This is a genomic window from Massilia sp. UYP11, assembly GCF_050434805.1.
GTDB lineage: Bacteria > Pseudomonadota > Gammaproteobacteria > Burkholderiales > Burkholderiaceae_D > Telluria.
This window is the reverse complement of sequence record NZ_JBNDJE010000004.1, coordinates 1-368170: the sequence shown is the minus strand read 5'-3', so window position 1 is coordinate 368170 and position 368170 is coordinate 1. Positions and strand designations below refer to the sequence as shown.

335 protein-coding genes, 5 tRNA genes, 2 pseudogenes and 1 riboswitch are annotated in these 368170 nt (G+C 64.9%); of the genes and pseudogenes, 194 read left to right on the top strand and 148 right to left on the bottom strand.

What is annotated here, in order from left to right; genetic code table 11:
* Nucleotides 1-303: 303 nt before the first annotated feature.
* From ABIB38_RS10500 to ABIB38_RS10490, 3 genes are all read left to right on the top strand, one after another.
* Nucleotides 304-377: transfer RNA gene (locus tag ABIB38_RS10500), tRNA-Gly, on the top strand.
* Nucleotides 378-468: 91 nt separating this feature from the next.
* Entirely contained in the window at nt 469-1398 is a 930-nt protein-coding gene (locus ABIB38_RS10495) for an aldo/keto reductase (protein WP_429203699.1), read from the top strand.
* Nucleotides 1395-2087, top strand: coding sequence for a DUF6064 family protein (locus ABIB38_RS10490; RefSeq protein WP_429203698.1), 693 nt, complete (start codon nt 1395-1397; stop codon nt 2085-2087). The genes ABIB38_RS10495 and ABIB38_RS10490 overlap by 4 nt, the downstream gene beginning before the upstream one ends.
* Nucleotides 2088-2105: 18 nt before the next feature.
* Here ABIB38_RS10490 and ABIB38_RS10485 read toward each other — a convergent pair whose 3' ends face one another.
* A complete protein-coding gene (locus ABIB38_RS10485) occupies nt 2106-3221 on the bottom strand; it encodes a succinylglutamate desuccinylase/aspartoacylase family protein (protein WP_429203697.1) in 1116 nt (371 codons plus the stop codon).
* Nucleotides 3222-3392: 171 nt separating this feature from the next.
* Between ABIB38_RS10485 and trmB the strand changes: the two genes are divergently transcribed.
* The 3 genes from trmB (at nt 3393) to ABIB38_RS10470 (ending at nt 6164) form a co-directional block, all read left to right on the top strand.
* Complete coding sequence (gene trmB / locus ABIB38_RS10480) at nt 3393-4073, top strand: tRNA (guanosine(46)-N7)-methyltransferase TrmB (protein WP_429203696.1); 681 nt, start codon at nt 3393-3395, stop codon at nt 4071-4073.
* 121 nt (nt 4074-4194) lie between these two features.
* Nucleotides 4195-5418: a sensor histidine kinase gene (locus ABIB38_RS10475; RefSeq protein ID WP_429203695.1), complete on the top strand. Its 1224-nt coding sequence runs from the start codon at nt 4195-4197 to the stop codon at nt 5416-5418.
* A complete protein-coding gene (locus ABIB38_RS10470) occupies nt 5415-6164 on the top strand; it encodes a LytR/AlgR family response regulator transcription factor (protein ID WP_429203694.1) in 750 nt (249 codons plus the stop codon). The genes ABIB38_RS10475 and ABIB38_RS10470 overlap by 4 nt, the downstream gene beginning before the upstream one ends.
* A gap of 5 nt (nt 6165-6169) precedes the next feature.
* Here ABIB38_RS10470 and recQ read toward each other — a convergent pair whose 3' ends face one another.
* Entirely contained in the window at nt 6170-8002 is a 1833-nt protein-coding gene (gene recQ, locus ABIB38_RS10465) for a DNA helicase RecQ (RefSeq protein WP_429203693.1), read from the bottom strand.
* A 42-nt stretch (nt 8003-8044) separates the two neighbouring features.
* Nucleotides 8045-8878: an undecaprenyl-diphosphate phosphatase gene (locus tag ABIB38_RS10460; RefSeq protein ID WP_429203692.1), complete on the bottom strand. Its 834-nt coding sequence runs from the start codon at nt 8876-8878 to the stop codon at nt 8045-8047.
* 237 nt (nt 8879-9115) lie between these two features.
* Between ABIB38_RS10460 and ABIB38_RS10455 the strand changes: the two genes are divergently transcribed.
* Complete coding sequence (locus tag ABIB38_RS10455) at nt 9116-9523, top strand: hypothetical protein (protein WP_429203691.1); 408 nt, start codon at nt 9116-9118, stop codon at nt 9521-9523.
* Nucleotides 9524-9598: 75 nt separating this feature from the next.
* Here the strand turns inward: ABIB38_RS10455 and ABIB38_RS10450 are convergent, their stop codons facing one another.
* Nucleotides 9599-9895 (bottom strand): YkgJ family cysteine cluster protein, encoded by a 297-nt coding sequence (locus ABIB38_RS10450; RefSeq protein WP_429203690.1) that lies wholly within the window; start codon nt 9893-9895, stop codon nt 9599-9601.
* Between the two features lie 202 nt (nt 9896-10097).
* Between ABIB38_RS10450 and ABIB38_RS10445 the strand changes: the two genes are divergently transcribed.
* From ABIB38_RS10445 to ABIB38_RS10430, 4 genes are all read left to right on the top strand, one after another.
* Nucleotides 10098-10739 (top strand): TetR/AcrR family transcriptional regulator, encoded by a 642-nt coding sequence (locus ABIB38_RS10445; protein WP_429203689.1) that lies wholly within the window; start codon nt 10098-10100, stop codon nt 10737-10739.
* 161 nt (nt 10740-10900) lie between these two features.
* Entirely contained in the window at nt 10901-11554 is a 654-nt protein-coding gene (locus tag ABIB38_RS10440) for a protein-L-isoaspartate O-methyltransferase family protein (protein WP_429203688.1), read from the top strand.
* A 9-nt stretch (nt 11555-11563) separates the two neighbouring features.
* Complete coding sequence (locus ABIB38_RS10435; RefSeq protein WP_429203687.1) at nt 11564-11887, top strand: rhodanese-like domain-containing protein; 324 nt, start codon at nt 11564-11566, stop codon at nt 11885-11887.
* A gap of 37 nt (nt 11888-11924) precedes the next feature.
* Nucleotides 11925-13283, top strand: coding sequence for a TolC family outer membrane protein (locus ABIB38_RS10430; protein WP_429203686.1), 1359 nt, complete (start codon nt 11925-11927; stop codon nt 13281-13283).
* An 89-nt stretch (nt 13284-13372) separates the two neighbouring features.
* Here ABIB38_RS10430 and ribB read toward each other — a convergent pair whose 3' ends face one another.
* The 4 genes from ribB to ABIB38_RS10410 all read right to left on the bottom strand — a co-directional run bounded on the left by ribB (nt 13373) and on the right by ABIB38_RS10410 (nt 15753).
* Nucleotides 13373-14020, bottom strand: coding sequence for a 3,4-dihydroxy-2-butanone-4-phosphate synthase (gene ribB / locus ABIB38_RS10425; protein ID WP_429203685.1), 648 nt, complete (start codon nt 14018-14020; stop codon nt 13373-13375).
* Nucleotides 14021-14122: 102 nt separating this feature from the next.
* Nucleotides 14123-14275: riboswitch (FMN riboswitch) on the bottom strand.
* Nucleotides 14276-14485: 210 nt separating this feature from the next.
* Nucleotides 14486-14899, bottom strand: a complete 414-nt coding sequence (gene gloA / locus ABIB38_RS10420; protein ID WP_429203684.1) for a lactoylglutathione lyase — start codon at nt 14897-14899, stop codon at nt 14486-14488.
* A gap of 98 nt (nt 14900-14997) precedes the next feature.
* The gene (locus tag ABIB38_RS10415; protein WP_109346092.1) at nt 14998-15429 is read right to left on the bottom strand and encodes an OsmC family protein; all 432 of its coding nucleotides are present in this window, start codon (nt 15427-15429) and stop codon (nt 14998-15000) included.
* A gap of 3 nt (nt 15430-15432) precedes the next feature.
* Nucleotides 15433-15753, bottom strand: coding sequence for a hypothetical protein (locus tag ABIB38_RS10410; protein WP_429203683.1), 321 nt, complete (start codon nt 15751-15753; stop codon nt 15433-15435).
* 362 nt (nt 15754-16115) lie between these two features.
* Between ABIB38_RS10410 and ABIB38_RS10405 the strand changes: the two genes are divergently transcribed.
* The 11 genes from ABIB38_RS10405 (at nt 16116) to ABIB38_RS10355 (ending at nt 28675) form a co-directional block, all read left to right on the top strand.
* Complete coding sequence (locus ABIB38_RS10405; protein WP_429203682.1) at nt 16116-17018, top strand: NAD kinase; 903 nt, start codon at nt 16116-16118, stop codon at nt 17016-17018.
* 65 nt (nt 17019-17083) lie between these two features.
* Complete coding sequence (recN, locus tag ABIB38_RS10400) at nt 17084-18748, top strand: DNA repair protein RecN (protein ID WP_429203681.1); 1665 nt, start codon at nt 17084-17086, stop codon at nt 18746-18748.
* 140 nt (nt 18749-18888) lie between these two features.
* Complete coding sequence (locus tag ABIB38_RS10395) at nt 18889-19317, top strand: organic hydroperoxide resistance protein (RefSeq protein WP_429203680.1); 429 nt, start codon at nt 18889-18891, stop codon at nt 19315-19317.
* Between the two features lie 160 nt (nt 19318-19477).
* Nucleotides 19478-20581, top strand: coding sequence for a ferrochelatase (gene hemH, locus ABIB38_RS10390; protein ID WP_429203679.1), 1104 nt, complete (start codon nt 19478-19480; stop codon nt 20579-20581).
* Between the two features lie 228 nt (nt 20582-20809).
* Nucleotides 20810-21379 carry a nucleotide exchange factor GrpE gene (gene grpE / locus ABIB38_RS10385; RefSeq protein WP_429203678.1) on the top strand — a complete coding sequence of 190 codons (570 nt, stop codon included), beginning with the start codon at nt 20810-20812 and terminating at the stop codon, nt 21377-21379.
* A 104-nt stretch (nt 21380-21483) separates the two neighbouring features.
* On the top strand, nt 21484-23454 hold the full coding sequence (gene dnaK, locus ABIB38_RS10380) for a molecular chaperone DnaK (RefSeq protein ID WP_429203709.1): 1971 nt from the start codon (nt 21484-21486) through the stop codon (nt 23452-23454).
* A 244-nt stretch (nt 23455-23698) separates the two neighbouring features.
* Complete coding sequence (gene dnaJ / locus ABIB38_RS10375; protein WP_429203677.1) at nt 23699-24832, top strand: molecular chaperone DnaJ; 1134 nt, start codon at nt 23699-23701, stop codon at nt 24830-24832.
* 193 nt (nt 24833-25025) lie between these two features.
* The gene (gene can, locus ABIB38_RS10370) at nt 25026-25724 is read left to right on the top strand and encodes a carbonate dehydratase (RefSeq protein WP_429203676.1); all 699 of its coding nucleotides are present in this window, start codon (nt 25026-25028) and stop codon (nt 25722-25724) included.
* Nucleotides 25702-26070, top strand: coding sequence for a nucleotide pyrophosphohydrolase (locus ABIB38_RS10365; RefSeq protein WP_429203675.1), 369 nt, complete (start codon nt 25702-25704; stop codon nt 26068-26070). The genes can and ABIB38_RS10365 overlap by 23 nt, the downstream gene beginning before the upstream one ends.
* Before the next feature lie 341 nt (nt 26071-26411).
* Nucleotides 26412-27191, top strand: a complete 780-nt coding sequence (locus ABIB38_RS10360) for a gamma-glutamyl-gamma-aminobutyrate hydrolase family protein (protein WP_429203674.1) — start codon at nt 26412-26414, stop codon at nt 27189-27191.
* Nucleotides 27192-27304: 113 nt separating this feature from the next.
* The gene (locus ABIB38_RS10355; RefSeq protein WP_429203673.1) at nt 27305-28675 is read left to right on the top strand and encodes a glutamine synthetase family protein; all 1371 of its coding nucleotides are present in this window, start codon (nt 27305-27307) and stop codon (nt 28673-28675) included.
* A gap of 118 nt (nt 28676-28793) precedes the next feature.
* Here the strand turns inward: ABIB38_RS10355 and ABIB38_RS10350 are convergent, their stop codons facing one another.
* The 3 genes from ABIB38_RS10350 to ABIB38_RS10340 all read right to left on the bottom strand — a co-directional run bounded on the left by ABIB38_RS10350 (nt 28794) and on the right by ABIB38_RS10340 (nt 32301).
* On the bottom strand, nt 28794-30254 hold the full coding sequence (locus ABIB38_RS10350; protein ID WP_429203672.1) for a sodium:solute symporter family protein: 1461 nt from the start codon (nt 30252-30254) through the stop codon (nt 28794-28796).
* Nucleotides 30255-30437: 183 nt separating this feature from the next.
* The gene (locus ABIB38_RS10345) at nt 30438-31199 is read right to left on the bottom strand and encodes a LytR/AlgR family response regulator transcription factor (protein WP_429203671.1); all 762 of its coding nucleotides are present in this window, start codon (nt 31197-31199) and stop codon (nt 30438-30440) included.
* A 4-nt stretch (nt 31200-31203) separates the two neighbouring features.
* Nucleotides 31204-32301, bottom strand: coding sequence for a sensor histidine kinase (locus ABIB38_RS10340; RefSeq protein WP_429203670.1), 1098 nt, complete (start codon nt 32299-32301; stop codon nt 31204-31206).
* 135 nt (nt 32302-32436) lie between these two features.
* Here ABIB38_RS10340 and ABIB38_RS10335 point away from each other — a divergent pair, with 135 nt between their 5' ends.
* Both ABIB38_RS10335 and ABIB38_RS10330 read left to right on the top strand, forming a co-directional pair.
* Nucleotides 32437-33213 carry a DeoR/GlpR family DNA-binding transcription regulator gene (locus ABIB38_RS10335; RefSeq protein ID WP_429203669.1) on the top strand — a complete coding sequence of 259 codons (777 nt, stop codon included), beginning with the start codon at nt 32437-32439 and terminating at the stop codon, nt 33211-33213.
* A complete protein-coding gene (locus ABIB38_RS10330; RefSeq protein WP_429203668.1) occupies nt 33210-34373 on the top strand; it encodes an MFS transporter in 1164 nt (387 codons plus the stop codon). Before ABIB38_RS10335 ends, ABIB38_RS10330 begins: the two co-directional genes overlap by 4 nt.
* Before the next feature lie 89 nt (nt 34374-34462).
* On the opposite strand, the gene thpR is transcribed toward ABIB38_RS10330, so the two are convergent.
* The 7 genes from thpR to hda all read right to left on the bottom strand — a co-directional run bounded on the left by thpR (nt 34463) and on the right by hda (nt 39535).
* On the bottom strand, nt 34463-34996 hold the full coding sequence (gene thpR / locus ABIB38_RS10325; protein ID WP_429203667.1) for an RNA 2',3'-cyclic phosphodiesterase: 534 nt from the start codon (nt 34994-34996) through the stop codon (nt 34463-34465).
* A 7-nt stretch (nt 34997-35003) separates the two neighbouring features.
* A complete protein-coding gene (gene panB / locus ABIB38_RS10320) occupies nt 35004-35870 on the bottom strand; it encodes a 3-methyl-2-oxobutanoate hydroxymethyltransferase (RefSeq protein ID WP_429203666.1) in 867 nt (288 codons plus the stop codon).
* 87 nt (nt 35871-35957) lie between these two features.
* Entirely contained in the window at nt 35958-36305 is a 348-nt protein-coding gene (locus tag ABIB38_RS10315; RefSeq protein ID WP_429203665.1) for a DMT family protein, read from the bottom strand.
* A 12-nt stretch (nt 36306-36317) separates the two neighbouring features.
* Complete coding sequence (folK, locus tag ABIB38_RS10310) at nt 36318-36791, bottom strand: 2-amino-4-hydroxy-6-hydroxymethyldihydropteridine diphosphokinase (protein WP_429203664.1); 474 nt, start codon at nt 36789-36791, stop codon at nt 36318-36320.
* Nucleotides 36788-38188 (bottom strand): polynucleotide adenylyltransferase PcnB, encoded by a 1401-nt coding sequence (pcnB, locus tag ABIB38_RS10305; RefSeq protein WP_429203663.1) that lies wholly within the window; start codon nt 38186-38188, stop codon nt 36788-36790. The genes folK and pcnB overlap by 4 nt, the downstream gene beginning before the upstream one ends.
* The gene (locus tag ABIB38_RS10300; protein WP_429203662.1) at nt 38181-38855 is read right to left on the bottom strand and encodes an HAD family hydrolase; all 675 of its coding nucleotides are present in this window, start codon (nt 38853-38855) and stop codon (nt 38181-38183) included. The genes pcnB and ABIB38_RS10300 overlap by 8 nt, the downstream gene beginning before the upstream one ends.
* On the bottom strand, nt 38852-39535 hold the full coding sequence (hda, locus tag ABIB38_RS10295; protein WP_429203661.1) for a DnaA regulatory inactivator Hda: 684 nt from the start codon (nt 39533-39535) through the stop codon (nt 38852-38854). The genes ABIB38_RS10300 and hda overlap by 4 nt, the downstream gene beginning before the upstream one ends.
* A gap of 181 nt (nt 39536-39716) precedes the next feature.
* Between hda and purM the strand changes: the two genes are divergently transcribed.
* A complete protein-coding gene (purM, locus tag ABIB38_RS10290) occupies nt 39717-40760 on the top strand; it encodes a phosphoribosylformylglycinamidine cyclo-ligase (RefSeq protein WP_429203660.1) in 1044 nt (347 codons plus the stop codon).
* 137 nt (nt 40761-40897) lie between these two features.
* On the opposite strand, the gene ABIB38_RS10285 is transcribed toward purM, so the two are convergent.
* The 5 genes from ABIB38_RS10285 to ABIB38_RS10265 all read right to left on the bottom strand — a co-directional run bounded on the left by ABIB38_RS10285 (nt 40898) and on the right by ABIB38_RS10265 (nt 47741).
* On the bottom strand, nt 40898-42919 hold the full coding sequence (locus ABIB38_RS10285) for an alpha/beta hydrolase family protein (RefSeq protein WP_429203659.1): 2022 nt from the start codon (nt 42917-42919) through the stop codon (nt 40898-40900).
* Between the two features lie 125 nt (nt 42920-43044).
* Nucleotides 43045-45093 (bottom strand): sodium:solute symporter family protein, encoded by a 2049-nt coding sequence (locus tag ABIB38_RS10280; RefSeq protein ID WP_429203658.1) that lies wholly within the window; start codon nt 45091-45093, stop codon nt 43045-43047.
* Nucleotides 45090-45416 (bottom strand): DUF4212 domain-containing protein, encoded by a 327-nt coding sequence (locus tag ABIB38_RS10275; RefSeq protein ID WP_429203657.1) that lies wholly within the window; start codon nt 45414-45416, stop codon nt 45090-45092. The genes ABIB38_RS10280 and ABIB38_RS10275 overlap by 4 nt, the downstream gene beginning before the upstream one ends.
* The gene (locus ABIB38_RS10270; RefSeq protein WP_429203656.1) at nt 45394-46983 is read right to left on the bottom strand and encodes a sensor histidine kinase N-terminal domain-containing protein; all 1590 of its coding nucleotides are present in this window, start codon (nt 46981-46983) and stop codon (nt 45394-45396) included. Before ABIB38_RS10270 ends, ABIB38_RS10275 begins: the two co-directional genes overlap by 23 nt.
* Complete coding sequence (locus ABIB38_RS10265) at nt 46980-47741, bottom strand: response regulator (protein ID WP_429203655.1); 762 nt, start codon at nt 47739-47741, stop codon at nt 46980-46982. Before ABIB38_RS10265 ends, ABIB38_RS10270 begins: the two co-directional genes overlap by 4 nt.
* A 202-nt stretch (nt 47742-47943) precedes the next feature.
* Here ABIB38_RS10265 and recA point away from each other — a divergent pair, with 202 nt between their 5' ends.
* The 6 genes from recA (at nt 47944) to ABIB38_RS10235 (ending at nt 53497) form a co-directional block, all read left to right on the top strand.
* Complete coding sequence (gene recA / locus ABIB38_RS10260; RefSeq protein WP_429203654.1) at nt 47944-49020, top strand: recombinase RecA; 1077 nt, start codon at nt 47944-47946, stop codon at nt 49018-49020.
* Between the two features lie 87 nt (nt 49021-49107).
* Nucleotides 49108-49575, top strand: a complete 468-nt coding sequence (gene recX, locus ABIB38_RS10255; RefSeq protein ID WP_429203653.1) for a recombination regulator RecX — start codon at nt 49108-49110, stop codon at nt 49573-49575.
* A 434-nt stretch (nt 49576-50009) separates the two neighbouring features.
* Nucleotides 50010-50573 (top strand): DUF2889 domain-containing protein, encoded by a 564-nt coding sequence (locus ABIB38_RS10250; RefSeq protein WP_429203708.1) that lies wholly within the window; start codon nt 50010-50012, stop codon nt 50571-50573.
* A gap of 68 nt (nt 50574-50641) precedes the next feature.
* On the top strand, nt 50642-51811 hold the full coding sequence (gene sucC, locus ABIB38_RS10245; RefSeq protein WP_429203652.1) for an ADP-forming succinate--CoA ligase subunit beta: 1170 nt from the start codon (nt 50642-50644) through the stop codon (nt 51809-51811).
* Between the two features lie 18 nt (nt 51812-51829).
* Entirely contained in the window at nt 51830-52711 is an 882-nt protein-coding gene (sucD, locus tag ABIB38_RS10240; RefSeq protein WP_429203651.1) for a succinate--CoA ligase subunit alpha, read from the top strand.
* 303 nt (nt 52712-53014) lie between these two features.
* Nucleotides 53015-53497, top strand: coding sequence for a pilin (locus ABIB38_RS10235; protein ID WP_429203650.1), 483 nt, complete (start codon nt 53015-53017; stop codon nt 53495-53497).
* Nucleotides 53498-53563: 66 nt separating this feature from the next.
* Here ABIB38_RS10235 and ABIB38_RS10230 read toward each other — a convergent pair whose 3' ends face one another.
* Together ABIB38_RS10230 and ABIB38_RS10225 are read right to left on the bottom strand one after the other, a co-directional pair.
* The gene (locus ABIB38_RS10230) at nt 53564-55642 is read right to left on the bottom strand and encodes a prolyl oligopeptidase family serine peptidase (protein WP_429203649.1); all 2079 of its coding nucleotides are present in this window, start codon (nt 55640-55642) and stop codon (nt 53564-53566) included.
* Nucleotides 55643-55829: 187 nt separating this feature from the next.
* Nucleotides 55830-56285, bottom strand: coding sequence for a fasciclin domain-containing protein (locus tag ABIB38_RS10225; protein ID WP_429203648.1), 456 nt, complete (start codon nt 56283-56285; stop codon nt 55830-55832).
* 277 nt (nt 56286-56562) lie between these two features.
* Here ABIB38_RS10225 and ABIB38_RS10220 point away from each other — a divergent pair, with 277 nt between their 5' ends.
* Entirely contained in the window at nt 56563-57531 is a 969-nt protein-coding gene (locus tag ABIB38_RS10220; RefSeq protein WP_429203647.1) for a MerR family transcriptional regulator, read from the top strand.
* 359 nt (nt 57532-57890) lie between these two features.
* Here ABIB38_RS10220 and ABIB38_RS10215 read toward each other — a convergent pair whose 3' ends face one another.
* Both ABIB38_RS10215 and moaC (ABIB38_RS10210) read right to left on the bottom strand, forming a co-directional pair.
* Entirely contained in the window at nt 57891-58226 is a 336-nt protein-coding gene (locus ABIB38_RS10215; RefSeq protein ID WP_429203646.1) for a hypothetical protein, read from the bottom strand.
* Nucleotides 58227-58343: 117 nt separating this feature from the next.
* Nucleotides 58344-58448: pseudogene (moaC, locus tag ABIB38_RS10210) on the bottom strand (cyclic pyranopterin monophosphate synthase MoaC); the annotation flags it as partial.
* Nucleotides 58449-58655: 207 nt separating this feature from the next.
* On the opposite strand from moaC (ABIB38_RS10210), the gene ABIB38_RS10205 reads away from it, so the two are divergent.
* Both ABIB38_RS10205 and ABIB38_RS10200 read left to right on the top strand, forming a co-directional pair.
* Nucleotides 58656-60122 carry a benzaldehyde dehydrogenase gene (locus tag ABIB38_RS10205; RefSeq protein ID WP_429203645.1) on the top strand — a complete coding sequence of 489 codons (1467 nt, stop codon included), beginning with the start codon at nt 58656-58658 and terminating at the stop codon, nt 60120-60122.
* Nucleotides 60123-60171: 49 nt separating this feature from the next.
* Nucleotides 60172-61065, top strand: a complete 894-nt coding sequence (locus ABIB38_RS10200; protein WP_429203644.1) for a transporter — start codon at nt 60172-60174, stop codon at nt 61063-61065.
* 23 nt (nt 61066-61088) lie between these two features.
* On the opposite strand, the gene ABIB38_RS10195 is transcribed toward ABIB38_RS10200, so the two are convergent.
* Together ABIB38_RS10195 and moaC (ABIB38_RS10190) are read right to left on the bottom strand one after the other, a co-directional pair.
* Nucleotides 61089-62972, bottom strand: a complete 1884-nt coding sequence (locus ABIB38_RS10195) for a sigma-54-dependent Fis family transcriptional regulator (protein WP_429203643.1) — start codon at nt 62970-62972, stop codon at nt 61089-61091.
* Between the two features lie 211 nt (nt 62973-63183).
* Nucleotides 63184-63684 carry a cyclic pyranopterin monophosphate synthase MoaC gene (moaC, locus tag ABIB38_RS10190; RefSeq protein ID WP_429203642.1) on the bottom strand — a complete coding sequence of 167 codons (501 nt, stop codon included), beginning with the start codon at nt 63682-63684 and terminating at the stop codon, nt 63184-63186.
* Nucleotides 63685-63785: 101 nt separating this feature from the next.
* Here moaC (ABIB38_RS10190) and ABIB38_RS10185 point away from each other — a divergent pair, with 101 nt between their 5' ends.
* On the top strand, nt 63786-65357 hold the full coding sequence (locus ABIB38_RS10185) for a beta-barrel assembly-enhancing protease (RefSeq protein ID WP_429203707.1): 1572 nt from the start codon (nt 63786-63788) through the stop codon (nt 65355-65357).
* Between the two features lie 6 nt (nt 65358-65363).
* Here ABIB38_RS10185 and ABIB38_RS10180 read toward each other — a convergent pair whose 3' ends face one another.
* Genes ABIB38_RS10180 through ABIB38_RS10170 form a run of 3 tightly spaced genes read right to left on the bottom strand, consistent with a single transcriptional unit; the run spans nt 65364 to nt 67171 of the window.
* Nucleotides 65364-65951: a DUF2946 family protein gene (locus ABIB38_RS10180; RefSeq protein WP_429203641.1), complete on the bottom strand. Its 588-nt coding sequence runs from the start codon at nt 65949-65951 to the stop codon at nt 65364-65366.
* Nucleotides 65952-66944 carry a YheT family hydrolase gene (locus ABIB38_RS10175; RefSeq protein ID WP_429203640.1) on the bottom strand — a complete coding sequence of 331 codons (993 nt, stop codon included), beginning with the start codon at nt 66942-66944 and terminating at the stop codon, nt 65952-65954. It lies immediately after the preceding gene.
* Nucleotides 66945-66976: 32 nt separating this feature from the next.
* Complete coding sequence (locus ABIB38_RS10170; protein WP_429203639.1) at nt 66977-67171, bottom strand: zinc-finger domain-containing protein; 195 nt, start codon at nt 67169-67171, stop codon at nt 66977-66979.
* 268 nt (nt 67172-67439) lie between these two features.
* Here ABIB38_RS10170 and ABIB38_RS10165 point away from each other — a divergent pair, with 268 nt between their 5' ends.
* The 11 genes from ABIB38_RS10165 (at nt 67440) to ABIB38_RS10115 (ending at nt 78689) form a co-directional block, all read left to right on the top strand.
* A complete protein-coding gene (locus ABIB38_RS10165; protein WP_429203638.1) occupies nt 67440-68192 on the top strand; it encodes an AzlC family ABC transporter permease in 753 nt (250 codons plus the stop codon).
* Complete coding sequence (locus tag ABIB38_RS10160) at nt 68185-68529, top strand: AzlD domain-containing protein (protein WP_429203637.1); 345 nt, start codon at nt 68185-68187, stop codon at nt 68527-68529. The genes ABIB38_RS10165 and ABIB38_RS10160 overlap by 8 nt, the downstream gene beginning before the upstream one ends.
* Before the next feature lie 50 nt (nt 68530-68579).
* Nucleotides 68580-69782 (top strand): phosphoglycerate kinase, encoded by a 1203-nt coding sequence (locus ABIB38_RS10155; protein WP_429203636.1) that lies wholly within the window; start codon nt 68580-68582, stop codon nt 69780-69782.
* A 59-nt stretch (nt 69783-69841) separates the two neighbouring features.
* Nucleotides 69842-71290 carry a pyruvate kinase gene (gene pyk / locus ABIB38_RS10150; protein ID WP_429203635.1) on the top strand — a complete coding sequence of 483 codons (1449 nt, stop codon included), beginning with the start codon at nt 69842-69844 and terminating at the stop codon, nt 71288-71290.
* Nucleotides 71291-71379: 89 nt separating this feature from the next.
* Nucleotides 71380-72444: a class II fructose-bisphosphate aldolase gene (fba, locus tag ABIB38_RS10145; protein WP_429203634.1), complete on the top strand. Its 1065-nt coding sequence runs from the start codon at nt 71380-71382 to the stop codon at nt 72442-72444.
* 249 nt (nt 72445-72693) lie between these two features.
* On the top strand, nt 72694-73590 hold the full coding sequence (locus ABIB38_RS10140; RefSeq protein ID WP_429203633.1) for a phosphoribosylaminoimidazolesuccinocarboxamide synthase: 897 nt from the start codon (nt 72694-72696) through the stop codon (nt 73588-73590).
* A gap of 4 nt (nt 73591-73594) precedes the next feature.
* Entirely contained in the window at nt 73595-74092 is a 498-nt protein-coding gene (gene purE / locus ABIB38_RS10135; protein WP_429203632.1) for a 5-(carboxyamino)imidazole ribonucleotide mutase, read from the top strand.
* A gap of 5 nt (nt 74093-74097) precedes the next feature.
* A complete protein-coding gene (locus ABIB38_RS10130; RefSeq protein ID WP_429203631.1) occupies nt 74098-75282 on the top strand; it encodes a 5-(carboxyamino)imidazole ribonucleotide synthase in 1185 nt (394 codons plus the stop codon).
* Between the two features lies 1 nt (nt 75283).
* Nucleotides 75284-76327 carry an L-threonylcarbamoyladenylate synthase gene (locus ABIB38_RS10125; protein WP_429203630.1) on the top strand — a complete coding sequence of 348 codons (1044 nt, stop codon included), beginning with the start codon at nt 75284-75286 and terminating at the stop codon, nt 76325-76327.
* 259 nt (nt 76328-76586) lie between these two features.
* Nucleotides 76587-77948: an SGNH/GDSL hydrolase family protein gene (locus ABIB38_RS10120; RefSeq protein WP_429203629.1), complete on the top strand. Its 1362-nt coding sequence runs from the start codon at nt 76587-76589 to the stop codon at nt 77946-77948.
* Nucleotides 77949-78005: 57 nt separating this feature from the next.
* A complete protein-coding gene (locus tag ABIB38_RS10115) occupies nt 78006-78689 on the top strand; it encodes an OmpW/AlkL family protein (RefSeq protein WP_429203628.1) in 684 nt (227 codons plus the stop codon).
* A 170-nt stretch (nt 78690-78859) separates the two neighbouring features.
* Here the strand turns inward: ABIB38_RS10115 and ABIB38_RS10110 are convergent, their stop codons facing one another.
* Nucleotides 78860-80947, bottom strand: coding sequence for a putative bifunctional diguanylate cyclase/phosphodiesterase (locus ABIB38_RS10110; RefSeq protein ID WP_429203627.1), 2088 nt, complete (start codon nt 80945-80947; stop codon nt 78860-78862).
* 294 nt (nt 80948-81241) lie between these two features.
* Here ABIB38_RS10110 and ABIB38_RS10105 point away from each other — a divergent pair, with 294 nt between their 5' ends.
* The 5 genes from ABIB38_RS10105 to ABIB38_RS10085 all read left to right on the top strand — a co-directional run bounded on the left by ABIB38_RS10105 (nt 81242) and on the right by ABIB38_RS10085 (nt 86342).
* Nucleotides 81242-81595, top strand: a complete 354-nt coding sequence (locus tag ABIB38_RS10105; RefSeq protein ID WP_429203626.1) for a hypothetical protein — start codon at nt 81242-81244, stop codon at nt 81593-81595.
* 83 nt (nt 81596-81678) lie between these two features.
* Complete coding sequence (locus tag ABIB38_RS10100) at nt 81679-82026, top strand: hypothetical protein (protein WP_429203625.1); 348 nt, start codon at nt 81679-81681, stop codon at nt 82024-82026.
* A 170-nt stretch (nt 82027-82196) separates the two neighbouring features.
* On the top strand, nt 82197-83087 hold the full coding sequence (locus tag ABIB38_RS10095; RefSeq protein WP_429203624.1) for an oxygenase MpaB family protein: 891 nt from the start codon (nt 82197-82199) through the stop codon (nt 83085-83087).
* A 110-nt stretch (nt 83088-83197) separates the two neighbouring features.
* Entirely contained in the window at nt 83198-84655 is a 1458-nt protein-coding gene (locus ABIB38_RS10090; protein WP_429203623.1) for an ATPase domain-containing protein, read from the top strand.
* Nucleotides 84645-86342 (top strand): response regulator, encoded by a 1698-nt coding sequence (locus tag ABIB38_RS10085; protein ID WP_429203622.1) that lies wholly within the window; start codon nt 84645-84647, stop codon nt 86340-86342. Before ABIB38_RS10090 ends, ABIB38_RS10085 begins: the two co-directional genes overlap by 11 nt.
* Before the next feature lie 22 nt (nt 86343-86364).
* Here the strand turns inward: ABIB38_RS10085 and ABIB38_RS10080 are convergent, their stop codons facing one another.
* Together ABIB38_RS10080 and ABIB38_RS10075 are read right to left on the bottom strand one after the other, a co-directional pair.
* Complete coding sequence (locus ABIB38_RS10080) at nt 86365-87558, bottom strand: acyl-CoA dehydrogenase (protein ID WP_429203621.1); 1194 nt, start codon at nt 87556-87558, stop codon at nt 86365-86367.
* Between the two features lie 107 nt (nt 87559-87665).
* The gene (locus ABIB38_RS10075; RefSeq protein ID WP_429203620.1) at nt 87666-88187 is read right to left on the bottom strand and encodes a flavin reductase family protein; all 522 of its coding nucleotides are present in this window, start codon (nt 88185-88187) and stop codon (nt 87666-87668) included.
* 157 nt (nt 88188-88344) lie between these two features.
* On the opposite strand from ABIB38_RS10075, the gene msrA reads away from it, so the two are divergent.
* Complete coding sequence (msrA, locus tag ABIB38_RS10070) at nt 88345-88887, top strand: peptide-methionine (S)-S-oxide reductase MsrA (protein WP_429203619.1); 543 nt, start codon at nt 88345-88347, stop codon at nt 88885-88887.
* A gap of 75 nt (nt 88888-88962) precedes the next feature.
* Here msrA and ABIB38_RS10065 read toward each other — a convergent pair whose 3' ends face one another.
* Together ABIB38_RS10065 and pdxH are read right to left on the bottom strand one after the other, a co-directional pair.
* Entirely contained in the window at nt 88963-90222 is a 1260-nt protein-coding gene (locus tag ABIB38_RS10065) for a class I SAM-dependent methyltransferase (protein ID WP_429203618.1), read from the bottom strand.
* Between the two features lie 48 nt (nt 90223-90270).
* Nucleotides 90271-91479: a pyridoxamine 5'-phosphate oxidase gene (pdxH, locus tag ABIB38_RS10060; protein ID WP_429203617.1), complete on the bottom strand. Its 1209-nt coding sequence runs from the start codon at nt 91477-91479 to the stop codon at nt 90271-90273.
* Between the two features lie 96 nt (nt 91480-91575).
* On the opposite strand from pdxH, the gene tcdA reads away from it, so the two are divergent.
* The 3 genes from tcdA to cysK all read left to right on the top strand — a co-directional run bounded on the left by tcdA (nt 91576) and on the right by cysK (nt 94136).
* Entirely contained in the window at nt 91576-92460 is an 885-nt protein-coding gene (gene tcdA / locus ABIB38_RS10055; protein ID WP_429203616.1) for a tRNA cyclic N6-threonylcarbamoyladenosine(37) synthase TcdA, read from the top strand.
* Nucleotides 92461-92503: 43 nt separating this feature from the next.
* Nucleotides 92504-93037: an FKBP-type peptidyl-prolyl cis-trans isomerase gene (locus ABIB38_RS10050; RefSeq protein WP_429203615.1), complete on the top strand. Its 534-nt coding sequence runs from the start codon at nt 92504-92506 to the stop codon at nt 93035-93037.
* Nucleotides 93038-93203: 166 nt separating this feature from the next.
* Nucleotides 93204-94136 carry a cysteine synthase A gene (gene cysK / locus ABIB38_RS10045; protein WP_429203614.1) on the top strand — a complete coding sequence of 311 codons (933 nt, stop codon included), beginning with the start codon at nt 93204-93206 and terminating at the stop codon, nt 94134-94136.
* A gap of 34 nt (nt 94137-94170) precedes the next feature.
* Here the strand turns inward: cysK and ABIB38_RS10040 are convergent, their stop codons facing one another.
* The 7 genes from ABIB38_RS10040 to ABIB38_RS10010 all read right to left on the bottom strand — a co-directional run bounded on the left by ABIB38_RS10040 (nt 94171) and on the right by ABIB38_RS10010 (nt 100939).
* Nucleotides 94171-95154 (bottom strand): cation diffusion facilitator family transporter, encoded by a 984-nt coding sequence (locus ABIB38_RS10040; protein WP_429203613.1) that lies wholly within the window; start codon nt 95152-95154, stop codon nt 94171-94173.
* Nucleotides 95151-95462, bottom strand: coding sequence for an ArsR/SmtB family transcription factor (locus ABIB38_RS10035; RefSeq protein ID WP_429203706.1), 312 nt, complete (start codon nt 95460-95462; stop codon nt 95151-95153). Before ABIB38_RS10035 ends, ABIB38_RS10040 begins: the two co-directional genes overlap by 4 nt.
* Before the next feature lie 198 nt (nt 95463-95660).
* A complete protein-coding gene (locus tag ABIB38_RS10030) occupies nt 95661-96578 on the bottom strand; it encodes a LysR substrate-binding domain-containing protein (protein WP_429203612.1) in 918 nt (305 codons plus the stop codon).
* Between the two features lie 105 nt (nt 96579-96683).
* Nucleotides 96684-97322, bottom strand: coding sequence for a 3-isopropylmalate dehydratase small subunit (gene leuD, locus ABIB38_RS10025; RefSeq protein WP_429203611.1), 639 nt, complete (start codon nt 97320-97322; stop codon nt 96684-96686).
* Nucleotides 97322-98749, bottom strand: a complete 1428-nt coding sequence (gene leuC, locus ABIB38_RS10020; RefSeq protein WP_429203610.1) for a 3-isopropylmalate dehydratase large subunit — start codon at nt 98747-98749, stop codon at nt 97322-97324. Before leuC ends, leuD begins: the two co-directional genes overlap by 1 nt.
* A 58-nt stretch (nt 98750-98807) precedes the next feature.
* A complete protein-coding gene (locus ABIB38_RS10015; RefSeq protein WP_429203609.1) occupies nt 98808-99746 on the bottom strand; it encodes a hydroxymethylglutaryl-CoA lyase in 939 nt (312 codons plus the stop codon).
* Nucleotides 99743-100939: a CaiB/BaiF CoA transferase family protein gene (locus ABIB38_RS10010; RefSeq protein ID WP_429203608.1), complete on the bottom strand. Its 1197-nt coding sequence runs from the start codon at nt 100937-100939 to the stop codon at nt 99743-99745. The genes ABIB38_RS10015 and ABIB38_RS10010 overlap by 4 nt, the downstream gene beginning before the upstream one ends.
* Nucleotides 100940-101187: 248 nt before the next feature.
* On the opposite strand from ABIB38_RS10010, the gene ABIB38_RS10005 reads away from it, so the two are divergent.
* Complete coding sequence (locus tag ABIB38_RS10005) at nt 101188-102144, top strand: Bug family tripartite tricarboxylate transporter substrate binding protein (RefSeq protein WP_429203607.1); 957 nt, start codon at nt 101188-101190, stop codon at nt 102142-102144.
* A gap of 105 nt (nt 102145-102249) precedes the next feature.
* Nucleotides 102250-102999, top strand: a complete 750-nt coding sequence (locus tag ABIB38_RS10000) for a maleate cis-trans isomerase family protein (RefSeq protein WP_429203606.1) — start codon at nt 102250-102252, stop codon at nt 102997-102999.
* 179 nt (nt 103000-103178) lie between these two features.
* Here the strand turns inward: ABIB38_RS10000 and ABIB38_RS09995 are convergent, their stop codons facing one another.
* From ABIB38_RS09995 to ABIB38_RS09985, 3 genes are read right to left on the bottom strand one after another with little or no spacing between them, the layout of a single operon-like run.
* Nucleotides 103179-106016, bottom strand: coding sequence for a M16 family metallopeptidase (locus tag ABIB38_RS09995; protein ID WP_429203605.1), 2838 nt, complete (start codon nt 106014-106016; stop codon nt 103179-103181).
* 14 nt (nt 106017-106030) lie between these two features.
* Complete coding sequence (locus ABIB38_RS09990) at nt 106031-106984, bottom strand: metallophosphoesterase family protein (RefSeq protein WP_429203604.1); 954 nt, start codon at nt 106982-106984, stop codon at nt 106031-106033.
* Nucleotides 106985-106990: 6 nt separating this feature from the next.
* The gene (locus tag ABIB38_RS09985; protein ID WP_429203603.1) at nt 106991-107473 is read right to left on the bottom strand and encodes a CinA family protein; all 483 of its coding nucleotides are present in this window, start codon (nt 107471-107473) and stop codon (nt 106991-106993) included.
* Between the two features lie 296 nt (nt 107474-107769).
* Between ABIB38_RS09985 and ABIB38_RS09980 the strand changes: the two genes are divergently transcribed.
* Nucleotides 107770-109821, top strand: coding sequence for an ATP-binding protein (locus ABIB38_RS09980; protein WP_429203602.1), 2052 nt, complete (start codon nt 107770-107772; stop codon nt 109819-109821).
* On the top strand, nt 109818-112439 hold the full coding sequence (locus tag ABIB38_RS09975) for an EAL domain-containing protein (RefSeq protein ID WP_429203601.1): 2622 nt from the start codon (nt 109818-109820) through the stop codon (nt 112437-112439). Before ABIB38_RS09980 ends, ABIB38_RS09975 begins: the two co-directional genes overlap by 4 nt.
* Before the next feature lie 37 nt (nt 112440-112476).
* Here ABIB38_RS09975 and ABIB38_RS09970 read toward each other — a convergent pair whose 3' ends face one another.
* From ABIB38_RS09970 to thiL, 4 genes are all read right to left on the bottom strand, one after another.
* Nucleotides 112477-114339, bottom strand: coding sequence for a hypothetical protein (locus tag ABIB38_RS09970; RefSeq protein WP_429203600.1), 1863 nt, complete (start codon nt 114337-114339; stop codon nt 112477-112479).
* Between the two features lie 83 nt (nt 114340-114422).
* Nucleotides 114423-115409 (bottom strand): glycosyltransferase, encoded by a 987-nt coding sequence (locus ABIB38_RS09965; protein WP_429203599.1) that lies wholly within the window; start codon nt 115407-115409, stop codon nt 114423-114425.
* A 155-nt stretch (nt 115410-115564) separates the two neighbouring features.
* Nucleotides 115565-117259: a hypothetical protein gene (locus ABIB38_RS09960; RefSeq protein ID WP_429203598.1), complete on the bottom strand. Its 1695-nt coding sequence runs from the start codon at nt 117257-117259 to the stop codon at nt 115565-115567.
* Nucleotides 117260-117435: 176 nt separating this feature from the next.
* Nucleotides 117436-118410 carry a thiamine-phosphate kinase gene (thiL, locus tag ABIB38_RS09955; protein ID WP_429203597.1) on the bottom strand — a complete coding sequence of 325 codons (975 nt, stop codon included), beginning with the start codon at nt 118408-118410 and terminating at the stop codon, nt 117436-117438.
* 139 nt (nt 118411-118549) lie between these two features.
* Here thiL and ABIB38_RS09950 point away from each other — a divergent pair, with 139 nt between their 5' ends.
* The 5 genes from ABIB38_RS09950 (at nt 118550) to ABIB38_RS09930 (ending at nt 125494) form a co-directional block, all read left to right on the top strand.
* A complete protein-coding gene (locus ABIB38_RS09950; RefSeq protein ID WP_429203596.1) occupies nt 118550-120862 on the top strand; it encodes an NADP-dependent malic enzyme in 2313 nt (770 codons plus the stop codon).
* A 306-nt stretch (nt 120863-121168) separates the two neighbouring features.
* On the top strand, nt 121169-122209 hold the full coding sequence (gene gmd, locus ABIB38_RS09945) for a GDP-mannose 4,6-dehydratase (RefSeq protein ID WP_429203595.1): 1041 nt from the start codon (nt 121169-121171) through the stop codon (nt 122207-122209).
* A 1-nt stretch (nt 122210) separates the two neighbouring features.
* Nucleotides 122211-123173 (top strand): GDP-mannose 4,6-dehydratase, encoded by a 963-nt coding sequence (locus ABIB38_RS09940; RefSeq protein ID WP_429203594.1) that lies wholly within the window; start codon nt 122211-122213, stop codon nt 123171-123173.
* Nucleotides 123170-124309 (top strand): glycosyltransferase family 4 protein, encoded by a 1140-nt coding sequence (locus ABIB38_RS09935; protein WP_429203593.1) that lies wholly within the window; start codon nt 123170-123172, stop codon nt 124307-124309. Before ABIB38_RS09940 ends, ABIB38_RS09935 begins: the two co-directional genes overlap by 4 nt.
* A 12-nt stretch (nt 124310-124321) precedes the next feature.
* On the top strand, nt 124322-125494 hold the full coding sequence (locus tag ABIB38_RS09930) for a glycosyltransferase family 4 protein (RefSeq protein ID WP_429203592.1): 1173 nt from the start codon (nt 124322-124324) through the stop codon (nt 125492-125494).
* An 84-nt stretch (nt 125495-125578) separates the two neighbouring features.
* On the opposite strand, the gene ABIB38_RS09925 is transcribed toward ABIB38_RS09930, so the two are convergent.
* From ABIB38_RS09925 to ABIB38_RS09915, 3 genes are all read right to left on the bottom strand, one after another.
* The gene (locus tag ABIB38_RS09925; RefSeq protein ID WP_429203591.1) at nt 125579-126574 is read right to left on the bottom strand and encodes an HD domain-containing phosphohydrolase; all 996 of its coding nucleotides are present in this window, start codon (nt 126572-126574) and stop codon (nt 125579-125581) included.
* The gene (locus ABIB38_RS09920) at nt 126571-129882 is read right to left on the bottom strand and encodes an MHYT domain-containing protein (protein ID WP_429203590.1); all 3312 of its coding nucleotides are present in this window, start codon (nt 129880-129882) and stop codon (nt 126571-126573) included. The genes ABIB38_RS09925 and ABIB38_RS09920 overlap by 4 nt, the downstream gene beginning before the upstream one ends.
* A 286-nt stretch (nt 129883-130168) precedes the next feature.
* On the bottom strand, nt 130169-132364 hold the full coding sequence (locus tag ABIB38_RS09915) for a tetratricopeptide repeat protein (RefSeq protein WP_429203589.1): 2196 nt from the start codon (nt 132362-132364) through the stop codon (nt 130169-130171).
* Nucleotides 132365-132888: 524 nt separating this feature from the next.
* Here ABIB38_RS09915 and ABIB38_RS09910 point away from each other — a divergent pair.
* Nucleotides 132889-133035, top strand: a complete 147-nt coding sequence (locus ABIB38_RS09910) for a dual OB domain-containing protein (protein ID WP_429203588.1) — start codon at nt 132889-132891, stop codon at nt 133033-133035.
* A gap of 53 nt (nt 133036-133088) precedes the next feature.
* A pseudogene (locus tag ABIB38_RS09905) lies at nt 133089-133202 on the top strand (single-stranded DNA-binding protein); the annotation flags it as partial.
* A gap of 841 nt (nt 133203-134043) precedes the next feature.
* Here the strand turns inward: ABIB38_RS09905 and ABIB38_RS09900 are convergent.
* The 8 genes from ABIB38_RS09900 to hutC all read right to left on the bottom strand — a co-directional run bounded on the left by ABIB38_RS09900 (nt 134044) and on the right by hutC (nt 140643).
* Nucleotides 134044-134128: transfer RNA gene (locus tag ABIB38_RS09900), tRNA-Leu, on the bottom strand.
* Between the two features lie 124 nt (nt 134129-134252).
* Complete coding sequence (locus tag ABIB38_RS09895) at nt 134253-134720, bottom strand: hypothetical protein (RefSeq protein ID WP_429203587.1); 468 nt, start codon at nt 134718-134720, stop codon at nt 134253-134255.
* A 267-nt stretch (nt 134721-134987) separates the two neighbouring features.
* Nucleotides 134988-136709, bottom strand: a complete 1722-nt coding sequence (locus ABIB38_RS09890) for an ArnT family glycosyltransferase (protein WP_429203586.1) — start codon at nt 136707-136709, stop codon at nt 134988-134990.
* A 111-nt stretch (nt 136710-136820) separates the two neighbouring features.
* Nucleotides 136821-137090, bottom strand: coding sequence for a type B 50S ribosomal protein L31 (locus ABIB38_RS09885; RefSeq protein ID WP_429203585.1), 270 nt, complete (start codon nt 137088-137090; stop codon nt 136821-136823).
* A 345-nt stretch (nt 137091-137435) separates the two neighbouring features.
* Nucleotides 137436-138698, bottom strand: coding sequence for a transcription termination factor Rho (gene rho / locus ABIB38_RS09880; protein WP_005665081.1), 1263 nt, complete (start codon nt 138696-138698; stop codon nt 137436-137438).
* A gap of 130 nt (nt 138699-138828) precedes the next feature.
* A complete protein-coding gene (trxA, locus tag ABIB38_RS09875) occupies nt 138829-139155 on the bottom strand; it encodes a thioredoxin TrxA (RefSeq protein ID WP_005665082.1) in 327 nt (108 codons plus the stop codon).
* Nucleotides 139156-139384: 229 nt separating this feature from the next.
* On the bottom strand, nt 139385-139795 hold the full coding sequence (locus ABIB38_RS09870) for a response regulator (protein WP_429203584.1): 411 nt from the start codon (nt 139793-139795) through the stop codon (nt 139385-139387).
* A gap of 146 nt (nt 139796-139941) precedes the next feature.
* Complete coding sequence (gene hutC, locus ABIB38_RS09865) at nt 139942-140643, bottom strand: histidine utilization repressor (protein ID WP_429203705.1); 702 nt, start codon at nt 140641-140643, stop codon at nt 139942-139944.
* A gap of 155 nt (nt 140644-140798) precedes the next feature.
* On the opposite strand from hutC, the gene ada reads away from it, so the two are divergent.
* The 9 genes from ada to hutI all read left to right on the top strand — a co-directional run bounded on the left by ada (nt 140799) and on the right by hutI (nt 151824).
* Entirely contained in the window at nt 140799-141887 is a 1089-nt protein-coding gene (gene ada, locus ABIB38_RS09860) for a bifunctional DNA-binding transcriptional regulator/O6-methylguanine-DNA methyltransferase Ada (RefSeq protein WP_429203583.1), read from the top strand.
* The gene (locus tag ABIB38_RS09855) at nt 141884-142582 is read left to right on the top strand and encodes a 2OG-Fe(II) oxygenase (protein ID WP_429203582.1); all 699 of its coding nucleotides are present in this window, start codon (nt 141884-141886) and stop codon (nt 142580-142582) included. The genes ada and ABIB38_RS09855 overlap by 4 nt, the downstream gene beginning before the upstream one ends.
* An 81-nt stretch (nt 142583-142663) precedes the next feature.
* The gene (locus ABIB38_RS09850) at nt 142664-144358 is read left to right on the top strand and encodes an amidohydrolase (protein ID WP_429203581.1); all 1695 of its coding nucleotides are present in this window, start codon (nt 142664-142666) and stop codon (nt 144356-144358) included.
* 175 nt (nt 144359-144533) lie between these two features.
* Nucleotides 144534-146255 carry a urocanate hydratase gene (hutU, locus tag ABIB38_RS09845; protein WP_429203580.1) on the top strand — a complete coding sequence of 574 codons (1722 nt, stop codon included), beginning with the start codon at nt 144534-144536 and terminating at the stop codon, nt 146253-146255.
* 23 nt (nt 146256-146278) lie between these two features.
* Entirely contained in the window at nt 146279-147811 is a 1533-nt protein-coding gene (hutH, locus tag ABIB38_RS09840; protein ID WP_429203579.1) for a histidine ammonia-lyase, read from the top strand.
* Nucleotides 147812-147832: 21 nt separating this feature from the next.
* Nucleotides 147833-148621 (top strand): N-formylglutamate deformylase, encoded by a 789-nt coding sequence (hutG, locus tag ABIB38_RS09835; protein WP_429203578.1) that lies wholly within the window; start codon nt 147833-147835, stop codon nt 148619-148621.
* Nucleotides 148618-150000 (top strand): formimidoylglutamate deiminase, encoded by a 1383-nt coding sequence (locus ABIB38_RS09830; protein WP_429203577.1) that lies wholly within the window; start codon nt 148618-148620, stop codon nt 149998-150000. Before hutG ends, ABIB38_RS09830 begins: the two co-directional genes overlap by 4 nt.
* Nucleotides 149997-150602, top strand: coding sequence for a HutD/Ves family protein (locus ABIB38_RS09825; protein ID WP_429203576.1), 606 nt, complete (start codon nt 149997-149999; stop codon nt 150600-150602). The genes ABIB38_RS09830 and ABIB38_RS09825 overlap by 4 nt, the downstream gene beginning before the upstream one ends.
* Nucleotides 150595-151824: an imidazolonepropionase gene (gene hutI / locus ABIB38_RS09820; protein WP_429203575.1), complete on the top strand. Its 1230-nt coding sequence runs from the start codon at nt 150595-150597 to the stop codon at nt 151822-151824. Before ABIB38_RS09825 ends, hutI begins: the two co-directional genes overlap by 8 nt.
* Before the next feature lie 295 nt (nt 151825-152119).
* On the opposite strand, the gene ABIB38_RS09815 is transcribed toward hutI, so the two are convergent.
* The 4 genes from ABIB38_RS09815 to ABIB38_RS09800 form a co-directional block, all read right to left on the bottom strand.
* Nucleotides 152120-152623 (bottom strand): N-acetyltransferase family protein, encoded by a 504-nt coding sequence (locus ABIB38_RS09815; protein WP_429203574.1) that lies wholly within the window; start codon nt 152621-152623, stop codon nt 152120-152122.
* Nucleotides 152620-153558 carry a DMT family transporter gene (locus ABIB38_RS09810; protein ID WP_429203573.1) on the bottom strand — a complete coding sequence of 313 codons (939 nt, stop codon included), beginning with the start codon at nt 153556-153558 and terminating at the stop codon, nt 152620-152622. Before ABIB38_RS09810 ends, ABIB38_RS09815 begins: the two co-directional genes overlap by 4 nt.
* A 106-nt stretch (nt 153559-153664) precedes the next feature.
* Nucleotides 153665-154111, bottom strand: a complete 447-nt coding sequence (locus ABIB38_RS09805; RefSeq protein ID WP_429203572.1) for a DUF962 domain-containing protein — start codon at nt 154109-154111, stop codon at nt 153665-153667.
* A 61-nt stretch (nt 154112-154172) separates the two neighbouring features.
* The gene (locus ABIB38_RS09800) at nt 154173-155150 is read right to left on the bottom strand and encodes a LysR substrate-binding domain-containing protein (RefSeq protein WP_429203571.1); all 978 of its coding nucleotides are present in this window, start codon (nt 155148-155150) and stop codon (nt 154173-154175) included.
* Between the two features lie 148 nt (nt 155151-155298).
* On the opposite strand from ABIB38_RS09800, the gene ABIB38_RS09795 reads away from it, so the two are divergent.
* From ABIB38_RS09795 to ABIB38_RS09765, 7 genes are all read left to right on the top strand, one after another.
* Complete coding sequence (locus ABIB38_RS09795) at nt 155299-155526, top strand: hypothetical protein (protein ID WP_005665113.1); 228 nt, start codon at nt 155299-155301, stop codon at nt 155524-155526.
* On the top strand, nt 155523-156368 hold the full coding sequence (locus ABIB38_RS09790; protein ID WP_429203570.1) for an alpha/beta hydrolase: 846 nt from the start codon (nt 155523-155525) through the stop codon (nt 156366-156368). The genes ABIB38_RS09795 and ABIB38_RS09790 overlap by 4 nt, the downstream gene beginning before the upstream one ends.
* Before the next feature lie 402 nt (nt 156369-156770).
* Nucleotides 156771-157991 carry an efflux RND transporter periplasmic adaptor subunit gene (locus ABIB38_RS09785; protein ID WP_429203569.1) on the top strand — a complete coding sequence of 407 codons (1221 nt, stop codon included), beginning with the start codon at nt 156771-156773 and terminating at the stop codon, nt 157989-157991.
* A gap of 6 nt (nt 157992-157997) precedes the next feature.
* Nucleotides 157998-161177, top strand: coding sequence for an efflux RND transporter permease subunit (locus ABIB38_RS09780; protein WP_429203568.1), 3180 nt, complete (start codon nt 157998-158000; stop codon nt 161175-161177).
* A gap of 1 nt (nt 161178) precedes the next feature.
* Entirely contained in the window at nt 161179-162687 is a 1509-nt protein-coding gene (locus tag ABIB38_RS09775; RefSeq protein WP_429203567.1) for an efflux transporter outer membrane subunit, read from the top strand.
* Nucleotides 162688-162962: 275 nt separating this feature from the next.
* On the top strand, nt 162963-164234 hold the full coding sequence (locus ABIB38_RS09770; protein WP_429203566.1) for a glucan 1,4-alpha-maltotetraohydrolase domain-containing protein: 1272 nt from the start codon (nt 162963-162965) through the stop codon (nt 164232-164234).
* 261 nt (nt 164235-164495) lie between these two features.
* Nucleotides 164496-164990 (top strand): DNA-deoxyinosine glycosylase, encoded by a 495-nt coding sequence (locus ABIB38_RS09765; protein WP_429203565.1) that lies wholly within the window; start codon nt 164496-164498, stop codon nt 164988-164990.
* Nucleotides 164991-165273: 283 nt separating this feature from the next.
* Here the strand turns inward: ABIB38_RS09765 and ABIB38_RS09760 are convergent, their stop codons facing one another.
* From ABIB38_RS09760 to ABIB38_RS09740, 5 genes are all read right to left on the bottom strand, one after another.
* A complete protein-coding gene (locus ABIB38_RS09760; RefSeq protein ID WP_429203564.1) occupies nt 165274-165855 on the bottom strand; it encodes a TadE/TadG family type IV pilus assembly protein in 582 nt (193 codons plus the stop codon).
* A gap of 7 nt (nt 165856-165862) precedes the next feature.
* On the bottom strand, nt 165863-166330 hold the full coding sequence (locus ABIB38_RS09755; RefSeq protein ID WP_429203563.1) for a TadE/TadG family type IV pilus assembly protein: 468 nt from the start codon (nt 166328-166330) through the stop codon (nt 165863-165865).
* Complete coding sequence (locus ABIB38_RS09750; RefSeq protein WP_429203562.1) at nt 166327-167844, bottom strand: pilus assembly protein TadG-related protein; 1518 nt, start codon at nt 167842-167844, stop codon at nt 166327-166329. The genes ABIB38_RS09755 and ABIB38_RS09750 overlap by 4 nt, the downstream gene beginning before the upstream one ends.
* Before the next feature lie 525 nt (nt 167845-168369).
* Nucleotides 168370-169554 (bottom strand): tetratricopeptide repeat protein, encoded by a 1185-nt coding sequence (locus ABIB38_RS09745; protein WP_429203561.1) that lies wholly within the window; start codon nt 169552-169554, stop codon nt 168370-168372.
* Nucleotides 169555-169642: 88 nt separating this feature from the next.
* Nucleotides 169643-170500, bottom strand: a complete 858-nt coding sequence (locus ABIB38_RS09740) for an HDOD domain-containing protein (protein WP_429203560.1) — start codon at nt 170498-170500, stop codon at nt 169643-169645.
* Nucleotides 170501-170659: 159 nt separating this feature from the next.
* Between ABIB38_RS09740 and ABIB38_RS09735 the strand changes: the two genes are divergently transcribed.
* Nucleotides 170660-171229 (top strand): DNA-3-methyladenine glycosylase, encoded by a 570-nt coding sequence (locus tag ABIB38_RS09735; RefSeq protein WP_429203559.1) that lies wholly within the window; start codon nt 170660-170662, stop codon nt 171227-171229.
* A 35-nt stretch (nt 171230-171264) separates the two neighbouring features.
* Here ABIB38_RS09735 and ABIB38_RS09730 read toward each other — a convergent pair whose 3' ends face one another.
* Nucleotides 171265-172980: a methyl-accepting chemotaxis protein gene (locus tag ABIB38_RS09730; RefSeq protein WP_429203558.1), complete on the bottom strand. Its 1716-nt coding sequence runs from the start codon at nt 172978-172980 to the stop codon at nt 171265-171267.
* Between the two features lie 63 nt (nt 172981-173043).
* Nucleotides 173044-173499, bottom strand: coding sequence for a cache domain-containing protein (locus ABIB38_RS09725; protein ID WP_429203557.1), 456 nt, complete (start codon nt 173497-173499; stop codon nt 173044-173046).
* Between the two features lie 280 nt (nt 173500-173779).
* Between ABIB38_RS09725 and ABIB38_RS09720 the strand changes: the two genes are divergently transcribed.
* From ABIB38_RS09720 to ABIB38_RS09710, 3 genes are read left to right on the top strand one after another with little or no spacing between them, the layout of a single operon-like run.
* A complete protein-coding gene (locus ABIB38_RS09720; protein ID WP_429203556.1) occupies nt 173780-175174 on the top strand; it encodes a KamA family radical SAM protein in 1395 nt (464 codons plus the stop codon).
* A complete protein-coding gene (locus ABIB38_RS09715) occupies nt 175174-176457 on the top strand; it encodes an MFS transporter (RefSeq protein ID WP_429203555.1) in 1284 nt (427 codons plus the stop codon). Before ABIB38_RS09720 ends, ABIB38_RS09715 begins: the two co-directional genes overlap by 1 nt.
* 55 nt (nt 176458-176512) lie before the next feature.
* On the top strand, nt 176513-177829 hold the full coding sequence (locus tag ABIB38_RS09710; RefSeq protein ID WP_429203554.1) for a PQQ-dependent sugar dehydrogenase: 1317 nt from the start codon (nt 176513-176515) through the stop codon (nt 177827-177829).
* A 111-nt stretch (nt 177830-177940) separates the two neighbouring features.
* Here the strand turns inward: ABIB38_RS09710 and ABIB38_RS09705 are convergent, their stop codons facing one another.
* The 4 genes from ABIB38_RS09705 to ABIB38_RS09690 are packed head-to-tail and all read right to left on the bottom strand — an operon-like array spanning nt 177941 to nt 182160.
* Entirely contained in the window at nt 177941-178267 is a 327-nt protein-coding gene (locus ABIB38_RS09705; RefSeq protein WP_429203553.1) for a hypothetical protein, read from the bottom strand.
* 2 nt (nt 178268-178269) lie between these two features.
* Nucleotides 178270-180792, bottom strand: coding sequence for a cytochrome c oxidase subunit I (gene ctaD / locus ABIB38_RS09700; protein ID WP_429203552.1), 2523 nt, complete (start codon nt 180790-180792; stop codon nt 178270-178272).
* Complete coding sequence (gene coxB / locus ABIB38_RS09695; RefSeq protein WP_429203551.1) at nt 180789-181751, bottom strand: cytochrome c oxidase subunit II; 963 nt, start codon at nt 181749-181751, stop codon at nt 180789-180791. The genes ctaD and coxB overlap by 4 nt, the downstream gene beginning before the upstream one ends.
* A 10-nt stretch (nt 181752-181761) precedes the next feature.
* The gene (locus ABIB38_RS09690) at nt 181762-182160 is read right to left on the bottom strand and encodes a c-type cytochrome (protein ID WP_429203550.1); all 399 of its coding nucleotides are present in this window, start codon (nt 182158-182160) and stop codon (nt 181762-181764) included.
* Nucleotides 182161-182240: 80 nt separating this feature from the next.
* Here ABIB38_RS09690 and ABIB38_RS09685 point away from each other — a divergent pair, with 80 nt between their 5' ends.
* The 3 genes from ABIB38_RS09685 (at nt 182241) to ABIB38_RS09675 (ending at nt 184093) form a co-directional block, all read left to right on the top strand.
* On the top strand, nt 182241-182813 hold the full coding sequence (locus ABIB38_RS09685) for a c-type cytochrome (RefSeq protein WP_429203549.1): 573 nt from the start codon (nt 182241-182243) through the stop codon (nt 182811-182813).
* Nucleotides 182810-183172 (top strand): c-type cytochrome, encoded by a 363-nt coding sequence (locus ABIB38_RS09680; RefSeq protein WP_429203548.1) that lies wholly within the window; start codon nt 182810-182812, stop codon nt 183170-183172. Before ABIB38_RS09685 ends, ABIB38_RS09680 begins: the two co-directional genes overlap by 4 nt.
* A 72-nt stretch (nt 183173-183244) precedes the next feature.
* Nucleotides 183245-184093 (top strand): fumarylacetoacetate hydrolase family protein, encoded by an 849-nt coding sequence (locus ABIB38_RS09675; protein ID WP_429203547.1) that lies wholly within the window; start codon nt 183245-183247, stop codon nt 184091-184093.
* 47 nt (nt 184094-184140) lie between these two features.
* Here ABIB38_RS09675 and ABIB38_RS09670 read toward each other — a convergent pair whose 3' ends face one another.
* Nucleotides 184141-184695 carry a carboxymuconolactone decarboxylase family protein gene (locus ABIB38_RS09670; RefSeq protein ID WP_429203704.1) on the bottom strand — a complete coding sequence of 185 codons (555 nt, stop codon included), beginning with the start codon at nt 184693-184695 and terminating at the stop codon, nt 184141-184143.
* 145 nt (nt 184696-184840) lie between these two features.
* Here ABIB38_RS09670 and ABIB38_RS09665 point away from each other — a divergent pair, with 145 nt between their 5' ends.
* Nucleotides 184841-186166, top strand: coding sequence for an aspartate aminotransferase family protein (locus tag ABIB38_RS09665; RefSeq protein WP_429203546.1), 1326 nt, complete (start codon nt 184841-184843; stop codon nt 186164-186166).
* 156 nt (nt 186167-186322) lie between these two features.
* On the opposite strand, the gene ABIB38_RS09660 is transcribed toward ABIB38_RS09665, so the two are convergent.
* From ABIB38_RS09660 to yjgA, 3 genes are read right to left on the bottom strand one after another with little or no spacing between them, the layout of a single operon-like run.
* Nucleotides 186323-186991 (bottom strand): alpha/beta hydrolase, encoded by a 669-nt coding sequence (locus ABIB38_RS09660; protein WP_429203545.1) that lies wholly within the window; start codon nt 186989-186991, stop codon nt 186323-186325.
* A 12-nt stretch (nt 186992-187003) separates the two neighbouring features.
* On the bottom strand, nt 187004-187648 hold the full coding sequence (mog, locus tag ABIB38_RS09655; RefSeq protein WP_429203544.1) for a molybdopterin adenylyltransferase: 645 nt from the start codon (nt 187646-187648) through the stop codon (nt 187004-187006).
* Nucleotides 187626-188228: a ribosome biogenesis factor YjgA gene (yjgA, locus tag ABIB38_RS09650; RefSeq protein WP_429203543.1), complete on the bottom strand. Its 603-nt coding sequence runs from the start codon at nt 188226-188228 to the stop codon at nt 187626-187628. Before yjgA ends, mog begins: the two co-directional genes overlap by 23 nt.
* Nucleotides 188229-188321: 93 nt before the next feature.
* On the opposite strand from yjgA, the gene pmbA reads away from it, so the two are divergent.
* Both pmbA and ABIB38_RS09640 read left to right on the top strand, forming a co-directional pair.
* A complete protein-coding gene (gene pmbA / locus ABIB38_RS09645; protein WP_429203542.1) occupies nt 188322-189674 on the top strand; it encodes a metalloprotease PmbA in 1353 nt (450 codons plus the stop codon).
* Between the two features lie 14 nt (nt 189675-189688).
* The gene (locus ABIB38_RS09640; protein ID WP_429203541.1) at nt 189689-189928 is read left to right on the top strand and encodes a hypothetical protein; all 240 of its coding nucleotides are present in this window, start codon (nt 189689-189691) and stop codon (nt 189926-189928) included.
* A gap of 143 nt (nt 189929-190071) precedes the next feature.
* Here ABIB38_RS09640 and ABIB38_RS09635 read toward each other — a convergent pair whose 3' ends face one another.
* On the bottom strand, nt 190072-191205 hold the full coding sequence (locus ABIB38_RS09635; protein WP_429203540.1) for a M14 family metallopeptidase: 1134 nt from the start codon (nt 191203-191205) through the stop codon (nt 190072-190074).
* An 86-nt stretch (nt 191206-191291) separates the two neighbouring features.
* The gene (gene paaX, locus ABIB38_RS09630; RefSeq protein WP_429203539.1) at nt 191292-192227 is read right to left on the bottom strand and encodes a phenylacetic acid degradation operon negative regulatory protein PaaX; all 936 of its coding nucleotides are present in this window, start codon (nt 192225-192227) and stop codon (nt 191292-191294) included.
* Between the two features lie 117 nt (nt 192228-192344).
* On the opposite strand from paaX, the gene paaA reads away from it, so the two are divergent.
* The 13 genes from paaA to ABIB38_RS09565 all read left to right on the top strand — a co-directional run bounded on the left by paaA (nt 192345) and on the right by ABIB38_RS09565 (nt 204683).
* Nucleotides 192345-193334, top strand: coding sequence for a 1,2-phenylacetyl-CoA epoxidase subunit PaaA (gene paaA, locus ABIB38_RS09625; protein ID WP_429203538.1), 990 nt, complete (start codon nt 192345-192347; stop codon nt 193332-193334).
* 86 nt (nt 193335-193420) lie between these two features.
* Entirely contained in the window at nt 193421-193705 is a 285-nt protein-coding gene (paaB, locus tag ABIB38_RS09620) for a 1,2-phenylacetyl-CoA epoxidase subunit PaaB (RefSeq protein ID WP_429203537.1), read from the top strand.
* Nucleotides 193706-193726: 21 nt separating this feature from the next.
* The gene (gene paaC, locus ABIB38_RS09615; RefSeq protein ID WP_429203536.1) at nt 193727-194479 is read left to right on the top strand and encodes a 1,2-phenylacetyl-CoA epoxidase subunit PaaC; all 753 of its coding nucleotides are present in this window, start codon (nt 193727-193729) and stop codon (nt 194477-194479) included.
* Nucleotides 194479-194991: a 1,2-phenylacetyl-CoA epoxidase subunit PaaD gene (paaD, locus tag ABIB38_RS09610; RefSeq protein WP_429203535.1), complete on the top strand. Its 513-nt coding sequence runs from the start codon at nt 194479-194481 to the stop codon at nt 194989-194991. The genes paaC and paaD overlap by 1 nt, the downstream gene beginning before the upstream one ends.
* 40 nt (nt 194992-195031) lie before the next feature.
* Complete coding sequence (paaE, locus tag ABIB38_RS09605) at nt 195032-196108, top strand: 1,2-phenylacetyl-CoA epoxidase subunit PaaE (protein WP_429203534.1); 1077 nt, start codon at nt 195032-195034, stop codon at nt 196106-196108.
* Between the two features lie 75 nt (nt 196109-196183).
* Entirely contained in the window at nt 196184-196975 is a 792-nt protein-coding gene (gene paaG, locus ABIB38_RS09600) for a 2-(1,2-epoxy-1,2-dihydrophenyl)acetyl-CoA isomerase PaaG (RefSeq protein ID WP_429203533.1), read from the top strand.
* Nucleotides 196976-196977: 2 nt separating this feature from the next.
* Nucleotides 196978-198507 carry a 3-hydroxyacyl-CoA dehydrogenase PaaH gene (gene paaH, locus ABIB38_RS09595; protein ID WP_429203532.1) on the top strand — a complete coding sequence of 510 codons (1530 nt, stop codon included), beginning with the start codon at nt 196978-196980 and terminating at the stop codon, nt 198505-198507.
* Nucleotides 198497-198946: a hydroxyphenylacetyl-CoA thioesterase PaaI gene (gene paaI, locus ABIB38_RS09590; RefSeq protein WP_429203531.1), complete on the top strand. Its 450-nt coding sequence runs from the start codon at nt 198497-198499 to the stop codon at nt 198944-198946. Before paaH ends, paaI begins: the two co-directional genes overlap by 11 nt.
* A gap of 13 nt (nt 198947-198959) precedes the next feature.
* A complete protein-coding gene (paaK, locus tag ABIB38_RS09585; protein WP_429203530.1) occupies nt 198960-200276 on the top strand; it encodes a phenylacetate--CoA ligase PaaK in 1317 nt (438 codons plus the stop codon).
* A gap of 10 nt (nt 200277-200286) precedes the next feature.
* Nucleotides 200287-201492: a 3-oxoadipyl-CoA thiolase gene (pcaF, locus tag ABIB38_RS09580; protein ID WP_429203529.1), complete on the top strand. Its 1206-nt coding sequence runs from the start codon at nt 200287-200289 to the stop codon at nt 201490-201492.
* 4 nt (nt 201493-201496) lie between these two features.
* Nucleotides 201497-202096, top strand: coding sequence for a phenylacetic acid degradation protein PaaY (locus tag ABIB38_RS09575; protein ID WP_429203528.1), 600 nt, complete (start codon nt 201497-201499; stop codon nt 202094-202096).
* A gap of 25 nt (nt 202097-202121) precedes the next feature.
* The gene (paaZ, locus tag ABIB38_RS09570; RefSeq protein ID WP_429203527.1) at nt 202122-204173 is read left to right on the top strand and encodes a phenylacetic acid degradation bifunctional protein PaaZ; all 2052 of its coding nucleotides are present in this window, start codon (nt 202122-202124) and stop codon (nt 204171-204173) included.
* Nucleotides 204174-204215: 42 nt separating this feature from the next.
* Nucleotides 204216-204683 (top strand): cupin domain-containing protein, encoded by a 468-nt coding sequence (locus tag ABIB38_RS09565; protein ID WP_429203526.1) that lies wholly within the window; start codon nt 204216-204218, stop codon nt 204681-204683.
* 7 nt (nt 204684-204690) lie between these two features.
* On the opposite strand, the gene ABIB38_RS09560 is transcribed toward ABIB38_RS09565, so the two are convergent.
* The 3 genes from ABIB38_RS09560 to argH all read right to left on the bottom strand — a co-directional run bounded on the left by ABIB38_RS09560 (nt 204691) and on the right by argH (nt 207263).
* A complete protein-coding gene (locus tag ABIB38_RS09560) occupies nt 204691-204918 on the bottom strand; it encodes a hypothetical protein (RefSeq protein ID WP_429203525.1) in 228 nt (75 codons plus the stop codon).
* Nucleotides 204919-205022: 104 nt separating this feature from the next.
* A complete protein-coding gene (locus ABIB38_RS09555; RefSeq protein WP_429203524.1) occupies nt 205023-205688 on the bottom strand; it encodes an HAD-IA family hydrolase in 666 nt (221 codons plus the stop codon).
* A gap of 177 nt (nt 205689-205865) precedes the next feature.
* Entirely contained in the window at nt 205866-207263 is a 1398-nt protein-coding gene (gene argH / locus ABIB38_RS09550) for an argininosuccinate lyase (protein ID WP_429203523.1), read from the bottom strand.
* 173 nt (nt 207264-207436) lie between these two features.
* On the opposite strand from argH, the gene ABIB38_RS09545 reads away from it, so the two are divergent.
* The 4 genes from ABIB38_RS09545 (at nt 207437) to ABIB38_RS09530 (ending at nt 211261) form a co-directional block, all read left to right on the top strand.
* Nucleotides 207437-207874, top strand: a complete 438-nt coding sequence (locus tag ABIB38_RS09545; protein ID WP_429203522.1) for a GNAT family N-acetyltransferase — start codon at nt 207437-207439, stop codon at nt 207872-207874.
* Between the two features lie 67 nt (nt 207875-207941).
* Complete coding sequence (locus ABIB38_RS09540) at nt 207942-209162, top strand: cyanophycinase (RefSeq protein WP_429203521.1); 1221 nt, start codon at nt 207942-207944, stop codon at nt 209160-209162.
* A 39-nt stretch (nt 209163-209201) separates the two neighbouring features.
* Nucleotides 209202-210623 (top strand): M64 family metallopeptidase, encoded by a 1422-nt coding sequence (locus ABIB38_RS09535; protein ID WP_429203520.1) that lies wholly within the window; start codon nt 209202-209204, stop codon nt 210621-210623.
* A gap of 146 nt (nt 210624-210769) precedes the next feature.
* A complete protein-coding gene (locus ABIB38_RS09530; RefSeq protein ID WP_429203519.1) occupies nt 210770-211261 on the top strand; it encodes a hypothetical protein in 492 nt (163 codons plus the stop codon).
* A gap of 257 nt (nt 211262-211518) precedes the next feature.
* Here ABIB38_RS09530 and parC read toward each other — a convergent pair whose 3' ends face one another.
* Nucleotides 211519-213861 (bottom strand): DNA topoisomerase IV subunit A, encoded by a 2343-nt coding sequence (gene parC, locus ABIB38_RS09525; protein ID WP_429203518.1) that lies wholly within the window; start codon nt 213859-213861, stop codon nt 211519-211521.
* A gap of 151 nt (nt 213862-214012) precedes the next feature.
* Nucleotides 214013-216010, bottom strand: a complete 1998-nt coding sequence (locus ABIB38_RS09520) for a DNA topoisomerase IV subunit B (protein ID WP_429203517.1) — start codon at nt 216008-216010, stop codon at nt 214013-214015.
* Nucleotides 216011-216179: 169 nt separating this feature from the next.
* On the opposite strand from ABIB38_RS09520, the gene ABIB38_RS09515 reads away from it, so the two are divergent.
* The 3 genes from ABIB38_RS09515 (at nt 216180) to ABIB38_RS09505 (ending at nt 218836) form a co-directional block, all read left to right on the top strand.
* On the top strand, nt 216180-217022 hold the full coding sequence (locus tag ABIB38_RS09515; protein WP_429203516.1) for a response regulator: 843 nt from the start codon (nt 216180-216182) through the stop codon (nt 217020-217022).
* A gap of 79 nt (nt 217023-217101) precedes the next feature.
* A complete protein-coding gene (locus ABIB38_RS09510; RefSeq protein ID WP_429203515.1) occupies nt 217102-218100 on the top strand; it encodes a gamma-glutamyl-gamma-aminobutyrate hydrolase family protein in 999 nt (332 codons plus the stop codon).
* A 397-nt stretch (nt 218101-218497) separates the two neighbouring features.
* Entirely contained in the window at nt 218498-218836 is a 339-nt protein-coding gene (locus ABIB38_RS09505; protein WP_429203514.1) for a hypothetical protein, read from the top strand.
* Between the two features lie 8 nt (nt 218837-218844).
* Here ABIB38_RS09505 and ABIB38_RS09500 read toward each other — a convergent pair whose 3' ends face one another.
* The 4 genes from ABIB38_RS09500 to ABIB38_RS09485 all read right to left on the bottom strand — a co-directional run bounded on the left by ABIB38_RS09500 (nt 218845) and on the right by ABIB38_RS09485 (nt 223470).
* Nucleotides 218845-219987 carry a YbdK family carboxylate-amine ligase gene (locus ABIB38_RS09500; protein WP_429203513.1) on the bottom strand — a complete coding sequence of 381 codons (1143 nt, stop codon included), beginning with the start codon at nt 219985-219987 and terminating at the stop codon, nt 218845-218847.
* The gene (locus tag ABIB38_RS09495) at nt 219977-221167 is read right to left on the bottom strand and encodes a cation:proton antiporter (protein ID WP_429203512.1); all 1191 of its coding nucleotides are present in this window, start codon (nt 221165-221167) and stop codon (nt 219977-219979) included. The genes ABIB38_RS09500 and ABIB38_RS09495 overlap by 11 nt, the downstream gene beginning before the upstream one ends.
* Before the next feature lie 219 nt (nt 221168-221386).
* Complete coding sequence (locus tag ABIB38_RS09490; RefSeq protein WP_429203511.1) at nt 221387-222556, bottom strand: vWA domain-containing protein; 1170 nt, start codon at nt 222554-222556, stop codon at nt 221387-221389.
* Between the two features lie 68 nt (nt 222557-222624).
* Nucleotides 222625-223470, bottom strand: a complete 846-nt coding sequence (locus tag ABIB38_RS09485; protein ID WP_429203510.1) for an AAA family ATPase — start codon at nt 223468-223470, stop codon at nt 222625-222627.
* Between the two features lie 188 nt (nt 223471-223658).
* Here ABIB38_RS09485 and ABIB38_RS09480 point away from each other — a divergent pair, with 188 nt between their 5' ends.
* From ABIB38_RS09480 to ABIB38_RS09470, 3 genes are all read left to right on the top strand, one after another.
* The gene (locus tag ABIB38_RS09480; protein ID WP_429203509.1) at nt 223659-224015 is read left to right on the top strand and encodes a c-type cytochrome; all 357 of its coding nucleotides are present in this window, start codon (nt 223659-223661) and stop codon (nt 224013-224015) included.
* Nucleotides 224016-224023: 8 nt separating this feature from the next.
* A complete protein-coding gene (locus ABIB38_RS09475) occupies nt 224024-224362 on the top strand; it encodes a c-type cytochrome (RefSeq protein WP_429203508.1) in 339 nt (112 codons plus the stop codon).
* A 108-nt stretch (nt 224363-224470) separates the two neighbouring features.
* Complete coding sequence (locus ABIB38_RS09470; RefSeq protein ID WP_429203507.1) at nt 224471-225937, top strand: SulP family inorganic anion transporter; 1467 nt, start codon at nt 224471-224473, stop codon at nt 225935-225937.
* 120 nt (nt 225938-226057) lie between these two features.
* Here the strand turns inward: ABIB38_RS09470 and ABIB38_RS09465 are convergent, their stop codons facing one another.
* From ABIB38_RS09465 to ABIB38_RS09455, 3 genes are all read right to left on the bottom strand, one after another.
* Entirely contained in the window at nt 226058-226486 is a 429-nt protein-coding gene (locus ABIB38_RS09465) for a DUF1841 family protein (RefSeq protein WP_429203506.1), read from the bottom strand.
* Between the two features lie 58 nt (nt 226487-226544).
* The gene (locus tag ABIB38_RS09460) at nt 226545-228044 is read right to left on the bottom strand and encodes an aspartyl protease family protein (protein WP_429203505.1); all 1500 of its coding nucleotides are present in this window, start codon (nt 228042-228044) and stop codon (nt 226545-226547) included.
* A 114-nt stretch (nt 228045-228158) separates the two neighbouring features.
* Nucleotides 228159-228791, bottom strand: a complete 633-nt coding sequence (locus tag ABIB38_RS09455; protein WP_429203504.1) for an RNA pyrophosphohydrolase — start codon at nt 228789-228791, stop codon at nt 228159-228161.
* Nucleotides 228792-229013: 222 nt separating this feature from the next.
* Between ABIB38_RS09455 and ABIB38_RS09450 the strand changes: the two genes are divergently transcribed.
* The 4 genes from ABIB38_RS09450 (at nt 229014) to ABIB38_RS09435 (ending at nt 234429) form a co-directional block, all read left to right on the top strand.
* Nucleotides 229014-230732, top strand: a complete 1719-nt coding sequence (locus ABIB38_RS09450) for a proline--tRNA ligase (RefSeq protein WP_429203503.1) — start codon at nt 229014-229016, stop codon at nt 230730-230732.
* A gap of 5 nt (nt 230733-230737) precedes the next feature.
* Nucleotides 230738-231424 carry a lytic transglycosylase domain-containing protein gene (locus ABIB38_RS09445; protein ID WP_429203502.1) on the top strand — a complete coding sequence of 229 codons (687 nt, stop codon included), beginning with the start codon at nt 230738-230740 and terminating at the stop codon, nt 231422-231424.
* Nucleotides 231425-231560: 136 nt separating this feature from the next.
* Entirely contained in the window at nt 231561-233024 is a 1464-nt protein-coding gene (locus tag ABIB38_RS09440; protein WP_429203501.1) for an alkaline phosphatase, read from the top strand.
* A 19-nt stretch (nt 233025-233043) separates the two neighbouring features.
* A complete protein-coding gene (locus ABIB38_RS09435) occupies nt 233044-234429 on the top strand; it encodes an alkaline phosphatase (protein ID WP_429203500.1) in 1386 nt (461 codons plus the stop codon).
* A gap of 138 nt (nt 234430-234567) precedes the next feature.
* Here the strand turns inward: ABIB38_RS09435 and ABIB38_RS09430 are convergent, their stop codons facing one another.
* Together ABIB38_RS09430 and ffh are read right to left on the bottom strand one after the other, a co-directional pair.
* The gene (locus tag ABIB38_RS09430) at nt 234568-234948 is read right to left on the bottom strand and encodes an SWIB/MDM2 domain-containing protein (RefSeq protein WP_429203499.1); all 381 of its coding nucleotides are present in this window, start codon (nt 234946-234948) and stop codon (nt 234568-234570) included.
* 232 nt (nt 234949-235180) lie between these two features.
* A complete protein-coding gene (gene ffh / locus ABIB38_RS09425; RefSeq protein WP_429203498.1) occupies nt 235181-236548 on the bottom strand; it encodes a signal recognition particle protein in 1368 nt (455 codons plus the stop codon).
* A 251-nt stretch (nt 236549-236799) separates the two neighbouring features.
* Here ffh and ABIB38_RS09420 point away from each other — a divergent pair, with 251 nt between their 5' ends.
* The 11 genes from ABIB38_RS09420 to ABIB38_RS09370 all read left to right on the top strand — a co-directional run bounded on the left by ABIB38_RS09420 (nt 236800) and on the right by ABIB38_RS09370 (nt 250952).
* Complete coding sequence (locus ABIB38_RS09420) at nt 236800-237774, top strand: ABC transporter substrate-binding protein (RefSeq protein ID WP_429203497.1); 975 nt, start codon at nt 236800-236802, stop codon at nt 237772-237774.
* A gap of 13 nt (nt 237775-237787) precedes the next feature.
* Nucleotides 237788-238666: an ABC transporter permease gene (locus ABIB38_RS09415; protein ID WP_429203496.1), complete on the top strand. Its 879-nt coding sequence runs from the start codon at nt 237788-237790 to the stop codon at nt 238664-238666.
* Between the two features lies 1 nt (nt 238667).
* Nucleotides 238668-239465, top strand: coding sequence for an ABC transporter ATP-binding protein (locus ABIB38_RS09410; protein ID WP_429203495.1), 798 nt, complete (start codon nt 238668-238670; stop codon nt 239463-239465).
* A 176-nt stretch (nt 239466-239641) separates the two neighbouring features.
* The gene (locus ABIB38_RS09405) at nt 239642-240445 is read left to right on the top strand and encodes a cytochrome C assembly family protein (protein ID WP_429203494.1); all 804 of its coding nucleotides are present in this window, start codon (nt 239642-239644) and stop codon (nt 240443-240445) included.
* Entirely contained in the window at nt 240445-240693 is a 249-nt protein-coding gene (locus ABIB38_RS09400; RefSeq protein WP_429203493.1) for a PP0621 family protein, read from the top strand. Before ABIB38_RS09405 ends, ABIB38_RS09400 begins: the two co-directional genes overlap by 1 nt.
* A 39-nt stretch (nt 240694-240732) precedes the next feature.
* Complete coding sequence (locus tag ABIB38_RS09395; protein WP_429203492.1) at nt 240733-242346, top strand: sensor histidine kinase; 1614 nt, start codon at nt 240733-240735, stop codon at nt 242344-242346.
* 3 nt (nt 242347-242349) lie between these two features.
* Complete coding sequence (locus tag ABIB38_RS09390) at nt 242350-243810, top strand: sigma-54-dependent transcriptional regulator (RefSeq protein ID WP_429203491.1); 1461 nt, start codon at nt 242350-242352, stop codon at nt 243808-243810.
* Between the two features lie 601 nt (nt 243811-244411).
* On the top strand, nt 244412-247330 hold the full coding sequence (locus tag ABIB38_RS09385) for a ribonucleoside-diphosphate reductase subunit alpha (protein ID WP_429203490.1): 2919 nt from the start codon (nt 244412-244414) through the stop codon (nt 247328-247330).
* 119 nt (nt 247331-247449) lie between these two features.
* Nucleotides 247450-248553 carry a ribonucleotide-diphosphate reductase subunit beta gene (locus ABIB38_RS09380; RefSeq protein WP_429203489.1) on the top strand — a complete coding sequence of 368 codons (1104 nt, stop codon included), beginning with the start codon at nt 247450-247452 and terminating at the stop codon, nt 248551-248553.
* Nucleotides 248554-248711: 158 nt separating this feature from the next.
* Nucleotides 248712-250454: a PQQ-dependent sugar dehydrogenase gene (locus tag ABIB38_RS09375; protein WP_429203488.1), complete on the top strand. Its 1743-nt coding sequence runs from the start codon at nt 248712-248714 to the stop codon at nt 250452-250454.
* 24 nt (nt 250455-250478) lie between these two features.
* Entirely contained in the window at nt 250479-250952 is a 474-nt protein-coding gene (locus ABIB38_RS09370; protein WP_429203487.1) for a hypothetical protein, read from the top strand.
* 781 nt (nt 250953-251733) lie between these two features.
* Here ABIB38_RS09370 and ABIB38_RS09365 read toward each other — a convergent pair.
* On the bottom strand, nt 251734-252765 hold the full coding sequence (locus ABIB38_RS09365) for a hypothetical protein (protein WP_429203486.1): 1032 nt from the start codon (nt 252763-252765) through the stop codon (nt 251734-251736).
* A gap of 31 nt (nt 252766-252796) precedes the next feature.
* On the opposite strand from ABIB38_RS09365, the gene ABIB38_RS09360 reads away from it, so the two are divergent.
* Together ABIB38_RS09360 and ABIB38_RS09355 are read left to right on the top strand one after the other, a co-directional pair.
* Complete coding sequence (locus ABIB38_RS09360) at nt 252797-253117, top strand: hypothetical protein (RefSeq protein ID WP_429203485.1); 321 nt, start codon at nt 252797-252799, stop codon at nt 253115-253117.
* A 115-nt stretch (nt 253118-253232) separates the two neighbouring features.
* On the top strand, nt 253233-253760 hold the full coding sequence (locus tag ABIB38_RS09355) for a YggT family protein (RefSeq protein WP_429203484.1): 528 nt from the start codon (nt 253233-253235) through the stop codon (nt 253758-253760).
* A 193-nt stretch (nt 253761-253953) separates the two neighbouring features.
* Here the strand turns inward: ABIB38_RS09355 and ABIB38_RS09350 are convergent, their stop codons facing one another.
* From ABIB38_RS09350 to ABIB38_RS09315, 8 genes are all read right to left on the bottom strand, one after another.
* Nucleotides 253954-254895: a carbohydrate kinase family protein gene (locus ABIB38_RS09350; RefSeq protein ID WP_429203483.1), complete on the bottom strand. Its 942-nt coding sequence runs from the start codon at nt 254893-254895 to the stop codon at nt 253954-253956.
* Nucleotides 254896-254906: 11 nt separating this feature from the next.
* On the bottom strand, nt 254907-256139 hold the full coding sequence (locus ABIB38_RS09345) for a DUF3426 domain-containing protein (RefSeq protein WP_429203482.1): 1233 nt from the start codon (nt 256137-256139) through the stop codon (nt 254907-254909).
* Nucleotides 256140-256145: 6 nt separating this feature from the next.
* Entirely contained in the window at nt 256146-257096 is a 951-nt protein-coding gene (prmA, locus tag ABIB38_RS09340; protein ID WP_429203481.1) for a 50S ribosomal protein L11 methyltransferase, read from the bottom strand.
* A complete protein-coding gene (gene accC / locus ABIB38_RS09335; RefSeq protein WP_429203480.1) occupies nt 257093-258493 on the bottom strand; it encodes an acetyl-CoA carboxylase biotin carboxylase subunit in 1401 nt (466 codons plus the stop codon). The genes prmA and accC overlap by 4 nt, the downstream gene beginning before the upstream one ends.
* A gap of 115 nt (nt 258494-258608) precedes the next feature.
* A complete protein-coding gene (gene accB / locus ABIB38_RS09330; protein ID WP_429203479.1) occupies nt 258609-259067 on the bottom strand; it encodes an acetyl-CoA carboxylase biotin carboxyl carrier protein in 459 nt (152 codons plus the stop codon).
* 95 nt (nt 259068-259162) lie between these two features.
* Nucleotides 259163-259594, bottom strand: a complete 432-nt coding sequence (aroQ, locus tag ABIB38_RS09325) for a type II 3-dehydroquinate dehydratase (RefSeq protein ID WP_429203478.1) — start codon at nt 259592-259594, stop codon at nt 259163-259165.
* A gap of 131 nt (nt 259595-259725) precedes the next feature.
* Nucleotides 259726-260292 carry a TlpA family protein disulfide reductase gene (locus tag ABIB38_RS09320; RefSeq protein ID WP_429203477.1) on the bottom strand — a complete coding sequence of 189 codons (567 nt, stop codon included), beginning with the start codon at nt 260290-260292 and terminating at the stop codon, nt 259726-259728.
* Between the two features lie 14 nt (nt 260293-260306).
* Entirely contained in the window at nt 260307-260933 is a 627-nt protein-coding gene (locus tag ABIB38_RS09315; RefSeq protein WP_429203476.1) for a hypothetical protein, read from the bottom strand.
* A gap of 89 nt (nt 260934-261022) precedes the next feature.
* Between ABIB38_RS09315 and mpl the strand changes: the two genes are divergently transcribed.
* The 4 genes from mpl to ABIB38_RS09295 are packed head-to-tail and all read left to right on the top strand — an operon-like array spanning nt 261023 to nt 265677.
* Nucleotides 261023-262405, top strand: coding sequence for a UDP-N-acetylmuramate:L-alanyl-gamma-D-glutamyl-meso-diaminopimelate ligase (mpl, locus tag ABIB38_RS09310; RefSeq protein ID WP_429203475.1), 1383 nt, complete (start codon nt 261023-261025; stop codon nt 262403-262405).
* Entirely contained in the window at nt 262402-263004 is a 603-nt protein-coding gene (locus ABIB38_RS09305) for a YqiA/YcfP family alpha/beta fold hydrolase (RefSeq protein WP_429203474.1), read from the top strand. The genes mpl and ABIB38_RS09305 overlap by 4 nt, the downstream gene beginning before the upstream one ends.
* Nucleotides 263005-263041: 37 nt before the next feature.
* Nucleotides 263042-263632 (top strand): chorismate--pyruvate lyase family protein, encoded by a 591-nt coding sequence (locus ABIB38_RS09300; RefSeq protein ID WP_429203473.1) that lies wholly within the window; start codon nt 263042-263044, stop codon nt 263630-263632.
* Between the two features lie 2 nt (nt 263633-263634).
* Nucleotides 263635-265677, top strand: a complete 2043-nt coding sequence (locus ABIB38_RS09295) for a ribonuclease catalytic domain-containing protein (RefSeq protein WP_429203472.1) — start codon at nt 263635-263637, stop codon at nt 265675-265677.
* Between the two features lie 90 nt (nt 265678-265767).
* Here the strand turns inward: ABIB38_RS09295 and ABIB38_RS09290 are convergent, their stop codons facing one another.
* Entirely contained in the window at nt 265768-266184 is a 417-nt protein-coding gene (locus tag ABIB38_RS09290) for a type II toxin-antitoxin system HicB family antitoxin (protein ID WP_429203471.1), read from the bottom strand.
* Nucleotides 266185-266265: 81 nt separating this feature from the next.
* On the bottom strand, nt 266266-266442 hold the full coding sequence (locus ABIB38_RS09285) for a type II toxin-antitoxin system HicA family toxin (protein ID WP_147933330.1): 177 nt from the start codon (nt 266440-266442) through the stop codon (nt 266266-266268).
* Nucleotides 266443-266778: 336 nt separating this feature from the next.
* Here ABIB38_RS09285 and ABIB38_RS09280 point away from each other — a divergent pair, with 336 nt between their 5' ends.
* The 4 genes from ABIB38_RS09280 (at nt 266779) to corA (ending at nt 270287) form a co-directional block, all read left to right on the top strand.
* Nucleotides 266779-267636 (top strand): TonB C-terminal domain-containing protein, encoded by an 858-nt coding sequence (locus tag ABIB38_RS09280; protein WP_429203703.1) that lies wholly within the window; start codon nt 266779-266781, stop codon nt 267634-267636.
* A complete protein-coding gene (gene aroE, locus ABIB38_RS09275; RefSeq protein ID WP_429203470.1) occupies nt 267633-268460 on the top strand; it encodes a shikimate dehydrogenase in 828 nt (275 codons plus the stop codon). The genes ABIB38_RS09280 and aroE overlap by 4 nt, the downstream gene beginning before the upstream one ends.
* A 2-nt stretch (nt 268461-268462) precedes the next feature.
* Nucleotides 268463-269179, top strand: coding sequence for a monofunctional biosynthetic peptidoglycan transglycosylase (mtgA, locus tag ABIB38_RS09270; protein ID WP_429203469.1), 717 nt, complete (start codon nt 268463-268465; stop codon nt 269177-269179).
* 142 nt (nt 269180-269321) lie between these two features.
* A complete protein-coding gene (corA, locus tag ABIB38_RS09265) occupies nt 269322-270287 on the top strand; it encodes a magnesium/cobalt transporter CorA (RefSeq protein ID WP_429203468.1) in 966 nt (321 codons plus the stop codon).
* 56 nt (nt 270288-270343) lie between these two features.
* Here the strand turns inward: corA and hemL are convergent, their stop codons facing one another.
* Nucleotides 270344-271642 carry a glutamate-1-semialdehyde 2,1-aminomutase gene (hemL, locus tag ABIB38_RS09260; RefSeq protein WP_429203467.1) on the bottom strand — a complete coding sequence of 433 codons (1299 nt, stop codon included), beginning with the start codon at nt 271640-271642 and terminating at the stop codon, nt 270344-270346.
* A 41-nt stretch (nt 271643-271683) separates the two neighbouring features.
* A complete protein-coding gene (thiD, locus tag ABIB38_RS09255) occupies nt 271684-272493 on the bottom strand; it encodes a bifunctional hydroxymethylpyrimidine kinase/phosphomethylpyrimidine kinase (protein WP_429203466.1) in 810 nt (269 codons plus the stop codon).
* A 98-nt stretch (nt 272494-272591) separates the two neighbouring features.
* Between thiD and ABIB38_RS09250 the strand changes: the two genes are divergently transcribed.
* From ABIB38_RS09250 to ABIB38_RS09225, 6 genes are all read left to right on the top strand, one after another.
* Complete coding sequence (locus ABIB38_RS09250) at nt 272592-272744, top strand: rubredoxin (RefSeq protein WP_040775196.1); 153 nt, start codon at nt 272592-272594, stop codon at nt 272742-272744.
* A 161-nt stretch (nt 272745-272905) separates the two neighbouring features.
* On the top strand, nt 272906-273301 hold the full coding sequence (locus ABIB38_RS09245) for a response regulator (RefSeq protein ID WP_005665305.1): 396 nt from the start codon (nt 272906-272908) through the stop codon (nt 273299-273301).
* 18 nt (nt 273302-273319) lie between these two features.
* Nucleotides 273320-273706, top strand: coding sequence for a response regulator (locus tag ABIB38_RS09240; protein WP_429203465.1), 387 nt, complete (start codon nt 273320-273322; stop codon nt 273704-273706).
* Nucleotides 273703-274257, top strand: coding sequence for a chemotaxis protein CheW (locus ABIB38_RS09235; protein ID WP_429203464.1), 555 nt, complete (start codon nt 273703-273705; stop codon nt 274255-274257). Before ABIB38_RS09240 ends, ABIB38_RS09235 begins: the two co-directional genes overlap by 4 nt.
* 49 nt (nt 274258-274306) lie before the next feature.
* A complete protein-coding gene (locus tag ABIB38_RS09230) occupies nt 274307-276580 on the top strand; it encodes a methyl-accepting chemotaxis protein (protein WP_429203463.1) in 2274 nt (757 codons plus the stop codon).
* 7 nt (nt 276581-276587) lie between these two features.
* A complete protein-coding gene (locus ABIB38_RS09225; protein ID WP_429203462.1) occupies nt 276588-281942 on the top strand; it encodes an Hpt domain-containing protein in 5355 nt (1784 codons plus the stop codon).
* Here the strand turns inward: ABIB38_RS09225 and ABIB38_RS09220 are convergent.
* Nucleotides 281932-283398 (bottom strand): cryptochrome/photolyase family protein, encoded by a 1467-nt coding sequence (locus ABIB38_RS09220; RefSeq protein ID WP_429203461.1) that lies wholly within the window; start codon nt 283396-283398, stop codon nt 281932-281934. The two genes, ABIB38_RS09225 and ABIB38_RS09220, sit on opposite strands and share 11 nt — an antisense overlap.
* A 232-nt stretch (nt 283399-283630) precedes the next feature.
* Here ABIB38_RS09220 and ABIB38_RS09215 point away from each other — a divergent pair, with 232 nt between their 5' ends.
* The 6 genes from ABIB38_RS09215 to ABIB38_RS09190 are packed head-to-tail and all read left to right on the top strand — an operon-like array spanning nt 283631 to nt 288246.
* Nucleotides 283631-284245 (top strand): YqgE/AlgH family protein, encoded by a 615-nt coding sequence (locus tag ABIB38_RS09215; protein WP_429203702.1) that lies wholly within the window; start codon nt 283631-283633, stop codon nt 284243-284245.
* A 27-nt stretch (nt 284246-284272) separates the two neighbouring features.
* Nucleotides 284273-284659, top strand: a complete 387-nt coding sequence (ruvX, locus tag ABIB38_RS09210; RefSeq protein ID WP_429203701.1) for a Holliday junction resolvase RuvX — start codon at nt 284273-284275, stop codon at nt 284657-284659.
* Between the two features lie 18 nt (nt 284660-284677).
* Nucleotides 284678-285208, top strand: a complete 531-nt coding sequence (pyrR, locus tag ABIB38_RS09205) for a bifunctional pyr operon transcriptional regulator/uracil phosphoribosyltransferase PyrR (RefSeq protein WP_429203460.1) — start codon at nt 284678-284680, stop codon at nt 285206-285208.
* Nucleotides 285189-286163, top strand: a complete 975-nt coding sequence (locus ABIB38_RS09200; protein ID WP_429203459.1) for an aspartate carbamoyltransferase catalytic subunit — start codon at nt 285189-285191, stop codon at nt 286161-286163. The genes pyrR and ABIB38_RS09200 overlap by 20 nt, the downstream gene beginning before the upstream one ends.
* Entirely contained in the window at nt 286160-287452 is a 1293-nt protein-coding gene (locus ABIB38_RS09195) for a dihydroorotase (RefSeq protein WP_429203458.1), read from the top strand. Before ABIB38_RS09200 ends, ABIB38_RS09195 begins: the two co-directional genes overlap by 4 nt.
* A gap of 56 nt (nt 287453-287508) precedes the next feature.
* Nucleotides 287509-288246 carry a lysophospholipid acyltransferase family protein gene (locus ABIB38_RS09190; RefSeq protein WP_429203457.1) on the top strand — a complete coding sequence of 246 codons (738 nt, stop codon included), beginning with the start codon at nt 287509-287511 and terminating at the stop codon, nt 288244-288246.
* Between the two features lie 42 nt (nt 288247-288288).
* On the opposite strand, the gene ABIB38_RS09185 is transcribed toward ABIB38_RS09190, so the two are convergent.
* Complete coding sequence (locus ABIB38_RS09185) at nt 288289-289137, bottom strand: symmetrical bis(5'-nucleosyl)-tetraphosphatase (protein WP_429203456.1); 849 nt, start codon at nt 289135-289137, stop codon at nt 288289-288291.
* Nucleotides 289138-289468: 331 nt separating this feature from the next.
* Here ABIB38_RS09185 and ABIB38_RS09180 point away from each other — a divergent pair, with 331 nt between their 5' ends.
* From ABIB38_RS09180 to ABIB38_RS09155, 6 genes are all read left to right on the top strand, one after another.
* Nucleotides 289469-290563, top strand: a complete 1095-nt coding sequence (locus tag ABIB38_RS09180) for an MraY family glycosyltransferase (RefSeq protein ID WP_429203455.1) — start codon at nt 289469-289471, stop codon at nt 290561-290563.
* Nucleotides 290564-290664: 101 nt separating this feature from the next.
* A complete protein-coding gene (locus tag ABIB38_RS09175; protein WP_429203700.1) occupies nt 290665-290976 on the top strand; it encodes an H-NS family nucleoid-associated regulatory protein in 312 nt (103 codons plus the stop codon).
* Nucleotides 290977-291217: 241 nt separating this feature from the next.
* Complete coding sequence (locus ABIB38_RS09170; RefSeq protein ID WP_429203454.1) at nt 291218-292612, top strand: phosphomannomutase/phosphoglucomutase; 1395 nt, start codon at nt 291218-291220, stop codon at nt 292610-292612.
* Between the two features lie 22 nt (nt 292613-292634).
* Nucleotides 292635-293615, top strand: coding sequence for a lipopolysaccharide heptosyltransferase I (gene waaC, locus ABIB38_RS09165; RefSeq protein WP_429203453.1), 981 nt, complete (start codon nt 292635-292637; stop codon nt 293613-293615).
* The gene (waaA, locus tag ABIB38_RS09160; protein ID WP_429203452.1) at nt 293612-294898 is read left to right on the top strand and encodes a lipid IV(A) 3-deoxy-D-manno-octulosonic acid transferase; all 1287 of its coding nucleotides are present in this window, start codon (nt 293612-293614) and stop codon (nt 294896-294898) included. The genes waaC and waaA overlap by 4 nt, the downstream gene beginning before the upstream one ends.
* Before the next feature lie 155 nt (nt 294899-295053).
* A complete protein-coding gene (locus tag ABIB38_RS09155) occupies nt 295054-295512 on the top strand; it encodes a YcxB family protein (protein ID WP_429203451.1) in 459 nt (152 codons plus the stop codon).
* A gap of 84 nt (nt 295513-295596) precedes the next feature.
* Here ABIB38_RS09155 and ABIB38_RS09150 read toward each other — a convergent pair whose 3' ends face one another.
* From ABIB38_RS09150 to miaB, 10 genes are all read right to left on the bottom strand, one after another.
* Nucleotides 295597-296499: a M48 family metallopeptidase gene (locus ABIB38_RS09150; RefSeq protein ID WP_429203450.1), complete on the bottom strand. Its 903-nt coding sequence runs from the start codon at nt 296497-296499 to the stop codon at nt 295597-295599.
* Between the two features lie 41 nt (nt 296500-296540).
* Nucleotides 296541-297281, bottom strand: a complete 741-nt coding sequence (locus ABIB38_RS09145) for a lysophospholipid acyltransferase family protein (protein WP_109346343.1) — start codon at nt 297279-297281, stop codon at nt 296541-296543.
* 56 nt (nt 297282-297337) lie between these two features.
* On the bottom strand, nt 297338-297922 hold the full coding sequence (gene gmhB / locus ABIB38_RS09140; RefSeq protein WP_429203449.1) for a D-glycero-beta-D-manno-heptose 1,7-bisphosphate 7-phosphatase: 585 nt from the start codon (nt 297920-297922) through the stop codon (nt 297338-297340).
* 34 nt (nt 297923-297956) lie between these two features.
* Nucleotides 297957-300053 (bottom strand): glycine--tRNA ligase subunit beta, encoded by a 2097-nt coding sequence (gene glyS / locus ABIB38_RS09135; protein ID WP_429203448.1) that lies wholly within the window; start codon nt 300051-300053, stop codon nt 297957-297959.
* Between the two features lie 17 nt (nt 300054-300070).
* Nucleotides 300071-301000, bottom strand: a complete 930-nt coding sequence (glyQ, locus tag ABIB38_RS09130; RefSeq protein ID WP_429203447.1) for a glycine--tRNA ligase subunit alpha — start codon at nt 300998-301000, stop codon at nt 300071-300073.
* Nucleotides 301001-301097: 97 nt separating this feature from the next.
* Complete coding sequence (gene lnt, locus ABIB38_RS09125) at nt 301098-302687, bottom strand: apolipoprotein N-acyltransferase (RefSeq protein ID WP_429203446.1); 1590 nt, start codon at nt 302685-302687, stop codon at nt 301098-301100.
* Nucleotides 302687-303565 carry an HlyC/CorC family transporter gene (locus tag ABIB38_RS09120; protein ID WP_429203445.1) on the bottom strand — a complete coding sequence of 293 codons (879 nt, stop codon included), beginning with the start codon at nt 303563-303565 and terminating at the stop codon, nt 302687-302689. Before ABIB38_RS09120 ends, lnt begins: the two co-directional genes overlap by 1 nt.
* A gap of 115 nt (nt 303566-303680) precedes the next feature.
* On the bottom strand, nt 303681-304148 hold the full coding sequence (ybeY, locus tag ABIB38_RS09115) for an rRNA maturation RNase YbeY (RefSeq protein WP_429203444.1): 468 nt from the start codon (nt 304146-304148) through the stop codon (nt 303681-303683).
* Nucleotides 304123-305211: a PhoH family protein gene (locus ABIB38_RS09110; RefSeq protein ID WP_429203443.1), complete on the bottom strand. Its 1089-nt coding sequence runs from the start codon at nt 305209-305211 to the stop codon at nt 304123-304125. Before ABIB38_RS09110 ends, ybeY begins: the two co-directional genes overlap by 26 nt.
* Nucleotides 305208-306578: a tRNA (N6-isopentenyl adenosine(37)-C2)-methylthiotransferase MiaB gene (gene miaB / locus ABIB38_RS09105; RefSeq protein ID WP_429203442.1), complete on the bottom strand. Its 1371-nt coding sequence runs from the start codon at nt 306576-306578 to the stop codon at nt 305208-305210. The genes ABIB38_RS09110 and miaB overlap by 4 nt, the downstream gene beginning before the upstream one ends.
* A 611-nt stretch (nt 306579-307189) precedes the next feature.
* Between miaB and ABIB38_RS09100 the strand changes: the two genes are divergently transcribed.
* Nucleotides 307190-307600, top strand: coding sequence for a hypothetical protein (locus tag ABIB38_RS09100; RefSeq protein WP_429203441.1), 411 nt, complete (start codon nt 307190-307192; stop codon nt 307598-307600).
* A gap of 144 nt (nt 307601-307744) precedes the next feature.
* Here the strand turns inward: ABIB38_RS09100 and ABIB38_RS09095 are convergent, their stop codons facing one another.
* Together ABIB38_RS09095 and ABIB38_RS09090 are read right to left on the bottom strand one after the other, a co-directional pair.
* Nucleotides 307745-308596 (bottom strand): HDOD domain-containing protein, encoded by an 852-nt coding sequence (locus ABIB38_RS09095; RefSeq protein WP_429203440.1) that lies wholly within the window; start codon nt 308594-308596, stop codon nt 307745-307747.
* Entirely contained in the window at nt 308593-308922 is a 330-nt protein-coding gene (locus ABIB38_RS09090; RefSeq protein ID WP_429203439.1) for a hypothetical protein, read from the bottom strand. The genes ABIB38_RS09095 and ABIB38_RS09090 overlap by 4 nt, the downstream gene beginning before the upstream one ends.
* 141 nt (nt 308923-309063) lie before the next feature.
* Here ABIB38_RS09090 and ABIB38_RS09085 point away from each other — a divergent pair, with 141 nt between their 5' ends.
* Nucleotides 309064-309615 (top strand): DUF1697 domain-containing protein, encoded by a 552-nt coding sequence (locus tag ABIB38_RS09085; RefSeq protein ID WP_429203438.1) that lies wholly within the window; start codon nt 309064-309066, stop codon nt 309613-309615.
* 36 nt (nt 309616-309651) lie between these two features.
* On the opposite strand, the gene ABIB38_RS09080 is transcribed toward ABIB38_RS09085, so the two are convergent.
* On the bottom strand, nt 309652-309924 hold the full coding sequence (locus ABIB38_RS09080; RefSeq protein ID WP_429203437.1) for a hypothetical protein: 273 nt from the start codon (nt 309922-309924) through the stop codon (nt 309652-309654).
* Between the two features lie 78 nt (nt 309925-310002).
* Nucleotides 310003-310284, bottom strand: coding sequence for a hypothetical protein (locus ABIB38_RS09075; protein WP_429203436.1), 282 nt, complete (start codon nt 310282-310284; stop codon nt 310003-310005).
* A gap of 198 nt (nt 310285-310482) precedes the next feature.
* On the opposite strand from ABIB38_RS09075, the gene ABIB38_RS09070 reads away from it, so the two are divergent.
* A complete protein-coding gene (locus ABIB38_RS09070; RefSeq protein ID WP_429203435.1) occupies nt 310483-312441 on the top strand; it encodes an AAA family ATPase in 1959 nt (652 codons plus the stop codon).
* Between the two features lie 114 nt (nt 312442-312555).
* Here the strand turns inward: ABIB38_RS09070 and ybaL are convergent, their stop codons facing one another.
* Nucleotides 312556-314271 carry a YbaL family putative K(+) efflux transporter gene (gene ybaL / locus ABIB38_RS09065; protein ID WP_429203434.1) on the bottom strand — a complete coding sequence of 572 codons (1716 nt, stop codon included), beginning with the start codon at nt 314269-314271 and terminating at the stop codon, nt 312556-312558.
* Nucleotides 314272-314441: 170 nt separating this feature from the next.
* Here ybaL and ABIB38_RS09060 point away from each other — a divergent pair, with 170 nt between their 5' ends.
* The 3 genes from ABIB38_RS09060 to ABIB38_RS09050 all read left to right on the top strand — a co-directional run bounded on the left by ABIB38_RS09060 (nt 314442) and on the right by ABIB38_RS09050 (nt 316297).
* Nucleotides 314442-315710: a DUF445 domain-containing protein gene (locus ABIB38_RS09060; protein WP_429203433.1), complete on the top strand. Its 1269-nt coding sequence runs from the start codon at nt 314442-314444 to the stop codon at nt 315708-315710.
* A gap of 11 nt (nt 315711-315721) precedes the next feature.
* Entirely contained in the window at nt 315722-316054 is a 333-nt protein-coding gene (locus ABIB38_RS09055; RefSeq protein ID WP_429203432.1) for a putative signal transducing protein, read from the top strand.
* 84 nt (nt 316055-316138) lie between these two features.
* Nucleotides 316139-316297 (top strand): hypothetical protein, encoded by a 159-nt coding sequence (locus ABIB38_RS09050; RefSeq protein ID WP_036215215.1) that lies wholly within the window; start codon nt 316139-316141, stop codon nt 316295-316297.
* Nucleotides 316298-316356: 59 nt separating this feature from the next.
* Here the strand turns inward: ABIB38_RS09050 and ABIB38_RS09045 are convergent.
* The 5 genes from ABIB38_RS09045 to ABIB38_RS09025 form a co-directional block, all read right to left on the bottom strand.
* Nucleotides 316357-316433, bottom strand: a tRNA-Met gene (locus tag ABIB38_RS09045).
* A gap of 73 nt (nt 316434-316506) precedes the next feature.
* Nucleotides 316507-316583 (bottom strand) — tRNA-Met (locus tag ABIB38_RS09040).
* Nucleotides 316584-316664: 81 nt separating this feature from the next.
* Nucleotides 316665-317621 carry a tRNA (adenosine(37)-N6)-dimethylallyltransferase MiaA gene (gene miaA / locus ABIB38_RS09035; RefSeq protein ID WP_429203431.1) on the bottom strand — a complete coding sequence of 319 codons (957 nt, stop codon included), beginning with the start codon at nt 317619-317621 and terminating at the stop codon, nt 316665-316667.
* Complete coding sequence (mutL, locus tag ABIB38_RS09030; protein ID WP_429203430.1) at nt 317618-319558, bottom strand: DNA mismatch repair endonuclease MutL; 1941 nt, start codon at nt 319556-319558, stop codon at nt 317618-317620. The genes miaA and mutL overlap by 4 nt, the downstream gene beginning before the upstream one ends.
* A gap of 51 nt (nt 319559-319609) precedes the next feature.
* Nucleotides 319610-320548: a peptidylprolyl isomerase gene (locus ABIB38_RS09025; RefSeq protein ID WP_429203429.1), complete on the bottom strand. Its 939-nt coding sequence runs from the start codon at nt 320546-320548 to the stop codon at nt 319610-319612.
* A gap of 330 nt (nt 320549-320878) precedes the next feature.
* Between ABIB38_RS09025 and ABIB38_RS09020 the strand changes: the two genes are divergently transcribed.
* Nucleotides 320879-321883 carry a carbonic anhydrase gene (locus ABIB38_RS09020; protein ID WP_429203428.1) on the top strand — a complete coding sequence of 335 codons (1005 nt, stop codon included), beginning with the start codon at nt 320879-320881 and terminating at the stop codon, nt 321881-321883.
* A gap of 233 nt (nt 321884-322116) precedes the next feature.
* On the opposite strand, the gene ABIB38_RS09015 is transcribed toward ABIB38_RS09020, so the two are convergent.
* From ABIB38_RS09015 to tsaE, 3 genes are read right to left on the bottom strand one after another with little or no spacing between them, the layout of a single operon-like run.
* Nucleotides 322117-322902 carry a D-hexose-6-phosphate mutarotase gene (locus ABIB38_RS09015; RefSeq protein WP_429203427.1) on the bottom strand — a complete coding sequence of 262 codons (786 nt, stop codon included), beginning with the start codon at nt 322900-322902 and terminating at the stop codon, nt 322117-322119.
* Between the two features lie 13 nt (nt 322903-322915).
* On the bottom strand, nt 322916-324430 hold the full coding sequence (locus ABIB38_RS09010) for an N-acetylmuramoyl-L-alanine amidase (protein ID WP_429203426.1): 1515 nt from the start codon (nt 324428-324430) through the stop codon (nt 322916-322918).
* Nucleotides 324382-324891 (bottom strand): tRNA (adenosine(37)-N6)-threonylcarbamoyltransferase complex ATPase subunit type 1 TsaE, encoded by a 510-nt coding sequence (gene tsaE, locus ABIB38_RS09005; RefSeq protein ID WP_429203425.1) that lies wholly within the window; start codon nt 324889-324891, stop codon nt 324382-324384. Before tsaE ends, ABIB38_RS09010 begins: the two co-directional genes overlap by 49 nt.
* Nucleotides 324892-324944: 53 nt before the next feature.
* Between tsaE and queG the strand changes: the two genes are divergently transcribed.
* A complete protein-coding gene (gene queG / locus ABIB38_RS09000) occupies nt 324945-326042 on the top strand; it encodes a tRNA epoxyqueuosine(34) reductase QueG (protein WP_429203424.1) in 1098 nt (365 codons plus the stop codon).
* A gap of 20 nt (nt 326043-326062) precedes the next feature.
* Here the strand turns inward: queG and ABIB38_RS08995 are convergent, their stop codons facing one another.
* The 3 genes from ABIB38_RS08995 to ABIB38_RS08985 all read right to left on the bottom strand — a co-directional run bounded on the left by ABIB38_RS08995 (nt 326063) and on the right by ABIB38_RS08985 (nt 329278).
* The gene (locus ABIB38_RS08995) at nt 326063-326443 is read right to left on the bottom strand and encodes a DUF3052 family protein (RefSeq protein WP_429203423.1); all 381 of its coding nucleotides are present in this window, start codon (nt 326441-326443) and stop codon (nt 326063-326065) included.
* Between the two features lie 148 nt (nt 326444-326591).
* Nucleotides 326592-327173 (bottom strand): response regulator transcription factor, encoded by a 582-nt coding sequence (locus tag ABIB38_RS08990; protein ID WP_429203422.1) that lies wholly within the window; start codon nt 327171-327173, stop codon nt 326592-326594.
* A 95-nt stretch (nt 327174-327268) separates the two neighbouring features.
* Nucleotides 327269-329278 (bottom strand): two-component system sensor histidine kinase NtrB, encoded by a 2010-nt coding sequence (locus ABIB38_RS08985; protein ID WP_429203421.1) that lies wholly within the window; start codon nt 329276-329278, stop codon nt 327269-327271.
* A gap of 159 nt (nt 329279-329437) precedes the next feature.
* On the opposite strand from ABIB38_RS08985, the gene ABIB38_RS08980 reads away from it, so the two are divergent.
* The 5 genes from ABIB38_RS08980 to ABIB38_RS08960 all read left to right on the top strand — a co-directional run bounded on the left by ABIB38_RS08980 (nt 329438) and on the right by ABIB38_RS08960 (nt 335003).
* Nucleotides 329438-330436, top strand: coding sequence for a TRAP transporter substrate-binding protein (locus ABIB38_RS08980; RefSeq protein ID WP_429203420.1), 999 nt, complete (start codon nt 329438-329440; stop codon nt 330434-330436).
* A 437-nt stretch (nt 330437-330873) separates the two neighbouring features.
* Entirely contained in the window at nt 330874-331398 is a 525-nt protein-coding gene (locus tag ABIB38_RS08975) for a methylated-DNA--[protein]-cysteine S-methyltransferase (RefSeq protein ID WP_429203419.1), read from the top strand.
* Nucleotides 331371-332273 (top strand): site-specific tyrosine recombinase XerD, encoded by a 903-nt coding sequence (gene xerD, locus ABIB38_RS08970; RefSeq protein ID WP_429203418.1) that lies wholly within the window; start codon nt 331371-331373, stop codon nt 332271-332273. The genes ABIB38_RS08975 and xerD overlap by 28 nt, the downstream gene beginning before the upstream one ends.
* Nucleotides 332274-332354: 81 nt before the next feature.
* On the top strand, nt 332355-332570 hold the full coding sequence (locus ABIB38_RS08965) for a hypothetical protein (protein ID WP_429203417.1): 216 nt from the start codon (nt 332355-332357) through the stop codon (nt 332568-332570).
* A 267-nt stretch (nt 332571-332837) separates the two neighbouring features.
* Nucleotides 332838-335003 (top strand): putative bifunctional diguanylate cyclase/phosphodiesterase, encoded by a 2166-nt coding sequence (locus tag ABIB38_RS08960; protein ID WP_429203416.1) that lies wholly within the window; start codon nt 332838-332840, stop codon nt 335001-335003.
* 72 nt (nt 335004-335075) lie between these two features.
* Here ABIB38_RS08960 and ABIB38_RS08955 read toward each other — a convergent pair whose 3' ends face one another.
* Nucleotides 335076-336035 (bottom strand): endonuclease/exonuclease/phosphatase family protein, encoded by a 960-nt coding sequence (locus tag ABIB38_RS08955; protein ID WP_429203415.1) that lies wholly within the window; start codon nt 336033-336035, stop codon nt 335076-335078.
* A gap of 38 nt (nt 336036-336073) precedes the next feature.
* Here ABIB38_RS08955 and ybaK point away from each other — a divergent pair, with 38 nt between their 5' ends.
* The 3 genes from ybaK (at nt 336074) to ABIB38_RS08940 (ending at nt 338025) form a co-directional block, all read left to right on the top strand.
* Complete coding sequence (gene ybaK, locus ABIB38_RS08950) at nt 336074-336565, top strand: Cys-tRNA(Pro) deacylase (RefSeq protein WP_429203414.1); 492 nt, start codon at nt 336074-336076, stop codon at nt 336563-336565.
* Between the two features lie 93 nt (nt 336566-336658).
* Nucleotides 336659-337282: a glycerol-3-phosphate 1-O-acyltransferase PlsY gene (gene plsY / locus ABIB38_RS08945; RefSeq protein WP_429203413.1), complete on the top strand. Its 624-nt coding sequence runs from the start codon at nt 336659-336661 to the stop codon at nt 337280-337282.
* Nucleotides 337283-337362: 80 nt separating this feature from the next.
* Nucleotides 337363-338025: a DsbA family oxidoreductase gene (locus ABIB38_RS08940; protein ID WP_429203412.1), complete on the top strand. Its 663-nt coding sequence runs from the start codon at nt 337363-337365 to the stop codon at nt 338023-338025.
* A gap of 134 nt (nt 338026-338159) precedes the next feature.
* Here the strand turns inward: ABIB38_RS08940 and ABIB38_RS08935 are convergent, their stop codons facing one another.
* The 3 genes from ABIB38_RS08935 to ABIB38_RS08925 all read right to left on the bottom strand — a co-directional run bounded on the left by ABIB38_RS08935 (nt 338160) and on the right by ABIB38_RS08925 (nt 341330).
* Nucleotides 338160-339005 carry an endonuclease/exonuclease/phosphatase family protein gene (locus ABIB38_RS08935; RefSeq protein ID WP_429203411.1) on the bottom strand — a complete coding sequence of 282 codons (846 nt, stop codon included), beginning with the start codon at nt 339003-339005 and terminating at the stop codon, nt 338160-338162.
* Nucleotides 339006-339169: 164 nt separating this feature from the next.
* On the bottom strand, nt 339170-340210 hold the full coding sequence (gene tsaD, locus ABIB38_RS08930; RefSeq protein ID WP_429203410.1) for a tRNA (adenosine(37)-N6)-threonylcarbamoyltransferase complex transferase subunit TsaD: 1041 nt from the start codon (nt 340208-340210) through the stop codon (nt 339170-339172).
* A 58-nt stretch (nt 340211-340268) separates the two neighbouring features.
* Entirely contained in the window at nt 340269-341330 is a 1062-nt protein-coding gene (locus ABIB38_RS08925; RefSeq protein ID WP_429203409.1) for a 3-deoxy-7-phosphoheptulonate synthase, read from the bottom strand.
* 148 nt (nt 341331-341478) lie between these two features.
* Between ABIB38_RS08925 and ybiB the strand changes: the two genes are divergently transcribed.
* The 11 genes from ybiB to ABIB38_RS08870 all read left to right on the top strand — a co-directional run bounded on the left by ybiB (nt 341479) and on the right by ABIB38_RS08870 (nt 353810).
* A complete protein-coding gene (gene ybiB / locus ABIB38_RS08920; RefSeq protein ID WP_429203408.1) occupies nt 341479-342477 on the top strand; it encodes a DNA-binding protein YbiB in 999 nt (332 codons plus the stop codon).
* Nucleotides 342478-342570: 93 nt separating this feature from the next.
* A complete protein-coding gene (locus tag ABIB38_RS08915) occupies nt 342571-343788 on the top strand; it encodes an NAD(P)/FAD-dependent oxidoreductase (RefSeq protein WP_429203407.1) in 1218 nt (405 codons plus the stop codon).
* Between the two features lie 108 nt (nt 343789-343896).
* Entirely contained in the window at nt 343897-344109 is a 213-nt protein-coding gene (gene rpsU / locus ABIB38_RS08910; RefSeq protein ID WP_005665410.1) for a 30S ribosomal protein S21, read from the top strand.
* 168 nt (nt 344110-344277) lie between these two features.
* Entirely contained in the window at nt 344278-344727 is a 450-nt protein-coding gene (locus ABIB38_RS08905) for a GatB/YqeY domain-containing protein (RefSeq protein ID WP_429203406.1), read from the top strand.
* 119 nt (nt 344728-344846) lie between these two features.
* On the top strand, nt 344847-346643 hold the full coding sequence (gene dnaG, locus ABIB38_RS08900) for a DNA primase (protein WP_429203405.1): 1797 nt from the start codon (nt 344847-344849) through the stop codon (nt 346641-346643).
* Between the two features lie 256 nt (nt 346644-346899).
* Nucleotides 346900-349134 carry an RNA polymerase sigma factor RpoD gene (gene rpoD / locus ABIB38_RS08895; protein WP_429203404.1) on the top strand — a complete coding sequence of 745 codons (2235 nt, stop codon included), beginning with the start codon at nt 346900-346902 and terminating at the stop codon, nt 349132-349134.
* 214 nt (nt 349135-349348) lie between these two features.
* Nucleotides 349349-351565 carry an NHL repeat-containing protein gene (locus ABIB38_RS08890; RefSeq protein ID WP_429203403.1) on the top strand — a complete coding sequence of 739 codons (2217 nt, stop codon included), beginning with the start codon at nt 349349-349351 and terminating at the stop codon, nt 351563-351565.
* A gap of 376 nt (nt 351566-351941) precedes the next feature.
* Nucleotides 351942-352020, top strand: a tRNA-Ile gene (locus tag ABIB38_RS08885).
* A 217-nt stretch (nt 352021-352237) separates the two neighbouring features.
* Nucleotides 352238-352729, top strand: a complete 492-nt coding sequence (locus ABIB38_RS08880; protein WP_429203402.1) for a hypothetical protein — start codon at nt 352238-352240, stop codon at nt 352727-352729.
* Between the two features lie 274 nt (nt 352730-353003).
* Nucleotides 353004-353318, top strand: coding sequence for a hypothetical protein (locus ABIB38_RS08875; RefSeq protein ID WP_429203401.1), 315 nt, complete (start codon nt 353004-353006; stop codon nt 353316-353318).
* Nucleotides 353319-353390: 72 nt separating this feature from the next.
* The gene (locus tag ABIB38_RS08870) at nt 353391-353810 is read left to right on the top strand and encodes a hypothetical protein (protein WP_429203400.1); all 420 of its coding nucleotides are present in this window, start codon (nt 353391-353393) and stop codon (nt 353808-353810) included.
* Nucleotides 353811-353897: 87 nt separating this feature from the next.
* Here ABIB38_RS08870 and ABIB38_RS08865 read toward each other — a convergent pair whose 3' ends face one another.
* The 6 genes from ABIB38_RS08865 to ABIB38_RS08840 form a co-directional block, all read right to left on the bottom strand.
* A complete protein-coding gene (locus ABIB38_RS08865; RefSeq protein ID WP_429203399.1) occupies nt 353898-354446 on the bottom strand; it encodes a hypothetical protein in 549 nt (182 codons plus the stop codon).
* Between the two features lie 41 nt (nt 354447-354487).
* A complete protein-coding gene (locus ABIB38_RS08860; RefSeq protein WP_429203398.1) occupies nt 354488-355426 on the bottom strand; it encodes a helix-turn-helix transcriptional regulator in 939 nt (312 codons plus the stop codon).
* A 318-nt stretch (nt 355427-355744) separates the two neighbouring features.
* A complete protein-coding gene (locus ABIB38_RS08855; protein ID WP_429203397.1) occupies nt 355745-356236 on the bottom strand; it encodes a hypothetical protein in 492 nt (163 codons plus the stop codon).
* A 2-nt stretch (nt 356237-356238) separates the two neighbouring features.
* Complete coding sequence (locus ABIB38_RS08850) at nt 356239-356790, bottom strand: hypothetical protein (RefSeq protein ID WP_429203396.1); 552 nt, start codon at nt 356788-356790, stop codon at nt 356239-356241.
* 199 nt (nt 356791-356989) lie between these two features.
* Nucleotides 356990-357217 carry a hypothetical protein gene (locus tag ABIB38_RS08845; RefSeq protein WP_429203395.1) on the bottom strand — a complete coding sequence of 76 codons (228 nt, stop codon included), beginning with the start codon at nt 357215-357217 and terminating at the stop codon, nt 356990-356992.
* Nucleotides 357218-357418: 201 nt separating this feature from the next.
* A complete protein-coding gene (locus tag ABIB38_RS08840; RefSeq protein ID WP_429203394.1) occupies nt 357419-357979 on the bottom strand; it encodes a DUF4116 domain-containing protein in 561 nt (186 codons plus the stop codon).
* Between the two features lie 136 nt (nt 357980-358115).
* Between ABIB38_RS08840 and ABIB38_RS08835 the strand changes: the two genes are divergently transcribed.
* The 9 genes from ABIB38_RS08835 (at nt 358116) to ABIB38_RS08795 (ending at nt 368121) form a co-directional block, all read left to right on the top strand.
* On the top strand, nt 358116-359225 hold the full coding sequence (locus ABIB38_RS08835) for an ArdC family protein (RefSeq protein ID WP_429203393.1): 1110 nt from the start codon (nt 358116-358118) through the stop codon (nt 359223-359225).
* Between the two features lie 66 nt (nt 359226-359291).
* The gene (locus ABIB38_RS08830; protein ID WP_429203392.1) at nt 359292-359963 is read left to right on the top strand and encodes a hypothetical protein; all 672 of its coding nucleotides are present in this window, start codon (nt 359292-359294) and stop codon (nt 359961-359963) included.
* A gap of 127 nt (nt 359964-360090) precedes the next feature.
* A complete protein-coding gene (locus ABIB38_RS08825) occupies nt 360091-360870 on the top strand; it encodes a hypothetical protein (RefSeq protein ID WP_429203391.1) in 780 nt (259 codons plus the stop codon).
* Nucleotides 360863-364204, top strand: a complete 3342-nt coding sequence (locus ABIB38_RS08820) for a hypothetical protein (protein ID WP_429203390.1) — start codon at nt 360863-360865, stop codon at nt 364202-364204. Before ABIB38_RS08825 ends, ABIB38_RS08820 begins: the two co-directional genes overlap by 8 nt.
* A gap of 110 nt (nt 364205-364314) precedes the next feature.
* A complete protein-coding gene (locus ABIB38_RS08815; protein ID WP_429203389.1) occupies nt 364315-364584 on the top strand; it encodes a hypothetical protein in 270 nt (89 codons plus the stop codon).
* Nucleotides 364581-364802, top strand: coding sequence for a hypothetical protein (locus ABIB38_RS08810; RefSeq protein WP_429203388.1), 222 nt, complete (start codon nt 364581-364583; stop codon nt 364800-364802). Before ABIB38_RS08815 ends, ABIB38_RS08810 begins: the two co-directional genes overlap by 4 nt.
* Nucleotides 364803-364806: 4 nt before the next feature.
* Nucleotides 364807-365247 (top strand): hypothetical protein, encoded by a 441-nt coding sequence (locus tag ABIB38_RS08805; protein ID WP_429203387.1) that lies wholly within the window; start codon nt 364807-364809, stop codon nt 365245-365247.
* Nucleotides 365248-365257: 10 nt separating this feature from the next.
* Nucleotides 365258-366889: an ankyrin repeat domain-containing protein gene (locus ABIB38_RS08800; protein ID WP_429203386.1), complete on the top strand. Its 1632-nt coding sequence runs from the start codon at nt 365258-365260 to the stop codon at nt 366887-366889.
* Nucleotides 366889-368121 (top strand): hypothetical protein, encoded by a 1233-nt coding sequence (locus ABIB38_RS08795; protein WP_429203385.1) that lies wholly within the window; start codon nt 366889-366891, stop codon nt 368119-368121. Before ABIB38_RS08800 ends, ABIB38_RS08795 begins: the two co-directional genes overlap by 1 nt.
* Nucleotides 368122-368170 lie beyond the last annotated feature (49 nt).

Below are 368170 nucleotides of genomic sequence, written 5' to 3'. Positions count from 1 at the left end.
TCGCCGCCTTACTCGCACCAGGCTGGCCTACCAGCTTGACTGCCTCGCGCTTGAACTCTTCTGAAAACAACCGTCTTTCACGTGCCATGTAATTCCTCCGATAGGGACATCATACCTATCGAAAGTGTCCGAGCTGGTGGGGGAAGGCCAAAGTGTGTTGATGAAGAATTTCGCTGCCATAGACTGGCCACGGTTCGACTGAGAACATCACACTTCGGACGAGGCGGCCATCACATTCCCCATCACACCTGCCATCGTAGGAAGTTGTCAACAGCGTTGAAACACGCGTAGAATGCGGGCAACGCGGGTGTAGCTCAATGGTAGAGCAGAAGCTTCCCAAGCTTCATACGAGGGTTCGATTCCCTTCACCCGCTCCAATCGCCCTTCCTGTAGCTGAGCAGCGCCATCCCGTTTCCAATCGCGATATCCTTTGCGTTCCCTCGTCTCGCCGAGCAAGGAGCGCTTCGCATGAGTCCCGATTCCCTGTCACGTCGCCGCCTGCTGCAAACGATGCTCGCCGCATCCGGCGGCCTGGCCCTGCCGTCGCTGCACGCCGCACCAGGTCCCGCGCCGCTGCTCACCCGCCCGATTCCCTCGTCCGGCGAACAGATCCCGGTCATTGGCCTGGGCAGCTGGATCACCTTCAACGTCGGCCGCGATCCGCAGGCCCGCAAGGAATGCCAGGAGGTGATGCGCCAGTTCTTCGCTGGCGGCGGCCGGATGATCGACTCGTCCCCGATGTACGGCTCGGCCCAGGACGTGATCGGCGAAGCCGTGCAGGCCATCAAGCCGCCGCGCCTCTTCTCCGCCGACAAGGTGTGGATCAGCGGTGGCGCCCGGGGCGTGCAGCAGATCGAGACTTCGCGCAAGCTGTGGCGCGTGCCGCGCTTCGACCTGCTGCAGGTGCATAACCTGCTGTCGTGGGAAGAGCACCTCACGACCCTGCAGGCGATGAAGAGAGAAGGGCGCTTGCGCTACGTCGGCATCACGACCTCCGAAGGCCGGCGTCTTGGCGAGATCGAAAAGATCATGGCCTCGCATCCGATCGACTTCGTGCAAATCTCGTACAACGCCCTCGATCGCGAGGTAGAGCAGCGCATCCTGCCGCTGGCGCGCGAGCGCCGCATCGGCGTGATCGTCAACCGGCCGTTCCGCCAGGGAGACTTGACGCAGGCGCTGGCCGGCAAGCCGCTGCCCGGCTGGGCCGCGGAGATCGGCTGCACCACCTGGGCCCAGGCGCTGCTGAAGTTCATCGTGTCCCATCCCGCCGTCACCTGCGCGATCCCCGCCACCTCGAGCGTGGCCCACGTGCGCGAGAACCTGCTGGCGGGAAGCGGCCGGATGCCCGACGAAGCCCTGCGAAGGCGCATCGCCCAGGATGCCGAAAGGCTGGCATGAGCGAGTGGTGGACCGAGTGGGCGACCTACAGGCTGTCGGACTTGCTGATGTTCTCGCAGCGCAGCTACTACCGGCTCATGGCCCTGTACAACGAGGCGGTCTGGCCCGCGCACCTGCCGGCGCTGGCGGCCGGCCTGGCCGTGATCGGCTGCATCGCGCGCCCTGGCGTCCACACCCGCCGCATCGCACTGCTGGTACTGGCCGTGGCCTGGGGCTGGGTGGGCTGGGCCTATCACCTGGCGCGCTATGCGGACATCAACACCGCCGGCCCCTGGTTCGCGCTCGCGTTCGGGGTGCAGGCAGTGATGCTGTGTTTCATGGCGCTGCGGCCGCGCGCGGCGACGCCGGCCGGCGTGCAGAAACAGGTGGCGTTGGGGCTGGCCGGCCTGGCGGTGGTCGCGTATCCGCTGCTGGCGCCGGGTAGCGGCCGTGGCTGGAGCCAGGCCGAAGTGTTCGGCATCGCGCCCGATCCTACCGCGATCGCGACGCTGGGCGTGCTGCTGGCCAGCCGTGCGCACCCGATTGCCTGGCTGATCCCGTTGGCGTGGTGCGCGGTGAGCGGCGCGACCCTGATGGAACTGCGCGTCGGTTACGCCTGGCTGCTGCCGACGTTCGCCCTCCTTGCGGTCGCGGCCGGATTGCTTTTCAGGCGTATGCCCCAGGCGCGGTGGCAGGGGCAGGACAAGTAGAGGCCGACCGGCCGGCGCTCAGCTCGACAACAGATTGCCCAACCTGAACGAATCCACCCCCGCCACCTTGCACACGTGCATCCCGCGCAGCAGGTGCCGGTGCGCCGTGCTGGCGAACAGCAGCCCCGAACGGCTGGCCGCCACCGGCGTGACCTGGCCGCTTACCGGATTGACGATGTCCGCGATCGGCTCGCCCGCCGCCACCTGGTCTCCCAGCTGCTTGCGAAACACCAGCACGCCCGCATGCGGCGCCGACAGGGGCTCGACCGCGTCCAGCGGCGTCGGGCCGCATTGCGCCGCTGGCAGGGCGCCCACTGGGATGTCGAGCACGCCCTGGTGCGCCAGGTAGTGCACGATGGCGTCGGCATCCTGCTGCGCGTAGTCGTAGTTCACGTCGTTCTCGCCGCGCAGTTCGACGGTGACGGCGGCGCAGGCAGGCGGGATCGCGGCTTGCGGAAAGTGGTCGGCCAGGTCCCACCACACGCGGCTGCAGGCTTCGTCGAAGGCTTCGCCGCCCGATTCCTTCGCCACCAATAGCACGCGCGCGCCCATCAGGTCGGCCAATGGCTGCACTACGTCGATCAGCGGCGTGCCGGTGTACATGTGCAGCACCGCCTCGTTATCGCAGTGCAGGTCGAGCACGATGTCGGCGTCGATCGCCATCGTCAGCAGGATTTTCTTGAGCGTGGCGGCATTGTCCGCCGGTTCCCAGGCCGCCACCTCGGCACGGGCCAGCTCACGGATCAGTGCGACGTTGGCCGCGGCGTCCGGGCCCAGCCGCCCCGCGAGCGCGTTCTTGAGGGCGGCCGCGACGTGGCGGTAGGAGCGGTTGAAATTCAGGCCGGTGGACAGGTCGTAGCGGCCGAACGGCGCGCCATGCAGCACCTGGGACAGGCCGAGCGGATTGGCTGCCGGAACCAGGACGATCTCGCCCTTGATGCGTCCCTCGGCGTCGAGCTGGTCGAGTCGCTCGCGCAGCAGGTGCGCCACCAGCATCGCCGGCACTTCGTCGGCGTGGATCGCGGCCTGGATGTACACCTTCTTGCCGCTGCCGGGCGTGCCGTAGTGGAGCGACGTCAGGGTCATGGTGGCGACACTGTCTTCGATGGCGATCGGGTGTTTCGTCGAGTGCATGGCAAGAGGCTCCGGCGTTGCTGGGGGAAGACACCGATTATGCGCGATTCCGCCTTGCCGCCACGCACGGTCGATGGTGGAGACGGCTGCGCTATAATGACAGCCGTTTTTTCCGCATATTCCACACTCCCCATGTCTTCTGAAAAGCCCACCAGTGGTCCGGCACGGTCCATGCTGTACGATCCCACCGAACACCGCATCCGCAGTTTCGTCACGCGCGCAGGGCGGTTGTCGACCGCGCAGGCGCGGGCTTTCGAGGAGCATGGCCCCAAGTTCCTGATCGAGTACAAGAAAGAGCCGCTCGATCTCGCAGGCGCTTTCGGTCGTCATGCGCCGGTCGTCCTCGAAATCGGCTTCGGCATGGGCGACACCACGGCCCATATCGCGAAACTGATGCCCGAAACGGACTTCCTGGGCGTCGAAGTGCACACGCCGGGCGTGGGCAGCCTGCTCAAGCAGATCGGCGAGCAGGACATCGCCAACCTGCGCCTGGTCCAGCATGACGTGTTCGAGGTGCTGAACCACATGATTCCGGATGGCGCGCTGCACGGCGTGCACGTGTTCTTCCCCGATCCATGGCACAAGGCGCGCCACAACAAGCGCCGCCTGATCCAGCCGTCCTTCGTCAAGCTGCTGTGCCGGAAGATCGCGCCGGGCGGCTACCTGCACCTGGCGACCGACTGGGAAGACTATGCGGTGCAGATGCTCGACGTCTTGAGCGCCGAGCCGGAGCTGGTCAACACCGCCGAGGGCTATGCGCCGCAGCCTGCATACCGTCCGCTGACCAAGTTCGAGAACCGTGGCATCAAGCTGGGCCACGGGGTGTGGGACCTGGTCTTCACGCGCAAATAAGCCATTCGGCCATCGTCGTTCACGCACGCCATGTCGTCGTTCGTCACCTCCCGCTGGGCGATGAACGGCAAAGTTCCTACACTGGACTCGTTGCTATACATTAACGAGTACGGAGGAAACCATGTGGGGACGAATCGCGCGGTGGTGGAAGGAGTGGGACCAGGAGCTGCTCGGCGTGCTGCGACAGCCTGGCCTGGCTGTCCAGGCGCCGGCGGGCTGGCGGCGCAGGATGGCGTGCAAGATTGCCGACATGTCGCCGGTCGAGCGCGAGGAGCTGTATCACATCGCGACGGCGTATAGCGGCAAGGCCTTCATACGCCTGCTTGCCAAGCTGTGCCTGGTATTCTCGGTGTTCGGTGCACTGGTCAAGCTGGCCTTCCTGCCCGGGCTGTCCCTGATGGCAGCGGTGCTGGCCGCGAATGCGGTCGGCTTGGGTGTCGTGCTGGCGCTGGCCGCGGTCTGGTTCAATCACGAGAAATATGTGCAGCGCGGCCGCCGGCTCGTGACGAAGGCCATCGGCCTGGGCATGCTGGGAGGCCTGTACGGCGCGGTTCTGGTGGTGATGTTCAAGGGAGATTCCTGGGGACGCCTGCTCGAGATCATGCCGAAGGTCCTGATGGTGACCGGGTTTGGCGTTCTGCTCCTGGTCGCGCTGCCAGGCTTCGTGCTGGCGCTGGTGCGCAGTCGGCACTATGCCCTGCTTGCCGTGAAGCTGAAGCAGGAAGCCGAGCAGGAGCGCCTGGCCCGCGAACTGAGCGAGACCCGGCTGCGGCTGCTGCATGCCCAGATCGAGCCGCACTTCCTGTTCAATACCCTCGGCGCGGTGCAGCAGCTGGCCGAGCAGGGCGCGCAAGGTGCGGCAAGGGCCGCCGAACTGACCTCCCACCTGATCGACTTCCTGCGCGCCAGCATGAGCGATATGCGGTGCGAACAGGTCGACCTGGAGACCGAGTTCCGCCTGGTCGACTCCTACCTGCGGGTGATGCAGATCCGTATGGGCGAGCGCTTGCGCTACACGGTCGACCTGCCCGATGCGCTGGCGAGCACCCAGGTGCCCAGCATGCTCGTGCTGACCCTGGCCGAGAACGCGATCAAGCATGGCATCGAGCCGTCCGTGCACGGCGGCGAGATCGCGGTCACGGCCCATGACGACCACGGGACGATCCGTATCCGGGTACGCGACAGCGGCGTCGGCATGAGCGACACGCCGGGCGCCGGCACCGGCCTGGAAAACGTGCGCCACCGCCTGCGCCTGACGTACGGCGAGGGCGCCTGCCTGTTGCTGAGTGAAGCCGAACCTGGCCTGCTGGCCGAAATCGTCATCCCCTGCAAGGAGCAAAAATGAGTGTCAACGTGCTGGTCGCCGAAGACGAACCATTGATGCGCGAGCGCCTGCTCGGCATGCTGGCCACGGCCTGGCCCGAAGCCAGCGTGGTGGCGGCGCCCGAAAACGGCATCGATGCCTGGGACGCCTGGCTCGCGCACGAGCCGCAGGTGGTCTTCCTGGATATCCGCATGCCCGGCATGTCGGGCCTGGAAGTGGCCGAACGCATCGGCCGCCGCTCTCATGTGGTGTTCGTCACCGCCTACGACCAGTATGCGGTCGATGCCTTCGACGCCGGTGCGGTCGATTACCTGCTGAAACCGATCCAGCCGGGCCGGCTCGACAAGGCATTGGCGCGCCTGCGCGAGAAGCTGGACACCCGACCGGACGATGTCAGCCAAGTGGTGCAGCAGGTCAAGGCGGCGTCGCCACAACCGAAGCGCGAAAAGCTCAAATGGCTCAAGGCCAGCGTCGGCAAGCAGATCCGCCTGATCGATGTCGAGGAGGTGCTGTTCTTCCAGGCCGACAGCAAGTACACGCGCGTCGTGCTCAATGGTTCCGAGGCGCTGGTGCGCATTGCCTTGAAAGATCTGGTGGGTGGGCTCGACCCAAGCCTGTTCTGGCAGATCCACCGCGGCACGCTGGTGAACGTGAATGCGATCCGGGTGGCCGAGCGGGTCGACGCCGAACGCATGCAGGTGCTGCTGCGCGGGAGCAACGAGGTGCTCCCGGTGAGTCGCAGTTTTACTCACCTGTTCCGGGAGTAATCCGGTCAGCTCATCTCGTTGATGATGGCGACGATCTCGTCGCCATAGGACACGAGCTTTTTCTCGCCGACGCCCGTCACGCCGCGCAGCTGGTCGATCGAGGCCGGCTTGACCTTGGCGATCTCGCGCAGGGTCGCATCCTGGAACACCACATAGGCCGGCACGCCGTGCTCGCGCGCGGTGCCCATGCGCCACGAGCGCAGGCGGTCGAAGATCGCCTGTTCGGAGCGCGACAATTCGGTTTCTTCGTAGTTCGAGCGCGAGGTGGACGGGCGCTTGGCCTTGACCGGCTTCTGGTACTGGCGCAGCTGCACCTTCTGCTCGCCCTTGAGCACGGGCCGCGCGGCGTCGGTGAGCTTGAGCGAACTGAAGGCGTCGTGGTCGACCGTCACCAGGCCGAGGGCGATCGCTTGCCGCAATATGGCGCGCCATTCCTGTTCGGAGCGGTCGGCGCCGACGCCGTACACGGTGAGCTTGTCGTGGTGCCACTGGCTGATGCGCTCCGTCTGGGCGCCGCGCAGCACGTCGATCACGTGGCCGCCGGCGAAGCGCTGGTCGACCCGGTAGATGGTCGACAGCAGCTTTTGCACCGGCACCGTGCCGTCGAAGCTGACCGGCGGCACCAGGCAGGTGTCGCAGTTGCCGCAGGGGCCGGAGCGCTCGCCGAAGTAGTCGAGCAGGCGCATGCGCCGGCAGCTGAGCGTTTCGCACAGCCCGAGCATGGCGTCGAGCTTCATCGACAGCACGCGCTTGAAGGTTTCGTCGGCCTCGGATTCGTCGATCATGCGGCGCTGCAGGACCACGTCTTGCAGGCCATAGGCCATCCAGGCGCTGGCGGGAGCGCCGTCGCGGCCGGCGCGGCCCGTCTCCTGGTAATAGCCCTCGATGCTCTTGGGCAGGTCGAGGTGGCAGACGAAACGCACGTCGGGCTTGTCGATGCCCATGCCGAAGGCGATGGTGGCGACCATGACGATGTTCTCTTCGCGCAGGAAGCGGGCCTGGTTGGCGGCGCGCACCGTGTGCTCCATGCCGGCGTGGTAAGCCATGGCGCGGATGCCGTGCTCGTTCAGGAAGTCCGCCGTCTCCTCGACCTTCTTGCGCGACAGGCAGTAGACGATGCCGGAATCCTGCGCGTGCTCGCTCGTGATGAAATCGATCAGCTGCTTGCGGCCGGTGGTCTTCTCGACGATCGAGTAGCGGATGTTGGGACGGTCGAACGACGAGACGAACTGGCGCGCGTCTTCCAGTTGCAGGCGGTGCGCGATCTCGGCCCGGGTCTGCTGGTCGGCGGTCGCGGTAAGCGCGATGCGCGGCACGTTGGGGAAGCGCTCGTGCAGGATCGACAGCCGGATGTATTCGGGACGGAAGTCATGGCCCCATTGCGACACGCAGTGCGCCTCGTCGATGGCGAACAGCGAGATGCGGCTGCTTTCGAACAGTTCGAGGCAGCGCGGCGTCATCAGGCGCTCGGGCGCCACGTAGACCAGGTCGATCTCGCCAGTACGCACCAGGCGCTCGATGCGCATGGCTTCTTCGAACGTTTGCGTCGAGTTGAGGAAGGCGGCGCGCACGCCGACTTCTTCCAGCGCGTCGACCTGGTCTTGCATCAGCGCGATGAGCGGGGAGACGACGACGCCGACGCCGTCGCGCAGCAGGGCGGGAATCTGGTAGCACAGCGACTTGCCGCCGCCGGTCGGCATCAGGACCAGCGCGTCGCCGCCGCTGGCCACGTGCTCGACGATCTCTCCCTGCTGCCCGCGGAAGGCGGGATAGCCGAAGACCGTCTCCAGCACGTGGAGAGCGCGCGCGCCGAGGTCGGCGCCGATATCGGGATTCATACTGTCTGTTTCAGTGTTTTGGACAAGGGTGAGGCTGGTAGTTTACTCCGACCAGTTGACCAAGCCAAAGTGAGCGGTCACCAGCACCAGGATGCCGAATACGATACGGTACCAGGCGAAGATCGTGAAGTCGTGCGTGCTGATGTAGCGCAGCAGCCAGCGCACGCACAGGAAGGCCGCGATGAAGGCCGAGACGAAGCCGAGGCCGAACAGCGGGAAGTCGGCCATCGACAGTGCCTCGCGTTCCTTGACCACAGAATAGACCGTCGCGCCAAGCATCGTCGGCATGGCAAGGAAGAACGAAAACTCGGTGGCCGCCTTGCGTGACAGGCCGAACAGCATGCCGCCGATGATGGTCGAGCCCGAACGGCTGGTGCCGGGAATCAGGGCAAAGGACTGGGCGAAGCCGACCTTCAGGGCATCGAGGGCGGTCATGTCGTCGACGCTATCGACCCGCGGCGCCGTGACGCGCTGGCGCTGGCGCCGTTCCACCCACAGGATGATGACGCCGCCCACGACCAGGGCGATCGCCACCGGCACCGGGTGGAACAGGAGTTCGGTGATCGTGGCGCTGAACAGCACACCGGCAACGGCGGCCGGCAGGAAGGCGATCGCGACGTTGCGCGCGAAGCGCTGCTGGAGCGGATCCGACCCCAGCCCGGAAAACAGGCGCATGACGCGCTCACGGTACTCCCAGACGACGGCCAGCACGGCGCCCAGCTGGATCACGATCTTGAATACCGTTTCTCTGACGCCTGTGAAATTGAGCAATTCGCCCGCAAGAATCAGGTGACCGGTGGAAGAAATTGGAAGAAATTCGGTGAAGCCCTCGACCAGGCCCATGATGATCGCCTTGATGGCGAGCGCAATATCCATGAATTATGTTGGTGTGGAAGTGATCTGGGAACGAGCCGGTTCAGGCACGCCGGCTTGGGCTCGAAGCTTACCATGAGCCGGCCCCCCGCCGTTGGGCTAACTGAACCGTACGGACGATTTTGCAGCGGCAATGTGCGGCCGGCCAGTGGCCAGGCATGCGCGCGAATGAAGAAGCGCTTGCATCGAATGTGACATCGCGTGCTACACTAAATCCATGAGTAATCCTGCACTCACCCAATGAGTCTATTATTGGTCATCATTCTTGCCGCGCTGTCCTGGCTGGCATTTCATGACTGGCAGTTGCCTAATGCATTACGCTACCGACCCTTCCAGGGCCGGGTCTGGCGCAGTTCTTTCCCATCTGCTTCCCGTAAAGACATCCGCGAATTCCTGTCGGTGTTCGGCGCCGCGTTCTCGTTCGGCGACAGCGAGAAGCTGCACCTGCGTCCTGACGACCAGGTGCTGGGCGTGGTGCGCGCCGCCAGGACCACCCGCTGGATGCCCGACGCGTCCGACATCGAGCCGCTGGCGCGCGCCCTGCGCGAGCGCTACGGTCTGCGCCTGGACGAGGTCTGGCATGACGGCTTGACCCTTGGCGGGCTGTTCCAGCGCGTGCAACAGGCACGCGGCAAATCGGCGGTGTAGGGTCGGCGGCTCGCCGCCGACGCGGCGATTGTTATCGGTACCGAATTTCGCGCCGGACGATCTCGCTGCCAACGATCACCGCGTCGGCGGCGTAAGCCGCCGACCCTGCGGCGCTGTCGCTTCTTCCAGCTCGGTCAGCCAGCGGATCGCCTGCGGGCGATCGTCGCCGCACATCTCATGCGACGGCTGCAGGCCGCCGCAGAAGGCCGGCCGTTCCGGTTGGCCAAAGATGCGGCAGCGCTCATCCTCTCCCAATTGCACGCAACGCACCCCGGCCGGCTTGCCGTTCGGCATGCCTGGAATCGGGCTGGTGATCGAGGGCGCGGTGCAGCAGGCGCCGCACTGCGGCCGGCACTGAAAAGGGGCGGACATGGACATCGGCATTGGAAGAAACTGAGCCCCCCAGTATACCTTAGCCGCTTCCAAGCGAAATACGACATCTTCGTGAAACGGCTTAATCTACGGTTTCCGCCTGATTTAAACTAATATAGTTTGTCGATACAACGTTTGCTTGACTGTTCCGACGACCGCGGTCTATATTGATTGCTCCTTAGATAATTTTCTGGGCGGGAATATGGACTGCCAACTTGACAGCAAGCCGCGCTGGGAACGTCGCAAGGAAGCGCGTCCCAAAGAGCTTCTGGCTTCCGCCATCGAGCTGTTCGTGGAACGTGGTTTCGCCTCGACTCGCCTGGAGGACGTGGCCCGCCGCGCCGGGGTGTCGAAGGGTACGCTCTACCTGTATTACGCCAACAAGGAAGACCTGTTCAAGGCCGTCGTACGCCAGGCCATCCTGCCGATGATCGACGATGCCGAGACATCGGTGGCGGAGTTCGATGGCCACAGCGCCGAGTTGCTGCGCCACGTGATCCTGTCCTGGTGGGTGCGCATCGGCGCGACCAAGGCGTCCGGCATCAGCAAGCTGATCCTTGCCGAATCCGACAATTTTCCCGAACTGGCGCGCTTTTACCAGGAAGAGGTCATGACACGCGGCATGCGCATGATTTCGAGCATGCTCGAACGCGGCATCCGCCGCGGCGAGTTCCGCGGGATCGACGTGCCGCAGACGGCCCAGGTGCTGATCGCGCCGCTGCTGATGCTCTCGACCTGGAAGCATACGATCGCCCCCTGCGAGCGCTGCGACCTGCAGCCCGAGGCTTTCCTGGAAGCCTTCCTCGATATCACCCTGCACGGCCTGCTTCCCGCCTCCAGGTAAGTTACCTGTCACGCCAGGGACCGATTTCTGGCGTTCATCCCCCTCAAACTGCAGACTGTCGCAATTTTTCGCTGGCTCGGCCGTGCATCGTTAAGATGTGCGTCCAGAGGCCATTGAGCGATTAGAATATCGGATTATTTATTTTTCCACCGAGAATTGAAATGAATATCGAACAAGCCCGCTTCAATATGGTCGAACAGCAAATCCGTCCGTGGAATGTCCTGGACGAAGAAGTGCTGGCGCTGCTGCACGTGGTCAAGCGCGAACAATTCGTGCCGAAGGCCTACGAGAACCTGGCGTTCGCGGATGTCGAGATCCCGTTGCCGGGCGGCGAGACGATGTTCAATCCGAAGGTCGAAGCGCGCATCCTGCAAGAGATCGCGGTGAAGAAGCATGAGAACGTGCTGGAGATCGGCGCCGGGTCCGGTTACATGGCCGCGCTGCTGGCGCACAAGGCGCGCCACGTGACCACGGTCGAGATCCAGCCGGAAAGCGTCTCGCTGGCCAAGGAAAACCTGGCCAGGGCCGGCGTCATCAACGTCAGCGTGGAAGAGGGCAACGGCGCCCAGGGCTGGCCGACGGACGCCCCCTACGACGTGATCGTGGTCTCGGGCGGTCTGCCAGTGCTGCCGGAAGCGCTGGTCACGCAGCTGAAGGTGGGTGGTCGCATGATTGCCATCCTGGGCGAGGCGCCGGCGATGAGCTGCCAGCTGATCACCCGCACCTCGGAAACGGCGCACGATGCGGTCAAGCTGTTCGAAACCGTGGCCAAGCCGCTGACCGGCGCCGAAGCGCCGTCGCGCTTTACCTTCTGAAGGCGATCGATGCGACAGATTACCGCCCCTGAGCTGGCCGCATGGCTGGCCGACCCGGCGCGCGAGCAGCCGCTGCTGCTCGACGTGCGCGAGGATTGGGAATTCCAGACCTGCAAGATCGCAGGCTCGACCCAGATCCCGATGCAACTGATTCCGGTCCGCGTGAGCGAGATCGACGACGACCGGGAAGTGGTGTGCATCTGCCACCACGGCGCGCGCAGCATGAACGTGGCCGCTTTCCTGGAGCGCAATGGGTTCAGTAACGTAACGAATTTAACGGGCGGGATACACGCCTGGGCCGTACAGGTCGATCCGTCAATGCCGAAGTATTGACCTGATCCTCAACCAGATGACTCCTGTGGAGATAGCAATGCAGAAACCCCTACTTGCCGTGCTGCTTGCCAGCGCGTGCTTCTCGCTCAACGCCCATGCTGCCGACCTGATCCAGGTCTACCAGCAGGCGCTGGCCAACGACGCGACATATGCGAGTGCACGCGCCTCGCTGGCCGCCGGCCGCGAGCGGATCACACAGGGGCGTTCAGGCCTGCTGCCAACCGTGGGTCTCAGTGGTGGGATCAGCAAGAACGACAACGAGTTCGATCCATGGAATATCGGCCAGGTGGGCACCTTGCCGAACGGCCAGCCGGGCATCATCGATTCGAGCGGTGCGAACCTGCGCACCAACGAATACACGCTGTCGCTGCAGCAGCCGTTGTACCGCTGGGATCGCTGGCAGACTTACCAGCAGAGCAAGCTGCAGCAGGCGATCGCCGAGGCGCAGTTTGCCCAGGCCCAGCAAGACCTGATCACGCGCGTGGCCACGGCGTATTTCGACGTGCTGGCGGCGCAAGACAAACTGGAGTCGACGCGCGCCCAGAAGGAAGCGACCACCGAACAGCTGGCGTCGGCCAAGCGCAACTTCGAGGTCGGCACCCAGACCATCACCGACACCCACGAGGCGCAGGCCGCGTACGATCTGGTGCTGGCGCAGGAATTCGCCGCCGTCAACGACCTCGACAACAAGCGCAACATGCTGCAGACGATCATCGGCACCGCGCCGGGCAACCTGGCCCCGCTCAAGCCGGGCGTGACCCTGGCGGTGCCGCAGCCGGCCTCGGTCGATCCGTGGGTGTCGTCGGCCGAGAACCAGAACTACGGCGTGACCGTCGGTCAGCTGCAGGTCGAGATCGCCATGCGCGACATCTCGCGCAACCGCGCCGGCCACCTGCCGACCGTCGACCTGGTGGCGAGTTCGACCCGCCGCGACATCAACGGCCGCACCGGCAATTCGGGCGACACCAAGAACAATGCGATCGGCGTGCAGTGGAGCGTGCCGATCTTCAGCGGCTTCGCCGTCACCAGCCGCGTGCGCGAATCGATCGCGCTGGAAGACCGGGCACGCAACGACCTCGAGGCGACCCGCCGCAACGCGGCGATGCAGGCGCGCCAATCCTTCCTGGGCGTGAACAGCGGCCTGGCCCAGGTCAAGGCGCTGGAAGCGGCGGAAGTGTCGAGCCAGTCGGCGCTGGAGTCGAACAAGCTGGGTTACCAGGTCGGCGTGCGCATCAATATCGACGTGCTGAACGCCCAGCGCCAGCTGTACCAGACCCGCACCGACCTGTCGCGCGCGCGCTATGACGTGATCATCAACGGCCTGCGCCTGAAGGCAGCGGCCGGTTCGCTGCGCGAGGCCGACCTGATGCCGGTGAACAGCTTGCTGGGAGAGTGATCTTCCGAGCCTGCGCCGTGGGTGCGCAGGCAGGTTTGAAAAAGCCCGGGGCCAGCATGCTGGCAACCCGGGCTTTTTCATTTTTCATATTACAGTGCCCGCGCGCGGCGCCACTGGATCAGTTCGGCGATGGTGAGGATCGGGAAGGCGCGTTCTTCGGCGAACTGCTCGATCTGCTCGCCACGCATCATGGTGCCGTCCGGGTTCATCAGCTCACACAGCACGGCGGCCGGCTGCAGGCCGGCCAGCCTGGCCAGGTCGACCGAGCCTTCGGTATGGCCGGCGCGCGCCAGCACGCCGCCCGGGGTGGCGCGCAGCGGGAACACATGGCCGGGGCGCACGAGGTCGTCCGGCTGGGCGTTGCGCGCAGTCGCGGCCTGGATCGTGGAGACGCGGTCCGCGGCCGAGACGCCCGTGGTCACGCCATGGCGGGCTTCGATCGAGACCGTGAACGGGGTGCCGTAGCGGCTGCCGTTCTCCGGCGCCATCGGCGGCAGTTCGAGCGCGCGCACTTTTTCATCGGACAGGCACAGGCAGACGATGCCGCTGCATTCGCGGATCATCAGCGCCATGGATTCGACGGTCAGCTTTTCGGCGGCGACGATCAGATCGGCTTCGTTCTCGCGATCGAAGTCGTCGAGCAGGATGACGGGAATGCCGGCGCGCATGGCGGCCAGGGCGGCGGCGATACGACCTTCGAGGTCATTGCTTTGAAGGGTGTAGGCAGGGACTAACATGTGAAACGCTCCTCGCAGTGGTTGGCGAAAAACGCATCAGGGCAAAGCGAAACCGCGCACCCGTTCAACCGCGAAGGCGCGGGTGAGCAGGCGCATGACAGCGCACATCTTCTTTCATCCGGACTATACCGTCGGCCCTGGCTTCTCACCAGGTCTGCTGACCCTGCTCACTGAAAAGTTGAGCAGGCGCTCGCGGGCTCGACCCGTGAAGATCATACCGCCGGTGGGGAATCGCACCCCGCCCCGAAGACGTTATTACATTGTGGTTGCCTGTTTGATAGGCAGGCGGATTGTAGCAGCGTGCGAGGATTCCTGCTCAGCAGGTACCGGTTTGGGATCGGTGGACAGACTCGACCGCGGGTCAGCTCAGCAGTTCACGCGAGTACACACGACATGGTGACAGCGCCAAAAAAATGGCGCGACACCCGCAGGCGCCGCGCCATCCTTGCTGAAAATCCGGTCAGCTTAGTTGCTCAGCCCACCGCCGCCGGCATTGTCGGCGCGCTCGATCAGCTCGACCTTGTAGCCGTCCGGGTCGGCGATGAAGGCGATCACGGTGGTGCCGCCCTTGACCGGGCCCGGTTCGCGGGTGATGTTGCCGCCGGCTGCGCGCACCTGATCGCAGGTGGCGTAGATGTCTTCGGTCGAGATCGCGATGTGACCGTAGCCCGTGCCCATGTCGTAGCTGTCGGTGCCCCAGTTATAGGTCAGCTCGAGCTCGGCGTGGTCGGGATTGCTGCCGTAGCCGAGGAAGGCCAGGCTGTACTTGTATTCCGGATTATCGCTGGTGCGCAGCAGTTTCATGCCCAGCACCTTGGTGTAGAAGTCGATGGAGCGTTGCAGGTCGCCGACCCTCAACATGGTATGCAGGATGCGCATTTGGATTGCCCTATGGGTTTCGAAGAACCGCTATTCTATGCGTTCGACGGCATCCTTGCCGGAGGCGCCGCAGGCAGGACTGCCCGCGGCGCGCCGGATCAGTTCTCGAGCTTGGCGTCGAGCGTGATCTTGGCGTTGAGCAGCTTCGAGACCGGGCAGTTTTCCTTGGCGGTGGTGGCCGCCTTGTCGAAGGCTTCCTGGCTCGCGCCCGGGATCTTCGCCACCAGGTCGAGGTGCACGGCCGTGATCGAGAAGCCGCCCTCGACCTTTTCCATCGACACCGTCGCCTTGGTGCGCAGCTCGTCGGCGGTCAGGCCGGCCTGGCCCAGCTGGCCCGACAGCGCCATCGTGAAGCAGCCAGCATGCGCCGCGCCGATCAGCTCTTCGGGATTGGTGCCCGGCGCGTCTTCGAAGCGGGTGTTGAAGCCGTAGGGCTGGTCCTTGAGCGCGCCGCTGCCGGTCGACACCTGGCCCTTGCCATCCTTGATGCCGCCACTCCAGACTGCACTGCCATCGCGTTTGATCGTCATGGGTTATTTCCTTTCATTGTCGTTGGTGTCGGGTGCGGGCTCGGCGTCATGGTCGCGCATGTCGCGATGACGGTCGGGCTGCGGTGTCGCCTGGCCGCTGGCGCCGGGGGCGGGATCGACCGCCTCCGAAATGCCGGGCGTGTTGCGCGCATCGGTATCGACCAGGCCCTGTTCGAGGTCCTTGGCCGCCTGCTTCATGACGCCGCGCGGCGCCTGGTCTTGCGCGTCCGGCGTCTCGTCGCGTTCATGCGGCTGGCGTTTGACGCCATCGTTGCTCATCGGTTCCCTGGTATTGACGAACCGGTCCTTGGCTTCGGTCACCATGGTGCTCTCCTTTGCATTTTCGTCATCATTGCCATCCTAACGCCCCGTTGGCGAATGAGTCGCGCAATTGAACCCTGTAATTTAATGATGCTTTTCTTTGCAATGACCCGGTGCAGCGGGGGAAGGTGAACGTATCGACCGCCGGCGCGCCTTGCGCACCGACCGACCCCGCGCGCATCGCATCCCGACCTTGGCCGTCCTGAGCGCGATGGGCGCGGTACTGATGGGCTGAACTTGCAGGGCAGGGGCGGCGCCAGCTATACTGTTCATTCATACAGTAATCGCCGAGCGCCGTATGGCAGCGGCAGGGATTATCGGTTAATCTCCACCGTGTCGTTCAACCCTATACCGCAGAGACCGTCATGTCCGCTTCGCCCCAACCGCAACAGATCATCGCGCTCGTGGTGAGGCACAACACGGCAGGCGTCGAGGAACCGGTCGGCCGCATTCGCGATTTCCTGCAAGAGGCCGGCTACCGCGTGGTGTTCGAGGCCGATACCGCGGCGCACCTGGAGCTCGATCAACTCGATTCGATGACCGTGGCCGAGATCGGCGCGCAGGCCAAGATCGGCATCGTGGTCGGCGGCGACGGCACCATGCTGGGCATCGCGCGCCAGCTGGCCGCGTACGACATCGCCCTGATCGGCATCAACCTGGGCCGGCTCGGCTTCATCACCGACATCCCGCTCGACGACATGCTGCCGGCGCTCAGCGAGATCCTGCAGGGCCGCGCGCGCGCCGAAGAACGTACCCTGCTCGAAGCGCGCGTGATGCGCGGCGGCGAGCAGATCTTCTGCAGCGTGGCCGTCAACGACGTGGTCGTGGCGCGCGGCACCGGCGCCGGCATGGTCGAACTCAAACTGACCGTCGACGGTCAATTCATGTACAACCAGCGTTCGGATGGCCTGATCGTCTCCACGCCCACCGGCTCCACGGCCTACGCGCTGTCGGCCGGCGGCCCGCTGCTGCACCCGAGAATGAAAGGCACGGTGCTGGTGCCGATCGCGCCGCACGCGCTGTCGAACCGGCCGATCGTGGTGCCCGACGACAGCGAGATCGTGGTCGAGCTGGTCAGCGGACGCGACATCAGCGTGAACTTCGACATGCAGACCTTCACCAGCCTGCAACTGGGCGACCGCATCGTCATTTCGCGCTCGCCGCACACGATCACCTTCCTGCATCCGCTCGACTGGAGCTATTACCACACGCTGCGCCAGAAGCTGCACTGGAACGAATACCCCACCAACGACGGCAAGCTCAAGTAAGAAGCCGGTATGCCCGCCCGACTTGTTCGCCACAGAATCGCCAATCACCGGAGACCCGATTTTTCATGCTGCGCACACTGACCATCCGCGACTTCGTCATCGTCGACGCCATCGAACTGGAGTTCTCGAACGGCTTTTCGGTGTTCACCGGCGAGACCGGCGCCGGCAAGTCGATCCTGATCGATGCGCTGCAACTGGCGCTGGGCGGCCGCGGCGACGCCAGCATGGTGCGCGAAGGCGCGGCCAGGGCCGACATCACGGCCGATTTCACGCCGACCGCGCCAGCCAGCGCCTGGCTGGCGCAGCATGAGTTCAGCGTCGACGAGGGCGGGGCGCTACTGCGCCGCGTGATCGACAACGCCGGCCGCTCCAAGGGCTATATCAATGGCGTGGCCGCCACCGCAGCCCAGTTGCGCGAACTGGGCGAGCTGCTGGTCGATATCCACGGCCAGCACGCCCACCAGTCGCTGCTCAAGCCGGACGCCCAGCGCGCGCTGCTCGACAACCAGATCGCGGTGCGCGATCCGCAGGCGCGCATCGAGGCGCAAGCCGTGGCGCAAGCCTGGCGCGCCTGGCGCGCGCTGGTGCGCCAGCGCGAGGAGTACGAGACCGATGCCAGGAACGTGCTGATCGAACGCGAGCGCCTCGAGTGGCAGGTCAGCGAGCTCGACAAGCTGGCGCCGAAGGCCGGCGAATGGGGCGAGATCAGCAACGAACACAGCCGCCTGTCGCATGCCGCCAGCCTGCTCGAAGGCGCCCAGGAAGCCTTGGCCGCGATCTCGGAATCGGAGCATCCGATCCTGTCGCAGCTGTCCTCGCTCAATGCCAAGCTCGGCAAGCTGGTCGACGTCGATGCCCAGCTGCAGGCGGTGCTCGACTGCATGGAGCCGGCCCGCATCCAGCTGCAGGAGGCCGTGTCCGAGCTGAACAACTACATCGACAAGGTCGAACTCGACCCTGGCCGCCTGCGCGACGTCGATGCCCGCATGGAGGCCCTGCACAGCGCCGCGCGCAAATACCGGGTGACGCCCGAAGAATTGCCTGAGGAGCATGTGCAGCTGGCCACCAGGCTGCGCCAGCTGGCCGACGCCACCGACATCGAGGGCCTGCGCCGGCAGGAAGACAAGGCCCGCGACGCCTACATGGACGTGGCCGGCCGCTTGTCGAGCCGCCGCGTGAAAGCGGCGGCCGAACTCGGCGCCCAGGTGACGGCCGCGATGCAGGAGCTCAGCATGAGCGGCGGCAGCTTCGCCATTGGCCTGAACAGCGGCGAGCCGGGCGCGCATGGCCTCGAACAGGTGGAATTCCTGGTCGCCGGCCACGCCGGCGTGGCGCCGCGTCCGCTGGCCAAGGTGGCCTCGGGCGGCGAACTGGCGCGCATTTCGCTGGCGATCTCGGTGATCACCTCGAACGCGACCACGGTGCCGACCCTGATCTTCGACGAGGTCGACACCGGTATCGGCGGCGGCGTGGCCGAGGTGGTGGGGCGCCTGTTGCGGCGCCTGGGCCAGCAGCGGCAAGTGCTGTGCGTGACCCATTTGCCGCAGGTGGCAAGCCAGGCCAACCAGCATTTCCAGGTGGCCAAGGGCACCACGGGCGAGGGCCGCACCGTGTCGCGCATCGACGTGCTCGACAGCCGCGCGCGGGTGGAAGAGGTGGCGCGCATGCTGGGCGGGATCGAGATCACCGAGACCACGCGCAAGCATGCGCGGGAGTTGCTCGCTTCCTGAACCACTGCATGAACCACTGCGCCGGGCAACTCTTCATGTCGATGTGATGCCACTTTCTTCATTCTGTGGCAGAGTGACGGTCGACCTGCGGTCTTACGCCGCAGCATCGTTCGCCAACCTCAACCATGGAAGGAAACCGCATGAGCATCGAAAAAGTCCTGTACCGCGCCCAAGCCACCTCGCAAGGCGGCCGTGAAGGCGCCTCGAAAAGTTCCGATGGCGTCCTCGACCTGAAACTCAGCACGCCGAAGGAACTCGGCGGCGGTGGCGGTTCGGGCACGAATCCGGAGCAGCTGTTCGCGGCCGGCTACTCGGCCTGCTTCCTGGGCGCCCTCAAATTCGTGGCCGGCCAGGCCAAGGTCGCGCTGCCGCAAGACCTGACCGTCACCGGTGACGTCGGCATCGGCCAGATCCCGACCGGCTTCGGCATCGAAGTCGACCTCACCATCAAGGCGCCGGGCATGGACCAGGCCCAGCTGCAAGAGCTGGTGGACAAGGCCCATATCGTGTGCCCGTACTCGAACGCCACTCGCGGCAACATCGACGTGCGCCTGCACGTGAACACCTGATCCCCGCGGCGTAGAGACGCGATCCCCGCAGGATAAGCAGCGCTCCGTGGCCAGTGCGCCACGGAAGGCGGTGGCGCCGCTCCGGCAAAAAAGAGGGGGCCACCCGCCCGACTGGCGGGCTGCACCTATAATAAGTAGTTCCCGTCATCCATCCTCATCTATGCCATTTCGTAAAGAACCGCCTCATATCCACGGCGCCGTGTCGCACAGCGCGATCGTGCTGGTCAACCTCGGCACGCCGGACGAGCCCACCCGCTCCAGCGTGCGCCGCTACCTGAAGCAGTTCCTGTCCGATCCGCGCGTGGTCGAGATCCCCAGCAGCATCTGGTGGTTCATCCTGAACCTGTTCATCCTGCCGTTCCGCTCCGGCCAGTCGGCCGCCAAGTACCGCACCATCTGGACCCGCGAAGGCTCGCCCTTGCGCAGCCATACCGCCCAGCAGGCGGCAGACCTGCAGGCCATGCTGGCCGAACGCGGCCACGAAGGCGTCAAGGTGGCGATGGCCATGCGCTACGGCACGCCGTCCCTGCCCGACGTGCTCGAGCAGTTGAAGGCCGACGGTTGCGACCGCATCGTCGTGCTGCCCGCCTATCCGCAGTATTCCGGCACCACCACCGCCTCGATCTGGGATGCGGTGTTCAAGCATTACGCCCAGGTGCGCAACGTGCCCGAGCTGCGCCTGGTGAAGCACTACCACGACCACGAAGGCTATATCAACGCGCTGCGCGACAGCGTGCAGGCCCACTGGGACAGCCATGGCCGCGGCCAGAAGCTGGTGATGAGCTTCCATGGCACGCCCAAGCGCACCCTGGAGCTGGGCGACCCGTATTTCTGCGAGTGCCAGAAAACCGGGCGCCTGCTGGCGCAGGCCCTCGGCCTGGGGCCCGACGACTACCTGGTCACCTTCCAGTCGCGCTTCGGCAAGGCCGAGTGGCTGCAGCCGTATACCGCGCCGACCGTGCAGCAGCTGGCGCGCGACGGCGTCGAGCGTATCGACGTGATCTGCCCCGGCTTCACCAGCGACTGCCTCGAGACGCTGGAAGAGATCTCGATGGAAGTGCGCCACGATTTCGAAGCCAATGGCGGCAAGGAATTCCACTACATCCCCTGCCTGAACGCCTCGCCGTCCTGGATCCGCGGCATGGCCGAGATCGCCGAGCAGCACCTGATCGGCTGGCCCACGATCCAGACCCCGGTCCAGCGCGAGGCGCGCCGCCTCGACGCCGAGCGCGGCGCGCACAACGCGGCGCGCCTGGGCGCTTGAACCCGCCGGCCCCGCGCCGGCATTCCCGCCTGTTCAAGATCGGCCCTTGCTTGTTGACAACCTGCTAAAATGGCGGGTTATAGACGCTGGGGGCGGTATCTGCCGCTTTTCGCTTAGCAGTTCTGCAATTCCCCTTGAAATTGTAGGAGATCGCCCCATCTGAGGCGCTGTGTATCGATCAGGATACGATTTTTATCAGCCAAGTCCTTGATTCTAGGAGTTTTTCCGATGCAAGACCAAGAGAACAAAGAGGTGCTCGACCAGCAGAGTGGCGAGGCGCCAGCCGCTGACGCCGCTGCAGGTGCAAGCACGCAAGCGCCGGCTGCGCCGGGCGCAGAACCGGGCCTCGAAGAGCAACTGAGCGCCACCGAAGCAAAACTGGCCGACATGCACGACGCCTACATGCGCGCCAAGGCCGAAGCCGACAATATCCGCCGCCGCGCCCAGGAAGACGTGAGCAAGGCGCACAAATTTGCCATCGAAAGCTTCGCCGAGGCCATGGTGCCGGTGCGCGACAGCCTGGAAATGGCCATCAAGGTCGAAGCCCCGACGGTCGAGTCGATCAAGGAAGGCGTCGAAATGACCCTCAAGCAGCTGACCTCCGCATTCGAGAAGAACCGCCTGGTCGAAGTCATGCCGCAGCCGGGCGACAAGCTGGACCCGAACAAGCACCAGGCCGTGGCCGTCGTGCCGTCGGAACAGGAAGCCAATACCGTGGTTGCCGTGCTCCAGAAGGGCTACATGATTGCCGACCGCCTGTTGCGTCCGGCCATCGTGACCGCCGCAGCGCCGAAATAAGCGGCCGCAGCCTGCATCTGTGTGTGTTCTAACTGAAGCTGTCAATAGAGCCACTTGAAAGCACGCTGCCCCTTCCCAATATTGAATCCATCAGAAATTCACAAATACCAAAGGAACACATCATGGGCAAAATCATCGGTATCGACCTGGGCACCACCAATTCCTGCGTCGCCATCATGGAAAACGGTACCCCGAAGGTGATCGAGAACGCCGAAGGCGCGCGTACCACGCCGTCGATCATCGCCTACCAGGAGGATGGAGAGATCCTCGTCGGCGCGCCGGCCAAGCGCCAGGCCGTCACCAACCCGAAGAACACGCTGTACGCCGTCAAGCGCCTGATCGGCCGTAAATTCGACGAAAAAGAAGTGCAGAAGGACATCGCGCTGATGCCTTACCAGATCATCAAGGCCGACAATGGCGACGCCTGGGTCGCCGTGCGCGACAAGAAGCTGGCGCCGCCGCAGATCTCGGCCGAAGTCCTGCGCAAGATGAAGAAGACCGCCGAGGACTACCTGGGCGAAGAAGTCACCGAAGCCGTCATCACCGTTCCTGCCTACTTCAACGACTCGCAGCGCCAGGCGACCAAGGACGCCGGCCGCATCGCGGGCCTGGACGTCAAGCGCATCATCAACGAGCCGACCGCGGCCGCGCTGGCATTCGGCCTGGACAAGACCGACAAGGGCGACCGCAAGATCGCCGTGTATGACCTGGGCGGCGGCACCTTCGACGTCTCGATCATCGAGATCGCGGACGTGGACGGCGAGAAGCAGTTCGAAGTGCTGTCGACCAACGGCGACACCTTCCTGGGCGGCGAAGACTTCGACCAGCGCATCATCGACTACATCATCGACGAATTCAAGAAGATCAATGGCCTGGACCTGTCGAAGGACCCGATCGCCCTGCAGCGCATCAAGGGTTCGGCCGAGCGCGCCAAGATCGAACTGTCGTCGTCGCAGCAGACCGAGATCAACGAGCCGTACATCGCCATGGCCAACGGCGCGCCGGTCCACCTGAACCTGAAGATCACCCGCGCCAAGCTGGAATCGCTGGTCGAGGAACTGATCAACAAGACCATGGAGCCATGCCGCGTCGCCATCAAGGATGCGGGCGTGAAGGTGTCGGACATCGACGACATCATCCTGGTCGGCGGCATGACCCGCATGCCGAAGGTGCAAGAGAAGGTGAAGGAATTCTTCGGCAAGGATCCACGCAAGGACGTGAACCCGGACGAAGCCGTCGCCGTCGGCGCCGCGATCCAGGGCTCGGTCCTGTCGGGCGAGCGCAAGGACCTGCTGCTGCTGGACGTGACCCCGCTGTCGCTGGGCATCGAGACCCTGGGCGGCGTGATGACCAAGATGATCCACAAGAACACCACGATTCCGACCAAGTTCTCGCAGGTGTTCTCGACCGCCGACGACAACCAGCCGGCCGTGACCATCAAGGTGTACCAGGGCGAGCGTGAGATCGCCGCCGGCAACAAGAGCCTGGGCGAGTTCAACCTGGAAGGCATCCCGCCGGCAGCGCGCGGCACCCCGCAGATCGAAGTGACCTTCGACATCGACGCCAACGGCATCCTGCACGTCGGCGCGAAGGACAAGGCCACCGGCAAGGAAAACAAGATCACCATCAAGGCCAACTCGGGCCTGTCGGAAGAAGAAATCCAGAAGATGGTGAAGGATGCCGAGCTGAACGCGGAAGAAGACAAGAAGGTCAAGGAACTGGCCGAAGCCCGCAACCAGGGTGACGCGCTGGTCCACTCGACCCGCAAGTCGCTGACCGAATACGGCGACAAGCTGGATGCGGCCGAGAAAGAGAAGATCGAAGCGGCGATCGCCGAGCTGGAAGCCGCGATCAAGAGTGGCGACAAGGCCGACATCGATGCCAAGACCGCGGCCCTGTCGAGCGCAGCGCAATCGCTGGGCGAGAAGATGTACGCCGACATGCAGGCGCAGCAGGCAGGCGGCGCGGGTGCGGCAGGCGCGGCCGGCGGCGGTGCGGCCGGTGGCGAACAGTCGGCCAAGCAGGACGACGACGTGGTCGACGCCGACTTCAAGGAAGTGAAGGACGCCAAGTAAGCGTCTTTGGCGCGGGGACGAACAGCTTCCCGCGCACTGGCCGAGCCGAAACCATCACTGGTCATCGGCTCGGTTTTTTTGGTTTCAAGAATCCGGGATAGTGAAGAACCGTCGCAAGCGACGGCAGTTTCCGCTTGAGAAGTGCAGCCGTACTTGAGTACGGCGCGCATCGCAGGCCGACGCTGCAACGCGTGGCAGCTTATTCGCGATTCCATCAGTTTGCAGACAACTTTAGGTGCCGAGCATGGCGAAGCGTGATTTTTACGAGATCCTCGGGGTCGCAAAGGGTGCGTCGGAAGACGAGATCAAGAAGTCGTATCGCAAGCTTGCGATGAAGTACCACCCCGACCGCAACCCGGACAACAAGGAAGCGGAAGAGAAGTTCAAGGAGGTCAAAGAGGCCTACGAGATGCTGACCAATCCGGAGAAGCGCGAAGCGTACGACCGCTATGGTCACGCCGGCGTCGACCCGAACAGCGGCATGGGCGGGGGCGGCTTTGGCGGGGGCGGCGGCTTCGGCGACGCCTTCGGCGACATCTTCGGGGACATTTTCGGCGGCGGCGGCCGTGGCGGCCGCGGTGGCGGCCCGCAGGTGTACCGCGGCGCCGACCTGCGCTACAACCTCGAGATCACGCTGGAACAGGCGGCCCACGGCTTCGACACCACCATCCGCGTGCCGAGCTGGGACAAGTGCGACACCTGCCACGGCAGCGGCGCCAAGCCGGGCACCCAGCCCGTGACCTGCACCACCTGCGCCGGCCACGGCCAGGTGCGCATGCAGCAGGGCTTCTTCAGCATCCAGCAGACCTGCCCGAAATGCCATGGCAGCGGCAAGATCATCCCCGAGCCGTGCGCGGCCTGCGGCGGCGCCGGACGCATCAAGCGCAACAAGACGCTGGAAGTGAAGATCCCGGCCGGCATCGACAACGGCATGCGCATCCGCTCGTCGGGCAACGGCGAGCCGGGCACCAACGGCGGGCCGCCGGGCGACCTGTATGTGGAGATCCACATCAAGCAGCACGCGGTGTTCCAGCGCGAAGGCGACGACCTGCACTGCGAGATGCCGATCTCGTTCAGTAAGGCAGCTCTGGGCGGCGAGATCGAGGTGCCGACGCTCAGCGGCAAGGTCTCGTTCACGGTGCCCGAAGGCACCCAGACCGGCAAGACCTTCCGCCTGAAGGGCAAGGGCATCAAGAACGTGCGCTCGGGCTATACCGGCGACCTGTTCTGCCATGTGGTGGTCGAAACCCCGGTCAAGCTGACCGACAAGCAAAAGGAACTGCTGCGCGAGTTCGACCGCCTGACGGTCGAAGGCGGCGCCAAGCACAGCCCGCAGAGCAAGGGCTGGATGGACAAGGTCAAGGACTTCTTCGAATAAGCGCCCGACCGCCGACCGGCCCACGCCCTCGGCGGTTTTTTTTGCCCGGTCCGGACGTCGCCAGCCGCCATGCAACGCTGGTACACTTCACATCATTTTGATGAGCACCGCCAAACGCCCGCACGAGATGGGCCAGGCAACGTCATACGGGAAATCTCCCGCCGACGGCAACACGACAATATAAGGAATCACGATGGACAAGTACAAGACCAAGGGACTGACCGCGGCAGAGCTGTTTGAACGGAACCGTACCTGGGCCGCCTCGATGGTGGCCGAAGACCCGAACTTCTTCAAGGCGCTGCAGGACCAGCAGGCGCCAGAATACCTGTGGATCGGCTGCTCGGACAGCCGCGTGCCGGCCAACGAGTTGCTGGGCATGGCGCCGGGCGAACTGTTCGTGCACCGGAACATCGCCAACGTGGTCGTGCACTCCGACCTGAACTGCCTCTCGGTGCTGCAGTTCGCGATCGACGTGCTCAAGGTCAAGCACATCATCATCTGCGGCCACTATGGCTGCTCGGGCGTGCACGCGGCGCTCACCGATGGCCGCGTCGGCCTGGCCGACAACTGGCTCGGCCACGTGCGCGACGTGCGCGACAAGCATGGCAAATACCTGGGCAACGTGGTCGGCCGCGCCGCCACCAACCGCCTGGTCGAACTGAACGTGGCCGAGCAGGTCATGAACACGGCCCACACCACCATCGTGCGCGACGCCTGGGAACGCGGCCAGCCGCTGACCATCCACAGCTGGGTGTACGGCGTGCACGACGGCCTGCTGCGCGACCTGGGCCTCACCGTCAGCAGCTTCGAAGAGATCGCGCCGAAGCTCGCGCGCGTGCTGAACGGCTACGTGGATGGCGGAGAAGTGCGTGTCGAACGCCGCGGACAGTGATCTCGCGCGCCTGCGCGCCATCGTTCGCGCCTTCGTGGACGAGCGTGACTGGGACCAGTTCCACACGCCCAAGAACCTCGCCTCGGCGCTGAGCGTCGAGGCGGCCGAGCTGCTGGAGCATTTCCAGTGGCTGCAGTCGGGCCGCGCCGAGGAACTCGGCGCCGGCAAGCTGCAAGAGGTGCGCCACGAGATGGCCGACGTGCTGGTCTACCTGGTGCGGCTGGCCGACAAACTGGACGTCGACCTGTTGCGGGCGGTGGAAGACAAGATGGTGCTCAACCGCGCCAAGTACCCCGCCGAGCTGGTGCGTGGCGACATGCGCAAGTACGACGAGTACCAGAAATAATCACCGGGCCGGAGGGCGCGCAAGCGCAACCGCCGCGGCGGCGCCCGCGGCGGGTCCTTCGCGCCATACCGGCGGCGCCGGCCATGGCAGGCAGAGCAATCCTTGGGGGCCGGTTCAGGAACTTCTTCGCCGTTCACATTGACCTGAAAACATTTCGTGACGGCCCGTAACGTGTGGGCAGGGCTCGCCGATTGCCGTTAAGATTTTGACATGGAATCGGATTGTTATTCACAGATCGGCATGACAAGTGCCCCCGCGTGCGCTGCGTCTGATCTGGATTAAAGGCCCTCGCGCAGGATCTGGTTGTTTTGATCTTGTGCGTTCAACACAAGGTAGAAGCCATGCGCCCCATCGTCATCGTTCCCGCATGCACGCGTGATTTCGGCGAGCACCCGTACCACGCGGCCCAGCACAAGTACGTCGATGCCGTCACCCTCGGCGCCGATTGCGCGCCCCTGATCCTGCCGTCGCTCGGCGCGTCGCTGGACCTCGACACCCTGTTCGGCACCATCGACGGCATCATGCTGACCGGTTCGGCCTCGAATGTGCATCCCAGCTATTACTCTGAAGAAGTGCTGGATCCCTCGCTGCCCCAGGACCCGGCGCGCGACCAGACCACCTTGCCGCTGATCCGCGAGGCGGTGCGGCGCGGCGTGCCGATCATCGCGATCTGCCGCGGCTTCCAGGAGATGAACGTGGCGCTGGGCGGCAGCCTGCACCAGGCGGTGCAGACCGTCGCCGGCAAGTTCGACCACCGCGAGAATCCCGAGCTGGGCATGGACGAACAGTATGGCGACGCCCACAACGTCAGCCTGTCTCCCGGCGGCCTGCTGGAAGGCATCCTGGGCGTGCCCGAGATTCCCGTCAATTCGCTGCACGGGCAGGGCGTAAACGAACTGGCGCCCGGCCTGACGGTCGAAGCCCTGGCGGAAGACGGACTGGTGGAAGCATTTACCGTGTCGAACGCGCCGGGCTTCACCCTGGCCGTGCAGTGGCACCCCGAGTGGCGCATCCAGCACAATCCGTACTCGATGAAGATGTTCGGCGCCTTCGGCCAGGCCTGCCGCGAGTACCACGCACGGCGCTGCAAGAATCACGACCGGCGCCGGAGCGCCGAATGAGTGCCCCCGGCAGGGACTCGGCGCCGCGGCCTCCCGACTCTCCCGCCTTCTGCATCCAGCGCGCCCGGCACCGCCGCGGCGGCGCCTTCGTTCAACGACAGTGAGGCAAATACATGGCAATTCGCGACAAGTTCAGCTATACCGATATGGAAGAGTGGCTCGATGCAAAGCGGGTCACCGAGATCGAATGCCTGGTTCCCGACCTGACCGGGGTGGCGCGCGGCAAGATCTTGCCGCGCGTAAAATTCACCGACGACCGTGGCATGCGCCTGCCGGAAGTGGTGCTGGGCATGACCGTCACGGGCAACACGCCCGAGCGCGACGACGCCTACGAGCGCGCCATCTCCAGCATCGACCGCGACATGATCCTGCGCGCCGACCCGACCACCATCACCATGGTGCCGTGGGCGGTTGATCCCACCGCGCAAGTGATCCACGACTGCTATTACGCCGATGGCCGGCTGGTCGATTTCGCCCCGCGCAGCGTGCTGCGGCGCGTGCTCAAGCTCTATGAGCAGCGCGGCTGGAAGCCGGTGGTGGCGCCAGAGCTCGAGTTCTACCTGACGGCCAAGAACATCGATCCCGACCTGCCGCTGGCGGCCCCGATCGGCCGCAGCGGCCGCGCCGAGACCAGCCGCCAGGTGTACAGCATCGACGCCGTCAACGAATTCGATCCGCTGTTCGAGGACATCTACGATTACTGCGAGATGATGAACCTCGACGTCGACACCCTGATCCACGAGATCGGCGCCGGCCAGATGGAGATCAACTTCCAGCATGGCGAGCCGCTGGGCCTGGCCGACAAGGTCTTCTATTTCAAGCGCACCCTGCGCGAGGCCGCGCTCAAGCACGATATGTATGCCACCTTCATGGCCAAGCCGATGGCGGGCGAGCCCGGTTCGGCGATGCACGTGCACCAGAGCGTGCTCAACCTCGATACCGGCAAGAACATCTTCAGCAACGACGACGGCGCGCCGTCGACGCTGTTCCACCAGTACATCGGCGGCCTGCAGCGCTACATGCCGTCGGCGATGGCGATCGTCGCGCCTTATGTGAATTCCTACCGCCGCATCGTGCGCCAGACGGCGGCACCGATCAACTTGCAGTGGGGCATCGACAACCGCACGGTGGGCTTCCGGGTGCCGGTGTCGGGCTCGCAGGATCGCCGGGTCGAGAACCGCGTGATCGGCGCCGACGCCAATCCCTACCTGGCGCTGGCGATCACGCTGGCCTGCGGCTACCTGGGCATGACCGAAGCGATCGAACCGTCACCGATGGTCGAGGGCAATGCCTACGATATGCCGGTGGAGCTGCCGCAGGGCCTGTCCGAAGCGATCACCCTGCTGCGGCGCGAGGACCGCCTGCGCGACGTGCTGGGGGAACGCTTCATCGACGTCTATACGGCGGTGAAGGAGCTGGAGCACCGCGAGTTCATGCAGGTGATCAGCCCGTGGGAGCGCGAGCATCTGCTGCTGCATGTGTGAGGCATTGCAGTACGGGCATTCAGAAGCTGATTGAACGTTGGCGGGGAACCCGCCAACCCTACGTCGGGTCGGCGGATCCCGCCGACGCGTTCAACCGGCGTGAACATGGCCCCGAGGCTTACGCCCGCGCCCCAAGCACCTGCTGCGCCTCGCCACGGTTCTTGAACACCTGCGGCGCCAGCGATCCCGCCACCATGCCGATGAAGGCCGCGATCAGCCCCGCCAGCTGGCCCGGGAAATGCTCGCCCAGCGACGTGATCTGCTCGAAGAACAGGATCCAGGTAAACAGGCCGGCGCCGATCGAGAACATGGCGCCCTGGGTGGTCGCGCGTTTCCAGTACAGGCCCATCACCAGCGGAATGAAAGCGCCGACCAGCGGCACCTGGTAGGCGCCCGAGACCAGCTCGTAGATCGAGGTGCCTTCCATCGCGATCGCGTACAGCAGCACCAGGGCCGCGAACACCACGATCGAGATGCGCATCGCGACCAGCTGTTCGCGGTCGCTCATGCCCGGACGCAGGTTCTTGAGGATGTTCTCCACGAAGCTGGTCGATGGCGCCAGCAGGGTGGCCGACGAGGTGCTCTTGATCGCCGACAGCAGGGCGCCGAAGAACAGGATCTGCATGAACAGCGGCATCTGCGTCATCACGAAGGTCGGCAGCAGGCGCTGGTAGTCGTTCTGGGCCAGGTCGAGCGCGGTGCTGCCCATCACGACCACGGCGGCGGCCACGATGAACATCGGCACGAAGGCGAACACGATGTAGCTGGCGCCGCCGACGATGGCGCCGGTGCGCGCGGTCGGCGCGTCCTTGGCCGACATCACGCGCTGGAACACGTCCTGCTGCGGAATCGAGCCGAACATCATCGTGACCGCGGCGGCGATGAAGAACATCACGTCCTTGAAGCTGGGCTCGGGCAGGAAGCGCCACAGGTCGGCCTGCTGGGCCATCGCCAGCACGTTGCCGGCGCCGCCGGCCAGGTCGGCGGCGAACCAGGCGATCACACTCATGCCCACCACCAGCACGATCATCTGGATGAAGTCGGTCACGGCCACGGCCAGGAAGCCGCCCACGACCACGTAGACCAGCACCGTCAGGGTGCCGACGATCATGCCCACGGCCGGCGACATGGCGCCGGCGGTCAGCACCGAGAACACCAGGCCCAGCGCCGTGATCTGGGCCGCGACCCAGCCCAGGTAGCTCAGGATGATGGCCACCGAGCAGAACACCTCGATGCCCTTGCCGTAGCGCTGGCGGTAGTAGTCGCCGATCGTCAGCAGGTTCAGCTTGTAGAGCCGGGCGGCGAAGAACACGCCGACCAGGATCAGGCACATGCCGGCCCCGAACGGATCCTCGACCACCGCATTCAGGCCGCCCTGCACGAACTTGGCGGGGATGCCCATCACGGTCTCGGCGCCGAACCAGGTGGCGAAGGTGGTGGTGATCACCATGACCAGCGGCAGGCTGCGGCCGGCGACGGCGAAGTCGCTGGTGTTCTTGATCCGCGTGCCCGCCCACATGCCCAGGGCAAGCGTACCCAACAGGTAGAGCACGACGAAAGAGATCAGGGTGATGTTCATGCTGGTGAATGCTCCGAAGGCCAGGAATTATTATCGGGCGGAAAATCCGCGATTATAAAGGCAGAACCTGGCGGTAAGTTCAACTTTGCGCCGATTTGCCGCTCAATGTTGTTTGGATGTAAATATAATCGGATCGCCCTCACATCGCCTTCACATCGCCCTCGCATCGCCCTTGCATCGTCCTCATATCGCCATCTCGCGCAGCAGCTTCGACGCTTCGCGGTTGGCGCCGATGCAGGCGCCGTCGCGCATGCAGATCTGCAGCTGCGACTGCTCGTCGGCGCGCATCGATTCGACGAAATCGAGGTTCACCAGCGCCGAGCGGTGCACGCGGATGAAGCGCTGCGGGTCGAGCTGGGTTTCCAGTTCCGAGAGCCCGAGGCGCACCAGGAAGTGCTGGCCGCGGGCCACGATCACCGTGTACTTCGAATCGGCCTTCATGTATTCGATCTCGCCCAGCGCGAGCGGGAAGATGCGGCCGCGGTCGCGCACCAGGATGCGCTCCAGCCGCGCCGGGCCGCTCGCCGCGCGCGCCAGCGCATCCTCGACGTCGGCGCGATCCGGTTGCCGATCGGGGCCGTCCAGCAGGCGCGCCACGCTGGCCGCGAAGCGCGCCCGGGTAAACGGCTTGAGCAGGTAGTCGACCGCGTGCAGCTCGAAGGCGGTCACCGCATACTGGTCGTAGGCCGTGGTAAACACGATTTGCGGCAGGTAGTCGAGCCGGCGCAGCACCTCGAGGCCGGTCATCTCGGGCATCTGGATGTCCATGAACACGACGTCGGGCCGCAGCCGCCCGATGCGTTCGAGCGCGCTGGCGCCGTCGGCGGCTTCGCCGATCAGGCGCAGGCCGGGATGGGCATAGATGGCGTCGCGCAGCACGTCGCGCGCGAGCGGTTCGTCTTCGGCGAAGAAGACGGTCTTTGCGGTCTTTGCGGTATGGGTCATGGTCTCAAGCGATGGGCAGGGTGACGCAGGCGGCAAAGCCGGCGCCGGGACGGGAGTCGATCGCCAGCGCCGCGCGTCCCGCGTAATCGAGTTCGAGACGGCGGCCGATGGTGCGGATGCCGAGGCCAGGCGACGCGGCGATCGTCTCCTGCGCCGCGCCCGGGCCATCGTCGCTCACGGTCAGGCGCAGCATGCCGGCCTGCGGGTCGCGCCGGCTCTCGATGCGCAGCAGGCCGGGCCGGGTGTACGGATTGAACGCATGCTTGATGCTGTTCTCGATGAGCGGTTGCAGGGTCAGGGCCGGCAGCACGACGTCACCCAGGTCGGGGTCGAGATCCCATTGCACCTGCAGGCGCGGCCCGAGGCGCAGCTGCTCCAGCTCCAGGTAGTCGCGCACGAACTGCAGCTCGGCGTCGAGCGTCACGCGGTCGGCGCCAGCGCGCTCGGTGTCCAGCACGTAGCGCAGCATGTCCGAGAATTGAAACAGCGCCGTCTCGGCGGCGGCCGGATTGCGCTGGGTGAGGGCGATGATCGAGTGCAGGGTATTGAACAGGAAGTGGGGGTTGAGCTTGCTGCGCAGGGCGCCCAGCTCGGCGGCCACCAGCAGCGTGCGGGCCTGCTGGGCCGCCAGCGCCTGGCGCTGGGCGGCGGCGTTGGCGCGCACGGTCCGGAAGATGCCGGCTATCATGGCATAGCCCATCAGGCTGTACATCAGCGGCCAGGCGTGCCACGACAGCGGTCGCCCGTCGTCTCCCTTCTGCAGCGACAGGATGATCAGGTGCGCGCAGATGGCGAAGGCGATGGCCGCCGTCAGGTGGATGGCCAGGCGCGTGCCGGTCGCCAGCGCACGCCGCTCCATCCAGCCGGTGAGCGGCCACACCAGCGCCAGCAGCACGCCGCCGGAACCGGTGGTGACGAAGGCATGGGCGATCAGCGACGGGTCGAACTGCCCGGCCGCCAGCGCGTCGGCCTGCACCACCAGGCCCACCAGGACGACGTAGGCGAGCCAGGCGCCGATATAGATGCGCCACATGGGAGAGAGGGAAGCTGGCCTGGTCGGGTTCATCTGCAAAGTATCGTCGAGATTGCGGCGCTTGCGCATGTCATGCGCTCAATTGCAGGAAATACGGCGCCAGTCGCGGCCTGGATGCGACGACGCGCAGGCATGCATGCTTTTGCGCGTTATTGCATGGGTCTGCTTGTTTGGATACAGTGGCGCATCAACGGGAGCCAAACCATGCAATTGCCGGAAGAACGACGCCAACTGATCGCCGAGGCGGTCGAGCGCGAGGGACGGGTCTCGGCGGCCGAACTGGCGCTGCGCCTGTCGACGTCCGAAGACACGATCCGGCGCGACCTGCGCGACCTCGATGCGGCCGGCCTGCTGCGGCGCGTGCACGGCGGCGCGCTGCGCCTGCGCGCGGGGGCGAGTTTCGCGCAGCGCGCCGCCAGCGACCTGCCGCGCAAGACGCAGCTGGCGCAGGGGCTGCGCGCATGCATCCGCCCCGGCGACACGGTCCTCATCGACGCCGGCTCGACCCACCTGGCGCTGGCGCGCCTGCTCGAAGATGGCTGCTGCGCCGCCATCGTCACCAACAGCCCGCAGATCGCGCTGGCGCTGGGGGGCTTGCAGCGCACCCGCATCGTGCTGCTGGGCGGGACCTATCATCCGAACGAGGGCGCGGTCTACGGCGCCGCCACCCTGGCCGAAGTGCGGCGCCTGCGGCCCGACCTGGCCCTGGTGGGCGTGTGCGCGCTCGATCCCGCGCGCGGCCTGGCCGCCGCGAACCCCGAGGAGGCGGCGCTCAAGGAGGCGATGCTGGCCGCGAGCGCGCGGCGCGCGGTCGCCGTCCTCAACGAACGCTTCGACGACGGCGCGCCGTTCCTGTTCGGCGCGCTGGACGGGATCGATCACCTCGTTCTGGAGGCCGACGCGCCGCCTGCCGCCATCGCCGCGCTGCGCGAACGCCATCCCGCACTCGACATCAAACTCACCGGCAAGGCCCCGGCATGACCCAGGTTCCCGCCCTCGCACCACGCAGCGTCGAAGCCGGCCGCTGGGCCATCTCGACCGTCTTCCTGCTCAACGGCGCCGGTATCGGCCTGTGGGCCGCCCACGTGCCGACCGTGCAGGCGCGCATGGGCATCGATACCGGCATGCTCAGCCTGGTGCTGCTGACGATCGCCGGCGGCGCCCTGATGGCGATGCCGCTGATGGGCGGCCTGACCGGGCGCTGGGGCACGCGCCGCATGGTGCTGCTGTCGGGCTTTGCCTTCGCGCTGATGACGGCGGTGGTGATGAGCGTGCCGAACCTGCCGCTGCTGTTCGTGGCGGCCTTCCTGTTCGGCGTGTCCAACGGCGCGCTGGACGTGGCGATGAACGCCAACGCCAGCGAGGTCGAGACCGCGCGCGGCCGGCCCACCATGTCGTCGTTCCACGGCTTCTTCAGCCTGGGAGGCCTGTTCGGCGCGAGCCTGGGCGGCGTGCTGGTCGGCCAGGGCCTGGGGCATGGCGAAGGCGCGCTGATGGTGGCGCTGGCGACCGCGCTGGTGCTGGCCCTGAGCGCGCCGCGCGTGCTGGGTTTTGCCGCGCCAGGAGCGCCTCCCACCTGCCGGGATAGGCTCTTAATGCTGCCGCGCGGCGCCGCCCTCGGCTTAGGGCTGCTGGCGCTGCTGTGCTTCGCGGTCGAAGGCGCGCTGGTCGACTGGAGCGCGCTGCTGTTGGAAGAGCGCACCGGCGCCTCGCCGGCGTCGGCGGCGCTGGGCTACTCGGCGTTCTCGATCGCGATGGCGGCCTGCCGCTTCGCGGGCGACCGCATCATCCTGCGCGTCGGCGCGCTGCGGGTGATGGTGATCGGCGGCCTGGTCATGTTCGCCGGCCTGGCGCTGGCGGTGCTGAGCACTGATTTTGTGCTGTCGAGCTGCGGCTTCGCCCTGGTCGGGCTGGGCGCGGCGAACGTGGTGCCGCTGCTGTTCGGCGCCGCCGCGCGCATCCCCGGCATGCATCCCGGCGCGGGCGTGGCGGCGGTAGCCACGCTGGGCTATGGCGGCCTGCTGCTGGCGCCGCCGGTGCTGGGCTGGGTGGCGGTGCACTCGAGCGTGATGGTGGCGCTCGGCGCGCTGTCGCTGTCGGGGATCGTGATCGCGCTGAGCGCGGGGGTGTTGAAACGGTAGGGTTGGCCGGGGCGCGCAGCTGGCTACGCCGCCGACGCGGTGATGGTTGGCAGCGAGATCATCCGGCGCGAAAGCGGAGCCGTTAACGATCACCGCGTCGGCGGCAAAGCCGCCGACCCTACGTACTCGCGCAGGACGGCGTAGACGCCGCCCTGCGATTCGACCAGCGCGTAGCGGTCGGCCTGCCACGCGATCGGGGGGCCCTGCCCAGGCATGGCGACGCCGCCGGCGCGGCGCGCCATGGTGACGTGCGGCCGGTAGCTGCGCGTCTCGGGCTGCAGGCCGAGGCCGACCAGCGCGTCGGCCAGCCGCGCGTGCAGCGCCGGCAGTGCGGGCGGTACGGCCAGCGGCTCGAGCACCGCGATCCCGTGCGGCCACAGCGCCGGCGTGCCGAGATCGATCCGGAACGGGTCGAACGGGACCGCCAATCCATCGAGGAGCTCGGGCACGCGTTCGGACGCGACGCCGCCCAGGAAGTGCAGGGTGAGGTGCAGCTTGTCGGCAGGGACCGGCGTCGCGCCGCGTGGCCATTGCCAGGCATCGCGCCGCGCGCGCAGCTGCGCGCGCAGCGCGTCCGGCGGCAACAAGGCCAGGAACAGGCGCGACGTCGTTTGCTGGCCCATGCTTCTCTTAGAAGCAGTGCTCCGGCGCCGGGAAGCTGCCGTCCTTCACGGCCGCGACATAGGCCATGACGGCCGCGTCGATGCTGGTCTGGCCGTCCATGAAGTTCTTCACGAAACGCGCCTTGCGGCCCGGGAACACGCCCAGCAGGTCGTGCATCACCAGCACCTGGCCCGAGCAATCGGGGCCGGCGCCGATGCCGATGGTCGGCACCGTCAGCAGATCGGTGACTTCGCGGCCCAGGGCCGCCGGCACCGCCTCGAGCAGCACCACGGCGGCGCCGGCCGCTTGCAGCGCCAGCGCATCGTTCTTGAGGCGCTCGGCGCCTTCGCCGGTCTTGCCCTGCACCTTGAAGCCACCCAGCTGGTGCACGAACTGCGGGGTCAGGCCGATGTGCGCGCACACCGGAATGCCGCGCTCGACCAGCAGGCGCACGGTGTCGGCCAGCCAGGCGCCGCCCTCGATCTTGACCATGTGGGCGCCGGCGCGCATCAGCTGCACCGCGCTGTCGTAGGCCTGCTGCGGGTTGCCGTAGCTGCCGAAGGGCATGTCGGCCAGTACCAGCGCATTCTTGTTGCCGCGCGCGACCGAGGCGGTGTGATAGACCATGTCGGCCACCGTCACCGGCAGGGTCGAGTCGTGGCCGGCGCAGACCATGCCCAGCGAATCGCCGATCAGGAGGATCTCGACGCCGCAGCGGTCCATCAGCGAGGCGAAGCTGGCGTCGTAGCAAGTCAGCATCGCGATCCTGTCGCCGGCTGCGCGCTTGGCGAGCAGCGCGGGAACGGTCACGGCCTTCGCCACCGCGGGCACCGGCGTCGGCACCGTAGCGGCGCCGGTCGCGGCCATATCGTTACCCTGCAAATATGAGCTCATACAAATCCTTTGTAAAACTGGAACGTCCAGATTCGCGTAGTGTAATGCGGCGCCCGCGAACCTGCAGGCGCGGGGGCGATCAAGCCCTCAGGAGCGGAAGATGAAATACACGGCGCCGACCAGGCACAGGCCTGCCCAGATGTAGTCCAGCTTGAACGGTTCGTTCATGTAGAACATCGCGAACGGCACGAACACGCTCAAGGTGATCGCCTCTTGCATGATTTTCAGCTGCGCCAGCGAGAACTGGGTGTGGCCGATGCGGTTGGCCGGCACCTGCAGCAGGTATTCGAACAGCGCGATGCCCCAGCTGATCAGCGCCGCCACGTACCAGGCGCGGTGCTGCAGGCCTTTCAGGTGGCCGTACCAGGCGAAGGTCATGAAGACGTTCGACAGGATCAGGAGGCCCGTGGTCTGGGCCCAGACGGGCAGGTTCATGGCATGGGCTTCCTACGCGATCTTCGCGATGGTCTGGCCGGCCACCAGCGCCGCGAAATTGCGCGCCGGGCCGTGGCCGGGAATGTCGATGTCGGGGGCGATCTCGAGCAGCGGCTGCAGCACGAAGGCGCGTTCATGCATGCGCGGATGCGGCACGCTCAAGCTGGGGCTGGCGATCACCTCGTCGCCGTACAGCAGCAGGTCGAGGTCGAGCGTGCGCGGCGCGTTGCGGTAGGGCCGCTCACGGCCATGGGCCTGCTCGATGTCCTGCAGCGCGGCCAGCAGGTCGTGCGGGGCCAGCGTGGTGTCGAGGCAGGCCACGGCATTGACGTAGTCGTCGCCGCTGGAATCGACCGGGGCGGTGCGGTACAGGCTCGAGGTGTGCAGCAGGGTGCTGCCACCCAGGCGCGCGAGGCGCGCCAGCGCGTCCAGCACGTTCGCCTGCGCGTCGCCCAGGTTGGCGCCGACCCCGACCCAGGCCTTCATTCTTCGGATCCGGCCCGGGCCGGCGCCGCTGGCGCGCCGCCTTCGCCTTCGCCACTATTCTTGCGCGGGCCGCGGCGCGGGCGGCGTTTCTTGGCCGCGCCGCCATTGGCGCCGCCGTCGCGCTCGCGCGTGCTGGCCGCCGCCACCAGGCGCTCGCGGTCGCCGCCTTCGGCCGCATAGAACTCGGTCCACCATTCGCCCACTTCGGCCGGCAGTTCGCCCGACTGGCAGCGCAGCAGCAAAAAGTCGTAGCCGGCGCGAAAGCGCGGGTGTTCCAGCAGCTTGTACGGCGCGCGGCCGGCGCGGCGCTCGAAGCGCGGCTGCATGGCCCAGATGTCGCGCATGTCGGTGGCGATGCGGCGCTGCAGGGCCAGGTTCTCGGTTTGCGTTTCCAGCACGGCGTCGGCCGCCAGGTGCAGCGCGGGAATCGGCGCCTCGCCGGCGGCGCGGTAGGCGGTCCATTTTTCCAGCACCTGGTGCCACAGCAGCGACGCGAACAGGAAGCCCGGCGAGACGCCCTTGCCGGCCTTGACGCGCGCATCGGTGGAGTCCAGCGCCAGGGTCACGAACTTCATGCCGATCGGCTGCTCGAGCACCACGTCCAGCAGCGGCAGCAGGCCATGGTGCAGGCCGGCCGAGCGCAGCTCCTTGAGGCAGGCCAGCGCGTGGCCCGACAGCAGGAGCTTGAGCATTTCGTCGAACACGCGCGCCGCCGGCACGTTGTCGATCAGCGGGGCCATGACGGGGATCGGCGCGCGCGTGGTCGGCTCGATCGTGAAGCCCAGCTTGGCCGCAAAGCGCACCACGCGCAGCATGCGCACCGGGTCTTCGCGGTAGCGCGCCTCGGGCATGCCGATGATGCGCAAGGTCTTGGCGCGGATGTCCTCGATGCCGCCGTGGTAATCGAGCACCGATTGGGTGGCCGGATCGTAGTACATCGCATTGATCGTGAAGTCGCGTCGCGCCGCGTCTTCATGTTGTGGACCGAAGCTGTTGTCGCGCAGGACGCGGCCGTGTTCGTCCTTCGGCGCGTTGTCGCTGCCGTTGCCGCGGAAGGTGGTCACCTCCAGCAGGTCCTGGCCGAACATCACGTGCACGATCTGGAAGCGGCGGCCGATGATGAAGGCGCGCCGGAACAGCTTTTTCACCTGCTCGGGCGTGGCGTCGGTGGCGATGTCGAAGTCCTTGGGCTTCACGCCCAGCAGCAGGTCGCGCACGGCGCCGCCGACGACGAAGGCCTTGAAGCCGGCCTCCTGCAGCGCTTGGGTGACGCGGATCGCGTTGGATGAGACGTTCTTGGGGTCGATGCCGTGTTCGGCCGGGCCGAGGATGGTCGGTTCGGTTGCGTCGCGCTGGTCTTTCACACCCAGGATTTTACGGATGAATTTTTTAATCATTGAATAGATGGATGGTTGGCCAGCCCTGTTGCTGCGCGTGGCTCGCGAGCGCGGCGCTCGGATTGGTCGCGACCGGATGGGAGACGATGGACAGCAGCGGAATGTCGTTGTGCGAATCGCTGTAGAAATGGCTGCGGCCGAAGCTGCCGAACGGCTGCCCCAGGCGTTCGAGCCAGGCGTGCATGTGCGTGATCTTGCCGGGGCCCGAGGTCGGGGTGCCGGCCAGGCGGCCGGTGAGATTGCCGGCGGCGTCGCGCTCGGGCATGGCCGCGATATGGTGCTCGACCCCGAAGGCGGCCGCGATCGGCGCCGTGATGTAGTGGTTGGTGGCGGTGATGATCGCCACCAGGTCGCCGGCGGCCTGGTGCTCGCGCACCAGCTTGACGGCTTGCGGCTTGATCGCCGGCGCGATCACTTCGCGCATGTAGCGCGCATGCAAAGCCTCGAGCTCCAGGCGCGGAAAGCCCGCCAGGGTGCCGAGCGCGAACTCGAGGTATTCGACCGGATCGAGCACGCCGGCGTTGTACTGGGCGAAGAAGGCGTCGTTGCGGGCGCGGTAGGCATCGCCGTCGACCGCGCCGACCCGCGCCAGAAATTCGCCCCATTCGTGGTCCGAATCGAGCGGCAACAGGGTATGGTCGAGGTCAAACAGGGCAAGGTTTTTCATTCTTTGGGTTCAAGCGGCAGGTTCTCTTGCAACAGCAGGTCGCGCAGCAGGGGCAGCGTGACCGGGCGCTGGGTTTCGAGCGAATACTGGTCCAGCGCGTCCAGCATTGTCGACAGGGAACGCATGTCGCGTTTGAAATGAGACAACAAATAGGGTAACACGCTGGCCGACAAGGTCAAACCGCGCGCCTCGGCGGCATGCGTCAGCGCTGCGATCTTCTGGTCGTCCGACAGGCCGTGGATCTGGTACACCAGGCCCCAGCCCATGCGGGTGCGCAGGTCTTCGCGCACCTGCAGCACGGCCGGCGGCACCGGACCGGTGCAGACCATGTAGGCGCCGTGCTCGCGGATCTGGTTGAACAGGGCGAAGGCATCGATCTGGCGGCGCGGGCTGAGGCGGTCGCAATCGTCCAGCAGGTACAGGGTGACGTCGGGCGCGTGCACGAACTGCCCGGCAGCCGCGTCGGCCGCGATGTAGCGCGAAGCGGGACTGGCCGCCAGCGCCTGCAGCAGGTGGGTCTTGCCGGCGCCGGTGTCGCCCCACAGATAGGCGAAATGCTCGCGCGAGACGCGCTCGGCGAACAGGTGCATCAGGTGCGCCAGTTCGGCATTTTCCCCCACCTGGAAGGTGTCGAGGCTGTGCGCCGGCTCGGCGCCTAAATCGAGCACCAGCTGTTTCATGGCGTTCGTCGGTTCATGCCCGCGGTAAGGGAAAATGGCATGCCAGTAAGGTGATGTCCGCTGCGCTGTTAATCAAATTAGTTCGTCAAACGGTTATGGGGAGAGCCGTTTTGCTAAAATAGTGGATTGACCAGTTTTTTGCCGGTCGCCTCCTATTTTACCGCCTCCGCTGCCAAATACCATGAGCCAACCATCTAATGTTTCTCTCTCTTACCGCGACGCGGGTGTCGATATCGATGCCGGCGACGCCCTGGTCGAAGCGATCAAGCCTTTCGCCAAGCGCACCATGCGCGAAGGCGTGCTGGGCGGGATCGGCGGCTTCGGCGGTCTGTTTGAGATCAGCAAGAAGTTCAAGGAACCGGTCCTGGTCTCGGGCACCGACGGCGTGGGCACCAAGCTCAAGCTGGCGTTCGAGCTGAACCGCCACGACACCGTCGGCATCGACCTGGTCGCCATGAGCGTCAACGACATCCTGGTGCAGGGCGCCGAGCCGCTGTTCTTCCTCGATTACTTTGCTTGCGGCAAGCTGGACGTGGCGACCGCCACCGCCGTGGTCAAGGGCATCGCCCAGGGCTGCGAAGAATCGGGCTGCGCCCTGCTGGGCGGCGAAACCGCCGAAATGCCGGGCATGTACCCGGACGGCGAATACGACCTGGCCGGCTTCGCCGTCGGCGCGGTCGAAAAATCGCAGATCATCGACGGCAGCAAAATCGTCCCGGGCGACGTGGTGCTGGGCCTGGCCTCGTCGGGCATCCACTCGAACGGCTACTCGCTGGTGCGCAAGATCATTCAGGTGGCCAAGCCCGACCTCGAGGCGGACTTCCATGGCCGCAAGCTGGCCGACGTGCTGATGGCGCCGACCCGCCTCTACGTCAAGCCGCTGCTGGCCCTGATGGCCTCGATGGAAGTGAAGGGCCTGGTGCACATCACCGGCGGCGGCCTGGTCGAGAACATCCCGCGCGTGCTGCAGGACAACCTCACCGCGGTGCTGGACGCCAAGTCGTGGACCATGCCGCCGCTGTTCCAGTGGCTGCAGCAGCACGGCGGCGTGCTTGATGCCGAGATGCACCGCGTGTTCAACTGCGGCATCGGCATGACCGTGATCGTCTCGAAAGAGAACGCGGACGCCGCTTTTGCCCAGCTGGAAGCGGCCGGCGAGACCGTGTACCGCATCGGCGAGATCCGCACCCGCGAAGAAGGCCAGGCGCAGACCGTCGTCCTGTAACAGCATCCAGGATCAGGTTGGATGAAGCCGGCAGAATGAATCAGGCTGAATGAAGCAGGCAGAATGAGCCGGCAGGATGAACGACGGGGCGCTTCTTGCGCCCCGTCGTTCATTCTGCCCTGGCGCTGCGCCAGCCGTCAGCGCGCGGCGCCGCTGCCGATATGGCGGTCGAGGAATTTCTCGACACGGGTATAGAAATCGATGCGGTTCTTTTCCAGCGCCCAGCCGTGGCCTTCTTCGGGATAATGGACCCATTCGACCTGCCGGTTGGTGCGCATGACCGCGTCGCGCAACTGGGTGCCATGGTTGATCGGCACCCGCTCGTCCACGCCGCCATAGGCCAGCAGCAATGGCTGGGTGATGCGCGCCGCCTGCCGGATCGGCGAAGTCGCCTTGAAGCGCTCCGCGTCCTTGACCGGGTCGCCCAGCATCTGCGGCAGGCTGTAGGCCTTCAGTTCGTCGGTCGCATCCGAGGAAAATATCCAGCCATTGTCGAACAGGAGTCCCAGGTCGGTGACGCCGACCCAGTTGATGCCGCACTTGTACAGATCGGGATCGTTGACCAGGCCCATCAGGGTGGCATAGCCGCCGTAGCTGGGGCCGGCGATGCAGATGCGCTGCGGATCGACGATGCCCTTGGCGATCGCCCAGCGCGCGCCGTCCGCGAGATCGTCCTGCATCTTGAGTCCCCACTGTTTGAGGCCGGCCTGGAAGTGGTGGTCGCCGAACCCCGTGCTGCCGCGGAACTCGGGTTCCAGCACCGCGTAACCGCGCGAGGCCAGGAACTGCGATTGCGCATCCCAGCCCCACGAGTTGCCGCGCACATAGGGGCCGCCGTGCACCAGCACCACCAGCGGCAGGCCGCCCCGCTTGGCGCCTGCGGGCAGGGTCAGCAGCGCGGGAATCTCGAGTCCGTCGCGCGCCTTGTAGCGCACGAATTCCTGACGGCCCATCTGCGCGGGAACGATGTCGGGGCGGGTGTCAGCGACCTTGTTCACTTGTCCGGTCTGGCGGTTGTACAGGCTGTAGACAGGCGGGATCCGGTCCGAATACGAGGTCACCAGCGCCCACGGTGAATCGGACTGGGCCGGCATCGACAAGACGTTGACGGTGGCCGGCATCGTCTTGTCGACGGCCGCCTGCAGGGTCTTCATGCCGGGATCGAACCATTCGTTCGAGACCGCGTCGGTACGCAGCCGCATGCCCAGGATCTTGTCGCGGTTCGCCACCAGGCTGCCGTCGATGTCGTAGCCGGCAGCGCTCAGCAGCGGCTCGGCGCCGAGCTTGCCGGTGGCCACGTCGTAGGCGTACAGCGAGGTGAACTTCGTGCCGCCGCGCGCCAGCACGTACAGCGTGCCGTCCGGGCCGAAGCCGACCGGCTGCAGGGCATTCTGGCCGTCGCCGAAGCTCGCGTAGCTGGCCAGCACGCGCCAGCTGCCGTCGCCGGGCTCGCGGTAATGCAGGGTGATGCGGCCGTCCTCGCTGGTGTTGGCAAGACGCGGCTCGCCCTGGTGGTCGAGCAGCCAGCCTTTCGCATTGCCCGGACGCGGCACGGCCTGGGTCGAACCGGTGCGGGTATTCAGGCGCAGCAGGTTGACGTAACGGACTTCGCGCTTCGTGTCCAGGACCGGGCTGGAGACGTAGACGTGGTCCGAATCCTGGGCCCCGGGCTGGCCCAGCATGAAGGTATGCCAGGGCAGCAGACGCCGGCCCTTGGGGCCGCCGGTGACCATGCCGCCGCCGGTGCGCTCGGCCAGTTGCATGAATTGCGCGCCGTCGCGGTCCACCGCATATAGCCCGGGCGCCTTGCTGGTGTCGCCCAGGCCGGCGCTGCGGTCGCGGGTATTGAAGATCAGGCGCTCGTTGTTGACCCATTCGAAATCGCCGACGTCGGCGTCGTTGTACGAGGCCACGATCTTGCCGCTGTTGTTCTGCAGGTCGACCACCACCAGGAAATCGCGCTGGCCCTTGGCACTGGAGCGCGCCGCCAGGTGACGGGCGTCGGGCGACAGCTTGGCGCCGCCGAAGGCGGCGTTGGCGAAGAAGGCGGAGATCGGCGGTGGCGCGGTGGGGGCCGGCGTCTGGGCCAGGGCGGCCGGCGCGCAGCACAGGACCAATGCGGCAAGCGCGGCGTGTCCGGCGCGGGTAAGAACGTGCATGGATTTTCCGTGAAGAGATCGTTGTTAGATTGCCGGCGTCGGCGAGACAGAGCCTAACACTCATCGAACGTCGGAAATCTCATCAATTTTCACGGGAGGCAGCCGGCTGCTCCACCCACGCCCGGCTACTCCGGCGCCCGGATGTAGTCGACCATGCCTTCGCTGCCGCGGCTGGGCGGCGCGGTGAGCAGGCTCACCGCCACGACCGTGAGCATCCCGGCCGGCACTCCGAACACGCCGGCCGCCGCCGGCAGGATGCCGAACCAGGCGGCATCCAGGCTGCCGCCCAGCGCCGGGCTGGCGCGCAGCATGTAATACAGGCAGACCGCGAAGCCGGCGAGCATGCCGGCGATCGCCCCCTGGTGGTTGGCGCGCTTCCAGAATACGCCCAGCACCAGCACGGGGAACAAGGTGGAGCCAGCCAGGGAGAACGCCGCCGCTACCAGCGAGAGGATGTCGGCCGGCTTTTGCGAGGCCACGTAGGCGGCGATGAAGGCCACCGCCAGCAGCAGCAGCTTGGAAATCGTCACCCGCTTCTGGGTCGAGGCGCCCGGATTGACCATCTTGTAGTAGACGTCGTGCGAGAGCGCATTGGAAATCGCCAGCAGCAGGCCGTCGGCGGTCGACAGCGCCGCCGCCAGGCCGCCGGCCGCGACCAGGCCCGCGATCACGTAGGGCAGGCCGCCGATCTCGGGCGTGGCCAGCACCAGCACGTCGGCGTCGATCGCGAATTCGGCCAGCTGCACGATGCCGTCGCCGTTGATGTCGGCCACGCTCACCAGGGGATTGGCCTTGTCCACGTTGGCCCAGTACGAGATCCAGGTGGGCAGCGCCGAGAAATCGCTCCCCACCAGCGAGGTATAGATATCGTACTTGGCCAGCACCGCCAGCGCCGGAATCGTCAGGTACACCAGCAGGATGAAGAACAGGGTCCAGAACACCGAGACCCGGGTGTCGTTGACCGACGGCGTGGTGTAGGCCCGCATCAGGATGTGGGGCAGCGCCGCGGTGCCGAACATCAGGCAGAACACCACCGCCAGGAAGTTGTTGCGGCGCCCGTCCGACTCTTCCTGCGTGGCGCCGGGGAAGGGTTCGGCGTGCGGCTCGGGCGGCCGGGCGCGCGCCAGGTTGGCGTCGCGCCGCTCGCTCCATTGCGAGCGCGCCTCTTCCACCGAATTGGGGTAGGTGGCCAGCGCGCGCTCGGCCTGGCGCACCTCGCTGAGCGAGGCATTGCGCGCGCGCGCCGCCGCCAGCTGGCGCTGGGCCTCCAGCTTGCCCGTCTCCCACGATTCGGGCAGCGCGCCCAGCCGCGCCGCGTATTCGTCGGCCCGGCGGCGGAACTCGGCGCGCACCTGCTCCTCGCGCGGGTCGCGCGCCAGCTCGGCTTCGCGCGCGCTCAGCTTGGGCAGCAGCGAGCCATAGGCCACCGCGGGAATCGGGTTGTCGGCATGCTTGGCCGACAGCCACATGGTCGGAATCAAAAAGGCCACCAGCAGGATGATGTACTGCGCCACCTGGGTCCAGGTGATGGCGCGCATCCCGCCCAGGAACGAGCACACGAGGATGCTCGCCAGGCCCAGGAAGATCCCGACCGAGAAGTCGACCCCGGTGAAGCGCGAGGCGATCAGGCCGACCGCATAGATCTGCGCCACCACGTAGGTGAACGAGACCAGGATGGTGGCGCCGACCGCGACCGCGCGCACCGGACCGCCGCGCCCGCCGGCGCCGCCGCCGTAGCGCGCCGCCAGGAAGTCGGGCACGGTGTACTGCGCAAACTTGCGCAGGTAGGGCGCGATCAGCAGCGCGACCAGCACGAAGCCGCCGGTCCAGCCCATGATGAAGGCCAGGCCGTCGAAGCCCTGCAGATAAAGGCCGCCGGCCAGGCTGATGAAGCTGGCCGCCGAGATCCAGTCGGCGGCGGTGGCCATGCCGTTGAACATGGCCGGCACGCGCCGCCCGGCGACATAGTATTCGGTGACGCTCGAGGTGCGGCAGATCACGCCGATGATCGCGTACAGGGCGATGGTGGCGAACATGAACAGGTGGCCGATCCACAGGCGCGGCATGCCTTCCTGCTCGAGCAGGGCGACGGCGACCAGGAACAGCGCGAAGCTGCCGGTGTACCACAGGTAGTAGCGCGCCAGCTTGCTGAAATAGGGTGGCTTGCCGCTCATCGTGGCCCATCCCCGGCGTCGGCCGCGGTATTGGCCGCAGTATTGGCCGCGGCGTCGCGGTCCAGCCGGCGCATGCGCCAGGCATAAAAGCCGATGATGGCCAGCGACACCAGCGACGCGCCCTGCGCCGCCATGTAGAACGACAGCGGCCAGCCGAACACCTCGAAGCGCGCCAGCTCGCGCGCGAAGAACACGGTGCCGAAGCTGGTCGCCAGCCACAGCGCCAGCAGCAGCAGGGTCATCCTGCGGGTGCGTTCCCAGTGCACGGCGCGGCGCCGCGCCGCGGCGTCATGGTGGGGGTCAAGGGGCGGCATCGGGTTCATGGAGCGGGGGAGGGAAGGTCAGGCGGAACAGGCTGCCCGGGAAGCGCCGGGACTGGCTGCGCGGGTTGTTGAAGATGTCGATCTCGGCGCCGTGCTGCTGCGCGATTTCGCGCACGATCGCCAGGCCCAGGCCGCTGCCCTGGGTATTGCTGCCCAGGATGCGGTAGAAGCGCTCGAACACGCGCTCGCGCTCATTGGGGGCGATGCCGGGGCCGGTGTCCTCGACCTCGAGCAGCGCCCGCTCGCCGTCGCGCCGCACGCGCACCGTGACGCTGCCGCCGGCCGGCGTGTAGCGCAGCGCATTGTCGATCAGGTTCGACAGCAGTTCGCGCAGCATCAGCGGCTGGCCGGCGATGACGACCGGGCCGTCGCCGGCGGCCGGCGGCTCGAAGCCCAGGTCGATCTCGCCCGCGAACGAGGCTTGCACCCAGTCCTGCACCGTCTCGCGGGCCAGGCGCGGCAGGTCGATCTCGGCGAAGGCCAGGCCGGCCTGCGGCTGGTTCTCGGCGCGCGCCAGCGCCAGCAACTGGTTCACCAGGCGCGTGGCCGATTCCGAACTCTTGGCCAGCTGTTCCAGCGAGCGGTGGATCTCGGCCGGATCGAGCTGGCGCAGGGCCAGCTCGGACTGCATGCGCATGCCGGCCAGCGGGGTCTTCATCTGGTGCGCGGCGTCGGCGATGAAGCGCTTCTGCATCGCCATCGATTCGCCCAGGCGCTCGAGCATGTCGTTGAAGGAGCCGACCAGCGGCGAGATTTCTTCGGGCACCTGGCGCGGATCGATCGGCGACAGGTCGTCCTGGGGCCGCGCGCGGATGCGCTGCTGCAGCTCGGCCAGCGGGGTCAGGCCGCGCGACAGCGCGAACCACACCAGGGCCAGGATCACCGGCAGGATGATGAACTGGGGCAGGATCACGCCCTTGATGATCTCGCCGGCCAGGTGCGCCCGTTTATCGAGCGTCTCGGCCACCTGCACCAGGGCCAGCGGCGGTTCGAGCGGCGGCTGCAGGGAACGTTCATGCAATGGGTCGAGGTTGACGTAGGTGTAGGCGACCCGGATCGGGGTGCCGTGGATGCTGTCGTTGCGGAACTCGACGGCGCCGGCGCGCGCATGCTCGTCGGCCGCGTCCATCCGCGGACGCGGCAGGTCGCGGTCGCCGTCCAGCAGCTCGCCGTCGGGTCCGGCCAGCAGGTAATAGACGCTGTCGACGTCGTCGGCGCGCAGGATGTCGCGGCCGGACGGATGCAGCTGGCCGGCGGCCTTGCCGCCCACGCTGCGGATCTGCTGGCCCAGCACCGTGACCCGGTCTTCGAGTGCGTCGTCGAAGGGCTGGTTGGCGATCGACTTGGCGACCAGATAGGTGATGGCGATGCTCATCGGCCACAGCAGCAGGAGCGGGGCCAGCATCCAGTCGAGGATCTCGCCGAACAGCGAGTGCCGGATGTTTTCGTCGGGCTCGGGATTCGGCGGGACGTAGGTCGGCTCGGCCGCCGCGGCCGGGGCGGAAGCCGCCCCGTATGCCGGGCCTTGTGCCGGCCCGGCCGTGAAATCGGCGTCGCGTTCGTTCACCTGTCGGCGACGGTTGCCGTTGCCGTTGCCGTTGGCGTGGCCGTTGGCGTTGCGGCGGCGCGTTCCGCCGAAGGCGCGGCGGCGGCGGCCTCGGAGAATTTCTCGAGGCAGTAGCCAAGGCCGCGCACGGTGGCGATGCGCACGCCGCCGACTTCGATCTTCTTGCGCAGGCGGTGCACGTACACCTCGATCGCGTTGTTCGAGACTTCTTCGCCCCATTCGCACAAATGGTCAACCAATTGTTCTTTGGATACCAGGCGGCCGGTGCGCGCCAGCAGCACCTCGAGCAGGCCCAGCTCGCGCGCCGACAGGTCGAGCATCTGGTCGTTGATGTAGGCGCTGCGGCCCACCTGGTCGTAGACCAGCGGGCCGTGGCGCACCACGGTCGGGCCGCCGCCGGCGCCGCGGCGGGTGAGGGCGCGCACCCGCGCCTCGAGTTCGGACAGGGCGAACGGCTTGGCCATGTAGTCGTCGGCGCCCAGGTCGAGGCCTTCCACCCGCTGCTCGACGGAATCGGCGGCGGTGAGGATCAGAACCGGCAGCAGCGAGGCGCGGGCGCGCAGGCGGCGCAGCACTTCGAGTCCCGACATCTTCGGCAGGCCGAGGTCGAGGATGAGCAGGTCGAATTCTTGGGTGGAAAGGGCGGTATCGGCATCCTGCCCGTTCTTGACGTAATCGATGGCGTAGCCGGACTGGCGCAGGGATCGCGTCAGCCCATCGGCAAGTACGCTATCATCTTCGGCGAGCAGAATTCGCATGGGGACACCTCGGTTATCGCGTTAGACAAACTCAGGCCCGTATTGTGTTTGATTTGTCACAACAATGCGAGCCTTGATCATTTTATTGGCAAGACGACCACGTTTTAGTGCTTGCAAAAACCACTGGATTTTTATACAGTAGTGGCTCTTGAAGTGCGCGTGCGCGCCCACACCTTGCCTACTCCACGATTGAAAGTACACCATGGACGACAAAAAAACCGCATTGAACGCCTCTGAAAAAGGCAAAGCGCTGGCAGCCGCCCTGGCGCAGATCGAAAAGCAGTTCGGCAAGGGCTCGGTCATGCGCATGGACGCCAACGCGCCGGTCGAGGAAGTGCAGACTGTTTCCACGGGCTCGCTGGGCCTCGACATCGCCCTGGGCGTCGGCGGCCTGCCGCGCGGCCGTATCGTCGAGATCTACGGTCCGGAATCGTCGGGTAAAACCACCCTGACCCTGCAAACCATCGCCCAGATGCAAAAGCTGGGTGGCACCTGCGCCTTCATCGACGCCGAGCACGCGCTTGACGTGACCTATGCCCAAAAACTGGGCATCAACCTGAGCGAGCTGCTGATCTCGCAGCCGGATACCGGCGAACAGGCGCTCGAAATCACCGACGCGCTGGTGCGCTCGGGCAGCGTCGACCTGGTGGTCATCGACTCGGTGGCGGCACTGACCCCGCGCGCCGAGATCGAAGGCGACATGGGCGATTCGCTGCCGGGCCTGCAGGCGCGCCTGATGTCGCAAGCGCTGCGCAAGCTGACCGGTTCGATCAACCGCACCAACACGCTGGTGATCTTCATTAACCAGATCCGCATGAAGATCGGCGTCATGTTCGGCAGCCCGGAGACCACCACCGGCGGTAACGCACTGAAGTTCTACGCCTCCGTGCGCCTGGACATCCGTCGCACCGGTTCGATCAAGTCGGGCGACGAAGTGATCGGTAACGAAACCAAGGTCAAGGTCGTCAAGAACAAGATCGCGCCGCCGTTCAAGGAAGCCCACTTCGACATCCTGTACGGAGCAGGCACCTCGCGCGAAGGCGAAATCCTGGACCTGGGCGCCGACAACAAGATCGTCGAGAAGTCGGGCTCGTGGTACAGCTATAACGGCGAGCGCATCGGCCAGGGCAAGGACAATGCCCGTCAGTTCCTGGTGGATCGCCCAGCCCTGGCGCGTGAGATCGAGAACAAGGTCCGTGCCGCCCTGGGCGTGCGCGAACTGCCGCCGGCGGCAGCCGGTGGCGACGACAAGCCGAAGCTGCAGGCAGTCGGTGAGTAATCGCCTGGCGAGGGCGGCGTGGCAGGCTGGCGCCTTGGGTGTCTGCTCCACGTCCGCCCACGCCATGTTGTCGATGAGGGTGTCCCGATGCCAGCGCCGGTACTGAGCCTCAAGGGGCGCGCGCTGCGTTACCTGTCGCAGCGCGAGCACAGCCGGTTCGAGTTGCGGCGCAAGCTGGCCAAGTATGCCCAGGAAGACGAAGACGTCGACGCCCTGCTGGATTTTCTTGAAAAGAATAACTGGCTGTCGCAGGAACGTTTCGCCGAGTCCCTGATCAACCGTAAGGCCAGCCGCTACGGCAACAGCCGCGTGGTGGCGGAGCTGCAAAGCCATGGCGTCACCGGCGATGCGCTGGTCGAGATCAAGGCCGGGCTGTCCGACAGCGAGACCGCGCGCGCCACCGAAGTCTGGCAGCGCAAGTTCGGCGCCGTCGCCACCGACGCGGCGATGCGCGCCAAGCAGATGCGCTTCTTGTTGCAGCGCGGCTTTTCCCAGCGTGCGGCGCGGGTGGCGATGCAGGGTAGCCCTGCGGACGATGAATTCGATGGAAGCTGATGGATGTCGGTCCATCGGCATGATCGCTCTAGGCGCCAGCGTGGAGCGCCATTCCCGATATGCTTAAAAGCATATTCCTCAACGGGTGATGGCGCTGCACGCTGGCGCTTTTTGTCGTCTGGTCATCCGGCCAGCGGCTGATCCTATCCTAACGACATATCTTTCATTCACGCCGTGAATGGGGCGGCAATGTTCATTATCGACAGGCGAATAATATAAGCGGTCAACGCGCCGTCATGTTTCCGTGAAGTCCCTTCATCTCCCCGTAGTATCCCTTACCGACCTTTCTTTCCCATGCGCCGCTGTGGACGCTGTGCTAAACTTTGCGGGTTTAAGCAGCGCCGCATGAGCGGTTGTTGTCGCAGAAGCTGCGGCAACGTGCAAGAAGCACACCGGCTGCATCACTAACCGCCGTTTCGACGGCACTGGTATTTATGCCTTTGTCACCTCCCGTATCGCGCTCGCTCCGGCATACGCGCGCCATCACAGTCGAAGCGTTCGCGCGCGACGATGGCTTGTGGGACCTCGATGCCAGCATCCGCGATGTGAAGACGCGTACTATCGCGCTTGCTTCCGGCGAACGGCCCGGCGGCATGCCGGTGCACGACCTCAAGCTGCGCGTGACCATCGACCGCGACCTGAACATCGTCGATGCCGAAGCCGCATCCGATGCCGTCCCGTATCCGGGCTACTGCGATACCATCGGCCCTGCCTACAAGAAGTTGATCGGGCTCTCGCTCGTGAACCATTTCCGGTTGCATCTGAAAGACCGCCTATCCGGCGTGCTCGGCTGCACCCATCTGACCGAATTGGCCCAGGTGCTGCCGACCGCAGCCTTGCAAGCCTTTGCTGACGACAATGTCGATGCCCCAGGTGGGCTCGGCGGCTCGTCGACCGACCGTCCATTTGAGCTCGACCGTTGCCATGCCCTGCAAAGCGACGGCCCTGCCGTGGCCAAATACTACCCACGCTGGTCGATCAAGGCCGTCTCGGGTTAGCGTTCGTCGTTTTTATTTTTGTAGTCCAACCGTATTTCTAATTCAGTAATAGAAGAAGGGAAGCCAGCATGAAGATCCATGAGTACCAGGGCAAAGAGATCCTCCGAAAATTCGGAGTGACCGTTCCGCGCGGCATTCCGTGCATGTCGGTGGAAGAGGCTGTCAAGGCCGCCGAGGAGCTGGGCGGTCCGGTCTGGGTGGTCAAGGCCCAGATCCACGCTGGTGGCCGTGGCAAGGGTGGTGGCGTCAAGGTCGCCAAGTCGCTGGAACAGGTCAAGGAATACGCCGACCAGATCATGGGCATGCAGCTGGTGACGCACCAGACCGGCCCGGAAGGCCAGAAAGTGCGTCGCCTGATGATCGAAGAAGGCGCCGACATCAAGCAGGAACTGTACATCTCGCTGGTTACCGACCGCGTGACCCAGAAGGTCGTGCTGATGGCCTCGTCGGAAGGCGGCATGGACATCGAAGAAGTCGCGCACAGCAACCCTGAGAAAATCCACAACGTCGTGATCGATCCGGCCGTCGGCCTGACCGACGCCGACGCCGACGCTGTCGCCGCCAAGATCGGCGTGCCGGAAGGCTCGATCGCCGACGTGCGAGCCAACCTGCAAGGCCTGTACAAAGCCTACTGGGAAACCGACGCATCGCTGGCCGAAATCAACCCGCTGATCGTCACCGGCTCGGGCAAGATCATCGCCCTGGACGCGAAATTCAACTTCGACGCCAACGCGCTGTTCCGTCACCCAGAGATCGTCGCCTACCGCGACCTGGACGAAGAAGATCCAGCCGAAGTCGAAGCGTCGAAGTTCGACCTGGCCTACATTTCGCTCGACGGCAACATCGGCTGCCTGGTGAACGGCGCCGGCCTGGCCATGGCCACCATGGACACCATCAAGCTGTTCGGCGGCGAGCCGGCCAACTTCCTGGACGTGGGCGGTGGTGCTACGGCCGAGAAAGTGACCGAAGCATTCAAGATCATGCTGAAGAACCCGGAACTGAAGGCCATCCTGGTCAACATCTTCGGCGGCATCATGCGTTGCGACGTCATCGCCGAAGGCGTGATCACCGCATCGAAAGCCGTGTCGCTGCAAGTGCCGCTGGTCGTGCGCATGAAGGGCACCAACGAAGACCTGGGCAAGAAGATGCTGGCTGACTCGGGTCTGCCAATCATCGCCGCAGACACGATGGAAGACGCAGCGAAGTCGGTCGTTGCCGCTGCCGCTGGTAAAGCCTAATTCGCTAAGGATATAAAAATGTCGATTCTGATCAACAAAGACACCAAAGTCATCACCCAAGGTATCACCGGCAAGACCGGCCAGTTCCACACCCGTATGTGCCGCGACTACGCGAACGGCAAGGAAGCCTTCGTCGCAGGCGTGAACCCGAAGAAAGCCGGTGAAGATTTCGAGGGCATCCCGATCTACGCATCGGTCAAGGAAGCCAAGGCCGAAACCGGCGCCACCGTCTCGGTCATCTACGTCCCACCGGCAGGCGCAGCCGCCGCCATTTGGGAAGCCGTCGAAGCCGAGCTGGACCTGGCAATCTGCATCACCGAAGGCATCCCAGTCCGCGACATGATGGAAATCAAGGATCGCATGGCCAAAGCCGGTTCCAAGACCCTGCTGCTGGGCCCGAACTGCCCAGGCCTGATCACCCCTGACGAAATCAAGATCGGCATCATGCCGGGTCACATCCACCGCAAGGGCCGTATCGGCGTCGTGTCGCGTTCGGGCACCCTGACCTATGAAGCAGTCGGCCAGCTGACCGCACTGGGCCTGGGCCAATCGTCGGCAGTCGGCATCGGCGGCGACCCGATCAACGGTCTGAAGCACATCGACGTGATGCGCATGTTCAACGACGATCCTGATACCGACGCGGTCATCATGATCGGCGAAATCGGCGGTCCGGACGAGGCGAACGCCGCTTACTGGATCAAGGACAACATGAAGAAGCCGGTCGTCGGCTTCATCGCCGGCGTCACCGCGCCTCCGGGCAAGCGCATGGGCCACGCCGGCGCGCTGATCTCGGGCGGCGCCGATACCGCGCAAGCCAAGCTGGAAATCATGGAAGCCTGCGGCATCACTGTCACCAAGAACCCGTCGGAAATGGCGCGTCTGCTGAAGGCGATGCTGTAATCCTGACGAGCGCTTGATCGGCAGCTAGAACGGGGAGCTTCGGCTCCCTGTTTTTATTGTGGATTTCATTTCGCGCCGCCAATTTTGATCGCCTGACAAAAATTGCCTTACGACACTGACAAATTTTGTCACCGGAGGCGTCAATTTTTGTCGTGGGACAGGGGTTTGTTATCTCGGTATTAATAAAATCGACCGTTTCTTGCTGTTTTCGGGCTGGCACGCCACTTGCGTATAGGAAAGCGTAGCAGCTGAGCAGTACAAGATACGTCGTCCCAACTTCGAACTACCACCCTGGAGAGAAAAATGAACTTCAAGCAAATGCAAACCAAGAAAGCCGAAGGCGGCTTCACCCTGATCGAACTGATGATCGTTGTCGCGATCATCGGTATCCTGGCTGCCGTCGCAATCCCGGCCTACCAGGACTACATCGCCAAGGCCAAGGCCGCAGCCGCCTACGCCGACATCTCGGGCGGTAAAACTGGCTACGAAATGGCTGTGGTGCAAGGTCTGCCAGAAGTCGATGGCGCAGCGGCTGGCGCTGACGCATACCTCGCAGCGGCAGGCCTGTCGGCTACGACCGGCAACTGCACCGCCATCGCAGCAACTGTGCCGGACGCCGACGGCGTTGGCTCGCTGACTTGCACGATCGCCTCGCCTGGCCGCCTGGGTACGAACCCAACCATCGCACTGAATCGTGCTGATGATGGTACTTATGCATGCGTCGCCACCAACTTCGCTGAAACGGATTACATGCCAGCCGGTTGCGCCGCTCCTGCCGCTCCATAATCAGCGTTAAAAGATCTAGCTCCATTCGATAAGAGAGACCGCCTAGGCGGTCTCTCTTTCGTTTTTCTACTGCCGATCAGGTGACGCCGCTTGCGGTTTCAAGTACTGATCCAACCACCCCAGCACCGTGTGATGCCACTGCACCGAGTTCGCCGGCTTGAGCACCCAGTGGTTCTCATCCGGGAACACCAGCAGCTTGCTCTCCACACCCATGCGCTGCAGCGCAGTGAAAGTGCCCAGCGCCTGCGCGGTAGGAATCCGGAAGTCCAGATCGCCCTGGATCACCAGCATCGGCGTCTTCCACTTGTTCACGTGATGAACCGGGTTGAAGCGTTCATGGTTCTCCGGCACCTTGAAGTACGGCCCGCCACTCTCCCAATCGGTGAACCACTGCTCTTCGGTCGAGTACGCCATGCCGCGCGTATCGAACACGCCGTCGTGGTTCACGATGCATTTGAACTCATCCGACCAGTTACCCGCGATCCAGTTCATCATGTAGCCGCCGTACGACGCCCCCAGCGCGCAGTCGCGTGAACGGTCGAGCCACGAGAACTTCTGCACCGCCGCGTCATAACCCTTCTGCAGGTCGACCAGCGGCTTGCCGCCCCAGTCGTTGCTGATCGAGTCCGTGAACTTCTGGCCATAGCCGGTCGAACCGTGGAAGTCGATGAACACGGCCGCATAGCCCGCGCCGGCGTACACCTGCGGATTCCAGCGATAGCTCCAGCTGTTGCCGAAGCTGCCCTGCGGGCCGCCGTGGACGATGAAGGCGACCGGATACTTCTGGCCCGGCTGCGCATTCCATGGCTTCATCACGTAGCCGTAGACGGTTTCGCCATTGGCGCCGGCAAACGAGAACTGCTCGGACTCGCCAAAGCGCACGTCTTTCAAACGTTCGCTGTTCACATCGGTTAGCTGCTTCGGCTTGCCACCCAGCTTCATCGAGAACAGCTGCGCGCCCGACTGCAGGTTGGCGTGGGTATAGACCAGCGTGTCGCGCCGCAGGTCATAGGCGCCGACCGCGCCCTTGTCGGTCAGCGGCGTCACCTTGCCGCTGGCGACGTCGATCGAGAACAGGCGGTGCTGGCCGATGTCTTCGGCATCGACGATCAGCGCCTTGCCGTCCGCGCGCCAGACCAGGCTGCCGGCCGAACGGTCCCAGTCGGCGGCCAGCTTGCGCTTTTCGCCGGTGGCCACGTCGATTAGCATGACCTGGTAGCGGTCGGCCTCGAAGCCGGGACGCGCCATGGCCAGGTAAGCGAGGGTGCGGCCGTCAGGCGAGAAAGTACCTTTCGTGTCCCAGGCCGGATTGTCCTGGGTCAGGTTGCGCGGCGCCGCGCCGCCCGCGGCCGGCACGCTGTACAGGTCGAAGTTGGTCGACCAGGCTTCGGTCTTGCCGGCGATGCGGCTCGAGAACACGATGGTCTTGCCGTCCGGGCTGAAGCGGTATTCCTCGCGGTCGCCGAACGGCTTCGAAGGCACGTCGCCGTCGAGCGAGCCGGACAGGCTGACCGGTTCGCTGCCGACCTTGCCATCCGCGCCCAGCGGCGCCGAGAACAGCACCGCGTTGCGGTGGTCGTTCCAGGTGTCCCAGTGACGCACGAACAGGCGGTCATAGACCTTGCCGCTGGCCTTGTCCTTCTCTTTGGCATCGAGGCGCGACCTGGTGCAGGCCAGATCGGCGCAGTCGCGGAACACGGCCAGGCTGAAGGCGAGCCGGTCACCGCCTGGCGCGAGGCGGAAGTTGTCGACGTCCAGCGGCAGGTTCGTCACCTGCACCGCCTCGCCGCCGGCGACCGGCTGGCGCCATACCTGCGACGAGCCCGAGCGCGCCGACAGGAAGTAGACGGCGTCGCCGGAGGGTGACCATTCCGGGTCGTTGCTGCTGGACGCATCCTGGGTCAGGCGCTGCGGCGCCGGCTTGGCGGCGCGCAGGTCGACCATCCACAGTTGGGTATTGCCGCGGTTCTTTTCCATGTCCGTGCTGCGCACGGTATAGATCACGCGCGTGGCGTCCGGCGACACGGCCGGGCTGCCCACCCGCTCCATATTGACCAGGTCTTCCACGGTAAAGCCGCGCGGCGCGGCCGTCGCGGTGGTAGCGGCCAGCAGGGCCGCTACCATCGTCAGCAAGCGAAATGTCATTCCATCCTCGTCGATCAGTGCCGCGGCCGGGTGCCGCATGCAAGCCGGCAATTTACCACGATGTCTTCAAGCATGAAGCTGACATCGTTCCCCGCCGCGGGCCTGGCCAGCACGGGGGCGCGGCCTGGCGAGGAGAGGCGCTCGAGGAGAAGCGATCGAGGAGAAGCGATCGAGGAGAAGCGCTTGCTTACTTCGGCATGATGACCGTATCGATCACATGGATCACGCCATTGTCGGCTGCGATGTCGGTCTTGGTGACGGTGGCGTTGTCGACCATGACCTTGCCGCCCGCGACTTTCACCGCGAATGCGCTGCCTTCCACGGTCTTGACGTCGCCAGGCTTGACGTTGGCAGCCATGACCTTGCCCGGCACCACGTGGTAGGTCAGCACCTTGGACAGCGCGGCCTTGTCTTTCAGCAGGGCGTCGAGCTTGGCTTTCGGGATCTTCGCGAAGGCCGCGTCGGTCGGGGCGAAGACGGTGAACGGACCCGGACCTTTCAGGGTGTCGGTCAGGCCGGCAGCCTGGACTGCAGTGACCAGGGTATTGAAGGTGCCGGCCGACTTGGCGGTATCCACGATATCGGCTGCCTGGGCCGAAGCGAAGGCGAATGCGAGGGGCAAAGCGATCAGGATCTTTTTCATTATCAACTCCGTGAGTGGGTTTGTGATGGTTCAAGTTGAACCGATCTGGGATAAATTTACCGCCATTTTGTAATTTGGTCTAATGTGTGTAGCGTCTTTGTCCTATAAAATAGGTTCAATCATGGTTCGTTTAGTTGGCTTGTTGGGCAGGGCCGATGGAAACGATCCAACCGGTAGCTCGCTCGGGCCTCGCACTGTTGAGCATGGAGCTGCAATGCGCGGCAAGTTGTGACACCATTCATTTTCAAAATCAATTGATACAACGTTGGGATGCACGATGACGGATTCAGTCAAGACGGGACAAGAGCGGATCATGTACCGCACGGGCGCCGCCGCACGGTTGGCGGGTTTGCCGGTTGAAACGCTGCGCGTATGGGAGCGCCGTTACAGCCTGTCGGATGCCCAGCGCTCCGAGCGCGGACAGCGCCTTTATTCCGCCGAGCAGGTGGCGCGTCTCGGCCTGCTCAAGCAGCTGGTCGACCAGGGCCATTCGATCGGCGTGCTCGCTGGCCTGAACCGCGACCAGCTGCAATCGATGCTGGGCCTGGATGGGCAGTCCCGGGCCATCCAGGCTGCGCCGGTGCGCGTGTTGCTGGTGGGCGCCATGCTGGCGCGGCGCGTCGCGGTCATGGGGCAGCACTCGCTTGGCCTGGACGTGCGCGGCCACAGTGCCGGCCTGGCGATGGCCGAAGAATTACCACGCAACACAGGCGCTGACGTGCTGGTGATCGAACAATCCGAGCTCGACGAGCGGGTGATGCCCGCCATTGCCACGGCGCGCGAAGCGACCGGCGTGGCCGCGGTCGTCGTGTTGTACCGATTCTGTTCCAGCGCCACGATCCGCACCCTGCGCGCGCAAGGCTGCCTGGTCGCGCGCATCCCCGCCGACCTGAACGAGCTGGCGCTGCTGTGCCAGTCGGCCCTGACCGGCCACCGCCCGGCGCTGCAGGAACCGGCTGCCGCCGCCGTGGCGCCGCCACGGTTTGCCGACGAAGACCTGGCCAATATCGCGGCTGCCGGCAACCGCCTGACCTGCGAATGTCCACGTCACCTGACCGAATTGCTGCTCATGGTGGGCAGTTTCGAACGCTACAGCCAGCATTGCGCTTCGCGCAATCCGCAGGACGCGGCGCTGCATGCCGAGCTGGCGCTGGCCTCGGGCCGCGCGCGGGTGGTGCTGGAAGCGGCGATGGAGCGCCTCGCGATCGAGGAGGGATTGCCGCTGCCGAAGGGTTGGGCAGCCTGACCTGAGTACTCACCCGTAAATAAATGTGTTTGGCCCCCAGAACCGGCGCGTTGCTGCGTTGATCCGTGGCCACTTGCGGGGCTTGCAGTGCTCGCACTGCGGTGCAGTCGCCGCCTTGCCGACCTGCATATTGAGCGTGTCGAATTCGTATTCCTGGGCTTCAGCGCATGGGCCTGGGCGCTGTTCATATCGGTAACCAAGCAGGCGGCCATTGCCGCAGAGAAAAGCTGGCATGATAGCAGCAGCTTAGCTCTGCAATATACCTTTACGTCACTGCTTGCTGTCGACCGCCGGTGGCAATCAGTTCATGGCCGTATGCGCCTGCCGCTTCGTGTTGAATGGGGACGACGCCGCGGCGCTCAGCGCGCGGGTTTCCAGCCGGACGCCATGGCGTCGGCGAAGCTCTGGCCCATGATCTCGACCGCCTTCTGGTTGGCGTTGATGAGCCGGCCGAATGACTGCTGCTGGACCGATACGGCATTCCTGGTCAAGGCTTCGGCGCAGGACTGCGAGGCGGCAATGAAGGCCTTCATCGTCTCTTCCATGACGATCTTGGAGGAGCTGATCCACAGCTGCTCGAGGCTGGCGCGGGTCGAATCCGCGTAGACATTGGCGATTTTCAGGAATGCATCTTGATAGGGCAGGGCGTTCAGCTGGACAGTCGCTGCGGTGAACTGCGGGTATGCGGTCGTCATGACACATCCTCTCGGGCAGATAGCAGGTTGAAGTAGGGGAAAACGCATTGCGCGTCGCCCATCAGTATAGGCCGACTATGGACCTTGTCTACAGCATTGGGCAAGTTGTCGAACTGCTCAGGCGTCGATCCCGGCCGTCCAACCCCCGCTCCTGCCGTCATGCTTTTCAGCACCCGCACGTCCGTCATCACCATTCCCCCGATCGACTGCCTTGCACATGTCGCAGCTTGCGACACCCCTGTGCAACTTGCTACACCGCGTCCCCCGCGGCTTGCCTGCGCCGTTCGGCCTCAAGAAAAAACTCAGCATGATCAAAGGCTTGCATCGTCCCGTATGGCGCATTCCGATTGGCACGCCTTTTGCGATAGGTAGTGAAGCAACACCCGTGCTTGAAACGCACCGACATTACCAACCATAAAGGAGACACCCATGAATGCATTTGAACAGGCAACCAACGGCTGGAACGGCAAGATCTATTCGAGCGGCTGGCGCGACGCCGGCGGCGGCACCGCCGACGTGCTGGAGAAGGCCACGGACCAGGTGCTGGCCCAGACCGGCCTGGGCGACGCCGCCGATATCGATCGCGCCGTGCAGCAGGCCTACGATGCGCAGCAGGCGTGGGCGGCGACGCCGTTCGACCGCCGCGCGGGCATCATCCGCAAGGCGGCCGAGCTGCTGCACGCGCGCGGCCAGGAGATCGTCACTTGGATCAAGCGTGAATCCGGCTCCATCTCCGGCAAGGCCGAGTGGGAGTTCAATGCCAGCTACGAGCAGATCCACATGGCCGCGGCGCTGCCGATGCAGCCTGAAGGCTACCTGCTGCCATCGTCGGTCCCGGGTCGCAGCAACCAGTGGCGCAATGTGCCGATCGGCGTCGTCGGCGTGATCACGCCCTGGAACTTCCCGCTGCTGCTGGCCCTGCGCTCGGTGGCGCCGGCGCTGGCGCTGGGAAATACCGTGGTCCTGAAACCCGACGTCCAGACGCCGATCTGCGGCGGCCTGCTGATCGCCGAGATTTTCGAAGAGGCAGGCCTGCCGCCCGGCGTGCTGCACGTGATTCCCGGCGGCGCGGCCACCGGCGAGGCACTGGTGCGCCATCCCCAGGTCGGCATGATCTCCTTTACCGGCTCGACCGCGGTCGGACGCGCGATCGGCCAGACCTGCGGCGAACTGCTCAAGAAGGTGACGCTGGAGTTGGGCGGCAATAACGCGATGATCGTGCTCGACGACGCCGACATCGACGCCGCCGCCTCGAGCGGCGCCTGGGGTGCGTTCCTGCACCAGGGCCAGATCTGCATGCAGGCCGGCCGCCACCTGGTGCACCGTTCGGTCGCGCAGCAATATGCCGAAAAGCTCGCCGCCAAGGCCGCCGCCATGCACGTGGGTGACCCGCATGCCGGCGAAGTGCACCTGGGCCCGCTGATCAACCGCAGGCAATGCGATCGCGTGCACCGGATCGTGCAGGAGACCCTGCAGGCTGGCGCCCGCGCGCTGACCGGCGCCACCCACGAGGGACTGTTCTACCGCCCGACCGTCCTGGTCGATGTTCGCCCCGAGATGTCGGCGTTCCATGAAGAGATCTTTGGCCCGGTGGCGCCGGTGACCGTGTTCGACGACGACGAGGAAGTGATCGCGCTGGCGAACAGTTCGGCCTACGGCCTGTCGGCGGCGATTCACAGCCGCAACATCGCCCGCGCCGACGCGATCGCGCGCCGCCTGAAGACCGGCATGGTCCACATCAACGACCAGACCGTCAACAACGAATTCCAGGTGCCGTTCGGCGGCATGGGCGTGTCCGGTAACGGCGGGCGTTTCGGCGGTCCGGCCAGCGTGCATGAATTCACCCAGACCCAATGGGTGAGCACGATCGCCACGCCGATCGCCTATCCGTTCTGACGACGTCCGATCCGCAGCGACTCGAGAAAAAATACAGGAGACAGCAAGAATGCAACAGCATCGACAATCCCGACCATCTTCCCTGCGCAAGGCGGCGTGCGCGCTGGCCGCAGCCGGCTTGGCCGCGCTGCTCGCGCCGGCGACGGCCGCTGAAATCCCGACCGATCCGGGCGATTACGTGGCACTGCCGGCGGGCACCGATCTCGGCATCCTCTATTATCAACGGGCCGAGTACAAGGCGGTGTATGCCGACGGCAAGCGGCTGGCCGTGCCGTTCAATCTGGTGACCGATATCGGCGTGGCCCGCTGGGTCCATTACACCAAGCTGGGCGACTACCTGGTCACCCCCCAGGTGATCATCCCGTTCGGCAAGGTGGATGTACGCTCGCAATCGGCAAGCGGCGTGGGCGACCCGATCGTCGGTTCCGCGCTGTGGCTCGTCAACCGGCCGGAGGAGAAGCGGTGGGCCACCGTGTCCGCTTTCGTGTCGCTGCCGGTCGGTAAGTATGACGGCGCCCAGGGGCCGATCAACCTGGGCGAAAACCGCTGGAAGGGCGTGCTCCAGAGCTCTTACATGACCGCGCTGTCGGCGAACCTCATGCTCGATCTCGTGGGCGAGTACGCGCTCTACGGGGAAAACGACGACTTCGTGGGCCTGCGTCGCAAGCAGGATGCCTCGTATGGCGGCCAGGTGCACCTGCGCTACAATCTTTCCCCGGCCACGGCGCTTTCCCTGTCGTACTATCACGACTTTGGCGGCGAAAGCAAACTGAACGGTGTGGCGCAGCACGACAGGATGAACAACAGTCGCTTCCTGGTCGGCCTGGCCGGCTTCGTGTCGCCCACCGTGCAGCTGCAACTGCAGGCCGGCAAGTCGCTGAAAGTGACCAACGGGGTGAAGGAATCCAGCCGGATTAACTTGCGGCTGGTCAAGGTGCTCTAACGGTGCCTTGACACCGGGCCGCGTCAGCGCTGCTTGTTGATCCAGCGATGCAGCGTGGCGCGGCTGATTCCCAGCTGCCTGGCGGCGTTCGACACGTTGCCTTCAGCCTGGATCAGCGCCCGGTTGATGACTTCGTCGGCCAGTTCCTTCAACTGCGCCGGCGGCGCGCCCGGCCCGGCCACCAGGGCGTGGCCGGGCGTCGCTTCCACTACGGTAGTGCGGATATCGTCGGGCAGGTGCTGCAGCCCGATCGGTTCGCCAGGGTCGGCCATCGCGCCGGCAAAACGCAGCGTGGTGCGCAACTGGCGCGTGTTGCCAGGCCAGGCGTAGGCGAGCAGCGCCGCGCGGCAGTCCGGCGCCATCCTGCCTGGCACAATGCCGGCCTCCTCCAGCAGGATCTCGATCAATGCGCCCAGGTTGCTTCGTTGCCGTAGCGGCGGCAGGTAGAGCTGCATGCCGCTGAGGCGGAAATACAGGTCGCTGCGGAAGCGCTGTTCCTTCACCAGGGCGTCGAGGTCCTGGTGCGTGGCGCCGATCAGCTGGAAATCGAGCTTGCGTGTCCTGCTTTCTCCCAGCCGTGTCACCTCGCGGCTTTCGAGCACGCGCAACAGGCGGGTTTGCAGATCGAGCGGCATGTCGCCGATTTCGTCGAGGAACAGGGTGCCGCCGTCGGCTTCCTCGATCCGCCCGCGCGCGCCCCCGCGGCGGGCGCCGGTGTAGGCGCCGTCGGCATAGCCGAACAATTCGCCTTCTATCAGCTCGCGCGGAATCGCACCGCAGTTGATGGCGATGAACGGCCCCTCGCTGGCGCGACTGCCGCCGTGCAGCGCGCGCGCGGCGACTTCCTTGCCGGTGCCGGTCTCTCCCAGCAACAATACCGGCAGCCCCGCCTGCAACGCGCGCAAGGAGCGCTGCAGGGCGAGTTCGGTGGCGGCGTCGCCAAAATCCGGCAGCGGCGCGGCCGGACGCTGCTGTGCCACCGGCAGCCTGGCGGTGCGCGCCGGCGCACTCACCAGCTCGCGCAGCGCGTGCACGGCGCTGGCATATACGCGCAGACCCGACTGCAGGGTCAGTGGCTGCGGACCGGGACGGGCGCTGAATGCGTCCACGCATGCCGCGTAACTTCCCTGGAACAGATGCCCGAAGCGCAGGCCGGCCGTGGTGTCGGCCAGCTCCAGCAACCTGCGCGCGGCGCGGGTGGCGCCGAGCACTTCGCCGTCCGGTCCGAACGCCAGCATCGCGTTGCCCGACTCCGCGCTATCGTCGCTGCGCCAGTGGAGCGCCAGGGCCAGGTGCGCGTGCAGATGCTGGAACAGCGCGTTCTCGATGGCGGCGGCGCCGTCGACGATCAGCGACAGCACTCCGAACTGCGGCAAGGGCGTGTCGCGCGTGATATCGAGCGACCCGACCAGATGCCCGTCCGGCCCGAAGATCGGGGCTGCCACGCACTGGAAGGTGCTGTTTTGAACAAAATAATGCTCGGCGCCCAGGACGGCGACGGCGCGCTCCTCGGCCAGCGCGGCCGCCATCGCATTCGTTCCGACCGAGCGTTCGGACAGGTCGACGCCCGGTCGCAAGGCCTGGCGCAGCAGCTTGCCGCACTTGTCGATCGGGCCATGCACGGCGACGGCGATGCCCGTCCGGTCGGTCAGCAGCAAACCGTATTCGCTGCCGTGAAACGCTTGCTCGAGGCGCCGGAATGTCGGCTGGGCGGCCAGGATCAGATGACGGTTAATCTCCAGCAATTCGGCCACGCCGTTGCTGCGAACCGGATTGAAGGGGACCGTGTCGCCGACCCTGCGGCCACCGTTGGCGCAGCGCTGCCACGAGCGCCATACCGCATCGTTGACCAGGCCGCTGGGCAGCGTGCCCTCCTCGAAAAACAACTGGCGGGCCTGGCTAACCAATGCCAGTCCAGTCGTCGGTTTCCGCTCAATACGGTCGGCACTCCGCATGCAATGTTCCCCCAAGTGTCTCCATCTGATCAATCACGCCGCCGCGGTTGCGCGCAGGGCATGCTGGCTTATGTTTTTCGGGGCTGAGGAACCCCATGCGTTCATTATGCCGTTGATTTCGATGAAAGATTCAATCTTGCGGAAATTCACTGCATCGTGCGGCCTACAGCTCGGCGGTCCAGTCCCCGCTCTTGCCGCCGTGTTTCTCCAGCACCCGCACGTTGGTCATCACCATCCCGCGATCGACCGCCTTGCACATATCGTAGACCGTCAGCAGCCCCACCTGCACCGCGGTGAGCGCTTCCATCTCGACGCCGGTCTTGCCGATGGTTTCCACCTGAGCCCGGCAATGCACGCTGTTCGCCGCCTCGTCGACCTCGAAATCCACCGCCACGCGCGTGATCGGCAGCGGATGGCACAGCGGCACCAGGTCGCTGGTGCGCTTGGACGCCATGATCGCGGCGATGCGTGCGATGCCGATCACGTCGCCCTTCTTGGCATTGCCCGAGGTAATCAGGGCCAGCGTCTCCGGCTTCATGCGGATGGTCCCGGCCGCCACCGCGGTGCGGTGCGTGTCCTGTTTCGCGCCGACGTCGACCATATGGGCCTGGCCGGTGGCGTCGAAGTGGGTCAAATGGTCTGCGGTCGGGATCGGATTCGTCATTACTCGGTTAATTCGTTCGGGTTACAAAATGGTTCACTGGGCAGCAGGATGTGCGCGGATGCAGGTATGATAGCACCGTGAAATCCGTCGTCCGTCCAGCAATGGCGCGCCGCTGGCGCGCCTCATTGTCCGTCATGGCCTTGTGCATGGCGACCGCCTTCCCCGTTGCAGCGCAATCCGACGTGTTCAGGCGCCCCGATTCGATCCGCCTGCCCACGCTCGGCGACACCGCGCGCGGCGACCTGTCGCCCGTCGTCGAGCGCAAGCTGGGCGAGGAGTTCATGCGCGACGTGCGGCGCGACCGCGATTACCTCGACGATGAGCCGATCTCCGAATACCTGAACAATTTCGGCAACGGCCTGGTCGCCGCCGTGCCCGGCGCGCGCGGCGAGACCAATGCCGACTTTCACTTCTTCGCCGTGCGCGATCCGGCCCTGAACGCGTTCGCGATGCCGGGCGGCTTCATCGGCGCCCACTCGGGCCTGATCATCGCGGCCCAGACCGAATCGGAACTGGCCGGCGTGGTCGCGCACGAGATCGGCCACGTCACCCAGCGCCATATCGCGCGCCGGCTGGGCCAGCAGCGCCAGGACGTCTTGCTGCCGCTGGCGTCGATGATCCTGGCGGCGCTGGCGGCCCGGGCCAGCTCGGATGCGGCCATGGGCGTGCTGATGGGCGGCCAGGGACTGGCCGTCCAGCGCCAGCTGAACTTCAGCCGCGACGCCGAGCGCGAGGCCGACCGCGTCGGCTTCCAGATCATGGAGGCGGGCGGCTACGATACCACCGGCATCGTCGCTTTCTTCCGGCGCCTCCAGGCCGCCTCCAGGCTGTATGGCGACCTGCCGCCCGGCCTGGCCAGCCTGAGCAGCCACCCGCTGACCCAGGAGCGGATCACCGACATGCAGGCGCGCATCCGCGAGATTCCCAAGAAGCAGCGCGTGGACAGCCTCGATTTTCATCTGGTGCGCGCGCGCATCCGCGTGCTGCAGGACGCGAGCGAGCAGGGCCGGCGCGACACGCGCACCGCCTTCGAGGCCCAGCTCAGGGAGCAGCCCCACCGCCAGTGGCAGGCCGGGGCCCAGTACGGCCTGGCCTATCTGGCGCTCAAGGAGAACGACCTGGCCGGCGCCCAGCGCTGGCTCGACAAGGCGCTCGAGACCATGAAGCCGCGCGAAGGGGTGCTGTCGGCGGCGCCGTCGAACGTGGGCGATGGCGCGACCATGTTCGCCGGGCTGGCGCTGGAGATCAAGATGGCGCCAGGCCAGCCGCGCTCCGTGCTGGAACAGGCGGTCAAGGAAGCCGACGCGGCGCGCCAGCGCTTCCCGCTGTCGCGCGCGCTCGCGCACCAGTACGCGCAGGCCCTGATCGCAACCGACCGGTTCGACGAGGCGGCGCTGTTCCTGCGCGACCAGGCCCAGCAGTATCGGGAGGAACGCAAGCTGCACGACCTGCTGGCCAGGACCTATGCCAAGCAGGGCAAGATCGCGCTGCAGCACATGGCGCTGGCCGAATCGTACGTGCTTGCCGGCGCCGTGCCGGCGGCGATGGCCCAGCTCGAACTGGCGCGCAAGGCCAGCGATGCGTCGTTCTATGACCAGGCGGTCATCGACGCGCGCGTGCGCGAACTGCAGGAAAAACAGAAGAAAGCGCAGGAAGAGGCCGAAGAGCGCTGACCGACCCTACGGCGCCGGCGTCCGGTTGAATCCGAACCGCGCCGGCATCTGTTCGCCGGCCACGCGCTCGACGGCAAGCCGGCGGCCAGCCCACGGCAGGGCCAGGCAACCTTCGCCATGTTCCAGCCACGCCATCACCGCCTCGTCGGGCGCCGCGGCGCCATCGAGCTCGAGCAGGCCCAGTACCTGGGCCACGTCGCGGTCGTCCAGCTGCGCCACCGTGTCGCCGGCCACGAACACCAGCGCGCCGGTGTCGCTCAGATAGACCCGTTCGAATTCCGCCAGGGCCTGCCCGGTCTGCAATACCAGCCCCTGCTGTGGATCGGTGCGCGCGATGAAGGGTGTGGCCTCCAGGTTCACGTACACCCGCTGCGGCCCGTTCTGGAAATACCAGTTGCCGCGCTCGTCGTGCAGGTAGTTGCGGTTGATGAATCCCACCAGCGCGGGATTGTTCAAGCGGTCGCCCGCAGCGCCCGCGCGCTGGGCCGCTTCGTCGCGCATGCGCCAGCCGCCGCGCGCGTCGAGCGCGAGCCAGCCGTAGCAGTGGGGCACGCTCGGCCACTTGGCCATTGCCTGTTTTACGATATCGTCCATTCAGGCAGCATCGCACGGTTCGGCCGGCGCCAGCGCGCGCATGCCGGGCGTCCCCTGCACGGCGTCGAAATGGTGCAGGATGCGCCGCGGCAGCCAGTCGATCCGTCCCGGGAACGGGCCGACGGCAAAGCCGACGTGTCCACCCTCGGCCGGATACTCGAGCGTCACCGCGCCAGACGCCGACGTCGGCAGGTGAATGCCCGGCAAGAAGGGATCGTTGCGGGCATTGAGCACCAGGGTCGGCACCGTGATGTCGTGCAGCACGTGGCGGGCGCTGGCGCGGTGCCAGTAGTCGTCGGTGTCGCGGTAGCCATGCAGCGGCGCGGTGACGACATTATCGAAGGCATACAGGTCGCGCGCGGCGAGCAGGGCGGCGCGGTCGAACAGGCCAGGAAACTGCTCCAGCTTGGCCAGGCACTTCGGCTTGAGCGTCTGCAGGAACATCCGGGTATACAGCATATTCAAGCCCGACGACAGCGCCTCGCCGCCGCGCGCCAGGTCGAGCGGGGCCGAGACGGCGCAGGCGGCATCGACGATCCCGGCGCCGTGGCCCGATTCGCCCAGCCAGCGCAGCAGCGCATTGCCGCCCAGCGAGACGCCGGCCGCATACAGCGCGCCTTGGTGGGCGGCGCGCAGCTTGCGCACGATCCAGTCGACTTCGCCCGCGTCGCCCGAGTGATAGAAGCGCGGCGCCAGGTTGGCTTCGCCGGAACAGCCGCGGAAATGCGGCACCACGCCCGACCAGCCGCGCGCCGCGAGCGCTGCCATCAGGCCGCGGGCGTAATGGCTGTTCGAACTGCCTTCCAGGCCATGGAACAGCACCACCAGCGGCTGGCCGGGCCGGCCATCCACGAAGTCGAGGTCGACGAAGTCGCCGTCCGCGCTGTGCCAGCGTTCGCGCCGGTAGGCGAGCGGCGGCTTGGCGACGCAGGTCGCCGGATAGATGGTCTGCAGGTGGCCGCCAGGCAGCCACGACGGGGCGGGGTAATACATGGACAACAGGCACTTGCGTGCCTCATGGACAATCAGTGGTGCTTGAGCACGGTGCCCGGCGCCAGCCGGTAGCCGGTGCCGCAATAGGGGCATTTGGCCTCGCCGTGGTGGTCGAAGTCCAGGAAGACGCGCGGGTGCGAGGACCACAGCGGCATTGCCGGGTTGGGGCAATAGGCCGGCAGGTCCTTGGCCGTGAGCTCCACCACAGGCGTCGTCTTTTGATTCATCTGTTTCTCCGTCAGGCAAGTTGGGCAAAGACTGGATTTTAACGGATTCGCTCTATTGTCGAAATGACCGTAAAATAATGCGTTCAGCATAAAGAGCATGAGCAACGCCTGTTATATTGGGCGTCCAACCCGTGCCACATCCATTCATGCGTTTCATGCCCGACCGTTTCACGCCCGCCGCCTTCGCCGACATCCCCGTCCGCCGTTGCAAGAATGCCACAGCTCACGTTGCGATGCGCGCTGTGCCGCGCGCGCCGCGGCCCGCTGCATGAGCGCGGCCGACGAGCCGGGCCAGCTTCCCGCCGCCATCGGCGACGCGCCGAACCGCGATGCCTGGAACGAAGGTTTCAAGACCGGCCTGCCGACCCTGTTCGGCATCGCCGCCTGGGGCCTGGTGGTCGGCATTGCCATGGTCAAGAGCGGCCTGTCGGTGCCGCAGGCGCTGGGCATGACCTTGCTGGTGTTCGCCGGCTCCGCCCAACTGGCCTCGCTGCCGCTGATCGCCGCCCAGGCCCCGATCTGGGTCATCTTCGCCACCGCCCTGGTGGTCAACCTGCGCTTCGTGATTTTTTCGGCATTGCTGGGGCCGCACTTCGCCCACTTGCCGTGGAGGCAACGTTTTTATCTTGGCTATATCTCGGGCGACTTGACCGTCGCGCTGTTCCTGCAGCGCTATCCGACCCTGGCGCCGGTGGCGGGCAAGCTGTCCTACCTGAAGGGGCTGATGTATCCGAACTGGGTTGCCTGGCAAATCGGCTCCATCGCTGGCATCTTCCTCGGCAGCGCGGTGCCGGCCGAATGGGGACTCGGCTTTGCCGGCACCCTGGCCATCCTGTGCATCATGGTGCCGCTGATGATCAACAACGCGGCCCTGTGCGGCGTGCTGGTGGCGGGGGCGGTCTCGGTGCTGGCCTACGACTTGCCGTACAAGCTGGGACTGCTGCTGGCGGTGCTGGTGGGAATGGTTACCGCGATGGTGATCGAAGAAACGTGGGCGAAAGCGAAGGTGCGCCGTGGCTGACTGGGAAATCTGGGTCGTGATCGGCGTGCTGTGCGTGGCCACCGCCGCCACCCGCAGCTCGTTCTGGATGATCGGCCACCGCGTGACGATTCCGCCGCGGGTGCAGGAAATGCTGCGCTATGCCCCGGCCTGCGCGCTGGCGGCCATCATCGGGCCCGACTTCCTGATCGATACGCAAGGCGAAGTCCAGTTCACGCTGGCGAACCCGAAGCTGCTGGCCGGCCTTGCCGCCTTTGCATTTTATCTATGGCGGCGTAACATGCTGCTGACCATTTTATTCGGCATGCTTGTGTTTACAGTGTTGCGCGTACTGCACGTTTTTGGCGCCGCTGGCTAGCAGGCTGCTAATGTACAATGACGTTTTTTCACTATTGCCACGCCGACCAAATGGACGCTCTCCGTTTCACCCGCCTGCAAGACCTGATCGATCAACAAGCGCTGCAAGGCAAGCGCGTCTTTATCCGCGCTGACCTGAACGTACCGCAAGATGATGCTGGCAATATCACCGAGGACACCCGTATCCGGGCGTCGGTGCCGGCGATCCAGGCCGCCGTCAAGGCTGGCGCGGCGGTGATGGTCACGTCCCACCTGGGCCGTCCGACCGAAGGCGAGTTCAAGCCGGAAGACAGCCTGGCGCCGGTCGCCGGGCGCCTGTCCGAGCTGCTGGGCCAACCCGTCGAACTGAAGCAGAACTGGGTGGACGGCGTCGACGTCGCTCCCGGTTCGGTCGTGCTGCTGGAAAACTGCCGCGTCAACAAGGGCGAAAAGAAAAACAGCGACGAGCTGGCGCAAAAGATGGCGAAGCTGTGCGACGTGTACGTGAACGATGCCTTCGGCACCGCCCACCGCGCCGAGGCGACCACCCACGGCATCGCCAAGTTCGCGCCGGTCGTGGCCGCCGGTCCGCTGCTGGCCGCCGAACTCGACGCTCTCGGTAAAGCCCTGCATCAGCCGCAGCGTCCGCTGCTGGCCATCGTCGCCGGCTCGAAGGTATCAAGCAAGCTGACCATCCTGCAAAGCCTGGCCGACAAGGTCGACAACCTGGTCGTCGGCGGCGGCATCGCCAATACCTTCATGAAGGCCGTCGGCCTGAACATCGGCAAGTCGCTGGTCGAGAACGACCTGGTCGATGAAGCCAGGGCCATCATCGAGAAAATGTCCCGGCGCGGCGCGCAGGTGCCGATTCCCGTCGACGTCGTGTGCGCGAAAGAGTTCGCACCGACCGCGGCCGCGATCGTCAAGGACGTCGCCGAGGTGCTGGATGACGACATGATCCTCGACATCGGCCCGAAAACCGCCGCCATGCTGGCCGAGCAGGTCGCCAGGGCCGGCACCATCGTCTGGAACGGTCCGGTCGGTGTCTTCGAATTCGACCAGTTCGCCAAGGGCACGGAAACCCTGGCGCTGGCCATCGCCCAGTCGAAGGGCTTCTCGATCGCCGGCGGCGGCGACACCCTGGCCGCGATTGCAAAATACAAGATTGCCGACCAGATCGGCTACATTTCGACCGGCGGCGGCGCCTTCCTCGAATTTTTGGAAGGAAAAACCCTGCCGGCTGTCGACATCCTGCTGCAACGCAGCGCTCACTAGCACTCGTCTGAGACCCTAGCGCAGCCAGTCTGCGCTTTGTTTTTATACAAGGACAATCCATGTACCGTGGCACCAAGATCGTCGCAACCATTGGCCCCGCTTCGACCGACTTCGATATTCTCGTCAAAATGATCCGCGCCGGCGTCGACGTCGTGCGGCTGAACTTCTCGCACGGGAAGGCGCAGGACCATATCGATCGTGCTGCCCTGATACGGCGCGCCGCCCACGAGTGCGGCCGCGAAGTGGCCATCATGGCCGACATGCAGGGTCCGAAGATCCGCGTCGGTAAGTTTGAAGAAGGCAAGATCTTCTTGACCAATGGTGACCGCTACATCCTGGATGCCAAGTGGGGCGATAACGGCGAGCTGGGCAATCAGGAACGCGTCGGCCTGGATTACAAGGCGCTGCCGCGCGACGTCAAGCCGGGCGACAAGCTGCTGCTGAACGACGGCCTGATCGTCCTGATCGTCGACCGCGTCCTGGGCCACGAGATCTATACCACGGTCAAGGTTGGCGGCGAACTGTCGAACAACAAAGGCATCAACCGCCAGGGCGGCGGCCTGACCGCGCCGGCGCTGACCTCGAAGGACATGGAAGACATCAAGACCGCGATGAGCTTCCAGGCCGACTACCTCGCCATCTCGTTCCCGAAGAGCGCGACCGATATGGAAATGGCGCGCCAGCTGGCCAACATCGCCGGCGAGCCGTATGGCCACAAGCCGATGATGATCGCCAAGATCGAGCGCGCCGAAGCGATTCCGCTGCTGCAAGAGATCCTGGACGCGTCGGACGGCATCATGGTCGCCCGCGGCGACCTGGCCGTCGAAGTCGGCAACGCCGCCGTGCCGGCGTTGCAGAAGCGCATGATCCGCATGGCGCGCGATTCGAACAAGCTGGCCATTACCGCGACCCAGATGATGGAGTCGATGATCGTCAACGCCGTGCCGACCCGCGCCGAAGTGTCGGACGTGGCCAACGCCGTGCTGGACGGCACCGACGCCGTCATGACCTCGGCCGAGACCGCATCGGGCAAGTACCCGGTCGAGACCGTCGAGATGATGGCCGCGATCTGCGTCGAAGCCGAGCAGTCCGAATACAACAAGATCGACGTCGACTTCCTCAACAAGCAGTTCACCCGCATCGACCAGACCATTGCCTACGGCACGCTGTTTACCGCCCACCACCTGAGCGTGAAGGCGATCGTGGCGCTGACCGAGTCGGGCTCGACCGCGCTGTGGATGAGCCGTCACAGCATCGACACCCCGATCTTCGCCCTGACCCCGCTGCAGGCGACGCAGCGCAAGGCGTCGCTGTACCGTAACGTGCGAGCATTCCACCTGCTGCAGGAAGGCGGCAGCCACGCGGTGCTGCGAAAGGCTGAGGAACTCTTGATGAAAGAAGGGTTCGTACGCAAGGGCGACCTGATCGTCGTGACCTGGGGCTCGCCGATGGGCGAGGCCGGTGGCACCAATGCGCTCAAGATCGTGCGCGTTGGCGAATATGATTAAAGGGATTTCACGAGTGGCCTGAGGCGCGACGCCGCGCTCGGCATTCGAGATTCCCGAACAACGTTTCTTTATTGTTTTGGAGTACAACCATGGCACTCGTATCATTGCGTCAATTGCTGGACCACGCCGCCGAGAACGGCTACGGTCTGCCCGCATTCAACGTCAACAACCTGGAGCAGGTGCAGGCCATCATGGCCGCCGCCGACGCTGTCAACAGCCCGGTCATCATGCAGGCCTCGGCCGGCGCGCGCAAGTACGCGGGCGAAGCCTTCCTGCGTCACCTGATCGACGCCGCCATCGAAGCCTACCCGCACATCCCGGTCGTCATGCACCAGGACCACGGGCAGTCGCCGGCCGTCTGCATGGCCGCGATCCGCTCGGGCTTTTCCTCGGTGATGATGGACGGTTCGCTCGAGGCCGACGGCAAGACCGTCGCCAGTTATGAGTACAACGTCGAAGTGTCGAGGGAAGTCGTCAAGTTCTCGCACTCGATCGGCGTGACCGTCGAAGCCGAACTGGGCGTGCTGGGCTCGCTGGAAACCATGAAGGGCGACAAGGAAGACGGCCACGGCGCGGACGGCACCATGACCCGCGAACAGCTCCTGACCGACGTCGACCAGGCGGCGGACTTCGTCAAGCGCACTCAATGCGACGCTTTGGCCATCGCAATTGGAACCTCGCACGGCGCGTATAAATTCACGCGCAAGCCGACCGGCGACATCCTGGCGATCGACCGCATCAAGGAAATCCATGCCCGCATCCCGAACACCCACCTGGTGATGCACGGCTCGTCGTCGGTGCCGCAGGAACTGCTGGCCATCATCCGCGAATTCGGCGGCGACATGAAGGAAACCTATGGCGTGCCGGTCGAAGAGATCCAGGAAGGCATCAAGCATGGCGTTCGCAAGATCAATATCGACACCGACATCCGCCTGGCGATGACGGCCGCGATCCGCAAATACATGTTCCAGAACCCGTCGAAGTTCGACCCGCGCGACTACCTCAAGCCGGCGCGCGAAGCGGCGATGGAAGTGTGCAAGGCGCGCTTCCTGGCGTTTGGCTGCGAAGGCCAGGCCGGCAAGATCAAGCCGATCCCGCTGGAGAAGATGGCCGAGCGTTACATGGCCGGCGAACTGGCGCAGATCGTTCAATAATTACGCCTCGAGATGTCGGGACAGTAGGGTTGGCGGCTCTGCCGCCGACGCGTCGATTGTTATCGGGCCCGACGTCGCGCCGGGTGATCTTGCCGTCAACAATCACCGCGTCGGCGGCGTAGCCGCCAACCCTACGATCGCCAGCTGCACAAATTGACGTAAAATATCGCATTGCACAGGCTTGTACGGCCTGACTTTCTCAACCGGCGGCCCTTTGTCGCCGGTTTCCGCTTTCCTGATAGCCCATCTATGAACAGCCTCTACCAATCCTCCATCCAGTCCCTGCCGCTGCTCGGTCACGGCAAGGTGCGCGATAACTACGCCGTCGGCGACGACAAGATCCTGATCGTCACCACCGACCGCCTGTCGGCCTTCGACGTGGTCATGAACGAGCCGATCCCGGGCAAGGGCAAGGTGCTGAACCAGATGAGCGATTTCTGGTTCGAGAAGCTCGGTCACATCGTGCCGAACCACCTGACCGGCGTGGCGCCGGAAAGCGTGGTCGCCGCGAACGAGGTGGACCAGGTGGCAGGCCGCGCCGTCGTGGCCAAGCGCCTCAAGCCGATCATGGTCGAAGCCGTCGTGCGCGGCTATATCATCGGTTCGGGCTGGAAGGACTATCAACAAAGCGGCGCCATCTGCGGCATCCAGCTGCCAGCCGGCCTGCGCCAGGCCGACAAGCTGCCGGAACCGCTGTTCACCCCGGCCGCCAAGGCCGAACTCGGCGAGCACGACGAGAATATCTCGTTCGCCGACATGGAACAGCGCATCGGCGCCGACCTGGCCGCCAAAATGCGCGACGTGAGTATCAAACTCTATAGCGCCGCCGCCGAATATGCTGCCACGAGGGGCATCATCATCGCCGACACCAAGTTCGAATTCGGCCTCGATGACAACGGCGTGATGCACCTGATGGACGAAGTCCTGACTGCCGATTCCTCGCGCTTCTGGCCGGCCGACTCGTACGCGCCGGGCATGTCGCCGCCGTCGTTCGACAAGCAGTTCGTGCGCGACTACCTGGAAACCCTGACCGACTGGGGCAAGACCGCACCGGCCCCGAGCTTGCCGGCGGACGTCATCGAGAAAACCCAGGCCAAGTATTTCGAAGCCATCGAACGCCTGACCGGCGAGAAGCTGAAGGCATAAGCAGATGAGCGAGCAGAACAAGCCGTTGGTCGGCGTCATCATGGGTTCCTCGTCCGACTGGGACGTGATGCAGAATGCCGTGGCCATCCTGAAGCAGTTTGGCGTGCCGTTCGAAGCCCAGGTGATCTCGGCCCACCGCATGCCGGACGAGATGTTCACCTACGCCGAGCAAGCCCGCGCGCGCGGCCTGCGCGCCATCATCGCCGGCGCCGGCGGCGCGGCCCACCTGCCGGGCATGGTGGCCGCCAAGACCATCGTCCCGGTGCTGGGCGTGCCGGTGCCGTCGAAATACCTGCGTGGCGAGGATTCGCTGCTGTCGATCGTGCAGATGCCCAAGGGCGTGCCGGTGGCGACCTTCGCCATCGGCGAAGCCGGCGCCGCCAACGCGGCCCTGACCGCGGTGGCGATCATCGCCGCCGGCGACGACGCATTGGCCGACAAGCTGGAGCAGTTCCGCCGCGACCAGACCGCCGCCGCCCAGGCCATGACTCTTCCTGTGTAAGTTCGATGAATAATCCGTTTCTTCCATCCGCCGATCCGTCGACCTGGCTCGGCGTGATGGGTGGCGGCCAGCTCGGCCGCATGTTCGCCCACGCCGCGCAGGCGATGGGCTACAAGGTCGCCGTGCTCGAGCCGAGCGCCGATTGCCCGGCCGGCCAGGTTGCCGACCGCACCGTCGAAGGCGGCTACACCAACGGCGTCGCCCTGAGCGAGCTGGCGGCGTTGTGCTCGGCCGTCACCACCGAATTCGAGAACGTCCCGGCCGACAGCCTGGCGCTGCTCGCCGCCGACTGCTTTGTCGCGCCATCGAGCCTGTGCGTGCAGATCGCCCAGGACCGCATCCTCGAGAAGAAGTTCTTCGTCGACTGCGCGCCGGCCTCGAACGTGATGCCGGCCCCGCACAAGATCATCGCCTCGCATGCCGACATCGACGCCATCGCGGACGACCTGCTGCCGGGCATCCTCAAGACCGTGCGCATGGGCTACGACGGCAAGGGCCAGGTCCGCGTGCGCTCGCGCGAGGACGTGCGCGTCGCCTTCGACGCCATGGGCGGCGTCGCCTGCCTGCTCGAGAAGATGCTGCCGCTGGCGTATGAAGTTTCTGTGCTCACCGCGCGCGGCCATGACGGCGCCTCGGTCGTGTACCCGATCGCCGAGAACGTGCACCGCGACGGCATCCTGTTCACCACCACCGTGCCGGGACCGAACGTGTCCGCGGCCTGCGCGAAACAGGCCCAGGACGCGGCGCGCGCCATCGTCGCCCAGCTCGGTTACGTGGGCGTGCTGTGCATCGAGTTCTTCGTGCTCGACGACGGCTCCCTGGTCGTCAACGAGATGGCGCCGCGTCCGCACAACAGCGGCCACTACACCATGGATGCCTGCATCACCAGCCAGTTCGCGCAGCAGGTGCGGGCGATGGCGCGCCTGCCGCTGGGCGACGTGCGCCAGCATTCGCCCGCCGTCATGCTCAACATCCTGGGCGACGTCTGGTTCGAGGCGGACGGTGACACTGCCCGTGAACCGGCCTGGGACCAGGTGCTGGCGCTGCCTGGCGCCAACCTGCACCTGTACGGCAAGAACGATCCGCGCCGCGGCCGCAAGATGGGCCACGTGACCTTCGTGGCGCCGACGCTGGCCGAAGCGCAGGACAGCCTGCGCGCCGCCTGCGCCATCCTGGGAATCGAGCCCTAGGATGGACACGCAGCAGTTCGACCCGGCGGCCATCGACGCCGCCGCCCGCGCGCTGGAAGCCGGCCAGCTGGTCGCTTTCCCGACCGAGACCGTGTATGGCCTGGGCGCCGACGCCGAGAACCCGGCGGCGGTGGCCGCCATCTACGCCGCCAAGGGCCGCCCGCAAGACCACCCGGTGATCGTGCACCTGGCGCCCGAAGCGCCGCTCGACTACTGGGCCTGCGACATCCCGCCGCAGGCGCAGGCGCTGGCCGACGCCTTCTGGCCCGGTCCGCTGACCATGATCCTCAAGCGCGCCCCGAACATCCCGGACGCCGTCAGTGGCGGCCAGGATACGGTCGGCCTGCGCTGCCCCGCGCACCCGGTGGCGCTGGCGCTGCTGCGCGCCTTCAAGGGCGGCCGCGGCGGCATCGCCGCGCCGTCGGCCAACAAGTTCGGCCACGTCAGCCCGACCCTGGCCGAGCACGTGCGAGAAGAATTCGAGCGCGAGGCCAGCGTGGCCATGATCCTCGATGGCGGCGCCTCGCAGGTGGGCATCGAATCGACCATCGTCGACCTGTCGCGGTTGGCGTCGCACGGCCCGGTGCTGCTGCGTCCCGGCCAGGTCAGTGCCGAGGCGATCGCCGCCGTGATCGACCAGTTGCCGGCCGCGCCGGACGCTGCGGCGCCGCGCGCCTCGGGCACCCTCGAATCGCATTACGCGCCGCACACGCCGGTGGCGATGCAGCAACGCGAGGTCTTGCTGGAGACGCTGGCCGCGCTGCACGGCGCCGGCCGCAAGGTGGCGCTGATCCACATGGGCGACCTGCCGACCCACCTCGCCGCGACCCACGCCGCCCTGCGCCTGCCGGCCGCGCCCGACGGCTTCGCCCATGCGCTGTACGCCGCGCTGCGCGCGATGGACGGGCAGGGCGCCGATGTGATCCTGGTCGAAGCGCCGCCGCAGGGCGGCGACTGGCTGGGCGTGAACGACCGCCTGCGCCGCGCAGCGCACGGTTCGACAGGCATTGTGCATGGCCTGCTCAATTCCCACGCGAAAGTTTAATGTAGATCAATGAAGCGAATGACGGGGCGCAAACGCCCCGCATTTCGTTCTCATTCGTTACAAATTCGACTCTTTTTGCGTGGAAAACGGTGGTTATAATCCGTTCCCGCCAGCTACCCCATCTGTTCTGATAGGTGGGGTCGTTGAATGCCTACGCGCAATGGAATTTGCTATACAAGCGATTTGAACGCTGGCATAGTGTTCATGATACGAATAGCACGGGCGTTCGTTTCACAATAATTTCTATCCAGGAGACACGATGCGTCATACCAAATTCGCGCTGGCCGTTCTGACGGCTGCGCTCCTGACCGCATGCGGCGGCGGCACCAGCCCTGCCGGCGGCGATCAGACCGCCAAGCTCACGTTCACCAATCTGGTGTCGTTCGGCGACAGCCTGTCGGACGTGGGCACCTACCGTGTCGGCGCCGTCGCGGCGGCCGGCGGCGGCAAGTTCACGATCAACGGCGACAGCAGCGCCCGGAATGTCGACCTGAACGGCAAGATCTGGCTCGACTTCATGGCCGCCCAGCTCAAGCTGCCGGCCCCGTGCGCCGCCCAGACCGGCCTGCAGGGCAATGCCTCGCTCGGCTTCAACGTGCCGATCGTGAACCACCCGAATTGCTTCAACTATGCGCAAGGCGGTTCGCGCGTGGTCAATCCAGTCGGCCCGGGCAACGCCGCCACCGGCTCGCCGATCGGTGAGATGACCACCCCGATGGTGACCCAGATCGCCAATCACCTGGGCAAGACCGGCAACAAGTTCAGCGGCACCGAACTGGTGACCGTGCTGTCGGGCGGTAATGACGTGCTGATGCAGCTGGCCGCCGTGACCAGTGCCGGCACCGCCGCCGGCGCGCAAGCGTTCGCCACCGCCCTGGCCACCCGTCTCGCGGCCGGCGCGACCAATCCGCAAGCCGCGGCGCAAGCCATCGGCGTGGCGATCGCCACCGAGAACGCACGTCCGGGCAAGACCGACCAGAGCGTCGTGACCGCCGCCGTGACCGCTGCCGCGATGCAGCCGGGTAACCAGGCCGTCGCCCAGCCGGCCGTCTACGGTCCGATCGTGGCCGCCGCCCAGGCCGACGGCACCGCCGCCGGCAACGCCGCGGCCGGCGCCTACGCCACCGCCAACGCGCAGACGATGGTCACCGCGCTCGGCACCGCCGGCGCGCAGATGGCGGGCCTGGTCAGGAACGAACTGCTGGCCAAGGGCGCCAAGTACGTCATCGTCGCCAACCTGCCGGACGTCGCCAGCACCCCGACCGCCAGGTCGCGCCCTGTGGCGATTCAGCAACTGGTGACCGCCATGGTCAACGCCTTCAATACCCAGCTGAAAGCAGGCCTCGGCGCCGACGATGCGCGCGTGCTGTACACCGACCTGTACACCGTCAGCAACGACCAGGTGAAGAACCCCGGCCCGTACGGCCTGACCAATACCAGCGCGCCGGCCTGTGCCGACAACGCGCTGGGCATGACCTCGCTGATCTGCACCGCGAACAACACGGTCGCAGGTGATGTGAGCCGCTACATGTTCGCCGACGGGATCAACCCGACCCCGTTCGAGAACGACCTCATCGCCCGCTATGTCTTCAAGGACATGGCCATCAAGGGCTGGCTGTAAGCAGCGGCTGCAGACCCGTCCAGGTGGCGGGTCCTCACACACATATCAGGAGATAGCATGAAAGTTCGTTTCAACAGCATGATCAAGGTGCTGGGTGTGGCTGCCGGGCTGGCATTCGCGTCCGGCGCCTACGCGCAATCGGCCGGCCAGATCACGGCCAAGATCGGTTTCAACCGCTTGATGCCAAAGGTCGAGAGCGGCGACATCAGCGCGCCGGCGCTGCCGGGCACCAAGGCCGACGTCGGCAACGACATGCAGCCGGTGCTGATCTTCACCTACAGCCTGACCGACAATATCTCGCTCGAAGGCGCGCTCGGCACGCCGTACAAGCACAGCATCTACGGCGCCGGCGCGATCCAGGGCGCCGGCAAGCTGGGCGAGGTCGAGGCGCTGCCGCCGACCGCCTTCGTGCAATACCGCTTCGGCGCGCCGACCTCGACCTTCCGTCCGTTCATCGGCTTCGGCCCGACCTATGCCTACTTCATGAAGGAACGCGGTTCGGCCAAGATGACCGCGATCACCAATCCGGGCAGCGACGTGCCGACCACCTTCAAGATCGACAACAAGCTGACCTATAGCGCGCAAGTCGGCGTGGCGATGAACTTCGACGAGCGCTGGTTCGCCGACGCCACCGTCATCAAGACCCGCCTGCGCACCGACGTGCATTTCTCGACCGGCCAGACCCAGTTCATGAAGCTCGATCCGGTGGCGATCGTGCTGGCGGTGGGCTACAAGTTCTAATCGAACCAGCAGCTTGAGCAAGTCGTCCCCGCCCTCGCCGGGCGCCTTGGCAGGGACCCAAGTCCTTCGTGTAGCCACTACGTTTTATGGTGACAATGCGCTGAAAACTTGGGTCCCCGCCAAGGCGCCCGGCAAGGGCGGGGACGACGTTTTTGCGTTAGCGGGAAAGGCTAATGCACCCCGCGCGCATACTGCGCGAAATGCTCGGCGCTGAGCGCGCTCTGGTAGAGAAACCCCTGGTAGAGATGGCAGCCGGCATCGGCCAGGAACTGCCGTTGCCCGGGCGTCTCGACCCCTTCGGCAATCACCTGCAATCCCAGGCTGTCGCCCAGCGCGATGATGGAGCGCACGATCGACGCGTCGTTCTGGTTGGTCAACACGTCGCGCATGAACGAGTGGTCGATCTTGAGCTGGTCGAGCGGCAGCTTGCGCAGGGTGGCCAGCGACGAGTATCCGGTGCCGAAATCGTCCAGCGAAAAGCTCAGGCCGCGCCGCTTGAGCGTGGCCATGGTGTGCGCGGTCTGGGCGAAGTCGGTGATGACCAGGCTTTCGGTCAGCTCGAGTTTCAGGCTCGATGCCTGCACCCCGCTGTGCTCGAATACCTCCTGCAGCGTGGGCACGAAATCGGGCTGGTTGAACTGGCGCGCGCTGACGTTGACCGATAGGGTCAGGCCGGCCATCTCGGGCGCGCGCTGCCAGCGCGCCAGCTCGGCGCAGGCGGTGCGCAACACCCACTTGCCGATCTCGACGATGATCCCGCTTTCCTCGGCGGCGCGGATGAACTCGCCCGGATAGAGCACCCGGCCATCGGGCAGGCGCCAGCGCAGCAGCGCCTCGGCCCCGAACACCCGGCCCGAGTGGTCGAGCTGGGGCTGGTAGTGCAGCATGAACTCGTCGTGCTGCAGCGCGCGCCGCAGGCTGCCTTCGAGCTCGGCGCGCGCCGACCAGGCGGCCTGGGCCTCCGGATCGTGGAAACGGAAGGCGTTGCGGCCCGCGGCCTTGGCCTGGTACATCGCGGCGTCGGCCTCGCGCAAGGTCGATTCCACCGTGTCGTGGACGCCGCACAGCGTGACCACGCCGATGCTGACCGACACCGAGTAACTGAGCTCGCCGAGCTGGAACGGCGCGGCCAGGGCCGCCACGACCTTGGCGGCGACGACTTCGGCCTGGCTCGCGGCCAGCTCGCGCGCGTCCTCCACCGGCTGGATCAGCACCACGAACTCGTCGCCGCCCAGGCGCGCCACCATGTCGGCCTCGCGCACGCAGTGCTCGAGGCGGCGCGCCACCGCCTGCAGCAGCTGGTCGCCGACCGCGTGGCCCTGGCTGTCGTTGAGGAATTTGAAGTTGTCGAGGTCGCAGAACATCAGCGCCCCCCATTTGCGCGTGCGCGTACTGGTGAGCAGCGCCCGGCGCAGGTGGTCGAGCAGGTTGGCGCGATTGGGCAGGTCGGTCAGGTGGTCGAAGAAGGCCAGGTGGAAGATCCTGGCTTCATTGATCTTGCGTTCGCTGATGTCGGTGCCGATCACCAGGATCTTCTGGCTGGCGCCGAGCGTCTGGTCCGGGCCCAGCAAGGTCCAGCTGGTATCGGTGTCGATCGTCGAGCCGTCGCGCCGGATATGGGTCAGTTCGCCCGCCCACTCGCCCGATTCGAGCGTCTGCCGGAAGGCGGCCTCGTAGAGTGGGGGCTGGTCGCACAACAGGTCGCAGAAGCGCTTGCCGAGCGCTTCCCGGGCGCTCCAGCCATACAGGCGTTCGGCGCCATGGTTCCAGTAGCTGATGACGGAATGCATGTCCATCGCAATGATGGCGTCGCGCGCCCGTTGCAGGAACGAGGCTTGCTCCTGCAGCGTGATGTCGGCCTTCTTCAGGCGCGTGAAGTCGGACAGGAAGCCTTCCAGCATGCCGGGCGGGCCGCCCGACTGGTCGAGCGAACCCTGTTCGCAGATCCAGCGGATGTCACCGCTCGCGGTGCGGATCCGGTAGGTCACCTGGTAAGGGCGATCCTGGGCCAGCGCCAGCGCGACCGCACTATCGACCAGGATGCGGTCTTCGGGAAAAATGATGGCGCCGAATGGAAGGCCGGGGCGCGCGGTGAAGGCGGCCGCCGAGTAGCCGGTCAGCTTTTCGATGCCGTCGCTGATGAATGCGATGGTCCAGTCGCGGTCGTTGTGACAGCGATAGACCGCGCCCGGCAAGTTCCTCAGCAGCAGGTCGAATGACAGGGCGCCCGATTGTTCGGGCAGGGAGGGATCGGGCATGGGCTGCGTCGTACTCATCTGCGCATTCATTTGGTCACGCTCAAGAGGTAGAGACCGGCACGATCATCATGCATCGTGCATCGATGGTAGCGTAAATATCCATGCACACAGAGTCGACCTGGGTCGGATCGCGCCAAAGATTGTCGAATGAGAACGCCATACCACGGAATGTGTCATGTTCCGTACTCACTTTCACAGTCGCAACCCAAGGTGCATAAGATGTCGACTGCATTTTCTTTTTAGCAACTTGCATGCTGGACTGCCCGGCCTCCCATCCCGAGCGACTCCCCTGACGTGACCCCGCGCCGACTGTTCGTCCCGCTTGCCGCACTTGCCGCCTGCGCCTTGCTGACCGCCGGCGCCGCGCAGGCTTCCGGCGAGCGCGACGGCTTGCGCGCGCTGCGCATCGGCGCGCCCGATGCGCCGGCCATCGACGGCGTGCTCGACGAAGCGGTCTGGCGCCGCGCGCCGTCGTACGGCGTGACCCAGCTCGAGGCGTGGAACGACCGCCAGGTCCACCGCTCGCTGCTGTATCGCTACCAGTGGCGGGTCGGGCGCACGGTGTCGTTCGGCGTCGTGGACGACAAGCTGCCGCTGGTGGATGAGCGGAGCAGGTCGCTGACCTTCGCGCTGCAATGGGAAGTCTGAACCTCGACCGGTTATCGGACCAGGCAGCCATTCGGCTGCGATCGCCGACGGCGCGCCGCGCGCGCCGGTGATATGCTGGCGACATGACGACCGAATCCGATATCGAACTGTCCGGCGCCTTCCAGGCCAAGGATGGGCAAGGCCGTACCCTCGACGTGAAGAACATCACCATCTTCGACGAGGGCTACGGGATCATCGACGTGTACGTGAAATTCGCGGCCAAGCTCGAGCCCGGCGCTTACAAGGACACGGTCCTGGTGCGCCAGCTCGTCGACCGCCTGCGCGCGGTGGGCTACCAGGGGCCGGACTTCGGCCACAGCGATCCGGGCCTGCAGGAGAGCCGCCTGATCGTGCTCGAAGCGCCCGAGGAATTCGCCGCCTTCGCCAAGAGCCGCGGCTGGAAGAACCTGGCCGAGGACTTCGACGAATAAGGGCACGGCGAAAAACCTGCTGCGCGTTGCATTTTCGGTCTGCGATGCTCGCTGTACTCTAGTACAGCTGCGCTTCTCGACCGAAACTGCTGCCGCTCGCGACGGTTTTTCGAGGTGCCCATAAGCGCCACACGACAAGGGAGTAACGGGCGTCCTTGCCGGAGGAAGCGATGCTGAGCGCAATGCGGGAATGGATGCAGCCGCCTGCCGGCATGGCCTTCGATTTCAGCCAGCCGGCCGGCGAGGCCGCCCTGGCGCCGCACGACGGCATTGCGTGGCAGCTGTTCGCCAACCCGGTTTCCCTGTTCGTGGGCGGGGCGACGGCGGTGCTGCTCGAACTGGCCGAACCGTCGGTGCGCTCCGGCGTGTGGGACCACAGCAGCTTCCAGCGCGATCCGGGCACGCGCCTGCGCCGCACCGGCTTCGCGGCGCTGATGACCGTCTATGGCCCGCGTTCGGCAGCCGAAGAAATGATCGCGCGCGTGGTGCGCATGCATGAGCGGGTCGAGGGCGTCACGCCCGACGGCGTCGCCTACCGCGCCAACGATCCGCGCCTGCTCGACTGGGTGCAGGCGACCGCGTCGTTCGGATTCACCGAGGCCTACCACCGCTACGTCCGGCCGCTGTCCGATGCGGAAAAAAACGCCGCCTTCGCCGAGGCCGGGCCGGCCGCGCGCCTGTATGGCGCGCTGGGCGCCCCGCGCTCGTGGCGGGAGTGGGAAGCGATGCTGGCGAACACCGCGCCCGGCCTGGAAGGCTCGGCCATCCTCGCGGATTTCATGCGGATCATGGGGCAGGCGCAGCTCTTGCCCGATGCGCTGCCGGTGTCGTTGCGCCCCTTGCAGCGACTGCTGGTGCGCGCCGCGGTGCAGATCGTGCCGGAGCCGGTGCGTTCGCTGCCGCAGCTGCGCGGGCGCGGCCTGCGCTTCGGCGAAGCGGCGCTGGTGCGTGCGCTGGCGTATGGTGCGGCGCTGGCGCCGCTGGGCGACACGCCGCAGGTGCAGGCGGCGCGGCGCGTCGCCGGCCATCGCGCGCGCCGGACACCGTCCAAAAATAATTAGATGTCAACTGAAGCTTGCATTTTCGGTTGAAATATTATAATCGATACAACTGTACAATCCTTTCCTTTCATTGCCAGCCATATTTTTGGCAATTTCATGAAAGGAACACCATGATCGGCGCAGTCGAACGAATCGTCACCGGGATTCCCGAGCTGGACGCAGTCCTGCGCGGTGGTCTCATCCACCAGCGCGTGCACCTGATCGAGGGCCGGCCGGGTACTGGAAAGACGACGCTTGGCCTGCGTTTCCTGATCGAAGGCGCCGCGGTGGGCGAGAACTGCCTCTATCTGACGCTCTCCGAGAGCGAAGGCGAGTTGCGCGCGACCGCCGCGAGCCATGGCTGGTCGCTGGACGGAATCGGCATCGAAGAAATGATGCCGCTCTCTTCGAACACCACGTCGTCGCAGACGATCCTGCTGCCGACGAACACCGAACTGTCGGCCCTGGTCAATCTGCTCGCCGACCGGATCGCGGCCAGCGGCGCCCGGCGCGTGGTCATCGACTCCATGGTCGAGGTGCGCCTGCTCGCGCGCGACAGCGCGCACTACCGGCGCCAGATCATCGACCTGCGCCAGCGCCTGGCCATGCTCGACGCCACGGTCATCCTGCTCGACGACCTGACCGGGGACGGGCGCGAGTACGAATTGCAAAGCGCCGTGCATGGCGTGATCACGCTCGAGCAACTGGAGCGCAATTTCGGCGCCGCGCGGCGGCGCCTGCGCGTCGTCAAGCTGCGCGGCGGCGACTTCCAGAGCGGGTGGCACGACTTCGCCATCAAGTCCAGGGAGATCCTGGTCTATCCGAGCCTGATCGCCGAGGAGCATCATCGCGACGACCGCGCCCTCGATATTCTCAGCAACGTCGACAACCTGGACCGGATGATGGGAGGCAGCCTGGCGACCGGCAGTTCCACGATGGTGCTGGGCCCGTCCGGCGTCGGCAAATCCACGGTCGCGCTCCAGTACGCGCTGTCGGCGGTGCAGTCCGGGTGCCACGTCGGCTATTTCACCTTCGACGAATCCGAGACGATCCTGCGTTCCCGGATGCTGGAGCACATGCGGCACGGCAACGACAACGCCAACGACGCCGATCCGGAGCGCCTGTTCCACCTGCGCCGCGTGAATCCGTCGCGCATTTCGCCGGGCGAATTCATCTGGACCGTGCGGCGCGTGGTCGAGGATCGCGGCGCATGCCTGATCATCATCGACTGCATCAACGCGTACCTGGACGTGATTCGCGAGGAAAAGTCGCTGCTGCTGCAGATGAACGAATTGTTTTCTTACTTAAGCAACATGAACGTGACGTCCATCATCGTCGGGGCGCACTCGATGCGGCTGGATACCTCCAAGGAGCCCGACGCGCTCAGCCTCATTACCGACAACATCATCTCGCTGCGCTACTACGAACACGAGAACGTCGTCCACAAGGCGATCTGCGTGCTCAAGAAGCGCCACGGCCGTCACCAGCATGACGTGCGCGCGCTGCACCTGACGGACGACGGCATCGAGATCGGTGAGCGGGTCGGCGTGCCCGGCCTGCAGCCCGGAGCATCCTCTCTTGAGTTCTGACGACGTGGCGGCCATCCCCGTCCAGCCGGCGCCGACGGTGGTCGTGTTCGCTCCGGCGGCAGGGGATGGCGAATCGTTGCGCGCCCTGCTCGAGGAAGAAGGCCTGGACATCGTCCTGTGCGCCGACGCAGTCGCCTTCTATGCCAGCCTGGACCAGCGTGCCTGGTGCGCCATCGTGACCGAGGAAGGCCTGGACGCGTGCTCGCTGGAGGGCCTGGACTCGACCTTGCGGCGCCAACCCGCGTGGTCCGACCTGCCGCTCCTGACGCTGGCCGGACAGACCAGGGCGACCGTCGACAGCAACCGCTTCGTCCGGCTGGCGCGCATGGGCAACGTCACACTGATCGAACGCCCGACCTCGCGCGAAATCCTGCTGATGTCGGTGCGCTCCGCCTTGCGCACGCGCCGCCTGCAGTTCGCCATGCGCGACCACTGGCACGCGCTGGAGCGGCATGCCGGCGAGCTGGAGAATGCAGTGCGGGATCGCACCGACAAGCTGGAGCGCGAAATCGGAGAACGGCGCCGGGTCGAGCACGCGCTGGCGGAAGCGCGGCGGCTGGAGTCGCTGGGACGGCTGACGGGCGGCGTCGCCCATGATTTCAACAACCTCTTGCAGGTGATTTCCGGATCGGAGACGCTGCTGCGCATCCTGTTTCAGAAAGAAGACAATCCCAGGCTGGACCGGGCATTGGACAATATCCGCCGTGCGTCGGGCCACGGCGCGGCGCTGACGCAGCAATTGCTGGCCTATGCGCGCCGCCAGCCCCTCAACAATGTGTCGCTCGACCTGGGGCAGTATCTTCACGTCGCGGGCGACATGCTGGCCGGCGCGGCCGGCTCCGGGGTGCGCCTGGCGATCGACGCCGAGCGCGCGCTGTGGCCGGTCTTCGCCGACCCCGCCCAGCTCGATGCCGCGCTATTGAATATCGTCGGCAATGCGCGCGATGCGATGCCCGAAGGGGGCAGCCTGGCCATGCGGGTCTGGAACGTGGTGTTGCCGGATCCCGCATTGCCGGAAGGCGCACGCCTGGCCGGTGAATTCGTCTGCCTGATGTTGACCGACGATGGAGAGGGCATGTCGGAAAAAACCGCGCGTCACGCCTTTGATCCATTCTTCACCACCAAGCTGGTGGGAAAGGGCGCCGGCCTGGGACTGTCGCAGGTGGACGGCTTCGCCAGCCAGAGCCAGGGACTGGCCTTCATCCGGCGCGAGCGCATGGGCACGACCATCGGCCTGCTGCTGCCGCGGGGCAGGCAAGCGGCGCCGGCCGCGCAAGCCGCGCAAGCGCCGTATGCGCCGAGCACGCTGCAGGGCGTGCATATCCTGTGTGTGGAAGACGATCCGGGCGTGGCCGAGACCATCGCTTCCCTGTTGCAGGCCCTGGAGGCGGAGATCACCGTGGTGGACAGCGCCGATGCCGCGCTGGCGGCCGATCTGGACGGAATCGATCTGGTCTTGTCGGATGTGATGATGCCAGGCAGCATGGACGGCATCGGGCTCGTGCACTGGCTGGCCAGCCGTTATCCGGACCTGCCGGTCGTGCTGACCAGCGGCTACATGGTCGATCCCGGCCGCCTGCAGACGCTCCAGGTCGAGTTCGTTCGCAAGCCCTATGCCGTCGAGACGCTCGTGAATGCGATCGTCGGTGCGCTCGGCAGGGTGCCGGCAGGCATGCCGGCGCCCTGAGGAGCGCGCCCCGGATCAAGGGTCAGAACGCGGCGATGCCGGTCTGGGCGCGGCCCAGGATCAGGGCGTGGATGTCGTGCGTGCCTTCATAGGTGTTGACCACCTCGAGGTTGACCATGTGGCGGATGATGCCGAACTCGTCCGAGATGCCGTTACCGCCCAGCATGTCGCGCGCGACGCGGGCGATGTCCAGCGCCTTGCCGCACGAGTTGCGCTTCATGATCGAGGTGATCTCGACCGCCGCCGTGCCGTCGTCCTTCATGCGGCCCAGGCGCAGGCACCCTTGCAGGCCGAGGGTGATCTCGGTCTGCATGTCGGCCAGCTTTTTCTGCACCAGCTGGTTCGCCGCCAGGGGTTTGCCGAACTGGGTGCGGTCCATGGTGTAGCGGCGCGCGGTGTGCCAGCAGTCTTCGGCCGCGCCCAGCGCGCCCCAGGCGATGCCGTAGCGCGCCGAGTTCAGGCAGGTGAACGGGCCCTTCAGGCCGCGCACTTCCGGGAAGGCGTTTTCTTCCGGGCAGAACACCTCGTCCATGACGATTTCGCCGGTGACCGAGGCGCGCAGGCCGAACTTGCCGTGGATCGCCGGGGCCGACAGGCCTTTCCAGCCTTTCTCGAGCACGAAGCCGCGGATCGCGCCTTCGTCGTCCTTGGCCCACACCACGAACACATCGGCGACCGGCGAGTTGGTGATCCACATCTTGCTGCCGGTGAGGCTGTAACCGCCATCGACCTTGCGCGCGCGGGTGACCATCGAGGCCGGGTCCGAGCCGTGGTTGGGTTCGGTCAGGCCGAAGCAGCCGATCCATTCGCCGGTGGCCAGCTTCGGCAGGTATTTCTGGCGCGTCGCCTCATTGCCGAATTCGTGGATCGGCACCATCACCAGCGAGGATTGCACGCTCATCATCGAGCGGTAGCCGGAGTCGACGCGTTCGACTTCGCGTGCGATCAGGCCGTAGGCGACGTAGTTCAGGCCAGGCCCGCCGTACTGCTCGGGAATGGTCGGGCCCAGCAGGCCCAGCTCGCCCATTTCGCGGAAGATCGAGACGTCCATGGTCTCGTGGCGGAACGCCTCCAGGATGCGCGGCTGCAGCTTGTCCTGGCAATAGGCGGCGGCGGCGTCGCGCACCATGCGCTCATCATCCTGCAGCTGGCTGTTCAGCAGCAGCGGGTCATCCCAGTGGAAAGAAGCTTTCTTGGACGAGTCGGTACGGGTCATCGCAAATCCTGTCTCTAGGTTCTAGTTCGGTAGGTGCCGCGTGCGGCGCGCCTGAACATTATAGAAACGTGCCACAGCCGCATCTTTTGAAACTGCGACAGGCATTTTCATTTTTGAACGACGCACCCCGCCGTGCTGCCGAATTTGCCGCTGTGGAAGATCAAGGCCGGCTGCGGATGGACCTGGCACTCCTCGACCTCGCCGACGAAGATGACGTGGTCGCCTTCGGGATAACGGCTGCGGTTGTGGCATTCGAACCATGCCGATACGCCTTTCAGGATCGGCAGGCCGGTGCGCGACAGCTCGTACGCGACGCCGTCGAACGGGTTCTCGATGCGGCGCGAGAAGCGCAGGGCCAGTTCTTCCTGGCCGGCCGACAGCACGTTGATCACGTAGTGCGAGTTGCCGCTGAAGATGGGCAGGCTGTTGGCGCCGGCGCCCAGGCTCCACAAGACCAGTGGCGGGTCGAGCGAGACCGAGTTGAAGGAGCTGGCGGTCAGGCCGCGGAAGCTGCCGTCGGCCAGGCGCGTGGTAATGACGGTGACGCCCGTCGCAAATTGCGACAGGGCGTGGCGGAAATGTGTTGTATCGAAGCCGCGCGTCGTGGCGCGGGCGGAAAGTGTATTCATGCGATTCCTGAACGTTGGCGCTCATTATGCCATCGTCGGGGGAGTCCTTGCCGCGCCGGCGCCATGGGCGCCATGCCCACGGAGGCGGTTCGATGCAGGGAAGGGCGCTTTGCGCTACATTAAAGGATATATCTATCTATTGATGCCAAGGTGAATTATGAGTGAGCAAGCAGCAACCGAAGTCGCCATCCTCGGAGGCGGGTGCTTCTGGTGCCTGGAAGCGGTTTACCTCGAGGCGCGCGGCGTCACCCGTGTGGAATCCGGTTATATGGGCGGCCAGGTCGACAATCCGAGCTACGAGGCGGTGTGCGGCGGCGCCACCGGCCACGCCGAAGTGGTGCGTCTCGAATTCGACCCTGCCGTGATCAGCTACCGCGACATCCTCGAGATCTTTTTCACCATCCACGATCCGACCACCCTGAACCGCCAGGGCAACGACGTCGGCACGCAGTACCGTTCGGTGATCTTCACGACCTCGCCCGGGCAGGCCGAGATCGCGCACAAGGTGATCGGCGAGATGGGCCTGGTGTGGGACGCGCCGATCGTCACCGAGGTGACGCCGCGGGAAACCTGGTACAAGGCCGAGGACTATCACCAGAATTACTTTGCCCAGCACCCGCTGCAGGGCTATTGCGCCTTCGTGGTGGCGCCGAAGGTGGCCAAGTTCCGCAAGACCTTCACCGATCGCCTGAAGACCTGACGGTCAGGTCGAAACTCAGGTCGAAACTCAGGTCGACATTCAGGACAGCACTCAGGACGACACTCAGGACGACACTCAGGCGTACATATACTTCCTCGACCACGGCAGCTGCGCCACGTCGCTCCCCGCCTTGCCGCACACGATCTGGTACAGGCTGATGCGGTCGTGGGCGAAGGCGTAGGCGCAGCCGGCCAGGTACACGTGCCAGATGCGGAAGCGCCTGGGATCGGTGAGGGTGCGGATGTGGGCCGCATTGCTCTCGAAATTGTCGGTCCAGAGCGCGCAGGTATGGGCGTAGTGGCGGCGCAGGTTTTCCACGTCGCGCACTTCCAGGCCGCCTTCCTGCATCGCCCGCACCACGGTCGCCAGGTGCGCCAGCTCGCCCTGCGGAAACACGTATTCGTCGATGAACTGGCCGCCGCCGTAGGGTGTCGCGCCATTGTCGACGTCGGTGGTGGTGATCCCGTGGTTCATCGCCACGCCGCCCGGCGCCAGCAGGTCGGCCACCCGCGCGAAGTAGTCTTTCAGGTGCTGCACGCCGACGTGCTCGAACATGCCGACGCTGGTGATGCGTTCGAAGCGGCCGTCGACGTCGCGGTAGTCCTGCAGCCGGATCTCGATGCGGTCTTGCAGCTCGGCTTGTGCTACCCGTTCGCGCGCCAGCGCGGCCTGGTTCTCGGACAGCGTGATGCCCACGCAGCGCGCGCCGAATTGCTCGGCCGCGCGCAGCACCAGCGCCCCCCAGCCGCAGCCGATGTCGAGCAGGGTCTGGCCGGGACGCAGGTCGATCTTGCGCAGGATGTGGTCGATCTTCTTGCGCTGCGCGGTGGCCAGGTCTTCGTCGCCGTCCTCGAAATAGGCGCAGGAATACACCATATTGGGATCGAGCCAGGCGGCGTAGAACTCGTTGGAGACGTCGTAGTGGTAGCGGATCGCATCGCGGTCGGATTCGCGCGTGCGCTTCTTGCGCAATCCCAGCGCCCCGGCCAGGCGGCCGCGCATGGTGTCGGGCGCGGCTCCGGATGCCGTGCCGGAAACCGCGCCGGACGCCGCCAGCGCATTGCCGACCGCGATGATGTCGGCCGCGCGGCCGATCACCTCGATCGCGCCTTCGACGTAGGCGCGGCCCAGGCTGTACAGGGAAGGGGAGCGCAGGTAGCGCAGCGCGGCGGGGCCGGGGATGCGGATGGTGACCTGCGGCGGATCGGGCGACAAGTCGATCCGTTCGCCGTTCCAGAGCTCGACGCGCAATGGCAGGGACAACTGCGGTGACAGTTGCGGCAATGTGCCGCGCAGGCCTGCTTGCCAGGCCGACAGCTTGATCTGGTCGAACACGGTCCACCCCCTTTGTCCAAGGCGTAGCCGGCCGCGGCTCCTGGCCGGTTACGGTTGCAAGCGCTGGCGCGTCCAGCTGCCGTCTTCCTGCCGCTCGTAGACGATGCGGTCATGGAAGCGCGAACGCCGGCCTTGCCAGAATTCGATACGGTCGGGGATCAGGCGGTAGCCGCCCCAGTTGTCGGGACGCGCCGGATCCTCGCCGGCCCCCTGCGCCACGACGTCGTAGTTCTGTTCGAGCTGCGCACGGCTGGCGATGGGCGCGCTCTGGCGCGAGGCGATCGCCGACAGCCGGCTCTTGAGCGGACGGCTGCGGAAATAACGGTCGCTCTCGTCCGGCGCGGTGCGCTCCACACGTCCTTCGATGCGCACCTGGCGTTCGAGTTCGCTCCAGAAGAACAACAATGCGGCGTAGCTGTTGTCGCGCAAATCCGCACCCTTCTTGCTGTCGTAATTCGTGTACCACGAGAAACCGCGCGCATCGAATTGCTTGACCAGCACGATGCGCGAGCTCGGGCGGCCGCTGGCGGCCACGGTGGACAGCGACATCGCATTCGGTTCCTTCACCTCGGCCGTCAGGGCCTGCTCGAACCACGCCGTGAACTGCGCGATCGGGTCGTCCTGCACGTCGGCTTCGTCGAGGCTGGCCTGGCCGTAGTCCTTGCGCAGGTCGGCCACCGCCTGGCCCACGGCCGGCGCCGGCGGCGCGCTCGCCGGTGCATCCACGGCGATGCCGCGCCGCAGCCGCATGGCCTGGCCCAGGCGCGCCATCTGCTCGGGCGAGAACAGGCGCAGCGCCATCGGCGCCATGGTGCTCTCTTCGCGCTCCATATGGGAGGTATAGCTGGCCACGAAGCGCCGCGCCAGGCTTTCCGACAGCGCCGCGCCGGTGCCGTCGGCGACGGCGGTCAGCTGCTCGTGCAGGTCTTGCCACAACGCATCCATGTCCTGGTGGTCTTGCAGGATGGTCGGCGCCAGCGCCTGCAGGATGGCGGCGTCTTCTCCCTGCGCGGTGGCGCGCAGCATCGGGATCAGGTCCTGTTCCTCGTCGTCGTGGTGCAGGTGGGCGGCATGGTCGAAATAGCGCAGCACCGCGCCCGCCGCCTGGCGCGCCTGCTCGTCGGCGCCGTGGCGCGGCAGGTGCTCGAGCAGCTTTTCCAGGGTCGCGAGCTGTTTGCGGATGCGTCCGTGGCAGTGCTTGAGCACGGCGATGGGCTGGTCGAAATCGGGGGCGGCGTCGTGCGGCAGGGAGCTCATGGCGTTCTCGTAAGGCGTGGCGACACGCAAAATTATTTGATGATCTAAAAGGTATTTTAGTGCAGATGCGAAAGGCGTGTCCGCTACAATATCGGGATGAATCAGATCAATACTCAGCTCTTTTCGGCAACGTTGGACGACGAAGTCGACTTCGCGCGCCGTTTTGGCGGCATCGCCCGCCTGTATGGCGAGCGTGCGCTGGAACGCTTCCGTTCAGCGCACGTTTGCGTGATCGGCGTCGGCGGCGTCGGCTCGTGGGTGGTCGAGGCGCTGGCGCGCAGCGCGGTCGGCCGCCTGACCCTGATCGACCTCGACAACGTGGCCGAGTCGAACATCAACCGCCAGATCCAGGCGCTGAGCTCGACCGTCGGCATGGCCAAGATCGAGGCGCTCAAGCAGCGCATCGCCCAGATCAATCCGTTCTGCCAGGTCACGCTGGTCGAGGATTTCATCGATCCCGAGAATATCCCGGCCCTGATCGGCGACCAGGGTGTCGACTACGTCGTCGACGCCATCGACAGCGTGAAGCCGAAGGCGGCCCTGATCGCCTGGTGCAGCGCCAACCGGATGCCGCTGGTGGTGGTGGGCGGCGCTGGCGGCCAGATCGATCCGACCAAGGTCGAGATCCGCGACCTTGCCCGTACCGAACAAGAGCCCTTGCTCAAGAAAGTGCGCAAAATCTTGCGCGCACAATATGGTTTTGCGCGCGGCGAGAAGCAGAAATACCATATCGATGCTGTGTTCTCGATGGAACCGCTGCGTTATCCCGACGCAGGCGACGCCTGCGATGTCGATCCGAACAGTATCACCGGCCTGAACTGCGCCGGTTTCGGTTCGAGCATGGTGGTCACCGCCACCTTCGGCATGGTGACCGCCGGCCAGGTGCTGCGCCGCCTGGCCGAGGCGGCGAACGCCGATGCCGCCGCCGCGGCCGCCCCGGCCGGGCAAACTGTGCAAGCCGAAGCAGCCTTGTTATCATAAGATTGTTGCAACCGGCCGGTTGCCCACTCTTGAAAGAGAACACATGATTCGTCGATCCGCATTCATCGCCCTGCTGCTGGCCGCCGCGAGCGTCCATGCGCAGGAAGGCGCGCAGGACGCCAGCAAGCCGACCACCCAGCCGCCGCCGGACGTGCAGCAGTCGAGCACGCCGCCGGTCGCGCCGCCGGAGAACCAGGTCCCGGCGCCGGTGGCCGAAGCGCCCGTGCCCCAGGTCGAGATCGTCGACCGCGTGGTCGGCAAGGGCAAGGAAGCAACGCTGGGCAGCAATGTCGTGGTCAACTACACCGGCTGGTTCCACAAGCCGCTGGCCCGGCAGCAGCGCGGACGCAAGTTCGACTCGTCGCTCGACAATGGCCGCGAGCCGCTCGAGTTCCAGCTCGGCGCGGGCCGCGTGATCAAGGGTTGGGAGCAGGGCGTGGCCGGCATGAAGGTCGGCGGCAAGCGCACCCTGATCATCCCGAGCGCGCTGGCCTACGGCAAGCGCGGCGCGGGCGGCGGCGTGATCCCGCCGGATTCAGACCTGATCTTCGACGTGGAGCTGCTGGACGTCAAGTAAGGGGCACCTCGAAAAACCGTCGCGAGCGGCGGCAGTTTTGGTCGGGCCGCGCAGGTCGAGAAGCGCAGCTGTACTAGAGTACAGCGAGCATCGCAGACCAAAACTGCAACGCGCAGCAGGTTTTTCGCGGTGCCCTAACGTCAACAATTCGGCAACGGAGGCGGTAATGAGAATCGCGAACGATGTCACTGAACTGATTGGCAATACCCCGCTGGTGCGCATCCGCAGGCTGGCGGCGGGGAGCAAGGCCGACCTGGTCGGCAAGCTCGAATTCCACAATCCCGCGCACAGCGTCAAGGACCGCATCGGCCTGGCCATGATCGAGGCCGCCGAGGCGGCCGGCCTCATCACCCCCGACACCACCGTCGTCGAGCCTACCAGCGGCAATACCGGCATCGCGCTGGCGATGGTGTGCGCGGCGCGCGGCTACCGCTGCAAACTGGTGATGCCCGAGACCATGAGCAGCGAGCGGCGCATGCTGCTGCGCGCCTATGGCGCCGAGCTGGTGCTCACGCCCGGCAGCGAGGGCATGCTGGGCGCGATCCGGCGCGCCGAAGAGATCGTCGCGAACGATCCGCACGCCTTCATGCCGCAGCAATTCAACAACCCCGCCAACCCCGAGGTGCACCGCCGCACCACGGCCGAGGAAATCTGGCGCGACACCGACGGCAGGATCGACATCCTGGTGGCGGGCGTGGGCACCGGGGGCACCATCACCGGCGTGAGCGAGACCATCAAGCCGCGCCGCCCCGGTTTCCGGGCGATCGCGGTGGAGCCCGAAGCTTCGCCGATGCTGTCGAAAGGCACCAAGGGCCCGCATCCGATCCAGGGCATCGGGGCCGGCTTCGTGCCGCGGGTATTGAATACCGCGTCGTACGACGAAGTGATCTGCGTGAAGAACGAGGATGCCTTCGCGACGGCGCGCGCCGCGGCGCGCGAGGAGGGGCTGCTGGTCGGCATTTCGTCGGGCGCGGCGCTGTGGGCCGCGATCGAGGTCGCGCGCCGGCCCGAGAACGCCGGCAAGCTGATCGTCGTCATCATTCCCTCGTTCGGCGAGCGTTACCTCAGCACGGCCCTGTACGCCAACCTGGCGGGATAGTTGACGTCAATGCGTGCTCGTCAGTGCGTGCCCGTCAGTGCGCGTGGCGCTGCAAGGCGCAGTGGTGATGGATCGTTCCCTGTCCCACCTGCAGCGTGCAATGGTGGATCGCATAGTCATTGCGCAGCGTGTGCGCGATGGCGTCGAGCGCCGCGTCGCCCGGGTAGCCGCCTGGTATCACCAGGTGGGCGGTGAGCGCGGTCTCGGTCGTGCTCATGGCCCAGATATGCAGGTCGTGCACTGCGGTCACGCCGGGCTGGCCGGCCAGGTAGGCGCGCACCCTGTCCGCGTCGACGTTCGGCGGCACGGCAGCCATCGACAGTTGCACCGACTCGCGCAGCAGCGACCAGGTGCCGATCACGATCACCACCACGATCACCAGGCTCACGACCGGATCGATCCAGGTCCAGCCCGAATAGATGATCGCCAGCCCTGAAATGACCACGCCCAGCGACAGCGCGGCGTCGGCCGCCATGTGCAGGTAGGCGCCGCGGATGTTCAGGTCGCCCTTGCTGCCGGCCAGGAACAGCCAGGCCGAGAAGCCGTTGACGACGACCCCGATGGCGGCCACGATCGAGACCGTGGCGCCCGCCACCGGCGCCGGCTCGGCGATGCGCTGCACCGCTTCCCAGGCGATGGCGCCGCAGGCCACCATCAGGAGCAGGCCGTTGCCCAGCGCCGCCAGGATCGACGAGCCGCGCAGGCCATAGGTGTAGCGGCCCTTGGGCGCGCTCTTGGCCAGCAGGGCGGCGCCCCAGGCCAGCACCAGGCCCAGCACGTCGGACAGGTTGTGGCCGGCGTCGGCCATCAGCGCGGTGGAGTGGGCGATGAAGCCGTAGGTGAACTCGACGATGACGAAGGCCAGGTTCAGGGCGATCGCCAGTGCGAAGGCGCGGCCGTGGCCGTCGGGCGAGGGCAGGTGGTGGTGGTGATGGTGGCCGAAGCCATGGGAATGGCCGTGATCGTGACCATGGTCGTGGTCGCGGTGGGTGTGCTGGTGGTCGTGTGCTTGGCTCATGCGTCCATTCCGGTGGCGGGTTCGGCGATGTGTTCGAACATGGTGGAGAGCAGGCTGCTGATGTGGGCGTCGGCAGCCGAATAGAAGACTTGCTTGCCGTGGCGCTCGGCCTTCACGACGCGGGCCGCGCGCAGCAGGCGCAGGTGGTGGCTGACCAGCGAACTGGACAAGGTCAGGCCGGCCGCGATGTCGCCCACCGCCGTCGGCTGGGCCAGGCAGGCGAGCACGATGCGCAGCCGGGTCGGGTCGCCCAGCAGGTGGAACAGATCGGCCAGCTGGCCGATCGCCTCGTCGGGCGGCGGGGCGATCGGCTGGGCAGGCGCAGTCGCGCTCGTCAACTGACTGGTCAACTCGGTCGTCAACTGTAGCTCCAACATGTGAATAGATGTTCATATGTTAGGCGAAATCGCCGCGCGCGGCAAGCGCGGCCTTGGGCTTGACCCGCCGCCTCCCGAGACCGTCAGCAGCGCGGCCCGGGGCAGGGGTGGCGCCTGCCCGGCAACGCTTCAGCGCGTGCTCAATGCCCTGGCCGCATCGGCACTGAGGGCGCTGGCCAGCAGCCTGACCGGCGCCGGCGGCGCCAGGGTGCTGCGCAGCGCAAGCAGCAGCGTGCGCTCGGCCCAGTCGTCGGTCAGGGTGATCAGTTTCAGGCCCATCGAGCGCACATGCGGTTCGGCTGCCAGGTACGGCAATACGGCAATGCCCAGGCCGGCCATCACCATCCGGCAGACCGCGTCGAAGCTGCGCACCTGGATGCTCAGCTTGAGGGGCTTTTCGAGGCGGCCGCATTCCGCACGCAGCCGTTCAGCAAGCGAAGTCGCTTCCGACAGGCTGACGAACTCGTAGTCCAGTGCATCGGCGAGCTGCACGCTTTGATGCACGGCCAGCGGGTGGTCGCGGGAAACGATCAGGACCAGCTGGTCATTGCGGTAATCGAATACTTCCACGTCGCCCGCTGCGGTGCGGTCGGCAAAGATGCCGATATCGGCGCGGTTTTCACGCACCGCGGCCACGACGTCGCCGCTGGTGCGTTCTTCCAGGCTGATGCGGATACCCGGGTGTTCGCGCCGGAACCGGGTCAGGTCGTCGGGCAGGAATTGGGTGATGGCCGAGGTATTGGCCCAGATGCGGACTTGCCCGCGGCTGCCCGCGGCGAAATCCGACAGCGCGCCCGACATCTTGTCGACATCCTGGAGAATGCCGAGCGCATGCTGGAAACAGGCGTGGCCGGCTTCGGTGAGGGTGACGCCATTGGCCTGGCGGTACAGCAGCCGGGTGCCCAGATGGGCTTCCAGGTCCGAGATGCGCTTGCTCGCGGCGGCCATGGCGAGATTGGCCTGTTGCGCACCGCGTGTGATGCTGCCGGTGCGCACGATTTCGGTGAACAGGTTGAGCGTGACCAGATCAAACCGCGCATAGTTCACAAGCTCTCTCCCTGAATGACTGATCTCGACTCACCATGTTGTCGACAGTCAGCATTCTGCCACAAGCGCAAGCGGCTGGGCTCGAGCTCGAGCTCAAGCTCAAACTTAAAACGCCCAGTCTTCCTCCTGTCTGCGCCGTGCTTCGTAGGCCTTGATCTTGTCGGCATGGCCGAGTGTCAGTGCAATGTCGTCCAGGCCGTGCAGCAACCGGTGCTTGCGGGAAGCATCCACCTCGAACCGGATGACCCGCTCGTTGCCCGGCCAGGCGACCGTTTGCGCTGTCAGGTCGACGGCCAGTCGGAAGCCGGGCGTGCCGTCGCAGGCGTTGAAGAGGTCATCGACTTCTTGCTGCGCAAGAATAATCGGCAGCAAGCCATTCTTGAAGCAATTATTGTAGAAAATCTCTGCGAACGAAGGCGCGATGATGACGCGAAAGCCATAGTCGGCCAGCGCCCACGGGGCATGCTCGCGCGAACTGCCGCAGCCGAAATTCTCGCGCGCGAGCAGGATGCTCGCGCCCTGGTAGCGCGGCTGGTTCAGCACGAAATCGGGATTGCGCGGCCGCGTGCTGCAATCCTGGTCCGGCTCGCCGATGTCCAGGTAGCGCCAGGCATCGAACAGGTTCACGCCGAAACCGGAGCGCCGTATCGATTTCAGAAACTGCTTCGGAACGATGGCGTCGGTGTCGACGTTGGCGCGATCGAGCGGCACGGCCAGCCCTGCATGCGTGGTGAACTTTTCCATCAATGCCACTCCCTGATATCGACAAAGTGTCCCTTGACGGCGGCGGCGGCCGCCATTTCCGGGCTGACCAGATGGGTACGCCCGCCGGCGCCCTGCCTGCCCTCGAAGTTGCGGTTCGAGGTCGAGGCAGCGCGTTGTCCGGGCCGCAGCTGGTCGGCATTCATGCCCAGGCACATCGAGCAGCCCGGCTCGCGCCATTCGAATCCCGCTTCCCGGAAGATGACATCGAGTCCTTCGGCTTCGGCCTGCTGCTTGACCAGCCCGGAACCCGGCACCACCATGGCCAGCTCGACGCTGTGGGCCACCCGCCTGCCGCGCACGATGGCGGCGGCGGCGCGCAGGTCTTCGATGCGCGCGTTGGTGCAGGAACCGATGAAGACGACGTCGACGTGGATGTCGGTGATCGGCGTGCCGGGCGCCAGCCCCATGTAGGCCAGCGCATGCTCGATGCCGGCCCGCTTGACGGGATCGGGCTCCTGTGCCGGATCGGCCACCGTGCCGTCGACCGTGCTGACCATCTCGGGAGACGTGCCCCAGGTGACCTGCGGCTTGATCTGCGACACGTCGATCGTCACCACCTGGTCGAACACCGCGTCCGCATCGCTCCTCAAGGTGCGCCAGTAGGCCACCGCCCGTTCCCACTGCTCTCCCGTGGGCGCCTGCGGCCGGCCCTCCAGGTAAGCGATCGTCTTGTCGTCCACCGCAATCATGCCGCAGCGGGCGCCGGCTTCGACCGTCAGGTTGCACAAGGTCATGCGGCCTTCCATCGACAAGGCGCTGACCGCATCGCCGGCATACTCGATCGCGTAGCCGGTCGCGCCGGCGGTGCCGATTTTCCCGATCATGGCCAGCGCCATGTCCTTGGCCGTGACGCCCGCGGGCAGCCTGCCGTCGAAGCGCACCAGCATGTTCTTCGATTTCTTGCCGAGCAGGCATTGCGTCGCCAACACATGTTCGACTTCGGAGGTGCCGATGCCGAAAGCCAGGCAGGCAAAGGCGCCATGGGTGCTGGTATGGCTGTCGCCGCACACCACGCTCAGGCCCGGCAGGGTGATGCCCTGCTCGGGTCCGATGACGTGCACGATGCCCTGGCGCTTGTCGGTCATGCCGATTTCGGTGATGGCGAATTCGCCGCAGTTCTTGGTCAGCGTCTCGACCTGCAGGCGCGACACCGGATCGTCGATGCCGGCGCTGTCGGTACGGCTGCCGGTGGTCGGGATATTGTGATCGGCGACCGCGAGATTCGACGCGATGCGCCACACCTTGCGCCCATGCGTGCGCAAGCCTTCGAATGCCTGCGGGCTCATGACTTCGTTGAGCAGATGGCGGTCGACATACAGCAGCGTCGTGCCGTCGTCCTCGACGTGCACCGCATGCCGGTCCCACAGCCTGTCGTACAGCGTTTGTGCGTACAGCGTTTGTGTCATGGTCTCCTCCATCCTGCGACTTTTTTATGAATTGACTGCCCGGCTGGTTGGCGGCGGCCTATTGTGGAAACTTTTCCGCCAGCCAGGATGGCGGCGCGAAGCGGCGCAGCCGCGGCCCGGCTTGCGCCAGCTGGCTCGACACCGGCCGGCCGACCAGGTCGGACATGGAACCGACGACCGCGAGCAGGGCATCGAGCCCGACGCCGGTGCGGCACCCGATTGCGTCGAACATGTGTACCAGTTCTTCCGTGCTGACATTGCCGCTGGCGCCAGGCGCATACGGGCAGCCGCCCAGGCCGCCCGAGGCGCCGTCGAAGCGGTCGATGCCGGCGTTGAACGCGGCGAGGGCATTGGCCAGCCCCATTCCGCGCGTGTTGTGCAGATGGATGGTCAGGGGCACGCCCGGCACCGCCTGCTGCAGCTGCTCGCACAGGCTGGCGACCTGGGTCGGATAGGCCATGCCGGTGGTGTCGCACACGGTGATGCCGGCGGCGCCCGCATCGGCCAGCGCGCGGGCCAGCGCGATGACTTCCTGCGGATCGACTTCCCCATCGAAGGGGCAGCCGAAGGCGGTCGACAGCGACACGTTGCAAGGCAGGTCGGCCCCCTCGGCGGCGCGCATGACTTCCTTGAGCGTGGCCAGCGATTGCGCGCGCGTCATGCGCAGGTTGGCGCGGTTATGGGTTTCGCTGGCCGACATGACCAGGTTGATTTCATCCGGGCGGCCGGCCACGGCGCGCTCCATGCCGCGCAGGTTGGGCACCAGGGCGGTGTACTTCACGCCGGCGACACGCTCGATGCCGGCCATCACGGCTTCGGCATCGGCCAGGGTCGGAATGGCCTTGGGCGAGGTGTACGAGGTGACTTCGATACGGGCAAAGCCGCAGGCCGACAAGGCGTCGATGAAGGCGATCTTGCTTTCGGTGGGCACGTTATTGCGCTCCATCTGCAAGCCGTCGCGCGGCGAGACCTCATTGATTTCCAGGCGGCGGCTCACGATACCACCCCATTTTTCTTCAGTGCCGCGATCTGGTCCGCGGAAAGGCCGGCGCCGGCCAGGATGCGCTCGGTGTGTTCGCCCAGGCTGGGCGCGCGCTCGCGGATCGCGCCGGGATTGCCCGACAATTTCGGCATGACGCCGGGAATGTCGACTTCCAGGCCTTCGCTGCTGCGCACTTTTTCGATCACGCCGCGCGCCCGGTAGTGCTCATCCTCGGCGATATCCTTGGCCGAGTAAATGCGTCCCGAAGGAACGCCGGCCTGCTTGAGGCCCGCCAGCGCCGCTTCGATGGGGAGGGTGCCGGTCCAGGCTTCGATCGCCGCATCGAGTTCGGCCGCGCGGCCGGCCCGTCCGTCGTTGCGGGCCAGGCCCGGATCCTCGGCCAGGTCGGAGCGTCCGATCAGCAGCATCAGGCGCTTGAATATCGAGTCGCCGTTGCCGGCGACCAGGACGTACTCGCCGTCCTGGCAGCGGTAGGCATTCGACGGTGCGATACCGGGCAGGGCGCCGCCGGCCGGCTTGCGGACCGCGCCAAACGCCGCGTATTCGGGCAGCAGGCTTTCGGTCAGGTTGAATACCGATTCGTACAGGGCGACATCGATCATCTGGCCCGTGCCGCCCCGGGCGTCGCGCTGGTACAACGCCAGCAGGACCCCGAAAGCGCCATGCAGGCCCGCCAGCGTATCGCCCAGGGAGACCCCCGCGCGCACCGGCACCCGCCCCGGCTCGCCGGTGATGTAGCGCAGGCCGCCCATCGCTTCGGCAATCGCCGCAAAGCCCGGCTCGTCGCGCTTCGGTCCATCCTGGCCATAGCCGGAAACGCGCAGCATGATCAGGCGCGGATTGATGCGATGCAGGTCCTCCCATCCCATTCCCCACTTTTCCATGGTGCCGGGCCGGAAGTTTTCAATCAGCACATCGGTCGACTCCGCCAGCGTGCGCACCAGCTGCTGTCCTTCGAGGGTGCGCAAGTCGATGCAGATCGATTGCTTGTTGCGCGATTGCGCCTGCCACCAGACCGAGGTGCCCTCGTGCAACATGCGCCACTTGCGCAAGGGGTCGCCGTCGCCTGGCGTTTCCACCTTGATCACTTCGGCCCCAAAGTCGGCCAGGGTTTTTGCGGCGAATGGCCCGGCGATCAACTGTCCCAACTCCAGGACCCGGATGCCGGAAAGAATCTGATTTGTCATAGGTGGTGGTCGTGCTCGAATAGGAGATGGCGCACTCAGTTTGCTTGCAACGCGGCGCGAGTGGAACCACTAAATCGCCAATTGAGCCTTCGTGGATTACGAAGGCTTCGTGAATTGAGAAGGCTGACCCACTGTGAATACGAATGCAAAACCGCGCATAAACCGGTAGATTTCATCCATACCGTCGACGAACTGGAGCACGGTCGCGAACGGTGTCATTCATAACAATTACATTCAGGAGACTCACGATGTTGCGCACACTCGCCTGCAGCATGTTGCTACTTGCCTCATCCACCGCACTTGCCCAAACGCTTCCGTCCAGGCCGATCACCCTGATCGTCCCCAATCCGCCCGGCGGCGTGGTCGACACCGCGGCGCGCGTGGTCAGCCAGCCGCTTGCACAAATGCTCAAGCATACGGTCGTCGTCGACAACCGCCCCGGCGGCAGCGGCAATATCGCTTATCAGGCGGTGGCGCGCTCCGCCCCGGACGGCGCGACCCTGCTGGTGTCGTATTCGGCGTATCACACCGCCAATCCAGCGCTGTTCGCGAAGATGCCGTGGGCGCCGAAGGATTTCACGCCGGTCGCGCTGCTTGTCACCGCCACCAACGTCGTCGCGGTCCATCCTTCGCTGCCGGTCAATACGCTGCCCGAGCTGGTCGCCTACCTGAAAAAGAACCCCGGCAAGGTCACCTATGCGTCCCAAGGCAATGGCTCGCTGTCGCATATCGGGACCGAACTGTTCAAGCAACAGACCGGCACCGACATGCTGCACGTGCCGTACAAAGGTTCCGGCCAGGCGATCGCGGACGTGCTGTCCGGACAGGTGCAGGTATTCATCACGACGCCACCTTCGGTGATGCAGCACGTCCAGTCGGGCAAGCTGAAGGCGCTGGCGATTGCCGGCAAGACCCGTCATCCGATGTTGCCGAACGTCCCCACGACTGCCGAAGCCGGCTTGCCCAGCTTTACGCTGGAAGCCTGGGTGGGACTGTTTGCCCCGACGGGCACCCCGCCTGCCACGGTGACGCAAATCAGCAACGCCGTAAAGCAGGCGCTCGACACGCCTGAAGCCAGGAAGCAGGCGGCAGCGCAGGGCGTCGAAGTGCGCTACATGAATCCGAACGGCCTGGGCACCCTGCTGAACACGGAGCTTGACTACTGGGGCAACGTCATCAAGAAGGCCAACATCACGCTCAATTAATTGCGCGAAAAACGTTTCCTGAAATTGACACCCGTGTACTGCCTGTGACAGGCCTGGCTTGTCACAGGTGGTTTATGTTGCAAGGCATTTAAAAAAAATCAAACCATGAACAGCTATCGTATCGGACAGATCGTCCCCAGCAGTAACACCACCATGGAAACCGAGATTCCGGCCATGCTGCGCGCGCGCGAAGCCATCCTGCCGGAACGCTTCACCTTCCATTCGAGCCGCATGCGGATGAAGAAGGTCACGAAAGAAGAGCTTGCGGCGATGGACGCCGATTCGGACCGCTGCGCACTGGAGCTGTCCGATGCCCGGGTAGACGTGCTCGGCTATGCCTGCCTGGTGGCGATCATGAGCATGGGGCGCGGCTACCACCGCGTGTCCGAAGAGCGCCTGCATGGCCGCACGAGGGAAAACGACGCGCCGGCGCCCGTGGTCACCAGTGCCGGCGCGCTGGTGCATGGCCTGGGCAAGATTGGCGCCAAAAAGATTGCCGTGATTACGCCGTACATGAAACCCCTGACTGAACTGGTGGTCGACTACATCCAGCACGAAGGCTTCGAGGTGCTCGACTGCATTTCGCTCGAAATCGCCGACAACCTGGCCGTCGGCGCACGCGATCCGAACGCCCTGATCGAGATTTCGAAGCGGCTCAATGTCGCCAACTGCGATGCGGTGGTCCTGTCCGCCTGTGTGCAGATGCCGTCGCTGGCATCGATCCAGCCGGTCCAGGACCGCATCGGCTTGCCGGTGATGTCGGCGGCGGCCTGCACCACCTATCAGATGCTGGAAAAGCTGGGCCTGCAGAGGATTGCCCCGAACGCGGGTGCCTTGTTGTCCGGTAAATATTGATTGTGTCGCAGGGCCGTTCGCTCGGACGGTCCCGCGAATTCAGTAATGCAGCATATGAAATTTGGTCTTTATTCATGAGCCACAGTCATAAGATCGCGTAGTCGCTACGCGGTTTTTCTTACCCTTCCTTTTCACTCTGCGCGCCGCCTTCGCGGCTTCATTGTCGGCGTCACGGTCGTTCAGCGTTGTGGCCTGTCCAGCGGCTGGCCGTCGTCGTCGCGCTCTTCAGGCCGGCCCAGTCCCAGTTTTTGCAACTGCGGAAGGATCTTGCGCCGCTCGCCGACCGCGACCACGGTCATGCGGTCCGGATCGAGATAGCGGCGCGCCACGTCCAGGACGTCATCCGCGCCGATCCCGGCCAGCCTGCGCGCCAGCGCGTCGTAGTAATCGGGCGCCAGGTCGTAGACGAACAGCTCGGTCAGGCTGGCGCCGATGTCGGCATTGGTCTCGAACTGGCCCGGCAGCGACAGCAGCTGGGCGTTGCGCGCGGCGTCGAGTTCGGCCTGCGACAGGGGCTGCTCGCGCATGGCCGCGATCTCGCGCAGGATCTCGCGCACCGATGCGCCGGTGGCGTCCTGCTGCACGCTGGCCTCGACCGCGAACGGCGCCGGGGCGCGATCGTAGTCGAAGTGCGAGTAGATGCCGTAGGTATAGCCCCTGGTTTCACGCAGATTGTTGTTGAGCCGGCTCGAGAACATGCCGCCCAGCGCGCCGTTCATCACCTGCAGGGCCGGGAAGTCGGGCGTGTCGCGCGCGGGGCCCATGCAGGCCACCTGCAGCGCCGTCTGCGCCGCGTCCGGCTGGTCGACCAGCACCAGGCGCGCCTGGGTCGGGCGTGCCTCGGCCGGCGCCAGCGCGGGCGCGGGCGCCGCCGGCCAGGCGCCGAACTGCGCCTCGGCCAGCGCTTCCAGCTCGGCCCGCGTGATGTCGCCGCTGACCACCAGCGCCGCATTGGACGGCACGTAGTGGCGCTGCCAGAAGCCGGCAATGTCCTCGCGCGTGGCGGCGCGGATCGCGTGTTCGAGTCCCAGCTGGCCATAGGCCTTCGGATGGCCGTTGCCGAACAGGGCGCCCGCCGCGGCCAGCGCCGCCACCGTCTCCGGGTCGTCGCGCTGCTGCGTCAGGGCGCCCAGCCGGTCTTGCCGCTGGCGCTCGATCTCGGCCGGCGGGAACGACGGATGCTGGACGATGTCGGCCACCACCGCCAGCGCGCGGGCAAAGGTCGCGCGCAGGGTCAGCAGCGACACGGTCGACACGTCGTCGCTGCTGCCGGCGTCCATGAAGGCGCCCAGCTGCGCGATCTCGTCCGCGATGTCCAGGGTGCTGCGCGTGGCCGTGCCTTCTTCCAGCATCTGGGCCGTGAAGCCGGCCAGGCCCGGCAGCGCGACCGGATTGGCCGCGCCGCCGCTCTTGACGACGAGCTGGCTCGACACCAGCGGCAGCGCCGGATTGTGGTGGTGGATCACGGTGAGGCCGTTCCCGAGCCTGAAGGTGTCGCCGCGCGGCAAGGTCACCTGCGGCGTGGGGCCGGCCACGGGCGGCGTCGCGCGCCACGGCTCGGCCTCGTTGAGCGCAGCCTGGGCGGACTGCGGCAGCGCCGCCGCCGCCTTGACTGCCTTGGCCGATTTCGGCGCGCGCGGATCGTCGACCTTCGGCTTGCCGGGCACGCCCGTCACCACGGCGCGCGCCTCCGGCCCGAGCCAGGCCTGCACCGCGCGCTGCACGGCGGCGGCGTCGATGCGGCGCAGGCGCGCCAGGTCCTTGGCCAGGTAGCCCGGATCGCCCGTGTACAGGTTGTAGTGGTTGAGCTGCTCGGCCAGGCCGTCGCCGCCGAGTTTTTCGAGCGACGCCAGGAGCGCCGTCTCCAGGCTGTTGCGGGCGCGCTCGACTTCCCGCTCGCTCGGGCCGTCCCGGCGCAGCCGTTCCAGCTCGGCGTCGATCGCCGCTTCGAGTTCCTGCGGCGTGTGGCCGGCGCGCGTGGTGACGTCGACCACGAAGGTCGAGCTCAAGGCCAGCGAGGTCTGGGTGCTCGAGACGTCCTGCGCGATCTGGCGTTCGTACACCAGCGATTTGTACAGGCGGCTCGACTTGCCGCCGCCCAGGATGGCGGCGGCCACCGCCAGCTCGGCGTCGCCGGGCTGAAAGGCGGCCGGTGTCAGCCAGCCCATGAACACGCGCGGCAGCTCCACCCGGTCGCGCACCACGACCCGGCGCTCGGCCGTGATCGGGGGCGTGACCACCTTCGGGCGCGCGACGTCCGGCCCGCGCCGCAGGGTGCCGAAGTAGCGCTGCACCAGTTCGCGCGTCTTGCCCTTGTCGATGTCGCCGGCGATCACCAGGCTGGCGTTGTTGGGGCCATAATAGTTGGTGAAGAATGCGCGCACGTCTTCCAGCCGCGCGCCCTGGATGTCGGCATGCGAGCCGATGATCGAGGCCGCATATGGATGGTTCTTGGGGAACAGCGTTTGCAGCAAGGCTTCCTCGACCAGGCCGTACGGCTCGCCCTCGACGGTCTGGCGCCGTTCGTTGCGCACCACGTCCTGCTGGTTGCTCAGTGCCTGCTGGTCGAGCACGTCCAGCAAAAAGCCCATGCGGTCGGCATGCACCCACAGCGCCAGTTCGAGCTGGTTGCTCGGCACCGTGTCGTAGTAGCTGGTGCTGTCGAAGCCGGTGCCGCCATTGCTGTCGGTCGCGCCGGCGCCTTCGAGCAGGCGGTCGGCCGCGCCGCGCGGGATGTGGCCGGTAGCGGCGAACATCATGTGCTCGAACAGGTGGGCAAAGCCGGTCAGGCCGGGCGCCTCGTTGGCCGGGCCCACGTGGTACCACAGGTTGACCGCCACGATCGGCAGGCGCTTGTCCTCGACCAGGATCAGCTGCAGGCCGTTGGGCAGCACGGTTTTTTCGAAGGCGATCGACGGGACCGGCGCCGATGCCGGCGCCAGGGGCGGCTCCTGGGCCTGGCCGGACGCCGAAGCGGCGGCCAGCATCACCGGGACCATCAGGGTGGGAATGTTCAAATACTCTCCATGATTCAATGACAACGACCAGTGCCGCGATCGAGCGTCGCGCCGGCCGGCACCCGCTCGGGTTCGGCGGCCAGGAATTGCCACTCATAGCCGTCCGCCAGCAGCCGCAAACGCAGCACGCCGTCGAAGCTGGCTTCGCGCACCTCGCTATTATCCCGGATACGCAGGAAAGGCGTGGCGTAGGCACCGCCGGTGCCGACCACGAACTGGGTGAGGCCCCGCGCGCGGTCCAGCCGCCCCCGGGCATCCTGGGGCGCGAAGCGCTCGTAGTCGTGGTCGTGGCCGGACAGCACCAGCTCGGCCCCGGCCCGGTGCAGGATGTCCCAGGCATCGGTCATGCGCCCCGGGCCGAGGTGGCCGCCGGAACTGAAGGCAGGATGGTGCCAGAACGCCAGCGTGCAAGAGGCGGTGCTGCTTTCCAGCTCGGCGCGCAGCCACGCCAGCTGGGCCGCGTGCGGTTCGCCCTTCAGGTTGCTGTTGAGCGAAACGAGCAGCCAGCTGCCCAGCCGCAGGCTGTAGTAGCCATTGCCGTCGACCCCGCGCGCGCGCGCGCCGAAGTAGTCGAAATAGGGCAGGGCGTCCCGGGTGTTGTACTCATGGTTGCCCGGCGTCGGCCAGGTGCGCTCGCGAAAGCGCCCCCAGGTCGGGCCGTAGCAGTCGGCGAATTCGCGCGCCGTGCCGTCGGGATAGGTATGGTCGCCCAGGGTCAGCACCACGGCCTTCGGATCGGCGCGCAGCGCCCATTCGACCAGGGTCGCGGTGGTGGCGGCGCCCGACCAGCGCGGGTCGGGATGCCTGCAGCGCGCGATGTCGCCGGCCGCGTAGACCGTATGCGCCGTGGATGAAGCGTGGGCCGGCGCTGGATGGGGCACTGCAGGGGGCGCCGCAGGGGACGCAGCGCGCGCTGCGCAGGCCAGCGACAGCAGGATGGCGCCCGCGGCCGGGCGGCGAAGCGCCACGGATCCTTACTCGACCAAGCGCAGGATGCCGCGCAGGGCGTGGGCGATGGACTGCTCGCGCACCGCCTGGCGGTCGCCGTGGAACACCAGGCGTTCGGTGTGGACATGGTCGCCGCGCGCCCAGCCGAAGCACACGGTGCCGATCGGCTTGCCGGGCACGGCGCCGGTCGGGCCGGCGATGCCGGTGGTCGAGACGCCGACGTCGGCATTGCTGTTGGCCACGGCGCCCGCCGCCATGGCGGCGGCCACCTCTTCGCTGACCGCGCCGAACTGCGCGATCACGGCGTCGGGCACGTCCAGCATCTCGTTCTTGGCGGTGTTCGAATAGGTCACGAAGCCGCAGTCGAACCAGTCGCCCGAGCCGGGGATGGCGGTGAGCGTGTAGGCGATGCCGCCGCCGGTGCAGGATTCGGCGGTGGCCAGCATCAGATTTTTTGCGCCGAGGGCGTCGCTGACTTTCTGGGCAAGATCGATGAGTTCGTTCGTCACGGGGGTCTCCTTTGCAAGCCGCCGGCCGGGCGGGTGCCACGTCGGGAAGCCGGTCGGACTTGCTTCATTCTAGCGCGCTGCGTGCGCGCGCGACATGGCAAAGTTTCAAAAATTGCTACCCAAACCGCAGGCGAACGTTTACAGTGCCAGCCGCATTCTCATCCAGGTCGGCGAATAAATGTTTCGTGCGACACATAGCTCTAGCGTGCTGCTATGCTGGAATGATCAATTTCTCGTCTTTGTTAGAACTTTTACATGTCGCGCATGCGTTCCCGTGAGCGGCCCGTGGAGGAAGCATGAGCCGCCAGCGCTCTATCCGAAAGAAGCTGGTGGTGGTGGTGATGACGACCACGTTCGTCGCGCTGCTGGTCTCGATCGTCATCGTGATCGGCTATGACTTGCGCAGTTACCACCGCGCCCTGGTCAACGATCTCTCTACCCAGGCCGAACTGGTCGGCCACATGACGTCCGCCGCGCTGAGCTTCGACGATCCGCGCCTGGCCAACGAGAACCTGGCGCTGCTGCGCACGAGTCCCCTGGTGCGCGCCGCGGCCATCTACGACGCCCAGGGCAAGCTGTTCGCTTCCTATGCCGCCGCCGGCGCATCCCGGCCTGGCGCGGCGCGCGACATTCCCCAGCGCCTTGCCGAGGTGAGCCTGCCGCGCGACGACGGCGCGGAGCTGATGGTGCGCCAGCCCATCGTGGACAATGGCGACATGGTCGGCACCGTCGTGCTGCGCGCCGAGAACCGGATGCTGGCGCGCACCGTCGACTATCTCGCGATCGCAGCCGGGGTGACCCTGCTGGCGATGGCGATCGCCTACCTCTTGACGCGGCGCCTGGGACGCGTGATCACGGCGCCGGTGGTGGCGATCACCGAGATCGCGCGCGAAGTGGTGGCCACGCGCGACTACTCGCGCCGCGCGCCGCGCGTCGGCGACGACGAGGCGGCCGAGCTGGCCGACTCCTTCAACGCCATGCTGACCGAGATCGAGGGCCGCACCCGTGAGCTCGAGGATTCGCACAGCACCATCCTGCGCGAAGCCGGGAAGCGCACGCGCGCGCAGCAGGAAGTGATGCGCCTGAACGAGCAGCTCGAGCAGCGCGTCGACGAGCGCACGCTGCAGCTGGCGCTGGCCAACGCCGAACTGGCCAACGCCAACGAGGAGGCCAGGAGCGCCAACCAGGCCAAGTCGGCCTTCCTGTCCTCGATGAGCCACGAGCTGCGCACGCCGCTCAATGCGATCCTCGGCTTCGCCCAGATCCTGACCTCCGACAAGCTGCCCTCGACCCTGGAGCAGAAGAAGGAATTCGCGAACCACATCCTCAAGTCGGGCCGCCACCTGCTCACCCTGATCAACGAGATCCTCGACCTGGCCAAGGTCGAATCGGGCACCATCACGCTGTCGATGGAACCGGTGGCCCTGAGCACCATGCTGCTCGAGGTGCGCACCATGATCGAGCCGATCGCCGCCACGCGCAAGGTGCGGGCGCTGTTCCCGGAGGTGGACGGCGCGGTGGTGATGGCCGACCGCACGCGCCTGAAACAGGTGCTGCTCAATCTGCTGTCGAACGCGGTCAAGTACAACCGCGAGGAGGGCGCCGTGGTCGTCTCCTGCGAGCAGTCGGGGCCGCAGCGCCTGCGCCTGTCGGTGCGCGACACCGGCCTGGGCCTCAATCCGGAGCAGCTGGCCAACCTGTTCCAGCCGTTCAACCGCCTGGGCCAGGAAGCCGGCGCCCACGAGGGCACCGGCATCGGCCTGGTGGTGACCAAGCGCCTGGTGGAACTGATGGGCGGCGAGATCGGCGTCACCAGCAGCCGGGGCGTGGGCAGCGTGTTCTGGATCGAACTGGCCAGCACCGCGCCGCTGGCCTCGGCGCCGCCCGAGCGCGGCCCCCAGGCCGAGACGGCGCCGGGCGCCCCGTCCGCCGAATGCGCGCCGCGCCTGGTGCTGTACGTCGAGGACAACCCGGCCAACCTGCGCCTGGTGGAACAGATCTTCGCCTTCCGGCCCGACCTGCGCCTGCTGGCGGCCGCCGACGGCCACCTTGGCCTGGAGCTGGCCAGGGCGCACCGCCCGGACGCCATCCTGATGGACCTGAACCTGCCGGGAATGGGCGGCTTCGAGGTGCTGCGCCAGCTGCGCGCCGATCCCGCGACCACCTGGATTCCCGTGATCGCGCTGACCGCCAACGCCATGCCGCACGACATCGAGCGCGGCATGGCGGCGGGCTTTTGCCGCTATCTCACCAAGCCGATCGACATCGACAAATTCACTGAAGCGATCAACAGTACGCTGGCGCAGCAGCCCGGGACGGGCCTGCCAGGCGAAAGGAAGGCCAGATGATTTCCCCGTCCGACATCCGGCGCGCGCGCATCCTCGTCGTCGACGACGAGCCGGTGAACGTGCAGCTGCTCGAATACCTCCTCAAGACCACCGGCTACGAGAACGTCAGTTCCACCTACGATCCGCGCCAGGTGGTGGCGCTGCACCTCAAGCACCGCTTCGACCTGATCATCCTCGACCTGCACATGCCGGGCATGGACGGCTTCGACGTGATGGAAGCCTTGAAGCCGCTGGAAAGCGATTCCTGGCTGCCGGTGCTGGTGGTGACGGCCGAGCCGGACAAGAAACTGGCGGCGCTCGAGGCGGGCGCGCGCGACTTCATCGGCAAGCCGTTCGACACGGTCGAGGTGATGACGCGCATCCGCAACCTGCTCGAGGTGCGCCTGCTGCACCGCGAGTCGCTCGACTACGGCAGCCAGCTGGAGCGCCAGGTGCGCGAGCGCACCGCCGAACTGGCGCGCTTTCGCGGCGCGATGGACGCCACGCCCGACGCGCTGTTCCTGATCGACACCGCCAGCATGGCGATGGTCGACGTGTCGCAAGGCGCCTGCCGCATGCTGGGCTTTTCGCGCGACGCGCTGCTGCGCATCGATCCGGTGGCGCTGGGCCTGGCCACGCGCACCCAGCTCGAGCGCCTGCTGGGCGGCGGCGCCGCCCACGACGGCACGTCCGAGTCCGAGGCCGACATCGTCGAGACCGAGCTGCTGCGCGCCGGCGGCGAAGGCTCGGTGTCGGTCGAGATCAGCTGGAAGCTGCAGGACCAGGGGTCACAGCCCGACCTCCCGCACGGCGCGCAGCGCATGCTGATCGCGGTGGCGCGCGACATCAGCGAGCGCCTGCAGGCCCAGGAAAACCTGCGCCATGCGGCCAGCTACGACGCCCTGACCGGCCTGCCGAACCGCACCCTGTTCTTCGAAAACCTGCGCGACACCATCGAGCTGGCCCAGGACAAGAACTGGCGGGTGGCGATCCTGTGCATCACGCTCGACCGCTTCAAGGTGATCAACGACACGCTCGGCACGCGCGGCGGCGACGAGCTGCTGCGCCAGTTCAGCACGCGCCTGGTGCGCTGCGTGAGGGTGCGCGATTCGGTCGGCCGCCTGGGCGGCGACGAGTTCGCGCTGATCCTCACCATGCCGCGCGAGCAGCAGGACGCGGTGAACATGGCCAACGACGTGCGCGAGGCCCTGCGCCTGCCGTTCGACCTGCACGGCCAGCCGGCCGCGCTGACGGCCAGCATCGGCATCGCCATGTACCCGGACGACACGACCGACCCGGGCACGCTGGTCAAGTACGCCGACACCGCCATGGTGCGCGCCAAGGAGGCCGGCCGCGACGGCTACCGCTTCTTCACCGCCGGCATGAACGTGCAGGTGCTGGCGCGCCTGGACCTCGAGCTGGCCCTGCGCGGCGCGCTCGAAGACGCGCAATTCGTGCTGCACTACCAGCCCAAGATGGAATTGAACACCGGCCGCATCGCCGGCACCGAGGCGTTGTTGCGCTGGCACCGCCCCGGCTACGGCCTGGTGTATCCGGCCGAATTCGTGCCGGTGATGGAAGAGACGGGCCTGGTGGTGCGGGTCGGCGACTGGATCATCGACGAAGCCTGCCGCCAGATCGCGGCCTGGAGCGCGGCCGGGGTGCGCGACGTGCGGGTGGCGGTGAACGTGTCGAGCCGCCAGTTCGTCGAGGGCGACCTGGAACGCGTGATCCGCGAAGCGCTGGCGCGCCACGACGTCGAGCCGGCGCTGCTGGAACTGGAGCTCACCGAGAGCGCGCTGATGCAGAACGCCGAGCGCACCACCGAGGTGCTCACGCGCCTGAAGGCGCTCGGGATCCGGATCGCGATCGACGATTTCGGCACTGGCTACTCGAGCCTGGCCTACCTGAAGCGCTTCCCGATCGACAAGCTCAAGATCGACATCGCGTTCGTGCGCGACATCGTCAACAACCCGGACGACGCCGCCATCGCGTTGGCCATCATCAGCATGGCGCACAGCCTGCACATGCAGGTGATCGCCGAGGGCGTCGAGACGCGCGCCCAGATGGCCTACCTGCGACGCCACCGCTGCGACCAGATCCAGGGCTTTTATTTCTCGCGCGCGCTGCCGGCCGACCAGATGGCCGAGATGGTGGTGTCCAACCGCGCCAAGCCGGAAGAGAAACAGGCCGTCGACGACAAGGTGCAGACCCTGCTCGTGGTCGACGACGATCCGAACGTGCTGAGCGCGCTGCACCGCCTGTTCCGGCGCGACGGCTACCGGGTGCTGACCGCGTCCTCGCCGGCCGAGGGCTTCGAATTGCTGGCGCTGTACCGCGTGCACGTGATCCTGTGCGACCAGCGCATGCCGGTGATGAACGGGACCGAGTTCCTCAGCAAGGTCAAGGAGATGTACCCCGAAACCATCCGCATCATCCTGTCGGGCTATACCGGGGTGGAATCGGTGCTCGATTCGATCAACCGCGGCGCGATCTACCGCTTCTACACCAAGCCGTGGGACGACCAGCAGCTGCGCGACAACGTCCGCCTCGCGTTCCGGCATTACTGGATGACGTACGGACCGTATGACGACCGCAAGGCGCCGCGCGAGGCGGGCCAGCGGGGCGAGGCGGCCTAGGAACCTGTCCCGGTAGGTGAGAGCTGTCGACTACCGACTACCTGGCGGCAGTCACCGTGCAGAATCTGAACGGGTAGGGCGCCGTGCCGACCGTTGCCAGATAGGTCTGGCAAGCGTCGGCGTCGACCGCCAGGCCGTAGCGCGCCAGCTTTTCCCTGGTCGCCTGCATACGGGCGCGATCCTGTTCCGGCAAATCGGCAACGTAGCGCTGCTGCAGCTCGAGCGTGCAGGCGCGACCCGGCGCGTCCACCAGGCGCACGTCGACGTGGAAGCGGCCGCGTCGTGTCAGGCGCTCCAGGCGCGCGCAACCGGCCGCGTCGTCGGTGAGCCCGAGTGCATCGACCAGCGCGCGTTTGCGTTGCAGGCTGTTTTCCTTTTCGCTCCGGGCGGCCGCCAGCATCACGTAATGAGGGCCGGGCCGCTCGGCGACGGCGGCGTGGACGCGTTCGAGCCAGGCTGGCGACTCGGGGAAGCCGCCGGCCAGCGCGATCACGCGCACCTCATGCGGGAAGAAGGTGGCCAGCCAGCCCATCGGCGGATCGCCGTGGGCGGTGAACACGATCGTGTCGGCCGGACTGGCAAGCGGCGGCACGCTGGCGTTGAAGTTCGGCGAAGCGCAGCCGGCATGGCCCCAGGAGACGAAGGGAAACACGGCCAGCGTGCTCGCGGCCAGCAGCCAGCCGCCGATGCGGGCGGCGCGGGCGGCCGAGAAGATGCGCTCGGCCAGGATCCACACCATCAGCGGCGCCAGCAGCTCGAGCGGCACCAGGTAGCGGTAGATGCCGAACAGTTTCATCCACAGCAGGTAGGCGACCAGGCCGAAGAACAGCAGGCCGCAGGCGCGCGTCGACAGCGCGGAAGCAGCGCTGCCGGCGCCCGCCCTGCGCGCAAGGCGGCCACGCAGCCAGTCGGCGGCGAACACCAGCGCCAGGGCGTACAGCAGCGGCACCACGGCGATCTTGAGCGGGATTTCCGACACGCGCGTGACTTGCGCCATGAACACGAAGGGCCAGAACAGCGCTTCGAGCACACCGTGCGGCATGTGGGAATTGTCGATCACTCCCAGCTGCTGAGCCAACGGACTCTTGAAGATATTGTTGAATTGCGGAAATAGTGGATTGCCGAAGCGTTCCCACATCTCGATCCACCAGTAGCCGGCGCTGGCAAGCATGCCGGCCAGGACCCCGCAGCCCTGCACGAAGGCGAAGCCGATGCGCGCAGGCCAGGAGGCCGGCACCAGCAGCAGCGCCAGGCACAGCGCCACCGCATACGGCGCATTGGTCAGCTTCAGGCCGACGCCCAGGCCCATGAGCAGGCCGGACGCCAGCAGCATCCCGGCCGTGCGGCCCGACAGCTCGGACAAGCCGTCCCAGCCGCGCATGACCATGTGGAGCGCGCCCAGTACCAGCAGGGCGGTCAGGTTGTCGCCCATGGTATTGCCGACCTGCGACAGGAAGCCGGCGCCGCAGACCCCGGCTCCGGCCAGCAGCAACGGCAGGCGTGCGCCGTCGGCGCGATCGCCGATCACGAGGCGGGCGATGGCCAGCACCAGGATGAAGTTCAGGCCGTGCACCCAGCCCATCAGAAAGCCGACCAGCGGGCCAGGCAGGTTCGTGCTCAGCACATAGTAGGGAACGTCGATCAGCGGATTGAAGTAGCTCTGGAACTGGGCCGGCGCCATGTCGAGGTCGAGCCTGCCATTGAGCAGGGCATGGGCGTTATACCAGTGGTAGTTACGCAGGTCCCAGTTCTCGTCCTGGCCAAGGTAGACCGACACCAGGCCGAACAGCACCGGCACGATCCAGGCCGCGGCGGCTGGCGCACCGGGCCGCGCCAGCGCCATGGTGCGGCGCTGGAACCAGGCTTCGAGCCTGGCGGGCAAATTAGTTGGAAAACGCATGCGATTCTCTCGAAGCTCGAGAAGTGAGGAATAACGGCCGGCAAGCGGCCGGAGTCGTCGCCCCGGCCGGCAAGCGGCCGGAGTCAGTCGCCCCGGCCGGAACGGAAGGCGGCGACAGCCAGGTAGCGAAAGCGCTTCTGCTCGATCCGTGACTTGGTGATGGCGTCGAGGATGATGCCGCAAGCAAGCAGGATCACGCCGAACAGCATCAGTGCGGTGCACAGCAATGCGGTCGGCAGGCGCGGCACCAGGCCGGTCTCCAGGAAGGTGGCGAAGACCGGGATCGCCATCTGCACCGACGCCAGCGCGCAGACGGCGAAGGCGATCGAATAGAAGCCGAGCGGCTTTTCGGACTTGAACAGGCGCAGGATGGTGAGCAGGATGCGCATGCCGTCACGGTAGGTGTTGAGCTTGCTGACCGAACCGTCGGGGCGCGCGCCATAGGCGGTGTCGACTTCGGCCACCGGCATGCGCAGCTCGAGTGCGTGGACGGTAAGCTCGGTCTCGATTTCGAAGCCCGACGAATGCGCGGCGAACGATTTGACATAGCGGCGCGAGAACACGCGGTAACCGGACAGGATGTCGGTGAAGGTGCGGCCGAAGATCAGCGACAGGAAGCCGGTCAGCATGCTGTTGCCGAAACGGTGGCCAAAACGGTAGGCGGCCTGCTCGGTGCTGATGCGGCTGCCGACCACCATGTCGAGGTCTTCGTCCAGGAGTTTCTGGACCAGCTGCGGCGCCACCGTGGTGTCATAGGTGCCGTCGCCGTCGACCATGATGTAGGCATCGGCCTCGATGTCCGCGAACATCCGCCGCACCACACTGCCCTTGCCCTGCATCGAGACCCGGCGCACGTTGGCGCCGGCGCCACGCGCGATCTCGGCGGTATTGTCAGTGGAATTGTTGTCGAAGACATATATCTGTGCCTCGGGGAGGCACTGATTGAAGTCCTTGATCAACTGGGCGATGGTGAGCGCTTCGTTATAGCAGGGGATGACGACGGCGATGTGCGGCGCATTGCGCAGGATTTCCGTCTCGGTCCCGGGCTGCAGGCTGGCTAAGGAGTTCATGGAACATGGCTCGGCAATTGCTAAGTCTGTCATTATATCTTTCTTGATAGCACGTCAACCAACTGTCGGGATCTAATTCTGAGGTACTGTCGCAATCCGGTGAAGCGCGGCGCTTGATGCGCGGCCCTTGAAGCGCGGCCCTGGAGACGGCCGGCTCAGGGTACGAGCGCCACCGGGCAGAACCGGTACGGCAGGGAAGCCGTACCGATGGCGGCCGCGTACGTCCTGCAGGCGCCGTCGTCGATCCGCAAGCGGTAGCGCGCCAGTTGTTCCTTGGCGGCTTGCATGCGCAGGCGGTCTTCGTCCGCTATCGCCTGCCTGCGTTGCGGGCTGTCCGCCGACCCTTCCGGCGAAGTCGACAGGATCACGTAATGCGGCCCCGGACGCACGGTCGCGGCGGCCCGGATACGCTCGAGCCAGGCAGGCGACTCCGGGAACGCGCCCGTTACCGAGATCACGCGCACCTCGGGTGGGAAAAAGGGGGCCAGCCAGCCCACTGGCGGATCCCCGTGCGCGGTAAAGACAACCGTGTCGGCGGGAGCCGCCAGGGGCGGCACCTGTACGCTGACATTCGGCGAACCCCAGTCGGCATGGCCCCATGTCACGAAGGGGAAGACGGCGAGGGACGTGGCCAGCAGCAGCCCGCCACCGACGCGCGCTGCCGTACGAGGCGGCATCAGGCGCTGGAGCAGGATCCACGCCATGAGCGGCGCCAGTAGTTCGAGCGGCACCAGGTAGCGGTAGATGCCGAACAGCTTCATCCAGGCCAGGTAGGCCACCAGGCCGAACACCAGGAGGAATCTCGCACGCGCCGGCATCGGCGCGTGCGCCGGCCGGCCGGTCATTCGGCCCAGCAGCCAGGCCGCACCGCACGCCAGCGCGAGCACGTACACGACCGGCACGATCACCAGCCTGAGCGCAAGCTCCGATACCCGCGAGACGTCGAACGCGAACACCAGTGGCCAGAACACCGTCTCGAGCATGCCTTGAGGCGTGTGGTGGTTGTCGATCACCCCCATGTGCTGCGCCAACGGGCTGCGGAAGATATTGTTAAATTGCGGGAACAGGGGATTGCCGAAGCGTTCCCACATCGTCATCCACCAATAGCCGGCGCCGAGCAGCAGGCCGGCGAGCACGGGGCAACCGTGGGTGATGGCAAGCGCCAGCCGCTGCCGCCAGGCCACCGGCGTCGTCAGCAGGGCGATGCACAGCGCCGCGGCATACGGCCCATTGGTCAGCTTCAGCCCCGTCCCGAAACCCATGAGCAAGCCGGAAACCACCATCAGCCCGATTGTTCGACCCGTCGCGGCATGCAGTCCATCCCAGCCGCGCAGCACGAGCAGCAGCGAGGACAGCACCAGCAGCGCGGTCAGGTTGTCCCCCATGGTATTACCCAGTTGCGACAGGAAAGCGGGACCGCACACGCCCGCGACGGCCAGCAGCAAGGGGAGACGCATGCCGCCGCTTGCCGACACGATGCGGCGCGCGATGGCCATCACCAGCACAAAATTCAGTCCGTGCACATACCCCATCAGGAATCCGACCACGGGGCCGGGCAGGGTAATACTCAGCAGGTAGTAGGGAACGTCGATGAGCGGATTGAAATAGCTTTGCCACTGGCCCGGGGCCATGTCGAGGTCGAGCCGGTCGTTGAGAAGGGCATAAGGGTTGTACCAGTGGTAGTTTTTCAGGTCCCAGTTACTGTCCTGCCCCATGGCCACTGACAGCAGGCCGAACAGGATGGGCGCGATCCAGGCCGCGGCCAGGGCCACGCGCGGTTGGGTCAGCATTCCGGTGAGGCGCGCGAGCCAGGGTTCCCTCCGGGCGATCGGGTTCTTCAGGAGATGCATGGTCTCTCTCGACAGTGTGAGACGGCTTGGGGCATGCCCGCTGCGATCGTTCCGGCCGGCATCATTTTACGAATGGTCATCGCATACGCAAACCGCCGGGTTCGGCGTTCACCTGTCAATAATACAACTTTCTTGGTGGCAGTTGAACCTGATTGTCCTGACAGGATACCGATGACTCACGCAGTTCTGAAATGGTCCCAGCCCGATAGCGTCAGGTCGAGCGGCGCGCCGTGGGCATCGACCAGGCGCAGGCCGGGCGTGGCCTCGATCGTGCCGACCCGGGTGACCGGCGTGGCGGCCGCCGCCGCGGCTTCCAGCACCGCCGCGCGGCGCGACGCCGGCGCCGTGAAGCACAGCTCGTAATCGTCGCCGCCGGCCGCCGTGAAGCGGCGCCGCAGGGCGACGTCTTGCCGCGCCAGCGCCGGGCCGGCCGGCAGCGCGTCGACGTCGAGCGTGGCGCCGACGCCGGAGGCCGCCAGGATGTGGCCCAGGTCGCCCACCAGGCCATCCGAGATGTCGAGCGCGGCGTGTGCGATCGGCGCCTCGGCCAGCGCCAGGCCCAGGGCCACGCGCGGCGTGGGCATGTGCAGCCTTGGCGCCGCCTGCGCCTGCAGCGCCGGATCGAGCTCGAGCTCTTTCCAGCAGCCGGCCAGCGCCAGGCGCGCATCGCCCAGCGTGCCCGAGATCCAGATGTCGTCGCTGGGACGCGCATGCGCGCGCCGCAGCGCATGGCCGGGAATGGTTTCGCCGAACACGGTGATGCAGATGTTCAGCGGCCCTTTGGTGGTGTCGCCGCCGATCAGTTCGCAGCCGTGTGCATCGGCCAGCGCGAACAGGCCGCGCGAGAACCCGTCGAGCCATGCCTCGTCGGCCCGCGGCAGCGCCAGGGACAAGGTAAACGCAACAGGCCGCGCGCCCATCGCGGCCAGGTCCGACAGGTTCACGGCCAGGGCCTTGTGACCCAGCATTACAGGATCGGCGCCGGCGAAGAAGTGGCGCTCTTCGACCAGCATGTCGGACGAGATCGCGATCTGGCGGGCGGGCGTCGGGGCGAGCAGGGCGCAGTCGTCGCCGATGCCCAGCGCGACGTCAGGACGGGCCTGGCGCTCGCGCTGGAAAAAGCGCTTGATGAGATCGAATTCGGAAAGCATGGCAGCGATTGTACCGTCCGCGTTGGCTTACCAACAATTGCTGCGACCGCACATAACGAGCGTAAAAATACGTAGCCATTGACAACATCCTGTCTGATAGAATCAAAGACCCCGATTCGCTTCAGGAAGGCTGCCCAGTATGGATTCGTCATCTGACAAAAAAGAAGAATTACGTCAGCAACTGCGTCAAGCAGCGCTCGAGTATCATCAGTTTCCCCGTCCCGGCAAGATCAGCGTGGCGCCCACCAAGGGCCTGCTGAACCAGCGCGACCTGGCGCTGGCCTATTCGCCGGGCGTGGCCGCGCCTTGCGAGGAAATCGTCAAGGATCCTGCCAACGCCTACAAGTACACCGCGCGCGGCAACCTGGTCGCCGTGATCTCCAACGGCACCGCCGTGCTGGGCCTGGGCAACATCGGTCCGCTGGCGTCGAAGCCGGTGATGGAAGGCAAGGGCGTGCTGTTCAAGAAGTTCGCCGCGATCGACGTGTTCGACATCGAGATCAACGAGACCGATCCCGACAAGCTGGTCGACATCATCGCCGCGCTCGAGCCGACGTTCGGGGGCGTGAACCTGGAAGACATCAAGGCGCCCGAGTGCTTCTACATCGAGCGCCAGCTGCGCGAGCGGATGAAGATCCCGGTCTTCCACGACGACCAGCACGGTACCGCGATCATCGTCGGCTCGGCCATCCTGAACGGCCTGAAAGTCGTCGGCAAGAACATCAAGGAATGCAAGCTGGTGGTCTCGGGCGCCGGCGCGGCCGCGCTGGCCTGCCTCGACCTGATCGTCGACCTGGGCTTCCCGATCGAGAACATTTTTGTCACCGACCTGGCCGGCGTGGTCTACAAGGGCCGTGTCGAGCTGATGGACCCGGACAAGGAACGCTTCGCGCAAGACACGCCGCACCGTTCGCTGGCCGACGTCATTCCGGGCGCCGACATCTTCCTGGGCTTGTCCGCCGGCGGCGTGCTCAAGCAGGACATGGTCGCCAAGATGGGCCCGAACCCGCTGATCCTGGCGCTGGCCAACCCGAACCCGGAAATCCTGCCTGAAGACGTGAAGGCGGTGCGCGGCGACGCCATCATCGCCACCGGCCGTTCGGACTATCCGAACCAGGTCAACAACGTCCTGTGCTTCCCGTATATGTTCCGCGGCGCCCTGGACTGCGGCGCGACCACCATCACGCGCGAGATGGAAATCGCGGTGGTGCACGCGATCGCCGACCTGGCCCTCGCCGAGCAGTCGGACATCGTGGCCTCGGCCTACGGCATCTCGAACCTGTCGTTCGGTCCGGAATACCTGATCCCGATGCCGTTCGATCCGCGCCTGTTGACCCATATCGCCCCGGCCGTGGCCAAGGCCGCGATGGATGGCGGCGTCGCCAGCCGTCCGATCGAAGACCTGGAAGCCTACGCCGAGACCCTGCAGCAGTTCGTCTACCGCAGCGGCACCTTCATGAAGCCGCTGTTCACGGTCGCCAAGAGCGCCCCGCCGGAGATGAAGCGCATCGTCTACGCCGAGGGCGAGGACGAGCGCGTGCTGCGCGCGGTGCAGGTGGTGGTCGACGAGAAGCTGGCGCGCCCGATCCTGGTCGGCCGTCCGGCGGTGCTCGAGCAGCGCATCGAGAAATTCGGCCTGCGCCTCAAGCTGGGCGTGCACTTCGACGTCATCAACCCCGACTTCGACGAGCGCTACCGCGACTACTGGACGACCTACCACCAGATGGTGATGCGCAAGGGCGTGACCCAGGACCTGGCCAAGCTGGCCATGCGCCGTCGCCACACCCTGATCGGCGCCATGATGATCCACAAGGGCGAAGCCGACGGCATGATCTGCGGCACCTACGGCACCACCCAGATGCACCTGGAGTTCATCGACCAGGTGCTGGGCAAGCGCGCCGGCGCCAACGTCTATGCGGCGATGAACTTCATCATCACGCCGGAACGCCAGCTGGCCATGGTCGACACCCACGTCAACGAGAATCCCAACGCCGAACAGCTGGCCGAGATCACGATCATGGCGGCCGAGGAGATGGAGCGCTTCGGCATCAGCCCGCGCGCGGCCCTGTTGTCGCACTCGAACTTCGGCAGCGCCAACTCGGAGTCGGCGCAGAAGATGCGCGCCGCCCTGGCGCTGGTGCAGCAGAAGAAGCCGGAACTCGAAGTCGACGGCGAGATGCACGGCGACGCCGCGCTCGACGCCAAGAACCGCGCCAAGATCATGCCGGAGTCGACCCTGAAGGGCGACGCCAACCTCCTGGTGCTGCCGAACATCGACGCCGCCAACATCTCGTACAACCTGCTCAAGACGGCGGCCGGCAACGGCATCGCGGTCGGCCCGGTCCTGCTCGGTTGCGCGCGTCCGGTCCACATCCTGACCCCGTCGGCGACGGTGCGCCGGATCGTCAACATGACGGCGCTGGCCGTGGTGGACGCCGTGTCCCAGCGCTGATCCATCAGCCGGTTGGGCCAGCACCTCACGCCTGTCCGAGCGCCTTGCGCCCGGGCAGGCGTCGTCGTCTGGGCCTGTCGCCAGCTGTCGCCGTTTGTCGTCCGCCAAAGACACTGGTAACAAACCGTAAGCGGCCAGCGCGGCGCATCATTTTGAGGTCATAATGTTCAGATAAGTGTTGATTTAATTGCACACATTTCTCATGTGCAATTAAGCAACCCGACCTCCTCTGTTACAATCCTTGCTTCACCGGGCTCGCCAGGTAGTACATTGCGCCCGCAAGACCACTTCATACCATCCAAGAACATGCAAAACAAACGAGCCCTCATCACCGGTATCACCGGCCAGGATGGCGCCTATTTGGCCCAGTTGCTCCTGGAAAAAGGCTATCACGTCACCGGTACCTATCGTCGCTCGAGCTCGGTCAATTTCTGGCGCATCGATGAACTCGGCATTACCGCGCATCCCAACCTGTCGCTGGTCGAATACGACCTGACCGACCTGGCCTCGAGCCTGCGCCTGATCGAAGCAGCGCAGCCGGGCGAGGTGTACAACCTGGCGGCGCAGAGCTTTGTCGGCGTGTCCTTCGACCAGCCGGTGACCACCGCGTCGATTACCGGCCTGGGGGCCGTCAACCTGCTCGAAGCCATCCGCATCGTCAATCCGAAGATCCGCTTCTACCAGGCGTCGACCTCGGAAATGTTCGGCAAGGTGCAGGCCATCCCGCAAAAAGAAGATACGCCGTTCTACCCGCGCAGCCCGTATGGCGTGGCCAAGCTGTACGCGCACTGGATGACCATCAATTACCGCGAGTCGTATGACATCTTCGGTTCCTCGGGCATCCTGTTCAACCACGAATCGCCGCTGCGCGGCCGCGAGTTCGTCACGCGCAAGATCACCGATTCGGTGGCCAAGATCGTGCAGGGCAAGCTGGAGCTGCTGGAGCTGGGCAATATGGACGCCAAGCGCGACTGGGGCTTCGCCAAGGAATATGTCGAAGGCATGTGGCGCATGCTGCAGGTCGACAAGCCGGACACCTATGTGCTGGCGACCAACCGCACCGAGACCGTGCGCGACTTCGTCACCATGGCCTTCAAGGCGGCCGGCGTCACGCTGGACTGGAGCGGTTCGGGCGAGCAGGAAGTCGCCCACTGCAGCCAGAGCGGCAAGAAGCTGGTGGGCGTCTCGCCCAAGTTCTACCGTCCGGCCGAAGTCGACCTCCTGATCGGCGACCCCGAGAAAGCCAAGCGCGAGCTGGGCTGGGAGCCAAAGACCACGCTCGAAGAGCTGTGCCAGATGATGGTCGACGCCGACCTGCGTCGTAACGAACAGGGCTTCTCGTTCTGATATGACGCGCCTGGCCACGGATGACGATTCCGCTCTCGCGCAGCGCGCGCCGCAGCGCGAAGGGGAGGGCCGCCGCGCCCTGATCACGGGCCTGCGCGGCTTCACCGGCCATTACCTGGCGCAAGAGCTGGCGGCCGCGGGTTACCGCGTGTTCGGCACCGTGATGCCGGGCGAGGACACCGGGCCGGACTCGCAGTCAGACATATTCGCGGTCGACCTGTGCGACCGCGACGCGGTGGCCGCCATGGTCGCCGAGGCCAGGCCCGACGTCGTGGCCCACCTGGCCGGCATCGCCTTCGTCGGCCATGCCAACGTCGAGGCGATCTACCGCGTCAATGTGGTGGGCACGCGCAATCTGCTTGAAGCATTATCGGCCGGCGTGCATCGCCCCACCAGCGTGCTGCTGGCGTCGTCGGCGAACATCTACGGCAACGCCGATGTGGCGGTGATCGACGAAAGCGTGCCGCCGGCGCCGGCCAACGACTACGCGGTCAGCAAGCTGGCGATGGAATACATGGCGCGCCTGTGGATGGACAAGCTGCCGATCACGATCGTGCGTCCATTCAATTACACCGGCGTGGGCCAGGCCGAGAATTTCCTGCTGCCCAAGATCGTCAACCACTTCCGTCGTAACGAGAAGCGCATCGAACTGGGCAATCTCGCCATCGCGCGCGATTTCTCCGACGTGCGCATGGTGGCGCGCAGCTATCGCCGCCTGCTGGCGGCGGCGCCCGCCGGCGAAGCCTTCAACGTCTGCTCGGGCACCCCGCACTCGCTCTCGAGCGTCATCGAGACCATGGGCGAGATCGCCGGATATCGCATCGACGTGCAGGTCAACCCCGCCTTCGTGCGCGCAAACGACGTGCTTCAACTGACTGGCAGCAATCGCAAGCTGGCCGCCGTGATCGGCGACCTGGCGCCGATCCCGCTGCACGAGACGCTGGACTGGATGTACCGGGCGTGAAACCCGCAGTCATCAAGGTCGGTCTGGGCACGACCATGGTCGAGCCCGGTTTGACCGGTGGCCGGCTGGACGGCATCGGCGTGTACACCCGGGCCTTGATGCAGCACCTGGGCCCAGCGGGCTGCGAAGTGGCGCCGTACTCCTGGCCCCACCCGCGCCGGGGCGGCGCCGGCATCAGCATCGGCCAGGCCTTTCCCCAGTCGTTCGAGACGGCGACCCTGATCGACCTGGTGACGCCCGGCGCGCACCGTATCCACATGCCGGCCGACATCTTCCACGTGACCGACTACCGCGTGGTGCGCATGGATTGCCCGGTGGTGGCCAGCCTGCACGATGCGCTGACGATCAAACACCCGGAGTGGTGCAATCCGCGCCTGCGCAAGCTCAAGAACTGGCTCCAGGCCAAGGCGGCGCGCAAGGCCGAGCACGTGATCGCGCTGTCGCACTTCGCCATCGAAGAACTGGTCGAATGCTTCGGCGTCGACGAGCGGCGCATCTCGGTGGTGCCCTGCGGTGTCGACGAGGAGTGGCTCACCGCGCCCGAACCGCGGGCGGTGGCGGCGACCCTGGATGCCTATGGCCTGCAACCTGGCTATTTCTTCTTTGTCGGCACCCTGCAACCGCGCAAGAACGTCGAACGCCTGCTGGAAGCGTATCTCGCGCTGCCGGCGCCCCTGCGCCTCGAGCGCGGCCTGGTGATCGTCGGCGCGCCCGGCGCGCGCAGCGAAGCCCTGGTGGCGTCGCTCAGGGCGGCGCAGGCGGCGGGCGAGAACGTGGTCTGGCTGGATCGCTTGACTGACCATGGGCAATTGCGTGACCTGTATGCCGGGGCCGGCGTCTTCGTCTTTCCTTCCTTGTACGAGGGCTATGGCATTCCGGTACTGGAAGCCTTCGCCTCGAACGTGCCGGTGGTGGCATCGAACACGACCTCGCTGCCGGAAGTCGCGGGCGACGCGGCGCTGCTGGTCGACCCGCTGTCGAGCGGCGCCATCGCCGACGCCATGCGCATCCTGGCCACGGAAGGTGTTGCGCGCGCGCGCTGTGTCGCCGCCGGACGCGCCCGCGCCGAACAACTGACATGGCAAAACACCGCACGCCTGACGGCGCAGGTGTACCGTGCCGTCCTTTCGCAGTAAGCTGAATTGATTATGCGCGTCCTTCATTTCTACAAGACCTACCACCCCGATTCGGTGGGCGGGGTCGAACAGGTGATCCGCCAGATGTGCGTGGGCACCGGTCGTCTCGGCGTGAGCAATACGGTGCTGTCGCTGTCGCGACAGGACAAGCTGGTCCCGTTCGAATTCGAAGGCCATATGGTCCACCGCGTGCCGCTCAATGCCGAGATCGCGTCCAACGCCATCTCGGTGCAGTCGATCGGCGCGCTGGCGCGCCTGGCGAAGCAGGCCGATGTGGTGCACTACCATTTCCCCTGGCCCTTCATGGACCTGGCCCATTTCATGGCCCGGGTCGACAAGCCGACGGTGGTCACCTACCACTCCGACATCGTGCGCCAGCGCCACCTGCTGCGCCTGTACCAGCCGCTCAAGCACCGCTTCCTCAAGAGCGTCGACGCGATCGTCGCCACCTCGCCCAACTACCTCGGCTCGTCGACCGTGCTGGCGCGCTACAAGCAAAAAACCTCGGTCATTCCCTTCGGCCTGGACCGCGGCACCTATCCGCAGCCCGAGCCGGCCCGCCTGGCGCACTGGCGCGAGCGCGTGGGCCCGAAGTTCTTCCTGTTCGTGGGCGTGCTGCGCTACTACAAGGGCCTGCACATCCTGCTCGAGGCGGCCAGAGGTCTCGACTATCCGATCGTGATCGTCGGCGCCGGGCCGATCGAGGGCGAGCTCAAGGAACAGGCCGCGCGCCTGGGCCTGTCCAACGTGATGTTCGTCGGCGCGATCGACGAACCGGACAAGGCGGCGCTGCTGACCCTGTGCTATGCCGTGTCGTTCCCCTCGCACCTGCGCTCGGAAGCCTTCGGCATCTCCCTGCTCGAGGGAGCGATGTACGGCAAGCCCATGATCTCGAGCGAGATCGGCACCGGCACCACCTACATCAACGTCGATGGCGACACCGGCCTGGTGGTGCCGCCATCCGACCCGCAGGCGCTGCGCGCGGCGATGCGCACCTTGTGGGACAACCCGGACATGGCGCGCGCCATGGGCCGGCGCGCGGAGGCGCGTTTCGAGGAATTGTTTACGTCCGAGAAGATGGCGGCCAGCTATACGGCGCTGTACCATGAGCTGGTGGCGCGCCGCGCCGTCAAGCCGAGCGGCACGGTCGCCGTAGGGTCGGCGGCTCCGCCGCCGACGCGGTGATGGTTGGCGGCGAGATCATCCGGCGCGAAAGCGGAGGCGGTAACGACCACCGCGTCGGCGGCGTAGCCGCCGACCCTACGTCAGTTACGCCGTTTCGGCCCAGCGCAACCTGATCTCGCGGATCGCCGGCATCTGGCCGGCGAACAGCTCCACCAGCTGCGGATCGAAATGGCGGCCCTTCTGCTCGTGCAGGAAATTCACCGCCTCTTCCTCGGTCCACGCCTTCTTGTACGGCCGCACCGAGGTCAGCGCGTCGAACACGTCGGCGATCGCCACGATCCTGCCCACCAGCGGGATATCCTCTCCAGCCAGGCCGTACGGATAGCCGCTGCCGTCGTATTTCTCGTGGTGGGTCAGCGCGATCTGGCGCGCCAGCGCCAGCATGCCGCCGGCGTGCTCGCCGATGATCTCGGCGCCGATCGTCACGTGGCCCTGCATGATCTTCCATTCCTCGGCGTCGAGCGGCCCGGGTTTCTGCAGGATGCGGTCGGGGATGCCGATCTTGCCCACGTCGTGCATCGGCGCCGCGTGCAGCAGGTCGTCGGCCTCGATGTCCGTCAGGCCGGCGGCGATCCCGAGGAGGCGCGAGAAGTGGCTCATGCGGATCACGTGCAGGCCGGTCTCGTTGTCCTTGTATTCGGCGGCCAGGCCCAGGCGCTGCACGATTTCGAGGCGGCTGGCGCGAAGCTCTTCCATCCGCACCAGCGACAGGTGGGTGCGCACGCGCGCCCGCACCACCGGCGGGCTGACCGGCTTGGTGATGTAGTCGACCGCGCCGGCCTCGAAGCCTTCGACTTCGTCGGTGGTCTCGGTCAGGGCGGTGACGAAAATCACCGGGGTCGAGGCGGTGGCCGGATGCGCCTTGAGGGCGGCGCACACCTCGTAGCCCGACATCCCGGGCATCATCACGTCCAGCAGTACCAGGTCGGGCTGCTCCTGGCGCGCCAGTTCGAGCGCGCGCGCGCCGTCCTTGGCGAACAGCAGGCGATAGTGGTCCTGCAGGATCTGGCGCAGCAGCTGCAGGTTGCTGGCTTCGTCGTCGACCGCGAGGATCAGCGGACGGGTATTCGGTTGGTTCATGCTGCGAATTCGCTGGATGCGGGGTCATGCGCCTCGTCGCCCAGCAGGCCGATGACGGCCTCCAGGTGGCCGAGGGCGAGGTCGAAGTCGAAGTCGGCGAGCGCCGACTGGACCTGGTTCACGCGGGTGGCGGCCGGATGCGCCGCCAGGGCCGCGGCCAGGCTGGCCATGGCGCCGTCGTTCAGGGCGCCGCGGCGCAGCGCCTCGAGCAGCACGCCGCCGGCGCGCCGCGCGCGCGCCAGGTCGACCTCGCTCCCTTGCGGCGCCAGGGCCGGCGCCGTCGCCACGGCGTTCAGCGCCGCCAGCGCCGCGTCCAGCGCAGTGGTCGCCGCCGCCAGCGTGTCGGCCACCCGGTGCGCGTCGGTCGGCACCGCATCGGCGGCCTGCTCGAGCGTGGCCAGGGCGTCCGCCAGCAGCTCGAAGCCGACATTGGCGGCCGCGCCGCGCACCTTGTGCGCCAGCATGCGCAGCTGCTGGCGCTCGCCGGCGGCGGCGTGCAGGCGCAGCGCCTGGTCCAGGCCGGCGTACTGGCGGGCAAAGTGCTCGAGCGCCTCGGCATAGGCGTCCTCGCGGTTGCTCCAGCGGTGCAGGCCGGCGCGCCGGTTCAGCACTTCGCGCGGCGCATTGGGCGCGCCCGGCACGTCCGGCGCGCTGGCCGGCAGGCCGAGCACGCGCGCGATCTCGTGCGACAGCGCGAACCAGTCCACCGGCTTGCTGGCGAAACCGTCCATGCCGGCGTCGATGCTGGCCTGGCGGTGTTCGGCCAGCACGCTGGCCGTCATCGCGATCACCGGCAGGCGCGGGCGTTCCTCCCGCGCCTCATGTGCCCGAATCGCGCGGGTGGCGGCCAGGCCGTCCATGACCGGCATCTGGAAGTCCAGCAGCACCAGGTCGAACTCGCCGCTGGCGCTGAGTTCGACCACGGCGGCGCCGTCGCGCACGGCGGTCATGGTGTGGCCGCGGCGGGTCATCAGGAGCTGCATCAGTTCCAGGTTCTGCGGCACGTCGTCGGCCACCAGCACGCGCAGCGGCGGCAGCACGGCGGCGCTGCGCACGCGCGGCGCCTGTTGCGCGAAGCGCGCCAGCACCAGCGGCACCCGCACATGGAAGGTGGTGCCGTGTCCGAGCTCGCTCTCGGCCCAGATCCGGCCGCCCATCAGCTCGACCAGCTGCTTGCTGATGGTGGTGCCCAGGCCCGTGCCGCCGAAGCGTCGCGTCATCGAGGCGTCGGCCTGGGTGAACGGGTCGAAGATGGCGGCCAGGCGCTCGGGCGCGATGCCGATCCCGGTATCGGTCACGGCGATGCAGAGCTGGTCGCCTTCGGCGCCGACCGTGAGCGTCACGCTGCCCGTGGCGGTGAACTTGATCGCGTTGTCCAGCAGGTTGGTCAGCACTTGGCGCATGCGCAGCTCGTCGCCGCGCAGGCCGGTCGGCAGCGCCGGATCGTACTGGATATCCAGGTGCAGGCCCTTGGCGCGCGCGTTCGCGGCCAGGGTCGAGGACAGTTCGTCGATCAGGGACAGCAGGTTGTAGTCGTCCTGCTCCAGCTCCACCGCGCCTTTTTCGAGCTTGGCGGTGTCGAGGATCTCGTTGAGCAGGCGCAGCAGGGCGCGGCCGGCGCTGCGGATGGTGTCCAGGTGGCGCCGCTGCTCCACGTCCAGCTCGCCGTCCAGCAGCACGTCGGTAAAGCCCAGGATCGAATTCATCGGGGTGCGGATCTCGTGGCTCATATTGGCCACGAAGGTCGCGCGCGCGGCGGCGGCCTGCTCGGCGGTTTCCTTGGCGGCTCGCAGCGCTTCTTCCATCTGGCGGCGCTCGGTGATGTCGAGGATCACGCCGTCCAGCCATTCGACGTCGCCGGCCGCGTCGCGCACCCCGGTGCCGTTTTCCCAGAGCCAGCGCACGCCGCCGTCGGCGTGCAGCAGCCGGTATTCCACCAGGTAGGGCCGGCCTTCGCGCAGCGCGGCGCCGATGTCCCTGGCCACCCGGATCCGGTCTTCGGCATGGATCAGGGCGCCGAACGTGCGCCGCGGCGGCTCGCTCACGAAATCGGCGGCCGGATAGCCGGTGACGCGCTCGACCGCATCGCTGATGAACACCATCGGCCAGTCGTCACTGAGCTTGCTGCGGTAGGAGACGCCGGGGATGTTCCCGATCAGGGAACGGAACTGCTGCTCGCTGTCGCGCAGCGCCCCTTCCATGGCGCGCCGCTCGCTGATGTCGGTGACGAAGCAGACGAACAGGTCTTGCCCGTCCAGCCGCGCGTGGCCGAGCGCGCCGCGCACCGGCACCAGGCTGCCGTCCTTGCGCAGGCCGAAGGTTTCGGTGCTGGTGTTGACGCCTTCCAGGTTGCCCTTGGCCAGGACGTGCAGCAGGCCATGCCTGGCGGTGCGGTCGGCTTCTTGGAGAATCAAGCCGATATGGCGGCCGACGATCTCGTCGCGCTGCCAGCCGAAGATGCGTTCGGCCGAGGCGTTGAATTCGGTGACGGTGCCGTCGCGCCCGACCGTGATCACGCCGTCGACGGTGGTGGTGAGCAGCGCGCGCATCCAGGCTTCGCTGCGCGTAAGGCCCAGGTACAGCTCGCGGTAGCGCAGCAGGCCGTTGGCGGCCACCACGCCCAGCGACAGCGCCACCGTGATGACCGTGATCGACAGCGCCATGAAATCGCTGTTCGAATCGTCCAGGCCCAGCGGATCGACTTCGCCGGCGAAGCGCGCTGCCGCCATGCCGGTGTAGTGCATGCCGGCGATGGCGCAGCCCATCACCACCGCCGCGATCAGCAGGCGGCGCGCATCGGTCATCGACTTGAAGCGCGACAGGCCGTGGCGCACGCCCAGGGCCAGCGTGGCCAGCACCACCGCGACCACGATCGACAGCGCGAACATGGCCGGATCGTAGTAGAGGTCGAGGCGCATGCGCATGCCGGCCATGCCGGCATAGTGCATGGCGCCGATGCCGGCCCCGACCAGCACCCCGCCCACCAGCAGGTGCGCCAGGCGCAGCTGGGGGCGCGAGATCAGGTGCAGCGCGATCCAGGACGCGCCGATGCTGGGCAGCGCCGACAGCAGGGTGATGCCGTGGTCGTAATGGACCGGCGTGCACAGGTTGAAGGCGAGCATGCCGATGAAGTGCATCGACCACACGCCGGCGCCGAGCGCCAGGCTGGCGGTGCCGAGCACGATGGCGCGGTGGGCGGGATTGGCGCTGGCGCGACCCGTGATCTGCAAGCCCATCCAGGAAGAAAAGATCGCGACCAGCACCGACAGCACGACCAGGCGCGGCTCATGGACACCATAGGCCAGCATGGACGGATCAGTGGGGGCGTTAAATATTTGCAACATGTATTCGTGGATGGTGGTAACGGGCAAACATCTTTCCGTAAGGCATGATCACGAAGTATGGCATTTCCCATGCTGAAAATGTTGTTGTGCACAGGAATGAACAGACGATTGGCGCCATTGTGTAGCGCCTGAGCGACCATTTTGTGCAGTTCTTGTTCAATAACTATGGTCGGCTCGTAGAGGGAACCGCGGGGAACCGCGGGAAACTGACGGGACGGCACGCCCGGCGAACCGGGCGTGCCTGCGCCGTCTACGGGGCGGCGTCGGCCGGGCGCGGCGGCAGCGTCGCCTCGAAGCTGGCTGGCGGCAAGCCCTGGCACCAGCGGCGCCACATCAGGCGCAGCGCGTGTTCGATGCCGTCGGCGACCCGGGTCACCGAGTCCGACGTGGGCAGCGCATAACGTTCGCGCAGCGTGGCGCGCACCGCCGCCAGCGCCGCCAGGTCGCCGCAGACGGCCACGCCCTTGGCGACGAAATCGTCGACGTCGTGCGCGGCAAACTGCTGCAACCCGCAATGCTCGAGGAAGCAGGCGGTTTGGCGTCCCGTCACGGTGCCTGCGTCCAGGGTCAGGGTGGGCACGCCCATCCAGCCGGCGTGCATGGTCGTGGTGCCGCCCGTGTACGGGAAGGTGTCGAGGCACACGTCGACCTGCTGGTGCAGCTTCAGGTAGTCGTGCAGCCCGGTGCGGCCATGAAAGTCGACCCGGTGCGCGGCGATGCCTTCGTGGTCGAGCCAGGCGCGCAGCTGGGCATGGTCGTGCTGTTGCGGCATGCCGGCTACCAGCAGCCGCGCATCGGGCAGCGCGCGCAGCAGCCGGCCCCAGGCCTTGACCACTTCGCCGTTGAACTTGCTGAGACGGTTGAAGCTGCCGAACGTGACGTAGCCGTTGGCCAGGGCGGGCAGCGGGCCGACCTCGGGCGCGCTGGTCACCGGCTCGAAGGGGATCGACAGCGGCAAATGCACCAGCTTCTCCGAAAACAGATGGTCGAAGCGCCCGGACGGCAGGAACTTGGGGACGGCCAGGTAGTAATCCATCGTCGCCAGGCCGGTGGTGCCGGGATAGCCGATCCAGGTCGCCTGGACCGGCGCCAGCCGGCGCGCGAACGCGGGCAGCCGGTTGAAGGCGGAGTGGCCCGACAGATCGATCAGGATGTCGATGCCGTCGGCCCGCACCAGCCGCTCCAGTTCATCGTCGTCGAGCGCGGCGACGTCGCGCCAATGGGGCAGGTGGCCACGCAGGCGCTCGGTGACCGGGTCATGCAAGGCATGGTTGTAGTAGGCATGCAGTGTCAGCCCGGGACGCTTCCCGAGGCGCTCGAAGACCGGTTCGATGAAGGAGGCGACCGCGTGGTTGCGCAGGTCGCCCGACACGAAGCCGATGTGCAGGCGCCGTTCCGGCTCCGGCGTGTTGTCCCACGGCGCGGGCGGCGCGGTCCGCTGCGCGACCAGCCTGCCGTACTGCAGATGTTCGGCGAACAGTGCTTCCGGCGTGAGTCCGGGCATTTCGGTCAGGCAGAACAGCATATTGCTGTGGGCATCGGTATGCTCCGGGTTGCGCTCCAACAAGTCGCGATAGATGGCCACCGCGTCGGCCGGCCGGCCCTGGGTCTGCAGGATCAGCGCGAGCGTGATGCCGGCTTTCTCGTGATGCGGGTCGAGCGCCAGCGCCGCGTCGATGCTGGCTTGCGCTTCGGCCAGCCGTCCCAGCTCGGCCAGGGTGATGGCCAGGTGGTTGTGGGCATCGGCGTTCGCCGGCTGCAGCGCGAGGGCGCGCCGCAGCACGTTTTCCGATTCGTCCAGCCGGTTGGCGCGCATCAGGAGCATGCCCAGGTTGCTGAGCGTCTCGGCATCGTCGGAGTCGAACCTGGCCGACATGGCCATCGCATTCAGGGCCGCTTGCGCATCGCCGCGCCGGTGATAGATGCCACCCAATAGTTTCCAGCCGAAAGCGTGTTGGGGGAAACGCTCGACGAGCGCGCGCGCGGCGTGCTCCGCTTCCTCGTTGCGTCCCTGGGCGAACAGAACGGCGGCGCTGTCGATCTCGGCGCCGTCGGGCGCGCCCGACGTGGCCAGCTGGCGCTCGATGTCGTCGATCGCCGGGCCTTGCAGGCCGTGGGTGCGGCCGAGCTGGAGCAGCTCGGCAGCGGCGGCGAACTGGCGCGCCTCGATCAGGGCGGCGAGGTAGGCCAGCCAATGGGCCTGCTGGCCGGGGTCGGCCTCCAGCGCGGCGGCAAAATGCGGGATCGCCGCCTCGGCATCCCCGGCGCGGCCGGCCAGCACGCCCAGGGCGTGGTGGGCGCCGGCGTGGCCGGGCTGGAGGTCGAGTATCGCCTGGTACAGCGCGAGCGCCTGGTCGAGGTTGCCCGCCTCGGTTTCGTGGTGTGCGGCCTGCATGGCCTGGTCGACGATCTGGCGGACGTCGGCGCTGGGGGGGAGCGTGCTCATGCCGCTACATTAGGGGATGAGGAGGGCGAGGGTCAAGGAGAGGGGATGGGCGGCACTCCGCGCTACTGGCGGGCTGGATAACAAAAAACCCGCTGGTCCGGTGAAGGATGCGGGTTTCAAGCTTTGCTGGGCTGGTGCTCGGACCGGAATCGAACTCCCCTATGAAACATAAGCGTAAGCGTCAAAAGTACCAACATAAATACCAACAAAAACCTATCTGTATTGCACTTCCTGCATGTCGGCACATACATGCGATCAAACGACCTGCGCTCATGCTACCGGCAGCCCGGGGTATCATGGGCAATGACTGAACGCAAAGGCGTACTAGCCGCTACCTTGGCCACGTCTTAATTCTGCTACCCATCAAGCTCATCAACCGGTCCCCGGTCCCTTTGGCTGATCGATATGACCACTACAGGCCGTAGCTGCAACCCGTCATGAGGCAATATTTCAAAAAATGAATTGAAAGGAATGCAATTACAGGTAACCCCTGACCGACCTTTCAATATTTCATAAAAGCAATTATGCCTGAGACAGTCTTGATACTTGCGTCCTCTAGGAAACCAGGAGGTCGGTGCGTTGCTGGAAAGATATTGGGAACGAACCAGTGGGTTCGCCCGGTTCTTCTCTACTACGGCCCTCTCTACTGTATTGTTCGGCTCATCGAATAGTGGTAGCTGGTAGCTATCTGGTAGCTTAAAGCAGGCCGGGGCAACCCGGCTTTTTTCTCGAAGGCCGCCTGCAGACCCGCAAGTACACCGACAAGGACAACATCGAGAGCTACGCCACCGACATCATCGCTGAAAACATGCAGATGCTGGGTGGCCACAAGGCAATCTAGTCAAGATCGAAGAGCAGGACCGGAAGACCTTCGACTACATAGTCGCCGTCTTTGCCGACTTCAGCCATTACTTCCTGAGCGTACTTGGAGCTGTCGCGATCTTGGATAGAAAGACGCGTTTATAGAGTGGAAAACGACCTTTTCGGAGATCCCGAAGGACAAAATTACAACACAATTTGTACCTACGCCTAGGCGCAAACTTAGGTCTTAGTCGACCTCGGGCTGTGGATAACAGTTTTTGTCGGCCTCATAATAAGGGTGCCCGACACACAGAAGGGGTAGTTCGGAGGTTTAGAGTCGGGTAGCGTGATAGAGCTGGATATAGCTCTTGAAGCGAAGTGACCGAGGGTTCGCGGCCCACGGTCCCTTATTTACTAACTGCAGTCAGCGTCACCCATATAAAGGACCCACGCTATGACCATTATCGTCAAAAACCAGCGAGGAAGCATTGTTCTTCGCATAGATCGTCGCATTGTTGTTCCATTGATAACTTTATGCTTAGCTGCATTCTACAAGGGACTCCCCCTGTAAAGTAAGTGTCCCGCGCTAATCCTTAGTACCGCCAAAACCTCGTGAGGACTATGAATGCGGCCGATCAGAAAATCATTGACCTCCTGATGGCCGTATTGGACAAGCTGGAGGAGAAGATCGAGGATTGCATAGGTCCTGCCTCACTCCCGCTTGAGGATCAGCTATGGGACACAACCGATGTGGCGATTCACCCAAGTCTTCCGCATGGGGTAGTGTTTGAAGGCACAACGTAGCGCAACAAAAAACCCGCGCTCTCTATGAGAAACGCGGGTTTTGCTGTTCAGTGGTACATGTTGCTACAAGGTAATGGTGCCTCCGGCCGGAATCGAACCGGCACGCCTTACGGCGCTTGATTTTGAGTCAAGTGCGTCTACCAATTCCGCCACAGAGGCCCAATAGCAGGGGCGCATCTTAGCACATGGCGCGCGCAACTGACCAGTGTGCGCAAGCAATTAGCACAACTCGGCATCAGGTCGCCCCTGCACGAGGCGCCAGGCGAGCACCGGCGCCGGCCGCTCAGCGCGCGATCCGGTGCTGCAACAGCCGCAAGCTTCCCACCGGTCCGACGATCTCCAGCACGTGCTCGCGCACCGCGACATTGATCGCGCCTTCTTGTCCGCGCAGCCAGGGGCGCGGACGGAAGTAGCGGATGCTGGTGCTGTCGGTGGCGGTGCGCCGGTAGCCCAGCGCGCCGAGCGCTTCGTCGAGCGTGCTGATCATGTAGTGGGCGTCGAAGCGGGTGCGCATCTCGAAGCGGCCAGGCCCGAGCATATATACCGGCAACAGGCCGCCCACGATGGCCGGCAATACCAGGTAGGGCAGCGGCGTGTCGGGGTCGATCACATGCATCACCAGCACCAGCAGCGGCAGGCCGCCCAGCATGGTCAGCGCCCAGGGCAGGGACTGGCGCCAGGTGTCGATGCGCCGCAGAAATCCGGGTCGCTCCCGGACACGCACGATTTCTGAAAACGTTACACTCTTCATGGTGATCTCTCCTCACAGCATTCTGTGCAACGGTCCTTGTCTTGCTACTATCCAACTAGCGCAACAACCATTTAGCCTGGGCATTCAGTCGTGTCGATTCGATTGTGACGAGCGGTCCGGGCTAGTGTTTGACTCCGCGCAAACACGCATCCTTTGCAGTCAGGTTCTCATATTGGCAACACTCGCCGCGCACAGGTGAAGTTCATTGCCCGCAACCCTTATAAGTGAACAAGCCGCATCATCGTGCGGCTTGTCGAGGTGCATGTTTTACCGGGTGCGGCGGAACAGCCTGAAGCGCTCGTCGCGGTCGGAGGCGCGCCGGCCTTCCCACAGCGGGACCGTGTTGCGCACGCCCCATTTGCGCAGCAGTGCGCGGTCGTTACGGTTGCGCAGGCTGTCCTGCAGCAGCACGTAGTTGCACGTGCCGCCGGCCAGGCTAACGAAGGGCAGGCGGCCGTAATAGGCCAGCGAGGCGCGCTGGGCCGGGCCGACATTGGTTTCGATGCAGTCGGTGTCGGCCGGCAGGCGCGCCGCGATCTGCTGGGCCACGCCGGCGTAGCTCTTGCTGTAGTTCAGGTCCGGCAGGAACAGGGTCATCAACAGCACCCACAGCAGGATCAGGCCGCCGGACGACAGCACCACCGCGCGCCACAGCACCGCCGGCTGGCGCGACAGGCGCCAGTGCACCAGCATCACCCAGCCCACGCTGGCGGCGGCCGCCACGGTGAAGGTGACGATGCCGATTTCCGGCGTGAAGCCGGGCACCAGCTTGAGCGCGTTCTTGGCCAGCTGGGCCGGCCAGCCGGTCAGCTTGGCGATCCAGAACAGCCAGATGGCGGCGCCCAGCATGGTCAGCACCATCACCGAGAACCAGTCGATGGCGTTGATCGCGCCGCGCTTCATGGTCGGCAGGCCGAAGGCGGCCATCAGGGCCAGCGGCGGCAGCATCTTGAGGAAGTCGCTGTTCTCGGGCACCGGGTCGCACAGCAGCTGCAGCACCAGGGCCAGGAAGAAGAACACCGGCAGCACGATGTGCAGCATCTGCTGCTGGCGGCGCCAGGCCCAGACCGCCCAGATCGCGAACGGCCAGGCCGGCCAGAAGAACCAGACCCCGATGCGGAAGAAGGTCTTCACCGCAACCCAGCCAGGCACGCCGAACTGGGCCCCGTTCCAGGCCAGCCAGTCGGCCACCGGCGGCAGGCCATACGGCTGCATGACGATGGCGGGCAGGACCCACACCAGAGTCAGGCCGAAGCCGACGCCGGCCGCCACCAGCAGGTGGCGCAGCGCCTGGCCGGCAGGCATGTCGAGGTAGCGGGTGCAGGCGAACAGGGCCACGATCAGCACCAGCGGCGGCAGGAAGCCCTGGGTCAGCGTCAGGGCGCCCAGGGCGAGGCCGACCAGCACCGCGTTGCGGGTGCTGGTGTGCTCGACGTAGCGCACGGCGCGGTACAGGAAATAAGCCAGCAGCGCGCCCTGCAGGGTGGCGGCCAGGGTCAGGTGGCTTTGCAGCAGCAGGCCCAGGCTGCCGAGGTAGATCAGGACGGCGGTGTCGCCCAGCGTGCGGCCATAATCGTTGGGCTCGGGCTGGCCGCCGAAGGCCAGGCGCAGCGGCTGCGCCTCGGCGCGTCGGCCAAGGTGGAAGGCGGTGTACCACAGCGATGTCGTGCCCAGCACGAAGATGGCGATGGTCGAGACGCGCGCGGCCAACACGTCGCCCAGGATCCAGCCGAACAGCTTGATGCAGATGGCGCCCAGCCAGAAGGCCAGCGGCCCCTCGTCGACGCTGGCCAGGCCGGCGATGTTCGGGTACAGCCAGTCATCCAGGCCGCCATGCGCCATGGTCCACATGATGCCGAAGCTGCCCGCGTCTTCCTTCCACAAATCGCGGCCGATAATGCCGGGCAGGATATACAGCATGCCCAGCGCGAGCAGGGCCCAGCGGGGCAGCGCCAGAGTGGCGGCGGCGGGAAGACGGACTGGTTTCATCGGTAAATCAGGTGGATGGAATAACTGCGTAGTATAGCTGCGAAAAAAAAGAAGCCGCGGAGGCGGCTTCTTCGGCGAAGCCCGTGGGCTTCGAAGATTCTACTGCGGCAATTAGCCGTTGGCGACCGAGGTCTTCGAGCCGACTGCACCGAACTTCTGGCGGAACTTCTCGACGCGGCCAGCGGTGTCGACGATCTTGTGCTTGCCGGTGAAGAACGGGTGCGACTCAGCGGACACCTCGATCTTGACCAGTGGGTATTCTTTGCCTTCGTGGGTGATCTTTTCGCGGGTGTTGATGGTCGAACGGGTCACGAATTTGAAGTCGCACGACAGGTCGTGGAACACGACTTCACGGTAATCTGGATGGGTATCGGTCTTCATGGTTCTGCTTTCTATTGAGTTGGTAGCCAAACAGCACTTCGTCGGTCGCACAGCTTCTTGACCCGATTGCCGATCACTTGCCAGGGGTTGGACTGAACCGGCGATTATAAAGCGGTTTTTCGCACCAGGCAAACACTACGCATTCATTGTCGGCCTATGAACGTCGTTCCCGCGAAGGCGGGAACCCAAGTGTGCATGCGTCGTGGTGATGTTTAACCTGACCTGTAGCGCGAAGGCCTTGGGGCGGGAACGACGTGCGAGCGATATCGGTGAGATGGCCTTGGCAATGCTCACACAACAAAAAAGCGGCCCGCAGGCCGCTTTCGCGCGATTGTCGCAGGCGGATCAGCCGCCGCGGCGCATCATGTCGAAGAACTCGACATTGTTCTTGGTCGCGCGCATCTTGTCGAGGATGAACTCCATCGCCTCGATCTCGTCCATCGAGTACAGCAGCTTGCGCAGGATCCAGATCTTCTGCAGCTGGTCGGGCTTGATCAGCAGCTCTTCGCGGCGGGTGCCCGATTTGTTCAGGTTGATCGCCGGATAGACGCGCTTCTCGGCCAGGCGGCGTTCCAGGTGCACTTCCATATTGCCGGTGCCCTTGAATTCTTCGTAGATCACGTCGTCCATGCGCGAGCCGGTCTCGATCAGCGCGGTCGCGACGATGGTCAGCGAGCCGCCTTCCTCGACGTTACGGGCGGCGCCGAAGAAGCGCTTCGGACGCTGCAGCGCGTTGGCGTCGACGCCGCCGGTCAGCACCTTGCCCGAGGCCGGGATCACGGTGTTGTAGGCGCGCGCCAGGCGGGTGATCGAGTCCAGCAGGATGACCACGTCCTTCTTCATTTCGACCAGGCGCTTGGCTTTCTCGAGCACCATCTCGGCGACCTGCACGTGGCGGGTGGCCGGTTCGTCGAAGGTCGAGGCGACGACTTCGCCGCGCACCGAACGCTGCATCTCGGTCACTTCTTCGGGACGCTCGTCGATCAACAGCACGATCAGGGTCACGTCGGGGTGGTTCGCGGTGATCGCATGCGCGATGTGCTGCAGCATGACCGATTTGCCGGACTTGGGCGAGGCCACCAGCAGGCCGCGCTGGCCCTTGCCGATCGGCGAGATCAGGTCGACGATGCGGCCGGTGATGTTCTCGGCGCCGTTCATGTCGCGCTCCAGGCGCAGCGGCTCGTTCGGGTGCAGCGGAGTCAGGTTCTCGAACAGGATGCGGTGCTTCGAGGCTTCCGGCGATTCGCCGTTGACCTTGTCGACTTTGACCAGGGCGAAATAGCGCTCGCCGTCCTTCGGCGTACGTACTTCGCCTTCGATCGAGTCACCCGTATGCAAGTTGAAACGACGGATCTGCGACGGCGAGATATAAATGTCGTCGGTCGAAGCCATGTAGCTCGCGTCCGGCGAGCGCAGGAAGCCGAAACCGTCCGGCAAGACCTCAAGGGCGCCGTCGCCGAAGATCTGTTCGCCCTGTTTCGCGCGCTTCTTCAGGATCGCGAACATCAGTTCCTGTTTGCGCAGGCGGGCTGCGTTGTCGATGTCGAGGCCGATTGCCATTTCCAGCAGCGCGGAAACGTGCATCGCCTTCAGTTCAGATAAATGCATGTGTGTGGGTGACCCGTGACGGGTGAATGTGGTAGGGGAGGGAACTGCGTGGGTTAATCAAGGCGGGAGGGTGACTCCCGGCCAAAACTGGCGACTGCGCGGGCGCGCCGTCACCGTTATATTACTTGGATCAGATGTTGCTGTCGATGAAAGCGGTCAGCGGACCCTTGGCGACGGCGCCGACTTTCTGGGCTGCGACCTGGCCGTTCTTGAACAGGATCAGGGTCGGGATGCCACGGATGCCGAACTGGGCCGGTACGGCCTGGTTCGCGTCGACGTCCATCTTGGCGATCGTGATCTTGCCAGCGTATTCCTTGGCCACTTCTTCCAGGATTGGGGCAATCATCTTGCAAGGGCCGCACCACTCGGCCCAGAAATCGACCAGCACCGGCTGCTCGGATTTGAGCACGTCGGCTTCGAAGGATGCATCGCTGATGTGTTTGATGTTTTCGCTCATGGTTTCCTCAATGTGAGGTAAGAATCGTTATTAACGCCTTGAGACAAGTCATGCGGGGAGTCTCAACCGGCTACCGTGTGTACTGCCTTGCCAATATTGCTGCTACACAATGGTGGAGGCACTGTGTGCGAATTTCAATATTGGAAGAACGGCTAGAGGGTGTCAGGCGGGGAATGAGGCGAATAATACCCCATTTTTTTAAAAAGTGTTCAGGGCTTTGTACAAAATCTCAACACGCCAGCGCATCACGCAATTGTGCGGGCGTGAGCGGCTTGCGAAACGCGCCCACCACGCGCAGGCCGAGCGCGCGCGCCAGACCGGCGGCGGCCTCGCGCACTCCGTCCTCGAGGGCCGACAACAGGATCACCTTGCCGGCGTAGCCATGGCTGGCCGCGGCCTGCAGGAACTCGATGCCGTCCATCTCGGGCAGCACCAGGTCGCAGATCAGGACGTCGGGCATGGCGTCGCCAAGCCGGGCCAGGGCCTGGCGCGCATCGACTTCGAGGATGATCTCGCACGGGCCGCACGCCGCCAGCATCTCGCGCATCACCTCCAGCAGCAGCTGGTCGTCGTCGAGCACCAGCACGCGCGGTTGCGCGCAGGGCGAGGCGGCGGCGACGGGAGGCAGGTGCGACGTCAAGTACTCACCCGCAAATAAACGTGTTGTTGGCTGCCAGAATTCACATTCGTTCCCGGTTGAGTACTTGGCTGACATGGGTAAATCGGATCCACGGCCATTATCGCGAAAAACTGGCAAGCCGGGTTGTCCGATTCCGTCATGATTGATCAGACGCTGCCGGTGAAGCGCGCCAGATGTCCCGGATGCCACATGGTGGCCACCGACGCCACGCGGCCGGCCGAGGTGGTGCGCCGGTGCAGCACCAGGCACGGGGCGCCGGCCTCGATCGCCAGCAGGCGCGCCTCGTCCGCCGGCGCCGGCTGGGCCTCGATCGTATAGGTGGCCCCCTGCAGCGGCGCGGTCGCCATCAGGTGCTCGTTGGGCGTGATGCGGGAAAAATCCTGCTCCAGGTAGGCCGGGGCGCAGGCCGGGTTGACCCAGCGGTCTTCGAGCTGGACCGGCGCCTCGTTCTCGAAGTGGATGATCAGCGAGTGAAACAGGGTGGCGCCCGGCTCCAGCTCGAACTCGGCGGCCAGGGTGTCGTCGGCGCTTCTGGCCTCCAGCGCCAGCACGCGGCTGGCGTGCAGCTTGCCGCGCGCGCGGATCTCGTCGGCGATGTTGCGGATCTCGACCAGGGTGCCCTGGTACTTCTGGGGGGCGACGTAGGTGCCCGAGCCCTGGCGCCGCACCAGCACCTGCTCGGCCGTGAGTTCGCGCACGGCGCGGTTGACGGTCATGCGCGAGACGCCGAACTGGCGCACCAGCGCCTGCTCCGACGGCACCAGCTCGCCTTCCTTCCAGCGTCCGGAGGCGATTTCGCCAACCAGGTAATCCTTGATCTGCTGGAAAATGGGCGACTTTTCCTGCATGCTGTCTTGCGCGATCTGTGCTTCCAACTCAATCTCCGAATGCCTGGCCTCCGGGGCCACGCCCGATTCTAGCATCGGGGATTCGAAAGCAAGACCCGGAGTGCGGGGCGCCGGCGCAGGGCCCAGGATGGCGCTACCGACGAAGGAGCACGGCCATGACGACAGCCTTGAAACACCACGACAGCAAGCCGAACGACCACCAGGACGACGACGACGCGCGCTGGGATGCCGTGCGGCGCCGCGACGCCGCCGCCGACGGCCGTTTCTTTTATTCGGTGCGCACCACCGGCGTGTATTGCCGGCCCTCGTGCCCGTCGCGTGCCGCCCGCCGCGCCAACGTCGCCTTCCACGCCAGCAGCCAGGCGGCCGAGGCGGCGGGCTTCCGGCCCTGCCTGCGCTGCACGCCGCACCTGCCGCCGCTGGCCGAGCGCCAGGCGGACGCGGTGGCGCGCGCCTGCCGCCTGATCGAGGAGTCGAGCGACGAACCGGACCTCGACACGCTGGCCCAGGCCGCCGGCATGAGCCGCTTCCACTTCCACCGCGTGTTCAAGGCCCAAACCGGGATCACGCCCAAGGCCTATGCGGCGGCCCGGCGCGGCGCCCGGGTGCGCCAGGAACTGGCGCGCGGCGCCTCGGTCACCGACGCCCTGTACGGCGCCGGCTATGGCTCCAGCGGGCGCTTCTATGCGGCGTCGAGCGAGGTGCTGGGCATGGCGCCGTCGAACTACCGCGCCGGCGGGCGCGGCGAAACGATCCGCTTCGCCGTGGCCGAATGTTCGCTGGGCGCCATCCTGGTCGCGGCCACCGGGCGTGGCATCTGCGCGATCCTGATCGGCGACCAGCCGGAGCCGCTCGTGCAAGACCTGCAGGCGCGCTTTCCCAGGGCCGAGCTGCGCGGCGCGGAACAAGGCTTCGAGCGCACCGTGGCGCTGGTGATCGGCCTGGTCGAGCAGCCGCGCATCGGCCTCGACCTGCCGCTCGACGTGCGCGGCACCGCCTTCCAGCAGCGCGTGTGGCAGGCCCTGCGCGCGATTGCCCCGGGCCACACCGTGACCTACGCCGAACTGGCCGAACGGGTCGGCCTGGCCGGTGGCGCGCGCGCCGTGGCCGGGGCCTGCGCCGCCAATCCGGTGGCGGTGGCGATTCCCTGCCACCGCGTGGTGCGCACCGGCGGCGCGCTGTCCGGCTATCGCTGGGGCATCGAGCGCAAGCGCGCGCTGCTCGAGCGCGAGGCGAAAGCATGAGCACGGCGGGCACGATCGATTGGGATGATGTCGGCGTCCAGCTCGACGACGCCGGCTGCGCGGTGATTCCGGGCCTGCTCGATGCGCGCCACTGCGCGCGCTTCATTGCCGCCTACGACGAACCGCAGCGCTTTCGCAGCCGGGTGGTGATGGAGCGCCACGGCTTCGGGCGCGGCGAATACCAGTATTTCGGGTATCCGCTGCCGGAGCCGCTGGCCCTGCTTCGCGCCACCCTGTATCCGCCGCTGGCGCGCATCGCCAACCGCTGGCAGGCCGCGCTCGGGCTGGACGTGCGCTTCCCGGGCGAGCATGCCGACTTCCTCGCGCAATGCCACGCGGCCGGCCAGCTGCGCCCGACGCCGCTGCTGCTGCGCTACCGCGCGGGTGACTACAACTGCCTGCACCAGGACCTGTATGGCGAGCAGGTGTTCCCGTTGCAGGTGGCGGTGCTGCTGTCGCGTCCCGGCGAGGATTTCGCAGGCGGCGAATTCGTGCTTACCGAGCAGCGGCCGCGCATGCAGTCGCGCGCCGAAGTCGTGAGCCTCGATCAGGGCGACGCCGTCGTCTTCGCCGTCAATCAGCGGCCGGTGCAGGGAACGCGTGGCGTCTACCGGGTGTCGATGCGGCATGGCGTGAGCCGGGTGCGGCGAGGGCTGCGCCATACCCTGGGCATCATCTTCCACGACGCGACCTGAAGAGCCGCCGCCCTCATGCAGTACACTCTCCACACCGTGCCCACGAAGCGCGGAAACACATCTATCGGAGAGAAGAAAAGCATGCGCGCGCGCCAGTCACCCCTGCAGTGTTCCCTGAAGTGCTCCCTATTCGTCCTGGCTGCCCTCGGCAGCCTGTCGGCACATGCCGCCACCCTGGTCGACAACGCCAACGGCTATACCCTGAACGGGAAGGGTGAGCTGGTCCGGTTCACGGCGCTCGCCTTCGACGACAAGGGCCGCATCGTCGCCGTCGGGGGCGGCGCCGACGTCGCCGCCAGGGCGCCGAACGCCAGGCGCATCGACATGGGGGGGCGCACCCTGCTGCCGGGCCTGATCGACGCCCACGGCCACGTGTTCGGCCTGGGCCAGCAACTGACCCAGCTCGACCTGTTCCGCAGCACCTCGCTCGACGGCGCCCTGGCGTCGATCGGCGACTATGCGCGCGCCAATCCCGGCCACCAATGGATCCGCGGCCGCGGCTGGAACCAGGAAAACTGGAAGCTGGGCCGCTTCCCGACCGCGAAGGAACTCGACGGCGTTATCAAAGACCGCCCGGTATGGCTGGAGCGCGTCGACGGCCATGCCGGCTGGACCAATAGCCGCGGGCTGGCGCTGGCCGGCATCACCAGATCGACCCCGGACCCGGTCGGCGGCAGGATCGTGCGCGACGCCAATGGCGAGGCGACCGGCGTGCTGGTCGACACCGCCCAGGAATTGCTGACGAAGGTGCTGCCGCAGCAGACCGAGGCCGAGGGACGCGTCATGCTCGACCGCGCACTCGGTGAACTGGCGCGCGTGGGACTGACCAGCGTGCACGACGCCGGCGTCGACGTGGCCCAGGACCGCCTGTACCGCGCCTATGCCGACGACGGCAAGCTGACCACCCGCGTGTACGGCATGATCGCCGGCACCGACAAGGACTTCGACCAGCTGGCGATGAAAGGTCCGCTGAAGGACTACGGCAACGGCATGTATGCGCTGCGCGCCGTCAAGCTGTATTCGGACGGCGCCCTGGGCAGCCACGGCGCGGCCCTGATCAAGCCGTACAGCGACGAACCGCACTCGCACGGCCTGCTGTTCTACAAGGCCGCGCAGATGGACGCCATGATGGCCAAGGCCATGCGCAAGGGCTACCAGGTCAACGTCCATGCGATCGGCGACGCCGGCAACAAGCAGATCCTCGACATCTACCGGAAGGAGCTGGCTGCCACCAGGAGCGGCAAGGGCGGCGAAAACCCGCGCCACCGCATCGAGCACGCCCAGGTCGTGACGCCTGCCGACATCCCGCGCTTCAAGACGCTGGGCATCATCCCGTCGATGCAGCCGACCCACGCGACGTCGGACAAGAACATGGCCGAAACCCGCATCGGACCCGATCGCATCAAGGGCGCCTACGCCTGGCGCAGCTTCCTGCACCAGGGCTCGCGCATCGCCTGCGGTTCGGACTTCCCGGTCGAGTCGCCGAACCCGTTCTTCGGCATCCACGCCGCCGTCACGCGCCAGGACGCGCAAGGAGAGCCGGTGGCCGGCTGGTATCCGAACCAGGCGATGTCGCTCAAGGAAGCCTTCCGCTGCTTCACGCTGGATGCCGCGTATGCCGGGCACCAGGAAAAAGACCTGGGTTCGCTGGAGCCGGGCAAGCAGGCCGACTTCATCGTGATCGACCAGGACCTGTTCCGCATGCCGACCTACGACATCCACAAGACTGGCGTGCTGGAAACCTGGGTGGCAGGGCGCCAGGTATTCAAGAAATGAGTCGTAGGGTCGGCGGGTTTCCCGCCGACGCGGCGATGGTTGGCAGCGCGGTCATCCGGCACGATAGCGAAGCCGATAAATGCGTTGACTTGGTTGTATAGACAACTTAGACTTCAGAGCAGCTTTGCGGCGCGCGAGGGTAGTGCGCGCCGTATCCCCGACCGAAGGAGCCGCCATGACCACCGATTCGCCCCGCCTCGACGCAGCTGATCCAGACCCCCGTTTCGACCCTGCGCGCATCATCCAGGCCCCGCGCGGCAGCCAGCTCAGCTGCAAGAGCTGGCTGACCGAAGCCGCCTACCGCATGATCCAGAACAACCTCGACGCCGAGGTCGCGGAAAACCCGCAGCGCCTGGTGGTCTATGGCGGCATCGGCCGCGCCGCCCGCAACTGGGCGTGCTATGACCAGATCCTGGCCTCGCTGCGCACGCTCGAGGACGACCAGACCCTCCTGATCCAGTCCGGCAAGCCGGTCGGCGTGTTCCAGACCCACCCGGATGCGCCGCGCGTGCTGCTGGCGAACTCGAACCTGGTGCCGAAATGGGCCGACTGGGAACACTTCAACGAACTCGATCGCAAGGGCCTGTTCATGTACGGCCAGATGACGGCCGGCAGCTGGATCTACATCGGCACCCAGGGCATCGTGCAGGGCACCTATGAAACCTTCGCCGAGGCCGGCCGCCAGCACTTCGGCGGCGACATGGCAGGTCGCTGGGTGCTGACCGCGGGCCTGGGCGGCATGGGCGGCGCCCAGCCGCTGGCGGCGACCTTCGCCGGCGCCGTCTCGCTGACGGTCGAATGCCAGCAGAGCAGCATCGACTTCCGCCTGCGCACCCGCTACCTGGACCGGCAGGCGCGCGACATCGACGAGGCGCTCGCCATGGTGCGCCGACACAAGGACGCGCGCGAGGCGGTCTCGATCGGCCTCCTCGGCAATGCGGCCGAGGTGCTGCCGGAGCTGGTGCGCCGCGCGCAGGAGGGCGGCCTGGTGCCCGACCTCGTCACCGACCAGACCTCGGCCCACGACCTGGTCAACGGCTACCTGCCGATCGGCTGGAGCGTGGAAGCGTGGAAGGCGGCGCAGCAGGACCCGGGCCAGCACGCGCGCCTGCGCAAAGAAGCGGCGCGCTCCTGCGCCGTGCACGTGCGCGCGATCCTCGACTTCAAGGCCATGGGCGCCCATGCCGTCGACTACGGCAACAATATCCGCCAGGTGGCCAAGGACGAGGGCGTGCAGGACGCCTTCGACTTTCCGGGCTTCGTGCCGGCCTATATCCGGCCGCAGTTCTGCGAGGGCCGCGGGCCGTTTCGCTGGGTGGCGCTGTCGGGCGACCCGGAAGACATCCATAAAACCGACGCGAAAATCAAGGAACTGTTCCCGCACGACGCGCGGGTGCACCGCTGGCTCGACATGGCGCGCGACCGGATCGCCTTCCAGGGCCTGCCGGCGCGCATCTGCTGGCTGGGCCTGGGCGAGCGCCACCTGGCCGGCCTGGCCTTCAACGAGATGGTGCGCACGGGCGAACTGAAGGCGCCGGTGGTGATCGGCCGCGACCACCTCGACACCGGCTCGGTGGCCAGCCCGAATCGCGAGACCGAGGCCATGCGCGACGGCACCGATGCCGTCTCGGACTGGCCGCTGCTGAACGCCCTGCTGAACACGGCCGGCGGCGCCACCTGGGTCTCGCTGCACCATGGCGGCGGCGTGGGCATGGGTTACTCGCAGCATTCCGGCATGGTGATCGTGGCCGACGGCACCGACGCCGCGGCCAGGCGCCTGGCGCGGGTGCTGGTCAACGACAGCGCCTCGGGCGTGATGCGTCACGCCGACGCCGGCTATCAAAGCGCCATCGACTGCGCCAGGCGCAATGGCCTGAACCTTCCAATGATCAAATAAACGTAGCAATCATGAACGACACTATGCAACGCCTCACCCTGCAACCCGGCGAACTGGCGCTCGGCGACCTGCGCGCCGTCTGGGCCGGCCACCGGCGCCTCGACCTGGCCGCCAGGGCCTGGCACGACATCGCGGCCTCGGCCGCCACCGTGGACGCCATCGTCGCCAAGGGCGACCCGGCCTATGGCATCAACACCGGCTTCGGCATCCTGGCCAAGGCCCATATCCCGATCGAGCAGCTGGCGACCCTGCAGCGCAACCTGATCCTGTCGCACGCGGTCGGCACCGGCGAGCTGTTGCCCGACCCGATCGTGCGCCTGATCCTGCTCACCAAGATCGGCAGCCTGGCGCGCGGCTATTCTGGCGTGCGGCCGATCATCGTCGAGACCCTGATCGCCCTGTACAACGCCAACATCATGCCGGCCATCCCCGCGCAGGGCTCGGTGGGCGCCTCGGGCGACCTGGCGCCGCTGGCCCACATGACGCTGGCGATGCTGGGCGTGGGCCAGGTGCGCCACGACGGCGTGCTGGTGGACGCCGCCGACGCCTTGCGTACGGCCGGCATCGCGCCGGTTACCCTGGCGGCGAAAGAAGGGCTGGCCCTGATCAACGGCACCCAGGTCTCGACCGCGCTGGCGCTGCACGGCCTGTTCATGGCCGAACGCCTGCTGGAGGCGGCGATGGTCACCGGCTCGCTGTCGGTCGATGCGGCGCGCGGCAGCGATGCGCCGTTCGATGCGCGCATCCACGCGGTGCGCGGCCAGCCGGGCCAGATCGCCGCGGCCAGGATCTACCGCGAACTGGTGGCCGGCAGCGCGATCCGCGCCTCGCACCTGGTGGGCGACGAGCGGGTGCAAGACCCGTACAGCCTGCGCTGCCAGCCGCAGGTGATGGGCGCCGTGATGGACCTGATCGCCAACGCCGGCCGCACCCTGCTGATCGAGTCCAACGCCGTGACCGACAATCCGCTCCTGTTCGAGGGCGGAGAAATCATATCCGGCGGCAACTTCCACGCCGAGCCGGTGGCGTTCGCCGCCGACACGCTGGCGCTGGCGATCGCCGAGATCGGCGCGCTGGCCGAGCGCCGCATCGCGCTGCTGATCGACGCCAACCTGTCCGGCCTGCCGGCCTTCCTGGTGCGCGAGCCGGGACTGAACTCGGGCTTCATGATCGCCCACGTCACCGCCGCCGCGCTGGCCTCCGAAAACAAGTCGCTGGCCCATCCGGCCAGCGTCGACAGCCTGCCGACGTCGGCCAACCAGGAAGACCACGTGAGCATGGCGACCTTCGCTGCGCGCCGTCTCGACCAGATGGCGCACAATACGGCGGTCATCGTCGGGATCGAGCTGCTGGCGGCAAGCCAGGGAATCGAATTCCACCGCCCGCTCAGGAGCTCGGAGACGCTGGAGTCGGTGCATGCCCAGCTGCGCCGGCACGTCGCCCCCTACGACGCCGACCGCTTCTTCGCGCCCGACATCGAGGCCGCGCGCAGGCTGGTGGTCGACGGCGCGCTGTCGGCGTCGTGCAAGGAGTTGTTCACCGTGCTGCACCCGTAAATTCTTACCATAGGAGTCGCGATGGAGTTCCGGTTCAAGGCAGGCAGGCTTCCCATGCTGGTGTCGATGCCGCATGCGGGCACCGACATTCCCGACGAGGTGGCCGACACGCTGGCGCCCTGCGCCGCGGCGCGCGCCGACACCGACTGGCACTTGCCGCAGCTGTATGGCTTCCTGGACGAGATGGGCGTCTCGACCATCTCGGCGCGCTGGTCGCGCTACCTGATCGACCTGAACCGCCCGCCCGAGAACACCAACCTGTATCCGGGCCTGGACACCACCGGCCTGTGCCCGCTCGACACCTTCGACCGCGAGCGGCTCTACAAAGAGGGCATGGAGCCCGATGCGCAGGAAGTGCAGCGGCGCCTGGCGCGCTACTGGCGGCCCTATCACGAACAGCTGCGCGCCGAACTCGAACGCCTGAAGGCCGAGCATGGCCGCGTGGTGCTGTGGGAAGCGCATTCGATCGCCTCGGTCGTGCCGCGCTTTTTCGAAGGCAAGCTGCCGGACCTGAACTTCGGCACCGCCGAAGGCAAGTCCTGCGACCCTGGACTCGAAGAGGCCGTCCTCGGCGTGGCGCGCGCGCAGGAGCGTTACACGATCGCCCTGAACGGCCGCTTCAAGGGCGGCCACATCACGCGCCACTACGGCCAGCCGGCGCGCGGCGTGCACGCGATCCAGCTCGAGAAATGCCAGTGCCTGTACATGGACGAGGCGCCGCCGTTCGACTATCTGCCCGACGTCGCCGGACAGTTGCAGCCGCTGCTGCGCGACATGGTCGCGGCCGCGGTGAACTGGGTGCGTTCATGACAAGGTCCCTGTTCGCGCGCCATGCGCTGCTGCCGCAGGGCTGGCAGCGCGACGTGCTGCTCGAATGGGATGCGAATGGCGACCTGACCCGGGTGGCGCCCGGCGCCACCGCCGCCCCCGGCGCGCAGCAGGCGCAATACGTCCTGCCCGGCATGGTCAACCTGCATTCGCATGCCTTCCAGCGCGCGCTGGGCGGCCTGACCGAACGCGCCGGCGACGGGCCGGACAGCTTCTGGACCTGGCGCGAGCTGATGTACCGCTTCGCCGCCCGCATCACGCCAAGCCAGATCGAAGCCATCGCGGCCCAGCTGTTCGCCGAGTGCCTGCGCCACGGCTACACCGCGTTGTGCGAGTTCCACTACCTGCAGCGCGACGTCGATGGCGCCGCCTATGCGCGCCCGGCCGAGACGGCCGGGCGCGTGGCGGCGGCGGGGCAGGCGGCCGGCATGGGCCTGACCCTGCTGCCGGTGCTGTACAGCCACGCCGGCTTCGGCGAACAGCCGCTGGCGCCGGCGCAGGCGCGCTTTCGCACGAACGTCGACGAGGTGCTCGGCATCGTCGAGGCCCTGGGCCCGCTGCGCGGCGGCCAGCTGGAGGTCGGCGCCGCGCCGCACTCGCTGCGCGCCGCCAGCATCGCCCAGATCCGGGCGCTGGCGAGCGGCCTGCCGGCGGGGCGTCCGCTGCACATCCACATCGCCGAGCAGCAGGGCGAGGTGGAGCAGTGCCTGGCGCATGCCGGGCGGCGGCCGGTCGAATACCTGATGGACCACGTCGCGCTCGATGCGCGCTGGTGCCTGGTGCATGCGACCCATTTGAACGAGGCGGAAGTCGCGGCGCTGGCTGCCAGCCACGCGGTCGCCGGCCTGTGCCCGACCACCGAGGCCAACCTGGGCGACGGGCTGTTCCCGCTGGCGCCCTTCATCGCCGCCGGCGGCCGCTTCGGCATCGGCAGCGACAGCCACGTGTCGCAAAGCCCGGTGGAAGAGCTGCGCTGGCTCGAGTACGGCCAGCGCCTGCGGCACCAGCAACGCAACGTGGCGCACACGCCCGGCCAGCGCGCCGTGGCCGACTTCCTGTGGCAGGCTGCGCTTGGCGGCGGCGCGGCCGCCGCGGGGCGGCGCGTCGGCCGGCTCGAGGCCGGGAGCCGCGCCGACCTGCTGGTGCTGGACGACGATCATCCGAATCTCGATGGCATCATTGAGGCCGAAGTGCTCGGACGTGTTGTATTCTGTGGCAACGACAACCTGGTGCGCGACGTGTTGTGCGGCGGCCGCTGGGTGGTCGAGAACGGGCGCCACATGGCGCAGGAGGCGATCGCCGGGCGTTACCGGCAGGCGCTGAAGGAGTTGCGCGCAGTGTCCCAGGAGGTGGCGAAATGACTGTCTTGATTCCCTTTGCAGGCTTGTCCCCGGTGCCGTGGAAGAACGGCGGCGGCAGCACGATCGAGATCGCGATCGGCCCGCCTGAAGCCGGCTTCGACGATTTCGACTGGCGCGTCAGCCTGGCGACCATCGCCGAGGATGGCGCGTTCTCGCGCTTTCCCGGCGTGGACCGCACCCTGGCGCTGGTCGACGGCCATGGCCTGACCCTGCAGATCGACGGCGAGCCGACCCTGATCAGCGACGCCGAACCCGTGATCGCGTTCGACGGCGATTCCGAAGTGCAGGCCCGGCTCAATCGCGGGCCGACCCTGGACTTCAACGTCATGTCGCGCAGCGAGCGCTGCTGGCACCAGTTCGGGCGGCGCCGCCTGAGCGGCGACTCCACCTTCGTGGCGCGCGCCGAGGTCACGGTGCTGTTCCTGGCCGAGGGCGACAGCCTGCAGCTGGCCAGCGACGACGAGCGCATCGGCCTGGTGCGCTACGACGCCGTGATCCTCGACCAGGGCACGGTGTGGTCGCTGGAAGCGGGGCAGGCCACCATCTTCATCGTCGACGTCCATTACTACTCCGAGGACGACGACGAGGCGATGTATGATTGACATGGAAGGTCGGCCTGACTGCGTGTTTTCCAACGTCCACCTGGCGACGATGGAGAACGGCTACGGCGAGCTGCCGGACGCCGCGCTGGCGGTGAAGGATGGCCGCATCGCCTGGATCGGCAAGCGCGCCGACGCCCCGCAGGCCAGCCGGGTGCACGATTGCGGCGGCGCCTGGATGACGCCGGGCCTGGTCGACTGCCATACCCACGTGGTCCACGCCGGCAACCGCAGCGACGAATGGGAAGCGCGCCTGAATGGCGCCAGCTACGAGGACATCGCGCGCCAGGGCGGCGGCATCATGTCCACCGTGCGCGCCACGCGCGCGGCCGGCATCGACGACCTGGTCGCGGCCAGCCTGCCGCGCGTGCGCGCCCTGCTGGCCGAGGGCGTGACCACGCTCGAGATCAAATCCGGCTACGGCCTCGAATACGGGGCCGAAGAGCGCATGCTGCGCGCCGCGCGCCGCATCGGCGAGCTGCTGCCGGTGCGGGTGGCGACCACCTTCCTCGGCGCGCATGCGCTGCCGCCGGAATTCGCCGGCCGCCAGGACGACTACGTGCTCGAGGTCTGCGAGCGCATGCTGCCGGCGCTGGCCGCGCAAGGCCTGGTCGACGCGGTGGACGCCTTCTGCGAACGGATCGGTTTCACGCGCGCCCAGGCCGAGCGCGTGTTCGACGCCGCGCGCAAGCTCGGCCTGCCGCTCAAGCTGCACGCCGAGCAGCTGTCGGACCAGGGCGGGGCGGCGCTGGTGGCGCGCTACCGAGGCCTGTCGGCCGACCACCTGGAACACCTGGGTCCGCAGGGCGTCGCGGCGATGGCGCAAGCCGGCACCGTGGCGGTGCTGCTGCCTGGCGCCTATTACTTCCTGCGCGAGACCGTGATGCCGCCGATCGGCGCGCTGCGCGACGCCGGCGTGCCGATGGCGGTGGCCACCGACTGCAACCCCGGCACCTCGCCGATGACGTCGCTGCTGCTGGCGATGAATATGGCGTGCACCCTGTGGCGCCTGACGCCGCAGGAAGCCCTGCTCGGCGCGACCGCGCATGGCGCGCGGGCCCTGGGCCTGCAGGCCGAGATCGGCACTCTGGCGGTCGGCAAGCGCGCCGACCTGGCCTTGTGGAAGATCGCCCGTCCCGCCGACCTGGCGTACGCGATCGGCTTCAATCCCTGCCAGGCCGTGGTCAACGGCGGGGTCCTGCGCGCGCCCCATCTCCCTGCCTAGTCGGCAATATTTGTACCCTTGCCGCAACACCCACAGCCACAGTGGGTAGGCGATTGATCGCCCTCAAGTCTGGCTTTTGCACCTGGCAGATGATGGATTCAACGCGCAATAACAACGAACCGTTACTGCGACAGTTGCAGCGGTAAGCAAATGTAAGCCTTAATGGATCATTAAGAATGGCCAACTATAGTCATTCATGTGATTCCCATCTCCCCTCCCCATTTGCCAAAATGGGTTTGCCCACGGTGCCAAGGCCCGTGGGCTTTTCTTTGTGCGTCGCGTTTGTCTGCCGCCTCTATGGGACCTGGCGGCGCTGCGCGAGCGACACCAGGCTGTCGCCGGTGACGCGGCAGATGCGCCAGTCCGGCATGACGTCCGCGCCCATCGCCTTGTAGAACTGGATGGCCGGCTCGTTCCAGTCCAGTACCGACCATTCGAAACGTGCGCAGCCACGTTCGACCGCCAGCTGCGCCAGGCGTTGCAGCATCTGCGTGCCATAGCCCTTGCCGCGATGCGCTTGTTTTACGTACAGGTCTTCCAGGTACAGACCCTTCCTGGTGAGGAAGGTCGAGAAATTGTGGAAGAACAGGGCGAAGGTGACGACTTCGCCGTTTTCCGTGCCGACGATTGCTTCGCACGACGGATGCGCGCCGAACAGGCCTTCGTGCAGCAGGGCTTCGGTGGCGACCACCAGGTGTTCGAGTTTCTCGAACACGGCCAGCTCCACGATCATGGCATGGATGTGGGCGACGTCTTGCGGCTGGGCGGGACGGATGGAGAAGGCGGTATGCAGGTTCATGGCGATTCGATCAGATTGTTCAGGTTAGCGGCCTTTACGCTCCTGGCGGCAGGCGCGCGCACGGCCCAGGCGACGCTGGCCAGGCACAGCACCATGCCCAGGAATTCGAGGGGGCCGGGGCGGTAGTCTTCGAGCTGGACCGACAGCAGCACCGACAGCACGGGCGTGACGACGCCGATGTAGACGGCCTTGTTGGCGCCGATGCGGCCGATCAGCGTGAAATAGGCAAAGAAGGCGATGACCGAGCCGAAGATCGACAGGTAGACCAGGCCCGCCCAGTAGGTGGGGCTCGCGGGCAGGGTGAAGGCGTTGCCGTTGGCAAGCGACCATAGCGCCACCATCGACGCGCCCCACAGCATCGACCAGGCCATCGTCAGCGGCAGGTTGGAAGAGTGTTCCTTGACCTTGTTGACCACGATGCTGCCGGCCGAGCTGGCCATGGTGGCGGCCAGCGCCAGCACCACGCCGGCCAGGAAGTGGCCGTCGCCGCCCGTCTTGATTTCTTGCCAGGCATCGCCGATCGCGTGCCAGAACAGCAGGGCCACGCCGACGGTGGCGACGGCGCCGCAGGCCCAGGTGCGGCCCGTGACCGCCGTGCCGAAGAAGATGCGGCTCCAGATCGGCGTCCAGAACACCATCAGCGCGAACATCACCGCCACCAGGCCGGACACGATGTGCTGCTCCGATGCATAGGTGCAGATATACGAGATGCCGAAGGTCAACCCGCCCTGGAGCGCCATCCAGCGATGGGTGCGCCAGGGCAGGCGCAGGCTGTCGCGGCGCACCAGGCAGATGACGAACAGGGCGGCGGCGGCCAGGAAGAAACGGTAGGCCACCGACACGGCGGGAGCGGCATGTCCCAGCTGTAAGGTGATGGCCCAGAAAGTCGAACCCCAGATCAGCGAGGCGACGATGAAGAGGACGGGAGAGGACATCCGCGGGAGTATAGTCCTCCCGCTTTGTTCCTGGCGGCATCTTCCTTGGGGCGCTGAAATTTTGTGTCCAAATAGCAACGTCGGGCTGGCGACCACGCCGCCGACCCTACCAGCGCAGACGAACGCGCCGGTAGCAAAAGCTCAGCACGAACAATGGCCCGATCAGCAGGAAGCGCAGGTCGTCGAAGAACGACGGTTTCTTGCCCTCGATATGGTGGCCGATGAATTGCCCGATCCAGGCCAGCACGAACACCCCGATCGAGGTGACCAGCACGGCGCCCTCCGGCAGCATGTTCAGCAGCCCGAGCATCGCGGCGGCCATCGCCGCCATCCCGAGTGCGAACGGCCTGGACAGCCTGGCGTAATAGGCCAGCGCGGCGGCCACGACGGCCAGGGGCACGACCGGGTGAATTGCCCACAGGATGCCCACCAGGCTGAACACGATGGCCGGGATGCAGACCAAGTGGATCAGTTCGTTGACGGGATGGCGGTGGCTCTCGCCATAGCGGGCCAGCAGAACGTCGATCTCGCGCGGCGTAGAAGTCAATTCCATGACGGCGTCTCCGGTAGTCGTGTCGCCGATTCTACGCCCGCTTCAGGCCACCTCGTGCCCTTCAATCGCCTTGTCCGGCTGGCCGCGCGCTTGACGGCAGTGGCGGCACGGGCGCCGCGGTGTCGGCCGGCTGCAGGCGCAGGTTCGGATGGTTCGCGAACAGTTCCGAGATCCATTCGACGAACACCCGCACCTTGGCCGACAGGTGGCGGTTGTGCGGATAGACGACGTGCACCGGCAGCGGGTCGCAGCGCCATTCGGGCAGCAGGCGCACCATCTTGCCAGTGGCTAGGTGCTCGTTGAGCAGGTAATCGGTCATGTTGATCACGCCCAGCCCCGACAGGCCGGCCTGGATATAGGCGCCCGAATCGTTCAGGGCGATCACCCCGGGCAAGGTCATGTCGATCCGCTCGCCGTCGCGGGTATAGTCCCAGTTGGAGATCTTGCCGTTCTTTGCCGAGAAATAGTTCACGCAGCGGTGCCGTTCCAGGTCGCGCGGGTGCATGGGCATGCCGTAGCGTTCCACATAGGCGGGGGAGGCGCAGGTGACGAAGTTGATCACCCCGACGCGGCGCGCGATCAAGTTGGTATCGAGCAATTCGCCGGCGCGCACGGCGCAATCGACGCCTTCCTCGATCAGGTCGACCGGGCGGTCGGTGGTGCCGAGCTCGAGCGTAATGTCCGGATAGCGCTCGAAGAAATCGGGCAGGGAGGGAATCAGGATCTCGGTCGACAGGCCGGTCGGCGTATCCACCCGCAGCCGTCCGCTGGGGCTGAAGCGGTGGCGCGACAGCGATTCCTCGGCGTCGCGCACGTCGGACAGGATGCGCACGCAGCGCTCGTAATAGGCGGCGCCGTCCGACGTGACCGACACGTGACGTGTTGTGCGGTGCAGGAGCTTGGAGGCCAGCGAAGCTTCCAGCGCCTGTACCAGGGTCGACACTGTTGCCTTGGGCAACTGCAAGGTTTCGGCCGCGCGCGTGAAGCTGCCCGCGTCCACCACTTGCACGAAGACTTCCATGGCCTGGAGTTTGTTCATGTCCTGCTCTCCGGATCAAAGGGAAAAAATGCAGCGATTGTTCAGCAATCTGAACAATCAATTCGGCATTGCCATCTTTATCTGATTGTAGATGAAGACTATTATGTGTGCATCGCAACATATATTTACCAGGAAGACGGAGCAGGCCATGAGCCATCGGAACATTCAGAACGGAATCTTTACCACGGTCGCAGTCGCCCTGAGCGGCGTCGCACTGGCGGCACTGCTCTGCACCGATGCCTACTCGCGCGCCGCCGGCGCCGAGGCGCGTGGCTTCCATGCACTGTCGCTGGAAATGCAGATGAGCTGCGCGGGTGACTGCGCCGACGTCGATGAACGCATCGTCCAGCTCCAGAAACAGGGGGCCGCCCGATGAACGCGGTGCCAGCGGCCCTCGACCGCACCCTCAAGGTGCGCGAGCTCGAGGTCGGCGGCGCCGCCGGCCCGCTGGCCGCACGGCTGTATGCCGCCGGCCCGGCCGCCAAGCGCGATTTGCTGGTGGTGCACTTCCATGGCGGCGGCTTCGACAGTGGCGACCTGGACGAGTGCGACGACTTCCTGCGCAGCCTGGCCGAATGCGATCACCTGCCGCTGGTGCTGGCCTCCACCTATACGCTGGCGACCGTGCAGCCGTTCCCGGCCGCGGTCGAGGACGCCCACGCGGTGCTGCAATGGGCCAAGAAGAACAAGACCAAATTGGGTTGGAACGGCAAGCTGCTGGTCACGTCCGGCATCGAAGCCGGCGCCAACCTCGCGGCGGTGTGCGCGCTGATGTCGCGCGACCGTGGCGGCCCGGCCCTGGCCGGCCAGATCCTGGTCATGCCGATGCTCGACCCGGCCCTGTCCACCGGGTCGATGCGCCAGATGACGTATTGCGCCGATCGCGAGAAGGCGGCCGCCGTGTGCGCGGCCGCCTACCGCGGCTACCTGCCGCACGCGGCCGACCGCTCGCATCCGTATGCGGCGCCGCTGCATTCGAGCCGCCTCAAGAACCTCGCGCCGGCGCTGATCCTGTCGGCCGAGGACGATCCATTACGCGATGAGGCTGAACAATACGGGGCCAAGCTGATCAACGCCGGCATCCGTACCACCGTGCGGCGCATGGCCGCACCCGACCTGCAGGATCCGAATGGACGCAACGAGTGCGCCTGCAAGGTGCAGGCAACGCTCGAAATTTCCAGCTTCCTCGCGCGGCTGGAAGGGCGCGGGGGCGCCTGACCGCTCAGCACCAGTCAATTCCAATGCCTGGCCGCGCCGGCCGGGTAAAACCAATCGCATCGCAAGACGCCAGCGCCAAGTGCACTGGTGAGGGAATCGCTTTGACTGCGTCTTTCGCAGTTTGTGCGAGTAATTAAGCGTCAATTTTCAATGGAGGGTCGCCATGCAGCACAACGAACGGGCACGTGGCCGGCGGTTGCACGCAGCGCGCGACTCTCCCCGGGCCTAGGCCCGACGCCGCCGGCATGAACTGACCGGCTGCGTTTTACCCATTCCCTGAAATTTTTCCACGCCCAGCGTGGGGGGCTTCTTTTTGCCGGCGTTTCGCACGACACGACAAGTCGGCGACGCCGGACGGGGCTTTATTGTCTATTTAATCGTCGTTAATAAGAAAGGTTAATCATGAATAACCAACCAGAATCGGGCAGCCTGAAAGGCGACACGCGGGGCAAGCTGCGTGTGATGGTCGCCGCACTGGCGCTGAGCGGCCTGGTCGGCGCCGGCCTGACCGGCTGCGCCGACGCCAACAGCAACGATGCGCCGGCAGTGCCGGCCGCGCCGCCGGTATCGGCCGCCGTGGTGGTGCAGCAACCGGTGCTCGAGACCCAGGAATTCTCGGGCCGCCTGGAAGCGATCGAGGTGGTCGAGATCCGTTCGCGGGTGTCGGGCTACATCACCGCCGTCAACTTCAAGCCCGGCGCCGAAGTCAGGAAGGGCGACGTGTTGTTCGTGATCGACCCGCGTCCTTACCAGGCCGAGGCCGACCGCACCCAGGCCACCGCCGCCGCCGCCCGCGCCAGAGCCGACCTGGCGCGGCTGGAACTGCAGCGCGCCGAGCGCCTGCTGGCCGACAAAGCGATCGCCCAGCGCGAATTCGACGAACGTGACGCCGGCCAGAAGGAACTCGACGCCAGCGCCCGCGCCGCCGCCGCCGAGTACGAGGCCGCGCGCCTGAACCTGGCCTACACCCGCGTCACCGCGCCGATCGACGGCCGCGTCTCGAAAGCCGAGATCACCCTCGGCAACCTGGTGGACGCCAGCGCCGTGCTGACCTCGGTCGTGTCGCTGGACCGCATCTATGCCAGCTTCGACGGCGACGAAGACACCTATCTGCGCGTGAGCCGCCGCACCCACGCCGGCCAGCCGGTCGAGGTGAAGGTCGGCCTGGCCGGCGAAGAGGGCTTCCCGCACAGCGGCAAGCTGGAATTCGTCGACAACCAGCTCGACAGCCGCAGCGGCAGCGTGCGCATGCGCGCCACCCTGGCCAACGCCGACCGCCAGCTGGCGCCGGGACTGTTCGCCCGCGTGCAGGTCGCCGGTGGCGTGCCGAAGCAGCAGATCTTGATCGTCGACCGCGCCGTCAACACCGACCAGGACCGCAAATTCGTCTACGTGGTCGACAAGGACGGCAAGGCCGAATACCGCACCGTCAAGCTCGGGCCGCTGAACGATGGCCTGCGCGTGGTGCGCGACGGATTGAAGCCAGGCGAGAAGATCGTCGTCAACGGCCTGCAGCGCGTGCGTCCCGGCGCGCCGATCGCCGCGCAGACCGTGCCGATGGTGGCCCCGGCCGCGCCTGCGGCCAAGGATGCCAACGTGGCGCTGGCCGACGTCAAGGAGTAATCGACCATGAACTTTTCCAGATTCTTTGTCGACAAGCCGATCTTCGCGGCGGTGCTGTCGGTGATCATCTTCGTCGGCGGCCTGATTTCGATCCTGCAGCTGCCGATCTCGGAATACCCCGAAGTGGTGCCGCCATCGGTGGTGGTGCGCGCCCAGTATCCGGGCGCGAATCCGAAGGTGATCGCCGAAACCGTGGCCACGCCATTGGAAGAACAGATCAACGGGGTCGAGGACATGCTGTACATGTCTTCGCAAAACACCTCGGACGGCGCGCTGGCGCTGACCGTCACCTTCAAGATCGGCACCAATGTGGATCAGGCCGAGACCGCGGTGCAGAACCGGGTCCAGCGCGCTTTGCCGCGCTTGCCGGAAGAGGTGCGCCAGATCGGCGTGACCACGGTGAAATCGTCGCCCAACCTGACCATGGTGGTGCACCTGAATTCGCCGAACGGCCAGTATGACGACCTGTACCTGCGCAACTACGCGGTGCTGAACGTGAAGGACCAGCTGGCCCGCATCAAGGGCATGGGCGAGGTGCAGCTGTTCGGTTCGGGCGACTACGCGATGCGGGTCTGGCTCGATCCGCAGAAGGTCGCCGCGCGCAACCTGACCGCGGGCGACGTGGTCGATGCGATCCGCGAGCAGAACGTGCAGGTCGCGGCCGGCGTGATCGGCCAGGGACCGGCCAAGGACGCCGACTTCCAGCTGACCGTGAACACCCAGGGCCGCCTGCAGTCCGTCGAGCAATTCGGCGACATCGTCCTCAAGACCAATGCCGACGGCGGCACCACGCTGCTCAAGGACGTGGCGCGCCTGGAACTGGGCTCCAGCTCCTATGCGCTGCGCTCGCTGCTGAACAACAAGTCGGCGGTCGCGGTCCCGGTCTTCGCGGCCCCTGGCGCCAACGACCTGCAACTGTCCGCCGACGTGCGCGCCACCATGGCGACGCTGGCCGAGGACTTCCCGGAGGGCGTGGAATACTCGATCGTGTACGACCCGACCCAGTTCGTGCGCGAGTCGATCGACTCGGTGATCAAGACCCTGCTCGAAGCCGTGGTGCTGGTGGCGCTGGTGGTGATCATCTTCCTGCAGACCTGGCGCGCCTCGATCATCCCGCTGCTGGCGGTGCCGGTCTCGGTGGTCGGCACCTTCGCCGTGATGCTGGCCTTCGGCTTTTCGATCAACACCCTGTCGCTGTTCGGCCTGGTGCTGGCGATCGGCATCGTGGTCGACGACGCCATCGTGGTGGTGGAAAACGTCGAGCGCAACATCGCCAACGGCTTGACGCCGCACGACGCGACCATCCAGGCGATGCGCGAAGTCTCGGGTCCGATCATCGCGATCGCCCTGGTGCTGTGCGCGGTGTTCGTGCCGATCGCCTTCGTGGCGGGCCTGACCGGCCAGTTCTACCGCCAGTTCGCCCTGACCATCGCGATTTCGACCGTGATCTCGGCCTTCGTGTCGCTGACCCTGGCCCCGGCGCTGTCGGCCTCGATCCTGCAGCCGCACGGCGCGCCGAAGGACCGGTTGACGCGCGCGATCGACGCTGTTCTGGGACGCTTCTTCCATGTGTTCAACCGCTTCTTCGCCCGCTCGTCCGAGAAGTACGAAGGCGGCGTGAAGAGCGTCCTGCGCCGCAAGAGCGCCGCCATCGGCGTCTACCTTCTGCTTGCCGTGGGCGCGGTGTTCATGTTCAAGGCGGTGCCGCCGGGCTTCGTGCCGCAGCAGGACAAGGCCTACCTGATCGGCTTCGCCCAGCTGCCCGACGCCGCCTCGCTCGACCGTACCGAGGCCGTGATCCGGGAAATGTCGAAGATCGCCCAGGAGATCCCGGGCGTGGAATCGTCGATCGCCTTCCCGGGCCTGTCGATCAACGGCTTTACCAATGCGCCGAACGCGGGCATCGTGTTCACCAGCCTGAAGCCGTTCAGCGAGCGCAAGGGCAAGGAGATGAGCGCGGACGCCATCGCGGCCGAGATCAACAAGCGCATGGGCTCGGTTGAAGACGCCTTCGTGATGGTGCTGTCGCCGCCGCCGGTCAACGGCCTCGGGACCACGGGCGGCTTCAAGATGATGATCGAAGACCGCGGCAACGTGGGCTACGAAGAACTGTACAAGGCGGTGCAGAACCTGCAGGCCCGCGCCTGGCAAACGCCGGAGTTGGCCGGCGTGTTCTCGGGTTACCAGATCAACGTGCCGCAGCTGTTCGCCGACATCGACCGCGTGAAAGCCAAGCAGCTGGGCGTGTCGCTGTCCGAGATCAACCAGGCCCTGCAGGTCAACCTGGGTTCGGTATATGTGAACGACTTCAACCAGTTCGGCCGCACCTACCAGGTGCGCGTGCAGGCCGACGCCGAGTTCCGCTCGCACCGCGAGCAGATCGACCAGCTGAAGGTGCGTAGCGCCAGCGGCGAGATGATTCCGCTGTCGTCGGTGATGCGCGTGAAGGACACCTATGGTCCTGACCGCGTGACCCGCTACAACGGCTACGTCGCGGCCGAACTGAATGGCGGCGCCGCCCCGGGCATCTCGTCCGGCCAGGCCCAGGCCATCATGGAGCAACTCGCGAAAGAGACGCTGCCCAAGGGCGTGTCGTATGAATGGACCGAGCTGACCTACCAGGACATCCTGTCGGGGAACACCCTGATCTATGTGTTCCCGCTGTGCGTGCTGCTGGTGTTCCTGGTGCTGGCCGCGCAGTACGAAAGCTGGACGTTGCCGCTGTCGGTCATCCTGATCGTGCCGATGTCGATCCTGTGCGCGCTGGCCGGCGTGAAGCTGTCGGGTGGCGACAACAACATCTTCACCCAGATCGCCCTGTTCGTGCTGGTGGGGCTGGCCTCGAAGAACGCGATCCTGATCGTGGAATTCGCGCGCGAGCTGGAGCACGATGGCCGCAGCGTGATCGACGCCGCCCTGGAAGCGAGCCGCCTGCGTCTGCGTCCGATCCTGATGACGTCGATCGCCTTCATCGCCGGCGTGGTGCCGCTGGTGTTCTCGAGCGGCGCCGGCGCCGAGATGCGTCACGCGATCGGCATCGCCGTGTTCTGGGGCATGCTGGGCGTGACCTTCTTCGGCCTGTTCCTGACGCCGCTGTTCTACGTGCTGCTGCGCATGCTGGCCAAGCGCTTTGAAAAACCTGCGAAGGCGCCCGCCGTGGCGCGCAGCGCGGAAGGAGTACATTGAGATGAGTAAGTCAATCACACGCGGCGCGGCTCCTTTCCTGACGCCGCTGCTGGCAGCCTTGTTGTTGACCGCCTGCGCAACGCCTGATTTCGTGCAGCCGCACGTGGCGACCCCGGCCGCCTTCCGCGAAACGCAGGCCCCCAGGGCGGCCGACGTGGAAGTGGCGGGCGCCGACGGCGCGCGCTGGAAGCCGGCGCAGCCGGCCGAAGCCCAGCCGCGCGGCCAGTGGTGGCTGGCCTTCAACGACCCGGCGCTCACCGCGCTGATCGGGGAGGCCGCCGCCAACAACGCCAACCTGGCGGTCGCGGCCAGCCGCGTCAAGCAGGCGCGGGCCATCGCCGGCATCGCCGAAGCCGACCGTATCCCGCAGGTGGGCATTGGCGTCGGCGCCCAGCGCGCACGCCTGTCGCCGCTGGAAGCCGGCCAGGCGCAGGGCGCCGATGCCGAAGCGCGCACCAGCTATACGGCGCGCCTGTCGGCCAGCTACGAGGTCGACCTGTTCGGCCGCGTGGCGGCCGGCGTGTCGGCGGCGCGCGGCGACGCGGCGACCTCCGAGGCGAACTTGCGCTCGGTGCTGCTGGCGCTGCAGGCCGACGTGGCCCAGACCTATTTCAGGCTGCGCGCGCTGGACGCCGAACTCGCGACCGTGGACCAGACCGTACGCCTGCGCGAGGAGAGCGTGAAGGTGACCCAGCGCCGCTTCGAGCTGGGCGACATCGGCGAATTCGACCTGTCGCGCGCCCGCACCGAGCTGGCCACGGCGCGCGCCGAAGCGATCGGCGTGCAGCGCCAGCGCGCCACCACCGAACACGCGCTCGCGGTGTTGCTGGGCAAGCCGGCGGCCGACTACGTGGCCGGTCCGAGCCCGCTGCTCGACGCGAGCCTGATGCCGGCGATCCCCGCCGGCCTGCCGTCGTCGCTGCTGGAGCGCCGGCCCGACATCGTCGCCGCCCAGCGCGCGATGGAAGCGGCCAACGCCCGCATCGGCGTGGCGCGCGGCGCCATGTTCCCGGCACTGATCATCAGCGCCGACGGCGGCAGCGTGGGCGGCGTGTTCTCCGAAGTGTTCAAGTGGAGCAGTCGTTCGTGGGTGGTCGGCGCGCTGGCCTCGATGCCGCTGATCGACGGTGGCCGCAACCGCAACAACGTGGTGCGCAGCGAAGCGGCGCTCGAGGAATCGGTCGGCACTTATCGCCAGAGCGTGCTGGTGGCGTTCGCCGAGGTCGAGGACAACCTGGCTGGCCTGCGCATCCTGGCCGGCCAGTCGGCCCAGATCGACGCCGCCGTGGTCGCGGCGCGCCGCTCGGCCGACCTGGCGCAGAAGCTGTACGACGCCGGCCGCTCGAGCTACCTGGAACTGCTCGACGCCCAGCGCAACCTGGCGGCGGTGGAACGCACCGCGGTGCAGCTACGCGGCGACCGCGCGCTGACGACCGTGGCGCTGATCCGGTCGCTGGGCGGCGGCTGGGATGCGCCGCAGGCGGAAAGTCTTGCCCTGGCGCGGCAATGACCTGATTACGCTGGAACGTTGTTTGCCCTTTGCGGCGGTGCGTGCAAGCGTACCGCCGCTTTTTTATGCAGGTAGCAAAACTACATATTTTATGCGTGTTGAATTGACACGTTTACGGGCCGGGCAGAGACTCACGCTGTCAGCCTCGTCGGAAGAGCGATTCTTGGAACAGAAAGGTAGTTTATCTACCTGATGCGTCGCTCTTGATGAGCGTGACAGGACGATGATTTTTGAAGGAACCCATTCCAACCGAAAAAAATTGGAGGAGACAAATAATGAAGAAGAGCATCATCGCCATGCTGGCGGCGAGCGCCCTGGCCGTCTGCGCCGGCGCCGGCGCCGCCACCCCGCCGGCCCAGTCCGGCAACAGCCAGGCCGTCCTGCTGCAGGGCTTCCACTGGAACTCGTCGGGCTACCGCAGCCCGAACTGGTACAACACCTTGCAGGGCAACGTGGGCGACCTGAAGACGATGGGCTTTACCCACGTCTGGTTCCCGCCGGCGTCCGATTCCGCCGCCTCCCAGGGCTACCTGCCGCGCCAGCTCAATGTGCTCAATTCGAGCTATGGCAGCTCGGCCGAGCTGACCAACGTGGTGCGCGCCTTCACCAACAACGGCATCAGGGCGGTGGCCGACATCGTGGTCAACCACCGCGTCGGCACCACCAACTGGTCGGATTTCACCAATCCCAACTGGACCCTGCACACGATCGTCAATAACGACGAATGCAACTGCGGCCTGGGCAATCCCGACACCGCCCTCGGCTTCGACGGCGGCCGCGACCTCGACCACCGCAACGTGGGCGAAGTCCAGAACGGGATCATCAACTGGCTCAATTACACGCTCAAGCCGGTGGGCTTCAGCGGCATGCGGATCGACTACGTGCGCGGCTTCAGCCCGAGCTATGCCGGCCAGTACGCCAATGCCTTCGGCGCCGAATTCTGCGTCGGCGAGCTGTGGAACGACATGAACCTGAACAATATCGACGCCCACCGCCAGGAAATCATGAACTGGATTAACGGCACGGGCAACAGCTGCGGCGCCTTCGATTTCACCACCAAGGGCCTGCTCAACGATGCGCTCGCCAACGGCAACTACTGGCGCCTGCGCGATGCGTCCGGCAAGCCGCAGGGCGCGCTCGGCTGGTGGCCGGCGATGTCGGTGACCTTCGTCGACAACCACGACACCGGTCCGTCCGAAAGCTGCGGCAACGGCCAGAACTACTGGTCGGTGCCGTGCGGCTCGGTGATGGAAGGGTATGCCTATGTGCTGAGCCATCCGGGCATCCCGACCGTGTACTACCCGCACATCTATAACTGGAACCTGAAGACGCCGATTTCGGCGCTGATGGCGGCGCGCCGCAATGCGGGCGTGCATTCGACGTCGCCGGTGGCGATCCAGCAGGCGACCCAGGGCCTGTATGCGGCGATCATCAGCGGCAATACGCGCCAGCTGGCGATGAAGATCGGGCCGAACAGCTGGAGCCCTGCGGGCAGCGGGTGGACGCTGCAGACGTCGGGGAGTAATTACGCGGTCTGGATCAAGTAACGCCGCTTGCCGTCACCGGCTGCCGTCCATGGCGGCCGGATCGAGCGTGCGCGATGCGATCGGGCGCTAGCCGTGGAAGCCAACGGGGCAATATTGCGCCCCCGTGGTGATGCGCGACGAGGTTTGTCCGGTGTGGATGTCAAACCGACCTGGAAGCCGCGCGCAGTCGCGCTCTGACTCATCTATACAGTTAGAATCTGGAGACGAAGTGTTCATTTCGCACGTCGCTACGTTTAACTTACTACAAGCGAAGTCGTCCCTATGCTAGTTGGCTTGCCTCCCGTTCTTAATCAGCAAACCCGTATTGTTATTCTTGGAAGTTTTCCTGGGGAGGCTTCGCTTTCGGCAAAGCGATACTATGCACATCCAAGGAATCAGTTCTGGCGCCTTTTGTCTGCCGTGACAAACGAGCCTCTTGCGGAGATGGATTACGACGAGCGATTGACTCGCTTGCTCGCTCACCAAATCGGCTTGTGGGACACCATCGCTGCCTGCAAACGCGAAGGAAGCCTGGACGCTGCCATTCGCCAGGCACAGGCCAACGAATTCAGCGTTCTGCTACGGCACAGTCCTCATCTTTTCCGCGTCTGCTTCAACGGTAAGACCTCCGGCAAATCCGAGCAACGCTTCAGCGCGGCAGGGTTCGAGACCCTTGCATTGCCCTCGTCATCGCCAGCCTACGCTCATATGTCTTTTGAAGATAAGCTGGCCGTCTGGAAGAAGATCGTAGAGCCACAATGGTCGCCGCGAGATTGAGGTTCTCGGACCGACTGATCCGATTGTTGCCCGCGCACGGGTGATCCGGATAGCGATCGAAGCGAGCGAAGCGCTGGCACCAATCGCCGCGTACCATCGGGGCTGCAGCCGTTGCTGCCACCCTGGCCTCGATCCATCGATGCTTTCCCGAGTGAGCGTGGAGGATGGGGATGAAGCGCTCCACGGCGTCATTGGGCAGGACGCCAAACGCAAGCCGGAGGCGCGCATGGATCGATAGTCAGGCTCAGCACGGCTTTGCTTGCCTGGGGTCTGCTCAGCGGGTTCACAGGCAGGGGGTCCCTTCCGGCATGGAGCCGAAAGACTCAACGACGTGTATGGTTGTCGACCGTGGGATGTCGACTGTCAGTGATAAGAGGGGAATGATGGGTGTATAACGGACCGGACTGCAGTTGGTTCCTCCTTCGCAGATCCTGGCGCGCACGAAGCGGATGCAGTTAGCTGCGTTTGGATTGTTCATGCAAACCCGCCGGTTCTCTCGAGGACATGTCGGTAGTGAACCTTCTGGAATCTCAGTCAGGGTGAGGCTGCTGCCATCTCTGACCAGCGCCATGTAGTCGATCCGGACACTCTGGTCTGACACGGGAGCCCCGAAAACGAGGGACCCGGGCGAGGTCCTGAAGACCGCGTTCTGGCGAATGCGATTTAGAGCGGCAGTATCCCGATGGCTCACCAAACTGGCTGCGCTGGCTGCTCGCCTGGTCGATTCCTGGACGGTGTTAAAGACATACATCATTCGGGCAGTTTCAATGACGCCGAAGACGACCATGAAGAACACGAGGGCAAGCAAGGCCACCTCGATCGCTGCCACGCCACGTTGATGCCGGTGACCCAATCTCCTAGCCATGGCCGCTCTAGTTGCCGACATAACGCATCTCCGCTACTGCCTGTAGGGGAATTCCATACCGGCCCAGATTGAAGAACCCTGTTGGGTCGAGGAAGTCGACCTGGACAACAACCTTGACTGTCGAGGGCAGGGGGCGAGAACCAACGCCGCTGCTGCAGCTGACGTTGTTGCAGAGAATTTCAACGGCCCGCGTGGACGAGCCCCACCTCAGGTCTGCCAGTTCCTCATTTACGATGGTGCGACCGACGTTGGCCGCGGCCGTGGCAAGAGGTTGGTCGCGCATCTCCTGCGCCGAGATCGTGGACATGTATCGAGCAGTGTCCTGAGCTGCCTTTTGCGTGACCGTATAAGCCCAGAACAGGCGGCCCAAGGTAAGTGGGACGAAGATCAGCAGCACCAATATCGGAAGAATGAATGCTAGCTCGACAGCGGCTGCACCACGTTGCTGCTTGAGGGAGTGGGGAATCGGCTTCATGGATAGAGTGTTACCTGGCCAGGAATAGTGGACTCGTGTGCGATCCCCACAAATTCGGCAAACAAGCTGGTAGGTGTTGCTGGGACCGTCATAAAAAATTTGCCGACAGCTAAGGCAGTGGCGCCAACGTTGGTGCCCGCAGAGACAGGGCACGACAGTAAGGGGATATGTAGTACACGTCGGTTCTGCTCCGAAATTGATAGATGCGTCGAGCGCGGCGCCAAGTACATATTTCCTGAGGTTGCGAAATATGGATTGGAGGAAGGGTAGGATGTTGCGCTCGGCCCGGACGGATAAAGTTTTGACCAGTCTGACGTTGCAAAGCGTGGGTACCCTCCGGTTGGCTCGGCAACCCCTTCCCTGTATGTAGAGAATTTCACTGCCCGTGCATAAGACCAGAGAGGGCCGTACATGCCGGCACTGGCAGGAGCGCTCGAGGAATCGGCGACCGTTTGAAGTCTGGCTCCGTCGACCTGGGGCGCGGCGCTGTGCGATGTCGGCTTGGGATTCATCCACGGAATGCCGTTCGTGACATCATAGGCGTAAGCTTTGATGTTGAAGTCAGGCGGGGCGCCATGCGGATTGCAGCTGCCGCCGCTGTAGTCGTCAAAGCGCGAGTTGAGGTGCTGGTAGAGCGAACCGATTGGAAACGGAGAGGTAACCCTGATGGCCCCTCCCGTCACGCGCGGTGTCCACATGCGACCGGTGCAGATGAAGGGTGCGACTGTGCCAGCGCTGGTGTTGTCGGTAGCGCCCAGTCCTCCTGGCGGAGAGACGGGATCTACCACGAAGTTAACAGGAGTCGTGCCGTTTGGATTCAGTGCCATCAGATCGTAGGTGACACCTCGCCGAAACCCGTACTCGACCAGCTCACTATTACCAGTGGAATTCGTACGTCCAGCGCCAGGAACCGCCGACATGGCGCATACCGCGAAAGGGGTGACGTTGAGTGCGGATCGTCCCGCAACCGCTTTGTCACTAACCTCACCCGATCCGATAGCGCCGTAAATGACCGGCATAAAAATGGTTCCCACTGTTCCTACGGCACTATCCAGTGCTGAGGTGTCGACCTTGACGTAGAAGACTGCGGCCGGCCGCGACCTTGCGGTGGCGTCGCTTATCCATTCTGCACCCGGCCCTGGTGTAGTACTGAACGAAATTGCGCTGTCCAGCCATGGAATGGCCACACCGTAACGGTAGGTATGAGCGCTCGCGGCAGTCCTTCCTGCACCTAATGCCCTGGTGATGCCGTCCGCGGTGCCGTCCAGCTCCCGTACCGCTGCGAGCGCAACCGTCTTGGCAATCCCATGAAGCTCGACCTTCCGGTTGTAGATCATTCCGATATCGATTGCCAGCCCACACATGGCCAGCATGACCAGCATGGCTGGCACGGACATCACGGCAAAAGCCCCCCCCTGGTGTGGCCGATATCGGGGACGGCCCTGAAGTGCGCCGCCGAAGGTGCCAGTCGGCCTGGCGAGATGACGGACAATTCTTTCAGCCAGCGGCGCCATGTTCTCTCCCGTCTAGTCGCGTCACACGCTGTGCGCCATAGGTTCATTCTAGGAAGGGGGCCGTGGGAAACGTTGAGAATTCGCAGCCTTTCCGACTCACGCAGCAGGGAGGCAGTGCTCCTTCATTGATCCACATTTAGCGCTATCCCATCATTTTCCTGCTTCCAAGCTCGTTGGTTCGAGCGGGCGAGTTGGCGGCAACGTCGAGCGACACGCGCGCCCATCATCCTGAAGCTGAATGCCCGGTACTATCACGGCCGGGCGGATCGGCCAAGCGTCATACGGCAGCGGGAAGAGCGATGGCTCGCGCATGCCGCGGCCGACCCGGCGTTCGACGAATGGGAAGCGGTGGTGCTGCAATAAGGCGAGGCATCCTGTGGCGGCCAAATCGGTTCGAGGCGGCGCGCAGCTGTTGCGGTCGATAGACCACGACGCTGTTCGTCAGCCGTTCCTGGGCACTTGGATGAGCCGGCTGGAATCCACTGTGGGAGGAACAGTAACGTGTAGTCCGTGAATCGGACGCTGTTAACGAAACCGTGTCCCCGTCCCCGCCACCTTGCGCAAATGCGCCAGCTTGGCCGAATACACCTCGCGCATATCCCCGCGCGTGCTGTGATCGACCGCCAGCGCGATATGCTCGCGCGCATCGCCCATATGCCCGAGCTTGAAGTGCGCGATCCCCAGCCAGAACCTGAACTCGTCGTTGTACGGCGAGCGTTTCACCTCGCGCCCGAAGTGCGCCACGGCCGCGTCGAAGTCGCCGGCCTCGAGCGCCGCCATGCCCAGGTCGAAGTAGTGATACGGCGGGGTCGGCTCGATCGAGGCGATCCGCCTGGCCAGCGCCTGCGCTTCCAGCGGCCGGCCCAGCGCCAGCAGCAGCAGCTCCAGGTTACGCAGCACCGACAGGTTCTCGGGCTCGCGCGCCAGCGCGGCCTGGAAGGCGCGCTCGGCCAGCGCCAGCTCGCCGTGACGGTGGTAGATCACGGCCAGGGTATTGAGGGTGCTCGCCGTTCCGGGACGCGCCGCCACCGCCGCGCGCGCCCACCAGTAGGCATCGATGATGCGGCCCTGTATCAGCGCTTCGGCGGCGCGGTTGTTCAGGTACAGGGCGACGACGTCCTGTTCGTCCAGCTCGCGGGTGCGCAGGCTCGCGGCTTGCTCGCGCGGGATGAAGTCCACCACCAGCACCCGGTCGGGGTCATGGCCGCGCAGGACGTCGGACGCGTGCTGTCCCAGGCCGATGTTGATGTGGGCGCTCGACAGGTAGATGCCGGCGGTGCGGCTCCAGCTGTCGGCCACCTCCACGCTCTGGAAACGCACCGGCATCCCGAGTTCCTTCGCGAAGGCGGCCGTCATGATGACCAGCGACAGGCAGTTGCCCATGCGCGCTTCGTAGGTTTCGCTGGCGGTGCGCGTGATGCGCGACTCGTATTCGAGCTTCAGGTCGGTCTTGCTGTACAGCGCGTCCACCAGGCCATGGCGCATGCCCTTGGCGTGCAGGCGCTGGGTGAAGGCGGCGCTGTGCAGGTAGTCGCGCATCGCGGGGCTCAGTGCGAACAGGTCCTGCGCGCCGACCGCTTCGGACGGCGGCGCGAAGCGCTCGTCGGCGAACAGCGCCGATGGCGGAACGGAAGAAGGGGAGGGAGAGGTGCTGGCGCAGCCGCCCAGCAGCAGGGACAGCGACAGCAGTCCGGTCACGAGGCGCTTCATGTCTCCTCCCTGTACGCGCGGGTAGTGACTTTCCAGTATCCGCTTGCGTCAGGCAGAAGTCAAAAGGCTTCAATCCTCGTGAAAGGCTTCAGTCTTCGTGGAAGGCTTCCAGCAGTTCGTCGAGGATCTCGGCGGTTTCCTCGCTCGACAAGCCCAGGTAGGCGCAGGCCGCGGCGCCGCCCTTGTTCCACTCGGTCGATTCGGCGTGGCCCTGGTAGCGGCAGATCGCGTTCTCGGCCAGCAGCGACAGCGCCACCAGCGAGCGCACCGGCGAGGCCGTCGACGCGTCGTCGATCACGGCGTAATCGTGGTGGTGCAGGATGGCCCACGACACGTGGTCCGACAGCCCCCAGTTCCGCGCCAGCAGGCAGCCGACGGCGGCGTGGCTGGTGTCGTGGCGTTCTACTTCGAGCGCGGTGAAGGGACGAACCGCTTCGAGCGAGGCCGCGCCATAGGTGACGTTGTAATCCTTGAAGCGCTCCATCAATAGCGGCACGCCGGTATCGCAGAACAGGCCGAAGGTGTGGGCCACGTCCGCCTCGCCCATGCGCAGGCGGCGCGACAGGAACACCATCGCCTGCGCGCGGCGCGTCGAGATGTCCCAGAAGCTGGCCAGGGCCGCGCTGTTGGCCGGAATCGCGCGGCGCGCCAGCAGGCCGGTCATCAGCGCCGCCACCTGGTTAATGCCGAGGAACAGGATGGCCTGCTCGACCGACTTGGCCTTGCGCCGGCCGCCATAGATCGACGAATTGGCAAGTTTCAGGAGGGCGCCGGACATGCCGACGTCGCTCGCCACGATCGTGCCGATGGCATCCAGCGAAGGATCTTCCGCCGTCAGTTCGCGCTGCAGGTCGGCGAGCAGGCTGGGCCGAGGCGGGATGCGGATCGACTTGATCAGGGCATCGACCTGGTCGATCTGCGGAATGGGCTCGACGACGGTGTTCATGGAAGTGGAGGCGCGGATAGGCTTCGCGGAAATACGGAGGACGCTGTCACTATACCCGACTCATTTAGTTATTGCAGCAAGGCAATGCCTTCATTGCTCTGTTCTTGTATCAATTTCACCAAAACGGCGGGTCATGCTGTCCCACGCTAGAATCTTCGCATGGCTATCTCAACCATTGCAGGAATCGATTTCTCAAAGCCGGCGCACCTCGTGGCGCAGCAGCTGATCGGCGTCACGGTGCTGGTCGACGGCGTCGGCGGCCGGATCGTCGAGACGGAAGCCTATGACCACGAAGACCCGGCCTCGCACGCGTATTCCGGGCCGACCGAGCGCAACGCGTCGATGTTCGGCCCGCCCGCGCATGCCTATGTTTACAGATCGTACGGCATCCACTGGTGCCTGAACTTCGTGTGCCAGGAGCCTGGACACGGCGCCGGCGTCCTGATCCGGGCGCTGGAACCGGTGGCGGGACTGGATCGCATGCGCGCGCGGCGCGATGCGCTGGACGCACGTTCGCTGTGTTCCGGGCCGGGCAAGCTGTGCCAGGCGCTGGGCGTGAACCGTGCGCACGACGGCATGGCGTTGGCGCAGCAACCATTCGAACTGCTGCCGGCCGCACCAAGCCTGCCGCTCGTGGCCGGCCCGCGCATCGGCATCTCGAAGGCGGTCGACGTGCCCTGGCGGTTTGGGCTGGCCGGCTCGCGTTTCGTCAGCCGGCCGTTCCGCTAGCCGCGGCGCGCGGAATGGCCGCGCCGGGTCGCGCGTCAGGCGCGCCGCCGCGCGGGCGCCGCGGGCAGGGCGCGCATCGGGCCGCCGCGCATCGCGCTGCCCGAGGCGCGCCGCTCGCCCACGCCCTGGAAGCCCGATTCCGGCGCGTCTTCCGCGATCGTCTCCTGTTGCGTTTCGACGCCCGCCGCGTCGGCGTCCAGGTCTGGCGCAATGCGGAAGATCGCCACCGCCTTGGCCAGGTTCACGGTCTGCTCGTGCAGGCTTTCGGCCGCCGCCGCGGCCTGTTCGACCAGGGCCGCGTTCTGCTGCGTCATGCCATCCATCTGCCCGACCGCGCGATTGACCTCGGCGATGCCGTCGGCCTGCTCGGTGCTGGCGATGCTGATGCGGCCGATGATGTCGTTCACCTGGCGCACCGAGGACACGATGTCGCCCATGCTGGCGCCGGCCTCGCTGACCGAGGCGTTGCCGCGCTCGATGATGTTCACCGAATCGGCGATCAGGCCCTTGATCTCCTTGGCCGCCGCCGCCGAGCGCTGGGCCAGGGTGCGCACCTCGGAGGCCACCACCGCGAAGCCGCGTCCCTGTTCGCCGGCGCGCGCCGCTTCCACCGCCGCGTTCAGGGCCAGGATATTGGTCTGGAACGAGATGCCGTCGATGACGCCGATGATCTCGACGATCTTGCGCGAGCTGGCCTGGATCGATTCCATCGTCGTCACCGCCTGCTGCACCGCCTGGCCACCGCGCGATGCCAGTTGCGCCGCTTCGGCCGCCAGCTCCGACGCCTGGCGCGCATTGCTGGCATTGTCCTTGACCGCCGTGGTCAGGGTTTCCATGGTGCTGGCGGTCTGCTCGAGCGAGCCGGCCTGCATCTCGGTGCGGGTCGACAGGTCGAGGTTGCCGCTGGCGATTTCCTGCGACGCCGTGTCGATCGAACGCACCGCGTTCATCACGCTGTGCAGGGCGGCGTTCAGGCGCGCGATGGTGTGGTCCAGCGCGCGCGCGGTGTCGTCGATCTCGTCGCGGCCTTTCGCGTGCAAGGGCGGCGCGTCGAGCCGGCCCTCGGCCAGTTCGCCGACCGTGCGCGCGATCGCATTGATCCCGCCCAGCATCGAGCGCCGCACCAGCATCGTCACCGCCAGCGACAGCCCGATCGACAGCAGCACCAGGCCGGCCATGCTCAAGCCCAGGCTGCGGAACTCGGCCTTGGCGGCGGCGTGGGCGGCCTCGCTCATCTTCTTCTCGAGCTGGGCCAGGCGCGTCAGTTCGGCGTCGAGGGCGACGAACTGCTGCTCGGCCTTCTGCATCGAATTGGTGGCGATCGACTGGTCGACCGACGCCATTTCGATCGTCTCGCCGACTGCCTTGCGGTAGCGCGCCAGCGCCGCCTGCGAAGCCTCGATCGGCGCGCGCTCGTGCTGTTCGGCGGCCTGCGCGAACTTGTCCAGCTGTTCGCCGATGGCGGCGTGCCTGCGCCCGATATCGGCGGACAGGGCGGCCAACCGGTTCTGGGCGAAGCTGCCATTGACCCAGGCCAGGAACTGGTAGGCGTTGGCATGCGCGAAGCGCGCCTCGCCGGCCACGTCGGCCACCGCCTGCAGGCGCGCGGCGCGCACCTGCACCATGTGTTCGAGCGACGCGTTCTGGCGCACCATGCCGTAGTAGGCGGCCGCCGAAAGCAGGGTCAGCAGGACGAGCACGAGGCCCGGGGCCAGCAACAGTTTCTGGCCGATCCGCAGTTTGTTCAGCATGGGAGTCACTCCTAGAGGCGCGCAGCGTGGACGGCGGCGCCGTCCACGCGACGCGAACCGCAATTATTTCTTATAGATGCCGGCTTCGAGCACCACGTCGTCGACCAGCAGGATATACGTGGTCTTGGGCTCGATCTTGCCGGTGCTCGGATTCTTGTACTGGTAATCGACCCAGCCCTTGCCCTTGGCGGCGGCCAGCTCGATGATCTCGCGCCGGTATTTTTTTCCGTTCGCATCCGGCACGTCGGTCAGATCCTTGCCGACGATCGACGGGTTGTACGGGTGGGCCAGCACGATGCCGGTCTTGACGTCGCGCAGGTCGACATACAGCGAGCCCTGGACGAAGCTCGGATCCTTGGCGTTGATGAGCCTCATCATCTCGGCCTTGCCCTTGGCCTTGATGACAGCGGCGCCGCGCTCGGCCATCGCGATGGCGTCCTTTTCGGTCGGTTCGTTGGCAAAGGCGGTGGGAGCGGCCAGTCCCAGGCAGAGGGCGGCGGCGGTAGCGAACATCTTCATGGGTGGCTTTCCTTTCGGGTGTGTTCAGTAGGATATTTCTCAAGTGCACGACTAATGTACCGAGCCGCGACGGCGCCGGATTGCGTTCGCACAACGACAGAGGTCGCGAGCCCATCGCGTTGTGTCCTTGCGTCACTTCGCCGGACTACATCACAGGTTTGTTTTAAAGCGAGCCGGAGAAGCGATGACGTTGATGGAAGGCAATTCCAGTTGCATACAGGCTCCCTAAGATGAGTGCTTACCGGCAACTTGCCGCCTGTCATCTCACTGGAGAATTCTCGTGACCACGACTGCATCGACGCCTTCCAAGTTCAAACCATATACTCGCCAGTCCATCGTTACAGCGCGCCAATGGGAATGGCTCACGCCCGAGCTGCAGGAAGCCGTGCAGGTGGTATCGCACGTGCTGCCGTTTCGCACCAATGCCTATGTGATGGATGAGCTGATCGACTGGAAGCGCGTGCCCGACGATCCGATCTACCGCCTGACTTTCCCGCACCGCGACATGCTGCCGGCCCACGAATACGAGCAGTTGCGCGATCTGGTGCTGTACAAGAAGGACGACGCCGCGATCGCGCGCCTGGTGCACGACATCCGCATGCGCATGAATCCGCACCCGGCCGGCCAGATGACGCACAACGTCCCGCGCGTGAACGACGCGCCGCTCAAGGGCCTGCAGCACAAGTACAAGGAAACCGTGCTGTTCTTCCCCAGCGCCGGCCAGACCTGCCACGCCTACTGCACCTTCTGCTTCCGCTGGCCGCAGTTCGTCGGCATGGACGAGATGAAGTTCGACGCGCGCGAGTGCGGCGAGCTGGTGAGCTACCTCAAGATGCATCCGGACGTGACCGACGTCCTGATCACCGGCGGCGACCCGATGATCATGAATACGCGCTCGCTCGGCGAGTTCCTCGAACCCCTGCTGGCCCCCGAGCTGGCCCACATCCAGAACATCCGCATCGGCACCAAGTCGGTCGCCTATTGGCCGCAGCGCTTCGTGTCGGACAAGGACAGCGACGACCTGATGCGCCTGTTCGAGAAGGTGGTGGCGAGCGGGAAGAACCTGGCCATCATGGGCCACTACAACCATGCGGTCGAGCTGCGCGCGCCGATCGCCCAGCAGGCGGTCAAGCGCATCGTCGGCACCGGCGCCACCCTGCGCATGCAGGGCCCGCTGATCCGCCACATCAACGAAGACCCGAAGAGCTGGGCCGAACTGTGGACCACCGGGGTGCGCCTGGGCGCCATCCCCTATTACATGTTCGTCGAGCGCGACACCGGCCCGCGCGACTACTTCTCGCTGCCGCTGGCGCGCGCCCACGAGATCTTCCAGGAGGCCTATTCGATGGTCTCGGGCCTGTCGCGCACCGTGCGCGGGCCGTCGATGAGCGCCTTCCCCGGCAAGGTCGTGATCGACGGCGTGGTGACCATCAACGGCGAAAAGCTGTTCGCGCTGCAGTTCCTGCAGGCGCGCAATCCCGAGTGGGTGCGCCGCCCGTTCTTCGCCAGGTTCGACCCCGACGCCACCTGGCTCGATCATTTGAAACCCGCGTTCGGGCGCGACCGCTTCTTCTTCGAAATGGAAAGCGGCGGTCCGCTGCGCGGACCCGGCGGCCGCGTGATCCCGCTGGTGCCAATGGGCCAGCGCGGCGAAGCCCAGCCCGACGCGGCCTGATGCCAGGCGCGGGGCCGATGATGCAGCCGGGCGCCGTGGCTTGCGCGGCGCCCCTGCGCCTGTCCGGCGTGGGGGTGTTCGTCTACGTGTTCCTGCCGTTCGCGCTGGGGCACTTCCTGTCTTCGCTGCTGCGCAACGTGAACGCGGTGCTGGCCTCGCACCTGGTGGGGGCGCTGGCGCTCACGCCGGGCCAGCTCGGGCTGCTCACCAGCGCCTTCTTCTTCGCCTTCGCCCTGGTCCAGCTGCCGGTGGGGATGGCGCTGGACCGCTACGGGCCGCGCCGGGTGCAGGTGGTGCTGCTGCTGCTGGCCTCGTGCGGCGCGCTCCTGTTCGCGAATTGCGACGGCTTTTATGGCCTGCTGGCGGCGCGCGCCATCATGGGCTGCGGCCTGGGCGGCTGCTTCATGGCGGCGGTCAAGGCGATTTCCACCTGGATCGCGCCGAACCGGCTGCCGTCGGTGCACGGCTACCTGATCGCGGTCGGCGGCATGGGCGCCGCCAGCGCCACCATGCCGGTGCGCGCCGTGCTGGAATACACCGACTGGCGCGGCCTGTTCTGCCTGCTGGCGGCGCTGGTGGCCTGCACTGGCCTACTGATCGCGCTGCTGTATCCAAAGGCCACCGGCGCGGTCGCGCAGCGCGGCCCGCTGTTGCCGGCCCTGCGCGAAGTCTGGCGCGCGCCGAGCTTTCGCGCGGTCGCCTCGCTGGTGCTGATCCCGCATGCGGTGTTCTTCGGCGTGCAGGGCCTGTGGATCGGGCGCTGGCTGCTCGACGTCGGCCGCTATTCCGAGCCCGCGGTCGCCTATCTGCTCTACCTGGGGATGGCGGCGGTGGTGTTCGGCGCGATCGCGGTCGGCATGGTCACCGAATGGGCCGGGCGGCGCGGCATGCCGCCGCTCGACGTGGCGGCCGCCGGCATCACCTTCTTCGTGCTGGTGCAGGCCGCCATGGTCATCGGTTACCGGCCCAGCTTCGCGATGCTGTCGGTGATGTTCACGCTGGTGGGCACGATCACCGGCATCGAGTACGCCATCGTGGCGCAATCGATGCCGCGCGAACTGACGGGACGCGCCGCGACTTTCCTGAACCTCTTGATCTTCATCGGCGCCTTCCTGGTGCAGGCCGGCTTCGGGCTGGTGATCGGCCTGTGGGAGCCCGACCTGCTCGGCCGCGCGCCGCCCGAAGCCTACCGCGCCGCTTTTGCCCTGCTGGTGGCGATCCAGCTGCCCGGCCTGTGGCGTTTCGCGCGCCGGCGCACGGCCCTTGGGACTTCTCAGCCGTGACATACACGGTCGCGTTGTCATATACACTTCCCCCATTCTATTTTTGGGGGAAGTCATGCATCAACCACTGCCGTTCATGGTCGCCGGCGCCGCCGTGCTCCTGCTGGCCGCCTGCGGCGACAAGTCGACCTTGCCGGCCGGCGCCGACATGGGGTCGCAGCCGACCCTGACGGAGCCGAACAAGACGCTGGTTCCGACCGTCCACATCGCCCCGGCCAGGAGCTGGCCGGCGAACACGGCGCCGGTCGCGGCGCCGGGCCTGGCGGTCAACGCCTTCGCCACGGCGCTCGACCATCCGCGCTGGGTGTATGTGCTGCCCAATGGCGACGTGCTGGTGGCCGAGACCAACGCGCCGGAGCGTCCCGCCAAGAGCGGCATCGGCAACTGGGTGACGAGCAAGGTGATGGCGCGCGCCGGCGCCGGCGTGCCGAGCGCGAACCGCATCAGCCTGCTGCGCGACGCCGACGGCGACGGCGTGGCCGAGCTGAAACGCGTGTTCCTGAAAGACCTGAATTCGCCGTTCGGCATGGCGCTGGTGGGCGACACGCTGTACGTGGCCAATACCGACGCGGTGGTGCGCTTTCCGTACCAGGAGGGCGCGACCGAGATCCTGGATAAACCGCAGCAGGTGGCGCCGCTGCCGGGCGGTCCGCTGAACCACCACTGGACCAAGAACATCATCGCCAGCAAGGACGGCAGCAAGCTGTACGCGACCACGGGCTCGAACAGCAACGTCGCCGAGAATGGCATGGACGAGGAAAAGGACCGGGCCGCGATCCTGGAGATCGACGTCGCCAGCGGCCAGACGCGGGTGTTCGCGTCGGGCCTGCGTAATCCCAACGGCATGGCCTGGAATCCCGAGACCGGCGCCTTGTGGACCGTGGTGAACGAGCGCGACCTGATCGGCAGCGACCTGGTGCCGGACTACCTGACCTCGGTGAAGGATGGCGGCTTCTATGGCTGGCCGTACAGCTACTTCGGCAAGAACGTCGACACGCGCGTCAAGCCGCCGCGTCCCGACCTGGTGGAAAAGGCGATCGTGCCGGATTATGCGCTGGGCGCCCACGTGGCGGCGCTGGGCCTGGCCTTCTACGAAGGCTCGCTGCTGCCGGCGCAGTACAGGAACGGCGCCATCATCGGCAACCACGGCTCCTGGAACCGCAAGCCGCGTTCGGGCTACAACGTGGTGTTCGTGCCGTTCAAGGATGGACGGCCGGCGGGCAAGCCGGTGGAAATGCTGACCGGTTTCGTCAATCAGGATGGCGAGGCCCATGGCCGGCCGGTGGGCGTTGCGGTCGACCGCAAGGGCGCGGTGCTGGTGGCCGACGACGTCGGCAACGTGATCTGGCGCCTGGTGCCGGAGCCGGGTTAATTCGTAGGGTTGGCGGCTTTGCCGCCGACGCGGTGATAGCTGGCGTCAAGATCACCCGGCGCGAAACCGGGATCGTGATCGATCACCGCGTCGGCGGCGTAGCCGCCAACCCTACGCACAACCCGCCACTAACAGGACTGGAATCCCGGTCCACGCGATTGCCACGAACGCCAGCACGGAGCTGGCCGCGGCCACGTAATCCACGAATTCGGTCGACCCCTGCCGCAGTCGCTTGCCGCCGGCGGCGCCGCTCCATGCGCAGGCGGCCAGCGCCAGCAGCGTGGCGCCGCCCAGCAGCCAGGGATTCGGCCCTTCGGGCCGCCAGGCGCCCGGCGTGCACTGGGCCGCGGCCACGATATAGCTGAAGCCGAAGTGCGCGGCCCAGATCAGGAGGGGAAGCGAGGCGCGCGTGGCGCGCTGGAAGAAGCGGTCGTCCATATTCAATCCATCACCAGCAGCAGGCCGCGGATCACCACCATGGCGGTGATGCCCTGCAGGGTCACGTAATGCCAGATCAGCGCGATGTTGTCGCGCGTGGCGCGGTTTTCCGGCTTGACCAGGCCGCGCCAGGCGCGCACGCACAGGTAGGGCGCCGCGAGCAGCAGCACGAACACCATCACGCCCTGGAAGCCGAGCATGATCGAGATCGAGGCGCTCCACGCGTCGCGGGTAGAGTCCAGGTGCACCAGGCGCCAGCTGTGCACGTCGAGCAGGAAGGCGGCCGTGGTGCAGGCCAGCGCCGCAAGCGTGGTCCAGGCCATGCCGTGGCCCTTCAGGCGGCCGCTGAACCAGACCAGGACGGACCCCGCCAGCAGCAGGGCGGCGGCGCCGATGGTGTACATCCCATCGGGCAACGACGCGCCCGGCGGCGGGCAGATCTCGAGCCGCATCGACGTATGGATATAGGTGTAGGCGAACGACCAGAAGATCGCGTAGAGCACGATCAGCATGATGAAGGTGCCCCACCACGAATGCGAGGCAGTGCCGACCGCGCCGATCGGCAGCTTGATGCCGCCGCCGATCGACGCATGCGTCATGTTGACGCTGCGGTCCGATTCCCACAGCCAGCTGATGATGCAGACGATCGCGATGAAGCCGCAGATGAAGGCCGGCACCACCGCCTTCACGGTCAGCAGCAGGAAGAAGCCGGCCGTGCCGGCGGCGCCGATCACGGTCAGCCAGCTGTCGCCGGGCAGGATCATCAGGTAGTTGGGCTTCGCGGCGACCGGGCTGGTGGAGATCGTCTCGCGGCGGCCGGTGACGGTATTGGGCAGGTAATGGCGGCCTTCCGCCACTTCCTTCGACAGGGTCGGCTGGTCCCACAACGGGTCGTCGGACGTGACGATCGGGATGCTGCGGTTGCCGTAGTCCTCGGACGGCAGCCATTCGAGCGTGGCCGCGTTCCATGGATTGCCCACTTCTTTGGCCGGGCGGCGCAGGGTGCGGGTGGCGTCGACGATCATGGCCACGATGCCGAGGGCGAACATGAAGGCGCCGACGGTCGAGAGCATATTGAGCCAGTCCCAGCCCATCTCGTGCGAGTAGGTATAGACGCGCCGCGGCATGCCGTACAGGCCGGTGATGTGCATCGGGAAGAACGTGAGGTTGAAGCCGCCGAACAGCAGCCAGAAGATCCACTTGGCCCAGCGCTCCGACATCTGGTTGCCGTTGACGAGCGGCAGCCAGTAATAGATGGCGGCGAATACCGGGAACACCATGCCGCCGATCAGCACGTAATGCAGGTGGGCGACGATGAAATAGGTGTCGTGCACCTGCCAGTCGAACGGGACCACGGCCACCATCACGCCGGTCAGCCCGCCCAGCACGAAGATGAACATGAAGCCGAGCATGAACAGAGTCGGCGCATTCATCCTGATGCGCCCGCTCCATAATGTGGCGATCCAGCCGAACACCTGGATGCCGGTGGGGATCGCGACCGCCATGCTGGCCGCCGAGATCAGGCTCATCTCGAGCACGCCCAGGCCGGCGGTGAACATGTGGTGGGCCCACAGGCCGAAGCTGAAGATGCCGACGCCGACCAGCGCCACCACGATCACGCGCCGTCCCACCAGGCGGTTCTGGGCGATGGTCGGGATCATGGTCGAGATCATGCCGGCCGCCGGCAGGAAGATGATGTAGACCTCGGGGTGGCCGAAGAACCAGAACAGGTGCTGCCAGATCAGCGGGTCGCCGCCGCGCTCCGGATCGAAGAACGGCATGTCGAATGCGCGCTCGAGTTCGAGCAGCGTGGTGCCGGCGATCACGGCCGGGAAGGCGATGATGATCATCACGCCCACCACCAGCATCGCCCAGGCGTAGACGGGCATGCGGCGCAGGGTCATGCCCGGCGCGCGGGTGAACAGGATGCCGACGATCAGCTCGATGGCGCCGGCGATCGCCGAGATCTCGATGAAGCCGATCCCCAGCAGCCAGAAGTCGGCGTTCAGGCCGGGCGAATACTTTATGCTGGTCAGCGGCGGATACATGAACCAGCCGCCGTCCGGCGCCAGGCCCCAGAACAGGGTGCAGAAGAAGGCCAGGCCGCCGAAGGCATAGGCCCAGAAGGCGTAGGCCGACAATCGGGGGAAAGGCAGATCGCGCGCCCCCAGCATGTTCGGCAACAGGTAGACCGCGATCGCCTCGACGATCGGGATCGCGAACAGGAACATCATCACGGTGCCGTGCATCGTGAAGATCTGGTTGTAGGTATTGGCGGCCACCAGGTCGTTGTCCGGCACCGCCAGCTGCACCCGCATGATCAGGGCCAGGATGCCGGCCAGGATGAAGAACAGGATCGCCGTGCCGATGTACAGCAGGCCGATATTGGTGTTGTTGACCGACTTGAAGAAGCGCCAGCCGCTGGGGGTCTCCCAGATCTTTTCGAGGCGGGCCAGCTCCAGCGGTGGGCGCGGCAGCGGGTTGGGCAGTGTGTCGTCGTTCAGGGTAGCGTCGCGCGTCGTCATTTCAGGTGCTCGAGGTAAGTGGCCAGTGCGCGCAGGGTTTCGCCGTCCAGGTCTTGGGAAGGCGGCATGAACACGCCCGGCTTGATGGCTTGCGGGTCGGCGATCCAGCCGGCCAGCGTGCCGCGGTGGTTGCGCAAGGTGCCGGCCGCGATCTCGCGGCGGCTGCCGACGTGGGTCAGGTCGGGCCCGAGGCGCGAGGTGTCGGCGATCCTGGCCTGTTCCGAGAACGGCGGCACGTCGGTGACGCCGCGGATCGTGTGGCAGGCCTGGCATTGCTGCGCCAGGAAGGCGTCGCGGCCGCGTTGCAGCACCGTGGTGTCGGCCGGCAGGCTTGGCGCCGCCTGGCGCGCCAGCCAGGCGTCGAATTCGGGGCGCGGCAGGGCGATCACGTGGAAGGCCATGCGCGCGTGCTGCTCGCCGCAGTATTCGGCGCACTGGCCGCGGTACACGCCCGGCTTGTCGGCGCGCAGGGTCAGGCCGGTGACGCGGCCCGGGATCATGTCGCGCTTGCCGGCCAGCGCCGGCACCCACAGGCTGTGGATCACGTCGGACGCGCTCAAGCCAAGGTAGACCGACTCGCCGACCGGGATATGGATTTCGTTGGCGCTGATGATCTCGCGGTTGGTCGCCGGGTCGCGGTAGCGCACTTCCCACCACCACATCTTGCCGGTGACCGAGATCGTCATCGCACCGTGCGAGGTCTGCGGCGCCAGCTGCGCGCTGCGCCAGGTGCTCCAGGCGAGAAGGGCGGTGAGCACCACGACCGGGAAGGCGATCCCGGCGCCGAAGATCCAGACGGCGGGCCGGATCGGGCGCGCCTGGCGCCGCATGGCCAGCGTCAGCAAGGCCATCACGACGAGGAAGATCAGCGTGCCGCCGACGAACAGCACCCAGGTGAACTGGTGGATGATGGCGGCGTCGGCGCCTGCCGGGTGGAGGACGGATTGCAGATCGTTCATTTCAGCCGCTTCATCGCAACGTGTACATGAAGGCGGCCATGTGGCGCGCCTCTTCTTCGGAAATGCCAAGCGCCGGCATCAGGGTGCCGGGCTTGACCGCGGGCGGGTTGCGCAGGAAGCGAACCATGTTCTCGGGCTGGTTCGGGATGCTGCCCGCGATATAGCTCAGGCGGCCCATGGTTTGCAGCGACGGGCCGGCGTCGCCGTTCGTGCCCTGCACTTCCGGAATGAAATGGCAGGCTGCGCACTGGTATTGCTGGGTCAGCAGGCGGCCACGCTCCGGATCGCCGCCTTCGACGCGGCCGGGCTGGTCCTGGCTGCCACAGGCGCTCGCCAGCGCGGCGCACAGCAGCATGGCGCCGGCGCGCAACAGGTGGGGGAGGCCGTCTTGACAGGTATTCTTGCGCACGGTTGATTTTTCGTAAAAAGGCTGTGGCTTTTATAATACAAGAAATCAGATGTCATTTTTTTAACTGAACGCCCTAGGTTATGCTATCCAATCGCACACGACTTATCGTCAAGACCATGGTGCTGACCCTTGCGGGGGCAGGGCTGATCGGCGCCGTCATCGGTGCGATCGTCCTGCGCGGCGGGTTCTACAACATCGCCGCCACCCAGCAGCACTACCCGTTGATCTATACCGTGTTCGAGGAAGGCTTGCAGTACTCGGTGCAGAACCATGCGCGCGACATCCAGGTGCCGGAGGGGCTGGGCGCGCCCGAGCAGGTGCTGCGCGGCGCCGCCGTCTACCAGGCCAACTGCATCCAGTGCCATGGCGGGCCGGGCGTGGCGCCGCTCAGGCAGGGCATGAGCATGCAGCCGGTGCCGGGGCCCCTGGTCGACGCCGACGTCAACTGGGAGACGCGCGAGCTGTACTGGATCACCCGCAACGGCATCAAGATGAGCGGCATGCCGGCCTGGGAATACCACCTGAGCGACGGCGACATCTGGGACGTGGTGGCGTTCGTGTCGGCCCTGCCGACCATGACGTCGCAAGATTTTCGGCGCATGACCGCCCGCGAGGACGGCGCGCGCTCCGCAACACGAGAGGAGGCGCCATGAGCACGGCACGCATCACCGCATTGACGGCGCTGGCCATGCTGCTGGCGGCCTGCGGTCCGACACGGCCGGCGCCCGGCATCCAGGGCGATCCCGAGCGCGGCAAGATCGCGCTGACCCAGTACGCCTGCCATTCCTGCCATGCGGTGCCGAGCATCGCCGGCTCGCAGGTCTTCGTCGGCCGTCCGCTCGCCGACATGGCGGAGCGCCGCTACATCGCCGGCAAGGTGCCCAACACCCAGGCCAACCTGGTGCGCTGGATCATGGACCCGCAGGCGATCGACCCGGGCAACGCGATGCCGGCCATGGGCGTGAGCGAGCGCGATGCGATCGACATCAGCGCCTATCTTCTGAGCCGCTAGCCGATCCTTGGTATCATCGCCGGTTTGATGCGGGCCGCCAGCGGCCCCACGTTCACGACGAGGAAGACCACAATGAGATTGGTGCGCTATGGCCGCCCGGGCAAAGAGAAGCCGGGCCTGTTCGACGAAGAAGGCCGCCTGCGCGACCTGTCCGGCATCATCGACGACATCGACGCGTCGCAGCTGTCGGACAAGGCGCTGCGCAAGCTGGCGAAGATCGACCACAAGACCCTGCCGCTGGTGCGCGGCAATCCGCGCCTGGGCGTGCCGGTCAAGGGCGTCGGCAAATTCATCGGCATCGGCATGAACTACGCCGACCACGTCGCCGAAACCAAATCCGCGATGCCGACCGAGCCGGTGTTCTTCACCAAGGCGATCAGCTCCCTGAACGGCCCGGACGATGCGATCCTGCTGCCGAAAGGCGCGAAGAAGACCGACTGGGAAGTCGAGCTGGGCGTGATCATCGGCGCGCGCGCACAGTACGTGAGCGAAGAAGAAGCGCTGAAATACGTGGCCGGTTACTGCGTGGTCAACGACGTCTCCGAGCGCGCCTTCCAGTTCGAGATGGGCTCGCAGTGGGACAAGGGCAAGGGCTGCGACACCTTCGGCCCGGTCGGCCCGTTCCTGGTCACGCGCGACGACATCCATGACGTGCAGGACCTCGACCTCTACCTGGAGCTGAATGGCAAGCGCATGCAGACCGGGAACACGGGCAGCATGATCTTCAGCGTGGCGCAGATCGTCAGCTACGTGTCGCGCTTCATGACCCTGGAGCCGGGTGACATCATCACCACCGGCACCCCGCCGGGCGTGGGCATGGGCCGCTCGCCGCAGCGCTTCCTGAAAAAGGGCGACAAGCTGCGCCTGGGGATCGCGGGGCTGGGTGAGCAGCAGGCCGAGGTGGTCGCGTTTCCCAAGTAAGCCAATAGCACGTCGCTCCCGCGAAGGCGGGAGCCCAAGTTCGGGCCTCAATCCGGCATGCGCCAGTCGCCCTCTGCGGGCACGCTGGTGCGCGCCGTGTTCATCACCATCGCCAGCAGCGTGTAGTAGCCGTTGATCCCGATGAGGTCGACCACGCCGTGCGCGCCGAACAGCGCGAGCGCGTCGGCGTACACCTGGTCCGACACCGCCTTGCGCTGGTGCAGCTCGACGCAGAAGTCGTGCACCACCGCCTCGTCCACCAGCATGTCGCCAGGCCGTTCGCGCGCCGCGATGGCCGCGATGACCGACGACGGAATGCCCACCTGGGCCGCGATCGGCGCATGGATCGCCCACTCCACCTGCTGGTCCCACTGGCGCGCCGTGACCAGGATCGCCAGCTCCGACAGCCGTGCCCCGATCGCGCTGCGGTAGCGCAGGTACTCGCCCATGCGCTGCGCATGACGCATCAGCTCGGGGCTGCGCAGCAGCGGCACGAAGGGGCCGTAGACGGCGCCGCGCGGGCCGGCGATGATCTCCTGCGCGGCGGCGCGCTGGGCGTCGCTCAGTTCATGATCGGGGATGGGGCCAAGGCGCTCGCTTATTTGCTCAGTCATGTGCGCACTCATCTGTTGCTCCAATAGTGATCCCAAGAAAATATTCGCACGGCCCGCGCTAAAAATCAAAGAAAGCCGACGCATGCGCGCTTATCGTCAAGTGTCGTCCCTATCGGAGATCGGAGAAGCGTCCATGAGCCACATCATCCATCGCAGCCTGCGCCAGGTGCCGCCTCTCGCGGCCGGCGGCGAGGGCATCCTGCTGCGCGACAGCAACGGCAAGACCTACATCGACGCCAGCAGCGGCGCCGCCGTCTCTTCGCTCGGCCACGGCCACCCGGACGTGATCGCCGCCATGCACCGCCAGATCGACCGCTGCGCCTACGCCCACACGGCGTTCTTCACCACCGACGTGGCCGAGCAGCTGGCCAATCGCCTGGTCGAGGGCGCGCCGGAGGGCATGGGGGGCGTGTATTTCGTCTCCGGCGGCTCCGAGGCGATGGAGACCGCGCTCAAGCTGGCGCGCCAGTACTGGGTCGAGATGGGCGAGCCGCAGCGCACCTGCTTCCTGGCGCGGCGCCAGAGCTACCACGGCAACACGCTGGGCGCGCTGGGCGTGGGCGGCAACGAATGGAGAAGGCGCGCCTTCGCGCCGCTATTGAAGGATGCGCTGCGGGTGTCGGCCTGCTACGAGTACCGCGGCCGCGCCCAAGGCGTCAGCGTCGACGACTACACCGCCGCGCTGCTGGACGAACTGGAGACGACCATCCTGCGCGCCGGGCCCGAGAACATCATCGCGTTCGTGGCCGAGCCGGTGGTGGGGGCGACCGGCGGCGCGATCCCGCCCACGCCGGGCTACTTCCAGGGCGTGCGCGAGATCTGCGACCGGCACCGCATCCTGTTCATCGCCGACGAGGTCATGTGCGGCATGGGCCGCACCGGCACCATGTACGCGATCGAGCAGGACGGCGTGGCGCCCGACATCGTGGCCGTGGCCAAGGGCCTGGGCGCCGGCTACCAGCCGATCGGCGCGGTGCTGGCGCACGAGGCGATCGTCGAATGCCTGCGCAGCCGCAGCGGCATGTTCCAGCACGGGCACACCTATATCGGCCATCCGGTGGCGGCCAGCGCCGCGCTGGCGGTGCAGCAGGTGATCGAGCGCGACGACCTGCTGGCGCGGGTGCGCAGCCGCGGCGCGACGCTGCGCCGCATGCTGGGCGACGTGTTCGGGGTGCACGAGCACGTGGGCGACATCCGCGGACGCGGGCTGCTGCTGGCGCTGGAATTCGTGCGCGACCGCGAGACCCGGGAGCCGTTCGTGCCGGAGCGCAAGCTGCATGCGGCGATCAAGGCCGAGGCGATGGCGCGCGGGCTGCTGGTCTATCCGATGGGGGGCACGATCGATGGGCAGCGCGGCGACCATGTGCTGCTGGCGCCGCCGTTCATCGCGACGCCGGCGGATCTGTCCGAGATCGTGTCGCGCCTGAGCGATGCGGTGGAGGCGGCGCTTGCGAATTGAGGCGATCGTGGTGGGTTGAAAAGCTTAGGTTCCCGCCTTCGCGGGAACGACGTGCTAATGCTGCCGGCTACTGGAGCTTTCTACTGCCACCGCCATCGATCCGTCGTTCCCGCGAAGGCGGGAACCCAAGTCAGCCAGCAAATCAGTACCGCAAAATTACGCGACGACCTTGCGAATCCACTTGGCGATGTCCTGCACCTCTTCCAGGCACAGCGTGTGCTGCATCTGGTAGGCATGCCACTCGACCTGGTAGCCGAGCGACTCGAGCACCTTGCGCGAATCCTCGGCGCGCGCGAACGGCACCACCGGATCCTGCACGCCATGCGCCATGAAGATCGGCGTGGCCAGGCTGGCTTCATGGCGCTCGGCGCCGGCCACGCCCGCCAGCGGCAGGTAGCCCGACAGGCACATCATGCCGGCCAGCGGTTCCGGGTGGCGCAGGCCCGTCTGCAGGGTCATCGCGCAGCCCTGCGAGAAGCCGGCCAGGATGATGCGCGAAGCCGGGATGCCGCGCGCCTTTTCGCGCGCGATCAGCGCCTCCACCTGCAGCTGCGAGGCGCGCAGGCCGGCTTCGTCCTCGCGCCGCACCAGGTCGGTGGCGACGATGTCGTACCAGGAGCGCATCACGTAGCCGCCGTTGATCGTCACCGGCATCGTGTTCGCATGCGGGAACACGAAGCGGATGCCCGGCAGGCCGGCCAGGTCCAGTTCGCGCACGATCGGCACGAAGTCGTTGCCGTCGGCGCCCAGGCCGTGCAGCCAGATGATGGCGATCTCCGGGTTCGGTGCGGTGTCGATTTCGATGTTCTCAAGCAGCTGGCTCATGGCTTCCTTCAGTTAGGCGACGGGTGGACGCAATGCCGATTTGGGGCGGAAAGTCTTGCTCACGGCCGGATCGGTTTCCATGTAGGGGCCGCCGATCAGGTCGATGCAGTAGGGAACGGCGGCAAAAATGCCGCCGACGACCGTGTTGCCGGCGTCGTCCTTGAGACCCTCGAGGGTTTCCCTGATCGACTTCGGCTGGCCCGGCAGGTTCATGATCAGGGCCGCGTGACCGCCGGCGTCGTCCTGTACTTCGCGAATGACGGCGGTCTGGCGCGACAGGATCGCGGTCGGCACGAAGCGCAGGCTGATCTGGCGCATCTGCTCGCCGAAGCCGGGCATCTCCTTGGTGGCGACGGCCAGCGTGGCCTCGGGCGTGACGTCGCGCCGCGCCGGACCGGTGCCGCCGGTGGTCAGCACCAGGTGGCAGCGCGCGCCATCCACCAGTTCGACCAGGGTCGCCTCGATGGCGGCGCGCTCGTCGGGGATCAAGCGCGTCTCGACCCGAAATGGCGTGGTGATCGCTCCCGCCAGCCACTCGTTCAGCGCCGGGATGCCCTTGTCTTCGTAGACGCCGCCGCTGGCGCGGTCGGACACCGACACCAGGCCGATGACCAGCTCATGCGCCGGCATCGCTTCAAGCGTCGTCGGATTCGTCATCGTTGCCTTCTTCTTCAGGGTCGGCGTCGGCTTTCTTCTTCTTCTTGTTCAGGTCCTTCAGGATCTGGAAGATCTCGCGGTAGGCCTTCGGCGGCTTGGATTCCGCCACTTCCTTGCGCGCGTTGCGGATCAGGGTGCGCAGGTGCTGGACGTCGAGCTCGGGATTTTCTTCGAGCAGGACGGTCAGGGCCTTGTCGTCGGCCAGCAGCTTCTCGCGGCGGCGCTCGAGCGCGTGCAGGGCGGCGGTCTCGGACTTCGACGCGCCTTTCCAGCTGTCGATCGCGCGCTGGATGGCGGCGACTTCTTCCTCGTCCAGGGTGCGCATCTTCTTGCCCACGAATTGCATGGCGCGGCGGCGGCCTTCGTGGTTGGTGATGGTCTGGGTTTCGAGGATGACATCGCGCACGTCCTCCGGCATCGGCACGCGCTTGACGCGGTCGCGCGGCGCCTCGACCAGTTGCTCGCCGAGCTTTTGCAGCTCGTTCGACTGGCGCTTGAGCTCCGATTTGGAAGGGCGGTCGTATTCGGGTTCGAACTCGTTCGACTGGAAGCCGACCGAGCCGCGATTTGGATTAGGCATGATATGAATGATTTGATTGGCGCAGGGCCGATCAGTGAAAACTGTAAACGGCTGCTATGATAACTGTTTTAGGGCCTGCCAAGAAAAACACCTATGAACGACAACGCTTTTATCCACACCCAGGATCAGCTCAAACAGCTGGCGCGCGACGTGCTTGCGTTCGCCCGCGAGCAGGGCGCGACCGACGCTTCGGTCGAGATCAGCGAAGGGAGTGGTCTGTCGGTTTCTGTGCGTAAAGGCAACATCGAGACGATCGAGCAAAACAAGGACAAGGGCCTTGGCGTCACCGTCTACGTGGGCCAGCGCCGCGGCAATGCCAGCACCTCCGATTTCTCGACCGTCTCGCTCAAGGCCACCGTCGAGGCGGCCGCCAACATCGCCCGCTTCACCGCCGAGGACGATTGCGCCGGCCTGCCCGACGCCGACCTGCTGGAGCTCGCGCCGCGTGACCTGCGCCTGTTCTACCCATGGCAGATCAGCACCGAAGAAGCGGTGGAGCTGGCCAAGCGCTGCGAAAACGCCGCCTTCGAGGTCGACAAGCGCATCACCAACAGCGAAGGCGCCAGCGTCTACGTCCAGCAATCGCATTTCGTCGGCGCCAACTCGCGCGGCTTCATCGGCGGCTATCCGTTCTCGCGCCACACGCTCTCGGTGGCGCCGATCGCCGGCAAGGGCAACCAGATGCAGCGCGACGACTGGTACACCTCGTCGCGCAATCCCAAGGAACTGGCCAAGCCCGAGAAAGTGGGCCGCTACGCCGCCGAGCGCGCGCTGGCGCGCCTGAATGCGCGCAAGCTGGACACCCGCACCTGTCCGGTGCTGTTCGAAGCGCCGCTGGCCGCCGGCCTGATAGGCGCCTTCGTGCAAGCCGTGTCGGGCGGCGCGCTGTACCGCAAATCCACGTTCCTGCTCGACACGCTGGGCAAGCAGGTATTCCCGTCGCATATCCAGATCGTCGAAGACCCGCACCTGATCGGCGCGGTCGGCTCGGCGCCGTTCGACGAAGAGGGCGTCAAGACCGTGCGCCGCAAGGTGATCGCCGATGGCGTGCTGCAGGGCTACTTCCTGTCCTCGTATTCGGCACGCAAGCTGGGCATGCAAACCACCGGCAATGCCGGCGGCTCGCACAATCTCGAGATCGTCTCCAAGGACACCCGCCGCGGCGACGATTTCGAAGGCATGCTGCGCAAACTCGGCACGGGCCTCTTGGTCACCGAACTGATGGGTCAGGGCGTCAACTACGTGACCGGCGACTATTCGCGCGGCGCGTCGGGCTACTGGGTCGAGAACGGCGTCATCCAGTATCCGGTCGAAGAGATCACCATCGCCGGCAATATGCGTGAGATGTTCCAGCAAATCGTTGCCGTCGGTAACGATACCCTTGTACGCGGTAACAAGACCACCGGCTCGATCCTGATCGAAAAGATGGTCGTGGCCGGAAACTGAAACAGGAGCGCGCCATGGGCCGATTCGTCCGCATCGACAAGGAAACCAGCCCCAAGACGGTGCTGCTCAATCTCGACCTGGTGGCCACCGTCGAGCTGGCCCCGCAGTCCGACCTGCTCAGCTCGGGCGCGGACAGCCGCAAGGTGTACGCCACTTTCCTGGCGCACGATAAAACCGCGATCGCGACCCTGCATTTCGACAGCAGCGCGGATGCGAATGCCTGGGTCAACACCCACCTGGGCGTCCAGCTCTGAACGCGGCAGCCGCCGGAGCGGCGACTCAAGAGGCGGCCTGAACCTGGCGCGCCACTACCACCACCACCAACACCAGCAACAACAACAACAACAACGCCCCGCATGCGGGGCGTTGTCGCGACAGCGGAGCGTGCTTACCGTGCTTACCTGACCGCGCGGATCGCGTTCAGCACCGGCTGCAGCACCGCCGCGCCCAGGCGCGCGCTGCGCGCGCCGTCCCAGCCGACTTGCGGGTCCGGGTCGTTGGCATTGTCCTTGAACGGCAGTTCCAGCGTGAGCGACAGGCAGCCGAAGGCGTGGGTGACGTGCGGCGAACCCATGGTCAGGGTCTCGTCGGTGTACGGGGTGGCGCCGTAGCCGTGCGCGTCCTGGAAGTCCGGGCTGGCGATCTTGAAGTCGGCGATGAAGCGGTCTTGCGCTTGGCGCTGCTCGGTGGTGAAGTTCGGCAGGGATTCGCTGCCGGCCACGAACACATAGGGCAGGCCCTCGTCGCCGTGCACGTCCAGGCACAGGTCGACCCCTGTCTCGTGCATCTTCTGCAGCACCAGGAACACCTCGGGGCTGCGCTCCATGCTCGGATTGAGCCACTCGCGGTTCAGGTTCGCGCCGGCCGCGTTGGTGCGCAGGTTGCCGCGCACCGAGCCGTCCGGGTTCATGTTCGGCACCACATAGAACACCGACTCTTTCAATAGCTGGCGCCCGAACGGGTGGGCCGGATCGAGCAGCGCGTCGAGCATGCCTTCGACGAACCATTCGGCCATCGTCTCGCCCGGGTGCTGGCGCGCGATCACCCACACCTTCTTTTTACCCTCGGCCGGCTCGCCGATCACCAGCATGTTCAGGTCGCGGCCATCGACGGTCGAGCCCAGGTCGAGCATGCGCACGTTTTCCGACATCTGGGCGCGGTCCAGCAGCTCCAGGTGGCGTTCCCACGAATACGGCTCGAAATAGGCGTAGTAGACGCTGTCCATGCCCGGCGTGTGCTCGATGGTGAGCACCTGGCCGTCGTAGCTGGTCGGCACGCGGAACCAGTTCACGCGGTCGTAGCTCGCCATCGCCTGGTAGCCTTCCCAGCCGGCCGGATAGGCGGCCTGGCCGGCGTTGAGCAGGCGGATCGAGCAGGCTTCGCCCTGCGCGCCCTGCAGGCGGAAGTAGAACCACTGGATGATGTCGGCGTGCGAGTCCTTGCGGATGTTCAGGTCGATGGCGTTGGCGCTGGTGGCGTTCACGACCTCGATGGCGCCAGCGTCGAATTGGCTGCTGATCTTGATAGACATGGTGTTGTCCTGTGTTGAGAGGGTACGTTGAAGCAGCGATGATACCCGTTTTCGGTTAGAAGCTATCCCGATAGGCAAGGCCTGAGTCACCCTTCCAGGCCGCCGAAGCGGCCGTAATAAGCGGCGTCGGCTTCCGGCGTCGCCGCGTCTTCCTTGCGCAGCATCGCCAGCACGTGCTCCTGGGCGCGCGCGTGGCACAGGCGGTAGATGGCGCGCGCCAGCGCGTAGGCGTCGGTCCCTGGCCACGGCTGCGGCAACAGGGAGAGCGGCAGCATCGGGTCGTCCAGCTGCACCCGGCGGTAGGCGTGGATCAGCAGGGTACGGATCGCGAACGCATGCTCGGGCGTCACGTCGCCCTTGCCCAGCATGTCGGGCAAGGGCGCGAAGCGGTCGATGAAGCCGCGATAGGCATTGACCACCGCTTCCAGGCTCCAGCAGTCGCCCACCAGCTCGGGCAGCGGCCGCGTGCCCATGCCGGGCAGCGCGTCGGCCTGGCACACGAATACCTTGTCGGTGGCGTCGGCGCGCGCCAGGATCTCGCGCAGCGTGTCGCGCTCGGGCGCCGGATGCGCCATCACGCCGGTGGCCAGCATCGCGAAGCCCTCCCACTCGAGTTCCTTGCGCAGCAGGGCGCGCAGCTCGGCGTCGATGCCGGCGCCCTTGCCATGCGGGGCCAGCACGAAGGTCCAGCGCCCGTCCCAGTCCAGGCCCGGCGCCGAATAGATGCGGCGGTTGGCGCGCTCGAAGCGCGGCAGCGCCTTCGGCTCGATCGCATAGCGGCTGCGCCGGCCCTCGCGGCTGGCCGTCAGCCAGCCTTCCTGCACCAGCCGGAACACGCTGGTGCGCACCAGCCGGTCGCCCACGCCGAGCGGGCCCACCAGGTCGATCATGCTGCCCAGCCAGAAGGCGCCGCCGTGCGGGGCAATGGTGTCGCCGCACACGGTCACCACCAGCGACTTGTGGCGCGGCGGATCGAGGGCCAGGTCGTGGGCGATCCACTCAGCGCTGGACAGTCGTTTCATGATTAAGGTCAAGTTTTAGTGATGCAATATGATTCAAAATTATTGTGTACATCAAGTTTTTTGTATCGTATTATGATTTGGACGGGTTTGCAATTGTAGAGAACCACGGGGGAAGCGATGTACGCACAGATGGTGGAGACCGGCCTCAAGAAAGTCCGCACAGAACAGGACATGAGCGCCGAAGAGCAGGCGTTCCAGGCGCGCATCGACGCCGGGATCAAGATCGAACCGCAGGACTGGATGCCGGAAGCGTACCGCAAGACGCTGGTCCGCCAGATTTCGCAGCACGCGCATTCCGAGATCGTCGGCCAACTCCCGGAGGGCAACTGGGTGACGCGCGCGCCGACCCTGCAGCGCAAGTCGGTCCTGCTGGCCAAGATCCAGGACGAGGCCGGCCACGGCCTGTACCTGTACAGCGCCGCCGAGACGCTGGGCGTCTCGCGCGACGAGCTGCTGGCGGCCCTGCACGCCGGCAAGGCCAAGTACTCGAGCATCTTCAACTATCCGACCCTGAGCTGGGCCGACATGGGCGCGATCGGCTGGCTGGTGGACGGCTCGGCCATCATCAACCAGATCCCGCTGTGCCGCTGCTCGTACGGCCCGTACGCCCGCGCCATGGTGCGCGTCTGCAAGGAAGAATCCTTCCACGCGCGCCAGGGCTACGACATCATGATGGCGCTGGCCAGGGGCACGCCGGAGCAGAAGGCGATGGCCCAGGATGCGCTGAATCGCTGGTGGTGGCCGTCCCTGATGATGTTCGGCCCGTCGGATGCCGAATCGGTCAACAGCGCGCAATCGACGGCCTGGCGCATCAAGCTGTTCTCGAACGACGAGCTGCGCCAGCGCATGGTCGACCAGACCGTGCCGCAAGCCGAGTATCTGGGCCTGACGATTCCCGATCCCGACCTCAAGTGGAATGAGGCGCGCGGCTCCTACGATTTCGGCGCGATCGACTGGTCCGAGTTTCATAACGTCCTGAAGGGCAACGGCCCCTGCAACCGCGAGCGCCTGCGCACGCGCGTCAAGGCATGGGACGACGGCGAATGGTTCCGCGACGCCCTCGTCGCCCACGCCGACAAGCAAGCCGCCAAACAAGCCGCCGCATAAGAACAGCCTGAAATCCGTGGGGTGGACGGCTCCGCCGTCCACGCGTTCAATCCACGCCGGCGCACCGCACTAACGGAGACAGCAACATGAGCAAAGAATGGCCCCTGTGGGAAATCTTCATCCGCAGCCAGCACGGCCTCGCCCACAAGCACGTCGGCAGCCTGCACGCCCCTGACGCCGAGATGGCGATCAACAACGCGCGCGACGTCTACACCCGCCGCAACGAAGGCGTGTCAATCTGGGCGGTGCGCGCCGCCGACATCGTCGCCAGCAGCCCGCTTGATAAGGAAGCGCTGTTCGAGCCGGCCAACAGCAAGGTCTACCGCCACCCGACCTTCTTCCCGATGCCGGAAGAAGTCAAGAACCTGTGAGCGCGCCTGGAGGCCGATGAGATGGACGCGAAGTACGAATACCTGCTGCGCCAGGGCGACAACGCCCTGATCCTGTCCCAGCAGCTGTGCCAGCTGGTGGGCAAGGGCCCCGCGCTCGAAGAAGACATGGCCTTGTCCAACGTCGCGCTCGACCTGCTGGGCCAGACCCGCATGTGGCTGACGTATGCGGGCGAACTCGAAGGCAAGGGCCGCGACGAAGACCGCCTGGCCTTCCTGCGCGATGCCATCGAGTACCGCAACTGCCTGCTGGTCGAGCAGCCCAACGGCAGCTATGCCGACACCCTGATGCGCCAGTTCCTGTTCGACACCGGGCACTATTTTCTGATGGACGGCCTGACCCGCTCGAGCGACGAGCGCATCCGCGAGATCGCCGCCAAGTCGGTCAAGGAAGTCACCTACCACCTGCGCCGCAGCGGCGACCTGGTGGTGCGCCTGGGCGACGGCACCGACAAGAGCCGCGCCATGATGCAGACGGCGCTCGACGAGCTGTGGATGTACAGCGGCGAGATGTTCCTCTATGACGAGATCGACGATGCGATGGTGGCGCAGGGCGTGGCGCCGCCGGCCGACGCGCTGCGCAAGGAGTGCCTCGACCACATGGCCGACATCTTCAACGACGCCACCTTGAGCATGCCGCCGCCGGACGCCTGGATGCAGCGCGGCGGCAAGCAGGGCCGCCACAGCGAGCGCCTCGGCTTCATCCTGGCCGAGATGCAGTTCCTGCAGCGCGCCTATCCGGGGTCGACCTGGTAATGACCGCCTTGGACGTCAGCCTCGACCAGGTCTGGAGCTGGCTCGGCGAAGTCGCCGACCCGGAGATCCCGGTCATCTCGGTGGTCGATCTCGGCATCGTGCGCGCCGTGCGCCTGGAGGGTGAGGAATGCGTGGTCACGATCACGCCGACGTATTCCGGCTGTCCTGCGATGCAGGTGATCTCGGATTCTGTCAGCGAAGCCCTGCACGCGCATGGCCTCGAGCAGGTCCGCATCGAGCGCCGCCTGTCCCCCGCCTGGACCACCGACTGGATGAGCGCGGCCGGCAAGGCGGCATTGAAGGGCTACGGCATCGCGCCGCCGGTGCAGCAGGCGATCGACGTCAGCGGCCTGCACGCCGGCATCCGCCGCCGCGCCGCGCCCGACGTCGCCTGCCCGCACTGCGGCTCGCCCCACACCCGACTGACCAGCGAATTCGGCTCGACCCCGTGCAAGGCGCTGTACAAGTGCCTCGACTGCCGCGAGCCGTTCGACTATTTCAAATGCCACTAAGTTGTCACTAAGTTGCTACTAAATTGCCACTGAGGCCGCAATGACCAGGTTCTATCCACTGACCGTCGCGAAGGTGAAGCACGAGACGCGCGACGCCATCGCCGTCACCTTCGACGTCCCGCCCGAGCTGAAGGACGCCTTCGCCTACCGCCAGGGCCAGTACCTGACCCTGCGCGCCACCATCGATGGCGAGGACGTGCGCCGCTCGTATTCGATCTGCTCGGCCGTGCAGGACGCGCAGCTGCGGGTGGCGATCAAGCGCTGCAGCGGCGGGCTGTTTTCCAGCTGGGCCAACGACAGCCTGCAACCCGGCGCCACGCTGGAAGTGATGCCGCCGGCCGGCAACTTCAACGTGCCGCTCGACGCGGCCAGCAGCCGCCATTACCTGGCGTTCGCCGCCGGCAGCGGCATCACGCCGATCCTGTCGATCGTGAAGACCACGCTGCAGGCCGAACCCGAGAGCCGCTTCACCATCGTCTACGGCAACCGCGCCTCGTCGAGCGTGATCTTCCGCGATGAATTGACCGACCTGAAGGACCAGTACATGGAGCGCCTGCGGCTGGTGTACGTGATGAGCCGCGAGCAGCAGGACATCGCGCTGTTCAACGGCCGCATCACCGAAGACAAGTGCCGCCAGTTCCTGCGCCACTGGATCGATATCCGGGACATCGACGTCGCCTTCATCTGCGGCCCGGAAGACATGATGCACGGCGTCTCGCGCGCGCTGCAGGCGGCCGGCCTGCCGAAGGAGCGGATCCGGATCGAACTCTTTGCCGCCAGCGCGCCGGCGCGCGCGCGCATGCCGCGCGCCGTGCAACCGGCAGCGCGAAGCCTGACCGAAGTGACCGTGATCATGGACGGCAGCGCCGCCAGCTTCACAATGGACAAGGACAAGGAGTCGCTGCTGGAGGCCGGCCTGCGCGCCGGGCTCGACATGCGCTACTCATGCAAGGGCGGCGTCTGCTCGACCTGCCGCTGCAAGGTGCTCGATGGCGAAGTCGAGATGGACGTGAGCTACGCGCTCGAAGACTACGAAGTCGCGCGCGGCTTCGTGCTGAGCTGCCAGAGCTTTCCGGTCACCGACAAGGTCGTCGTCGATTTCGACATCCACGAGTGAGCGAATCGATCGATAGCCCGTAGCCCGTAGCCAAAAGACGACGTGCGAGCGATAACGAAAATAGTGGAGACAACAATGACCTACGAATCCATACAGTTCAAGATCGAGAACGGCATCGCGCTCCTGACGCTGAGCCGCCCCGAGCGCCTGAACAGCTTCACCCGGGCCATGCACCTCGAAGTGCGCGACGCCCTGGGCAAGGTGCAGGCCGACCGATCCGTCCGGGTGCTGGTCCTGACCGGCGCCGGCCGCGGCTTTTGCGCCGGCCAGGACTTGCTCGATCGCGCCGTCGACCCGGGCGAGCCCGGCGTCGACCTGGGCGAATCGGTCGAGCAGTTCTACGCTCCGCTGGTGCTCACCCTGAAGAACCTGCCGCTGCCGGTGATCTGCGCCGTCAACGGCGTGGCCGCCGGCGCCGGCGCCAACCTGGCGCTGGCCTGCGACATCGTGCTGGCCGCCAAATCGGCCAGCTTCATCGAAGCCTTCAGCAAGCTGGGCCTGATTCCGGACACCGGCGGCACCTGGCACCTGCCGCGCCTGATCGGCCATGCGCGCGCCATGGGGCTGGCCATGCTGGGCGAAAAGCTCAGCGCCGAGAAAGCCGAGGAGTGGGGCCTGATCTGGCGCTGCGTGCCCGACGAAGCCCTGATGATCGAAGCGATGGCGATGGCCGAACACTTCGCCGCCGCGCCGACGAAGGGGCTGGCCTTCACCAAGAAGGCGTTCCAGGCCAGTTACGCCAACTCACTCGAAGACCAGCTGCAGCTCGAGGCCGGCATGATGCGCGAACTCGGCTACAGCCACGATTACCGCGAAGGCGTGTCCGCCTTCGTGGCCAAGCGCACGCCGCATTTCAAGGGAGAGTGAGCATGTACGCCATCCCTCCAGGCAGCACGGTCGCCGTGATCGGCAGCGGGGCCATGGGCGCCGGCATCGCCCAGGTGGCGGCCACCGCCGGCCACCAGGTTCTGCTGTTCGATACCCGGCTTGATGCCGCCGACAAGGCCATCCTCGAGATCGGCAAAACCTACGCGAAGCTGGTCGCGAAGGGCCGCATGGGTGCGGTCGAATCCGACCTGGCGCGCGAACGCCTCAAGCGCATCGCGTCGCTGCGCGAAACCGCCGGCGCCGACCTCGTGATCGAGGCCATCGTCGAGGACCTGGACGCCAAGCGCGCCCTGTTCGCCGAACTGGAAGGCATCGTCGGCCGGCACTGCATCCTGGCCACCAATACCTCGTCGATCTCGGTCACGGCGATCGGCGCGCCACTGCGGCATCCCGAGCGCCTGGTGGGCATGCACTTCTTCAATCCGGTGCCGCTGATGGCGCTGGTCGAAGTGGTCGAAGGCCTGGCGACCAGCGGCGATGTCGCGAACCTCGTCCACGACCTTGCCGAACGCTGGGGCAAGAGCCCAGTGCGTGCGAAGTCGACGCCCGGCTTCATCGTCAACCGTGTGGCCCGGCCGTACTACGCCGAAGCCCTGCGCCTGCTGCTGGAACAGGCCGCCGACGTGGCGACGCTGGATGCCGTGATGCGCGACTGCGGAGGCTTTCGCATGGGCCCGTTCGAGCTGATGGACCTGATCGGCCACGACGTGAATTTCTCGGTCACCAAGTCGGTGTTCGCCGCCTTTTACAACGACCCGCGCTTCACGCCCTCGATCCTGCAGCAGGAACTCGTCAGCGCCGGCTTCCTGGGCCGCAAGACCGGACGCGGTTTCTACCGCTACGACGACGCCGCCGCCACGCCGGCGCCGCACACCGAAGCGGCCAGCCAGACCCCGCCGGCGCTGCGCCATGCGGGTGGCCTTGGTGCGGTCGACGCGATCGTCGAACGCCTGCGCGGCGCCGGGTTCGATCCGGTCGCCATCGAGGCCGCGCCCGGCCTGTACTGCGACGGCGCCGCGATCTACCTGACCGACGGCCGCAGCGCCACCGAGCGCGCCGAGGCGGACGGCCACCGCGACACGGTCCTGTTCGACCTGCTGCTCGACCCCGCAGGCGCCGCCCGCATCGCGCTGGCGCGCGCCGACCAGTGCGGCGACGGCGCCTGGCAGGCCGCGGTCGGGCTGTTCCAGGCCGCGGGCTTTGCCGTGACGCGCCTGGACGACGTGCCCGGCATGGCGGTGATGCGCACCTTGGCGATGCTGGCCAACGAGGCGGCCGACGCCGTCAACCAGGGCGTGTGCAGCGCACGCGCGGTCGACATCGCGATGCAGAAGGGTGTGAACTATCCGCGCGGCCCACTGGCCTGGGCCGACGCGGTCGGCCTGCGCCATGTCGTCGCCGTGCTGGCCAACCTGGCCGCCGCCTATGGCGAAGATCGCTACCGCGTGTCGCCGCTGCTGCGCCGCAAGCTGGCGGCCAATCCGCAGGGAGCGCGTTTCCATGCCCGATAGCGCGCAACGGCTGGCCGAACTGGCCGGCCGCACGATGTACGAACGCGATCCGGCCAGCCGGGGCCTGGGCATGCAGCTGCTCGAGATCCGTCCCGGCTATGCGCGCATGTCGATGACGGTGAGGGACGACATGCTCAACGGCCACGCCACCTGCCACGGCGGCTACATCTTCATGCTGGCCGACAGCGCCTTCGCCTTCGCCTGCAACTCGCACAACTTCAATACCGTCGGCGCCGGCTGCACGATCGACTACCTCGCGCCCGGCCGTCCCGGCGACCTGCTGGTGGCCGAGGCGATCGAGCAGGCGCTGCAGGGCAAGACCGGCATCTATGACGTCGCCGTGACGGACCAGGACGGGCGCACGATCGCGCTGTTGCGCGGCAAGTCGCACCGCGTCGCCGGCACCGTGGTGCCGATGGACGCGTGCGTCGACACGTAAGAAGGAGATCGAGATGGTGCAACGCATTCCCGCCGGCGACGAGCTGGAACCGATCGAACGCGCCAGCCGCGACGAGCTGCAGGCGCTTCAGCTGCGGCGCCTGCAATGGACGCTCCAGCATGCCTACGACAACGTCCCGCACTACCGCGCCGCATTCGACGAAGCGGGCGTGCACCCGAGCGACCTGAAGACCTTGGCCGACCTGGCGAAGTTTCCGTTCACCGAGAAAAAGACGCTGCGCGACAACTACCCGTTCGGCCTGTTCGCCGTGCCGCGCGAGCAGGTGGTGCGCGTGCACGCTTCGTCGGGCACCACCGGCAAGCCGACCGTGGTCGGCTACACCCGCAACGATATCGACACCTGGGCCGACGTCGTGGCGCGCTCGATCCGCGCCGCTGGTGGCCGCAAGGGCGACCTGGTGCAGGTCTCCTACGGCTATGGCCTGTTCACCGGCGGCCTGGGCGCCCACTACGGCGCCGAGCGCCTGGGCTGCACCGTGATTCCGATGTCGGGCGGCCAGACCGAAAAGCAGGTGCAGCTGATCCAGGACTTCAAGCCGTCGATCATCATGGTCACGCCCTCGTACATGCTCAATATCGTCGAGGAGTTCATGCACCAGGGTCTCGATCCGGCCCGGTCGTCGCTGAAGGTGGGCATCTTCGGCGCCGAGCCGTGGACCGACGCGATGCGGCGCGAGATCGAGGCGCGCGCCGGCATCGATGCGGTCGACATCTACGGCCTGTCCGAAGTGATGGGGCCGGGCGTGGCCAGCGAATGCATCGAGAGCAAGGACGGTCCCGTGATCTGGGAAGACCATTTCTACCCCGAGATCATCGACCCCGACACCGGCGCGGTGCTGCCGGACGGCGCGGAGGGCGAGCTGGTGTTTACCTCGCTCACCAAGGAAGCGCTGCCGATCATCCGCTACCGCACGCGCGACCTGACCCGCTTGTTGCCTCCGACCTCGCGCGCGATGCGCCGCATGGGCCGCATCACCGGCCGCTCGGACGATATGCTGATCATTCGCGGGGTGAACGTGTTCCCGAGCCAGATCGAGGAACTGATCCTCGGGATGCCGGCGCTGGCGCCGCAGTACCAGCTGGTGGTGGCGCGTGACGGCCACCTCGACACGCTCGAGGTGCTGTGCGAACTACGCGATGCCAGCACGCCGCCGGACAGCGTGGACGCGCTGCGCCGCGAGCTCCAGCACTGCATCAAGACCCATGTCGGCGTGACCACCGGCGTGACCTTGCTGGCGCCGCAGGGCATCGAGCGCACCCTGACCGGCAAGGCCCGGCGCGTGGTCGACCGTCGTCCCAAACAAAAATAGGAGATTTTCCATGATCGACGCATTCATCGTTGATGCCGTCCGCACTCCCTTCGGCCGCTACGGCGGCGCCTTGTCCAGCATCCGTGCCGACGACCTGGCCGCGCTGCCGATCGCGGCGCTGATGGCCCGCAACAAGAGTCTCGACTGGGCGGCGGTCGACGATCTGTTCTACGGCTGCGCCAACCAGGCCGGCGAAGACAACCGCAACGTCGGCCGCATGGCCGCGCTGCTGGCCGGGCTGCCGCAGGGCGTGCCGGCCAACACCATCAACCGCCTGTGCGGCTCGGGCATGGATGCCGTGGGCACCGCCGCGCGCGCCATCAAGGCCGGCGAAGCGCAGCTCGTGATCGCCGGCGGCGTCGAAAGCATGACCCGTGCGCCGTTCGTGATGGGCAAGGCCGACAGCGCTTTTTCGCGCGCGGCCAGGGTCGAGGATACGACCCTGGGCTGGCGCTTCGTCAATCCGGCCATGAAGGCGCAGTATGGCGTCGATTCGATGCCCGAAACCGCCGAGAACGTGGCGCGCGAGTTCGGCATCGCCCGCGCCGACCAGGATGCGTTCGCCCTGCGCAGCCAGCAGCGCTGGGCGCGCGCGAACGAAGCAGGCTTCTTCAGGGACGAGATCGTTCCGGTGACGGTGCAAGGCAGGAAAGGGGAAGCGCGCGTGGTCGACACCGACGAGCAGCCGCGCCCCGACACCAGCCTCGACGCGCTGGCCAGGCTCAAGGGCGTGGTCACGCCGGATGGTTCGGTCAGCGCCGGCAACGCCTCGAGCCTGAACGACGGCGCCTGCGCGCTGCTGCTGGCGTCCAGCGAAGCCGTCGTTCGCTACGGCTTGGGTCCGCGCGCAAGCGTGGTCGGCATGGCCACCGCCGGCCTGGCGCCGCGCATCATGGGCTTCGGCCCGACGCCGGCCGTGAAGAAGTTGCTGGCCCGGACCGGCCTCACGCTCGACCAGATGGACGTGATCGAGCTGAACGAAGCCTTCGCCGCCCAGGGGCTGGCCGTCACGCGCGCCCTCGGCCTGGCGGACGACGACCCCCGCGTCAACCCGAACGGCGGCGCGATCGCCATCGGCCATCCGCTGGGCGCCTCCGGCGCGCGCCTGGTCACGACGGCCGTGAACCAGCTGCACCGCACGGGCGGACGCTACGCCCTGTGCACGATGTGCATCGGCGTCGGCCAGGGCATCGCCCTGATCGTCGAGCGAGTGTAGAGGAATGGTGAAGGTCTACGAGATCGACGGCGTGCGGCCGGTCGTGCATCCGAGCGCCTACGTCCACCCGTCGGCGGTATTGATCGGCGACGTGATCGTCGGCCCGCGCTGCTACGTCGGCCCCTGCGCCAGCCTGCGCGGCGATTTCGGCCGCCTGATCCTGGAACAGGGCGCCAACCTGCAGGACACCTGCGTGATGCACGGCTTCCCGGGCGAAGATACCGTGGTCGAAGTCGACGGCCATATCGGCCACGGCGCCGTGCTGCACGGCTGCCGCGTGAAGCGCAACGCGATGGTCGGCATGAACGCGGTGGTGATGGACAAGGCGGTGGTCGGCGAAGCGTCGATCGTGGCCGCGATGAGTTTCGTGAAGGCCGGCATGGTGATTCCGCCGCGCTCGATGGTGATGGGCACGCCGGCCAGGGTGATGCGCGAGCTCACCGATGAAGAAGTGCGATGGAAAGGCGTCGGCACCCGCCAGTACCACGAACTGAACGTGCGCTCGCTGCAGACCATGCGCGAAGTCGAGGCGGATACCGAAGTCGCGCCGGCCAGAGAGCGCATCGCATTCGACGCCGACGGCATGCACAAGCCGAAAGCCTGAAGAGAAAACCTGAGGAGACGACGATATGGGTGACATCCCGACCCTGCAAAGCCTGATCGCCGGCCGCTGGCACGGCCAGCAAGCGCACACCGCGCTGCACAGCGCGCTCGACAACGCGCTGATCTATCACACGCACCTCGAGCCGATCGATTTCGACGAAGCCTTGAGCTTTGCCCGCAAGACCGGCATCAAGAGCCTGATGCGTCTCGACTTCCAGCAGCGCGCGCAGTGCCTGAAGGCGCTGGCGCTGTACCTCATGGAGCGCAAGGAAGCGCTGTATGAAATCTCGCACCTGACCGGCGCCACGCGCCAGGACAGCTGGGTCGACGTCGAGGGCGGCATCGGCACCCTGTTCGCGTATGCCAGCATGGGCTCGCGCGAGCTGCCATCGTCGAACGTGCTGCATGAGGGCCCGGCCATGGCGCTGGGCAAGCGCGGCGGCTTCGCCGGCACCCATATCCTGGTGCCGCGCGGCGGCGTGGCGGTGCACATCAACGCCTTCAACTTCCCGATCTGGGGCCTGCTCGAGAAATTCGCGCCGAGCTTCCTGGCGGCCATGCCCTGCATCGCCAAGCCGGCCACCGCCACCAGCTACCTGACCCATGCCGTGGTCAGGATGATGGTGGAGTCGACGCTGCTGCCCGATGGCGCGCTGCAGCTCGTGATCGGCAGCACCGGCGACCTGCTCGATCGCATGACGGGCTTCGATGCGGTCACCTTCACCGGCTCGGCCGACACCGCCGCCCGGCTGCGTTCGAACCAGAACCTGATCCGCGCCTCGGTGCCGTTCACGGCCGAAGCCGATTCGCTCAACTGCGCGATCCTGGCGCCGGACGTCACGCTCGAGGACCCCGAATTCGACCTGTTCGTGAAGGAAGTGGCGCGCGAGATGACCGGCAAGGCCGGCCAGAAGTGCACCGCGATCCGCCGCGTGATCGTGCCGGAAACGCTGGTCGATGCGGTCGGAGAACGGCTGCGCGCGCGCCTGGCGGGCATCACGGTCGGCAATCCGAAAGTGGAGGGTGTGCGCATGGGCGCGCTGGCCTCAAAAGACCAGCAGCGCGACGTCAGTGAGCGGGTCGAACTGCTCGCGCGCGGCAACGAGGTGCTGTTCAGCGCGCGCGACGGCTTCAGTCCGGTCGGCGACAACGTCGCCAGCGGCGCCTTCTTCTCGCCCACCTTGCTGCTGTGCCGCAACGCCATGGACAACGACGCCGTGCACGACGTGGAAGCCTTCGGCCCGGTCAGCACCCTGATGACCTACCGCGACATCGACGAGGCCCTGGCGCTGGCCGCGCGCGGCAAGGGCAGCCTGGTGACGACGCTCGCCACCAAAGACCCTGCGATTGCGGCCTATGCCGTGCCGGTGGCGGCGGCCTCGCACGGCCGCGTGCTGATCCTGGACCGCGAAGCCGCGGTGGACAATACCGGCCACGGCTCGCCGCTGCCGCAACTCAAGCACGGCGGCCCGGGCCGCGCCGGTGGTGGCGAGGAGCTGGGCGGCATCCGCGCCGTCAAGCACTTCCTGCAGCGCGCGGCGGTGCAGGGCTCGCCCACCATGCTCGGGGCGGTCACTGGCGAATACGTGCGCGGCGGCGCCGTCAAGGAAAGCGAGATCCACCCATTCCGCCGCTACTTCGACGACCTGGAGATCGGGCATTCTCTGTTGACGCACCGCCGCACGGTGAGCGAAGCCGACATCGTCAATTTCGGCGGCGTCTCGGGCGACTATTTCTACATGCACTTCGACGAGATCGCGGCGAAAGACACGCAGTTCGGCCAGCGCATCGCGCACGGCTACTTCGTGCTGTCGGCGGCGGCCGGCCTGTTCGTGTCGCCGGCGCCGGGGCCGGTGCTGGCCAACTATGGCCTGGACAACCTGCGCTTCGTGGCGCCGGTGGCGATCGGCGACACCATCCGCGCGCGCCTGACCTGCAAGCGCAAGGTCGACCGCAACCGCGCCGACGAGCAGGGAAGGGGACAGGGCGTGGTGGCGTGGGACGTGCAGGTGACCAACCAGCGCGACGAGCTGGTGGCCAGTTACGATATCCTGACGCTGGTGCTGAAGCGCGCCTGACCCGGCGCTTCACTCATCCAGGGCAACCGAAAGGGGCATGCGATGCCGAGACTCGATCTGAGCAGTATTCCGGTGTTGAGCGGCACCGGCTATCCGGCGCCGTTCCATGAGGCGGTGGACGGCCGCACGCGCCAGGCGCTGGGCGATGCGGGCGGCCTGACCCAGTTCGGCGTCAACCTGGTCGAACTGCAGCCTGGCGCCGCATCGTCGCAGCGCCACTGGCACTCGCACGAGGACGAATTCGTCACGGTCGTCTCGGGCGAGCTGGTGCTCATTACGGACGAGGGCGAGACCCTGATGCGCGCCGGCGACCACGCCGCGTTCCCGGCCGGGCGACCCGACGGCCACCAGCTGGTCAACCGCGGCTGGGGGCCGGGCGTGTTTCTCGTGATCGGTTCGCGCAACAAGGACGACGTGGTGACCTATGCCGACATCGACATGCGCTACGAGCAGGCGTCCAACAGCTACCTGCACAGGGACGGGACGCCTTATCCGCAACGGGACGCCTAGCCCGGCTTCACGCCAGCTTGCGCGCGTAACATTCGCGCACATGCTGGCTGATGTAGGTGGCCAACCCTTGGCCTTCGCGCGCCAGCTCGCGCATCCGCGCGATATGGTCGGCGCCGGTGCTGTCCGCGGTGTACAGGTAGCGCTCGCCCCCCGTGAATGTCACCGTGATCGAGCCGGCCCCGAGTTCATAGGCGACGACGCCGGAATGGCCGCTGCGATTTGCATAGCGCTGCATGATCGATCTCCACAATGCGGTTGGTCCCGTATGGGACCATGTCCGGCATCATGCGGGAGCACGATTCAGGAGCGAAATTCAGGAGCACGATTCAGGACCGAGATTCAGGACCGCGTGCGCTGTAGCCGCAGCAGGCCTTCCGGCGTGCGGATGGCGCGCAGCTCGTCGTAGTCCGGCACGCCGGTCACGTTCGTCTCGAGCGGCTCGTGGTGGGTGGCGGTGACGACGATGCTGTCCATTCCGGCCGCCTCGGCCGCTTGCAGGCCGGCCAGCGTATCCTCGAACACCAGGCAGTCCTGCGCGCGCATGCCCAGCTTTTCGGCGCCCAGCAGGAACGGATCCGGCGCTGGTTTACCGCGCTGGACGTCTTCGGCGGCCACCATCACCGGCGGCGTCGGGAGTCCGGCCGCGGCGATGCGCGCCTCGGCCAGCGCGCGCGGGGCCGACGTGACGATGGCCCAGCGGTCGGCCGGCAGGGTGGCGAGAAACGCCGCCACGCCGGCGATCGCCTCGATGCCCTCGACGTCCTCGATCTCGGCCTGCGTGATGCGCTGCGCTTCGGCCTCCGGGTCGATATCGGGCAGGCCGACGCCGCGCACCGTGTCGATGCTGCGCTTGCCGTGGATGGTCGGCAGGAAGACGTCGACGTCCAGGCCATGGCCGCGCGCCCAGGCGGCCCAGACGCGCTCGGCGGCGATGATCGAAGTGAGGATGGTGCCGTCCATGTCGAACAGGAAGGCGGCGTAGTCGCGTGCGGGCAGGGCTGTCATGGATTCGTTGCTGTAGAAAGGTGAACAGAGGGGAGTGGGGCCTTGGGCGAGGCCCCAGATACGTCGTTCCCGCGCAGGCGGGAGCCCAAGTATGTCGCGTAACGACGATGCTGGCAGTACTTGGGTCCCCGCCTTCGCGGGGAGTCGTTACCTCCAGTGGAGGTAACGACAAATAGCTTACCCGGCCAGCTGCTGGCGCACGCGCACGATTGCCGCGCGCACCTGGTTCGGGGCGGTGCCGCCCACGTGGTCGCGCGCCGCCACCGAACCCTCGAGGGTCAGCACCTCGAACACTTCCTGTTCGATCAGCGGCGAGAAGCCCTGCAGCGTCTCGAGCGACATCCCGGACAGGTCGCAGCCCGCCTGGTCGCAGGCGCGCACCGCATGCGCCACCGCTTCGTGGGCATCGCGGAACGGCAGGCCCTTCTTGACCAGGTAGTCGGCCAGGTCGGTCGCGGTGGCATAGCCCTGCAGCGCCGCGGCGCGCATGTTTTCATGCTTGACCGTGATGCCCGAGGCCATGTCGGTGAAGATGCGCAGCGTGTCGGTGACCGTATCGATGGTGTCGAACAGCGGTTCCTTGTCTTCCTGGTTGTCCTTGTTGTAGGCCAGCGGCTGGCCTTTCATCAGGGTCAGGAGGCCGGTCAGGTGACCATAGACGCGGCCGGTCTTGCCGCGCGCCAGTTCCGGCACGTCCGGGTTCTTCTTTTGCGGCATGATCGACGAGCCGGTGCAGAAGCGGTCGGCGATGTCGATGAAGCCGATGCGCGGGCTGATCCACATCACCAGCTCTTCCGAGAAGCGCGAGACGTGCATCATCAGGATCGAGGCGGCGGCGGTGAATTCGATGGCGAAGTCGCGGTCGGACACGGCGTCGAGCGAATTGTGGCAGACGTCGTCGAAGCCCAGCGTCCTGGCCACGCGCAGGCGGTCGATCGGGAAGGTGGTGCCGGCCAGGGCGGCGGCGCCCAGCGGCAGGCGGTTGACGCGGCGGCGTGCATCCTGCATGCGCTCGGCGTCGCGGCCGAACATCTCGACGTAGGCCAGCATGTGGTGGCCGAAGGTGATCGGCTGCGCCACCTGCAGGTGGGTGAAGCCCGGCATGATGGTGTCGGCGTGGCGTTCGGCGAGATCCGTCAGGGCGCCGCGCAGGCCGTTGAGCAGGACCAGGATGTCGTCGATGGCGGCGCGCACGTACAGGCGGATGTCGGTGGCGACCTGGTCGTTGCGCGAGCGGCCGGTGTGCAGGCGCTTGCCGGCGTCGCCGACCAGTTCGGTCAGGCGCTTCTCGATGTTCAGGTGCACGTCTTCCAGGTCGAGCAGCCACTCGAAGCTGCCGGCCTCGATCTCGGACCGGATCTGGGCCATGCCGCGCTCGATCTCGGCGCGATCGTGCTCGCTGATGATGCCCTGGGCCGCCAGCATCTCGGCGTGCGCCAGCGAGCCCTGGATGTCGTATGGCGCCAGGCGCTTGTCGAAGAACACGGATGCGGTGTAGCGCTTGACGAGATCGGATACCGGTTCGGAGAAGCGGGCCGACCAGGCTTCGGCTTTTTTGGAGAATTGTTCGGTCATGGTGGAATTCCGGTTGGGGATCCGACGATTATAAACCGCGTTGCCCGATGTCTTCCGATAGGAAGATTACCCGGAGAAAGCTCGCGAAAAAAAGCTCCCTGCCGAGCGCAATCGCGAGCAGTACGCAGGCCAATCGGCGCTAGAATGGTTTTTTTGCCAGCATTGCAAGCCCAATGATTACGAATGATTCCAGCTTCCAGGTCAGTACCGACCAATCCCGGCTCGACATCCCGATGATCTACCGCTTCCTCAGTGAACAGTCGACCTGGGCCGTGGGCATTTCCCGTCCAATCGTCGAGCGCGCGATCGAGAATTCGCTGTGCTTCGGCGGTTACCTCGACGGCCGCCAGATCGCGTTCGCGCGTGTGATCACCGACTACGCCACCTTTGCCAACCTGGTGGACGTGTTCGTCGTGCCCGAGTACCGCGGCAACGGCTATGGCAAGCAGCTGATCGGCGTCGTGCTGCGCCACCCCAGCCTGCAGAAACTGCGCCGCTTCATCCTGTCCACCACCGACTCGCACGACCTCTACGCGCGCTTCGGGTTTACCCCGCCGTTGCATCCAGAGACATTGATGGAGCGGTATTTCCCCAACATCTATTTGTCCTGAGCGGACTCAACATGGCGACGTGAATCTGGAATCAGGCTTACTCTGATGGCTCATCAGAGGAAGTCTTATGCTCCAGATCGTCGTCCATGCCATTCTCGCGTTGGCATTGCTGGCGAGCAGTGCCAGCCATGCCGCCGACGTGGAACCCAAGTCACCGAAAGGCTCGCTCGTCATCATCGGCGGCGCCCTGCGTGCCGACAATGATGCGGTATGGGAACGCATTGTCGCGCTCGCGGGTGGCAAAGGCGCCCGCATCGCCGTGTTCGCCTCCGCCTCGGCAAGTCCCGAACGGGCCGGCAATTATCTCGTCGAGCGCTTGAACCGCTATGGCGCCGACGCGTTCTTCGTCCCGGTCGCCGAGCGCCTGGATGGCGCCGACGGGCGCGCGGCGGCCGACGACCCCCGGCTGGCCGAGGCGGTGCGCACGGCCGGCGGCGCCTATTTCTCGGGCGGTGACCAGGGACGCATCACGCGCGTGCTGCGCCGGTCCGACGGCAGCAATACGCAGGTGCTCGACGCCCTGTGGGACATGTACCGGCGCGGCGGCGTGATCGCCGGCTCGAGCGCCGGCGCCGCCATCATGAGCAGCACCATGTTCGGCCACCCGCGCTCGATCCTGTCCACCCTCCAGCATGGCGTCGACGACGGCCGCCAGATCACGCGCGGGTTGGGCTTCATCGGCGACGACGTCTTCATCGACCAGCACCTGCTGGTGCGCGGACGCTTCGCGCGCATGCTGCCGGCCATGCTGGCCAAGGGCTACAAGATCGGCCTGGGGATCGACGAGAACACGGCGATGGTGGTCAATGCCAAGCGCGACGTCGAGGTGATCGGCTACCGCGGCGCGCTGCTGGTCGACCTGAGCGAGGCCGCCACCCGCGACGGCAGCTTCAATCTCGCCAACGGGCGCCTCAGTTACCTCGACAATGGCGACCGCTTCAACCTGGCCACCAAGACCTTCACGCCGGCGCCCGAAAAGGCGCACGGCAAGGTCGACCCCAAGAAGCCGTACTGGCGTGGCCCGCTGTTCTCGGCCGACATCCTCGGCAACGGCACGGTGGTCGACCTGATGGCCAAGCTGATCGACAGCGACCAGGTCGACGCGATCGGCCTGTCGCTGGACAGCCCCAACGCCGAACGGCCCGACCTCGGCTTCGAGTTCAAGCTTAGTCGCGTCGATGAGAGCGTCGGCTACCAGTCGGCATTCAGCGAAGCCTATTCGGTGTATAACGTGCGGCTCGATATCCGGCCGATCGTGGTGCAAAGGCCGCTGTATCAGTATCGATGAGCTTAGAATAGCGCGATCTCTGATTGCCGAGGAATCGCGATGCGCCGTCTCCTGATCCAGTCCTTTGCCGCGCTGCTGCTGGGCGCGACGTTCCTGCCGAAGGTAGAGGCCGCCCAGCCTGCCACGGTTCGTCTCGACTACACCCACAGCGGCAACGCGCTACAGGACAGTTACGCCATCGAGCGCGTGGTGATCGAACCGCTTCCTTGGCCGGGCAGCATGGCGCGCAACCTCGACGACACCAACCGCGGCCAGAACCGCGTGGAGGTCGTCGATGCGAAAACCGGCGACTTGCTGTACTCGCGCGGCTTCTCGACCGTGTTCGGCGAATGGCGCAGCACCGGGGAGGCGAACCGCATCAGCCGTTCGTTCCAGGAATCGGTGCGGTTCCCGCAATTTGAACAGCCGGTGCGGGTGCGCATCCTCGAGCGCGACGAGCGCAACGATTTCTCGGTGGCCTGGAGCGTCGAGGTCGATCCGACTGCGCAGGACGTCGTCAGGCGCCAGCCGCCGCCCCTGGCGACACCGGTCGCGATCCACGCCAGCGGCCCATCTCCCGACAAGGTCGACCTGTTGATCCTGGGCGACGGCTACACCCGGAAGGACATCAAGAAGTTCGAACAGGATGCGCGGCGCCTGACGAAACACCTGTTCTCGGTGTCGCCGTTTCGCGAACGCGCCGGGGATTTCAATGTATGGGCGATGGCGGTGCCGACCGAGCGATCCGGCATCAGCCGGCCGTCGACCGGCGTGCATCATCCGTCCGCGCTGGGCACGCGTTACGACATCTTCGGCAGCGAACGCTACGTGCTCACGCTCGACAACCGCGCGCTGCGCGACATCGCCCAGCACGCGCCGTATGAGTTCATCGAGATCCTGGTGAACAACGACACCTATGGCGGAGGCGGCATCTTCGGCCAGTTCAGCACCGCGGCGGCGGGCAACGACTGGGCCGATTACCTGTTCGTGCACGAATTCGGGCACCATTTCGCGGGCCTGGCCGACGAGTACTACACGTCGCCCGTGGCATACCAGCCGGCCAGCGGCCGCATGGAACCGTGGGAGCCGAACGTCACGGCGCTGCGCGACCCCGCCAAGCTCAAATGGAAGCGCCACGTGAAGGACGGCACGCCGCTGCCGACGCCGTGGCCCAAGGCCGAATACGAGGAAGCGGCGCGCGTCTTCCAGAAGAAGCGCGCCGCGCTGCGCGCAGGGAATCGTCCGGAATCCGAGATGAGCGCCTTGTTCCATGAAGACCTGAAGCGCACCAATGCATTGTTCGCGCAGCAGCCGCACCGCCATGCAATCGGCGCCTTCGAAGGCGCGAACTATGAAGCCAGCGGTTACTACCGTCCGGCCATGCAATGCCTGATGTTCGACCGTAGCGACTCGTTCTGCCCGGTGTGCCAGGACGGTGTCACAGACATCATCGATCTGTATGCGGGCCCGTTGCAGCGGTAATCTTTGCTTACAACTCTGACAATTTGACTGTGGGCTGACTAACAGACCCGGCAAAGCGATCGGCCTATTCTGGAATCACTGAACAACAACAACGACTGCACAGGCAACCCGACCCGTGCAGCGACCCACCAGAAAGGAAATACATCATGAACAAACTGATCGCTACCCTCATCGCCGGCCTGATGGCTACCGCTGCTCACGCTCAAACCACGTCGGCAACCGTCGCCGCAGACAGCCGCATTGTCAAGGCGGAAGCCAATGCCGAAAAAGACGTGATCAAGGCAGAACAGAAAGAAATCAAGACCGCCATCAAAGCGGACGAAAAAGTGAACAAGACCATGGCCAAGGCCGCCGAGACCAAGTCGAAGGCCCACGCCAACCTGGTCGAGTCGCACACCGACGCGGCTGCGAACGTGGCCAAGGCCGATCCGGAAGACCGCGCCAAGGCGATGGCCAAGGCCGAAGAGAAGGTGGCCGACGCCAACCTGAAAGCCGAAAAGAAAATGATCAAGGCCGACGAAAAAGTGCTGAAGGCACAAGTCGATGCGGCAGCCGACAAGGCCACCGCTGCGGCCAAGACCGAGCAGGTGCGTGCTGAAGCGCAAGCCGACGTGCACAAGGCTGCCGCCCGCAACTAAGCCCCGAGGTTGACACGATAATGCCGGCGCGAGCCATAATGCGGTTAAGTTAAACTGCTGAGCTAGCCGCCAAATACGTCGTCCCCGCGCAGGCGGGGACCCAAGTTGTGCAAACGTCGTCGAAACGCTTGCAAGATTGGGTCCCCACCTTCGTGGGGACGACGTTTTTACGCTAACTCAAGAAGACTTTCGCCTTCACTTAACCTCATTATGGCTCGCGCCGGCATTTTTTGTCTGAACGTCGGGAACGTTCGGGATTACGACGCGTCGGTCGCCCTCATCGCCAAATCCTGCGCTTTCAACCTCGCCGACAACGCCTTGCCCTTGCGCGCCCGCTTGCCAAAGTGCGGCTCGAGTCCCGACGCGAACAGCTCGACGGTCCGCGCCTTGTCACCAGCCCAGGTGCCGACCACATTCACACCCTTCTGCGTGATCGGTTGCGCCGCCAGCATCTTCTCCTTCGGCTCCAGCTCCATCAGGATCACGCCGCGCCCGCCATTGGTCAGCACCTTCATCTCGTCGATGCCGAACACCAGCACGCGGCCCTTTTCCGACAGGCAGGCAATCGCGCCGGCGGTGTCGGTCACGACCCGCGGCGGCAATGGCGCCGCGCCGTCGTTCAGGGTAATGAACGACTTGCCGCCCTTCAGGCGGCTGACCATGTCGCCGGCCTTGGTGATGAAACCAAAGGCATCCGAGGTCGAGATCAGCAGGCGCGTCTCCGGATTGCCCGCGAAGTAATGCAGCAGACGTACAGGCTTACCTTGCACGCCGCCCGACAGATCGACCAGCGTGGTGATCGGCACGCCGTCGCCGCGCGACCCGGGCAGCGCATTGACCGGCACCGAATACACCTTGCCGTTGTCGCCGATGCCCAGCAGATGATCCACCGTGCGGCACTCGAAGGCTTTGTACAGCGAGTCGCCGGCCTTGAAGGTGAACTGCGCCGGATCGTGTCCGATGCCGGTACGCGCGCGCACCCAGCCTTTTTCCGACACGATCACGGTCACCGGCTCGTCGATGACCTTCTGCTCGGCCACCGCGCGCTGCGCTTCCTCGATGATCGTGCGGCGCTCGTCGCCGTACTGCTTGGTGTCCGCTTCGATCTCGCGGATGATCAGGCGCTTCATCGACGACGGGTTCTCGAGGATGTCCTCGAGCTTCTCCTTGTCGCTGCGCAGTTCGGCCAGCTCTTGCTGGATCTTGATCGCTTCCAGGCGCGCCAGCTGGCGCAGGCGGATCTCGAGGATGTCCTCGGCCTGGCGTTCGCTCAAGTTGAATTCCTCGATCAGCGCCGCCTTCGGCTCATCCGAATTGCGGATGATGGCGATCACCTTGTCGATGTTCAGCAGGACCGTCTCGCGGCCTTCCAGGATGTGGATGCGGTCGTTGACCTTGCCCAGCTTGAATTCGGTGCGGCGGCGGACGGTAGTGAACCGATAGTCGACCCATTCCTGCAGGATCGCCGTCAAGCCCTTCTGGCGCGGACGGCCGTCGCCACCGATCATCACCAGGTTGATCGGCGCCGAACTCTCGAGCGAGGTATGCGCCAGCAGCATCAGCATGAACTCGCCCTGGTCGACGTTCTTCGACTTCGGCTCGAACACCAGGCGCACCGGGGCCTCGCGGCCCGATTCGTCGCGCACCGCGTCGAGCGCGCCCAGGATCGTGTTCTTTAGGGCCAGCTGTTCCGGCAGCAGCGCTTTCTTGCCGGGCTTGACCTTTGGATTGGTCAGTTCTTCGATTTCTTCCAGCACGCGTTGCGACGAGCAGCCCGGCGGCAGTTCATGGACCACCGCCTGCCACTGGCCGCGCGCCAGCTCTTCGATCTTCCAGCGCGCGCGCACCTTCATCGAGCCGCGACCGACCGCGTACATGTCGGCGATCAATGATGCCGGGGTGATGATCTGGCCGCCGCCCGGGAAGTCCGGGCCGGGAATGTGGGTCATCAGCTCGGCGTGGGTGATCTTGGGGTTGCGGATCATCGCTACCGCCGCCGCCGCGACTTCGCGCAGATTGTGCGACGGGATCTCGGTGGCCAGGCCCACCGCGATGCCCGAGGCGCCGTTGAGCAGCACCATCGGCAGGCGCGCCGGCAGCGTGCGCGGCTCAAGGGTCGAGCCGTCGTAGTTCGGCTGGTAGTCGACCGTGCCCATGTCGATCTCGTCCATCAACAGGCGCGAGATCGGCGTCAGGCGGGCTTCGGTATACCGCATCGCCGCGGCGCCGTCGCCGTCGCGCGAGCCGAAGTTGCCCTGGCCGTCGATCAGCGGGTAGCGCAGCGAAAAGTCCTGCGCCATGCGCACCAGCGCGTCGTACACCGACTGGTCGCCGTGCGGGTGCAGTTTGCCCAGCACGTCGCCGACGACGGCAGCCGACTTGCGCGGCTTGGCGGTCGGGCCCAGTCCCAGTTCGTTCATCGCGTACAGGATGCGGCGCTGGACCGGCTTCTGGCCGTCCGACACGTCCGGCAACGCGCGGCCCTTGACCACCGAGACGGCGTAGTCGAGGTAGGCGCGCTCGGCGAAGGTGGACAGGGTGAGCGTCTCGACGTCCGAGGGCTCGTGTTGTTGCTCAAAAAGGCTAGGTTGATTCGTCATGGTGATTATTCGTGTTCTGGCGGGCGTTGGAGGCTGCGGTGCCACACTTGGGTTCCCGCCTGCGCGGGAACGACGGTCTTCTGGCCAGTGGCCCAGGCACGTCGTCCCCGCGCAGGCGGGGACCCAAGTCATCTAGCAGGCTACATCCTCATCAGATATCCGCCTCCGTCTCGTTCCCGTGTTCCTCGATCCAGGCGCGGCGTGCGGCGGCTTCGCCTTTGCCCATCAGCATATTGAAGCGCGATGCCGACTCGGCCATGTCGTACTGGCCGAACGACACCGGCAGCAGGCGGCGCGTGTCCGGGTTCATCGTGGTTTCCCACAGCTGCTCGGCGTTCATCTCGCCCAGGCCCTTGAAGCGCGAGATGCTCCACACGCCTTCCTTCAGGCCCTCTTTCTTGAGCTTGTCCTCGATCGCCAGCAGCTCGCCGTCGTCCAGCGCGTACAGCTTCTGGATCGGCTTCTTGCCGCGCGCCGGCACGTCGACACGGTACAAAGGCGGACGCGCGATGCAGATGTTTCCGTTGTGGAACAGGGCCGGGAAGTGCTTGAAGAACAGCGTCAACAGCAGCACCTGGATGTGCGAGCCGTCGACGTCCGCATCGGACAGGATGCAGATCTTCCCGTAGCGCAGGCTGGAAAGGTCGGGCGCATCGTTCGGTCCATGCGGATCGACGCCGATCGCCACCGAGATATCGTGGATCTCGTTGTTGGCGAACAGGCGGTCGCGGTCGGTTTCCCAGGAGTTGAGCACCTTGCCGCGCAGCGGCAGGATGGCCTGGAACTCCTTGTCGCGGCCCATCTTGGCCGAACCGCCGGCCGAGTCGCCCTCGACCAGGAACAGCTCGTTGCGCGTGATGTCGGTCGATTCGCAATCGGTCAGCTTGCCCGGCAATACCGCCACGCCGGACGATTTCTTTTTCTCGACCTTTTGCAGTGAACGCAGGCGCGACTGGGCCTGCTTGATGACGAGTTCGGCCAGCTTCTTGCCGTATTCGACGTGCTGGTTCAGCCACAGCTCGAGCGGCGGCTTGGTGAAGGTCGACACCAGCTTGAGCGCGTCGCGCGAATTCAGGCGTTCCTTGGTCTGTCCCTGGAATTGCGGGTCCAGCACCTTGGCCGACAGCACGAACGAGACGCGCGCGAACACGTCTTCGGGCAGCAGCTTGACGCCTTTCGGCAGCAGGCCGTGCAGCTCGACGAAGTTCTTCACCGCGCCGAACAGGCCGTCGCGCAGGCCCGCTTCGTGGGTGCCGCCGCTCACGGTCGGAATCAGGTTGACGTACGACTCGCGCACCACGCCGCCTTCCTCGGTCCAGGCCACCACCCAGTCGGCGCCTTCGCCTTCGGCGAAGCTGTCGTCGCCTGCGGCGGCAAATTGCGCGCCTTCGAATAGCGGGATCAGGGTTTCGCCGCTCGAGCTCTGGGCCAGCGCTTCGTTCAGGTAGCCGCGCAGGCCTTCGTCGTAGCGCCAGGTCTGGACGTCACCGGTCTTGCCGTTGGTGAGCGTGACGGTCACGCCCGGCAGCAACACCGCCTTCGAGCGCAGCAGGCGCTGCAGATCGCCGAGCGGAATGTTCGGGGAATCGAAATACTTGCCGTCCGGCCACGCGGTGACGCGGGTGCCGTTCTTCTTGCCGCCTCGTTCGGCGGGGCCGGACGTGAGCGGCTCGATCACATCGCCGTCGGCGAATACCAGGCGGTGCTGGCCGTTGCCCTGGTCGTCACGGCGCCACACCTCGATCTCGAGGCGCTTCGACAGCGCATTGGTGACCGAGACGCCGACCCCGTGCAGGCCGCCCGAGAAGGCATAGGCGCCGCCCGAGCCCTTGTCGAACTTGCCGCCGGCGTGCAGGCGGGTGAACACGATCTCGACCGTGGACACGCCTTCTTCCGGGTGGATGCCCACCGGGATGCCGCGGCCGTCGTCCTCGACCGTGATCGAACCGTCCGGGTTCAGGGTCACGCCGATGTTCTTGCAGTGACCGCCCAGCGCTTCGTCGGAAGCGTTGTCGATCACTTCCTGGATGATGTGGAGCGGATTCTCCGTCCGGGTGTACATGCCCGGACGCTGTTTCACAGGTTCGAGTCCCTTGAGGACGCGGATGGATGATTCGCTGTAGTCTGGAGCGGGTTTCTTGGAGGCCATCTTGGAGGTTGTTTGTCGAATGCTTCGGCATTCTAACTTGTCGGTAGGAAAAGGTTTGGCTTTTTTACTGTTTAAATATACAGTAGTTTTCGCCGTGACGTGCTTTTCGCTTCGCACGTTTGTGCTAGATTAAGCTGGATAACCACGGCAATGCCAAAGAGGGGCATTAATGATGCACCCGTCCAGCTATCCGTTGTCCGTACGCCTGCTCGGGTTCACGCCTGGCGAATGCGTGCGGATGAGCGCCCTGCTGGCGCGGGCGCCGGGCGCGGGGCCGCCGTATTCTTGCCTGCATGACGACAGTTTGCAAGAGCCGGACCTGTATATCGCCAACGGCGACAGCCCGACCGCGCTGACCCGGCTCGGCTGCCTGCCGCCCGCATCGTTGCAGCCGGCGCTCGTGATCGGCGACGACCCCGGCAACCCCGGCGCCGGACCCTGGCGCACCCTGACTCGGCCGGTCGACCCCCTGCAACTGCATGAAGCCCTGGCCGACCTGCTCGAGACCCGGGTCCAGGTGCTGGTGCAGCAGAGTTGCCGCACCACCCGGCGCGTGCTGGCCGAGCGGCGCCGCCGTCCGCGCCTGGCGCCAGACTGCGAAACGCCGGCATTCTACACGCGCCTGCGTCGTGGGCCGGTAGATGGGGCGGTCCTGATCATCGACAAGGAATGCGGGCTGCGTAACCAGGTGGCGCGCGTGCTCGACCCGCGCCGGGTGCCGGTGGAATGGACCGACAGCCTGTGCGCGGCGGTGCGCCTGTGCGACGAAACGAAGGTGGCGCTGGTGCTGATCAACACGGCGGCGGTCGGCATCGAACCGTATAGGGTGTGCAGTTCGATCAAGTCGCAGGACGGGGCGCAGCGCACGCCAGTGGTGTTCCTGGTCGAGCATTCCTTTCACTACGACAGCGTGCGTGCGCGCCACGCCGGGGCGCGCGGCCTGCTCACGACGCCGGTCGCCGGCCGCCACTGGATGCTGACCTTCCAGAAGCTGCTCGACCTTCCGGTATAGCTTGCCGGTGTCGGCGGAACGCGACGTTTTGTAACAACTTTTTATTGTGCGCGACAGTGGCGAAGTTATATTAATAACCATGGCTGAAGACGATCAAATCAAGCGCAACGACGATCCGGCGGCGGACGTGGACGAGCGCCGCGAGACCCGCGTGCGGGTGCCCGAACGCCGCGCCAGCGGCGCCCAGTCGCGCGGTCCCGCCCGCTACCTGCGCGATGGCGACAATGCCGTCGCCCTGGCCGGCCGTGTCATTACCTCGCGTTTTCGCTCGCTGCGCGAGCGCTTCAACCGCGACTTCATGCAGCGCACGCTGCACATCGGCGTCTCGGCCCGCATTTTCCATCCGGAAGCCGGCGCCAAGGGCCTGCTCAGCAAGAACCTGCAGTACCTCGAGGAATCGATCGCGCAGTGGGTGATGTCGCGCGACGTGCTGGTGTTTATGATCCCCACCGTGAATACCAACGGCCTGCTACACCCCAGTAATATTACCCTGCGCCACTATGCGCGCCATCTCGACGGCCTGGTGCTGCAGGGCGGGGCCGACGTGGCGCCGCAAACCTATTCCGAAACGCCCACCCGTCCCGAATGGAGCGGCGACCGCGCGCGCGACGTCTACGAACTCGAACTGCTGCACGAATTCGTCGACGCCGGCAAGCCAGTGCTGGGCGTCTGCCGCGGCTGCCAGCTGATCAACGTCGCCTTCGGCGGCACCCTGCACCAGGACGTCGCCACCGACATGCCAGAGGCCCTGGCCCACGTGCACGACATGTACGACGCGCACCGCCACGCCATCGTGTTCCCGAAGGGCTCGTCGCTGGGCCGCATGTTCCCCAAGGTCGAGCGGGCGATGGTCAATTCGATCCACCACCAGGCGGTCAAGGATCTCGGGCGCGACATCCGCGTCGAAGCCATGTCCGAGCCGGACGGCATCATCGAGGCGATCCGCTACCAGCGCGCCAATTTCGTCATGGGCTTGCAGTGGCACCCCGAATTCCACCGCGCCGGCGGCGTCGACCTGCTCGACTGCACGCCGGTGCTCGATGAATTCCTGCGCGCGGCGCGTGAAACCCGCCTGTAACGTCCTAATGACGTCAAGTTAAGGCGAAAGTCTTCTTGAGTTAGCGTAAAAACGTCGTCCCCACGAAGGTGGGGGCCCAATCTTGCAAGCGTTTCGACAACGTTTGCAGAACTTGGGTCCCCGCCTGCGCGGGGACGACGTAGTTGACGGTTAGCTCAGCGGCTTAACTTAACGGCATTCGCTGTAACGTCCCGCATTATTGTCGCTAGGAATCATTCGTCACCCGTGTGCGTCCGGACTATGTCCATTTCCGAAAACGCTTGCTTTCGCCGCGCGACGCGTGAATAATAAATGAGAATCATTCGCATTTGTTGCGAATGCCGATATCGAATGCCGATATTCCCACGCCGGATCGTTGCCGATCGTAGCGCTACCCGGCTATTTTGGAGACGCTTGCATGACCATGTCCACCTCCCACACCACGCCGTCGGAACCGCGCAGCCCGGATACGCTGCTGGTTGCTTCGCTGTTGCACCTGATGTCCAACTACACCGCGCGCGGCGACGGCGAGCAGCCATGCGTCAAGCTGGCGTCGGTGATCGAGCGCCACCTGTGCGCGCTGTCGCGCCTGCCGAACATCGATCCGGTGCTGCGCGCCACCTGCGAACAGCTGGCCGACCAGTGGGCGGTCGTGGTCGACGCCAAGTTGCCGCCGCCGGCGCCTGCACGCCAGCCCTTGCTGGCGCGCTTCATGAAAGGCGGCTGGGCCGGCAAGGCCGCGCCGCTGGCCGGCTGACGCTGCGCCTAGCTCGTGCTGCCGCCACGGAAGTGCTGAATCGCCGCATTGACCATGCCCTCGACGCTGCCTTCGCGCTCCACGTGGCGGCGCAGGATGGTGGCGTCGCTGCCGTCGTGCACCGCCGCCGCCAGGTGCTTCAAGGCGTCCACGCTGCCCAGCGCCTCGGCATGCGGCAGCATGGCTTCGAGCGTCGCCAGGATGTCTTCGCGCATCGGCACGTTGTCGTAGGTCTTCGGATGCGTGATGCTGCCTTCCAGGCCGAAGCGGCAGGCCTGGAAGCGGTTGTAGTTGTAGACCAGGTAGTCGTCCTCTACAGGCATCTCTTCCACCGGCGCTCCTTCCTTGCGCTCCAGCAGATGGCGGCACAGCGCCTGCAGGTAGCCGGCCAGCGCCGCCGCCCGCTCCACCGTGAGCGGCGTGTCGCACACGCGCAGCTCGATGGTGCCGTACTCCGGCTTGGGCCTCAAGTCCCAGTAAAAATCCTTCATGCTCTTGACGATGTTGGTGCGTTCCATCTTGGCGAAGTAGACGTCGGTGAACTCCTGCCAGGAGAGCATGAACGGCGCCCGGCCGCTCATCGGGAAGGCGAACACGGAATTCAGGCGCGCCGATTCGAACAGGCTGTCGTGGCCCTGCACATAGGGAGAGGATGCCGACAGCGCGATGAAGTGCGGCAGGTAGCGGTTCAGCGCGTGCAGCAGGTAGAGCGCGTCGTCGCCGTTGGCGCAGCCGATGTGCACGTGCTGGCCGAACACCGTGAACTGCTTGGCCAGGTAGCCGTATAGCTGCGACAGGTATTCGTAGCGAGGCTTGGCCGAAATGCGCTGGTCGGACCAGTGCTGGAACGGATGCGTGCCGCCGCCGGCGATGCCGATATTGAGCACGTCGCTGGCCGCCACCAGGGTGTCGCGGATTTCGGTCAGTTCCGCCAGCAGCGGCGCGTAACCCGTGTGCACGCTCGAGTTAATCTCGATCATGCTCTCGGTGATCTCGGGCGTGACGTTGCCCGGGAACGGTTTACGTTTCAACAGGTGCATCAAGTCGGGACTGGCCGCGGTCAGGTTGAAATCCGACAGGCTGACCAGTTGCAGTTCGAGCTCGACCCCGAAGGTGAGCGGCTGCGAGGCGTTGAAGGCTTCAAGCGACATGGTTCGACTCCGGTGCTTCGCGCGCCCAGATCAGCGCGCGCTGGATGATGATCGGGCCGAAGACTTCGAGCAGCATCGTCACGGCCGCCATCGCATACAGTTCTTCGACCACTTTCAGGCCGGCATAGCGCGCGTGCTCGAGCAGCAGGATCACGAACACGGCCAGCGGCGCCAGCCCGAGGCCGGTGAGCGCGCCCTTGCGCCAGGTGACGCCCGACAGGTGGGCGAACGCCGTCACCCCGGCCACCTTGGCGACCATGCGCGCCAGCACCACGCTGATGGCGAGCAGCGCGCCGGCGGTGACCAGGCGCCAGTCGAGGGTCGAGGCGGCGTACACGAACAGCAGCACGGTCAGCACCTCGCCCAGCGCGCCGAAGTTGCGCTGGGTTTGGGTAAAGGCGACGCGCCGGTAGCGCACCGTCAGGCCGAAGGCCAGCGCCGCCACCACCGGCGTCAGGCCGGCGCTGTCGCATACGGCCACCAGCAGGATGATCGCCAGGGCGAAGGCGACGGTGGTGTCCTGCTGCGGATTGCCGATCGCGCGCAGCAGGGCCGGCACGATTACGCCGAAGATGGCCCCGATCAGGATCGAGGCGGCCAGCATCACCAGGCTTTGCCACAGCGCTTCGCCCACCGCGTCATAGGTGCGGAACAGCCAGATGCCGATGATGGCGTTGAAGGCGAACACCGACAGCACGCAGTTCAGGGCCGACAGGTGCAGCACCCGCTCCGTCATCTGGCCCGAGCTTTTCTGTTCATTGACCACCCGCACCACGGTGGCGGGCGAGGTCGCCATCGACAGCGCCGCCATCAACAGGGCCGTCAGGCGGCCGACGCCGAAGGCGCTGGTGACGGCATACACGAGGATGAAGGTCAGCGCCGCCTCCACCAGGCCGGCCACGCCGATCCAGGGATTGTTGACCAGCCAGCGCAGGTTGATGCGGTTGCCCAGCTCGAACAGGATCAGGCCGAAGGCGACGTTGGCCAGCAGCGAGACCGGCCCCATGTCGGGGGCGGGCAGGGCGCCGATCTGGGTGCTGCCGAGGGCGAAGCCGACCAGGCCATAGAAGCTGATGCGCGGCAGGCCGGTCCAGCGCTGGCCGAATTCGCCGGCCAGCCAGGCCAGCGCGATCGCCAGCGGCCATGCGAGGCTCGTCAACAAGGACAGCAGGTCTGGCATTCGTCTTCCCCTCTATTCTTTTATTCGGTGCGCTTGGCCCCGGCGTCCGCGGATTCTACAAGCGGACGTGGCGCGCACGATTGTTCTGGCTCGCCCGTCCACGCGCCTTGTGTTGAGGCACGGCGAGCGGCGGGCGAGTGGTTCGATCATAGCGATTCCTGCCCGGCTGTCCGTGTCCGCACTAACACAGTGCGTAAAGACATGAGTTGTTGACGGGAATTACTTGCTGAGCAGGCGCATCGCCCGTTCCAGGCCGTCCAGCGTGATCGGGAACATGCGGTTGTTCACGATCTGGCGGATGAGGGCGATCGACTGCCGGTACTGCCACAAATGTTCCGGCTCCGGATTGAGCCAGGCAAAATGGGGAAAGGTGGACACGAAGCGCGCCAGCCAGGCCGCGCCCGGCTCTTCGTTGTTGTACTCGACCGAGCCGCCCGGCGCCATCACCTCGTAGGGACTCATGGTGGCGTCGCCGACGAAGATCAGGCGGGTGTCGGGCGGATACTTGCGCAGCACGTCCCAGGTGTCGAAACGCTCGCTGTGGCGGCGGCGGTTGTTCTTCCACAGGTAGTCGTAGACGCAGTTGTGAAAGTAATAGAACTCCATGTTCTTGAACTCGCTGCTGGCGGCCGAGAACAGTTCTTCGGTGCGCTCGACGTGGTCGTCCATCGAGCCGCCCACGTCGAGCAGCATCACCACCTTGATCCGGTTCTTGCGCTCGGGCCGCATGCGGATGTCGAGCCAGCCGGCATTGCTGGCGGTGGCGCGGATGGTGTCGTCCAGCGCCAGCTCGTCTGCCGCACCCTGGCGCGCGAAGCGGCGCAGGCGGCGCAGCGCGACTTTCAGATTGCGCGTGCCCAGCTCGCGCTCGTCGTCGTAGTCGCGGAAGGTGCGCTGTTCCCATACCTTGACCGCGCTGCGGTTGCGGCCCGTTCCACCGATGCGGATGCCTTCCGGATTGGTGCCGCCGTGCCCGAAGGGCGAGGTGCCGCCGGTGCCGATCCACTTGCTGCCACCGGCGTGGCGTTCCTTCTGCTCTTTCAGCAGCTCTTGCAGGCGCTGCTGCAGCTTGTCGTAGCCGAATTTTTCCAGCTGGGCCTTCTGTTCCGGCGTCAGCTCGCGCTCGAAGCGCTTGATCAGCCACTCCAGCGGAATCTCTGCCTTCTCGTCGAACACCGCGTCGACCCCCTTGAACCACAGGCCGAACACGCGATCGAACTTGTCGAAGTGGGCTTCATCCTTCACCAGCGTCAGGCGCGCCAGGTAATAGAACTCGTCGAGCGAGGGCAGGATCACCTGGCGCTGCAGGGCTTCGAGCAGGGTCAGGAATTCGCGGATCGAGACCGGGACCTTGGCCTCGCGCAGGGCGCGGAAGAAGTCGATCAGCATCGCTTATCCTCCGGCGTGATGCGCGAGGCGCGCCTCCAGGTGCGCCTTCACGCGCGGCGCGACCGTGATCATCGCCGGTTCCGCGCCATGGCCATCAGGCGGTCGAACAGCGCGACGTCCTGTTCGTTCTTGAGCAGGGCGCCGTGCAGCGGCGGCGCCGCGTTTTCCGCGCGCAGCGCTTCGGCCGGCACGCCTTCGGCCAGCAGCAGCTTGAGCCAGTCGAGAAATTCCGAGGTCGACGGCTTCTTCTTGATGCCGGGGACGTCGCGCAGCGCATAGAAGCTTTGCAGCGCGGCCGCCAGCAGGTCTTGCCTGAGCGTCGGGAAGTGCACGCCCACGATGTCGGCCATCGTCTCGCGGTCCGGGAACTGGATGTAATGGAAGAAGCAGCGGCGCAGGAAGGCGTCGGGCAGTTCCTTCTCGTTGTTGGAAGTGATGATCACCAGCGGGCGGTGCCTGGCCACCACCATCTCGCGCGTCTCGTAGACGTAGAACTCCATGCGGTCGAGTTCGCGCAGCAGGTCGTTCGGGAACTCGATGTCGGCCTTGTCGACTTCGTCGATCAGCAGCACGACCGGCTCGGGCGAGGTAAACGCCTGCCACAGCACGCCCTTGACGATGTAGTTCTGGATGTCGCGCACGCGCTCGTCGCCCAGCTGCGAATCGCGCAGGCGCGAGACGGCGTCGTATTCGTACAGGCCCTGCTGGGCCTTGGTGGTCGACTTCACGTGCCACTGCAGCAGCGGCATGTTCAGCGCGCTTGCCACCTCTTCGGCCAGCATGGTCTTGCCGGTGCCCGGTTCGCCCTTGATCAGGAGCGGGCGGCCCAGCGTGAGCGCGGCGTTGACGGCCAGTTTCAGGTCGGGAGTCGCGACGTAGTTGTCGCTGCCTTCGAAGCGTGAAGAAGCATGCATGGCGGGTGGGGGCGAAATCGAAGAAGATGGGCCGAGTATATGACAAAAATGTGCGCCTGCAGCCGGTCCCGCGCCGGACGCCGGTTTGTAGACTGGTATCAAGTCTTCGGATAGAATCGGCCAGTTGGTAAGCCTTTGCTAAGTTTTTGTGCGGTTGCGATTTTCGACATATAACTAACGAGACGCCCATGAAAAAAACTCTGGTACCACTGGCGCTGGCGCTCCTTGCCGGCGCCGCCGGCAGCGCATCCGCCGCGGAAGTGGTCGGTAATCCCCAGGCGGCCACCGCCAAGATCGAGATGTGCATCGGCTGCCACGCCATCCCGGGCGGCTACAAGACGGCATTTCCCGAGGTGTACCGTGTGCCGATGATCGGCGGCCAGTCGGCCAAGTACATCGAATCCGCACTCAAGGCCTATCGCAAGGGCGACCGCAAGCATCCTTCCATGACCGGCATCGCGCGCTCGATGAGCGACCAGGACATCGCCGACGTGGCGGCCTATTATTCCCAGCAATCGTCGGTCCAGGCGACCGCCAAGCGATGAGGACCGCCATGAAGAACACGATGCTCCTGCTGGTCCTCGGCGCCGCGTCGCTCGGCGCGTCCGCCAACGACGTCAAGCGCGGCGAAGCCCTGGCCCAGAAATACAACTGCGCCTCCTGCCACGGCGCCGACTACAACAAGCCGATCGACCCGACCTATCCGAAGCTGGCCGGCCAGCATGCGGACTATCTCACGCATGCGCTGCGCGCCTACAAGCGCGGGGCCGGCGCCAACGGCCGCGTCAACCCGATCATGGCCGGCATCGCGCAGCCGCTGTCGAATCAGGACATGGCCGACCTCGGCGCCTATCTGGCCAGCCTGCCGTCGCAGCTGGTGGTCAAGAAGTAGCGGGGCCAGTAGCAGGGCCGCCACACGCCCGTGGGCGTCAGCTGGTAACATGCGAACCCCTTTGTTGCAGCGCAGCGAGGGGATCGTCATCTTGCCGCTGGAGCCGCCGTGCCGTCGTTTACCCCCGCTTACCTGAAGATCAACCTGCTGGCCGGCCTCACCGTCGCGCTGGCGCTGGTGCCCGAGGCGATCGCCTTCGCCCTGGTCGCCCATCTGTCCCCGCTCACCGGCCTGTACGCGGCGGTGATCGTCGCCTTCATCACGGCAAGCTTCTGCGGCCGGCCCGGCATGATCTCGGCCGCCGCCGGCTCGCTGGCGGTGGTGATGGTGGCGCTGGTGGTCCAGCATGGCGCGCAATACCTGCTGGCCGCCGTGGTGCTGATGGGCGTGCTGCAACTGCTGTTCGCCGCCGCGCGCCTGGGCAAATTCATCCGCATGGTGCCGCATCCGGTGATGCTCGGCTTCGTCAACGGCCTGGCGCTGGTGATCTTCCTGGCCCAGTTCAACCACTTCAAGGAGGCGGGCCCGGATGGGGCGCCAGCGTGGATGGCCGCTTCCGAACTGGCGGTCATGGCCGGCATCATCGTGGTCACGATGGCGGTGATCTACCTGACGCCGCGCCTGACGAAAGCGGTGCCGTCGACGCTGGTCGGCATCCTGGTGGCCAGCGTCGGCTGCGCGCTGCTCGGCATCGAGACCAGGACCGTGGGCGACCTGGGGTCGATCGCCGGCGGCCTGCCGGGCTTCGCGCTGCCGGACGTGCCGTGGAACCTGGAAACGCTGCGCATCGTCTTCCCCTATTCACTGGTGCTGGCCGGGGTCGGCCTGATCGAATCGCTGCTGACCCTGACCCTGATCGACGAGATCACCGACACCCGCGGCCAGCCGAACCGCGAGTCGCTGGCGCTGGGCGCGGCCAACGTCGCGGCCGGCCTGTTCGGCGGCATGGGCGGCTGCGCACTGATCGGCCAGAGCATGATCAACGTGAACAGCGGCGCCACCGGCCGCCTGTCGGGCATCGCGGCCGCGCTGTTCCTGCTCGCCTTCATCCTGTTCGGTGCGCGCTGGATCGAGGCGATCCCGCTGGCGGCGCTGGTCGGCGTGATGTTCGTGGTGTGCGAAAAGACCTTCGAGTGGGGCACGTTCCGCCTGGTTGGAAAAGTGCCGCGCGCCGACCTGTTCGTGATCGTGCTGGTGGCGGGCATCACCCTGGTCTACGACCTGGCGCTGGCGGTGATCGCGGGCGTGATTGTGTCGGCGCTGGTGTTCGCCTGGCAGCACGCCAAGCAGGTCCGGGCCGCGGTCTCGCACGACGAGCAGGGCCGCAAGATCTATACGCTGGAGGGCACGCTGTTCTTCGCCTCGGTGACGCCGTTCCAGGCGCTGTTCGCGCCGAAGGACGATCCGCAGGACGTCATCATCGACTTCCTGCAGGCACGGGTGGTCGACCATTCGGCGATCCAGGCGATCGACGCGCTGGCCGAGCGCTATCGCCTGCTGGGAAAGCGCCTGCACCTGCGCCACCTGGGCCCGGACTGCCGCGCGCTGCTGGACAAGGCGCTGGCGTCGTCGTAGGGTGGACGGCTCGGCCGTCCACGCGGTGATGGTTGGCAGCCAGATCATCCGGCACGAAATCGGGGCCGGTAACTATCACCGCGTGGACGGCGTAGCCGTCCACCCTGCGCATTGCATGAATTACGCGAATGCGCGCCGGCGCACGCAGTCGATATAGGCCTCGGTATCCGGCGGCACGCCGTTTCGCTGCGAGGCCCAGATCATCTCGCCCAGGCATTCCATGATCTCGTGGTGGGCGTCGTGCGCGCCGCGCCGGGCCACCAGGGCGTCATGGGCGGCGCGGATGCCGCGCGGCTGGTCGATCGAGATCTGCTCGGCGATCGACAGGTGCATCGACAGGTGCAGGAAGGGATTCGCCTTGCCGCCCTCGACCGAATAGTCGGCCGCGATCGCCGCCTCGACGTCCTCGAACTGGCCGTGGTACTCGGGATGCTGGACGATCCAGTCGGCCGCGATCGCGTCCATCGGGGTCAGGATCTCGCCGTTGCGGTGCTTGCGGTAGGCTTCGCAGAAAAAGCGGCGCACGTCGTGCGAGGACGGAGTGAACATGGCGGAATGCGGCAGGAAGGGAAGGGAGCCGGCATTGTAGCGCGATGCCGGCCTGGCGTCACAGCGCCGTGTCCGTGCCTGCGTCCTGGTACCGCTCACGGATCGCCTTGCAATCCTTGGGCAGGGCGACGCTGGCCGGCTTGCCAAGTATTTCCGCGTGCAGCCTGGCCAGGTTGGCGGCGAAGCAGGCGCGTCCCGGGGTAACGGCCGCCGCCAGCAGCGCGTCGCCGTCGATCTTGTCCAGGAAATAATCGACCACCGGACGTGGCCAGTCGCTGCGCTCCCTGAATGGCGCTTCCAGTTCGGCGCGGGCCTGCGGGTCGCCGGCGCGCAGCCGGGCCAGGTAGAGCCAGAGGGCGCCATTGCGGCCGGTGTGCCCCTCTCCCAGGCTGGCCCGCAAGAACGTGGCCGCCTGCTCCGGCTTGCCCTGCACCAGCATCCGCACGCCCAGCGACAGGCTCGCCTCGCGCTGGCCCAGCGCTGCCGCCCGCTCCAGATAAGCGATCGCGGCCGCCGGATCCTTGCGCGTGCTGCGCTCCGAAGTCGCCATGCCCGCCATCGTGTACCAGGCGTCGGCATTGCCGGCTTCGGCCTCCTGGCGCATCCAGGGCCTGACCTCGCGCCGCGAGTCGAACGGCTGGCCGCCGAGGTACGATACGTACAGCTTGCCCTGGCTCATGGCGAACAGCACGCGGTGCGCGCGCAGGAAGTCGACGCCCAGCAGCACGTCGACGTTCAGCTGGCTGTCGATCACGTCGAACTCGGGATCGTGCACGGTGGCGTCGCCGATCCTGAAGGTGTCCGCCCTGGCGATCCAGGCGTCCACCGACTGCCTGCCGACGCCGTGGGCATTGGCCACGCGCTGCGCGCGCGGGCCATCGAGGTCGATGCCGGCGCGATGCGCCGCGCGCCTGGTGACGGTCGTGACCGATGCGCCGCTGTCGATCATGGCGGTCAGGCGCGTGCCGTTGATGTGGACGAAGAACTGCGGATTCGCCGTCAGTTCATCGTGCTGGCGGAACGGGATCACGCTCGCGTCTTTGTCCCAGTAGGCCAGCCAGGTGCTGCCGCAGCGTTGCGGGCGGAAAAAGCGCAGTTCCTTGGTGGCCAGCGAGAATTCGAGGTCGCTTTGCAGCAGGAAGGCGGCGCCGACGATGGCGTCGAACGGCGGCGTAAACGAGGTTTCGCCGACGACCGACAGGTACAGGTCGCGGGCGCGCACCGGCCCGATGACGAACTCCGTCACCTTGGCGTCGTACAGACGCGACTTGCCGGCGATGCCCTGGACGTAGCTGCCGGTGGGCCGCTGGGTCAGGCCATGGCGCTCGACCCCGGTGCGGGTCAGGTAAGTGATCCCGGATCCGGTATCGGGCAGCATGGTGGCGCGCTTGCCATTGATCTCGCCGGTCATCGTCAACCCCAGACCCGAGCCGGCATAGTGCAGCGGCACCTGCGCCACCTGCAGGAACTGGCACGCCGTTTGCGCCGCGGCATGCAGAGGCAGGAGAAAGAGGAGGGGAGCGAGAAACACGCTCAGCACTGGGGCAATGAAAGTCATGCCCCATTCTACTGGCTGGAGTTGCCTGCGAGGCAATGCTTTGCGCATGAAATGACGCGCGGGAGAAATCCGGCGGAAACGGGGGCGCAGGCCACCGTTTCCGTACAGACAAAATTACTTGTTTCGCGCCAACGCCAGCGATTCCGGCCCCGCCGGACCGGCGCCGCTTGCCGCAGCCACCATGTCCTGGGCCGGCTTGGCGCCTTGCGACCTGCCATGCGGCTGGCGCAGGTAGCGCGCGCTGTGGCGCCGCTCGCCTTGCTGGCCCCGGGCAGGCCAGGTGACGAAGCGCGACAGTTCCTGCAGGGCGCGCTGGTAGACGTCGCGCTTGAACTCGATCACGACGTCCAGCGGCACCCAGTAATCGTGCCAGCGCCAGGCATCGAATTCCGGGTGGTCGGTCAGGCGCAGGTTGACGTCGTTGTCGCGCGCAATCATGCGCAACAGGAACCAGATCTGCTTCTGGCCGCGGTAGTGGCCGCGGATCTCGCGCTTGATGAAGTGGTCGGGCACCTCGTAGCGCAGCCAGTCGCGGGTTCGCCCCATGATCTTGACGTGCTCCTGGCGCAGGCCGATTTCTTCCTCGAGCTCGCGGTACATTGCCTGTTCTGGCGTCTCCCCGTACTTGATACCCCCTTGCGGGAATTGCCATGAGTGCTCGCGCACCCGCTTGCCCCACCAGACCTCGTTGTTAGCGTTCAGCAGGATGATGCCGACGTTGGGCCGAAACCCTTCACGGTCGAGCATAAGTGCACCTCGATACTTTCTGCCGGCGGATCGTCCCTTGTGGGCACGTGTCCTTATGTTTTTACCTACAAATTCTGTACGCCCGCGGGGTGTCGGCGCCGTTTGTACGGCGCATGCTGCTGGTTCCGGACCCTGTTTGTAGAAAGATTGGACGCATCAGCCGGCTAATCCTTTAAAATTAGGTCGATTATAACCCTCTCTTTTTAAAAAGAATTCACTGATATGCGCGCCTCACGATTTTTTATTTCAACTCTTAAAGAAGCGCCTTCCGATGCCGAGATCGTCAGCCATAAGCTGATGATGCGCGCCGGAATGATCAAGCGCCTGGGTTCCGGCATCTATACCTATATGCCGGTCGGGTTGCGCGTCATCCGCAAGGTCGAGGCGATTGTCCGTGAAGAAATGAACCGCGCGGGCGCGATCGAACTCCTGATGCCGCTGGTGCAGCCGGCCGAGCTGTGGCAAGAGACGGGCCGCTGGGACAAGATGGGCGACGAGTTGATGCGCGTCAAGGATCGTCACGGCCGCGATTTCGCGATCCAGCCGACCTCCGAGGAAGTGGTCACCGACGTCGTGCGCAGTGAAATCAAATCGTACCGCCAGCTGCCGATCAACTTCTATCACATCCAGACCAAGTTCCGCGACGAGCGCCGTCCGCGCTTCGGCCTGATGCGCGGCCGCGAATTCACCATGAAGGACGCCTATTCGTTCGACCGCGACCTGGAAGGCATGCAGAAGTCCTACCAGACCATGTTCGACGCCTATACCCGGATCTTCAACCGCTTCGGCCTGAAGTTCCGTGCGGTGGCGGCCGACAACGGCGCCATCGGCGGCACCGGCTCGCATGAATTCCACGTCATCGCCAGCACCGGCGAAGACGCGCTGGTGTACTGCCCGACGTCGAGCTATGCCGCCAATATCGAAGCGGCCGAAGCGCTGGCCACCGGCGCCCGCGGCGCGGCGACCCAGGCGTTGACGAAGGTCCCGACCCCAGGCAAGACCAAGTGCGAGAGCGTGGCCGAGCTCCTGAAGCTGCCGCTGTCGCAGACCGTCAAGACCATCGCCCTGACCGTCGAGAACGAAGGCAAGAAGCAGTACTGGGTGCTGCTGCTGCGCGGCGACCACGAGCTCAACGAGATCAAGGTGTCGAAGGTCGCCGGCCTGAAGGACTTCCGCTTCTCGACGGAAGCCGAAATCCTCGAGGTGTTCGGCACCGTGCCGGGCTATCTGGGTCCAATCAATACCAGGCTGCCGGTCAACGTCGTTGCCGACCGCACCGTCGCCAACATGGCCGACTTCGTGTGCGGCGCCAACGAGGCGGACTTCCACTACATGGGCGCCAACTGGGGCCGGGATATGCCGGAACCATTGGTGGCCGACCTGCGCAACGTGGTCGAGGGCGACGCTTCGCCGGACGGCCAGGGCGTGCTGGCGATCGAGCGCGGCATCGAGGTGGGCCACGTGTTCCAGCTCGGCACCGCGTATTCGGAAGCGATGGGCGCGACCTTCCTGGACGAAGCCGGCAAGCCGGCGCCGCTGCAGATGGGCTGCTACGGCATCGGCGTGACCCGCATCCTGGGCGCGGCGATCGAGCAGAACTTCGACGACAAGGGCATCGTGTGGCCCGATTCGATCGCTCCGTTCGAGCTGGTGCTGTGCCCGATGGGCCTGGACCGCAGCGAGATGGTCAAAGCCGCCACCGAAACGCTGTACGACGAGCTGCTGGCGGCGGGTGTCGACGTGATCGTCGACGATCGCGGCCTGCGTCCGGGCGCGATGTTCGCCGACTGGGAACTGATCGGCGTGCCGCACCGCGTCGTGATCGGCGAGCGTGGCCTGAAGGAAGGCAACCTCGAATACCAGGGCCGTCGCGACGAAGCGGCGAGCAGCGTGCCGGTGGCCGACATGGTCGCCTTCATCAAAGGCAAGCTGGGCAAGTGATGCGGATGCGCCTCGCCCCCTGGCTGGGCGGCGCCGTGCTCGCGTGCGCCTTCGGCCTGGGTGGGGGCGAGGCGTTCGCCGGCAACCAGAAGGAAGAAGCGCTGTCGGATTCGGTGCGCCTGGCCCTGGCCAACGCCATCGCCGACGCGCGCCCGCCGCGGCCGACTTTCCGTACCGAGCAGGCGCGGGCGCGCTATCAAGGCTGGCTCGACGCCATGTCGGGCCGGCTCGCCAAGCGCATGCCCGACGTCCAGACCCGCACCGAGTTCCTCGAGACGGTGTGGTACGAATCGACCCGCGCCGGACTCGATCCGGCGCTGGTGCTGGGCCTGATCCAGGTCGAATCGGCCTATCGCAAGTACGCGATCTCGATCGCCGGCGCGCGCGGCTACATGCAGGTGATGCCATTCTGGACCAGGGTGATCGGCGACGGCGACCGCCGTCGCCTGTTCCACATGCAGACCAATCTGCGCTACGGCTGCGCGATCCTGCGCATGTATATCGACATGGAGCGCGGCGACCTGTACCTGGCGCTGGGCCGCTACAACGGCAGCCGGGGCAAGCCGAAGTATCCGAACGCGGTGCTGGCGGCGTGGAAGAAGTGGGAATTCACGCCGGCGACGAATGCGCGTGCGCAGGGTAGTCCTGCGTCGACGGAACGCGTCGGCAGCATAGCTGCCAACCCTGCGTAGGGTCGGCAGATTTCTGCCGACGCGTTCAACCTACGCCTGAAGACCCCGCTCCCGCTGTACAAAATCTCAACATATCAGTTCACCAACGCGTCACGTTAGCAGTGTAGACTTTCCGCTTTCCCAAGCAGAGGACTGCATGCGACCGACCACTCTTGCCTTCGCCGCGCTGCTGGCGGCACTCGCCGGCTGCGCGACGCCGCCGCCCGCGTCAAACCCATCCGCCGCCGTCGCGCCAGGCGCCGCCGCCGCCAATCCCATCGACCAGCGCGCGAAGAACGTCATCTTCTTCCTCGGCGACGGCCTGGGGATCAACACCCTGACCGCGGCGCGCATCTTCGCCGCCGGCGAAGACGGCGAGCTGGCGATCGACAAGCTGCCCGAGTCGGCCTTCGTGAAGACCTTCTCGAACGATGCCCAGGTCACCGACAGTGCCGCCGCGATGGCGGCCTACATGACCGGCGTGAAGCACAATAACGGCGTGGTCTCGATGTCCTTCGGCACCCGCTCGATCGCCCCTGGCAAGGACGCCAACGGCAACGCCCTGGTCAGCCGCTGCGAGGAAGGCCAGAGCGGCGCCGCCGCCGTCACCTTGCTCGAACTGGCCAAGCGCCGCGGCATGGCGGTCGGCGTGGTCACCAACACCAGCGTCACCGACGCCACTCCGGCCGCGACTTATGCCCACGCCTGCCACCGCAGGCTGGAAACCGATATCGCCGCCAGCCTGGTGCCGGGCGGCGCCGGCTACAACGCGGCGCTCGGCGCGCGCGGCCTGGACGTGCTGTTCGGCGGCGGCGCCCGGAATTTCACGCCGTTCGACCGCGGCGGCAAGCGCGCCGACAACCGCGACCTGCTGGCCGAGTTGCAGGCCAGGGGCTTTCGCGTGGTGAACGACACCGCGCAATTGAACGCCTTGACCCCGGGCCAGCCGGCGGTCGGCCTGTTCGCACCGAACCACATGGACTTCGACGCCGTGCGCGACGCCAGCCGCCAGCCGGCGCTGGCGGCGATGGCGAGCAAGGCGATCGAGCTCCTGGCGCCGAACCCGAACGGCTTCTTCCTGATGGTCGAGGGCGGCCTGATCGACCACGCCCTGCACGCGACGCTCGGCAAGCGCGCGCTGCAAGAAGCGGTGACCTACGACGCGGCGCTGCAGGCGGCGATCGAGCGCATGGAAGCGCTCGACCCGGGCTTGAAGCACACCCTGATCGTCGCCACCGCCGACCATGACCACACCCTGGTCCTGAACGGCTACGCGGCCCGCACCGGCAAGACCACGCCGTCCAACCCCGGCGTGATCGGCCTGGTGCGCACCGCCGACGGCAAGCCGACGCTGGACGGCAAGGGCCAGCCGTATACGATCATCGGCTTCGGCACCGGCGAGCAGCGCCACGCGGGCAATCGCAGTGCGCCCTTGACCGACGAGATCGTGACGCGCGACGACTACCACCAGGAAGCCGTGGTGCGCACCCGCGCGGGCGCCGAGACCCATGGCGGCAGCGACGTCTACCTGGGCGCGACCGGCGCCAACGCCGAACTGTTCCGCGGAACCATCGACAACACCCGCGTGTTCAATCTGATCAAGACCGCCGCCGGCCTGTAAGCCGCGACCAGGAGCCACCATGACTTTCCCCCGTTTTACTCCACTGCTGCTGGCCGCCGCATGTATTCCAGCCCTTGCCGCTGCTTTCGCCACGCCTGCCATTGCCCAGCAAAAGGCGAAGAACATCCTCTTCTTCCTGGGCGACGGCATGGGCCCGTCCGTCATCACCGCAGCCCGCATTCACCGCGGCGGCGAGGACAGCCTGCTGCACTTCGAGCGCCTGATGGAGCGCACCGCGCGCATCAAGACCTATTCGCTCGACTACCAGACCACCGACAGCGCGCCGTCGATGGGCGCCTACATGACCGGCCTGAAGTTGAACAACGACGTCATCTCGCATGCCGGCGCGCGACCGATCGAGCCGGGCAAGGACGGCGTCGACCGCTGCGGCCAGGACAACGGCACGCCGGCGGTGACGATCCTGGAACTGGCCAAGGCCCAGGGCAAGGCGACCGGCGCCGTCACCACCACCGAACTGACCCACGCCACGCCGGCATCGACCTTCGCGCACAGCTGCAGCCGCGACGCGGTGTATGCGATCGCGCAGCAGATCGTGCCCGGCGGCGCCGGCTACAACAAGGCGCTGGGCGACGGCGTGGACGTGCTGATGGGAGGAGGGCGCAACCATTTCACCCCGCGCGACCCCGCCACCAATCCAAGGGGCCGCCCCGACGGGCGCGACCTGCTGGCCGAATTCGCCGGCGCCGGCTACTACGTGGCCGGCACCCGCGCCGGCATGATGTCCGCCAGGGAAGGCCGCAAGTTCGTGGGCATTTTCAGTGCCACGAGCCACCTCGACTACGCCTACCAGCGCCGTCCCGAGCAGCCGACCCTGGCCGAGATGACCGGCAAGGCGATCGACCTGCTGTCGAAGAATCCGAATGGTTTCTTTTTGATGGTCGAAGGCGGCAAGATCGACCACGCCCTGCACGACACCCGCGCCAAGCATGCGCTGGAAGAGACGGTGGCCTTCGACGACGCCCTGCAGCTGGCGATCGAGCGCATGCGCGCCATCGATCCGGGCCTGCAGAACACGCTGATCGTGCTGACCGCCGACCATGACCACACGATGCAGATCAACGGTTACCCGAAGCGCGGCAATCCGATCACCGACATCGTGCGCGACTATGCGTCGGGCGAGCCGAAGAAGGATGCGGACGGCAAGACCTTCACGACCCTGGTGTTCGGCAACGGTCCGAACCGCCCGGACGTGCGCGCCGACGTCGACAGCGTGGTGGCGCAAGGCGACGATTATCATCAAGAAACCGGCGTGCACAAGTCGTCGGAAACCCATGGCGGCGGCGACGTGAAACTGTATGCGACCGGGGCCGGATCGGCGTCTTTCAAGGGTACGATCGAGAATACCCAGGTGTTTCATCTGATGAAAGCGGCAGCGGGCTTGTAATGGATCCGGATCGGCGCGCCGCGCCGATCCCGGCATTCATTAACCACTTGCCACTAGTATTTACAGCTAAATAACAAAAGCCCCGGTTTTGAAACCGGGGCTTTTGTTTAAGCTGAAGCTTTTAAAATAAAGCTTGGCTTATTTCAGGTGATCCGAAATGAGCTTGGTCATTTCGAACATCGAGACTTGTGCCTTGCCGCCGAAAACTGCTTTCAGCTTGTCGTCGGCATTGATCATGCGGCGATTTGCTGCGTCTTGCAGGTCTTTCGACTTGATGTATTCCCAGACCTTCTTGGTCACCTCGGTGCGCGGCAGCGGCTTGTCGCCGACGACGGCAGCCAGCGTGGCGGACGGGGTCATTGCTTTCATGAAAGCAGCATTCGGCTTGCGCGCGGCTGCCGGCTTATCGGCCGATTTCGCTGCTGGAGCTGCCTTTTTTGCTGCCGGCTTGGCCGCTGCAGCAGGCTTGGCAGCGGCTTTTTTTGCTGGCGCTGCGGTGGTTTTTTTGGCTGTTGCCATCTTCGAGCCTCCTAAAACGAACACGTGGAAAAGTGCGTAATTTATCGCACGCCTATATTGGTAGCGTTTTACGGAACGTGCAAGTCTTTTTCAGAACTTTTTCACTCGTAAAACTCGCCAAATGGGCGTTATCGCACACAACAACGCATGAGAACGAAAAAACGCTGACAAGCGGCGAAAAAAAACCGCGCAAAGCGATACTTTGCGCGGTGCTCGCCGATTGGGATGCGGATTAGCGCATGCCGGGCATCATTCCCTTCATCCCGCGCATCATCTTCATCAGGCCGCCGCCCTTGAGCTTTTTCATCATGGTCTGCATCTGGTCGTACTGGTTCAGCATGCGGTTTACTTCCTGCACCTGCACGCCGGCGCCGGTTGCGATGCGGCGCTTGCGGTTGGCCTTGATCAGCTCGGGCTTGGCGCGCTCCGCCGGGGTCATCGAATCGATGATGCCGACCATGCGGCGCACCGATTTCTCGGCCTGGTCCATATTGGCGCCGCTCGCGGCCTGCTGGAACTGGGCCGGGAGTTTATCCATCAGGCCGGCCATGCCGCCCATTTTCTTCATTTGCGTCAGCTGCGCCTTGAAGTCGTTCATGTCGAAGCGGCCGCCGACCTTGATCTTGTTGGCCAGTTCGGCCGCCGCCTCGGCGTCGACGCCCTTGCGCGCTTCTTCGACCAGCGCCAGGATGTCGCCCATGCCCAGCACGCGGTTGGCCATGCGGGTGGGGTCGAACGCTTCGAGGCCATCGAGTTTTTCGGACACGCCGGCGAACTTGATTGGTTTACCGGTCACGTGACGCACCGACAGCGCCGCGCCGCCGCGCGAATCGCCATCGAGCTTGGTCAGCACGATGCCGGTCAGGGGCAGGGCGTCGTTGAAGGCCTTGGCGGTGTTGATCGCATCCTGGCCCAGCATGGCGTCGACCACGAACAGGGTCTCGACCGGATTGACGGCGCTGTGCACGGCGGCGATCTCTTGCATCATCGCTTCGTCGATGCCCAGGCGGCCGGCGGTGTCGATGATCAGGACGTCGTGGTAATGCTTTTTGGCCCAGTCCAGCGCGTTGCGGGCAATGTCGACCGGCTTGTCGGTGGCGCTGGATGGGAAGAAGTCGGCGCCCACCTGCCTGGTCACCGATTCGAGCTGGGCGATCGCGGCGGGACGATAGACGTCGGCCGAGACGGTCAGGACTTTTTTCTTCTTTTGTTCCTTGAGGTACTTGGCCAGTTTGCCGGTGGTGGTGGTCTTGCCGACACCCTGCAAGCCGGCCATCAGGATGATCGCGGGCGGCTGCTGGGCGAACGAGAGCTGGGTCGCCTCGGGGCCGAGGTCGGCGCCCATCAGGGCGGCCAGCTCTTTCTGCACCACGCCGACCAGGGCCTGGCCCGGCGACAGCGAGCCCACGACTTCTTCGCCCAGGGCTTTTTCCTTGACCTTGGCGATGAATTCGCGCACCGCCGGCAGCGCCACGTCCGCCTCGAGCAGGGCCATGCGCACTTCGCGCAGCATTTCCGCGGTGTTCGCCTCGGTCAGGCGGGCCTCGCCGCGCATGGTCTTGACGACCTTGGCAAGGCGTTGGGTGAGGTTATCTAGCATGTCGACCTAATAGAAAGAAGCAGAAAGAAGCGCAATTCGCGTTGGCGCAGGTTCGCCAACGCGCCATTTTACCTCGCAGCGCCGCCTCCCGGCACAGCACATCGCGCCGAACCAGGCCTGTCCCGACCAATTTTCGCCAACGGCGTCGCCTTTTGGCATAGCGCAAACATGACGCGCGGCCCGCATGGTGTATTGCCTACTCGCCTTTCCGGCAAGCATTAATCTTAGAAATCGAGCCAAGGAGAAAACGCATGAGGAAGATGTTCGGCAAGACATTGATCGCTTTGCTGCTCGTGGGCGCGGGTGGCACGACCGCGGCCCAGGACGTCGTGCGGCTGGGGAACCTGAAGCTGGCGCACTTCGGCGCGGTGTCCTATATCAAGGAAATCGCCCCGAGCTGCGGCATCCGGGTCGAGGAAAAAATGTTCGCCAAGGGGCTGGACATCATGCAGGCCATCATCGCCGGCGAGCTGGACGTGGGGGCCACCGCGTCCGAGGCCGCGATCCAGGGCCGCGCCGGCGGCGCCCCGGTGGTGGTGGTGGCCGGCTTCGCGCGCGGCGGGGCGCGGCTGGTGGCGCGGCCCGAACAGAAGATCTCGTCCGTCCTCCAGCTCAAGGGCAAACGCGTGGGCGTCACCCGCGGCGGCATCCAGGAAGTGCTCCTGATGGCCGAGCTGGCGCGCAACAAGCTGAGCGCCGACACCAGCGGCCGCAAGGACGTGCAGCTGGTGTACCTGTCCTATCCGGAGCTGAACCAGGCGCTGCTGGGCCGGCACATCGACGCGATGATGCAATCCGAGCCGCAATCGTCGCAGGCGATCAACATGGGCTTCGGGGTGGAGGTCATGAAGCCCTACGGGACGCCGATCGGCGAGCCGGTGCGCACCATGGTCATGACCGAGAAGTTCTACCGCGAGCGCCGGCCGCTGGCCGAGAAGTTCATGCGCTGCTTCGTCCAGGCCACGCGCACCTTCATCGACCGGCCCGACATCGCCGAACACTACGTGCGCCAGTCGATGTTCAAGGGCCAGATCACGGTGGCCGACTTCCGCGCGGCGATGGCCAATTCGCCGTACTCCTACGACATCACGCCGCAGCACATTCAGGTCACGACCGACGTCATGGCGCAGACCGGGGTGGGGCGCATGGCGCGTCCGCCGCTGGCCAGCGACTGGGTCCGCACCGACCTGCTGGCCTCGGCCAAGAAAAGCCTGAACATCAAGTAGGGGAGCATTGATCATGGAACGCATTGAACGACGCAAGGGGCCGCGCACGTCGCGCCAGGGAGCGCGCAATCAGCGACTGCGATGGAACGACGCGGCCACCGGCCTGGTGGTGCCGGTGCTGGCGATCGCCCTCTGGCAATGGGTGGCGGCCAGCGGCCTGGTCGACCGCCAGGTGCTGCCGGAGCCGCTGGACGTGTGGCGCAAGTGGGTCGACTACCTGCTGCCACTGGAGCCGTTCGCGCAGTACACCGACGGCGGCTGGCTCGCATGGGCGCTGTCCGGCGAATTGCCGCTCGACGTCGTCGCCAGCCTGTACCGGGTGGTGGTGGGCTTCGCCATCGGCGCCGGGCTGGCGCTGCCGCTCGGGCTGGCGATGGGGGCCAGCCAGCGCGTGCACGCCTGGATGAACCCCCTGGTGCAGGTGCTGCGGCCGATTCCGCCGATCGCCTACATCCCGCTGGCGATGCTGTGGTTCGGGCTCGGCGATCCGCCGGCGGTGTTCCTGATCGCGATCGGCGCTTTCTTTCCGGTCCTGATGAACACGGTCGCCGGCGTGCGCCAGGTCGACGGCATCTATTTGCGCGCGGCGCGCAACCTCGGCGCCGGCAAGCTGACGATGTTCCTGCGCGTGATCCTGCCGGCGGCGGTGCCCTACATCCTGTCCGGCGTGCGGATCGGGATCGGCACCGCCTTCATCGTCGTGATCGTGGCCGAGATGATCGCCGTAAACAGCGGCCTGGGTTTCCGCATCTCGGAGGCGCGCGAGTATTTCTGGTCCGACAAGGTCATCGCCGGGATGATCAGCATCGGCGTGCTGGGCCTCCTGATCGACATCGGCGTCAACCGCCTGAACAACCATCTGCTGCGCTGGCACCGCGGCCTGGAGCATTGACATGGACGATATCCACATCCGCATCGAAGGCGTCAACAAGGTGTTCGGCGCCGAAGACCATGAGGTGGTGGCCTTGCAGGACATCGACCTGGACATCCCGCGCGGGCAGTTCACCTGCCTGCTCGGCCCGTCGGGCTGCGGCAAGTCGACCCTGCTGGGCGCGGTGGCCGGCTTCGCGCCGCCGTCTTCCGGGTCGATCCTGGTCGACGGCCGCCCGGTCACCGGACCGGGGCCGCAGCGCGGCATGGTCTTCCAGGAGTATGCGCTGTTTCCCTGGATGACGGTCGAGCAGAACATCCGCTTCGGCCTCGAGATCAAGCGCATGCGCGCTCCGGAGATCGCGCGCCGGGTGGACGACCTGCTCGGGCTGCTGTCGCTGGCCGACTTTCGCGCCCGCTACCCGAAGGACCTGTCCGGCGGCATGCGCCAGCGGGTGGCGATCGCGCGCGTGCTGGCGCTCGATTCGCCGATCCTGCTGATGGACGAGCCGTTCGGCGCGCTCGACGCGCTGACCCGGCGCAACCTGCAGGACGAGCTGCTGCGGCTGTGGGCCGAGCTCAAAAAGACGATCCTGTTCGTCACCCACAGCATCGAGGAAGCGATCTACCTGGCCGACCGCATCGTCGTGATGACGTACCGGCCGGGCACGATCAAGCGCGATCTGCTGGTCGAGATCGCGCGCCCGCGCGACCCGGCGGCGCCGGAATTCAACCTGCTCAAGCGCGAGCTGGGGCTGATGGTGATGGAAGAGCAGGAGCGGCATCACAACGACGAGTTGCGGATGGCGGCAGTGGATTGATCTATATATGTAGGGTTGGCGGCTCTGCCGCCGACGCGTCGATCGGTAACCGTCTGCACCATCGTGCCGGATGATCTCGCCGCCAACCATCACCACCGGGCGGCAGAGCCGGCTGCGCGCCCCGGCCCAGCCTACGTCTACACCATTGGCCGCGGCCAATGGTGTAGACTCTTATTATGCAGAATTCCCTCTTCCTTGCCGCTGCCTTCCTGTACGCGGTATGCGCCCTGCTGCCGTCGCGGCTGGGCGCCGTCATCTCGGGCGTGACCGCCGCGGCCTGGATCCTGCATGGCGTCGCGCTCGGCATGGACGTGATGGTGCCGGGACGGCTGCGGGTCGGCTTCGCCATCATGATTTCCAGCGCCCTGTGGGTGTCGGTGGCCGCCTACTGGGTCGAGAACCGCAATTTCGCCCTCGACAGCCTGCGCCGCCTGGTGATGCCGTTCGCGGCGGCGGCCACCCTGTTGCCGCTGCTGTTCCCGGGCACCCTGACGCCGCTGGCCGGCAAGACCGCCGCCTTCGGCTGGCATATCGCGGTCGCGGTGCTGGCCTACAGCACCCTGACCATCGCCGCTTTCCACGCCGTGCTGATGGCGCTGCAGGAAACGCGGCTGCATACCCGCAACGCCGGCGGCGGCTGGTTTGGCTCCGCGCTCGACCAGCTCCCGGCGTTGCTCACCATGGAAAAACTGTTGTTCCGTGTGATCTGGATCGGCTTCGTCTTGCTCAGCCTGACGGTATTGTCGGGCTTCGTGTTCTCCGAACAGGTGTTCGGCCGGCCGCTGCTGCTCGACCACAAGAGCGTGTTCGCGCTGCTCTCGTGGGCGCTGTTCGCGGCGCTGCTGGCCGGGCGCAAGTGGCAGGGCTGGCGCGGCAAGACCGCGCTGCGCTTCACGCTGGCAGGCTTCGCCACCCTGGCGCTGGCCTACGTCGGTAGTCGCTTCGTGCTCGAGGTCGTCCTGCACCGGGGAGTCTACTGATGCGTATCTTGTTCTGGATTGCCCTCATCGTCCTCATCGTTTTCGCCGTGCGCAGCAAGCTGCGCGCGCTGGCAAAACGCCATGGGGTTCCGCCCGATATGGGGCGCGGCCCGGCCGCGCCGACCGGCCAGATCGAGGCCATGGCCCAGTGCGCCCATTGCGGCGTATATTTCCCGGCGTCCGAATCGGTGCACGCCGACGGCCAGGACTACTGCTCGCCAGGCCACGTGCGCCTGCCGCCCAAGTAGTTGAAGTCCGCGCCCGGCAGGCTGTCGGCGGGAGCGCGCGTGACCCTGTGGCGTTCGCTCCAGACCTTCACCGTCACCCGCATCGTCATTGCGCTGGTGCTGCTGCTGTACCTGGGCGTCGACCTGGAAAGCGGACAGCTGCGCCCGGACCCGGTCAACACCGAAACCTGCGTCGTCTATGTGCTGGCGGCGGCGCTGTTCGCGCTGGCGGCGCGCTGGCAGCAACGCTTCCTGATCCAGCTCGGGCTGCAGATCGCGGTCGATCTGCTGGTGATTTCGCTGCTTTACCTGGCCGCCGGCGGCATGCGCAGCGGCCTGGGCATCCTGTATCTGTTCCCGCTGGCCGGCGCCGCGATCCTGGCGCCGCTGTTGCTGGCGCTGTTCGCGGCGGCGGTCGCGACGCTGTTCCTGCTCGGGCTGAACGTCTGGCAGCTGGTGGTCGAGGGGCGCAACCCGCCCCTGATGCAGGCCGGCCTGTTCGGCGCCGCCTTCTTCGCCGGCGTGCTGATGGTCAACCGCCTGGCGGCGCGCCTGCTCAAGCAAGAAGAACTGGCGGCCCAGCGCGGCGCCGACCTGCGCATCCAGCAGGCGATCAACGAGATCGTGATCGCCGACGTCGGCGACGGCATCCTGGTGGTGGGGGCGGACGGCGCCGTGTTCACCGGCAACCCGGCGGCGCGGCGCATGCTGGGCCTGGCCGACACCTCGGCGTTTTCGCTGCGCGCGGCGCCCGCCTTCGATCCGGTGGCGCTCGCCTTCGATGCCTGGCTGGCCGTGCCCGGCAACGACAAGGCCTTCGTCACCCTGAAACCTTATCGCGAAGGCAACGGCGCCGGCGACGTGCGCGGCCGGCGCGACCAGCCGGTGCACCTCAAGCTGCGCTTTGCGCGCGTGGCCGACGGAGGGGACGCGGCCGGGCGCAGCGTGATCTTCATGCAGGACGTGAGCGCCATCGAAAACCAGGCGCAGCAACTCAAGCTGGCCTCGATGGGCCGCCTGACCGCCAGCATCGCGCACGAGGTGCGTAACCCGCTGTCGGCGATCGGCCACGCCACCGAGCTGCTGGCCGAAGACCTGCACGGGCCGGCCGAGGTGCGCCTGCTGAAGATCGTGCGCGACAACGTGACGCGCGTGAACCGCATGGTGGAAGACATCCTGCAGCTGTCGCGCAAGGCCCAGCCGAACGGCGAACCGGTGGCGCTCGGCCCTTTCCTGGACGAGCTGAAGGCCGAATTCTGCGAAATGCACGGCCTGGCCGGTGATATAGTCTATATAGGCGATCCGGGCGGCAGCGCGGTGCGCTTCGATCCGCTGCACCTGCACGAGGTCTTGCTCAACCTGCTGAACAACGCGGTGCGCTACGCCAGCCGCCGGCCGGCCAGCATCCGCATCTTCCCGGCGCGCGATGCCGCCGGTCGGCGCGAGCTGCACGTGCAGGACGACGGCCCCGGCATCACGACCGAAGTGCGCGACCACCTGTTCGAGCCCTTCTATACTACGTCGAGCAAGGGGACCGGCCTGGGGCTCTACCTGGCGCGCGAACTGTGCCTGAACAACGATGCGAAACTCGATTATGAATACCGGTTCGACCCATCCGCGCTGGGGCCGCGCAAGGCCAGCGGCCGCTTTGTCATCACCTTCGCGCTCGAGTAGGCCATGAGCGCGCCCCGCATCCTGGTGCTCGACGACGAAGCCGACCTGCGCGAGCTGCTCGAGATCACCCTGCTCAAGATGGGCCTGGACGTCGACAGCGCCGCGACCCTGCGCCAGGCGCGCAGCCTGTTCGAGGCGCACGACTACGCGCTGGTGCTGACCGATATGCGCCTGCCGGACGGCCTGGGGCTGGAACTGGTGCGCGAGATCGCCGCCTCGGGCAAGGGTACCCCGGTCGCCGTGATCACCGCCTACGGCAGCGCCGAGAATGCGGTGGTGGCGCTCAAGGCCGGCGCGTTCGATTACATCGCCAAGCCGGTGGCGCTCGACGCGCTGCGCGTGATGGTGCGCTCGGCCCTGAAACTGTCGGAAGGGGGCGCGGCGGCGGCCGACGGTGGAGCGATCGCGTCACGCATGATCGGTCACTCGCCGGCGATGCAGTCGCTGCGCTCGCAGATCGCGCGCCTGGCGCGCTCGATGGCGCCGATCTCGATCACCGGCGAATCCGGCAGCGGCAAGGAGCTGGCGGCGCGCGAGATCCACGCCCAGAGTTCGCGCGCCTCGAAACCGTTCGTGGCGGTGAACTGCGGCGCGATCCCCGAAACCCTGATGGAAGCCGAGTTCTTCGGCTACCGCAAGGGCGCCTTCACCGGCGCGGCCGAGGAGCGCGACGGCTTCTTCCAGGCCGCCGACGGCGGCACCCTGATGCTGGACGAGGTGGCGGACTTGCCGCTGGCGATGCAGGTCAAGCTGCTGCGCGCGATCCAGGAACGGCGCGTGCGCAAGATCGGCGCGACGGGCGAGGAAGCGGTCGACGTGCGCATCATCAGCGCCACCCACCAGGACCTGGCGCGCTGCGTCGAGACCGGCAAGTTCAGGCAAGACCTGTTCTACCGCCTGAACGTGATCGAGCTGGCGCTGCCGCCGCTGCGCGAGCGGCTGGACGACCTGGCCCTGCTGGCCGACGGCATCCTGCAGCGGCTGGCCGGGCCGGGACAGGCGTCGCTGGGACCGGGCGTGCTGGAAGCCTTGAAGGCGTATTCCTTCCCCGGCAACGTGCGCGAGCTGGAGAACGTGCTGGAGCGGGCGCTGGCATTCGCCAACGATGGCGCGATCCAGGTCGGGGACTTGTCGCTCAAGGCGGCGCGGCCGGTGGAGGCAGGGCAGGGCGGGGCGGTCGCGCCGGCTGCTGCGCCGGCGCCGGCGCCGACGGCGGCGCCCCCTGCCGCTGCTCCGGCGCCGCCGCCCGCACCCGCACCGGTGGCGGCCCCGGTCGCGCTCGGGCCGGCCGAGCTGCCGGGCAACCTGCCCGAATATCTCGCACAGGTCGAACGCGACATCATCGGGCGCGCGCTGCAGCAGACCCAGTTCAACCGCACCCAGGCGGCGAGCCTGCTGGGGATCAGCGTGCGCCAGCTGCGTTATCAAATGCAGAAACTGGACATCAGCGCCCCGGACGACTGAGGCATTCGTCCTGCAGCGTCGATCATCCGATTATGTTACTTTGCGGTAATTATTTTGGTGCATAATGCGCTGTGGCGGAGCATGCGCGCCGCGTGGTGATTCCGCGCGCAAGGCGCCTGTTTAGTGCAGATTTTCCTGATGTTAGTGCTTGCTCACCGTGTGCTCCCCTTCTGTTGTACGACGCTGAAATGTCAAGGCTGCACGCGCCAAAAAACAAAAAAAATGACCATTTATTAGCTTGCCTCGATCGCAAGCGAGGTACTACAATTAGTCTCATATCAAAGCTTGGCACTAGATGTAGTGGTAGCAGACCGAACGGCACCAGCATATTGGCCTGCAGTGAGTTGTCAGCATGTTGTCCACAAGTTGCCCACAAATTGCTCACACATTTGTTCAGCGACTTGTCTATTAGGTACTTTCTGACGCGCTGTATTTAAACGCTTTATTTATTATTCTTACCCTGCTTCTCTGGTTTGCCAGCATCGGCCACCGGCTGGCAGGGATTTGTTTTTGCTTTTAATTTTGTTGACGGACCATGGCGCCATCCGCCACCCGGTCCTCATGTAACAAAGGCGGTCCGACCGCTCATCCTGGAGGCTCAATGCAAACAGCACAGAACATCTCGATCAACCAACACGTCACCCCAGGATCGGCGTCGACCAGCCAAACCCCGGCCGAGATCGTCGCGCGCGGCGATTACCGCGTCATTCGCCGCAACGGCGCCGTCGTCGCTTTCGAGCCGCACAAGATCTCGGTCGCGATGACCAAGGCCTTCCTGGCCGTGGCCGGCGGCCAGGGCGCGGTTTCGGCGCGCATCCGCGAACTGGTGGAACAGCTGACCGGCAATGTGGTGACCGCGCTGGTGCGCCGCCAGCCGAACGGCGGCACGTTCCATATCGAAGACGTGCAGGACCAGGTCGAGCTGTCGCTGATGCGTTCGGGCGAGCACGATGTCGCACGTGAATACGTGCTGTACCGCGCCAAGCGCATGGACGAGCGCCGCGCGGCCAAGGAAGCCGCTGGCGGCGCGCCGGTCGCCGCGCCGCAGATCCACGTGGTCGATGGCGGCGCGCGCCGCCTGCTGGACATCAACGACGTCCACGCCCTGGTCAACGCCGCCTGCTCGGGCCTGGAAAAGCACGTCGACGCCGACGCGATCGTCGCCGAGACCATGAAGAACCTGTACGACGGCGTGCCGGTCGAGGAGCTGTACAAGTCCGCCATCCTGGCTGCCCGCGCGCTGATGGAAAAGGACCCGGCCTACAGCCAGGTGACCGCCCGCATCCTGCTGCACACCATCCGTAAAGAAGTGTTTGGCCACGAAGTGCCGCAAGCCGGCGCCGCCGCCGAATACCTGACCTACTTCCCGCAATACATCGCCAAGGGCATCCACAACGAGCTGCTGGACGAAGAGCTGGGCAAGTACGACCTCGAGCGCCTGGCCAAGGCCATTGTCTCCGACCGCGACCTGCAGTTCGGCTACATCGGCCTGCAGACCCTGTACGACCGCTACTTCCTGCACGTGCGCGACGTGCGCATCGAAATGCCGCAGGCCTTCTACATGCGTGTCGCGATGGGCCTGGCCCTGAGGGAAAGCGACCGCGAAGCGCGCGCCATCGAGTTCTACAACCTGCTGTCGTCGTTCGACTTCATGAGCTCGACCCCGACCCTGTTCAACTCGGGCACCCGCCGCTCGCAGCTGTCGTCGTGCTACCTGACCACCGTCGGCGACGACCTGGAAGACATCTACGACGCCATCAAGGAAAACGCGCTGCTGTCGAAGTTCGCCGGCGGCCTGGGCAACGACTGGACCCCGGTGCGCGCGCTGGGCTCGCGCATCAAGGGCACCAACGGCCGTTCGCAGGGCGTGGTCCCGTTCCTGAAAGTGGTCAACGACACCGCGGTGGCGGTGAACCAGGGCGGCAAGCGCAAGGGTGCGGTCTGCGCCTACCTGGAAACCTGGCACCTGGACATCGAAGAATTCCTGGACCTGCGCAAGAACACCGGCGACGACCGCCGCCGCACCCACGACATGAACACCGCGAACTGGATTCCCGACCTGTTCATGAAGCGCGTGATGGAAAAAGGCAGCTGGACCCTGTTCTCGCCGTCCGAGACGCCGGACCTGCACGACCTGACCGGCAAGGCCTTCGAACGAGCCTATGTGGGCTATGAAGCCAAGGCCGCCAATGGCGAGATGGCGGTCTTCAAGAAGATCGAAGCGATGGACCTGTGGCGCAAGATGCTGTCGATGCTGTTCGAAACCGGCCACCCATGGATCACCTTCAAGGATCCGTGCAATATCCGTTCGCCGCAGCAGCACGTGGGCGTGGTGCACTCGTCGAACCTGTGCACCGAGATCACCCTGAACACCAGCGCCGACGAAATCGCCGTCTGCAACCTGGGTTCGGTGAACCTGCCGCAGCACATGAAGGGCGATGGCCTGGACCACGTCAAGCTGCAAAAGACCATCCGCACCGCGATGCGCATGCTGGACAACGTCATCGACATCAACTACTACGCGGTCGACAAGGCGAAGAATTCGAACCTGCGCCACCGTCCGGTGGGCATGGGCGTCATGGGCCACCAGGATTGCCTGCACATGATGCGCATCCCGTTCGCCTCGGAACAGGCGGTGAAGTTCGCCGACGTCTCGATGGAAGCCGTCTGCTACTACGCCTACCTGGCCTCGACCGAGCTGGCCGAGGAACGCGGCCGCTACGAGACCTACACCGGCTCGCTGTGGGACCGCGGCATCCTGCCACAGGACTCGATCAAGCTGCTGGCGGAAGAGCGCGGCGGCTACCTGGAGCAGGACACCAGCGAAGTGATGGACTGGACCCCGGTGCGCGAGCGCATCAAGCAGTTCGGCATGCGTAACTCGAACTGCGTGGCGATCGCCCCGACCGCGACCATCTCGAACATCATCGGTGTGTCGGCCTGCATCGAACCGACCTTCCAGAACCTGTACGTGAAGTCGAACCTGTCGGGCGAATTCACCGAGATCAACTCGTACCTGGTGCGCGACCTGAAGGCGCGCGACCTGTGGGACGAAGTCATGATCGCCGACCTGAAGTACTTCGACGGTTCGCTGTCGAAGATCGACCGCGTGCCGCAAGACCTGCGCGACCTCTATGCGACGGCCTTCGAAGTCGAGCCGAAGTGGCTGGTGGAAGCCGCCTCGCGCCGCCAGAAGTGGATCGACCAGGCGCAGTCGCTGAACATCTACATGGCCGGCGCCTCGGGCAAGAAGCTGGACGAGACCTATAAACTGGCGTGGCTGCGTGGCCTGAAGACCACCTACTACCTGCGCACCATCGCCGCGACCCACCTGGAAAAGTCGACCACCCGCACCGGCGCCCTGAACGCCGTGCCGGTCTCGGGCGGCCTGCAGGCAGGCCATGCAGCGCCGGCGGCAGCGCCAGTGACCGCAGCACCAGCCGCGCCAGAAGCCGAAGGCGCCGCCTGCTACCTGCGTCCGGGCGACGATGGTTTCGAGGAATGCGAAGCCTGCCAGTAATGCTGTAACCGGGTGCGGGCCGACCGGACGGTCGGCGCGCACCATTCATCTCCGCTATCAACACACCATGTGACCTCACCGCGCTTGCTCGCGCCAGGCCACAAAAGAAGGAAATCACCATGCTCTCCTGGGACGACGAACCAACCAGCGCCCCGCGCGCCCCACAAGCCGCCAATCCCGACGCCGCTCCCGCCGCTGAGGTTGCGAAGCGCGTCAACGCCGACGACAAGCGCATCATCAACGGCGCAACCGACGTGAACCAGTTGGTGCCGTTCAAGTACAAATGGGCCTGGGACAAGTACCTGGCCGGCTGCGCCAACCACTGGATGCCGCAGGAAGTGAACATGCAGCGCGATATCGAGCTGTGGAAAAACCCGAACGGCCTGTCGGAAGACGAGCGCCGCCTGGTCAAGCGCAACCTGGGCTTCTTCGTGACCGCCGACTCGCTGGCCGCGAACAACATCGTGCTGGGCACCTATCGCCACATCACCGCCCCCGAGTGCCGCCAGTACCTGCTGCGCCAGGCCTTCGAAGAGGCGATCCACACCCACGCCTACCAGTACATCGTCGAATCGCTGGGCCTGGACGAAGGCGAGATCTTCAACGCCTACAACGAGATCGAGTCGATCCACGACAAGGACCAGTTCCTGATCCCGTTCATCGACGTCCTGACCAACCCGGAATTCAAGACCGGCACGACCGAAAACGACCAGAAGCTGCTGAAGTCGATCATCGTCTTCGCCTGCCTGATGGAAGGCCTGTTCTTCTACGTCGGCTTCACCCAGATCCTGGCGCTCGGCCGCCAGAACAAGATGACCGGCGCCGCCGAGCAGTACCAGTACATCCTGCGCGACGAGTCGATGCACGTGAACTTCGGCATCGACCTGATCAACACGATCAAGATGGAAAACCCGCAGCTGTGGACTCCGGAATTCCGCGAAGAGATCAACGCCCTGTTCCTGCAGGCGGTCGACCTGGAATACCGCTACGCCGAAGACACCATGCCGCGCGGCGTGCTGGGCCTGAACGCCCCGATGTTCAAGGGCTACCTGCGCTTCATCGCCAACCGCCGCGCCGTGCAGATCGGCCTGGAGCCACTGTTCCCGAACGAAGAGAATCCGTTCCCGTGGATGAGCGAGATGATCGACCTGAAGAAGGAGCGTAACTTCTTCGAGACGCGTGTGACCGAATACCAGACCGGCGGCACGCTGAGCTGGGATTGATCCGAGCCGGCATCGCAGCATCGAGACCCCGCATGTGCGGGGTTTTTCTTGCCCGCTCGTTTATTGCGACACCGGGCTAACTTGAACCATATGAAATGCCCGTACGGGGATGACTTGCCCTATGATGGCGATTTTTCCCGCCTGACCAGGAGACAACCTTGCAAGCCAACTCCCTGACGCTGCATGTCCTCATGCTCGCCAGCCTGGCGACGGTATCCGTCGCTCATGCCGCCTCCGCGCCGCAAGTCACCGCCGGCCGCACCATCTTCCAGAACAACTGCGCCAGCTGCCACACGGTCGATGCGAAGCTGTCGCCGCTGGCCGGTCCCGGCATGTTCGGCGTCGTCGGCCGCAAGGCCGCCGGCGTCCCCGGTTTCGGCTATTCGGGGGCGCTGGCCAAGGCCGGCGCCGCGGGCCTGGTCTGGACCCGCGAAGAGCTGGACGTATTCCTGCTCGACCCGGCCAAGCGGGTGCCCGGCACCACGATGCCGGTCGGCGTGCCGGACCAGAAGATGCGCGCGGCGCTGATCGACTATCTGGCCAGCCTGCAAGGACCCGCGGCCGCCGGCGCCGCAGCGCCGGCCACGCCGGCCGCAGCCGCCAGGCCGGCGGACCGCGCCGGCTCCTGGGACGATACCCGGCCCGGCAAGATTTTCCACATCAAGCCGACCGATCTGGCCAGGCCGTTCGCCACCGACAGCGCCGGCAACAGCCCGCGCGTGCAGGCGCGTCCGAACGGCGCGCTGCCAACCGTGATGCCGGGCTTCGAAGTGAGCGTGTTCGCCCAGGATGCCGACAAGCCGCGCACGCTCCTGCGCGCGCCGAACGGCGACGTGTTCCTGGCCGCCACCGGCGCCGGCCAAGTGAAAGTGCTGCGCTCGAAGAACGGCGACAAGGCCGATACCGCCGACGTGTTCGCCACCGGCCTGTCGCGTCCTTACGGCATGGCGTTCTGGCCGTCCGGCGCCAACCCGCAATACCTGTACGTGGCGGGCGTCAATTCGGTGGTGCGCATCCCTTACCGCAACGGCGACCTGAAGGCGCGCGCGGCAGCCGAGGTGGTGATTCCCTCGCTGTCCGAGACCAGCGGCGGCCACACCACCCGCACCCTGGTGTTCTCGAAAGACGACAAGACGATGCTGCTGTCGATCGGCTCGGCCACCAACGTCGCCAGCGACATCGGTCCACAACCGCCGCTGCCGATCGCCGAGTGGGAAAAACGCCACGGATTCGGCGCCGCCTGGGGCGTCGAGACCGACCGCGCCACCGTGATGGCGTTCGACCCGGACGGCAAGAACCGCCGCACGTACGCGACTGGCCTGCGCAACTGCGTCGGCCTGCTGGTGTATCCGGCCACCGGCGACGTGATGTGCAATGTGAATGAGCGCGACGCGCTGGGCGACGACCTGCCGCCGGACTACCTGACCCGCGTGAAGCAGGGCGGCTTCTATGGCTGGCCGTGGTACTACATCGGCGACAACGAAGACCCGCGCCTGAAGGGCATCCGCCCCGACCTGAAGGGCAAGACGATCACCCCGGACGTGCTGCTGCAGGCCCACTCGGCGCCGCTGGGCATGGTGGTCTACCACGCGCCGAAGGGCGCGAAGCACGCTTTCCCGAAGGAGTACGAGGGCGAGGTCTTCGTCGCGCTGCACGGCTCCTGGAACCGCGGCGTGCGCACCGGCTACAAGGTGGCGCGCGTGTTCATGAAGGATGGCGTGCCGACCGGGCAGTACCAGGACTTCATGAGCGGCATGGTGATCAGCGACCGCGAGGTCTGGGGCCGCCCGGCCGCGGTCGAAGTCGCGGCCGACGGCGCCTTGCTGGTGGTGGACGACGCCGGCGGCGCCGTGTGGCGCATTGTGCCGACCCCTGTGTCGACCCCGATGCCGAAACGCTAGATCGGCGCCAGGGCGTGCGCTAAGATGGGAAAGATGCGGCGCGGGCCGCGTCGATCCCTGGACATCCACGATCCGGAGCAGCGCATGCGCCACCCTGTCATTTTGCTGACCGTTCTTGCGCCCTTCACGCTTGGCGCCTGCGCCGCCGGGAAACCGGAGTCCGTTGCCCAGCCACCGCTGGTCCTCGCCGAGCAGGTGAAGGACGCGCCACGCGACGACGCCTGCGTCGGCTTGATCAACGATGCCGTGGCGCGCGACGCCCACGGAGTTTTCAGGCTGGCCGGCATGCTCAATACAAACACCGATCCGAAACACGGCCACGCCAAGAGGCAGGGGCCGCTGGTTCCCGCCGGCAGCCATCCGGCTGATATGCCGCGCCGGCAACTGGACGGCACCTTCCGCGCGCTGTTCGTCAACTGCGAAACGCGCCAGGCTTATGTGTCAAAGCGCGGCGCGGTCATCGACATCACTTACTGGTACGGGCCGTTCGGCCTGTGAACCGCACGTCGCGACATTCTTCAGCACATGGATCCGCTGGTTCTGTGGCCGAGCGCCGGGATGGCGGAGGGATCGTCGTGCAGCGACGTGGTTGGCATGGATGCTCCTTTCGACTGGCGGCATTGGGTGCGGAGAATGCGCTCTCGCGTATATGCAGACTTACTCGGATGACGTTGATTCAGATGCAGTGGTGCGCTGGCCGGTCTTTGCAATCATGCGACACTGAAACATGAATATGCCCCGCTGGCAGAGGCACGATGGCGGCGTGATTCCAGCTTATCGATCAGTTGAAATGCGATAGGTAAAGGCTGCAGCGCATGTCGGGCATGTCGTTGATTGGCGCGCGGGCGCGCAATTCACCGTCCAAATCACGCGACTCTTTTTGCGATTCACGGTTGCGCGCTCACAAAGAATGCGCGTACTTTACGTGATTGAATTTGTCAAATCGAGAAGATGTGATATTGTCGCGGGCATCGGGCAAAATCGATCGAATAATAGGACGCTGAACCAAACAGTATGCACGGAAGCGAAGCGAAAAGAACAAGCCGGCTTGTCTGACCAATTGCTCAGGCAAGGCGGCTTTTTCTTTTCGCACCCGCAAGGGTAGCGATGTGAAACGCTGGAACGGTGACCTGTCGATGTTGGCTGAAGCGCTGCAACTGTGAGGAGTTGCAGCAGTTCAGCCGGTGCCGGATTCATTGGCCTAAATCGACGCTTGCTTTGGTCCGATGAATAATTCGCCGGGTTTGATCCGGCGGGTTTTAAACCTCGAGCGTATTTCTCATCGCAGATGAAGGAGAACAAGAATGGCAACCGCTAAGAAACCAGCAGCAAAGGCAGCAGTAAAGAGCGCGCCGTCGTCCACGACGAAGTCGAGCGCAAAGGCTGCGGCAGAGAAACCAGTCGCAAAGAAAGTCGCGACCAAGACCACCACCAAGGCAGCCGCCAAGCCGGCAGCCAAGGCCGTGAGCAAGCCGGCAGCGAAAACCGCTGCTAAACCTGTTGCAAAGAAAACTACTGCAACCAAGACCGCCGCGACCAAAACCGCTGCTACCAAAGCAACGGCCAAAACCGCGACCAAATCGGCAGCCAAGCCGGCAGCCAAGCCTGCAGTGAAGAAAGCCGCCGCTAAACCGGCAGCCAAGCCGGCAGCGAAGAAAGCCGCCGCAAAACCGGCAGCGAAATCGGCAGCCAAGCCGGCGGCAAAGAAAGCCGCCGCTAAACCGGCAGCCAAGTCGGCAACCAAGCCGGCAGCAAAGAAAGCCGCCGCTAAACCGGCAGCCAAGCCGGCAGCGAAAAAGGCCGCCGCTAAACCAGCCGCCAAGTCGACCGCGAAAACCGCCACCAAAGCCGCCGCTAAACCTGCAGCCAAAAAAGCGACTGCAAGCAAGGCCGCCGCTAAACCAGTAGCGAAGAAAGCGACCGCGACCAAGGCAACCGCGAAACCGGCAGCGAAGAAAGCAACCGCGACCAAAACCGCCAAGCCAGCAGCGAAGAAAGCGACCGCCACTAAAACCGCCGCCAAACCGGCAGCGAAGAAAGCGACCGCCACCAAAACCGCCGCCAAACCGGCAGCGAAGAAAGCGACCGCCACCAAAACCGCGGCCAAACCGGCAGCGAAGAAAGCGACCGCCACCAAAACCGCGGCCAAACCGGCAGCGAAGAAAGCGACCGCGACCAAAACCGCCGCCAAACCGGCAGCGAAAAAAGCGACCGCCACCAAAACCGCCGCAAAACCAGCAGTGAAGAAAGCGTCGCCCGCAGCAAAAAAAGCGTCGCCGGCCGCTAATAAAGCTGCGCCGGCTGCAAACAAGGCTGCTCCAGCCGCTAAAAAAGCTGCTCCAGTGAAAGCTGCAGCAACCAAGACCGCTGTCGCCAAGCCAGAAGCCAAGCCAGCAGTAGTGGCCAAGGCCGAAGCCAAGCCGGAAGCCAAAGTCGACACCAAGGCCGAAACCAAGCCGGAAGTGAAGGCTGACGCCAAGGCCGACGCCAAGCCGGAAGCGAAAAAGCCGGCCGCCAGGAAACCGGCCGCCAAGCCGGCAGCGACCACCGCCGCGCAACCGGCAGACGCACCAGGCGCCGCTCCGGCAGCGCCAAGCGCCGCGCCGGCGAAGACCGTGCTGGCGCCGACCGCATGGCCGTTCCCGACCAGCAGCCGTCCTTAATACCGGACGTCTTCCGACCTGCCGCGCACCATGTGCGCATGGCAAGTCGGATCTGCTTCAGGCACAATGCCGCTGTGTGATTGTTCGCACAGCGGTTTTTTTTTGAGGAGAGTCCGTGCTGTTCATTCTTCAGTTTATCGTCGATATCATCGCAGGCTTGCTGGGTGGGGTGCTGCTGCTGCGTTTCTGGACGAACGCGATCCGCGTGCGTCTGCCCGACCAGATCCGCCAGTTCGTGCACACCATCACCGACTGGCTGGTGATGCCGCTGCGGCGCGTGGTGCCGGGCACCCGGGGTTACGACTGGGCGAGCCTGATCGGCGCCTTCCTGGTGGTGCTGTTGGCCAGCACGTTCGTGCTGCTGCAGGGCGGCAGCGGCGAGATGGTGCTGCTGTATGCGCTGCACCGCTTCCTGAACTGGATCCTGTACGGTTTCATGGCGCTCCTGATCATCGAAGCGATCTTCAGCTGGGTGAACCCGAACGCGCCGCTGGCGCCGTTCGTGCACGCCCTGAACCAGCCGGTGCTGCGCCCGATCCGGCGCGTGGTCCCGCCGATCGGCGGCATCGACCTGTCGGTGCTGGTGGCGCTGGTGCTGATCCAGATCCTGCTGTTCGTCCTGCGGCAGGTGTTCGGCTTCTAGTCGCTCGCAGCGAGCCGGAAACAAAGATGGCCTTGCATTCGCAAGGCCATTTTTTCATCCCGTAGGGTTGGCGGCTCGGCCGCCGACGCGGCGATGGTTGGCAACAAGATCATCCGGCGCGATATCGGCGCCGGTAACACTCAACGCGTCGGCGGCTCGGCCGCCGACCCTACGACTTACCGGGCAAGGTAAATCAGCGGAACTTGAAGCCGAAGGCGGCCTCGAATTTCTGGTCGAATTCCTGCGGCGTGAAGCTGTGGTTCTGGCCGCCCGCCGATGCGATCTTGATCGCGCCCAGCAGGCTGGCGATGCGGCCGCTGGTGGCCCAGTCCAGGCCGTTGGTGATCCCGAACAGCAGGCCGGCGCGGTAGGCGTCGCCGCAGCCGGTCGGGTCGACCACGTTCGCTGCCTGCACCGCCGGGATGCGATAGTGCTCGCCGCCGGCATGAATGTCGGACCCTTCGGCGCCGCGTGTGATCACCAGGGCATCCAGGCGCGCCGCGATGTCGGCCTGGGAGAGGCCGGTGCGGTCCATCACCATCTCGAATTCATAATCGTTGCACGCCAGGTAGCTGGCCTGGCCGATGAAGGTGATCAGCTCGTCGCCCGAGAACATCGGCAGCTGCTGGCCCGGATCGAACATGAACGGCACCTTCAGCTCGGCGCAGTCGCGCGCATGCTTGATCATGCCGTCGCGGCCGTCCGGCGAAATGATCGCCACCGCCAGCGGCCCCTGGTCGGCCACGTTGTTCTGGTGCGAGAACTGCATGGCGCCCGGGTGGAAGGCGTTGATCTGGTTGTTGTCCTGGTCGGCGGTGACGAAGCATTGCGCGGTATAGGCGTCGGCGATGGTGCGGATGCCGCGGGTCTGGAGCCCTTGCTCTTCCATGCGCTTCAGGTAGTCGCCGCCGTCCATGCCCAGGGTGCCCATGATCAGCGGTTCGCCGCCCAGCAGCCTGAGGTTGTAGGCGATGTTGGCCGAGCAGCCGCCGTATTCGGTGCGCAGGGTCGGCACCAGGAACGACACATTCACGCGGTGCAGCTGGTCGGCCAGCAGGGTGTCGCCGAAGCGGCCGTGGTATTGCATGATCTTGTCGAATGCGAGCGAGCCGCAGATCAGGGCGGTTTTGGTCATGGGTTCAGCCTTCAGGGGTAGAAAACGGCAATGTGGTAGCCGGAAGGCTCGAGTCCTTCCAGCCTGAAATGGATCTTGACCGGCTGCTCGGCGCGCGCGCCGAAGCCGGTGATGTTGCCGCCCTCGGCGTCGGCAAGCTGGGGAACGTAGTCGCGCGGACCGAACACGCGCCGCACCAGCGGCTTGTCATCGCGATCGTTCAGGGTCAGCTCGATGCTGGGCCAGGCCAGCGCCAGGTCGCCGCCGTTACGCAGCACGGTGTTCAAGGTATAGGCGTTGCCGCCCAGGGTAATGAGTTCGCCGGTTTCGATCACCAGCGCGTCCGGCCGCGCCGGCAGCCCGACCTGGCAGCCGAACAGGTCGCAGGCCGAGACCAGGGCCGGGCGCAGGCCGGGATAGCGGGCCGCCAATATGTCGCGAAAGCTCACCATCGCCTGCAGGACGATCGCCAGCAGCAGCAGGATGCTGCCGGCGATCATCGCGATGCGCACGGCCTTGCCTGACTGCTCGCGCTGGCGGCCGCGACGCACGAACTCGGGTTCGTCGATCTCGGGCACGCGCAGCTTGGGTGTCTCTTCGATCCGGGTCGGGGTCAGCTTGGAACGGCGCGAACGGGCTTCGGCGGCGCGCCCGCGCGGGGATCTGGATGGCGGCGCCGCGGCGGGCGAGACGATCGGCGGCGAGCCGCCGGCCGATTCGCGCAGCAGCAGCGGCGGCGCATCCGGCGCCGGCTGGCGCGCCACGGGTTCGGCGGCGCCCGCCATGGCTTCTGCGGCTGGCGCCGGCCCATCGTGGCTATCGCGGCCATCGGCCGGCGGCGGGGCAGCCGCGCGCTCCTCGTGCACCTGGATGTCGGCCACAGGAGCTGGTGCGGCCTCGGCCTCGACCGCCAGGTCCTGCTCGGCGTCCGGTTCGTTCAAGGCATGCGGCAGGATGCCGAACGGCGACAGCGCGCGGTCGAATTCGAGCGTGTAGATCGGCTGATCGGCGTCCTGGCCGGTATTCTGGCCGCCATCCTTGCCGGAATCTGGCGCGATCGAAGCGTTGGTCGCGGACGTGTCTTGCGTGGCGCCTGGGGATAAAGCAGCGGCGCTCTGCGCGGCGGTCAGGTCGACCAGCCCCGCATTGCCGTCGAAGACCTGCTGGCAGGCGCCGCAGCGCACGATGCCCCCACGCAGCTTGAGCTGGTCCGCGGCGACGCGGAACAGCGTACCGCAGTGGGGGCATTGGGTGGCGAGCGCCATGCCTGTCTAGCCTTGGGTGCGGGGCGGCGGCGCGCTGTCCTGGCCGAGCGTCCCGTGAAGGGCAACCCAGCCGTCCTGCTCGGCCCAGACGCCCAGCTTGATGAAGGGTAGATAGGCGGCGGCGACTTCCTCCGCCTGGCGCGCCAGCACGCCCGACAGGACCAGGCTGCCGCCATCGGCCACGCGGCCGGCCAGCATCGGCGCCATCAGCTTCAGTGGGCTCGACAGGATGTTGGCCACCACGACGTCGAACTTGCCGCCCGCATGGCGCTCGTTGCCAGACAGCGCGAAGGTGTCGGGCAGGTAGTAGTCGATCTCGACGCCGTTGCGTTCGGCGTTGGCGCGCGCGGACTCGATCGCCTGCGGATCGATGTCGACGCCGGCGACGTCGTGCGCGCCCAGCTTCTTGGCCACCATCGCCAGGATGCCCGAGCCGCAGCCATAGTCCAGCACCGACTTGCCCGGCGCCGGATGGGCCTCCAGCCATTCCATGCACAGGCGGGTGGTCGGATGGCTGCCGGTGCCGAAGGCCAGGCCCGGATCGAGCTCGAGGATCAGGCCGGATGGATCGGGCGCTTCGTGCCAGCTCGGCACGACCCAGATGTTCTTGCCGATGTGGATAGGCTCGAACTGCGACTGGGTCAGGCGCACCCAGTCGGCGTCTTCGACCTTGCGGGTGGTGAAGGCCGGCACCACGTCCAGCCTGACCGCCTGCGCGGCCTCGGTGACGATCGCCAGCTGGTCGGCGTCGGACTCCAGCAGGGCCACGACGCGGCTGTGGTCCCATGCGGCCTGGGTCGGTTCCATGCCCGGCTCCCCGAACAGGGGTTTTTCGTCTTCGGTGCCTTCGTCGGCGTCCTCGACGGACACCGACAGCGCGCCCGCCTCCATCAGGGCGTCGGACAGCGCTTCCGCGTGGTCGCGGGCGATCTCGATGACGACTTCAGTCCAGCTCATTCTTTGACCTTGGCTTCCGATTTGGCGCCGAGCGCCGTTTCCTTCGGCAGATCGGGCTTGGCGGCCAGTTTCTGCTCCAGGTAGTGGATATTGGTGCCGCCTTCGATGAAACGGGCGTCGACCATCAGTTCGCGATGCAGCGGAATATTGGTGAGGATACCTTCGACCACCATTTCGGAGAGCGCGATTTGCATGCGGCGGATCGCTTGCTCCCGGGTCGCACCGTATGAAATTACCTTGCCGATCATCGAGTCGTAGTGAGGTGGCACATAGTATCCGGCATATGAGTGCGAATCGACACGGATGCCAGGACCGCCCGGCGGGTGCCAGCCGGTGATGCGGCCTGGCGACGGGGTGAACTTGAACGGATCCTCGGCATTGATGCGGCACTCGATCGAGTGACCCGACAGCATGATGTCGCGCTGGCGGAAGCGCAGCTTCTCGCCGCAGGCGATGCGGATCTGCTCCTGCACGATGTCGATCCCGGTGATCATCTCGGTGACCGGGTGCTCGACCTGGACGCGGGTGTTCATCTCGATGAAGTAGAACTCGCCGTTCTCGTACAGGAATTCGAAGGTGCCGGCGCCGCGGTAGCCGATCTTGCGGCAGGCTTCGGCGCAGCGGTCGCCGATCTTCTCGATGAGTTTACGCGGGATGCCCGGCGCCGGTGCTTCCTCGATCACCTTCTGGTGGCGGCGCTGCATCGAGCAGTCGCGTTCGCCCAGCCAGACGGCGTTCCGGTGTTCGTCGGCCAGGATCTGGATCTCCACGTGACGCGGATTCTCCAGAAACTTCTCCATATAGACTTCCGGATTGCCGAAGGCAGTGCCGGCTTCGGTCTTGGTCATCTGCACCGCATTGAGCAGCGCCGCTTCGGTATGCACCACGCGCATGCCGCGGCCGCCGCCGCCGCCGGCGGCCTTGATGATGACCGGGTAGCCGACGCGGCGCGCGGTCTGGACGATCTCTTTCGGATCGTCCGGCAGGGCGCCGTCCGATCCCGGCACGCACGGCACGCCGGCCTTGATCATCGCCTGCTTGGCCGACACCTTGTCGCCCATCAGGCGGATCGAGTCGGAACGCGGGCCGATGAAGACGAAGCCGGACTTTTCGACGCGCTCGGCGAAATCGGCGTTCTCGGACAGGAAGCCGTAGCCCGGGTGGATCGCCTCGGCGTCAGTCACTTCGGCGGCGCTGATGATCGCGGGCATGTTCAGATAGCTGAGGGTCGATTGCGCCGGTCCGATGCAGACCGATTCGTCCGCCAGTTTCACGTACTTGGCGTCCTTGTCGGCCTCGGAGTGGACGACGACCGTCTTGATGCCCAGCTCGCGGCAGGCGCGCTGGATACGCAGCGCGATTTCACCACGGTTGGCGATGAGGATTTTTTCAAACATGGTAGGTCCGGTATTCAGTGAAAACCGGCGCGGCTGAAAGGACAGGCGGCGCCGGACACGTCATGGGTGAGCCGGCGGCGCGCGTCGTACGCGCTGGCCGGCTTGGAGAAGCAGATCAGCCGATCACGAACAGCGGCTGGCCGAATTCGACCGGCTGGCCGTTTTCGACGAGAATCTTGGTGACGGTGCCGGAGACGTCGGCATCGATTTCGTTCAGGAGCTTCATCGCTTCGATGATGCACAGGGTGTCGCCTTCCTTGATGCTCTGGCCGACTTCGACGAAGGCGGCGGCGCCAGGCGCGGACGAGCGGTAGAAGGTGCCGACCATCGGCGACTTGACCACGTGGCCGGTCGGTTCGGCGGCGACCGCAGGCGCGGCCGCCGGCGCCGCAGGGGCAGCGGCAGGCGCCGAGTATTGCTGCACGCCCTGATGCGGCAGCATGACCATCTGGTTCTGCGGGATTGCGGACGACTTGACGATGCGAACCTTGCTTTCGCCTTCGGTCACTTCCAGCTCGGCGATGTCCGATTCAGCGACCAGGTCGATCAAGGTCTTGAGTTTTCGTAGATCCATGTGAAACCCCTTGGAATTATTCGTTTTAGAGAGCAGGCCGCTGCGTAGGAATAGGTCGCGCGGCCGCTGTTACATGAAGTTGACGTAGATTAACGCTATTTAAGTGCGAAGTCGATGGCAAACCGATATCCGTCCGCCCCCAGTCCGCAGATCACGCCGCGCGCGATTCCAGACAGATAGGAGTGGTGCCGGAAGGATTCGCGTTGGTGGATATTTGAAATATGCACCTCCACGAAGGGAATGGCCACCGAGGCGAACGCATCGCGCAGGGCTACGCTGGTATGGGTCAGGCCGCCAGGGTTGATGACGATCCAATCCACGCCCTCGGCACGCGCGGCATGGATGCGGTCGATCAACGCTCCTTCATGGTTGCTCTGGAAATATTCCAGCGCCGCGCCGGCCTGGCTGGCCTGGGCGACTGCAGCTTGTTCGATGTCGGCAAGGGTGGTCGTGCCGTACACCGCCGGTTCCCGCGTCCCCAATAAATTGAGGTTGGGGCCGTTCAGCAGCAGTAGCTTTTTCGCCATAGTGAGAGTCTGGTTGCCCGAAAGTCAGGCATTGTGCCGCCTAGCTCAGCTATTGGCAAGCAGTAAAATTGCCGGGCGATAGGCGGAGTTAGCAGCAGTGTCAATCGTACGGTCGTTCGTAATTTGTCGGCTCAGGATTCCAGTTTGGCGAGGTCGGCGCGCAATTCATCGAACTTCAGTTCGCCCAGATAGGTCTTGATCACCTGTCCATCGGCGCCGATCAGCACGGTATATGGCAAGCCGCCATTCGTATTGCCGAACCCGCGCGACAGCTCGGTGCCGCCCATGCCGCCCACGTACAGCGGATAGGTGACATTCATCTTGGCGGCGAATTCACTCATATTGGTAGGCGAATCGATGCCGATGCCGATCACGTTGAAGCGCTTGCCGCCATCCTCGCTGGCCAGGTGCGACAGCTCGGGCATTTCGCGCACGCAGGGGCCGCACCAGGTGGCCCAGAAATTGACGAGCAAGGGCTTGCCCTTCCACTGGGCCAGCGGTTGCGACTTGCCTTCGAGGTCGTTCAGCGACTGTGCATACAGGTTGGTGACCGGGTTGGTGACCTGGCCGTCGCGGGCGACGGTGGCCGGGGCAGGCAGCACGCTTTGCGCCGGCTTCTTGTACACCGCCACCAGGGCGCCCATCACGCCGAACAGCGCGGCGACTGCCGCATACGCGGTCAGATGTTTCTTGTTCATTCGTCAGTTTCCACTCAGTTGGCATTCCTGTCGTCCGCCGCGATCAGCGCGCGCAGGCCGCTCATGTCGATGCGCTGCGCACGGCCGTCGGCGCGCGGCTTGAGGGCGCCGCGCAGGTCCTGGTATTCATACAGTTCGGCATGCACCGTCTCCTTCATCCACGGGAAGGTCACGGTCTCGACCGGCGCATGGCGGCCCCCCTTGAAATGCGGGGTTTCCGAAATATCGATATTAACATTACGGTTGAGCAGGTAGATCTGCACCTCCTTGGCGCTGTCGGCGAACAATTGAAGGTGGATGTCGTCGTGCTCGCCGGCGGTGCCGTTGAGGACCGCGCCGGTGAGATAGGGGTGGAAGTCGGCCAGGGCTTCCATCACCTGCAGCGCGGTCGCGCGCAGGTGCGCCAGGCGCTCGGCATGAAAGGCGCCGCCGAACAGGGCCAGGTACTTGCGCACCTCGTCCTCGACTTGCGCGTCGTCGGGCAGCATGTTCGGTCTCAAAGGGGTGACGCCCAGCACCTGGCGGACGGCCTTGCGGCGAGCGGTATCGAGATCGGCGCCGTCTTGCGCGATCATGCGCGCAGCGGCCAGCGCGATCTCGTTACGCAACTGGAGGAGATCGGTGTTCAGATTCGGCATCATGCCTGGGATCATACTCTTGAACGGAAAATGATAGCGGCTCGGGTAGAATCGCGTATTCGTCCATTCATTCCTGGTTAGACATTCTCTCCATGCACATTCATATCCTCGGCATCTGCGGCACTTTCATGGGCGGCCTGGCCGTCCTGGCCAAGGAAGCGGGCCACCGCGTGACCGGTTGCGACGCCAACGTCTATCCTCCCATGAGCACCCAGCTGGAAGCCCAGGGGATCGAGCTGATCCAGGGCTATGGTCCGGAACAGGTGGCGCTGCAGCCCGACCTGTATGTGATCGGTAATGTCATGACGCGCGGCAATCCGCTGATCGAAGAGATCCTGAACCGCAGCCTGCCCTACGTCTCGGGCCCGCAGTGGATCGGCGAACACATCTTGCGCGAAAAATGGGTGCTGGCCGTGGCCGGCACGCACGGCAAGACCACGACCACCTCGATGCTGGCCTGGATCCTGGAAGACGCGGGCTATGCGCCGGGCTTCCTGATCGGCGGCGTGCCGATGAATTTCGGCGTCTCGGCGCGCCTGCATGGCGACCAGCCGAGCGACTTCTTCGTGATCGAAGCCGACGAATACGACACCGCCTTCTTCGACAAGCGCAGCAAGTTCGTGCACTACCACGCCAAGACCGCGGTGCTCAACAACCTGGAATACGACCACGCCGACATCTTCCCCGATATCGGCGCCATCGAGACCCAGTTCCACCACCTGGTGCGCACCGTGCCGGGCGTGGGCCGGCTGGTCGTGAATGGCGATGAAGCGTCGATCGGCCGCGTGCTCAAGCGCGGCTGCTGGAGCGACAAGGAAAGCTTCGGGTCGGCCGACGGCGTCGACTGGACCATGGTCGAGCATCCGGGCGGCGCCAGTTTCGACGTCCTGTTCAAGGGCGACCTTCAGGGCACCGTGCACTGGGACCTGACGGGCAAGCATAACCGCTCGAACGCGCTGGCCGCGATCGCCGCCGCCCGCCATGTCGGCGTGCCCGTGGCCCAGGCGATCGACTCGCTGGCGCGTTTCCAGAACGTCAAGCGGCGCATGGAAGTGCGCGGCGTGGTCAATAACATCACCGTGGTCGACGACTTCGCCCACCATCCGACGGCGATCGCTGCCACGGTCGGCGGCCTGCGTCAAAGGATTGGACCAAGCGTTGGCACGGGCGGGCGCATCCTGGCCGTGCTCGAGCCGCGTTCGAACACGATGAAGCTGGGCGCCATGAAGGATGCGCTGCCGGGCAGCCTGAAGGATGCCGACCTGGTGTTCGGCTTCGGCAGCCAGCAGGCGCTGGGCTGGTCGCTGGCCGACGCCTTGACACCGCTGGGCAAGATCGCGCACAGCTTCGACCAGATCGACTATATGGTGCAGGCCATCGTGCAGCAAGCGCAGCCGGGCGACTACATCCTCGTGATGAGTAATGGCGGCTTTGGCGGCGTGCACCAGAAACTGCTGGACGCGCTGGCGCCATGAGCCAGGCGCCTTACCTGCTGTACCTGCATGGCTTTCGCTCCTCGCCGCGCTCGTTCAAGGCGCGCGTGGTGCAGGAGCGGCTCGCGCAGGCCGGCATGGGAGAACGCCTGATCTGCCCGCAGCTGCCGGCGTCGCCGAAGGCGGCGATGGAGCTCGCGCTGGCGCTGGCCGAACGCCATGCGCCCAATCAGTTAGCCATCGTCGGCTCGTCGCTGGGCGGCTTTTATGCATGCTGGCTGGCCGAGCGCCTGGGCGTGCGCGCGGTCGTCGTCAATCCCGCGGTCGACCCGACCCGCAACCTGGAACAACATGTCGGCTTGACCACCGCCTGGCATTCCGACGAACCGTTCGAGTTCCGCCAGGAGTACGTCGGCGAGCTGCAGGCGCTGCGCGTGGCGCGGATCACCCGCCCGGAGCGGTACTTCCTGCTGGCCGCGACCGGCGACGAAGTGCTGGACTACCGCGACATGGTGGCCCACTATGCGGGAGCGCGCCAGCACGTGATCGAGGGCAGCGACCATGCGATCCCGGAATTCGCGCAGTATGTGGACGAGGTGCTGGCGTTTTGCGGTCTGAAACCGGTGGACGCGGCGCAGTGAAGGGCCGCAGTGAAGGGCGCGCAGTGAAGGACGCGCGGTGAAGCGTAAATCGTTGCGCCTGGCTGCGTGGCAGCCGCATGCGCGCGCGCTGCGCGCGCCGCAGCGCATGCGCGACTGGCTGGTCACGCCCGGTTCGCTGACGGCGCGCCTGGTGTCCAGCAGCGCCGCGTTCCGGGTGCGCCGCCTGCACCAGCGCAGCGCGCCATGCCTGATGGATGAAGCCGCGGCGATCGGCCTTGCGCGCGCGCAGCGGGTCTGGGAACGCGAAGTGCTGCTCGAGTGCGACGGCGCGCCGGTGGTATTCGCCCACACGGTGGTGCCGATGGAGTGCGATGCCGCCGATTGGCCGCTGTTCTCGGCGCTGGGTGAGCGCTCGCTGGGCAGCACGCTGTTCTACGATCCGCTGGTGCGGCGTGGGCCACTGGAATTTGCGCGTCTGTCTGCCGACCATCCGCTGGTGCGCCGTGCGCACGCCGCGCTCGGCAAGCAAGGCGACGCTGACAAGCACATTTATTACGCGCGGCGCTGCGTCTATCGCCGCCGTCAAGGCCTGCTCCTGGTCACCGAGGTATTCTTGCCCGCGGTGCTGGAACTGGGAGCGGCTGCAACCATGAAGAACACTACTTAACTATGAACGTATTTTTCGAGGAATCGGGCGACTTCAAGGTCGGCGCCATCCTGTCGCAAGCGGGCGAGGCCTACCAGGTGGAGATGCCGAGCGGCAAACGCACCAAGGTCAAGACGCGCGACGTGCTGCTGCAGTTCGACAAGCCCGAGCCGCAAGCGTTGCTGGACGCGGCCAAGGCAATCGTTCAGGAGGTTGATCTTGATTTCCTGTGGGAAGTCGCTGGCGAAGAAGAATTCGGTTTCGCCGAGCTGGGCCTCGAGTATTTCGGCCACGCGCCGCTGCCGCACGAAGCCGCCGGCCTGGTGCTGGCCCTGCATGGCGCCCCCATCTATTTTCACAAGAAAGGCCGTGGCCGCTACAAGGCGGCGCCTGAACAGTCGCTGAAGGCGGCGCTGGCCGGCATCGAAAAGAAGAAGCAGCAGGCCATCGTGCAGGCCGGCTATGTGGATGAACTGAAGGCGGGCAAGCTGCCGCAGCCGATGCAGCAGATCGTGCACCAGCTGCTGTTCAAGCCCGACAAGAACACCATCGAATACAAGGCCTTCGAGACGGCGGCCAGCGAACTGCAGACCAGCCCGCCGCGCCTGATGCTCGACGTCGGCGGCCTGGAGTCGCCGAAAGAGCTGCACATGGGCCGCTTCCTGTTCGAGCACTTCCCGCGCGGCGCCGGTTTCGCGCCCGTGGAGGTCCCGAAGGCACCGGGCGGCCTGCCGCTGGCCGCCGTCGCCGCCTTCTCGATCGACGACGTCACCACCACCGAGATCGACGACGCGTTTTCGGTCGTGCGCCTGGATGACGGCAGCGTGCAGGTCGGCATCCACATCGCCGCGCCGGGCCTGGGCATCCGCCCGGACGACGCGATCGACAAGATCGCGCGCGCGCGCATGTCCACCGTGTATATGCCGGGCGACAAGATCACCATGCTGCCGGACGAGGTAGTCAATGCGTTTACGCTCGCCGAAGGCAGCGATTGCCCGGCCTTGTCGCTGTACGCCGTGCTCGACCCTGCCGACTGGAGCGTCAAGTCGACCACGACCCGCGCCGAGCGCGTGCCGATCAAGAACAATCTGCGCCACAACGACCTCGATCACGTGGTCAACGAAGAGACGTTGGAGAGCGGCGAGGGCGACTATCCGCACAAGGACGAACTGGGCCTGCTGTGGAAGTGGGCGCTGCAGCTGGAAGCGGGCCGCATGAAGAAGCGCGAAGCCTTCGGCCTCAAGCCCGAACAGGCGAACCGGGTCGACTTCAATTTCTACGTCGAGGACGACGTGGTCTCGATCGTGCGCCGCAAGCGCGGCGCGCCGCTGGACAAGATCGTGGCCGAGCTGATGATCTTCGCCAACAGCACCTGGGGCAAGCTGCTGCACGATTCGGGCGTGCCGGGCATCTATCGCTCGCAGACGCCGGGCGCCGGCGGCTGGGCCGCCAAGATGCAGGTGCGCATGGTCACGCACGCGGCGCCGCACCAGGGCCTGGGCGTGGACCAGTACGCCTGGAGCACCTCGCCGCTGCGCCGGTATACCGACCTGGTCAACCAGTGGCAGATCCTGGCCGCCGCCGAGCACGGCGTGACGGCGCCGCTGGTGGCCCCGTTCAAGCACCGCGACGCGACCCTGTTCTCCATCGTCTCGGGATTCGATGCCGCCTATGCGGCGTACAACGACTTCCAGCAGAACATGGAGCGCTACTGGTGCCTGCGCTGGCTGGGGCAAGAGAAGGTGAAGCAGGCCGACGCCGTCGTGCTCAAGGATGAGCTGGTGCGCCTGGTCGACGTGCCGCTGGTGGTGCGCCTGACCGGCATGCCGCAAGTGGCGCGCGGCGCGCAAGTCAAGCTCGACATCGTGCGCTGGGACGAGGTCGACCTGCAGCTCGAAGCGCGCCTGCTCGAAGTGGCGGCCGCCGAGCCGGACGCTGCGCTCGACGACGAGGAAGAAGCGGACACCGGCGAAGCGGCCGTGGCCGAGGTGGTCGAGGCCGAAGGCGCGGTGGCGGCGGTTGATACCGGGGACGCGCCGGCGCCGGCGCCGGCGTCGGCGTCGTAGGGGCGGCCTCGGCGGCCCGCGGTTCGCCGCCGACGCGGTGATGGTGATCGGCACCGATTTCGAATCGGATGATCTCGCCGCTAACCGTCACTAGACAGCAACGACATCCAGCTCGCGTCCGAGCGCGGCCATCGCGTTCGCGACGGTATCGATCTTCGTATTATGGCCCAGGTCGATAATGCGATTCACTTCCTGAGGCTTAATTCCCATGAGACGGGCCAACTGGGAAGGACCGACCTGGCGCTCGATCATCGCGTTCAGAAGCAGCACCTTGGCCGACACGCTTAATGGTAACGCGACCAGGCGTTCGCCTCTGCGTGCTTTCGAAGGCGCGGGCACGGGCCGGCTATCCTCAAAGTAGAAGTCCATCGCGCTAACGAGCGCATCTTGCGCCTCCCTGAGCGATTCCTCCTCATCGTCGCCTTGGGTAATCGCCTCAGGGATATCTCGAAACGTGATAACGAATCCGCCTTCTTCGGCCGGGCTAAAGGTTGCAGGATATTTCATACACACTCCATGGCTTGCATTTAATTTACTGAGTTACGGTGCTCCGTGACAAAGACTTGAGCGGGCAATTTAATCGGGCTATTACTTCAGCTTTAACTGCTTCTTTACGCCCTCGACAAGGCCTGTCTTGAGCTCCTTGCTCGGGTGCCTCGGCAGGATGGTCTGCTGTCCGTTGAGGTAGACCTTCAAGTGGTTGGTGCCATCCTTGAACGTCGCGCCCTGAAGCTTCAGCCACCTGACGAACTCGCTCTGTTTCACCGCGTGTCCCCAGTGTGCTTCGACATGCCAAAATTAGACGGATTTGCTTAAGAGTGCAAGCAAAAATTTAAACATATTTGTTTAAAATACCGGTCCCAAAAGTGTCGGTCAGCGGCTATGCTTGCCTGACTTGCAGCGTTGATGTGTCTGGAGTTTGAACAGAACGCGCATCAATTTCGCCAATAAGCGTTGTCGAACCAACCACGTTCCGCATCCCCCAGATTGTTCGCCCCCCTCATCCGTTCGCGTCGAGGTAGAATGGATCAATTCTCTGATTCAATTGCCCCACCAGGCCACCCGTAGCGCGTGAAGTCCTTTCTCCAACATCGTCCCCTGATGATCGCCCTGGCCGTATCGGTGGCAGCCCACGCAGGGCTGCTGGCGCTGCGCTTCGCCGCGCCGGAGGCGTTCCGCCACCAGCCGGCCGATCCCGGACTGGAAGTGGTGCTGGTCAATGCCAAGCATGACAAGGCGCCAGCCAAGGCCGACGCGCTGGCCCAGGCCAACCTGGACGGCGGCGGCACGGCCGAGCTTGGTCGCGCCAAGTCGCCGCTGCCCGACCTGCGCAAGGTCGAGGACGGCGACAGCATCAAGGCCCTGCAGCGCCGCATCGCCGAACTCGAGCGCTTGCAACAGAACGTGCTGACGCGCGCGCGCAGCGGCGGCAATTTCACCGCGCCGCCGGTCACCGAGCGCGAACAGCCCGATCCGACCCGCACGGGCAACGACAACCTCGACACCGCACGCGCCATTTCGCGCACCAGCGCCGAGATCTTCGAGCGCATCGAGGAAGAAAACCGCCGCCCCAAGCGCACGCAGATCACGCCCAGTACGCGCCAGGTCGGCTACGCGCTGTACTACAAGGCGATGCAAAAGCGCATCGAGGAAGTCGGCACGCTGAATTTCCCGCAGCAGGCGGGGCGCAAGCTGTATGGCGACCTGGTGGTCTACATCCCCGTGTTCCAGGACGGCACCCTGTACCTGGGCGATGGCGGCCCACGCGTCGAACGCAGCTCGGGCAACCCGGCCCTCGACAAGGCCGCGCTCGAGATCGTGCGCCGCTCGGCCCCGTTCGGCGCCTTCCCGGCCAATATGCGCACCCAGGGCAAGGACGACCTGTGGGAAGTGTTCACCCGTTTCCGTTTCACCCGTGAGGACAAGATGCAGGCAACCCTTGGCGAGGCCAGGCAATGAGCGGCCCTGTGACCGATAGATATTGCGTCATCGGCAATCCGATCGCCCACAGCAAATCCCCGCAGATCCACGCCGCCTTTGCGCTGCAGACCGGCCAGGACCTGACCTATGAGCGCTGCCTGGCGCCGCTGGACGGCTTCGAGGCCACCGTGCGGCGCCTGATCGCCGAAGGCTGGCGCGGCGCCAACGTCACGCTGCCGTTCAAGCTCGAGGCGGCGCGGCTGGCGACCCGGCTGGCGCCGCGCGCCCGCGCCGCCGGCGCCGTGAACACCCTGGTTTTCGACCAGGGCGAGATCGTCGGCGACAACACCGACGGTCCCGGCCTGGTGGCCGACATCGTGCGCAATGCCGGCGTGCCGCTGGCCGACAAACGCATCCTGTTGCTGGGCGCCGGCGGCGCCGCGCGCGGCGCGCTGCTGCCGCTCCTGGCGGAAAACCCGCGCCAGATCGTCATCGCCAACCGCACGCTGGCGACCGCGCAGCATCTGGCGGCCGATTTCGCGGCGCACGCGGACCGGCTGGCGGTGAGCGGCTTCGCCGACGTGCAGGGCCACTTCGACGTGGTCATCAACGCCACCTCCGCCAGCCTGGCGGCCGACGTGCCGCCCGTGCCGCCGGCGGTATTCGGCCCCGGCGTGCTGGCGCTGGACATGATGTACGGGAAGGAGCCGACCGTGTTCATGGCATTCGCCGCGCGCCAGGGCGCCGATGTGCGCGACGGCCTGGGCATGCTGGTCGAGCAGGCGGCCGAAGCCTTCCTGCTGTGGCGCGGCGTGCGGCCGGAGACGAATGCCGTGCTGGCCGCGATGCGCCAGGCAGGCTGACCATGGCCAGGTCACGCAAGGCCGCGCCGACGCGGCGCCGCTGGATCAAGTGGATTTTTTTGGCCCCGCTACTGCTGGTGCTGCTGGTCCAGTTGTATTTCTTTGCGATGGTGTGCTGGTATTCGCAGTTCAATCCCGGCTCGACCAGCTTCATGCGCGAGCAGCTGTCCCAGCTGCGCGAAAAGAATCCGAACGCGACCCTCAAGCACCAGTGGGTGCCTTATGACCGCATCTCGCGCAACCTGAAGCGCGCGGTGGTGGCCTCGGAAGACGCCAACTTCAGCGTCCACGGCGGCGTGGACTGGGAAGCGATCGAGCGCGCCTATGAGCGCAACAACCGGCGCAGCAAGGTGGTCGGCGGCGGCTCGACCATCACCCAGCAGCTGGCCAAGAACCTGTTCCTGTCCGGCTCGCGCAGCTATGTGCGCAAGGGCCAGGAAATGGTGATCGCCTTCATGCTCGAGACGGTGATGAGCAAGGAGCGCATCCTCGAGCTCTACCTGAACGTGGTCGAATTCGGCCGCGGCGTATTCGGCGCCGAGGCGGCGGCGCGTTACTACTACAAGACGTCGGCGGCCAACCTGAGCCAGGCCCAGGCCGCCCGGCTGGCGGTGATGCTGCCCAATCCGCGCTATTACGACAAGCACCGCTCAACCAATTACCTGCAGCGGCGCACCAACGCGATCCTGCGCCAGATGCGGTTCGCCGAGGTGCCTTGATCCGGGCTGCCGGGCGAACGACCGTCCGCTAATTTGTGTTTCAGGCGAAATTGTCGGTACGGGGTTGGCCCCATGCGGGACGAACGGTTACACTTGCGCTACTTTCCGACCCGGAAAGAAATAGCAAGCGAGATCCGAGCGCATGATCAACGTATTTGTCCTACAGAATGGCCGCCTGAATCAGGCAACGATCGCTTCCCGGGAAGACCTGGAGAACGTCGCGCCGGTGTGGGTCGACCTGACCGACCCGAGCGAGGAAGAGCGCACCTGGGTCAAGGCCAGATACGGCGTGATCCTGCCGGGCGAGGACGAAGTGCAGGACATCGAAGCCTCGGCGCGCTACTACGAGGCCGAAAACGGCGACCTGCACCTGCGCACCGACTTCCTGCTCGAAGAAGAGGACGGCCCGTCGCGGGTGATCACGGTGGCCTTCATCCTGTCCGGCAAAATCCTGTTCTCGGTCCATAACGACGACTTGCCCGTGTTCCGTCTGGTGCGCATGCGCGCTCGCTCGCGGCCCGGCTCGATCGAAGACTATATGGACGTGCTGCTCGACCTGTACGCGACCGACGCCGAATATTCGGCCGACGCGCTGGAAGGCATCTATGAGAGCCTCGAAGAAGTGTCGACCCGCGTGCTGCAGAAGGAATTCACCGACAATGACGCGGCCGCAGCGCTGAACGCCATCGCGCACGAGGAAGACTTGAACGGCCGCATCCGCCGCAACATGATGGACACCCGGCGCGCGGTCAGCTTCCTGATGCGCGGCCGGCTGCTCAACTCGGACCAGTTCGAGGAAGCGCGCCAGATCCTGCGCGACATCGAGTCGCTCGACGGCCACACGTCGTTCCTGTTCGACAAGGTGAACTTCCTGATGGACGCCACCGTCGGCTTCATCAACATCAACCAGAACAAGATCATCAAGATCTTCTCGGTGGCCTCGGTCGCCTTCCTGCCGCCGACCCTGATCGCCAGCCTGTACGGCATGAACTTCGCTCTGATGCCGGAACTGAACTGGCGCTTCGGCTATCCGTTCGCGATCGCCCTGATGGCGGCCAGCGCGGTGGCGCCGCTGCTGTATTTCCGCCGGCGCGGCTGGCTGAAGTGAAGCGGCAATGACACGGCGCACCTCGGTGCGCCGTGTCGTTTCGCCTTGAAGCGTGCTTACCCGATGCGCTTGAACACGCGGCGCGCCGCTTCGATCGTGGCGTCGATGACGGCGTCGTCGTGCTGGATCGACACGAAGCCGGCTTCGAACATGGCCGGCGCGAAGTACACGCCTTCGTCCAGCATGCCGTGGAAGAAGCGGTTGAAGCGCTCCTTGTCGCCGGCCATCATTTCGCTATAGCTGCCCGGCACGTTCTTCGAGAAGTAGAAGCCGAACATGCCGCCCACCGAATCGCCGCAGAAATCGATGCCGGCTTCCCTGGCCGCCGCCGTCAGGCCCGTCACCAGGCGCTCGGCCGTCGCCGTCAGCTTGTCATAGAAGCCGTCTTCCTGGATCAGCTTCAGCGTGGTCATGCCGGCCGCCACCGCCACCGGGTTGCCCGACAGCGTGCCGGCCTGGTACACAGGGCCGATCGGGGCCATCTTCTGCATCAGGTCCGCGCGCCCGCCGAAGGCCGCCACCGGCATGCCGCCGCCGATCACCTTGCCCAGCGCGGTCAGGTCGGGCGTGATGCCGTACATGCCCTGGGCGCCGTCGAGGCCCACGCGGAAGCCGCACATCACCTCATCGAAGATCAGCACCGCGCCATGTTCGGTGCACAGTTCGCGCATGCGCTCCAGGAACTCCGGGGTGGCGCGGATCAGGTTCATGTTGCCGGCCACCGGCTCCACGATCACGCAGGCGATGGTGTCGCCCATCGAGGCGAAGGCGTCTTCCAGCTGGGCGACGTTGTTGTAGTCGAGCACCAGGGTGTGTTTGACGAAGTCTTCCGGCACGCCGGCCGACGTCGGGTTGCCGAAGGTGAGCAGGCCGCTGCCGGCCTTCACCAGCAGCGAATCGGCGTGGCCGTGGTAGCAGCCTTCGAACTTGACGATCTTGTCGCGGCCGGTGGCGCCGCGCGCCAGGCGCAGCGCGCTCATCGTCGCCTCGGTGCCGGACGAGACCAGGCGCACCTGTTCGATCGACGGCAGCAGGCGGCAGATTTCCTCGGCGATCTCGATCTCGCCTTCGGTCGGGGCGCCGAACGACAGGCCATTGGCAGCGGCGGCCTGCACCGCCTTGACCACTTCGGGCCGGGCGTGGCCGAGGATGGCTGGGCCCCAGGAACCGATGTAGTCGATGTAGCGCTTGCCGTCGGCGTCCCAGAAATACGGGCCCTGGGCGCGCTCGATGAAGCGCGGGGTGCCGCCCACCGAGCGGAAGGCGCGCACCGGCGAGTTGACGCCGCCGGGCGTCGATTGCTGGGCGCGGGCGAACAGGGTGTCGTTGCGCGAGGTGGTGTGTTCAGTGGTCATGATCGGTGCTTCGTGATTGAAAGAACCCGTCCGGCGTGCGACTAGGGACGGAAGAATTTACTGGGAATGAACTTGCCCATGCCGTAGCGCTGCGCATGCTCGAGCGCGCCGGTGGTGTACTCCTGGGCCAGCGCCAGCGCCTGCGGCGCGTCCATGCCGCGCGCCAGGCAGGCGGTGAAGGCCGCCGAATAGGTGTTGCCGGCGCCCAGGAAGGGGCCGGGCAGGTGCTGCCATTCGACCCGCGCGACTTCGCCGCTGGCGTCGTACAGGCGGTTCGAGCAGGCGCCGTGGTCGTCGCGGCTGCCGGTCACCAGCACGTACTGCAGGCCGCTCGACGTGAGCTCGACCAGGTCTTCTTCCAGGTCGCCTTCCTTGCGCTCGGCGCCATCGCGCCACAGTTCGGCCATGCGGCCCAGTTCGGACTCGGACAGGATCAGGGCGGTGGCCTGCGGGGCCAGGATCGAGCGCAGCGCGGACAGCATTTCCTCGTCGCCCAGGCCGGCGTCGGGCAGGGCCGACAGGAACGGGTCGAGGACTAGCGGCGCGTCCGGGTAGTCGGACACGATCTCGGCGATCGCGGCCAGGTGCAGGGCCGAGCCGACGGCGCCGACCTTGAAGGCGGCGATCGGCATGTCTTCCAGCAAGGTACGCGCCTGCTCGGCCATCCAGTCGCTGTCGAGCTCGTACATATTTTCGATGCGTGCGCTGTCCGAGACCAGCAGGCCGGCGATGGCCGACAGTCCATGGCACCCGAGGGCGGAGAACGCGGCGCAGTCCGCCTGCACGCCGACGGCGCCGACGGGATCGCAGACGCCGAAGCTCAGGATGAGGGGGAACGTTTGGTTTTGCACGTCGGGTAGATTAAGATGCCGGATTCCGATTCCACATTTTACTAGATACAAGGATCAATACTGTGAGTACCGAATCCACCGCGACTTTCCAGACCTGGATGTGCCTGATTTGTGGCTGGGTCTATGACGAGGCCGTCGGTGCGCCCGACGATGGCATCGCTCCTGGCACGCGCTGGGCCGACGTTCCGATGAACTGGACGTGTCCGGAATGCGGCGCACGCAAGGACGACTTCGAAATGACGGCAATCTGACGGCAGTCGTGCAATAAAGATCACAACGTGATCAGCTTGATAATGGCATCTCGTCCACGCGCGAGGTGCCACGTTACTCAGTAGTTGACTCTCTGCAACAGTTTGCGCACAAGAAAGATGTGCTGTGCTATCGTGACACTTCAAGCCGAAGTGAAACGAAAATGACGACATCGCCGCAATCCACGGCCCTGACCATCATGGTGATCGACGACAGCAGCACGATCCGCCGCTCTGCCGAGATTTTCCTGAACCAGGCCGGTTACCAGGTGGTGTTGGCCGACGACGGCTTTGACGCCCTGGCCAAGATCAACGACCATCATCCGGCCCTGGTGTTTTGCGACATCCTGATGCCGCGTCTGGACGGTTACCAGACCTGCGCCCTGATCAAGAAGAGCGCGCGCTTTCGCGCGACGCCGGTCCTGATGCTGTCGTCCAAGGATGGGCTGTTCGACCGCGCGCGCGGCGCGATGGTCGGCGCCAGCGCCTACCTGACCAAGCCGTTTACCAAAGACAGCCTGCTGGCGGCCGTGCGCGAGCACGCCATGCCCCAGGACTGACCTACCTCGGAGCCGTAAGTGGCCATCAACAAGATCCTCATCGTCGACGATTCCCCGACCGAACGACTGTACCTGACCGACATCCTGGTGAAGCACGGCTTCGCCGTCAGCACCGCCGTGAGCGGCGACGAAGCGATCGAGCGCATCCGCGCCGAACGCCCCGAACTGATCCTCATGGACGTGGTCATGCCGGGCGCCAACGGCTTCCAGGTGACGCGCGCCCTCGCGCGCGACCCGGAGCTGGCGGCGCTGCCGGTCATCATCTGCAGCAGCAAGAACCAGGAAACCGACCGCATCTGGGGCCTGCGCCAGGGCGCGAAGGACTACCTGGTCAAGCCGGTCGATCCCGAGCGCCTGCTGGCCAGCATCGCGGCCGTGGCGACCGCCGGCGGCGTGAGCGCATGACCACCGTGGCGCAGGCGCACGACGCGGACCGGGAGAGTGACGGGGGCGGCCGGCGCGATCCGGCGGCGCGCCGCACCCGCCTGCGCCTTTACCAGGAGCAGTTGCTGGAAAAGATGCAGGCGGCCAGGACCGGCGCCGGCGCCCGCGCCGGCCAGCTGGGCCTGGCGATCGGCGCCACCCGCTACCTGGTCGACCTGGTCGAGGTCGGCGAGATCGTCGCGCCCGCGCCCCTTACCGCCGTCCCGCTGACCCAGCCCTGGTATCTGGGCCTGGCCAATGTGCGCGGCAGCCTGCTGGGCGTGATCGACCTGGCGCGCTACCTGGGCGAGGAAGCAGCGCCCGATGGCTCCGCGACGCCGCGCCTGGTGGTGTTCGCACCGCACCTCGGCTTCAACTGCGCCTTGCTGGCCTCGAACGTCCACGGACTGCGCCAGGCCAGCGCGATGGAACGCGTGGGCGAAGCCCTGCGCGACGCCGACGGCGGCACATGGACGCCGCTGTCGCTCGCGGCGCTGGTGCGGGAAGAGCGTTTCCTGCGGGTCGCAGGCTAACTTGCACGCTAACAACAACCACACTCACAGCAGGAAACAGGGAGCAGCAATGGGATTCGCTTCGAAACTGACCACGAACTTGTTCGCGAAGAGCGATGCCGCCCTGGAGCCGGCGCCGGCCGGCGAGTCCCCTTCGGCGCCGCACCGGGATGCGGGAGGTTCGGCCACCGCCGCCGCGCGCCGGCTCGGGGGCTTTCGCAGCCGCAGCGCGACCGAGGCGCTGGCCGCGGAAAGCGGCGGCGATCTGCGCGCCGTCGCGATCGGCGGGCAGTTCCAGCCCAGCCGCCTGAACCTGCTGCTCGGCGCTTTTGTGGGCGGAGTGCTGCTGACCATGCTGGCGGCCTGGCAGAGTTCGGCGTTGGACGCCCGCCTGGCCGGCCAGAGCCAGGTGACCGGCGACGCCGTGATGCACTCCCAGCGTTTCGCCAAGGCGGCGCCGATCGCGCTGCGGGGCGACGCCGCCGCCTTCGACCAGCTCGAAGACAGCCGCACCCAGCTGGGCCGCGAACTGGACCTGCTGGCGCGCGGCGGCCAGTCGCCGAGCGGGCGCATCCCGGCCGCCAGCGGCGCGCGCGCGACAGAACTGCAACAGGCGATCGTGCTGTGGAACGCCTCGTCCAAGGCGGCCGCCAGCATCATCGCCAACAAGCGCAACCTGCTGGCCTTCGGCGTCAGCCTGCGCCAGTATGAAGAGGTGGGGCCAGAGTTGACCGCGATCGCCGAGCGCCTGCAAAAGGACGGCTCGAGCGACGCCCGGCGCCAGGTGGCGGCGCTGAGCATGCAGTCGCTGGCCCAGCGCCTGTCGGCCGGCACCCAGACCTTCACCACCCCGGGCTCGGCCCAGAACGCGGTGACCTACATCATGGGCGACATCGCCTCGCTGAGCGCGATCATCGACGGACTGCTCGATGGCGGCGGCAAGCTGGGCCTGGCGCCGCTGACCGACCTCGAACAGCGCATGCGCCTGGCGCGCACCCGCGACAGCTTCGATGAATACGTCAAGACCATCACCCCGCTGCTGGGCAATCTCACCAACTACGCCAGCGCACGCGCCGCCGAGCGCGTGATCTCGCGCGACAGCGAACAGCTGCGCGTCATGCTGGCCAGGCTCCACGCGGACTACCAGCGCGACCAGGCCGGCGCCAGCGGCTGGTTCTGGCTGACGGTCGGCGCCGCCCTGTTCACCCTGGTCGCGGCATTGGGCATCTCGCGCACCATGCTGCAGGACGCCGCCGCCCGTGCGCGCGCCGCCGAGGAACGCCGCCGCGAAGCCGAAGCGATGCGCCAGCTGGCCCAGGCCAAGGAAGAAGAAGCCAAGGCCACCAACGACCAGAACCAGGCCGCGATCCTGCGCCTGATGAACGAGCTGCAAGAAGTGGCGGACGGCGACCTGACGGTGCAGGCCACGGTGTCGGAAGACATCACCGGCGCGATCGCCGACTCGGTCAACTACACGGTCGAGGAATTGCGCGAGCTGGTGGTGCGCGTCATCAGGACCTCGGAACAGGTGGCGCGCGCCTCGAACGGCGCGCAGCAGGTCTCGACCGAGCTGCTGGGCGCGGCCGAGCGGCAGTCGCGCGAGATCCAGGATGCGTCCAGCACCACCATGCGCCTGGCCGGCCTGATCACCGACGTGTCGCGCTCGGCCCTGGAATCGGCCGACGTGGCGCGCCAGTCGGTGGCGGCGGCGGAGCAGGGCGCGACCGCGGTGCAGAATGCGATTCGCGGCATGCAGGAGATCCGCGAGCAGATCCAGGAAACCTCGAAGCGCATCAAGCGCCTGGGCGAATCCTCGCAGGAGATCGGCGAGATCACCGAGCTGATCTCGGACATCACCGAGCAGACCAACGTGCTGGCGCTGAACGCCGCGATCCAGGCCGCATCGGCGGGCGAAGCCGGGCGCGGCTTCTCGGTGGTGGCGGAAGAGGTGCAGCGCCTGGCGGAACGCTCGGGCGAGGCGGCCAAGCAGATCGGCGCGCTGGTGCGCACCATCCAGACCGACACCCACGACGCGGTGGCGGCCATGGAAAAATCGACCCAGGGCGTGGTCGAGGGCGCGCGCCTGTCGGATGCCGCGGGCGCCGCGCTGTCGGACATCTCGCGCGTGTCGAACCGCCTCGGTGACCTGATCGGGGACATGTCGAACGCCACCGACCGCCAGGCCAGCCAGGCCACCGGCGTGGCCGACAAGATGCAGCAGATCCTGTCGGTGACCGAACATACCCAGCAAGGCACGCGCCAGACCGCACAGTCGATTCATGAACTGGCTACCCTGGCCCAGGAGCTCAAGGATTCGGTGTCGCGCTTCCGCGTGGTATCCTGAGCGGCCCATGGTTACCCCGACCCCGACCTTGCCCCTGAGCCGCACCAGCTTCGACACCGGCCCCCTGTCCTGGGTCATCGGCGAAATCCGCGACGCCCTGGCGCGCGCGTCCACCGCCTTGCGCGAGGCCGCCGGGCGTTCGCCCGAGGCCCAGCCGACCCTGCTGCTGCACGCCAAGACCCACCTGCACCAGGCGCACGGCGCGCTGCAACTGGTCGACGTCGAAGGCGTCGGCACGTACACCGGCGCCGCCGAGGCGGTGCTGGAAGGGTTCAAGGATGGACGCTTGCTATGCACGCCGGATAGCGTGCAGGTGGTGCTGGACGCCTTCGGGGCGCTCGGCGAATACCTCGACGAACTGCTGGCCGGCATGCCGCAGCAGCCGGCGCGCCTGTTCCCGTATTACCGCGACATGGTCGAGCGCCAGGGCGAGCGCAAGGTGCACCCATCCGACCTGATGCCGCTCGACCTGTCGACCCTGCCGCAGTTGCCACCCTTGGCCGCGCCGGAGGGCGAAGGCGGGCTGGACGTCGCGGCCTGCCGCAGCCGTTTCGAGAAGGCGCTGCTGCCCTACCTGAAGGCCGCGGACGACGCCGGGCGAAAGAATCACGCCGCCGACCTGGTGGCCGCCATCGCGCCGATCGCAGCCACCCAGGACCCGCCGCGCGCGCGCCTGTTCTGGCAGGCGATGCATGCCTTCGCCACCGTGGTGGCCGACGGCCAGGTCGAGAGCGATCTCTACATCAAGCAGCTGTTTGGCCAGATCAACCTGCAATTGCGGCGCCTGGCCAAAGGCGAGACGGGCGCGCCCGAGGCGATGCTGCGCGACGCGCTGTTCTTCATCGCCGCCGCGCGCGAACCGGGACCCGCGGCGCGCGCGCTGCGCCAGGCCCTGGGCCTGGATGGCGCCGTGCCGCCCGACTATGCCGAGCGCCGCTACGGCAAGCTCGACCCGCAAGCCCTGCAGGAGGCGCGCGAAGCGCTGGCGCGCACCAAGTCGGACTGGGACCGCATCGCCGGCGAGGGCGCGCCGGACGCCGAGGTCGAGAGCGACTTCAACGATGCGCTGGCGCGCCTGGCCGGCGCCAGCGAAAAGCTGGGCGCCCCGGCGCTGGCCCAGCTGCTGCGCGAACTGGGCCGCGCCGCCAGCGACTCGGTGCAGTCGGGCCGCGACGACCAGTTCGGGCTCGAGATGGCGGCCGCCATGCTGTTCGTCGAGCATGGCCTGGACCAGCTGCGCCAGCTGCCCGAAGATTTCTCGGAGAATGCCGAAGCCGTCGGCGCGCGCCTGCTGGCGCTGGCCGCCGGCGAAACGCCGCCCGACGCCCCGCACTGGCAGGGCGAGCTGGCGCGCCAGATCCAGCAGGGCCAGACCGTGGCCGTGCTGGCCGCCGAAGTCAAGACGGGGCTGCGCCAGATCGAGAAGCTGCTCGACGACTACTACGACGACCAGGCCAGGCACCAGGTGCTCGAGCAGGCGGCGCCGGTCCTGCACCAGCTGCAGGGGGCGTTTGCCATCCTCGACCAGGACCAGGCGGTGCTGGCCGTGCGCCATGTCCAGGAGGCGGTGCAGCGGCTTTCCGCCAGCGCTGCGGACCTGACCGACCAGCACGCGTCGCTGCACAACATCGCCCAGAACATCGGCGCGCTCGGCTTCTTCGCCGACCTGCTGGCCCAGGACAGCGAGGCCGCGCGCGGCCGCTTCACGTTCGACCTCGATAAGCTTCTGTTGCGCGAGCTGCCGTTCGAGTTCGTCGCGGCGCCGCTTGAACCCGCGCCGGTGGATACGCCGGCGGACGGGCCGGCGCCGGCGCCCGAGGCCGCGGACGGCGTCGACGCCGAACTGCTCGGCATCTTCATCGCCGAAGCGCAGGAAGTGCTGGCCTTCGTGGTCGAGACCCTGCCGCGCGCGGCCGACGAGCCGTCCAGCCAGGAAATCCTGACCCAGCTGCGCCGCGGGTTCCATACGCTCAAGGGCAGCAGCCGCATGGTGGACCTGGAGGCCTTCGCCGCCACCGCCGCCGCCATCGAACGCGTGATGAACGTGTGGCTGGCCGACGGCCGTTCGGCCACCGCCGACCTGCTGGCCCTGCTGGCCCATGCCTATGCCGAACTCGATGCCTGGGTGGCCGAGCTGGCCGCCGGCCTCCTGCCGGCCCGCGATGGGGCGGTGCTGATCGTGGCGGCGGCGCGGGTGCAGGAGGGCGGACCGTTCGAGCCGCTGGCCGATGAAGTACAGGCCGACCAGGTGCAGGCTGACCAGGTGCAGGCCAATGCGCCGCTGGTGCTGGACGACATCATCGAAGCGTCGGCGCTCGACGACATTCCGCTGCTCGACGAGCCGCTGGCCATGCATGGCGACGATGGCGTCAGGCGCGTCGGCGACCTGGCCATCCCGCAGACCCTGCACGACGTCTACCTGGACGAAACCGAGGCGCTGTGCGGCGCCCTCGAACAAAGCCTCGGCGCGCTGCGCCGCGCACTGGACAAGGACGTGGTGCAGGACGCGGTGACGGCGGCGCATACCTTGTCGGGCACCTCGGCCACGGTCGGCTACGGCGCCCTGCGCGACCTCGCGCACGAGCTCGAGACGACGCTCGAGAAGCTGGCGGCGCCCGGCGTGAAGCTCGAGGACGGCCAGTTCGAGCTGTTCGATGCGACCCTGTCGCGCATGCGCACCATGCTGCAGGTATTCACCCTGGGCGAGCTGGCCCCGAGCCAGCCCGACCTGGTGGAACAGCTGGCGGCGCTGCGCGAGCGCCTGTCCAGCCAGCAGGCGGCGGCCCTGTATGGCGAGGCCGACCCGGCGCTGGCCAGCCAGCTCGACGCGCTGTTCGCGGCCGCCTACGAGCAGTTGCTGGGCGCGCCGCAGGCGCTCGACACGCCGCAGGCCCCGCCGGCACCGGCCGTGAGCGACGACGTCGAGGACCTGTCCGATTCCTTCCTCGATGACGCCTTCGCCGCGCCGCAGCTCGATCAGGCCGGCCCGCCGGGGCAGGAAGCCGGCTTCGTGGCCGTGACCCCGGACGAAGCGGTGCTGGCCGACGCGCCGGCGCAACCGCTGCCGGAAGCCGAGCCCGAACTCGAGCCCGAACCCGAGCCCGACCTGATCGGCGCCAGCCATGCCGACGAGATCGACCCGGACCTGCTGCCGGTGTTCCTGGAAGAGGCGGCGGACCTGTTGCCGCGCATCGGCCACGACTTGCGCCAGTGGCAGCAAGAGCCGGGCAATACCGCGATCGCGCAAGGCATGCAGCGCGACCTGCACACGGTCAAGGGCAGCGCGCGCATGGCCGGCGCGATGCGCCTGGGCCAGCACGCCCACGAGCTGGAAACCCAGATCGAGAACATGGTCCACGCCGGCACGTCCGCCTTGCCGGCCAGCGCCTTCGACGAACTGCTGGCCAACTACGACGCGGCGATGCTGCTGTTCGAGCTCTTGCAGCAACCGGCCCGCACCGATGCGGCGCAGGCCCAGGAGCAGGCGCAGGTGCCGCCGGCTCCGGAACCGGCCCGTGCGCCGCTGGTGCGGGTGCGCGCCGACATCCTCGACCGCGTGGTGAACCAGGCCGGCGAGGTGTCGATCACGCGCTCGCGCCTGGAAAACCAGATGGGCGCGCTCAAGGGTTCGCTGGGCGACTTCTCGGACAACGTGGCGCGCCTGCGGCGCCAGCTGCGCGAGATCGAGATGCAAGCCGAATCGCAGATCGCCTCGAAGCTGTCGATCTCGGGCGAACGCGAATTCGATCCGCTCGAATTCGACCGCTTCACGCGCCTGCAGGAACTCACGCGCATGCTGGCCGAGAGCGTCGACGACGTCGCCTCGTTCCAGGAGAGCCTGGCGCGCACGGTCGACGGCGCCAACGAGGAACTGGCCAGCCAGGCGCGCATGACGCGCGACCTGCAGCGCGACCTGATGCGGGTGCGGATGGTGCCGTTCGCCAGCCTGTCGGAACGCCTGTTCCGCGTCGCGCGCCAGACGGCCAAGGAAACCGACAAGCGCGTCAATCTCGACATCCGCGGCGGCGCCGTGGAAATCGACCGCGGCGTGCTGGAACAGATGGCCGCGCCCTTCGAGCACCTGCTGAGGAATGCGATCGTGCACGGCATCGAGCCGCGCGCGGCGCGCCGGGAGGCGGGCAAGACGGAGACGGGCGAATTGCTGGTGCAGGTCAGCCAGCACGGCAACGAAGTCATGATCGTGTTCGGCGACGACGGCGCAGGCCTGGACCTGGAGCGCATCCGCGCCAAGGCGCTGGCAAGCGGCCTGCTGGCCGCGCAGGACGCCGCTTCCGACCAGGACGTGATGGAACTGATCTTCGAGCCGGGCTTCTCGACGGCGGACACGCTGACCGAGCTGGCCGGCCGCGGCGTCGGCATGGACGTGGTGCGCTCCGAAGCCCAGGCGCTGGGGGGACGGGTGGCGGTGGTGTCCGAACCGGGGCGGGGCGCGCGCTTCACCATCACCCTGCCGCTCACCCTGGCCGTGGCGCAAGTGGTGCTGGTGACCGCCGGCGGGCGCACGCATGCGGTGCCGTCGACGCTGGTCGAGCGGGTGGAGCAGGTGCGCGAGCAGGACCTGGCGGCGGCGCGCGAGGCCGGCCATATTGCGCTGGCCGGCGCGACGCTGGCGCTATATGCGCTGCCGGCTCTGCTGGCTGAAGACGAAGATGAGGACGAGGACGAGCGGACGGCGGGCCGGCGTTCGACGCCGGTGCTGGTGCTCAACGGCGGCGCCAGCCGCATCGCGCTGCGCGTGGACGAGGTGCTGGGCAACCGTGAAGTGGTGGTCAAGAACATTGGGCCGCAGCTGTCGCGGGTGCCGGGCATCGCCGGCGCGACGGTGCTGGGCTCGGGCGAGGTGGTGCTGATCCTCGATCCGCTGGCATTGGCGCAGCAGCCGCAGGCCGCCGCCCAGGTGAAGCAGGAAGCCGCGCGCCAGGTGCGGCGTCCCACCGTGATGGTGGTCGACGATTCGCTCACGGTGCGCCGCGTGACCCAGCGCCTGCTGGAGCGCGAAGGCTATCGCGTGCAGCTGGCCAAGGACGGCGTCGAGGCGCTCGAACTCATTGGGCAGGGCGCGCCCGACCTGATGCTGGTCGACATCGAGATGCCGCGCATGGACGGCTTCGACCTGACGCGCAACGTGCGCGGCAATGATGCCACCAAGGACATCCCGATCATCATGATCACCTCGCGCACCGCGGACAAGCACCGCAACGTGGCGCTGGGGCTGGGCGTGAACGCCTATTACGGCAAGCCCTACCAGGAGCCGGTGCTGCTGGCGGCGATCGCCGGCTTGCTCGCGCGCGACGGTGGCGATCGCCGCGTGGACGGCGCGGCCGTCCTCCCTACGCGTTGACGGCTTTTTTCACCACCGCAAACCGTTCCAGCGTGCGCCTGCGCGCCGCGTCGTGGTCCACGACCGGCGCCGGATAATCCTGGCCCAGCACCACGCCGCGCTCGGCCAGCACGTCGGGTTTGACCTGCCATGGCGCGTGGATCTGCTTCGCATCGAGCTTGCCCAATTGCGGCAGGTGGCGCCGGATGAATTCGCCGTGCGGATCGAACCGCGTCGACTGCGTCACCGGATTGAAGATCCGGAACCAGGGCTGGGCATCGCAGCCGGTCGACGCCGCCCACTGCCAGCCGCCGTTGTTCGAGGCCAGCTCGTAGTCGTTCAGCATCAGGGCGAAATAGCGCTCGCCGCGGCGCCAGTCGATGCCGAGGTCCTTGGTGAGAAAACTGGCCGTGACCATGCGCAGCCGGTTGTGCATGAAGCCCGTCGTGTTCAGCTGCACCATGGCGGCGTCGACCAGCGGATAGCCGGTGCGGCCCTCGCACCAGGCCGCGAACAGGGCGTCGGCGTCCGGACCGGTATCCCACTGCAGCGCGTCGAAGCCCGGCTTGAACGCGCGTTCGACCACGTGCGGGTTCTGGGCCAGCACCATCGCATAGAAGTCGCGCCAGATGAGTTCGGACAACCAGACCGAGGCGCCGTCGCCGCCCGCGCCCGACAGTATCAATTGCTGCGCCGTGCGCACCAGGTGGCGGATCGAGGTGGTGCCGAAACGCAGGTGCGCCGACAGGCGCGAGGTGCCGTCCTCGGCCGGGAAATCGCGCGCGCGGCCGTAGTCCGCGATGTCTTCCACGAACGCCTCGAACAGCGCTTCGGCGCCCGCCATGCCGGCCTCCAGCGGCGGTTCGCCGGAAGTGAAACCGATGTCTTCGAGCGCAGGCAGGGCCGGGGCCGGCGCAGGGTCCAGGGTGGGCGGCGCGAACGCATGCGCGTAGGCATCCACCGGATACGCCGCCAGCGTCTCGGGGTGCGCCGCCAGCCGCTTGAGCCAGGCATTCTTGTAGGGCGTAAACACCGAGAACGGCTGTCCCGCCAGGGTCAGCACTTCGCCCTTCTCGAAGATGACCTGGTCCTTGTACGCGTGAAAGGTGCGGCCCTGCGCCGCCAGTCGCTGCGCCACGTCGCTGTCGCGCGCGATCGCGAGAGGTTCATAGTCGGTGCAGGCATGCACTGCGTCAACATCGAGTGCGTTCGCCAGCGCAATAACCTCATCCCGGGCGCTGCCGTGGCGCACGATGAGGTAGCCTCCAAGACGACGCAATTCCTCATCCAGGCTGGCCAGACTGGCGTGAATGAAGCGCAAGCGGCGATCGTCGCGCGGCAAGCCGTCGAGAATCTCGGTGTCGTACACGAAAACGCAGAATACCTGTTGCGAACCGCGCAAGGCGTGGTGCAGGGCGGCGTGGTCGAATGCGCGCAGGTCGCGCCGAAACCAGACTAAAGACTTGCTCAAATTCATTGCTGTGTGCGGGGTCAAGGTGGGAGCAGATTTTACTGTCTAGGATCGGACCGTGGTGTGCGCGTCGTGATGCTTCCGAGGGTGCTCCGGCCAAATGGGTGTAAACTAGGGAAAAGCGTAACGTTGTGCTGCAGTACCTTGGCAGTCGATCATGTTTTAACGTAAGAGTGCGCCTTTTGAGAGTATCCGTATGAAAAAAACCAAAGTTGGCAAAACTCTACCGATGCCGGGCATGCCCCGGGAGCAGGACGATCCACTCGCCAAGGCGGGCCCGCCAACATCCGGGCTCAATCTGGCGAACCACTTCCTGATCGCCATGCCATCGATCCAGGACCCGATCTTCGGTGGCACCGTCGTCTATGTCTGCGAGCACAACGACAAGGGTGTGCTGGGCGTGGTCATCAACAAGCCGACCGACATGACGATGGAAACCCTGTTCGACCGCGTCGAGCTGAAACTGGCCGAAGGCCTGCGCGCGACCGTGGTGGACGAGCCGATCATGTTCGGCGGACCGGTCCAGGACGACCGCGGTTTCGTGCTGCATTCGCCGGGCGGGCGCTATTCCTCGTCCCTCAACGTCACCGACGACGTCGCTTTCACGACCTCGATCGACGTGCTCGAAGCCGTCGCCAGCGGCGGCGGCCCGGCGCGCATGCTGGTCTCGATCGGCTACGCCGGCTGGAGCCCGGGCCAGCTCGAAGAAGAAATCTCGCGCAACGGCTGGCTGACGGTGGGCGCCGATGCGCGCGTGCTGTTCGACCTGCCGATCGAGGAACGCTACAACGCCGCCATCAAACTGCTGGGGATCGATCCCTTCATGCTCGCCACCGAAGCCGGTCATGCCTGACCAGATGTACCCGTATGGTTGCGCATGATGGTTGATATCGTTCTCGGCTTCGACTTCGGCGTCAAGCGGATCGGCATCGCCATGGGCAATACCCTGACCGGGCAGGCGCAGCCGCTGCGCGTGATTGCCGCCATCGACAACGCCACCCGCTTCAGGATCATCGGCGAGCTGATCGAGCAGTGGCGCCCCGCGCGCCTGGTGGTGGGCGAGCCGCGCCATCCCGACGGCGCCGAACACGACATGACCCTGCGCAGCCGCCGCTTCGCCAACCAGCTGCATGGCCGCTTCAACCTGCCGGTCGAGCTGGTCGACGAGCGCTATTCGTCGGCCGTGATCGCGGCCAGGCGCGGCGACGTCATCGACGACAAGGCGGCCGCCATCATTTTGCAGCAATACTTCGACGCCTCTCCTTAGCCGCATCTTTTCAACCTTATGCCAACAACCAACCTCAACTTCGACGCCGAGGCGCTCTACCGCGAGCTGCTGGCCCAGGTCCGCGCGGGCCTGGGCGGCGTGCCGGACGTCGCCATCGTCGGCATCCATTCGGGCGGCGCCTGGCTGGCCGAACGCCTGGCGCGCGACCTCGACCTCACCGCCCGCCTGGGCTCGATCGACGTGTCGTTCTACCGCGACGACTATGCGCGCAAGGGCCTGCACCCGGACGTGAAGCCGACCCACATCCGCTTCCCGGTCGACGGCGCCACGGTCGTGCTGGTCGACGACGTGCTGCAGACCGGCCGCACCACGCGCGCCGCGATCAACGTGCTGTTCGACTACGGTCGGCCAAGCTGCATCAAACTGGCCGCGCTGGCCGACCGCGGCGGGCGCGAGCTGCCGGTGGCGGCCGATTTCGTCGGCACCCACGTGTCGCTCGCGGCCAACCAGTCGCTGTGCCTGCAGCGCGACGACACAGGCCAACTCTCGCTGACCATCGAACAAGACAATGCCGACCCTGCACAATAATCCGCAACTGAACAAGAACGGCGAGCTGCAACACCTGCTCACCATCGAAGGACTCAAGAAGTCGCACATCGACCACATCCTCGACACCGCATCGAGCTTCGTCGGCATCTCCGACCGCGAAGTCAAGAAAGTCCCGCTCATGCGCGGCAAGAGCGTGTTCAACCTGTTCTTCGAAAACTCGACGCGCACCCGCACCACCTTCGAGATCGCCTCGAAGCGCCTGTCGGCCGACGTCATCAACCTGAACATCCAGGCCTCGTCGACCACCAAGGGCGAGTCGCTGCTCGACACCATCGACAACCTGGCCGCGATGCACGCCGACATGTTCGTGGTGCGCCACGCGCAGTCGGGCGCGCCCTACATGATCGCCCAGCACCTGAACCGCACCCGTTCCGACGTGCACGTGGTGAACGCCGGCGACGGCCGCCACGCCCACCCGACCCAGGGTCTGCTGGACATGTACACGATCCGGCACTACAAGAAGGATTTCACCAACCTGCGCGTGGCCATCGTCGGCGACATCCTGCACAGCCGCGTGGCGCGCTCGGACATCCATGCCCTGACCACGCTGGGCGTGCCCGAAGTGCGCGCCATCGGCCCGCACACCCTGCTGCCGGGCGGCCTGGAGCAGATGGGCGTGCGCACCTTCACGAACATGGAAGAAGGCCTGAAGGACGTCGACGTCATCATCATGCTGCGCCTGCAGAACGAGCGCATGAGCGGCGCGCTGCTGCCCTCGGCCCAGGAATACTTCAAGAGCTATGGCCTGACGCCGGAGCGCCTGGCGTTGGCGAAACCGGACGCGATCGTGATGCACCCGGGCCCGATGAACCGCGGCGTCGAGATCGACTCGGCGGTGGCGGACGGCGCCCAGGCGGTGATCCTGCCGCAGGTGACTTTCGGGATCGCGGTACGGATGGCGGTGATGAGCATTTTGGCAGGAACCCACGCATGAAACTTCATATCAAGAACGGGCGAGTGATCGACCCGGCGAACGGCATCGACGCCACGCAAGACCTGTTCATCGCCGACGGCAGGATCGCCGCGCTCGGCGCCGCGCCCGCGGGCTTCACCGCCGACCAGACCATTGACGCCGCCGGCCTGGTGGTCGCCCCCGGCCTGGTCGACCTGTCGGCGCGCCTGCGCGAGCCGGGCTACGAATACAAGGCCACGCTCGAGTCCGAACTGCAGGCCGCGATGCAGGGCGGCGTGACCACGCTGGTGTGCCCGCCCGACACCGATCCGGTGCTCGACGAGCCGGGCCTGGTCGAGATGCTCAAGCACCGCGCGCGCATGCTCGACCAGGCCAATGTGCACCCGCTGGGCGCGCTGACCGTGGGCCTGAAGGGCCAGGCGCTGACCGAGATGGCCGAACTCACCGAAGCCGGCTGCATCGGCTTCGCCCAGGCCGAGGAACCGATCCTGGACACCACCGTGCTGCTGCGCGCCATGCAGTATGCGAAGACCTTCGGCTATACCGTGTGGCTGCGTCCGCAAGACGCCCACGTCGGCCGCGGCGGCGTGGCCCACAGCGGCCCGCTGGCCTCGCGCCTGGGCCTGTCGGGCGTGCCGGTGATGTCCGAAACCATCGCGCTGCACACGATCTTCGAGCTGATGCGCGCCACCGGCGCGCGCGTGCACCTGTGCCGCATCTCGTCCGCCGCCGGCCTGGACCTGATTCGCGCCGCCAAGCGCGAAGGCCTGGACCTGAGCGCCGACGTCGGCGTGCACCACCTGCACATGACCGACGCCGACATCGGCTTCTTCGATTCCAACGCGCGCCTGACCCCGCCGCTGCGCTCGCAGCGCGACCGCGACGCGATCCGTGCGGCCGTGCTGGACGGCACCGTGGACGCGGTCTGCTCCGACCATACCCCGGTCGACGACGACGAGAAGCTGCTGCCGTTCGGCGAAGCCTCGCCCGGCGCCACGGGCCTGGAGCTGCTGCTCAGCCTCATGCTCAAGTGGGCCGAGGACCAGCAACATGGTGCGGATGGCGACAAGGCCCTGGCCCTGGCGCTCAGCCGCGTCACGCGTGAACCGGCCCGCATCGCCGGCCTGCCGGGCGGCACCCTGGGCGTCGGCGCGGCGGCCGATGTCGTGCTGTTCGACCCGACCGCGCGCTGGAAGGTGGAGGGCAAGACCCTGGCCAGCCAGGGCAAGCACACGCCTTTCCTCGGCTACGAGCTGGCCGGACAGGTCAAGGCCACCATCGTGCGCGGCCGCGTGGCGTACCAGCGCTGATCCACCCGGGACGGCGCGCTCGTCATGATGCCGCCGTCCTCACCGTTCTCACTATTTTGAAGATCCGCCTTGCCTGGCGCCTCGCGCGCGTCGTCGTCCACTTGTGCGAGGGTCTGGCGACCTGTGCGCTGGTGTTTCCCTTCTCTTCGTCCAGTCGCCGTGCGCGCCTGACGCGCGGCTGGTCGCGCCGGCTGCTGCGCCTGTGCCGGGTCGAGGTCGAGCACGCGGGCGGCGTGCCGGCCCTCGAACACGCGCTGGTGGTGGCCAACCACGTGTCCTGGCTCGACATCTTCGTCATCAATGCCCTCGATCCCTGCCGCTTCGTGGCCAAGGCCGAGATCCGTTCCTGGCCGGTGATGGGCTGGCTGGCGGCCGGCGCCGGCACCGTGTTCATCGCGCGCGGCAACCGGCGCGAGCTGCGCCACGTGTTCAAGGGATTGGTCGAGGTGCTGCAACAAGGGGAACGAGTCGCCTTGTTCCCGGAAGGGACGACCGGCCTGCAGGGCGGGGTGCTGCCCTTCCACGCCAACCTGTTCGAGGCCGCGATCGACGCCGGCGTGCCGGTGCAGCCGTATGCGCTGGCCTATGTGGATGCCGATGGCGGCCTGCACCCGTCGATCGAGTACGTGGGCGACACGACCTTCGTCGACAGCCTGCTGCGCATCCTGCAGGGCCCGCCCGTGAAGGCGCGCCTGGCCTGCCTGGCGCCGCTGGACAGCCATGGCGCGCACCGGCGCGAACTGGCGCAGGCGGCGCAGGAAGCGGTGGCGGCGGCGGTCATGCGGCCGGGATAGGCTCCAGGCAAGCTATCGCCGCGTGGACGGCAAGCCGGTTACCTACCGCTTCTTGCCGCCGTGTTCGCGGTACTCGGGACAATCCACCTGCAACAGCGTGCGGTCGTCCAGGCAGACCGCCGTCAGCTTGCCGCCCCACACGCAGCCGCTATCGAGGCCGATCAGGTTCGGCCGCTGCACCAGGCCCAGCGCCGACCAGTGGCCGAACACCACCGTCACGTCCTGGGTGCCGCGCTGCGGCAGGTCGAACCAGGGCAACAGGCCGCTGCCGGCCGGGCCGGCGTCGCTTTCCTTGTGCTTGAAGTCCATCGTGCCGTCCGGCGCGCACAGGCGCATGCGGGTGAGGGCGTTGACGATGCAGCGCAGGCGCTCGATGCCCACCAGACCATCGTCCCAGCGGTCCGGCAGGTTGCCGTACATCGCGCCCAGGAAATCGATCCAGCCGTCGCCGCGCAGTGCGGCCTCCACCTCGCCGGCCAGCGCCATGGTCTGGCGCGCGTCCCATTGCGGCGCCACGCCGGCGTGCACCAGCAGGTGGGCGTCGACGAACATCGCCAGCGGCCGCTGGCGCAGCCAGGCGATCAATGCGTCGCGGTCGGGCGCGGCCAGGATCTCGTCGAGGGTGTCGGAGCGGCTCAGGCGCCGCACGCCGGCCGCCACCGCGATCAGGTGCAGGTCGTGGTTGCCGAGCAGGGCTTCCACGCGCCCGCCGCTCGATTCCGATAACGCCTTCATGCGCCGCAGCGCGGTGAGCGAATCGGGACCGCGATTGATCAGGTCTCCCACGAACAGGATGCGCGCATCCGGGCCTGCCGTCGCGAAGATCTGGTCGAGGAGCAGTTGCGCTTCGTGCGCGCAACCCTGGAGGTCGCCAATGGCGTAGGTTTTCATATTTGAGATTTGGCCTGTGAAGCTGCTGTTGCCTTTGCGGATACTAAATGATTTTACCCGCCGGCGCTGTCGCCGGCCCCGCGCGCGTGGATCCACGCGCCTGACTCGTGTCCGAAATGCGTGCGCATCGACACTTTTTGACTCGCTTCCAACACGACGGGCGTGTTAAATCCGTGCGCCCGGAAATGGCGTTCCATTCCGGTACAATGAATACAGCTTCCTTCGCGGCTTCCTTCGCGGCTTTTCCTCCCGTGAATAGCGTGCACTGGCCGTTCCATTTGCCAACCGCCGCTGCCGTAGCTCCACATACAGGCATCGAAAGAAAACAATAATGTTCTCGTTTTTCGTGAGCTTCCTTTCCTGCGCATTGTTGACGCTGCTGGTTATCAAGACCGCGCGAAAACATGGGATGGGGCTGGATGGCGATTTCGGCGGCGTGCAGAAAGTGCACTCGCACGCGGTCGCGCGTATCGGCGGCATTCCGATTTTTCTCGCGGTGGTGGTGGCGTCCGGGATATCGATCCTGCGCGAGCCGCAAATGATGGCATGGCTCGCCACCCTGATCGCCTGCGCCACGATCGCGCTCGCCGGCGGCATCGCCGAAGATTGCACCGGCCGCGTTTCTCCGCTGCGCCGGCTGGTGCTGACGATGATCGCGGCGGCGCTCGGCTACTGGCTGCTCGATGCGCGCGTCGGCCGGGTCGACCTGCCGTGGGCCGTGCTGCCGGTCGAGATGCTGTGGATCGCGCTGCCGCTGACGATGCTGGCGGTGGCGGGCATCGCCAATGCCATCAACATCATCGATGGCTTCAATGGCCTGGCCGGCGTGATCAGCATCTTCATGCTGCTGTCGCTGTCCTATGTGGCGCTGCAGGTGGGCGATATGTTCGTGCTGGTGGCGGCCCTGATCGTGGCCGGCGCCACCGCCGGCTTCCTGATCTGGAACTATCCGGTGGGGCTGATCTTCCTGGGCGACGGCGGCGCCTATTTCATCGGCTTCCTGCTGGGCGAGCTGGCGCTGCTGCTGGTGATGCGCAATCCCGGCGTGTCGACCTGGTATGCGGCGCTGTTACTGATATATCCGGCTTTCGAAACGATATTCTCCGCTTATCGCCGCATGTTTGTGCGCGGTAAGTCGCCGGCGATGCCGGATGGTATTCACCTGCACAGTTTGATATTCCGCCGTATCGTGCAATGGACGGTGGGGCCGCGTGAAGCACGCGCATTGATGAAGCGCAATGCGCGCACCTCTCCTTATTTATGGCTGTTTTCATTGCTGGCGGTGATACCGGCAACGGTGTTCTGGAAAAACACGACGGCCCTGATGTTCTTCTGTTTGTTGTTTATAATCAGTTACCTCTGGTTGTATGGTCGTATTGTTCGATTCAGGTCCCCACGCTGGCTTTTTTTAAGCAAGAAAGACTAGCCCTGGTTTATTGATGTATTATATTGCGAGAATTGGTGAGAATTCACTAGATTCGCTAATTGCTGAATCTGCATTTAATCTTTAACGAATGAGGAACGATGATGGATCTGTCGAATATGTCGCTGGGCGATTTGCGCAACCTGCAGGAACAAATCAAGCAGGAGATGAAGAAGCGCGAAGTCCAGGAAGTGCAAAAAGCACGCGAGCAAATCCTGGCCATTGCCCAAAGCGTCGGCATGCCGCTGAAAGACCTGATGGCCGCCACCGGCCGCGGTTCGAAAGGCGCCACCGTCGCCGTGCGCTATCGCCATCCGGACGATTCCAGCCTGCAGTGGACCGGCCGCGGCCGCCAGCCGAAGTGGGTCAAGGAATGGGTCGAAGGCGGCAAGTCGATCGACGACCTGCGCGTCTGATCGCATTTCCCCTGCGCTGCGGAACGTCGCTTTCCGCCGCGCGGGCGGTGGCGGCAGTCCGCCAGGCGCCGGGCGCTTTCCAGGCCGCCCGTTTTCCGCCACTCCTCCGCGCGCCGGTCCCACGGCGCCAGCGCTTGCCGGTACAATAGCAAGCGATTTTTTATCATTCCTCCAACATCCGGCGATGACCACGGTCGATCAAGCGACCGGTGCATGCCTCTCAAGAATTCCAAGGAAGAACATGGTTGCTCTCTCGAAAACGATTTTCAAGGCCTATGACATTCGCGGCATCATCGGCAAGACCCTGGATGCGGGCATCGCGCGTCACATCGGCCATGCCTTCGGCGCCGCCGCGCTGGCCAAGGGAGAGCGCAAGGTCGTGATCGGCCGCGACGGCCGCCTGTCGGGCCCGGAACTGTGCGCCGCCCTCTCCGAGGGCTTGCGCGACGCCGGCGTCGACGTGATCGACCTGGGCATGGTCGCCACCCCGATGGTGTATTTCGGAACGAACGTCCTGGAAACCCGCTCGGGCATCATGGTCACCGGCAGCCACAACCCGCCCGACTACAACGGCTTCAAGATGGTGATGGCGGGCGAGGCGATCTATGGCGAGGCGATCACCGGCCTGCACGACAGCATCGCGGCGCGGATCGGTAGCGATGATGGCAAGATCGCCGCGCAGCGCGGCGGCTACAGCACCCACGACATCCGCGCCGCCTACATCGAGCGCATCGTCGGCGACGTCAAGCTGGCGCGGCCGATCAAGATCGTGGTCGACTGCGGCAACGGCGTCGCCGGCGCCTTCGCGCCCGAGCTGTTTACCCGCATGGGCGCCGAGGTGGTCGAGCTGTTCTGCGACGTCGACGGCACCTTCCCGAACCATCACCCGGACCCGGCCCACCCGGAAAACCTGCAGGACGTGATTCGCGCGCTGCAAGAGACCGACGCCGAGATCGGTCTGGCCTTCGACGGCGACGGCGACCGCCTGGGCCTGGTCACCAAGGATGGGCAGATCATCTTCCCGGACCGCCAGATGATGCTGTTCGCGGCCGACGTCCTGTCGCGCAACCCGGGCGCCGAGATCCTGTACGACGTCAAGTGCACGCGCCACCTCGCGCCCTACATCGAGAAGAATGGCGGCAAGCCGCTGATGTGGAAGACCGGCCACTCGCTGGTCAAGGCCAAGCTGAAGGAAACCGGCGCCCCGCTGGGCGGCGAGATGAGCGGCCACATCTTCTTCAAGGACCGCTGGTACGGCTTCGACGACGGCCTGTATGCCGGCGCGCGCATGCTCGAGATCCTGACCAAGGGCCAGAACCCGTCGGCACTGCTCAACGGCCTGCCGCTCGCCAGCAGCACCCCGGAGCTGCACCTGCAGCTGCAGGAAGGCGAGAACTTCGCCCTGATCGACCAGCTGCGCCGCGACGCCGTCTTCCCGACCTCGCAGATGATCAACGACATCGACGGCCTGCGCGTCGAGTACGCGGACGGCTTTGGCCTGGCGCGCTCGTCGAACACGACCCCGGTCGTGGTGCTGCGCTTCGAGGGCGAGAATCCGGAGGCGCTCGCGCGCATCCAGTCCGAGTTCAAGAGCGTGATCCTGGCTGCCAGGCCGGACGCCGAACTGCCGTTCTAAGCGCCGTTGCAAGGATAATCGCTTGAAGATCCTACTGGTGCGGGTGTCGTCGCTGGGCGACGTGCTGCACAACCTGCCGATGGTGGCCGACCTGCAGCGCCGCCATCCGGGCGCCACGGTCGACTGGGTGGTCGAAGAAGGCTACGTCAGCCTGGTGCGCCTGAATCCGCACGTGCGCAAGGTGATCCCCTGGGCCCTGCGGCGCTGGCGCAAGAGCCTGGGCAAGAGGCAGACGCGGGCCGAGATCCGCGCTTTCTTTCGCACCCTGCGCGAGGAAGAGTACGACTATGTGTTCGACACCCAGGGCCTGCTCAAGACCGGCATCGTCATGGGCGCGGCGCGCGTGCGCAAGGGCGGCAAGAAGGTCGGCCTGGCCAACGGCAGCGAAGGCTCGGGCTATGAAGGCGTCTCGCGCATCTTTCACACCGACAGCATTCCCCTGAGTCCGCGCACCCACGCGGTGGCGCGCGGACGGCTGGTGGCGGCAGCGGCGCTCGACTATCCGGTCGATACGGCGCCCGACTTCGGCCTGCCGGCGCCGGATGCGGCGACGCGTCCGGCCTTTTTGCCGCGGGAAGACTACGCCGTGTTCTTCCACGGCACGGCGCGCGCGGCCAAGAAGTGGGCGCACGCCAACTGGGTCGCGCTCGGCAAGGCGCTGGCGCCGATGCCGGTGCTGCTGCCCTGGGGTTCGGAAGCCGAGCGCCTCGACGCCGAGGCGCTGGCCGCCGCCATCCCGAACGCGCGCGTGCTGCCCAGGCTGTCGATGATGGACGCGGTGGCCCTGGCCCAGCACGCGCGGCTCGCGGTCGGCGTCGACACCGGCCTGACCCACATCGCGGCCGCTTTCGTGCGGCCGACGATCGAGATCTACTGCGATTCGCCGAAGTGGAAGACCGAAGGCAACTGGTCCGAGCGCATCGTCAACCTGGGCGACCTGGGCGCGCCGCCATCCGTCGACGAGGTGGCGGCGGCCGCGCGCCGCCTGCTGGCAGCGGCATGAACCGCAGGCTGTATTCAGGCCTGTGGTGGCTGGCGCTGCCGGTGGTGCTGGGCCGCCTGTGGTGGCGCGGGCGCAAGGAGCCGGGCTACCGCGCGCACTGGGGCGAGCGCCTTGCCCTTGGCGGCCCGGCGCCGGGAGAGCGGCCCACGATCATGGTGCACGCCGTGTCGGTCGGCGAGACGCGCGCGGCCGAGCCGCTGGTCGATGCGCTCCTGGCCGCCTATCCCGACTATCGCATCCTGTTGACCCATATGACGCCGACCGGACGCGCCACCGGCCAATCCCTGTTCGCCCACCACGGCGAGCGCGTGGTCCAGAGCTACCTGCCGTACGACACGGCCGGCATGACGCGGCGCTTCCTGCGCCGCCACCGCCCGCGCGCCTGCATCCTGATGGAAACCGAGGTCTGGCCCAACCTGATCCGCGCCTGCCGGCTGCAGGGCGTGCCGACCGTGCTGGCCAATGCCCGCCTGTCCGAAAAGTCCCTCGCGCGCGGCCGCAAGGCGGGCGCCGTGATGCTGGAAGCGGCGCGCGGCTTCACGCTGGTCGCGGCCCAGACCGAGGTTGACGCCGAACGTATCCGCTCGCTCGGCGCGCCGAACGTGGTGGTCACCGGCAGCGTCAAGTTCGACGTGACGCCGCCGCCGGCGGCGCTGGAAAAGGGCGACTGGTTGCGCAGCCGTATCCGTTCCGGTGGCCCGGAACGGCCCGTATTCCTGTGCGCCAGCACGCGCGAGGGCGAGGAAGCGCTGATTCTCGACGCCTGGCGGCGCATGCCCGGCAAGCCGGCCGGCGCGCTCCTGGCGATCGTGCCGCGCCATCCGCAGCGCTTCGACGAGGTCGCTTCCCTGGTCGCGGCGCGCGGATTCACGCTGGCGCGGCGCTCGCAGCTCGACCAGGACCACGGCGTGGACGGCGCCGAGGTGCTGCTGGGCGACTCGATGGGCGAGATGTTCGCCTATTACGCGGCCTGCGATTGCGCCTATATCGGCGGCAGCCTGCTGCCGCTTGGCGGCCAGAACCTGATCGAGGCCTGCGCGCTGGGTAAACCGGTGCTGGTGGGCGAGCATACGTTCAACTTCCTCGACGCCACGGCCGAAGCGGTGGACGATGGCGCCGCGCTGCGGGCGCCCAACGCCGACGCCCTGGTGGCGCAGGCCGTGCGCCTGCTGGGCGACGGCGCGGCGCGGATGGCGATGGGGGAGAGGGCGCTGGCCTTCGCGCGCCGCCACCGCGGGGCGACCCTGCGCACTGTTGAACTCGTGCAACGGTATATCCGGTAGGTTTTGTTACCATTCCAAACTGCACGGTACAAAACAAAAGGGGACGCGCCATGTTGTCGTTCAATCACCCGAGGCCGGCCGAACGTGCCAGGCCCGCGGTTTTCCCAACGTCGGTTTTGGTCCAGGAACAGGCGACAGAGGCGCTGGAGACGATCATGACCGCAGTACCGACCGAAGTCTCGACATCGCCACACGGCGGCAGCACGCTCCCGCTGGACGCGCTGCATTTTTTCGTGCGCTATTCGCTGGGCGAATACACCAGTTTCATGTGGCAGCATGGCGGCTTCCTGATCCGCCGCCGGCGCGTGCGCTGGCCGGCCAGTCTGCTCCTGCGCCTGAGAAGCACCTTCAGCGCGGCCCTGAACTTCGTCCTGCTCGGACGCGGGCGGCGCACCTATGAATTCACCATCGACGAACACGGCATCGTGCGCGCCAGCGGCGGCGTGACCCTGATCGACTGGGAAGACGTGGCCGCCGTGCGCACCTACTCGCGCGGCTTCATGCTGGTGCTCAAGCGCGGCACCTTGCCGATTCCATTCCGTTGCCTGTCCGAGGGGCAGCTGGCCGCCATGCGCGAGCTGGCGGCGGCGCGGCACAAGCTGGCCTTGCGCTGAAATCTACCTGTCCCGCCGATGTGGTTTGAACGCGTCGGCAGGAGACCTGCCGACCCTACGCATGATCTGGTCCGCCGGACCCAATCACTCCTCGAACAACACCGGCATCTCGTGCGAGCGCTTGCGCAATGCCAGGCGCGCGCCGTCGTAATCCGGATACACCTCGCCCACCGTGGCCCAGAACGCCGGGCTGTGGTTCATCTCGCGCAGGTGGGCCAGTTCGTGCGCCACCACGTAGTCGATCAATGACAATGGATAGTGGATCAGGCGCCAGTTCAGGCGAATGCTGCCGCCCACCGTGCACGAACCCCAGCGCGAGCCGGCCGACGACAGCGTGAGGCTGCTGTAGGACACGCCCAGCCGCGGCGCATAGTGGTCCAGGCGCTCGCGGAACAGGCGCTTGGCCTCGGCCTGGAACCAGAGTTTCACCCTTTCCTTGAGCTGCCATTCGGACAGTCCCGGCACCACCCCGATCCACAATTCATTGCTGGCGGCGTCGAACCGGCAGTGGCTGCGCGCCGCTTGTTCGAGCCGCAGCACGATGTCGCCGCCCAGATAGGGCAGGCGCGCGCCATCCTTCCATTCGACCGGCGAGCGCCCCTGGCGCTGGTCGCGCCGTTCGCCCCGTTCGAGCAGCTTGGCGACGATCCAGCGCTGCTTGGCGCGCAGGGCGTTGTCGATTTCCTCGAGCGTCACGCGGCGCGGCGCCGTCACGCGCAGGCCATCGTCGTCGATGGTGAAGCCGATCGAACGCCGCGTTGATCGGCGCAGCGCGTATTCGATCGTGTGGTGGCCGAGAATAATGCGTTTCAGGGGAGGGTCTTGCGGGCCAACGGGCGGCGAGGGAAGCTTGGTGCGGGGCGGCGCCGGCGGCGCCTTGAACAGCGGCTGCGCGGGCGGCGCAGGCCTGTCGGAGGGCTTGAGCGCCGCGAAGAACTCTTGCGCGAACAACTCCAGCTGATGCCCGTCGACCTTCGTCGAGGCCATGGTCTGGGGCCTCGACTCACGAATCTGGGCGCTAACGTCGCTCAACCACCTTTGTAGGCGTGGGGCGAAATGACGCGCATTTCGGATTCTATCCAATTTTCTACCTCTTGCATCAGACTGTCGGGGGTATGGCCTTCGGGCGAGATCGGCTTGCCGATCGAAACCGTGATCAATCCGGGCCGTTTGATGAACGAATTCTTGGGCCAGCACTCGCCCGAATTATGCGCGATCGGCACCACGACCGCTTGGGTTTCCACAGCCAGGCGTGTGCCGCCGCTCTTGTACTTGCCTTTCTGGCCGACCGGGATGCGGGTGCCTTCGGGGAACATGATGATCCACTGGCCGTCGGCCAGGCGGCGCTTCCCGTGACGCACGACGGCGCCGAACGCATTCTTGCCCTGCTTGCGGTCGATCGGGATCATGCGCAGCAAGCCCATGGCCCAGCCGAAGAAGGGGATGTACAGGATTTCCTTCTTGAAGACGTAGACCAGCGGCCGCGTGAGATTGGGCAGCAGGAAGATCGTTTCCCATGCCGACTGGTGTTTCGAGAGCACGATGGCCGGCGCGTCGGGCAGGTTGTCGTAGCCCTTGAATTCGTAGCGGATGCCGCAGATGACGCGCGCGCACCAGATGATGAAGACGTTCCAGCGCGAGGTGAACCAGAAGCGCTTGTTGTACGACAGCGGCGCCGCCAGGAAGCAGAGGCAGGCCCAGATGACGGTGGCGACGATCATGACGATCGTGAACAGCAGGGAACGCAGGAACAAACTGAAGTTACGCAAAGGGGCTCCGGACAAATCGATCTGGTTCTGGACTGGACTGCGGATTTTTTTATTGATTATGCAGGCTGCGCGCCGGTTGTGCCAGAGGGGGCGCTCGATGGCAATCCCGGCTTGAGGAAGGCCGTCACCATCGCCGCCAGGTCAGGGAACACCTGGGTGCCGGGCGGCAGGCCGCCGGTGGCCTGGGTCTTCTCGCCTTTGCCGGTCAGCACCAGGTAGGGCGCGCAGCCGCGGTTGAAGCCCGCCTGCAGGTCGCGCAGCGAGTCGCCCACGGTGGGCACGCCCTTGAGATTGACCTTGAAGCGCTTGCCGATCTCTTCGAACATGCCCGACTTGGGCTTGCGGCAATCGCAGCCGTCGATCGCCGCGTGCGGGCAGAAGAAGATGGCGTCGATGTCGGCGCCCACCAGCTGGGCCGCGGCATGCATCTTGGCGTGGATGGCGTTCAGGGTCGTGATGTCGAACAGGCCGCGCGCGATGCCCGACTGGTTGGTCGCGACCACGACCCGGTAGCCCGCCTGGTTCAGGCGGGCGATCGCTTCGAGCGAGCCGGGGATCGGGATCCATTCGGCCGGCGACTTGATGAAGTCCGGCGAATCCTGGTTGATCACCCCGTCGCGGTCGAGGATGATGAGCTTCATCACCCGCTCTTCCTTGGCGCGCTCGCTGCCCATCTTACGCCGCCAGCTTCGAGATGTCGGCCACGCGGTTCATCATGCCATGCAGCGATGCCAGCAGGGCCAGGCGGTTGTTGCGCAGCGTGACGTCGTCGGCCATCACCATCACGTCGTTGAAGAAGGCGTCGACCTGGTCGCGCAGCTGGGCCAGGGTCTTGAGCGTGCCGCTGAAGTCGCCCGCGGCGAAGGCCGCGTCGACTTCCGGCTGCACGCGGGTGACGGCGGCCGCCAGATCCTTCTCGGCCTGGTCCTGCAGCAGGGCAGGGTCGACCACGGCGTCCTTCGGCATCGCTTCCTCGTTCTTCTTGAGGATGTTGGTGATGCGCTTGTTGGCGGCGGCCAGCGAGGCCGCCTCGGGCAGCGCCGCGAAGGCCTGCACCGCTTCCAGGCGCTGCACCACGTCGTCGACGCGGTCCGGGTTCTGGGCCAGCACCGCCTCGACCTCGTTCGGCGAGAAGCCGCGCTCGCGCAGCATGCCGCGCAGGCGGTCGAGCATGAAGGCCGTCACCTCAGGGCGCGGATCCTTGAACGCAGGCTGGTCGGCGAAGGTGGTCACCGCGTCGGCCAGCATGTCGGCGATCGACAGCGGCAGGCGCTTCTCGACCAGCATGCGCATGATGCCCAGCGCGTGGCGGCGCAGCGCGAACGGATCCTTCTCGCCGGTCGGCTGCAGGCCGATGGCCCAGATGCCGACCAGGGTTTCCAGCTTGTCGGCCAGGGCGACCGCGAGACCCGTATTGGTGGCGGGAAGGGCGTCGCCGGCGAAGCGCGGCTGGTAGTGCTCGGACGCCGCGCGCGCGACTTCATCATGCTCGCCATCGTGGCGCGCGTAATACGTGCCCATGATGCCTTGCAGCTCGGGGAACTCGCCGACCATGTCGGTCAGGAGGTCGGCCTTGGACAGGCGCGCGCCGCGCTCGGCCAGCGCCGCGTCGAAGCCCAGGCGGGTGGCGATATAGGTCGCCAGCTTGGTGATGCGCTCGCTGCGCTCGGCCTGCGAGCCCAGCTTGTTGTGGTAGACCACGTTCGCGAGCTGCGGCAGGCGCGACTCGAGGGTTTTCTTCTTGTCCTGCTCGAAGAAGAACTTGGCGTCGGACAGGCGCGGGCGCACCACGCGTTCGTTGCCGCCGACGATGGCGGTCGGGTCGTCGGTCGCGATATTGGACACGATCAGGAAGCGCGAACGCAGCTTGCCTTCGGCGTCGGTCAGCGCGAAGTATTTCTGGTTGGTCTGCATGGTGAGGATCAGGCATTCCTGCGGCACGGCCAGGAATTCTTCCTCGAAGCGGCATTCATAGACCACCGGCCACTCGACCAGGGCCGCCACTTCGTCCAGCAGCGATTCGGGCATCAGGACCTGGTCGCTGCCCGCTTTGTCGAGCAACTGGGCGCGGATGCCTTCCTTGCGCGCGTCAAGCGAGGACAACACCTTGCCTTCGGCTTCCAGCACTTGCGCGTAGTGGTCGGCATGGTCGATCGTGATCGGACCGCCGTGCGACAGGAAACGGTGGCCCATGGTGGTGCGGCCGGCGGTCAAGCCAAGCAGGGACAGCGGCAGCACCTGTTCGCCATGCAGCGCGGTCAAGAGGTGCACCGGACGCACGAACTGCACGGTGTCGCCGCTCGGGCGCTGGTAGCTCATGACCTTCGGGATCGGCAGCTTGGCCACCGTCTCGGCCAGCACGTCCTGCAGGGCGTCGGCAAGGGGGCTGCCGGCGGCGGTATGGGTGTAGAAGAAGCTTTCGGCCTTGCCGTCCTGGGCGCGCTCGAGCTGGTCGACGGTGAGGTCGGGAAAGCCCAGCGCGGCCAGCTTCTTGGCCAGCGGCGCGCTCGGATTGCCTTCCTTGTCGAGGGCCACGGAGACAGGCAGCACCTTCTCGCGGATCGATTTATCGGGCGAAGTGCCGCGCACATCGGTGATCGTGACCGCCAGGCGGCGCGGGGTGGCGTGGGTGGTGACGCTGCTGCCGGCTTCCAGGAAATCGCGGGCCTTCAGGCCGTTCGCGATGCCGGCGGCGAAGGCCGCGCCCAGCTTGACGAGCGCCTTCGGCGGCAGTTCTTCGGTCTGCAGTTCGACGAGGAGTGTTTGGTTCATGGTCTGTTCTGTTCTTTTCAGGCTGCTTTTTCTTGATCAGTTAGGGCCTCGCCGGCCGCCACCATGGGGAAGCCCAGCTTCTCGCGCGAATCGTAATAGGCTTGCGCCACCAGGCGCGACAAGGTGCGCACGCGGCCGATGTAGGCGGCGCGCTCGGTCACCGAGATCGCGCCGCGCGCGTCCAGCAGGTTGAAGCTGTGCGAGGCCTTCATGATCTGCTCGTAGGCCGGCAGGGTCAGCTGCAGCTCGATCAGGCGCTTGGCTTCGGATTCGTGGTTGTTGAACGCCTGGAACAGGATCTCGGTGTTCGAATGCTCGAAGTTGTAGGTCGACTGCTCGACCTCGTTCTGGTGGAAGACGTCGCCGTAGGAGAGCTTTTTCTTCACTCCGTTCTCTTCCCACTCGGTCCATACCAGGTCGTAGACGTTCTCGACGCCCTGCAGGTACATGGCCAGGCGCTCGATGCCATACGTGATCTCGCCCAGCACCGGCTTGCAATCGAGGCCGCCGACCTGCTGGAAATAGGTGAACTGGGTCACTTCCATGCCGTTCAGCCAGACTTCCCAACCCAGGCCCCAGGCGCCCAGGGTCGGGCTTTCCCAGTCGTCTTCGACGAAGCGCACGTCATTCTTCTTGAGGTCCAGTCCAAGGGCTTCGAGCGAGCCGAGATACAGATCGAGGATGTTCTCGGGCGCCGGCTTCAGCGCCACCTGGTACTGGTAGTAGTGCTGCAGGCGGTTCGGATTCTCGCCATAGCGGCCATCCTTCGGGCGGCGTGACGGCTGCACATAGGCGGCGCGCCACGGCTCCGGGCCGATCGCACGCAGGAAGGTGCCGGTGTGGAAGGTGCCCGCGCCGACTTCCATGTCGTAGGGCTGGAGCAGTGCGCAGCCCTGCTTGTCCCAGTAGGACTGCAGGGTAAGGATGATTTGTTGGAATGTGAGCATCTCGAAGGGGCCGGGGCTGGTGGGCCGCGAACACGGTATGTTTGCCAAATGACTAATTCTACTGAATTTTTGCGCCCCTCTGGGGGGTGATTTCAACTCAGCTATTCGATTTAAGACGGTAGCGGCGGCCTGCAAACCACGCGCCGAGCAGCATCACGCCGCCCAGCATCAGGAACGCCGCATTGCCGAGGCGGATGAACGGCGTCATGCCGGTCGCGCCGCGCACGGTCGCGCTCAGGACGCCGTCGGTATAGAACGGCAGCACCTGCGTGATGTTGCCGCGGTGGTCGATCACGGCGGTGGCGCCGTCATTGGTCGAGCGCAGCATCGGGCGGCCCGTTTCCAGCGTGCGCATGCGCGAGATCTGCAGGTGCTGCGGGATGGCCACCGACTGGCCGTACCACGACAGGTTCGACACGTTCAGCAGCAGGGTCGCCGGGTGCTGCGCATTGCGCAGCTGGTAGGCGATTTCTTCGCCGAACACGTCTTCGTAGCAGATATTCGGCAGCACCCACTGGTCTTTCACCGCGAACGGCGCCTGCAGCGCGGCGCCGCGGGTGGCGTCGTTCAGCGGGATGTTCATCATGTCGGTGAACCAGCGAAAGCCCGGCGGGATGAATTCGCCGAACGGCACCAGGTGCGCCTTGTCGTAGCGATACGGACTGGGGGCGGGGCTCATCGCGATCACGCTGTTGCCGTACTTTTCCGGGCCGTCGAACAGCGGCATGCCGATCGCCAGCGTGCTGCCGGTGGCGGTGGCATAGCGCTGCAGGCCGTCCAGGTAGCCTTCAGGCAAGTTGTGCGGGAAGACGGGCAGGGCGGTTTCCGGCGTCGCGATCAGGTCGGCCGGGGCCGCCGTGATCATGGTCTGGTAGCGTGTCACGATGCTGGTCAGGAATTCCATATCGAATTTCCTGTCTTGCGGGATATTGCCCTGAAGCAGGCGCACGCTGATCGGCTGGCCGGTTTCCTGGGTCCATTCGACCGTGCGCAGGCCCTCGCCGGCCAGCATCAAGGTCATCAGTAATCCAATGGCCGGCCAGCGCGCGCGCTGGGTGAGCATCGCGATGCAGCCGGCGCCGACGCCGGCCAGGATCCCGATGCCGTACACGCCGATCAGCGGCGCGAAGCCGGCCAGCGGCGCCAGGTCGTGGGCATAGCCCGACGAGGCCCACGGAAAGCCCGTGAACACCCAGCCGCGCAGCCATTCGGACACGCCCCACAACGTGGGCAGCACCAGCAGCAGGAAAGCGGCCACCGGCAGCGACCAGCGCTTGCGCAGCCAGCTCGCCACGCCGGCAGTCAGGGCGCCGAACAGGCCCATATACAGGCACAACAGGACCAGGCCCGCCACCGCCAGCGCGGCCGGCAGATGGGCGAAGCGGGTTCCGAACACGTACAGCCAGTGCACGCCGGCCAGCGTCCAGCCGAAGCCGAAGGCCCAGCCGATCAGGGTCGCGCGCTTGACCGAACTGCCCATGCCGACCTGGTAGAAGAACCAGGCCAGCGGCAGCAATTGCAGCGGCCACCAGCCATAAGGCTGGAACGAGAGGATGGAGGAGGCGCCGGCCAGGACGGCGAAGAACAGCAGCAGCGCGGAGGGCTTGCCGCCGCGCTGCGCCGCGCGTTCGGCCAATTCGGCCTTTGACGCGGGCGCCGACGCGGTCTTGGTCCAGCGGCGCAGCATCAGTCGCGTTCGTCTTCGATGGATGGCAACTGTTCGACCAGCAGGACGTGGATCTGGCGTGCGTCGGCGCGCAGCACCTCGAAGCGCAGGCCGTGCAGGTCGACCACTTCGCCCTTGTGCGGCATGTGACCCAGGTGGCTGGCGATCAGGCCGCCGATGGTGTCGACATCGGTGTCCGGCAGCTCGGTCCCGAGCTCCTCGTTGAACTGCTCGATCTCGGTCAGCGCCTTGACGCGCCAGCGCGGGCCGTGCTGGCCTTCGCGGATCGAGATGATGTTGTCTTCTTCTTCGTCGAAATCGTATTCGTCCTCGATGTCGCCGACGATCTGCTCGAGCACGTCCTCGATCGTGATCAGGCCGGCCACGCCGGAATACTCGTCGACCACGATCGCCATGTGGTTGTGGTTGGCGCGAAAATCGCGCAGCAGCACGTTCAGGCGTTTCGATTCGGGAATGAAGACCGCCGGGCGCAATTTGGTGCGCACGTCGAAAGATTCTTCTGCGTAATAACGCAACAAATCCTTGGCCAGCAGGATGCCGACCACCTTGTCGCGCTCGCCTTCGATGGCGGGAAAGCGCGAGTGGGCGGTTTCGAGCACGTAGGGCATCCATTCCTCGATCGGTTTCGTGATGTCGATCACGTCCATCTGGGAACGGGGAACCATGATATCGCGCGCCGACAGGTCGGACACCTGGAACACGCCCTCGATCATTGACAGCGCATCGGCGTCGAGGAGGTTGCGTTCATGGGCATCGTGCAGCACTTCGAGGAGCTCTGCGCGATTTTCGGGCTCGGGGGAGATGAAGGCGGTCAGCCGCTCCAGCAGTGACCTGTGGGGTTTGGCGTCCGGGCGGACGTCACTGGGATACTCGGGCATAGTTGGCGGGAAGCCGTTGTTACAATGGGGTGTAGGATACACCAAAAGGAATGCACCCGATATTCACGCGGGTGCGTGCTGCTGTTGCGCCGGATTGGCGGCACTGCCGCCAATCCTACTCGCCATAGGGATCGGGAAAGCCCAGCACCTCCATGATGTCGCGCTCGAACTGCTCCATTTCTTCGGCGTCGTCGTCGTTTTCATGGTCCCAGCCCTGGGCGTGCAGCACGCCGTGCACGACCAGATGGGCCGTGTGTTCCTCGACCGTCTTGCCCTGCTCGTCGGCCTCGCGCTGCAGCACGTCGGTGCACAGCACGATGTCGGCGCGGGTCGGGTCGTCCTCGCCCAGCTCCTCTTCTTCGTTGTAGGCGAAGGTGAGGACGTTGGTGGCGTAGTCCTTGCCGCGGTAGGCCTTGTTCAGGGCCCGGCCTTCATCGAGATCGACGAAGCGGATGGTCAGCTCGGCCGGGCCGAGCAGGGCCTCTTCGACCCAGCGCCGCAGCTTGGCTTCGGTGATCTCGCTTTCCAGGCGGGGGTCGGCGAACTGGAATTCCAGCTCAAGTGGATATTTTTTTTCTTGCATGTTTCACCGGGATCGGTTTGGGGAGGGCGCCCAATTCCTGGACGGACATATCCTTGTCATACGCGTCGATGATGCGCGCCACCAGCGGGTGGCGCACCACGTCGGCGCTCGAGAACTGGGTGAAGGCGATGCCGCGCACGTCCTTCAGCACGTGCATGGCGTCGACCAGGCCGCTGCGCTGGGTCTTGTGCAGGTCGACCTGCGTCACGTCGCCGGTGACGACGGCCTTGCTGCCGAAGCCGATCCGGGTCAGGAACATCTTCATTTGCTCGACGGTCGTGTTCTGGGCTTCGTCCAGGATCACGAAAGCGTGGTTCAGGGTGCGGCCGCGCATATAGGCCAGCGGCGCGATCTCGATCACCTGCTTTTCGAACAGCTTCTGGGTGCGGTCAAAGCCCAGCAGGTCGTACAGCGCGTCGTACAGGGGACGCAGGTAGGGATCGACCTTCTGCGCCAGGTCGCCCGGCAGGAAGCCCAGGCGCTCGCCGGCCTCGACGGCGGGACGGGTCAGGATGATGCGCTTGACGGCGTCGCGCTCGAGGGCGTCGACGGCGCAGGCCACGGCCAGATAGGTCTTGCCGGTGCCGGCCGGACCGATGCCGAAGCTGATGTCGTGGTTCAGCACCGCGTTCAGGTACTGGATCTGGTGCGGCGTGCGGCCGCGCAGGTCGCTGCGGCGCGTCTTGAGGAGCGGGCTTTCGAGGCTCTCGGGCACGTCGCCGGCGTCGGCGTCTTGCGGCGCGTCGGCCCTGGCGTCCGGGGCGGCATCGGGGTCGGCGGCGCGCGGCTTCAGGCCCGCGCGCTGCTCGACCAGGGCCAGTTGCACCTCTTCGATCGGCACGACCTTGTTGGCAACCGCATAGAAGCGTTCCAGCAATTCGACGGCGCGTCCGGCATTGGCGCCGCTGACGATGAATTTCTCGCCGCGGCGGAAAATCGTGACGTCGAGCGCGGCCGAGATCTGGCGCAGGTTTTCATCGAGCGGACCGCACAGGTGGGCCAGCCGCGTATTGTCGAGCGGCTCGGGAATGAAGTACGAGGGCAGGGTTGGCTGTGTTTTCAACTGGCTTTGGCTAACGTATCGAGGTTGGCGACGAGTTCGCCGCGCAAATAGTAATCGTGGCTGGCGACGATGCGCAGGTCGGCCAGCTGGCCGATCAGCGCGACGTTCGTCGAGTCCAGCGGATTCATCGGGAATAGGACCACGCGGTTGTTCTCGGCGCGGCCCTGCAACTGGGTGGCGTCCTTCTTGGCGACGCCTTCGACCAGCACCCGCTGCACGGTGCCGACCATGGCGGCGCTGTGCTTGCGGGTGTTGGTGTCGATCAGGGCTTGCAGGCGCTGCAGGCGCGCCAGCTTGACCTCGTGCGGCGTGTCGTCTTCCAGGTTCGCGGCCGGCGTGCCGGGACGCTTGCTGAAGATGAAACTGAAGCTGTTGTCGAAGTCCACGTCCGCGACCAGCTTCATCATGGCCTCGAAGTCGGCCTCGGTCTCGCCCGGGAAACCGACGATGAAGTCGGACGAGAAGGTCATGTCGGGCCGCACCGCGCGCAGGCGGCGGATGATCGACTTGTATTCGAGGCCGGTATAGCCGCGCTTCATGGCGCCCAGCACGCGGTCGGAGCCGTGCTGCACCGGCAGGTACAGGTGGCTGACCAGTTGCGGGATCCTGGCATAGGCGTCGATCAGGCGCTGGCTGAATTCCTTTGGATGGCTGGTGACGAAGCGCAGGCGTTCGATGCCGGGAATCTCGGCAATGTATTCCAGCAGCAGGGCGAAGTCGGCGGTGTCACCGCTCTCCATGGCGCCGCGGAAGGCGTTCACGTTCTGGCCCAGCAACATGATCTCCTTGACACCCTGGGCGGCGAGGCCGGCGACTTCGGTCAGCACGTCCTCGAAGCGGCGCGAGACTTCCTCGCCGCGCGTATAGGGCACCACGCAGTAGCTGCAATACTTGCTGCAGCCTTCCATGATCGAGACGTAGGCGACCGGTCCTTCGACCTTGGCTGGTGGCAAGAAGTCGAATTTTTCGATCTCGGGGAAGCTGATGTCGACCTGGGCCTTGCCCGACTGGCGCCGGTCCCGGATCAGCTGGGGCAGGCGGTGCAGGGTTTGCGGGCCGAACACTACGTCGACATAGGGTGCGCGCTTGACGATGGCGTCGCCTTCCTGCGACGCGACGCAGCCGCCGACGCCGATGACCAGCTCGGGCTTCAGGCGCTTGAGTTCCTTGATGCGCCCCAAGTCGGAGAACACTTTTTCTTGCGATTTTTCGCGGATCGAGCAGGTATTAAACAGGATCACATCCGCGTCTTCCGGCGTGTCGGTGCGCACCAGTCCGTCCGAGGCGCCGAGCACATCGACCATCTTGTCCGAGTCGTACTCGTTCATCTGGCAGCCGAAGGTTTTGATGAATACTTTTTTTTGCATGGAATTGCTAGTTGGGGGCGAGCGCTGCATCGACAAGGCGCGGCGGGATCGGGCTAGTTTACCGTAATTCGGCACGGACCCTATCGGCCACCGGTGTGGCCACTTTAATGCCGCGCGGAATGGGTAATTTCTTTACCTAAAGTAATTGTGTTTATGCTTAGATTGTTAAATATCCGCTGGCGAACATACTTTATTGTTCACGACATATAGCCTTGCTGTCATGAAGTGTTTCCTTATGTAAATCAATGACTTCTGGCTGGATTCCGATTTACAAAATTTATCCAAGAAATCTCTTGCGTGCGCCACAATTGAGCCCCATGTGCTGAAATGCAAACGTGACAAGCTTTCCACACGATAGCTTGATTTCCGACAAGGAGTCACATGCGCCCGTTCGTCATCGTACCTGCGTATGCGACAGATAATTTGTTTGAAAGACAAGTGCGCATGTGGAAAGAAACATGGAGCACTATGGGCCGGAATTCTTAAGGGAACGTTCAGATTAGGGCTGTTTAATCCCTTGAACAAGTTCCGGGAACTTATGTTGACGATAGGTAGTCTTTAACAAAAGTTCGTAAAGGAACTATTTTAACCAAACTCGTGAGGTAATTATCATGGCACAACAACATCACGCTCTATCTTCGCAGGAAAGTTACAACCCGAACCACCTGTTGGACATCCTGCTCGGCAAAATGCAACTGAAAAACGACGCCGCCCTGTCGCGCATGCTGGAAGTGGCGCCGCCCGTCATCAGCAAGATCCGCCACCATCGTCTGCCGGTCGGCGCCTCGCTGCTGATCCGCATGCACGAAGTGACGGGCATGAGCATCCGCGACCTGCGCGACCTGATGGGCGATCGCCGCACCAAATACCGCCTGTCGGATGCCCAGGGCCGTCCGAAGCCAGAAGAGAAAGCGGCGCAGGCCGCAGCCGCTGCCGCCCAGCAGCAAGCCCAGCCGGCGCAAGGCCAGGGCGCGCAGAACAGCGAAGCGTCGAACAAGACCTCCGGCAATTATGCGCACTGATGCCGTGGGCATGACAGCCGCATCTGTCATGCCTTCGGTATCGGCGGGGTGCGGCGCCGCCACGCTGCAATTGCAGCAGCGGCGCCGCACCGGATCGGTCCACCGGATCCGAGCCTACTGATTCATCGTGCACCGTCCTGCGGCCTAGGCCAACAGGATGGCTGTCATTTCCTCGAACTGCAGTTCCGTCTCGCGGAACACGTGCAGCCATGTTTCCTCAGGCAGACCGAGCGCCGTCCAGGCCACGCTGGATACGGCGGGCACCAGCTCGTCCGCGTCGCCGGCCAGGTCAAGCGCATGGGCGACCGCATTGGCCACGTGGACGATGGTGGCCAGGAAGCCGGCTCCCGGCGTTTCCGGCGCATGATAAAAGGCGATCGCCTGCTGCATCGTGCCCGAGAACTGCCAGTGCTCGGCCAGCGCCGCGCCGGCCAGCAGGTGGTCAACGCCCAGCATGGCCCGTTCGGTGTCGAGCAGGTCGCCATCGAGGCGGTTGCGTTCGCGCAGGACGGCATCGTACTGCTCGGGATAGCGCGTCACCAGCACCAGGCGGCCGATGCCGTGCAGCAGTCCGGCCGTGAACGCGACATCCTGGTTGAAGCGCATATGGCGCGCCAGCACCCGCGCGCAGGCGGCGGTGGCGATCGACAGGCGCCAGAAAGCCTTGTCGTCGAAGCTGGGGCAGCGTCCGCTCGGGAAGCATCCCGTCATCGCCGCCGCCATGATCAGGTTGCGCGTGGCCTGAAAGCCCAGGAACGTCATGGCCTGCTGGATCGTCGTGGCCTTGACCTGCAGCCCGAAGGCCGACGAGTTGGCCAGGCGCAACGTCTTCGCCGTCAGCGCCTGGTCGGCCGACACTTTTTTGGCCAGCACCGAGATGTCCATGTCTTCCTGATCGATGCTGCCGAGCAGTTCCATGACGACGGCGGGCAGCGAGGGAAGGTCATCCAGGCCCTGGACCAGCTGTTCAAGGGTGATCGCCAAGGTCGTCGTCATGGCGCCACCTGCCGTTCCAGGCGGTAGTCCTCGACGTAGCGGCGCAGCAGCTTGCCGGCCCAGTCGTCGTCACCCTCAAGATCGTGCTTGCGGAACAGGTGGTCGAGCCGGGCAACGACCGCTGCCTCGTCCGGCGCGCGGTGCGCCTCGACGCGCGCCACCGGCACCGCCTCGATATGGTGACGCTGCAGCGAGGCGATGGTCGCCTCGCCGAGGATCGCGCCCTTGGCCAGCAGGACCTGGCCATGATTGTCCAGCAGCTCGTCCGAGAGCACCATGCCCGGCGTTACTTGGGTCACGGGAACCATCGTGTGGTCATCGCTCATAATACCTCCATTCAATTCTGCGCCGATGTTATCACCGGCGCCGATGAATATCTGTAAGCATCGGCGATCGTTTGTCTGTCCCGTCCGCCAACCGCGTCAAGACGCGCGCACCGATAGTCCGCGCCACGTTACCATGCCCGCATGACCAGCCAACGCTACATTGCCTTGTTGCGCGGCGTAAATGTGGGCAGCGCCAAACGGATCGCCATGGCCGACCTGCGCAAGCTGGTCGAAAGCCTCGGCTACACCGGCGTGCGCAGCCTGCTCAACAGCGGCAATGTGATCTTCGATGCCGCCGTGCCATCCAGCCAGGCCGCGGAGGCGATCGAGGAAGCGATGGTGCTGCGTCTTGGCGTGGGGGCGCGCGTGTTCGTGCTCGAGCACCAGGAGCTGGCCGACATCATCGACGACAATCCCTTGCTCGACCTGGCCGACGACCATGCGCGCCTGTTCGTCTTCCTGCTGGTGGGCGAGCCGCAGCGCGAGGTAGCGGCCTGCCTGTGCGGCCAGGACTGGCAGCCCGAGGCCCTGGCGATGGGCCGCCGCGCCGCCTATGTGTGGTGCCCGGAAGGCGTGCTCGACAGCGCCGCCGCAGCCGCCCTGGGCAAGGGGCTGGGCGATGGCACCACCTCGCGCAACTGGCGCACGATCACCAGGCTGCACGGCCTGTGCCACCATCCGGCCGGGTGCTGACGGCCGCGGCGCGGCATGCCCGGCGCCGTCGGGCGCCTACCTGAACTTGTCGCTGCTGTCCCGGCGGGCGCGGTAGCCGATCAGGATCAGGCCGACCAGCATCATCGCGAACACTTCCGGCTCGGGCAGTTCGGACAGGTGAGATGGTGGGGTGACGATATGCGTGTGGCCCGTGACCGCCAGGTCGTGCACCCGTTGCGGAGTCGGAGTGGCTTGGAGGCCATTGTCGGGCGCAACATCGATTACAGCGGCTTGGGCCGGATTGCCGAGGAAGACCGCCAGCGCCGCCGTCAATACATATCTTTTCATAGCCGTTCCTCTTTACAAGCTAAATGCCACCAAGCTTTGGATGCGTTGAAACCTCATCCGCGGTCGCCATCTACCCGATCAGCATAGCAAATCCGCAGGCCTCACCGCGCGCAGTTGCGTTGGTGGGTTGTTGAACGAAATCATATATTTGCTGAAAGATGCGTGCATGTTGCGCTCACTCAAGGCAAAAGTTGACTGTGGTAAATAAACAGCGCTTAGTACTTCATATAATGCAGAAGTGGGTGGATTGATAATGCGAATTTCGCAATCAAACGATGTTTGATTAGCACATTCATCATTATTGCTGTCACTCGGATAATCAAAACCGTTATCAGCTTTTTCATTATCCTCAAATTCCACACTTTTTTATCCGCAAGGTATTCACTGCGGTTTTTTTTGAAGGTATAGTCTCCTTATCCCCTTGCCTTCGGGCATCACAGCAACGTCCCAACCAACACGTCTGAACCCCGGCCCTGGCCGGCACCGCATTCGCTGCCTTTCGCGATGCGGCAACAGCAGTTCCACTTTTGCACGACGCACTTTTCGACGAGTAAACAGATGCCCAACTTTGCCCGACTTCAGATAGCCTTCAAGAACGTCTACGTCCGCATCCTGTCCGCCATCGTGCTGGGCACGCTGGTGGCGCTGGCGATCTTCAAGTCCGATGTGCCGCAAGACCCGAGCCCGGTAATCCACTCGCAGAACATCGCCGAGATCACCTCGCTGGCCGGGCAGAAAGCGCGCCTGGATTACCTCTTGATCGCGCATCCGCTGTCGGAGGCGCCGCGCTACATTTACAAGTTCAAGGACGCGGCGAGCCTGCACGTGGTGAAGGTGCCGAGCACCTCGCACCTGTCGCTCGAGCGCGAAGTGCTGCTCAAGAACGCGATCCCGTATTCGATCGCCAAGGACGATTACCTGGACAGCCACAAGGCGGTGATGGACGAGGGCGTGAGCATGCTCGACCAGACCGTCGACTTCCTCAAGCGCAATGCCTTCCCGATCATCCTGGTGCTGCTGGTGCTGTACGTGATGAAGTTCGGCGTCCCGGGCATGGGCACGAGCGCATCGATGATCACCCCGGACAAGCTCAAGGGCAGCCTGGACGACCTGATCGGCATGGACGACATCAAGCAGGAAGTGCTGCACCTGGAAGACATGATCCGCAACCGCGAGGTCTACCAGTCGCACAATATCGACAAGCCGTTCAACGTGATGCTGACCGGGCCTGCCGGCACCGGCAAGACCAAGCTGGTGGGCTACCTGGCCAAGCGCCTCGACATGCCGATGATCTCGGCTTCGGGTTCGGCGCTGGAGTCGGGCTACGTCGGCGGCGGCTCGAAGGCCCTGAACGCCCTGTACCGCAAGGCTTGCGCCAAGGGCAAGTGCATCATTTTCCTGGATGAAGCGCAAAGCCTGTTCATGCCGCGTGGCCGCAGCGAAAAGAAATGGGAAGACGACACCGCCAACACCATGCTGGGCCTGCTTGACGGCGTGAAGAGCGACAAGGGGCAAGGCGTGATCTGGATCGTTGCCTCGAACTTCGACGACAACACGACCGAGATGGACGAAGCGATGCTGCGCCGCTTTTCGGTGAAGATCAATTTCCGCCTGCCGAACAAGGCCGAGCGCCGCGAACTGCTGCGCAGCTTCCTGGCGCGTAAAAAAGATGGCCTGGTCGACTGGGAAGACCTGAACCTGGACCAGGTGGCCGAGATCACCCAGAACCTGAGCCCGGCGCTGCTGGAAACCGTGGTCGAGCGCGCCAGCATGCTGTCGATCCAGGAAAAGACGATCATCAACACCAACCTGATGTTCCGCGCCTATGAGCGCGCCACCATTGGCCTCACCGACCGCGCGACGACGCTTGACAAGCACAAGCAGCGCGAGCGCATCGCCCTGCACGAGCTGGGGCACTTCTTCATGCAGATCGATCCGTATCTGCGCGCCGGGCTCAGCCTGGCCGAAGTGAAGGAGAAGTCGCACCTGCTCAAGATCAGCACCGAAGCGGTGTCGAAGATCGGCGCGCTGGGTTACGTGCTGCAGTCGGGCGAAGACATGTCGCTGCGCACCCTCGAAGAACTGGAGCGTGACGTGGTCGGCCTGTATGGCGGCGTGGCGGCCGAAGAGATGTTCTATGGCGCGCGCGGCATTTCGGTCGGCAGCCAGAACGACATCGAGAAGATCACCAAGATGCTGAACCTGATGGTGAGCCGCCTGTCGATGTATTCGCGCTCGAAGATCGATTACAGCCAGCTGCAGCAGGAAGCCAGCGGCGAGCACACCGTGCGCCTGGTGGAAGAAAAGGCGGATGCGCTGTACAGCTACACCCTCGATGCGATCCGCGACTACAAGCTGGTGATGGAGTCGCTCAAGGATACGCTGCTGGAGCAGTATGTGCTGTCCAAAGACGAGGTGTTTGCGCTGCTGGAAGAGCGCAGCGAACTCCTGATGCCGCAGCTGCATGGGCATCGGACGGCCAAGCTGACCTTGTGCGAGGAAGAAGTCGCCGCCTGATCGACAAGTCCGTTTTGATGAAACCCGTCCCGCGCAAGCGGGACGGGTTTTTTTGTTTGCAGGGTCGCTGGAACGTGTGGGGGGCGGATCATGCTCATGCAGCTCCCCGTGGAGTCAATGCTCGTGTGGAGCACGCTGTCGCTCGCGCAGCGTCTCCAGCACATGCCGCGTCATGCTGCTGGCCAGCTCTTGTTCCCCCACGAACACCCGTCCACCCGTTTCCGCCCGCAGCAATTCTGCTTCGTTGTCGTTGTGCGTGTGCACCACGCAGCGGATCGACGGATTGAGCGCCTTCGCAATCTCCACCATCTTGCGCACGTCGAAGGTGTCCGGCGTCGCGATCACCAGCATCGCCGCCTTGTGGATATGGGCCTGGATCAGCACCGCCGGTTCCGCCGCATTGCCCACCACTGCCGGAATCCCGCGCTCGCGCGCCTGCTCGACCAGCTCGCGGTGCTGCTCGGCGAGCACGAAGTGAATGCCGCGCGCCGTCAGGTCTTCGGCAATGCGGTGCCCGACCCGGCCGAAGCCCACCAGCACCACCTGGTTGCTGAGCTTTTCGCGCGAGGTCGTCATCGGCAGCTCCGCCAGCGGATCGGCGGGCCGCTCGAGCTTGCGCGCCAGGTGCATCAGGTGATGTTGCTTGCCCAGCCAGCGCTGGGCCGGCTCGATCGTCGAGAACACCAGCGGATTGAAGGCGATCGAGATGATGGCGCCGGCGAGGATCAGGTTCTGCCCGAGTTCCGGCAGCAGCCCGAGCTGCATGCCCAGCGCCGCCAGGATGAAAGAGAACTCGCCGATCTGCGCCAGGCTGGCCGACACCGTCAGCGCGGTATTGAGCGGGTAGCGCAGCGCCAGCACCAGGATGAAGGCGGCGAGCGACTTGCCCACCACGATCACCAGCACCACGCCGAGCACGTACAGCGGATTGTCGATCAACACCATCGGATCGAACAGCATCCCGACCGAGACGAAGAACAGGACTGAAAACGCATCGCGCAGCGGCAGCGATTCCTCGGCCGCGCGGTGGCTCAGTTCCGATTCGCGCAGCACCATGCCGGCAAAGAAGGCGCCCAGCGCGAACGACACGCCGAACAGGCTGGACGAGGCATAGGCGATGCCGACCGCCGCCGCGATCACCGACAGCGTGAACAGCTCGCGCGAGGCGGTCCTGGCCACGCGCCACAGGAACCACGGAAAGACCTTGCGCCCGACGATCAGCATGAAGGCGATGAAGCCGCCCACCTGCAGCAGGGTCATGCCCAGCGCCGGCCACAGATCGAGCCCGGCATCGCCCTTGCCGCCGAGCGGCCCGGCGAGCGCCGGCAGCATCACCAGCACCAGCACCATCACGAGGTCCTCGACCACCAGCCAGCCCACCGCGATGCGGCCGTTCATCGAGTCGAGCACGCCGCGCGCCTCCAGCGCGCGCAGCAGCACCACGGTGCTCGCCACCGACAGCGCCAGGCCAAACACGATGCCGGCGCCCAGGCTCCAGCCCCACCACCACGCCAGCGCCATCCCCATCCCGGTGGCCACGCCGATCTGCAGCAGGGCGCCGGGCAGGGCGATGCGGCGCACGTCGAGCAAGTCCTTCAGCGAGAAATGCAAGCCCACCCCGAACATCAGCAGCATGACGCCGATCTCCGCCAGTTGCGAAGCCAGGCCGATGTCCGCCACGAAGCCCGGCGTGGCGGGGCCGATGAAGACGCCGGCGGCCAGGTAGCCGACCAGCGCCGGCAGCTTGAGGCGCACGGCCAGCATGCCGAACATCAGGCCGAAGCCGAGTGCGGCGGCAATCGTGGTGATGAGGGTTAATTCGTGGTGCATGCAGGGGCGGTTCTGGATCGGGTTGGAAGGTGTTCAGTATAAGTCAGCAGTATGTGCGGGCTGTAAAAACATCAGGAGCCGCCAACGGCGCGATGTTGGCGCCGCCGGCGCGTCGTCCGCGCGCGAAGTGCGATAGCATCGGCATATTGCTACTACCGAGCCAGCGTTGCATGGAAAAACAGGATGAACTGCGCCGTTCCAAACGGATCGCCCTCGGCTTCTTCGTGGGCGCGGCCGTGCTGTTCGTGCTCAGCCTGCTGCTGCCGTACACCTGGTGGACCGGCCTGCTGCGCGCCTTTTCCGAAGCGGCCATGGTCGGCGCGCTGGCCGACTGGTTCGCGGTGGTGGCCTTGTTCCGGCGCGTGCCGATCCCGATCGTGTCGCGGCATACCGCCATCATCCCCAACAACAAGGACAAGATCGCCGACAACCTGGCCCTGTTCGTGCGCGAGAAATTCCTCGATACCGATTCCATCGTTGGCCTGATCCGGCGCCACGATCCGGTGCAGAAGGTGGCCGAGTGGCTGGTCAAGCCGGCCAATACCGAGTTGATGGGCGCCCACCTGGTGCGCGCCGCCACCTTCATGCTCGACTTCATCGAGGACGCGGCGGTGCAGAACTTCATCCGCCGCGGCGTGCACACGATGGTCAAGAGCGTCGACCTGTCGAAGTCGAGCGGCGCCATCCTCGAGAGCCTGACCCGCGGCCGGCGCCACCAGGAACTGCTCGACGAAGGCATCCGGCAACTGGCGCGGCTGCTGGACAACACGGATACGCAAGACTACATCGTCCAGGGCATCGTCGATTGGCTCAAGGAGGATTACGCCTTCATCGAAAAGATGCTGCCCTCGGACCTCATCGGCCGCAAGGGCGCCGACATCGCCGTGCGCCTGGCCGCCGGTGTGCTGGGCAAGGTGGCGGCCGATCCCGAGCACCCGCTGCGCCACCGCTTCGACGACTACGTGGCCGGCTTCATCGAGCGCCTGAAAACCGATCCCGCTTTCCTGGCCAAAGCCGACGACGTCAAGCGCTACCTGCTCGAGGACGAGACCCTCAACGCCTATCTCGGTTCGCTGTGGGCCGAGCTGAAGGCCTGGCTCAAGCGCGACCTGGAAAGCGCCGATTCCAACCTGCGCCGGCGCATCGTCGCCATGGGCGCCTGGATCGGCAAGGTGCTCAGCGAAGACCCGGCCTTGCGCCAGTCGCTGCGCGAGAACCTGGAAGCGGCCGCGCGCGGCGTGGCCCCCGAGTTCGCGGGCTTCCTGACGCGCCACATCGCCGACACCGTCAAGCAATGGGACGACCGCGAGATGTCGGCCCAGATCGAACTCAATATCGGCAAGGATTTGCAGTACATCCGCATCAACGGCACCATCGTGGGCGGCATGATCGGCGTGACCTTGTACCTGCTGTCCCACCTGCCCGCGCTCCTGAACTGAAGGCCTTTACCATGCACACGCTCGCACTGAACGACTGGCTCGCCGCCCACCCAGAGGTAGAGCGCATCCCCGAGCGCGACCTGTACGTGCTGGCGCGCTACATGATCCCGCTGGACGCCAACCTGGCCCAGGGCTGCCTCGAGGCGTCGGGCATCCCCGCCATGCTGGCCGATGCGCATTTGATGCAGACCGACCTGCTGCTGGCGCCGGCCCTGGGCGGCGTGCGCCTGCTGGTCGATGCCGTGCACGTGCAGCAGGCGTATTCGGTGCTCGAAGCGCTGGCGCGCGGCGACTATGCGCTCGACGAACACGCGCCGGACGGCGAGTGGCATAAGGCTGAGTAGACCGCGCGCGAGCGTGGGGTAGCGCACGAATCGCAGCGCGCCGGCGGCGTACGCTGGGCGCTCTTGTGTCGAAAGGAGAACATCATGCCCCAGGGTGACAAGTCGTCGTACACCGACAAGCAGAAGCGCCAGGTCAAGCACATCGAGGAAGGCTATGAGAAGAAGGGTGTCGGCAAGAAGGAAGCCGAGCGCCGCGCCTGGGCCACCGAGAACAAGATCTCGGGCGGCGGCAAGAAGCACTGAATCTTGGCGTGGAAACAACAACGGCCCGGTTCGCGAGAACCGGGCCGTTGTGCGTAGCGTGGTGGTGATAGGTGGACTTGAACCACCGACCCCAGCATTATGAGTGCTGTGCTCTAACCAGCTGAGCTATATCACCGAAACTGACAAAAGCAGGCAAAAGCAAAAATGGCTTGACTCGTTGAAGAGCCAAGCCATTCGCCTGGAATTCTTGGTGGTGATAGGTGGACTTGAACCACCGACCCCAGCATTATGAGTGCTGTGCTCTAACCAGCTGAGCTATATCACCGCAACGACCAATATTATCGGGCGCGACCGGTTGCCTGTCAAGATCGTGGCGTGTTCTGCGCGCAAAAATGTCGCGCCGATGTCATTTATCCAATGCTTCGAGGTGGTCGAGCATCGCCTGCGCCGGATCGGGCCCCAGGCAATCGATCACGATCCGGTCCGGCATCGCGCGCAGCCAGGTGATCTGGCGCTTGGCCAGCTGGCGGGTGGCGATGATGCCCAGCTCACGCAGTTCGGCGCGACTGATATTGCCGTCCAGGTAGTCCCAGGCCTGGCGATAGCCGACGCAGCGGATCGACGGCAGCGCCGGCGACAGGTCGCCACGCGCGCGCAGGCGCGCGACTTCGGCCACCAGGCCCTGTTCGTCGCCCTCGCCCAGCATCTGGTCGAAGCGCAGCGCGATGCGCCGGTGCAGCACGGCGCGGTCGTCGGTCTCGAGGCCAAACGACACCAGATCGAACGGCAGCGCGGGCTTGGCACGCTTTGCCAGCAGGGCCGACATCGGCTGGCCGGACAGGGCATGGATTTCCAGCGCGCGGTTGATGCGCTGGGCGTCGTTCGGCGCCAGGCGCGCGGCGGTCGCCGGATCGACCGCGCGCAGCTTGTCGTGCATGCCGGGCCAGCCGATGCGCGCGGCCTCGGCGTCGAGCGCGGCGCGCACCTGCGGATCGGCCGTCGGCAGGTCGTCCAGGCCGTCGACCAGTCCCTTGAAATACATCATCGTGCCGCCCACCAGCAGCGGCAGCCTGCCGCGCGCCGTGATCTCACCCACCAGGCGGATGGTGTCGTCGCGGAACTGCGCCACCGAATACGCCTCGAGCGGGTCGAGGATGTCGATCAGGTGATGCGGCACGGCGGCCAGCTCGCAAGGCTGGGGCTTGGCGGTGCCGATGTCCATCCCGCGATACACCAGGGCCGAATCGACCGAGATGATCTCGACGGGGCGGGTCTGCGCGATGCGCAGGGCGCACGCGGTCTTGCCGGACGCGGTCGGGCCCATGATGGCCACGGCCATCGGCTTTTTCGTCTCGTTCATCATTGGCCGCGCAAGAACAGTTTATCGAGCGCGGCGATCTCGAGCTGGACCCAGGTGGGGCGGCCGTGGTTGCACTGGTCGGCGCGTTCGGTGCTTTCCATCTGGCGCAGCAGCGCGTTCATTTCGGGCACGGCCAGGATGCGGTTGGCGCGCACCGCCGTGTGGCAGGCGAGGGTGCCGAGCAGCTCGTTGCGGCGCTCGATCAGCACGCGCGAGCCGCCGTATTCGCGCACGTCGCGCAGCACGTCGCGCGCCAGCGTCTGGGCGTCGGCGTTCTTGAGCAGGGTCGGCACGCTGCGCACGGCGAGGGTGGTCGGCGACAGCGCGGCGATGTCGAAGCCGAGCGTCTTCAGGGTGTCCTGGTGCTCGGTCGCGGTCGCGACTTCGACCGCGTCGGCGTAGAAGGTCACCGGGATCAGCATCGACTGCACTTGCATTTCCTGGCCCTGGGCCTGGGCGTCGAGCGCGTTCTTGATCTGCTCGTAGAGAATGCGCTCATGGGCAGCATGCATGTCGACCAGCACCAGGCCGCGCGTGTTCTGGGCCAGGATGTAGATGCCGTGCAGCTGGGCCAGCGCGAAGCCGAGCGGGAAGTCGTCGTTCGACAGCGGGCGGTCCGACGCCGAGAGCGGCACCTCCAGCGGGGCGCCTGTCGGCGCGGACGTCGTCGCCGCATCCGACCTGAACAGCGCGCCATACGCCTCGGTGCGCTGCGCCACGCCGCCGCTGGTCGATGGATCGTCCCAGCGGCTGCCGGCCGGATACGGCGACGGCGAGAAGGTGGACAACTGCGTAGACAACTGCGACCCGAACGAGGTCTGCTCGTGCGGCCGCATCTGCGGCCGCGACGGCGACTCGGACAGTTGCCACAATGGCGTGCCGCTGGGCCGCACCTCGGCCGCCGTGACCGGCGCCGGCACGCTGCCGTGCGCCGTGGCCGAGGTCTGGGCCAGCGTGCGCTGCACCGCGTGGAACACGAACTGGTGCACCGCGCGGCTGTCGCGGAAGCGCACCTCGATCTTCGATGGGTGGACGTTGACGTCGACCAGCGCCGGATCGAGGTCCAGCGACAGCACGTACGAGGGGAAGCGGTCGCCGTGCAGCACGTCCTGGTAGGCGGCGCGCACCGCATGCACCAGCACCTTGTCCCGCACGAAGCGCCCGTTCACGTAGAAGAACTGGCCGTCGGCGCGCGCCTTGGAGGCGGTCGGCAGGCCGACGTAGCCGTGCAGGTGCAGCGGACCGGCCGATTCGTCCAGCGCCAGGCGCGCCTCGGCGAAATCGCTGCCGAGGATGTGGGCGCTGCGCTTGGCCGCTTCGCTCACGTTCCAGTGGTCGATCGTGCGGCCGTTGTGCGACAGGCTGAACGACACGTCGGGACGCGCCAGCGCGATGCGGCGCACGACTTCGGCGCAGTGGCCGTATTCGGTCTGTTCGGATTTCAGGAACTTGCGGCGCGCCGGCGTATTGAAATACAGGTCCTGCACGTCGATCGTGGTGCCGCAGGCCCCCGAGGAAGGAGCGACCGTGCCTTCGTGCGAGCCGACGATTTCCCAGGCGTGGGCCGCGTCCGGCGTACGCGAGGTGATGCGCACCGCGGCCACCGAGGCGATCGAGGCCAGCGCCTCGCCGCGAAAGCCCAGGGTGCCCACGTTCTCGAGGTCGTGCAGCGAAGCGATCTTGGAGGTCGCGTGGCGCGCCAGCGCCAGCGGCAGTTGCTCCGGCGCGATGCCGCGGCCGTTGTCGGTGATCGCGATGCGCTTGACCCCGCCTTCTTCGAGGCGCACGGTGATCTGGGTCGCGCCGGCGTCGAGTGCGTTTTCCAGCAGTTCCTTGACGACGGCCGATGGCCGCTCGACCACTTCGCCGGCGGCGATCTGCGAGATGAGCTGGTCGGGGAGCTGCTGGATGGGGCGGTGGGTCGGGGCTGGGGCGTTCATGCCCCGATTATATCGCGCGTTCACGGTCCGGAATCGCCGCCCCGGATCGGCCTATTGCCGTTCGCGCACGGGAATCGGCACATTGCACAGGTCGATGGCGCCGGCCGCGACCTTGGTCCACGGGCCGCCGCGGTTGCGCTGGGCCTCGATCACGGCCTGGAAGGCGGCGCTTTCGGTGCGCATCACCTCGAGCCGGCTGCGCTCATGCGGCGTGACATCGGCCGCCAGGCGTACGCTGGCGATCGGCGTGCGTTGCTCGGCCTTGTCATAAAAGCCGGCGGCGCCGGTCCCGCGCGGCATCACCGTGAGCAGCGGCATGCCGGACACGACGCGGCCGACCACGGTGATGTTGCGGTCCAGGTGGCGCGGCGCGTGGCCGATCACGGCGTACAGCTGCGAACCGTTGCCCGTATTGGACGCCTCGTCGCGCGCCACGCCGACCATCGCGTAGCAGTGCGGCAGCCAGGCCTGGCCGGCCTTCGGGTCGCGCGCCGCCGGAAAGCCGTTCACGTGGCCCACCTGCGGCGCATAGACGTCGCGCTCCTTCAGCAGCGTGAACCGGCCGGTGCCCCTGGCGGGCACGGTGAATTCGGCGTCCACCGTCCTGGCGGCCTTGAACGGGCGCGGCGTGTCTTCGTCGGGGTCGCCCCATTGCACCACGAAGCCATCTTGCGCGCGCATGATCCACAAGCCGTCGAAATAGCGTTCGCGCACCAGCGCGCGGATGTTCGCGGCCGCCTTCGGCGCGAAGTTCGGGGCCAGTTCCATGACCACGCGGCCGGCCGGCAGTTCCATGTACAGCGTGTTTTCCGGATCGAGTGGGCGCCAGTCGGCTGGCGTGGAGGCCTTGACCACGTCCGCCACCGAGGGCTTGGGCGGCAATTCCTTGCCGGACCTGGCCGGCGCCGCGGCGGCGCCGCTGGCGGGCAGGGAAAACAGCGCAAGGAGTGCGGTGGCGGCGAGTGTCTGGATCGTGGTCATTGCCTGCATGTCTACTCCGCTTCTTATTGATGTCCGGACAATTGTAGTCCAGGGCGATGCGCGGCCGTTCGAAAGGCAAGAACCTCTTGGCGGAGAGGAGAGGGCGATGATGTCAGTCATCCGGGAACACCTGACCGGGATCGTGCCGCTAGGCGTGAGCGCGGCCGCTGGCGATCGGCGGTCTGTACAAGCGTGCCGACGCCTGCTGCAGCGTAGTTGACAATTGATGTAAATATGGTGGCAAAAGGCGCTAATGCAGCGCCTTTTGTTGTTGCAGCGCACTCAAGTTAGCTGCGCCGGGTCCGATAAGGATAGGGTAAGCCCACTATCTGGACACCCATGCGTAACCTGATCGCACTATTCGCGCTGAGCCTGAGCCTGATCGCGGCCATGGCGCAGGCGAACGATGCCGCCCCGACCAAGCCCGCGGCGATCGCCTCGATCAAGCCGAACCTGCGGCCGGCCGGGGTCGCCCCGGCGGCTGCCGCAAAAACCGAAGCCGATGCGGAAGTCGACCTGTCGGTCCGCATCGCCGAAAAACTGGCCGAGTTGCGCGCCAGGCAAGCCCTGCGCGCCGAGGACGCCGCACGCGCCCGCCGCGCGCTTGACGCCCGCCGCAAGAAGGAAGCCGCCGCCGCCGCCGCCATCCAAGCCGCGAAGCCCAGGACCGGCACCCACTGGACCTATGAGGGCGAGTTCGGACCGGAGAACTGGTCGAAGATCAATACCGGCTGGGCGGCCTGCAATGCCGGCAACCGCCAGTCGCCGATCGACCTGCGCGACGGCATCAAGGTCGATCTGGAGCAGATCACGTTCGACTACCACCCGAGCTCGTTCAACGAGATCGACAATGGCCATACGATCCAGGTGAACGTCGCCGGCGGGAACTTCCTGAGCGTGGGCGGGACTACCTACGAGCTGCAGCAATTCCACTTCCATCGCCCGGGCGAAGAGCGCATCAACGGCAAGGGCACCGAAATGGTCGTGCATCTCGTGCACAAGAGCTATGACAACAAGATCGCCATCCTGGCGGTGCTGCTCGAGCGCGGCGATGCCAATCCGCTGATCCAGACCGTGTGGAACAACCTGCCGCTGGAAAAGCACATGATGGTGACGCCGTCGATCGTGCTCGACGTAAGCGAGATCCTGCCGGCGCGGCGCGACTACTTCACGTACATGGGTTCGCTAAGCGAGCCGCCATGCACCGAGAACGTGCTGTGGCTGGTGATGAAGCAGCCGATGACGGCGTCACCCCAGCAGATGGCCTTGTTCTCGCGCCTGTATCCGTTCAATTCGCGGCCTGTGCAGCCGGGCAATGGGCGGATGGTCAAGGAATCGATGTAAACAACGAACGCGCCGGGGCGTAACGTCGTTAAGTGAAGGCGAAAGTCTTCTTGAGTTAGCGTAAAAACGTCGTCCCCACGCAGGTGGGGACCCAATCTTGCAAGCGTTTCGACGACGTTTGCAGAACTTGGGTCCCCGCCTGCGCGGGGACGACGTAGTTGACGGCTAGCTCAGCAACTTAACTTGACGGCATTACGCGCCGAGGCGCGTTTTTCATGATCCGGGCGGGAACGTCAGGAAATGCGGTAACGGCCTTCCCACAGCGCGTCCGGCGCCAGCTCGACCGGGCTCAAGTGCGCCGGCTCGATGCACACGAAGCGCTGGTACTCGTCGTCTTGCATGTCGGCCAGCGCGGCCGTGTCCGCGGCGCCCGGATTCCATACCACGGCGTCCCGGAAGCCTTCCTGTTCCAGCGTCAGGACGCGCGCCCAGGTGCCCAGGGTGATGTTGCCGGCAACATTTTCATAGACCACGTCGAGCTTGTCCGCGATGGACAGCGTGCCCGCCTCGAGCCCTTCGATGCGCACGTCCGCCAGGTGCGGCACCAGGTGATAGGTATGCAGCGCCGCCGCGAACGGGAAGGGCGCGGTGCCCGTGTTGCGCACGCTGAACGCCATCTCCAGCGCGTTGGCGCGCACGCTTACGCGCAGCGTCAGCGCGAAGCGATGCGGCCAGGCCGCGGCCGTTGCCGGCGCCAGGTCGGTCTCGTTCAGGCCGAACTCCGCCCACGCCGCATCCCCCTCGACGCCGTGCCGTTCCAGGCGCCAGGTGCTGACCCGCGCGAAGCCATGGCGCATGCCGTCGCCGCGTTCGGCGAACTGGGGAAAGATGACGGGCACGCCGCCACGGATCGCGCGGCTGCCGTCCAGCGCCGAGCGGCTGCTGAGGAACATGCGCTCGCCGCCATCGGCGCCGTGCCACGACACCAGGTGGCCGCCATACAGGGTGACGACGGCGCAGGCGCCGTCCGGCGCCGTGATGCGAATCGCGGGCAGTTGCCCGAAGGTGATGTTTTCCATGATGGTGTCTGGCTCAGGTCTGGCGGCTCTTGGCCATGGGCGGATTATCGGCGAAATAGCGGCGGATGCCGTTCGTGATCGCATTGGCCAGCTGGTTCTGGTAGCCGTCGTCGTTCAGGCGCGCTTCTTCCTGCGGGTTCGAGATGAAGGCGGTCTCGACCAGGATGGACGGGATGTCCGGCGCCTTCAGCACGGCAAAGCCCGCCTGCTCGACCGAGGCCTTGTGCAGGCGGTTGATGCCGCCGATTTCCTTCAGCACGGCCTTGCCGAGCTTGAGGCTGTCATTGATCTGGGCCGTGGTCGACAGGTCGAACAGCACGCTCGCCAGGTGTTTGTCGCTGGTGCCGGTCAGGTTGGCGCCGCCGATCAGGTCGGCCTTGTTCTGGTCGTTCGCCAGCCAGCGCGCCGCGCTCGAGCTTGCGCCTTTTTCGGACAGCACGAACACCGACGAGCCGCGCGCAGTCGGCGAGATCCAGGCGTCGGCGTGGATCGACACGAACAGGTCGGCCTGCACCTTGCGCGCCTTTTGCACGCGCGTGCCCAGCGGCACGAAGTAGTCGCCGTCGCGGGTCAGCATCACGCGGGTATTCGGCATCTGCTCCAGCTTGGCCTTCAGACGCTTGGCCACCGCCAGCACGATGTCCTTTTCGCGGCTGCCCCTGGCGCCGATCGCGCCCGGGTCTTCGCCGCCATGGCCCGGATCGAGGGCGATGGTGATCATGCGCGCCACCTTCTGGGCCGGGGCGGCGGCCGGGCTGCGCGTCGGCGGCGGCTGCACCGCCACGGCCGGGGCCGTGCCCTTCAGTCCCGACATCTCGGCTTCCAGCTTGGCGATCGCGTCCGGACCGGCATTCGGCTGGGTGCGCGGGACGGCGGGCGGCGGCATGGGAATCTGCACCGGCGGCGTGCCGGCGACGGGATTGGGCGAGGCCGGCGCGCCGGCCACCGGCGTACCGGCGACGGGGTCGCCCAGGGCCGGCTGGTCGGCCGCCAGGGTCGTGGTCGGGCCCGGACTCCAGTCGCCCTGTTCGATCAAAGCGGCGATCGGGTCGACCGGGGCGGCCGGGTACAGGTCGAACACCAGGCGGTGCTGGTAGCCGGCCACCGGCGCCAGGGTAAATACCTGCGGCTTGATCTCGGCCTTCAGGTCGAACACCAGGCGCACCACGTTCGGGCGGTTCTGGCCCACCCGCACCTGCTTGATGTAAGGATCGTTCGCTTCGATCTTGGCCACCAGGCTCTTGAGTGTGGGGCTCAGGGCAAGGCCGTCGATATCGACCACCAGGCGCGGCGGATCGGGGATCAGGAAGTGTTCGGCCTTGAGGTCGGTGTCGTTTTCGAGCGTGACCCGGGTATAGTCGGGAGCGGGCCAGACGCGCACGGCCAGGATCTCATTGGCGCTGGCGCGCAGCGGGATGACGGACAGCAGCAGCGTGCCGCCGGCCTTGAGCAGGACACGGCGGCGCGAGGACGAAGGCGTCACGCTGGCGGCTGGGGCGGCAGAAGGGGGGCGAGACGGTCGAGGCATAGCAGGCCTAATTCGGACAACGCCTGCAATTCTACATCACGGCCGGGCCCGCTTACGTTGAGCAAGACACGCAAGTCGGGCAGCGGCAACACCGGGTCGCCTTTTTCGGGCCACTCGACGATACACACGTTGCGCCCGTCGAAGTCCTCGCGAAAGCCCGCGTCCAGGAATTCTTCCGGGCTCGCCATGCGGTACAGGTCGTAATGGATGACGTTCAGGGGCTTGCCATCGAGCATCACGCGATACGGTTCCGACAAGGTGTAGGTCGGGCTCTTCACGGTGCCGGTGTGGCCCGCCGCCTGCAGCAGCGCGCGGGTGAGGGCGGTCTTGCCGGCGCCGAGGTCGCCGTGTAGATGGATCACCAGGCCCGGCTGCAAGGCGCGCGCCAGGGCGGCGCCGAGGGCGGCAGTGGCGGACTCGTCCGGCAGATAGCGCTGCAAGCGCGATGTAGAAGGCTGCATCGAATAAAATAGCGTGCTGTTTTTCAGGTTTCTTTTGCGTGATTTCTTGCGGTATGCCCATTTGCCCCGACCCTGCCCCCGACCTGCCCCAGCTTGCGCGCGCCATCAAGGCGTGGGGCAAGGAGCTCGGCTTTGCCGACGTGCGCATCGCCGACGTCGACCTGGGCCACCTGGAGGCCGGCCTGCAAGCCTGGCTGGACGCGGGTTACCACGGCGAGATGGATTATATGGCAAGCCACGGCATGAAGCGTGCCCGTCCCGCCGAACTGGTGCCGGGCACGGTGCGCGCCATCGTGGCGCGCATGGATTACCTGCCCGCCGCGGGCGACGACGACTGGCGCGCCCGGGAGCGCCTGCGCCAGCAGGCGCCGGATGCCGCGGTGGTGTCGGTGTATGCGCGTGGCCGCGACTACCACAAGGTGCTGCGCAACCGCCTGCAGTCGCTGGCCGGCCGCATCCAGGACGCGATCGGGCCGTTCGGCTTTCGCGTGTTCACCGACTCGGCGCCGGTGATGGAGTTGCCCTTGGCCGAGAAGGCCGGCCTGGGCTGGCGCGGCAAGCACACCCTGCTGCTGTCGCGCGCGGCCGGCTCGACCTTCTTCATCGGCGAAATCCTGGTCGACCTGCCGCTGCCCGTCGATCCGCCCACCGGCGCGCATTGCGGGCAATGCCGGTCGTGCATCGACCTGTGCCCGACCGGGGCGATCCTGGGGCCGGGCAAGCTCGACGCGCGGCGCTGCATCTCTTACCTGACGATCGAGCTGAAAAGCAGTATTCCGGAAGAACTGCGACCGTTGATCGGCAACCGCATCTATGGCTGTGACGATTGCCAGGTGGCCTGCCCATGGAACAAGTTTGCGCAGCCTGCTGCGGTGCCGGATTTCGACGAACGCAACGGCTTGGGCGATGGCGACCTGCTCGCGCTGTTCGCCTGGGACGAAGAGGAATTCAACCGCCGCATGGAAGGCAGTCCGATCCGCCGGATCGGTCACGAGCGCTGGCTGCGCAACCTGGCGGTGGGATTGGGAAATGCCGCAGAGAAGAAGCGCGGGGATGCTGCCATCGTGGCTGCCCTGCAATCCCGGCGTGATCATCCATCCGGCCTGGTGCGCGAGCATGTCGCCTGGGCCCTGGCGCGCCACGCCGCCTGAGCCAGCGTCGGGTCAGGCCTTCAGGGCTCGATGCGCTTCAGGCGCAGGGCCGACCAGTCGCCGTCGATCGAGATCATGGCCACGCCGGTGATGCCGTTTTCCTTGGCATAGGCATTGATCGAATCGCGGTTGATGTCGGTGGCCTTGGAGGCGGTCTGCTTGAGGTAGGCGATCCACAGCGACCCCTTCTCGCCGAGCTTGCGCTTGGCGATGTCGAAATAGTGCTCGAGATCCTTGCGGTGCATGCAGAACATCAGGATCGCGTCGAACGGGCCGTCGCCCTCCTTGACGATCTCGGCCGGCATCTGGGCCGTCACGTTCGGATTGGCCTGGCCATTGAGCACCAGCATCGATTTCGCCGTTCGCAAAAACATCTTGTCTGCAACTGTCTTTTCGTTCATTGGAGTTTCCTAAAAGAGAGTGCATCGCGGCGCCCGGGGCCGCGGCGCGTTCAAGACTATTTTACAAGGCTTCCCATGAGGCGTTGGAACGCTTGACGCGCGACAAGGTCGGCAAAAAGCGAGGGGCTGCGCGAACGCGCGGCCGGCGTTATTTCAACAGTCCAGCCAGCTCGACGGCCGTCTTGACCTGCATTTTGTCGAAGATATGGGCCCGGTGCACTTCGACCGTGCGCATGCTGATGCCCAGTTTATCGGCCACCACCTTGTTCATCATGCCGGCCAGGATCAGGTCGAGCACTTCGCGTTCGCGCGCCGACAGGGTGGCCAGGCGAGCCTGCACGCCGGCCGAGGCGGCCGCCTTGCGCGAGGCGGCGAGGGCTTCCTCGACCCGGTCCATCAGCTGGTTGTCGTTGAATGGCTTCTCGAAGAAATCGAACGCGCCGCGCTTGAGCGAGTCGACCGCCATCGGCACGTCGCCATGTCCGGTAAGAAAGATCACGGGCAGGCGCGGCAGCAGGCCGCGCTTGATCAGGTCGTCGAACACGGCGATGCCGTTCATGCCGGGCATGCGCACGTCGAGCAGCACGCAGTCGCCGCTGACGTCCAGGTCTTGCAGGGCGTCGAGGAATTCCTGGCCACTCGCGTAGCCGCGCGCGGGAAGGCCGCGCGATTGCGCCAGCCAGGCGAGCGAATCGCGAATGACTTCTTCGTCGTCGACGATGTGCAGCATGCAGGTCTCCGTAGTGGCGGGGTGGAGTTCCCGCCTTTGTTGCTTTTCTCGTAAAGATGGCGCATCCGGTGAACCGGCGCGCCGCAGACCGAATTCTAGCCCAGCGCCCGGCTCGCCGCTTGGGCCGGCAGCGAAAACGTGAACACGGTGCCGCCGGCCGGATGCGGCGCATGGTTCAGGGTGCCGCCATGGAATTCGATCGCGGTGCGGCAGATCGACAGGCCCATGCCCATGCCCTCGGCCCGGGTCGAGTAAAACGGAGAAAACAGCCGCTCGGCCACTTCGGGGGCGATGCCGTGGCCGCGGTCGACCACCGACACCGCCACTTGCCCGTCGGTATGGACCGCCTCGATGCGCAGCACGCGCTGGTCGGGCGCCGTGTCCTGCATGGCCTGGATCGCATTGCGGGTAAGGTTGAGCAATACCTGCTCCAGCATCACGCGGTCGGCCAGCACTGGCGGCAAGCTGGGCGGCAATTGCACGCGCAGCGCCACCCCAGCCTGGCGCGCCTGCAGCTCGATCAGGGCATGCACATTGGAAATAATGCTGCGGATCGTCACCTCCTGGCGCAGCGGTTCGCGCTTCTTGACGAACTCGTGCACGCTGCGGATGATCTGGCCGGCGCGCTGGGCCTGCTGGCGCGCCTGCTCCAGCGCATGGCGCAGCATGCCCGGCTTGAGGTCGTCGCCGGTGCCTGCGGCGCGCTCGAGCATGTTCAGGGCTCCCACCGTGTAGCTGGAAATCGCCGCCAGCGGCTGGTTCAGCTCGTGCGCCAGCATCGACGACAACTCGCCCATGGTGGCCAGGCGTGCGCTGGTCTGCAGCTTTTCTTCCTGCTGGCGGTTGAGCTCTTCCACCCGCTTGCGGTCGGTGATGTCGAGCACCGAACTCATCCAGCCGGTATGGCGGCCGTCGACGTCGACCAGCGGCGCCTCGAACACCAGCACCGGCACCCGGACGCCGTCCGGCCGCTGGAACACGGTCTCGAATTGCGGCGTGACCTTGCCCGACAGAATGCCCTGGAAGCGTTCCTCGTATTCGGAGGTCGCTTCCGGCGCCCAATAGGCCATCGGCGGCTTCTTGCCGATCAATTCTTCCGGCGGATGGCCGACGATCTGGCAGAAGGCGCGGTTGACGTAGGTGACGCGGCCTTCCAGGTCGCGCGCGCGCAGGCCGGTGAGCAGGGAATTTTCCATCGCCGTGCGAAACGCCATCTGCTGGCGCAGCGCGCTTTCCGCCGCCAGCGTGCGCGAGATGTGGCGCCACAGCGCGGCCAGGCTGGTCAGGAGGCCCAGGGCCAGCACGATCACCGACCCCACCAGCAGGTTCGGCAGCAGCTGCGGCGCGCGCTTGACGCTGTTGGTCGACAGCACCAGCTGGGCGCCCGGCAGGTCGAGCGCGCGCTGGTGGGTGTACACGCCGCGTCCCGGGCCGCCGGAGGCGCGCCGCGCCACCGCCTGTTCGTCGCGGTCGATCAGGGCCAGCGCATTGTCCTGGGCAAACCACCAGGGCACGGTCTCGTCGAGCAGCACCTGCAGGCTGTAGGTCGCGACCAGGCTGCCCACGAACTGGCCGTTGCGAAACAGCGGCAGGTAGAAATCGATCAGGCCATGGGTGGACGGCGTGGCGCCATACGGCTCGCTGTAGCGGCCGCGCCGGATCGAGCGCGCCATTTCTCCGGCCAGGGCCGTGGTCGCGGGCTGTCCGGCGGCGGGCAGGTCGGCGCCATGGCTGGCCAGCACCGTGCCGGCGGCGTCGCTCCACACCACGCGCACCAGTTCCGGGCCGTTGACGAACATCTGGCGGAACCTCGCCAGCAACTTCTCCGGCGGCAGCGGCGCGACCACCAGGTCGGCGCCGAGGGCGCCGAGCGCATCCTCGCTGCGCGCCAGCTCGAAGCGCAAGGTCTGCTCGACCCACAGCGTGTCTGCAATCAATTGCTCTTGGCGATCGGTGCTTTCCATCTGGCGCGCCTGCCACGGCAGCCAGATCAGCACCGCGAGGAACAGCAGCACCAGCAGCATCGGCACCAGCCAGCGCCAGAAGCGCCAGGCGCGGATGCGCGCGCGCGGTTCCGACATGGGCTGGGCGAACGGAAGTTTCATGCAAGAGTCCTGTATTGGTTACACTGTCCAGCGATGGTGGAAGTCCACGATGGCGGTCGACGTTGGCGCGGCACAGATTTGCGTGCGGCAGTGTTTCCGCCAGTGTAAGGGAAGCGCTTCGGTGCTTTCCAAGGTTTTATTAGAAAGAATTGAACCGTTATGCAGATCAAGACCCTGGCCGCCACCGCGCTGTTCGCGCTGGCGGCGGCCGCGAGTGTCGACGCCCTGGCGCAGGGGCCGATCGTCATCAAGTTCAGCCACGTGGTGGCGCCCGACACGCCCAAGGGACGGGCCGCCGAGCGTTTCAAGGAGTTGGCCGAGCAAATGACGGGCGGCCAAGTCAGGGTGGAAGTGTATCCCAATAGCCAGCTGTACAAGGACCGCGAGGAACTCGAGGCCCTGCAACTGGGCGCGGTGCAGATGCTGGCGCCATCGCTGGCCAAATTCTCGCCGCTGGGCGTGCGCGATTTCGAGGCATTCGACCTGCCGTATATTTTTCCGGACCGGGCGGCGCTGAACAAGGTGACCGAAGGCCGCATTGGTCGCAACCTGTTGCAAAAGCTCGAACCCAAGGGCATCACTGGCCTGGCATTCTGGCATAACGGCTTCAAGATCATGTCGGCCAACCGACCCTTGACCTCGCCCAAGGATTTCGAGGGATTGCGGATGCGTATTCAGGCGTCCAAGGTGCTGGATGCGCAGATGCGCGCGCTGGGCGCCCAGCCGATGACGCTGGCTTTCTCCGAAGCCGCACCCGCCTTGCGCGATGGCGTGGTGGAGGGTACCGAGAATACGCCGTCGAACATGTACACCCAGCGCATGCACGAGACGCAAAGCCACCTGACGGTGTCCAACCACGGCTACCTGGGTTATGCAGTGATCGTCAACAAAAAATTCTGGGATGGGCTGCCGGCCGCCACCCGCAACACCCTGGCGCGCGCCATGCGTGAAGCCACGGTGTATGAGAAACAGATCGCCCAGCGCGCCAATGACGACGCCATGGAAGCCATTCGCCAGGCCGGCACCACGGTGATCCATACGCTCACACCGGCCCAGCAGGCCGAATGGCGGCGCGCCATGCAGCCGGTGTATGGACAGATGGAAAGCCGAATCGGCAAGGACACCGTGCGCGCCATCTTGCGCGAAGTCGAGCGCTGACGCAGGGCAGGGAGCAGGGATGGTGGTGTGGCGCGCCGTCATGCGCCTACAGCATGTCGGCAATGACGTTTTGTTTATAAGTAAAATAATTTTCCAAATTTGTGGCCGAAAAGATACATTTTCTATAAGCACTTGCGATATCATGGGGCTCATGCGCACTGGGATGGTGCGCGGCGGTGCCAAGAACAAGCAATCGAAGCGGCATGCGAAGGTTTTGGGGGAGCATTGATAAAAGCACGGTAATTCATACCGGAGACATTCGAGGAGACACCACGTTTGACAGAAGTCGCTGGCAAGACCCGGCGGCCGGAAACGTGACCCGAATTGGAGCGCACCCGAGGGTGCGCTTTTTTTTCGTCTCGACGATCCAATCGCTGGCTCCGTTCCCGCCGCCCGGTTAAGATGCCTGGGCAACACATTGCTCCGTCGTCCCCACCATGAAAACCGATCCTGCCAGCCAGATTTTCAATGCCATCGTGCCCGCTCCCTTCGGCGCGCTGGGCATCCGCATCGCCGCCGACAAGCTGCGCGAAGTGGTCTACCTGCCGCCTTCTTTTGAGGAAAAGGCCGCCGACAGCGCCGTCGCCGAGCAGAGCGCGCAGCAGCTCGCGCGCTACCTGGCCGACCCGGATTTCAGCTTCGACCTGCCGCTGGTCGACGCCGGCACCGAGTTCCAGCGCAAGGTGTGGCAAGAAATCAGCGCCATCCCGCGCGGCGCCGTGCGCACCTATGGCCACCTGGCCAAGGTGATCGGTTCGCATCCGCGCGCCGTGGGCCAGGCCTGCGGCGCCAATCCGTTCCCATTGATCCAGCCATGCCACCGGGTCACGGCATCCGGCGGCCTGGGCGGCTTCTCGAACCAGAACGACGAGAACGGTTTCCATCTTTCGGTCAAGCGCTGGCTGCTGCGGCACGAAGGCGCCACCGCCGCTCCATGGCAGCAACAGTCGATCTGGCCCTGATCGACGAGTTCTGCGACACGCTCTGGCTGGAACAGGGCCTGGCGAAGAACTCGCTCGACGCCTACCGGCGCGACCTGCGCCTGTTCGCCGGCTGGCTGGACGTCAAGCGCCCCGGCCGCGGCCTGCTGGCCGTGGGGCCGGAAGACCTGGCCGCCTATTTCGCCGACCGCCATCCGGAATCGCGGCCGAGCACGGCCAACCGCCGGCTGTCGGTGTTCAAGCGCTTCTACGGCCTGCTGCTGCGCCGCGGACAGATCGCAACCGATCCCTGCCTCAAGATGCCGTCGGCGCGCCAGCCGACCCGCTTCGTGCATACCTTGAGCGAAGACCAGGTCGAGGCCTTGCTGGCCGCCCCCGATATCTCGACGCCGTTGGGTTTGCGCGAGCGCACGATGCTGGAGCTGATGTATGCCAGCGGCTTGCGGGTGTCGGAACTGGTGGCCCTGAAACTGGTCGAAGTGAGCCTGAACGATGGCGTGCTGCGCGTGACCGGCAAGGGCAGCAAGACGCGCCTGGTGCCGTTCGGCGAAGAGGCGCGGCGCTGGCTCGAACGCTACCTGAAGGATGCGCGCGGCATCATCCTCAACGGCCAGGTCGACGACGCCTTGTTCGTCACGGGCCGCGGCGGCCCGATGACGCGCCAGATGTTCTGGATCCTGGTCAAGAAACATGCGTCGAAGGCCGGCGTCACCGGTCCGCTGTCGCCGCACACGCTGCGCCACGCCTTCGCCACCCATTTGCTGAACCACGGGGCCGACCTGCGCGTGGTGCAATTATTGCTGGGCCACGCCGACATTTCGACGACCCAGATCTACACCCACGTGGCGCGCGAGCGGCTGAAGCGGCTGCACGCACAGCATCATCCACGTGGATAGCGTAAGTCGTGAACCGCGCAGTAGTCCATAATGGCTGTGCGGATGCAGCATTTTCTTTGAATCCAACACATCGAGGTGACTATGGCACGGAACAATTTTTCGTACGAAAAGCGGCAACGGGAACTCGAAAAGAAGCGCAAGGCGGAAGAAAAAGCCAAGCGCAAGCTGGAAGCGAAGAGCGCGCCGGCTGACGGCGCCACGGCCGTGCAGCCCGATGGCGATGCGGACGACGACGACGAAGACGCCGCGCCGGGCGACGAACGCACCCCGGCCGCGGCGCCCCCGAGCCTGGCCTGAGCGGCCGGCCCGCCAAGAGGTTTGCGCCTGTGCTCCGTCGACATCGATGGAGCCCCTGGCGCATGATGGAACTATAAGCATCCACAACGGTCTGAGCCATCTGAATGCGACAAGCTGTCAGTTGGCCGGTGTGAATGGCGGTATGGCGCGACGAAGCGCTTGCCGCCCGCCGTTTGCGAGCTCGCAAACGCCAAGGCCCGCCGCGGTATAACAATGTCGGTGTTGTCTATCTGATTATTGTCGTTTCCATAGCGAAAGGCCATTGCTGTGAGCGAACCACCGCCGAAGCCCGCGGCGCACCCGTCCGCGCCGTCGGCCGCGCCTTCTTCCGACGCTCCGCATATCGGGGATGCGCCGGCCATTGCCGCGGGCGAGCTGTTGGGGCGCGCCGAGGGCGGGCCCGAGGCCTTCGGCTGGCTCCACCATTTCGTCACGGCGCTCGAGCTGGCGCCGGCGGTCGCCGTGCACTCGATAGACCAGGCCGGCATTATCCGCTTCTGGAACCGCGCCAGCGAAGAGCTGTACGGCATCCCATCCAGCGAGGCGGTCGGGAAACCCTTCCGCGAACTGGTGTTCCACCCCGACCACGAGGCCGAGTTCGAGGAAGCGATCGCCGCGATCTGGCGCAGCGGCCGCGCGCCGCCCGCGCGCGACTGGCAGGTGCAATCGCGCGCCGGCCGGCGCCATTGGGTCTATTCCTGCCCCTACCCGGTCAGGCACGACAGCGTGATGCAAGAAGTCTTTTGCATGGAAGTCGACATCACGGCGCGTAAAGAGGCCGAGAGCAACCTGGCGCAGGCGGCCCAGGTGTTCCAGAACGCGCGCGACGCCATCATCATGATGGACGCCGACTACCGCGTGCGCGCCGTCAACGGCGCCTTCACCAGCATCACCGGCCATGTCCCCGAGCACATCCTCGGCCAGTCGCTGGCCAGCCTGGGCTGGGACGCCGCCGACGGCTTCTACGAGCGCATCTGGTCCGAACTCGACGGCCAGGACCACTGGGAAGGCGAACTGGCCAGCGTGCGCAGCAATGGCGAGCGCTATCCGGTGCGGGTGGCACTGACGGCGATCCGCGACGCCCACGGCGACGTGTCCAGCTATATGGCGATGCTGTCCGACATCAGCGAGCGCAAGCGGCTCGAGGAGCAGGTGCGGCACCAGGCCGAGCACGACGCCCTGACCGGCCTGCCCAACCGCATCCTGTTCCTCGACCGCCTGCACCAGGCGCTGGCCACCTGGCGCCGCCAGCGCGACCGCTGCGCCGTGATGTTCCTCGACCTCGATAAATTCAAGGCGATCAACGATACCCATGGCCACCAGGCCGGCGACGCCGTGCTGCGCGAGGTCGCCGCGCGCCTGCGCGCCTGCGTGCGCAGGGTCGACACCATCAGCCGCCTGGGCGGCGACGAATTCGTGGTGCTGCTGGCCGACATCAAGGGTGCCGACCAGGCCGCGCATGTGGCCGGCGCCGTCACCCAGGCGGTGGCGCGTCCCATCGACATCAAAGGGCAGCAGGTGGCGCTGTCGGTCTCGATCGGCATCGCGTTGTGCCCCGACGACGGCGGCGAGGTGGAGGCGCTGCTGCATCATGCCGACGTCGCGATGTACCACGCCAAGCAGGATGGGCGCGACACCTACCGCTTCTTCAGTCCGGCCATGAACGCCCATGTGATCGAGCGGGTCGAGCTCGAGAACCGGCTGCGCCAGGCGATCGACAGCCATGAGTTCGTGCTCGAATACCAGCCCGAGATCGAGGTGGCGAGCGGCCGCGTCGGCACGGTCGAGGCCTTGCTGCGCTGGCGTCATCCGGAGCACGGCCTGCTGCTGCCGCACCGCTTCCTGCCGGTGGCCGAGGAATCCGGCCTGATCGTTCCGATCGGCGAGTGGGTACTGAAAGAGGCCTGCCGCCAGGCGCGCGCCTGGAGCGATGCGGGGTTTCCGGTCACGGTCGCGGTCAACCTGTCCGCCGCCCAGCTCGCGCATGTGGGACTGCGGGCGGCGGTCGACGCCGCCTTGCTGGGCGCGGGCCTGGCGCCGGGAGCGCTCGAGCTCGAGATCGCCGAGGATGCGCTGGTGCGCGGCGAGCCGGCGTTCGAGACGGTGCTGGCGCTGCGCGCACGCGGCGTGCAGCTGAGCATCGACCGCTTCGGCACTGGCGTGTCGAGCCTGGAGGCGCTGCGCCGCTTTCCGCTTACCAAGCTCAAGATCGACCGCAGCTACGTGGGCGACGTCGGGCACGACCCGGTCGATGCCGCCATGGTGCCGGCCATCATTTCGGTGGCGCGCAGCCTGGGCTTGCGGGTGGTGGCGGAGGGCGTGGAGACGGCCGAGCAGCTGGAGTTTTTGCGCCGCCATGGCTGCGACGATTACCAGGGTTTCTATGCCAGCGCGGCCAGTGCGCGGCCGGATCTGTCGCCGCGCCCCGCCTGATACGGTTGCCGACCCGACGGTTGCCAACCCTGCCGTTGCCGGTGACGTCAACTCACGTCAACTCAGGTCAGGTCAGGTCAGGTCACGCTGCGCAAATAACCGTATCCTGGCCAGCACCTGCCCATGATCCGAGGACTCCGGCAGCGCCAGGTTCAGGTGATCGTTCAGGTACACCACGTCCACCACCTCGCCGATCGCCCCCGGCAGCGCCGGATTGAATTCGGGCGACACCAGGATGTGGTCGATGGTCGAGTGGCGCGTGTCGTGCAGAATCGAGAAGCCGACGTGGCGCTGGTGGTCGAGCCGGCGCTGCACCTGGCTGGCGTCGAACATGCGCTCGGCCACCGGCGTGCCTTCGCCCAGCACGATCTCGGTGGTCACCGAATCGGCCACGTCGTTGAAGTCGCCCAGCACGATGCGCGGCCGGCGGTTGGCGTGCGCCATGTCGGTCAGCAGCACGCGCAGCGCCGTGGCCTCGGTGCCGCGCCGGATCAGCGAACGCAGGCAGGCCAGCGCATACAGGTGCGGGTCGGCGCCGCTGTCGCCCGAACGGTAGTCGGGCCGGCGCGACTTGAGATGGACCACGATCACGTCGATCACCACCCCCGGCGCCGCGATCACGCCCGCATGCAGCGGCGCGCGGGTGAACCGGTCCGGGTCGCGGCTGCCGGGCGGCATCGTGACGTTGTGCGGGAACAGGGGCAGCTGCGATGCGGGCTCGGCCAGCGGCAGGCGCGAGACCAGGGCCACGCTCGGGGTCAGGCGCGGAGCATGCGGGTCGGGGTCGAAGCCGATGTGGTGGGCGTCGCGATAGCGCCGGCTGCGCCGCAGCGCTTCTTTCAGAACGCTCTGCGAAAAGATTTCCTGGAAGCCGATCACGTCGGCATTGATCAGGTCGAGCTGATGCGCAGTCCAGTCGAGCTTGGCCTCGTATTGCGCGGCCGTGAAGGGCGCGAGATTGTCGTACAGGCGGGCGCCGGGCGGGGCCAGGTTGAAAGCATTGAAGGTGGCAAACCGAAGTTCTTCCTGCATAATAGAAACCCCTATTGTTCCTCTTTAGCGTAACACGCATGGCCAAGAAAGAGCACGTCTCCGAGACACCCGCCACCCAATTCCTGCGCAAGCATGCCGTCGCATTTTCCGAGCATCCTTATGAGTACGAAGAACATGGCGGCACCAGGAGCTCGTCCAGCGCGCTCGGCGTGCCCGAACACGACGTGGTCAAGACCCTGGTCATGCAGGACGAGGCGGCCAAGCCGCTCATCGTGCTGATGCATGGCGACTGCAAGGTATCGACCAAGAACCTGGCGCGCGCCATCCCCTGCAAATCGGTCGAGCCATGCAAGCCGGACGTCGCCCAGCGCCACTCGGGGTATCTGGTCGGCGGCACCTCGCCGTTCGGTATCCGCAAGGCGATGCCGGTCTATGTCGAGGAAAGCATCCTGGCGCTCGACAAGATCTACATCAATGGCGGACGCCGCGGCTTCCTGGTCGGCATCGATCCGAAGGTGCTGGTCGACGTGCTGAAGGCGCGCCCCGTGCAGTGCGCGCTGGCGGAGTGACGCGCGGCGTCACTTCCGCCATCGCGATCCGATGGTGTATATTCACGACCGCTTTCCGGTAATGACACCGGCCGGAGCCCACCGAGAGACCAGATGACCACCCTGATTGCCACCATTGCCGCCTATTTGCTCGGCTCGATTTCCTTCGCGGTCGTGATGAGCCGCGCCTTCGGCCTGTCCGACCCGCGCACCTATGGCTCCAAGAACCCCGGCGCCACCAATGTGCTGCGCAGCGGCAGCAAGAAGGCCGCGATCGCCACCCTGGTCGGCGACGCCGCCAAGGGCTGGCTGGCGGTCTGGCTGGCGGTGCGCTTCGGCCCCGACGTCGGCCTGGACGACACCGGCATCGCCCTGGTCGCGATCGCCGTCTTCATCGGCCACCTGTGGCCGGTATTCTTCCGCTTCGTGGGCGGCAAGGGCGTGGCCACCGCGCTGGGCGTCCTGCTCGGCATCAATCCATGGCTCGGCCTGGCGACGCTGGCGACCTGGCTGATCGTCGCCTACGCCTTCCGCTATTCGTCGCTGGCGGCCCTGGTCGCCTCGATCTTCGCGCCGTTCTACTATGGCCTGCTGTTCGGCGTCGATCCGATCCTGTTCGCCGTGTTCGCGATGAGCGCGCTGCTGCTGTGGCGTCACAGCAGCAATATCGGCAACCTGATCGCCGGCAAGGAATCGAAGATCGGCAGCAAGTCGGCCGCGGCGAAAAAAGCGAAATAAGCCGGATTTTTCTCCAGGCGTTACCATTCGTCTCGAACAGCGGCGCATCCGCGCCGCGCCGGACAGAAAGGTGGTAAGCCGTGAGCAAGCAACTCAGGATCGATTTTGTGTCGGACGTCTCGTGCCCATGGTGCGCGATCGGCCTGAAATCGCTGGAACAGGCCCTGTTGAAGGTCGGCGACGACGTGCGCGTCGACCTGCATTTCCAGCCCTTCGAACTGAACCCCGACATGGGTCCGGACGGCCAGGACATCGTCGAGCACGTGACGCAGAAATATGGCGCCACGGCCGAGCAGCAAGCCGCCACCCGCGAGACGATCCGCGCACGCGGCGCCGCCGTCGGGTTTACCTTCGACATGGAGCGGCGCGGCCGCATCTACAACACCTTCGACGCGCACCGCCTGCTGGCCTGGGCCGAGGACGAAGGCAAGCAGCGCCAGCTCAAGACCGCGCTGCTGGAAGCCTATTTCACCCGCTGCGAAGACCCGAGCAACCACGACGTGCTGTTGCGCACGGTCGACAGCGTCGGCCTGGACCATGACACGGCCGAGCGCATCCTCAAGTCCGACGAGTACGCCGACGACGTGCGCACGCGCGAGCAATTCTTCCAGCGCGCCGGCGTCAAGTCGGTGCCGGCGATCATCATCAACCAGCGCCACTTGATTTCCGGCGGCCAGCCGCCGGAAGTGTTCGAGCGGGCGCTGCGCGAGATCCCGGGGCTTGAACTCTACGCCTCCGCGTAGGGTTGGCGGCTATGCCGCCGACGCGGTGATGGTTGGCGGCGGAATCATCCGGCGCGAAAACGGCGCCGATAACAATCACCGCGTCGGCGGCGAAGCCGGCTGCGCGCCCCGGCCAACCCTACGGTGCCCATCGTTCAGCTGAGGTCCAGCACCACCGGCTGATGATCCGACGCCGCCGTCTCCGACTGCACGTCGAGCCCGGTCAGCCGCGGCGCCAGGTCGTCGGTGACGAAGAAATAGTCGTAGCACTCAGGCCGCTCGGGCCACGGGAAACCGTGCAGCCCGGTGGTCGGTGCGCGCGCCATGTCGCCGTGCACCACGCGCCAGGCGTCCACCAGCGGCAGCGCGCCGGCTTCCGGCGCGCCCAGCAGCGCCTGGTAATCCGGCGCATCCGGCGCGAAATTGAAATCGCCGCACAGGATCGCCGAACCGGGACGGAAGCCCAGCTGGAACGGCGCATCGAGGTTCGGATCGGGCTGGAACAGGCGCGAGCGGGCGCAGGCTTCGGCATGCAGTTCGCGGATGCGCGCCACCTGCGCCATGCGCTGCGGCGGCGAATAGTATTCGAGATGGGTGGTCAACAGGCGCAGCTTGCCGGTCGGGGCATCGACCACGGTTTCGAGCAGGCCGCGCGGCATGCCGGCGGGGTGCTCCGGATCGGCCGGCCACGGCAACAGGTGGCGGTGCACCTGCGAGATACGGTATTTCGAGAGGATCAGGTTGCCGAACAGGCGCGGAACGTTGTTCTTGTAGATTTCACTCGGGGCGTGCTCCATCGCGTGGTAGCCGCCGAATGCGCCGCTGAGCTGCTTGAACTGGTTGGCGCTGGCGCTGCCCTCGAGCTCGGGGTGGTTGGCGGCCACCTCCTGCAGGCAGATCACATCGGGGTTCAGCCGGCGCAGCACGTCGATGACCGCATGGATGCGAATTCGCCCGTCCTTGCCACAACCCCAACGAATATTCCAGCTTACTACGCGCATCGTTCACCTCCGTAAATCTTGAGCGACGGATATTGCCACCGTTTGGCGACAGACGGTCACACGGTAGGATCGATGTCAGGCTGGCAAGTTCAATGGCGAATTCAGGCGCCTGGAGCTCGCAAGAGCCCTCCTTGCGCGTAGGGTGGACGGCTTCGCCGTCCACCCTACGCAGCTTCCAGCTCGTCCAGCGGCCAGCGCGGACGCACCGTGAACGCATAATCGCGCTGGGCCAGCGCCGGGTTGCGCTCGAGGCGCATGGCGCCGGCGAAGGCGATCATGGCGCCGTTATCGGTGCAGAATTCCAGCTCCGGGTAGTACACCTTGAACTTGCGTCTGGCGGCGGCCGCATTGAGCGATTCGCGCAATTGCTTGTTGGCGCCGACGCCGCCCGCGATCACGAGGCGCGTCAAGCCCGTGTGCTTCATCGCATTCACGCATTTCGCGGTGAGCACGTCGACGATCGCATCGACGAAGCCGCGCGCGATGTTGGCCTTGTCCTGCTCGCAGATATTGGCGACGACTTTTTCTTCGTGATTCTTGACCACCGTGAGCACGGCGGTCTTGAGGCCCGAGAAGCTGAAATTGAAATCCTTGCTGTGGAGCATAGGGCGCGGCAAGGTATAGGCGTTCGGATCGCCGAATTCGGCCAGGCGAGAAATTGCCGGCCCGCCGGGGTAACCGAGGCCCAGCAGCTTGGCCGATTTGTCGAAGGCTTCGCCGGCCGCGTCGTCCAGGGTCTCGCCCAGCAGCGTATAGCTGCCGACGCCGTCCACCCGCATCAGCTGGGTATGCCCGCCCGATACCAGCAGGGCAAGAAAGGGGAATTCCGGGCGCTCCGACGCCAGCAGCGGCGACAGCAGGTGGCCTTCGAGATGGTGCACGCCGAGCACGGGTTTATCGAGCGCCAGCGCCAGGCTGCAGGCGACCGAGGAGCCGACCAGCAGCGCGCCGGCCAGGCCCGGGCCCTGCGTGTAGGCGATGGCGTCGATGTCCGACGCCGGCAGGTTCGCGCGGGTCAGGACTTCGTCCAGCAGCGGCAGTGCACGCCGGATGTGGTCGCGCGAAGCGAGTTCCGGCACCACGCCGCCATACTCCTCGTGCATGGCGACCTGCGAGTGCAGGGCGTGGGACAGCAGGCCGCGCTCGGTGTCATACAGAGCAAAGCCGGTTTCATCGCAGGAGGATTCAACGCCAAGAACGATCATGGGAGGAGCAGTTTGAATAAGGCAGAACCGTCGATTTTACCGTACGGTTCGTTCTCATTCACGGACGCTGCAATAACTCCTTGTGCGCTTGACGCAACATGCTCTCGGTTTCTTCCCAGCCGATGCAGCCATCGGTCACCGAGCAGCCATAGGTCAGCTGCGACAGGTCGCTGGGGATCGCCTGGCTGCCGCTGACGATATTCGACTCGATCATCACGCCCACCAGCGATTTGTTGCCATGACGGATCTGCTGGATCACGTCCGACATGACGAGTGGCTGCAGTTCGGGCTTCTTGTAGCTGTTCGCATGCGAGCAGTCGACCACCAGGTTGGCCGGCAGCTTGGCCTTGGTCAGCGCCTGTTCGGCAATCGCCACCGACACCGAATCGTAGTTGGGCCGCCCGCCGCCGCCGCGCAGCACCACGTGGCCGTAGGCATTGCCGCTGGTGCGCACGATCGCGACTTTCCCCTCGCCATTGATGCCCAGGAAGGCGTGCGGATTGGCCGAGGACAGTACCGCATTGATCGCGATGCTGACGTCGCCGTCGGTGCCGTTCTTGAAGCCCACCGGGGTGGACAGGCCGGACGACATCTCGCGGTGGGTCTGCGATTCGGTGGTGCGCGCGCCGATCGCGGTCCAGGCGATCAGGTCGCCCAGGTATTGCGGAGAAATCGGATCCAGCGCCTCGGTTGCGGTCGGCAAGCCCAGCTCGCACACGTCGAGCAGGAAGCGGCGCGCGCGTTCCATGCCGACGTCGACGCGGAACGAGTCGTCCATGAACGGATCGTTGATATAGCCCTTCCAGCCGGTAGTGGTGCGCGGCTTCTCGAAATACACGCGCATCACCAGCACCATGGTGTCGCTCACCTCGTCCTGCAGCGCCTTCAGGCGACGCGCATAGTCGAGGCCGGCTTCCGGATCGTGGATCGAGCACGGGCCGACCACGACGAACAGGCGCTTGTCCTGGCGGTCGAGGATATTGCGCAGCGTCTCGCGGCCCCCCATGACGGTCGCATAGGCGCGCTCGCTCAGCGGCAGGGCCGCATGCAGTTCGACCGGCGTGGGCATGCGGGAAAACGAGCTGACGTTGGTGTTTTCGATTTGTGGCGTACTGGTCATTGTGCAGTCTGGAATTCTTCAAGTGGATCGGCCAGTGTAGACGGAAATTGCTGCACGTGCATACGCGATCTCGCAAAAACCACGTGGGCGCCGCTCCCTGCGCCACCCTGTGCTGCAAGCTTGCCCCGTTCCCATGTATCCTCTTGCCATGACTACCGACACGAATCACATCGAGCGCTTTATCGCGGCGCCCTTCATCAAGGAAATCGGCCGCGGCGTCAAGGGCGCGCGCAGCATGACGCGCGCGGATGCGCGCGCGCTCTACGCCGCCATGCTGGAAGGCCGGGTCTCGGACCTGGAACTGGGCGCCATCCTGCTCGCCATGCGCATCAAGGGCGAGTCCGTGGACGAGCTGGCCGGCTTCATGGACGCGGCCGAGGCGTCGTTCGCGCCATTGCCCACGCCACGCGGCGAGTTCGCCCCGGTCGCGATCCCGACCTATAACGGCGCGCGCAAGCTGGCTAATCTGACGCCGCTGCTGGCCCTGCTGCTGGCGCGCGAGGGCGTGCCGACCCTGGTGCACGGCGTGCGCACCGACCCGGGGCGCGTGACCACGGCCGAGATCCTGCACGCGCTGGGCATGCCCGAGGCGACGACCGCCGCCGAGGTGCAGAACGAGTTCGCCCACCTGCGTCCGGCCTTCATGCCGATCGAGCACCTGGCCCCACGGCTGGCCCATATGTTGTCGCTGCGGCGGGTGCTGGGAGTGCGCAATTCGACCCACACCCTGGTCAAGATCCTGCAGCCCTTCGACGGCCCGGCGCTGCGCCTGGTGTCGTACACCCATCCCGAATACCTGGAAACCCTGGGCGGTTTCTTCACGGGCGTGGACAGCGAAAAGGAGAGCGACATGCGGGGCGACGCCTTCCTGATGCGCGGCACCGAGGGAGAGACCGTGGCCCACCCGCACCGCGCCCAGCGCATCGACTGGTTCCATGCCGGCCAGCGCGCGCTGCTGGTCGAGCGCGACGCGCCGACCGACGAATTGTCCGAGGTACCCGATGGCCGTGACGTGGCCACCACCGCGGCCTGGATCGGCGCCGCGCTGCGCGGCGACGTGCCGGTGCCGGCCTCGATCACGACCCAGGTGGCGTATTGCGTGGAAGTGTCGCGCAAGATCCGCGCGCGCAGCCAGTCGCTGGCTTGAGTTTGCCGACCGGGTCGGCCGACCGGGCGGCTGGCTCGGACCCGCCGCTGGCATTACAATGGCGGGTTCGGTAAAGCGCGGGAAGCGGCAGGCATGGCAAAACAATACGATGTGGCAGTGATCGGCGCGGGCGCGGCCGGGATGATGTGCGCGGCCGTGGCGGCGCAGCAGGGCAGGCGCGTGGTGCTGATCGACCACGCCGTCAAACTGGCCGAGAAGATCCGCATCTCGGGAGGCGGCCGCTGCAATTTCACCAATATCAATGCCGGCCCGCAAAATTACCTGTCGCAGAATCCGCATTTCTGCAAGAGCGCGCTGTCGCGCTACACCGCCCACGACTTCCTGGCGCTGGTGAAAAAATACCGCATCGCCCACCACGAAAAGCACAAGGGCCAGTTGTTCTGCAACGATTCGGCCGAGCAGATCATCGCCATGCTGCGCGCCGAGTGCGAGCTGGGCGGCGTGCACTGGCGCATGCCGTGCAAGGTGGCCGGCGTGCACAAGCTGGAAACCGGGTTTTCGCTCGACACCGACGGCGGCGAATTGCTGGTCGACAACGTGGTCATTGCCACCGGCGGCCTGTCGATCCCGAAGATCGGCGCGACCGACCTGGGCTACCGAATCGCGAAACAGTTCGACCTGAACCTGGTGGAGACCCGTCCCGGCCTGGTGCCGCTGACCTTCGACGGCCCCGGCTGGGAGCCGTTCGCGCCGCTGGCCGGCATCGCGCTCGAAGTCGAGGTGAGCACGGGCAGCGCGAAAGGGAAGGGCGCTCTGCGCGGTCACTTCCGCGAAGACTTGCTGTTCACGCACCGCGGCCTGTCCGGCCCGGCGATCCTGCAGATTTCCAGCTACTGGCAGCCGGGCACGCCGATCGTGCTCGACCTGCTGCCCGGGATGGACGTGGCGGACACCCTGATCGGCCTGAAGAAGACCGAGAAAAAGCAGCTGGGCAATGTGCTGGGCCAGTGGCTGCCGGCCCGCCTGGCCGACGGCTTGCTGACAGCCAATGGCTTCGACCCGGCCGCACGCCTGCCCGACATGGCCGATGCGAAACTGCGCAAGCTGGGTGACGCGATCAATCGCTGGTCCATCGTGCCGACCGGCTCGGAAGGGTATCGCAAGGCCGAGGTGACCCTGGGCGGCGTCGACACCAGGGAATTGTCGCAGCAGACCATGATGGCCAATAAAATGCCGGGCTTGTACTTCATCGGCGAGACGGTCGACGTCACCGGCTGGCTGGGCGGCTACAACTTCCAGTGGGCCTGGGCATCGGGCGTCGCGGCAGGCCTGGCGCTTGCCAATTCCTGACGTGTCAATTGCGGCACACCGCAGTTGACGGCGCGATAAACGCTTCCATTGATCGAAAATCGATGCTAGAATTTCGTTCTTATCTAAATCCAACGGTTTGATTTTTACATGACCACTATCCGCCTTAAAGAAAACGAGCCGTTCGAAGTCGCAATGCGTCGCTTCAAACGCACTATCGAAAAAACTGGTCTGCTGACGGAACTGCGCGCACGCGAGTTCTACGAAAAGCCAACCGCAGAGCGCAAGCGCAAGCTGGCCGCCGCCGTGAAGCGCCACTACAAGCGTATCCGCAGCCAGCAACTGCCGAAGAAACTGTACTAATTACAGCGCAGCCGGCCAAGACCCGGTGACGGCCCTGCCTGTCCCGGCGAGTCGCTGATGTCCGCAAACCCGCTTCGGTTTCGCCGCAGCGGGTTTTGTCGTTCTGCCGCGCCACAGGCAGTCTCGTCAGTGGCCAGACCCAGACATATTACCGAATACGGAGATTCCATGAGCTTGAAAGAACAACTGACCGAAGACATGAAAGCGGCAATGCGCGCCAAGGAAACCGGCCGCCTGGCCGCCGTGCGCCTGATCATCGCCGAAGTCAAGCGCAAGGAACTCGACGAGCAGACCGAACTGAACGACACCCAGGTGCAGGCCGTGATCGAAAAGATGATCAAGCAGCGCAAGGATTCGATCACCCAGTTCGAAGCCGGCGGCCGCGCCGACCTGGCCGACATCGAGAAGGCCGAGATGGCCATCCTGTCGACCTATATGCCTGCCGGCCTGTCTGACGAAGAAATCGCCGCCGAAGTCGCCGCCGCCGTGGCCGCCACCGGCGCCAGCGGTCCGCAAGACATGGGCAAGCTGATGGGCGTGCTCAAGCCGAAGCTGGCGGGCCGTGCCGACATGACCGTCGTATCGGGCCTGGTCAAGAAGGCCCTGGCCGGCGCGTGATCGACAAGCCACACGATGTCCCGGCGCGCTACCGTGCGGGGGCATCATCTTGTTGCATATCAATTTGCAGCAAGCGCTGCGGTATAGTCTGACCCTAGACAAACACTGTGTAACGCCAAGTGATTCCGCAAACTTTCATCACCGATTTACTTAACCGTGTCGACATCGTCGACATCGTTGGCCGCTACGTCCAGCTGAAAAAGGGCGGGGCCAACTTCATGGGCCTGTGCCCGTTCCACAACGAAAAATCTCCCAGCTTCACGGTCAGCCCGACCAAGCAGTTCTATCACTGCTTCGGCTGCGGCGCCCACGGCACCGCGATCGGTTTCCTGATCGAGTACTCGGGCATGGGCTTCGTCGACGCCGTCAAGGACCTGGCACAGAACGTGGGCATGATCGTGCCCGACGCCGACGACCGGATCCCGCCGGCCCAGCGCGCCGCCCAGCAGGCGCAGGCACTGGCGCTGACCGATGCGCTGACCCAGGCCTCCAACTTTTATCGCGCCCAGCTGCGCGAGGCGCCGAACGCCATCGCCTACCTCAAGAACCGGGGCCTGACCGGCGAAGTGGCCGCGCGCTTCGGCATGGGCTACGCGCCATCCGGCTGGGACAGCCTGCGCGCAATCTTTCCCGACTACGATGCGCAGGTGCTGGTCGAATCCGGCCTGGTGATCGACAAGGTCGACGAGCAGGGCAATCACCAGCGCCGCTATGACCGCTTCCGCGAGCGCGTGATGTTCCCGATCCGAAATATCAAGGGCCAGGTGATCGGCTTCGGCGGCCGGGTGCTCGACGGAGGCGAACCGAAATACCTGAACTCGCCCGAGACGCCGCTGTTCCAGAAAGGCCTGGAACTGTACGGCCTGTTCGAGGCGCGCCAGGCGATCCGCGATGCCGGCTACGTGCTGGTGACCGAAGGCTATATGGACGTCGTCGCGCTGGCCCAGCTGGGCTTCCCGCAGGCGGTCGCCACGCTCGGCACCGCCTGCACCACGACCCACGTGCAAAAACTGCTGCGCCAGACCGACGACGTGATCTTCAGCTTCGACGGCGACCGCGCCGGGCGCAAGGCGGCGCGGCGCGCGCTGGAAGCCTGCCTGCCCCAGGTGACCGACGACAAGACGATCAAGTTCCTGTTCTTGCCGCAGGAGCACGACCCGGACAGCTTCGTGCGCGAGCGCGGGGCCGAAGCCTTCGAGCAAGAGATCACCGACGCGATGCCGCTGTCGCAATTCCTGCTGCGCGAAGTGACGCAGGAACATGACCTCGACACGCCGGAAGGGCGCGCCCATGCCCAGTTCGAGGCCAAGCCGCTGCTGCAGGCGATGGCGCCGTCGAGCCTGCGCCTGCAGATCGTGCGCGGCCTGGCCGGCATGACCCAATCGACGCCGGCGGAGATCGAAAGCCTGTTCGAGTTGTCCAAGCCGGTGGCGACCGCGCGTCGCGCGTCGCCGCGCCAGGGGCGGCCCGAGCCGGTGGGGCTCGAGCGCAAGATGCTGCGCATCCTGGTCGCGCACCCCCACCTGGCCCTGCTGCTCGACGAGCAGGCGCTGCAAGCCTTCGATTATTTTGGAGAGGAAAGTTCTGACCGCCTGCGCCACCTGATCGAGACCACCCAGGCGCTGGGCGAGCACGGCACTTTCGCGGCCCTGTCCCAGCAGCTCAGGGAAGTGACGAACGAATACGACGCGATGATCGCCGAAATCGCGGCGGAACCAGAAAATGACGTCGATGGCGACCGCATTGTTTTATTGAGTTCTGTGCGGCAGATCAAGATGGATTCGTTAAAACAAGAGCTTAACCAGTTGTTTTCTTCGGGGTTGACCCCAGATCAGGTTAGTGCTCGCTATCGCGAGATTGTTGCTCAGCAGGACCTGCTGGCCCGCGAGGCCGCTGCCGAGATGGCACCCCGATGATCACCCGGCTCCGCCCTGGACGCCCAGGCGGTCGCGACTGGAAAAAGGTGGGGTGCGTGCTATAATAAAACGCTAACTATTGCAACTGTTGAAACGATTTTCGGTTCAATCGGGCGCGGGGTGTTTCAGTTAGCGAGGCCCATGGATTTGTGCCTGCAGGATGATGTAAGGTAACAAAACTTTATTTTTAACCATCGTAAAGTTAGTCGTTGTGACATCGAAAGCGCCTGTGCCAACCAAGAAACCCGAAACCAGAGTGGCTGCGAAAACCACGAGAGCGTCTGCCGCCAAGGCGGACAATTCGCAAGACAAGGCCGAGGTTCGTACGGCGAACTCAGCGCCTGTCAGCCAGACGACCGATGCGGCTACCCTGGCCGCGATCGACACGTCGGGCTATGTCCTGCCTTCCGTCAAGGTGCCGGGACGCCGTGGCCGCAAGCCGAAGGAATTCACCCCCGAGAACGACGAAATCGCCGCGCTGAACGCGGTCGAGCGCGCCGAACTGAAGGCGGCGGACAAGGCCAAGGCCAAGGACCGCAAAGCCAAAGAAAAAGCGCTGCTGAAAGACGCGTTCTCGTCCGATACCGAGGCCAGCGAGGAAGAACTCGAGCTGCGCCGCAACAAGCTCAAGGCCCTGATCAAGTCGGGCAAGGAGCGCGGCTTCCTCACGTATTCCGAGATCAACGACCACCTGCCCGAGAACATCGTCGATCCGGAAGCGATCGAAGGCATCATCGGCACCTTCAACGACATGGGCATCGCCGTGTACGAGCACGCGCCCGATGCCGAGACGCTGCTGCTGTCCGATAATGTTCCTAACGTCACGAGCGACGACGAAGCCGAGGCTGCCGCCGAGGCCGCGCTGTCGACGGTCGACTCCGACTTCGGCCGCACCACCGACCCGGTCCGCATGTACATGCGCGAGATGGGCTCGGTCGAGCTGCTGACGCGCGAAGGCGAGATCGAGATCGCGAAACGCATCGAGGACGGCCTGAAGGACATGATCCAGGCGATCTCCGCCTGCCCGGTGACCATCGCCGAGATCATCGACGCCGCCAACAAGATCGAGCGCGACGAGATCAAGATCGACGAGATCGTCGACGGCATGGTTGACCCGCAAGCAGGCGAAGACACCTCGCCGAGCGCGGTCGCCCCGACCTCGACCGATTCGGACGACGACGAGGAAGACGAAGAGGACGCCGAAGCAGAGGAAGAGGAAGAAGAAGCCTCGACCGGCGGCGGCGCCGCCGCGGGCTACTCGGCCGAGCAGCTCGAAGCGCTCAAGCAGGCCGCCCTCGGCAAGTTCGACGAGATCGGCCAGCAGTTCGACAAGATGCGCAAGGCCTTCGAGAAGGACGGCTACAACTCGAAAGCCTACGTCAAGGCGCAAGAAGCGATCTCGAACGAGCTGCTGGGCATCCGCTTCACGGCCAAGGTGGTCGAGAAGCTGTGCGACACCTTGCGCGGCCAGGTCGACGAAGTGCGCCACATCGAGAAGCAGATCCTCGACGTCGCGGTGAACCGCTGCGGCATGCCCCGCGCCCACTTCATCAAGGTCTTCCCGGGCAATGAAACGAACCTGGAATGGGTCGATGGCGAAGTCAACGCCGGCCACGCCTATAGCGCCATCCTGGGCCGTAATATCCCGACGATCAAGGAACTGCAGCAACGCCTGATCGACCTGCAGGCGCGCGTCGTGCTGCCATTGCCAGACCTGCGCAACATCAACCGTCAAATGGCGGCCGGTGAAATGAAGGCCCGCAAGGCCAAGCGCGAAATGACCGAGGCGAACTTGCGTCTGGTGATTTCGATCGCCAAGAAATACACCAATCGCGGCCTGCAATTCCTCGACCTGATCCAGGAAGGCAATATCGGCCTGATGAAGGCGGTGGACAAGTTCGAATACCGTCGCGGCTATAAATTCTCGACGTATGCGACGTGGTGGATCCGCCAGGCGATCACCCGCTCGATCGCGGACCAGGCGCGCACGATCCGTATTCCGGTGCACATGATCGAAACGATCAACAAGATGAACCGGATCTCGCGCCAGATCCTGCAGGAGACCGGCGCCGAGCCAGACCCGGCGACGCTCGCGATCAAGATGGAAATGCCAGAAGATAAGATTCGCAAGATCATGAAGATTGCGAAGGAGCCGATCTCCATGGAAACGCCGATCGGTGACGACGACGATTCGCATCTGGGCGATTTTATCGAGGACAACAACACCCTGGCGCCGTCGGATGCGGCCCTGCATGCCTCAATGCGCGGCGTGGTGAAGGACGTGCTCGATTCGTTGACCCCGCGCGAAGCCAAGGTGCTGCGCATGCGCTTCGGTATCGAGATGTCGACCGACCACACGCTGGAAGAAGTGGGCAAGCAGTTCGACGTGACGCGCGAGCGGATTCGCCAGATCGAAGCGAAGGCGCTGCGCAAACTCCGTCACCCGTCGCGTTCGGACAAGCTGAAGAGCTTCCTGGAGGGCAGCAGCTGATTCGTCGCGCAGGGTTGATCTGCCAACACCAGAAGTAATCTCATCTCGCCACTTCGCTCATCCGGTGCAATGCCGGAAGCTGGTGGCGAGTTCTATTGTTGCCATGCGTTTTTGCATTCCATGTCCCACCTATGAGATCTGCATGAAATGGTCTGGATCGGTGCATTCCTGCCGTTTCCCGTTCGTACAAGCCGAGCTATGAGCTATAGTCGGCATGACCAGACTACAGACTCTCTCATTCGGCATGAAAAATCTTCGCCTTGTCACGCGCTTCAAATCACCGAACGGAGTAATTGCATCCCTGGCGTTCGCCCTGCTTTCCGCATGCGGTGGTTCGAGCGACGCACCGCCGGCGCTGAATTCGCCCGTAGGTGAACAGCCTCCGCCACCGAAGCCGGAAACACCGATCGCGCCGCGGTTGCTGCTTGTCGCTGGAAATACGGGCGGACCGGGCGCGATCGACGGGCCCGCGCTCTCCGCCCGATTCAGCCTGCCGTCCGGGGTGACGGTTGCCGCTGACGGAACGGTCTATATCGCGGATAGGGCAAACGACACCATCCGAAAAATGTCGGCAGGCGTCGTGACGACGTTGGCCGGCGTCGTCAACGCAGACGGCCACGCCGATGGTCCCGGCAAGACCGCAAAGTTCTCAAATCCCAGTGCAATCGCCGTCGACGCGGCTCAGAATGTGTTCGTGGCGGATATGTTCAATTACGTCATCCGCAAGATCGGTGCGACCGGAGATGTGACGACGCTTGCGGGAACCGTCGGCGTCGCTGGCGATGCCAATGGGCAGGGGGCGGCCGCGCAATTCGGACAGCTGACGGGATTGGTCAGCGATAACGCGGGTAACTTGCACGCGGTAGACAAGCAATTTTCTCGTGAAGGATCGCGCATCAGATTGCGCAAGATTACTCCGGGCGGTGCCGTCACGACGAATTTCACGAATGACACTACCTTTGCCGTACTGGGCGAAGGAATCGCACTGGATGGATCTGGAAATCTCTACGTGGTTGGTGCGGTCGGCAGCGAAACGACGGAAATTGACATCACTCCGGGGCCTCTTCCGACAACCATCACGGTCCGCACGCCAAAACTGTTGCGGATATCGCCCGCCGGAGAGGTGACGACGTTGGGAAGGGTATATCCCGAAGGGACCTATACAGGAATGGCGGTCGATACGGCTGGGAACGTTTATTTTTCGAACGGCACCTATCACACCCTCTATACGTACTCTGCAGCCACGAGGCAAATCAGCGTGTTCGCGGGCTCGCCTGGTCGGGTTGTCTATGACAGCCATGGGTTACCGAGCGTATCGAGCCCAGGCAGCGCCGATGGCGTAGGCCGGGCGGCGCAGTTCAATGGCCCCGCAGGGCTGGCTCTCGACGGTGCGGGCAACCTGTATATCGCCGATGCGGCGAACTACACGATTCGCAAATCGTCTCCGCAGGCCGAAGTCACCACCATCGCCGGCGCCGCCCGCAACCAGGGCGCTGCGGACGGAACGGCGCTGCAAGCGACATTCGGGGCGTACATGAGAGGGAGTACAGTCGACAGCGCCGGCAATATTTATGTCAGCGATAATTACCTGCATACCATTCGGAAAATTACCTCCGGCGGCATGGTCACGACGCTGGCGGGCGCGCCGTCGCAAAGTGGAAGCATGGACGGTGTCGGCGCCGCCGCACGATTCTGGTCCCCGGCAGGCATTGTGGCAGATCCTGCAGGCAATATCTTCGTTGCGGATACCAGTAATAAAGTCATTCGGAAAATAGCTCCGTCAGGTGAGGTGATGACCATCGCGGGTACTGTCGGTGCGATGGGGATCGTCGACGGACCAGGCAGTGTTGCTCAGTTCGAAATACCTGTGGGAATAGCCAGGGATAGCGCGGGTAATCTGTTCGTGACCGATAACGCGGCAATTCGCAAGATCACGCCGGCCGGCGTGGTGTCGACCATTGCAGGTGGGCTGAGACGCGAAGGAATTGATCTACCGGACATCGACGGCGTTGGCGCAGCCGCAACGTTCAGCCAGCCGGTTGCCATTGCCGCCGATGGCGCCGGTAATCTCTATATCGCCGATATTTCCAGCCATACGATCCGCAAGGTTTCACCGGCAGGGCAGGTGGTCACGATCGCGGGAAAGCAGACCGAGGCGGGATATGTCGACGGACCGGGTTCATCGGCACGCTTTACCTATCCCAGCGGTATTGCTGTCGACTCGAAGGGCAATCTGTACGTCAGCGATAGCGGCAACAACGCTGTTCGCAAGATCGCGCCTGACGGAGCCGTTTCCACCGTCATCGTTGTGCCGGGGGTAGTCAGCAGTCTCGCATCCCAGAGCCTGCAGAGCCTTACGCTCGCCGGGGACGACACCTTGTATCTGACCCGGGCCGGCAGTGTGTTCAAAGTCGACCTCGGCGCACGATGATGGAATGCGCGAAACAAGGCCGATCGAGACCGTGTTCATCCCCTTCGAACGGTTGGAGGAACTGTTCGAACCCGACAGGATGGCTGATTGTCCATGAACGCTTGACGTACTCGTAGAAAAAGCAATATGCTCTCGCCACTTCACTCATGCAATGTCGGTGAGCAGGTGGCGAGTTCATTTCCCACCGTTCCAGTTTCTGGGCCTCTAGCTCATGCTTGGTTAGAGCAGCGGACTCATAATCCATTGTCCTAAAGCTAAAAACCGCTGTAAGTGATTGATTTTAAAGAATAAGTAGACTGTAGCAAAAAGACTGAAAAATATTTTGCTACACATAGGCTACAGTACGCTTGTGTTGTAAAAGCGTATTCGTGTTCATGGCCCCTTAGCTCATGCCTGGTTAGAGCAGTCGACTCATAATCGATTGGTGCCCAGTTCGACTCTGGGAGGGGCCACCAAAGACCCTGCAAAGAGCCTGTAGCGCCTTCCAAAGTGTAGGTCGTGGGATTCCGAGTAGGTAGCAGGAAAACGCCCTAGAAGTCCTTAAAATGGCTACTGCCAGGTGACAGAAAAAGCCCTCCATGTGAGGGCTTTTTTGTATGTTCAGTGCGCTAGAATGTTGATAGTAGAGATGGCTACCTAACAACTTCGTACTCTCAACTCTAAACCATACACATGATTTCTTCAAACTACGAAATCCGTCAGCTTCTCGTTAAGTTCATGGCGACAACCATTGAAGCCCGAATTAAAGATGCATCCGTAACAGCCGTATGGAATGATTTGCTGGCTGAAGCAGCTAACACTGTATTAAAGATAGACGAAGAAAATATCTACGATTCAGACTACGAATATGCAACTAGCTTAGATGAGTTAGAGCTAGATTTATTCAAAAAGATTGAAGGCTTCGATGAGAATTTGGAACTTGTAAAACTAATGGCAGCTAAGAGGTGGAGCGCCAAAATGTCAGGCATGGATTTTCTCATTTATAACAACTTCTATGCAGTTACCAACTTTGCAGAAGAGCTTCTTCCACAATTGAGTAGCGCCAATCTTAAGCAGATTCACCACGAACTTCCAGGCTACGTGGAAGGTGATGATGTACTTCGTGATAAATGGAGAGAGTTCTTCCACAATCATCCTGATCTAGCGCCTGAATGGTCGTTTTAAGGTAATTATTTGAAATTTCGTTTGCACGCTGCATACCAACTGATCAGGAATCTGCATGGCAATAAATTAGCCCCACTAATGGGATTTTTTGCGTCTGCAAGTTAGTCAGAATTTACACAACACGACAGCACGTACCGTAAACCGTACGCTCAGCTTGGTTAGACGAGAATCATCTATTTGGATGATGCAGAGATGCAAACTCTGCGTAATACTCAAAGACAACTGCCGTCACCAGGCGAGCAGACCATCTTGACGCACCTAGACCAGGATTGATATGAAAAGAATCACTGTAATGCTTCTCGTCATGGGCGCTCTTAGCGCGTGTTCCGGTCAGCCTTCGGATAGCGAGATGAAGGAAGCGTTGCAAAAAACGGCTGACCAGACTATGGAAGCTATCGTCGGCAAGAACGCAAACCAATCTTCCCGAATTGTGTATAACTCAGTGAAAAGCGCCGGCTGCAAAAGTGATGGTGAGAAGGCTTACCGTTGCGATGTAGAGGTGGAAACTGATTCGATGTTGGGAAAGCAAAAAACAGTCATGCCAGTGCGCTTTGTTAAAACCGGGGACGGATGGATGCCAAGCCAATAATTCAAGTGTATTAGTTTAATGGCACTCGCAATAATTCCAACTAACTCAACTATTCAATCTAAATCAAAAATAATGAAAAATCCACATAAGCTCGTAGTGGCTCTCTCCACAGTTGCTATTCTTTCAGCATGTTCAAACCCGAATTCGACTCCAGAAGGCACGGTAAAAGACTTCTATGCTGCCGCTGAAAGCGCGGACTTGGAAAAATTCACCTCACATCTCGGTGGGAGCTTGAAAGAACAAGTTCTTGCCAAAAAAAACGACGTTGAAAAAAGTTTGCAAGAGGGTAAGCTTAAAATTAGTAAATGTGGTGGTATCAAAACCCTTACATCGAGCTATCCCGTTGTAGAAGGTGCGACCACAACAGAAGGTAATACGCTCGTTGAATACAAGGGCGAATGCCCCAAGGAGAAGCAATATCTTAAGCTCGCAAAGCATGAAAAAGCGTGGCTCATAAGTGAAGCTGGTCCGAGTGTAAAAGTTAGCCGGTAAATTGGTATAAGTGACGGTTACATATAATAAAAGCCCCTTCAAGGGGCTTTCGAAAGCTTGCAGCATAGCTAAAAGCTGGGAGCATAATTAAATTGAATTTGCCAACCTGTGGGACTCATTCATTTTCGCGTTAATCTCTTTGATTATAGCTTCTGAGAGAGTTTGAGGGATAAAGCGCGTGATATTAACTTCCGTGCCGGCACTTGATGCATACACATTGGTCGATAAGTGAAAGCCATTCTTTCCGGAAGAGCTATGGCTGGCTACGCCAAGTTGGTCAATATCGGCGTACGCAAGCTGCCCAGTCCAAGAGCCGTAGCTTGAACGTGGGAAAATTATCCCGTCACGAGTAAGAATTATTCTAAACCTGCGACCGAAAAGCAAAGTCTTCAGTACGAATAGCGTTGACGCTACGCCGACAACCATAGCTACAGTACCGCCAAGCCTTCCAAGGATTGGTTCCAAGAAGCTCGTCAGTCCTACGGTCCAATAAATTCCACCTACTAGGATTGCTACACCGGCCATGCCAGAACCAGCGACTTGATGCGCATTAAGGCGTTTGCCTTTATATTCAAGAGTCACCGACCCATCCGGCCCAATTTTTCTATCATACGTTCGTTTGATGCTGCTCTTCATTTTATCTCCTAGTGTAAATGGCGTTTTGCATTGTTGAAAATTTAGCTTGATAAGGGAAGAGTGAGAAGCAGCCTCACCAAATCTTGTTGTCGTGTCGTACCACTTTTATGTAGAACCGCTCGTAGTTGCGTTCTTACAGTTGCCACGCTAACCGTATAAGTTTTTGCAAACTCTTCTACATTGCCACCGTTAACGAGGTCACGCGCAAGCCTTGCCTCTGCTGCTGTGAATCCAAACCATTGCATGAGCTGTCTAGCTGTGTGAATGCGTTGCTGTTGACCACCACATAGCACTAGTACTTTGGTGTCTAATCCAACATGTATGTCGGGTTGTTCTTCCCCCTTTGAAGCAGATCTGAATGGGAGAGCTGTGACATAGACGGTCCGATTGCTATGCTTTATCGCGCAGCTTTCTGGTTTTCCGCTCAACCCTACCGCTTGAAAGACGCGTTGCAATTGTGAGCCCTCTACAAGGCGCGAACTAACGAACTGATTTGGCAACGAGAAAAGCATGTCTTCTGCAACTTTGTTGGCAAACGAAACTTTTCCTGCCTGGGTCAGGCCGAGGATTCCATGCTGATAACGATGAAGGTATTCCTCTTTGGCTTTGAGCGCGTCGCTTATAGGTGACGCCGCGAACATCCCCCGAATAACTCGTTGGATATGACCGATGAAACGCGCAAAATGCTTTTTTTCGTCGTCAGTAAAATCTTCTCGGCCCAATTTATGATTGAAAGAAATATAGACAGACTGATGTGGATCTTTGAATAGACAGGACCCCAACACGTATCTGAGGCCGTGAGGCAGATAGTAATCTTGATAAAATTCACTTCGATCTACGAATGAACTGCTGCAAATTTCGCTGCATCTATAGATTCCGCCAGGAGGTGCTTTATCTAAATGACTGCGGCGAGGATCGATATGCCCATAGTGGTGCGCATAGGCAGCTACGGTTGGTTCGTACTCTGCGTGCGTGATCATTCGGAACGTCTCTTGGCCCGAATGCCCAACCCCGAAGAGGTGGCACAGGTCAGAATCCAACAGGCAATTCGCGGTTCTCACTACATGCGCAAGATCGTCCGGTCGTAAAATACTTTCGTACAGGGACCCTATAAGGTCGTCCCACTCGTCAATGTCAATTCGCATGCTGGAGTCTCCGTGCCATAAACAATTGTAATTGAGACACTAAGTCAACGGTAATTTTTGTTGGCGATATCGCACGAAATCGTATGATCTAGCGGCAACGTCAAGGGCGCATCATCCAAATTGATGATTTAGCTCCCTCAATGCTGGAAATGGCTAGCGCAAGCGGGTGACAGTGTGTGCTGATCCATAGTCAGGACTGCTCCATGACTCCCCGACTGCAAGAGCATTGATCGCAGCAATGTCCTCCTTGCTATAGCACCTCTCTTCGCTGAAGAAGTATTGAACAACCTTCTTGGTACCGGATTCGTAGAAGTCATTGCCCCAATATGCTGAGTAGATCTTCATCTCGCTGGCAAGATCCCAACACCAGTAGCCGGCGCCGATAGCATAAACTTTTACATTGCGGCCACGGACCTTGATAGTCATTGGCTCATACACGTCATCTTCACCGTCCATATTGAAGATAAAAGCATCCTTCTCCTTGTCGTAACGGCCTTTCATTTCCTTGGCAACCTTCTTGGCTTCCTTGAAAGTGAAGTAAGGCATCGCCCAACCATTCCAATGCTGATTCTGGTGATAGCAAGGATAAGCATACTCATCCCACTCGCCACAAACGAAGCCAGCAATAAATTTTTGGTCGTTCATGATTACATGCTCACTTTGTTATGGTTGTTGATGAGAATCGCATCTTCTTTATTGATACCGTACTGCTCAGGCTCCACCTCAAAACGGCCGCACGACGAAAACAAAGGGTTGACGATATTCATGTCATTGCTGTCAATGAAGATCAGAATTTCAGCGGCTTCTTCATCTTCAACCGAAGCCTCAACCTTGCTCATGGTGCTAAAGCTCACTGAATCATATTTTGCTTTGAGATAGGCAACAACTTCTTCGGTCGTAGTCGGTGCCTCAACATAGAAGAGGTTCTTCTTAGCGACATCCCATGAATCATTGAAGAGCTTCATGAACGGCTCATCAAAATCCGTTTCGTCGTCTTCGGCCAAAACACCAAGATTAACCATTGCGGCATGCATTACCATGTTTGAATCGCAGTAGTCACCAGTGTGGCAAATCGTCGGGTCAGTTTCTTTCTTGGTGAGTTCAACAACCACAGCCATCTCTTCAACAGACAGCCAAGTTTTGAGAACATTGGAGAATTCTTTTGCTACTTGTTCGGTCGTGAAGTTCAGGTTGCGCATGATATTTAGTGGTTATGTTGTGTTGTTAGACTCTATTATATAGTTACCATATTTAGCGTCTACTAATATAAACGTATCGATAGAATATATTAATAGTGATGACGTATCAAAAAGAAGATTTTAGATAAAAGAATTTCGCTCTTAAAAAACAAACTTCACACACACTCTGCCAAACCGTCTTTCGGGGTTGCTTTTGACCTTACATCTCATGAACAGGAATATTGATAACCAAGTCAATTGCTGTGTAAGCCCATGTGCCTATTACTTGTGTATAGATATTAGGAACACTATCAGGAGCGAAAGCAAACCAGGAAGACATGACAACGACTGCTGCCATGAGCATGAGGTCAGCATTGCGCTCAACAGATTCTTGAAGCGTGATTAAAGCTTCAGGTAGCGTTTTATGTGACTCAAGCGTCGTGTGCATGAGAAGTAGAAGCTTCAATTTGCAGAGACGCCATGCTAGGTAGCACAAGCATATCGATGCTATGGGTGGTATTAATGATAAATACTTAAGTTGAAATACTGTTCTCATGTCCTTTCCTTTATTGTTCTTTTAATAGTTAACGGGGCGTGCATTGTGAACTTGACTTTGACTCAGCTCGGTCCACAACCCTGAATTTACGACTTAGATTTTGCGCTTTACTGCTTTCGCTGGAGGTTTGGTCGGTACTACACGATGCAATTTCTCAAACAACTCCTGCCTTCTGAAATATTCTCTTGGGTCAAGTGATCCAATCTTCTCTTTCAAACCATCAGAAAAACAATCAACTGCTGCAAAATTCGGTGTATAGCTGAACGCTGATGCTCGGCCTGTTGGATATAGCTCCATCATTTTAAGTAGAAATTCTCCATTTTCCTGAAGCCTGTCAGACACGTAATACAAATTGGTCAAATCATGTTCAACCATTTCTTTGGCAAAATCCACATCATCACGTAATCGCACAGATGCACATGCAAACGCATTATTGTCGTTTAGTAGGGCATTCCTAATTAAGTCTTTATCATCAAGTAAATCTGCTGATGCGAACCTTAAGGCTCTATACCCAAACAATCTTGATGCCACCATCATGACTTCTCTGTCACTTCCTTCTGCTGGATATTTTTCAAAGTACTCTTCTGGCGATGCATAAAGTAAGTTTAGCTTTTCATCTCCTGGACTCAATTCTTCTTGTGGTGTGTAGGACATATCTCTCTCCTGTCATATATATCTATGATAAGAAATCAAAAAGCAAAGTCAACGACATTGGATATCTACTCATTGTAAAAACTTGACTTTTCATGCCGATTTAGCAAGATAAGGAGATATATAGGAGAGAAAAATAATGAGCTACCCAAAGAAAGGAAAATTCTATAAGAGTGATGAAGAAAAGCGAGATCACAGACAAGAATTGGTTGATACCGTTATAGAGAAAATGAAGGAGGCTGTTAAGTATGAAAAGCCTTGGTTTGTTTGTGATGAGCTTCCATACAACAGGATGACAGGTGAGCCTTATCGGGGTTCAAACTTTGTAGCCCTAACTGTCCAGGGCCGTTCAGATCCGAGATGGCTTACATTCAAACAGATTCAAGAATTGGCTGAGAAAGATGGGATTGAGTACAGCGTGAAGGGTCAGAAGGGAACGATGATTCAGCGTTGGATTCCTGCCTATGACAAGGAAAGTAACGAGAAGGTAGAGAAGGGAAGTGGTGAAGAGCCTGAGGATGGAAAAACTTTTGCTCGGGGTGGTTGGAAGTTTTACGCAGTATTTAACGGTGAACAAATCGCAAACTTTCCCCCTTTTCAAAAGAGAGACAAGGAATTTGAGAACTACCAACCAGCCGAGATGCTAATTGAAAGCATGAAAGAAGCGGGATTGAAGTTTGAGCATCATGGCGAAGGGAAGGCTTACTATATACCTTCCAAAGATGAGGTTTGGCTTCCTCACAAAGATCGCTTCAAGACTGAGGGACTCTATTATCGGACTGCTCTTCATGAGATTGGACACTCAACCGGCCATCCTACCAGGTTAGATCGTGATCAAACCGGCTCTATGAGAAGTCCTAACCAGGAGTCTCTTCATAAGTATGCGAAAGAAGAATTGGTGGCTGAGCTATCGTCCTATTTTGTAGGTGCTGAACTTGGTATTCCTTATGACTCATCAGCACATGAGAACCATGCGGCTTATTTGAAGAGTTGGATAAGCGCTTTGGAAGATCCAGAAAAGGGAAAGCAGTTCTTTGCTGAAGCCGTCAAGGACGGAGGCAAGTCCGCTGACTTCCAAATCAAGCTTGTTCATGCAAAGGTATTATCTCTTGAGAACAACCAAGCTATTGAACATGATCAGACTTTGAGCCAGTCCGCTAAGTCAGTTCAACTACCTACGATAGAAAAAATTCAAGAGCCTGTGCCTGTGAAAAGGCAAAAAGAAAAAGAAGGGGCTTTGGCTAGGTAAAACTCTATGCGTTGACTTTGCGCAACATTGTGCTAAATTGGTTTCATAATAACAAAAAGGAGAAATATGAAACTAATCAGCATTAAGAAAAAGAATGGCTTCTCAATATTGGCGATCATCCTAGTGATAGTCGCCGTTATTGTTGCAATCGGTGTATGGGCATTGTCAGGTGAGTCTAATTCCGGTAGCTCTCAAAGCACGACATCAGACGTTCAGGCGTCCTCAATCTTGAACGATACAGGTTCTATCATGTCGCAGTTTGACAGGTTGATCATCAGTGGGTATACCGCTGAAAGAATAATTTTCAAGCCTAACGAAAACAACCCTTACAACTTGCTTGATCCTAATAGCGGGATCGCTGCCATGAGACCTCCTTCAGGTGTTATCCGTGGTGAAGCTGCTATACCAGAAGGAATGTATGTCTACACCAAGACAATCAAGGGAAATCAGATAGGCACTGAGAAAAATGACTACGGAATTATCGTAGCTGGTGTGAAGGCTTCAACATGTAGGCGTTTGAACTACAGTCTTTATGGAAGTGAGACAATTCCGAAAGTTAGTGCAGTCGCTAATTCGGCTGCATTCGTGAGCGGTGCAACTGCTGCTGATCCAACTTCTACTACATTGATTGATTTATCTACCAATGACGCTCTTATCGGTTGGGCGAAAGGTTGCGTAGCAAGTACATCTTCCGATAGTGATGAGAACGTATTCTTCCGAATCATGAAGCCCAACTAATTTGGCATTAACAAAAAGAGACTCGCAAGGGTCTTTTTTTATTGGTCTGGATATCTTGATGTTGACTTTGGTACTTGCTTTCTCCTTGGAATTTAGTATAACTTGTATATAACCATCGGGAAAAGCAATGAGTCAAGAAAACCAAGAGAGAATAATCACGGATATTAATGCCGATCTAGTTCTCAACCTAGATCCAAAGCGAAAGCAGTTTTATGAAACACTAGAAGGGAAGAGAAAAGACTACTTCCTTCACATGTCCAGGGCAGACCAGGAAGCGTTGTTGAAGGGTGGTTTAGATCCTGCCGAAGAAGAGTTGATGTGGAAATATGCGTCAACCCTTTCGTTAAGAATTATAAACAAGGGCTTTGGGCTGTCTGATCGTGCAAAGCGAATCGGGAAAATTGGCCGTATCTCATTAGTGCTTGCCCTTGTCGCGGGCCTATCTGGAATTTTTACTTCCACTTACTTGAAGAATCAGAAGATTCAATCACTAATTCCAGCTAGTGCAATAGCAGTCAGTGAATCCAAGCTAGAAATCAACGCAGTTCAAAATGAGCTAATCAAGCCTGACCAACTAAAGACTCCAGCAGACTTCCTATTGTCTGTAAAGGATTGCTCACCAATGGGCGACATCAGCGATAGCTTCTACCAGGCGAACGGAAAAGCATTCTGTAAGCAAGACGGCTTAAAGGTTTGGTTAGCTGGATATGTGCATGTACAAAACGATTACGGCAACCAAGCTCAAGCCGTTTTACTAAAGGTAGAGGGCGGTCAGGTTGTCAACGTGGAGTTTGCACCAGGTGCACGCAATCCGTTCAACGGCGTCACGTCAGTATCGTTAGGTAGTGTAGAAAAAGAGTTGTTGGCAGCATTTAAAAAAAATAACAAAGGAGAAGGGCATGAGTAAGATGACAGATATTTTTGACATTTGGAATTTCCTAACCACGCACATAGTAACCGGATTGATTCCGTTCATTTCTATTGTGTTGTTAGTGTTGTACGCACTAGGTCACAGTAGGCATAAAGAGGTTGTTCGCCGTGGAGAAGAAGAGAAGTTCACTATCAAGGCGTTCGCCTTCAGTCCAGCATTGAGCGTCTTCAATTGGGTCAACGGGGTTTTAGATTTCGCAGTCGGTGGAATTCTCAAGGCTGTTCATAAGTTCGCATGGGTGCCTTGCATGAATATTCTAGACAAGGTGCTTCCTGACTCTGCGATTGAGAAGGCAGTCCAGGCGACAGTAAGCCAGGACGATATAGCAAGCTTGTCATTCAAGAGCCGTTTCAAAATGGCAGAGGACGAATTTGACAAAGGAGCAAACGCTTTCTGGTGGAATAAAGAGCGTGCTCCTGACTTTCGCAATATCTCCCCTGTGATTTCTGGCCGCTGGTTCAACGGTAAGCCTGTTGAGAATTACATGCACATGTTTGCGGCGCCTCGCAACTTCTACCAGGTGGTGAAGGCCGGTGTGTTGGTGTTCATTGCTGCTGCGGTGGTCTCTTTTGCTCTTTATCGTCCTGATGCTACTTTTGGCTTCACTCCTGATCGTGTCCTTGCTGAGCAGATAGTTGCGGTAACAAAGAACGAAGCTGTGTTCGGTAGCAACCAGGTGACAGAAGATGAGAGGTTTGATAGTGCCTATAGCATGGTTATAGGTGCGGACTACACCATCTTCCCTCGTATCTTGTTCGCCTTGTTCTTCGCCGTAGGTGTAGCTGGTGTGTTCATTGAGCGCCGTTATGTTGCCTTATACAAGAAGCATGGTGTTCCTTTCGTCAAAGACAACTATGAAGAATTCGCTTTTCAAAATAGAGCCGAAGAGATCCAGACTTACAAGAGAAATCTAAGTGCTGGCAATACTCGTGCAACGGGCTTTGATCGTGTAGCTCCATTAATCGTAGCTTTTGAGTCAACTGGTGCGTTTGAGGAAAGAGGTATGGTGAATTCTCGTCGTAAAGGTGATCCGGTTGTGCAGTCACTAACTGACTTGGCACAGAATACACAGGTGTACGGTGGTACTGGTGCAGGTAAGAGTGAGTTGATTTTGAAGCCAATGGCGAGAGCTTTTTGCGAACTTAAAAATCAATACATAGGTGTAGAAGAAGCATACTCTCAAATGTTTGACCTTAGAACTGACAGGCTTACTCAAGTTGCAATTGATGCAGGGTGTCTTAAACACTATCGCAAGTTAGCTGAGCCGAAAATTTCAGTTGCTATGGCAATCATGGATATTAAGTCTGTACTTTGGAAAGATTTGATGCCAATCGTTGAGAAGAATCACTTACAAGACAAATTTCAAATCATAGGGGCTGACGCTGAGGCGGGTGAGCTTGCGGTTGATTTGTTGAGCAACTGTGATCCAGAGAAGTTCGTGGCGTTCATCAATTCTCTTGAGTCACAAATGGGTGGCGAAATGAGTAACGACTTCTGGAAGAAGTCAGGGTTGAAGATTACAAAACATATTTCTGATATTGCCTACTTATTTGCTAGGACAACGGGCGGTCGCATGTACATGAGAAATAATAACACCAAGGTGTGGTCTCCTGCATTCATTCAAAATCTTGCTGTGTACGATAGCACTGCTGAATTGTTGCATTCCTGTGTAAAAGCGATTCAGTACGACTTAGAGCACTATCCTGAGCGCTTAGCTGATGTATTCACTCTAGAGAGAGTGCGTTCTGTAGAGTTCATGCTTACCGAATGGGAAACTATGCCATCTGAAACTAAGGGCGGTATCCAGGCAACATTAAGCGTCATCATGGCTGGTTTTGAAAACGCCAAACTTTCTGTATTCATGACTGGTGTGGGCGACAATATTGTAGAAGTTGGAGAACTTTGGAATAAGCTAACTGCTTTCAATTTAGACACTGATCGATACAGTAACGCAGGTAAATTCGTATTATTGTTCATCAAGACACTTATGTTTGAAGAAGCTGCAAAAAGACAAATGCGTTACTCAACGAAATTGATTCAGATTGCAAACCGTTTCAAGTCCGAGTTCCCAAGCACTTTCAAGACTACTCCTGCAATTGAGGTAATTCCTGTGTCTTGGCTTGGAAGTAATGCACAAGAGTTGGTCGGCAAGTATCAAGAGCTATGCGACATCATCCAGGGTGTTGATGGTGAATGGGTGGTTGGAACCTATAGCAGCAAATTGAAAGAGTTTGCCAAGATTGATCTGGAGGATAAAAACCCAGAGTCTGTGCATCAAATGGCTCGTGACGCTTTATCAATAGCTGCAAGAATTTATGAGTTAGAGCCTCGTCATGCTACAGAGTGCGTTTCTATGGGTGCCTTCGATCCTAGTGTCTTGAATGCTGTTCCTAGCGATACAAAAGAAGAAGCGAAGCGTAAGGAAGAGCTTATGCACTTGTACTACCAATACGAAGACGCTACTACTCGTGTCAGAAGAGAGCACATGCTTTTCATGGGTGACGAATATCAGCAATTAATTACTGTTGATAAAACTGGTGGATGCTATAACGACAGTAATTTCCCTAACATTTCTCGCTCAACTTCCTTCAAGTATTTCGTGGCAACACAGACCTACGCTGCATATGTTGAAAAAGTAGGCAAAGAAGTGGCAGACAACTTCTTAAACCAGATGCGTAGCCAATATTATCTTGCTACTGAAGATAAAAGTACTGGCGAAATGGTAGAAGGCTTATCAGGTAAAGCTGACTTGTTTGACAATCCATTCAAAGGAATTGAATTGAAGGCATCTGGCAAGTTAACAGGTGTGAAGGGCTACAACAATTTCAATGCTTTCGTGTCTCGGGCAGTTAGTGAGAATAGACAAAATGCAGAGTTTAACAAGAGCTACAAGTATGATCATGACATTTTTACAGTCGCTGAGCCTCTTGAAGTATCAGCAAACGATATTGAGTTTGACGGAATTGTGAGTTCAATTTTCAACGGCATGCCTAAGCTTGAGCTTGCAAGTATGAAAAATCACTTTTTGGATGAGTCTAAGATACCAGCATATAGAAGGACAGGTTCAGCTTCTCAGGGCTACCAGGACAACAAGGATGCTATTCAGTCAGCTTGGGCTGAGTCGCGCGACAAGATGAACACATCTCATCAACAGTTCTTGACTCAAAATATCAAGAAGGATGTATCAGTCTATAGTGCCACTGAATTTGTTGCTCAAGGTAACATTCATGCTTTTGTGATTGTTCAGCGTGCGGGTGTGACTATCAAAGACCAAGTGATTGTTGCACCAGAGAGTTACTACAAAACTTGATATCTTCAATACGCAATAAAAGGGTGGCTTCGGCCACCTTTTTATTTTTCTGCTATTGACTCTCGCCAATATTTTAGTATAACTAATATATCACTTATATATATACCAGAATGAAAATCATTTACGACGAAGAATATTTTGAAGAGCCAGATGAAGAGATTGGAGCAATGGTAATTCCTCCTTTAGTGGGTGTCGTAACTGCGGCGAAAACCGAAACGGCTCACTTAATACTTTTGCAGCTAGAGAAAGATATACAACGCCAGGCTGAGGTGAACGTTACAAAAGCACCGATTGACAAGAATCTGATCAATCACTTCAAGACGATTCAAACCAAAGCCATTGAGATACAACGAGAAAAAGAGAAGGAGGAGAGGAAATGACACACAAAGTTTTAGTTCAGCTTGAAAGCGACATTGAAGCCCAAGCACAAAAAAATCTGGCTGAAGCCGATGCGAAGGGCAAGCCTTTACTCGATGCTAGTGCCGTAATGGCGTGGAATCTTTGCTTGGACAAGATTTTCAGTCAGGGGCAAGATCTAACACCAGAGCAAATGTTAGAAATCGAAAATGCAAGAACATCAAACATGAAGAAGGACTAATGATATGGCACAAAATAATCACATAGCCACTTGGCGAGACATGATGGAAAACGAAGCGATTTCATGGGCGGCGATTGGCGACTTCCTTTATCCACCAGATTGGATGAAGTCATTAGGTAGGGCGGTAATTACCACTTGCGACATGTTTGGTCACGGCTTCATTTTGAAGATGCTTGCGACACTAGCGAAGATCATCATGTTCTTCATCTTCTTATTTGTCATGTGGGTTCCTTACTGCGTGTTTTTTGAAGGCGCTAGGTTCTTCATTGCAAGCTGGATCAGGTTGGTCAACGGGTTGGGGCAACGAGAGTCCTTATTTAAGAATTTATGGTTTTGTGGCGGTTACACCTTTGCACTAGCTTTTGTCTACGTGCCTTGGTTGCTTCCAATGTTTTACAGAGCGGTTTCATGGCAGGAAATTTTAGAGTATGCACACATAATATAACGGAGATGATATGGAAGAAAATTTAAACGAAAACAAGAAGAGCTTAACCAAGAAACAAATCGTTGTTGGTGTCACTGTAGCTGTGTTATCAATCGGGGCAGTCTATCAGTACAACAAGTTCAGCGTGAAGGACGAAGCGAAGAGCGCATTGAAGGCCGGGGCTGAATCATTGAAAAATCGTGTTCACGAGAAAGCTGGTGTCCTTAAAGACAAAATGCGTGAACGTGATGAGAAGTTTAATACTGCTACTGTAGGTGTAGATACTCGCAACATGGGTGAAAATCGCTTCATTCCAATCAAGGAAACTAACGGTCAAATTGAGATCAACAAGCTTTCAATCTCAGCGAAGAATGCAGACATGTTGTTATTGGCTGCGGTTCAGGCTGGTGACTTGGATAACGTGAAATCATATGTGGAGCAGGGTATCAATTTGAACTTCACAAACAACAAGCTTTGCGTTCAGCGTTACGACACAAACGAAGTCGCTGATGTGCCTACAAATATCGATCAGTTGAAGCAAGCCGTTCGCTACCAGGGCAGTAAGCCAGGCTACACATTGATGACTGATTGCAGCAAGCTTTTCATTTTAGAGTCAGTAAAGGGTATGCGTGCTCCTACAGGCAACGAAGAAGTCTATGCAATCAGCAATTATGGCTTCACTGAAGAACAGATACGCCTACCAGACAGCAACACTTACAAGCAACAGTATTTGAGAGCGAAGCAAGCGGACTTGGAAGCTATCAAGCTTCAGCAGTCAAAAGAAGATGTGTTCAACTACCTTGTTGACCATACTGACTTCTTCCGCAATAGCAACCATGAGCAATTACCTTGGGTGTTCCGCAATACAGAGCTTCCTTTCAGTGTTCGCATGAAAGCTCTTCGCTCTTATATGGAAGTGTTAGCTAATCCGTCCAAGATGAACCGTGTTGCCAACGTGGATGCATACAATAAACTAGCAAACGAGTTGATTGATAGTGTCGCTCAAGGAGCGCAGGCAGGGAGCTTCAATGCTCAGATTTCTTCTGAAGTGAAAAACGAAGTGGAGAATTCAGCGAAAGCAAATTCCAAGATGGATGCTGACTTCAAGTTGTTCGTCAATGAATATATTGCAACAGCCGGGAAGTACAACGCTGTGCTTAAAGACTTGAACACAAACGGCTCATCTCACGACGAGTTGAAGCGTGTCGGTATTAGCTATCAGTCTGAACTTGAGTTGTCGTTGTCTGCATTCAAAGAAAACGGCATGAGCTACCAGAAAAGTAAGCAGAACATGCTTTTCTACGGAAACAAGGGTTACGGTAATGGCTTCCACTTGGCTGAGAAAACAAATTATCTTATCAAGTCTTTGAACATGATGTTAGACAGTCAGTTAGTGAACTTGAATCGCCAATACTATGACGGCTCTACAATCCTTCACTATTTGTCTGACTATCCTAATGTTGCGGGTGTGGGTGAAAATGAAGGGCAAACAATCGGTATCCTAAACAGATACTTGTTGAACAAGGGTGCAAATCCTAACTTGTTGAACAAGAAAGGTCAGACTGCACTTGAAGTTGCGATGACTAATAATCAAAGTGCCGGTGGTCTTCAGACTTACAAGCCACTTCTTGCCTCTTACCAGAACATCAACTACCAGAAATGATGAAGAAGCATTTCATCATTATCAGTGCACTCTACTTGCTTCTTGAGGTTGTCTACAATCTCGGACTCGTAGAGTTCTTAACCAGCAAGAACACAGAAATTTCAGCTTATGACATGCTTGAAAGCTTCGGTAAATTTCTGTCTTCTGTTGGGCTATCCCTACTTGCCATCAAGCTCATCCAGGACAACAAGAAAAAGCTTGTGGCTGCATGCCTGTTGATCCCATGTTTGTTCGTTGTGGAGACAGCAGTCTTCAATAGTATTGTTGACAACCTTCCGCAGGAAATGAAGGTCAATGCTTACTATGCGGGTGTGTATCGCAACGGTGTCTTGAATGGCTCTATTGAGGACAAGGCGCTGTCTGATCTGACTCCTTACAACCGTGTCGTCTTGGCGAACATTGGCAGCTACGCCGCCGGGACTCGTGTGAGATTAGCCGTTGACGGTCTGTTGTCCGGTCCTGCGAGCCAGCTTGACGTCGACGGCCTCTATGAGAACTACGCGAAGCTAAGCGACTCACTCAACCCTCTGTACGAGGTCTATGCGCTAGAGTCAAAAAAGGTGGCCGAGTTCAAGGGCATGCTAGGGGAAGAAGCGCTTCACAGGTTCAAGCGTCGTTCTAACGGGATCGCACCAGGTCTAACCAGGGCCCAGTTCTTCCAAGCTCTCGCTGGTCACTCGCCTTCAGTCGCACGCTTCAACGAGACAGTTTTCATCAAGCCAAACGAGAAGCTAGGCGTACCAGGCTTGAAGGGTGCGGATCTGCCTCTAGGAATGGACAAAACGGCCTTCAGGGCGTTTATCAAGGATCAGGTTGCACTTGCTGCGTCTAAGTCCAAAATCAGCGTAGCGACGGTGGACAACCTTCCTTATACACGAGAGCTTGTGGCAAGCGTGGTCATTCCTCCTATAGCCTTGGCTTTGTCCTTCGTGTCGATCGTTCTCAACGCTTCAGCCTTGCTCTACGCATTCAGGAAGTGGCTTGTGGTTCTACCAGGTGCGGTGGTGGTGGTTTTCGCATGCACTGCCGGCGCCAATCCTCATGGCTTCGTTCAGACGATACACAGGGCGGTGAGTCTCGAGGCTGGTCTATACGGTGCGCTGTCGCCAGTAGCGAATGTCATACATGTAGCCTTCATCAATGACGAGTCTCCCAACGTTGCGGAGGTGATCGTGGTCAAGCGGCCTGTCAGCAGCGGTTGTAAACTGATACAGGCAGCGATTGAAAACTGATACACCATTTTGAGAAGATGGCCGCTTTGCGGAGCGGCCTTGAAACCCA

Coding starts and splice junctions, on each gene's coding strand:
- ABIB38_RS10250 (WP_429203708.1), top strand. CDS start 50,010: ATGCCTTTGTCACCTCCCGTATCGCGCTCGCTCCGGCATACGCGCGCC.
- accB (WP_429203479.1), bottom strand. CDS start 259,067: ATGGATCTACGAAAACTCAAGACCTTGATCGACCTGGTCGCTGAATCG.
- ABIB38_RS09025 (WP_429203429.1), bottom strand. CDS start 320,548: ATGCAGGCAATGACCACGATCCAGACACTCGCCGCCACCGCACTCCTT.
- ybeY (WP_429203444.1), bottom strand. CDS start 304,148: ATGCAAGAAAAAAAATATCCACTTGAGCTGGAATTCCAGTTCGCCGAC.
- ABIB38_RS09485 (WP_429203510.1), bottom strand. CDS start 223,470: ATGCATGCTTCTTCACGCTTCGAAGGCAGCGACAACTACGTCGCGACT.
- ABIB38_RS09490 (WP_429203511.1), bottom strand. CDS start 222,556: ATGCTGATCGACTTCTTCCGCGCCCTGCGCGAGGCCAAGGTCCCGGTC.
- accC (WP_429203480.1), bottom strand. CDS start 258,493: ATGTTTGAAAAAATCCTCATCGCCAACCGTGGTGAAATCGCGCTGCGT.
- ABIB38_RS09225 (WP_429203462.1), top strand. CDS start 276,588: ATGGTTACCCCGACCCCGACCTTGCCCCTGAGCCGCACCAGCTTCGAC.
- ABIB38_RS08795 (WP_429203385.1), top strand. CDS start 366,889: ATGAAGAAGCATTTCATCATTATCAGTGCACTCTACTTGCTTCTTGAG.
- panB (WP_429203666.1), bottom strand. CDS start 35,870: ATGAGCTCATATTTGCAGGGTAACGATATGGCCGCGACCGGCGCCGCT.
- ABIB38_RS08865 (WP_429203399.1), bottom strand. CDS start 354,446: ATGAAGAGCAGCATCAAACGAACGTATGATAGAAAAATTGGGCCGGAT.
- corA (WP_429203468.1), top strand. CDS start 269,322: ATGATCAACGTATTTGTCCTACAGAATGGCCGCCTGAATCAGGCAACG.
- tcdA (WP_429203616.1), top strand. CDS start 91,576: ATGAATCAGATCAATACTCAGCTCTTTTCGGCAACGTTGGACGACGAA.
- hutU (WP_429203580.1), top strand. CDS start 144,534: ATGACCACCGATTCGCCCCGCCTCGACGCAGCTGATCCAGACCCCCGT.
- ABIB38_RS10355 (WP_429203673.1), top strand. CDS start 27,305: ATGGCAATTCGCGACAAGTTCAGCTATACCGATATGGAAGAGTGGCTC.
- ABIB38_RS09910 (WP_429203588.1), top strand. CDS start 132,889: ATGCCTGAGACAGTCTTGATACTTGCGTCCTCTAGGAAACCAGGAGGT.
- ABIB38_RS10340 (WP_429203670.1), bottom strand. CDS start 32,301: ATGCGCAAGCGCCGCAATCTCGACGATACTTTGCAGATGAACCCGACC.
- ABIB38_RS09010 (WP_429203426.1), bottom strand. CDS start 324,430: ATGCCTCGACCGTCTCGCCCCCCTTCTGCCGCCCCAGCCGCCAGCGTG.
- ABIB38_RS09385 (WP_429203490.1), top strand. CDS start 244,412: ATGCAAACAGCACAGAACATCTCGATCAACCAACACGTCACCCCAGGA.
- ABIB38_RS09785 (WP_429203569.1), top strand. CDS start 156,771: ATGAATAACCAACCAGAATCGGGCAGCCTGAAAGGCGACACGCGGGGC.
- aroE (WP_429203470.1), top strand. CDS start 267,633: ATGAGCGGCCCTGTGACCGATAGATATTGCGTCATCGGCAATCCGATC.
- ABIB38_RS08800 (WP_429203386.1), top strand. CDS start 365,258: ATGGAAGAAAATTTAAACGAAAACAAGAAGAGCTTAACCAAGAAACAA.
- lnt (WP_429203446.1), bottom strand. CDS start 302,687: ATGCTGCGCCGCTGGACCAAGACCGCGTCGGCGCCCGCGTCAAAGGCC.
- paaB (WP_429203537.1), top strand. CDS start 193,421: ATGAGCAAAGAATGGCCCCTGTGGGAAATCTTCATCCGCAGCCAGCAC.
- ABIB38_RS09495 (WP_429203512.1), bottom strand. CDS start 221,167: ATGCCAGACCTGCTGTCCTTGTTGACGAGCCTCGCATGGCCGCTGGCG.
- ABIB38_RS08975 (WP_429203419.1), top strand. CDS start 330,874: ATGAAAACCGATCCTGCCAGCCAGATTTTCAATGCCATCGTGCCCGCT.
- ABIB38_RS09965 (WP_429203599.1), bottom strand. CDS start 115,409: ATGAACTCCTTAGCCAGCCTGCAGCCCGGGACCGAGACGGAAATCCTG.
- ABIB38_RS09215 (WP_429203702.1), top strand. CDS start 283,631: ATGCCCCGGGAGCAGGACGATCCACTCGCCAAGGCGGGCCCGCCAACA.
- mutL (WP_429203430.1), bottom strand. CDS start 319,558: ATGAACGCCCCAGCCCCGACCCACCGCCCCATCCAGCAGCTCCCCGAC.
- ABIB38_RS10275 (WP_429203657.1), bottom strand. CDS start 45,416: ATGAACCCGATGCCGCCCCTTGACCCCCACCATGACGCCGCGGCGCGG.
- ABIB38_RS09545 (WP_429203522.1), top strand. CDS start 207,437: ATGATTACGAATGATTCCAGCTTCCAGGTCAGTACCGACCAATCCCGG.
- ABIB38_RS10000 (WP_429203606.1), top strand. CDS start 102,250: ATGAACAGCTATCGTATCGGACAGATCGTCCCCAGCAGTAACACCACC.
- ABIB38_RS10175 (WP_429203640.1), bottom strand. CDS start 66,944: ATGTATTACCCCGCCCCGTCGTGGCTGCCTGGCGGCCACCTGCAGACC.
- ABIB38_RS09100 (WP_429203441.1), top strand. CDS start 307,190: ATGGCACAACAACATCACGCTCTATCTTCGCAGGAAAGTTACAACCCG.
- ABIB38_RS09405 (WP_429203494.1), top strand. CDS start 239,642: ATGCAGAATTCCCTCTTCCTTGCCGCTGCCTTCCTGTACGCGGTATGC.
- ABIB38_RS09450 (WP_429203503.1), top strand. CDS start 229,014: ATGCGCGCCTCACGATTTTTTATTTCAACTCTTAAAGAAGCGCCTTCC.
- pmbA (WP_429203542.1), top strand. CDS start 188,322: ATGAACGACAACGCTTTTATCCACACCCAGGATCAGCTCAAACAGCTG.
- pcaF (WP_429203529.1), top strand. CDS start 200,287: ATGATCGACGCATTCATCGTTGATGCCGTCCGCACTCCCTTCGGCCGC.
- ABIB38_RS09520 (WP_429203517.1), bottom strand. CDS start 216,010: ATGGCCTCCAAGAAACCCGCTCCAGACTACAGCGAATCATCCATCCGC.
- leuC (WP_429203610.1), bottom strand. CDS start 98,749: ATGACACAAACGCTGTACGCACAAACGCTGTACGACAGGCTGTGGGAC.
- ABIB38_RS09475 (WP_429203508.1), top strand. CDS start 224,024: ATGAAGAACACGATGCTCCTGCTGGTCCTCGGCGCCGCGTCGCTCGGC.
- ABIB38_RS10300 (WP_429203662.1), bottom strand. CDS start 38,855: ATGAAAAACCTTGCCCTGTTTGACCTCGACCATACCCTGTTGCCGCTC.
- recX (WP_429203653.1), top strand. CDS start 49,108: ATGCCAGCGCCGGTACTGAGCCTCAAGGGGCGCGCGCTGCGTTACCTG.
- ABIB38_RS10005 (WP_429203607.1), top strand. CDS start 101,188: ATGTTGCGCACACTCGCCTGCAGCATGTTGCTACTTGCCTCATCCACC.
- ABIB38_RS09750 (WP_429203562.1), bottom strand. CDS start 167,844: ATGGCGCCGCTGGCTGAAAGAATTGTCCGTCATCTCGCCAGGCCGACT.
- ABIB38_RS09220 (WP_429203461.1), bottom strand. CDS start 283,398: ATGAATTTGAGCAAGTCTTTAGTCTGGTTTCGGCGCGACCTGCGCGCA.
- recA (WP_429203654.1), top strand. CDS start 47,944: ATGGACGACAAAAAAACCGCATTGAACGCCTCTGAAAAAGGCAAAGCG.
- ABIB38_RS09760 (WP_429203564.1), bottom strand. CDS start 165,855: ATGGCTAGGAGATTGGGTCACCGGCATCAACGTGGCGTGGCAGCGATC.
- ABIB38_RS10285 (WP_429203659.1), bottom strand. CDS start 42,919: ATGCACGTTCTTACCCGCGCCGGACACGCCGCGCTTGCCGCATTGGTC.
- ABIB38_RS09445 (WP_429203502.1), top strand. CDS start 230,738: ATGCGCCTCGCCCCCTGGCTGGGCGGCGCCGTGCTCGCGTGCGCCTTC.
- ABIB38_RS09710 (WP_429203554.1), top strand. CDS start 176,513: ATGCATCAACCACTGCCGTTCATGGTCGCCGGCGCCGCCGTGCTCCTG.
- ABIB38_RS09465 (WP_429203506.1), bottom strand. CDS start 226,486: ATGTTCACTCCGTCCTCGCACGACGTGCGCCGCTTTTTCTGCGAAGCC.
- ABIB38_RS09740 (WP_429203560.1), bottom strand. CDS start 170,500: ATGAACACCGTCGTCGAGCCCATTCCGCAGATCGACCAGGTCGATGCC.
- purE (WP_429203632.1), top strand. CDS start 73,595: ATGAGCGAGCAGAACAAGCCGTTGGTCGGCGTCATCATGGGTTCCTCG.
- ABIB38_RS09535 (WP_429203520.1), top strand. CDS start 209,202: ATGCGCCGTCTCCTGATCCAGTCCTTTGCCGCGCTGCTGCTGGGCGCG.
- ABIB38_RS09850 (WP_429203581.1), top strand. CDS start 142,664: ATGCGCGCGCGCCAGTCACCCCTGCAGTGTTCCCTGAAGTGCTCCCTA.
- ABIB38_RS08880 (WP_429203402.1), top strand. CDS start 352,238: ATGATTTCTTCAAACTACGAAATCCGTCAGCTTCTCGTTAAGTTCATG.
- ABIB38_RS09305 (WP_429203474.1), top strand. CDS start 262,402: ATGAGCCAGGCGCCTTACCTGCTGTACCTGCATGGCTTTCGCTCCTCG.
- ABIB38_RS09555 (WP_429203524.1), bottom strand. CDS start 205,688: ATGACAGCCCTGCCCGCACGCGACTACGCCGCCTTCCTGTTCGACATG.
- ABIB38_RS09510 (WP_429203515.1), top strand. CDS start 217,102: ATGGCTGAAGACGATCAAATCAAGCGCAACGACGATCCGGCGGCGGAC.
- ABIB38_RS09685 (WP_429203549.1), top strand. CDS start 182,241: ATGCTATCCAATCGCACACGACTTATCGTCAAGACCATGGTGCTGACC.
- ABIB38_RS09970 (WP_429203600.1), bottom strand. CDS start 114,339: ATGCGTTTTCCAACTAATTTGCCCGCCAGGCTCGAAGCCTGGTTCCAG.
- ABIB38_RS09415 (WP_429203496.1), top strand. CDS start 237,788: ATGGAACGCATTGAACGACGCAAGGGGCCGCGCACGTCGCGCCAGGGA.
- ABIB38_RS10460 (WP_429203692.1), bottom strand. CDS start 8,878: ATGGATATTGCGCTCGCCATCAAGGCGATCATCATGGGCCTGGTCGAG.
- ABIB38_RS09120 (WP_429203445.1), bottom strand. CDS start 303,565: ATGCCCGAGTATCCCAGTGACGTCCGCCCGGACGCCAAACCCCACAGG.
- ABIB38_RS09455 (WP_429203504.1), bottom strand. CDS start 228,791: ATGCTCGACCGTGAAGGGTTTCGGCCCAACGTCGGCATCATCCTGCTG.
- miaB (WP_429203442.1), bottom strand. CDS start 306,578: ATGCAAAAAAAAGTATTCATCAAAACCTTCGGCTGCCAGATGAACGAG.
- ABIB38_RS09660 (WP_429203545.1), bottom strand. CDS start 186,991: ATGAGCCAGCTGCTTGAGAACATCGAAATCGACACCGCACCGAACCCG.
- ABIB38_RS09810 (WP_429203573.1), bottom strand. CDS start 153,558: ATGTCCTCTCCCGTCCTCTTCATCGTCGCCTCGCTGATCTGGGGTTCG.
- ctaD (WP_429203552.1), bottom strand. CDS start 180,792: ATGACGACGCGCGACGCTACCCTGAACGACGACACACTGCCCAACCCG.
- ABIB38_RS09640 (WP_429203541.1), top strand. CDS start 189,689: ATGGGCCGATTCGTCCGCATCGACAAGGAAACCAGCCCCAAGACGGTG.
- ABIB38_RS09250 (WP_040775196.1), top strand. CDS start 272,592: ATGTGCCTGATTTGTGGCTGGGTCTATGACGAGGCCGTCGGTGCGCCC.
- ybaL (WP_429203434.1), bottom strand. CDS start 314,271: ATGCACCACGAATTAACCCTCATCACCACGATTGCCGCCGCACTCGGC.
- ABIB38_RS10075 (WP_429203620.1), bottom strand. CDS start 88,187: ATGAATACACTTTCCGCCCGCGCCACGACGCGCGGCTTCGATACAACA.
- ABIB38_RS08915 (WP_429203407.1), top strand. CDS start 342,571: ATGGCAAAACAATACGATGTGGCAGTGATCGGCGCGGGCGCGGCCGGG.
- ABIB38_RS09920 (WP_429203590.1), bottom strand. CDS start 129,882: ATGCTGGCCTATGGTGTCCATGAGCCGCGCCTGGTCGTGCTGTCGGTG.
- ABIB38_RS10455 (WP_429203691.1), top strand. CDS start 9,116: ATGAGTCTATTATTGGTCATCATTCTTGCCGCGCTGTCCTGGCTGGCA.
- ABIB38_RS10345 (WP_429203671.1), bottom strand. CDS start 31,199: ATGACCCATACCGCAAAGACCGCAAAGACCGTCTTCTTCGCCGAAGAC.
- hutH (WP_429203579.1), top strand. CDS start 146,279: ATGCAACGCCTCACCCTGCAACCCGGCGAACTGGCGCTCGGCGACCTG.
- cysK (WP_429203614.1), top strand. CDS start 93,204: ATGAGAATCGCGAACGATGTCACTGAACTGATTGGCAATACCCCGCTG.
- ada (WP_429203583.1), top strand. CDS start 140,799: ATGACGACAGCCTTGAAACACCACGACAGCAAGCCGAACGACCACCAG.
- miaA (WP_429203431.1), bottom strand. CDS start 317,621: ATGATGAACGAGACGAAAAAGCCGATGGCCGTGGCCATCATGGGCCCG.
- moaC (WP_429203642.1), bottom strand. CDS start 63,684: ATGACGAATCCGATCCCGACCGCAGACCATTTGACCCACTTCGACGCC.
- paaK (WP_429203530.1), top strand. CDS start 198,960: ATGGTGCAACGCATTCCCGCCGGCGACGAGCTGGAACCGATCGAACGC.
- prmA (WP_429203481.1), bottom strand. CDS start 257,096: ATGAGCTGGACTGAAGTCGTCATCGAGATCGCCCGCGACCACGCGGAA.
- ABIB38_RS09150 (WP_429203450.1), bottom strand. CDS start 296,499: ATGGCCTCGACGAAGGTCGACGGGCATCAGCTGGAGTTGTTCGCGCAA.
- ABIB38_RS09795 (WP_005665113.1), top strand. CDS start 155,299: ATGAGCCATCGGAACATTCAGAACGGAATCTTTACCACGGTCGCAGTC.
- ABIB38_RS09775 (WP_429203567.1), top strand. CDS start 161,179: ATGAGTAAGTCAATCACACGCGGCGCGGCTCCTTTCCTGACGCCGCTG.
- ABIB38_RS09345 (WP_429203482.1), bottom strand. CDS start 256,139: ATGGCGCTCGCCACCCAATGCCCCCACTGCGGTACGCTGTTCCGCGTC.
- ABIB38_RS08870 (WP_429203400.1), top strand. CDS start 353,391: ATGAAAAATCCACATAAGCTCGTAGTGGCTCTCTCCACAGTTGCTATT.
- ABIB38_RS08810 (WP_429203388.1), top strand. CDS start 364,581: ATGACACACAAAGTTTTAGTTCAGCTTGAAAGCGACATTGAAGCCCAA.
- paaX (WP_429203539.1), bottom strand. CDS start 192,227: ATGAAACGACTGTCCAGCGCTGAGTGGATCGCCCACGACCTGGCCCTC.
- trxA (WP_005665082.1), bottom strand. CDS start 139,155: ATGAGCGAAAACATCAAACACATCAGCGATGCATCCTTCGAAGCCGAC.
- ABIB38_RS10140 (WP_429203633.1), top strand. CDS start 72,694: ATGAACAGCCTCTACCAATCCTCCATCCAGTCCCTGCCGCTGCTCGGT.
- ABIB38_RS10360 (WP_429203674.1), top strand. CDS start 26,412: ATGCGCCCCATCGTCATCGTTCCCGCATGCACGCGTGATTTCGGCGAG.
- ABIB38_RS09200 (WP_429203459.1), top strand. CDS start 285,189: ATGCCGACCCTGCACAATAATCCGCAACTGAACAAGAACGGCGAGCTG.
- paaC (WP_429203536.1), top strand. CDS start 193,727: ATGGACGCGAAGTACGAATACCTGCTGCGCCAGGGCGACAACGCCCTG.
- ABIB38_RS09925 (WP_429203591.1), bottom strand. CDS start 126,574: ATGAACCAACCGAATACCCGTCCGCTGATCCTCGCGGTCGACGACGAA.
- aroQ (WP_429203478.1), bottom strand. CDS start 259,594: ATGGCGAAAAAGCTACTGCTGCTGAACGGCCCCAACCTCAATTTATTG.
- ffh (WP_429203498.1), bottom strand. CDS start 236,548: ATGCTAGATAACCTCACCCAACGCCTTGCCAAGGTCGTCAAGACCATG.
- can (WP_429203676.1), top strand. CDS start 25,026: ATGGACAAGTACAAGACCAAGGGACTGACCGCGGCAGAGCTGTTTGAA.
- ABIB38_RS09635 (WP_429203540.1), bottom strand. CDS start 191,205: ATGTCTATCAAGATCAGCAGCCAATTCGACGCTGGCGCCATCGAGGTC.
- ABIB38_RS09380 (WP_429203489.1), top strand. CDS start 247,450: ATGCTCTCCTGGGACGACGAACCAACCAGCGCCCCGCGCGCCCCACAA.
- ABIB38_RS09715 (WP_429203555.1), top strand. CDS start 175,174: ATGCCAGGCGCGGGGCCGATGATGCAGCCGGGCGCCGTGGCTTGCGCG.
- ABIB38_RS10100 (WP_429203625.1), top strand. CDS start 81,679: ATGACGACCGAATCCGATATCGAACTGTCCGGCGCCTTCCAGGCCAAG.
- ABIB38_RS10050 (WP_429203615.1), top strand. CDS start 92,504: ATGATTCGTCGATCCGCATTCATCGCCCTGCTGCTGGCCGCCGCGAGC.
- ABIB38_RS09780 (WP_429203568.1), top strand. CDS start 157,998: ATGAACTTTTCCAGATTCTTTGTCGACAAGCCGATCTTCGCGGCGGTG.
- pcnB (WP_429203663.1), bottom strand. CDS start 38,188: ATGATTAAAAAATTCATCCGTAAAATCCTGGGTGTGAAAGACCAGCGC.
- ABIB38_RS09505 (WP_429203514.1), top strand. CDS start 218,498: ATGACCATGTCCACCTCCCACACCACGCCGTCGGAACCGCGCAGCCCG.
- ABIB38_RS10155 (WP_429203636.1), top strand. CDS start 68,580: ATGGACGCTCTCCGTTTCACCCGCCTGCAAGACCTGATCGATCAACAA.
- ribB (WP_429203685.1), bottom strand. CDS start 14,020: ATGTTAGTCCCTGCCTACACCCTTCAAAGCAATGACCTCGAAGGTCGT.
- ABIB38_RS09800 (WP_429203571.1), bottom strand. CDS start 155,150: ATGAACAAACTCCAGGCCATGGAAGTCTTCGTGCAAGTGGTGGACGCG.
- ABIB38_RS10225 (WP_429203648.1), bottom strand. CDS start 56,285: ATGAAAAAGATCCTGATCGCTTTGCCCCTCGCATTCGCCTTCGCTTCG.
- ABIB38_RS09755 (WP_429203563.1), bottom strand. CDS start 166,330: ATGAAGCCGATTCCCCACTCCCTCAAGCAGCAACGTGGTGCAGCCGCT.
- waaA (WP_429203452.1), top strand. CDS start 293,612: ATGAACCGCAGGCTGTATTCAGGCCTGTGGTGGCTGGCGCTGCCGGTG.
- ABIB38_RS10095 (WP_429203624.1), top strand. CDS start 82,197: ATGCTGAGCGCAATGCGGGAATGGATGCAGCCGCCTGCCGGCATGGCC.
- glyS (WP_429203448.1), bottom strand. CDS start 300,053: ATGAACCAAACACTCCTCGTCGAACTGCAGACCGAAGAACTGCCGCCG.
- ABIB38_RS09170 (WP_429203454.1), top strand. CDS start 291,218: ATGGTTGCTCTCTCGAAAACGATTTTCAAGGCCTATGACATTCGCGGC.
- ABIB38_RS09085 (WP_429203438.1), top strand. CDS start 309,064: ATGACCAGCCAACGCTACATTGCCTTGTTGCGCGGCGTAAATGTGGGC.
- ABIB38_RS09060 (WP_429203433.1), top strand. CDS start 314,442: ATGGAAAAACAGGATGAACTGCGCCGTTCCAAACGGATCGCCCTCGGC.
- ABIB38_RS09090 (WP_429203439.1), bottom strand. CDS start 308,922: ATGAGCGATGACCACACGATGGTTCCCGTGACCCAAGTAACGCCGGGC.
- ABIB38_RS09430 (WP_429203499.1), bottom strand. CDS start 234,948: ATGGCAACAGCCAAAAAAACCACCGCAGCGCCAGCAAAAAAAGCCGCT.
- hutI (WP_429203575.1), top strand. CDS start 150,595: ATGATTGACATGGAAGGTCGGCCTGACTGCGTGTTTTCCAACGTCCAC.
- ABIB38_RS09735 (WP_429203559.1), top strand. CDS start 170,660: ATGGCTATCTCAACCATTGCAGGAATCGATTTCTCAAAGCCGGCGCAC.
- grpE (WP_429203678.1), top strand. CDS start 20,810: ATGCAAGACCAAGAGAACAAAGAGGTGCTCGACCAGCAGAGTGGCGAG.
- xerD (WP_429203418.1), top strand. CDS start 331,371: ATGGCAGCAACAGTCGATCTGGCCCTGATCGACGAGTTCTGCGACACG.
- queG (WP_429203424.1), top strand. CDS start 324,945: ATGCCCATTTGCCCCGACCCTGCCCCCGACCTGCCCCAGCTTGCGCGC.
- ABIB38_RS10120 (WP_429203629.1), top strand. CDS start 76,587: ATGCGTCATACCAAATTCGCGCTGGCCGTTCTGACGGCTGCGCTCCTG.
- ABIB38_RS09745 (WP_429203561.1), bottom strand. CDS start 169,554: ATGAAGCGCCTCGTGACCGGACTGCTGTCGCTGTCCCTGCTGCTGGGC.
- ABIB38_RS09705 (WP_429203553.1), bottom strand. CDS start 178,267: ATGGACGACCGCTTCTTCCAGCGCGCCACGCGCGCCTCGCTTCCCCTC.
- ABIB38_RS09460 (WP_429203505.1), bottom strand. CDS start 228,044: ATGACTTTCATTGCCCCAGTGCTGAGCGTGTTTCTCGCTCCCCTCCTC.
- ABIB38_RS10350 (WP_429203672.1), bottom strand. CDS start 30,254: ATGAACATCACCCTGATCTCTTTCGTCGTGCTCTACCTGTTGGGTACG.
- ABIB38_RS08860 (WP_429203398.1), bottom strand. CDS start 355,426: ATGATCACGCACGCAGAGTACGAACCAACCGTAGCTGCCTATGCGCAC.
- folK (WP_429203664.1), bottom strand. CDS start 36,791: ATGAAGGCCTGGGTCGGGGTCGGCGCCAACCTGGGCGACGCGCAGGCG.
- paaG (WP_429203533.1), top strand. CDS start 196,184: ATGACCTACGAATCCATACAGTTCAAGATCGAGAACGGCATCGCGCTC.
- ABIB38_RS09960 (WP_429203598.1), bottom strand. CDS start 117,259: ATGCATCTCCTGAAGAACCCGATCGCCCGGAGGGAACCCTGGCTCGCG.
- paaH (WP_429203532.1), top strand. CDS start 196,978: ATGTACGCCATCCCTCCAGGCAGCACGGTCGCCGTGATCGGCAGCGGG.
- ABIB38_RS10445 (WP_429203689.1), top strand. CDS start 10,098: ATGGACTGCCAACTTGACAGCAAGCCGCGCTGGGAACGTCGCAAGGAA.
- ABIB38_RS09560 (WP_429203525.1), bottom strand. CDS start 204,918: ATGCAGCGCTATGCAAATCGCAGCGGCCATTCCGGCGTCGTCGCCTAT.
- ABIB38_RS09770 (WP_429203566.1), top strand. CDS start 162,963: ATGAAGAAGAGCATCATCGCCATGCTGGCGGCGAGCGCCCTGGCCGTC.
- ABIB38_RS08855 (WP_429203397.1), bottom strand. CDS start 356,236: ATGAACGACCAAAAATTTATTGCTGGCTTCGTTTGTGGCGAGTGGGAT.
- ABIB38_RS09290 (WP_429203471.1), bottom strand. CDS start 266,184: ATGAAATATCCTGCAACCTTTAGCCCGGCCGAAGAAGGCGGATTCGTT.
- ABIB38_RS10235 (WP_429203650.1), top strand. CDS start 53,015: ATGAACTTCAAGCAAATGCAAACCAAGAAAGCCGAAGGCGGCTTCACC.
- ABIB38_RS09055 (WP_429203432.1), top strand. CDS start 315,722: ATGCACACGCTCGCACTGAACGACTGGCTCGCCGCCCACCCAGAGGTA.
- plsY (WP_429203413.1), top strand. CDS start 336,659: ATGACCACCCTGATTGCCACCATTGCCGCCTATTTGCTCGGCTCGATT.
- pdxH (WP_429203617.1), bottom strand. CDS start 91,479: ATGAGCTCCCTGCCGCACGACGCCGCCCCCGATTTCGACCAGCCCATC.
- ABIB38_RS09855 (WP_429203582.1), top strand. CDS start 141,884: ATGAGCACGGCGGGCACGATCGATTGGGATGATGTCGGCGTCCAGCTC.
- glyQ (WP_429203447.1), bottom strand. CDS start 301,000: ATGCTCACATTCCAACAAATCATCCTTACCCTGCAGTCCTACTGGGAC.
- ABIB38_RS10410 (WP_429203683.1), bottom strand. CDS start 15,753: ATGGTGACCGAAGCCAAGGACCGGTTCGTCAATACCAGGGAACCGATG.
- ABIB38_RS10450 (WP_429203690.1), bottom strand. CDS start 9,895: ATGTCCGCCCCTTTTCAGTGCCGGCCGCAGTGCGGCGCCTGCTGCACC.
- ABIB38_RS09575 (WP_429203528.1), top strand. CDS start 201,497: ATGGTGAAGGTCTACGAGATCGACGGCGTGCGGCCGGTCGTGCATCCG.
- ABIB38_RS09390 (WP_429203491.1), top strand. CDS start 242,350: ATGAGCGCGCCCCGCATCCTGGTGCTCGACGACGAAGCCGACCTGCGC.
- hda (WP_429203661.1), bottom strand. CDS start 39,535: ATGAAACAGCTGGTGCTCGATTTAGGCGCCGAGCCGGCGCACAGCCTC.
- ABIB38_RS10395 (WP_429203680.1), top strand. CDS start 18,889: ATGAGCATCGAAAAAGTCCTGTACCGCGCCCAAGCCACCTCGCAAGGC.
- ABIB38_RS10265 (WP_429203655.1), bottom strand. CDS start 47,741: ATGCGAATTCTGCTCGCCGAAGATGATAGCGTACTTGCCGATGGGCTG.
- yjgA (WP_429203543.1), bottom strand. CDS start 188,228: ATGCCTAATCCAAATCGCGGCTCGGTCGGCTTCCAGTCGAACGAGTTC.
- ABIB38_RS08815 (WP_429203389.1), top strand. CDS start 364,315: ATGAAAATCATTTACGACGAAGAATATTTTGAAGAGCCAGATGAAGAG.
- ABIB38_RS09245 (WP_005665305.1), top strand. CDS start 272,906: ATGACGACATCGCCGCAATCCACGGCCCTGACCATCATGGTGATCGAC.
- coxB (WP_429203551.1), bottom strand. CDS start 181,751: ATGAACGATCTGCAATCCGTCCTCCACCCGGCAGGCGCCGACGCCGCC.
- ABIB38_RS08825 (WP_429203391.1), top strand. CDS start 360,091: ATGAGTCAAGAAAACCAAGAGAGAATAATCACGGATATTAATGCCGAT.
- ABIB38_RS09500 (WP_429203513.1), bottom strand. CDS start 219,987: ATGTCGCTTGAAGCCTTCAACGCCTCGCAGCCGCTCACCTTCGGGGTC.
- ABIB38_RS10200 (WP_429203644.1), top strand. CDS start 60,172: ATGCAACAGCATCGACAATCCCGACCATCTTCCCTGCGCAAGGCGGCG.
- ABIB38_RS08830 (WP_429203392.1), top strand. CDS start 359,292: ATGAAACTAATCAGCATTAAGAAAAAGAATGGCTTCTCAATATTGGCG.
- ABIB38_RS09540 (WP_429203521.1), top strand. CDS start 207,942: ATGCTCCAGATCGTCGTCCATGCCATTCTCGCGTTGGCATTGCTGGCG.
- ABIB38_RS09440 (WP_429203501.1), top strand. CDS start 231,561: ATGCGACCGACCACTCTTGCCTTCGCCGCGCTGCTGGCGGCACTCGCC.
- hutG (WP_429203578.1), top strand. CDS start 147,833: ATGGAGTTCCGGTTCAAGGCAGGCAGGCTTCCCATGCTGGTGTCGATG.
- ABIB38_RS10170 (WP_429203639.1), bottom strand. CDS start 67,171: ATGAATCAAAAGACGACGCCTGTGGTGGAGCTCACGGCCAAGGACCTG.
- ABIB38_RS08905 (WP_429203406.1), top strand. CDS start 344,278: ATGAGCTTGAAAGAACAACTGACCGAAGACATGAAAGCGGCAATGCGC.
- ABIB38_RS10415 (WP_109346092.1), bottom strand. CDS start 15,429: ATGACGATCAAACGCGATGGCAGTGCAGTCTGGAGTGGCGGCATCAAG.
- purM (WP_429203660.1), top strand. CDS start 39,717: ATGAGCCAACCATCTAATGTTTCTCTCTCTTACCGCGACGCGGGTGTC.
- ABIB38_RS09885 (WP_429203585.1), bottom strand. CDS start 137,090: ATGAAGACCGATACCCATCCAGATTACCGTGAAGTCGTGTTCCACGAC.
- ABIB38_RS09815 (WP_429203574.1), bottom strand. CDS start 152,623: ATGAACCTGCATACCGCCTTCTCCATCCGTCCCGCCCAGCCGCAAGAC.
- ABIB38_RS08845 (WP_429203395.1), bottom strand. CDS start 357,217: ATGCACACGACGCTTGAGTCACATAAAACGCTACCTGAAGCTTTAATC.
- ABIB38_RS10405 (WP_429203682.1), top strand. CDS start 16,116: ATGTCCGCTTCGCCCCAACCGCAACAGATCATCGCGCTCGTGGTGAGG.
- ABIB38_RS09155 (WP_429203451.1), top strand. CDS start 295,054: ATGACCGCAGTACCGACCGAAGTCTCGACATCGCCACACGGCGGCAGC.
- thiL (WP_429203597.1), bottom strand. CDS start 118,410: ATGCTTTCCGAATTCGATCTCATCAAGCGCTTTTTCCAGCGCGAGCGC.
- paaE (WP_429203534.1), top strand. CDS start 195,032: ATGACCAGGTTCTATCCACTGACCGTCGCGAAGGTGAAGCACGAGACG.
- ABIB38_RS09805 (WP_429203572.1), bottom strand. CDS start 154,111: ATGGAATTGACTTCTACGCCGCGCGAGATCGACGTTCTGCTGGCCCGC.
- ABIB38_RS09730 (WP_429203558.1), bottom strand. CDS start 172,980: ATGCTGAACAAACTGCGGATCGGCCAGAAACTGTTGCTGGCCCCGGGC.
- paaI (WP_429203531.1), top strand. CDS start 198,497: ATGCCCGATAGCGCGCAACGGCTGGCCGAACTGGCCGGCCGCACGATG.
- ABIB38_RS10080 (WP_429203621.1), bottom strand. CDS start 87,558: ATGACCCGTACCGACTCGTCCAAGAAAGCTTCTTTCCACTGGGATGAC.
- ABIB38_RS09665 (WP_429203546.1), top strand. CDS start 184,841: ATGAGCCACATCATCCATCGCAGCCTGCGCCAGGTGCCGCCTCTCGCG.
- mtgA (WP_429203469.1), top strand. CDS start 268,463: ATGGCCAGGTCACGCAAGGCCGCGCCGACGCGGCGCCGCTGGATCAAG.
- ABIB38_RS10110 (WP_429203627.1), bottom strand. CDS start 80,947: ATGCCCGATCCCTCCCTGCCCGAACAATCGGGCGCCCTGTCATTCGAC.
- paaZ (WP_429203527.1), top strand. CDS start 202,122: ATGGGTGACATCCCGACCCTGCAAAGCCTGATCGCCGGCCGCTGGCAC.
- ABIB38_RS09515 (WP_429203516.1), top strand. CDS start 216,180: ATGATGCACCCGTCCAGCTATCCGTTGTCCGTACGCCTGCTCGGGTTC.
- ABIB38_RS09950 (WP_429203596.1), top strand. CDS start 118,550: ATGGATTCGTCATCTGACAAAAAAGAAGAATTACGTCAGCAACTGCGT.
- ABIB38_RS09530 (WP_429203519.1), top strand. CDS start 210,770: ATGAACAAACTGATCGCTACCCTCATCGCCGGCCTGATGGCTACCGCT.
- ABIB38_RS09830 (WP_429203577.1), top strand. CDS start 148,618: ATGACAAGGTCCCTGTTCGCGCGCCATGCGCTGCTGCCGCAGGGCTGG.
- ABIB38_RS10490 (WP_429203698.1), top strand. CDS start 1,395: ATGAGCGAGTGGTGGACCGAGTGGGCGACCTACAGGCTGTCGGACTTG.
- recQ (WP_429203693.1), bottom strand. CDS start 8,002: ATGAATCCCGATATCGGCGCCGACCTCGGCGCGCGCGCTCTCCACGTG.
- ABIB38_RS09410 (WP_429203495.1), top strand. CDS start 238,668: ATGGACGATATCCACATCCGCATCGAAGGCGTCAACAAGGTGTTCGGC.
- ruvX (WP_429203701.1), top strand. CDS start 284,273: ATGGTTGATATCGTTCTCGGCTTCGACTTCGGCGTCAAGCGGATCGGC.
- ABIB38_RS09070 (WP_429203435.1), top strand. CDS start 310,483: ATGCCCAACTTTGCCCGACTTCAGATAGCCTTCAAGAACGTCTACGTC.
- gloA (WP_429203684.1), bottom strand. CDS start 14,899: ATGCGCATCCTGCATACCATGTTGAGGGTCGGCGACCTGCAACGCTCC.
- ABIB38_RS08965 (WP_429203417.1), top strand. CDS start 332,355: ATGGCACGGAACAATTTTTCGTACGAAAAGCGGCAACGGGAACTCGAA.
- ABIB38_RS09890 (WP_429203586.1), bottom strand. CDS start 136,709: ATGAAACCAGTCCGTCTTCCCGCCGCCGCCACTCTGGCGCTGCCCCGC.
- ABIB38_RS10205 (WP_429203645.1), top strand. CDS start 58,656: ATGAATGCATTTGAACAGGCAACCAACGGCTGGAACGGCAAGATCTAT.
- ABIB38_RS09315 (WP_429203476.1), bottom strand. CDS start 260,933: ATGATGCCGAATCTGAACACCGATCTCCTCCAGTTGCGTAACGAGATC.
- ABIB38_RS10125 (WP_429203630.1), top strand. CDS start 75,284: ATGGACACGCAGCAGTTCGACCCGGCGGCCATCGACGCCGCCGCCCGC.
- ABIB38_RS08925 (WP_429203409.1), bottom strand. CDS start 341,330: ATGACCAGTACGCCACAAATCGAAAACACCAACGTCAGCTCGTTTTCC.
- ABIB38_RS08835 (WP_429203393.1), top strand. CDS start 358,116: ATGAGCTACCCAAAGAAAGGAAAATTCTATAAGAGTGATGAAGAAAAG.
- fba (WP_429203634.1), top strand. CDS start 71,380: ATGGCACTCGTATCATTGCGTCAATTGCTGGACCACGCCGCCGAGAAC.
- ABIB38_RS10185 (WP_429203707.1), top strand. CDS start 63,786: ATGGCGCGCCGCTGGCGCGCCTCATTGTCCGTCATGGCCTTGTGCATG.
- ABIB38_RS08875 (WP_429203401.1), top strand. CDS start 353,004: ATGAAAAGAATCACTGTAATGCTTCTCGTCATGGGCGCTCTTAGCGCG.
- pyrR (WP_429203460.1), top strand. CDS start 284,678: ATGCCAACAACCAACCTCAACTTCGACGCCGAGGCGCTCTACCGCGAG.
- ABIB38_RS09930 (WP_429203592.1), top strand. CDS start 124,322: ATGCGCGTCCTTCATTTCTACAAGACCTACCACCCCGATTCGGTGGGC.
- ABIB38_RS09185 (WP_429203456.1), bottom strand. CDS start 289,137: ATGAAAACCTACGCCATTGGCGACCTCCAGGGTTGCGCGCACGAAGCG.
- ybaK (WP_429203414.1), top strand. CDS start 336,074: ATGGCCAAGAAAGAGCACGTCTCCGAGACACCCGCCACCCAATTCCTG.
- ABIB38_RS09915 (WP_429203589.1), bottom strand. CDS start 132,364: ATGAGCACGCTCCCCCCCAGCGCCGACGTCCGCCAGATCGTCGACCAG.
- ABIB38_RS10115 (WP_429203628.1), top strand. CDS start 78,006: ATGAAAGTTCGTTTCAACAGCATGATCAAGGTGCTGGGTGTGGCTGCC.
- ABIB38_RS10130 (WP_429203631.1), top strand. CDS start 74,098: ATGAATAATCCGTTTCTTCCATCCGCCGATCCGTCGACCTGGCTCGGC.
- ABIB38_RS09675 (WP_429203547.1), top strand. CDS start 183,245: ATGAGATTGGTGCGCTATGGCCGCCCGGGCAAAGAGAAGCCGGGCCTG.
- leuD (WP_429203611.1), bottom strand. CDS start 97,322: ATGGAAAAGTTCACCACGCATGCAGGGCTGGCCGTGCCGCTCGATCGC.
- ABIB38_RS10215 (WP_429203646.1), bottom strand. CDS start 58,226: ATGACGACCGCATACCCGCAGTTCACCGCAGCGACTGTCCAGCTGAAC.
- ABIB38_RS09080 (WP_429203437.1), bottom strand. CDS start 309,924: ATGAAAAGATATGTATTGACGGCGGCGCTGGCGGTCTTCCTCGGCAAT.
- ABIB38_RS09790 (WP_429203570.1), top strand. CDS start 155,523: ATGAACGCGGTGCCAGCGGCCCTCGACCGCACCCTCAAGGTGCGCGAG.
- tsaE (WP_429203425.1), bottom strand. CDS start 324,891: ATGCAGCCTTCTACATCGCGCTTGCAGCGCTATCTGCCGGACGAGTCC.
- hutC (WP_429203705.1), bottom strand. CDS start 140,643: ATGCAGGAAAAGTCGCCCATTTTCCAGCAGATCAAGGATTACCTGGTT.
- ABIB38_RS09420 (WP_429203497.1), top strand. CDS start 236,800: ATGAGGAAGATGTTCGGCAAGACATTGATCGCTTTGCTGCTCGTGGGC.
- ABIB38_RS09895 (WP_429203587.1), bottom strand. CDS start 134,720: ATGAAGAGTGTAACGTTTTCAGAAATCGTGCGTGTCCGGGAGCGACCC.
- ABIB38_RS09020 (WP_429203428.1), top strand. CDS start 320,879: ATGCGTAACCTGATCGCACTATTCGCGCTGAGCCTGAGCCTGATCGCG.
- thpR (WP_429203667.1), bottom strand. CDS start 34,996: ATGGGCCAGCAAACGACGTCGCGCCTGTTCCTGGCCTTGTTGCCGCCG.
- ABIB38_RS08840 (WP_429203394.1), bottom strand. CDS start 357,979: ATGTCCTACACACCACAAGAAGAATTGAGTCCAGGAGATGAAAAGCTA.
- ABIB38_RS09195 (WP_429203458.1), top strand. CDS start 286,160: ATGAAACTTCATATCAAGAACGGGCGAGTGATCGACCCGGCGAACGGC.
- ABIB38_RS10470 (WP_429203694.1), top strand. CDS start 5,415: ATGAGTGTCAACGTGCTGGTCGCCGAAGACGAACCATTGATGCGCGAG.
- ABIB38_RS10165 (WP_429203638.1), top strand. CDS start 67,440: ATGAGCGCGGCCGACGAGCCGGGCCAGCTTCCCGCCGCCATCGGCGAC.
- ABIB38_RS08820 (WP_429203390.1), top strand. CDS start 360,863: ATGAGTAAGATGACAGATATTTTTGACATTTGGAATTTCCTAACCACG.
- ABIB38_RS08990 (WP_429203422.1), bottom strand. CDS start 327,173: ATGCTGCACATCGTCGACGACGAAGAAGTCATTCGCGATTCGCTCGCC.
- ABIB38_RS08890 (WP_429203403.1), top strand. CDS start 349,349: ATGACCAGACTACAGACTCTCTCATTCGGCATGAAAAATCTTCGCCTT.
- ABIB38_RS10090 (WP_429203623.1), top strand. CDS start 83,198: ATGATCGGCGCAGTCGAACGAATCGTCACCGGGATTCCCGAGCTGGAC.
- ABIB38_RS10315 (WP_429203665.1), bottom strand. CDS start 36,305: ATGAACCTGCCCGTCTGGGCCCAGACCACGGGCCTCCTGATCCTGTCG.
- ABIB38_RS10040 (WP_429203613.1), bottom strand. CDS start 95,154: ATGAGCCAAGCACACGACCACCAGCACACCCACCGCGACCACGACCAT.
- ABIB38_RS09180 (WP_429203455.1), top strand. CDS start 289,469: ATGTTCTCGTTTTTCGTGAGCTTCCTTTCCTGCGCATTGTTGACGCTG.
- ABIB38_RS10330 (WP_429203668.1), top strand. CDS start 33,210: ATGACCCAGGTTCCCGCCCTCGCACCACGCAGCGTCGAAGCCGGCCGC.
- ABIB38_RS10475 (WP_429203695.1), top strand. CDS start 4,195: ATGTGGGGACGAATCGCGCGGTGGTGGAAGGAGTGGGACCAGGAGCTG.
- pyk (WP_429203635.1), top strand. CDS start 69,842: ATGTACCGTGGCACCAAGATCGTCGCAACCATTGGCCCCGCTTCGACC.
- ABIB38_RS10440 (WP_429203688.1), top strand. CDS start 10,901: ATGAATATCGAACAAGCCCGCTTCAATATGGTCGAACAGCAAATCCGT.
- paaD (WP_429203535.1), top strand. CDS start 194,479: ATGACCGCCTTGGACGTCAGCCTCGACCAGGTCTGGAGCTGGCTCGGC.
- ABIB38_RS09015 (WP_429203427.1), bottom strand. CDS start 322,902: ATGGAAAACATCACCTTCGGGCAACTGCCCGCGATTCGCATCACGGCG.
- gmd (WP_429203595.1), top strand. CDS start 121,169: ATGCAAAACAAACGAGCCCTCATCACCGGTATCACCGGCCAGGATGGC.
- recN (WP_429203681.1), top strand. CDS start 17,084: ATGCTGCGCACACTGACCATCCGCGACTTCGTCATCGTCGACGCCATC.
- ABIB38_RS10180 (WP_429203641.1), bottom strand. CDS start 65,951: ATGGACGATATCGTAAAACAGGCAATGGCCAAGTGGCCGAGCGTGCCC.
- ABIB38_RS08955 (WP_429203415.1), bottom strand. CDS start 336,035: ATGCAGGAAGAACTTCGGTTTGCCACCTTCAATGCTTTCAACCTGGCC.
- ABIB38_RS09295 (WP_429203472.1), top strand. CDS start 263,635: ATGAACGTATTTTTCGAGGAATCGGGCGACTTCAAGGTCGGCGCCATC.
- ABIB38_RS09435 (WP_429203500.1), top strand. CDS start 233,044: ATGACTTTCCCCCGTTTTACTCCACTGCTGCTGGCCGCCGCATGTATT.
- trmB (WP_429203696.1), top strand. CDS start 3,393: ATGCTGTACGATCCCACCGAACACCGCATCCGCAGTTTCGTCACGCGC.
- ABIB38_RS09565 (WP_429203526.1), top strand. CDS start 204,216: ATGCCGAGACTCGATCTGAGCAGTATTCCGGTGTTGAGCGGCACCGGC.
- paaA (WP_429203538.1), top strand. CDS start 192,345: ATGTACGCACAGATGGTGGAGACCGGCCTCAAGAAAGTCCGCACAGAA.
- parC (WP_429203518.1), bottom strand. CDS start 213,861: ATGACGAATCAACCTAGCCTTTTTGAGCAACAACACGAGCCCTCGGAC.
- ABIB38_RS08805 (WP_429203387.1), top strand. CDS start 364,807: ATGGCACAAAATAATCACATAGCCACTTGGCGAGACATGATGGAAAAC.
- hemL (WP_429203467.1), bottom strand. CDS start 271,642: ATGACCACTGAACACACCACCTCGCGCAACGACACCCTGTTCGCCCGC.
- ABIB38_RS09370 (WP_429203487.1), top strand. CDS start 250,479: ATGGGAAAGATGCGGCGCGGGCCGCGTCGATCCCTGGACATCCACGAT.
- sucC (WP_429203652.1), top strand. CDS start 50,642: ATGAAGATCCATGAGTACCAGGGCAAAGAGATCCTCCGAAAATTCGGA.
- ABIB38_RS09980 (WP_429203602.1), top strand. CDS start 107,770: ATGAGCCGCCAGCGCTCTATCCGAAAGAAGCTGGTGGTGGTGGTGATG.
- tsaD (WP_429203410.1), bottom strand. CDS start 340,210: ATGATCGTTCTTGGCGTTGAATCCTCCTGCGATGAAACCGGCTTTGCT.
- ABIB38_RS08850 (WP_429203396.1), bottom strand. CDS start 356,790: ATGCGCAACCTGAACTTCACGACCGAACAAGTAGCAAAAGAATTCTCC.
- ABIB38_RS09095 (WP_429203440.1), bottom strand. CDS start 308,596: ATGACGACGACCTTGGCGATCACCCTTGAACAGCTGGTCCAGGGCCTG.
- ABIB38_RS10485 (WP_429203697.1), bottom strand. CDS start 3,221: ATGCACTCGACGAAACACCCGATCGCCATCGAAGACAGTGTCGCCACC.
- ABIB38_RS09825 (WP_429203576.1), top strand. CDS start 149,997: ATGACTGTCTTGATTCCCTTTGCAGGCTTGTCCCCGGTGCCGTGGAAG.
- ABIB38_RS10430 (WP_429203686.1), top strand. CDS start 11,925: ATGCAGAAACCCCTACTTGCCGTGCTGCTTGCCAGCGCGTGCTTCTCG.
- ABIB38_RS09480 (WP_429203509.1), top strand. CDS start 223,659: ATGAAAAAAACTCTGGTACCACTGGCGCTGGCGCTCCTTGCCGGCGCC.
- ABIB38_RS10230 (WP_429203649.1), bottom strand. CDS start 55,642: ATGACATTTCGCTTGCTGACGATGGTAGCGGCCCTGCTGGCCGCTACC.
- ABIB38_RS08935 (WP_429203411.1), bottom strand. CDS start 339,005: ATGCGCGTAGTAAGCTGGAATATTCGTTGGGGTTGTGGCAAGGACGGG.
- ABIB38_RS08995 (WP_429203423.1), bottom strand. CDS start 326,443: ATGAACGAAAAGACAGTTGCAGACAAGATGTTTTTGCGAACGGCGAAA.
- ABIB38_RS10435 (WP_429203687.1), top strand. CDS start 11,564: ATGCGACAGATTACCGCCCCTGAGCTGGCCGCATGGCTGGCCGACCCG.
- ABIB38_RS09725 (WP_429203557.1), bottom strand. CDS start 173,499: ATGAAGATGTTCGCTACCGCCGCCGCCCTCTGCCTGGGACTGGCCGCT.
- ABIB38_RS09680 (WP_429203548.1), top strand. CDS start 182,810: ATGAGCACGGCACGCATCACCGCATTGACGGCGCTGGCCATGCTGCTG.
- ABIB38_RS09230 (WP_429203463.1), top strand. CDS start 274,307: ATGGGATTCGCTTCGAAACTGACCACGAACTTGTTCGCGAAGAGCGAT.
- rho (WP_005665081.1), bottom strand. CDS start 138,698: ATGCATTTATCTGAACTGAAGGCGATGCACGTTTCCGCGCTGCTGGAA.
- hemH (WP_429203679.1), top strand. CDS start 19,478: ATGCCATTTCGTAAAGAACCGCCTCATATCCACGGCGCCGTGTCGCAC.
- ABIB38_RS09050 (WP_036215215.1), top strand. CDS start 316,139: ATGCCCCAGGGTGACAAGTCGTCGTACACCGACAAGCAGAAGCGCCAG.
- mog (WP_429203544.1), bottom strand. CDS start 187,648: ATGACGAATCCGACGACGCTTGAAGCGATGCCGGCGCATGAGCTGGTC.
- ABIB38_RS09320 (WP_429203477.1), bottom strand. CDS start 260,292: ATGAACAAGAAACATCTGACCGCGTATGCGGCAGTCGCCGCGCTGTTC.
- ABIB38_RS09765 (WP_429203565.1), top strand. CDS start 164,496: ATGCTAGTTGGCTTGCCTCCCGTTCTTAATCAGCAAACCCGTATTGTT.
- mpl (WP_429203475.1), top strand. CDS start 261,023: ATGCACATTCATATCCTCGGCATCTGCGGCACTTTCATGGGCGGCCTG.
- sucD (WP_429203651.1), top strand. CDS start 51,830: ATGTCGATTCTGATCAACAAAGACACCAAAGTCATCACCCAAGGTATC.
- ABIB38_RS10335 (WP_429203669.1), top strand. CDS start 32,437: ATGCAATTGCCGGAAGAACGACGCCAACTGATCGCCGAGGCGGTCGAG.
- ABIB38_RS09350 (WP_429203483.1), bottom strand. CDS start 254,895: ATGACCAAAACCGCCCTGATCTGCGGCTCGCTCGCATTCGACAAGATC.
- ABIB38_RS10280 (WP_429203658.1), bottom strand. CDS start 45,093: ATGAGCGGCAAGCCACCCTATTTCAGCAAGCTGGCGCGCTACTACCTG.
- ABIB38_RS09175 (WP_429203700.1), top strand. CDS start 290,665: ATGGATCTGTCGAATATGTCGCTGGGCGATTTGCGCAACCTGCAGGAA.
- ABIB38_RS09975 (WP_429203601.1), top strand. CDS start 109,818: ATGATTTCCCCGTCCGACATCCGGCGCGCGCGCATCCTCGTCGTCGAC.
- ABIB38_RS08985 (WP_429203421.1), bottom strand. CDS start 329,278: ATGAAACTTCCGTTCGCCCAGCCCATGTCGGAACCGCGCGCGCGCATC.
- ABIB38_RS10495 (WP_429203699.1), top strand. CDS start 469: ATGAGTCCCGATTCCCTGTCACGTCGCCGCCTGCTGCAAACGATGCTC.
- msrA (WP_429203619.1), top strand. CDS start 88,345: ATGAGTGAGCAAGCAGCAACCGAAGTCGCCATCCTCGGAGGCGGGTGC.
- ybiB (WP_429203408.1), top strand. CDS start 341,479: ATGACTACCGACACGAATCACATCGAGCGCTTTATCGCGGCGCCCTTC.
- ABIB38_RS10220 (WP_429203647.1), top strand. CDS start 56,563: ATGACGGATTCAGTCAAGACGGGACAAGAGCGGATCATGTACCGCACG.
- ABIB38_RS09940 (WP_429203594.1), top strand. CDS start 122,211: ATGACGCGCCTGGCCACGGATGACGATTCCGCTCTCGCGCAGCGCGCG.
- gmhB (WP_429203449.1), bottom strand. CDS start 297,922: ATGAAGCTCATCATCCTCGACCGCGACGGGGTGATCAACCAGGATTCG.
- rpsU (WP_005665410.1), top strand. CDS start 343,897: ATGACCACTATCCGCCTTAAAGAAAACGAGCCGTTCGAAGTCGCAATG.
- ABIB38_RS09280 (WP_429203703.1), top strand. CDS start 266,779: ATGATCGCCCTGGCCGTATCGGTGGCAGCCCACGCAGGGCTGCTGGCG.
- dnaJ (WP_429203677.1), top strand. CDS start 23,699: ATGGCGAAGCGTGATTTTTACGAGATCCTCGGGGTCGCAAAGGGTGCG.
- ABIB38_RS10010 (WP_429203608.1), bottom strand. CDS start 100,939: ATGACAAATCAGATTCTTTCCGGCATCCGGGTCCTGGAGTTGGGACAG.
- argH (WP_429203523.1), bottom strand. CDS start 207,263: ATGACCGAACAATTCTCCAAAAAAGCCGAAGCCTGGTCGGCCCGCTTC.
- ABIB38_RS09400 (WP_429203493.1), top strand. CDS start 240,445: ATGCGTATCTTGTTCTGGATTGCCCTCATCGTCCTCATCGTTTTCGCC.
- ABIB38_RS09235 (WP_429203464.1), top strand. CDS start 273,703: ATGACCACCGTGGCGCAGGCGCACGACGCGGACCGGGAGAGTGACGGG.
- ABIB38_RS08980 (WP_429203420.1), top strand. CDS start 329,438: ATGCAGATCAAGACCCTGGCCGCCACCGCGCTGTTCGCGCTGGCGGCG.